Source organism: Elusimicrobiota bacterium (assembly GCA_016722575.1).
Taxonomy (GTDB): domain Bacteria; phylum Elusimicrobiota; class Elusimicrobia; order FEN-1173; family FEN-1173; genus JADKIY01.
In genome coordinates, this window is sequence record JADKIY010000001.1 from 287,259 (window position 1) to 748,631 (window position 461,373).

At 63.8% G+C, this 461,373-nt stretch carries 407 protein-coding genes, 6 tRNA genes and 5 pseudogenes (2 of these 418 running past the window's edge); 279 read left to right on the forward strand and 139 right to left on the reverse strand.

Translation table 11 applies throughout. From position 1 onward, the window contains the following. Nucleotides 1-60, forward strand: partial view of a hypothetical protein gene (locus IPP68_01255; protein ID MBL0348991.1) — the 3' end only. Its footprint begins 894 nt before the window's first position; only the last 60 of its 954 coding nucleotides appear in the window; its start codon lies off the left edge, out of view; the stop codon is at nt 58-60. Here IPP68_01255 and IPP68_01260 read toward each other — a convergent pair. Continuing rightward, nucleotides 57-458 (reverse strand): 6-carboxytetrahydropterin synthase, encoded by a 402-nt coding sequence (locus IPP68_01260; GenBank protein ID MBL0348992.1) that lies wholly within the window; start codon nt 456-458, stop codon nt 57-59. The genes IPP68_01255 and IPP68_01260 overlap by 4 nt on opposite strands. Nucleotides 459-531: 73 nt before the next feature. On the opposite strand from IPP68_01260, the gene IPP68_01265 reads away from it, so the two are divergent. The 19 genes from IPP68_01265 to uvrA all read left to right on the forward strand — a co-directional run bounded on the left by IPP68_01265 (nt 532) and on the right by uvrA (nt 20,048). Then, nucleotides 532-786 (forward strand): hypothetical protein, encoded by a 255-nt coding sequence (locus tag IPP68_01265; protein ID MBL0348993.1) that lies wholly within the window; start codon nt 532-534, stop codon nt 784-786. Between the two features lie 18 nt (nt 787-804). Further along, nucleotides 805-1,503, forward strand: a complete 699-nt coding sequence (locus IPP68_01270; GenBank protein MBL0348994.1) for a hypothetical protein — start codon at nt 805-807, stop codon at nt 1,501-1,503. After that, complete coding sequence (gene ispH, locus IPP68_01275) at nt 1,500-2,438, forward strand: 4-hydroxy-3-methylbut-2-enyl diphosphate reductase (protein MBL0348995.1); 939 nt, start codon at nt 1,500-1,502, stop codon at nt 2,436-2,438. Before IPP68_01270 ends, ispH begins: the two co-directional genes overlap by 4 nt. Beyond that, nucleotides 2,435-3,220 (forward strand): gamma-glutamyl-gamma-aminobutyrate hydrolase family protein, encoded by a 786-nt coding sequence (locus IPP68_01280; GenBank protein MBL0348996.1) that lies wholly within the window; start codon nt 2,435-2,437, stop codon nt 3,218-3,220. The genes ispH and IPP68_01280 overlap by 4 nt, the downstream gene beginning before the upstream one ends. Then, nucleotides 3,217-4,203, forward strand: coding sequence for an SPASM domain-containing protein (locus IPP68_01285; protein ID MBL0348997.1), 987 nt, complete (start codon nt 3,217-3,219; stop codon nt 4,201-4,203). The genes IPP68_01280 and IPP68_01285 overlap by 4 nt, the downstream gene beginning before the upstream one ends. Continuing rightward, a complete protein-coding gene (locus IPP68_01290) occupies nt 4,193-4,831 on the forward strand; it encodes a hypothetical protein (GenBank protein MBL0348998.1) in 639 nt (212 codons plus the stop codon). Before IPP68_01285 ends, IPP68_01290 begins: the two co-directional genes overlap by 11 nt. 40 nt (nt 4,832-4,871) lie before the next feature. Then, nucleotides 4,872-5,792, forward strand: coding sequence for a hypothetical protein (locus tag IPP68_01295; protein MBL0348999.1), 921 nt, complete (start codon nt 4,872-4,874; stop codon nt 5,790-5,792). Then, complete coding sequence (locus IPP68_01300) at nt 5,789-6,766, forward strand: SDR family oxidoreductase (GenBank protein MBL0349000.1); 978 nt, start codon at nt 5,789-5,791, stop codon at nt 6,764-6,766. Before IPP68_01295 ends, IPP68_01300 begins: the two co-directional genes overlap by 4 nt. Continuing rightward, on the forward strand, nt 6,706-8,772 hold the full coding sequence (locus IPP68_01305) for a CHASE2 domain-containing protein (protein ID MBL0349001.1): 2,067 nt from the start codon (nt 6,706-6,708) through the stop codon (nt 8,770-8,772). The genes IPP68_01300 and IPP68_01305 overlap by 61 nt, the downstream gene beginning before the upstream one ends. Nucleotides 8,773-8,777: 5 nt before the next feature. Beyond that, nucleotides 8,778-9,782 (forward strand): tRNA lysidine(34) synthetase TilS, encoded by a 1,005-nt coding sequence (tilS, locus tag IPP68_01310; GenBank protein MBL0349002.1) that lies wholly within the window; start codon nt 8,778-8,780, stop codon nt 9,780-9,782. Between the two features lie 13 nt (nt 9,783-9,795). Next, the gene (hpt, locus tag IPP68_01315) at nt 9,796-10,353 is read left to right on the forward strand and encodes a hypoxanthine phosphoribosyltransferase (protein MBL0349003.1); all 558 of its coding nucleotides are present in this window, start codon (nt 9,796-9,798) and stop codon (nt 10,351-10,353) included. After that, complete coding sequence (ftsH, locus tag IPP68_01320; protein ID MBL0349004.1) at nt 10,350-12,242, forward strand: ATP-dependent zinc metalloprotease FtsH; 1,893 nt, start codon at nt 10,350-10,352, stop codon at nt 12,240-12,242. The genes hpt and ftsH overlap by 4 nt, the downstream gene beginning before the upstream one ends. A gap of 181 nt (nt 12,243-12,423) precedes the next feature. Beyond that, on the forward strand, nt 12,424-12,849 hold the full coding sequence (locus IPP68_01325; GenBank protein MBL0349005.1) for a hypothetical protein: 426 nt from the start codon (nt 12,424-12,426) through the stop codon (nt 12,847-12,849). Nucleotides 12,850-12,893: 44 nt separating this feature from the next. Then, nucleotides 12,894-13,361 (forward strand): type II secretion system protein, encoded by a 468-nt coding sequence (locus tag IPP68_01330; GenBank protein MBL0349006.1) that lies wholly within the window; start codon nt 12,894-12,896, stop codon nt 13,359-13,361. A gap of 59 nt (nt 13,362-13,420) precedes the next feature. Continuing rightward, nucleotides 13,421-14,266: a dihydropteroate synthase gene (gene folP / locus IPP68_01335; GenBank protein MBL0349007.1), complete on the forward strand. Its 846-nt coding sequence runs from the start codon at nt 13,421-13,423 to the stop codon at nt 14,264-14,266. Between the two features lie 62 nt (nt 14,267-14,328). Next, complete coding sequence (locus IPP68_01340) at nt 14,329-14,847, forward strand: YdcF family protein (GenBank protein MBL0349008.1); 519 nt, start codon at nt 14,329-14,331, stop codon at nt 14,845-14,847. 129 nt (nt 14,848-14,976) lie between these two features. After that, nucleotides 14,977-15,495, forward strand: a complete 519-nt coding sequence (locus IPP68_01345) for a prepilin-type N-terminal cleavage/methylation domain-containing protein (GenBank protein ID MBL0349009.1) — start codon at nt 14,977-14,979, stop codon at nt 15,493-15,495. Between the two features lie 60 nt (nt 15,496-15,555). Continuing rightward, nucleotides 15,556-17,217 carry an L-aspartate oxidase gene (nadB, locus tag IPP68_01350; protein ID MBL0349010.1) on the forward strand — a complete coding sequence of 554 codons (1,662 nt, stop codon included), beginning with the start codon at nt 15,556-15,558 and terminating at the stop codon, nt 17,215-17,217. An 8-nt stretch (nt 17,218-17,225) separates the two neighbouring features. Further along, a complete protein-coding gene (uvrA, locus tag IPP68_01355) occupies nt 17,226-20,048 on the forward strand; it encodes an excinuclease ABC subunit UvrA (GenBank protein MBL0349011.1) in 2,823 nt (940 codons plus the stop codon). A gap of 89 nt (nt 20,049-20,137) precedes the next feature. On the opposite strand, the gene IPP68_01360 is transcribed toward uvrA, so the two are convergent. Next, nucleotides 20,138-20,278, reverse strand: coding sequence for a hypothetical protein (locus tag IPP68_01360; GenBank protein ID MBL0349012.1), 141 nt, complete (start codon nt 20,276-20,278; stop codon nt 20,138-20,140). A gap of 199 nt (nt 20,279-20,477) precedes the next feature. Between IPP68_01360 and dnaA the strand changes: the two genes are divergently transcribed. From dnaA to IPP68_01395, 7 genes are all read left to right on the forward strand, one after another. Continuing rightward, nucleotides 20,478-21,866 (forward strand): chromosomal replication initiator protein DnaA, encoded by a 1,389-nt coding sequence (dnaA, locus tag IPP68_01365; protein MBL0349013.1) that lies wholly within the window; start codon nt 20,478-20,480, stop codon nt 21,864-21,866. A gap of 322 nt (nt 21,867-22,188) precedes the next feature. Next, a complete protein-coding gene (dnaN, locus tag IPP68_01370; protein MBL0349014.1) occupies nt 22,189-23,328 on the forward strand; it encodes a DNA polymerase III subunit beta in 1,140 nt (379 codons plus the stop codon). 27 nt (nt 23,329-23,355) lie between these two features. Then, complete coding sequence (locus tag IPP68_01375; protein ID MBL0349015.1) at nt 23,356-24,498, forward strand: DNA replication/repair protein RecF; 1,143 nt, start codon at nt 23,356-23,358, stop codon at nt 24,496-24,498. 20 nt (nt 24,499-24,518) lie between these two features. Next, nucleotides 24,519-24,833 (forward strand): DUF721 domain-containing protein, encoded by a 315-nt coding sequence (locus IPP68_01380; protein ID MBL0349016.1) that lies wholly within the window; start codon nt 24,519-24,521, stop codon nt 24,831-24,833. Then, nucleotides 24,826-27,432 carry a DNA topoisomerase (ATP-hydrolyzing) subunit B gene (gene gyrB / locus IPP68_01385; GenBank protein MBL0349017.1) on the forward strand — a complete coding sequence of 869 codons (2,607 nt, stop codon included), beginning with the start codon at nt 24,826-24,828 and terminating at the stop codon, nt 27,430-27,432. Before IPP68_01380 ends, gyrB begins: the two co-directional genes overlap by 8 nt. 15 nt (nt 27,433-27,447) lie before the next feature. Then, nucleotides 27,448-29,943: a DNA gyrase subunit A gene (gene gyrA / locus IPP68_01390; GenBank protein MBL0349018.1), complete on the forward strand. Its 2,496-nt coding sequence runs from the start codon at nt 27,448-27,450 to the stop codon at nt 29,941-29,943. A gap of 67 nt (nt 29,944-30,010) precedes the next feature. Beyond that, nucleotides 30,011-30,385 (forward strand): archease, encoded by a 375-nt coding sequence (locus IPP68_01395; protein MBL0349019.1) that lies wholly within the window; start codon nt 30,011-30,013, stop codon nt 30,383-30,385. 41 nt (nt 30,386-30,426) lie between these two features. Here the strand turns inward: IPP68_01395 and IPP68_01400 are convergent, their stop codons facing one another. The 11 genes from IPP68_01400 to IPP68_01450 all read right to left on the reverse strand — a co-directional run bounded on the left by IPP68_01400 (nt 30,427) and on the right by IPP68_01450 (nt 41,962). Then, the gene (locus IPP68_01400) at nt 30,427-30,831 is read right to left on the reverse strand and encodes a hemerythrin domain-containing protein (GenBank protein ID MBL0349020.1); all 405 of its coding nucleotides are present in this window, start codon (nt 30,829-30,831) and stop codon (nt 30,427-30,429) included. Between the two features lie 49 nt (nt 30,832-30,880). Continuing rightward, the gene (locus tag IPP68_01405; protein MBL0349021.1) at nt 30,881-32,677 is read right to left on the reverse strand and encodes a phosphoenolpyruvate carboxykinase (GTP); all 1,797 of its coding nucleotides are present in this window, start codon (nt 32,675-32,677) and stop codon (nt 30,881-30,883) included. Nucleotide 32,678: 1 nt separating this feature from the next. Continuing rightward, a complete protein-coding gene (locus IPP68_01410) occupies nt 32,679-33,566 on the reverse strand; it encodes a GGDEF domain-containing protein (protein ID MBL0349022.1) in 888 nt (295 codons plus the stop codon). Between the two features lie 29 nt (nt 33,567-33,595). Next, nucleotides 33,596-34,261: a Crp/Fnr family transcriptional regulator gene (locus tag IPP68_01415; protein ID MBL0349023.1), complete on the reverse strand. Its 666-nt coding sequence runs from the start codon at nt 34,259-34,261 to the stop codon at nt 33,596-33,598. Nucleotides 34,262-34,315: 54 nt separating this feature from the next. Next, nucleotides 34,316-35,527 (reverse strand): DEAD/DEAH box helicase, encoded by a 1,212-nt coding sequence (locus IPP68_01420; protein MBL0349024.1) that lies wholly within the window; start codon nt 35,525-35,527, stop codon nt 34,316-34,318. A 59-nt stretch (nt 35,528-35,586) separates the two neighbouring features. Then, nucleotides 35,587-36,993: a type VI secretion system tip protein VgrG gene (vgrG, locus tag IPP68_01425; protein ID MBL0349025.1), complete on the reverse strand. Its 1,407-nt coding sequence runs from the start codon at nt 36,991-36,993 to the stop codon at nt 35,587-35,589. 180 nt (nt 36,994-37,173) lie between these two features. After that, the gene (locus IPP68_01430) at nt 37,174-37,785 is read right to left on the reverse strand and encodes a hypothetical protein (protein MBL0349026.1); all 612 of its coding nucleotides are present in this window, start codon (nt 37,783-37,785) and stop codon (nt 37,174-37,176) included. A 3-nt stretch (nt 37,786-37,788) separates the two neighbouring features. Beyond that, on the reverse strand, nt 37,789-38,100 hold the full coding sequence (locus IPP68_01435) for a hypothetical protein (GenBank protein MBL0349027.1): 312 nt from the start codon (nt 38,098-38,100) through the stop codon (nt 37,789-37,791). 115 nt (nt 38,101-38,215) lie between these two features. Beyond that, nucleotides 38,216-39,526: a DUF3131 domain-containing protein gene (locus IPP68_01440; GenBank protein MBL0349028.1), complete on the reverse strand. Its 1,311-nt coding sequence runs from the start codon at nt 39,524-39,526 to the stop codon at nt 38,216-38,218. 143 nt (nt 39,527-39,669) lie between these two features. Further along, nucleotides 39,670-40,959 (reverse strand): serine--tRNA ligase, encoded by a 1,290-nt coding sequence (serS, locus tag IPP68_01445; GenBank protein MBL0349029.1) that lies wholly within the window; start codon nt 40,957-40,959, stop codon nt 39,670-39,672. Between the two features lie 46 nt (nt 40,960-41,005). Next, entirely contained in the window at nt 41,006-41,962 is a 957-nt protein-coding gene (locus tag IPP68_01450; GenBank protein ID MBL0349030.1) for a metallophosphoesterase, read from the reverse strand. A 169-nt stretch (nt 41,963-42,131) separates the two neighbouring features. Between IPP68_01450 and IPP68_01455 the strand changes: the two genes are divergently transcribed. The 3 genes from IPP68_01455 to IPP68_01465 all read left to right on the forward strand — a co-directional run bounded on the left by IPP68_01455 (nt 42,132) and on the right by IPP68_01465 (nt 47,380). Then, complete coding sequence (locus IPP68_01455) at nt 42,132-46,118, forward strand: SBBP repeat-containing protein (GenBank protein ID MBL0349031.1); 3,987 nt, start codon at nt 42,132-42,134, stop codon at nt 46,116-46,118. A 32-nt stretch (nt 46,119-46,150) separates the two neighbouring features. Beyond that, nucleotides 46,151-47,041: a PorV/PorQ family protein gene (locus IPP68_01460; protein ID MBL0349032.1), complete on the forward strand. Its 891-nt coding sequence runs from the start codon at nt 46,151-46,153 to the stop codon at nt 47,039-47,041. A 105-nt stretch (nt 47,042-47,146) separates the two neighbouring features. Further along, nucleotides 47,147-47,380 (forward strand): hypothetical protein, encoded by a 234-nt coding sequence (locus IPP68_01465; protein MBL0349033.1) that lies wholly within the window; start codon nt 47,147-47,149, stop codon nt 47,378-47,380. 17 nt (nt 47,381-47,397) lie between these two features. Here the strand turns inward: IPP68_01465 and can are convergent, their stop codons facing one another. Together can and IPP68_01475 are read right to left on the reverse strand one after the other, a co-directional pair. Continuing rightward, nucleotides 47,398-48,039: a carbonate dehydratase gene (can, locus tag IPP68_01470; GenBank protein ID MBL0349034.1), complete on the reverse strand. Its 642-nt coding sequence runs from the start codon at nt 48,037-48,039 to the stop codon at nt 47,398-47,400. Nucleotides 48,040-48,057: 18 nt separating this feature from the next. Next, nucleotides 48,058-48,148: transfer RNA gene (locus IPP68_01475), tRNA-Ser, on the reverse strand. Between the two features lie 526 nt (nt 48,149-48,674). Here IPP68_01475 and IPP68_01480 point away from each other — a divergent pair. Next, nucleotides 48,675-49,124: a type II secretion system protein gene (locus IPP68_01480; GenBank protein ID MBL0349035.1), complete on the forward strand. Its 450-nt coding sequence runs from the start codon at nt 48,675-48,677 to the stop codon at nt 49,122-49,124. 71 nt (nt 49,125-49,195) lie between these two features. Here IPP68_01480 and IPP68_01485 read toward each other — a convergent pair whose 3' ends face one another. Next, nucleotides 49,196-49,957 (reverse strand): LOG family protein, encoded by a 762-nt coding sequence (locus IPP68_01485; protein ID MBL0349036.1) that lies wholly within the window; start codon nt 49,955-49,957, stop codon nt 49,196-49,198. Nucleotides 49,958-50,034: 77 nt separating this feature from the next. Between IPP68_01485 and IPP68_01490 the strand changes: the two genes are divergently transcribed. Then, on the forward strand, nt 50,035-50,610 hold the full coding sequence (locus IPP68_01490) for a methyl-accepting chemotaxis protein (GenBank protein MBL0349037.1): 576 nt from the start codon (nt 50,035-50,037) through the stop codon (nt 50,608-50,610). Nucleotides 50,611-50,684: 74 nt separating this feature from the next. On the opposite strand, the gene IPP68_01495 is transcribed toward IPP68_01490, so the two are convergent. The 4 genes from IPP68_01495 to IPP68_01510 are packed head-to-tail and all read right to left on the reverse strand — an operon-like array spanning nt 50,685 to nt 52,995. Next, nucleotides 50,685-51,272, reverse strand: coding sequence for a polyisoprenoid-binding protein (locus IPP68_01495; protein ID MBL0349038.1), 588 nt, complete (start codon nt 51,270-51,272; stop codon nt 50,685-50,687). Between the two features lie 44 nt (nt 51,273-51,316). After that, nucleotides 51,317-51,904 (reverse strand): hypothetical protein, encoded by a 588-nt coding sequence (locus IPP68_01500; protein MBL0349039.1) that lies wholly within the window; start codon nt 51,902-51,904, stop codon nt 51,317-51,319. A 10-nt stretch (nt 51,905-51,914) separates the two neighbouring features. Next, the gene (locus IPP68_01505) at nt 51,915-52,667 is read right to left on the reverse strand and encodes an SDR family oxidoreductase (GenBank protein ID MBL0349040.1); all 753 of its coding nucleotides are present in this window, start codon (nt 52,665-52,667) and stop codon (nt 51,915-51,917) included. Between the two features lie 4 nt (nt 52,668-52,671). Beyond that, on the reverse strand, nt 52,672-52,995 hold the full coding sequence (locus tag IPP68_01510) for an antibiotic biosynthesis monooxygenase (protein ID MBL0349041.1): 324 nt from the start codon (nt 52,993-52,995) through the stop codon (nt 52,672-52,674). A gap of 61 nt (nt 52,996-53,056) precedes the next feature. Here IPP68_01510 and metF point away from each other — a divergent pair, with 61 nt between their 5' ends. Beyond that, nucleotides 53,057-53,923, forward strand: coding sequence for a methylenetetrahydrofolate reductase [NAD(P)H] (metF, locus tag IPP68_01515; GenBank protein MBL0349042.1), 867 nt, complete (start codon nt 53,057-53,059; stop codon nt 53,921-53,923). Nucleotides 53,924-53,990: 67 nt separating this feature from the next. Then, nucleotides 53,991-54,638 carry a CPBP family intramembrane metalloprotease gene (locus tag IPP68_01520; GenBank protein ID MBL0349043.1) on the forward strand — a complete coding sequence of 216 codons (648 nt, stop codon included), beginning with the start codon at nt 53,991-53,993 and terminating at the stop codon, nt 54,636-54,638. A gap of 390 nt (nt 54,639-55,028) precedes the next feature. Here the strand turns inward: IPP68_01520 and IPP68_01525 are convergent, their stop codons facing one another. From IPP68_01525 to IPP68_01610, 18 genes and pseudogenes are all read right to left on the reverse strand, one after another. Beyond that, the gene (locus IPP68_01525; GenBank protein MBL0349044.1) at nt 55,029-55,220 is read right to left on the reverse strand and encodes a prepilin-type N-terminal cleavage/methylation domain-containing protein; all 192 of its coding nucleotides are present in this window, start codon (nt 55,218-55,220) and stop codon (nt 55,029-55,031) included. Between the two features lie 79 nt (nt 55,221-55,299). Then, nucleotides 55,300-55,734 carry a type II secretion system protein gene (locus IPP68_01530; protein MBL0349045.1) on the reverse strand — a complete coding sequence of 145 codons (435 nt, stop codon included), beginning with the start codon at nt 55,732-55,734 and terminating at the stop codon, nt 55,300-55,302. Then, on the reverse strand, nt 55,731-56,189 hold the full coding sequence (locus IPP68_01535) for a hemerythrin family protein (GenBank protein ID MBL0349046.1): 459 nt from the start codon (nt 56,187-56,189) through the stop codon (nt 55,731-55,733). The genes IPP68_01530 and IPP68_01535 overlap by 4 nt, the downstream gene beginning before the upstream one ends. Nucleotides 56,190-56,503: 314 nt before the next feature. Continuing rightward, nucleotides 56,504-57,847, reverse strand: coding sequence for an MFS transporter (locus IPP68_01540; protein MBL0349047.1), 1,344 nt, complete (start codon nt 57,845-57,847; stop codon nt 56,504-56,506). A gap of 259 nt (nt 57,848-58,106) precedes the next feature. Continuing rightward, nucleotides 58,107-59,746 (reverse strand): annotated as a pseudogene (gene groL / locus IPP68_01545) (chaperonin GroEL). A gap of 14 nt (nt 59,747-59,760) precedes the next feature. After that, on the reverse strand, nt 59,761-60,078 hold the full coding sequence (gene groES / locus IPP68_01550) for a co-chaperone GroES (GenBank protein MBL0349048.1): 318 nt from the start codon (nt 60,076-60,078) through the stop codon (nt 59,761-59,763). Nucleotides 60,079-60,265: 187 nt separating this feature from the next. Then, nucleotides 60,266-60,712 (reverse strand): prepilin-type N-terminal cleavage/methylation domain-containing protein, encoded by a 447-nt coding sequence (locus IPP68_01555; GenBank protein MBL0349049.1) that lies wholly within the window; start codon nt 60,710-60,712, stop codon nt 60,266-60,268. After that, nucleotides 60,709-61,116 carry a hypothetical protein gene (locus IPP68_01560; protein MBL0349050.1) on the reverse strand — a complete coding sequence of 136 codons (408 nt, stop codon included), beginning with the start codon at nt 61,114-61,116 and terminating at the stop codon, nt 60,709-60,711. The genes IPP68_01555 and IPP68_01560 overlap by 4 nt, the downstream gene beginning before the upstream one ends. A gap of 133 nt (nt 61,117-61,249) precedes the next feature. Then, on the reverse strand, nt 61,250-62,335 hold the full coding sequence (locus tag IPP68_01565) for an alkene reductase (GenBank protein ID MBL0349051.1): 1,086 nt from the start codon (nt 62,333-62,335) through the stop codon (nt 61,250-61,252). A 110-nt stretch (nt 62,336-62,445) separates the two neighbouring features. After that, complete coding sequence (locus IPP68_01570; protein ID MBL0349052.1) at nt 62,446-62,664, reverse strand: DUF481 domain-containing protein; 219 nt, start codon at nt 62,662-62,664, stop codon at nt 62,446-62,448. Further along, nucleotides 62,571-63,035: a DUF481 domain-containing protein gene (locus IPP68_01575; GenBank protein MBL0349053.1), complete on the reverse strand. Its 465-nt coding sequence runs from the start codon at nt 63,033-63,035 to the stop codon at nt 62,571-62,573. Before IPP68_01575 ends, IPP68_01570 begins: the two co-directional genes overlap by 94 nt. Before the next feature lie 132 nt (nt 63,036-63,167). Further along, on the reverse strand, nt 63,168-64,352 hold the full coding sequence (locus tag IPP68_01580) for an OmpA family protein (GenBank protein MBL0349054.1): 1,185 nt from the start codon (nt 64,350-64,352) through the stop codon (nt 63,168-63,170). A 12-nt stretch (nt 64,353-64,364) separates the two neighbouring features. After that, on the reverse strand, nt 64,365-64,787 hold the full coding sequence (gene mscL / locus IPP68_01585) for a large-conductance mechanosensitive channel protein MscL (protein MBL0349055.1): 423 nt from the start codon (nt 64,785-64,787) through the stop codon (nt 64,365-64,367). A gap of 85 nt (nt 64,788-64,872) precedes the next feature. Further along, nucleotides 64,873-65,250, reverse strand: coding sequence for an OmpA family protein (locus tag IPP68_01590; GenBank protein MBL0349056.1), 378 nt, complete (start codon nt 65,248-65,250; stop codon nt 64,873-64,875). Continuing rightward, a complete protein-coding gene (locus IPP68_01595) occupies nt 65,247-65,939 on the reverse strand; it encodes a thrombospondin type 3 repeat-containing protein (protein MBL0349057.1) in 693 nt (230 codons plus the stop codon). The genes IPP68_01590 and IPP68_01595 overlap by 4 nt, the downstream gene beginning before the upstream one ends. 210 nt (nt 65,940-66,149) lie before the next feature. Continuing rightward, on the reverse strand, nt 66,150-67,607 hold the full coding sequence (locus IPP68_01600; protein MBL0349058.1) for a catalase: 1,458 nt from the start codon (nt 67,605-67,607) through the stop codon (nt 66,150-66,152). 128 nt (nt 67,608-67,735) lie between these two features. After that, complete coding sequence (locus tag IPP68_01605; protein ID MBL0349059.1) at nt 67,736-68,335, reverse strand: redoxin domain-containing protein; 600 nt, start codon at nt 68,333-68,335, stop codon at nt 67,736-67,738. A gap of 22 nt (nt 68,336-68,357) precedes the next feature. Further along, nucleotides 68,358-68,828 (reverse strand): DNA starvation/stationary phase protection protein, encoded by a 471-nt coding sequence (locus IPP68_01610; GenBank protein ID MBL0349060.1) that lies wholly within the window; start codon nt 68,826-68,828, stop codon nt 68,358-68,360. 95 nt (nt 68,829-68,923) lie between these two features. Here IPP68_01610 and IPP68_01615 point away from each other — a divergent pair, with 95 nt between their 5' ends. Next, on the forward strand, nt 68,924-69,835 hold the full coding sequence (locus tag IPP68_01615; GenBank protein ID MBL0349061.1) for a hydrogen peroxide-inducible genes activator: 912 nt from the start codon (nt 68,924-68,926) through the stop codon (nt 69,833-69,835). On the opposite strand, the gene IPP68_01620 is transcribed toward IPP68_01615, so the two are convergent. From IPP68_01620 to IPP68_01675, 12 genes and pseudogenes are all read right to left on the reverse strand, one after another. After that, nucleotides 69,832-71,457 (reverse strand): DUF1957 domain-containing protein, encoded by a 1,626-nt coding sequence (locus IPP68_01620; protein MBL0349062.1) that lies wholly within the window; start codon nt 71,455-71,457, stop codon nt 69,832-69,834. The genes IPP68_01615 and IPP68_01620 overlap by 4 nt on opposite strands. A 30-nt stretch (nt 71,458-71,487) precedes the next feature. Beyond that, nucleotides 71,488-72,348, reverse strand: a complete 861-nt coding sequence (locus tag IPP68_01625; protein MBL0349063.1) for a DUF4912 domain-containing protein — start codon at nt 72,346-72,348, stop codon at nt 71,488-71,490. A gap of 231 nt (nt 72,349-72,579) precedes the next feature. Continuing rightward, nucleotides 72,580-73,613 (reverse strand): annotated as a pseudogene (locus IPP68_01630) (ABC transporter permease). 65 nt (nt 73,614-73,678) lie between these two features. After that, a pseudogene (locus tag IPP68_01635) lies at nt 73,679-74,808 on the reverse strand (ABC transporter permease). Beyond that, complete coding sequence (locus IPP68_01640) at nt 74,805-75,719, reverse strand: ABC transporter ATP-binding protein (protein ID MBL0349064.1); 915 nt, start codon at nt 75,717-75,719, stop codon at nt 74,805-74,807. The pseudogene IPP68_01635 and the gene IPP68_01640 overlap by 4 nt, the downstream one beginning before the upstream one ends. Next, nucleotides 75,716-76,462 carry an ABC transporter ATP-binding protein gene (locus IPP68_01645; GenBank protein MBL0349065.1) on the reverse strand — a complete coding sequence of 249 codons (747 nt, stop codon included), beginning with the start codon at nt 76,460-76,462 and terminating at the stop codon, nt 75,716-75,718. Before IPP68_01645 ends, IPP68_01640 begins: the two co-directional genes overlap by 4 nt. A gap of 25 nt (nt 76,463-76,487) precedes the next feature. Continuing rightward, nucleotides 76,488-77,207 carry an efflux RND transporter periplasmic adaptor subunit gene (locus tag IPP68_01650; protein ID MBL0349066.1) on the reverse strand — a complete coding sequence of 240 codons (720 nt, stop codon included), beginning with the start codon at nt 77,205-77,207 and terminating at the stop codon, nt 76,488-76,490. Beyond that, the gene (locus IPP68_01655) at nt 77,204-78,562 is read right to left on the reverse strand and encodes a TolC family protein (protein ID MBL0349067.1); all 1,359 of its coding nucleotides are present in this window, start codon (nt 78,560-78,562) and stop codon (nt 77,204-77,206) included. Before IPP68_01655 ends, IPP68_01650 begins: the two co-directional genes overlap by 4 nt. Continuing rightward, complete coding sequence (locus tag IPP68_01660; GenBank protein MBL0349068.1) at nt 78,559-79,194, reverse strand: TetR/AcrR family transcriptional regulator; 636 nt, start codon at nt 79,192-79,194, stop codon at nt 78,559-78,561. The genes IPP68_01655 and IPP68_01660 overlap by 4 nt, the downstream gene beginning before the upstream one ends. Nucleotides 79,195-79,261: 67 nt before the next feature. Continuing rightward, on the reverse strand, nt 79,262-79,765 hold the full coding sequence (locus tag IPP68_01665) for a rhodanese-like domain-containing protein (protein ID MBL0349069.1): 504 nt from the start codon (nt 79,763-79,765) through the stop codon (nt 79,262-79,264). An 85-nt stretch (nt 79,766-79,850) separates the two neighbouring features. Then, complete coding sequence (locus tag IPP68_01670) at nt 79,851-80,039, reverse strand: DUF2892 domain-containing protein (GenBank protein MBL0349070.1); 189 nt, start codon at nt 80,037-80,039, stop codon at nt 79,851-79,853. A gap of 88 nt (nt 80,040-80,127) precedes the next feature. After that, entirely contained in the window at nt 80,128-80,706 is a 579-nt protein-coding gene (locus IPP68_01675) for a sigma-70 family RNA polymerase sigma factor (protein ID MBL0349071.1), read from the reverse strand. Between the two features lie 49 nt (nt 80,707-80,755). Here IPP68_01675 and IPP68_01680 point away from each other — a divergent pair, with 49 nt between their 5' ends. From IPP68_01680 to IPP68_01690, 3 genes are read left to right on the forward strand one after another with little or no spacing between them, the layout of a single operon-like run. Then, a complete protein-coding gene (locus IPP68_01680; protein ID MBL0349072.1) occupies nt 80,756-81,505 on the forward strand; it encodes a phosphatase PAP2 family protein in 750 nt (249 codons plus the stop codon). A 14-nt stretch (nt 81,506-81,519) separates the two neighbouring features. Then, nucleotides 81,520-82,485 (forward strand): phosphatase PAP2 family protein, encoded by a 966-nt coding sequence (locus IPP68_01685; GenBank protein ID MBL0349073.1) that lies wholly within the window; start codon nt 81,520-81,522, stop codon nt 82,483-82,485. Between the two features lie 48 nt (nt 82,486-82,533). Continuing rightward, nucleotides 82,534-83,304, forward strand: a complete 771-nt coding sequence (locus tag IPP68_01690; protein ID MBL0349074.1) for a DUF3592 domain-containing protein — start codon at nt 82,534-82,536, stop codon at nt 83,302-83,304. Nucleotides 83,305-83,332: 28 nt separating this feature from the next. On the opposite strand, the gene IPP68_01695 is transcribed toward IPP68_01690, so the two are convergent. Genes IPP68_01695 through IPP68_01705 form a run of 3 tightly spaced genes read right to left on the reverse strand, consistent with a single transcriptional unit; the run spans nt 83,333 to nt 85,961 of the window. Continuing rightward, nucleotides 83,333-84,067: an outer membrane lipoprotein-sorting protein gene (locus tag IPP68_01695; GenBank protein ID MBL0349075.1), complete on the reverse strand. Its 735-nt coding sequence runs from the start codon at nt 84,065-84,067 to the stop codon at nt 83,333-83,335. A 2-nt stretch (nt 84,068-84,069) separates the two neighbouring features. Continuing rightward, nucleotides 84,070-85,293: an ABC transporter permease gene (locus tag IPP68_01700; GenBank protein ID MBL0349076.1), complete on the reverse strand. Its 1,224-nt coding sequence runs from the start codon at nt 85,291-85,293 to the stop codon at nt 84,070-84,072. After that, on the reverse strand, nt 85,293-85,961 hold the full coding sequence (locus tag IPP68_01705) for an ABC transporter ATP-binding protein (GenBank protein MBL0349077.1): 669 nt from the start codon (nt 85,959-85,961) through the stop codon (nt 85,293-85,295). Before IPP68_01705 ends, IPP68_01700 begins: the two co-directional genes overlap by 1 nt. Nucleotides 85,962-86,116: 155 nt before the next feature. Here IPP68_01705 and IPP68_01710 point away from each other — a divergent pair, with 155 nt between their 5' ends. The 5 genes from IPP68_01710 to IPP68_01730 are packed head-to-tail and all read left to right on the forward strand — an operon-like array spanning nt 86,117 to nt 91,151. Beyond that, nucleotides 86,117-87,157, forward strand: a complete 1,041-nt coding sequence (locus tag IPP68_01710; GenBank protein ID MBL0349078.1) for a hypothetical protein — start codon at nt 86,117-86,119, stop codon at nt 87,155-87,157. 12 nt (nt 87,158-87,169) lie between these two features. Further along, on the forward strand, nt 87,170-87,580 hold the full coding sequence (locus IPP68_01715) for a hypothetical protein (GenBank protein ID MBL0349079.1): 411 nt from the start codon (nt 87,170-87,172) through the stop codon (nt 87,578-87,580). Next, nucleotides 87,577-88,467, forward strand: a complete 891-nt coding sequence (locus IPP68_01720) for an alpha/beta fold hydrolase (protein ID MBL0349080.1) — start codon at nt 87,577-87,579, stop codon at nt 88,465-88,467. The genes IPP68_01715 and IPP68_01720 overlap by 4 nt, the downstream gene beginning before the upstream one ends. Beyond that, entirely contained in the window at nt 88,464-90,125 is a 1,662-nt protein-coding gene (locus tag IPP68_01725; GenBank protein ID MBL0349081.1) for an AMP-binding protein, read from the forward strand. The genes IPP68_01720 and IPP68_01725 overlap by 4 nt, the downstream gene beginning before the upstream one ends. 3 nt (nt 90,126-90,128) lie before the next feature. Beyond that, the gene (locus tag IPP68_01730) at nt 90,129-91,151 is read left to right on the forward strand and encodes an NAD-dependent epimerase/dehydratase family protein (protein ID MBL0349082.1); all 1,023 of its coding nucleotides are present in this window, start codon (nt 90,129-90,131) and stop codon (nt 91,149-91,151) included. Here IPP68_01730 and IPP68_01735 read toward each other — a convergent pair. Continuing rightward, complete coding sequence (locus tag IPP68_01735; protein ID MBL0349083.1) at nt 91,126-93,207, reverse strand: hypothetical protein; 2,082 nt, start codon at nt 93,205-93,207, stop codon at nt 91,126-91,128. The genes IPP68_01730 and IPP68_01735 overlap by 26 nt on opposite strands. 98 nt (nt 93,208-93,305) lie before the next feature. Here IPP68_01735 and IPP68_01740 point away from each other — a divergent pair, with 98 nt between their 5' ends. After that, nucleotides 93,306-94,214, forward strand: coding sequence for a PorV/PorQ family protein (locus tag IPP68_01740; protein MBL0349084.1), 909 nt, complete (start codon nt 93,306-93,308; stop codon nt 94,212-94,214). Nucleotides 94,215-94,231: 17 nt separating this feature from the next. Continuing rightward, nucleotides 94,232-96,124: a hypothetical protein gene (locus IPP68_01745; GenBank protein MBL0349085.1), complete on the forward strand. Its 1,893-nt coding sequence runs from the start codon at nt 94,232-94,234 to the stop codon at nt 96,122-96,124. On the opposite strand, the gene IPP68_01750 is transcribed toward IPP68_01745, so the two are convergent. The 6 genes from IPP68_01750 to IPP68_01775 form a co-directional block, all read right to left on the reverse strand. Next, the gene (locus IPP68_01750; protein ID MBL0349086.1) at nt 96,113-96,568 is read right to left on the reverse strand and encodes a hypothetical protein; all 456 of its coding nucleotides are present in this window, start codon (nt 96,566-96,568) and stop codon (nt 96,113-96,115) included. The genes IPP68_01745 and IPP68_01750 overlap by 12 nt on opposite strands. 12 nt (nt 96,569-96,580) lie before the next feature. Next, complete coding sequence (locus tag IPP68_01755; GenBank protein ID MBL0349087.1) at nt 96,581-96,823, reverse strand: hypothetical protein; 243 nt, start codon at nt 96,821-96,823, stop codon at nt 96,581-96,583. Between the two features lie 122 nt (nt 96,824-96,945). Further along, a tRNA-Ser gene (locus tag IPP68_01760) sits at nt 96,946-97,033 on the reverse strand. A gap of 123 nt (nt 97,034-97,156) precedes the next feature. Next, nucleotides 97,157-97,786: a FecR domain-containing protein gene (locus IPP68_01765; GenBank protein MBL0349088.1), complete on the reverse strand. Its 630-nt coding sequence runs from the start codon at nt 97,784-97,786 to the stop codon at nt 97,157-97,159. 72 nt (nt 97,787-97,858) lie between these two features. Beyond that, nucleotides 97,859-98,305, reverse strand: coding sequence for a hypothetical protein (locus IPP68_01770; protein ID MBL0349089.1), 447 nt, complete (start codon nt 98,303-98,305; stop codon nt 97,859-97,861). A 17-nt stretch (nt 98,306-98,322) separates the two neighbouring features. Next, nucleotides 98,323-99,606 carry a DEAD/DEAH box helicase gene (locus IPP68_01775; GenBank protein ID MBL0349090.1) on the reverse strand — a complete coding sequence of 428 codons (1,284 nt, stop codon included), beginning with the start codon at nt 99,604-99,606 and terminating at the stop codon, nt 98,323-98,325. Between the two features lie 231 nt (nt 99,607-99,837). Here IPP68_01775 and ygiD point away from each other — a divergent pair, with 231 nt between their 5' ends. The 4 genes from ygiD (at nt 99,838) to IPP68_01795 (ending at nt 104,495) form a co-directional block, all read left to right on the forward strand. After that, nucleotides 99,838-100,611 (forward strand): 4,5-DOPA dioxygenase extradiol, encoded by a 774-nt coding sequence (gene ygiD, locus IPP68_01780; GenBank protein ID MBL0349091.1) that lies wholly within the window; start codon nt 99,838-99,840, stop codon nt 100,609-100,611. An 89-nt stretch (nt 100,612-100,700) separates the two neighbouring features. Continuing rightward, entirely contained in the window at nt 100,701-101,885 is a 1,185-nt protein-coding gene (locus tag IPP68_01785) for an HD domain-containing protein (protein ID MBL0349092.1), read from the forward strand. A 76-nt stretch (nt 101,886-101,961) separates the two neighbouring features. After that, a complete protein-coding gene (locus IPP68_01790) occupies nt 101,962-102,816 on the forward strand; it encodes a ThiF family adenylyltransferase (protein MBL0349093.1) in 855 nt (284 codons plus the stop codon). Continuing rightward, complete coding sequence (locus tag IPP68_01795) at nt 102,813-104,495, forward strand: hypothetical protein (protein MBL0349094.1); 1,683 nt, start codon at nt 102,813-102,815, stop codon at nt 104,493-104,495. Before IPP68_01790 ends, IPP68_01795 begins: the two co-directional genes overlap by 4 nt. A gap of 113 nt (nt 104,496-104,608) precedes the next feature. On the opposite strand, the gene IPP68_01800 is transcribed toward IPP68_01795, so the two are convergent. Genes IPP68_01800 through IPP68_01815 form a run of 4 tightly spaced genes read right to left on the reverse strand, consistent with a single transcriptional unit; the run spans nt 104,609 to nt 107,732 of the window. Further along, the gene (locus tag IPP68_01800; GenBank protein MBL0349095.1) at nt 104,609-105,688 is read right to left on the reverse strand and encodes a calcium/sodium antiporter; all 1,080 of its coding nucleotides are present in this window, start codon (nt 105,686-105,688) and stop codon (nt 104,609-104,611) included. Nucleotides 105,689-105,708: 20 nt separating this feature from the next. Beyond that, on the reverse strand, nt 105,709-106,242 hold the full coding sequence (locus IPP68_01805) for a hypothetical protein (GenBank protein ID MBL0349096.1): 534 nt from the start codon (nt 106,240-106,242) through the stop codon (nt 105,709-105,711). A gap of 25 nt (nt 106,243-106,267) precedes the next feature. Further along, on the reverse strand, nt 106,268-107,131 hold the full coding sequence (locus IPP68_01810; protein MBL0349097.1) for a zinc metalloprotease HtpX: 864 nt from the start codon (nt 107,129-107,131) through the stop codon (nt 106,268-106,270). 22 nt (nt 107,132-107,153) lie between these two features. Next, nucleotides 107,154-107,732, reverse strand: coding sequence for a DUF1232 domain-containing protein (locus IPP68_01815; protein MBL0349098.1), 579 nt, complete (start codon nt 107,730-107,732; stop codon nt 107,154-107,156). Between the two features lie 95 nt (nt 107,733-107,827). Between IPP68_01815 and IPP68_01820 the strand changes: the two genes are divergently transcribed. From IPP68_01820 to wecB, 9 genes are all read left to right on the forward strand, one after another. After that, a complete protein-coding gene (locus IPP68_01820) occupies nt 107,828-108,718 on the forward strand; it encodes a LysR family transcriptional regulator (protein MBL0349099.1) in 891 nt (296 codons plus the stop codon). Between the two features lie 133 nt (nt 108,719-108,851). After that, nucleotides 108,852-109,553 (forward strand): 16S rRNA (cytidine(1402)-2'-O)-methyltransferase, encoded by a 702-nt coding sequence (gene rsmI / locus IPP68_01825; GenBank protein ID MBL0349100.1) that lies wholly within the window; start codon nt 108,852-108,854, stop codon nt 109,551-109,553. Beyond that, the gene (locus IPP68_01830; GenBank protein MBL0349101.1) at nt 109,550-110,572 is read left to right on the forward strand and encodes an N-acetyl-gamma-glutamyl-phosphate reductase; all 1,023 of its coding nucleotides are present in this window, start codon (nt 109,550-109,552) and stop codon (nt 110,570-110,572) included. The genes rsmI and IPP68_01830 overlap by 4 nt, the downstream gene beginning before the upstream one ends. Before the next feature lie 78 nt (nt 110,573-110,650). Further along, nucleotides 110,651-110,827, forward strand: coding sequence for a zinc-ribbon domain containing protein (locus tag IPP68_01835; protein MBL0349102.1), 177 nt, complete (start codon nt 110,651-110,653; stop codon nt 110,825-110,827). Further along, a complete protein-coding gene (argJ, locus tag IPP68_01840; protein MBL0349103.1) occupies nt 110,824-112,032 on the forward strand; it encodes a bifunctional glutamate N-acetyltransferase/amino-acid acetyltransferase ArgJ in 1,209 nt (402 codons plus the stop codon). The genes IPP68_01835 and argJ overlap by 4 nt, the downstream gene beginning before the upstream one ends. Nucleotides 112,033-112,059: 27 nt before the next feature. Next, the gene (locus tag IPP68_01845) at nt 112,060-112,692 is read left to right on the forward strand and encodes a threonylcarbamoyl-AMP synthase (GenBank protein ID MBL0349104.1); all 633 of its coding nucleotides are present in this window, start codon (nt 112,060-112,062) and stop codon (nt 112,690-112,692) included. Between the two features lie 10 nt (nt 112,693-112,702). Continuing rightward, nucleotides 112,703-113,956 carry a serine hydroxymethyltransferase gene (locus IPP68_01850; protein MBL0349105.1) on the forward strand — a complete coding sequence of 418 codons (1,254 nt, stop codon included), beginning with the start codon at nt 112,703-112,705 and terminating at the stop codon, nt 113,954-113,956. A gap of 99 nt (nt 113,957-114,055) precedes the next feature. Then, nucleotides 114,056-115,009 carry an undecaprenyl/decaprenyl-phosphate alpha-N-acetylglucosaminyl 1-phosphate transferase gene (locus IPP68_01855; protein MBL0349106.1) on the forward strand — a complete coding sequence of 318 codons (954 nt, stop codon included), beginning with the start codon at nt 114,056-114,058 and terminating at the stop codon, nt 115,007-115,009. Between the two features lie 59 nt (nt 115,010-115,068). After that, entirely contained in the window at nt 115,069-116,148 is a 1,080-nt protein-coding gene (gene wecB / locus IPP68_01860) for a UDP-N-acetylglucosamine 2-epimerase (non-hydrolyzing) (protein ID MBL0349107.1), read from the forward strand. Here the strand turns inward: wecB and IPP68_01865 are convergent. From IPP68_01865 to IPP68_01880, 4 genes are all read right to left on the reverse strand, one after another. Beyond that, complete coding sequence (locus IPP68_01865) at nt 116,145-117,065, reverse strand: DUF4340 domain-containing protein (GenBank protein MBL0349108.1); 921 nt, start codon at nt 117,063-117,065, stop codon at nt 116,145-116,147. The genes wecB and IPP68_01865 overlap by 4 nt on opposite strands. A gap of 183 nt (nt 117,066-117,248) precedes the next feature. Continuing rightward, nucleotides 117,249-118,805 carry a GldG family protein gene (locus IPP68_01870; protein MBL0349109.1) on the reverse strand — a complete coding sequence of 519 codons (1,557 nt, stop codon included), beginning with the start codon at nt 118,803-118,805 and terminating at the stop codon, nt 117,249-117,251. Next, a complete protein-coding gene (locus IPP68_01875) occupies nt 118,796-119,512 on the reverse strand; it encodes an ABC transporter permease subunit (GenBank protein ID MBL0349110.1) in 717 nt (238 codons plus the stop codon). Before IPP68_01875 ends, IPP68_01870 begins: the two co-directional genes overlap by 10 nt. Then, complete coding sequence (locus IPP68_01880) at nt 119,502-120,452, reverse strand: ABC transporter ATP-binding protein (protein MBL0349111.1); 951 nt, start codon at nt 120,450-120,452, stop codon at nt 119,502-119,504. The genes IPP68_01875 and IPP68_01880 overlap by 11 nt, the downstream gene beginning before the upstream one ends. A gap of 110 nt (nt 120,453-120,562) precedes the next feature. On the opposite strand from IPP68_01880, the gene IPP68_01885 reads away from it, so the two are divergent. The 13 genes from IPP68_01885 to IPP68_01945 all read left to right on the forward strand — a co-directional run bounded on the left by IPP68_01885 (nt 120,563) and on the right by IPP68_01945 (nt 140,594). Beyond that, on the forward strand, nt 120,563-120,844 hold the full coding sequence (locus IPP68_01885; GenBank protein MBL0349112.1) for a hypothetical protein: 282 nt from the start codon (nt 120,563-120,565) through the stop codon (nt 120,842-120,844). A gap of 75 nt (nt 120,845-120,919) precedes the next feature. Continuing rightward, complete coding sequence (locus tag IPP68_01890; protein MBL0349113.1) at nt 120,920-123,586, forward strand: carboxypeptidase regulatory-like domain-containing protein; 2,667 nt, start codon at nt 120,920-120,922, stop codon at nt 123,584-123,586. Between the two features lie 49 nt (nt 123,587-123,635). Continuing rightward, on the forward strand, nt 123,636-124,088 hold the full coding sequence (locus IPP68_01895; GenBank protein MBL0349114.1) for a hypothetical protein: 453 nt from the start codon (nt 123,636-123,638) through the stop codon (nt 124,086-124,088). A gap of 70 nt (nt 124,089-124,158) precedes the next feature. Beyond that, on the forward strand, nt 124,159-125,568 hold the full coding sequence (locus tag IPP68_01900) for a hypothetical protein (protein ID MBL0349115.1): 1,410 nt from the start codon (nt 124,159-124,161) through the stop codon (nt 125,566-125,568). A gap of 169 nt (nt 125,569-125,737) precedes the next feature. Continuing rightward, a complete protein-coding gene (gene tmk, locus IPP68_01905) occupies nt 125,738-126,394 on the forward strand; it encodes a dTMP kinase (protein MBL0349116.1) in 657 nt (218 codons plus the stop codon). After that, the gene (gene holB / locus IPP68_01910) at nt 126,361-127,365 is read left to right on the forward strand and encodes a DNA polymerase III subunit delta' (protein MBL0349117.1); all 1,005 of its coding nucleotides are present in this window, start codon (nt 126,361-126,363) and stop codon (nt 127,363-127,365) included. Before tmk ends, holB begins: the two co-directional genes overlap by 34 nt. After that, a complete protein-coding gene (gene metG, locus IPP68_01915) occupies nt 127,362-128,888 on the forward strand; it encodes a methionine--tRNA ligase (GenBank protein ID MBL0349118.1) in 1,527 nt (508 codons plus the stop codon). The genes holB and metG overlap by 4 nt, the downstream gene beginning before the upstream one ends. Further along, on the forward strand, nt 128,885-129,706 hold the full coding sequence (locus IPP68_01920) for a TatD family hydrolase (protein MBL0349119.1): 822 nt from the start codon (nt 128,885-128,887) through the stop codon (nt 129,704-129,706). The genes metG and IPP68_01920 overlap by 4 nt, the downstream gene beginning before the upstream one ends. A 66-nt stretch (nt 129,707-129,772) precedes the next feature. Next, a complete protein-coding gene (locus IPP68_01925) occupies nt 129,773-131,479 on the forward strand; it encodes a FecR domain-containing protein (protein ID MBL0349120.1) in 1,707 nt (568 codons plus the stop codon). Next, nucleotides 131,476-132,675 carry a hypothetical protein gene (locus IPP68_01930; GenBank protein MBL0349121.1) on the forward strand — a complete coding sequence of 400 codons (1,200 nt, stop codon included), beginning with the start codon at nt 131,476-131,478 and terminating at the stop codon, nt 132,673-132,675. Before IPP68_01925 ends, IPP68_01930 begins: the two co-directional genes overlap by 4 nt. Next, entirely contained in the window at nt 132,665-138,826 is a 6,162-nt protein-coding gene (locus IPP68_01935; GenBank protein MBL0349122.1) for a hypothetical protein, read from the forward strand. The genes IPP68_01930 and IPP68_01935 overlap by 11 nt, the downstream gene beginning before the upstream one ends. Next, the gene (locus tag IPP68_01940) at nt 138,823-139,752 is read left to right on the forward strand and encodes a PorV/PorQ family protein (GenBank protein MBL0349123.1); all 930 of its coding nucleotides are present in this window, start codon (nt 138,823-138,825) and stop codon (nt 139,750-139,752) included. The genes IPP68_01935 and IPP68_01940 overlap by 4 nt, the downstream gene beginning before the upstream one ends. An 89-nt stretch (nt 139,753-139,841) precedes the next feature. Further along, on the forward strand, nt 139,842-140,594 hold the full coding sequence (locus tag IPP68_01945; GenBank protein ID MBL0349124.1) for a type I 3-dehydroquinate dehydratase: 753 nt from the start codon (nt 139,842-139,844) through the stop codon (nt 140,592-140,594). Here IPP68_01945 and IPP68_01950 read toward each other — a convergent pair. From IPP68_01950 to rpmH, 9 genes and pseudogenes are all read right to left on the reverse strand, one after another. After that, complete coding sequence (locus IPP68_01950) at nt 140,530-141,831, reverse strand: MFS transporter (GenBank protein MBL0349125.1); 1,302 nt, start codon at nt 141,829-141,831, stop codon at nt 140,530-140,532. The two genes, IPP68_01945 and IPP68_01950, sit on opposite strands and share 65 nt — an antisense overlap. Further along, on the reverse strand, nt 141,828-142,727 hold the full coding sequence (locus tag IPP68_01955; GenBank protein ID MBL0349126.1) for a cation transporter: 900 nt from the start codon (nt 142,725-142,727) through the stop codon (nt 141,828-141,830). The genes IPP68_01950 and IPP68_01955 overlap by 4 nt, the downstream gene beginning before the upstream one ends. Next, complete coding sequence (locus IPP68_01960) at nt 142,724-143,608, reverse strand: M23 family metallopeptidase (GenBank protein ID MBL0349127.1); 885 nt, start codon at nt 143,606-143,608, stop codon at nt 142,724-142,726. The genes IPP68_01955 and IPP68_01960 overlap by 4 nt, the downstream gene beginning before the upstream one ends. Beyond that, nucleotides 143,574-144,977, reverse strand: a complete 1,404-nt coding sequence (gene mnmE, locus IPP68_01965; GenBank protein MBL0349128.1) for a tRNA uridine-5-carboxymethylaminomethyl(34) synthesis GTPase MnmE — start codon at nt 144,975-144,977, stop codon at nt 143,574-143,576. The genes IPP68_01960 and mnmE overlap by 35 nt, the downstream gene beginning before the upstream one ends. A gap of 28 nt (nt 144,978-145,005) precedes the next feature. After that, nucleotides 145,006-146,073, reverse strand: a complete 1,068-nt coding sequence (locus tag IPP68_01970) for a Jag N-terminal domain-containing protein (protein MBL0349129.1) — start codon at nt 146,071-146,073, stop codon at nt 145,006-145,008. Continuing rightward, nucleotides 146,070-147,593, reverse strand: coding sequence for a membrane protein insertase YidC (gene yidC / locus IPP68_01975; GenBank protein MBL0349130.1), 1,524 nt, complete (start codon nt 147,591-147,593; stop codon nt 146,070-146,072). The genes IPP68_01970 and yidC overlap by 4 nt, the downstream gene beginning before the upstream one ends. Further along, a pseudogene (gene yidD / locus IPP68_01980) lies at nt 147,590-147,807 on the reverse strand (membrane protein insertion efficiency factor YidD). Before yidD ends, yidC begins: the two are co-directional and overlap by 4 nt. Further along, nucleotides 147,804-148,169 (reverse strand): ribonuclease P protein component, encoded by a 366-nt coding sequence (gene rnpA / locus IPP68_01985; protein MBL0349131.1) that lies wholly within the window; start codon nt 148,167-148,169, stop codon nt 147,804-147,806. The pseudogene yidD and the gene rnpA overlap by 4 nt, the downstream one beginning before the upstream one ends. Nucleotides 148,170-148,404: 235 nt before the next feature. After that, nucleotides 148,405-148,542 (reverse strand): 50S ribosomal protein L34, encoded by a 138-nt coding sequence (gene rpmH, locus IPP68_01990; protein MBL0349132.1) that lies wholly within the window; start codon nt 148,540-148,542, stop codon nt 148,405-148,407. 73 nt (nt 148,543-148,615) lie between these two features. Between rpmH and IPP68_01995 the strand changes: the two genes are divergently transcribed. The 4 genes from IPP68_01995 to IPP68_02010 all read left to right on the forward strand — a co-directional run bounded on the left by IPP68_01995 (nt 148,616) and on the right by IPP68_02010 (nt 152,827). Continuing rightward, complete coding sequence (locus IPP68_01995) at nt 148,616-148,888, forward strand: 4Fe-4S binding protein (GenBank protein ID MBL0349133.1); 273 nt, start codon at nt 148,616-148,618, stop codon at nt 148,886-148,888. Nucleotides 148,889-149,006: 118 nt separating this feature from the next. After that, entirely contained in the window at nt 149,007-150,476 is a 1,470-nt protein-coding gene (locus tag IPP68_02000) for a T9SS type A sorting domain-containing protein (GenBank protein ID MBL0349134.1), read from the forward strand. Beyond that, nucleotides 150,473-151,426: a hypothetical protein gene (locus IPP68_02005; protein MBL0349135.1), complete on the forward strand. Its 954-nt coding sequence runs from the start codon at nt 150,473-150,475 to the stop codon at nt 151,424-151,426. Before IPP68_02000 ends, IPP68_02005 begins: the two co-directional genes overlap by 4 nt. Nucleotides 151,427-151,495: 69 nt before the next feature. Further along, nucleotides 151,496-152,827 (forward strand): hypothetical protein, encoded by a 1,332-nt coding sequence (locus IPP68_02010; GenBank protein MBL0349136.1) that lies wholly within the window; start codon nt 151,496-151,498, stop codon nt 152,825-152,827. Between the two features lie 27 nt (nt 152,828-152,854). On the opposite strand, the gene IPP68_02015 is transcribed toward IPP68_02010, so the two are convergent. Next, nucleotides 152,855-153,193 (reverse strand): hypothetical protein, encoded by a 339-nt coding sequence (locus tag IPP68_02015; GenBank protein ID MBL0349137.1) that lies wholly within the window; start codon nt 153,191-153,193, stop codon nt 152,855-152,857. Nucleotides 153,194-153,343: 150 nt separating this feature from the next. Here IPP68_02015 and IPP68_02020 point away from each other — a divergent pair, with 150 nt between their 5' ends. The 10 genes from IPP68_02020 (at nt 153,344) to IPP68_02065 (ending at nt 170,519) form a co-directional block, all read left to right on the forward strand. Beyond that, nucleotides 153,344-153,928 carry a TetR/AcrR family transcriptional regulator gene (locus IPP68_02020; GenBank protein MBL0349138.1) on the forward strand — a complete coding sequence of 195 codons (585 nt, stop codon included), beginning with the start codon at nt 153,344-153,346 and terminating at the stop codon, nt 153,926-153,928. 23 nt (nt 153,929-153,951) lie between these two features. Continuing rightward, nucleotides 153,952-154,965: a DUF2157 domain-containing protein gene (locus IPP68_02025; protein ID MBL0349139.1), complete on the forward strand. Its 1,014-nt coding sequence runs from the start codon at nt 153,952-153,954 to the stop codon at nt 154,963-154,965. Continuing rightward, nucleotides 154,962-155,708, forward strand: a complete 747-nt coding sequence (locus IPP68_02030) for a hypothetical protein (GenBank protein ID MBL0349140.1) — start codon at nt 154,962-154,964, stop codon at nt 155,706-155,708. The genes IPP68_02025 and IPP68_02030 overlap by 4 nt, the downstream gene beginning before the upstream one ends. Continuing rightward, nucleotides 155,705-158,743 (forward strand): DUF2339 domain-containing protein, encoded by a 3,039-nt coding sequence (locus tag IPP68_02035; GenBank protein ID MBL0349141.1) that lies wholly within the window; start codon nt 155,705-155,707, stop codon nt 158,741-158,743. Before IPP68_02030 ends, IPP68_02035 begins: the two co-directional genes overlap by 4 nt. After that, nucleotides 158,740-160,722 carry a hypothetical protein gene (locus tag IPP68_02040; protein MBL0349142.1) on the forward strand — a complete coding sequence of 661 codons (1,983 nt, stop codon included), beginning with the start codon at nt 158,740-158,742 and terminating at the stop codon, nt 160,720-160,722. The genes IPP68_02035 and IPP68_02040 overlap by 4 nt, the downstream gene beginning before the upstream one ends. A gap of 283 nt (nt 160,723-161,005) precedes the next feature. Then, nucleotides 161,006-161,566, forward strand: a complete 561-nt coding sequence (locus IPP68_02045; GenBank protein ID MBL0349143.1) for a DUF4105 domain-containing protein — start codon at nt 161,006-161,008, stop codon at nt 161,564-161,566. Next, nucleotides 161,563-164,982, forward strand: coding sequence for an MFS transporter (locus IPP68_02050; GenBank protein MBL0349144.1), 3,420 nt, complete (start codon nt 161,563-161,565; stop codon nt 164,980-164,982). The genes IPP68_02045 and IPP68_02050 overlap by 4 nt, the downstream gene beginning before the upstream one ends. Nucleotides 164,983-165,084: 102 nt before the next feature. Continuing rightward, nucleotides 165,085-168,195 carry a hypothetical protein gene (locus IPP68_02055; GenBank protein ID MBL0349145.1) on the forward strand — a complete coding sequence of 1,037 codons (3,111 nt, stop codon included), beginning with the start codon at nt 165,085-165,087 and terminating at the stop codon, nt 168,193-168,195. Nucleotides 168,196-168,205: 10 nt separating this feature from the next. Next, entirely contained in the window at nt 168,206-169,126 is a 921-nt protein-coding gene (locus tag IPP68_02060; protein MBL0349146.1) for a PorV/PorQ family protein, read from the forward strand. 64 nt (nt 169,127-169,190) lie between these two features. Beyond that, nucleotides 169,191-170,519 carry a phosphoribosylamine--glycine ligase gene (locus tag IPP68_02065; GenBank protein ID MBL0349147.1) on the forward strand — a complete coding sequence of 443 codons (1,329 nt, stop codon included), beginning with the start codon at nt 169,191-169,193 and terminating at the stop codon, nt 170,517-170,519. On the opposite strand, the gene IPP68_02070 is transcribed toward IPP68_02065, so the two are convergent. After that, nucleotides 170,490-171,065 carry a hypothetical protein gene (locus IPP68_02070; GenBank protein ID MBL0349148.1) on the reverse strand — a complete coding sequence of 192 codons (576 nt, stop codon included), beginning with the start codon at nt 171,063-171,065 and terminating at the stop codon, nt 170,490-170,492. The two genes, IPP68_02065 and IPP68_02070, sit on opposite strands and share 30 nt — an antisense overlap. A gap of 85 nt (nt 171,066-171,150) precedes the next feature. Here IPP68_02070 and IPP68_02075 point away from each other — a divergent pair, with 85 nt between their 5' ends. The 27 genes and pseudogenes from IPP68_02075 to glmM all read left to right on the forward strand — a co-directional run bounded on the left by IPP68_02075 (nt 171,151) and on the right by glmM (nt 196,867). Beyond that, a complete protein-coding gene (locus tag IPP68_02075; protein MBL0349149.1) occupies nt 171,151-172,221 on the forward strand; it encodes a hypothetical protein in 1,071 nt (356 codons plus the stop codon). 121 nt (nt 172,222-172,342) lie between these two features. Then, nucleotides 172,343-172,864, forward strand: coding sequence for a nucleoside-diphosphate kinase (locus IPP68_02080; GenBank protein ID MBL0349150.1), 522 nt, complete (start codon nt 172,343-172,345; stop codon nt 172,862-172,864). A 216-nt stretch (nt 172,865-173,080) separates the two neighbouring features. Then, nucleotides 173,081-173,153 (forward strand) — tRNA-Ala (locus IPP68_02085). A gap of 50 nt (nt 173,154-173,203) precedes the next feature. After that, entirely contained in the window at nt 173,204-173,782 is a 579-nt protein-coding gene (gene rsmD / locus IPP68_02090) for a 16S rRNA (guanine(966)-N(2))-methyltransferase RsmD (protein MBL0349151.1), read from the forward strand. Beyond that, the gene (gene argB, locus IPP68_02095) at nt 173,779-174,531 is read left to right on the forward strand and encodes an acetylglutamate kinase (GenBank protein ID MBL0349152.1); all 753 of its coding nucleotides are present in this window, start codon (nt 173,779-173,781) and stop codon (nt 174,529-174,531) included. The genes rsmD and argB overlap by 4 nt, the downstream gene beginning before the upstream one ends. Continuing rightward, the gene (locus IPP68_02100) at nt 174,528-175,742 is read left to right on the forward strand and encodes an aspartate aminotransferase family protein (protein MBL0349153.1); all 1,215 of its coding nucleotides are present in this window, start codon (nt 174,528-174,530) and stop codon (nt 175,740-175,742) included. The genes argB and IPP68_02100 overlap by 4 nt, the downstream gene beginning before the upstream one ends. Nucleotides 175,743-175,823: 81 nt before the next feature. Beyond that, on the forward strand, nt 175,824-176,276 hold the full coding sequence (locus tag IPP68_02105) for a type II secretion system protein (protein ID MBL0349154.1): 453 nt from the start codon (nt 175,824-175,826) through the stop codon (nt 176,274-176,276). Nucleotides 176,277-176,421: 145 nt separating this feature from the next. Beyond that, nucleotides 176,422-177,636, forward strand: a complete 1,215-nt coding sequence (locus IPP68_02110) for an argininosuccinate synthase (protein MBL0349155.1) — start codon at nt 176,422-176,424, stop codon at nt 177,634-177,636. 41 nt (nt 177,637-177,677) lie between these two features. Continuing rightward, nucleotides 177,678-179,015, forward strand: a complete 1,338-nt coding sequence (gene argH / locus IPP68_02115; protein ID MBL0349156.1) for an argininosuccinate lyase — start codon at nt 177,678-177,680, stop codon at nt 179,013-179,015. Continuing rightward, entirely contained in the window at nt 179,012-180,292 is a 1,281-nt protein-coding gene (locus IPP68_02120; GenBank protein MBL0349157.1) for a TolC family protein, read from the forward strand. Before argH ends, IPP68_02120 begins: the two co-directional genes overlap by 4 nt. After that, nucleotides 180,282-181,274, forward strand: a complete 993-nt coding sequence (locus IPP68_02125) for a patatin-like phospholipase family protein (GenBank protein ID MBL0349158.1) — start codon at nt 180,282-180,284, stop codon at nt 181,272-181,274. The genes IPP68_02120 and IPP68_02125 overlap by 11 nt, the downstream gene beginning before the upstream one ends. After that, nucleotides 181,271-182,236, forward strand: a complete 966-nt coding sequence (locus tag IPP68_02130) for a tetratricopeptide repeat protein (protein MBL0349159.1) — start codon at nt 181,271-181,273, stop codon at nt 182,234-182,236. The genes IPP68_02125 and IPP68_02130 overlap by 4 nt, the downstream gene beginning before the upstream one ends. Next, nucleotides 182,233-183,498 (forward strand): diaminopimelate decarboxylase, encoded by a 1,266-nt coding sequence (lysA, locus tag IPP68_02135; protein ID MBL0349160.1) that lies wholly within the window; start codon nt 182,233-182,235, stop codon nt 183,496-183,498. The genes IPP68_02130 and lysA overlap by 4 nt, the downstream gene beginning before the upstream one ends. Before the next feature lie 249 nt (nt 183,499-183,747). Further along, nucleotides 183,748-184,576: pseudogene (locus IPP68_02140) on the forward strand (diaminopimelate epimerase). 520 nt (nt 184,577-185,096) lie between these two features. Next, complete coding sequence (locus IPP68_02145; protein ID MBL0349161.1) at nt 185,097-185,999, forward strand: 4-hydroxy-tetrahydrodipicolinate synthase; 903 nt, start codon at nt 185,097-185,099, stop codon at nt 185,997-185,999. 11 nt (nt 186,000-186,010) lie between these two features. Then, nucleotides 186,011-186,790 carry a 4-hydroxy-tetrahydrodipicolinate reductase gene (locus tag IPP68_02150; protein MBL0349162.1) on the forward strand — a complete coding sequence of 260 codons (780 nt, stop codon included), beginning with the start codon at nt 186,011-186,013 and terminating at the stop codon, nt 186,788-186,790. Nucleotide 186,791: 1 nt separating this feature from the next. Next, on the forward strand, nt 186,792-187,550 hold the full coding sequence (locus tag IPP68_02155) for a fumarylacetoacetate hydrolase family protein (GenBank protein ID MBL0349163.1): 759 nt from the start codon (nt 186,792-186,794) through the stop codon (nt 187,548-187,550). Further along, nucleotides 187,551-187,952 (forward strand): hypothetical protein, encoded by a 402-nt coding sequence (locus IPP68_02160; protein MBL0349164.1) that lies wholly within the window; start codon nt 187,551-187,553, stop codon nt 187,950-187,952. Continuing rightward, on the forward strand, nt 187,945-188,583 hold the full coding sequence (locus tag IPP68_02165) for a DUF1211 domain-containing protein (protein ID MBL0349165.1): 639 nt from the start codon (nt 187,945-187,947) through the stop codon (nt 188,581-188,583). Before IPP68_02160 ends, IPP68_02165 begins: the two co-directional genes overlap by 8 nt. Next, on the forward strand, nt 188,580-189,743 hold the full coding sequence (locus tag IPP68_02170; protein MBL0349166.1) for an LL-diaminopimelate aminotransferase: 1,164 nt from the start codon (nt 188,580-188,582) through the stop codon (nt 189,741-189,743). Before IPP68_02165 ends, IPP68_02170 begins: the two co-directional genes overlap by 4 nt. Before the next feature lie 42 nt (nt 189,744-189,785). Then, a complete protein-coding gene (locus IPP68_02175; protein MBL0349167.1) occupies nt 189,786-190,649 on the forward strand; it encodes a DMT family transporter in 864 nt (287 codons plus the stop codon). A gap of 469 nt (nt 190,650-191,118) precedes the next feature. Beyond that, a complete protein-coding gene (folK, locus tag IPP68_02180; protein MBL0349168.1) occupies nt 191,119-191,880 on the forward strand; it encodes a 2-amino-4-hydroxy-6-hydroxymethyldihydropteridine diphosphokinase in 762 nt (253 codons plus the stop codon). Beyond that, entirely contained in the window at nt 191,877-192,692 is an 816-nt protein-coding gene (panB, locus tag IPP68_02185) for a 3-methyl-2-oxobutanoate hydroxymethyltransferase (protein ID MBL0349169.1), read from the forward strand. The genes folK and panB overlap by 4 nt, the downstream gene beginning before the upstream one ends. Before the next feature lie 23 nt (nt 192,693-192,715). Beyond that, nucleotides 192,716-193,651 (forward strand): alpha/beta fold hydrolase, encoded by a 936-nt coding sequence (locus IPP68_02190; GenBank protein ID MBL0349170.1) that lies wholly within the window; start codon nt 192,716-192,718, stop codon nt 193,649-193,651. Further along, nucleotides 193,579-194,508 carry a pantoate--beta-alanine ligase gene (locus tag IPP68_02195; protein ID MBL0349171.1) on the forward strand — a complete coding sequence of 310 codons (930 nt, stop codon included), beginning with the start codon at nt 193,579-193,581 and terminating at the stop codon, nt 194,506-194,508. Before IPP68_02190 ends, IPP68_02195 begins: the two co-directional genes overlap by 73 nt. A gap of 84 nt (nt 194,509-194,592) precedes the next feature. Beyond that, nucleotides 194,593-195,405 carry a TIGR00159 family protein gene (locus IPP68_02200; protein ID MBL0349172.1) on the forward strand — a complete coding sequence of 271 codons (813 nt, stop codon included), beginning with the start codon at nt 194,593-194,595 and terminating at the stop codon, nt 195,403-195,405. 130 nt (nt 195,406-195,535) lie between these two features. Then, on the forward strand, nt 195,536-196,867 hold the full coding sequence (glmM, locus tag IPP68_02205) for a phosphoglucosamine mutase (protein MBL0349173.1): 1,332 nt from the start codon (nt 195,536-195,538) through the stop codon (nt 196,865-196,867). On the opposite strand, the gene IPP68_02210 is transcribed toward glmM, so the two are convergent. Beyond that, entirely contained in the window at nt 196,864-198,351 is a 1,488-nt protein-coding gene (locus tag IPP68_02210; protein MBL0349174.1) for a hypothetical protein, read from the reverse strand. The genes glmM and IPP68_02210 overlap by 4 nt on opposite strands. A gap of 80 nt (nt 198,352-198,431) precedes the next feature. Here IPP68_02210 and IPP68_02215 point away from each other — a divergent pair, with 80 nt between their 5' ends. The 10 genes from IPP68_02215 to gcvPB are packed head-to-tail and all read left to right on the forward strand — an operon-like array spanning nt 198,432 to nt 208,764. Next, complete coding sequence (locus tag IPP68_02215) at nt 198,432-199,148, forward strand: pyridoxine 5'-phosphate synthase (protein ID MBL0349175.1); 717 nt, start codon at nt 198,432-198,434, stop codon at nt 199,146-199,148. A 9-nt stretch (nt 199,149-199,157) separates the two neighbouring features. Beyond that, nucleotides 199,158-201,020 (forward strand): glutamine--fructose-6-phosphate transaminase (isomerizing), encoded by a 1,863-nt coding sequence (gene glmS / locus IPP68_02220; protein ID MBL0349176.1) that lies wholly within the window; start codon nt 199,158-199,160, stop codon nt 201,018-201,020. Nucleotides 201,021-201,037: 17 nt separating this feature from the next. Beyond that, nucleotides 201,038-201,871 carry a hypothetical protein gene (locus IPP68_02225; protein ID MBL0349177.1) on the forward strand — a complete coding sequence of 278 codons (834 nt, stop codon included), beginning with the start codon at nt 201,038-201,040 and terminating at the stop codon, nt 201,869-201,871. A gap of 3 nt (nt 201,872-201,874) precedes the next feature. Next, complete coding sequence (lpdA, locus tag IPP68_02230) at nt 201,875-203,224, forward strand: dihydrolipoyl dehydrogenase (GenBank protein ID MBL0349178.1); 1,350 nt, start codon at nt 201,875-201,877, stop codon at nt 203,222-203,224. Beyond that, complete coding sequence (gene lipA, locus IPP68_02235) at nt 203,221-204,081, forward strand: lipoyl synthase (GenBank protein ID MBL0349179.1); 861 nt, start codon at nt 203,221-203,223, stop codon at nt 204,079-204,081. The genes lpdA and lipA overlap by 4 nt, the downstream gene beginning before the upstream one ends. Further along, nucleotides 204,075-204,455 carry a sulfurtransferase gene (locus IPP68_02240; protein MBL0349180.1) on the forward strand — a complete coding sequence of 127 codons (381 nt, stop codon included), beginning with the start codon at nt 204,075-204,077 and terminating at the stop codon, nt 204,453-204,455. Before lipA ends, IPP68_02240 begins: the two co-directional genes overlap by 7 nt. Beyond that, on the forward strand, nt 204,452-205,546 hold the full coding sequence (gene gcvT, locus IPP68_02245; GenBank protein ID MBL0349181.1) for a glycine cleavage system aminomethyltransferase GcvT: 1,095 nt from the start codon (nt 204,452-204,454) through the stop codon (nt 205,544-205,546). Before IPP68_02240 ends, gcvT begins: the two co-directional genes overlap by 4 nt. Nucleotides 205,547-205,554: 8 nt before the next feature. Beyond that, a complete protein-coding gene (gene gcvH / locus IPP68_02250; protein ID MBL0349182.1) occupies nt 205,555-205,932 on the forward strand; it encodes a glycine cleavage system protein GcvH in 378 nt (125 codons plus the stop codon). Nucleotides 205,933-205,966: 34 nt separating this feature from the next. Beyond that, nucleotides 205,967-207,295 (forward strand): aminomethyl-transferring glycine dehydrogenase subunit GcvPA, encoded by a 1,329-nt coding sequence (gcvPA, locus tag IPP68_02255; protein MBL0349183.1) that lies wholly within the window; start codon nt 205,967-205,969, stop codon nt 207,293-207,295. A 23-nt stretch (nt 207,296-207,318) separates the two neighbouring features. Further along, nucleotides 207,319-208,764 (forward strand): aminomethyl-transferring glycine dehydrogenase subunit GcvPB, encoded by a 1,446-nt coding sequence (gcvPB, locus tag IPP68_02260; protein ID MBL0349184.1) that lies wholly within the window; start codon nt 207,319-207,321, stop codon nt 208,762-208,764. Here gcvPB and IPP68_02265 read toward each other — a convergent pair. From IPP68_02265 to IPP68_02275, 3 genes are all read right to left on the reverse strand, one after another. Then, the gene (locus IPP68_02265; GenBank protein MBL0349185.1) at nt 208,749-209,096 is read right to left on the reverse strand and encodes an immunity 53 family protein; all 348 of its coding nucleotides are present in this window, start codon (nt 209,094-209,096) and stop codon (nt 208,749-208,751) included. The two genes, gcvPB and IPP68_02265, sit on opposite strands and share 16 nt — an antisense overlap. Nucleotides 209,097-209,176: 80 nt before the next feature. After that, complete coding sequence (locus tag IPP68_02270; protein ID MBL0349186.1) at nt 209,177-209,551, reverse strand: sulfite exporter TauE/SafE family protein; 375 nt, start codon at nt 209,549-209,551, stop codon at nt 209,177-209,179. Beyond that, entirely contained in the window at nt 209,552-209,953 is a 402-nt protein-coding gene (locus IPP68_02275; protein ID MBL0349187.1) for a rhodanese-like domain-containing protein, read from the reverse strand. 42 nt (nt 209,954-209,995) lie between these two features. On the opposite strand from IPP68_02275, the gene IPP68_02280 reads away from it, so the two are divergent. Both IPP68_02280 and IPP68_02285 read left to right on the forward strand, forming a co-directional pair. Further along, nucleotides 209,996-210,655, forward strand: a complete 660-nt coding sequence (locus tag IPP68_02280; protein MBL0349188.1) for a hypothetical protein — start codon at nt 209,996-209,998, stop codon at nt 210,653-210,655. 1 nt (nt 210,656) lies between these two features. Beyond that, complete coding sequence (locus IPP68_02285) at nt 210,657-211,292, forward strand: NAD(P)-binding domain-containing protein (protein MBL0349189.1); 636 nt, start codon at nt 210,657-210,659, stop codon at nt 211,290-211,292. Between the two features lie 76 nt (nt 211,293-211,368). Here the strand turns inward: IPP68_02285 and IPP68_02290 are convergent, their stop codons facing one another. The 5 genes from IPP68_02290 to IPP68_02310 form a co-directional block, all read right to left on the reverse strand. Beyond that, nucleotides 211,369-211,833, reverse strand: coding sequence for a hypothetical protein (locus IPP68_02290; GenBank protein ID MBL0349190.1), 465 nt, complete (start codon nt 211,831-211,833; stop codon nt 211,369-211,371). Further along, nucleotides 211,830-212,330, reverse strand: a complete 501-nt coding sequence (locus tag IPP68_02295; protein ID MBL0349191.1) for a hypothetical protein — start codon at nt 212,328-212,330, stop codon at nt 211,830-211,832. The genes IPP68_02290 and IPP68_02295 overlap by 4 nt, the downstream gene beginning before the upstream one ends. A gap of 52 nt (nt 212,331-212,382) precedes the next feature. Continuing rightward, nucleotides 212,383-213,210: a hypothetical protein gene (locus tag IPP68_02300; GenBank protein ID MBL0349192.1), complete on the reverse strand. Its 828-nt coding sequence runs from the start codon at nt 213,208-213,210 to the stop codon at nt 212,383-212,385. Nucleotides 213,211-213,302: 92 nt separating this feature from the next. Continuing rightward, a complete protein-coding gene (locus tag IPP68_02305; GenBank protein MBL0349193.1) occupies nt 213,303-214,013 on the reverse strand; it encodes an HAD-IA family hydrolase in 711 nt (236 codons plus the stop codon). Continuing rightward, nucleotides 214,010-214,399, reverse strand: coding sequence for a MazG family protein (locus tag IPP68_02310; GenBank protein ID MBL0349194.1), 390 nt, complete (start codon nt 214,397-214,399; stop codon nt 214,010-214,012). The genes IPP68_02305 and IPP68_02310 overlap by 4 nt, the downstream gene beginning before the upstream one ends. A gap of 168 nt (nt 214,400-214,567) precedes the next feature. Between IPP68_02310 and IPP68_02315 the strand changes: the two genes are divergently transcribed. From IPP68_02315 to IPP68_02390, 16 genes are all read left to right on the forward strand, one after another. Further along, entirely contained in the window at nt 214,568-215,206 is a 639-nt protein-coding gene (locus IPP68_02315) for a bifunctional precorrin-2 dehydrogenase/sirohydrochlorin ferrochelatase (protein MBL0349195.1), read from the forward strand. Between the two features lie 3 nt (nt 215,207-215,209). Then, nucleotides 215,210-216,130, forward strand: a complete 921-nt coding sequence (gene ccsA / locus IPP68_02320) for a cytochrome c biogenesis protein CcsA (GenBank protein MBL0349196.1) — start codon at nt 215,210-215,212, stop codon at nt 216,128-216,130. After that, on the forward strand, nt 216,127-217,239 hold the full coding sequence (locus IPP68_02325; protein ID MBL0349197.1) for a glutamyl-tRNA reductase: 1,113 nt from the start codon (nt 216,127-216,129) through the stop codon (nt 217,237-217,239). Before ccsA ends, IPP68_02325 begins: the two co-directional genes overlap by 4 nt. Next, nucleotides 217,227-218,144, forward strand: a complete 918-nt coding sequence (hemC, locus tag IPP68_02330) for a hydroxymethylbilane synthase (protein ID MBL0349198.1) — start codon at nt 217,227-217,229, stop codon at nt 218,142-218,144. Before IPP68_02325 ends, hemC begins: the two co-directional genes overlap by 13 nt. 11 nt (nt 218,145-218,155) lie before the next feature. Further along, the gene (locus IPP68_02335; GenBank protein ID MBL0349199.1) at nt 218,156-218,404 is read left to right on the forward strand and encodes a YecH family protein; all 249 of its coding nucleotides are present in this window, start codon (nt 218,156-218,158) and stop codon (nt 218,402-218,404) included. Between the two features lie 34 nt (nt 218,405-218,438). Continuing rightward, nucleotides 218,439-219,545 (forward strand): DUF748 domain-containing protein, encoded by a 1,107-nt coding sequence (locus tag IPP68_02340; protein ID MBL0349200.1) that lies wholly within the window; start codon nt 218,439-218,441, stop codon nt 219,543-219,545. Then, nucleotides 219,542-221,083, forward strand: coding sequence for a uroporphyrinogen-III C-methyltransferase (cobA, locus tag IPP68_02345; GenBank protein ID MBL0349201.1), 1,542 nt, complete (start codon nt 219,542-219,544; stop codon nt 221,081-221,083). Before IPP68_02340 ends, cobA begins: the two co-directional genes overlap by 4 nt. 20 nt (nt 221,084-221,103) lie before the next feature. Continuing rightward, a complete protein-coding gene (locus IPP68_02350) occupies nt 221,104-221,877 on the forward strand; it encodes an inositol monophosphatase (protein ID MBL0349202.1) in 774 nt (257 codons plus the stop codon). A gap of 100 nt (nt 221,878-221,977) precedes the next feature. Further along, nucleotides 221,978-222,340, forward strand: a complete 363-nt coding sequence (locus IPP68_02355; protein MBL0349203.1) for a cupredoxin domain-containing protein — start codon at nt 221,978-221,980, stop codon at nt 222,338-222,340. A 4-nt stretch (nt 222,341-222,344) separates the two neighbouring features. Then, entirely contained in the window at nt 222,345-223,334 is a 990-nt protein-coding gene (gene hemB / locus IPP68_02360; GenBank protein MBL0349204.1) for a porphobilinogen synthase, read from the forward strand. Further along, a complete protein-coding gene (locus IPP68_02365) occupies nt 223,331-224,104 on the forward strand; it encodes an MBL fold metallo-hydrolase (GenBank protein MBL0349205.1) in 774 nt (257 codons plus the stop codon). The genes hemB and IPP68_02365 overlap by 4 nt, the downstream gene beginning before the upstream one ends. 52 nt (nt 224,105-224,156) lie before the next feature. Beyond that, a complete protein-coding gene (locus IPP68_02370; GenBank protein ID MBL0349206.1) occupies nt 224,157-227,564 on the forward strand; it encodes a hypothetical protein in 3,408 nt (1,135 codons plus the stop codon). Nucleotides 227,565-227,590: 26 nt separating this feature from the next. After that, entirely contained in the window at nt 227,591-228,013 is a 423-nt protein-coding gene (locus tag IPP68_02375; GenBank protein MBL0349207.1) for a hypothetical protein, read from the forward strand. 1 nt (nt 228,014) lies between these two features. Then, nucleotides 228,015-229,304: a glutamate-1-semialdehyde 2,1-aminomutase gene (gene hemL, locus IPP68_02380; GenBank protein MBL0349208.1), complete on the forward strand. Its 1,290-nt coding sequence runs from the start codon at nt 228,015-228,017 to the stop codon at nt 229,302-229,304. Then, the gene (gene ala / locus IPP68_02385) at nt 229,301-230,290 is read left to right on the forward strand and encodes an alanine dehydrogenase (protein ID MBL0349209.1); all 990 of its coding nucleotides are present in this window, start codon (nt 229,301-229,303) and stop codon (nt 230,288-230,290) included. The genes hemL and ala overlap by 4 nt, the downstream gene beginning before the upstream one ends. Before the next feature lie 17 nt (nt 230,291-230,307). Continuing rightward, nucleotides 230,308-231,540 (forward strand): DUF1015 domain-containing protein, encoded by a 1,233-nt coding sequence (locus IPP68_02390; protein MBL0349210.1) that lies wholly within the window; start codon nt 230,308-230,310, stop codon nt 231,538-231,540. A 3-nt stretch (nt 231,541-231,543) separates the two neighbouring features. Here IPP68_02390 and IPP68_02395 read toward each other — a convergent pair whose 3' ends face one another. The 7 genes from IPP68_02395 to purE form a co-directional block, all read right to left on the reverse strand. After that, complete coding sequence (locus tag IPP68_02395) at nt 231,544-231,936, reverse strand: hypothetical protein (GenBank protein ID MBL0349211.1); 393 nt, start codon at nt 231,934-231,936, stop codon at nt 231,544-231,546. Between the two features lie 38 nt (nt 231,937-231,974). After that, nucleotides 231,975-232,412 carry a prepilin-type N-terminal cleavage/methylation domain-containing protein gene (locus IPP68_02400; GenBank protein MBL0349212.1) on the reverse strand — a complete coding sequence of 146 codons (438 nt, stop codon included), beginning with the start codon at nt 232,410-232,412 and terminating at the stop codon, nt 231,975-231,977. Next, complete coding sequence (locus tag IPP68_02405) at nt 232,409-232,873, reverse strand: hypothetical protein (protein ID MBL0349213.1); 465 nt, start codon at nt 232,871-232,873, stop codon at nt 232,409-232,411. Before IPP68_02405 ends, IPP68_02400 begins: the two co-directional genes overlap by 4 nt. Before the next feature lie 38 nt (nt 232,874-232,911). Next, nucleotides 232,912-233,397, reverse strand: a complete 486-nt coding sequence (locus IPP68_02410; protein MBL0349214.1) for a prepilin-type N-terminal cleavage/methylation domain-containing protein — start codon at nt 233,395-233,397, stop codon at nt 232,912-232,914. 186 nt (nt 233,398-233,583) lie between these two features. Next, nucleotides 233,584-233,781 (reverse strand): cold-shock protein, encoded by a 198-nt coding sequence (locus tag IPP68_02415; protein ID MBL0349215.1) that lies wholly within the window; start codon nt 233,779-233,781, stop codon nt 233,584-233,586. A 178-nt stretch (nt 233,782-233,959) separates the two neighbouring features. Continuing rightward, nucleotides 233,960-235,105, reverse strand: a complete 1,146-nt coding sequence (locus IPP68_02420) for a 5-(carboxyamino)imidazole ribonucleotide synthase (protein MBL0349216.1) — start codon at nt 235,103-235,105, stop codon at nt 233,960-233,962. 148 nt (nt 235,106-235,253) lie between these two features. Further along, on the reverse strand, nt 235,254-235,715 hold the full coding sequence (purE, locus tag IPP68_02425) for a 5-(carboxyamino)imidazole ribonucleotide mutase (GenBank protein ID MBL0349217.1): 462 nt from the start codon (nt 235,713-235,715) through the stop codon (nt 235,254-235,256). Nucleotides 235,716-235,837: 122 nt separating this feature from the next. Here purE and IPP68_02430 point away from each other — a divergent pair, with 122 nt between their 5' ends. The 20 genes from IPP68_02430 to IPP68_02525 all read left to right on the forward strand — a co-directional run bounded on the left by IPP68_02430 (nt 235,838) and on the right by IPP68_02525 (nt 253,836). Then, a complete protein-coding gene (locus IPP68_02430; GenBank protein ID MBL0349218.1) occupies nt 235,838-236,566 on the forward strand; it encodes a Crp/Fnr family transcriptional regulator in 729 nt (242 codons plus the stop codon). A gap of 126 nt (nt 236,567-236,692) precedes the next feature. Next, nucleotides 236,693-239,293, forward strand: a complete 2,601-nt coding sequence (locus tag IPP68_02435; protein ID MBL0349219.1) for a cation-translocating P-type ATPase — start codon at nt 236,693-236,695, stop codon at nt 239,291-239,293. Beyond that, the gene (locus tag IPP68_02440) at nt 239,290-239,643 is read left to right on the forward strand and encodes a cyclic nucleotide-binding domain-containing protein (protein ID MBL0349220.1); all 354 of its coding nucleotides are present in this window, start codon (nt 239,290-239,292) and stop codon (nt 239,641-239,643) included. The genes IPP68_02435 and IPP68_02440 overlap by 4 nt, the downstream gene beginning before the upstream one ends. Further along, complete coding sequence (ppsA, locus tag IPP68_02445; protein MBL0349221.1) at nt 239,633-241,999, forward strand: phosphoenolpyruvate synthase; 2,367 nt, start codon at nt 239,633-239,635, stop codon at nt 241,997-241,999. Before IPP68_02440 ends, ppsA begins: the two co-directional genes overlap by 11 nt. Next, a complete protein-coding gene (locus IPP68_02450; protein MBL0349222.1) occupies nt 241,996-242,940 on the forward strand; it encodes a universal stress protein in 945 nt (314 codons plus the stop codon). The genes ppsA and IPP68_02450 overlap by 4 nt, the downstream gene beginning before the upstream one ends. 62 nt (nt 242,941-243,002) lie before the next feature. Next, entirely contained in the window at nt 243,003-243,161 is a 159-nt protein-coding gene (locus IPP68_02455) for a YHS domain-containing protein (GenBank protein ID MBL0349223.1), read from the forward strand. Then, nucleotides 243,158-243,835 (forward strand): dienelactone hydrolase family protein, encoded by a 678-nt coding sequence (locus IPP68_02460; protein ID MBL0349224.1) that lies wholly within the window; start codon nt 243,158-243,160, stop codon nt 243,833-243,835. Before IPP68_02455 ends, IPP68_02460 begins: the two co-directional genes overlap by 4 nt. 321 nt (nt 243,836-244,156) lie before the next feature. Beyond that, nucleotides 244,157-244,229 (forward strand) — tRNA-Thr (locus IPP68_02465). Nucleotides 244,230-244,269: 40 nt separating this feature from the next. Next, nucleotides 244,270-245,886: a HEAT repeat domain-containing protein gene (locus IPP68_02470; protein MBL0349225.1), complete on the forward strand. Its 1,617-nt coding sequence runs from the start codon at nt 244,270-244,272 to the stop codon at nt 245,884-245,886. Beyond that, a complete protein-coding gene (locus IPP68_02475) occupies nt 245,883-246,503 on the forward strand; it encodes a MotA/TolQ/ExbB proton channel family protein (GenBank protein MBL0349226.1) in 621 nt (206 codons plus the stop codon). Before IPP68_02470 ends, IPP68_02475 begins: the two co-directional genes overlap by 4 nt. Nucleotides 246,504-246,506: 3 nt before the next feature. Continuing rightward, complete coding sequence (locus IPP68_02480; protein ID MBL0349227.1) at nt 246,507-246,917, forward strand: biopolymer transporter ExbD; 411 nt, start codon at nt 246,507-246,509, stop codon at nt 246,915-246,917. Between the two features lie 10 nt (nt 246,918-246,927). Beyond that, nucleotides 246,928-247,674 carry an energy transducer TonB gene (locus tag IPP68_02485; protein ID MBL0349228.1) on the forward strand — a complete coding sequence of 249 codons (747 nt, stop codon included), beginning with the start codon at nt 246,928-246,930 and terminating at the stop codon, nt 247,672-247,674. Nucleotides 247,675-247,708: 34 nt separating this feature from the next. Continuing rightward, nucleotides 247,709-248,002 (forward strand): hypothetical protein, encoded by a 294-nt coding sequence (locus IPP68_02490; GenBank protein ID MBL0349229.1) that lies wholly within the window; start codon nt 247,709-247,711, stop codon nt 248,000-248,002. After that, on the forward strand, nt 248,002-248,811 hold the full coding sequence (locus IPP68_02495) for a ParA family protein (GenBank protein ID MBL0349230.1): 810 nt from the start codon (nt 248,002-248,004) through the stop codon (nt 248,809-248,811). The genes IPP68_02490 and IPP68_02495 overlap by 1 nt, the downstream gene beginning before the upstream one ends. A gap of 22 nt (nt 248,812-248,833) precedes the next feature. Further along, nucleotides 248,834-249,709 carry a ParB/RepB/Spo0J family partition protein gene (locus IPP68_02500; protein MBL0349231.1) on the forward strand — a complete coding sequence of 292 codons (876 nt, stop codon included), beginning with the start codon at nt 248,834-248,836 and terminating at the stop codon, nt 249,707-249,709. Then, nucleotides 249,706-250,839, forward strand: coding sequence for a hypothetical protein (locus tag IPP68_02505; protein MBL0349232.1), 1,134 nt, complete (start codon nt 249,706-249,708; stop codon nt 250,837-250,839). The genes IPP68_02500 and IPP68_02505 overlap by 4 nt, the downstream gene beginning before the upstream one ends. Nucleotides 250,840-250,849: 10 nt before the next feature. Further along, complete coding sequence (locus IPP68_02510) at nt 250,850-251,068, forward strand: hypothetical protein (GenBank protein ID MBL0349233.1); 219 nt, start codon at nt 250,850-250,852, stop codon at nt 251,066-251,068. A 43-nt stretch (nt 251,069-251,111) separates the two neighbouring features. Then, nucleotides 251,112-252,212: a glycosyltransferase family 4 protein gene (locus tag IPP68_02515; GenBank protein ID MBL0349234.1), complete on the forward strand. Its 1,101-nt coding sequence runs from the start codon at nt 251,112-251,114 to the stop codon at nt 252,210-252,212. Further along, the gene (locus tag IPP68_02520) at nt 252,209-253,015 is read left to right on the forward strand and encodes a hypothetical protein (GenBank protein MBL0349235.1); all 807 of its coding nucleotides are present in this window, start codon (nt 252,209-252,211) and stop codon (nt 253,013-253,015) included. The genes IPP68_02515 and IPP68_02520 overlap by 4 nt, the downstream gene beginning before the upstream one ends. Continuing rightward, on the forward strand, nt 253,012-253,836 hold the full coding sequence (locus IPP68_02525) for a hypothetical protein (protein ID MBL0349236.1): 825 nt from the start codon (nt 253,012-253,014) through the stop codon (nt 253,834-253,836). Before IPP68_02520 ends, IPP68_02525 begins: the two co-directional genes overlap by 4 nt. A gap of 149 nt (nt 253,837-253,985) precedes the next feature. Here the strand turns inward: IPP68_02525 and IPP68_02530 are convergent, their stop codons facing one another. Both IPP68_02530 and IPP68_02535 read right to left on the reverse strand, forming a co-directional pair. Then, a complete protein-coding gene (locus IPP68_02530) occupies nt 253,986-258,410 on the reverse strand; it encodes a VCBS repeat-containing protein (GenBank protein MBL0349237.1) in 4,425 nt (1,474 codons plus the stop codon). A gap of 48 nt (nt 258,411-258,458) precedes the next feature. Beyond that, nucleotides 258,459-260,924 carry a VCBS repeat-containing protein gene (locus tag IPP68_02535; GenBank protein MBL0349238.1) on the reverse strand — a complete coding sequence of 822 codons (2,466 nt, stop codon included), beginning with the start codon at nt 260,922-260,924 and terminating at the stop codon, nt 258,459-258,461. 120 nt (nt 260,925-261,044) lie between these two features. Between IPP68_02535 and thiI the strand changes: the two genes are divergently transcribed. Continuing rightward, nucleotides 261,045-262,295: a tRNA 4-thiouridine(8) synthase ThiI gene (thiI, locus tag IPP68_02540; protein MBL0349239.1), complete on the forward strand. Its 1,251-nt coding sequence runs from the start codon at nt 261,045-261,047 to the stop codon at nt 262,293-262,295. Nucleotides 262,296-262,335: 40 nt separating this feature from the next. Here thiI and IPP68_02545 read toward each other — a convergent pair whose 3' ends face one another. After that, nucleotides 262,336-263,103, reverse strand: a complete 768-nt coding sequence (locus IPP68_02545; protein ID MBL0349240.1) for a slipin family protein — start codon at nt 263,101-263,103, stop codon at nt 262,336-262,338. A gap of 30 nt (nt 263,104-263,133) precedes the next feature. Continuing rightward, on the reverse strand, nt 263,134-264,450 hold the full coding sequence (locus IPP68_02550) for a nodulation protein NfeD (GenBank protein ID MBL0349241.1): 1,317 nt from the start codon (nt 264,448-264,450) through the stop codon (nt 263,134-263,136). 344 nt (nt 264,451-264,794) lie between these two features. Between IPP68_02550 and IPP68_02555 the strand changes: the two genes are divergently transcribed. The 8 genes from IPP68_02555 to IPP68_02590 all read left to right on the forward strand — a co-directional run bounded on the left by IPP68_02555 (nt 264,795) and on the right by IPP68_02590 (nt 271,964). Next, nucleotides 264,795-265,343, forward strand: a complete 549-nt coding sequence (locus tag IPP68_02555; GenBank protein MBL0349242.1) for a hypothetical protein — start codon at nt 264,795-264,797, stop codon at nt 265,341-265,343. Between the two features lie 118 nt (nt 265,344-265,461). Beyond that, a complete protein-coding gene (locus tag IPP68_02560; GenBank protein ID MBL0349243.1) occupies nt 265,462-266,013 on the forward strand; it encodes a hypothetical protein in 552 nt (183 codons plus the stop codon). Nucleotides 266,014-266,100: 87 nt separating this feature from the next. After that, on the forward strand, nt 266,101-267,009 hold the full coding sequence (locus IPP68_02565) for a hypothetical protein (protein MBL0349244.1): 909 nt from the start codon (nt 266,101-266,103) through the stop codon (nt 267,007-267,009). A gap of 113 nt (nt 267,010-267,122) precedes the next feature. Next, entirely contained in the window at nt 267,123-268,685 is a 1,563-nt protein-coding gene (locus IPP68_02570; GenBank protein ID MBL0349245.1) for a hypothetical protein, read from the forward strand. 22 nt (nt 268,686-268,707) lie between these two features. Next, nucleotides 268,708-269,088, forward strand: coding sequence for a hypothetical protein (locus IPP68_02575; GenBank protein ID MBL0349246.1), 381 nt, complete (start codon nt 268,708-268,710; stop codon nt 269,086-269,088). Then, nucleotides 269,085-270,686 carry a conjugal transfer protein TraF gene (traF, locus tag IPP68_02580; GenBank protein ID MBL0349247.1) on the forward strand — a complete coding sequence of 534 codons (1,602 nt, stop codon included), beginning with the start codon at nt 269,085-269,087 and terminating at the stop codon, nt 270,684-270,686. The genes IPP68_02575 and traF overlap by 4 nt, the downstream gene beginning before the upstream one ends. A gap of 10 nt (nt 270,687-270,696) precedes the next feature. Next, a complete protein-coding gene (locus tag IPP68_02585; GenBank protein MBL0349248.1) occupies nt 270,697-271,707 on the forward strand; it encodes a HAMP domain-containing protein in 1,011 nt (336 codons plus the stop codon). A 32-nt stretch (nt 271,708-271,739) separates the two neighbouring features. Then, a complete protein-coding gene (locus tag IPP68_02590) occupies nt 271,740-271,964 on the forward strand; it encodes a hypothetical protein (GenBank protein MBL0349249.1) in 225 nt (74 codons plus the stop codon). Nucleotides 271,965-272,042: 78 nt separating this feature from the next. Here IPP68_02590 and IPP68_02595 read toward each other — a convergent pair whose 3' ends face one another. The 10 genes from IPP68_02595 to IPP68_02640 all read right to left on the reverse strand — a co-directional run bounded on the left by IPP68_02595 (nt 272,043) and on the right by IPP68_02640 (nt 280,772). After that, nucleotides 272,043-272,942, reverse strand: coding sequence for a DUF4340 domain-containing protein (locus IPP68_02595; GenBank protein MBL0349250.1), 900 nt, complete (start codon nt 272,940-272,942; stop codon nt 272,043-272,045). Further along, nucleotides 272,935-274,539, reverse strand: a complete 1,605-nt coding sequence (locus IPP68_02600) for a GldG family protein (protein MBL0349251.1) — start codon at nt 274,537-274,539, stop codon at nt 272,935-272,937. Before IPP68_02600 ends, IPP68_02595 begins: the two co-directional genes overlap by 8 nt. Continuing rightward, on the reverse strand, nt 274,536-275,252 hold the full coding sequence (locus IPP68_02605; protein ID MBL0349252.1) for an ABC transporter permease subunit: 717 nt from the start codon (nt 275,250-275,252) through the stop codon (nt 274,536-274,538). The genes IPP68_02600 and IPP68_02605 overlap by 4 nt, the downstream gene beginning before the upstream one ends. Continuing rightward, a complete protein-coding gene (locus IPP68_02610; GenBank protein MBL0349253.1) occupies nt 275,249-276,181 on the reverse strand; it encodes an ABC transporter ATP-binding protein in 933 nt (310 codons plus the stop codon). Before IPP68_02610 ends, IPP68_02605 begins: the two co-directional genes overlap by 4 nt. A 53-nt stretch (nt 276,182-276,234) precedes the next feature. Beyond that, complete coding sequence (locus tag IPP68_02615) at nt 276,235-277,221, reverse strand: hypothetical protein (protein MBL0349254.1); 987 nt, start codon at nt 277,219-277,221, stop codon at nt 276,235-276,237. After that, nucleotides 277,205-277,681, reverse strand: a complete 477-nt coding sequence (locus IPP68_02620; protein ID MBL0349255.1) for a zf-HC2 domain-containing protein — start codon at nt 277,679-277,681, stop codon at nt 277,205-277,207. Before IPP68_02620 ends, IPP68_02615 begins: the two co-directional genes overlap by 17 nt. Beyond that, nucleotides 277,678-278,334: a sigma-70 family RNA polymerase sigma factor gene (locus tag IPP68_02625; GenBank protein MBL0349256.1), complete on the reverse strand. Its 657-nt coding sequence runs from the start codon at nt 278,332-278,334 to the stop codon at nt 277,678-277,680. The genes IPP68_02620 and IPP68_02625 overlap by 4 nt, the downstream gene beginning before the upstream one ends. Nucleotides 278,335-278,459: 125 nt before the next feature. Continuing rightward, nucleotides 278,460-278,597 carry a hypothetical protein gene (locus tag IPP68_02630; protein ID MBL0349257.1) on the reverse strand — a complete coding sequence of 46 codons (138 nt, stop codon included), beginning with the start codon at nt 278,595-278,597 and terminating at the stop codon, nt 278,460-278,462. A 40-nt stretch (nt 278,598-278,637) separates the two neighbouring features. Next, nucleotides 278,638-280,122, reverse strand: coding sequence for a PIG-L family deacetylase (locus IPP68_02635; protein MBL0349258.1), 1,485 nt, complete (start codon nt 280,120-280,122; stop codon nt 278,638-278,640). Further along, on the reverse strand, nt 280,119-280,772 hold the full coding sequence (locus IPP68_02640; GenBank protein ID MBL0349259.1) for a GNAT family N-acetyltransferase: 654 nt from the start codon (nt 280,770-280,772) through the stop codon (nt 280,119-280,121). Before IPP68_02640 ends, IPP68_02635 begins: the two co-directional genes overlap by 4 nt. A gap of 153 nt (nt 280,773-280,925) precedes the next feature. Between IPP68_02640 and IPP68_02645 the strand changes: the two genes are divergently transcribed. From IPP68_02645 to IPP68_02690, 10 genes are all read left to right on the forward strand, one after another. After that, nucleotides 280,926-284,873 (forward strand): hypothetical protein, encoded by a 3,948-nt coding sequence (locus IPP68_02645; protein ID MBL0349260.1) that lies wholly within the window; start codon nt 280,926-280,928, stop codon nt 284,871-284,873. Continuing rightward, nucleotides 284,870-286,459, forward strand: a complete 1,590-nt coding sequence (locus tag IPP68_02650; protein ID MBL0349261.1) for a hypothetical protein — start codon at nt 284,870-284,872, stop codon at nt 286,457-286,459. Before IPP68_02645 ends, IPP68_02650 begins: the two co-directional genes overlap by 4 nt. Continuing rightward, entirely contained in the window at nt 286,429-288,819 is a 2,391-nt protein-coding gene (gene pbpC / locus IPP68_02655; protein MBL0349262.1) for a penicillin-binding protein 1C, read from the forward strand. Before IPP68_02650 ends, pbpC begins: the two co-directional genes overlap by 31 nt. A 31-nt stretch (nt 288,820-288,850) precedes the next feature. Next, nucleotides 288,851-290,095, forward strand: a complete 1,245-nt coding sequence (locus tag IPP68_02660) for a hypothetical protein (protein ID MBL0349263.1) — start codon at nt 288,851-288,853, stop codon at nt 290,093-290,095. Between the two features lie 37 nt (nt 290,096-290,132). After that, nucleotides 290,133-290,978, forward strand: a complete 846-nt coding sequence (locus tag IPP68_02665) for a DUF4846 domain-containing protein (GenBank protein ID MBL0349264.1) — start codon at nt 290,133-290,135, stop codon at nt 290,976-290,978. Beyond that, complete coding sequence (mutY, locus tag IPP68_02670) at nt 290,965-292,080, forward strand: A/G-specific adenine glycosylase (protein ID MBL0349265.1); 1,116 nt, start codon at nt 290,965-290,967, stop codon at nt 292,078-292,080. Before IPP68_02665 ends, mutY begins: the two co-directional genes overlap by 14 nt. Beyond that, the gene (locus IPP68_02675; GenBank protein ID MBL0349266.1) at nt 292,073-293,275 is read left to right on the forward strand and encodes an aminopeptidase P family protein; all 1,203 of its coding nucleotides are present in this window, start codon (nt 292,073-292,075) and stop codon (nt 293,273-293,275) included. Before mutY ends, IPP68_02675 begins: the two co-directional genes overlap by 8 nt. A 106-nt stretch (nt 293,276-293,381) precedes the next feature. Beyond that, entirely contained in the window at nt 293,382-294,791 is a 1,410-nt protein-coding gene (locus tag IPP68_02680; protein MBL0349267.1) for an ATP-binding protein, read from the forward strand. A 92-nt stretch (nt 294,792-294,883) separates the two neighbouring features. Beyond that, nucleotides 294,884-295,999, forward strand: coding sequence for a VWA domain-containing protein (locus IPP68_02685; GenBank protein MBL0349268.1), 1,116 nt, complete (start codon nt 294,884-294,886; stop codon nt 295,997-295,999). A 162-nt stretch (nt 296,000-296,161) separates the two neighbouring features. Then, the gene (locus IPP68_02690) at nt 296,162-296,644 is read left to right on the forward strand and encodes a hypothetical protein (protein ID MBL0349269.1); all 483 of its coding nucleotides are present in this window, start codon (nt 296,162-296,164) and stop codon (nt 296,642-296,644) included. Nucleotides 296,645-296,671: 27 nt separating this feature from the next. Here the strand turns inward: IPP68_02690 and IPP68_02695 are convergent, their stop codons facing one another. The 7 genes from IPP68_02695 to IPP68_02725 form a co-directional block, all read right to left on the reverse strand. Next, nucleotides 296,672-297,880: a hypothetical protein gene (locus IPP68_02695; protein MBL0349270.1), complete on the reverse strand. Its 1,209-nt coding sequence runs from the start codon at nt 297,878-297,880 to the stop codon at nt 296,672-296,674. Nucleotides 297,881-298,058: 178 nt separating this feature from the next. After that, a complete protein-coding gene (phoU, locus tag IPP68_02700) occupies nt 298,059-298,730 on the reverse strand; it encodes a phosphate signaling complex protein PhoU (protein ID MBL0349271.1) in 672 nt (223 codons plus the stop codon). Between the two features lie 10 nt (nt 298,731-298,740). Beyond that, on the reverse strand, nt 298,741-299,562 hold the full coding sequence (pstB, locus tag IPP68_02705) for a phosphate ABC transporter ATP-binding protein (protein MBL0349272.1): 822 nt from the start codon (nt 299,560-299,562) through the stop codon (nt 298,741-298,743). Then, a complete protein-coding gene (locus IPP68_02710; protein ID MBL0349273.1) occupies nt 299,540-300,274 on the reverse strand; it encodes a phosphate ABC transporter ATP-binding protein in 735 nt (244 codons plus the stop codon). The genes pstB (IPP68_02705) and IPP68_02710 overlap by 23 nt, the downstream gene beginning before the upstream one ends. Nucleotides 300,275-300,303: 29 nt before the next feature. Further along, nucleotides 300,304-301,209 (reverse strand): phosphate ABC transporter permease PstA, encoded by a 906-nt coding sequence (gene pstA, locus IPP68_02715; GenBank protein ID MBL0349274.1) that lies wholly within the window; start codon nt 301,207-301,209, stop codon nt 300,304-300,306. Further along, nucleotides 301,206-302,141, reverse strand: a complete 936-nt coding sequence (pstC, locus tag IPP68_02720; GenBank protein MBL0349275.1) for a phosphate ABC transporter permease subunit PstC — start codon at nt 302,139-302,141, stop codon at nt 301,206-301,208. The genes pstA (IPP68_02715) and pstC (IPP68_02720) overlap by 4 nt, the downstream gene beginning before the upstream one ends. Beyond that, nucleotides 302,138-302,980 carry a phosphate ABC transporter substrate-binding protein gene (locus IPP68_02725; protein ID MBL0349276.1) on the reverse strand — a complete coding sequence of 281 codons (843 nt, stop codon included), beginning with the start codon at nt 302,978-302,980 and terminating at the stop codon, nt 302,138-302,140. The genes pstC (IPP68_02720) and IPP68_02725 overlap by 4 nt, the downstream gene beginning before the upstream one ends. Nucleotides 302,981-303,447: 467 nt before the next feature. On the opposite strand from IPP68_02725, the gene IPP68_02730 reads away from it, so the two are divergent. The 3 genes from IPP68_02730 to IPP68_02740 all read left to right on the forward strand — a co-directional run bounded on the left by IPP68_02730 (nt 303,448) and on the right by IPP68_02740 (nt 323,396). Next, on the forward strand, nt 303,448-315,588 hold the full coding sequence (locus IPP68_02730; protein ID MBL0349277.1) for a hypothetical protein: 12,141 nt from the start codon (nt 303,448-303,450) through the stop codon (nt 315,586-315,588). 6,295 nt (nt 315,589-321,883) lie between these two features. Next, a complete protein-coding gene (locus tag IPP68_02735) occupies nt 321,884-322,357 on the forward strand; it encodes a hypothetical protein (protein ID MBL0349278.1) in 474 nt (157 codons plus the stop codon). Continuing rightward, entirely contained in the window at nt 322,242-323,396 is a 1,155-nt protein-coding gene (locus IPP68_02740) for a hypothetical protein (protein ID MBL0349279.1), read from the forward strand. The genes IPP68_02735 and IPP68_02740 overlap by 116 nt, the downstream gene beginning before the upstream one ends. A 9-nt stretch (nt 323,397-323,405) precedes the next feature. On the opposite strand, the gene IPP68_02745 is transcribed toward IPP68_02740, so the two are convergent. From IPP68_02745 to IPP68_02790, 10 genes are all read right to left on the reverse strand, one after another. Then, the gene (locus IPP68_02745) at nt 323,406-323,900 is read right to left on the reverse strand and encodes a histidine phosphatase family protein (GenBank protein MBL0349280.1); all 495 of its coding nucleotides are present in this window, start codon (nt 323,898-323,900) and stop codon (nt 323,406-323,408) included. Then, complete coding sequence (ppk1, locus tag IPP68_02750) at nt 323,893-326,049, reverse strand: polyphosphate kinase 1 (protein MBL0349281.1); 2,157 nt, start codon at nt 326,047-326,049, stop codon at nt 323,893-323,895. The genes IPP68_02745 and ppk1 overlap by 8 nt, the downstream gene beginning before the upstream one ends. 18 nt (nt 326,050-326,067) lie before the next feature. Further along, nucleotides 326,068-326,763: a phosphate signaling complex protein PhoU gene (gene phoU, locus IPP68_02755; GenBank protein ID MBL0349282.1), complete on the reverse strand. Its 696-nt coding sequence runs from the start codon at nt 326,761-326,763 to the stop codon at nt 326,068-326,070. Continuing rightward, nucleotides 326,760-327,554 carry a phosphate ABC transporter ATP-binding protein gene (pstB, locus tag IPP68_02760; protein MBL0349283.1) on the reverse strand — a complete coding sequence of 265 codons (795 nt, stop codon included), beginning with the start codon at nt 327,552-327,554 and terminating at the stop codon, nt 326,760-326,762. The genes phoU (IPP68_02755) and pstB (IPP68_02760) overlap by 4 nt, the downstream gene beginning before the upstream one ends. Continuing rightward, a complete protein-coding gene (gene pstA / locus IPP68_02765; protein ID MBL0349284.1) occupies nt 327,548-328,462 on the reverse strand; it encodes a phosphate ABC transporter permease PstA in 915 nt (304 codons plus the stop codon). The genes pstB (IPP68_02760) and pstA (IPP68_02765) overlap by 7 nt, the downstream gene beginning before the upstream one ends. Beyond that, nucleotides 328,459-329,445 carry a phosphate ABC transporter permease subunit PstC gene (pstC, locus tag IPP68_02770; GenBank protein ID MBL0349285.1) on the reverse strand — a complete coding sequence of 329 codons (987 nt, stop codon included), beginning with the start codon at nt 329,443-329,445 and terminating at the stop codon, nt 328,459-328,461. The genes pstA (IPP68_02765) and pstC (IPP68_02770) overlap by 4 nt, the downstream gene beginning before the upstream one ends. Nucleotides 329,446-329,600: 155 nt before the next feature. After that, nucleotides 329,601-330,590, reverse strand: coding sequence for a PstS family phosphate ABC transporter substrate-binding protein (locus IPP68_02775; GenBank protein MBL0349286.1), 990 nt, complete (start codon nt 330,588-330,590; stop codon nt 329,601-329,603). A gap of 181 nt (nt 330,591-330,771) precedes the next feature. Further along, nucleotides 330,772-331,950 (reverse strand): putative porin, encoded by a 1,179-nt coding sequence (locus tag IPP68_02780; GenBank protein ID MBL0349287.1) that lies wholly within the window; start codon nt 331,948-331,950, stop codon nt 330,772-330,774. A gap of 343 nt (nt 331,951-332,293) precedes the next feature. Next, entirely contained in the window at nt 332,294-332,509 is a 216-nt protein-coding gene (locus IPP68_02785) for a hypothetical protein (protein ID MBL0349288.1), read from the reverse strand. 8 nt (nt 332,510-332,517) lie between these two features. After that, nucleotides 332,518-332,685 (reverse strand): hypothetical protein, encoded by a 168-nt coding sequence (locus IPP68_02790; GenBank protein MBL0349289.1) that lies wholly within the window; start codon nt 332,683-332,685, stop codon nt 332,518-332,520. A 231-nt stretch (nt 332,686-332,916) separates the two neighbouring features. Between IPP68_02790 and IPP68_02795 the strand changes: the two genes are divergently transcribed. The 45 genes from IPP68_02795 (at nt 332,917) to IPP68_03015 (ending at nt 380,374) form a co-directional block, all read left to right on the forward strand. After that, nucleotides 332,917-334,866: a prepilin-type N-terminal cleavage/methylation domain-containing protein gene (locus IPP68_02795; GenBank protein ID MBL0349290.1), complete on the forward strand. Its 1,950-nt coding sequence runs from the start codon at nt 332,917-332,919 to the stop codon at nt 334,864-334,866. After that, nucleotides 334,863-335,648 (forward strand): prepilin-type N-terminal cleavage/methylation domain-containing protein, encoded by a 786-nt coding sequence (locus tag IPP68_02800; GenBank protein ID MBL0349291.1) that lies wholly within the window; start codon nt 334,863-334,865, stop codon nt 335,646-335,648. The genes IPP68_02795 and IPP68_02800 overlap by 4 nt, the downstream gene beginning before the upstream one ends. Further along, nucleotides 335,645-337,003 carry a hypothetical protein gene (locus IPP68_02805; protein MBL0349292.1) on the forward strand — a complete coding sequence of 453 codons (1,359 nt, stop codon included), beginning with the start codon at nt 335,645-335,647 and terminating at the stop codon, nt 337,001-337,003. The genes IPP68_02800 and IPP68_02805 overlap by 4 nt, the downstream gene beginning before the upstream one ends. 106 nt (nt 337,004-337,109) lie before the next feature. Continuing rightward, nucleotides 337,110-337,580: a hypothetical protein gene (locus tag IPP68_02810; protein MBL0349293.1), complete on the forward strand. Its 471-nt coding sequence runs from the start codon at nt 337,110-337,112 to the stop codon at nt 337,578-337,580. Nucleotides 337,581-337,659: 79 nt separating this feature from the next. Continuing rightward, nucleotides 337,660-338,535: a UDP-2,3-diacylglucosamine diphosphatase gene (locus tag IPP68_02815; GenBank protein ID MBL0349294.1), complete on the forward strand. Its 876-nt coding sequence runs from the start codon at nt 337,660-337,662 to the stop codon at nt 338,533-338,535. Then, on the forward strand, nt 338,528-339,688 hold the full coding sequence (locus tag IPP68_02820) for a UDP-N-acetylglucosamine--LPS N-acetylglucosamine transferase (GenBank protein ID MBL0349295.1): 1,161 nt from the start codon (nt 338,528-338,530) through the stop codon (nt 339,686-339,688). The genes IPP68_02815 and IPP68_02820 overlap by 8 nt, the downstream gene beginning before the upstream one ends. Nucleotides 339,689-340,070: 382 nt before the next feature. Continuing rightward, entirely contained in the window at nt 340,071-340,649 is a 579-nt protein-coding gene (gene nrdR, locus IPP68_02825) for a transcriptional repressor NrdR (GenBank protein ID MBL0349296.1), read from the forward strand. 20 nt (nt 340,650-340,669) lie between these two features. After that, a complete protein-coding gene (locus IPP68_02830) occupies nt 340,670-343,204 on the forward strand; it encodes an adenosylcobalamin-dependent ribonucleoside-diphosphate reductase (GenBank protein MBL0349297.1) in 2,535 nt (844 codons plus the stop codon). A gap of 140 nt (nt 343,205-343,344) precedes the next feature. After that, complete coding sequence (locus IPP68_02835; protein ID MBL0349298.1) at nt 343,345-343,902, forward strand: dCTP deaminase; 558 nt, start codon at nt 343,345-343,347, stop codon at nt 343,900-343,902. After that, a complete protein-coding gene (locus IPP68_02840; protein MBL0349299.1) occupies nt 343,899-345,026 on the forward strand; it encodes a diguanylate cyclase in 1,128 nt (375 codons plus the stop codon). The genes IPP68_02835 and IPP68_02840 overlap by 4 nt, the downstream gene beginning before the upstream one ends. A gap of 27 nt (nt 345,027-345,053) precedes the next feature. Next, entirely contained in the window at nt 345,054-346,220 is a 1,167-nt protein-coding gene (locus IPP68_02845) for a GuaB3 family IMP dehydrogenase-related protein (protein MBL0349300.1), read from the forward strand. 50 nt (nt 346,221-346,270) lie between these two features. Further along, a complete protein-coding gene (locus IPP68_02850) occupies nt 346,271-346,627 on the forward strand; it encodes a signal peptidase I (GenBank protein ID MBL0349301.1) in 357 nt (118 codons plus the stop codon). A 670-nt stretch (nt 346,628-347,297) separates the two neighbouring features. Continuing rightward, nucleotides 347,298-347,711 carry a hypothetical protein gene (locus IPP68_02855; protein ID MBL0349302.1) on the forward strand — a complete coding sequence of 138 codons (414 nt, stop codon included), beginning with the start codon at nt 347,298-347,300 and terminating at the stop codon, nt 347,709-347,711. Continuing rightward, a complete protein-coding gene (gene guaA, locus IPP68_02860; protein MBL0349303.1) occupies nt 347,708-349,234 on the forward strand; it encodes a glutamine-hydrolyzing GMP synthase in 1,527 nt (508 codons plus the stop codon). The genes IPP68_02855 and guaA overlap by 4 nt, the downstream gene beginning before the upstream one ends. After that, nucleotides 349,225-349,479, forward strand: coding sequence for a hypothetical protein (locus tag IPP68_02865; GenBank protein MBL0349304.1), 255 nt, complete (start codon nt 349,225-349,227; stop codon nt 349,477-349,479). The genes guaA and IPP68_02865 overlap by 10 nt, the downstream gene beginning before the upstream one ends. A 10-nt stretch (nt 349,480-349,489) precedes the next feature. Continuing rightward, a complete protein-coding gene (locus tag IPP68_02870) occupies nt 349,490-350,386 on the forward strand; it encodes a phosphoribosylaminoimidazolesuccinocarboxamide synthase (protein MBL0349305.1) in 897 nt (298 codons plus the stop codon). After that, nucleotides 350,383-350,844 (forward strand): phosphoribosylformylglycinamidine synthase subunit PurS, encoded by a 462-nt coding sequence (locus tag IPP68_02875; GenBank protein ID MBL0349306.1) that lies wholly within the window; start codon nt 350,383-350,385, stop codon nt 350,842-350,844. The genes IPP68_02870 and IPP68_02875 overlap by 4 nt, the downstream gene beginning before the upstream one ends. Next, entirely contained in the window at nt 350,844-353,264 is a 2,421-nt protein-coding gene (gene purL / locus IPP68_02880) for a phosphoribosylformylglycinamidine synthase subunit PurL (protein ID MBL0349307.1), read from the forward strand. Before IPP68_02875 ends, purL begins: the two co-directional genes overlap by 1 nt. Continuing rightward, the gene (gene purQ, locus IPP68_02885) at nt 353,261-354,052 is read left to right on the forward strand and encodes a phosphoribosylformylglycinamidine synthase I (protein MBL0349308.1); all 792 of its coding nucleotides are present in this window, start codon (nt 353,261-353,263) and stop codon (nt 354,050-354,052) included. Before purL ends, purQ begins: the two co-directional genes overlap by 4 nt. Nucleotides 354,053-354,056: 4 nt before the next feature. After that, complete coding sequence (gene dauA, locus IPP68_02890; GenBank protein ID MBL0349309.1) at nt 354,057-355,844, forward strand: C4-dicarboxylic acid transporter DauA; 1,788 nt, start codon at nt 354,057-354,059, stop codon at nt 355,842-355,844. Further along, complete coding sequence (locus IPP68_02895) at nt 355,841-357,241, forward strand: amidophosphoribosyltransferase (GenBank protein ID MBL0349310.1); 1,401 nt, start codon at nt 355,841-355,843, stop codon at nt 357,239-357,241. The genes dauA and IPP68_02895 overlap by 4 nt, the downstream gene beginning before the upstream one ends. Then, nucleotides 357,238-358,557 carry a phosphoribosylamine--glycine ligase gene (gene purD, locus IPP68_02900; GenBank protein MBL0349311.1) on the forward strand — a complete coding sequence of 440 codons (1,320 nt, stop codon included), beginning with the start codon at nt 357,238-357,240 and terminating at the stop codon, nt 358,555-358,557. Before IPP68_02895 ends, purD begins: the two co-directional genes overlap by 4 nt. A 16-nt stretch (nt 358,558-358,573) precedes the next feature. Continuing rightward, nucleotides 358,574-359,125 carry a bifunctional pyr operon transcriptional regulator/uracil phosphoribosyltransferase PyrR gene (gene pyrR, locus IPP68_02905; GenBank protein MBL0349312.1) on the forward strand — a complete coding sequence of 184 codons (552 nt, stop codon included), beginning with the start codon at nt 358,574-358,576 and terminating at the stop codon, nt 359,123-359,125. Further along, nucleotides 359,092-360,108: an aspartate carbamoyltransferase catalytic subunit gene (locus IPP68_02910; GenBank protein ID MBL0349313.1), complete on the forward strand. Its 1,017-nt coding sequence runs from the start codon at nt 359,092-359,094 to the stop codon at nt 360,106-360,108. Before pyrR ends, IPP68_02910 begins: the two co-directional genes overlap by 34 nt. Then, nucleotides 360,105-361,424, forward strand: coding sequence for a dihydroorotase (locus IPP68_02915; protein ID MBL0349314.1), 1,320 nt, complete (start codon nt 360,105-360,107; stop codon nt 361,422-361,424). The genes IPP68_02910 and IPP68_02915 overlap by 4 nt, the downstream gene beginning before the upstream one ends. Nucleotides 361,425-361,435: 11 nt before the next feature. After that, nucleotides 361,436-363,040: a hypothetical protein gene (locus IPP68_02920; GenBank protein ID MBL0349315.1), complete on the forward strand. Its 1,605-nt coding sequence runs from the start codon at nt 361,436-361,438 to the stop codon at nt 363,038-363,040. Beyond that, nucleotides 363,037-364,122, forward strand: a complete 1,086-nt coding sequence (locus IPP68_02925) for a quinone-dependent dihydroorotate dehydrogenase (protein MBL0349316.1) — start codon at nt 363,037-363,039, stop codon at nt 364,120-364,122. Before IPP68_02920 ends, IPP68_02925 begins: the two co-directional genes overlap by 4 nt. Beyond that, nucleotides 364,119-364,799, forward strand: a complete 681-nt coding sequence (gene pyrF / locus IPP68_02930; protein MBL0349317.1) for an orotidine-5'-phosphate decarboxylase — start codon at nt 364,119-364,121, stop codon at nt 364,797-364,799. The genes IPP68_02925 and pyrF overlap by 4 nt, the downstream gene beginning before the upstream one ends. After that, nucleotides 364,796-365,338 (forward strand): orotate phosphoribosyltransferase, encoded by a 543-nt coding sequence (gene pyrE, locus IPP68_02935; protein MBL0349318.1) that lies wholly within the window; start codon nt 364,796-364,798, stop codon nt 365,336-365,338. Before pyrF ends, pyrE begins: the two co-directional genes overlap by 4 nt. Nucleotides 365,339-365,366: 28 nt before the next feature. Beyond that, entirely contained in the window at nt 365,367-366,335 is a 969-nt protein-coding gene (locus IPP68_02940) for a phosphoribosylformylglycinamidine cyclo-ligase (GenBank protein MBL0349319.1), read from the forward strand. Nucleotides 366,336-366,349: 14 nt separating this feature from the next. Beyond that, nucleotides 366,350-366,949 carry a phosphoribosylglycinamide formyltransferase gene (purN, locus tag IPP68_02945; GenBank protein MBL0349320.1) on the forward strand — a complete coding sequence of 200 codons (600 nt, stop codon included), beginning with the start codon at nt 366,350-366,352 and terminating at the stop codon, nt 366,947-366,949. Then, the gene (locus IPP68_02950; protein MBL0349321.1) at nt 366,946-368,238 is read left to right on the forward strand and encodes an adenylosuccinate lyase; all 1,293 of its coding nucleotides are present in this window, start codon (nt 366,946-366,948) and stop codon (nt 368,236-368,238) included. The genes purN and IPP68_02950 overlap by 4 nt, the downstream gene beginning before the upstream one ends. A 30-nt stretch (nt 368,239-368,268) precedes the next feature. Next, nucleotides 368,269-369,087: a hypothetical protein gene (locus IPP68_02955; protein MBL0349322.1), complete on the forward strand. Its 819-nt coding sequence runs from the start codon at nt 368,269-368,271 to the stop codon at nt 369,085-369,087. Between the two features lie 68 nt (nt 369,088-369,155). Beyond that, nucleotides 369,156-369,488, forward strand: a complete 333-nt coding sequence (locus IPP68_02960) for a hypothetical protein (protein MBL0349323.1) — start codon at nt 369,156-369,158, stop codon at nt 369,486-369,488. Then, on the forward strand, nt 369,485-369,763 hold the full coding sequence (locus tag IPP68_02965; GenBank protein MBL0349324.1) for a YtxH domain-containing protein: 279 nt from the start codon (nt 369,485-369,487) through the stop codon (nt 369,761-369,763). The genes IPP68_02960 and IPP68_02965 overlap by 4 nt, the downstream gene beginning before the upstream one ends. 17 nt (nt 369,764-369,780) lie before the next feature. Next, entirely contained in the window at nt 369,781-370,344 is a 564-nt protein-coding gene (locus IPP68_02970) for a cyclic nucleotide-binding domain-containing protein (GenBank protein MBL0349325.1), read from the forward strand. A gap of 8 nt (nt 370,345-370,352) precedes the next feature. Beyond that, nucleotides 370,353-371,465: an AI-2E family transporter gene (locus IPP68_02975; GenBank protein ID MBL0349326.1), complete on the forward strand. Its 1,113-nt coding sequence runs from the start codon at nt 370,353-370,355 to the stop codon at nt 371,463-371,465. A 513-nt stretch (nt 371,466-371,978) separates the two neighbouring features. Further along, a tRNA-His gene (locus tag IPP68_02980) sits at nt 371,979-372,054 on the forward strand. Nucleotides 372,055-372,498: 444 nt separating this feature from the next. Continuing rightward, the gene (locus IPP68_02985) at nt 372,499-373,332 is read left to right on the forward strand and encodes an ABC transporter ATP-binding protein (GenBank protein MBL0349327.1); all 834 of its coding nucleotides are present in this window, start codon (nt 372,499-372,501) and stop codon (nt 373,330-373,332) included. Next, nucleotides 373,333-374,130 carry an ABC transporter permease gene (locus IPP68_02990; GenBank protein ID MBL0349328.1) on the forward strand — a complete coding sequence of 266 codons (798 nt, stop codon included), beginning with the start codon at nt 373,333-373,335 and terminating at the stop codon, nt 374,128-374,130. It abuts the gene before it with no gap. Between the two features lie 105 nt (nt 374,131-374,235). Continuing rightward, nucleotides 374,236-376,104, forward strand: coding sequence for an alpha amylase C-terminal domain-containing protein (locus IPP68_02995; protein ID MBL0349329.1), 1,869 nt, complete (start codon nt 374,236-374,238; stop codon nt 376,102-376,104). Nucleotides 376,105-376,172: 68 nt separating this feature from the next. Continuing rightward, entirely contained in the window at nt 376,173-376,643 is a 471-nt protein-coding gene (locus IPP68_03000; protein ID MBL0349330.1) for a hypothetical protein, read from the forward strand. A gap of 329 nt (nt 376,644-376,972) precedes the next feature. Next, a complete protein-coding gene (locus IPP68_03005; protein ID MBL0349331.1) occupies nt 376,973-378,151 on the forward strand; it encodes a hypothetical protein in 1,179 nt (392 codons plus the stop codon). 213 nt (nt 378,152-378,364) lie between these two features. Continuing rightward, complete coding sequence (locus IPP68_03010; protein ID MBL0349332.1) at nt 378,365-378,991, forward strand: hypothetical protein; 627 nt, start codon at nt 378,365-378,367, stop codon at nt 378,989-378,991. 60 nt (nt 378,992-379,051) lie between these two features. Next, nucleotides 379,052-380,374 (forward strand): ferric reductase-like transmembrane domain-containing protein, encoded by a 1,323-nt coding sequence (locus IPP68_03015; GenBank protein ID MBL0349333.1) that lies wholly within the window; start codon nt 379,052-379,054, stop codon nt 380,372-380,374. A 123-nt stretch (nt 380,375-380,497) separates the two neighbouring features. On the opposite strand, the gene IPP68_03020 is transcribed toward IPP68_03015, so the two are convergent. Further along, entirely contained in the window at nt 380,498-380,785 is a 288-nt protein-coding gene (locus tag IPP68_03020) for a hypothetical protein (protein ID MBL0349334.1), read from the reverse strand. A gap of 5 nt (nt 380,786-380,790) precedes the next feature. Further along, a complete protein-coding gene (locus IPP68_03025; GenBank protein ID MBL0349335.1) occupies nt 380,791-381,228 on the reverse strand; it encodes a prepilin-type N-terminal cleavage/methylation domain-containing protein in 438 nt (145 codons plus the stop codon). Between the two features lie 300 nt (nt 381,229-381,528). On the opposite strand from IPP68_03025, the gene IPP68_03030 reads away from it, so the two are divergent. The 15 genes from IPP68_03030 to IPP68_03100 all read left to right on the forward strand — a co-directional run bounded on the left by IPP68_03030 (nt 381,529) and on the right by IPP68_03100 (nt 398,153). After that, entirely contained in the window at nt 381,529-382,821 is a 1,293-nt protein-coding gene (locus tag IPP68_03030; protein MBL0349336.1) for an O-acetylhomoserine aminocarboxypropyltransferase/cysteine synthase, read from the forward strand. 64 nt (nt 382,822-382,885) lie between these two features. After that, entirely contained in the window at nt 382,886-384,001 is a 1,116-nt protein-coding gene (locus IPP68_03035; GenBank protein MBL0349337.1) for a homoserine O-acetyltransferase, read from the forward strand. A 35-nt stretch (nt 384,002-384,036) separates the two neighbouring features. Continuing rightward, on the forward strand, nt 384,037-384,603 hold the full coding sequence (gene metW, locus IPP68_03040; protein MBL0349338.1) for a methionine biosynthesis protein MetW: 567 nt from the start codon (nt 384,037-384,039) through the stop codon (nt 384,601-384,603). A 487-nt stretch (nt 384,604-385,090) separates the two neighbouring features. Beyond that, entirely contained in the window at nt 385,091-386,473 is a 1,383-nt protein-coding gene (locus IPP68_03045) for a porin (GenBank protein MBL0349339.1), read from the forward strand. A 33-nt stretch (nt 386,474-386,506) separates the two neighbouring features. Continuing rightward, nucleotides 386,507-387,520: a sulfate ABC transporter substrate-binding protein gene (locus IPP68_03050; GenBank protein MBL0349340.1), complete on the forward strand. Its 1,014-nt coding sequence runs from the start codon at nt 386,507-386,509 to the stop codon at nt 387,518-387,520. 77 nt (nt 387,521-387,597) lie between these two features. Continuing rightward, nucleotides 387,598-388,239 (forward strand): peroxiredoxin, encoded by a 642-nt coding sequence (locus IPP68_03055; GenBank protein MBL0349341.1) that lies wholly within the window; start codon nt 387,598-387,600, stop codon nt 388,237-388,239. Between the two features lie 99 nt (nt 388,240-388,338). After that, the gene (cysT, locus tag IPP68_03060; GenBank protein MBL0349342.1) at nt 388,339-389,193 is read left to right on the forward strand and encodes a sulfate ABC transporter permease subunit CysT; all 855 of its coding nucleotides are present in this window, start codon (nt 388,339-388,341) and stop codon (nt 389,191-389,193) included. After that, on the forward strand, nt 389,194-390,084 hold the full coding sequence (gene cysW / locus IPP68_03065; GenBank protein ID MBL0349343.1) for a sulfate ABC transporter permease subunit CysW: 891 nt from the start codon (nt 389,194-389,196) through the stop codon (nt 390,082-390,084). A 446-nt stretch (nt 390,085-390,530) separates the two neighbouring features. Further along, nucleotides 390,531-390,959, forward strand: coding sequence for a hypothetical protein (locus tag IPP68_03070; GenBank protein MBL0349344.1), 429 nt, complete (start codon nt 390,531-390,533; stop codon nt 390,957-390,959). A gap of 77 nt (nt 390,960-391,036) precedes the next feature. Then, nucleotides 391,037-391,417 (forward strand): hypothetical protein, encoded by a 381-nt coding sequence (locus IPP68_03075; protein MBL0349345.1) that lies wholly within the window; start codon nt 391,037-391,039, stop codon nt 391,415-391,417. Nucleotides 391,418-391,511: 94 nt separating this feature from the next. Further along, nucleotides 391,512-392,777: a TolC family protein gene (locus tag IPP68_03080; protein ID MBL0349346.1), complete on the forward strand. Its 1,266-nt coding sequence runs from the start codon at nt 391,512-391,514 to the stop codon at nt 392,775-392,777. Between the two features lie 44 nt (nt 392,778-392,821). After that, nucleotides 392,822-393,958 carry an efflux RND transporter periplasmic adaptor subunit gene (locus IPP68_03085; GenBank protein ID MBL0349347.1) on the forward strand — a complete coding sequence of 379 codons (1,137 nt, stop codon included), beginning with the start codon at nt 392,822-392,824 and terminating at the stop codon, nt 393,956-393,958. Nucleotides 393,959-393,961: 3 nt separating this feature from the next. Then, entirely contained in the window at nt 393,962-397,201 is a 3,240-nt protein-coding gene (locus IPP68_03090) for an efflux RND transporter permease subunit (protein MBL0349348.1), read from the forward strand. Between the two features lie 9 nt (nt 397,202-397,210). After that, nucleotides 397,211-397,597, forward strand: a complete 387-nt coding sequence (locus IPP68_03095) for a heavy-metal-associated domain-containing protein (protein MBL0349349.1) — start codon at nt 397,211-397,213, stop codon at nt 397,595-397,597. Between the two features lie 112 nt (nt 397,598-397,709). Beyond that, nucleotides 397,710-398,153 carry a prepilin-type N-terminal cleavage/methylation domain-containing protein gene (locus tag IPP68_03100; protein MBL0349350.1) on the forward strand — a complete coding sequence of 148 codons (444 nt, stop codon included), beginning with the start codon at nt 397,710-397,712 and terminating at the stop codon, nt 398,151-398,153. On the opposite strand, the gene IPP68_03105 is transcribed toward IPP68_03100, so the two are convergent. From IPP68_03105 to IPP68_03120, 4 genes are all read right to left on the reverse strand, one after another. Then, complete coding sequence (locus tag IPP68_03105) at nt 398,150-399,427, reverse strand: deoxyribodipyrimidine photo-lyase (protein ID MBL0349351.1); 1,278 nt, start codon at nt 399,425-399,427, stop codon at nt 398,150-398,152. The genes IPP68_03100 and IPP68_03105 overlap by 4 nt on opposite strands. A gap of 74 nt (nt 399,428-399,501) precedes the next feature. Further along, nucleotides 399,502-399,972 (reverse strand): SRPBCC family protein, encoded by a 471-nt coding sequence (locus tag IPP68_03110; GenBank protein ID MBL0349352.1) that lies wholly within the window; start codon nt 399,970-399,972, stop codon nt 399,502-399,504. After that, nucleotides 399,969-400,313 carry a DMT family protein gene (locus IPP68_03115; GenBank protein MBL0349353.1) on the reverse strand — a complete coding sequence of 115 codons (345 nt, stop codon included), beginning with the start codon at nt 400,311-400,313 and terminating at the stop codon, nt 399,969-399,971. Before IPP68_03115 ends, IPP68_03110 begins: the two co-directional genes overlap by 4 nt. Nucleotides 400,314-400,380: 67 nt before the next feature. Further along, on the reverse strand, nt 400,381-400,818 hold the full coding sequence (locus IPP68_03120) for a hemerythrin family protein (protein MBL0349354.1): 438 nt from the start codon (nt 400,816-400,818) through the stop codon (nt 400,381-400,383). Nucleotides 400,819-401,160: 342 nt separating this feature from the next. Here IPP68_03120 and IPP68_03125 point away from each other — a divergent pair, with 342 nt between their 5' ends. From IPP68_03125 to IPP68_03140, 4 genes are all read left to right on the forward strand, one after another. After that, complete coding sequence (locus tag IPP68_03125) at nt 401,161-401,415, forward strand: translation elongation factor-like protein (protein ID MBL0349355.1); 255 nt, start codon at nt 401,161-401,163, stop codon at nt 401,413-401,415. A 6-nt stretch (nt 401,416-401,421) separates the two neighbouring features. Beyond that, nucleotides 401,422-402,039 (forward strand): thioredoxin domain-containing protein, encoded by a 618-nt coding sequence (locus IPP68_03130; GenBank protein ID MBL0349356.1) that lies wholly within the window; start codon nt 401,422-401,424, stop codon nt 402,037-402,039. Next, nucleotides 402,036-402,509 (forward strand): DoxX family protein, encoded by a 474-nt coding sequence (locus IPP68_03135; GenBank protein MBL0349357.1) that lies wholly within the window; start codon nt 402,036-402,038, stop codon nt 402,507-402,509. The genes IPP68_03130 and IPP68_03135 overlap by 4 nt, the downstream gene beginning before the upstream one ends. 198 nt (nt 402,510-402,707) lie before the next feature. Beyond that, nucleotides 402,708-403,814 (forward strand): DegT/DnrJ/EryC1/StrS family aminotransferase, encoded by a 1,107-nt coding sequence (locus IPP68_03140; protein MBL0349358.1) that lies wholly within the window; start codon nt 402,708-402,710, stop codon nt 403,812-403,814. Here IPP68_03140 and IPP68_03145 read toward each other — a convergent pair. Beyond that, a complete protein-coding gene (locus IPP68_03145) occupies nt 403,811-405,004 on the reverse strand; it encodes a hypothetical protein (GenBank protein MBL0349359.1) in 1,194 nt (397 codons plus the stop codon). The genes IPP68_03140 and IPP68_03145 overlap by 4 nt on opposite strands. Here IPP68_03145 and IPP68_03150 point away from each other — a divergent pair. After that, entirely contained in the window at nt 404,985-406,283 is a 1,299-nt protein-coding gene (locus IPP68_03150; GenBank protein MBL0349360.1) for a M48 family metalloprotease, read from the forward strand. The genes IPP68_03145 and IPP68_03150 overlap by 20 nt on opposite strands. A gap of 46 nt (nt 406,284-406,329) precedes the next feature. Here IPP68_03150 and IPP68_03155 read toward each other — a convergent pair whose 3' ends face one another. From IPP68_03155 to IPP68_03170, 4 genes are all read right to left on the reverse strand, one after another. After that, on the reverse strand, nt 406,330-406,833 hold the full coding sequence (locus tag IPP68_03155; protein ID MBL0349361.1) for a type II secretion system protein: 504 nt from the start codon (nt 406,831-406,833) through the stop codon (nt 406,330-406,332). 173 nt (nt 406,834-407,006) lie between these two features. Next, nucleotides 407,007-408,716, reverse strand: coding sequence for a hypothetical protein (locus IPP68_03160; protein ID MBL0349362.1), 1,710 nt, complete (start codon nt 408,714-408,716; stop codon nt 407,007-407,009). Nucleotides 408,717-408,752: 36 nt separating this feature from the next. After that, nucleotides 408,753-409,190 carry a prepilin-type N-terminal cleavage/methylation domain-containing protein gene (locus tag IPP68_03165; GenBank protein ID MBL0349363.1) on the reverse strand — a complete coding sequence of 146 codons (438 nt, stop codon included), beginning with the start codon at nt 409,188-409,190 and terminating at the stop codon, nt 408,753-408,755. Nucleotides 409,191-409,372: 182 nt separating this feature from the next. Beyond that, nucleotides 409,373-410,113 (reverse strand): chlorite dismutase family protein, encoded by a 741-nt coding sequence (locus IPP68_03170; GenBank protein ID MBL0349364.1) that lies wholly within the window; start codon nt 410,111-410,113, stop codon nt 409,373-409,375. A 310-nt stretch (nt 410,114-410,423) separates the two neighbouring features. On the opposite strand from IPP68_03170, the gene IPP68_03175 reads away from it, so the two are divergent. Both IPP68_03175 and IPP68_03180 read left to right on the forward strand, forming a co-directional pair. Then, nucleotides 410,424-410,496 (forward strand) — tRNA-Phe (locus IPP68_03175). Nucleotides 410,497-410,620: 124 nt separating this feature from the next. Beyond that, entirely contained in the window at nt 410,621-411,007 is a 387-nt protein-coding gene (locus IPP68_03180) for a DUF2784 family protein (protein MBL0349365.1), read from the forward strand. Here IPP68_03180 and IPP68_03185 read toward each other — a convergent pair. Further along, nucleotides 410,991-411,530 (reverse strand): hypothetical protein, encoded by a 540-nt coding sequence (locus tag IPP68_03185; GenBank protein MBL0349366.1) that lies wholly within the window; start codon nt 411,528-411,530, stop codon nt 410,991-410,993. The genes IPP68_03180 and IPP68_03185 overlap by 17 nt on opposite strands. 33 nt (nt 411,531-411,563) lie before the next feature. Next, nucleotides 411,564-413,222, reverse strand: a complete 1,659-nt coding sequence (locus IPP68_03190; GenBank protein ID MBL0349367.1) for a hypothetical protein — start codon at nt 413,220-413,222, stop codon at nt 411,564-411,566. Between the two features lie 107 nt (nt 413,223-413,329). Here IPP68_03190 and IPP68_03195 point away from each other — a divergent pair, with 107 nt between their 5' ends. The 30 genes from IPP68_03195 to IPP68_03340 all read left to right on the forward strand — a co-directional run. After that, entirely contained in the window at nt 413,330-414,064 is a 735-nt protein-coding gene (locus IPP68_03195; GenBank protein ID MBL0349368.1) for a YebC/PmpR family DNA-binding transcriptional regulator, read from the forward strand. A gap of 24 nt (nt 414,065-414,088) precedes the next feature. After that, nucleotides 414,089-414,598 (forward strand): crossover junction endodeoxyribonuclease RuvC, encoded by a 510-nt coding sequence (gene ruvC / locus IPP68_03200; protein ID MBL0349369.1) that lies wholly within the window; start codon nt 414,089-414,091, stop codon nt 414,596-414,598. Further along, nucleotides 414,595-415,200, forward strand: a complete 606-nt coding sequence (locus IPP68_03205) for a hypothetical protein (GenBank protein MBL0349370.1) — start codon at nt 414,595-414,597, stop codon at nt 415,198-415,200. Before ruvC ends, IPP68_03205 begins: the two co-directional genes overlap by 4 nt. A gap of 3 nt (nt 415,201-415,203) precedes the next feature. Further along, on the forward strand, nt 415,204-416,241 hold the full coding sequence (gene ruvB, locus IPP68_03210) for a Holliday junction branch migration DNA helicase RuvB (GenBank protein MBL0349371.1): 1,038 nt from the start codon (nt 415,204-415,206) through the stop codon (nt 416,239-416,241). A 46-nt stretch (nt 416,242-416,287) separates the two neighbouring features. Continuing rightward, nucleotides 416,288-417,427 (forward strand): SpoIID/LytB domain-containing protein, encoded by a 1,140-nt coding sequence (locus tag IPP68_03215; protein ID MBL0349372.1) that lies wholly within the window; start codon nt 416,288-416,290, stop codon nt 417,425-417,427. 19 nt (nt 417,428-417,446) lie between these two features. Beyond that, on the forward strand, nt 417,447-418,502 hold the full coding sequence (gene queA / locus IPP68_03220; GenBank protein MBL0349373.1) for a tRNA preQ1(34) S-adenosylmethionine ribosyltransferase-isomerase QueA: 1,056 nt from the start codon (nt 417,447-417,449) through the stop codon (nt 418,500-418,502). A 285-nt stretch (nt 418,503-418,787) separates the two neighbouring features. Next, nucleotides 418,788-439,025, forward strand: a complete 20,238-nt coding sequence (locus IPP68_03225; protein ID MBL0349374.1) for a glycogen/starch synthase — start codon at nt 418,788-418,790, stop codon at nt 439,023-439,025. Nucleotides 439,026-439,063: 38 nt separating this feature from the next. After that, nucleotides 439,064-440,230: a tRNA guanosine(34) transglycosylase Tgt gene (gene tgt / locus IPP68_03230; GenBank protein MBL0349375.1), complete on the forward strand. Its 1,167-nt coding sequence runs from the start codon at nt 439,064-439,066 to the stop codon at nt 440,228-440,230. A gap of 89 nt (nt 440,231-440,319) precedes the next feature. Further along, a complete protein-coding gene (yajC, locus tag IPP68_03235) occupies nt 440,320-440,616 on the forward strand; it encodes a preprotein translocase subunit YajC (protein MBL0349376.1) in 297 nt (98 codons plus the stop codon). Continuing rightward, entirely contained in the window at nt 440,609-442,048 is a 1,440-nt protein-coding gene (gene secD, locus IPP68_03240; GenBank protein ID MBL0349377.1) for a protein translocase subunit SecD, read from the forward strand. The genes yajC and secD overlap by 8 nt, the downstream gene beginning before the upstream one ends. Further along, on the forward strand, nt 442,048-443,001 hold the full coding sequence (secF, locus tag IPP68_03245; protein MBL0349378.1) for a protein translocase subunit SecF: 954 nt from the start codon (nt 442,048-442,050) through the stop codon (nt 442,999-443,001). The genes secD and secF overlap by 1 nt, the downstream gene beginning before the upstream one ends. After that, on the forward strand, nt 443,001-443,609 hold the full coding sequence (locus tag IPP68_03250; GenBank protein ID MBL0349379.1) for a hypothetical protein: 609 nt from the start codon (nt 443,001-443,003) through the stop codon (nt 443,607-443,609). Before secF ends, IPP68_03250 begins: the two co-directional genes overlap by 1 nt. Nucleotides 443,610-443,753: 144 nt before the next feature. Beyond that, entirely contained in the window at nt 443,754-444,425 is a 672-nt protein-coding gene (locus IPP68_03255) for a lysophospholipid acyltransferase family protein (protein MBL0349380.1), read from the forward strand. Then, nucleotides 444,419-445,717 (forward strand): 3-deoxy-D-manno-octulosonic acid transferase, encoded by a 1,299-nt coding sequence (locus tag IPP68_03260; protein MBL0349381.1) that lies wholly within the window; start codon nt 444,419-444,421, stop codon nt 445,715-445,717. Before IPP68_03255 ends, IPP68_03260 begins: the two co-directional genes overlap by 7 nt. After that, the gene (locus IPP68_03265; protein ID MBL0349382.1) at nt 445,711-446,736 is read left to right on the forward strand and encodes a glycosyltransferase family 9 protein; all 1,026 of its coding nucleotides are present in this window, start codon (nt 445,711-445,713) and stop codon (nt 446,734-446,736) included. Before IPP68_03260 ends, IPP68_03265 begins: the two co-directional genes overlap by 7 nt. Beyond that, nucleotides 446,733-447,782, forward strand: a complete 1,050-nt coding sequence (locus tag IPP68_03270) for a glycosyltransferase family 4 protein (GenBank protein MBL0349383.1) — start codon at nt 446,733-446,735, stop codon at nt 447,780-447,782. The genes IPP68_03265 and IPP68_03270 overlap by 4 nt, the downstream gene beginning before the upstream one ends. Beyond that, entirely contained in the window at nt 447,779-448,879 is a 1,101-nt protein-coding gene (locus tag IPP68_03275; protein MBL0349384.1) for a glycosyltransferase, read from the forward strand. Before IPP68_03270 ends, IPP68_03275 begins: the two co-directional genes overlap by 4 nt. Next, nucleotides 448,867-449,616 (forward strand): glycosyltransferase family 2 protein, encoded by a 750-nt coding sequence (locus IPP68_03280; GenBank protein MBL0349385.1) that lies wholly within the window; start codon nt 448,867-448,869, stop codon nt 449,614-449,616. The genes IPP68_03275 and IPP68_03280 overlap by 13 nt, the downstream gene beginning before the upstream one ends. After that, on the forward strand, nt 449,613-450,416 hold the full coding sequence (locus tag IPP68_03285; protein ID MBL0349386.1) for a polysaccharide deacetylase family protein: 804 nt from the start codon (nt 449,613-449,615) through the stop codon (nt 450,414-450,416). The genes IPP68_03280 and IPP68_03285 overlap by 4 nt, the downstream gene beginning before the upstream one ends. A 5-nt stretch (nt 450,417-450,421) precedes the next feature. Beyond that, nucleotides 450,422-451,429, forward strand: a complete 1,008-nt coding sequence (locus IPP68_03290; protein MBL0349387.1) for a glycosyltransferase family 9 protein — start codon at nt 450,422-450,424, stop codon at nt 451,427-451,429. Continuing rightward, nucleotides 451,426-452,499, forward strand: a complete 1,074-nt coding sequence (gene lpxK / locus IPP68_03295; protein ID MBL0349388.1) for a tetraacyldisaccharide 4'-kinase — start codon at nt 451,426-451,428, stop codon at nt 452,497-452,499. Before IPP68_03290 ends, lpxK begins: the two co-directional genes overlap by 4 nt. Next, nucleotides 452,448-453,329, forward strand: a complete 882-nt coding sequence (locus IPP68_03300; GenBank protein ID MBL0349389.1) for a lysophospholipid acyltransferase family protein — start codon at nt 452,448-452,450, stop codon at nt 453,327-453,329. The genes lpxK and IPP68_03300 overlap by 52 nt, the downstream gene beginning before the upstream one ends. A 41-nt stretch (nt 453,330-453,370) precedes the next feature. Further along, nucleotides 453,371-454,522, forward strand: coding sequence for a glycosyltransferase family 4 protein (locus IPP68_03305; protein ID MBL0349390.1), 1,152 nt, complete (start codon nt 453,371-453,373; stop codon nt 454,520-454,522). 16 nt (nt 454,523-454,538) lie between these two features. Then, nucleotides 454,539-455,636 (forward strand): glycosyltransferase family 4 protein, encoded by a 1,098-nt coding sequence (locus IPP68_03310; GenBank protein ID MBL0349391.1) that lies wholly within the window; start codon nt 454,539-454,541, stop codon nt 455,634-455,636. After that, on the forward strand, nt 455,633-456,847 hold the full coding sequence (locus IPP68_03315; GenBank protein MBL0349392.1) for an O-antigen ligase family protein: 1,215 nt from the start codon (nt 455,633-455,635) through the stop codon (nt 456,845-456,847). The genes IPP68_03310 and IPP68_03315 overlap by 4 nt, the downstream gene beginning before the upstream one ends. A gap of 127 nt (nt 456,848-456,974) precedes the next feature. Continuing rightward, nucleotides 456,975-457,529, forward strand: coding sequence for an isoprenylcysteine carboxylmethyltransferase family protein (locus IPP68_03320; protein ID MBL0349393.1), 555 nt, complete (start codon nt 456,975-456,977; stop codon nt 457,527-457,529). Beyond that, a complete protein-coding gene (locus IPP68_03325; protein ID MBL0349394.1) occupies nt 457,522-458,376 on the forward strand; it encodes a DUF3108 domain-containing protein in 855 nt (284 codons plus the stop codon). Before IPP68_03320 ends, IPP68_03325 begins: the two co-directional genes overlap by 8 nt. A 120-nt stretch (nt 458,377-458,496) precedes the next feature. Next, nucleotides 458,497-459,483 carry a D-glycero-beta-D-manno-heptose-7-phosphate kinase gene (rfaE1, locus tag IPP68_03330; GenBank protein MBL0349395.1) on the forward strand — a complete coding sequence of 329 codons (987 nt, stop codon included), beginning with the start codon at nt 458,497-458,499 and terminating at the stop codon, nt 459,481-459,483. Then, nucleotides 459,480-460,238 carry a 3-deoxy-manno-octulosonate cytidylyltransferase gene (kdsB, locus tag IPP68_03335; protein MBL0349396.1) on the forward strand — a complete coding sequence of 253 codons (759 nt, stop codon included), beginning with the start codon at nt 459,480-459,482 and terminating at the stop codon, nt 460,236-460,238. Before rfaE1 ends, kdsB begins: the two co-directional genes overlap by 4 nt. Then, nucleotides 460,235-461,373, forward strand: partial view of a CTP synthase gene (locus IPP68_03340; protein ID MBL0349397.1) — the 5' portion only. 463 nt of this gene lie beyond the right edge of the window; the window shows 1,139 of its 1,602 coding nt (coding positions 1-1,139); its start codon is at nt 460,235-460,237; the stop codon falls past the right edge of the window. The genes kdsB and IPP68_03340 overlap by 4 nt, the downstream gene beginning before the upstream one ends.

The following is a 461,373-nucleotide window of genomic DNA, read 5'->3' on the forward strand; positions in this document are numbered from 1 at the left end:
CTGGCGGGGCCCTACGACCGGGAGGCCATGGACCTGGCCTGGAAAATGAAAAAAAGCTAGGGCTGGAAGGACGCCCAGGACTTTTCGGTTTCCCAGAGGGTCACGCGGGTCACGGGCAGGCCCCGCTTCCGGGCCACGGTGAAGATTTCCTTGGCAATGTTCTCGGCGGTGGGGTTGTCCCGCATTAAGTAAAAGGGTTCGCCCAGGCTTTTGAGCGTTTTCGCCAGGGGATCGTCCTTCCGAAGAATCATCTGGTGGTCCAGGTGGTCGTCGATCCAGCTCTGCAGGCGGCTTTTGATGTCCCCGAAATCCACCACCATGCCCCGGGGGTCGAGTTTTCGGGCCGAAACCTCCACTTCCACCCGGCCGTTGTGTCCGTGGGGATGGCGGCACTTCCCTTCATAATTCATCAGGCGGTGGCCGTAGCAAAAGTGGATTTCACGGACGACTTTGAACACGGGGATATGGTAAAATACCCTTTCCGGTCGGTCAATAAATCGATTTGAAATTAATAGTCAAAAGGAGATACGCATGAGTCGGGGGGAGAAGATTGTTGCGTCCGTTTTGGGGATCCTGGTGTTTTTCGGACTCTTTTTCTTCATTTATTCATCCATGAAAGCCACCCCCACCTACCCGGCCCTTGACGAAACCGTCGGCGATTACGGCGACGATTACAATTTTAATGTGGAAGGCGACACCACCACGGTGGACGAGGCCATTCCGGAAGAGCCCTCTGCCCGGGTCGCGGAACCGACCAAGAAGGACGAAAAACAGCCTAAGAAATAGGGCTGTTTTGTCATTTCCTTGTCACAACCCAAACGCAACACCAGCCACCTGTGGGAGGCCATGCGGGAGATCCGCGTTCTCCGCTTCCCCCGTCATCGGCTGGCCACCTTCGGCCAAAGCGAGATCACCTATCAGTTGGTGACCTCCATTTCCGCCCTCCCCGCCCGGTCCACCCTCCGCACCGGAAAGGTCATCGCCGAACGCCCTCAAATCCTCACCCCCGACGCCTTCGTCCAACGGTTCAAGGACTTCGGGGAGGATTCCTCGGCCTACGAGCGGTTCCTGAAGGATCATTTTTCCGACAGCTTGCGGGGCCTGGAGTACAATTTCCGCAATATTCTGGAATCCACCGAACCCCACCACACGGACGCCCGGGAACTGGCCCGCAACATCCGAAAGGACTTGGACGACCGGGACGCCGGGCGGGCGGCCGTCATCCTGGGGCCCGAATCCGGCTGGGGCTTCGCCCTCATGAAATTCATTTTGGAGGAAACGTCCCAAAGTTTCGCCGTCAACGTGCGCGAGTTGGACGAGCGGGGCCTCTTCAACCCCGAAGGCGCCGAGGAGCGCCGCCGTCGGGAAATCGAGTCCCTCCTGCGCAAGGCCGAAACGGATCCGTCCTTCGTCAAACCCCTGGCCGATCTGCTGAATCGTTACGGTCTTTTTAACGACTACCAGGACGCCTTTTTCCGCCTCGTCAAACGCGGGGCGTCGTGAAAATCCTCCTCGCCCGCCCCCGGGGATTTTGCGCGGGGGTCGTGCGGGCCGTCGATATCGTCGACATCGCCCTTCAGAAATTTCCGGCCCCGATTTACGTCCGCAAAGAAATCGTCCACAACCGGGCGGTCGTCGACGATTTTAAATCCCGGGGCGTGGTCTTCATCGACACCCTGGACGAAGCCCCCGCCCAAAGCGTGGTCATTTTTTCCGCCCACGGGGTGTCCCCGGAAGTCCGTCGCCGGGCCGACGAACGCGGCCTCCGGGTCATCGACGCCACCTGCCCCCTGGTCACCAAGGTCCACCTCGAAGTTCACCGTTTCCGGCGGGAAGGTTTCCGCCTGTTGCTGGTCGGCCACCGGGAGCACGACGAAGTCGAAGGAACCCTGGGCGAAGCCCCCGGGGAGATCACCCTGGTGGAAAACGTCGACGACGTGGTCCGCCTGCCCTTTCCGCTCGATGAAAAACTCATGATTCTCACCCAAACCACCCTGAGCCTGGACGAAACCCGGGACGTGATCCTCGCCATCAAAAAACGCTTCCCCAACGCCGAGACGCCGCCCAAGGACGACATCTGTTACGCCACCCAAAACCGCCAAGACGCGGTCAAAGATTTGCTTCGCCGCGACATCGACCTCCTTTTGGTGGTCGGTTCCAAAAACAGCTCCAACAGCCAACGACTGGTGGACGTGGCCCGTCAATCGGGCTGCTCCGCCCATTTGATCGATGGCGCGGGCGAGATCGACCCCGCCTGGCTGACCGGCGTCACAACCGTCGGCGTCACGGCCGGCGCTTCGGCGCCGGAACACCTGGTGCAGGGCGTGGTGGCTCTTTTGACCGGTCGCGGCGGCCGGGTGGAGGAAGTCACCGTCCGGGAAGAGGACGTCCACTTTTCCTTGCCCAAAGAATTGGCCGGCCTCGCGCCGACCCGATGAGCGCCCGGCGCCCGCCGTCGGCCGCTCCCGTTCTCGTTTTCCGCCACGTCCCCCACGAAGGCCTCGGGACCCTCGCCCCGGCCCTTCGGGCGGCCGGATACCCCGTTCGCGTCATCGACATCGCCCGGGGGCGTCCCGCCCTGCCGTCCCCCCGAAGCCTCTCCGCGCTGATCGTCATGGGCGGTCCCATGGGCGTCTACGAGAAATCAAAATACCCCTTTCTGCGTCGGGAAATCGCCTACCTCCGCCGAGCTATTCGGGCGAAGAAACCCCTGCTGGGCGTGTGTTTGGGCGCCCAGCTCATCGCCCACGCCCTGGGCCAACGGGTCTATCCCAATGACAAAAAAGAAATCGGTTGGTACCCCCTCCATCGGACCGACGCCGCCCGGCGGGACCCTCTGTTCGCCCGTTTTCCCAAAACCGCCGCGGTCTTCCAATGGCACGGCGATACTTTTGATTTACCGAAAGGCGCCACGCTGCTGGCCACCTCGCCCCGCTGCCGCCATCAGGCCTTCCGCTGGGGCGACCGGGTTTACGGCCTGCAGTTCCACGTGGAAGTCGATCCCGCGATGGTTCGCGAATGGCTTTCCCAACCCGGCGTGGACCAAGAGCTCCAAGCCGTCGAGGGGCGCACACGACGGGAAATCCGCCTCCACCGCCACCGCCGCTGGCGCGGGTTGCGTCGGCTGGCTCAACCCCTGTTCCAAGGCTGGGTGGGGATCCTACGGGGAACGGCGGGCCTCCCCGGGCGACGCCTCGCCCCGACCCCTTCCCGTCCGTGAACGTCCTTTCCGTTCGGCCAACCCCGCGCCTTGCCCCAGCGCCGCCGGCGATCGCCCAACGATTTAAAAGGGTCTACATCGAAATCAGCAACGTTTGCAATTTGCAGTGCTCCTTCTGCCCCGCCGTCGCTCGGGACACGCAGTTCATGGGGATCGACCTTTTTAGGAAAATCGCCGCCGCCGCGGCGCCGCTGACGGAAGAAGTCGGCTTTCATTTGATGGGGGAACCCCTGCTCCACCCCGCCTTTAATTCCTTCGTCGACGCCTGCGCTTCCCTGGGCCTTCCCATCCATTTAACGACCAACGGGTTCTTGCTCCAGCCGACCCGCTCGAACATTCTGTTGCATCCGGCCCTAAAACAAATCAATTTTTCGCTTCAAAGTTTTGCGGACAATTTTCCCGAAAAGGACGACGCGGACTACCTTCAACGGATTTTTGACTTCACGGAGCGGGCCGGGCGGGAACGCCCCGATCTTTACATCAATTACCGCCTCTGGAACCACGGAGCGCCCAGGTCGTTGGAAGGGAACGGTCGTCTGATCGGGAAAATCAAGCGGGGGCTGGGCGTCGATTTTGGTAATGTGCCGGATGTCCGATGGAAGAAAAGCGTTCCATTGAAAGGCCGGGCGTCGCTGCATTTCGACACCCGATTTCAATGGCCCCACCCCGACCAACCGGTCCGGTCCTCCCGGGGCTTTTGCCACGGACTGTCCACCCACATTGGGGTGTTGGCCGACGGGACCGTCGTTCCCTGTTGCTTGGACAAGGAAGGCGTTATTAATTTGGGAAACCTCGGCACCCAAAACATCCACGACGTGCTTCAAAGCCCCCGGGCCACGGCCATCCGCGAGGGGTTTAAAAAAGGGATCCTGGTGGAGGACCTTTGTCGAAAATGCACTTACATTTCCCGCTTTGACGGCAAAGCCCAAAAAATTAACCCCGACGCCTCCCCCCGGCCCCCGGACCCCGTTCATGGAAACTAAGACCGCCCGTCGGTCCTCCCCGCCGTCCGCCGAATGGGGGGAGGAACATTTCGAAAACTACGGCGGGGAGGGGCGGAGTTACCGTCGAACGTGGAAGCAATTCAACAGCGTGAACGACTGCGTAAAAATCTTCTCCCGAATCGAGGGGTTGCGCATCGAATCGGTCATCGTCCTCGGGGCGGCCATGGGGGACATCTTGAAATTTTTCGAGTCCACCTGGGGCACGCGGCCGCACGGGTGCGAGCTGAGCCGCTGGGCTTACCGACAAATTCCCCACCCCTACCGTCGACGAATAAAAAATCAAGACATGAAACATTACGTGAAAGAATGCCGGAGGAGGGTGGACGTCGTTTACGCCAATTCCTTTATGTATTTGAACGAGGAGGACGTCCCTTGGGTTTTGAAGCACTGCGCCCGCATCGGCCGCTATTTGTTCGTGGACCTCAGTTATTCGGAGTGTTTCGCGGAGAACGACCCTTTTCGCCGCATCTTGAAACCCCACCGCTGGTGGAGAAACCAATTCCGGGAAGCGGGGTTTGTCCCCTTTGGAAAACACCGAAAACTCTGGCGATCGGCTTCCCGAATCCAGGCCCTCGCGGCCCTTTCCGGTCGTTCCGCGAAGAAGTAAACTGTCTGCCAATCCCGAGTCGAAGAACGCCGAGGACACCTTGACCATTTCACAGACCCCGCAGCGCGCCGCCCTTCCCCACGCCGAACGAGCCCGAAGCCTGATGCTTTTGGGGTTCGGCGCTCTTCTGGTTTCCACCTTCCTGGCCCGAAGCGGCCGGGAACCTTTCGCCTCCGGGTTCGTGGCCCTGGCCGCCTGGAGCTATCTTCTGCTGGTCGACGGATGGGTCTATCGCCATCGCGGCGAATCCCTGATCCAGTCGCATCCCCGTCGTTTCTTGTTTCTCGCCCTCTGGTCTCTGGTGTTCAAGCTCTTCAACGAAATCGCCAACCTCCGGCTGGGCTATTGGGCCCACGGCGTGACGTCGGCTTCCCGGGGCGCGGCCTGGATCCTCGGCGCCGTCGCCTTGGCGGCGGCCGTGCCCGTCCTTTTGGAAACGGCGGATTTGATCGAATCCGCCGGCGTTTTCAAATCCGTGACCGTGCCGCCCCTCCAACGGGCCCCCAGCGTTCTCATCGTGAGCGGCGGGTTGGTCTTCGCGTTTTTGGCCCTCGCCTGGCCCCGCCTTTTTTCGCCTCTTTGGTGGGCCGTTCCTCTCCTGCTCTGCGATCCGCTCAACGAACGCTGGGCGGAATCTTCCCTGTTGGCCGACGCCCGGGTCGGCCAGGTGCGCAAGATCGTCCTGGTGGGCTTGGCCGGGCTCCTCACCGGCGTCCTCTGGGAAACGGCCAACGTCGTGGCGGGCCCTCACTGGATTTACCCCGCCTTGGACAACCCCGTCCGATTCCTTGAACTGCCCGTGGCCGGCTATTTGCTTTGCCCGTTCATGGCGTTGAGCGCCTACGCGTCCTCCGTGACGGCCGTGGCCCTCTGGGACCGCATGAAACCGATGATTCGAATTCCGCTGGCCTTCGGCGCCGCCGTCGCCGTCGTCGCCGCCTTGGCGCGCGTGTGGCCGTGAAACCGGGCGTCTACGTCGTCACCGGGGGCGCCGGTTTTCTGGGGTCCCATTTAAGCGACCACCTTCTTCGGCGGGGCCACCGGGTCATCGGCGTGGACAATTTATTGACGGGCTCCCCCGACAACATCGCCCACCTGGCGGGTCACCCGCGTTACCGTTTCATCAAGCACGACGTCACCCAGGACCTTTACCTGCACGGTCCCGTGAACGGGATTCTCCATTTCGCGAGCCCCGCTTCGCCCCGGGATTATTTGGAGTTCCCCATTCAAACCCTCAAAGTCGGCGCCCTGGGCACCCACAAGATGCTGGGCCTCGCCAAAGCCAAGAACGCTCGGTTCCTGCTGGCTTCCACCTCGGAAGTTTACGGCGATCCCCAGGTGCACCCCCAGCGGGAAGATTATTGGGGCCACGTGAATCCCGTGGGGCCCCGGGGCGTTTACGACGAGGCCAAACGCTACGCCGAAGCCATGGCCATGGCCTACCACCGGGCCCACGGCGTCAAGGTGCGCATCGCCCGAATCTTCAACACCTACGGCCCGCGCATGCGCAAAAACGACGGCCGCGCCGTTCCCGAATTCATCGACGCCGCCTTGAACAACAAACCCATTCCCGTCTTCGGCCGGGGCCAACAGACCCGAAGCCTGTGCTACGTGGAGGACGAGGTGGAAGGCTTGTTGCGGCTCCTTTTCTCCAGCCACGTGGGGCCCATGAACATCGGCAACCCCCGGGAAATCACCATTTTGGACATCGCCCGCCTGGTCAAGAAACTGACCGGCAGCCGAAGCCCCATCGTGCACAAACCCCTGCCCGTGGACGACCCCAAAGTCCGCCAGCCCAACATCGCCTTCGCCCGCCGCGCCCTGCGGTGGGAACCGAACGTGACGCTGGAAGAAGGCCTCCGGCGGACCGTTGATTGGTTCCAAAACGCCGCCGGCCCCGCCCCGAAACCGAAGCGATCGAGGAAAAAACAATAAAGCGCCCTTCCGCCAACACGTGGTGGGTCGTCGGCGTCACGGCCGCGGTGTTGGTGTTTTACGTTTTCGGCTTTTTTGATCGCCTCGAAAACGCCTCCATCGATTTCCGGTTCGCCCAACGGGGCCTCCGTCCCGTTGATTCCCGCATTGCCCTCATCACCATCAACGACGATTCCCTGAAAAAATTGGGGCTCTACCCCTGGCCCCGGGACCTGCACGCCCGGCTCGTTCAATTGCTAAGCCGGGCGGGCGCCGCGGCCGTCGCCTTTGACGTTCTCTTTTTGGAAGAGGACCGCAAAAACCCGTCCGGCGACGCCGCCCTGGGCCGAACGGCCGCGGCCAACGGCCGGGTGGTTTTCGGTTCGCTCATCACCGATTTTGCGGACGGGGCCCCGTCAAAAGTGGATCGGCCCATCGCCGCGCTCCAAAATCCCCGCAACGGAACCGGGTACGTCAACGTGTTCCCTGAAAAAGACGGCATTCTACGGAACGCCGCCCTGTGGGTCTCTCTGGAGGGGCGCGTCCTGCCCTCCCTGAGTTTGGCCGCCCTGGCCGTCGTTCGCCAACGGACGGTTGAAAGCCTCGCCGCGGCCTTGGAAAAACGGGCGTCGGGCGACTGGCACGAAATGATCGTCAATTTTTCGGGTTGGAACGAGAACGCCGCCGGGTCGCCTTCGCCGTACCGGTACTACCCCTACGCCGATGTTCTTTCGGGACGGACCCACCCGGACGCCTTTAAAAACAAGATTGTCATCGTTTGTGGAACGGCCACCGGACTTTTCGACAACACCGCTGTTCCGAATCTGCGCAATTTCCCAGGTCCCGAATTCCACGCCAACGTCCTTGACAATCTGCTGAACGGCACCTATCTCCGCTCGCCCCCCGCCTGGTGGTCTCTCCCCGTCATTCTTCTTTTGGGTCTCGTGATCGGCCCCTGGCTGGCCGGATTAAAAACCAAGCGCGGGGCAACCGCTGTGGGGGCCATTTTAATCGTCTACTACGCGCTCTGCCAATTCGGTTTTAATCGCTTTTATTACGTCTTCAATTTCATCGTTCCCTTGGTCGCCTTGCTCGCCACGTACGGCACGATGCTGTTCCGCCGCCTTTTGACCGAAGAAAAGGAAAAACGCCGGATCAAAAGCATGTTCGGTCAATACGTTTCCCCGAAAGTGATCGATATTCTCATCCGCGACTCCTCCCGCATGAAATTGGGGGGCGAGGAACGTCACGTCACCCTGTTCTTTTCGGACATCGCCGGTTTCACGACGGTCTCCGAAAAATTATCTCCCCAGGAACTCGTCGCGGTGCTAAACGATTACCTGAGCACGATGACCGACGTGATCTTGGACCTCGATGGAACCCTCGACAAATTCATCGGCGACGCCATCATGGCGTTCTGGAACGCCCCCCTGGATCAGCCGAAGCACGCGCTCCTGGCCTGCCGGGCCGCCGTGAAACAGATGGCGCTTTTGCCCGAACTTCATCAACGATTCGGCGACAAAGGCTGGCCCGTGGTGGAGTTCCGGATCGGCTTGAACACGGGCCCCGCCGTCATCGGCAACATGGGCTCCACCACCCACCGAAACTTCACCGCCGTGGGGGACACCGTCAATTTGGCCTCCCGACTCGAGGGCGCCAACAAAATGTTCGGGACTCGGATCTTGATTTCCGAAAGCACGTTCCAGGCCGCCAAGGACGACGTCGAGGTCCGGGAATTGGATTTCCTCCGCGTGAAGGGGAAAACCCAGCCCATCCGGGTCTTTGAATTGCTCGCCATGAAAAACGGGGTGTCCCCGGAAAAGAAAAAATCCGTTTCCCTGTTCACCGAAGGATTGGCGCTTTACCGCGATCGTCGGTTCACGGACGCCACGGCCAAATTTTTCGAGTCCCTGAAGGCGTCGCCCGATGACAAGCCCTCTCAAATCTACATTAAGCGTTGCGAGCAATTCCTGACCACGCCCCCGCCCCCGGACTGGGATGGGGTGTACGTGATGACCAGCAAGTAACCGCGTTGTCCGACCTTCTCGCCGAATTTCGTCGCCGCCTCCCCGATCCGACGCCGTCCCGCCTCCTGATTGCCTGCTCCGGCGGTCCCGATTCCATGGCCCTGCTCGACCTGGCCGATCGCTTTCGGCGGGACACCGGCGCCTTCGTCGCGGCGGGCCACGTGGATCACGGCCTGCGGGGTCCAGCGTCCCGCGCCGACGCCGCCTTCGTGGAACGTTGGTGCCGTGACCGGGATCTGCCGCTGGATGTCCAACGGGTCGGCGTGCGAACGGGGGCCCGGAAGCGCCGGAAAGGGCTGGAAGAGGCGGCCCGCCATCTTCGCTACGCCGCCTTGGCTCGATCGGCCCGAAAATTTCGCTGTCCGATGGTTCTCACGGCCCACACCCTGGGGGACCAGGCCGAAACGGTCTTTATGAACCTGCTTCGGGGCGCCGGTCCCGCCGGCTTGGCGGGGATGGCCGCCGAGGCCCCCTGGCCCGCGGGGATCGGCCCGCGCCTGGGACGACCGTTGCTCTTGGTATCTCGGAAAGACATTCTCGCCTATTTAAAAAAACGGCGGATTCCCTGGCGGAAGGACGCCACCAACGACGAGCCGGTCTTTCTGCGCAACCGGATCCGCCCGACCCTGCGCCAATGGGAACGGTGGCGGCCTGGTTTTTTCGACCGGGTGGCCCAAACGGCCCAAATCCTGCGGGACGAGGAAGACTATTGGCGGGATCGCCTCGCCGTCCCGGGCCATGCCCATCGACGGAAAAACAGCCCCGCTCGCCTTGATATCGCCCCCTTTTTGAGGTATCCTATCGTTGAACAGCGACGGCGCCTTCGCCACGTTTTCGGCCTTGCCCATTTTGAATCGGTGGAACGGGTCCGGGCCTTGGCGGCGGCGCCCCGGGGCGGCCCCTCCCGCGGCCCTCTGGACCTCCCCGGGGTTCGCGTCGCCCGCGCCGGCCGGTTCCTCCTCTTTCAACGTCGCCGCCCGGGAACCAAATACGGGCGCCGTTCGTTATAGTAAAGTTCGACCCATGGCCCGCCATCCCGACATTCAGCGCGTCCTGCTTTCGGAGCGGGTTCTCCGACAACGGGTTCGGGAACTCGGCCGCCGCATTTCCCGGGACTACGCCGGGCGGGACATCCTGGTCGTGGCCGTCCTCCGGGGCGGCGTGATCTTTTTGGCGGATTTGATTCGGACCTTGTCGGTGCCCTGCGCCCTGGATTTTATGGCGGTCAGTTCCTACGAAGGGACGATGTCCACCGGGGCCGCCCGATTGACGTTGGATTTAAAGAAAAACCCCGAGGGAAAGCACATTCTTCTGGTGGAAGACGTGGCCGACACGGGATTGACCCTGGCCCGCCTTCGGCGAATTTTGAAAGCCCGGCGCGTGGCTTCCCTTCGAACCTGCGCGTTGCTCGATAAGCCCTCCGGGCGGCGGGTGCCCTTGAAATTGGATTACGTGGGCTTCCGGCTTCCCCCCGGGTTTGTCGTCGGTTACGGTTTGGATTACGAGGAAAAGTACCGAAATCTGCCCTACGTGGGGCTGTTGAAACCGAGCGTTTACGAGCGAAAGGCGACCTCCAAATGAAAGGCAACGGCCGAAACCTGATCCTCTGGCTCCTGATTTTCTCCGGGGTCCTCTTTTTTATTCAAAGTCTCCGCACCGCCCGGGTGGGGGAACAGGAAATTGATTATTCCGCCTTCAAACGTGAACTGAAGGAAGGGCGGGTCATCGAAGTCCGCGTCGGCCCCAGCCTCCTGCGGGGGCGGATCAAATCCGCCGATGGGAAAGTCGCCCCCTTTCGCACCGTGCCCTTGACCGATCCGACCCTCGTGGCCGAAATGCAGAACAATAACGTGAAATTTTCCGGCGAAGCCGAGCGGGGGTGGTTGAACTCGATCTTGGTCAACCTCCTTTGGATCGGCATTTTCTTCTTCCTTTGGTGGTTCGTCATCATCCGTCAGATGCAGGGCGGCGGCAAGCAGGCCATGGCCTTCGGCCGCTCCAAAGCCAAACTGCAGTCGGGCAAGAAGCAAAAAGTCACCTTCGGCGATGTGGCCGGGTGCGATGAGGCCAAGGAAGAACTCGAAGAAATTATCGAGTTCCTGAAGGACCCCGCCAAATTCCAGAAACTCGGCGGAAAAATCCCCAAGGGCGTCCTGTTGTTCGGCGCGCCCGGCACGGGCAAGACCCTCCTGGCCAAGGCCGTGGCGGGGGAAGCCGGGGTTCCCTTTTTCTCCAGCTCCGGGTCGGATTTCGTTGAAATGTTCGTGGGCGTGGGCGCCAGCCGCGTGCGGGACCTCTTTGAACAGGGGCGGAAGAACGCCCCCTGCCTCCTATTCGTCGACGAAATCGACGCCGTGGGCCGCCAGCGGTTCGCCGGGATCGGCGGCGGCCACGACGAGCGGGAACAAACGCTGAATCAGTTGTTGGTGGAGATGGACGGCTTCGACACCAAGGAAGGCGTTATTTTGATCGCCGCCACCAACCGGCCCGATGTGCTGGACCCGGCGCTCCTTCGCCCGGGCCGCTTCGACCGGCAAATCTCCGTTCCCATGCCGGACCTCAAGGGTCGGGAGCAAATCCTGAAGGTTCACGCCAAGGGCGTCAAACTGGCCCCAACCGTGGATCTGTCGGTCATCGCCCGGCGCACCCCCGGTTTCGTCGGGGCGGACTTGGCGAATTTGGTCAACGAAGGCGCCCTCCTGGCCGCCCGGCGGAGCAAATCCTGGGTGGACATGAAGGAATTGGAAGAAGCCATCGACCGCGTCATCGCGGGCCCCGAACGCAAAAGCCGCATGATGAGCGAGAAAGAAAAGCTCGTCATCGCCTACCACGAATCGGGGCACACCCTGGTGGCCAAAAAACTTCCCACCTCGGACCCCGTGCACAAAGTCTCCATTATTCCCCGGGGACCGGCCCTGGGCTACACGCTTCAATTGCCGACGGAAGATCGTTATCTGACCACCCGGTCCGAAATTCTCAACCGCCTTTGCGTTCTTTTGGGCGGACGCATGGCCGAGCAGCTCATTTTCGACGAAGTCACGACCGGCGCCCAGGACGACCTGTCCAAGGCCACTCAAATCGCCCACAAGATGGTCTGCGAATACGGAATGTCGGACCGCCTGGGCCCCATCACCTACCGGAAAAAATCCGAAGAACTCTTCCTGGGTCGGGAACTGGGGGAAGGACAGAATTATTCCGATCAAACGGCCCAAGTGATCGACGAGGAGGTCAAACGCCTCATCGCCGACTCCCAGGAGCGCGTGAAAAAAATCCTGGTGGAGAACCGCGGCGTTTTGGAGTCCCTGGCCAAAACGCTCGTGGAAAAAGAAGTTTTGAATGGGGAAGAAATTTCCGCCCTGGTGGAGGGCCGCCCCCTGCCGACGCCCACGCCCCCCGAAGCCGGATCCCCGCCCCGGGCCACAGAAGGCGGCGCCGGGGCCACTTTTTCCCCGGCCCCAAGCCCGGCTTAAAACCCCAATTCTTTTTTTCCCGTAACTGAAGGACCGTCCGGCAATCCGGACGGTCCTTCTTGTTTAATATCTTTGGTAATCAACGTTTTAAGTGTTTGAAAATCCCGATTTTTGGAGTTAGGCTTAAAGGGTGAAAAAGCTCATTGGGGCCCGGGGCGTGGGATTCACGCTCATCGAATTGATGCTCGTGGTGGCCATCATCGGCCTGCTGGCCGCGATCGCCATCCCCAAGTTCGCCAATCTCGTGGTCAAAGCCAAGGAGGCCTCCATCAAGGGGAAGTTGGGCTCTCTACGGAGCGCCATTTCGCTCTATTACGCCGATAACGAAGGATATTACGCTCCGAGTATTGTTGGTTTGACGGCGAATCAATCCCCCCTCATTCCAAAGTATCTCGATCAAATTCCGTACATCGAGATTCCCACCTTTCCGTCTCATGTGCGGGGCAATATTCAGACGGCCGAAATTGCCGGCCTTCCACTCGTTACCGATTTCTCCTTGCCGACCCCGGCCAGCGCACAGGCGTGGGCCTACGGAAGCGCCATTGGTCGGGTGTTGGTCGGTTGCAACCACACCGATTCCAACGGAACCACCTGGAGCCTCTGGTGAGGGCCCGACCATCGCTTTGCACGGGATTTACGTTGATCGAACTGATGCTCGTGGTGGCCATCATCGGCCTCCTGTCGGCCATCGCCATCCCCAAGTTCGGGGCCCTGGTCAATAAGGCGAAAGAAGCGGAACTTCGCGGGAGAGTCGGAGGGATTCGAAGCGCGCTGTCCTTGTATTACGTCGACAACGAGGCCATCTATCCGACGGTCGATTTTATTTTGTCCATTCCGATATTGGGATTTCCCACTTTGGAAGGCACTCTTAAACCGAAGTATATAGAAGACAATGTGAGTTTCTTGTTCGGGGTTCCCGGCATTCACGGGAATGGCTCGACGAACATCGAAATCGTCAATCCCTGGTCGCCCGACGGTCCCGGCCCCGTGGCCGACACCGGGGCCATCTACTGGCGCGCCAATGCCAATTCCGCAACGGGCCGTCCCGCCACCCAAGCTTTGTTGCGCGTGGCCTGTTCGCATACCGATTCGAGGGGAACGACCTGGAGTCGCTGGTAGTCCCGCCCTCCCGCGAAAACTGTTAACCTTTTCCCAAGGTTTCCCCGGAACCCGCCCCCATGAATTCCCTCCTCACGCGCGCCGGCACGTTGGATTTTTCCCAGGGCCCCTTGCTCATGGGCATCATCAACGTCACGCCGGATTCCTTTTCCGACGGCGGCCAATGCCTCCGGCCCGAGGACGCCCTCGACCGGGCGGAAACTCTGGTGGAAGAAGGCGCGGCCCTTTTGGACGTGGGAGGGGAATCGACCCGCCCCGGCGCCGCTCCGGTGTCGGTGGAGGAAGAATTGAGCCGCGTTCGGCCCGTGGTGGAACGATTGGCCCAGCGCCTGCCCCGCGTTCCCATTTCCGTGGACACGAGCAAGGCGGCCGTGGCCCGGGCGTGCCTGGAAGGCGGAGCCTCCCTCATCAACGACGTCACCGCCCTCGAAGATCCGGCCATGCCGTCGGTTCTTCGGGAGCACGGCGTACCCGTCGTCCTCATGCACATGCGGGGCAACCCCCGCACCATGCAAACCAATCCCATTTACACCGACGTGGTGCAAGACCTCTTGGCCTTTTTCCGGGAGCGGATTGCCTTTGCCGAGAAATCCGGCTTGGCCCGGAACCACCTCCTGATCGATCCCGGGTTCGGCTTCGGCAAAACCACCGCTCACAATCTCCAATTGCTCGGAAAACTTTCCCTTTTCCGGGACCTGGGTCTTCCGGTGGTGGCGGGCCTCTCCCGGAAATCCTTCATCGGCCGGTTGCTCGGCGGGGAGGAAACGCCGCTTCCTCCCGCCGACCGGGAAGCCGGTTCCCTGGCCGCCAATCTTCGCGCCGCCCAAGAGGGGGCCGCCATTCTCCGCGTTCACAACGTGAAAGACGCGGCCAGGGCCTTGCAACTGTTCAAGGCCCTTCGTTGACCGATCGGGTTTCGAGCCGCGGCCGCTGGTTCTATCCCGTCCTCGGGGGCCTCCTCGCCTTCATCGGTTTTGCCGCCGGAGTGATCGCCTACGGATTAAACGATGATTTGTTCCCGGCGGATCTGATTGTCGTGCTTGGCAACACCGTCCAACCCGATGGAACCCCCAGTCCCCGCCTGAAGGCCCGGCTGGATCGGGCGGCGGAGTTGTTCCGAACGACGAATGCACCGCTTATTTTGGTCAGCGGCGGAGTTGGAAAAGAAGGTTTTAACGAATCGGCCGTCATGGCCGATTACTTGGCAACGAAGGGCATTCCAGCCGCGGCCCTGCTTCGGGATCCCGGGGGCATCAACACCCGGGCCACCGCCCAAAACACCGCCATCGTTCTACAGAACCGTCATCGGGATTCCGCTCTTGTGGTCTCCCAATATTTCCACGTCGCCCGTTCCGTTTGGCCCCTGCGACAAGCGGGCGTTCGGCGGGTCGGCCACGCCCACGCCTTTTATTATGAATGGCGCGATTTCTATTCCATCTCAAGAGAAATTATCGCTTTGCTGGCGACTGCTTTCGACCTTCACTGATCCGCCTTGGCCTGTCAAATTAAGGAAATCCCCGCCTCGTCGGCCTTAGGCCGGAACAATTCGCCCGCTGGCGTCGGCCCGCTTTTAGGCGGATCCTTGCATTTCCGATTTTAAGGGCTAAAATTTAATATGCCTCCCCTGGACCGCCCAAAAAAGCTGGAGTCCAATGGTTTCACCCTTATTGAACTAATGCTGGTGGTGGCCATTATCGGAGTGCTGGCGGCGATCGCCCTCCCCAAATTCTCCAATTTAGTCGACAAAGCACGGGACGCCGTGGTTCGCGGACAAACCGGCACTATCCGCTCCGCGGTGGGCATTTACTATGCCGACAACGCCGGCATGTATCCCCTCAACCCTTCGGCGCTTTTCACCGACCTGCAAAACAACCCTTTTGTCTACTCGGGCGGCAAATACCTTGAAACCAGGCCGACGATTTATAAATTCGCCGCCCACCCCAACGGGGCCAACCCGCCCAACGGGCCCGGCATGGTGTGTTGCAGCGTCGGCCCCAACGATCCGGACGCGACGGCCGATGCGTTGATGTTGGTATTTGCCGCGGGCCTATGGCACATGAACATGAACACGGGGAAAGTCACCCTCAATTGCTCCCACACCGACACCTCCGGACGAACCTGGAGCTTTTTTTAACGGGCGTCGGCTCTCACAACTTTCCCTCCCGAAGTCGATCAACTGATAAAATCCTCCTTCATGCCCAAGACCTATCAATCGGATTTCCTCGTCGTGGGGTCCGGCATCGCCGGATTGTCCCTGGCCCTCAAGGCGGCGGAGCTCGGCCGGGTCCACCTGGTGACCAAACGCGCCATCCAAGACTCCGCCACGGACTACGCCCAGGGCGGCCTGGCGGCGGTCATTTCCGAAAAGGATTCGTTCGACGACCACGTGAAGGACACCCTGTCGGCGGGGGCGGGACTCTGCGACCCCGCCGTGGTCCGCCGGGTGGTCACCGAAGCCCCCGATCGATTGAAAGATTTGGTCCGCTGGGGCGTCCGTTTTTCCTCCGCCCCCAGCCTCGACCCCAACGAACAGCGATTCGAGTTGGGGCTGGAGGGGGGACATTCCCAACGGCGCATCCTCCACGTCGGGGATTACACCGGCCACGCCGTGGAGCAGGTGCTGGTGGACCGGGTCCGGGCCCATCCGCGGATCAAAGTTTTTGAACATCATTTTGCGGTGGACCTTATCACCCGCCGACGTTTGGGCCTTCGAAACGGTCCCAACGCCTGCGCCGGCGCCTACGTGCTGGACGTTGATTCGGGGGTGGTCCACACCTTCGCGGCCAAGGCCACGGCCCTCTGCACCGGCGGCGCGGGCAAGGTGTATCTTTACACCTCCAACCCCGACGTGGCCACGGGCGACGGCATGGCCATGGCCTACCGGGCCGGGGCCGTCCTGGCCAACATGGAATTCGTTCAGTTTCACCCCACCTGCCTCTACCACCCCAAAGCCAAAAACTTTTTGATCTCCGAAGCCCTCCGGGGCGAAGGCGCGGTTCTCAAAAACCGCGCCGGGGAGCGTTTCGTCAAGAAATACGACCGCCGGGCGGAGCTGGCCCCCCGGGACGCCGTGGCCCGGGCCATCGACGCCGAGCTTAAACGCACCGGGGACGAATGCGTTTTCTTGGACATCTCCCATCGGGGCGCCGAATACGTCCGGCGCCGTTTCCCGAAAATTTACGAACGCTGCCTGCAGTTCGGCATCGACATCACGGCCCAGCCCATCCCGGTGGTCCCCGCCGCCCACTATTATTGCGGCGGCGTGCGGACCGACGTTCACGGGCAAACCTCGTTGGCCCGACTGGCCGCGGTGGGCGAGGTGGCCTGCACGGGCCTCCACGGGGCGAACCGCCTGGCGTCCAATTCCCTGCCGGAGGCCATGGTCTTTGCCGACGCCGTGGCCGACTCCTGGAAAGGCCTGGCCGACGCCGACTTCGTGGTCCCCCCCGCCCGGGTTCCCCGGTGGAACCCCGGCAAGGCCCGCAACCCGGACGAACTGGTGGTCATCAGCCAGGTGTGGGAGGAGATCCGCCGCTTTATGTGGAATTACGTGGGAATCGCCCGCACCAACAAACGGTTGGAACGGGCCCGCCGCCGAATTGAAATGCTCCAGAGGGAAATCCAGGAACAATACTGGGATTTCCTTCTCACCCCGGATCTGTTGGAACTTCGGAACATCGCGGCCGTGGCGGAATTGGTCATTCAGGGCGCCTTGTTTCGGCGCGAATCCCGGGGTCTTCATTACACGGCGGATTATCCCAAAACGCTCAAAACCGCCCGGGGCACGCTGTTGGCGCGGGGACCGGACGGACGTCCCCGGGCCCGGGCCGGTTCGCCGGTGGGGGGCGGATCGTGACCGACGACGTGATTAAAATCCGGGGCGCCCGGGAACACAACCTCAAAAACCTGACCCTGGAGATCCCGCGGAATAAAATGGTGGTCGTGACGGGGCTTTCGGGATCCGGCAAAAGCTCTTTGGCCTTCAACACCATTTACGCCGAGGGTCAGCGGCGCTACGTGGAAAGCCTGTCGGCCTACGCCCGGCAATTCCTGGAGCTCATGGAAAAACCCGATGTGGATTTAATCGAGGGCCTCTCCCCCGCCATCGCCATCGAACAGCGGACGCCCTCCCACAACCCCCGGTCCACCGTGGGGACCGTGACCGAAATTTACGATTACCTGCGCCTGCTCTACGCCCGGGTCGGCACGCCCCATTGCCCCGACTGCGGCCGGGAAATCGAACCCCGCTCCGCCACCCAAATCATCGGGGACATCCTGAAGGAATTCGACGGTCAAAACGTCCAGATCCTGGCCCCCCTGGTCCGCGGGCGAACGGGCACCTACGAGGCGCTTTTCGATAAATTAAAAAAATCCGGATTCGCCCGGGTTCGGGTGAACGGCGACGTTCGGGATTTGGAAAAAAAGATCCCCCTGGACCGCTACAAGAAACACACCATCGACGCCGTGGTGGACCGCCTGGCGGTCTCCGCCGCGGGCCGAACCCGGCTGGCCGATTCCGTGGAAACCGCCCTGCGGGAATCGCGCGGTCTGCTGGTCGTCGCGCCGGCCGAAGGCAAGGGGGGGGACCGCCTTTTCTCCGAGCACCACGCCTGCCCCCACTGCGGCACCAGCCTGCCCGAGATCGAACCCCGCCTCTTCTCCTTCAACAGCCCCTACGGCGCCTGCGCCAACTGCGACGGGTTGGGGGTCAAGCTGGAGGTGGCCGAAGACCTGGTTGTGACCGACGAAAATCTTTCCATCGCCGACGGGGCCCTGTCGGCCTGGTCGGACCCGGTCACCACCCGGACCAATCGATGGAAAAAATCCTGGTCGGGCTATTACATGGAAATCCTGGAGGAGGTCTGCCAACGAAATAAAATCCCCCTGGACAAACCCTGGCGGTCCCTCCCCCCGGCCCAACGGAAATCCCTTCTCCACGGCGGCATGGATCACAAATCCCCCTGGGGAAAGAACGTCAAGGAATTCGAGGGCGTCATCGGCAATCTGGAACGCCGCTACAAGGAATCGGAATCCGCCTTCGTCAAAGAGGAAATCCAGGCGCGCTTCATGCGCAGCCGCCTCTGCCCCGACTGCAAAGGCGCCCGCCTCAAGCCCGAGGCCCTGGCCGTGACCGTGGGGGGGAAATCCATCGCCCAGGCCACGCGGTTGTCGGTTCAAGAAGCCCACGCTTTTTTCAACGCATTGCCCCTGTCCGAAAAATCCCAATTCGTCGCCCGGCAAGTGTTGAAGGAAATTCGCTCCCGCCTGGCGTTTCTGGTGGACGTAGGTCTGGAATACGTCAATTTGGACCGGGAATCGGCCACCCTGGCAGGGGGCGAGGCCCAACGGATTCATTTGGCCACCCAGATCGGTTCGGGCCTGGTGGGCGTGTTGTATGTGTTGGACGAACCCACCATCGGCCTCCATCCCCGGGACAACGCCCGCCTTTTAACGACCTTAAACCGGCTGCGGGACATCGGCAACACCCTGGTCATCGTGGAGCACGACGAGGAAACCATCCGCGCCGCCGATTGGGTGATCGACTTGGGTCCCGGGGCGGGCGTTCACGGGGGTCAAATCATCGCCCAAGGCACCGTCAAAGACCTTCTCAAAGAACCCAAATCGTTGACCGGGGCCTATTTGCGTGGGGAGCGGGGCATCGCCCTGCCCGCGGAACGACGGCGGCCCGGCGAAAAATTCCTGGAGATCAAGGGCGCTTCGCAATTCAATTTAAAAAACATCGATGTCAAAATTCCCCTGGGGCTCTTCGTGGCGGTCACGGGTGTGTCGGGTTCCGGTAAATCCACCTTGGTGAACGAAATCCTGCACAAGGCCCTGGCCAAGAAACTCCACCACGCCAAGGAGGAGCCGGGCCGCCACCGAACTTTGTCGGGGGTGGAAAATGTGGACAAGGTCGTGGACGTGGATCAAACCCCCATCGGCCGCACCCCCCGGTCCAACGCCGCCACCTACACCGGGGCCTTCGGACCCATTCGCGATCTTTACGCTCAATTGCCGGAGGCCCGACGCCGGGGCTACAAACCGGGGCGGTTCTCTTTTAACGTCAAAGGCGGCCGGTGCGAGAACTGCGAAGGGGACGGCACGCTTAAAATTTCCATGCAGTTCCTGCCGGACGTATACGTCAAATGCGACGTTTGCGCCGGGCAACGCTTTAACGCGGAGACCTTGGAAATCAAATACAAAGGCAAATCCATCGCCGACGTGCTGGCCATGCCCGCCGAGGAAGCCGCGGTGTTCTTCGAAAACATTCCCACGGTGGCCCGCGTGCTGCAAACGTTGGTGGACGTGGGCATGGGCTACGCCGCCATCGGGCAACCCGCCACGACGTTGTCGGGCGGCGAAGCCCAACGGGTGAAGCTCGCGTCGGAATTGTGCCGCCGGCCCACGGGGCACACGCTTTATATTTTGGACGAACCCACCACCGGGCTCCACTTCGCGGACGTGGAAAAACTGTTGGGCGTTCTTCAGCGGTTGGTGGAAGGCGGCAACACGGTGTTGGTCATCGAACACAATTTGGACGTGGTCAAAACGGCGGATTGGATTTTGGACCTGGGGCCGGAAGGCGGCGCGGGCGGCGGGCGCGTCGTGGCCGAAGGAACGCCCGAAACCGTGGCGGCCGCGGCCGGTTCCCACACCGGCCACCACCTCCGACCGCTTTTGAAATAACGGGGCCGCGATCCCGCGCGCCGATTTCGGGCGCCTCGTCCGAAGCGAATTTGTTTTTTCCGACGAGGAAGTCGTACCGCCGCGGATTGTCAAGCCCGGCGCGGACCGCGCAAAAAAAATATTTTTCCGTCGTTGAACGGCGTGTTTTGACGTTCAGGCTCTTCTTTCCCGTCGGAAATATTGTTTTGTAAATTTTTTTTCGCCCGCTTGACAACGTTGGCCCGCTTCATTAAGATAGGCGCGCTTCAGTTATTCACAGCCCTTTTCCATACCCAAAAATCACGAGCAACTTCGATTCGGACATGGGCTTGCCGTTGCTACGCCGCGGCAAAAGATAGCACTATTTAACAAAATATAAGTTATTAAGATAATCCACAGTTACTATCAGACCGTGTGTATAAGTCTGTGGATAAGTGGAGATTTTCATTGATTTTGAGTGAAACAGCCGAGTCTATTTGGACGGGGGTTTTGGAGCGTTTAAAGCCCCAATTCAAAGAAGAAATCTACAATTTGTGGATTAAGCCCCTCCGTCCCGCGGCTTGGGGCGACGCCCTTCTTACCGTTCAAGTGCCCAATCGCTATTTCGCCGATTGGGTTCAAAAGAACGCCCAGACCGCCATTGAAACGTCTTTGCGGGAAATACTGGGCCGGGACGGTTCCGTTTCGTTTGAGACCTCCGAAAATCAGGAAGTCGAACCGGATTCCCTTCCGGAGACTCCGGCCGCCGCCCCGGTGATCCCGTCCCGAATCGAAAACCACGTTTCGGACGAAACCTTCAACCCCAAATACACTTTTGACACCTTCGTGGTGGGGCCTTCCAACCGATTCGCCCAGGCCGCCGCCGCGGCCGTGGCCAAGGACCCTGGGAAAACCTACAACCCTCTTTTCCTGTACGGCGGCGTGGGGCTCGGGAAAACCCACATTCTTCACGCCATCGCCCACGGCATCCGGGCCAACAACCCGGGCGCCCGGGTCCTCTACGTGACCAGCGAGCGGTTCATCAACGAATTCATCGACGCCCTGCGGTTCGACCGCATGAAGGATTTTCGGGCCAAATACCGGAACCTGGACTGCTTGTTGATCGACGACATCCAATCGCTCATGAGCAAGGAAAATTCCCAGGAGGAGTTTTTCTACACCTTCAATTCCCTTTACGACACCCGAAAACAGATCATCATTTCTTCCGACCGCACGCCCAACGAGACCAAAGTCTCGGCCCGGCTGATTTCCCGGTTCGAATGGGGCGTGGTGGCCGACATTCAGCCCCCGGACCTCGAAACCCGCATCGCGATTTTGCGCAAAAAAGCCGCTTCCGAGAACATTTTCGTCCCGGACGACGTGATTCTCTACATCGCCAGCCAGATCCGCTCCAACATCCGGGAGCTGGAAGGCAGCTTGATTCGAACCGTCGCTTTCAGCTCCTTGACCGGCACGCCGCTCACCATCGAATCCGCCCGGGAAACGCTCAAGGACATCGTGGCGGCGTCGGCCGCCACCCGCCCCGTGCGCGTGGAGGACATCCAGGAAGTGGTGGCGGATCATTTCAATTTGGAACTCAAAGACATGAAATCCAAGCGGCGCACCGACGCCATCGCCTTCCCGCGCCAAATCGCCATGTATTTGGCCCGGACCATGACCGAGTGCTCCACGACGGAAATCGGCGATCATTTCGGCGGCAAAGACCACACCACGGTCATGCACGCCTGCAACAAGATCCGGGGCAAAATGACTTCCGACCCGTACTTCACCGCCCTGGTCAACAAAATCACCCAGCAAGTGAAAAACCACGCCACGCTGGGCGATCTTCGCTCCAAATAATTTTTCGCCGTTTTATTGTTTCGGCCCGTCGACCGGGGACCGCCTTTTTTGCTCCGAAACGCCTCGGGACAACGCCCGGGATAACCTCTGAACAACCCGGTGAATCGGTGGAAGGCCGGGGGACCGTTCGAACAAGTGGGACAACGCGCACGTCTTTCCCACAAGTTGTTCGATTTCAAAAAAGATCGAGAGTCGCCGTCCATCAAAGACTTTCGCGCCGTCTTAGAAATTACTATCATTACCCCGAGCACGGCTCCTACGACGACTCTTATCTTTATAGATCAATAGAAAGAGGATGGCCTTGAATAACTCAAGCACTGTTATGTCCTCGCCCAAAAAAACCGACGCCGCTCTGGAAATCCATTGCCAAAAAGAGGAACTGCTGAAAGGCGTTCACTTGGTTCAAAATGCCATTTCGCCCCGGAGCACTCTGCCGGTGTTGTCCAACGTCCTTTTTGAATCCACGGATCAAGGCCTTCGATTGTCGTCCACCGATTTGGAAGTCGGGATTCGTTGCCTGGTCAAAGCCGACGTGAAGACCCTCGGCAGTTTGACCGTCCCCGCCAAACCTCTCGGCGAATTCCTTCGCACCCTGGACGACGGGAAAGACGTCTCGCTCAAAAGCACCGACGGGCAGAAAATAGAAATCCGCTCCGGTCGGGACCGTTGCTCCCTGGCCTGCCTGCCCAAGGACGATTATCCGGTCCTTCCCGAATTCAACTTGGAAAAGGCCGTGTCGCTGAACCCCGCCATTTTGCGCGACATGATCCGCAAGACCGCCTTTGCGGTTTCCACGGACGAAACCCGCTACGTTCTGAACGGCGTGGACTTCATGGTGGAAAAGGGTCAGATGACTTTGGTCGCCACCGATGGTCGCCGGCTGGCCTTCATTCAACGTGAAATCGCGGACAAAAAAGCCTCCATCAACGCCATCATCCCCACCAAGGCGGTCAACGAGCTGGCCCGGGTGCTGGGCGCCGATGAAAAAGGCGCCGAATTGCTCGTGGGTTTCACCGAAAACCAGGTCACGTTCCAATACAAAAACGTGGTCATTATTTCCCGCCTGATCGAAGGCAACTTCCCCAATTTCGAGCAGGTGATCCCCAAATCCCACGACACCCGGCTCCGATTGAAAACCAAGCAGATTCTCTCGGCCACCCAGCGCGCCGCCGTCGGCACCCTGGAACGCGGCGGGTCCGTCCGTTTTGCCCTCTCCGCCGGCCGCCTGCAGATTTCCGCCTCGGCCCAGGGCCGCGTGGAAGTGGAATCCGAAGTCGAGGTGGACTACAAAGGCGAACCTTTCGCCATCGCCTTCAACCCGGCCTACCTGGTGGACGTTTTTAAGTCCTTGGAAGCCGATGAAATCTTTTTGGAATTCAGCACCCCGCTCAACCCCGGCGTTATTCACCCCGTGGGCGACGACAACTACAAGTACGTCGTCATGCCCATGCAGGTGTCCTAAACCGGGTCTTCCTCTGCCCTCTTCCTCGTGCGTCTGACCCACCTGGGCCTCCGGCAATTCCGGAATTTTGCCCGGCTGGATCTCGCGCCGGCTCCCGGGCTGAACGTCCTCATCGGCCCCAACGGGGCCGGTAAATCCAACATTCTGGAATCCATCGCTGTTTTGGCCACGGGCCAAAGCCATCGCGGGGCCGAAATACGCCACTGGATACAGGAGAGCAAAGACGAGTTGGCCCTGGTGGCCCAACTGGAAGGCGAAGAAACCATCGCCTTGGAACTCCGCCAAAAACGGGGGAGAATGCGCCAGGTCAAATTCAACAACCGCCCCCAAGCCCGGGCCCGGGACTGGGCGGGCCGCATTCCCGTGGTGGCCTTTTCCCCGGAGGATTTGGATTTGGTGAAAGGGGACCCCGGCGTCCGCCGGCGGGCCTTAAACGACGTCCTGGGCCAGGTGAGCGCCGATTACGGCGACGCCCTGGCCCGCTACCAGAAACTGCTGGAGGAACGAAACGCCGCCCTGCGCCAAGTGCGGGAAGGCGCGGCCAAATCCAACGTGCTCGAGCCCTGGGACCTCGCGCTCCTCAAGGAAGGCGCCCGCTTGACCGTGGTCCGCCAACAATTTTCCGATGAATTCGCCGGGCGCCTTCAACGCCGGCAGCAGGACCTGTCCCTTGGGCGGGACCGGGTCGCGATGATTTACCGCCCGTCTTTCCACGTTCCTTCGGAAAACGAGGACGAGGTGGCGGACGCCAACCGGCGCCGCCTGGCCGACCTTCGGGAAGGGGAAATCGCCCTGGGATCCACCCTGATCGGCCCCCACCGGGACGACGTGGAATTTCGGCTGGGCGACGAACCCGCCAAGGCCCGGGCTTCCCAGGGCCAAACGCGCACGTTTGCCCTCTCCTGGAAATGGGAAGAGCGCCTTTACCTGAAGGAAAAATTGGCTCGGGAGCCCCTTTGTTTGTTGGACGACGTTTTTTCGGAGCTCGACCCGGAACGGCGGCACCAGCTCACGGAACGCCTGATGGCGGGCACCCAATGTTTCGTGACCTTGACCGACTTGTCCACCTGGGGCGCCTTCGGCATCGGCGACGCCCGCATTTTCGAAGTGCGGGAAGGCGCCGTGGACCATTCGACCAGCGTCCTGGACGCTCCCGGGGAACGCGCCTGAGCCCCGTTCGACGGCCGCGGGTGAAGGTTCTCCGGCCCGCCACGGCGATTCTTTCCGCGGTTTTGGCCCGCTCCGGATACGAGCCCCGCCATTTCGCGTTGTTTGAAGTGTGGGACCGACTCCTGGGCCCCCAGGCGACGAAGGCCCGGGCCGTCGGCGTCAAAAACGGTCGCCTCTACGTGGACGTCGACAGTTCCGTCCGCCTTCACACCTTGACCCTGCGCAAGCGGGAGCTGGTCAAAAAAATGAACGGCGCCTTTGGCGGAGAAGCCCCCCTTTCTGATATAATTTTCCGTCTAGGGACGACCCCCTTTTCCGACGACACCAATGCCTAAGAAACCCAAACCCCCGGCGACCAAAAGCGCCCAACCGAAACGGGCCGCCGACCAAGCGGCGACAACCAGGAGGCAACGAGTGGCCACCGAAGCGTTAGACAAACCCGCGAAAAGCGCGGCCTACGATTCTTCATCCATCCAAGTGCTGGAAGGCCTGGAGGCCGTCCGCCGCCGCCCGGGCATGTACATCGGACCCACGGACCAACGCGGCCTTCATCACCTGGTCTACGAAGCCGTCGACAATTCCATCGACGAGGTTTTGGCCGGCCACGCCACCCTGGTGGAAGTGACCATCCACGAAGACAACTCCATCACCGTCCTGGACGACGGCCGCGGCATTCCCGTGGAACCGAAAAACGACATCAAGGACCCGAAGCTCAAGGGCAAATCGGCCTTGGAAATCGTCATGACGGTCCTGCACGCCGGCGGCAAGTTCGAGCAGAACGCCTACAAATATTCCGGCGGCCTCCACGGGGTCGGCATTTCCTGTGTCAATGCCCTGTCGGATAAATTCAAAGTCGAAGTCTACCGCGACGGCAAGGTCTATTCCCAAACCTACAAATGCGGCAAACCCGACCAGGACGTCCGGGTGACCGGCAAGACCGAAAACCGCGGGACCCGGGTGACGTTCCATCCGGACCCGTCGATCTTCAGCGAACACACCTATTCCTTCGACACGCTGGCGGCCCGGTTGCGGGAACTGGCGTTCTTGAACCCCGGCGTCCGCATTAATTTATTGGACGAGCGGGACGACAAGCAGCACCTCTTCCATTTCGAAGGCGGCATCGTCGAATTCATCAAATTCGTCAACGCCCACAAAACGCCCCTTCACGCGACGCCCATCTACTTCCGGAAGGAACGGGAAAACATCCAGGTCGAGGCGGCCATTCAGTACACGGACGCCTACACCGAGCAGGTCTACTCCTTCGCCAACAACATTTCCACCGTGGACGGCGGCACCCACATGACGGGGTTCCGCTCCGCCATCACCCGGGTGATGAACGACTACGTGAAGAAACACGATTTGCTCAAGGGGAAGGATTACACGATCACCGGCGATGACACCCGGGAGGGCCTGACCGCCGTCCTGTCGGTGCGCATCCCGACCCAGGATCTGAAATTCGACAGCCAAACCAAGGGCAAGCTGGTCAACCCCGAAGCCGAAGGGCTCGTGAAGTCGATTGTGAGCGATACGCTGGCGACGTTCTTCGAAGAAAACCCCAACACCGCCAAAAACATCTGCGAAAAAGCGATCCTCTCCGCCGAAGCCCGGGAAGCGGCCCGGAAAGCCCGGGAACTGACGCGCCGCAAAGGCGCCTTGGATTCCGCCTCTCTGCCCGGGAAATTGGCCGACTGCCAAGAACGGGACCCGGCCAAATCCGAAATTTACATCGTCGAAGGCGATTCCGCCGGCGGGTCGGCCAAACAGGGGCGAAACCGCGCCTACCAGGCCATTTTGCCCCTCAAGGGTAAAATCCTGAACGTCGAAAAATCCCGGCTGGCCAAGATGCTCGCCAACGACGAAATCCGAACCTTGATCACGGCCCTGGGCTGCGGCGTGGGCCAGGTGGAGGGCGACGACGGCATCAACATCGCCAAGCTCCGCTACCACAAGATCATCATCATGACCGACGCCGACGTGGACGGCGCCCACATCCGAACGCTGTTGCTCACCTTCTTCTTCCGCCAAATGAAACCGCTGGTGGACCGGGGCTACATCTACATCGCCCAGCCGCCCCTCTACAAGATCAAAAAAGCGAAGAAAGAAATGTACATCGACACCGAAGACAAAATGGACGAGTGGCTGTTGGCCGAGGGCATGGACACGGCCGAGGTCCTCAATTTGTCCAAGGGCAAATCCGGGGTCAAAGTGGACGGCGCGAAACTCAAGGGCGCCTTCAAGGCCCTGACCGAATTGGAAACCCTGCGCAAGCGCCTCCAGAAAAAGGGCGTTTCCTGGGCGGACTATCTCGCCTTCAGCAAAAAAGAGGCCTTCCCCTTGTACCGCGTTGAAGAGGAATCGGGCCCGAAATACCTGTTCACGGAAAAAGAAGTGAAAACCTGGCGGGAAACCTTCATGGAAACCCGCAAAGCCAAGCTTCAACAGCAGTTGGCCGCGGCCGGGGAAGCCGCGACCGGGTCCGCCGGGGTGGAGGAAGAGGATTTGAGCGCCCACATGAAGGAACTGCTGGAGCTCAAGAAAATCAACGCGCTGGCCGGCAAGCTCCAGGACGCCGGGTTCGACGTGACGGTGGAAGCCGTCGCCAAGGGCGACGAAAAAAGCAAAGCGATGTACCGCGTCGTCGTCGACGCCGAGGAGAAGGACGTGGCGTCCATCGCCGAGCTCCTGGAAGCCATCAAGGACGCCGGGCGCAAGGGCGCCACCATCCAGCGCTACAAAGGGTTGGGCGAAATGAACCCGCAGCAGTTGTGGGAAACCACCATGGACCCGCAAAATCGAAAGCTTCTGCGGGTGAAGCTGGACGCCAACAGCACCGAAGCCGACGACGTGTTCACCGTGCTCATGGGCGACAAAGTGGAACCCCGGCGCCAGTTCATCGAATCCCACGCGTCCGAAGTCCAGAACCTCGACATTTAATTCGGAGAGAATGACATGGCCGACACCAAAAACACCGAACAAGGCGACCTGCTGGACCGCGTGATCCCCCGCGCCATCGAAGAGGAGATGAAGACCTCCTACATCGATTACGCCATGAGCGTCATCGTGGGCCGGGCCCTGCCCGACGTGCGGGACGGCCTGAAGCCCGTCCACCGGCGAATTCTCTACACCATGGACGAAATGGGCCTGGCCCACAACAAGCCCTACAAAAAGAGCGCCCGCGTGGTCGGCGACGTCATGGGCAAATACCATCCCCACGGCGACAGCGCCATTTACGACGCCGTCGTCCGCATGGTTCAGGATTTCTCCCTCCGCCATCCGCTCGTGGACGGCCAGGGCAACTTCGGCTCCATCGATGCCGATCCCCCGGCCGCCATGCGGTACACCGAGGTGCGCCTCGCGACCATCGCCCAGGAAATGCTGGGCGACATCGACAAAAACACCGTGGATTTCGGCCCCAACTACGACGGGTCCCTCACGGAACCCCTGGTCCTCCCGGCGAAACTTCCCAACCTGTTGATCAACGGCTCTTCCGGCATCGCCGTCGGCATGGCGACCAACATTCCGCCCCACAACCTGGTGGAAGTCTGCGACGCGGTGAACGCCTACATCGAAAACGAGAACGTGACCACGGGCGAACTGCTCAAAATCATCAAGGGGCCCGATTTCCCGACGGCCGCCACCATCACCGGTCGGGAGGGCATCAAGCAGTATTTTGAAACCGGCCGCGGCTCCATCACGACCCGCGCCAAAGCGGAGATCGAAGACATCCGCGGCGGCAAGCAGGCCATCATCATCAACGAACTGCCCTACCAGGTGAACAAGGCCCAGCTGTTGGAAACCATCGCGGAACTCGTGCGGGACAAGAAAGTCGACGGCATCTCCGACATCCGGGACGAATCCGACCGGGACGGCATCCGCGTCGTCGTCGAACTCAAGCGCGACGGCAACGCCCAGGTGGTGCTGAACCAGCTCTACAAATACACCCAGATGGAAACCTCCATGGGCGTCATCATGCTGGCGCTCGTGAACGGACGCCCGCGGGTCCTCGCCATGCGGGAGATGCTCAAGTATTACGTCGAGCACCGCCGGGAAGTCGTCATCCGCCGGACCCGCCACGAATTGAAGCGGGCCGAAGACCGCGCCCACATTTTGGAAGGGTTGCGCATCGCCATCGATCATCTGGACAAGGTCATCAAGACCATTCGGGAATCCAAAAACACCGAGGCCGCCCGAACGGCCCTCATGGAAAAATTCGAACTCTCGCGCATTCAGGCCCAGGCCATTTTGGACATGCGCCTCCACCAGTTGACCGCCCTGGAGCGCAAAGCCCTGGAAGAGGAATACCTGGAGCTCATCAAAACCATCGCCCGCCTCAAAGCCCTCCTGGCCGACGCCCGGAAAATCCTGGGCGTGATTCAGGAAGAGCTCAAAGAATTGAAGGAAAAATACGGCGAGAAGCGGCGCACCCAAATCACCGCCGCGGTGGAGGAAATGGAAATCGAGGACTTGATCGCCCAGGAAGACGTGGCGGTCACCTTCTCCCACGCGGGCTACGTCAAGCGCCTGCCCGTGGACACCTACCGCGCGCAAAAACGCGGCGGCCGGGGCGTCACCGGCATGACCACGAAGGAAGAAGATTTCGTGGAACAGCTTTTCGTGACCAACACCCACGCCCATCTGCTGCTCTTCACCACCCGGGGCCGGGCCTACAGCGTCCGCGTCTACGAGATTCCCGAAGCGGGCCGGGCGTCCCGCGGCAAGGCCGTGGTCAATCTGGTGGCGCTCAACCCCGACGAGAAGATCACCTCGGCCATTCCGGTGACGTCCTTCGAACCGGAGAAAACCAAGGACACGGGGCTCATTCTCTGCACCCGGAACGGGCAGATCAAGCGCACCGCGCTCTCGGAATACGACAGCGTGCGCAAAAGCGGCATCATGGCCATCGGCCTGGACGAAGGCGACATCTTGGTGGACGCCAAATTGACCGATGAGAAACGCGAGGTGCTGATCGGCACCAAGCACGGCATGTGCATCCGCTTTCCGGCGGAGCAGGTCCGCTTGATGGGCCGCGGGGCCGGCGGCGTCCGCGGCGTCCGTTTGGAAAAAGACGACCAGGTGGTGGGCATGGAAGTCACCGCCCCCGCCCGGAAGGAAACCCTCGTGACCGCCTGCGAATTCGGCTACGGCAAACGCACGGAACTCTCCGAATACCGCGACCAAAACCGGGGCGGTTCCGGCGTGATCACCATCAAAACCTCGGACCGCAACGGGCCCGTGGTCGGGATCAAGCTCGTGACCAACGAGGACGACCTCATGCTGATGACGGAAAAAGGCATGACCGTGCGCGTCCACACCAAGGACTTATCGGTCATCGGCCGGAACACCCAAGGCTATCGGTTGATTCGAATGGAAGAAGGCGACAAGCTCGCCAACATCGCGCCGGTGGTGGCGGAGGAAGAGGACAACGGGGACGCCAAGGGCGCCTGACCCCCGGCCGCCTTTCGATTGGGAGCCGCGCGGCGATCGCCTCGCGCTCAACGCTCGGGGCGTCGACTTGGCGGAAGTCTTTGTGAACGCGGGCCGGGGGTATTCCTCGCTTTTGGCCGATCCCGAGAGCGTAGCTCCGGGGGGCCTTCACGACCGCCTGCGGGTGGAAGCGGCGAACCGGGAAGAGCTGGCGGCGGCCTTTCTGAATGAGCTTTTGAGATTGTTCCAGCGGGAACGTGAAATCTTTTGCCGGTTTCACCCCCGCCGAGTGACCGAAACCTATTGTGAAATGGAAGCGGACGGCGAGCTTTGGGATCCCGGCCGCCACCGCGCCGGTTGGGATCTAAAACCGCTCTCGGCCGTTGACGTGACCTGGGCCGGTGTTCCGGGCGAACTCCCCGTCGTCCGTTTTCTCCTCCCCGTTCTATCCCGCGCCTCCTAAAATCATCCAAAATCCGACCAGGCCGTCCCTCCCCCGCGCGTTCAGCGTTGGGGGAGCCGCACCTCCGCCTTGCGCCGTTCCATGGCGGCGGCCATCCCCACCAACCCCTCTTCCCCGATGATTTTCTCCGCCAAGGGGAACAAGGCGTCTTCCTCTTTGGTGAAATGGGTTTCCAGCAGGACCCGTAGAGTGAGAAGGTGCGGGCGAACGGACGGGTCCCCGGGAGGGACGCCGCGAAGGCGGACAAAAAGACCGGCGATGTCCCGGTGTTCCTGAGCGATTTCCTCCCGGAAGGGCTGAAACAGCAACGGTCGGGCTTTCAACGCGGGCAGAAGGAACTCGTCCTCGAACCACGCGTGACCCGCCACGACCCGGTCCGCGGTCGCCAGGAGATGGGGATAGCGGGGATGGTCTTCGACCAGGTCGGCCAGAAGCTTGCGGATCATTGTGTGATCCTTGAGCAACTGGACGGTGGCCGTCGGCACGACAGGGCTTTTAACGGGCTTTTTGAAGCCGGGCGGCGAGGGCGTCCCGTTCTTCCCGAAGGGCCGCCGGAAGCCGGTCGCCGAACTTGGCGAAAAAGCCGTCGATGTCCTGGAGCTCTTTTTCCCAATCGGCGGGGTTCACCGCCAAAAGTTCCTTCATAGCGTTCGGCCCCAGATGGTGAAGTCCTTGGGTGTTGACGGCGTCCGGGGTGGGCAGTTGCCCGATGGGCGATTCCGCGGCCGAACCGCCGCCCGCCGCCCGCTCGAGGATCCACAGCAGGACGCGGAGATTTTCCCCGTAGCCCGGCCACAGGAATTTCCCGTCGGCGCCGTGGCGGAACCAATTGACCAAAAAGATCTTGGGCGGCCGGGGAATCCGCTTCCCCATGTCCAGCCAGTGGACGAAATAGTCCGCCATGTTGTACCCGCAAAAAGGCAGCATCGCCATGGGATCCCGGCGCACCACGCCCACCGTCCCGCCTTGCTGGGCCGCGGTCGTTTCCGAAGCCATGGTGGCGCCCATGAACACCCCGTGGTTCCAGGAGAGGCTCTGGGTCACCAGCGGCGCCAGGCGCGCCCGGCGGCCGCCGAAAATAATGGCGTCGATGGGAACGCCCCGGGGATCTTCCCAGTTGGGCGCGATGGAGGGGCATTGGGAGGCCGGCGCGGTGAACCGGCTGTTGGGGTGGGCGGCTTTTTCCGTCGACTCGGGCGTCCAGGGGCGGCCCCGCCAATCGATGGCCTGGTCCGGCGCCGGATCGTCGTGGCCTTCCCACCAGGGGGTCCCGTCGGGGCGACGCGCGACGTTCGTGTAGATCGTGTTCCGCCGGATGCTTTCCACCGCGTTGGGGTTGGAATGGGAATTGGTGCCGGGAACGACGCCGAAAAACCCCGCCTCGGGATTGGACGCCCAAAGCCGCCCGTCCGGCCCCACCCGGAGCCAGGCGATGTCGTCTCCCACGGTCCACACTTTGTATCCCTGGTCCTCCAGGAAGTCGGGCGGCACCATCATGGCCAGGTTGGTTTTCCCGCAGGCCGAGGGGAAGGCCGCCGTGACGTAGCGGATCTCCCCTTTGGGGTTTTGAATGCCCAAAATCAGCATGTGTTCCGCGAGCCAACCTTCCTGTCGTCCGAGCGCGCTGGCGATCCGAAGGGCGAGGCATTTCTTTCCCAAGAGCGCGTTTCCCCCGTAACCCGAACCGATGCTCCAGATGGTGTTGTCCTGGGGGAAGTGACAGATAAACCGTCGGTTTTCGTCCAAATCCGCCTTGGCGTGGAGACCGCGGGTGAAACGCGGGGAATCCCCGAGTTCTTTCCAGGCCACGGCGCCCATGCGCGTCATGATCCCCATGTTCAAAACAACGTAGCGGCTGTCGGTCAATTCAACGCCGACTTTGGAAAAAGGCGACCCCGCCGGCCCCATGATAAAAGGCACGACATACATGGTTCGTCCCCGCATGCAGCCCTGGTAGACGCCGCGCAATTTGGCGTAGGCTTCGTCCGGCGCCATCCAATTGTTCGTGGGACCGGCTTCGTCTTTGGTGGGGGTGCAAATGAAAGTGAGATGTTCCGTCCGGGCCACGTCGTTGGTGGCGGAGCGGTGAAGGTAGGCTCCGGGGTGAAGGGACTGGTTGAGCTCCTCCAGTTCGCCGTCTTTCAAACATTCCTGAATGAGACGGCGCTTTTCGCTCTCCGAACCGTCGCACCAGACGACGCGATCGGGTTGGGTCAATTGGGCGCATTCGTCCACCCAGGCGAGAACGGTGGGGTTGGCGGTACCGCGGGGTTCGGCGATGTTCGTGGTCATGTTACGTTTCCTCCGGAGCGATTGGGGTGTCTGATGCGGGGGTGTCGCATAAAATGGTGCAATTTTTGCCAAGGCCTTTGGAGCGGCGAAGGGCTTGGTCGGCGATGTCCAAAAAGCGCAGCACGTCGGCCCGGTGGGGAATCTCGGCAATGACGCCCACGCTCACGGTGACGCCCACGGCGGGGCCGCCTTCCTTGGCGATGGACAAGGCTTCCACGCCTTGCCGCACGCGCTCGGCGGCCAGCATGGCTTCCCGGGCCCGGGCGTGGGGCAACATCACAAGAAACTCGTCCCCGCCGTAACGCCCGACGACGTCGGATTCCCGGACGCTTTTTTGAATCACCCGGGCGATTTGTCGAAGGACCTCGTCGCCGAAGATGTGCCCGTGGATTTCGTTGAATTGCTTGAAATTGTCGACGTCCACGAACAGGCTGGCGATGGGGGTTTTGTAACGCTCGGCCCGCCGCAACTCCTCCTCCAGTTTTTCGAGGAGGTGGCGCCGCACGTAGACCCCGGTCAAGCCGTCGGTGGCCGCCAGGTGCCGCAGACGACCCGCGGCGCGCTCCAGCAATTCGGCGCGGCTCCGTTGATCGTCCAACCGCCGACCCGCCCACAGGCCCCAGGCCGCCATGGCCAACACCGTCCCGATGGCCGCGTAAATGTAGTGCCAACCGTAGACGCGCAATTCCCAGTCAATCCAGGAATGAATGAGCCCGCGGTGGGTGAAGTAATAGCGAAAGGCCAAAAGCCCCAGCGGGGACCCGAGACCGAGAAGGGCGCCGATGTAACCGTAGCGCCGCGCCCAGGCGGAAAAGGGGGAGGAGCCGTTGCGCGCCGTCCGGGGGCCGGCGGGGGGAAAGTCGTTGGGCGGCGGGGACGGCTCGGTCATAAAACGCTTAGCCGGCGCGCCGGCTTTTCCTAGGCGGCGACGCCCTCCACGAGTTCCTTCAAGGCGTCGGTTTTTTGGAGAACGATTTTTTTCCAGCCGGTTTTAATAAAACCGCGACGGCGAAATTGGATCAGGGTTCGAATGGCGGATTCGGGCGTGGTGCTCGCCAGTTCGGCGATGGCTTGCCGGGTGAAGGGAAGGTCGGGCCCGAATTTACTCTCGAGCCACAACAGAACCCCGGCGACCCGTCGCTCCACGGATTCCGCGCCCAGGGCCCGCATGTTTTGGGATTCCCGCATGCGGCGGCTCATGTCCCAATAAAGGGCGCGGCTGAAGGCGGGGTAGCGGTCGATCAACGCCACCACCGTGGCCATGGGGAAGCCGATGATTTCGGTGGCTTGGCCGGCGAGGGCTTCGCAGGGGTATTGGCCGGCGGCGGAACAGCCGACGCAGCCGAAAATTTCGCCCGTTTTAAGAAGTTCGACGGTCAAAGGCCGTCCGTCCCGGGCCAAGCGGGTGATTTGCACGCGTCCGCCGAGAACCAAAAACGTGAATTGGGCCCGGTCTCCTTCGTTGTACACCCGGTCGCCTTTCGGGACGGTGCTTCGGTGGGCGGCCAGAGCGAGGCGGTCCAGCTCCGCGGGGGGAAGGACATTGAAGGGCGACGTGGTCGAAAGGAAACGGCGGATGTCCATGGAAACCCCATGATAGCATTTCCGACCAAACCCCCGAAAAACCCCGGGGTCGGATTAACGGGAACGGCGAAGAGGGCGGTTGCGTCCGGCGAAGATGCGTTGCCAGCCGGACACGGGTTTTGGGCCTTCCAGTTTGGGGGTGACCTTGTAGGGGAAATTGGGAAGCATGGCCCGGGGGAAGGTCAGGCCGGTGAAACGTTCGATGTCGCTGACGTGCACTTGTTCCACCGGATCCATCAGCGTGATGGCGTCGCCCACGCCGTAGGCCCGGGCGGTCCGGCCGACGCGGTGGACGTAATCCTCCGGGTGTTGGGGCACGTCGTAATTGATGACGTGGGAAATCCCTTTAACGTCGATGCCCCGGGCCGCGATGTCGGTGGCCACGAGAATCTGGGATTTGCCCTCTCGGAAATTTTCCATGGCGTCGGTGCGTTCCCGCTGGGTGCGGTTGGAATGAAGAACCTCGACGCGGTAGCCCGCCTTGTCCAGGGAAGAGGCCAGCCGGTCCGCCCGATCTTTGGTGCGGGTGAAGGCGAGCACGGAACGCATCTCCGTGTTTTTGAGGAGCGTCAGCAACAGATCGATTTTTTGCTCCTGCACCACGGGGTACAAGACCTGGCTGATGCCCTCCGCGAGGGTGGCGGGGCGGGCGACTTCGACCCGGACGGGGTCTTTCAAGGTGAAGGCGGCGACTCGTTCCACGTCGGGGACCAGGGTGGCGGAAAACAAGAGCGTCTGGCGCTCCTTGGGTACGTAATGCAAGATGGCCCGAATGTCGGGCAAAAAGCCCATGTCCAACATGCGATCCGCTTCGTCCATGACCAGATGGTCGACGGTGGTCAACCGAAAAGCCCGGTTTTCCAGATGGTCCAACAGTCGGCCCGGGGTGGCCACCATGATTTCGGCGCCCTCGGAAACCGCCCGGCGCTGTTGGTCGTACCCCACGCCGCCGATGACGGTCGCGACTTTAAAAGAGGTGAAACGTCCCACGTCCCGAAAGGTTTGCTCGACCTGGGAGGCCAATTCGCGGGTCGGAACCAAAACCAGAAGACGAAGGCCGGGGGAAGGTTTTCGAAGCAGGTGATCTAAAATTGGAAGGGCGAAGGCCCCGGTTTTGCCGCTGCCGGTTTGGGCCGCGCCCAGGACGTCTCGGCCCTCCAGGATCAGCGGCACGGCTTCCCGTTGAATGGGGGTTGGATCCGTCCAGCCCAGGGCTTCCACGGCGCGGACGAGATCGGGATGCAAATTGATGTCGAGAAAGGACATGAAGAGAGATTATTTCATTTTCCGAGGAATTCGGGGGACGAAAAAACGTTTCCCGGAATTCAGCGTTCCGCGGGGGGTGGAGCCACGGCCGTGACGACGGGCCGATCGGGGTCCCCCGCCATAAATTCGACGATGACCCGATCGCCGGGACGCGGCGGCGGGGTTAACAAACTGGGCGCCCAAACGGGATTGGCGGGTCCCCCCAAAACGGGATCGTTCCAGAAGAAGAGAATTTGAACCCGGGGGCCGTCGAGCGCGACGACGCGCGCGACGTCGATCCCCTGGGCCAACGGTTTGGGCGTGTTCCGACGGGGACGGAAAGGCGTGTCGGCGGGAATCGCGGACAGGGACATTTGGGATTTCAAACCCACGGGCGGAAGGGCGTCGAGCGGGGAAGCCTCCTCCTCGTTGTTTTCCTCCGGCGGGGGTTCGACCAAAGTCCACTGGTGGTTGGTCTCCGTCACCCAATAAGACGTATTTTGCCGTGGGTCGGGGTGGCCTTTCAGACGAAAACGGTCCCCCGCCGAAAGGGATGTTGGGTTGCCCGAAGCCGACACCACCGCCCGGGCGGCGCGATTCTCCTCGAGGCGGAGCCGGGCGTACCCCCCCGCCTCGGCGGGCGTCAAGCGGGTGTCCAATACATCCCGGACAATCCGGGGGTCGTTTTTCTCCTCTTTCTCGCCCGTCGCGCCCGCGACGACCGGGGAGGCGGCGTCGACCCCGTAGTCCATCAGGGTGTACCCGCTGGACACCGTTTCAAATTTCTCCACCCAGCGGTCCAGGCCGGCGTCGCCGGACGCACGTTCCTTGAAAATCACCGCTTCGCCCGGGTCGGATGGAATTCGATCCGTGATGATCATCCGTTGTCCTTCCGGAGCGTCCCTGAAAAAATAAAAAAGCCCTTCTTCCTCCATGAGACGCGAGACGAAATTAAAGTCCGTTTCGCGGTACTGGCACACCAACGCCCGCCGCGGGGGGGGCGAACGAAGTTCAAAGGCGAAAAGGGCTTGGGGCCACCGGTGGAAGACGGCTTGAAGAATCTCCGGCACGGTTTGGTTTTGAAACACCGCCTCGTTGGCGGATTTGGTCAGCCGGTGGAGCCAGGGGGCCGCTTCCAATAAAACGAGAGGCGTTTCCTCCAGGTTGGTTTCGCGCGTGACCGAAATTAAATAGCCGTGCAACCGCCGGGGGGCTTCCGGGGGATTGGTGAGAAGAAAACTCACCTCCTGCCCGACGAACCGCTCGGGACGGAAATCCCCGAGAGACTCGCCCGTCACACGAAGTTCCGGCAGGCGGCTCACGCCGTCGATCCGGCCGATGGCTTGGACGCGAAATTTTCCAGCGGGGGCGTTTTCCCATTCGAGGGAGGGCAAAACGACCCAGGGCGCGGGGTTCTTGGCCGCCGAGGCCGCTCCGGCCAGGGCCAGCGTCAGGAAAACGGGAGTGCGAAGGGGAAGTCGGCGCACGGGGTTAAGAGCGCGGATCGGCGGCGGGCTGTTGTGAATTCATCAGCGAAGGGGGGCGGAGCGCATTTTTTCGATAAAAAAACGATATTTCAAACCGCGCCGCCGGGGGACGAAGCGTTCGGGTTGGCAAAAAGAGCTATCACAAACCGCGCCGCCCCTTCCTACAAACAGGGACGGCGCCTAGCGGCGCCTAAATTCGACGTACCAGCCGTCGTTGAGGGAGGCGTAGGTGGGGCGGGCGTTGCGTTCGGCGGCGTCCCAGGCGAGCAGGGGTTCGGGAGGGCGCTGGGAAAAAACGATGTTGGTGGCGGGGCCCCGCCCCTGGGGATCGGGAAAGAGGAAGACGGTGCCACGCAGGGGGGCTCCCAAAACGTTTTGGCGGGCCACCCGGTAGGCGCCGACGCGGCCCAAAAGCGCCAGATACCGTTCGTAACGTTCCAGTGGAAGCCCGGCGGCTTCCAACATTTCCCGGCGGCTGTACGCCACGAACCGCCGGTCCGACGCGGTCCAGGATCCGTCGAAGAGCCAATACTCGCCCACGTTGTCCACGCCGATGGACGCCAGGGACGGCTCCGCGGCGATCATGTCCCGGAGGCGAACGAAATCCGCGCGCCGCGCGTTGAAATGGCGCCGAAGCTGGTCGGCGCCGGAGGAGCGAAACGGCAACAGGAAATAGGCGGCCCCCACCGCGGCCGCGGCCAGCAAAAGGCCCCGGGCGACGCGCCGGGGGGCGGAAACGGGACGGACGGCGACGGTCGGTCGGGAAGAGCGGAAGAAAAGGCGTCGGGCCATGGGTTATCGGGCCGGCAACCGGCCGACCGTCGGTTGGAGGCGCACTTTGCGGCACCAGTGCAGGGATTCCCCGGGGCGCTCGCGCTCCACGGCGGCCATGGCGTGCACGGCGGTGCGGAAGAGGCGGCGACGTCCCGCGTCGTCGACCCACACGGCGGTTTCCCGGCGCGCGAGGTTTCGGGTGGGTCCCGCGGCCACGTGCCAGCCGCCCCGACCGCGGATCACCTCCACGGTGGCGCAGCCGTCCAGATCGCCGAAGGAGACCTTCCCGACGACGGTAAAAAAGACGATTTGGCGTTCCAAGGAGCTGTTCATGGGTTTAAACGACAACGCCCCGGGCCGCGGCGCGGCGGTCGGGGCGAATTTTCAACGGCCAACCTATGGTATGGCCTTCCATTGGGACACAATATATATAGCCCCCGCCCCGTTGTCAACGTCCCGTCGGCGGGGGCAGCAGGGGCTCCGCGTCTCGGCGGCGGTATTCGGCGGGCGACGCCGGGTCCCCCGTGAAATCCGGTATGGCTTCCACCCCCCGCCGCACCGTCGGCTCCAGGGCGACGGCTTTCCAGACGATCCCGTCGTGCAACGCGTTGGCCAGGGACAAAAACAGCATGCCCTGATCCAGACTTAAATAGTTGGCCGACACGTCGCCGGTTTTCCAATTGAGGCTGTCCCGGAAACCGAAAGCCCATCGGCGGCCGGTTTCGTCTTCCCAGGGGGCCCGGGCGCCCCCTTTTTCCAGCCGGCGCAAATTTTCCGCGGCTTGCCGCGGATAGTAGGGGGCCGCCAGGCCCGACGCGTGGGGCGTCACGACCGCGTCTTCGATGTGGCCCCACCCCAGATAGGTTTTTCCGTCCGGGCTCTCGCAGGCGGACCAGCCCCAGACCGGCGACCCCAAAAAACGCGCGTGCAAGGTTTGAGCCCAGGCAAAATCCGCCGCGGCGCGCCCCAGCACCGATGGTTTTTCGTCCAGGAACAGCCCCGAAATCGTTTGCATGAAAAGCCCGCCGCCCTGCCACCCGGGAACAAAATAGGAAAGGCCGTATTTTTTTTCTCGATCGTGATTCAAGGCGTACCAACTTTCGGAGGGAATTTGACCCCGCCCGATGCCGTAGACGTAGCCGAACCGGGTGTCGGCGCCCACGAAGCTGTAGTACCAGTCCCACCCCTTTTGCCGCACATCAAAGTCTTTTCGGTCCCGCCGCCAACCGCCTTTTAGCCAGCGGCGTCCGGGGTCGTAAAGGCCGCCCCAATCCATGGGTTGAAGGACGTCGTCGACCGTGGGTCCGTAATCCGGAAACACCCCTTTGACCACCAAGAGGCCGGCCACGAGATGGGACAAATGATCCACCGTGGAAAACTGGTTTTCCGTCGGTTCCAGCGTTTCCGCGTTGATCCAGGTGACGGGGAATCCATACCCCCACCGTTCGATTTTAGACAGGCTGGCCAACGCCCGGTCCAGCCGCGCCCGGGCTTCGGCGTCGCTGAGAAGTCCGGTGCGGGCGGCCACCGCCGTGGCCGCGAGGTAAAGGCCGATGTTGGTGAGCGAGGTGGCGGGCGGCCGTCGGGCGGAATCGTAGGGCAAGCCCGTGCCGTCGCTGACGAAATGGGCGAGACAGGCCCAGGTGTCCCGGTAGACGCCTTTTAAATACCGTCGGTCCCGGTGGGAAAGTTCGGCCCGAGCCGTACCGGTTCCGAGCAGGAGGAACGCCAGAGCGAAGGAGGGAAGGCGGGGTTTCATGGCGCGCGGTGGCCCGGGGCACCGACGACGTTTTCCCGGAATCCGGCCCCGCCAGAGAAAAAGAGGACGGCGGCGGAATCGACCCCGGCGATTTTTATTCCCATGGGACCTCCGGGATTCTTGAGAGGAAAAGCCGGCTGAGTTTAACGGGGCGAAAGGCGGTCGGCGCCCATGAAGGCCCGCAGGGCGTCCGGGACGGCCACCGATCCGTCGGCGTCCTGGTAATTTTCCAAAACCGCCGCCAGGGTCCGGCCCACGGCAACGCCCGACCCGTTGAGCGTGTGCATCAACGCCCGGGATCCATCGCTTCTTTTAAAGCGGAGGCCGATGCGCCGTGCTTGGAAATCCGTGAAAGTGGAGCAGGACGAGATTTCCCGGTAGGCCCCCTGCCCGCCGTTCTCCGCCGGGAGCCAAACTTCCAAATCGTAGGTCTTGGCCGACGAAAACCCGAGATCGCCGGTGCAAAGCTCCATCACCCGATAGGGGAGCCCCAGGCGCTTCAGGACTTCTTCCGCGTGGCCGGTCAATTTTTCCAATTCCGCCAGGGAATCCTCGGGCCGGGCGAAGCGGACCAGTTCGATTTTATTGAACTGGTGGTTTCGGATGAGGCCCCGGGTGTCTTTGCCGTAGGACCCGGCTTCCCGACGGAAACAGGCGGTGTGGGCGCAAAGGGCCCGGGGCAGGGCGGCTTCGTCCAACAGTTCGTCCCGGTACAGATTGGTCAGCGGCACTTCCGCGGTGGGGATCAAAAAGAGGTCGTCGTCTTTGGTGGCGTAGAGCTCGTCGGCGAATTTGGGCAGTTGGCCCGTGCCGGTCATGGTCTGGCGGGTGACGAGGAACGGGGGAAAAATTTCCGTGTAGCCGTGAACGCCGGTGTGGAGGTCCAGCATGAAATTGATAAGCGCCCGCTCCATTTTGGCCCCCGCGCCGGAGAGGAGGGCGAAACGGGCGCCGGAAAGCTTGGCGGCCCGGGCCATGTCCAAAACACCCAGTTTTTCACCGATGTCCTGATGGTCCCGGGGTTTGAATGAAAAATTTTTGGGTTCGCCCCAGCGGCGGACTTCCCGGTTTTGCCCGGCGTCCGTTCCCACCGGGACCGACGGGTGGGGAAGGTTGGGCAGGCCCAGCACTTTTTCGTCGACCCGGGCCTGGGCCGCGCCGGTTTTCTCCTCGAGCCCTTTGAGCCGTCCTTTCAACTCCTCCATTTCCTTGAGGAGAGCCGTGGCGTCTTTTTTCTCCCGCTTGAGCCGGCCCATTTCGTCCGCGGCCTGGTTTCGTCGAGCGCGCAGGGGTTCGGATTCGGCGTTGGCGGCTTTCCATTCGGCGTCAACGGCCAGCAGATCGTCCAGGGCGGGCACGTACCGGCCCCCGCGGTTTTGCAGCGCGCGGCGAACGGCTTCGGGATCGTTGCGGAGAGATTTGAGGTCCAACATATTTTGGAATCCTACCAAATCGGAGGAAAAGGGTGAAAAGGGGCGTTTAAGGCGCGGGGGCCGCCGGGGGGGAAGCTTGATCTTTTCCTTTCAGGGTGAGGACGGCGATTTCGGGGGGAACACCGAGGCGCACGGGAAGGACGCTGGTCCCGACGCCCGAGGTAACGAACATTAAACGATCGTCTTCTCGGATCAACCCCGACACGTAGCGTTGGCGATAGCGGGACGGAACGATGGGCGCGCCCAAAAACGGAAGCCGCACCTGTCCCCCGTGGGTGTGGGCCGCCAGGGTGACGCCGTTGAGGCGGGGGATTTTCGGAAAGAGGTCCGGTCCGTGGGTGAGAACCACCGTGGGCTCTCCGTCGGGAATATGGGCGAGCGTTTTGGCCACGTCGGGTCGGCGGGTCCATTCGTCGGCCAGTCCCGCGATGTGCACCCGGCGTCCTTCCACCGTGATCGTGGCCACTTCGTCCTCCAGAACCTCAAACCCGGCGTGCTCCAGCGCCGCCCGAAGGCGGGGGCCGTTGTACCACCAATCGTGGTTCCCCAGGACGGCGAAAACTCCCTGGGGCGCCGAAAGCCCGGACAGGGCGTCGGCCACCGTTTCGGGCTCCATGAAGCGGCCCCCGAGGACGCCCAAAATCACGTAATCCCCCAACAGCGCCACCACGTCCGGTTTCTGCCGGTTCGCCAATTGAACCAGGGATTTTATTTTCTTAACGGTGATGTAGGGCGCCCCGCCGTGAATGTCGCCGATGGCCACCACCCGCAGGGGCCGACCTCCCGGCCATCCGGGCAAATCGATGTCCACCCGCTTAACGACCAGGCGGTTGGGTTCCAGCCAGAAGGCGTAAAGTCCCAGGAGCGTCAGGGCCAGAAGGATGGCGGCGGGGATGCCGTACGTGTAGCGGCGGCGAACGTCCCACACGCGGTCGGTCAAGCGGCGGGGCAAACGCCGCCGTTCGCTTTTTATCCGTCGAGGTCGCGCGAGGGGAGAGTCCATGGGGGGGGCTTCCCCGCGATTATACCTCTCCCGGAACAAAAAAAGGGCGCCCCCCCTTGACAAATTCACGGAAGGGTGATACTTTCTACCTGCGGTTGCCCACGTGGGCATTTAAATTTCGCAATTTCGGCCCGGCCAACCAACGCCGGCCCCGACAGGAGGATCATCCATGGGGATTTGGAAGGCACGGAAGGCCGCGGGGGTTTTGGCGTCGGTGTTTTTGGCGGTGGGCGGGGCGCGGGCGGAGTGGGCCGGATTGCATCCGGCGAACCAAAGCGGGCCGGCCGAGGCGTACCGGCTCAATTGCGGGGCGGAAAACTTTGATTTCACGGACGGCGGGGGGAACTGGTGGATGAAGGACGAGTCTTTCACCTCCCTTTACCGGTGGGGGTTCATGAGCGGGCAGGCCGGCGGTCAAACGGCGGCCGACATTCAGGGCACCACGGACGACGCCGTTTATCAGACCCACCATTTCGGTCCCGCGGGCATGGCCTACCGTTTTGAAGTCCCCAACGGGCGATACACCGTCAAACTTCATTTTGCAGAAACCTACTGGACCGAGGCGGGCCAGCGGGTTTTTGACGTCCAAGTGGAAAATCAGTTGGTGCAAAATGTGGACATCGTCGCTCGGGCCCCGGGGCAGAACCGGGCCTACGTGCTGACCTTCACCGCGGACGTGACCGACGAAGCGCTCGACGTGTCGTTCCCCCGGGTGGTGGCGGACATGGCCATGATCTCCGGCATTGAAGCCCAAGTGGTTTCGGTAACGAATGACAATTTCCTGGGTTTCGTCGAACGAAAACTCTTTTGGCTCTTTTGGAATGAAACCAACCCCTTAACGGGATTGATCAGCGACCGGGTGGACAATTGGCGTCCCCAAACCGGCGGGGCGGCCAGCATCGCGTCCACCGGATTCGGCTTAAGCGCCTTGACCATCGCCGCCCAACGCGGATGGGTTCCCGCGAATCAAGCTCTCCAGCGAATTAAAAACACTCTGGCCACCTTCGCGGGGTCCTCCTACGCCCAGCCGGGGCAAACCGTTTTTCTTCCGAACCTTCAGGGCTTTTGGTACCACTGGGTCGACCGGAACACCGGCGCCCGCGCGTGGGATTCCGAAGTGTCCACGGTGGATTCGGCCATTTTCCTGATGGGGGCCTTGGAGGCCAAGGAATATTTTAAAACCGACGCCACCGTCGTCGCCATGGTGAACGCCATCCAAAACCGGATGAATTGGACCTGGTGGCTCAATCGAGTGCCCGCGGGCCAGGGCGATCCGGCTTGGGAAGGCCAGTTCGTCACCATGGCCTGGGTGCCCGAGGTTCGCAACGACTCACATTACTACGCCGCCGATCCCTCCATCGGAGGGTCCTTCACCCGGGCCCGGTGGAACGGATACTCGGAAAGCGTTTTCGTCAATCTTTTGGCCATGGGCGCCCCGGTCAACGCCATCAGCACGGCGGCCTGGACCAACATGGGACGATCCTGGGTGGATCAATACGGCTACACCAACATCCATCAGGGGCCCCTTTTCGAGCACCAGTACCACCACCTCTATTACGATTTGGCCAACAAGCACGACGCTTTTGTCGATTACGGTGAAACCACCCGCCGCGCCACCCTGGCGAACAAGAACTATTGCCAGACCGTCCCGGGCTACGCCGCGGACCGTTGGGGCGTGACCTCGGCGGACAATCCGGCCACGGACCAATATCGGTTCGATTACGGGGTGCCCCCCGGGGCCAGCGGCGACGGAACCGTCGCGCCGACGGCCGCCCTGGCCTCCGTCGTTTTCACCCCGACCGAGTCCATTCGGGCCGCCCGCCACATGTACTTTCAGTATAAACACGATATTTGGGGCCGCTACGGGTTCACCGATTCTTTCAACGTCAACGCCCAGGCGCGGTCCGCCAGCGTCCTCAGCTTGGACAACGGGGCCATGCTTCTCGCCATTGAAAATTACCGATCGGGGCTGATTCGCAACACCTTTGCCCGCACGGCGACCGCCACGTTGGGGTTGTCCCGGACGGGTTTTTCCGCCTACGACGGCAAACCCTACTACCCCGCGTCTTCGTACATCGCGGGCAATCTGCCGGCCTATGCCTTTGACGGCAATCCGGCCACCCGCTGGGAATCCGAATGGTCCGACAATCAATGGCTGGCGGTGGACTACACCACGCCCCGTTTGGTGAACCGGGCCCGCCTCACCTGGGAAACCGCGCACCCGGCCCAGGAACGCATTGAATATTCGGCCGACGGCAACACCTGGACCGCGGCCAGCGCCACGGTCAATTCCGACGGCGGGGACGACACGATCACCTTTCCGGCGGTTCGGGCCCGCTTTTTCCGAGTCAAGGGTCTGGCCCGGGCGACCCCCTGGGGCAACTCGCTCTTCGAATGTGTCTTTGACTACGACGCCAACCTTCAACAAAGCACCTACTTCGGCGGCAGCGGGAACTCGGTGGTCAACGACGTCGTGACCGACGCGAGCGGCAACGTCTATGTGGCGGGCATGACCGCCAACGGGCACCCGACCACGCCGGGGGCCTACGACGTGTCCTACAACGGCGGGCTATACGACGCGTTCATCGCCAAGTTTTCCCCGACGGGGCAGCTTATATACAGCACGTTTCTGGGCGGATCCGGGGAAGACCAGGCCGCGGCCCTGGCCGTCGACGCCCAGGGCATCGTCACCGTCACGGGGTTGACCTATTCCGCCAACTTCCCGACCACGGCCAACGGCGTGGATCGGACCCTCGGCGGGGAGCGGGACGCCTTTGTGGCCCGCTTGAGCGCCACGGGCGGCGCCCTCCTCTATTCCACCTATCTCGGGGGCAGTTCCTGGGATTACGGACAGCAAATCGCCCTGGGCCCCACCGGCGATATTTTCATGGCGGGCTTTACCCACGGGGACTTCCCGACCACGCCCGGGGCGGCCCAAACCGCTTTCGGCGGATACGGCGACGCCTACGTCGTCCATCTCTCCACGGGGGGCGCGCTCCTTTACAGCACCTATCTCGGCGGTCAAAGCTGGGACGGGCCGGGCGGCATTGTGGTGGACGGCCAAGGAAACGCCTTCGTGGCGGGGAACACCCATTCGATTAACTTCCCCACCACGGTCGGGGCCTACGACCGGGTGTGCAACAACTGCTCCACCAACTACAGCACCGATGGTTTTGTGGCCAAAATATCGCCGACGGGCACCGGCCTGGTCTTTTCGACCCTGTTGGGCGGCGCGGCGGCTCCCTCGAGCGAAGGGTTGAACGGCGTCGCCTTGGATGCCCAGGGCCGGGTGGCGGTCGTCGGCATCAGCAACGCCGCCGACTTTCCGACCACCTCCAATGCCTATCGCCGGACGGCCTCCGGAGGCTACGACGTCGTGGCGGCGCTCTTAAGCGCCGATGGATCCCAGCTGCTCTACGGCACCTACTTGGGCGGGGCCGGAAACGACCGGGCGATGGACATGGTGGCGGATCCCCAGGGGCGTATTTACGTCTCCGGATTTACGGATTCCACAAACTTCCCAACCACCGCCGACGCTCTCCAAACGGCCCGCGCCGGCGGCGTGGATCTCTTCCTGGCCAAGATCGGCCCCAACGACGGATTGATGTATTCCACCTACCTCGGTGGCACCGGGAACGAATCCCCGGTGGCCGCTCTGGCGGCGGACGGTTTCGGCCGACTTCGGTTGGCGGGGGCCACGGCGTCCAGTAATTTCCCCATGACGGTGAACGCGCCCCAGCCGCTGTTGGCCGGCGGCACCGATGGCGTTTTGGCGACCTTCGCCTCGCTCTATCCCCTGCCCGGGGGCGGCGGCGCTCCGGCGAGGGGCGCTCCCCCGGCCGACGCCGAATTTCGATTGGGCGACGTTTACGTCTATCCCAACCCGTCCACCGGGGCCCCGCCCCGGGTCCACATCGAAGTCGGGGTGGCGGATCAGGTCCGCGTTCGGGTTTATAACACTCTGGGCGAAACGGTGTCGGACGCTCTGCTGACCGACGCGCCCGCGGTGGTGGACGACGGCCAAGGCGCCCAATACGCCTACGAACAAACCCTGGACGCTTCGTTGCCCTCGGGCGTCTATACAGTATCGATCGTGGCCTCCAAGCGCGACCACGACGATCTGCGGGCGCGCGCAAAGTGGGCGGTGGTGCGATGAACGGCGAACGTCGGACGGAGAGGAGAGCGACCATGAAAAAATGGACCGTGGCGATTTTAGCGGCAATGACGGGATCTTTGTGGGCGGCGGAACGACCGGGAGCGGCTTTCTTGTCCATGGGCGTCGGGGCCCGGGCCGCGGCCTTGAGTTCGGCCTACACCGGCGTGGCGGACGACACCTCCGCCCTGTATTGGAATCCGGCGGGATTGACGGGGCTCGCCCATCGGGAGGCCCTCTTGTCTTACGCCGTGAGTTTTTCCGACCTCCGGCATAATTTCGCCGGATACGCCCAGCCCACCCGGCGAGGGGCTTTCGGTCTCGGCGCCGTCTATCTGGGCCAAGGTCGTTTGGAAGGCCGCGGAGCCGATCGGCAGAAAACCGGTTCTTTTGGCGCGAGCGACGCCGCTTTTGTCTTCGGCGCGGCGCGACGTCTGTCCCCGGCCGTGAGCGCCGGGGCGAACCTCAAGTTGATTCGGGAAACCATCGGCTCGGAAACCGCCCAGGGCTACGCCCTGGACCTCGGCGCCACCTTCCAGCCCCCGGTGCGTTGGTTGCGGACCGGCGTGGCGGCGCGCAACCTCGGGCCCGGCATCGCCTTTGCCCGGGAAAAATTCGCCCTGCCGGCGACCCTCACGGCCGGCGCGGCGGCTCGCTTGTCGAACCTGGGCCTGGCGTCCGTCGACGTGGATTATAAGTTGGTGGAAAAAAAGGCCGAAGCGAAAGCCGGGTTTGAGTGGTCCCCCGGCGCCGCCTTCGCCCTTCGGGCCGGTTACGCGTCGCCCCTGGCGGGCGCGGGATCCGGGGCCTCGGGATTTGTCTGGGGGGTCGGCGTCGCCCACGGCCGCTACCGCTTGGACTACGCCATGGTTCCGGGCGAGGGGCTCGGCGACACCCAGCAAGTGAGCGTGCGGGTCGGTTTCTAAGGTTCGTCCGCGGTCCCAGGCCGGGCGCGACTTTTATATCATCCGTCGGGAATGATCCCGACGGAGAACCCGGAACCGCATTGCTGCCACCGTTGTCGGCGCCCATTGGCGCCCGGCACGGGTCGGCCCGTCGCCCTCTTTTTCCGGCTGGCGGCGGCCCTGTCTCTGGGGGCCGTTCACGCCGGCATGTGGTTGTGGACGGATTTAAACAATCCTTATTGCCGATCCTGCCGGCGCTGGGTGTCGTTTCTGGCTCTGGTCCTGGCGTCGATGGTTTTGGGGTTGGTTGTCGCGGGCTTTCGGTGGGCGCTTCGGGAAAAGCTCTTGTTTAACGGCTGAGGCGAACCCCCGCCATTTCAGTTGGGAAAAATTCGGCGGTCGCCCGGCGGCGGCAAATCCCCGGGTCCCCGGGCGCTCAGGCCCAAATCCTTGATCAAACCGTCGGCAATGCCGTAAATCCACCCGTGAACCGACAAAGGTTGACGCCGTTTCCAGGCCGATTGGACGACGGTGGTGCCGCAGAGGTTTAATAGTTGAGCCGTCACGTTCAGTTCCGCCAGGCGGTTGAGCCGGGCTTTTTGGGTCGGCAATCGGGTCAATTCGTCCCGGTGAAGGTTCGCCACGTCCTGCACGTGGCGAATCCAGTTGTCCGCCAGCCCCAGAGAATCCTTCCGCAGAGCCGCCCCCACCCCCCCGCACCCGTAATGCCCGCAGACGATGATGTGTTTGACCTTCAACACATCCACGGCAAATTGAATCACCGATAAACAGTTTAAATCCGTGTGGACCACCAGGTTGGCCACGTTGCGGTGGACGAACACGTCGCCGGGCAGAAGGCCGGTGATTTGATTCGCCGGAACCCGGCTGTCGGAACAGCCGATCCACAAGTAATGGGGGCGTTGCTGGCGGGAAAGTTTCTTGAAAAACGTCGGATCCTGCCGCTGGACCTTCTGGGCCCAACGGCGGTTGTTGTGAAGCAATCGGTCGACGGGGTTCATGGATGTTTTAAAAAAATTCGGAAAGGGAGGGATTCGAACCCTCGGTACGGGTTTACCCCGTACAGCGGATTAGCAATCCGCCGCCTTCAGCCAGCTCGGCCACCTTTCCATGGGGGTTTCGGCCCCTCTGGGGCCGCCCATGGCCCCAAGGCTGCGCTCTTGGGGCCAGATAAATTGGTTCCACTCGGGGTTTCGGCCCCTCTGGGGCCGCCCATGGCCCCAAGGCTGCGCTCTTGGGGCCAGATAAATTGGTTCCACTCGGGGTTTCGGCCCCTCTGGGGCCCGCCCATGGCCCCAAGGCTGCGCTCTTGGGGCCAGATAAATTGGTTCCACTCGGGGTTTCGGCCCCTCTGGGGCCGCGCCTTCCTACAAGCAGGCACGGTGCGTATCCGCACCGCCCATGGCCCCAAGGCAGTCCCTTTCCACACCCTCCGACAAACGGGTGCCTCACCGATCGGCGAGGCAAACAGGGACGGCAGCTATCGCCGCCGTATTCTTGGGACCGGATAAATCAGTTTCCCTTGATCCTTCCACCAACGGTTGGTATTTTACCTTTTCTCTAGGCCTGATTCTGCCGATTGATTTCCCCCTCCCCGGGAGTTATGCTTAGCGAGGAGAAAACCATGGGTCGCAAGCTGTTTAAAACCAGAGGTTTCACCCTCATTGAACTCATGCTGGTGGTGGCCATCATCGGCCTGCTGGCCGCCATCGCCGTTCCCAAATTCGCCGATCTCGTGGTCAAAGCCAAAGAAGCGGTGATCAAAGGGCACTTGGGTGTCATTCGAAGCGCCCTGAGCATTTACTACGCCGACAACGAAGGGCGATACCCTCCCCTGCCTTATGGCATGCTCAAAAACGTGTTGACCACCGGTGGAAAATATTTGGATGAGATTGAGGCGATTTCCATTCCAACCGTGCCGGGCCACCGGGGGCATCCGGAGTTCAACCCGGGCAACGTTTCGGACGCTTTTTTCGGAAATTCCTTAAGCGGTGGCGAATGGGCGTATATCGCCGCCGGGGGTGTACGCATTGTTGTCAATTGCACCCACACCGATTCCATGGGCACCACCTGGAGTTCCTGGTAAACGAACGCACTCCACGCGATTCGTCCACTCAACCCCGCGCCCTCAAGCATTTCCAAATCACGTCGATCGTTTTATGAGATTCGCCGAGGGGGTCCCTTCGCGCTCCGCCGGCGCTCGGGGGCGCCGTTCCGCCCGTTCTTGGCCCATTTTTCCCGGTGGCGGCGAATGATCGCCGTGGCTTCTTCGACGGTTTCCACGCAATGGGGAATGACCAGATCCCGGGGGTCGGCCAAGGGCGGTTTCGCGCCGAGCATGTGCCGTCGCGCCCAGTCCACAAGGTCCGCCCATTGGGCGCCAACGAAAACAAGCGGGGTGTTGTAAATCTTCCGCACTTGAAGCAGTTGCCAGATCATCATGGCTTCCAAAGTGGTGCCGATGCCGCCGGTCACGACCAGAAAGGCGTCGGACAAGAGAACGAAGTGCTGCAAGCGGGAGAAAAAAGTCCGGTGTTCGTAGGACGTTCCGACAAAAGGGTTTGACTTTTGTTCGGCGCGAAGGTTCACCCGAATGCCGATGGAGGATTTTTCGCCCCGGCCCGCCCGAAGCGCCCCTTCGTTGGCGGCCCGCATAAGGCCCGGCCCCCCGCCGGTCACGATGTCGCAGCCCAAACGGGCCAGGGCCCAGGCCAGTTGGCCGGCGTGGCGGTACGCCTCGGTGCCCGGACGGGCTCGGGCGGAGCCGAAAATAGTCACCCGGTAACGGGGACGCCGTCGTGGGCGGAGGCGGGCCAAATCGTCGACGGCCTGCCACAGCTTGAAAATGGAGTCGCCGACCACGCGCTTGGCGAATTCTTCATCGGAAAAATAAACGATTTCGGGTTCGGACCGGCGCATCCCGCTATTCTAGCTCTTCGGGGAAAGGCCGTTGACAGTCCCGGCTTCCGGGGCTACGTTTAAGGCGGACACGCACGATGGAAAACATTCAATATCAACGCGCTTTCGTCCCGCGGCGGCGCCTGTTCCTCAGCGCCAGCTTTCAGGGAAAACTGCTTTGGGGCATTGCCGCCGCCACGTTGTTGTCCGCCGTGCTGCTGGCCGTGGACTACTATGTTTTCTTCGGCCGCAACGTTCCCACCAGCCCCTGGGACCCCGAAATGGTGTGGATTTTCCTCAAAGCCAACCGTCCGCTGATCATTCAATTGGTTGTTTTCGTGACCGTCCTCTGCTTCATCACCATCGTTTTGACCCACCGGGTCGCGGGGCCGCTCTACAGCCTTGAAAAATCCATCAAAATCGTCCAGGAAGGCAATCTGGTCCACCGCGCCCGATTCCGAAAAAAAGACGAGCTCTCCCATCTCCGCGACGCGTTCAACGCGATGCTGGAGGCCGTCCACGGCAAGGTCCTGAAGGACCGAGACGCCGTGGCCGCCGCCCGCCGGGAGATCGAACCCCTCCTGGCCCGGCCCGACCTCAACGCCGAGACCAAAGCCCAGCTGGAGCGGATCAAATCCCATTTGGAATCCGTCACCCGCGGATTCACCCTTTAGCCCCCGATCGTCCCGCCCCAAAAAAAACGGGCCGGCCCCGCCGAAGCGGAACCGGCCCGTCGTCTTTTGTGAAATTACTTTTTCGCCAGGATCCCTTCGATCACCAGGTCGATCTTGACGTCGTTGGCGACCACCAAATTGCCGTTGTCCAGGGTTTTGCTCCAGCTGACGCCGAAGTCCTGGCGGTTGATCGTCAATCCGCCTTCCACGCCGATGCGGGTGTTGCCCCAGGGGTCCTTCACGGGGCCGCTGAGGGTGAAGGGAATCTTCACGTCCTTGGTCACGCCTTTGATGGTGAGTTTGCCCGCGGCTTCATACCCCAGGCCCTGCTTCAGAATTTTGGTGCTTTCAAAGACGATATCGACGTTCTTGGCGGAGTCGAAGAAGTCCGGCGAACGAAGGTGATTGTCCCGGTCGACGTTGCCCGTGTTGATGGAGGCGGTTTTGATCGTGACTTTGACGGAGGATTTGGCAATGTCCTTCGCGTCGTATTGAATGGTGCCCGAGTAATCCGTGAACTGGCCCTTGGTGGTCGTCACCATGAGGTGTTTGACGGAAAAACCAACGGACGAATGGGCGTTGTCGATGGTGTAGGTGTCCGCGGCCCGGAGCGCGCCGGCGGCGGCCAAAACGACGGAGAAAACCAAACTTTTGCGAAACATGAAGCCTCCTTGATTGCGGGTTCGAGGAAAACGTTGCGTCAAAATTAACGCGCGGGTCCGGAAAAAGTTCCCGTTGTCGGGCCCGTTTTTCGGCGAACCGCCCAAATTATATAACTTCCGCCTCCGCACAAAAGCAGAAAGGCCACCAAACCCACCAACAAATCCGATCGGTTGGACGCGAGCGATTCGTGCATTAAAATCAGGTCAATTTTGGTAGCCGTTTCGTCCGCCAAAACTCCCGTGATCAGAAAATCCCCCGCGTCCAACACCTCGCACTGGAAAAGCGATCGAGGTTCCGGGCCGGCGCCCTCGGGAGAGACAAGAACGGGAACGGGAAGACCGGTCACCGATTCCTGGATGGTCACGTTCATCAGCGGCGCGCGGCCGCCGGGAAGGGGGCCGGCGGGGACGCCGAAGTAAACGCCGGGCGACAATCGCAACGTTTTACTCCCCGGGAGGGTCAACCGGTGGGCGCCCCGCGTCGCCCGGCGGAGCACGTCGCCGCCCGCCACGGAAAGAACGATGAGCCCCAGGGCGATGAGCCCCGCCCCGAGGAAGGTGCCCCATCGACGAAAATTTGCCGCGGGCCGCGGTCCGGCGGGGGGGAGGCGTTGCCAGGAAGGAGTGCTCATGGGATGTCCTTTAAGAGAGATGTCGGCCGCCGTCGACGCGAAGCGTCTCGCCGGTCACAAAATCCGTTTCAACCAAAAAAAGAACGGCTTTGGCCACTTCGGCCGCGCCGCCCCAACGGCGAAGCGGGGTGGCCTCGATCACTTCCCGGTGGGCCGCCCGGGAGAGGCCGACGGGGGCCAGAATGGGCCCCGGCGCGATGGCGTTCACCAAAATCCGGGGCGCCAGTTCCAACGCGAGCGTTTCGGTCAGCCCTTTCACGGCGGCTTTGGCGATGTAATAGGGGCCGTAGCCTTGGTAGCGGGGGCGGCCCGAGGCGGCCACCCAATCCGAAAAATTGACGATGCGACCGGCCCCGGTTTTCTCCATGAGCGGGGCGGCCAAATGGGCCAGGCGGTGGGCGCTTTCCAAATCCACGGACAAGGAACGCCGAAGCGCCCGTGACGCCGCCCCCGGCCGGCGCAGAGAGGCGAGCGGCGTTCGTTCGTAAAGGGACGCCATGTTGACCAACACGTCCAGGCGGCCCCACCGACGACGAACGGCGTCCACCAAACGCCGGGCGTCGGTTTCCCGGGTCACGTCGGCGCGGACGATCATCGCCTCCCCGCCCCGGGCCAAAACGGCGCGGGCGGTTTTTTCGGCGGCGGATCGGGAGGACCGGTAGGACAGGGCCACGCGGCATCCCCGTTCCGCGAGGGCCTCGGCCACGGCGCTCCCCACCCGGGCCGCCCCCGTGATCAAGGCTGTTTTCCCTTGGAGGTCCATAAAATTAATTCGGGAAACCTTTTTCCGGATTTCCATCCGCCAGGGCTTCCAAAACGGTGATCGAAGGGGCGCCCGCCACCCATTCGGGAATCCGGCGCAGAAGTTCCCCGATGTGGGAGGACGCCATGTGCCGATCGATGTCCGGTTGGCCCCGCCACCGTTCCACGGTCATGAAAAAAGCGGGGTCCGCCGCGTCCCGATGGACGACGTACATCAAACACCCCTCTTCGCGCTGGCTCTCCCGGGCGACCCGCCGGAGGGCGTCCTCCAATATTTTTTCGGATCCTTTTTTGGCCCGGGCCTGGGCCACCACGGTCAACGCGCGCACGGCGCCTCCTTCGCAACGAACCGACAAGTGATTTAAGCAAAAAAGATAGAATTTGCGGGCCGTGAAGATCCCCGACATTCTCGCTCAGAAACGCCCCGCCTTTTCCTTTGAATTTTTTCCTCCCAAAACGGACGACGACGCCGCTCATTTGCTGGCCACCGCCCGCCAATTGAAGGAATTGGACCCGGCGTTCATCTCCGTCACTTGGGGCGCGGGGGGAAGCACTCGTCGGAAAACCCTGGACATCGTGAGCGCGGTGAAAAAGGATTTGGGCGTGGAAACGATGGCCCACCTGACCTGCGTGGGGGCCTCCCGGGAGGACATCGACGGGGTTTTAACCGAGATTCGCCAGCGCGGCATTAAAAACGTCCTGGCCCTCCGGGGAGATCCCCCGAAGGGATCGACCGCCTTTGTGACCCACCCCGGCGGTTTCTCCCACGCCAACGAATTGGTCGCGCACATTAAGAAATTCGGGGATTTCTGCGTCGGGGTGGCCGGCTATCCTGAAAAACACATCGAAGCCCCGTCCTTCGAGGCGGATTTGGACAACCTGAAGCGGAAAATGGACGCCGGGGCGGATTTTATCATCACGCAACTTTTCTTCGGCAACGACGACTTCCTTCGTTTCCGCGACAAGGCCTCGGCCCGGGGCGTCGTCGCGCCGATTCTGCCGGGGATCATGCCCGTGACGAACGTCGGACAGCTGAAACGTTTCACCACTCTCTGCGGCGCGAAGATTCCCAACGAACTCCTTCAGCGTTTGGAGGCGGTGCAGGAAGACGCCGAAGCGGTCATCCGCCTGGGCGTCGCCCACGCCGTTGGCCAGGGCCGCCGTCTGTTGGACGCCGGTGTGCCGGGAATCCATTTTTACACGCTCAACCGATCCCGCTCCACCGCCGACGTTTTAAAAGCCCTCCGCGCTCGCTGATCAATTCCCTCTTCCCGTCCAATCCCAGGGGCTTGACCCAGGGTCCCGGGGGGCCTACCCTTATTTTATGAGATGGAAACCACTGGTCGAGGTTCTGGGTTTCTATGGATTGGTCCTGGCGGCCATCTGGGGCGGACAATCCTTGAACCTTCACGGCCAGGTGTGGATCGGGGCCGTTCTTCTGTTGGGAGCCACCGTCGTTTCGAGTCGAAAACACGGGGACGGGCGGGAACGTCTGGGATTGGGGCGGAACACTTGGCGACCCGCGACCCGTTTGACCCTTCTATACGCCGGGCCGGTTTTGCTTCTTTTGGGTATCGCGGCTCTTTCCCGTCCCGCCCCGCCGTGGCCCAAGATTCTATTTGGTCTGGCGGGTTACCCCCTCTGGGCCTTCGCCCAGGAATACGCCCTGCTTAGTTTCGCTGCCAATCGGTTGGAGGAAGGTTTGGGTCAAAAACCGGTGTTGGTGGCGACCGTCAACAGCGTTCTTTTCGCGGCGGTGCACGCGCCGAACCCGGTCCTCGTGGGGGCGTGTCTTTTAAGCGGGTGGGCATTCACAAAGATATTTCTCAGAACCCGAAACATTTTGCCCCTGGCCCTGGCCCACGCCCTGGGAGGATTTCTATTGAGCTGGATACTGCTCCATCAATACAACGGAATGATGGTGGGCCCCGCTTATTGGAAATGGGCCGGTGTTCCCGGGCCCCATCCTTAACCCGGTTCACCAAGCGCTCCAGGTCGAACCCTTGCTGTCGGTGTGGCTGCAGTTCACTTTGACGAACCCGGGGAGTCCGAAGAAGGCTGGCCCGATAAGCATACCTGCCGAAAGGAAAGCGTCCGCGTCCACGCGCAGACGTTTTGCGTCGTGATAGAACCAAGTGTTGCCGGAATCGTTGGGCGGGTTCCGACCAAACGGCGTTGTTCGTCGTGTGGGTGCCCGCGGGGATGAGGGCGGTCGGGATGGAATCGAGATATTTTCCGCCGAGGGTGAGGCCCCCGAGCGTGCGGGGGTAGACATCCAGATTGTCGACGTAATAAATCGAAATCGCGCTTCGGATGGTCCCTACGGGGCTTGCCGCGACCTTTGAGGCGGCTTCGGCTTTTCTCACGAGATCGGCAAATTCTGGAGGGCGATGGCGGCCAACAATCCAATAATCGCCACCACCAACATCAATTCAATCAATGTGAAAGCCGAAATTGAAAACGGAAATAATCGAACCCGATGGAGAAAAGTCCGCCGGGATCGCCCAGATTTGCCGATCGCCGCATCAAAAATTCTGGAAACATGGAGTTTCATGGAGCCTCCCCCCATCAGCCTAGGCCCCAAAAAACACCCTGTCAAGTCAGCGCATTTTAATATTTAACGATCGGAGCGTTTACCAAGTGCTCCATGTTCGGGAGGTCGAGTCCGTGTGTTCGCAATTAATGGCCAAATAGCCTTGGTTTGGGTTGTAACGATAAGCGGCGCCGGTGTTGTCCGTGCAATCCCATTCGGAACAGTTGGTCCCCACCAAATTATTGGCCGCGTGCCCCGGGTAATTGGGAATTTGAACCAGCGGCATTTCACTTAAATAGCGATTTCCGCTGGTCAAGGCGACGCCGAGGTCGATGGGGAAGGTCCCCTCGGTGTCGGCGTAATAAATGCTGATGGCGCTTCGAATCGTTCCCAGCTTGCCCCGCAAGGCCGCCTCCCGGGATTTCCCCAGCATATTGGAAAATCGCGGGAACGCCACGGCGGAAAGCAGACTGATGATCGCGACCACAATCATCATTTCCACCAAGGTAAACGCTCCCGGGGACCGGCGATTCATGGGCTCGATTTCGCGGAGTCGTCCACCGAACTTTCGGTGGGTTCGCCCAATCGAAAGCCCTTTTTCACTGTGCATTGCAAATGGACGTCCACGGCCTGCACGTGCGTGCGAACCCATCCCAGGATGAAAAATTTTAATTCTCTGGCCAAATCCGGCGTGGGGCCATTGATCTCGAATTCTTTCTTCAGCAACGCAAATTTGTTTGAAAATTCGCGGTGTTCGGCCTGGTTCAAGCACAGGGCCGCGCAGCGCCCTTTGGCCATGGTCCGCTCCTCGCATCGGAAATGTATTCGCGCGTAGGATTCCAATTCGCCAAACGAATCGCGGATTCCGGAAAGATCCGCCCGGTCGAGCGCCTCGATCAATTTGTTCATCAAATCGAAAAGGCGTCGATGTTGGGCGTCGATCAATTCAACGCCCGTCCCATAAAGCAATTTTGTCCAACGAAGGGCCAAGGGGTTCCTCGTTTAAAGTTGACATGGATACGCATCGAAATTATCGGTATTTGTTGGGTTTATTGAAGGCGATTCGGGGAATTTCGACAAAAACAATCAACAAAATAAACGATTCTATTTCTATATATGTTTTTGTTTGTTGGGGGATTGTCTGAGGAGGAAAACAGCCGCCTGGGATGCCGCGTGGCTTATTTCCGGGTCAAATTGCCATGGGTCCCATATCCGACCGCAAGAATCGACGTGAGCGCCATCGACCGGAACATCGAACGCCGGAACGCCGCGCCCGAAATTCGAATCCCGGGGAAAGGAATATCTTAGTCGAGCTTCTCAAGCACCGCGGCGCGTTCAATCCCCGTTGCGATTTCCCGAAGGATGCCCAATTTCAAATAAATCGGCCGGATGGCCCGGCGAAGATCGGGAAGTTGGCGAAAAAACCAAAGGGCGCCGAGAACGCACCCCAGGCCCCCCAGACGAAGGGTCCAGGGAGCGCCCACGCGATCCGCCAATCCGCCGGCCAAAAGGCTTCCCAGAGGCGCCGTCCCCAAAAACGCGAAGACAAACAAACTCATGACCCGCCCGCGCTTGTCATCGTCCACGATGGTCTGTAAAACGGTGTTGCTGGCGGCCATCTGGGTCATGAAGCCAAAACCCGTGACCATCATTAAAAATAAGGAGAGCGGGAGCCGGCGCGAAAGGGAAAAGAGAATTAAACCGACGCCAAAGGTCGCCGTGGCCCAGGGGACCACCCGGGTGAGCCCGATGACCGACTTTCGCGCGGCCAACCAGAGCGCCGCCAGGAGGGCGCCCGCGCCCGCGGCGGCCATCAAAAATCCCAACGTGTGAGGCCCGCCGCCCAAAAGTTTTCCGGCAAAAATGGGAACCAGCACCGTGTAGGGAACCCCCACCAGGCTGGTCAACGCCAACAAGGCGATGATGGATCGAAGAGGCGGAAAACCGAAGGTGTAGCGCCAGCCTTCCCGAAACTCCGCCAGGGCCGTCGTGGGGCGATTCATCGCCGGGCGCGGCGTCAAACGCATGGCCACCAGGGAGGCCAGCACCGCCACAAAGCTCACTCCATCGGCAAAAAAGCACCATCCCTCGCCCACCCACGCAATGACCACGCCGGCGATGGAAGGTCCCAAAAGACGCGCGGCGTTGAACATGGAGGAATTGAGCGCGATGGCGTTCCCTAAATTTTCTTTTTCCTCCACCAGGGAGATGACGAAGGATTGCCGGCAGGGCATTTCAAATGCGTTGATGAGGCCCTGAAGGGCGTTCAAGGCGATCAACCACCCAATGGTGATATGGCCGGTTAAAGCGAGGGCGGCCAGGGCGAAAGATTGAAGCATGGAGAAAATCTGGGTCGCGATCAGCAGCCGGTGTTTGTTCCATTGGTCGATGTAAATCCCGGCGATGGGCGAAAGCACCGCGGCCGGGATTTGGCTGGAGAACCCCACGATTCCCAGAAGCAAGGCCGAACCGGTCAGGCGATAAACCAACCACACCGTGGCGGTGTTGGTCATCCAGGTGCCGATGAGGGAAACCAATTGGCCGGCGAAAAAAAGCCGGTAGTTCCGGTATTTGAGCGTCCTCAGGAGAAACCAAAAACGGAAAGGACTCCGGCGTTGATCGGTGGTCGGCCGTTGGTCGAAGTCCATGAGGAGATTTTACCTGTTAAAAGGATCTTCCGTCGGGCCGGCGTTCAGCTCTCGGGTCTTCGGCAAAAGGACGCCGGCCAAAAAAACACCGGCGGGATTCTTGGGAATCCCGCCGGTGGCGTTGAAGTTTAAGCGCCTCGCGGCGCCGTTGATTTTAGTGGGACGGATTTCTTAGAAATCCCCTCCGCCCATTCCCCCGGGCCCCCTCACATCGCTACGGGGACCTGGGGCGGGCCAGAGGCCCGTGGGCGTCGGAGTCTTAGAAGTCCCCTCCGCCCATTCCCCCGGGCATCGCCGGAGCGGCTTGTTTCTTCTCCGGGATGTCGGTGACGAGAACGTCCGTGGTCAGGAGAAGGCCCGCCACGCTGGCCGCGTTTTGAAGCGCGCAACGCGTGACCTTCACCGGGTCCACGACGCCCTGCTTGAGCAGGTCGCCGTACTCGTTGGTTTCGGCGTTGTAGCCGAAGTGCGGGTCGGGGTTCGTGCGGACCTTGTCCACGACGATGGAGCCGTCCACGCCGGCGTTTTCGGCGATGGTGCGCAGAGGGTCTTCCAGGACGCGCCGGATGATTTTGATGCCGGTCTCTTCGTCTTGGTCGGTCCCTTTGAGGCCGTCCAGGGCTTTCTGGGCGCGCAGGAGAGCCACGCCGCCGCCGGCCACGATGCCTTCCTCGACGCCCGCGCGGGTGGCGTGCATGGCGTCTTCCACTTTGAATTTCTTGGACTTCATTTCCGTCTCGGTCGCCGCGCCCACTTCGATCACGGCCACGCCGCCGGAGAGCTTCGCCAGCCGCTCCTGCAGTTTTTCCTTGTCGTAGTCGGAGGTGGTCTCTTCGATTTGCTTTTTGATCTGCGCGATGCGGCCTTTAATGGCTTTCTCGTCGCCCTGGCCGCCGACGATCGTGGTGTTTTCCTTGTCCACGACGATGCGGGTGGCGCGGCCCAGCATGTCGATGCCGGCCTTGTCGAGCTTGAAGCCCTTCTCTTCGGTGATGACTTGGCCGCCGGTCAGGATGGCGATGTCTTCCAGCATTTCTTTGCGGCGGTCGCCGAAGCCCGGGGCTTTGACGGCGGCGCAGCGGATGCGGCCTTGGATCTTGTTGACCACGAGGGTCGCCAGGGCTTCGCCTTCCGCGTCTTCCGCGATGAGGAGGAATTGCTTGCCCTGTTGGAGGATCTTCTCCAGGAGGGGGAGCAGGTCGTTCATGGCGGCGACTTTCTTGTCGGTGATGATGATGAGGGGGTCGTCCAGAACGGCTTCCATGCGCTCCGCGTCGGTCACGAAGTAGGGGGAAATATAACCCCGATCGAACTGCATGCCTTCGACGGTCTTGACGATCGTGGCGGAGGTTTTGCCCTCTTCCACGGTGATCACGCCGTCTTTGCCGACTTTGAGGATGGCGTCGGCGATCTTCTGGCCGATTTCCTTGTCGGAGGCCGAGATCGTGGCGATCTGGGTGATTTCGTCTTTCGCCTTGGCGTCGATGTTGATCTTTTTGGCGTTCTTTTCAGTTCCGCCACGACGGCTTCCACGGCTTTGTCGATGCCGCGCTTGACGTGGGTGGAGTTGGCGCCGGCGGTGATGTTGCGGAACCCTTCGGCGATGATGCCCTGGGCGAGTACGCAGGCCGTCGTCGTGCCGTCGCCGGCCACGTCGTTGGTCTTGGAGCTCACTTCGCGGACCAGCTGGGCGCCCATGTTTTCAAAGGGGTCTTCCAGTTCGATGTCCTTGGCGATCGTCACGCCGTCGTTGGTGACGGTGGGCGATCCGAATTTCTTGTCCAGCACCACGTTGCGGCCCTTGGGGCCCAGCGTGGCTTTCACGGCGTCGGACAGTTTGTCCACGCCGGCTTTGACGGCTTTGCGCGCGTCGTCGCCGTACTTGATTTGTTTGGCCATGGGATTCTCCTAAATTATTTGGATTCCAAGATGCCGAGGATGTCGTCCTGATGCATGATCAGGTATTCGTCCCCGTCGATCTTGATTTCGGTGCCGGAATATTTGCCGTAGAGGATCCGGTCCCCGGCTTTGACGTCCATGGGCAGGACTTTGCCGTCGTCGGACACTTTGCCTTTGCCGGCGGCGACGATTTCGCCTTCCTGGGGCTTTTCCTTCGCGGTGTCGGGGATGATGATCCCGCCGCGTTCCTGTTTCTCTTTGTCCAAGGGCTTGACCAGCACCCGGTCGCCCAGAGGACGGATTTTCACTTTGGTGAGAACCGCGTCAACCATGCTAGTTTCCTCCATTGCTGGCAATCAGTTAAACCGATTGCTAATTAAATTTCGAATAAAATGCCACGGACCCCGGAGGGCCTTGTGGCTCTTTTCCGTCGATAAATGGCCGGTTCGGGAACTCAAAACCAGCACTCTCGCTCGGTGTGTGATAATTCTAGTTGATTTGGAGGACGGTTGTCAATGGTTACCAAAGGCTCCAGGTCACGTTTTTGGAGTCGGTGTGGGTGCAGTTGAGGCGCACGATGTGGTCCACGAGGCTGTAGTGCCAGGCGACGCCCAGGTCGGAAAACCAATCGTCCACGCAGCAAGGCACGCCGGCGCTCGCAATAAGATTTCCCCGGTGACGACCGGATGCGATGGTTCGCGGCATTTCAACGTAAGGCAGTTCCCCCAAATAACGAGGCACCAGCGGCGACCCCGTGGCCAAAAAACCAACCGGATACGCCCCCTCGTTGTCGGCGTAATACAAATTCATCGCGCTTGTCATCGTCCCCAACTTCCCCCGGGCGGCCGCCTCCTTCGATTTGTCCACGAGATTGGCGAATTTCGGGATGGCGATGGCCGCCAGGAGGCCGACGATGGCGACCACGAGCATCAGTTCGATTAAGGTAAATCCCCGTGGCACTTTCAAAATAAACTCCACGTGGAGCCTTTGCTGTCGGTGTGATCGCAGTGGACGGCGAATTGTCCGTTGTCGGATAACATCCAAGCGGTGGGGCCTAGCACGTCCGCCCATTCCCAAATCGGCCCTGGGCCTCCCACCGTGACCAAATTGTTGGCGGGATGCGCCCCGGGATTCGTCGGAATGGTGATCGCCGGAACGGCGTCGATGTATCTTGGGACCAAGGAGTTCAATTCAAAAAAACCGTCCACCGCGGGGTAAATGCCGGCGTTGTCTGCATAGTAAATGTTAATAGCGCTGCGGATGGATCCAATTTGTCCGCGAATGGCGGCTTCGCGCGCCTTGATAACCAGGTTCGAAAATTTCGGGATCGCGATGGCCGCCAGGAGGCCGATGATGGCGACCACGATCATCAGTTCGATTAAGGTGAACCCTTTGAATTTGAGCGGTTTTGGTTTCACACCTTAAGCATGGCGCCAGGAAAGCTAAATTCAACAAAACCACCCCCCAAGAGGGGTGGATTTTTCGTAAACGGGAATGAATAACTTAGTTTTGTGTTGATAAAACGGGATAATCCGTGTATCCCTTGGCCGAACCGCCGTAAAAGGCGCCCGTGTCCGGGGCGTTCAGCGGGGCGTTGGTTTCCAGCCGCTTCGGCAGGTCCGGGTTAGCCAAAAAGGGCACGCCGAAGGCCACCAGGTCGGCGATGCCTTTGCTCAGAACTTCTTCGGCCCGGGCTTTGTCATACCCCGCGTTCACGATGAGCGGGCGGCGGGTGTGGGATCGGAAGGTCGCGGCGGGAAGGTGGGCGCCCCGTGGCGGACATCGTCCGCCGTGGTTTCCCCTCAGGTGGATGAAGGCCACGCCCCGGCGGTCCAATTCCCGAATCGCGTAGGAAAAAGTCCCCACCGTATCGGAATCGGCCATGTCGTTAAAAGTGCCCCCGGGCGAAAGCCGGACGCCCACCCGGTCCTTGTCCCAGGCTTGAATGGCCGCGTCGGTGACTTCCAAAAGCAATCGGGCCCGATTTTCCGCCGATCCGCCGTATCGGTCCGTCCGCTTGTTGCTGCCGTCCCGGAGGAATTGATCCAGCAGGTAACCGTTGGCCCCGTGGATTTCCACTCCGTCAAATCCGGCCTTTTTGGCATTCAGGGTGGCCTGGCGGTAGGCGTTGACGATTCCGGGGAGTTCTTCCAGGGCGAGCGCCCGAGGGGTCTCGTAGGGTTTGGGGCCCTGGGGCGTATAAACGGTGCCTTTGGGGGCGATGGCCGAGGGAGCCACGGGAAGGGCGCCCTTCGGTTGAAAGAGGGAATGGGAAATCCGGCCCACGTGCCACAGCTGAATCACGATCCGTCCACCCGCCCGATGGACCGCGGAGGTGATTTTGGCCCATCCGGCCACCTGGGCCTCGCTGTAAATGCCCGGTGTGTTGGCGTAGCCCTGTCCTTCGGGGCAAACCTGGGAGGCTTCGGTGATGATCAAGCCGGCCGAGGCCCGTTGGGCGTAGTATTCCGCCATGAGGTCCGTCGGGACGTTTCCTTCCGCGGCGCGGCAGCGGGTCATGGGCGCCATGACCAGGCGGTTGGGCAAGGCCAAGGGCCCCAGATTGAATTTTGAGAAAAGCATGGACATGAAATCCTCCTCTAAGTGTCTCTACAACAACGCGACACGGAGAAAATGGTTCCCGCCAAAAAAAAGGCCCGCCCCGGAGAAAAACCCCGGACGGGCCCCGTTGAAGCGGTTTAGTAATTAATAATCAACGAAACGGCCGTCAGCGAATCGCTTTTGGCGAAGGTCGGCGGGGGAAGGTTTCGGAATTTCCAACCGTAGGACACCTTGAGCGACAGGTTTGTCGACAAGGACGCGATCAACGCCGTTTCCGTGTTGACCCGGTAGTCCCGGCTTTCCTTGAAGTTGTGGAGGTATTCGGCGTCCTGACTGAAATCCGCCGTCGCCGACAACTTCCGGATGCTTCGCGTAGCCCCGGCCCGAGCCGAACTTGGTGCGTCCCGCGGTCTTCACCCGTTGTTCGTTGATACCCGCCGCCCAGCTCCGCCAGCAAGCTGTCGGTGTCGGTTTTCCAGAATTCGCGACCCAAACCGCCCGACACGTCGTAGCGGTGATCAAAGCCCGCGAAGGTGTTCCGTTCCCATTGGAACTTTTCGAAGGCGTAATTGCGGTCGTGAATTTTGCATGGAGCTTTTCGCCCGCGTAATACTGTTCGGCGGTACGTTCGCCCTTGCTTTTGGTGTTGAGGGAACCGGCCGGAAGCTCGATCAGGAAGCGCCCCGTGGTCCAGCTGAACAAGTTCGACGCGCCGATCGTGGTCGATTTGGTGTTTCCGTTGGCGCTCAGGTAGCTAAGCTGGGCCTGATCTTTCCAGGGCTTGGCGTCGTCGGCCCAAAGGGCCGCGGTGGAAAGAAGCGCCAGGGCGATCGTCGGGATTTTGCGCATGAAAGCCCCCTTATTTCTTCACGGCCGAGACGGTGGCGACCACCCGGCGGTTCTGGGCGCGTCCGGCGGCGGTGGCGTTGTCGGCGATGGGTTTGGCGTCGCCGAAGCCCGTGGCGGTCACCCGGGCGGGATCGACGGCGAATTTCTCAACGAGGACCTTCCGGACGGCGTCGGCCCGGCGCTGGGACAAGGGTTGGCTGGTGGCGGGATTGCCGGCGTTGTCGGTGTGGCCTTCAATGACCACGGTCGCCCCGGGGAAGCGGGCCAGGAAGTCCGCCACTTTTTTGATCGGCGCGTCGAATTCGGGCTTCACCACGGCCTGGCTGGGGTCGAACTTGATGTCGAGGTTCACGCTCACGGTTTCGGTGGGGCAGCCTTCGGCGTTCACCAGTTGCCCGGCGGGGGTGTTGGGGCACTTATCGTCGTTGTCCGACACGCCGTCGTTGTCGGAATCCCGGGGACAGCCGTTGGCGTTCACCGCGACGCCGCGGGCGGTGCCGGGGCATTGATCCAAGGCGTCGGCCACGCCGTCGCCGTCCGCGTCCGGCGCGGGAAGAGCCGCAACGGCTTTTTCAACGGGGGCGGATTGAACCACCGGAGGGGCCGCGGGTTCCGCCGCGGGACCCGCGGGCAGAAACACGTTGGCCATCAAACCGGCCGAAAAAAGCGTGCCTTCCGTCGTGCCGTTGGAATGGCGGTTGGCCACGTGGTGCGCCCGGATCAACGCGCCCACGCTGAAGCCGCGGCAGACGAAATATTCCAACCCGCCGCCGGCCTGGACAGCCAAGGCGGTGCGGCGGGAAACGTCCATCCGGCGCAAATCCGCCACGCCGGCGCCGACCACCCAGAAGGGGGTGAGGCGGCGATCGGCGGACACCGAATGCCAGAGGTTCAAAGTGACGGGCTGAACGATGGACCGTCCGGCGGCCGCGGCGCCCTTGGGCTTCAATTGAAGGTTGTCGTAGCCCAACATCAATTCGTTCTTTTTGGAGAAACCGAACCGGAGCCAAGCCGATCCGAAAACATCGGCGTCGGTTCCCCGGCGAAGGGATTTTCGCGCGTAGGCGTCGTTCAAGCCCAAGGCGCCGCCGAGGCCGAGACGCCCGGTGGCGTCCTCGGCTTGAAGGCCGGTCAGGGCCAGGGGGAAAATAAGAGCCAGCAATGCGATAAGACGTTTCATGGAGAACTCCTTCATGGTTTTAAAAGCTTAAGCGATGACGCTGGTGCAATGGCCGCATTTTTTCGCGGCGATGGGAACGGTGAGCAGGCACTGGGGGCAGGCTTTTTCCGTCGGGGCGGGGGCCGCGACGGGCTCTTTTTTCTTGAGGCTGTTCATGATCTTGACGACGACAAAGATCGCAAACGCCACGATGACGAAATCCACGCAGGTGGTGACGAAGGCCCCGTAATTGAGCGACACGGCCTTGGCGCCTTCCGCGGCGGGCTTGAGCGTCACGGCTTTGTCCGTGAAGTCCACGCCGCCGGTCAGCATGCCCAGGGGGGGCATGACCACGTCGTTCAAAAAGGACGACACCACCTTGCCGAAGGCGCCGCCGATCACGACGCCCACCGCCATGTCGACCACGTTGCCGCGCATGGCGAATTCCTTGAATTCTTTGACGAGAGACATGTCTTCCTCCAACAGTTTTTTAAAAAAAATCCCGCGGCGCCGGGTTCCGCCCCGCGTCCGAAATCGTTGTTTTTGTTGCGGGAGATTATTTTTTCGTGGCCGACAGGGTGGCGATGACGCGGCGATTGGCCGCGCGTCCGTCCGGCGTTTTGTTGTTGGCGATGGGGCGCGTGTCTCCGTAGCCTTTGGCGGTCACGCGTCCGGGCGCCACGTGGAACTTGGCCACGAGAACTTGGCGCACCGCGTCGGCCCGCCGCTGGGAGAGCGGAAGGCTCGTGGCGGGGTTCCCCGCGTTATCGGTGTGGCCTTCAATGACGACCGTGGTGTTGGGGAACCGGGCCATAAAATCGGCCACTTTGCCGATTTGTTCGTCGAAGGCGGGTTTGACGGCGAATTGGCCCGCGTCGAATTTGATGTCCAGCGTCACGCTCACGGTTTCGGCCGGGCAGCCGGCGCTGTTCACCAGGGCCCCCGCCGGGTGTTGGGACAGGCGTCCAAATCGTCCAGCACGCCGTCCCCGTCCGAGTCCTTGGGGCAGCCGAAGGCGTCGACGGTTTGTCCTTCGGGGGTGTCCGGGCAGTTGTCCTGGAGATCGGACACGCCGTCCCCGTCGGTGTCCTGGGCGATCACCGCGGTCGGGTGGGAATAGACGGGCGTCACGTTGGGCGGGGGCGCGGCCGCGGGCGTCGCCAATACTTTTTGGGCGCCCCGGCCGCAGTAGAAAAAAGAGGTGTAGGTGAGGGCCACGGAGGCCGCGCTGGTTTTGGGAGCGTAACGGCCGTTGGACAGGAGGTGGTGGTAATTCAGTTGAAGCCCCAAGGTGGACTTGGCGCCCACGTAGCGCTCCAGTCCCAAACCGAGTTTGGCCACCGGTTGGACGACATCGGGTCGCACGGCGCCCGGGGCGTGGACGAAAGCGGCGCCGCCCGCCAACACGAAATAGGGGGCCCAATCCTCCGGACGATTCAGCGGTTGAAGAACGCCCAGAGTCAGGGCGCGCGCGCGAATCCCGGTGCGCGCGGAACTTCCGGCGGCCGACAGGCCGTCCAGGGCGGCGATCAACTCGGTGTTGGACCCGATGCCTTCCCGCACCCATCCGGAAAGATAGAGGTCCGCCCCGGTGTCTTTTTGGACGCGGCGGGGAAAGGACATCGCCGTAGCCCACGGCGCCGCCCACGCCCCAACGTTCCCGGATGTCTTGGGCGAAAAGGGGAAAACCGATGAAAATCAAAACAAGCGGGAAAAGGGATCTGCGCATGGGAGCTCCTCGGCCGAAAACCACCGACGAGATTTTAGCGAACTTCCGGGGGGAAGGGAAGCCCCACGTCCGCGCGCCCCGGCCGATGTCGGCCGGGGCGGCGATTATTTCGGAATTTCGTTTCCGGGGATCCCCAGGGCCTTGGCGACTCCTTCGCCATAGGCGGGGTCCGCTTTGAAACAATGCGCCGCGTGTCGAAGTTGGATGTCCCGTGGAGCTCCGCCGACGGAGCGGGCCGTGTTTGCGAAAAGAGCCTGCTGTTGAGCCGGGGTCATGAGGCGAAAAAGAGCCCCGGGCTGCGAAAAATAATCCGAGTCTTCCCGGTGATCCCAATGGGCGGCGGCGCCGCTCAACGCCAAGGGCGGCTCCCCCCGCTCGGGTTGTTCCCGCCATTCAGCCTGGTTGTTGGGTTCGTAGCCGATGGTGCCGCCGAAATTCCCATCCACCCGCATGGCCCCGTCCCGATGGTAGCTGTGGGCCGGGCACCGGGGCGCGTTCACGGGGATTTGGTGGTGGTTGACCCCCAGCCGGTACCGCTGGGCGTCGCCGTAGGCGAAAAGACGGCCTTGGAGCATTTTGTCAGGCGAAAAGCCGATTCCCGGGACCACGTTGGCGGGGTTGAAAGCGGATTGCTCGACCTCCGCGAAGAAATTCTCGGGATTTCGGTTGAGTTCCATAACGCCCACCTCGATCAAAGGGTAGTCCTTGTGGGGCCAGACTTTGGTCAGATCGAAGGGGTTGTAAGGCGTTTTTAAGGCGTCCGCTTCCGGCATAATCTGGACCTTGAGGGTCCAGCGTGGGAATTCTCCCTTTTCGAGGCTTTCGAAAAGATCCCGCTGGTGGCTTTCGCGGTCTTTGCCGATCAGAGACTCCGCCTCCAGGTCGGTCAGATTGCGAATGCCCTGCTGCGACTTGAAGTGGAACTTGACCCAAAAACGCTCGTTTTGGGCGTTGAGGAAACTGAAGGTGTGGGAAGCGAACCCGTGCATGTGGCGGTAGGTCGCGGGAATCCCCCGGTCGCTCATCACGATGGTGATTTGATGGAGGGCCTCCGGCAGGGACGTCCAAAAATCCCAATTGTTCTTGGCGCTGCGCAGGTTGGTGCGTGGGTCCCGTTTGACCGCGTGGTTCAGATCCGGGAATTTCAGCGGGTCGCGGAGGAAAAAGACGGGGGTGTTGTTGCCCACCATGTCCCAGTTGCCCTCCTCGGTGTAAAACTTTACCGCGAAACCGCGGATGTCCCGTTCGGCGTCCGCCGCGCCGCGTTCTCCGGCGACCGTCGTGAACCGAGCGAAGAGCTCGGTTTTCTTACCGACGGCCGAGAAAAGTTTGGCGCGGGTGTAGCGGGTGATGTCGTGGGTGGTCGTGAACACGCCGTAGGCGCCGGAACCTTTGGCGTGCATGCGGCGCTCGGGAATGACCTCCCGGTCGAAATGGGCCAATTTTTCCAGGAACCAGACGTCTTGCAAGAGTTGGGGGCCGCGCGCTCCGGCCGTCATCACGTTTTGGTTGTGGGCCACGGGACAACCGGCGGCGGTGGTCAATTTTTTTTCGTCATTCATGAAGGAAACTCCTTTGGTTTGATGGACCCGCGCGCTCGCGGGGCAAGCCCTTTGTTGTGCGCTCAATCGGTGGCCCCGCGCCCCGGCCGACATCGGCCGGGGCGGCGAGCCCGGGTGGGACCCCCGTTTTAAGCGAGGGCGTCGGCCACCCGGCCCACAAGATTCGCGCCGGGTTTTAGGGTTTTTGCGCCCTCCGACCAGTTGGCCGGACAGGCTTCCTGGGGATGCTGGGCGAGGTAGACGTTGGCCTTCACTTTACGCACCAGTTCCTCCGCGCTTCGGCCGACGTTGAAGAAGTTGATTTCGGACCCGGTTAATTTGCCGTCCGGCGCGATGATGAACGTGCCGCGGAAGGCCAAACCGCTGGCTTCGTCCAAAACGCCGAAGAGGCGGCTCACGGCGCCGGTCGGGTCCGAGGCCAGGGGGTAACGGACGTCTTTGAGGAGTTTTTCCTCCCGTCGCCAAGCGAGGTGGACGAACTTGGTGTCCCGGCTCACGCCGAGCACCTGGGCGCCGGATTTGGCGAGCTCGTCCTGTTGGCGGGCCACGTCGGCCAATTCCGTCGGACACACGAACGTGTAGTCGGCGGGGTAAAACACGAGGACGGTCCACTGCCCTTTCTTGCGCGCTTCGGCCAGCGAGAAAGTGCCGAACTCCCCCGACCGGGGGTCGTAGACGTCCATCTGGAAGTCAGGGACGACCTGACCGATTTTTGCGGTGTCGCTCATAGCTCCTCCTTCAATTTTCGCGTCAATGAACCAAAAAACTGCTCAACATCCAGGCGGCCTTGTCGTGGGCGGCGATGCGTTCCACCATCAGGTCGACCGTCACGTCGTCCCCCGCCCGCTGGGCGGCGTCCAGGGCCGCTTTCGCGCCTTGGGTCAGGGCCCGGTGGCCTTTTTCCAGGGACCGGACCATGTCGTCGGCCAATTCCTCGTTTTGGGCTTCGGGGAGGCTTCCGAGCGCCAAAAATTCCTTCATCGATCCCGGCGCCCGTTGGCCCAGGGCCCGAAGACGCTCGGCCACCTCATCGACGGCGTCCGCGAGCTCCTCGTATTGGGATTGGAACTGGGCGTGCAGGGGGGCGAAATGGGGCCCCACCACGTTCCAGTGGAAGTTTTGGGTTTTAACGGTGAGCCGGTAACTGTCGGCGAGGACCCGGGTCAGGGCCTCTACGACGACGGACGGAGCGGCGGGTTTGAGCGGGGCGGCGTTGGTCATGGCGTTCCTCCTGGAATTTCTTGACCCCATTCTACCCCGTGTCATACAATAGATCAAATCGATTGTGTGAATACGTTAAATAGGAGTATTCAATAATGGAAATGCAGGAATTGCGCTACGCGGCGGCGGTGTATCGGGAACGGCATTTCGTCCGGGCGGCGAACCGCGCGCACGTCAGCCAGCCGACGTTGAGCCAGGGGCTGAAAAAACTGGAACGGGAGCTGGGCGCCGCCCTCTTTGAGCGGTCCCCCCGGGGGGTGCGCGTGACCCCGGCGGGCGAAAAGTTTATCCACAAGATCTTGCCGGCGTTGGCCGCCCTCGACGGCGCGGCGGAGGACTTAATAGCGGACGCGGGAGAGCCCACCGGGGTGGTTCGACTGGGCGCGATCCCCACCGTGGGCCCGTACGTGGTGCCCCGCGCCCTGCCCCTCCTGCGAAAATGCGCGCCCCGGTTGACGGTGGAAATCCACGAAGTCACGACCTCCCTGTTGCTCGGCCAATTGAAGGACGGCCGACTGGATTTGGGCCTGCTGGCGTTGCCCGTGGGGGAGCGCGGGTTCACGGCCCGGCCCTTTGGAGAGGAGCCCTTCCGGCTGGCCGTGGCTCCGGACCACCCGTTGGCGCGAAAAAAAACCGTTTCGGTGCGGGACTTGGCGGAGGAGCGAATGTTGGTGCTTCAGGAGGGTCATTGCTTTCGCCAGCAAAGCCTGGCTTTTTGCAAAATGGCGGCCAACGATCCGCGCGTTATTTTTGAAGGCAGCAGTTTGGGTTCGGTGATGCGGTTGGCGGCGGCGGGGGAAGGCGTGACGCTGGTTCCCCGAATCGCCGCGGATCCGGGGGAGAGCCCGGGCCTTCGATTCATCCCCTTTGAGCGACCGGAACCCCGGCGGCAAATCGGTGCCCTGTGGCGCTCGGGCGCCGCGGGCACCCCGGGTCAAAAAGCCGTGCTGGAGGCCTTGGCCCGAGCCTGGACCTCGGCGGTGGAGGAAGGGGAAAAGAAGGTTTAGCGGACCCCGGCGGTTTCCCGCAGGGGAGCGCTTTGGTAGGCCCGGTAATCGATGTCCGGGAAAATGTTGTCGGCGCCTTCGATCGGAGCGAGAGGGCCTTCTTCCATCCGGTTTTCGTTGATCCGGTGGAACAAATCCAAAAATCGTCCGATGTGGTCCCGGGTGCGCTTCTCCGAGTATTGACGGGCGGTCCCGACCGTCATCAAAAACGCCCAGTCCGACGATTGGGCCAGTAAAAGCTCCCGGGCCGCCTGGTTCAGGTAGCGCCGAAGTATTCCGTCGGCGTGGGGGTGGATGTTGGCCAGGCGGATCATCCGCTCGGCGGCGATGTGCAGATGGGGGTAGATCCAGTCGTTGGAGGCGTTCAGCCACACTTCGTGGTAGCCTTTATCGCCCCAGCTGGACGGCTCGGGCTCGACGATCTGTTGTTCCGGCACCTGGGCCAAGTATTCCACGCCGTTGGTGGTCTTAAACAGGTTTTGATCAAAGTGGATTTTGCGAAGCAGGCATTCCAGGAAGTCCGGACCCTCGAACCACCAATGGCCGAAGAGCTCCGCGTCGTAAATGGACGTCACCACGGGGGGCCGGTTCATCACGCCTTTTAAATATTCGATTTGCCTTTCCCGATTGAAAAGGAAGTTCCCCGCGTGGGCGGCGGCGGTTTCCCGGGCCCGGGCCGGTTGGTAGGGTTCCTTGTCGGCCAGGGCCACCCGGCCGGTGACCCGGTGGTATTTGATGCCGATGTTGCGCCGCACGCCGTCTTCGTGCAAATAGGGCCGGATGTAGTTGTAGTCCAAATCGTAGCCCACGTCCCGGTAGAATTCCCGATAGGACAGATCGCCGGGGTAGCCCTGCTCGGCGGACCAAACCTGTTGGGCGGTTTCCATGTCCCGTCCGAAAAAGGCCACCCCGCCCGGGGCGAAGATCGGCGCGAACACGCCGTGGCGCGGCCGGGGTTTTCCAAAAAGCAGGCCGTGGGAATCCAGGAACGAAAAAGAAATGCCCTCTTCTTTTAAGAGCGCGTCCACGCCCGGGGCGTAGGCGCATTCGGGCAACCAAATGCCCCGGGGGGGGCGGCCGAAATGCCGTTGGTAATCGCGCGACGCCACGCGGATTTGGGCCCGCCGGGATTCCTCGTGGATCATGAGAGGCAAATAGCCGTGGGTCGCGCCGCAGGTGATGATTTCCAAAAGGCCGTGGTCCTGGAGAGCCCGGAAACGCTGCAGCAGCCGGCCGCCGCAGGCGTCAACAATCTCCCGCACGCGGCGGAAGCGGGAGAGATACATTTGGGCGGTTTCTTGGTAGGCGGAGGGCAATTGGCGGGTGCGCAGAACTTCTTTTTCCGCCAGCTCGATCAGGGTGTTCAGTTTGACGCGATAGCGGGACATGAGCAGTTCGTCCGCGAGCATGTTGCAAAGAGGCGGCGTGAGGCTCATGGTCAGGCGGAAATGGATGTTTTCCCCGGCCAGGCGCTCCATCATGTCCAGAAGCGGCACGTACGTTTCCGTGATGGCTTCGTAGAACCAATCTTCTTCGAGGAAATCGGGATATTCCGGATGGCGCACGTAGGGCAGGTGCGCGTGCAAAACGAGGTTTAAAAACCCCTGGGGCGCCGGCGTCATGGGAGACGGGCCCGGGCCGTCATGGCGGCGTCACTCCCGCCCTTTACGCGTTTCGCGGGAGACGATGAATTCCACCGAGCGCGACAAGTCCCCGTCGGCGTTGGTCGCCCGGATGGGAAAATGCTGCTGGCCGTCGGGCAGGGCGAAGCGGAAGGAGAAGGTGCCGTCGAGGTTCAGCGGAATCGGACGGCCCTGGAACGTGACCCGCGCGTCGGGTTCCGTGGCGCCGTAGACGATGACTTCGCAGTCGGCCACGAGCCAAAATCCTTTGGGGCGCCCCGGGGGGCGGCTCCAGCTGGCGCCGCCGGGCGAGGTCGGAAAGCTGGAAAGGGAGGACAGGCCCCGCAGCAGTTCCCAACGCTGGGCGAGCATTTTGGCCATGTCGAGCGAGCCGGCGCCCAGGCGGCCACCGCCCGAAAGCTCGAACAGGCGTTCCCACTCCGCCTTGAGGACGCCCCATTTCTCATCGAAAAGATCGGAGACCTCGCCGGAAGGGAGGCGGATTTTGTTGGAAACGGCCAACAGGACAAAGCGTCCGTCCGGGAGAATCAGGCCGAGTTCCGCGTGCCATTGGCCGTCGCCCCGGGGAGAATAGACGTACCAATTGCGGGCGTCCAGATTGACGTCGACGTCGAAGGCCGTGCGTTTCCCGCCGTGCTCGGCGTGGAGGCGGAGGACCGGACGGCCCCGGGAGATCTCGGAACCGAACTGGCGGCGAACTTCGTCCCAGGTGTAGGGGGCCACTTCCCAATAACAGTACATCCAACGGGGATCGCGGGGGAGCAGAACCAGGCGGGTGGTGCCGTAGTCCCGGGGCAGGGGGCCGGTTTGAGGCGGGGTGGCCGGCCGCCCGGATAAAAAAGACGATGGGGTGTTGAGATGCGATGTCATGTTCGTGGCCCGGGTCCGCCGGGAAAAACCGATCCGGCCCTTGCTCCCCGCTTTGGGTGTGACCGGATATATGAAAGTGCGAGACCCACGCAAACTGTCCCCAAATAATGTGTGGGATTTCTTAGGACAAAATATCAAAAATGCATTAAAAAGAAAAGGCAAACATGACACTTAGGGTAAGGCTTTCCCGGTCCTTCGACCCGCCAAAACAATCGAACGATCCCCCCATTCTTAAGTGGCCGTGCGCCGGAATCGCTGAACGCTCCAAGCCCCCGCCCCCAAGGCGAGCAAGGCCAGGGCCCCAAGATTAATCCAATAAAAAGACCCGATCGATCCTTTCAGCATCAAGTGCCGCATCAGCGCGACGAAAAACCGGAGGGGGTTGAGCCAGGAAAAAGGGACCACCGCGGCGGGTATATTTTCCAAAGGCGCCATGACCCCGACAATTGGATGGCCGGAAACAAAAACAGAAAACCGCCCATCATCGCCTGTTGTTGGTTTTTGGCGAAGGTCGAAATCAACGTGCCGATCGCCACTGTCGTGCAAACGAAAACCAACGAGGCCAGCCCCACCGCCCACAGGGGACCGCGAAAAGGCACCTGGAATCCCAGAACGCCGACCGCCAGCACGAGGGGAACGTCCGCCATGCCGAGGATCACGTAGGGCAGAGTTTTCCCGACAAAAATCTCCCACCGGGCCACGGGCGCGGCGATCAGGGTTTCAAACGTTCCCAGTTCCCGTTCCCGGGCCATGGACATGCTGGTCAGGAGAATCGTCACCAAGGTCAGGATCAGCCCCATCACCCCGGGCACCAGGTAGTGGGAGGTGGTTAGGGTTGGATTGTAGAGGACGCGGACGTCGAAGGCCACCGGCGGAGCGGGGCCCCTCCCGAGGCGGTCCCGGAGGGTTCGGGCCAGAAGGGCTTGAACGTAATTTTCGACGACGCGGGCCTTGGTGGCGTTGGTCGCGTCGACCAGGAGTTGAAGCCGGCCTTCCCCCCGCGCCAGCGCCCGGTCCAGTGTTTCCGCCGGAGCCACCAAGGCCGCGTCCGCCCGGCCCGCGAGAATCGCTTCGACGGGGTCGGCGTCCGTTCCGCGGGCGGGGCGAAACCACCCCGACGCCAGCGCCCGACGGTGGAGGTCCTGGGCCAGGGCGTCTGTCGGCGCGGCGTAAAGGGCCAGTTGAACGTTTTTAATTTCGTTGGACAAGGCCAGACCGAAGACGGTGATCTGCACGACGGGAATCGCGAAAATGATGACCCGCATGCGCTTGTCCCGCAGGGCCTGGATGAATTCTTTTTTCAAAAAGGCCCGGATCGTCGGATTGACCCTCACGGTTCCAGGTCCCGTTTGAATTTTTTCGTCGCCAAGGCGACAAGCCCGGTGGCGATCAAGGCCAACGCCCCCAGGGGAACGGCCAATGCCCGGAGGCCCGCCCCTTTCAGGAAAATCCCCCGGCAGCAATCGATGAACCAACGGGGGGGGAGGAGCGACGTGAGAACCCGGAAAAAAGCGGCATGCTCTCGACGGGAAAGATGAAGCCCGAGAGGAGCGTGGCGGGCAAAAGCCCCGTGATGTTGGACAGTTGCATGGCCAGCTGCTGCTGGCGCGTGACGACCGAAATCAGCAGGCCCTGGGCCAAGGTGCAGGCCAGAAACAAAACGCAGGCCAGGAGGAACACGAGGTGGCTTCCCCGAAAAGGGACCCCGAAGGCCAACCGCGCCGCGCCGTAAACCAGCGTCACGGCGCCGAGGCAAAGCCCCATGTACGGAGCCAACTTGCCGAGGATGATTTCCAAAGGACGGACCGGGGTGGAAAGCAGCAGTTCCATGGACCCGGTTTCCCATTCCCGGGCCACCGTGAGGGCCGTGAGCAGGATCGAAAGAACGCCGACCGCCACCACGAACAATCCGGTCACGATGAACCAGCGGCTGTTGAGTTCCGGATTAAAGAGGAAGCGGGTGCGGAGCTCCACGCCTCCGGCGGGCGGCGCGGGGGACCACCGACGGCCGGCGGCCCGCTGAAGGCCCCCCAGGTAACTGCCCACCACCCCGGTCGTCTGGTTGTCGGAGCCGTCCAGCACCACTTGGACCCGCGTCGGCACGCCGTCGGCCACGCGGCGGCCGAAGCCGGGGTCGATGAAGAGCGCCGCCTTGGCCCGGCCTTCCTCCAGCCTCCCCAACGGCGTGAGGCCCGCCGCCGGCGGCCGGGGTCGGAAATAGGCGGCGCTCGAAAAAAGGTCCACGAGTTCCCGGGACGCCCGGCTCTGGTCGTGGTCCACCACGGCCAAAGCGATCCGCTTCACGTCGAAGTCCAGGACGTAGCCGAAAAATACGACGAGGAAAACCGGCACCCCCAGGGCCATGGCCAAGACAAAGGGGTCCCGCAGAATGTGATGGACCTCTTTTCTCGCGACGGCGCGGGCGCGGCCCCAATGAAACGCCGGTCGACGCGGAGTCAACGATCCCGCCCTTCCACCAGGCGGATGAACACGTCTTCCAGGGACGGAGACACCGTTCGGGCGGTCAAGGCGGGGGAACGTCCGAGGAAATCCGCGAAAGCGCCTTCGTCCCGGATCAGGGCGTGGTGATAGAGGCCGTGGGGAACCACCGTGAGCGCCGCGCGGGTCCGTAGCTCTTCCCGCCACCCCGCGAGGGGTTCCCCGGCCCACTCCAACTCCACCAGGCGTTCCGGAAAGGCGTCCCGCTTCAAATCCGCCGGCGCGCCCAAGGCGATGACGCGTCCGGCGCGCATGAGGGCGATCCGCCCGCATTCCTCGGCCTCGTCCATGTAGTGCGTGGTGACGAACACGGTGCGCCCTTCCCCGGCCAGCCGCCGGATCAGGGACCAAAACCGGGCCCGGGCGGCCGGGGACACCCCGGCGGTGGGTTCGTCCAAAAAAACGACGTCGGGTTCGTGCAACAACGCGGCGGCCAGGGACACTTCCTGTTTCAATCCCCCGGGGAGATCCCGCACGAGGGCGTTTAAGGGATGGTCGAAACGGACAAACGCCAACAGCCGCCGGGCGCGCTCCCGAAAAAGGGTGGACGGAATTTTGCGAAGACCGGCCGCGAACTCGAGGTTTTCCGCGACGGTTAAATCGTTATACAGGGTGAATTTTTGGGACATGTAACCCACCCGTTTTTTAATCGCGTCGGCGCCGTCGGCGAAGGAGAGTCCCGCGACCCGGGCGACGCCTTCGGTGGGGGCCAGGAGGCCGGTCAAAACCCGGATCGTGGTGGTTTTCCCGGCGCCGTTGGCGCCCAAAAAGCCGAAGATCTCCCCGCGCTCCACGGAAAAGGTCACGCGGTCCACGGCGGTGAAACCCCCGAAGCGGACCGTGAGGCCTTCGGTTTCAACGGCGGGAGTCACCGGCCGTCCCCGGCCGGGCGCGCGCCTTCCGCCCGGCGGATGAAATACTCGGAAAACCCGCGGACGCCTTCCCGGGCCAAAAGGTCCCGGGGCGCGCCGTCGGCCAACACCCGGCCGTTTTCCATCAAATGCACGTGGCCGCACCGCTCGGCTTCGTCCATGTAGGCCGTCGCCACGATGATTAGAAGGCCGTCCCGCCGGAGGTCGTGCAGCAGATCCCAAAATTCCCGGCGGCTGATGGGGTCCACGCCGTTGGTGGGCTCGTCCAACAGAAGCGCCGTGGGGGTTCGGAGCAGGGCGCACATGAGCCCCAGTTTTTTGTACATCCCGCCCGAAAGTTTTCCCGCCGGCCGGTCCTGGAATTTATCCAACCGCGTCAAACCCAGCAAACGCGCCCGCCGCTCGCCGTACACGGCCGCCGGGATTTGGTAGAGGTCCCGGAAAAAATCCAAATGCTCGGCGATGGAAAGGTCGCCGTACAGGCTTTGTTGTTGGGGCATGTAGGCCAAGCCCGGGCGGGCCTCTTCCAGCGAAAGGGAACGTTCCCCGTCTCGGTAGTGGACGACCCCCGCGTCGGGGCGCAGGAGGCCCACGAGCGTTCGAAGCAGGGTCGTCTTGCCGGCGCCGTCCGAGCCGATCAACCCGTGCAAGCCGCCCGCGGTGAAGTCGGCGGTGACCCCGTCCAGGGCGTTGTGGGAACCCAAACGTTTATGAAGACCGACGGCGCGGAGGGCGAGGGGCATGGGGGCGCGGGGCCCGCCGGGGCGGTTAAAAGGCGGCTTCGACGGTCATCCCGGGCTTCAGGGCGCCGTCGGCGTTGTCGAAGGCCACTTTAACGCCGAAGACCAGGCGCTCCCGCTCGGTCCGGGTTTGAACGTTTTTGGGCGTGAATTCGGCTTCGCCCCGGACGTAAACGATGGCGCCCGCCGCCGCCCGGTCGCCCAATTCGGGGAGCGTGGCGGCCACTTTTTGGCCGACGGTCAGACGCGCCATCACGGGCGCGGCCACGTAAAAATAGGCGTAGGGGTGGGCCGCGTCCGCCAGCGTGACCAGCGGCTGGGGCGGCGCCGCCCATTCGCCGGGTTCCCGATGGCGGTGAAGAACGAGGCCGTCCAACGGGGCGCGGAGGTCGCACCAGGAAAGGCGAAGGGCGGTGTCGTCGCGCTTAAATCGCAGGCGGTCCAGGGCCTCGTCGGGCAATGAGCCGTTTTTATTTAAGGAGGCGCCGCGCCGGAAATCCCGGTCGGCCAAATCGGCCGCCAAACGAAGGTCGTCGCCGTCCAGACGAACGACCAGTTGGTCTTTGTTGACGGCGTCGCCTTCCCGCACCGCCACCTCGCGGATCAATCCGGCCACCCGGGGGGACAGCTCGACCTCGGTGACCTCCAGCGTCCCCGCGTAACGGAAAGGCCGCCGACAGCCCCACCGCGCGGCGGCCGCTCCGAGAACGAGCGCCGCGGCCACCAGCGGAATAATTTTTTTTCTCATGGGGACACCGATCCTTTTGTGGAGAGGAATTCCATCACCGCCAATTGGGACAATTCCGCCAGACGGGAACGCGCGAGGGCGGTTTGGGCGTCCAGCAGTTGAAGGTTGGCGCTTTGCACTTCCAGAAACGGCGTCCGTCCCGCCCGATAGGCGTCGTAGGTGAGACGCGCCACTTCCGTCCGTTCTTCGATGGCCGCGCGGTTGAGGTCGGTTTCCTCCCGGGCGCCCGCCCAGCGATCCCGGGCCTTGGCCCAGTCCCGACGGAGGTCTTCTTCGCCCTGCCGCCGCCGCTCCCGGGCGGCCCGCGCCAGGGACTCCTGCTCGTCGGTTTCCCGCACCGCCCGCCCTCCTTCAAACAGGGACCAACGAAGCGTGGCGCCCGCGCTGTTTTGCGTGATGGTTTCGTGCACGGGGCCGTTGGGGTAATCCCGGCTGCTTCGGGCGGAGAGAACCACGGCGGGGCCGTGGCCGCCGCGCAGTCCGGCCGCGGCGCGGTCCGCGGCGCGGGCCTGGTTTTCCAGGGATTGGAGATCCGGGTGGCGGGCGTCGAAAGGGTATTCCATCGCGGGGGCGAACCGCGTCAACAAGGACGCCTCGTCGTCCAACGCCACCGTGGCCGACGGTTCCGTTACCTCCGCCGGGCGGGCGATGCCCCGGGGCCACGGGCGGGTTAAATCGACGTCGACGGCCTGGTTGGCGAGGGCGAGCAGATCCCGGAGGGCTCCGGCCAAATCCGTTTGGGCTTCGCGCAGGGCGCGGCGCCGGGCCAACACTTCGCCGTGGGCCTTGAGCGTGTCCTCCCGGCTGGCCGCGCCCGCGGTTCGCCGCAGGTCGATGTCGTGGTGCTGGGCCTGGGCCAGTCGGAGGGCGTCCGCCACCAGCCGCAATCGTTCCAGGCATCCCCGCGTTTGAAAATAAGCCATCCGCACCGCCAGTCGAAGCCGGCGTTCCGCACCGTCCCGGTCGTTGGCCCGGGCGCCCGCGAGCGCCGTGAGGCTTTGAGCGGAGGACCGCAGGGAGCCGAAATCCCACACCGTCCAGGTCAGGGTGGGGCCCAGGGAATAGTTCCGGTGGTCTCCCATTTCAACGGGAGGGGCGGCCGGGGTGGGGCGAAAAGCGGGAATCTCGGACAGGTAGCGAAGATTCCCGTCCAGCGAAAGCGCGGGCGCCCGCCGCCCGTTTTGGGCCCGGGCCCGAAACTCCGCCGCGGCCTCGGCCGCCCCCTGGGCCGCGAGTTGCGGCGATCGGGCCACGGCCGACGCTTCGGTCGCCGCGAGCGACAAATTCAGATCCTGGGCCCGCAAAAGCGCCGGGGCCCAGAGAAGAAGCGCGAACCCGCTTTTCCAGCGGCTCACGCGATCCCCAGCCCGCGCACTGCGGCCCGCACGCGTCGGTCAATGCCTTCGTCGGTCAAAACGGCTTCCTCCACCCGGGCCAGCGGCTCGCCGTAGGGGCGCTTGGCCCCCGCCCGCCGCAACCCCGCCACAAAAAGACTGGGAAGACCGACGGACGACATGAGAAAAGACATTGCCGCCGCCGGCGGCCACGTGGCCAAGCCGCCACGCCTTTTGAGTTCGTCCACCAGCCCGCGCAGGATGGCCAAATGCCGACCGAAGTTTGTTTTAAGAAAGTCCAACACTTCGGCGTCTCCGCGGACGGCTTCCTCGAGAAGGGAAAGCCCCAATTGACGGTGGTCCCGAACGAAACGCCCGAGGTACCGGAGGGCCTCGATCAGGCGCTCCCGGGGCCCGCCCCGGGCTTCCGCTTGGCGAAGGGAGAAATCCCGGAAGAATTCTTCGTAAAGGGATTGAAGAAGTTGCCGTTTGAAGGCCCGCATGGTTTTGAAGTGGTAATGGAACATGCCGGGGTTGACCCGCGCCCGGCGCGCGGCGGCGCGAACGGACAATCCGCCGAACCCGCGCTCGTCGAGCAGGGTGCGGCCGGCGGCCAAAAGGCGTTGATCCAGATCGTTGGAAGGGCGGGTCATTGTAATTATCCGGGCGCATAATTATACACACGACCAGTTAATGGCGCAAGGCCGCCTGCGCGGGGGCTTAAGCGCGGGGGCGGTTTCCGGGGAGCTTGGCGAGGAGGGCGGCCAGGGCGCAGGTGCCGGAGAGGCCGGAAAAGAGAAGCCCGGCCCCGATCAGGAAGGACAGCCACCGTTGACCCGTGGCGAGGCCGAGGACGACCAGGCCGCCCGCGACGATTTGAACTTGGCGCTGAATCGGAAGGGGGCCGCCGGACTTCATTGTGGGATACCCGGCGTTCTTCCAGGCGTCCACGCCGCCATCGACGAATCGAATCCGCGCGAAGCCGGCCTGGCTTAAAACCTCGACCGCTCGGGCCGTGCGGATGCCCGTTTGGCAAAACACATAGAGATCCCGGTCCCGGGGGAGGGTGTTCAGGGTCCGGTCCAATCGGCTCAAGGGGTGATTGACCGTGTTCGCGATGCGTTCGTGCCGGAATTCGTCCGGTTCCCGAACGTCCACGGCGAGTGCGTTCCCCGTCTCCAGAGCGCGCCGGAACTCTTCGACGGGGATGGTCGGCGAGGTCATGGACCCATTATAACAAGGGTCCGGCCCCGAAACCGGCCCCGGAAGGCCGAGATTCCGGCGAGGGTCCGCCGGTGGTTCGGCGGACTTATTGGGGTTGTTTGTTCGCGCTGATTTTACAGATGGTGTACGCCGGGCAGAATTTGAACAAGCCGGTGAGGAGGGGCAACAAGCCGATCCAGCCCCAGGGGTTTTTGGCGATCAGGGCGAAGGCGATCAAGCCGGCCCCGACCGCGACGCGAAAAGCGCGATCCGCTCCACCCACGTTGCATTTAATCATGTGTTCCTTTTAAGATCGGGGGTGACGACCTCGGGAGCCGAAGGCTCGTTTATTGGATGTCCGGAATTCCCCAAAGGCAACCGAATTAACGGGACCGAACGTCTTTTTTTTCCAAATGGGTTCGAAGCCAGCGCCGGCCCCGGAGGAGGCGGCTTTTAACCGCGGGGAGGGACAGCCCCAGCGTTCGGGCGATGTCGCGGTTTTTCATTTCCCGAACGTCGCTCAGGACGACCACGGCCCGTTGATCGGCGGGGAGGCCTTCCAGGGCGTGGCCCACGGCGCGGCGAAGCTCGTTTCGGCGGGCCCGCGCCGCGGGATCGTCGAGCGGGTCCTTCGAGGCCAACGCCCCCCGGGCTTCCGCGTCCGGACCCGCGGGCAGCGGTTCCAAAGCCTCCCGGCGTTTTCGACGGAGGCGCATCCAGCAGAGGTTGGAGGCGACCCGGTACAGCCACGTTCCCAGGGACGAATCGCCCCGAAATCCCTTCACTTTTTTGAAGGCGGCCAGCATCGTGTCCTGCAAAACGTCCTCGGCTTCGGCCGGCGCCTGGGCGCAGACTTTATGGGCGAGGCGAAAAAGCCGGTCCTGGTAAAGCCGCAGCAGCCCCTCAAAGGCTTTTCGGTCTCCGGCGCGGCTTTTTTGAATGAGGAGGGTCTCGTCAACCATGAAGCCGTCATTGTATCATCCAAACATGACTCGCCAAGCCAAGTTTCCAATGAAAAGGGCCCGCAACGGGTTTCTGGCGCTGGTGTTCTCTGCGGGGGCCGGCGGCCTTCACGCCGCGCCGCCGTCCCCGGACAATCCGGAAGGTGTTAAATCCATCGCCCTCTGGGGCACCGGACTCACCCTGCTGGCTTTTACCCTTGATCGGACGGTTCAAAGCGACATTCGATCCCAGAACTTCATCGCCAAGAGTTTGGATCACGGCGATTACGCCCGAAAAAGCACCGTCATGGAATTGCTGGGGCAAACCCAAGTGCCCTTGGCGCTCTCCGGAGTCCTTTACGCCGGCGGCGTCCTGGGCCAAAACGAGCCGCTGCAGCGCGTGGGGCGGAGCGGTGCGGAAGCCCTGGTCGTCAGCGGGGTCGCTGTCCTCGGGCTCAAGACCGTGTTCGGTCGCGGTCGGCCCTACGTGGACCACGACGCCGACACCTTCCACGCGCTCCACGGGGCCGCCGCCAAGAACGCCTCGTTTCCCTCGGGCCACGCCACCACGGTTTTCACCTTCGCCGCCGTCGTGGCGGACGAATACGATTCCATCGTCGTGGACTCCTTGGCGTACGGTTTGGCGACCGCGGTGGCGGTGGGGCGCCTTTATCAAGACCAACATTGGGCCAGCGATGTGGTGGCCGGCGCCACCCTGGGAATCGTCACGGGCAAAGCCGTTCGACGGTGGGACAAGGCGCGCCACGGGGGCGCCCTGCGCACCGACGGCCGGGGGGTGTACTGGGTGTGGGCGTTCTAAAACGATTTTTTCTGATGGCTTTCTTCGCGACGTCGATCGGGGGGCGGACCCTTCAAGCGGACGAATCCGCGTCGACCACCGCCAACGGCTTTGTTTACGCTCGTCCGCGCCTCTGGACCTGGTTGAGCCGCCAGGTCAAAGACCAAAAAGAATTCTGGGTCCGTTCCGCGTCCCGGGACCGGTGGCCCGTGCTGGGCCTGGTGACCGTGAGCACTCTTTGGCTCACCGCCCGGGACCAATATCTTTTTGAAAAGGGCTATCGTCTGGGCGACCAATGGAAGGTTTCCCACGACGGGGTTCAGCGCACTTTTTTAAAAACCAAACTATGGCCCTCCAATTACGTCGTGCGCCTGAACGGCCCCTACGATTTGGGCACCGGGCTGTATTTCCTGGGCGATGGTGTGACGCATTTCACCATCGCCGGGAGTTTCCTGGCCTACGGCCTCGCCAAGGAGGACAACCGGGCCTTGCAAACCTCAAGTCAATTGGTGGAAGGCATTGTGGCCAACGGGTTCCTGGTTCAGGTTCTCAAACACGCCACGGGCCGGGAGAACCCCAACACCGGCACGGCCAAAAACGGCAAATGGCGACTGTTTCCCAATCAAAAAGAATACGCCAAGCACGTCAACCAATACGACGCTTTTCCGTCGGGTCATTTGGCCACGGCCATGGTGACGGTGACGGTCATCGCCGAAAATTATCCCGAACACCGCTGGATCCGCCCCCTGGGCTACACCTTGATGACGGGATTGGCCTACCAGATGGTCAACAACGGGGTTCATTGGGTCAGCGACTACCCGCTGGCGATCTACATGGGATACACCTTCGGCCAAATCGCGGTTCATCACGGGCGAACCCCCTTGGGGGCTTGGGAGGTCTCTCCGATGTGGACGGGTACCGCGGCCGGACTTCGGATGGTTCACCGGTTCGGGGGAAGGGCGCGGCGGGCCGGCGATTCGGCCGCCGAAACGACCAATTAATAGAAGGCGGCCCCGAGGCCATTGTCGGGGCGCCGTGAGGAGGATGGAATGAAGTGGGTTTTTTTACTGGGGTTTGGCGGCATCGGTCTGGGCATTTTTGTCGGTGGGATCGCCTGGGGGCTTAAACGGCACGCCCTCGCCGCCCACGGGCGGCGAGCCACGGGGCGCGTGGCCGAATTGCAAGAATCCACGTCGGTCTCCGAGGTGAACGGCCGCAAGGTGGCCTCCGTTTCCTATTACCCGGTGGTGGAATTTCAGGCGATGGACGGGACGACCCACAAATTCCGGGGCAGCACCGGGTCCAGTTCACCCTCCTACGAAGTGGGATCGTCCGTGGAGCTCTTGTACATGCCGGACAACCCGTCGAACGCCCAGATCGCCGATTTCAGTCAATTTTGGTTGGGGCCCCTCGTGCTGTCCATTTTCGGTTTTGTTTTTTTAGCGGCCGGGATTGGGGCCTTTGTGATGATCGGTCGCTCGGACGAGATCTTCGGGCCGTCCTTTGACCAGCGGATCAATCGCGGGTCGTTGTACGAATCCAAGCGCGGGGTAAAAGTTTCCGCCATCGTACGCGAAATCGAACCGGCGAAGAAATGGGGGCGCACGACGGGGCTGGTGGTGATTTGCGCGGCGCCCGGGCTGGACGGCCGCGAGCGTCTGTTCCGTTCGGCGCCGCTGGCGGTCAATCCGGGCGCGGGCTTGGTGGGGCGATCCGTCGACGTGTATGTGGATCCCTACGACGCCGAGCGGTATTACATTCACATGGATCCGCTTTTGCTCCCCACGGCGCCGGCGTCCCCCCGCGAGGGCGCGTGGTGAACGGCGCCGGGCGGTTCGCCCGGAGGGGTCAGGACATCTTCCGCAGGTAAGTTTTGTTGAAATACTTTTCGTCCACCGGGCCCACTTTCATGTCCGAGAACTCGATGATGGATTTTTGCCCCCGGACCGTGGCGCTTTCGATCACGTGGCGTGTGGGCCGCAGGCGGCCGCCCAGGCGGCTGTAGCCTTCGTAGGTCACGGTTTTAAGATGGCGGCCGGAGATCGAGTAGAATTCGGCTTTCAGCGGCGTGTATTTTTTCTTTTCCACCCAGAAAATGATTTTGTGGTACGTGACGTCGTCGCTCTTCGCCATCAGTTGCAGTCGGTAATAGGCGTCGGTCACCTCCAGGAATTCCGCTTTGTAGTCCCCCGAGAAATTCGCCCGGGACAAATCCCCGTTGGCCACTTCGCCCATCAGCCGCTGTTGAAAAGACACCCGGATCGGCTGGGAGGTGCCGGGGATGATGATCCAGAGGTTCCGCCCGATCATCAGGAGGCTTTTCCCCCGTTCCACGGCGGGAAACGCCGTGCGGACGACGGATTTTTCCCGCCCCCGCACCCAAATCTGATACCCCGCGCGTCGCGGCTCTTTGGCGGAGGCCGAAAAATCGCTCACAATGGCGGTCACCTGATAATCTTCCTGGGGGTTGCGCACGGCGTCGGCCAAGGCAACCACCCGGTCGGCGGTGATTCCCTCCGGACGCCCGTAAAGCGGGCCGGCGAACAGCGCGAGAACGAGCGTCAAGCGGGTTGCGGTTTTCATGATCACACCTGGTGGCGGAGGGCCTCCGCGATTTCAAGTCGGGAGGCCTTCCAGCTGGGATAAAGGATTGAAAAAAAAGACGAGCCCACGGCGATGGCGAAGGCCTGGACGAACACCCGGGGCACGAGACGGACGTGGGCCACCCATTCCATGGTGGACCCCGGCGGGGGCGGCATGGGGATGCCGAAATGGGAAACGAGGCGGGCCACCCCGACCCCGGCCAGGGCGCCCAGAACGCCGCCCAGGAGGCCCAGCAAAAGGCCTTCCATAATGAAAACGGCCATGACCTTCCAGCGGCTCGTCCCCATGGCCCGCATGGTGCCGATTTCCCCGATCCGCTCCAGCACCGCCATGTTGGCGGTGTTTATGACGCTCAATATGGAAACGATCAGGATGATCCAACGGAGAATGCCCATTTGCCGGTTCAGGAAATCCCGGGAATTGTTGTAGACGTCCGCCAGGTCCTCCCAGGATTGAATCTCGGTGGCGTACCCCCGGGACTTAAATAACTTTTCCAAATCCCGTCGAACGGCCCGGGTTTTGGAGGTGTCTTTGAGCAGGACGATGAGGGATTGAACCTCCCCGGTGTAGAGCAATTTGGCCGCCGTGGAAAAGGGCACCCGCAGGACATGGTCGTCGAAGGCCTTGGCGCTGGTGGAAAACACGCCTTTGACCGTGACGTCCAAGGCGTTCACGGATCCCCGCACGGTGTTCGAAACGATCACCGCCGTGTCGCCCGGTTTGACCGCGAGAGACGCCGCCAATCCGCGCCCCATGACCACCTGAAATTTGTCCTTCGCCTGCAAGTTCTTTCCGGCTTCGATGCGGAACATGGTGTTCATCTTGCTTTCGCCGCGGGGATTGACGCCTTGCCCCACGAAGGAGACCGAGGTTTCCCCCCGGCTGATCAACCCCGCGAATTCGATCCGGGGCGTGACGATGTCCACGTCGGGGTGGGCCAGCACCACGTCCATGACCCGGTTGTGGTTTTTGAGAAGGTACGCGAAGGGCCGGGCGGCCCCGTAGCGAAGGTAACCTTTTTGAAATATCTGCAGATGGCCGAACTGGGAGCGGATGTAGCTTTCCCGAAGCTGGACCAGGGAGTCGTCGATGAAGCCCCCCGCGAACACCAGCGCCACGGACCCGAAGGCGATGGCGGCCAGGGTCACGGACGTGCGGCCGGGACGGCGGAAAATGTTGCGGAGGGGGAGCGTCCAGTAAAACATCAGGCCGCCGCGATTCGGCCGTCGTGCAGGCGCACCACCCGGTCGGCCGCGGCCATGATCTGGGGGTCGTGGGTGGAAAAAATAAACGTCGCCTTGGTTTCCCGGTTCAATTCTTTCATCAACGTCAAAATTTTTTCCCCCGTGTTCGTGTCCAGGTTGGCGGTCGGTTCGTCGGCCAACACCACCTTGGGCGATCCCACCAAAGCCCGAGCGATGGCCACGCGCTGCCGTTGGCCGCCGCTCAATTGCGAGGGTTTGTGATCCAGAAAAGATCCCAGGCCCACCCGGTGGGCCATCTCGTTCACGCGCCGCCAACGGTCCCGTCGGCCGACGCGGCGGAGAAAGAGGGGGTATTCGATGTTTTCGGCCACGGTGAGCACCGGCAACAGGTTGAAGGTTTGAAACACGTAGCCCAACCGTTCGGCGCGAAGGCGCGTCAACCGTCGGGGGGAAACGTCCGTCACCACGGTGTCGTCCATCCGGATGCGGCCCGCGGAGGGCGATTCCACGCACCCCAGTAAATTCAGGAGGGTCGTTTTGCCGCTGCCCGAAGGGCCGGCCAAGGCCAGGAATTCCCCTTCGTTCACCCGCAGGGTGACGTTTTGCAGGGCGTGGACTTTTTCAGTCCCGACCAGATAGGTTTTGGAGACCTCCGTGACTTCGATCAACGGTTCGGGGTTGGCGGCGGCGTCCACGGTCCCTCTTGACAAAAAAGGTTTGGCATGTCAAACAGTATAGGGCACAATGATCAACACTTCAAGGGCGCGCGCGCCGGTTTTCCGTCGGTCGCGGCGCTCTTTCTTGTTCGGGAGAACCTGAATCCATGAAACTTCTCAGCGTGGCGCACGCGGTTCCGAGCCGTCGGGTCGACAACGACGAAGAGATCGCCGCGTTCTGCCGCCGGAATTGGATGTGGTGGCCCTTGCACCGGCTTTTCCGGAAAAAGATGCTCCAGGGATTCAAGCTCTCGGGCACCCGCACCCGTTACCGGCGCGCCCCGGGCGAGACCGCCTCGGGCATCGCCTGCCGCGCGGCCCGGGAAGCCATTGAAAAGGCGGGCCTCGCTCCGGGCGACATCGACATGCTGATTTACGTCGGCGTGGGCCGCGGCGTGCTGGAGCCGGCCACGGCGAATTTGTTCAAAAGCCTTTTGGGGCTGACCAACGCCACCTGCTTCGACGTTTTGGACGCCTGCGCCAGCTGGGTGCGGGGCATGTCCATCGCCCAGAGCTTCATCCACCAAGGCACCCACAAGACCGTGATGGTCATGAACGCGGAATTGAATTACGCCGAATATTGCGGGGACCACGCCCTGCGCCGCCCCAAAGATTTGTATTTCCGGTTCGCCGCCCACACCATCGGGGAGGCGGCCACGGCGACGATCCTTCAAGACGACGGCCGCCGGGACAATTTCTATTTCTCCATGAAAAATTGGGAAAACACCTACGACCTTTGCCAGATTCCCCTGCCCAACCGGGCGGATTTCGCCGGCGATTACCCGTCCCGGACCCCCCAGCAAAACATGGTGTTCGTGGCGGCCTCCCGGGAACTTCTCACGGCGGCCATCACGAAACTGACCGAGCAGTTCAAGGAAGACCCCCGGCTGAACGGCCAAACCTACGACCTTCATTTTTGCCACGACGTCAGCGACTACTCCACCAAACTGGTGGCCAAGGCGCTGAACGTCCCCCTGTCCATGGTGTATCGCACCCACGAAAGGTTCGGGAACACGGTGTCGGCCTCCATCCCTCTGGCCCTGTCTCTGGCTTTGGCCGAAGGACGGCTTAAAAAAGGAATGAACCTGCTTCTCACCTGCGGCAGCGCCGGCGTGACCACCGCCTACCTCCAATTCCGCTATGACTGACCGGCGGCCCCGGTGATCTTCAAAACCCGCGTCGCCCAGCGGGGCTGGATTCGAATTCTGGCGGCGGGGGCCCTGATGTACGCCTACGCGGCCGCTTTCTTGGTGGTCGATCTTCTGGCCCGGTTCGGCCAGGCGACGGTCCTCCGCCTTTGCGGCCTTCCGCCGGTGGATCGTCGCCGGTACATCGCCCTGGACCGGGGCCGCGTTCCGCCGTTGACCCCGTTCGACGGTTTGAATTGCAATTACTGCGGGTACGCCAACGGCGTTCTCGCTTGGTCCCGGGAAATCGTGCGCCGCGTGGAGCACTATTGGTGCCCCGTCCGGCACGCCGCGCCCCTGGAAAGCGACGTCAACCCGGCGGGTTACGCGGCCCCCGGGGACCGCGCGGCCCTGGACCGCTGGCTGGAGCCACCCCGCCCGTGACGGGTCGCCCCGCGGCGGTCGCCCCGGCCCTCTACCCCTTCGCCTCCCATTACCTGGAACGGGACGGCCACCGACTGCATTACCTGGACGAAGGCCGGGGGGCGCCCGTCGTTTTGCTCCACGGAAACCCCACCTGGTCCTTTTATTATCGGCGCGTGATTCAGGACCTTCGGGCCGATCACCGGGTGATCGCCCTCGACCACCTGGGGTGCGGCCTCTCCGACAAACCCCAGGATTATCCTTACCGTCTAGAAAACCACATCGCCAACGTCGAATTTCTGATCGAAACCCTGGGATTGGAAAAAATTTCCCTCGTGCTCCACGATTGGGGCGGGGTCATCGGCGCGGGGTACGCGGTTCGCCACCCCGCCAACGTCGTTCGGTGGGCCCTGATGAACACCGCCGCTTTCTGGCCCGAGGGTTATTTGCCCCTCCGCCTGCGGTTGTGCCGCGTCCCCCGAATTGGGGAGTTTCTCATTCGACGCTTTAACCTTTTTGCCCGCATCGCCCTGGCGGTGGCCGTGCGGCGCCCGGAGCGATTGACCCCCGAGATCCGACGGGCCTATCTGGCGCCCTACGATTCCTACGCGAACCGAATCGCCACCGCGCGGTTCGTGTTGGACGTCCCCGATTCGCCCCGCCACCCCAGCCACGCCGCGGCCCGGGCCGTGGAAAACGGATTGGCCCGCCTGGCCGGACTCCCCACGCGGATTTTTTGGGGCGAGCGCGACCCCATTTTCAACGCCCGCATTCTGGCGGAATGGGAACGCCGGTTTCCGAACGCCGTCGTGGATCGATTTTCCCAGGCCGGCCATTACGTGCTGGAGGACGCCCACGAATTCATTTTGCCCCGCCTGCGGGAATTCCTGGACGCGCCGGCCCCGTGACGGACAACTGGAATTTCGTCAATCGCGTCCGGGACGTGGCCCGATCGGACCCGAACCGTCGCGCGCTTATTTTCCCGAGGTCCAAGCCGGGCCGCTCCCCCGTGGACTACGGCGCGGTCACCTTCAAGGAGTTGAACGAGGAGAGCGACCGTTACGCCCAGGGTTTGCGGGCGTTTGGGATCGGGCGGGGCACCCGGGTCCTTCTCTTGGTGCCCGTGAGCGTCGAGTTGCTGACCCTGGCCCTGGCGCTTCTCAAAATGGGAGCGATTTTGGTGTTGATCGATCCCGGCATGGGAAAGAAAAGCCTTCTGAAGTGCGTGCAACACGTGCAGCCCCGGGGGTTGATCGCCGTTCCGCTCGTGCACGCCCTGCGCACCCTGTCGCGGAAATCCTTCGGGGGCATCACCCACGCGGTCACGGTGGGCGCCAAATGGTGGTGGGGCGGGCCCACCCATTGGGATTTGCGGAATCCGGTGTGGACGGAATTCCCCGTGGCCGCCGTGAGCCGGGAGGAATTGGCGGCCATTGTTTTCACGACCGGCAGCACCGGGCTCCCCAAGGGCGTTCATTACACCCACGGCGTTTTCGACGCCCAAGTTAAAATTCTCGAGCGGGAATTCCACGCCGGGGACCGCGTGGGCCTCGCGGCGTTTCCCACCATGGCCCTTTATTACCTGGCCATGGGCATTCCCTGCGTATTGCCCCCGGTGGACCCGGCGCGGGTCGCCCGGGCGAACCCGGCGGACATCGTGGACGCCGTGGAGCGGTTCGGCGTGACGAGCGCCGCCGGTTCCCCGATGTTTTGGGACCCGGTGGTCCGCCATTGCCGGGCCGTCGGCAAGCGGTTGGACACCTTAAAAACCGTGACGATGTTCGGCGCCCCCGTTCGGGGATCGCTCCTGGAGGAGTTCGCGGCCGTGCTTCCCTCCGGGGGCCGAACCTTCACGCCGTACGGCGCCACCGAAGCCCTGCCGGTGTCTTCTTTGTCGGGCGACGAAATATTGGCCGAGACCTGGCCCCAAACCCGCGCCGGGGCCGGCGTGTGCGTGGGCCGGCCCTTTGCGGAGCTCACCGTGAAGATCCTTCCCGTTTCGGACGAGCCCATTCCCGATTGGGACGACGCCCGGGTTTTGCCCGCCGGAACCATCGGCGAGATCGTGGTCAAAGGGCCCGTCGTGACGAAGCGCTACGACCACCACGACCGGGAAAACATATGGGCCAAAATTTACGAAGGGTCCGATGTCTGGCACCGGATGGGCGACGCCGGCTACTTTGACGACCGGGGGCGACTGTGGTTTTGCGGGCGCAAAAACCACCGGGTGGAAACCGCGGGGGGCGTGTTGTATTCGGTGCCGGTGGAGGAGATCTTCAACGCCCATCCCCGGGTTTTCCGCACGGCGTTGGTGGGCCTCGGTTCCCGTCCCCGCCAGCACCCCGTTCTGGTCGTCGAGCCCCGTCCCGGGGCGGCGCCCCGGGGCCGCGCCGAGCGGGCGGCGTTCATCGATGAATTAAAAACCCTGGCCAAAAACCACCCCGCCCTGGGCGAGATTCGGGACATTCTATTCCACCCCGGGTTGCCCGTGGATTATCGGCACAACGCCAAAATCATTCGGGAAGAATTGGTTCCCTGGGCGGCGATGGAATTGGGAGGGCGCTGAGCGGTGCGGGCGTTGGTGACGGGCGGTCAGGGTTTCTTGGGTCTCCACCTGGTTCGATTTCTGTTGGGACGCGGGGCCGCGGTCCGTGTCCTTGTCCGCCGTCCGGCCCCGGAGGTCGAGGCCCTGGGGGTGGATTCGATCGTTGGGGACCTGCGGGACGCGGCGACGGTTCGGTCCGCCTGCCGCGACCGGGACGTGGTGTTTCACGTGGCCGCCCACGTGGCCCTCTGGGGGCCCTGGGAGGAATTCTTTTCGATCAACGTCCGCGGAACCGAAAACGTGCTGGCGGGTTGCCGGGCCGAAGGCGTGCCCCGGCTCGTTTACACGAGCACGCCGAGCGTTGTTTTCGACAACACGGACCAAGAAGGCCTCGACGAGTCCCTCCCTTACCCCAAAGCGTTTCTCAGTCCCTACCCGGCCTCCAAGGCCCTGGCCGAAAAAGCGGTTCTGGCGGCCCACGGGCGGGACGGTCTCTCCACGGTGGCGCTCCGCCCCCATCTGATTTGGGGGCCCGACGATCCTCACATCGTCGGCCAACTGCTTAAAAGGGCCCGCCAAGGGCGGTTGTTTTTGGTGGGAAGCGGGCGAAACCGGGTGGACGTGACCTACGTGGACAACTGCGCGGAGGCCCATTGGCGGGCCGCCGAGGCCCTGACGCCGGGGTCGCCTTTGGGGGGGCGCGCCTATTTCCTCAGCCAGGGGGAACCCCTTCCCATCGAAGAGTTCATGCGTCGCGTGGCGGGAGCGGCGGGATTGTCGCCCCGGCTCTTTCGCATTCCTTATCCTCTTGCCTGGGGCGCCGGTTGGTTGATGGAAAAATTCGGCGGCGGAGAGTCGGGCGTCCCGCTCTTAACCCGTTTTCTGGCGGCCGAATTGGCCAAATCCCATTTTTACAACATCGCCGCGGCCAAGAAGGATTTTGGTTATTTTCCACGGGTCGGCACGGAGGAGGGGTTCCGACGGCTGGCGGAGAATCTGGCGGCGGGGGGCGCCCCGTCCGCTAGAAGTGAAGGGACAGTTCGCTGAACACCCGGTCTTGCCGGGCGTACACGCTGAAAAGGCCTTCGGGGTCGCTGCCCGAAAACACGTCGGCCCCCACTTTGAAGGTGACCCAATCGGACATCTTGTAAAGCATTTTTGGCCGAAGGATCTCGTCGCCCTTCCCGAAGTGGTGGAGGAGGATCACCTCGCACTCCAATTTGTTGTTGACGAATTTTCGGCTCAGGCGTCCCGCCACGTAAAGCCGGTTTTTCTCCACCCGAATTAAATCCTCCGAAAACCCCGGAACGTACCGGTCGATCAATTGCAGGTTTGAGTCCCAATTGTCGAAGAAGGTGTAATCGACCCCCACCATGGCGTCGTACGCCGACCGCCGGTCGACGTTGTCTTCGTCGTCGGGGTTGTCGATGGCGGTGTAGCGGCGGGGTTTGGCGACCATTTCGCCTTTCACGATGGCGTCGGACACGTCCTTGGAGAAAGTAAACCCGTAATAATTTTGACGCGGATGGCGGATTTCAAAATCGCCGGTGAAATTGGCCTCGTTCGGCACCCGGAAATAAACCGGATCTTTTTCGAACGAGTGCAGGAAAAAGACGGAAAGATCGAGGCCCCCGGCCAGCATCGACAGCCGACCCCCGGATTCCAGGGTGTTGAGGGAAACGGGGAGGGGTTGCTCCGGGATGGTCGTGAGGTCCACGCCCCGGACCAGAGGGCCCGCTTCGTCCGGCAGAAAAAAGAAATCCGAATCCACGGCCGGCCAACGGTTGGCCCGGGGCACCAGGAGGACGAATTCCTGGGAAAACAGACCACCGTTGTGCACCAGGTCCAACGCCCACTGGGGCCGCCGAATGAGCCAAGTGTCGGGCAAAATCATTTCCCGGAAATCCCGGGCGTTCACCACGTCGGCCACGAAAAGCCCGACGGCCTCGCCCCAGACGATCTGTTGGGCGCCGACCCGGACCGTGAACAATCCCGGCGACCAGTCCACGTAGGCCTCCCGCCACTCCAACGTCGATTCGTTGGTGTCTTTTTCGGTCTCCGGGGCGCCCTCGCTGTCCCGGTTCCGCTGGCGCACCGCAAAATCGTAATTGCCCCTCTCGGAAAAAAACAACCGCAGGCTGTCGTTGGGCCTCGCCGTTTGTTCCAGGTACAATTCGCTTCTTTTCCGCCGCGTGTTGCGGGGATGGGCGATCCGATAGGCCCAAAATTCCGACGCCACGCCGTGGGCCTCGAATTTGGCCAATTTCAAATCCTTGAACCCCATTTCCGGCTCCTCGGCGGCGGCGGTGCCGTAGATGAATTCCGGCAAAGGCGGGGTCGGCGGCCGGGGGACGGGCGGCGGCGCGGGCGGGCGTTTGGTCGGCGGTTCCGGGGCTTTGGCCGGTGGCGACGTTTTGGCCGCCGGGGTCATTTTCATGGCGGAAGCGGGGGGCGTCCCGGGCGTCGGGGGGGCGGCGGTCGGAAAGGGAGCGGCCAACGGGGCGGGAACCGGTTTCACCGCGGCGGGCGCGGGGACGGTTGGACGCGCCGGTTCTTCGGCGGGGGCGGGCGCCGGTGGGGGCGTCGTCTTCATGGCCGAGGCCGGGGGGCTCCCGGGCGTCGAAGCGTCGGGACCCGGAAAAGGAGCGGCCAGGGGCGCCGGCGAAGGCTTGGGCGGCGGAGGGGCCACGGGTTGCGGGGGCAACCCCGCCGTGGGGGATCGACGCGAAGCTCCTTCCAGCCGCTTGGCGTACCACGCGCCGCGGTTTTTCAGCTCTTTCAACTGCTCCGCAAAATGCGTGTCCAGGGACCCGCGGTTTTTTTGGGGTCCGAATCCCGTGTCCCGCCGGGCGCGTTCCAGTTTTTTCTTGGCGTCGAGGTAGGCCGTGCGCATTTTTTGTTCTTCTTCCCGGGCGTCCTTTTGAAGCCGCCGAAGCACCTTTTCCAATCCCCAGCCCGATTTCAGTTTTTCTTCGTACGCGGAGATCGGCGGCAACGCGGCCCGGAGGGCGATCGGAAACCCCGCGATCAATCCAACGAGGAGGAGATGAAAAAAAGGCCACGGGAAGCGAAGCGGGGAGCGGGGGCGGACCATGATGCTCAAGGATAGTAGAAGTGTTCTTAAAAATCCACTCGTCCGGCCGGTAAGTATTTCGGGGGGTCGAACTTGTCAGGAGGAACAATTGAACTTATATTAGGGAGATGAAAAACCTTTGGGCCACGGCCGGCGCGCTTTGGGGGTTGGCGCTCGCCGCCGGCGCGGCGACGACGGAAGGATTGTCCACCCCTTTTCTTTCGATGGGGGCGGGCGCCCGGGCGGCCGCCTTGGGCCAGGCCTACACCGCCGTGGCCAACGACGCCACCGCCGTCTATTGGAACCCCGCCGCTCTGCCCTTTTTGCACCGCCGCACCGTGACGTTGATGCACGGCGCCCTGGTGGGTTCCGCCATGACCTACGACTACGCCGCCTTTGGTCAAAAATGGGGCCGCCACGGCGGCGTCGGGGTGGGCCTCCAGCATTTATCCGCCGGGGGGCTCGTCTTGGCCGACGCGAGCGGGGCGCGCCAGGGAGAATTCAAACCCCGGGATTTCGCCGGTTCCTTGGCCGTGGGCGGGCAATGGTCGGGGGCGGCGGTGGGGGCGACGGTCAAGCTCGTGCGCCGGCAAGTCGTGAACACCGCCCAAACCCTCGCCTACGACGTGGGGGTCCTCTCCCCGTTTTATTTCGGCAACCGATTGCGCCTGGGGGCCGCCGCCACGAATTTGGGCGGCGCGCTGAAATTCGACCAAGTCAAAGAAAAGATTCCGGCGACGCACCGGGGGGGCGCGGTCGTTCGCTTTTCCCCCCGAGCCTTCGCGTCGGTCGAGGCCGAGAAAAAAACCGGGGCCCGGGCGGCCCTTCGGGTCGGCGGCGAATACGCTCTGGATTGGAAAACCGGCGCCCTGGCCCTGCGGGCGGGTTACGACAGCGGACTGACGGAAGACCGCGGCGCCGCGGGATTCACCGTGGGCCTCGGGTTGGGTTTTGACAACGTGAAGGTGGATTACGCGTTGATTCCGAACCGGGAGGGCGACGTGTCCCATCTGCTGTCGCTGACGACGTGGTTTTAAAAAGGCGGCGTCGCGCGATGGGCCTCGGCGCGGCCCTGTGGATGAGCCTGTCCCCGGCGCTGGAGGCCGCGCCGGTGTTTGTGCGCACGGGCGCCCTGACCTTGGCGGGGAATTCCAATCTGGTCGCCGCCGCCGTCGACGCCGCGGGGACCAACGCCTATTTCGTGAACGGCACGGGGACCGTCACCAAAATCCGTCTGAGCGATTTCACGGAACAATCGTCCCTGACGGTGGCCGGCGTCACTTCCGTGGGGGCGGCGGCCATCGATACCGGCCTCAACCAACTGTATTTCACCGCCAAAGTCTCGGGCGTCGTTAAGCTGGTTCGCGTCCAGTTGGCCTCCTTCACCCACACGCCGGGGTCCGACCAGTTGACGCTCCGTTCGGACGCCATCAACGTGCCCACGGCCTTCGCGGTGGACGCCACCGGCCACCTGGGTTACGTGGCCGCGGGGAAAAGTTCCGCTTCGAACCCGGCGGAAATGATTCGGATCAATTTATCGACCTTCGCCGTGTCCTTTCGGAAGAACGCCACCTTCCCCGACGATTTGAACACCGTGGCGGGGGCGATCGACGGTTCCTACTTTTACGGCCCCTCCACCACCCTCTATCTGTCCGGCCGTTTCGCCATCGGGCGCGTGATATTGTCGAGTTTGGTCCTGGACGCTCCCACGGCCCAGCCGTCGGGGTCGCCCTCGGCCCGGATCGGCCTGGTCGACACGAGCGCCGGGGAGGCTTTTTTCACCACGACCACCGGCGTCGTCTGGCGGGTGAAGACCGGATCCTTCCCTTCCGCCGCAAGCGTTGCGCTGGCCGGATCGCCCACCCCCGCCAGCGGAATCCTCGACCGCCAAAATCGATTTTTATTTGTGGGCACCAGCGAATCGCCGGGGAAAATTAAGCGGGTGGATTTAACGACCTTCGGGGCCTCCGGGGAACTGACGATGAACGCGGGGGAAAACAACCTGTCCTGCGCGGTGTACGATTCCGTGGCGGGGTACGGCTATTTCGGCACCAACACGAGCCCGGCCCGGATCGTGAAAGTGCAACTTTCCAATTTCCTGGGCTCCCCCCCGGTGAACTTGTCGTTGCCGACCGTTTCGGGGTCCCCCATTCAAACCCAGACCTTGACCGGCACCGACGGATCCTGGGGCGGCAGCCCGAGCGGCTTCTCCCGACAATGGCGCCGGTGTAATTCCGCCGGGGCCGCCTGCTTCGACATTGGGGGCGCGACGGGAACGACTTACGTCCTTGGCGTCGGGGACGTGGGAAGCACCGTTCGATTTCGCGTCACGGCCAGCAACGGGAGCGGATCGACGGCGGCCGATTCCTCGGCGACCGCGGTGGTCCAAGCGTCGGTTGTGGCCGTGGCGAGCCTCGCTCTCTCGCCGTCGACCGTTCAGGGCGGCACCGCCACCCACGGCGCGGTGACGCTCGTTTCGGCGGCGCCCGCGGGGGGAAGTTCCGTCGCGTTGACCAGCCTCGACTCGGCGGTGGCCAGCGTTCCGACCAGCGTGCTGGTTCCCGCGGGGCAAACGAGCGCCGGTTTTTCCGTTGACACTTTCGCGGTGGCCTCCGACACCGCGGTGACTTTGCGCGCGACGGCCGGGGGCCAAACGCGGAACGCGTCGTTGACGGTCACCGCTGAGAGCGAAGAAAAACCGCCCCACGTGTTCCCCAACCCCTACCGCCCCGCGGCGGCGGGCCCGCTGACCCTGCAGGATCTTCCGGTTCAAACGGCGGCTAAGATCGTGGCGGCGGACGGACGGTTTGTGCGGTCTTTGACCACGGACGTCAACGGCACCGCGACCTGGGACGGGCTGACGGAAGACGGGGAGCCGGCCCCGAGCGGGATTTATTTGGTCTTGGTGGAGAAGCGGGCGCCGGTCAAGATCGCTCTACAGCGTTGAGCGCGGCGCTTCGGCGGGCGCCGGCGCGGGGTCCACGGCGCCGACGTTGATCACGAAATAGCGGGTGTCTCCGAAGAGGTTGCCCGGCAGGCCGCGGTGTTCCTGGTAGGACAGCGCCACCCGCTGGCCGATGGTGGCCTGGATCCGCCGCGCGACGGTCTCCTCGCGGACGGTAAAAACGAATTTTTCCGGCATGGCCCCGGGCAGGTTGACCATGGCCAGTTCCCCTTCCCAGGTTTTGATCACCCAGCCCTTTTTGGAAATCTTTTGAACGTAACCCGCCCGCTCCCCCGAGGAATACACGTAGGTCAACGATCCCCCCACCCACAGGGCCAATCCGGCGAGGGCGGCCAGCAACGTTAAAATCGAATATTTGATCAACGCCCTTTTTATTTTTTGCCCGAGAGGGACGGGAGCGGCCTCGGCGGATTTCGAAGGTTCCATGGAATTTGTCCTTTAATTTTTTGGCGCCCGCCAACGGGGGGCGAAGCGAATCAGGAACGTAAAAAGCCGCGCGGCCATCTTGCCGGTCCCGTGGGCGATCATGGCCTCGTAGGCGTGACGCTGAAATTCCTTAAGATCGGTTCCCGAATAGCACAGGGCGCCGTCCTTGAAGCAATAACTGCAATACCGCTCGGATTCCCGTGGCCCGGGGTCCTTCCGAAGGGGCATCAAACAGCTTTCGCAGGATGTTCCCATGGCGCGCCTCCTGGCTTTCGTCTAGATCCGTATAAAAAAATCGGAGGGGGAGGCCGCTCCCCCGCGACACTTCCGCTAGCGCGGTCGGGATTCTTCGAATCCCAACCGCACTTTTAAAAAATCGGAGGGGGAGGGATTCGAACCCCCGGTGGGCTTTCACCCACAGACGATTTCAAGTCGTCCGCATTAGACCAACTCTGCCACCCCTCCTGCGGGGTTTCGGGCCTTCTGCCCCGGCGTAAATCGCCGGGACGGCGCCGAAATTTCAATCAAATCGTCGGCGACCGGGCCCGCGCTTTGCGATAAACAGGCGCGGGGCGTGGCCGCACGGACCTACTTCGCCCCGCCGTCCTCCAAAATCTCGTCGACTCCCTGCAGACTGTCGTCCACCGCGAAGGTCTTGATGTAGTCCTTGGGAATATTGGCCGGAGCGGTCGCGCCCGGCGCGGCGCCGAAGGCCACTTCCAGCTTGTCCCCGGGGTTCAGGGTCGCCGATTGGCCTTGCGCCGTGATTTCAATGGCGCCGGTGAAACAGGCGTAAGTGGATTTTTTCTTGTCGTCGCTCAATCCCCAGAACACCGTGCCGCGCACGGCCGCCACGCAGGCGGGGGTGCGCACGGTGAATTTATTGCGCCCTTTGAGCCGGTTTCGAAGTCCGATCAGGAATTCGCCCCGGACAAAGGAGAGCGCGTCGCCGTTTTTGTCGCTGCGAAGGGAAAAACGGGAATTTTCTTTCACGAGGACCGTGGCCCCGGACTTAAAAGCCACTTGGACCCGTCCGCCGTCCCCGGTGCGAATGGTGTCGTCCCGGCGGAATTTTTGGCCGGCGCGCAGGGGGCGGTATTCGGTGGCGCCGGCGGCCCGGACGAAGGCTTTGCCTTGGAAGGCTTTGAGCGAGGCGTCGTAGGCGCGGGCGGGGGAAACGGCGAGGACTCCGAGGAGAATCAAGACCCACTTTTTCATGGCGCGTCCCCTTTCCGGGACCCCCATCGGGGGAGGTCCGCGGAAAGCATTATATATGTTGAAGGGGACCCGTCACGCGGTCCCCGCCGGGTCAGCCGGCGGGGGCGTAAACGACGTCGATGGTGGATTGAAGTTGGAAGCCGCAGGTCTCGCTGGAGCCGGGGAAAATCCGCTCCGCGCGAGATCGGTGCTTTGGAGGGTTCGTTGGCGGGCGTTGACGGCCTGTTGCACCTTGTCGGACAGGTCGAAAATCCCCGTGCCGCCGCAACGGCCCAGGCACTCGGCGGTGAAATCCGCGGTGTCCGCGGCGTTGAACACGTGGGTCTGCTGGTCGAGGACCTGGCGCTGGGGCGTCAGAAAATCGAGCTGCAGGGTCACCCGCTGAACCCCGGGAATTTCCTCCGACAAGGGGCGCTGTTGGGCGGCTTCGTTGGCGTCGGCGCGCCGGCGTCGGACTTTCAATTCGTTTTTGCTGGGGCCGGGGGCGCCCCGGCGTCGTTTCTTGAAAAATTGGGCCACGGTGGTTTCTCCTGGGGTTATTTGTGCCGACGGAAAGGCCCGCGGGGGGGCCGGTTTCCGGGGTGTCGCGCGTTGGGGTGGGACGACCCTTTGTGGGGGGAATGGGACGTTCCCTTGTGAGACGAAAAGGGCGACCGACCCGAACGGCCGGCGGGCGCGCCGCCCCCACGGGGCGGGTTGTTGTATTGAAAATTCGGGATCATCGCCCGGGGAAACACGATCCGGGCGTAGCGTTCAATGCCCCGGACGAAGGATTCTTCCGACGGGTCCACGAGCAAAATGGCGTCGCCCACGCCGTAGGCCCGGGCGGTGCGGCCCACGCGGTGGACGTAGTCCTCCGCGTGCCGCGGCACGTCGAAATTGACCACGTGGCTGATGCCTTTGACGTCGATTCCCCGGGCGGCGATGTCGGTGGCCACCAGAAGCCGCGTGCGGGCGTGGCGGAAATCGTCCATGGCGGCCTGCCGCTGATTCTGGGACCGGTTGGAGTGAAGGACGCCCGTGCGGTAGCCGCATTCGGTGAGCCGCTGGGCCACCTTGTCGGCCCCGTGTTTGGTCCGGGTGAACACCAGGACCGAGCGCATTTCCGTCGAGTTGAGAAGCGTCAACAACAAGGGGATTTTTTGGGATTGAATGACCGGGTAGGCGATCTGGCTGATGCCTTCGGCCACGGTCGCCGGTTTTTCCACCTCAACCCGGGCGGGGTCCCGGAGGGCGAAGGAGGCGATGCGTTCCACGTCCTTGTGCAGGGTCGCCGAATAGAGCTGGGTTTGCCGTTCCGGCGGAACGTGTTTCAAAATGTCTTTGATGTCGGGCAGAAAGCCCATGTCCAGCATTCGGTCCGCTTCGTCCAACACCAGCTGATCGATGCGATGGAGTTGAAAATTCTTTTGTTCCAGGTGGTCCATGAGGCGGCCCGGCGTGGCCACCAGAATTTGGGCCCCTTGGCGCACGGCGTGGGTCTGGCCGCTGTGGCCCACCCCGCCGATGATGACGGCGGTTTTGACTGGGGAAAAACGGGAACATTCCTTGATGACGCGATCCACCTGAACGGCGAGTTCCCGCGTGGGAACCAGGATCAGCACCCGCGGACCGGGACCGGGCTTGGTCAGCAGTCCGTGGAGAATGGGCAGAACGAAGGCGGCCGTTTTGCCGCCGCCGGTTTGGGCCGCGCCCAAAACGTCCCGCCCCGACAGGGCCAGGGGAATGGCTTTTGCTTGAATGGGAGTGGGTTCGGTGTAGCCGAGGGCGGCGGTGGCTTTGACGAGGGTGGGGTGAAGGGACAGTGATTCAAAAGACATGGGGAGGCTTAAAAAAAGCCGTGGGTTCCTTTAACTGCGAATTCGCCGTTGCGGTGGTGACAAAACCGGAAGGACGTTGCGTTGCGTCGACGACAGTCTCCCATAATCCCGGACCCCTGTCAAATCCGTCGAGCCGATCCCCGCCCCCGGGGGGGGGAACTTTTACTCCCGGGCGTCGTTTTCTAAAGGGACCGCGTATGCCGGGGTCGACATTCGAGAAAGGACGCCTTCATGAACACGTGGCCGGGGCTGTTTTTGGGACACGGATCGCCGATGAACGCCATCCGGGACTCGCCCTTTGCGAGCGCCTGGGAGGAATTGGGGCGCGCTTTGGGAAAGCCCCGGGCCGTTCTGTGTCTCTCGGCCCACTGGCTCACCCGGGGAACCTTTTTGACCGGAAACGCCCGGCCCCGGACGATCCACGATTTCGGCGGTTTCCCGCCGGCGTTGTACGAGGTTCACTACCCGGCTCCCGGGGACCCGGCTCTGGCCGAAAAAACCGCCGCCCTGTTGGGGTTGGGCTCTGTGGCGGTCACGGACGAATGGGGGTTGGACCACGGCGCCTGGAGCGTCCTGCGCCGTCTCTATCCCGCCGCGGACGTTCCCGTCGTGCAAATGAGCCTCGACGTCGGTCTGTCGGCGGCGGGCCATTGGGCCCTGGCCGAACGATTGGCCCCGTTGCGGGAAGACGACGTTCTCGTTTTGGCCAGCGGCAACGTGGTACACAACTTGGGGGACATTTCCATTGAAGCCGAGGCGTCGGTGCCGCCCTGGGCCCGGGATTTTGACGAAGCCGTGGCCCAAGCGCTTCGGGGCCGTGACAAGGAGGCGCTCATCGCCTGGGAATCCCTCACGCCCCAGGCCCGGCGGGCCCATCCCACGCCCGATCATTTTTGGCCCCTCCTCTACACCGCGGCGCTGCGGCGTCCGGGAGACGCGTTGACTTTTCCGGTCGACGGTTTTCAGCACGGGACGATCGCCATGCGGGCGGCGCGCGCGGGCTGACGTCGGCGCCTGAGCCCCGTCATTGACGTCCCCGCGGTTTCCTGCAACACTGGGGGGGCCGCCACAAACACCGGGGGGGAACGCGGGCCTTGAAAAAAGTCGTTTTTCGCCGCTATTTGCTCAAGCGGCTGAACACCAAGATTTCCGATAATAAAAAGCTCGCGCTCCTTCACGGGGCGCTTCGGCGTTATTGTCCCTTCGTCGACCGGATCGCCATCGCCCTGCACGACACCAAAGCCGGCCGCCTCAAAACCTATCTGTCGAGCAACCGGGGTCCGTCGCCCTTGGTCCGTTACGAATCGGCCTTGGGCGACTCGCCCTCCCTGCGGCGGTTGCTGGCCAACCGGCGGTCCCGGGTGGTCAACGACCTCTCGGTGTTCGACGAGGGGCGGGGATTGCACACCCTGGAAATCCGCGCCCACGGGTACCAATCCAGCTACGCGTTCCCCATGATCGTCAATGGGCGGGTGGCCGGCCTCCTATTTTTTAACAGCCGTAAAAAAAACAGCTTCACCCCCCGCGCCCTCGACGTGCTGGATTTGTTCGCGCACTTAATCGCCAACGTCGCCACCGCCGGTCTGCGCACGGCGGGCGTCATGACGGCGGCGCTTCAAACCGCCAACGAAATGGTCCATTACCGGGACCCCGAAACCGGCAACCACCTGGAACGAATGGCCCGTTATTCGCGCCTGATCGCCCAGGAGTTGGCCCGCGCCGGGCTCTACCGGTTCGACGACGAGCAGATTCAAACCATCGAATCCTTCGCGCCGCTCCACGACGTGGGGAAACTGGGCATTCCGGACAACGTTTTGCTCAAACCCGGAGCCCTGACCCCGAAAGAAAAAAAAATCATGCGGTCGCACACCACCCAGGGTCGCCGCATCATCGACGCCATCCTGCACAATTTCAAATTGGAGTCCCTCCATCGAGTGGACGCCCTGCGGCACATCGCCGAACACCACCACGAGGCCATGGACGGATCGGGCTATCCCCACGGTCTCAAAGGGAACAAGATTCCCATTGAAGCGCGCATCATCGCCGTGGCCGACATTTTCGACGCGTTGACCAGCGTCCGCCCCTACAAAAGCGCCTGGTCCAACGACCGGGCGTTCCGCTACCTTCGCCGGCTGAGCCGCACCAAGCTCGACCGGGACTGTGTGCAGGCTCTGGGCCAGCACCGCCACGCGGTGGAGGAAATCCAGGCCCATTTTCACGACGCCCCCCGGCCCCGCGGGACGCTTGAACGACCGACGTTGACCGGCCGCGCCGGCTAAGCGTCGGGCCCCGTCGTCCGATCTCGACCCCCGCGTTGCGCCAAGCGGGAACGCGGTAAAAGCAAAGGAGATTGCCATGACCCCGAAGCCCCCGCCCTCGGAAGGGGCGAATTCCTACGGTTCGTTTGTTCTTCGAAACCGCGGCTACATCCCGGACGATTTGCAAAAAAAAATCCTCAACACACGGGTGTTGTTGGCGGGGTGTGGCCTTGGGAGCCCCATCGCCGAGGCTCTCCTGCGGACGGGTTTCACCCGTTTGCTTTTGGTCGATCACGACACCATCGCCCCCCACAACCTGAATCGGCAAAACTTCACGGCCGCGGACATCGGACGTCGGAAAGTGGAGGCGTTGGCCGATCGATTGAGGGCGATTTTTCCGGCCGCCGAAATCGAGACGATGGCCGACCGCGTGCGTCTTGAAAACGCCCGGGCCATCGTCGAGCGCGCCGATTTGATCCTGGACACCATCGATTTTCTGAGTCTTCCCGACTTGGTTTCCCTTCACGACGCCGCCCGGGAATCGGGAAAACCGCTCCTGTCCTGCCTTACGGCGGGGTGGGGCGCCGCGGCCCTTTATTTCCCGCCGGGCAACCCCTGCACCGCGCGCCGCTTGTTCGGCTTGCCGGACCGGGGGCCCGTGACGGGGGCCTCCTACGTGGAGCGTTTTGCCGGGATCATGAAAGCCCTGGCCGGTCGCTTGAACCCCGCCATCACGGCGGTCATGGCGGAGGCCCTCACGGTCATGGAGGACGGCACGCCGTGTCCGGCCTCCCAGGTGGCCGCGGGCGGGGCCGCGGTGGCCGCCCTGGCCGCGACGTTGGCGGTTCGCGTGGTGGGGGGTCAACCGGTGGCCGAGGCGCCCCGGATTCATTTGGTCGATTTGGACCGGTTGGCGCCCGAGGGGACGCTGACCTTGGGGGGACCGGCGTGATCGCGCGCTTGCTGGCGTGGTCCGCCAACTTTTCGGCCCGGTGGAATCTCCCGGTGCCGCTGACCCTTCAATTATTGACCGAGGCGTGGCTGTGGAACCACCCCGACCAAATCAAAGTTTTTTTGAATCACGTGAACCCCGCGGCGCTCTGGCGGTTGGGCGGGAAAAAAATGCTGGCGCTCGTCCGCCGTTTCGCGCGGACCACGCCCGCCTTGGCGGACCTGGCCGCGGCCCATTTTCCCGACGGGTTGAAGTCCATCGACGACTTCAAGGCCCGCATGCCGGTGGTCGACAAAGCCTCGTACATCAAACCCCGCCGTTTGACGGAACTGTGCCAGGGCGGCCGTATCCCGCGCGCCGGGTCCCTGTATAAATCCGCCGGCACCACCGGCCAGCCCACCATCTGGACCGACAGCGTCCGGGAACAATTGGCCTTCGACAAATCCGTGGGTTTCATCGGCCACACGCTGTTGGACATGGTGACCCGGGACTACATCATCGTGAACTGCTGGGTGATGGGGTCGTGGCTCACGGGCGGCAACTTCGCCTCCAGCGCGCGGTTTTACGGAAACATCATCAACATCGGCACGCTCTTGAACGAGGCCGTGGAGACCGTTCGGGCCATCGGGCCGGAGCGTCCTTTTCTGATCGCCGGGTACCCCCCCTTCGTTTATTCCCTGTTGAAAAAATTGGAGGACGGGGGGTGCGACTTTTCCCAATACCGGTTTGACGTGGTGGTCGGGGGGGAGGGCTTCGTGGAGGAGTGGCGCGACGCCCTCATTCGACGGCTCGGCCGCGACCGCGCGGTCTTCTCGGTTTACGGATCCTCGGACAAGGGGTTGGGGGAGGGCATCGAGACCCACCTCGCTTACGGTTTCCGCACGCTGCTCTACGTCGCGTCGTTGACGCTCGTCGATCCGGTCCAAGCCGCCGCGGCCTGGCGCCTGCGGTCCGGGGAATCCGCCCCGCCCTTCACCGCGGCGACCGCCCGGGCTTTCCTGGAGGCGTTGCTGGGCCCCGACGGGATTCAGCGAACGCCCATGGTGTTTCAGTTCGACCCCACCATTTATTACAACGAGAATCTTCCCTCGAGCCCCGGGGGCTCGGGCCGCCGGGAATTCGCTTCCACGGTTCTCCTCCCGTGGATGACGATCCCCCGGGTGCGCTACAACATCCACGACGAAGGGTTTGTGGTGACCTACGACGAGGCGCGGCGGGCCGTGGAGGCCGCGGGCGTACCCTGGGAAAAGCTGAACCTTCGCGGAGACCCTTATTTCGACCTGCACCTGCCGTTTCTATTCATCTTCGGCCGGACGGACGGGACGGTGTCCATTGACGGCGCCAACATCTTTCCCCAGGACGTGGATCGGTGCCTGCGGGAGGATCCCTTCCTCTCGGATTGGGTCTACGGGTTTCAGCTCTTCGTGACGCCGTTCTACAATCTGGGGATCGCGTTGGAATTGCGGGCCGGGGCCCCCGAGAACCCGGAACATCTGGAACGGGCGCGGCAATGGTTGGACGAGCGCCTGGCCAAATACAGCGCCGGGTACGCGGAACTTCGGCGCGATCAACTGCCCTCGGCCGTTTTGACGGTGGAAAAACACCCCCACGCCACGGGGCCCTTCGCGAACCGCCGGGTGAAAACCCCCTCGGTTCGGAATTCGCCGAATCCGGGCTAAGCCGAATCCCGCCAGAGCGGGCCGCTTCGGTGGCGTCGCGCCCAATGGGGCTCGGGGTGGGGGCGGACGCTCGTTCACGCCCCCGGTCGCGCGGAAGGCCCTGACGACCGGCGTTAATGCCGGGGGGGACGGGGGAGCGCTCCGCCGCTGAGCCGAGAGGGAGCCTTTCCGACGTGCCGGTAGGTCAAGACGGCAAGGGTGAGGACCGTGAGCGGGAGCGCGAACCACATCATCATCGCGTTGAAAAGCGGCAAGGCGTCGTGCGCGCGGGCGTCCAGCACGAGGAACGCCGTGTACGCCGCGTAGTAAAATAGAAAAACAATCCCCTCCCACCGAGCGATCACGTGGCCTGTAAAAAAAATCGGCAGACAGGCCAGGGCCACGGCGGTCATCAAGGGGATGTCGAAGGCCCGGGCCGCCCCGGAGACGGCCACGCCGCCCCCCAGAACCGCCGACGCGCCCAAAACTCCAAGAATATTGAAAATATTCGATCCCACCACGTTGCCCACGGCCAAATCCCGCTCTCCTCGCCAGGTGGCCAAGAGCGACGTCGCCACCTCGGGCAGGCTCGTGCCCGCGGCCACAATGGTGAGGCCGATGATGAGTTCGCTGAAGCCCGCGGACCGGGCCAAATGAACGCTGCCCTCCAGGAACCACCGGGCGCCCAGGACGAGGAGGGCCAATCCACCGCCGATGGCGAGGATGTTGAGCCCCGGGGAAGATTTCACGGGAGCCGGGTTGCCGTTGCCCTGGCGGAGACCCAAGCGCACCTGGAAGAACGTGTAGGCCGCCAGCAGGAGGAGAAGGAAGACCCCCTCCGCCCGGGACACCCGACCGTCCAAGGCCAGGACCCAGAGGAGAACGCTGACGGCAATCATGAGGGGGACTTCGCGCTGGATGATGGGACGGCTCACCAGAAGGGGGGCGAGCAGGGCCGAGGCTCCCAAGATGAAGAGAACGTTAAAAATGTTGGAACCCACGACGTTCCCCAGGGCGAGATCGGCCTGCCCCGCCAGAGCGGCCTTGGCGCTGACGATCATTTCCGGGGCGCTCGTCCCATAGGCCACGATGGTCAAGCCCACCACCAGGCTCGGAATCCCCGCCCGGAGCGCCAACCGGCTGGCGCCCCGAATCAGAAACTCGGCCCCCAGGACCAGGAGGGCCAGCCCTCCCACCAGCAACGCCGTCGTCATTCCGGTGTCCACGGAGACATTTACTTTTTCCCCACGGCCTGCTTTTCGGTTTCGTCCATGAGACGCCGGAAGGCCTTGAGGTCTCCGGAAAGATAATCGGCCACCAGCGCGTCCAAACGATCCGCTTCCTCGGGCAACACTCGCCGGGCGGAGGCGAGTTGGCGACCCAGGAGAGTTTGTTGCGCCGCCACGTCTTCCTCCAAGGCCGCGCCGTCCCGGGCCAGTTGTTGGGCGGTCAGGACGAACACCCGTCCCACCAAATAGGCGTCGTCCAAATAGCCGAAGAACCCCTTGTCTTCGACCAAATCCGCGGGGTGATACAGATAAGTGAGCGTGATGCCGTGCAAACGGCGGAAATTCTCCGGCACGTCGGCCCGATCGTACCACCGGCGAACCCGCTCCAGCAGATCGGGCAGGGCCAGGATGAGACCCCGGGCGTCTTCCGAAACGTTCCCATCGACCGCGCCCCCGAGCCCGGCGGCCACGCGTTGGGTCCAGGATTCCCGCTCGCCAAGACTTAACTGATTCAACTGGTTGCGAAAGGCTTTCAGCATGTCTTCCTCCTTGAACGAAGAATTTCTACGCCGCCCAGGACAGGCCTTCCCGGGCCAGGGCCTCCAACCGCTTGACCCGTTCCCGGGTGGCCGGGTGGGTCGAAAAGAGGACCGCCAAACCGCCCCCCCGGAGGGGATTGATGATGAACAGATGGGCCGCGGCGGGGGACGTGGGCAGGGCCTGTCGTCGGGCGAGGGCCTCGATTTTGAGCAGCGCGCTGGCCAGGGCCCGGGGGTTTCCCGACAGTCGCGCCGCGGCTTCGTCCGCGTCGAATTCCCGGGACCGGGAGATGGCCGCCTGGATCAACAGGGCCGCCAGGGGGGCCACGATCACCCCCACCAGGCCCGCCCAGGGGTGACCGCCCTCGTCGTTATCCGAGGAGGAGCGACCCGCGAGGGCGGTCCACATCGCCAGGTCGGCCAGCATCGACAGGGCCCCGCCCAGGGCCGCCGCCACCGTCATGGTGAGGGTGTCCCGGTTTTTAATGTGGCCGATTTCGTGGGCCAAAACGCCCTCGATTTCCGCCCGGTCCAGGGAGGCCAGCAGTCCCTCGGTTACGGCCACCGCGCCGTGGGCCGGGTCCCGCCCCGTGGCGAAGGCGTTGGGGGCGGCCTGAGCCAGACGGTAGAGCCGGGGAATCGGAATGCCCGCTTTCAGGGACAGGGTCCGAACCATCCGGTGAAGGTCCGGGGCCTCCCGCTCCCCCAGGGGTTTCGCGCCGGACATGGCCAGGACGATCTTGTCCGACCACCAATAACTTGCGAAGTTCATCCCACCGGCCAACACCAGGGCCATCGCCAGACCGGTCGATCCCCCCAGGGCCTGGCCCATCCATAAGAGGAGGGCCGTCAACAATCCCAACAGCGCCGTCGTTTTCAATCGGTTCATGAATGATTCTCCTTTGAAAGGATCAGGAACGTCGCGGAGCCCGGAGCCTTTTTTCCTGCCGGATTCCCGCGGCGGCTCCCCGGGGCGCGAACCAGCGGCCGTTTGCCATTCGGCGGGCGTCGGGGCGATCCAAATGTGTGTCCAGCAGGCCGTCGATCCGTTCCGCCAGCTCCGGCCAGTGGCGCCGGAAAATCTCCACCCATTCAGGGACGCCGAGGGCCAAGGATACGTTATCGGTCAGGGGCCGCAGGCCCGCCGGGCCGACTTCCTGCATGGTCCGGTAATAGGTGGCGGCCACGATGTAGGCGTCGTCCAAATACCCGTAGAGGCCGGCGTCGCCCTCGGGCAACAAGTCCTCCGGGTTGACGATGTAAGCCAGGGCGAACACCTGGGCGCGTTTCAAAGGCTGGGGCACCCCCAACTCCCGGGACCAGGCGGCGATTTGGCCCAGCATGTCGGGCATGGCCAAAATCATCCGTCGGAGCGGGGCCTCGATGCGGGGGGCTTCCAGCGGGCCCACCCGCTCGGTGACCCGCCGGCGAAAGGGATCCTGGGGATCGTTCGCCAACCGCGCCAGTTTTTCCTGAAAGGCTTTCAGCATGGGGGTCCTCCCGTTTGTATTTGAAGGACCATTTTACCGGGCCTCCATTGCATTTGTCCAATAGATAAATAAACACGTATAATTAGGTTTAATAAATGATTCCTCTGAACTACCACCATCTCTATTACTTTTACACCGTGGCCAAAACCGGGAGCATCGCCAAGGCCACGGACACGCTGCTTCTGGCCCAGCCGACGATCAGCGCCCAGATTAAGGAACTGGAGCGGTTTTTCAAGCGGCCGCTGTTCGAACGCCGAAACCGCCGGCTGGTCCTCACGGAGGACGGCCGGCGGGTCCTGGACTACGCCGAAAGCATTTTCGGCCTGGGCCGAGAGTTGGAGGACGTTTTTCGGGACCGGGCCCCCGGGGCGCCAACGGGCGCGCAGCTGGGCGTCGCCACGGACACCCCCCGCGCCCTGGCCCATCGATTGCTGGAAATGGCCCTGGCGGATTTTCCCGGGGCCCCCCTGATCGTGCGGGAGGGACCGACGACCGCTCTGGCGGAGGACCTTCGTCAGCAACGACTTGATTTGGTCTTAAGCACGTCGCGGTTGCCCCCCGGGACCAAAGACGAATTCATCACGAAACGCGTCGGCCGGATTCCCCTGGTGTTTGCGGCCGTCCCGCGCCGGGCGGCCACGGTGCGCCGTTGGCCCGACGATCTGGGGCGTCAACCGATGGTTTTGCCGGCGGGGGGGGCCTATCGGGAGATTCGGGACTTGTGGGATCAATGGGGCATTTCCCCCAAAGTTCTAGTGGAAGTCGACGATGTGGAGTTGGCCCGCCGGGTGGCCCTCGAGGGCCACGGGGTGGCGGTATTGAACGCCTTGACCGCCGCCGTCCAAACCCCCGGGGCGCGCCTGGTTCCGGTGGGGAAACCCACGGGTCTTTTCGAATCCGTTTATCTCACGGTGAGGCGGCGAAAATACACCAATCCTATTGCCGCCCGCCTCTTTGAGGATTTTGTCTTGTCCTCCGAAACATAAACCCCGGGGAAAAAGGATGGACCGGCGTTCCGGCGGCGCGCCGAAGGACAAAAGCCCCTCCCTCCCCCAGCGTCCTGGGGGGGGGTCCGGCCTTTTGATTCGCCTCCCCAACTGGTAAGATTTCCCTCGCGCCGTGCCCCTATTCCTCGTCGCTACCCCCATCGGCAATTTGAAGGACTTGAGCGACCGGGCCCGGGAGGTTTTGGCCGGGGCGGACGTCGTTTTGGCCGAGGACACCCGGCAGACCCGGAAACTCCTCCAGCACGCCGGGCTGGACCGGCCGATGCTTCGCTACGACGAGCACGTTCATCGGCGGTCGGCGCCGGAGATTTTGGAGCGGTTGGCCCGGGGGGAAAAGATCGCCCTGGCCACCGACGCGGGCACGCCGGGCCTCTCCGACCCGGGCGGCCGGTTGGTGGCCGAAGCCGTCGCCCGGAACCTGCCGGTGATCCCGATCCCCGGCCCCTCGGCCCTGCTGGCGGCCCTGGCCGCGTCGGGGCTTCCCTGGGACCGATTCACGTTTTTGGGATTTTTGCCCCGGCGCCCCGGTCGGTTGAAGCGGGAGCTGGAAGCGGGACGGGAACGGACGATCGTGTTTTACGAGTCGCCCCACCGGGTGGTCAAAACCCTGGACATCGCCCGGGAAGTGTTGGGCGACGCCCCCTGCGCCGTGGCGCGGGAGCTCACTAAAATCCACGAGGAAATTTTGCGGGGCCCCTTGTCGACGGTGGCCGAGGCCCTTCGGGCCCGGAGCGAAGTGCGGGGCGAAATCACGGTGGTGGTGGCCCCGGCGGAAACGCCGGCGGACGATTCGAACGAGGAGGATTCGGAATGATCTCGGCGGCGGTGGTGGGCGCGACGGGCTACACGGGCGGGGAACTCCTTCGAATTTTGCTCCAACACCCCGATGTCCGCGTCGTCCGGGTCACGTCCGAATCCAAACCCGGCCGCCCCCTGGCCGAGGTCCACCCCTTTCTCCGCGGCCGGTTGAATCTGACCCTCGAAAAATTCAACGCCCGATCCATCGCCAAAAGCGTCGACGTGGCGTTTTTCGCCCTGCCCCACGGCGTGGGCTCCAAAAACATCGCCGACTTCGTGAAGGAAGGCAAACGGGTCGTTGATCTGTCCGCGGATTTCCGAATAAAAAAATTGTCGGTTTACGAATCCACCTACCAGGTGAAACACGCCTCGCCGGCGCTCCTGGCCAAAGCGGTCTACGGCCTGCCAGAATTGTTCCGGGGTCAAATTCCCGGGGCCCCGGTGATCGCCAACCCCGGGTGCTACGCCACGACGACCATTCTGGCCTTGGCGCCCCTCCTGAAAAACAAACTGGTTCGCTCCGGATCCATTGTGGTCGACGCCAAGTCCGGCGTGTCGGGCGCGGGGAAGAAACTGGACCCCATGTATCTCTATTGCGAAGCCACGGAAAATTTCCAGGCGTACGCCGTGGTCAAGCACCGCCACGTGCCGGAAATCGAGCAGGCCTTGGGCGACCACGCGGGGGCCGCGCCCACCCTCACCTTTGTGCCGCACCTGGTGCCCATGACCCGGGGAATCCACGTGACGGCCTACGCCGATTTAAAAAAGAAGACGACGCCCGCGCGCTTGCGCGCGGTGTACGAAGCGGCCTACGCGGGGGAGCGGTTCATCCGCGTTCTCCCCGAGGGACAATGGCCGCAGACCAAGGACGTGGCGGGGACCAATTACGTCGACATTGCGGTCGCCGTGGACGAACGCCACGGGCGCGCGGTGGTGCTCGCCGTGCTGGACAACCTGGTCAAGGGCGCGGCGGGTCAAGCCGTGCAGAACATGAACCTGCTCTTCGGTTTGGATGAGACCGCGGGGCTCCAATAACTAAAACGCGGACGGCGCTCGGCGCCCCCGTGGGAGGACACGATGGGTTTCATTGGTTTTTTGAAGAAGTTGTTGGGCATGTCCAACGCGGGCGACAAGCGTCTGTTGTGCGCCGAGTGCGGCGGGGATTTCGTTTTCGAAGCCGGCGAGCAGGCTTTTTTCGCCGAGCGGGGATTGACCCCGCCCAGGCGGTGCCCCGACTGCCGTAAGAAAAACCGCGGCCGCCGCCGCTTCGGACGGGGCCGGGGCCGTTGAGCGCCCTCCCCCTCGCCAACGCCGACCTTCCGCCGGGGTTCGCCCTCCACGGCCTCCGGGCCGGCATCTCCAAAAAAGCCGGTAAAAAAGACTTGGCGCTGTTCCTCTCGGAACGGCCGGCCCGGGCCGCGGGCGTTTTCACGACGAACCTCGTGAAAGCCGCCCCCGTCCGGTATTGCCAAAAGAAATTGGCGGCTTCCCGAACGGCCCGGGCCGTGGTCATCAACTCCGGCTGCGCCAACGCCTGCACCGGCCGCGCCGGCGCCGCGGACACCGCCTGGACCGCCGACCTCCTGGGCCGGGGATTGGGCGTCAAACCCTCGGATATTTTGGTCGCTTCCACGGGCGTCATCGGCCGTTCGTTGCCGCGCCCGGCCCTGGGCCGGGGTCTTCGGGAATTGATCGCCCGGGTCCGGAAAAACAACGGCGGCCAAGCGGCCGACGCCGTCCGGGCCATCATGACGACCGACACCCGCCCCAAGGCCGCCCGCGCCACCTTTAAAATCGGCGGTCAAACCCGCGTGGTCTGGGGATGCGCCAAGGGCGCCGGGATGATCCACCCCAACATGGCCACCATGCTTTCGGTGGTGTTGACCGACGCGGGGGTTCCCGCCCCCGCTCTCCAGCGCGCCCTGACCGCCGCCGCCCGCGGCACCTTCAATTGCGTGAGCGTGGACGGGGACACCTCCACCAACGACAGTCTTTTCCTGTTGGACAACGGGGCGCCGCGGCCCTATTCCCCGAAAGAGTTGTCCGCTTTCCAGTCGGCGCTGGAGGAAGTGTGCCTGTCCTTGTCCAGCCAGATCGCCGCCGACGGGGAAGGGGCGACGCGGGTGGCCTGGATCTTCGTTCAAGGCGCCCGCACCGAAAAGGCGGCCCATCAATTGGCCGCCACCGTGGCCACGTCGGCCCTGTTTAAAACCGCGCTTCACGGCGCCGACCCCAACTGGGGCCGCGTGTTGGCCGCCCTGGGCCGGGCCGGCGTGCCCTTCGACCCGGACCGGGTGGACGTGCGCATCGGCGACACCCTGGTTTGCCGCGCCGGCGGCCGGGCGCCCCATTCGGAAAAAGCGGTCCACAAGGCTTTGAAAAAAGACCGGGTCACGGTGACCGTCGACCTTCACCAGGGAAAAGCCTGGAGCCACTACGTCACCTGCGACTATTCAAAAGACTACATTTCGATCAACGCCGATTACACCACCTGACGTCGGTTCTTTAAAACGGGAGAATGGGTGAAGACCCGGACCTTTCGCCTTCAAAAAGGGGCGCTGGCCCCCGCCCGGACCGCCGAAACCGTCGACATCCTTCGATCCGGCGGGTTGGCGGTGTTCCCGACGGACACGGTGTACGGGCTGGCCGCCAGCGTTTTCCGCCCGACGGCGATCAAAAGGATTTACGCCCTGAAGGGGCGTTCCTACAAAAAGCCCCTGCCTTTCCTGGTGGCCAGCCTCGAGCAGGCCCTGGCCCTGGTGGAGTCGCCGGACGCACGGCTTCGAAAGGTGTTGAAAAAATATTGGCCCGGGCCTTTGACCGTGGTGTTCAACAGCTCCCCCCTGGGCCGATGGACGACGGGGGGCAAAGACACCCTGGCCCTGCGCGTTCCCGACCATCCGGTGGCCCGGGCCCTGCTTCGGGCCATGAATTCGCCTCTGGCGGTCACGAGCGCCAACCGCTCCGGCCGCCCCGAGGCCACGACCGGCCGCCAGGCGGCGGCCGTCTTTGGGGGCCGGGTGGACGTGCTGGTGGACGGCGGCCCCTGCCCCGGCGGCGTTCCCTCGACGGTTCTGGACGTGTCCAGCGTGGCCTGGACCCTGCGACGGGAAGGCGCGGTGCCCAAAGCGGATTTGCTTCGATACATGGCATAAGGAGATGGCAATGAGCGAGCTGAAGAAGTCGGACCCCAAAATTTACGAAATCGTCCAGGCCGAAACCCGGCGCCAGGAAGAGGGATTGGAAATGATCGCCTCGGAAAACTACGTCTCCGAAGCGGTCCTGGAAGCCCAGGGATCGGTGTTGACCAACAAATACGCCGAGGGCTATCCCGGGAAGCGCTACTACGGCGGCTGCGAGGAAGTGGATAAAGTGGAAACCCTGGCCATCGAACGGGTCAAGGCGCTCTTCGGCGCGGAGCACGCCAACGTGCAGCCCCACTCCGGGTCCCAGGCCAACATGGCCGTCTACATGGCGGCCCTCCAACCCGGGGACACGATCATGGGCTTGGAACTGTCCCACGGCGGACACCTGACCCACGGCCACCCGCTCAACTTTTCCGGCAAGTATTTCAAGATCGTTTCCTACGGGGTCCACCCCGACACCGAACGGGTGGATTACGACAAGCTGGAGTCCCTGGCCCGGGAACACAAACCCAAGATGATCGTCTCGGGCGCGTCCAATTATTCCCGGGTGTGGGACTGGGAGCGCCTGCGGGCCATCGCGGATTCCGTCGGGGCCCTCCACTTCGCCGACATCGCCCATTACGCCGGGTTGATCGCGGCCGGAGAGTATCCCTCGCCCGTGGCCCACGCCGATTTCGTCACCACGACCACTCACAAAACCCTTCGGGGCCCCCGGGGGGGCGTCGTGATGTGCAAGGAACGTTTCGCCAAGGACGTCGACCGGGTCGTGTTCCCCGGGGTCCAAGGCGGCCCCTTGATGCACGTGATCGCCGCCAAAGCCGTGGCTTTCGGCGAAGCGCTTAAACCGGCGTTCAAAAAGTACCAGGCCCAGGTGCGCGTCAACGCCCAAGCGTTGGCCGCCGCCCTGGTCAAGCACGGTTTTCGAATCGTGGCGGGGGGGACCGACAGCCACGTCATGTCCGTCGATCTGCGCCCCAAATCCGTCACCGGGAAAGACGCCGAGGTCGTGCTGGGGAAAGCCGGCATCACCGTCAATAAAAACACGATCCCCTTCGACCCCGAAAAGCCTTTCATCACCTCCGGCGTCCGTCTCGGCACGCCGGCCCTGACCACCCGGGGCATGAAAGCCAAGGAGATGGAAAAGATCGCCGGCTGGATCAACGCCGCCATCGAGGGGCGTTCGGACGACAAGGCCTTGGCCAAAATCCGGCGGGAGGTGGAAACGCTCTGCAAAAAGTTTCCCCTCTATCGCCACCGTTTGAAACGGGGGTAATCCCTGCCCCTCCTTCTCGCCGTCGGTTTTTTCACGGCCTTCGCGGTCGCCGCGGGCCTGACGCCGGCCTTCGCCGCGCTCTCGCGCCGCTGGGGCGCGATGGACGTTCCCGACGAGCGAAAAGTCCACCGGCAACCCATCCCCCGCTGGGGCGGGGGCGCCATCGCCGCGGGGGTCTTCGCCGCCCTCGGCGCCTTGGCCCTGCTGGTTCCCCGGTTTCGCGCGCTATTGGCCTACCAACACCGCCTGGTCAAAGACGGGCAGGTCGTGGGCACCCTGGGCCTCGGATCGCAACTTTCGGGCATCCTTTTGGGCGCGTCCTTCTGCGTGATCCTCGGCATGTGGGACGACCGCCGTTCCCTCCCCCCCGTGGTCAAACTGCTCGCCCAAATCATCGCCGCCTACGTGGCCATGATGTACGGCGTTCGCATGGCCGGTCTGGCCCTGCCCGGCCTGGGTTTCGTCGAGTTCCCTTTGTTCCTTTCCCAAATCGTCACGTTGCTTTGGCTGTTGGGTTTTATGAACGCCATCAACCTGGCGGACGGGTTGGACGGATTGGCGGCGGGACTGGCGGCCATCGCCGCCGTGACGTTTATGTTTGTGGCGTTGCTTCAAGGGGAAACCCGGATCGTCCTTTACGCCAAGCAACTCAAATTGGCGGCGGTCCTGGCGGCGGCCGTGGGCGGGGCCTGCCTGGGCTTTTTGATTTTTAATTTTCACCCCGCGCGCATTTTCATGGGGGACGGCGGCGCTCTCTTTTTGGGCTTCATGCTCGGGTCCATCAGCGTGGTGGGCACCTTAAAAACCAGCGCCGTGCTCGCCTTCCTGATCCCGGTGATCGTGGTCGCCCTGCCGGTGACCGACGTGGCCTTCGCCGTGGTGCGCCGCTATCGTCGGGGAAACGGCGTCATGGCCGCGGATCGGGGGCACTTCCACCACCGACTGCTGGACCTCGGCTGGACCCAGCGGGAGGTCGTCCTGTTGGTTTACGTGCTCACGTTGATCTTGTCCATGGCGGCGCTCCTGTTGACGTTTTTTCGGGGGCGCGTGTGAAACGTCCGACGCCCAAGAAAATTATTTTTGTGTTCGGCACCCGGCCCGAGGCCATCAAAATGGCCCCGGTGATTTTGGCCCTTCGGAAGCGTCGGGCGGAATTCACCGTGCGCGTCGCCGTGACCGCCCAACACCGGGAGCTGCTGGATCCCGTGTTAAAGCTCTTTGGAATTCGCCCCGACCACGATTTGGGAATCATGCGCCCGCGGCAATCGCTGACGGACGTTTCCGTGCGCGCCCTGTCCCGCCTGGAGCCCGTAATTCGCTCCGAAAAACCGGATCTGGTGTTGGTCCACGGCGACACGACGACCACCCTGATGGGCGCCTTGGCGGCGTTCTATCAGCGGGTCCCCGTGGGCCACGTGGAAGCGGGCCTACGCTCCGGCGACGACGCCAACCCCTTCCCGGAGGAAGCGAATAGACGGTTGACCGACGGCCTGAGCGTCCTCCATTTCGCCCCCACCGTTGATGCCCGGCGGAATTTGTTGCGGGAGGGGCGCCCGGCCTCCGGCGTGGTCGTCACGGGGAACACGGCGGTCGACGCCCTGGATTTGGGATTGGCCCGTCTGGGATCTCAAACGCCGGCCCTGCCGCCCGGGGTGGCCCGGATCGCCCGGGGTCCTTTTGTTTTGGCGACCGTGCACCGGCGGGAGAATTTCGGACGGCCCCTGGAGGAAATATGCGAAGCCCTGGGGCGCGTGGCCCGGGCCCGGCCGGACCGGGGGTTCGTGCTCCCCGTCCATCCCAACCCCAACGTGGGCGCCGTGGTGCGAAAAATCCTTGGGTCCCGGCCCAACGTGGCGTTGACGGCGCCCTTGGAATACGGCCCGATGATTTACCTGCTAAAAAAATCCCTTTTCGTCGTGACGGATTCCGGGGGGATTCAAGAGGAAGCGCCGAGCCTGGGCAAGCCCGTGTTGGTGGTGCGCCGGGCAACGGAGCGGCCCGAGGCCGTCCGCGCCGGGGTCGCCCGGGTGATCGGCACCGACGGCGCGTCGGTGCAGAGATGGGTGGAACGGCTATTGGACGACGGGCCGCTCTATCGACGCATGGCCCGACGGGTACACCCTTTCGGGGACGGCCGGGCCGCGGAGCGCATCCGTCGCGGGCTCGTCCGGTTTTTCCGGTCGCAGCGCTAGTCGGCGGGCTTCCAGGTTCCCCGGTGTTTTTGGAGCGCCGCGGGGGTGGGGAAAAGGACGTTGGCGTTTGGACCGGTCAGAAGGAGATGCCCCGGCAAATCCGAGTGGCGGAGGGTAAAATTCCCGTTGCTCTCCGGTGAAGTGTCCATCTCGACCGACCAATGTCGGCCTCGGGCCGAGCGGAGGTGGAGGGCGGGCCCGTGCCCCGACGCGGGCGGCGTTGGACTTTCCCATTGCAAGAATCGAACTTCGGCCAGGGCCCGCGTCCAGGTTTCCACCGCGGCGGAGTCGGCCCGGCGACCATCGAGGGTCCATCCCGCCGAATCCTTTCGGAGGTGAAAAGCCCCGCGGGGCCCCTTTCCCGCCGCCTCGATGACGGGGTCGTCCGCTCCGAAGGGGAACAACCGCGCATCCATCCAATGGCCCCAGGTATACCCCAAGCTCGCCCGCGATAAACCGTCCACCGCGTACACTCCCGACCGCGCGCTGCAACGCGCGAAGAGCCGGTTCTTCACGTCCGAGTTTTTCCCAAAAGACCACTCAAGCGTCTCTTGATCGTTGTTTCCAAAGACCCGGACGGTCACGCGACGATCGCTCAATTCGTAGAGCGCGTCGGTGTCGGTTTTGTCGGTAATTTTGTTCCAAAGGGAGAACCGGCGGAAGGTGTCCAAAAGCTTTTCAACGCGTTCCTCGTCGGCGCGCCACCGGTGGGGACGAACAATCCACCAGCCCCCTTTTTCACGTTCCAGCCAAACTTCGTCGTCCATGTAAATCACCGTGATTCGATGGGGATCGGCCGGGACGGGGGGAGTGGGGGCGATGGAGCGAACCGGTCCGCGTTCCGGGGCGAAGTAAACGAGGACCAAAACCACCGTGGCGGCCAACAATCCCGTCATCCATCGGGCCTGGGCGGTCATTGTCCCAGCGGTTCAACCCGCGGCGACCGGGCGCGCCGCCCCGGTGCGCGACAGCGCGGGTCCCCGAGGAAATGGATTTCGTGCGACGCCCAGGTCGCGAAGTCCCCCTTGGCCGTCCGGCCCCCGGCGAGAGTCCCATCGGCTTCCAATCGCACGACCTCTATAAAAAGGCGCCCTCTCGGTTTAAACACGACTCATCTCCGCGCGCCAGAACGCCCGCCACCGGTCCCGGCGCCACCGGTAAAAGGCGATAACGAAGAGAAACGCCGTTGGCGCTAAAAAATAACCAATCCCCTTCGTGATCCCACGGGCGACCCGACCCACCGGGCGCAGCGGGCGCTGCGCGGCCCCCTTTCGGGGGAGATCGCCCAAATCGGTGTCCCGGGTGACCCATTGCAGAAGTTGGACAAGAAAAAGCTCGTTGCCGGCGGGATGCGGGGCGCGGGGGTCCGCCAAGAAAGCCGTTCCCAAAACGGCGAGGGAGAAGCGGGGGACCCTCCGCGCCGGCGGGGAGAAAGAGGTCGTGGACCCCTCGACCAAGGCGGCCAGGGGGAACGGTCCGGACGTTCGAGCGTTAGGCAATAAGGGCAGAGCCACCGGGTCCAGCGTGACGTTCCCGTCAAAGGTCCAACTGTCAAAGGACGAACGCGCCAACGTCGTCCAGCGGGAGGTTTTAAGAGCGTCGCCCGTCGGCCGAAGGGGATGGCAGAAGGGAAACACGGCTTCGTCGAGGTTCCGGGTCGCGGGGTGATCGGGGTTCCACAGCGTCACCGAAACGAAGGGCCAATAATGGGCGCGAAAGGCCCCCTGGGCGTTTTGAAACCCCAACGTTTGGCATTGAAGATCCATGACGAAGGCCGGATCGGACCGGACGCCGTAATGGGCCAAGAGCGCCCCCAGCCCGGTGTCGATGGGGAACGACCGGAAGCCCTTGGGGTTGATGGACCGATGGTTGAAGGCCACAAGGACCGGCACTCCGCTTGAAAGAAATAAATCCAAGACGTCGATCTCCCGGGCTTCGAGGGTTCGCTTGGGGCCGAGAAGAAGCAGGGCGTCCGGCGAAACGCCCGTTTCCGTGCTCAGAGGCGCCGATTCCACGGTGAATTCGGAGAACAGGCCGGCGCCGGGACCGGCTTTCAGGGCCTCCGCGGTCAACTCGTCGTGTCCGCCAATCAGAAGCAGGGTTTTGCGGCGGGGAGAAACCAGGGACCGAAGGCGCGCCGCCAAATCGAATTCCAAGCCGAGGGAGTCCTTCACGTAAGGGAGGATTTCCGTCCGGTCCCGATAGCGCAGGACGATCGCCATGTACCCTTCGCGGACGCGGTAGCGGTCGTCGGCAATTTCGGTGAATCCGGTCGGCACCAGGTTTGCCGCCCGGAGGTCCCGGTTCACCGCGTCCGACCCGTCGGGATGCACGACCTCTAGGATCAGTCGCCCGCGCCCGGCGACGCGCCATTCCTCAAGAAAATCCGACACAAACCGCCCCCGGGCCGCGTGGGGTTGGGGGAGGTCCGGGGTGAGGTAGAAGGTGACGCGGACCGGATCGTCCAACCCTTCCAAGAGGCGTCGGGTGGCCGGGGCCAAGGAGTAGCGCCGGTCGCCGGTCCCGTCCCAACGAAAGGAAAAACGTCCCGCCGCCAGATTGAGAAACAGGAGGAACAGCGCGACGACCAGGCCGCGCCCACCGGCCAGGGCAACGCGCCGGGCGCGTCGGTGCGGAAGCGCCGGGGTCAACGCCATCGGCGACCGGCCACGCCTGCGTACGCGCCGACCAAACCCGCCGCCGTTCCGGACAAGAAGTAAAGGACGTCGCGAGCGTCGATCACGCCGCGGCGAAAGGAATCGAAATGCCCGTCAACGCCCAGAAAAGCGAGCCCCCCGCCGACCGGCCCGGCGAGATATCGTCCGGCGGGCCCCAACCCCAGGAACGTGAAACACAAGAGAAAACCCGCCAAAAGCGCGACGGCTTGGCTGCGGGTCATGGTCGAGGCCCACAGTCCCAGCGCCAAAAAAAAGGCCCCCAACAAGGCGGCGCCCAAAAAAGCGACTTCGAGGGCCCGCACGTCCGGGCGACCCAGGTACAGCAACGGGACGATGAGCGCGTGGCCTCCCAGGAGGGTCGCCCCCAAGCCGCCCAGGGCCGCCACGAATTTCCCGGCAACCAATTCGGCGTCGCTGACGGGTTGCGCGGCCAGAAGATCGAAGGTCCCCAGGCGGTACTCTTCGGCGAACAGGCGCATGGTGAAGGCGGGCATGAAAACGGCGAACAAAAATGGGAGGACGTCGAAGTACTCGAACAGATCGGCCTGGCCGTTCAGGAATAGGGAAGAGGTCTGGGCCCAGCCCAGGAGAAACAACAGCAGGCCTTGGGTCAGGAACCACAACGTTCCGTTGGCCTGTTCCGCCCATTCCTTCCGGGCCAACCGGGCGACGCGGTCAAGGCGCATGGGGGGGGGCCAACCGGCGAAAAACGTCATCAAGCGCGGGCCGCTCCAATTGGACATCGCGCAGGACCCATCCACGGGCCACCGCCGTTCGGGCCACGGCCTCCCGGGGATCCTCGTTGAAATGGATCCGCAGACGCCACTCGCCATCGCCCGCGTCGGGCAGCGTTTCAACCCCGGTCACCCCCTCCAGGGCGGCCAGGGTCGCCGCCGCCTCCCGGGGGCCCCGGAGCCGGATGGTCAGCACGGCGGGGGGGGCCGAAAAAGCGGCGACGACGTCGGCGGGCGTTCCCTGGGTCACCAGGCGTCCCCGGTCCAAAACCACCAGGCGGTCGCACAGGGACTCCGCCTCCGGCAAAATGTGGGTCGAGAAAAGAACGGCCTTGTCCCGTCGGATCCGACCGATCAATTCCCAAATCTCCTTGCGCTGATGGGGATCCAGGGCCGTGCCCGGCTCGTCCAACAACAACACCGGCGGGTCGTCCGCCAGGGCCAGGGCGAGGCCCAGGCGTTGCCGGAACCCCTTCGACAGCTCATGAACGGGCCGATCGACCACCGGGGAGAGGCCGCATTCGGCGGACAAGAGACGAAACCGGTCCCGGGTTTGGGCGTCGGAGAGGCCCCTCAATTCGGCGAGGAAGGAAAAGTGTTGCCAAACATCCAGGGATTCGTAAAGGGGATTGCCTTCGGCCAGGTAGCCAACCCGCGCGCGACGATCGGAGGACGGTTCAAGTGCGTCCCCATCCCCGATTCGCACGCGTCCCCGGGAGGGGGCCAACACCCCCGCCAAGACGCGGAGGGTCGTGGTCTTTCCGGCCCCGTTGGGGCCCAGGAGGCCGACGATTTCCCCGGCGCGGACTTCAAAAGATAAATCGGAAACGGCGGGAATCCCGCAAAAATCGCGGCCAAACCCTTCGAGGACAATGGCGGAGGTCGAATTCACGGACGGACGAATTATAACAGTTCCGCGCGTCGGGCCCGACGCGCGACGCGCCCTTGATTTTTTGGGGATTCCCGCTATCCTTGCGGAAGACCTTTTGAAGGAGTTCCGACATGACGAAGCGACTTGGGCGGCTGGTGATCTTGGCAATCGCGGTGGGCGCGACCGGGTGCAAAAAAAAGACGGAAATCAAAGCCGGCGCCCCCGTTCCCATCAGCCGCTTCAAAGAAGCCCCGTCTCTTCCGGCCCGAGTGGTCATCAACAATTCGCCGACCTTCCCCCCGGCGCCTCCGCCGGTTCGGATCGAGGAACCGCCCCCTTTGCCGATGCCGGACAAGCCGGTGGAGCGGTCGGGAGACAAGCTTCGTCACGCCCCCTCCGATCCGAATTCCTAACCGGCCCCCATCGTCGTCGAAGACGCGGTTGACAAAAAAGGAATCTCGCCATAGACTGGGACGGTGCCCAAACCCATGATCCAAGCCAAACGGAAGCCCCCGAAGGGCGTCACGCTTACCGAATTGATGATCGCCGTCGTGGTCCTTTCGGTGGGGGCTCTTGGCTTGTTGGGATCTTTTGGCGGCATCGCCCGGTCCGTCCAGTCGGCCAAGGCCAAGACCCTGGCGACCAACCTCTGCCAGGAAAAAACGCAGATCTTGAAGCAAAAGAACTATTACCGTGTTTTGGTCACGACGGCGCCGGCCTACAACACGGATTTCGGCGACCCCATCCCGTTCGATCCCAGCACGGGGTATTTCCCCCCCGAAACGATCATTGAAGGGGGAATTACCTTCACCCGCCTGACTTTTGTGGAAGTCGCCCAGGAAGTGAGTCCCAACATCGTCACGCTCGCCCCCACCTCCTCCGACACGGGCCTCAAGCTGATCACGGTGACGACCCTGTGGGGGACCGGGGATCATGCACGAAAAATCGCCGTTCAGTCTTTGCTTTCGAACCCCGACGCCACGGTTCAAAACAGCACTTTGACCGGCTTCGTTCAGCGGGCGGGCCCCATCGCCATTCCGAACGCCACGGTGTCGGTGTCGGAAAACTCGGGCTGGGTGGACACCACGGACGGCGCGGGGCTTTATCGGATCAATCTGTTTCCAGGGTCCTATAATATTTTGGTGGAGGCTGCCGGGTATTTCCCCCAACTCGTTGCGGTGACCATCCCCGCCAACGCGACGGTGAACCAAAACGTCACGCTCTCTCCCATGACCACCCAGGCGGTGCAGGGGTACGCTTGGATCCGGGACCATCTGGTGATTTCCCAGGTGGTCGCCAGCTCGGAATCCGCCGCGGCCCCGGGGTTTTACCAGGAATACGTGGAGGTTTTTAATCCCACGACGGGCACCGTGCAAATGAAAGGGCGGTTCGGCCTGAAGTTTCAGCGTCGAGTCGCCCAGGACGCCATGCCGCGGGTCATCGACATCGATTACGACTACAAAACGCCGGTGTCGACCAACATCGCCCCGGGCGGTTATTACCTGTTCGCCAACACCTCTCCGGTGACGGTCGGCGGCGTGTCCCTCCAGGCCGACGCGATTTGGGCCGTGGGGGCGGGATCGAACACGGTGTTCCCTTATTTTCACACCGCCGGGCCCTATGGGGAGGACAACAACATCATCCCCATCAACACCGACGGGGGCGGGGAGGGGGCGGGGGGGGTGCAACTCTACGACATCGTCACGGGCAATGCCCACGACACTTTTGGATGGAAAGGCTTCGGCGGGCAATTCCCGGGCCTCTACGAAACGATCCCGCTCGACCAAATGACCGGGTTCCAAGCGGGGGAGCAGTTCACCCGGGAGGTCAGCACGGCGGGTTACGACCACGCCACTCTCGGAATGATCGCCGACCTTTACGGACGCGCCTACGATCACGGTTGGAACCTGGACAACCTCCTGACGAACTCGGAAGTCGGCACCATCCTCCCGCCGCACAACAGCGCTTCGGCGGTCCGCATGACGGTGACGGGAACTCCGGCCATCGGCGCGGTCGTGACCTGCAACGACGGGTTGTCGGGCCCGGTCACCGTTCCGGACAGCGGCTGGTTTTGGAACGGAACGGACAACCGGTTCTACAAAAACCCGGGTTTTTCCTTGCCCTCCATCGCCACGGGGACCTGGTCGGTTTATTTCAGTTCCACGACCGCTTTTGCGGACAGTTTCGTGGAAGTCTCGAGCGTCGTAATCGTGGGCGGGGCGCCGCTCGAGATCCCCCACGCCACGACGGTCCCCGCGTGGGAGGTGCCGGGTCGTTACTCCGTTTTCGTCACCAGCTCGTCCGAGGAGGGGTTCGTCCTGGGAACGTTGCGAAACGTGTTCGGCGGCGGGATTTCCCCCGCGATCACCGTCACGAACAACTTGGCGAGCGTTTTGGCGAACACCGCTTCGCCCTATCGGTTTTTCCTGCGGACGGTCCCCGGCACCTACAACGTGACGGCCAATCCCGGCAACGCCAACGCGAGTTACGTGAGCGCCGTGCAAACGGGAGTCGCCGTCAACGCGGGGCAGGTGACCAGCGGGGTGGATTTCGTCCTCTCCCAAGCGGGCTCCCTTCGGGGGTTCGTCTCGCGCGACGGCACGAACGCGCTGCCGGGCATCGCCATGACCGCGACCAACGCGGCCGGCCTCGTGGAAACGACGGTGGTCACCGGGAACGACGGCCGCTTCACCATGACCAACATTTCGACGGGCGCGTACGTGATCGAGGCGGCGTTGGGATCCGGGGAGGCGTCCGTCCCGTTGTCGGTGTCCACGACGGTGACCGTGGGCACGTCCTTGTTTGTCGGTTCCTTCACGGTGGTCGGGGCGGCGGGGTACGTGACCGGGAACGTGACGCAATCGGGAAGTCCGATCAAGACCGGGGTCATGGTCGTGGTTTCCACGGCCGTCGTCGCGGCGCCCCCGGCGCTAAGCAGCGCGAGCATGACCGGTATCCCCTACTACATTGGGGCCAGCTACGAAGACGGCTCTTATTCCCTGGAAGTCAAGGGGAGCACCTCGACCACCTTCCGCGTCTACGCATTCTATCCCGTCCAAAACGCCACCGGAACCTGGAGCACGTTGACCGCCAGCAGCGCCAGCGTGCAGATCCTGCCGGGCCAGACGAAAACGGGGGTCAGCTTTGCCTGGTAGGAATGTCCCGAACCAACCGATCCGCCGCCGGGGGTACACGCTCGTCGAAATGATGATCGCGGTGTCCATTGTGGCGATGCTGATCGCGATGGTGGCGCCTCTCATTATTCAAACCCAGCGGTTCTTTATTCTGAACCGCGCCCGGGTCAATATCCAACGCGAAGCCCGGTCGGCCATGACGACGATTTCAAAAAACCTGCGCCAAGCCCAGTCGTTGACCATCCGGCTCGACAACGCCACCGGACAGCCATATTATTCCCGCATCCGGTTCACGACGGTCGACGGCCGGACGTTGACGTATTATCAGAGCGGCACCAACCTCTATCAAATCGGGACCAGCACCTCGACGCTGTCGACCCACGTTCGGTTCCTCAATTTCTTCTTCCCCCGGTCCAGCGACATGTCGATCCTGTCGATGTCCATGACCTTGGAGGAGAGCATTTACGAGGGGCGGAAAAAGGCGCTCCACGTGGCCTCGGAGCGCATACGCATTATGGACTGACGGGGCTTGAAAGAGCGCTTTCCCGGGGTTAAACTGGGGGAGAGTGTTCCGGGAGGGGAATTCCCGACCTATGTTAAAAAAACTGAATTCCAAACGAAAAGAATCCGGCCAGGTCCTGATCGGCGCTTTTGTGTTGGTCGCCGTGCTTCTGATTTTCGTGCCGCTCATGGTCCAGTGGGGGAAAAACGAGTCCAAATGGTCCACCCGGGACCAAATGACCATGGTGGCCTTCAACGGGGCCGACGGCGCGGTCGACCGGGCCGTTTGGAAACTGAAGAGTTCCACCTCCACCTGGTCCCAGGCGAGTACCGGAACGGTCATCGCGGGGTACAATTTCGACGCGACCTACACCGACCTTCCGGGGATCCAGTACCGCATCCGGTTTTCGAGCGGGCCCTCGGCCCAGCAAGTCACCGTCGTGGCCGAGGCCAAAGACGTGAACACGGGCCAAGTCCGGGCCCTCCGGGCCTCGTTCCAGAACATGGCGTTTCCGGGCGGGGTGTTCACGGGCGGCACCGTGGGCTATTCCGACGACTTCTCGGCCCACTGGGGCCCCGTCATGGCCCACGGGAACATCAACATTTCGGGCACCGCCTCCGGGGAATATTTCCCGCGGAAGTTCTCCAAACAGGTCGTTCAAAAGACCGGCGGCGCCGGCGCCAACCGCGACACCAACGGCTTGAACCCCCCCAACACCAACAACGTGGAGTGGTGGTCCGATTACCCCTGCCCGGACCTCCCCGTCCTGGATTTTACGACCATGCGGGCGTCGGCGTCCGTGAACAGCACGCTGAATTACCGCACCAACGACAACACCTCCGGCGCGGGAAAGTGCGTCGGGTGGACCGTGGGGAGTCACAGCGTCTGTCAAAGCGGGGGCGCCACCGCGGCCTCCCACTACAGCGCCACGGTCTGCCACCTCCACGATTCGAACCACCACGCGCGTTCCAGAGATAATTTGATTTGGTATTGGGATTCGAATTACAGCCTTATCTTGACCGGAAAAGGCACGCTCACCGGCCACAGCAACGCCGTCAAAGGCACGATGATCGTCCGGGGCAACCTGACCATCGCCGACGAAGACAACCTGGTGTCCACCGTGGCCATCCCGTCGGGAGCCTGGCGGGAATACGCCGCGATCGATACCGCCGCCGCCAATCAATACCCCGGGGACACCGGGTTCCAAACCCAAGCCGCGACCTTCGGCCTGGGCACGCAGACCTGGACCGGCGGTCCGGCGGCCGGCGCCTACTCCGACGTGGGCATTCTCGGGTTTCTGTATGTGGGCGGCAACCTGTCCATCACCGCGCCCTACGACCACGCGGGCAGCATCTGGGTCGTCGGGAACGTCACCACGACGTCCAGCGAACGCACCTACGTGTTTTACCTCGGCAACCTGCCCGACGTCCCGGTTCTTAACGTCGTGCTCGTCCGGCAGACCTGGGACGAGGTCCGCCCGAGCACCGCCACCTGGATGTAATTCCCCGCCGCGCCCCGCGGCATTTTGACCCTCTCCCCGGGAAATGGTAAATTTCCACCGTCGATAACGGCCCCGCTTTCGCCGGCCGCCTCTTGCTGGAATCCATGGACGGCCAAGGCGGAAAGGCGGACTTTCTCCGGGCTCCGCCCGGGGCCACGGGAGAATTTCCGTGAAACAAGGTTATTTCATCACGTTGGAAGGCGGCGAAGGATCGGGCAAAAGCACCCAGGCCCGCCTTCTGGTCCATTCCCTCCGCCGCGCCGGGCGGCGCGTGGTCCACACGCGGGAGCCCGGGGGCACCACCATCGCCGAGGCCGTGCGCCGCGTCCTCCTGCGTCCCGGCGGTCGGGTCGCGCCCATGACCGAACTCCTCCTTTACGAAGCGGCCCGGGCCCAGCACGTGGCCGAAATCATTCGCCCCGCCCTGGACCGGGGCCGGGTGGTGGTCTGCGAACGTTACACCGACGCGACGACGGCGTACCAAGGGTACGGCCGGGGGTTGGATCGCCGTCAAATCGCCCGCTTGAACGAAACGGCCACCGGCGGCTTGACGCCGGATCTGACTTTTCTCCTCGACGTTCCCGTGGATCGCGGCCTTCGGGCCGCCCGGTCCCTCTCAAAATCGATTTCCAAAGGGGGGCGTCGTTTGGCCGGGGACCGACTGGAACGGGAGCCCTTGGCTTTCCACGAGCGCGTGCGGGCCGGATACCGGGCCCTGGCCCGGCAGCACCCGCGCCGCATCGTCGTCGTCCCCTGGGGATCCTTGGATTCCGTGAGTCGGGAGATTCACCAATGGACCGCAAAAAGGTTGAAAACATTTTCATGAGCGACGCTTCTTTCGGAACCCTGTCCGATGTTCGCGGGCAAGAGGCCGCCCTGGGCGTCTTGGCTTCGGCCCTGACGGCGGGCCGGGTGCCCCACGCCTATCTCTTCGTCGGCCCCGAAGGCGTCGGCAAGGCCAAGGCCGCCCGACTTTGGGCGCAAATTCTGCTGTGCGAGGCGCCGGCGTCCCCGGTCCAAGCCTGCGGCCAATGCGTGGGCTGCCGAAAGGCCGCGGCGGGGGGGCATCCCGATCTTCTTTCCGTCGATTTTGAGCGCCAGGCGGCTCTTCTCAAGGAACCCGTGGAAAAGCAAAAATCCCTCAAAATAGACACCGTTCGGGAGATGGAGCACACCCTCCGCTTGAAGCCTTCCGAGGCCCGGGTCAAAGTCGCCCTGCTGGACCCGGCGGACGCCCTGGTGGACGCCGCCGCCCACGCCCTGCTCAAAATTTTGGAGGAACCCCCGGCCGCAACTCACCTGGTGTTGATCGCCCGGGAAGCCACGGCGCTTTTGCCCACGATCCGTTCCCGGTGCCACCTGGTCCGCTTTCGTCCCCTGGATCAAGGCACGCTGGCCGACATTGTACGGGGGCTTAAGCCCGGCGTTTCCGAAGCGGAAACCCGGACGGCCGCCGCGGTGGCCGAAGGGTCCGTCGCCCGGGCGCTGGCCGCCATCGACGGGAGCGGCGCGCTGGATTTTGACTGGACGTCGGTGCCCTTGAGCGAGCTTTTGGCTTGGTGCGAGGGCTTCGGCAACCCGCGCCTCGGCCGCTCGGCCGCGGAACGCCTCGTGGAATCCCTGATGGCCCGGGAGCAGGAATCCCTGCGACGGGGCGCGGGCTCCGCCGAGGCCCTGCGGGACAGTTTGACGGCCCTTCACCGGCTCCGGCAAAACGCCCACGTCACGCTCACGTTGCAAACCTTGCTCCTGGGTCTCCGCCGCCGGGCCCGAGAGAAGGCGGAGGTCCGACCTTGAAACCCTATTACCTGACCACCCCCATTTACTACGCCAACGACGTGCCCCACATCGGCCACGCCTACACGACGATCGCCGCCGACGTCCTGGCCCGCTGGAAACGGCTGTCCGGGGCCCGGGTCCATTTCCTGACGGGCACCGACGAGCACGGCGCCAAAATTGCCCAGGCCGCGGCCGCCGCGGGCCAAACGCCCCGGGCCTACCTGGACCGGGTCGTGGCCAAATTCCAGGAGCTGTGGGCCCGCCTGACCGTCACCCCCGACGATTTCCTCCGAACTTCCGATGCCCGCCACATCGGCGTCGTTCAGAAAATCTTCGAAAAGCTCTTAAAAGAAGGCCACATTTACCTGGGGTCCTACGAGGGCTGGTACTGCGTCCCCGACGAAACCTTCTGGTCCGAATCGGAATTAAAAGAAGGCAAATGCCCCACCTGCGGCCGGGCCGTCGAACGACTGAAAGAGGAGAGTTATTTCTTCAAGCTGTCCGCCTTTGAAGCGCCGCTCCTGGCCCACTTTGAAAAACACTCCGAGTTCCTCCAGCCAAGATCCCGGGCGCCGGAAATCGTCCAGTTCGTCAAAATGGGCCTCCGGGACCTTTCGGTGAGCCGAACCAAAGTGGCCTGGGGGGTTCCCGTGCCGTCCAACCCCGCCCACACGGTGTACGTGTGGTTCGACGCGCTCATCAACTATATTTCCGCCCTGGGATACGATCCCGCGGCGCCGGCCGCGCTCTACAAGGAATTCTGGCCCGCCGACGTTCATTTGGTGGGCAAGGAGATCTTTCGTTTCCACGCGGTCATTTGGCCCGCCATGCTCCTCGCCCTGGGCGTTCCTCTTCCCCGGACCGTCTTCGCCCACGGGTGGTGGACTGTCGACGGGGAAAAAATGTCCAAGTCCCGGGGCAACGTGGTGGACCCCCACCGGATGGCCGATGAATTCGGCGTCGACGCTTTCCGTTATTTTTTACTGCGGGAAGTGCCCTTCGGCGCCGACGGGGATTTCTCCGCCAAGGCGCTGTTGGGTCGCTACAACGCGGAACTGGCCAACGCCCTGGGGAACTTGCTGAACCGCGTGTTGAATCTGTTGGAGAAGAATTTCGATTCGGCCCTCTTGCCCGTGGGCACCGGGGACCTGCTGGCCGAGAATTCCGACTGGGCCCGGGCTTACAACCAGGCCCTGGAGCGGACCGCTTTTCACGAGGCCTTGGACGTTGCTTTTGGTCTGGTCAATCGGGCGAACAAATACGCCGAAGACACCGCGCCTTGGAAATTGGTCAAAACGGACGCCCCGCGAACCCACGCCGTGTTGACGGAAATGGCCCGGGTTTTAAAAGTGGCGGCCGTGGCCCTCCACCCCTTCATGCCCACGATGACCGAGGAAATGTGGCGGCAGTTGGGCGAACCCCGTCCCCTGGGCGCCGAAGCCGCCCGGGCCCTGGCGGGCGGCCGAATTCAATTCGACCCCGGCCAAAAAATCCGAAAAGGGAGCCCGCTCTTCCCCCGAAAAGAAGCGCCGAAGCCTTGACCGTCTTCGGGGTCATCGACACCCACGCCCACCTGGCGGACGAGAAGTTCGACGCCGACCGCGAGGAGGTTTTAAAACGGGCCTGGGCCGCCGGCCTGGCGGCCGTGGTGGAGATCGGCGAGGAAGAAAGCCAGTGGCCCAAGGCCCGAGCCCTGGCCGAGGCCCACCCGGGCCGGGTCTACTGGACCGCGGGCCACCACCCCTACTACGCGGTCAAAGCGGACGACGGACTTCCGGATCGCTTGGCCGCCGAGCTTGGTCACCCCGCCTGCGTGGCCGTGGGGGAAATCGGTTTGGATTACCACCGTCCGGACTCCCCGCCCGAAGTTCAACAGAGGGTCCTGGAAAAGTTGTTGGAGGTGGCGGCCCGGGGCGGGAAACCCGTCGTCCTCCATTGCCGGGACGCGGCCGCGCCTTCCACGGCGGCGGAATCGGATTTGTTAAACCTCCTGCGCCGACGGCCTTTCCGGCTTTCCGACGGGGGACCGGCGGGCGTGGCCCACTGTTTTCAGGGAAGCGCTCCCGCCGCCTGGGAACTCCTTCAACAGGGGTTTATGATCGGCGTCGACGGTCCCTTGACCTATCCCAACGCCTCCGTCCTGCGCGCCCTGATCGGCCACCTTCCCCTGGAATCCCTGGTGCTGGAAACCGACAGCCCCTACCTGCCGCCCCAATCCCATCGGGGAAAGCGCAACGAACCCGCGCTTCTTCCCGACGTGGTCCGGGCCCTGGCGGAGCTTAAGCACGTGGCGGTGGAGAAAATCGCCGCCGTCACCGCCGCCAACGCGCGCCGGTTGTACCGCCTCCCCCTCGTTTAATACTCGCCGTTGACAAAATAACGTTCGGGTCCTACACTTCCATGGACCCCAACGGGTCCCTGCCAAATGGGTTTGTCGAACGCGCATCATCGGGTGGGTTTTTGGGCGCTGGGGGCCTTTTTGCCCCTGGGTTTTTTGTGTTCCCTTTCGGCGGACCCGGTCGTGGTCAAAGCCGTTCGCGGACCGGCGGAAATCCGTCGGGCCCGGGCCCAAAACAATAAATGGTACGCCCTCCGGAAAGGCTCCTCGGTCAAACCCGGCGACGAAATACGGACCGGCAAATCCAGCCGCGCGGTCCTCAAATTGGACGACGGCTCCCGCGTCGTCTTGGGCGGCGGCAGCCGCGCCAAGGTCCTGGAATCCTCCCCCAACCGCATTTTTTCGCTGGCCGTCGGTCGGATGAAATCCTTCGTCAAAAAGCTAAAACCGTCCAGCAAATTTGAAGTTCGAACGCCCCTGGCCGCGGCCTCGGTGCGGGGAACCATTTTTGAAATGGGCGTGGGCGAGGAGGGCAAAAACGGCTATTTGGATGTAACCCGAGGCGTGGTCAACTTGGCCCAAAGCGGGCGGGACATGGACGTTCACGCGGGGGAGCGGGTGGATTTCATGAGCGGTTGGCCCCTGGGCGATCCGGTGCCCGGCAAGTCCTCCGAAGACACGCCGGCCGAGGAGGAGAAATCCGATGACAAATCGGCCTTAAAGCGTGAAGTGGGACTCGGCATGAGCAAAGAAGCCGTCATGGCCGCCGCGGCCGAGGAAATGCGCCTGGCCGAATACCAGGAGGGCAAAACCCTCATCGACGTCAACGGCGACCGGGTGCGGCTCGAGGAATACATCATTCGCCGCCCCCAGGAACTGGCGGTCAACCTTCAAGACCGGGCGTTTAAGCTGGTCGTGCTCAACGAGCGGGACAATCGGTTTGATTACTTTTACTACCGGGGCGTTTTCAATCAAACGCTGCCCGACGATCTGTCCGTGGCCTTGAACGACGTCCGCGGCCAATTGGGGGCCGCCGCGCCCGATTACTATTTGGATTCCTACGAAATGGGCCAATCCAACACCCGGGATTCGGTGTTGGACCAGGCCAACGGCGGCCATCTGGTCAAAATCACCTACGACGGCACCAATTATTATCTGGAGGATCCCACCGACGCCACGAACACCCGGACCATTTTGGCGAACGAGGTGACGACGACCGCCGATGGAACCTTCCACAAGGTGTACGACCCCGTGGGGGACCGGTTCGTGACCATCACCGACGCCCAATTCAACGCGGGGGGCGGCGCGGCCGGGGTTTTCGACGCTTCCCAGGACACCTTCCGAACCCTCACGACCGCCGACACCTATTGGCGCACCGCCTTCAACAACTACAGCCATCTCATCAACGGCAACAGCAAGCAATCCTACGTGCCGGACGGCACGCTGGGCATCACAAACATTCTGGCCCAGGACCAGGACGCCACCTACACCTTCGCGGGGGGGAGCGTTTTTCCCGTGACCGAAACGCCCTCCGGCGCCGACGTTCTTCACAACCGGGTCACGCTCTATTACGGCGACGGGACGATCGAAACCGTAAACACCTACATCATGTCCGATGACGGGAAAATCGGCCCCGTGAGCGCCTTCGACGGATTGACCACGGGTTCGGGGTTCAAAGACCAACTGCTTCAATGGAACTACGAACAAGTCACCGAAGCCACGGAATTCCAGGGGCGCAAGATCGATCTCGTCGTGGAACCGAAAATCCTGATCAAATCGGGGTTGCTCAAATGAGGCGCCTGGGCGCCCTGGGGGCGGCTCTTCTTTTGTCCGGGTCGGCCGGCGCGGCGGACGTCACGCCGCTGTGGGCCCTCCAATTTATGGGCGGGCAACATTTCTTCGAAGGGCGCTCCAGCGCCTTGGCCGGGAACATCAAGGCGAACTACACGCCGGCGGTCAAATTCAGCGAACGATGGACCCTGCTGCCGACTTACGCCGGGAGTTATTCCGGCACCCGGGACGTCCAGGAACTGGCCGGGGGCGGGACGTTGTTTCAAGACTCCATGAGTCACGGATTGCTGGTGAAAAGCGTCCACCAAATGGGCGAACGGTGGAAGTTGAAACCCTCGGCCGGGGCCAAGCTGGAGCTTCTTCGGGAAACCGTGGACGAAAAGTGGGGGGACGGACTCTTTGACTACCGCAAACTGTCCGGGGGTCTCGAAGCGGAGTTCGATCAAACCAAAAGCGCCGGCGGCCGACTGGCCTACGATTACTATCAACTCACCTTTCCCAACTACGAATCCCTCGAATCCGCCGCCGATCCCACCCTGGCCCGGGAATTGGCCGGGGCCAAGGTGTTGGACAGTTCCAACCATCTGATCACCCTCGGCTGGTGGTCGCCTTTGCCGGCCGCGGGCCGTTTGGACGTGGCGGTGTTCGCCAACCGGCGATTGTTCGGCGATCAGCCCGTGGTCAAATCCGACGGGGGACTGACGGGCACCGACCGCACCGACACGACCTTGTCGCTCAATGTCGAAACGGCCTATCCCTTCACCGTGGGCGACGCTGTTCGGGCGGTGGGCACGCTCGGGTTGTCCTACGGTAGCCAGTCGTCAAATCAAAACCATTTCGACGCCCGGAAAGCCGTGTTTTTGTCCAACCACTACGATTACAGCCAATGGAGCCTCGCGCCCCAGGTGTCCGCCGCCTTCGGCGAATCCAAGTGGGTGAGTTCCCTGTCGGCGTCGTACCAACGGCGAACCTACTCCCACCGACCCACCCAAGACGGCAACGGCGATTATTTGTCGGAAAAGCTAAGTTTATCCGAAATCACGACTCAATTCGCCGTGACCTACCCGGTGGCCAAAAACATGCGCCTTCGCTTTCAAACCTCCCTGGCCTGGAGCGATTCGAACATGCAATACGAGAAAGTTTTCCGCTACAACTACAAAATCGCCAACTACATGATGGGGTTCAGTTATGACTATTAAGCGGGCGATCGGGTGGCTGGCGGGGATCGTCGTGGCGATGGGGGCCTCGCCGGCCGCGGCCACCGTTTCCATTTCGGGCACCGTCGTGCAATCCTCCACCATCTCCGCCTCGCCGTCGGGGGTCGCTCTGATGGTTTCCACGTTCCCGGTCACGGACCCGGCCCTGGCGAACGACCCGTCGGTGTTCATCGCCAGCGCTCCCCTGGCCGTGATCGGCAGCGCGGCTTTTTCTTTTCCGACCTTGCCCTTTTTCGGAAACCCCACGGAATATTATCTCTACGCGTACCGCGATCTTAATTCCGACGGCGTTCCCGGAAGCACGGAACCCATGGGCGGGTTCGGCCCCTTTCCCTTTAACGATCCCGCCGGCCACTGGACAGCGCCGGTGGACAGCGTGAGCACGGCGGGCGTCACGATCAATTTAATTCCCCGGGCGGAAGTGACGGGACAGCTGTTCAACAACAGCGCCCAATCGGGACAGCGGTTGATCGTCCGGGCCATCGATTTGGCCCACCCGGCCCACAAGTGGCAGACCATCGAATTCCCCGTCGGGGGCGGCCCCTTCCCCTATTCGCTGGGGGGCCTGGTCCCGACCCTCAATTACACCGTCGAAGCCTGGCTCGATACCCAACCGACGGGGTCCACGGGGGCCTACAATCCGGAACCCTTCGAAGACAAAGCCCTCTCCCAGGGCCCCTACGCCGCGCAGATGGGGATCACCTCCTCCAACGTCGATTTAACAATCAGCTCCGGCGCCCTCGGGGGGAGCACCCCCGATCACGTCCGGCTTTCGGGAATGAACGACAGCTGGAGCATGACCATCTCCTCCGGGGCGGCGTCCGGGGATCTCGCGGTGAGCGTCCGGGATTTTAACGATGCGCTGACGGCGACCGGCACCCCCACGGCCTTGATTTTCACGGGATTTGACGCCGGTGGACCCTTCGTTCCGCAATTGTCCACCGACGCCTTTGCGACGACCTTTACCACCGCGGCGCTTCCCGGCGGACAGCCCTTCTCCGGCAAATTTAAATTCCGCTATCCCGGCCAGGGGAACCTGTATCTCCAGGTACAGGCGGTCAATTTCCCGACGGTTGGGGAATCGCGCTTTGCTTACTTTTCTTTCAACGTTCTGCCCGGCGGAGCCGGTTTTTCCAATTTGAACGCCCGCACGACGACGGACCCCGCCACCGCCACCGGGACCGCGACCGCCATCACCCCCGATCGGGACGGCGTGGACGACGCCGCCGTGTTGTCCTGCGATCCGCCGGACCCCGGGATTTACTGGGAATGCGACCTGTCCACGGAAACCTCGTTCACGACGGGCGTTGTGAGCCGTTTCTTCGGCAGCGGCCCGGGGGAAGTCTATTGGTACGGGTCGGGATTTGACGGGCGGACGGTGCCGAACGGCACGTATTTCGCCCGGTTTCAAACCGAAGGGGCGGGCTTGGTTTCGTCCACCCTGGCCGTCACGGTCAACACGGCCTTTGTGCGCGGTACCGCGACGGACCTGGTTTTTTCTCCGGTGGCCGACGCGAACATCCAAGTGAACGGTCCGGGCGGTGGCGGGTTCGCCCGTTCGGCGAACGACGGGTCGTTCTTTGTCGGCGGGTTGGTCGCGGGACAGTCCTACAACGTGGACCTCTCGCGGCCCGGGTTCGCCCCCCAGAACTTTGCCGTCGTCGCCAGCTCCGACGTGGGCAACGTGGTGTTGGGGCCGGGCGCCACCCTCCGGGTCAAAGCCACGGTGGACGTCGCGCCGCCGTTTGATTTGTATGGGAATATTTTTGTTCACGACGCGTCCTATTCGAGCGTGGCGGGGGGGCCTTTGCATTTGGCGCCGGGGAATACCGTTTCGGACAATGGATTGCCCGCGGCCGACTCAAATTTCAGCAATTTCACCTCTCTGGCGATTAAACCGGGGGTCGCGTACACCGTTGAAATCGACCTTCCCCAATACGGCCATTTCACGGTGCCCGGCCAATCCACCGGACCGGGCCAAACCGTGGACGTGGTGCAAGCCATGTTTCGCAAGGCCAACATCGCCGGGACCCTGAATTTCCCCGGCCCCCTTTCAAGTCCGTTCGGCGGCGAATGGGTTTCCGTGGACGCGGTTCCCACCGTGCCGGCGGGGGCGTCCCCGGCGGCCTGGGGCGGTGCCTTTGTTTCCAACGGCGCCTCCTCGGCCACCTACCAGGTTTTCGGGGTGAACCCCGGGACCTACACGCTTCGGGCGTTCGCCCGTGGGTTCGTTCAAAATTCAACGACCCCCGTGTCCGTGGCCAACCTGGACCTTTCCGGCGTGGATTTCCCGCTGTTCAACACCGGCGGCCTGGCCACGGGCACGATCACCATCAACGGCGACACCTCGGGGTTGACGGGCGGGAATTACGGCGGGGCCGCCTGCGGGGCCGGCCAAGTGCCCCTTTCGGTTCACGCCTTTAATCCGGGAAGTTTCGCCAGTGCTTTTACCCAGGTGTGCGTCTCCACAGGCCCGGGGCCCGTCACATCGGCGCTCTATCAATTGGCCGGGTTGCCCGACGGCGTGTACAACCTTTCGGTGTTCGTTCCCGGTTTTCAAACCAATCCCCCGGGACCGAAAAATCTTACGGTCTCGGGCGGCGCCGGGGGCACCGACCTGACTTTCGACGCTTTTTCCGGCCGCCTGGACCTGTCGGCGACCCTTCCGCCGGGGGATCTTTCCGGGGCCATCGCCTACCGCTTGGAACGGGACGGACCGGACCGGGACGAGCGATCGGGCCATCTTTCCGGACCCGTGGGCGGACCGGCCACCGGATCGGAACTCGCCCTCGGCACCGGTCTCTACACCCTGACGCTATTGAACGGCAACGCGGGTCGGGGCCTCATTCGGCGGGTGGGCGTGTCCGTGAAAAACGGTTCCACCACCACCTTGAACGTGGACATGGCCGTTCCGACCTACACCGTGGGGGGAACGGTGTCCCTGCAGGGAAACCTCATTTTGCCCAGCACCTGGAGCGTGACGGTCAGCTCCATGGCGGGTTTGACCGCGGCGTCGGTCGCCCCCACGGTTCAGGTCTACGCCTTCCCCTTGCCGGACCGTTTTAACGAAAACACCCGGCCGCTCCGCGAGATTCCGTTGACCCCCTGGGCCAGTTCCGGGACCTTCGCGCTCAACGGGCTGACGCCGGGGGGGTACTTGTTCCGGGTTCAAAGCGACTTGAATCCGCCGGCTCCGCCGGCCAACTGCGGCGGCTGTTCCTCCCCGCCGGGTCTGCCGGACATGGCCAGCTCCGACCGGATCGTTTTCCTGACCACCGCGTCCGTGGCCGGGGCGGATTTGACCTTGTCGAACGGGGCCAAGTTGTCGGGCACCCTTCGCCGACCCGTGGGCGACGACGCCACCGATCCCCGCCATTTTGTGCTCCGCCTCCACCGAACGGACAACCTGACCATCTTCGAGACCGAGGCCGACACCAACGGCACGGGCGCGGCGTCGTACACCGTTCCTCATTTGGCCGCGGGAACCTACGTATTGGAAGTCTATGAAAAGACGCTTCCGGTCAAATACGGCGCGCCCGCGCAAACGGTGCAGGTCGCCAACAGCGACGCCACCCTCGACGTGGATTTGGTGGCGGCGGCAACGCTGGTGGGCCGCCTGCGGGACGCCGATTCGGACACGCTCTTGACCCCGCAAAACGCGGGCCGCTTCTTGCCGGATCGGTTCGAAATTTTTGCCGAAGCCAACCCCTTTGTTCCGGGCGGGTACGCCCAGGCCGAACGAAGCGACAACGGGTCCGGCCCAAAGCTCGATCCCAACACCGGTCAATTCACGATCACGCGGTTGATCCCGGACACGACTTACGACGTCACCTTCCGGGGTTTCTCCGATTTCGGCCGGGAAGCCCAGGCCAAAGGCCTGCGGACCTACGCCCCCGTGGTGCTGGGCGGGGTCCGTTTGGCCGCGGGTCAAGTCGTCGATCTGGGCACCGTGGACTTGAGCCAGGGCGGCACGCTCTCGGGCACCGTGACCGACACGACCGGGGCGTCCCTCGCCAACATCCGCCTCACCGCCGTCCCGTCGCTGACAAACGGGGAAGACCGCCACAATTTCCAAATTGAAACCTTCACGGACGAACAAGGGCGCTACGAATTTCACGGCGTGGACCGGAACCAGCGTTATTACGACGTGATCGCGTCTCCCCGGTTCCGTTCCGGGGACGTGTTCGGCCAGCTGTCGGGGACCAAATACGCGCAGGAACGAATCCGGATGATCGATGTGAACGATCCGTTGAAAATCACGGGGCTTGATTTCGCCTTGACCCCCGCCAGCGGCGCCTTGATCGGTTCGATCCGAACCCTGGACGGCGCCCCGCTCGTTCCCGCCTTCGAAAACGGAAACAACCAGGCGGGCGTCCGGGGCGCGAACATCGCTTTGCACTTCGACGGCGCGGCCCTGGACGACAATCCCCTGGGGGAAATCGAGGACACCACGAACCCGGACGGGACCTTTCGGATCGACGGTTTAAAACCGGGGGCGTACACCTTCCGGGCCATTTCGGCGGGGTACTCCACGGCGTTGAAGAAAATCCTGGTGGCCAAAACCGGCGCGACGAACGTCGGAACGGTGACGTTGGGCTTGGGCGCCTCGGTGTCGGGGGCCATCGCCAAACCGGACGGCTCCGCCCCCAGTTCCTCCGAACTGCAAATGGTGATCGGCGTGGACCAGAATTTCGAGGATTTTGTTTTCGGCACGATGGAGACCAATTCCGAAACGCAATGGGTCACGGGCTATTCCCTGTCCGGGTTCCAGACCGGGAAGAACTATTCCCTTCTTTTCGTTTCCAAGAAAGGCGAAGTGGGGGAAGCGGCGACGGGGATCGTTTTCGCGACCACCACGGAAAGCCGCGTCATCGACGTGGTGTTCCGCCCGGCCGGTCCCAAGGTGTTCGTGAACCAGGAACGCGTCGCCAACCAATACACCCTGCGGTTTTTCGCCAGCCAACCGCTCCGCCATTTGACCGACGCGGACAACGACACGAGTCAGATCGTCACGATCTCCAGCGGCGCCGGGACCATCGCCAGCGTGGACTTGAGCCCCTCCCGGGACTTTCTCACCGTCGTGTATGACGCCACGCCGATTGAAACCTCCTTCGTCCTCCGTTTGCATTTTCACACCACGGTGGTGGACCCCGACGACCCGTCCGGGGACACCTTCTTGTTCGATAAGGATTTTGAATTTTTCGCCGGCATCGGCCGCCGCCGGTCGGCTTCGATCCCCAACGTGACGGGCGGCGACTGCTCCCTGGAAGGCGTGGCCACGGGCGCGACGTTCCCCTCCGGCACTTTCGCGGTGAACCGATCGTCTTCGGTGGAAGTGGGCCTGCAGAGCGCGGTGAGCCTCGACCAATTGCCCGCCGGCGCCCCTTCCCTGGCCGGCCGGGCGGAGCGGGCCTCCCGGTGGGCGGCCCAAACGGCGGAACGCCTGGGCGCGGCGGCCTACCCCGTGGACAGTCTTTACCGCGCGGTTCGGCTGGCGCCGACGGTATCGCCCTTCAGCGCGTTTTACGATATTTTCCTACCCGCCGGGATCAGCCACGTCTTGAAAAACGAAGCGCTCCTGACGCTCAAATACGACGATTCCATTGCCGACCCGGCCAATTTGAACGTTTATTATTTCGATCCCAACAACAATGTGTTCCTTTTAGAGAAAAGCCAGCGGACGGTGGACACGGTGAACAAAACCATCACCGTCGGGGTCCGACACCTGTCGACCTTCGTGGTGCTGCAAGGCCAGGCGCCCGTGGTGGGAACGAACAATTACACGGGTCAAAAATTGTTTGTCCACAACGTCCCGAACCCCTTTAATTTGAAAACCAAAACGGTCACGTTGAACCACACGACGCCGGCCCAGGATCAAGCGACGGAGGGCACGGTGATCGCCTACGGGTTGCCGCCGGGGACGGCCGGGACGGTGAAGATCGAGATTTACGACGTGGCCGGGGGCCTGGTGCGCACGATCGCCCAAACGGCGCCCAGCGGCGGGACGTACTACTACACCGACTGGGACGGGAAGAACGACGCGGGCGACAAAGTGGCTTCCGGGGTGTATTTCGGCCGGCTGACGGTGGACGGCGGCGACGAGGCCTTCTTCAAGATGGCGGTGGTCAAATGATCCGGCGAGCGCGGATTTCGGCGGTGGCGATGGGGTGGGTGTTGGCGTCCGCGGGATTCGTTCACGCGGCGGGCAAGGCGGGGGCGGTCGGAGCGGCCTTTTTGAAGATCGCCCCCGGCGCCCGGGCGGCGGCCCTGGGCGAAGCCTTCACCGCCGTGGCCGACGACGCGTCCACCTTGATTTGGAATCCGGCGGGCCTCGCCCATTTGCGAAAACCCGAAATCGCCGCCACCCACAGCCAATGGCTTCAAGAGGCCAGCCACGATTTCATGGCGGCGGCCCTTCCGGTGTCCCGGGCAACCGTCGGATTGGGCGTGACGTCCTTCTCGGTTCCCAACATTCCCAAACGGGCGTTGGACACCGACGCCCCCGACGGCGTGTTTGACGCCCGCGATGCGGCTTACCATCTGGGGTGGGGGCAAGCCCTGGGCGACGACTGGGCCCTCGGCCTCGCCGCCACCTACGTCCGGCAAACCATCGACGGCCGATCGGCCGGCGGCGCGGCGGCCACCCTGGGCGCCCTGTGGCGCACGCCCTGGCGTCCGCTCACCACGGGCCTCGCTCTGCGGAACCTGGGCGGGGAAATAAAGTTCGACCAAGAGGGAGACCCCTTGCCCATGACCGCGGCGTTCGGCGTGGCCCTTCGAACCCCCAACGACCGGCTCACTTTTTCCACCGATCTTAGGCTTCCGTCCAAAGGGGATGTCGCCGAATCCGCCGGGCTCGAATACACTCACCCCTTGTTCAAGGACGGTCGGGGTCGGTTGCGGACGGGTTACAACTCCTCGGCGGCCGAGGCCGACAGCGCCTCCGGCCTGTCCCTGGGGCTGGGATTGGATTTCACCCGCTGGGCCTTCGATGTGACCTGGGCGCCCTACGGGGTCCTGGGCGACACGTTTCGATACGGGTTCCGGGTCTCGTTTTAAAAATCGCCGTTGATTTTTACCCGACGATCATTTATTCTGATCATCAACAACATGACCGATCCGCGCCGCGCGTCTTTTCCTTCCCAATCGTGAAATCACGACGCCTCCCCTCCGCGTTGGGGCGCCGTCCGCTCGTGGTGGCGTCCATCGGCGACGCCGCCCACCTCGTCGGCGACGCCCGCCGCGCGGCCAAAGAGGGGGCCGACATTGTTGAGATCCGCGCCGACTTGTTCCCAAAAAATATTTTAAAACCGGAATCGCTTCGCCGCCTCATCAAATCGGCCCGGGAGGCCGCTCGGCGTCCCCTCCTTTTGACGTTGCGCATCGGCGAAGAGGGCGGCGGCCTGTCGCCCCATTTTCGGGAGCAGGACCGCCTGGCGCTGTTCCGCGCCGCGCTTTCCGACGTTCAAGGGGTCGACATCGAACTCTCGGCCAACGAGATCAACCGCCACGTGGAATTTGAAGCCCACAAACGGGGCCGTTTCGTGGTGGTGAGCGCCCACGATTTTCAAAAAATTCCGTCCGGCGCCGTGCTCTCGGGATTTGCGCGGAAGGCGAAACGGTTGGGGGCCGACGTGCTTAAAGTCGCGGCCCGGCCGCGCCGTCGGGCCGACGTGGATCGTTTGATGGATTTTTGCGCGAAGTCGACGTTTCGGCGCCGGGTGTTCATCGCCATGGGCCCCTTGGGGGAGACCACCCGGCGGGACGGATTTCGGTGGGGGTCCTGCCTGACCTACGGGTTTGTTCGCCGCCGCCTGGCGCCGGGGCAATTGCCCGTCAAGACGCTGGCGGAGGCGTCCCGGGCTCTTTTACGAAAACCAGCACCGCCCCGCCCAGAATAAAAAACACCAGCAGGGACAGAACGCCCCGCCGTACGCCGCCCGCCTGGGCGGCCAGACCGAACACCAAAGGCCCCACGACGGCCGTCACTTTCCCCACCACGCCGAAAAATCCGAAGAACTCCCCGCTGCGCTCCGGCGGCGTGAGCAATCCCATGAGAGACCGGCTCGCGGCCTGACTGCCCCCCAGGACCAAGCCCAGGACGACGCCCAGGGCCCAGAATTCGCCCCGGGAGGTCATGCGGGCGCCCCAGAAGATCACCCCCGCGTAAACCGCGAGAGTGATCAGGATCACCGTTTTGTGGCGCCACCGATCGGCCAAATAACCGAAGAGGAGCGAGCCCAGGAAGGCCACCCCTTGAATCATGAGGAAGCATTGGATGAGCTCCCCGGAGGATAGGCCCAGCAACTCCGCCCCCACGACCGAGGCGGTCAGGATCACGGTTTCAATGCCGTCGTTATAGACGGCGTAGGCGAGAACAAAGACCAGGAGATTTCGGTAACGGGCCATGTTTCGGGCGGTGTCGAGCAATCGGGTCCACCCCAGCCGCGCCCAGGCGATGGCGGGCCGTTTTTCGCCGGCGCTCTCGGGCGGGCTCAATAGAAACAGCGGAAGACCAAAAAGGCCCCACCACAGCCCCACCGACAGCAAACTGGCCCTCACGGGAAGAAAATGGTCCGTGGAGAGCCCGAACCAGGCCGGGCGTTGGATCAACGCCAGATCCAGGGCCAGGCAGAGCCCGCCCCCGATGTATCCGATGGCCCAACCAAAACCCGAGATGGCCCCCAGGGATTCCCGGGGCCCCAGGTCCGGCAAATAGGCGTTGTAGAAGGCGTTGCCGCCGGCGAAACCCATGTTGGCCAGGGCGAACAACCCCACGGCCAGGGCCACCCGTCCCGGCGTGACCCAAAAAAGTCCGACGCTGGCCAGGACTCCCAAAATCCAAAAAAAGCGAAGAAAGGATTTCCGTTTTCCGGACAAGTCCGCGACGGCGCCCAGCAAAGGCGCCAATAGAACCATGACGAACATCGACGCCGACACCGTAAAGCTCCAAAGCGCCGGTCCCGACAGAGCGCGGCCAAAGCACCGGATTCCCTCGGGGGGAACGACGCTTTTGGCGAAATAGACGTTGAAGACGACGGCGAGCGTGGTGGTCGCGAAGGCGGAATTGGCGAAATCGTAAAAGGCCCAGGCCCAGAGGAGCGGGCGTTTCCAAAAAGGACGGTCGGGGGGAGTCACGGAAGAGCGTTCGGTTCCGCGGATTCCAGCTGGAGCGTGGAATGCCCGATGGAAAACTTTTCCCGAAGAAGGGCCTGGAGGGCCGACAGCACCCGGGGCTGTTCGTTCATGCGGGCGGGTTCCAGGATCACCCGGGCGGAAAGAGACACGAGGTGGGAGCAAAGACCCCACACGTGGACGTCCTCCACCCGGAGGACGCCGGGGAGGGCGCGCAGGGCCGCGGTCACTTCCGACACGTGCAGACCCGCGGGAACGCCTTCCAAAAGGAGGTTCATGGATTCCCGGAGAAGCGGCAGGGCGCTTCCCAGGATCAAGGCGGCGATCAAGAGTCCCACCAGCGGGTCCACCGCCCGCCAGCCGGTGGCCGAGATCAGGGCGCCCGCCCCGATGACCCCCACGCTGGCCAGCGCGTCCGACGCCACGTGCAAGAAAGAACCCCGAAGATTAACGTCGGTCCGGCTCGGCCCGTGCAGGGCCGCGGCCACCGCCACGTTGGCCGCGAGTCCGGCCAGGCCCAACCCCATCATGAGGCCGGTCCCGGGGAGGGGCGCGGTCCCGTGAAATCGGTGAAGGGATTTCCACGCGATGCCCAGGGCCACCCCGGATACCAATAATCCGTTGAAGACGGCGGCCAGCACTTCCAACCGGTGAAGGCCGAAGGTGCGCCGGTCCGAGGCGGGGCGCTCGGCCAGGGTCACGGCGAAATAGGAAAAGAGAAGACCGCCGAAGTCCATGAACACGTGGGCCGCGTCCGAAAGCAGGGCCACGGAACCGCTCCGCCGGGCGCCCCAGAGCTCCACCAGAAACGTCGCGCCGGTGAGGACCGCCGCGAACACGAGCACCCGCCGGGGCCGGGCGGTGGAGACGGCGTGGCGGTGGTGCGCTTCGGGGGTCATGGAATGAACCGGTCCACCCAATCCTGGGGATCCACGCGCTCGCCTTGAACGGTGAGGGACCAATGGACGTGGGGGCCCGTGGCAATGCCTTCGGCGCCGGTTTCGCCCAGGAGGCGCCCGGTTTTGACCCGGTCGCCGGCCCGGACCGCGAGGGCGCGCATGTGCAGGTAATACGTGTAGACGCCTTGGCCGTGGTCCAGCAGCACCACGTTCCCGAAGCTTTCAATCCGTCCCGCGAAGACGACCACGCCCCGTTGGGGCGCCGTGACGGGAGTGCCCGACGGGGCCGCCAAATCGGTTCCGGTGTGGGGGTTCAACGCGGGGCGGTCCCCGTAGGAGCGTCGCGCGCCAAAAACCGAGGACACCACGCCCGTGGACGGGCGCACGAAGGCGCCGTTCCAAAGACGTTTCGCGGTGGGGGCCTGGTTGTAGAGCGTGGCCAGAACAAAAGAATCCCGCTCCACCGAACCGGTGGTGAAAAGCGCGTCCCGCTCGGGCGAAAGCTTGATCCGTCCCACGGGGTAGGTGCCCTCTTCCACCGCGAAAGGGACTTCCTCCAGAAAAGGCCCGCCCCGGGACCAAACGCCCTCGATGGTCACGGTCTTGGTTCCCGCCGGTTCCAAGGGGCCCGTGCCCAGGAGCGCGCGCCAACGGCGTCCGCCCATCTTGTAGAACGGCGCTCGCCGTCCGTTCCAACGGGCGGTGACGCGGCCCAATGGCGCCGAGGCGATTAGCCAAACGGAAAAGGTTCGCCCGGCGACCACGGTGCTTGGGTCGATCGTAAAATCGCTTTCCCCGCGGAGGCCGTGGGCCGTTCCCAAAGCCAGGCCCGCCAGGAACGCCGCCTTACTTGCCGATGCAAAAACGGGAAAAAATCGCATCCAACACCTCCTCCGACACGTCGTCGCCGTCCCGCCCCGTGACCGCGCTGAGCGCCGCAAGGGCCCGCCGCAATTCCAAGGCCCGGGCTTCGGCGGGGGTTGAAGCGCCGCCCGCTTCGTTCAGCGCGGCGCGAACTTCCCCCAGGCCCGCTTCGTGGCGCGTGTTGATCAAAACGTCGTCTTCCTTTCGTTCGCGAAGACCGCCCGCGCCCGCCGCCTCCAAAATCAACGACCGAAGCTCCGGCAGTCCCGCCCCGGTCCGGGAGGACGTCCAGGTCCCGGGGCGCGCGTTCCATCCCAACGCCGCGCGCCACGCCGTCTCTTGGCGCGTTCGGGCTTTTCCGGGTTTGACCCGGTCCGCCTTGGCCAAAACCAATATCGTCCGTCCCCGCCGCCAAGAGGCCGCCAGTCGACGGTCCGCGGGCCCCGGTTTTTTGGATCCGTCCACCACCCCGAGCACCACGTCGGCCCGCGCCAAAGCGCGGCGGGCCCGGGACACGCCCGCGCGTTCCACGGCGCCGGCGGCGGTTCGAAGGCCGGCGGTGTCGGTCACGGTCACGGGCACGTCGTTCAAGAGAACGCGCTCTTCCAACGTGTCGCGGGTCGTGCCCGGCCGAGCGGTAACGATGGCCCGGTCGTCGCCCAGGAGGGCGTTGAACAAAGACGATTTGCCGGCGTTGGGGCGGCCGGCCAAGGCGACCCGAAGGCCGTTTCGAAGCCTTCGCCCGTCGCGGGAGGTGGCCAAAAGGCCGTCCACGGTCGACGTGAGATATTCTAGGTGTTTTTGAAATTGATCCGGCGAAAGAGGCGGAACTTCGTCGTCCACGAAATCCAGACCGGCTTCCAATTGGGCCAACAGGTCCACCAGGCGTTGCCGGAGCGTCGCCACCCGACGGGACAACCCCCCCCGCAATTGGGCGAGTCCGGCGCGCCGCAGGGCGTCGGACCGGGCGGCGATCAAATCCGCCACGGCCTCCGCCTGGGTCAAATCCATTTTGCCGTTTTCGTAGGCCCGCCGGGTGAATTCGCCGGGACCGGCGAGCCGCGCGCCCCGTCGAAGGCAGAGCTCCAGGACCCGCGTCATCAACAGGCTACCGCCGTGGCAGGAAAGTTCCACCACGTCTTCGCCGGTGTAGGAGCGCGGGGCGCGGAACACGGCGGCGACGGCGTCGTCCAAGGTTTCGTCGGCGTCACGCACGACGCCGTGGTGCAGGGTGTGGGAAGGGACGTCGACCAGCGGGGCGGCGGCGCGAAACATCGCGTCGGCGACCTCGAGGGCCCGGGGGCCGGACAAACGGACGACGCCCAGGCCGCCTTCCCCCGGCGGGGTGGCGACGGCGACGATGGTGTCGGTTTCGCGGGGTTCCATGGACGGGCCCGCCCGAAGAAAAAAATCCTTAGGCGTTGGGCGCGGGAGCGGCCCCGGCGGCGCGGGGTTTCACGACGACTTTGCGCGTGGGGCCCTCGCCCTCGGAGGCGGTTTCGACGTCCGGGTGGTTGGCCAGGGCCTGGTGGACGAGGCGTCGTTGGGCCGGCGGCATGGGATCCATCCGGAAAAGCTGTTGGGTGCGGCGGACTTGAAAGGCCGCGAACAGGGCCTTGTCCACGACGCTTTGCTCGTCGGCCGAGGCGAAGCCCTCCAGGCGCAGGGCGACCCAGGGTTTCTCCCGATCGCCGCCCGAGGACACGAGATTAAAGAGGTATTCCAGCGCTTCGAGGCCGCGGCCGTTTTTTCCGGCAAGGCGTTCGCCGCGGGTTGTTTTGAGCAGCACCGGCAGGCGGTGGTTTTGTTCGGGGCCGAACTCCCAGGCGAGATCGTCCACGCCCAGGGATTCCTTCCATTGATTTAAAAGGGTTTCGGGGGGAATGAAGGGGCGAAGGATCTCGGGGCGCGGGGCGCGCTGTTCCCGGGGGGCCCGCGTTTCCGGACGCGGTTCGGCCCGTCGTGGCGCCTCCGGCGTCGGCCGGTTTTTGCGCTCGGGCGGTCGGTTCCCGCGGGCGTCGCCGCCGCGCGCGCCCTTGGGGGCGTTGCGCCGGTCGCCGGGTCCGCGCTCGTCCCGTTCGCGACGGTCTCCCCGGCCCCGCGGGGCCGGTCGGTCGTCGTTCTTCCCGCCGTTGGAAGGCCGTCGATCCCGCCGGCCGTTCTTGCCGCCGGATTTTTCGATCGTTTCGCCGCGGTCTTCGCGGTCCTCCCGTCCCCGGCGGGGTCCCCGGTCGTCGCGGCCGTGCTCAAACCGATCGTCGTCGGGGCCGTGATCGCGGTAGGCGTCGAGGCGGGCGGAGCGTTTTTCCACCATCCGGACCCGCACCCGCCGAAAACCGAACAGGCTCAAAAGCCCGCTGGAGCGGTCCTGAACGACGTGGACATTCACGTCATCGCGCTTCAGGCCCAGTTGGGCCAACCCGCGCTCCACCGCCCGTTCGGCGGTCCGCGCTTCCCCGGTCCATTCCCGCATTTCTTTCATCGGGCGGCCTCGGGTTGGGCGTGCAGGCGGAGAAGCGCCATCTGGACGGCGATGCTGATCAAACTGCTGGTCAACCAGTAAACCACGAGCCCCGCCGGCATTTTCAGGAAAAAGAAGGTGAACATGACGGGCATGATGTACATGATCTGCCGTTGGTTCGGGTCCAGAGCCGCGGCGGACATCTTTTGTTGAAGGAACATGCCGCCGCCCATGAGAACGGGCAAAACGTAAAAGGGATCGTGGACGGACAAGTCCTTCACCCAACCGATCCAGGGCGCGTGCCGCAATTCGTAGGTGCTCCGCAGAGTGGAAAAGAGGGCCCAGAAGACCGGTAGTTGGATGAGGACGGGCAGGCACCCTTCCATTCCCATGAACCGAAGGCCGTGGCGTTTGTAGAGCGCCAACATCTCCACATTCAGACGCTGGGAATCGCTTTTGTAGAGTTCCTGGAGGCGTTTGAGTTGGGGCTGGATGGTTTTCATTTTTTGGCTGTGGCGGAAACTTGAGATCGTGAGGGGCAACACCAGCAGTTGGATGATCAGCGTCAACAGGATGATGGCCCAGCCGTAGTTGCGGGTGGCCCGATGGAACACGAGGAGGGATTTATGGATCACGTGGCCCACGGGGGCGAAAAAGCCGAAGTCCACGGAGCGTTCCAGGTCCAACCCCAATTTCTTCAAGTCCTCGTACCCCTTGGGGCCCAGATAGAAGGTGAGGTTTTCGGTGACGGATTTTTTGGGTTCCAGGACGAGGGCCACGGGGCGGTGAACGGAGTAAAACGTTTCGTCCTTGTCCACCCGAAGGGAAACGGCGGTGGGCGGTTCGTTTAAGAAGGCGGCCAGGAAATAGTGTCCATCCACCGCCCACCACTTGTAGGCGCCGCTTTGGGTGGAGGTTTTCTTGTAATGGAGGAGGCGCGGGGGTTCCCAGGCGATGGCCCGTTGGGTGCCCGCGGTGGCGCGGCTTTTCTGGGCCGCCTCGTCCTGGGCTTCGATTCCGGGGCCCCAGCCGATTTCGTAATCGGCGTTCACGGCGGACTTCCCCGTGTTGGACAACGCCAGGGCGACCCGTTGGAGGTGGCCGGTCGGATCGATGGTAAAGGTTTTTTCAACCGTCAGGCCGTCGGCGCGCTTGGCCCGGCACACCACGGCGTTGTCCCGCCGCTGAATGTCGAATTCCAAGTCCGGGAAGGTGGCCAGCGGCTGGGCGGCGCCCGGTCGGGCGGGGACCAGGGCGACCCATTGGCCCTGTTCCAGGATTTCCCATTGGGCCACCGCGGCGCCGAAATGGTTCAACGTGAGGCGGTTTTCGCCGATGTCGAAGACGATGTCCCGCTCGCTGATCGGCGCCCGGGGGGCGGCGGAGACGGCCGTCGTCCCGGCGGCCGTCAGCGGGGCCGTCGGGGCCGCGGGGACCGCGGCTTTTTCGGCCGCTTGCCGCTGGGGTTTTAAGACGAGCACTTCCCAGAGGACCAGAATGGACATGGAGAACACAAAAGCCAACACGTAGTTTTTTTTCATTGGGGGAGGGGGGGGACCAAGTCGACGCCGCGGCCACCCAGGGGGTGGCACCGGGCGAGACGTCCCAGGGTCAGGGCCAGTCCGCGCGCCGCGCCGTGCCGCTCCACCGCCTCAAGGGCGTAATGGGAGCAGGTCGGCAAAACCGGCAGCGGGGCTTCCAAAGAAAGCCCGCGGCCTGGTACGCGCGGATCAAAAACTGCAGAACCGATTTCATTTGTCTCCGTGCGCGGAGCGTTCCACGAGGAACAGGAAGTCCGCGCGCAAATCGTCGTGGGGAGGGGGAAAAGCGGGGCCGCCCGTTTTGGGGGTGACCACAAGGTCCCAGCCCCGGGGCCACCGGTTTTTTTCCGTCCGAAAAATGTCCCGCACGCGGCGCTTGAAGCGGTTGCGCTGGACGGCCCCGCCGTGACGGCGGCCGACCACGACGCCGAGGCGCGTGGCGCGGGCCGGGGATTCCTCCCGGCGGAAGGCCCAGAGCACCAGGCGGCGGCCCACGCGGCGGCGGCCCTTCCGCCGGGCGCGGTCAAAATCCCGGGAACGGGTGAGCCGCTCGTGGGGCCGGAAGGAAAAATTCACGCGAACGTCCGATTTTCAGGCAGCGGGGGGCGCCGAGCATCGGCGGTCCGGCGGTGGAAAACCGGGCGGGGTTCGAAGTTGTCTCAAAACCACTCGTCGGAAATGGAATTTATTTCTCCGGCCTGCGTCTTCGTTGCTCGTCGGTTACGGGCCGCAAGGGCCCGCGCCCTTCTCGCGCCTCGACTCGGCACGGATAAATAAATTCTTTTCTCGGCGATCGGTTTCGAAACAACTTCTACTTCGTGAGTTTCCAGCGGCCCTTTTGGCGACGGCGTTTGATGACGCGCCGTCCCCCGGGCGTGGCCATCCGCGCGCGAAAGCCGATGGTTTTGGCGCGCCGACGCTTGTGGGGTTGATAAGTTCTCTTAGGCATGGGAGGCATTTTAGCTTGACGGAGGCCGGGTGTCAATTGACGCGGGGCTGTCCCGCGAGTAAACTGTGACCCCATGGCGACCCCCACGCAAACGCGGAAATCGCGCACCATCGCGGACATCAGCCCCGACCGTTGCACCGGTTGCGAGGCCTGCATGGCCGTCATGCCCCACGACGACTGCATCGGGAAAGCCTCCGACGACCCCACGATTCCAACGACCCTCATCGTCTGCGAGGTCAACGCGGACCGTTGCACCGGATGCACCCTCTGCATGAAGATTTGCCCCTGGGACGCCATCGCCATGGTGCCGCGTCCCGGGTACGAAGCCCCGAAACCCGCCTCCTGATTTTCGAGGAGGGACGGATTTCGGCGACACGTTCGCCCCGTCTCCGTCGTCCCAGATGAGCGGGACCAATCCTCTTTTCCCGCCACTCAAAACTCCTCTGGTTGAAAGGGAAGCGCTCATGGTTCGATGGTTGTGGGTCCTTGGCGGTTGGCTTATCGTCCCCGCCCTCGCGTCGGCGGCGACCCTCTCGGTCTGGCCCGCCACCGTCACCGTGGGGGCGGGGGGCGTCGCCCACGCCAGCCCCTTCTTTGACCCGGACGGCGGGGGCCCCCTGCCGGGGCGCGTCATTAACTGGGAAGGCGCCCAATGGTCCCTGGCCGACGTCGGAATCGCCACCGTCTCTCCTCTGGGCGTCGTCACGGGCCGATCCCCCGGGACCACCGTCCTCGCCGCGTCGTCGGGCGCCTTGAGCGCCCAGGCGGTGGTGGAAGTGCGGGGAACGGTTTTTTCAAGGTCCTTGCAAACCCCCGACGGGAGAACCCGTTCGTTCGCCCTTTACGTGCCGCCGGGCGCGGGGGTTTCCGGGCCGGCGCCCCTGGTCCTGGGCCTCCACGGGGGAGGCGGGGACGGGTTGTCCATGGCCGCCCTCACCAACATGGACGCGGTCGCCGCCCGGGAAGGCTTCCTGGTGGCCTACCCGGACGCGGTCGACGGCCACTGGAACGACGGTCGCGGAATCGCCGCGTACCTCTCCCAAGCCCAGAACATCGACGACGTTCGGTTCCTTTCCCGCGTCATCGACGCGGTCGCGGCCGAATTCGCCGTCGATCGTCGACGGGTGTTCGCGATGGGGTTTTCGAACGGATCGCTCATGGCCAAACGGCTCGCCCGCGAATGGTCTTTCCGGATCGCGGCCATCGCGGCCGGCGGGTCCACGCTGCCTCGGGCTCTGGCGGACGGGGGCGGGTTTGCGCGACCCGTCCCGTTGTTGGATTTTCATTCCGTGGACGACCAGCACGCTTTTTACTCCGGGGGGGATTTGGCGGGCGGCAATACCTTGTCGGTGCCGGAGCTCCTTCACTTTTGGGCCCAAAAAAATTCCTGCCGTCCCCCCGCCGCGGCCGAGCCGCTTCCGGACGCCGTTGACGAAGGCACGTCGGCGGAACGGGAGGACTACCTCTGCCCCGACGGCGCCGCCCTGATCTTTTACCGGTTTGTCGGCGCGGGCGGTGGGATCGGTCCGGGGCACACCTGGCCCGGCGGGTTCCAATATTTCCCGATGCTCTCCGCCTTCCCGGAATTCTCCATCGGACGGACGAACCAAGACGTCGACATGAGCGAAACCGTCTGGGCTTTTTTCGCCGCGCACCCGCTTCCGGCTCCCCCCGAAAGCCCCGCCGCGGCACGCCTTTTTCCGAACCCCCTGCGGACGGGAGAAGCTTTTTTCATGGACCGCGTGCCGTTCAACGCCGACGTCCGCGTCTACGATATCCGCGGTCGGGTTCGGCGACGATTGGTTCCGGACAACGCCGGACAACTGATCTGGGACGCGCGGGACGACGAGGGACGGGACCTCCCCAGCGGGATTTATTTTGTTCATATCGACGGCGGCGGCCACCAAACCGTCAAGGCGGTCATTCAGCGGTGAGAAAATTCCCGGGGCGATGGGCCTTTCTGTTTCTTTTCGCGGGGCCGGTCGCGTCCTTGCGCGCCCACGAGGTGGGGTACCGGGTCCTGCGGGTTCCCGTCGATGGGAAATTCGTCGCCGTGGCCGTTTGGTATCCGACCGAGGCGTCGCCGCGGCCGATTTTTTACGGTACCGCCCGCGTGCCGGGCCGCGCGGCCCCCGACGCTCCGTTGAAGCCGGGCCCCTGGCCCCTGGTGCTCTTTGCCCACGGCTACTCGGGGAGCGGGACGGGATCGGCCACCCTCGCCGAAGGCGTGGCCAAGGCGGGCTACGTGTGGGCCGCCCCGGATTTGAGCGACGCCGTGGCCGAGGTCCGCGTTGAAGGGCCCGTCACGGGGGACCTCCGGGCCGCCCTCCGGGATTTAAAAGAGAATCCGCCCTCGTTGGAAAACCACGGTTATCGGGTGGCGGAGGCTCGCGCCGTGTTGCGGGCGCTGTTGGACGACCCCCAATGGTCCATCGATCCCGATCGGGTGGCATTGGCGGGGCATTCCCTCGGCGGGTGGACCGTCGTTCAGGTGGCGCTGAGCGATCCTCGGCCCCGGGCCCTCGTTCTCTATTCCATGGGGGAATTAAATTATTTGTTTAAAGGGGCCCGCCTTGTGGCGGGTCGGGACCTGGCCCGGTTGCGGGTGCCCGCTTATTTGACCTACGGCGAGCGCGAGCGCGCGGCCTTGAGGGGCCGGCCGCCCAACTCGCTTTACGCCTTGGAAAATATCGGCGGGCCGGCCTGCGCGGTGGAAATCCGGGGCGGGACTCATTTCGTTTACGTTAACCGGGAAGTCGCCGGCCGTCAGGGGGGAAGCCCGATTCAACTGGCGCGCATCGTCCAAGCGACGGCCGCGTTTTTGGACCGAGAGCTTCGGGGCTCGAGCGTTTCCGTGCCCGCCGACCGTTGCCGGGATCGCTGACGCCTTCCCTTTTTCGCTTTCCGCCGGCTCCTCCCCCGTCGTTTGTTTAAAAAGAACTAGAATCACGCCATGCGGCGATTCGTTTTATTATTTCTGGCGGCTCTTTTCCCGACGTCCCTGCGGGCGGGGCAGATTCACCTGCGTTATTTCACCTTGGACGACGTTTCGCTCGTTTTCCTCGTTCAACTGGTGGCCCTTCACCCCAAAACCCATTCGGCGACGGTCGCCATCAAAAAGAGGTGGTCCCGGAATAAAACCCGGTCGGCGTTCCCGGCCCGTCGCCCGAATCCTTCCGACGATCCGGCCGACGGCTCCCCCGGGGAGACGCGCGAGGTCGACATATACGAGGGCGTGGAGTGGAAGGATCCCCGCAAACACGTGATCGAAGAGCATTATTGGGATTGCGCCGACGCGCCCCCGCCCGGGGAATCGGCTTTCCTGTTTTTCCGAGGCGCCGCGGCCGAGTGGGTGGCCTTCACCGCGGAAAAGGAGGCCAAACTCGACCGCTTCTTCGGCGAGGATCCCGGGGCCTGGGACGCCTGGATCGAATCCAAAACCGACGATGAACGGGTCGCTCTTTACGCCGATCAAGACTACCGCGCCGGAATTCTGAAACGGTTTCGCGACCGCCCCGACCTGCCCTTGCGGTTTGTGATGACCCTGGAGAATTCGGACCTGAAGATGGAGCTTCTCACGACGCTGCTCAAATCCCGGCCGCCCGATCAACGGGAAGCGTTGTTTCAAAAGATTCTGGACGAGCAAGCGGCGGCGGGGCCCGTCGCGCGGACCGCGACCCTCCGGGCGTTGTATCTGTACGACGAAGAGCTCTGGACGAACGCGCAAAAAATGAGGCTCTACCAAATCGAAGTCGACGACAACGATTACCGGGAAAATTTGCACCGATTGGGAACCATCGTTCAGAGGGAACTGCGGGACGAAAAAAAGGAAATAGGCTCCCTGTGGCCCTACGCCCGGATCATGGCCCTTTATTGGCGGATCCACTGCTACAACGACCTGGACGACGATTTGCCGCGGGTTCTGGAGCGTTTAACGGCGGGCGAGCGAAAGCAATTTTATCCGGAGGTCCTGCGCGCCGTGGCCACGTCCCCCTGGCGGAGGGAATACAAGCCTTACAAGGGGGGATTGTTGAGGGCGCTGTTAAAGGAAAACGATTTTCGGTCGGACCCGGCGCTCCTGTGGAAAATGGCCGAAATTGATTTTCGCGACGGCGAGGACGCGGAGACCTTCCGGGACTTGCTGGGCGCGATGCTCGACGCTTACCCGACCTCGGACGCTTCGGCCCGCGGGCGGGTGAAGGCCTGGGCCGACCCCTACCTGAACGCCCCCGACCCCTTTCCGCTTTACGAACCCCTCAAAGGCCGCTACGCCGTCCTGCCTTGACTCCGAAAATGGTCGCCGTGGCCCGGGTCATCGGCGAATAAGGCCTTTTGCGGCCCGCCGGGCCAGCGACCGCCGGAGGGCCCGACGGCCCCTTTTGCCCGTTTCTTCGAGCCCTCGGTGAACGCGGGTTCCTTTGGCCAACAACCGGGCGGGGCCGTAGTCCCGTCCCCGCTTTTTGTCGAGGTCCCGCAGAAGAACGCCCATTTTGGGGGACCGCGCGAGGAAGCGTCCGTCGGCCCGTTGTTCGGTGATCCAGCGGGGCGCGGAGGAGGATCTTCGAAGTCCGGGAAGGATCAGGGGCAGGACCTTTCCAACGTCCCGGCTTTGCAGGACGCGATTTTTCAAATACCGATGGGGCTTCGCCACGGAGTCTCCTTGGGGGCCTTGTTGTTCGAAATAAGGGTAAGGCGAATTCGATCGTTCGTCAATCAAAAACCGGAGGGCGAGGCCCCCCCTTGACAAAATTCCAAACCCCGGGTATATTGTGAGTGAACACTCACGAATTTTGGAGGTCGTGTGAAGCTGATCGTTGAGGAAGGGAAAGCGGGAACCGTGCTCCCCCAAGTGATGCGGGCGGCGCTCCGGCTTTTTGTGGAAAAGGGCATCAACGCCACCACGATTAAAGACATCGCCCGGGCCGGGGGGGTGTCGGAGGGGGCGCTTTATCGCCATTTCAAGAGCAAAGAGGACCTGGCTTTCTATATTTTTACCACCCATTTAAACGATTTTACCATGCGCCTGGCCGCGGCCGTGGGCGGCGGAAAAACGACCGCGGAGAAGATTCGACTCTATATAAAGACTTGTTTCTTGGCCTACGAAGAAGACAAGCAGCTTTTTGATTACTTGATTATTTCGGAGCATCGGGAATTCGATAAATTTCCAACCTCCCACAAACACCCCGGCCACGTGGCCATCGGAATGATGGAAGAGGGCCTCAAAAAAGGGGAGGTTCGCCGGATGGACCCCGTGGTGGCGGCGTCCCTCCTGCTGGGGAGCGTGATCCGGCTCTGCGTTTCCCGGGCCCGGCGGGCCATCGACCGGGATTTAAAAGCCGAAATCGACCCGGTGTCCGAAACCCTCGCCCGGGCCATCTGTAAGTGAATTAATATTCACAAGGAGACCCCATGGACCCCTTCGCGCTGAACGAATTGGAAACGGCGGTCAAAGAGGGGCTGATTACCGAAGCCCAACGGCGGGCGTTGGCGGCGCGTTTTGTCGACCCTCCGGGGAGCGCGTCTTCGGAAGCCCAAAAGAAATTCAACCCCATCATGGTCCTTTATTACATCGGCGCGTTGCTGATCCTGTCGGCCTTTGGATGGTTTTTGGGCAGCCAATGGGACGCGCTGGGGCCCCGGGGCATTCTGGCCGTGAGCGGTGTTTACGCCGCGATGTTTGTGCTCGCGGGTCGCCATTTGCTTCGAAAGGAAAACACCCCCGTGGCCGGGGCGCTCTTGATCACCTGCGCCGTGGGAATGACGCCGTTGATCGTCTGGGCCATCGAAAGCTGGACGGGGGTCTGGCCCAAGAACGACCCCGGGGCCTACCGCCACTATTACCCCTGGATCAACGGTTCGTGGATCGTGATGGAGTTGTCGACGGTCGCGACCTCGTTTTACGCCCTCCGCAAGATCCGCTTTCCGTTTCTCTTCATGCCCGCGGCCATCGCCCTTTGGTTTTTTTCAATGGACGTGGCGGAGTTCTTCGTTCAAGCGCGCCTTGGCTGGGGCGAACGAGCCTGGGTGAGCGTGGTCGTGGGTTTGCTCATCTTGATCCTGAGCCGTTCCGTGGAAAAACGGGTCGCGGGCATGGATCCCTTCTGGTTCTACCTGGCCGGACTCCTGGCTTTTTGGGGCGGACTCACGTCCCTGCCCAGCCACGGGGAATTGGGGCGCGTGATTTACGCCGGCATCAACCTGGGATTGATCGGGGCGGGGATCTACCTCGATCGGAAAACGTTCGCGGTCTTCGGCGCCATGGGGGTTTACGGTTATGTGGGACATTTGGCTTGGTCCGTCTTCAAAAACAGTCCAGCCTTCCCCCTGGTCCTTGCCTTCGTCGGCCTGATGATGATCTTGACCACGGTGCTCTTTCAGAAAAATCAAGGGCGGCTGCGTCGGTGGATGGGGTTGGCCTTGTGATCCGCCGGGCGCGATGGGCGGCCGGACTCCTGCTGTTCCTGGGAGCCTCCGTTCGGGCTCAGGAAACGGTCGTTCTCGTTCACGGGATTCTCAACAAGCCCTTTGTGATGAAAGCCCTCGAACGCGCCTTGATAAAAGAGGGTTTTGCCGTTATAAACTGGGGATACGCCAGCACCGAGAAAACCATCGAAGAATACGCCGCGGATCTTAAAGCCGATCTCGAGCTCCGACACACGACCGGGACCCTTCACTTTGTGGGTTTTAGCCTGGGGTCCATCATCACCCGGTATTACCTGGCCCATACGCCGCCGCCGAATGTGGGACGATTCGTGCAAATTGCCCCGCCCAACCGCGGGTCCAAATGGGTGGATCGTCTGTACACCTTTAAGGCTTTTCGCTGGGTGTTTGGCACCAAGGCCATCGAACAGCTGAAAGACGGGAGCGATTTCTTAAAAAACTGCGGGGTGTCGGCCTGTCCCCTCGGGATCATTGTGGGCGGCAACGGCACCGAGGCGGGTTACAACCCGGTGTTGGAGGGGGACGACGACGGCTCGGTGGCCCTGTCCAGCGCCGTCCTGCCCGAAGCGAAGGACGTGGTCCAGGTCTTCGCCGAGCACAGCTTGTTATTGGCCTCGCCGGCCGTGGGACGTTACACGGCGGCTTTTCTAAGGACGGGAAAATTCCCGGCGGACGCCCGGCGTCCCCGGCAAATCGCTTCAACCATTACCGGAGGTTCCAAATGATCGGTGAATTCCTTTTGCTCGCCGCCCTGGGCATTCTGGCCTTGCCCGTGATCGCCCTCGTTTTGTCCGTCAAGGCTCTCCGAACCGCCCGCCGGGTGGAAGACCGCCTGGACGGTTTGCGCGGCGCCCTGCGGGCCGGTGCCTCCACCCTCCGGGAGTTCGCTCCTCCCCCGGCGCGGGAGACGCCCGGGCCTTCGGTCGACCCCCGCGCGGCTCAACGGGCGGTGGACCTATCGCCGTCGCCCGCGGCCGATCCGTTCGGTCCGCCGGTCGCCGGCTCCCCGGCCTCGGGTTCGCCCGCCGGCGGCCCGCCCGAAGCCAAACCCCCGATGGCCACCCCCCGGCCGCCCCTGGCGACGCCTCCGCCCATTTACGTCGCCGACGTGGAGCCGGAAGCGCCCACCGCTCCGCCGGTCCTGGAACGCCCGTCCATCGATTGGGAGAAATTCACCGGGGTCAAACTCTTCAGTTGGATCGGCGGCTTCGCCCTCTTCCTGGGCGCGGCTTTTTTCGCCAAGTATTCCATGGACCACGGGTGGATCACGCCCGCCATGCGCGTCGCCTTCGGCTTCGCCGCCGGGGCCGCGTCGCTCCTCGTCGGTCTCAAGCTCAAGGACCGCTTCGCGGTCACGGCCCACACCCTGGTGGCCGCGGGCGCGGGCATTCTCTACACCGACGCCTTCGCCGCGCACTCGTTCTACGGATTCATCGGTCCCGTGGAGACCTTCGCGTTCCTGGCGTTGGTCACCGTCCTGACGTTCTTTCTCTCGGTGCGGCTCGATTCCCGCTACATCGCGCTCTTGGCCTTGGTGGGCGGCTTTTTAACGCCCCCCATTTTGTCGACGGGCGTGGACCGGGCTCTGGGTCTGTTCGCCTACGTGACGCTTTTGGATATCGGTCTCTTGGCCGTGGTCTTGAGCCGAGGGTGGGGATTCCTCTGGGGCCTGGCGGCCTTCGGGACCGCCGTGATGCAGTGGGGGTGGGCGGACCACTTTTTGGTGGTCGAAAAATTGCCGGTGGCCGCCGCCGTGTTTCTGTGGTTCCCGGTTCTCTTCGTGGCCGCGCGTTTTGTGGCCGAACGCCGGGGAATGGATTTGGCCCCGCTGCGGCACGCGGCGGGCCTGTTGGCCCTCCTATCGGTTCTCTTCGGCGGGAACACGCTGGACCGTTTCGGGGCCCAGCCGGCCCTGCCCTTTCTGATCATCCTGGTCGCCGATGCTTTGACGGCCGGCTTGGCGGTGCGGGGGGGATCCGGATCCCGCTATCACTTGGCCGCCGGGATTCTCGCTTACCTGACGCTGTTCGGCTGGACCTCCGGCCGCCTCACGGCGGAAACCTTTCCGATGATCCTCGGGGCGGTACTGATCTTCGGCGCGCTCCACGGCGTTTTGGCCGTGGTTCTCAATCGCCGCGGAGCCCCCAAAGACGTGGTCATTTTGGGAAGCCTATTCCCCGTCGCCCTTCTCCTGCCGCTCGCCATGAGCTTGATGAAGGATTTCGGTTCTCCGGCGCTTCTTTGGCCCGTGCTCTTCGGCCTGAACGCCGTCGCGATCCTGGTGGCCCTGGCCACGGGGTTTTTGTGGGGCGTCGCGGCGGCCCTGGGTTTCACTTTCTTCATTGTTCTCCTCTGGATCGACCGTTTGGCCGTCGATGGGATGGGCGGGTTTTTGACGGTGGTGGCCGGGATGGCCGCGCTCTTTTTCGGCGTCGGTTACTTCCTCCTTCACCGGTCGAAAAAATCCGCCGACGGCGGCGAGGCGCCCTCGGAAAACGAAACCCGGTGGGCCTGGCCCGCGGGGGCCAGCGTGGCGCTTCCGGCCTTCTCGGCCTTTTTGCCCTTCCTGCTTTTGGCGGCGGCCGCGAACCGCCTGCGACCGGCGGATCCGTCGTCGCTTTTTGGGCTCGGCCTGTTGCTCCTGGTTCTCCTCCTGGGGCTGGTGAGACGGGGGGGGAAATCCCTCGAAATCCTGGCGCCGGTGGCCCTGGGGTGCGTGGCCCTATTGGAATACGCCTGGCACGGGTCGTCCTTCACCGTGGATCGGGCCTTTCCCGCGCTCTACTGGCACGGTGGATTTTTCGCGTTGTTCCTCCTTCTGCCGTTTCTGGCGGCGGAGTCTTTCGGCGCCTTGACCGCTCCCTGGTGGGCGGCGGCGCTGTCCGGGCCCGTTCACGGGATGCTCTTTTACCGAACGGCCCTCGCGTTGGGCTACGCGCCGGTCATCGGCGCCCTGCCGGCCGCCGGGGCCGTGATTTACACGGGGGCCTTGATGGGATTTTTGAAACGCGTCCCAGCGGAGGATCCCCGACGGAAGGATCTTCTGGCGGTGGTGGGCGCCGTGGCGCTTCTCTTCGTGAGTTTGATCTTCCCCCTGCAATTCGACAAGCAATGGATCACCCTGGGCTGGGCCCTGGAGGGCGTGGCCCTTCTCTGGTTCTACGGCCGGGTGTCGCACCCGGGGTTGAAAGGGTGGGCCTTCGCCCTCCTGGCCATCGCCTTTGTGCGCCTGGCGGCCAATCCGGCCGTTCTCCACTACCACCCCCGGGCGGCTTCGCCCTTCCTCAACTGGTATCTCTACGCCTACGGCGTCGCGGCGGGCTGCCAGTTCGTCGCGGCGCGCCTTTGGCGTCCCCGGGATCAAAAATGGAGCGCGGTGTCCCTGCCCGGCCTATTGAACGCTCTCGGCGTCGCGCTGTTGTTTCTGCTCATGAACATCCAAATCGCCGACTTCTTCAGCACCGGCGAGGCGTTGGCCTTCAACCTTCAGGGAAGCCTATCCCAGGATTTGGCCTACACCCTGGGCTGGGGCGGCTTCGGCCTGGCCCTTTTGTGGGCGGGTCTGTCCAAGGAATCGACCTCGGCCCGGTGGGCGAGTTTCGCCTTGCTCGGCGTCACCGTCGGGAAGCTTTTCCTTCACGACGTCTGGCGACTCACCCTCTTGTATCGAGCGGCGGCCTTCGTCGGGTTGGCGATCGTTCTGATTTTGGGGTCCTTCCTCTATCAACGTCACTTTCAATCTCGCGGAGGCCGATCATGAAGCAATCGCTTAAAGTCGGTTTGTGGTTGGCGACCCTGGGGGCGGTCCCCCTGGGGGCGCTGGTTCGGGAAGCCCCCACGGCCTGGTCCCACTTTCAGGAAATTTCATCGAACACCCGGGGATTGGTCGCGGTGAATCTGCCCCCGGAAACCTTGGACGGGGCCGCGCGCGGTCTGGCGGATCTTCGCGTCCTGTCGCCCGCCGGCGACGAAGTGGCCTACACCCTGGACGCCCCCCTTCGGTCCGGATTGGAATGGTCGGTGTGGCCGCTCCAGGGGGCCGTCGAGGTTCGATTGTCGAAGGGCCGCACGACGGTCACGGCCTCGGCCCGTCGGGCCGCGCCCCTGGAAGCGATCCAATTGGACATTCCCGCCGACGACTTTTTAAAAGCCGCCACCCTGGAGCTTCGACGGGGCGGGGTCTGGCGAACGGTTCTGTCGGGCCGCCCGCTCTACCGTCGCCGTTCTCTGGCGGAAGACTTGAATCTGGTTTTTCCAAAACAAGACGCCGACGGTTTTCGAATCACCCTGGACGACGCGGAGACCGATCCGGTGATCGTCCGGGGGGCGACGCCGCGTCCCACGCTTCGAACCAACGCGCCCCTGGCCGAAACGCCCCTCCGAATCCTTCGGCGGGAGGACGGCCCCGTGGAGACCCGGATCGCGGTGGAGCTCCCGTCCCGAAACGCGTTATTGGCCGAGGTGGTGTTGGCCGTGGAGGACGCGGCTTTTCAGCGGCCCGTGCGGGTGGTTCGCCGGGTTCGTTTCGGCGATGACAACGCCTCCGACGAGCCGCTGGGCGCCGAGTCCCTTTGCCGTTGGCCCGAGGAGGGCGGCCGGACCTTTGAACGCTTGTCGGTCCCCGTGGCCCGCCGGTGCGATTCCCGGGAAGTGGAAGTGGTCATCACCAACGGCGACAACCCCCCGTTGAAAATATCTTCCATGGGCGCCCGGGTGGCGTCGACGACGCTGGTGTTCAACGCCGTGGAACCCGGGAAATACCGGCTGATCCTTGGAAACCCGGCCGCGGCGCCCGTCCGCTACGACCTCGACGCTCTTCGCGATCGTTTCGATAAAAAACAACGCTCTTTCGTGGAGGTGGGGTCCCTTCAACCCAATCCCGAATACGTCGCCCCCGCGGTGGCCCCCGATTTGGCCGAAAGCGCGGCGGCCCTGGATCCCAAAGGGTGGCGTTGGAAATGCCCGGTGCGGATCGAAAAAACCGGCGTTCAGCGGTTGGAGCTTTCCCCCGCGGCGGTGGCCGGCGCCCGGACGGACGGCCGCGACCTGCGTCTTCTGCGCGACGGCCGACAGGTCCCCTTTGTCATCGATCACCGGGCCGTCTACCGGGTCGTCGGCCCGACGGCGCGCGCGGTCGGGGAGGGCGGACGGGAAAGTGTTTGGGAAGTGCAACTCCCGGTCGGGGGTTTGCCCGTCACCCATCTGGAAGTCGACGCCCCGGAAAAACTTTTCTCGCGCCGCGTGGTGGTCGAGGAATCCCGGAACGTTCCCGGCGCCGGCGCCGAGCGCGCGGTCTTGGGCGAGGCCCAATGGTTCCGGCGGGGCGGATCGACGCGGTTGTTGGTGCCCCTGGGATCGTCGCCCAGCGGCGATCGAATTCGACTGACGGTGGACAACGGGGACAACGCGCCGCTGTCCCTGTCCAATTTCCGCGTTCACTATCGGACCTACGCCCTGGTTTTTAAAGCCCGGGCGGGGGATCCGCTGACGCTCCATTACGGCCACCCCGCCGTGAGCGCCCCCACCTACGACGCCGCCGCCGTGGAGGGGGAATTGTTGGCCGCCGATAAAGTCGACGCCGTCTTGGAATCGCCGGAGAAGGGCTCGGGCGTCCGTTGGATCCCGAGCGGGGCGGGCGGCGGCCCCGTCCTCTGGGCGGCGCTGATTCTCGCCACCGGGGTTCTCCTGTGGGTCATCGCCAAGCTTTTGCCGGCGGCCCCCGGGAATGGAAAGCCCTAGGGACCGACTCCCCGGGTTCCTTTCCCCCCGCCTCGATCCTTTGAAAAACGTGTCGGCGTCCCATCGAATCGTCGGGGCGGGGCTGGCGGCGGTGGTTTTAGGGGCCGTTGGTTTTTTTCACCGCCCGTCCGGGCTCCGATCCTGGGCCCCCGAATTCGCCGCCCCCGCGACCTTTGACTTTTCCCCCGCGGGGGTGAAAATATCGGCTCTCCGGGACTATGCTTGGGATCGAGAGGGAGGTGCTCCCCGTGCGCGTAACCTGTTTGTCCCCTGGGACGAGGTCGTGGAGTCCCGGCTGTTGGTGTCTCCCCTGTCGCCGGGACGCCGGGGGCCGGCCCACGTCATGATGGACTTCCGCCTTCGGGACGGGACGGGGCTGGTGATTTCCGCCGAAGCCCGGCGGGAAATCGGGGAGTCCTATTCGCCCTGGCGAGGGGCGCTCGGGCGGTATGAATTGATTTACGTGGTGGCCACCGAGCGGGACGCCGTGGCCTTGCGAACGATTCACGGGCGCGCGCCCGTGTATCAATACCGCCTTCGCGCGGATCCCGCCGCCGCTCGCGCCCTGTTTCGCGACATGCTGGAGCGCGCCGACGCCCTTTCCCGCCGCCCCGAACGTTACAACACTCTTTTCAACAACTGCGCCCAAAACATCCGCCGCCACGCCAACCGCCTGGTGGAGCGTCCCTTTGGCCGGAGCTGGCGGTATCTTCTTCCCGGATATCTCGACGCCGAGGCGGCGTCCCGGGGCTTGCTGGACCTGGAAGGGCCCCTGGACCGGGTCCGCGAGGCCCATCGGATGGATCTTCCCGTTGAAACGGGCGCGGCGGGAGGCCCCGCGTGAACCGCCCACTCCCGCTGCTCCTGCGCCACCGGGGTTTCCGGGCCCTGACCCTGGCCCAATTTTTTGAAACGTTGAACGACAGCGCCTTCAAAACCCTCGTCACTTTTTGGGCCCTGGCGCGGTTCGGCGTCGAGCAGGGCGGGCGGGGCGCGGCGCTGGTGAGCGGGCTGTTCATCCTTCCCTTCCTCCTTTTTTCCACCTACGCCGGGCGCCTGGCCGACGCCCGGCCCAAGCGCTCCGTGGCCATCGCCATGAAGGTCTATGAAATCGCCATCATGGCCCTGGGGTGGTGGGCTCTTTGGGCGAACAGTTTCGCCGGACTCCTCGTGGTGGTTTTCCTTTCCGGGCTCCACAGCACGTTTTTCGGACCGGCTAAATACGGTTTGCTTCCCGAAATCCTGGAACCCCGGGACCTCTCCAACGGCAACGGCATCGTCCAGTTGACTTCCTTTTTGGCCATCATCGCCGGAACGCCTCTGGCCGCCCGCCTCATGAAAAACGGCGACGCCGTGGCGGGGCCGGCGGGCGGAATTTTCATGGCCATCGCCCTGGCGGGGTTCCTGGCCAGTTTGATGATCACGCGCACCCCGGCGGCCGGCGTGCAGGGACCCGCGGATTGGAACCCGGCCCGGCGGTTTTGGCGCGACATGTCGGAGGTTCGGAAAGACCGCCCGCTTTACCTTTCCGTCCTCGGGGGCGGCTATTTTTGGTTGGTGGGCACGTTGATCTTCATCGGTCTGCCCGTGTACGCCAAAACTCAGTTGGGCGGCGACGAGGCGTTGATCGGGCGCCTCATGACGGTCCTGTCCTTGGGCATCGCCCTGGGTTCGGGCCTGGCGGGAAAATTGTCGGGGAACACCGTCGAACTGGGGCTCGTGCCCCTGGGCGCCTTGGGGCTGGGCCTGGCGGCGTTGGACCTGGCCTTCGCCGCGCCGAACCTTCACCGGGTGATGTGGGATTTGGCCCTCCTGGGCGCGGCGGGGGGATTTTTTATCGTGCCCTTGAACGCCCTATTGCAATCCCGAAGCCCCCGGGACCGTCGGGGAACCATGGTGGCCACGGCCAACATCGTGAGCTTTCTGGGAATCGGGGGCGCCTCCCTGGTTTACTTCCTTTTAACGGACCCCCTCACCTTGGGGTTGACCCCGGCGCGCGCCTGGTTCGTGGTCGCGCTGGGGGCTTTGGGCGCCACCGTCTACGTTTTTTCCCTCCTGGCCCCCGCCGTGATTCGTTTTGTGGCGTGGGTACTGACCCACACGGGATACCGCGTGACGACCTTGGGCGCCGAAAACATTCCGGCCCGGGGCGGGGCGCTGCTGGTGTCCAATCATTTGTCCTACGCCGACCCGTTCCTGATGACGGCGGCGGTTCCGCGTCGGGTGCGTTTTATGATGATGCGCCCGCTCTACAACTACCGGCCCCTCACCTGGTTCTTTAAATTGATGGGCGCCATCCCCATCGCGGGGAACGACGGCCCCAAAAAATTCATGGCGAGCATCGAACAGGCCCGGCAGGCCCTGCGCGACGGCCACATCGTCTGCATTTTCGCCGAAGGGGCCATTTCCCGTTTGGCCCAATTGCTCGGATTTCGCAAGGGGCTGGAGGCCATCGCCAAGGACCTGGACGTGCCCATCGTCCCCGTGCATTTGGACCGGGTGTGGGGGAGCGTGTTCAGTTTCGAACGGGGAAAATTTATTTGGAAGATGCCCCGCCAGATTCCCTACCCCGTGACCGTGTCTTTCGGTTCGGCGCTCCCCTCTTCCGCGCGGGCGGAGCGCGTTCGACAGGAAGTGCTGGAACTGGCCAGCCGCGCCTTCGACCAGCGCCTGGCCGGCCTTCGCCCTCTGCACCAGTATTTTTTCCGTTTGGCCCGCCGCCAATGGACCTTCCCCGCCGTGTCGGATTCGACGGGACTCCGCCTGGGCTACGGGCGCCTGATGACCGCGGCCACGTTCTTGGCGGGAAAATTGGACGCTTTGCTGCCGCCCGAAAAAAACGTCGGAATTCTTTTGCCTCCGGGCGTCCCCGGAATCCTGACCAACCTGGCGTTGCTTTTCGCCGGTCGCGTGCCCGTCAACCTCAATTATTCCCTGGGCCGGCCCGTGGTCGACCGAATTTGCCGGGACGCCGGCGTCTCCCGCGTCATCACCGCCCGGAAAATGCTCGAGGCGCTCAAATGGGGGGAGGAACCCCGCGCCGTTTTTCTGGAGGACCTCCCCCGCCCCTCGAAACTCCGGGGCCTGTTTTTGTTTGCGGCCCTTCGGGCGTTGCCCGCCCGCTGGGCGGAGCGGTGGTGGCTTCCCAAGTCCGACGCGACCATGGACGACGTGGCGGCCCTGCTTTTCACGAGCGGAAGCACCGGCCAGCCCAAGGGCGTGACGTTGACGCACAAAAACGTCCACGCCAACATCCAGGGCCTTCAAGAAACCTATCAACTGACGCCCAAGGACAAAATCCTCGGCGTCCTCCCGTTTTTCCATTCCTTCGGTTTCACCGGGACGATGTGGCTTCCCATCTTGACCGGCGCCCAGGCCGCCTACCACCGCAGTCCCTTGGAGCCCTTGGCCATCAAAAAACTCATTAAAGAGGAAAAGGCCACCGTCCTCCTCGCGACGCCGACTTTTCTTCAAATGTGGGTTAAAAAGTTCGCCCGGGAGGACCTGGCCACCCTCCGCTTCGCGCTGACGGGTGCGGAAAAACTCCCCCTCGCCTTCGCCAAGGATTTTCAGGAGACCCTGGGGGTGCCCCTGCTGGAGGGCTACGGCACCACGGAGTTGTCTCCCGCCGCCTGCGTCAGCGTGTTGGACGTTCATCACCAAACCGAACACCAGATCGGCCACAAGCCCGGCAAGGTGGGGCGGCCGCTCCCAGGCGTGTCGGTCCGCATCGTGGACCCCGAGACGGGCGCCCCCGTCCCCGACGGACGACCCGGGTTGCTCCTGGTCAAGGGCCCGAACGTGATGAAGGGGTATTGGGGGCTTCCAGAAAAAACCGCCGAGGTCCTTCGGGACGGTTGGTATGTGACCGGCGACATCGCCGCCGTGGACGAAGACGGTTTTGTCGAAATCACCGATCGGTTGTCCCGTTTTTCCAAGATCGGCGGCGAAATGGTCCCCCACATGCTGGTGGAGCGCCGACTCTGGGAATTGTCCGGGGAGCCCGAAGCTCAATTCCTCGTGCTGTCGGCGCCGGACGAGAAAAAAGGGGAAAAACTCGTGGTGCTCTGTTTCAACGTCGCCCAGGACATCGACGCTCTGGTGGCCAAGCTGGCCGTGGCCGACATGCCCAAGTTGTGGATTCCCGACCGCCGTTGTTTCTACAAAATCGACGCCTGGCCCACGCTCGCCTCCGGCAAGGTCGACATGGTGGCGGCCCGAAAAATCGCCCAAACCCTCCTGGACGCCTCGCCCAAGTAATGGACGGTTCCCGGGAGACCCGTTCCGGACCTCGAATTTACAATACAGTTGCACGCGTTTAATCCGATCCATCGCCGCCGATGGGGTAAAATAACGCCCATCGTGAAACGGTTCGACCCGACGTCCCATCCCCTCCTCTTGTCCGTCGCGGTCCTCGGATTGCTCGGGACGGGTTTCGCCCGCGCCCGGGCCTTTTCCCGGGCGACCGGCGCGAGTCTCACGCCGACCTTTGGAAGACTGGCGGCCGGGGCCGTGGACACCGCCGATGATTACGCGTATTTTGTCGCGCCCACCCGACCGGGCGCTTTGCTTCGAATTCGCCTTTCGGATTTCACCCGGGCGGGGGAATTGTTCCTCGGCCCCGATGAAATCGATTCCGGCTTTTTGGCCCTGGATCCCCTGGGGCGTTTCGCCTACACGGACGCCAACATCAATCCCGGCCGACTGGTGAAAATCTCCCTGAACACGTTTCAGCGCGTGGGCGCCCTGTCCCTGGCCACGGGCAAATGGCCCGACGCCGCCGCCCTGGACCCGGCCCGGGGCTGGTTGTGGACCACGGCCGTGAACGCCAACCAACGCCTGACCAAAGTCCGCCTGTCCGATTTTAGGGAGGCGTCTCCCGTCCTGGAAATCCCCGCCGGCAACAGCCTGGACACCATCGCCTACGACACCGCGACGGGCGTCGGTTACTTTGTGGAAACGGGCGCCGCGCCTCGGTTGGTCCAGGCCGATTTCCTGACCATGACACGGCTGGCGGAACTTCCCCTTGCCGTCGACGAGGTCTTCCCCAAGGCCATCGTGCTGGACAGAGCCCGGGGGTTCCTTTATTTGTCGGGCACGGGATCCAACGACAACCGGGTTCTGCGGGTTCGATTGAATCCCTTGGAGCGCGTCGACGTCCTCGCCCTCCCCCAGGCGGGCGGCAACGTGACGGGCGGGGTCCTGGATCCCAACGGGACCTTCGCCTACTTCGCCGTGAACGCCGGCGGACGGGGACACATCGACCGGGTGGACCTGGGCGCTTTTGTCTCCTCCGGCGTCCTTTCGACGGCGGCCGGGGAACAGGCCCGGGCGTTGACTCTGGATCCGCGCTCGCGAACGATTTATTTTGTCTGCCGGGACCAACCGGCCGCCGTCACCAAGGTGGATTTGGCTTCCTTCGCTCGCGGGCCCACCTTGTCCTACGACTGGGGCGAAAGTTTTCCCGGGGCGATTTTCAAGGACGCCGGGGGATTCGCTTATTTCGGCACGGACACCGTGCCCGCCAAGGCCGTTCGGGTTCAAATGTCGAATTTGGCGGTCTCGACCCGGGCCCTCCCGTCGCCCGCGGGATTCAATCTGGGGATGAAGACCGGATTCGCCGACCCCAACGGCCTTTTCGTGTATTTTGTGTCCCACGGACTGCCGACCCGGATTCACCGGGTCCGAACCTCCGATTTCGGATGGGATCAATCCCTCGATTTGTCCAACGCGATGTCCGACCCCAATCTCGTTTGGAGCAGCGCCGTCGATCCGGGCACGCGCCGGGCGTTCATCGCTTCGTCGGGCGCGTCGCCGCCCCGAATCGGCGTCATCGGCTTAAACGGGTTTTCTCTGGAATCCACGTTGACCTTGCCCACGGAATTCAACGCGATGCGCGCAGGCGCGGCGGACGGGGCCAACGGGTTTGTGTATTTCGCCGCGGGGAACGCTCTCGCCCGGATCCACGCCGCCTCCCTCAGCGTCACGACGGCGGCCGTTCGGTCCCCGTCGGGTTTCCCGGCGACGGCCCTGGCGGTGGACGGCGCCGGGTTCGCCTACTACGGCGGAGGCCAAACCATCACGAAGGTTCGGCTGTCCGACTTCACCGAGGTGGACCGCATCACCCATCCCGGCCTTTCCCCCCAATCCATTGAAAGCCTGGCCGTCGACGCCGGCAACAACGCCGGTTACGCCGGCACCTACGGCTCCCCCGCCGTCGTCCTGAAATTTCACTTGTCGCCCCTGGAATGGGCGGACGCGGCCGGAATGAAGCCCCCGGAATCCTGGTTGTCGAGCGTCGTCATTGACACGGCGACCCAGAAAGCTTTTTTCACGGACCACGGCGCTCGGGCCGGGATCGTGAAGATCAATTTGTCCGTTCCCGCCGCCGCGCCCGCCGTTCCGGGCGGTCCGGTGGTGTCCCTGGCCACGAGTCGAACCCTTCGGGTCCGGTGCGACGATGTTTCGGACGCCGAGCGTTTTGAATTCTACGCCTCCACCGATTCCGGCGCGGCCCCCGCTTTCGGAGCGACGATGTCGGATTCCGAAACAACCATCGGGGTTTTAACCGGGCTTTCCCCGCGCACGACCTATTTCCTCCACGCGCGGGCCTGCAATTCCATCGGGTGCTCGGGGTACACCGCTTTCGGTCCCGCGTCCACCACGGCCGGGGCGCCCGCGGGCGGGCAAATCCTTTCGGCCCAATTGAGGGCCTTGGCGGCCCAATGGACGCCCGCCGTCGGCGCGGGGCTGTACACGCTGGCGGCCTCCACCCGCCCCGCGCCGCCGGGCTCGACGGCGCCGACCGCCCCCGTGGTCGTGACCTCCGGGTCGGTCCAGGGGTTGACGCTCAACACCCGTTACTATCTGTTCGTGAACTCCTGCGAGAGCGGGGCCTGTTCGGATTGGACGGCCCTCGGTTCCTCCGCCACCCTGGCGAACCCGCCGGCCGAGTTGACCGTGAAGGGCGTCGGCCCAGGCGCCGTTCGTTTTCACCTGGGGTCCAACGGCAATCCCGCGGGCACCGTGTACGTCCTCGAACGGGCGCCCGCGGCCGCGGGGCCCTTTGCGCCGGTCCTTCGAACCACCGCGCTGGATCCCACGGTGACCGGATTGTCGGACCGGACCGCCTACGCTTTCCGGGCCCGGGCGGAAAATCTGGACGGCGTGCCGACGGCTTACACCGCCGCCGCGCTCGCGACGACCGAGGCCGGTCCGCCCCGGGCCTTCCCCAACCCCGCGGGCGCCTTGGGAAACCTCATGACGTTGGCGGGTTTCCGGCCCGACGCTTCCGTTCACGTTTTTCGGTTGAATGGCGAGCGGGTTCGGGCGTTGACGGCCGACGCCACCGGCGCGGCGCTTTGGGATTTGACGTCGGCCAACGGGGACCCGTTGGCGAGCGGGGTTTATCTGGTGGTCGGCCCGGCCGCCAACGGCGAACGTCGCCTTGTCAAAGCGGCGATTCAGCGTTAAACTGGGGGATATGCGCGCGACCCGAAAAACCATTCAGAAAGCCGCTCTCGTGCTGGCCGTGGGCTTTGCGTCGATGCCGGGCCGGGCGGCGTCGGTCTCGGCGGATTTCCTCCGTTTGGGAAACGGCGCCCGGGCGGCCGCCCTGGGGAACGCCTCCACGGCCCTCGTGAACGACGCCACCGCCATCGCCTGGAACCCGGCCGCCTTGACCCGCTTGAAAACGAAAACCGCCACCCTCATGCACGCCAGCTATTTGGATTCGGCCTACACCTATCAGTTCGCCGCCTACGGGCAATCGGTGGGCGAATCCCTGGGGATCGGCGTCGGCGTTCAATATCTATCCGTCGGGGCCCTGCCCCAAACCGATTTGACCGGAACCGAAATCGGGTCCTTTTCGCCGAACGACCTGGCGGTCTCGGTGGGGGGGGCGTTGGATTTCGGCGGAAATTCCGTCGGCCTGACGGCCAAGTGGATTCGAAGCGAAATCGTCAATTCCGCCCAAACCGTGGCGGGCGACGTCGGCGTTTTATCGGCGCCGCTCTGGGACAACCGCCTTCGCCTTGGCCTGGTGGCCGCGAACTTGGGCGGGGGATTGAAATACGATCGGGAAAAAAGCGATTTGCCCCTGGTGTTTCGAGCGGGCGCGGCTCTCCGGGTCAAAACGGCCTGGACCCTGACCGTCGACGCCGAAAAACCCAAAACCGGAGACAGCGTCTTCGGCGGCGGCTCCGAATACCGCTGGAACGTCGGTCCCCATTGGACGTTGACCGGCCGCCTGGGCTACAGCAACCGGGCCCAGGACATCCAGGGAGTCACCGGCGTGAGCGGCGGCCTCGGCGTCCTCTACAAAAAAATTCAAATCGACTACGCCCTCGTGCCCTACGGGGACGTGGGCCTCACCCACCTCGTTTCCCTCACCACGTATTTCTAAATCGCGCGTTCGCGCGTAAATTTCCCTTGTGAAATAACCCGTCGTGGGATACCCTCTAGGGGAGATGGGATCCGAAAAAGACAACAATTCGAAATTAACCAACGGCGACGGGTCTCCCCGACGGATTCTGGTCGTTTCCCGGGTGGGCTGCGTGGGCGACCTTTGCCGCCAGCTTCAAATCGAAGGGCACCACGTCCGCTACTTCATCGAAAGCAAGGGCGACAAGGACGTCTCCGACGGGTTCGTCGAAAAGACCGACGATTGGAAGGCCCTTCGCGCCTGGGCCGACCTGGTGATTTTTGACGACTCGGATTTCGGCCGGGACGCGGAAGCCCTGCGCCGGGACGGCAAACCGGTGGTCGGCGGCACGGTCTACACCGACCGACTGGAGGACGACCGGGATTTCGGCCAGCAGGAAATGAAAGCCGCCGGCATGACCATCCTCCCCAACTGGACCTTCACCTCCTTTGAAGAGGCCGTGGCCTTCGTCAAAAAAAACCCCGACCGCTATGTCGTCAAACCCTCCGGCAGCGCCCAGAACGAAAAAGTCCTTTCCTACGTGGGCCAGGAGGAGGACGGCCAGGACGTCGTCGCGATATTGGAGCGCTACAAAAAGGGATGGGCGCGCCAAATCCGTTCGTTCCAGGTGCAAAAATTCGCCGCGGGGGTCGAGGTGGCCATCGGGGCGTATTTCAACGGGAAGGAATTCCTGCCCCCCGCCTGCGTCAATTTCGAGCACAAGAAAATGTTCAACGAGGACATCGGCCCGGCCACCGGCGAAATGGGCACTTCGATGTTCTGGATGACCGAGAGCGTTTTGTACCGCGAGACCATCGCCAAAATGGCCTCCCGTTTGGCCGCGGTGGGGTTCGTCGGCTATTTCGACATCAACTGCATTGCCACGCCCCGCGCGATCTACCCCCTGGAATGCACCCCGCGTTTCGGCTATCCGACGCTCAGCATTCAAATGGAGGGGGTGACCAGCCGCTGGGGGGACTTGTTTTACGGCCTCGCGACGGGTCAAACGCCGACCCTCAAGACGAAAAAAGGGTATCAGGTCGGGGTCGTGATCGCGGTGCCGCCCTTCCCTTTTGAAGACGCCACGGCCTTTCGGAAATACTCCGAGGGCGCGGTGGTCATTTTCAAGAAGCCGGCCACCGAGGGCATTTACCCGGGGGACATCAAGCTGGTGGACGGGGACTGGGTGTTGGCCGGCCAGTCGGGGTACGCCCTGGTGGCGACGGGCTCCGGGTCCACCATGGACGAGGCGTCCCGGGAGGCTTACGGGCGGGTCAAAAACGTCATCATTCCGAACATGTTTTACCGTACCGACATCGGGGAGCGCTGGCGCCGGGACGGCGACTTACTTCGGACCTGGGGCTATCTCCGGTAACGTCGGTCCGGTGGAAAGAAACACGTGGGTGTTGTCCCATTCCGCGTGGAGCCGGCGGACGGCCGCCACTTCCTCCCGAAACCGGACTTTGAGCCGCCGCTCCGCTTCCCGCGTGGTCACTCCCCGAACCCGAAACCCCGATAAAACCGTTTGAATGCGCCGGGCCTCCCGGTCGTTGATGCCCACGTGGACCGCTTCGTGTTCCCTCAGTTTGGCCGTGGGCTCGACGTGAAATTCGGGCCGGCTGACCGCCGTCACCGCCAGCCGCCGCACCCGGACGGCGTCGCCCGCCCGCTCCAGGGCGTAGCTCAAGTGGAAGGTCCCCCCGGTTTCCGCTTGCACCGCGCCGCGGGCCGGCGCGTCGACCGGTGCCGGGGCGAGAGATTCGGTCGACAGTCGGACGGAGCCGAAGGGCCAGGCGAGGGTGGCTTGGTCGCCGCCCTGGGTGAGGCTGGCGGAGGAGGCCCGGGGAATCCGCAGTCCGTCCTCCGCCCGGGCGGCGGGGCCGAGAGTCAGAAGGAGCAAGAACGCCCCGATTCGTTTCACGCCCGGATTCTATAAAAACCGATCCATCCCCGCGGGCCGTTGACAGACACGCCCGGATGCCCTACCCTTGAAGGCGAGGACTTCCATGAAGACCACCGTGCACATCCTGATCCCCTTTGACCTGGGGCTGGAGTTGGATTTTATCGGCCCCGACGCCACTGCCGTGGCCAAGGAAATATCCAGCCACCCCATCCGCGACCTCGCCTTTGAGGGTCGCCGTTTCGCCGACATCCGGCTCACCGCCCAGATTTACAAATTCGGGGTCGGACTATTGGGCCTATCCTTCGCCGCGGAAGGAGAATTGGATTTCTTCGCTTCGCTCTCCTGCCGGACCGAGGCCCTTCACGTGGAAGGTTCCCCGATCATCCCCTGGGCGAAAACCCTGGTGGACGGGGTGATCGCCAGCGCCCGGCGTTTCGCCAGCCACACCTACAACCGCCGGCTGGAAGACGTCGATCCCTTCCCCATTTTTGTTTTCAACAAAGGCGGGGTGACCGACGCGACCGAGTTCGTGGCCACCCACGAGAAGGCGTTGACCGGCATCGTGTCGGGCGAGCCCAATTACGACGCCTTGTCGGACTTCGTGTTGTCCCAGGAGAAGATCCGGAATTTCGGCTATTACGAAAACGAGTTGATCCTCATCAAGCGTTTCGGCGCGGTCGTGTCCTCGGAGGAGTCGGGCACCATTGTCGAGCTCATCCGGCTGGCCTATTCGCTTTATTGGAGCCTGCGGGCGTACAATTTCTTTTTGGAAAAGGAGATCGACCAGGCCCAGGGGCTTTTGGCCGATTTGCCGCCTTATTACAAATTTTGGGCCATGCCCTCCCGCTACCAGACGTTTTCTCGGGAAGCCATGGACTTCGTCCGCGACAAGCTGGCCATCGTCGACAGCCTTCACAACGTTCAAGCCAACATCCCCCGCATCGATTCGGATTGGCATCTGCGGACCATTTACAAGAACGTGGAGAAGGAATTCGACATCGACGATTTGTCCAAAGCGGTGGACACCAAGCTGGAACGGATCGAACAGTCTTACAATTCCGCGCGGGATTTCATTTCCACCAATTTTTTCATCGCCGTGGAAATTGTTCTCATCCTTTCCCTCGTTTGGATGATGTTCGACACCGTTCTCCTCTTTATCATCGCCCACAAATAAGGACGGTTTGACACCGCCGGAGGGCCTGTGGTATCCTCCCTTCACGGGCCCGTCCGGAGCCCCCGCCATCGAACGCGCGGGGCCGGAGGCGGGGCCGTTGATTTTGGGGAGGAAACCGTACATGTCCGATGCGTCCGTCGAATACACTTTGGTCGTCGTCAAGCCCGACGGCCTTAAAAAATCCTTGACCGGCAACATTTTGACGAAATTGGCCGAGGCCCGATTCATGATCATCGGGGCCAAAGTTCTCCGGGTGTCCCGGGAACTGGCCGAGCAGCATTACCAGCATCTGAAGGGCAAGCCGTTCTTCAACGATTTGATCGATTACATCCAGGGCAAGCCCTACGGCCCGGATTTCGAACGTGTCATGGCGCTCGTTTACAAAGGCCCCAACGCCATCAAAAAAATCCGGGAAATCGCCGGCGCCACCAACCCCGAGGAAGCCGACTCCGTTTCCATCCGCGGGGCCTTCGGCCGGATCACCACCAAGGGCGTTTTTGAAAACGTCATCCACGCCTCCTCCGACGCCAAAGACTCCGAGCGGGAAATCAAATTGTGGTTCCGGCCGGACGAAATCGTCGGCGAGATTTACCCCACCAAAAAAGTCCATTCCCAGGCTCAGGAAATCGTTGCCTGGGCTTAAAAGGCCCGGTGGCCGCCCGGCCCGCGGTGGATTTTTGAGCGGGAAAAGAGTAAAATAGCGCTTCAACGCCGGCCGATGGGCACCGCGCCCCCGGCCGCGTTTTTTTGGGGCGGAAGATGCGTCCGCTCAAGCTCATTCGATAAAATTTTCAAGGAGGACGGCACCAACGCAGCGCTTTTGGTGCCCGTGGCGGCCCAGAGGGCCGACCCCTCCACTGGGGCTGTAGCTCAGCTGGGAGAGCGCCTGCATGGCATGCAGGAGGTCGAGGGTTCGATCCCCTTCAGCTCCACAATTTCATGTTTTCCCCGACTCCGAAGCACGGCGTCTTCCGCCGCTAGCATGTCCATTCGCGTCCAATCGGGCCAGGCCCGGGGGCGCCGAATCAAGGCCCTTCCCACGGGCCCCGATGTCCGGCCCATCCTCGCCCGCATTCGAAAATCCCTCTTTGACATTCTTCGTCCGCGCCTGGCGGGGTCCCGCTTTTTGGACCTGTTCGCCGGAACGGGCACGGTGGGCATCGAAGCCCTTTCCAACGGCGCGGCCCGGGCCGTGTTCGTGGACGCCAACCGGCATTCCTGCCGAATGGTCGAAACCAATTTGGCCGCCCTGGGTTTGTCGGGCCGGGCGAAGGTGATTCACTCCGACGCGACCCGGCTGTCGATTCTCGCCTCGGAGGGGCCCTTCGATCTGGTGTTTTTGGGACCCCCCTACAAGGACGACCGGTTGCGCCCCCTGGCCCTCACCGTCCCGGCCCTGCGGGCCCTGGACGAGGTCAAGGCCGCGACCCCCGACGCCTGGGTCATCGGCCAGCACCACAAAAAGGAACCCCTGACGGGCCTTCCGGCGGGATGGGAAATATTTCGCGAAAACCGCTACGGCGACAGCGTTCTGACTTTCTTTCGGAGGATCCCCGCGTGACCACGACCCCGTCCGTCATCAAATTCGGCGGCAGCCTGCTTTCGGACGCGGCCGCCCGAGGCGCGTTTTTAAAGGACGTCGCCAAATTCTCCAAAAAAGAATCCGTCGTCCTCGTGCATGGCGGGGGGCCGGAAATCAACGCGGCCCTGGACAAAATGGGCATCAAATCCACCTGGGTCAACGGGCGGCGCGTGACCGACGACGCGGCCATGGCCGTGGTGGAAGGCGTGCTGTCGGGGCAGGTCAATAAAAATCTAGTCGGGGAATTAAACGCCTTGGGGGTCGCTGCCGTCGGTTTGTCCGGGCGGGACGCGGGTCTTTTGACCGCGACCCCGGTGCCGCAGCTGGGACGCGTGGGCGAGCCCGCCAAGGCCCGGCCCGCTTTGCTCACGGCGCTCCTCAAAGCCAAATTTTTGCCGGTGCTGTCCTCCGTGGCCCAAGGGCCCGACGGGGGCGCTTTGAACGTCAACGCCGACGAAGCCGCGGCCGCCCTGGCCGTCGCCCTCAAGGCCCGGCGCCTCGTCTATTTGACCGACGTGGCGGGCGTTCTGGACGGTCAAAAAAAGACCCTCCCCGAAATTCGCGCCAAGGACGTCGAGCGGCTCATCGCCGACGGCGTGGTGACCGGCGGCATGATCCCCAAAATCCGCTCCTGTGCCCGGGCGCTCAAAAAGGGCGTCAAGGAAATCAACATCATCGACGGCCGGACGGGCCTTTCCGCCTGGGCCGGCACGCGGCTCCTCCCATGACCGGTTTCGTTGAATCGCCCTATCTCTTCAACACCTATCGGCGCCAGCCGGTCACCTTCGTTAAAGGCCGGGGCGCCTGGCTGACCGACGACCGGGGCAAAAAATATCTGGATTTCTTTTCCGGTCTTGCGGTGTGCAACCTGGGCCACGCCCACCCGGCGGTGGCCCGGGCCGTGGCGGACCAGGTCAAAAAACTGGTGCACACCTCGAACATTTATTCGACGCAACCCCAGCAAGCCCTGGGCAAAGCCCTGGTCGAACGGACGTTCCCGTCCAAGGTGTTCTTCTCGAACTCGGGCGCCGAGGCCAACGAACTTTTGATCAAGCTCGCCCGCCGGTTCGGCACCGTGAACCCGGGCCCCGAAGGGCCCCGGTTCGAAATTATTGTTTTCGAAAGCGCCTTCCATGGCCGGACGTTGGGCGCCCTGTCGGCCACGCCTCAGAAGAAATATCAGGAAGGTTTTGGGCCTCTGTTGCCCGGTTTCGTCGTCGCCCGGTACGGGGACCTGGAGGATGTTCGACGAAAAGCCACCCCCAAAACCTGCGCGGTGCTGGTGGAACCCATTCAAGGCGAAGGCGGCGTGCGCAGGGTTCCGCCCGCCTTTTATTCGGCCCTGGCGGCCCTTTGCCGGGAGAAGAAGTGGCTTCTGCTTTTTGACGAGGTTCAAACCGGCCTGGGCCGGACGGGGACCCTTTTCGCCTTCCAAAACCCGGCGGTGGTTCCGGCCGACGCCCGTCCCGACGCCCTCTCCATGGCCAAGGGCCTGGCCAACGGCCTCCCCATCGGGGGGGTCATCGCCCGGCCCGAGGTCGCCGATCTCCTTCACCCGGGAGACCACGCCACCACCTTCGGCGGGGGCGCGGTGCCCTGCCGGGCCGCGTTGGCCGTCATGAAGGAATTGTCGCCCGCCCGGTTGGCCCACGCCCGGAAGCTCGGGGCGCTCTTTCAAAAGGAAATTTCCAGTTGGAAAAAAGACCTTTCCGCCATTCAGGATGTGCGCGGGGCGGGTCTCATGATCGGCATTGAGCTGGATCGTCCCGTGGCCGATCTTGTCGTTGCCTGCCGGGAAGCCGGCCTGTTGATCAACGGCACCGCCGACAAAGTCCTTCGCCTCTTGCCGCCGCTGATTTTGACCGACGCCGACGCCCGCCGGGGCCTCAAAATCCTCCGGACCGTCCTGGCTCACGCCGTTTCCCAAAAGCCCCTTTAATTTCTTCCACGCCCGGGTCGGGGGTTCCCGGCCTCCGTTGAAATGCCTTCGGAAGCCGACTATCCTTAGGGGGGAGGATCCATGCGTCGAAATCGTTGGAGTGTCCCGGGGTTTACGCTCATCGAACTCATGCTGGTGGTCGCCATCATCGGCCTCCTGGCGGCCATCGCACTCCCCCGATTTGCAAATTTGGTGGTCAAATCCAAGGAAGCCGCCATCAAGGGACAATTGGGAACCATGCGCAGCGCGATTTCCCTTTATTACGTCGACAACGAAGGTTTCCTGCCGGCCTCCTCCAGCCCCGGGGATTTTTATCTCGAACGTTATTTGGACACCGTACCCCGTCCCATCCTTCCAAACCATCAATTTCCCATGACCAATATGCTTTTTGTGCAAAACAGTTCCGGCTGTAACCTGATTTCCACCGACCCCGGCTGGGGGAACGGAAGTTGGATGTTGTGCCGTCCGCGGGCCACAATTATCTTGCAGTGCCTCCATACCGACACCAAGGGGAATTGGATCAGCGAATGGTGAGGACGAAAGCCCTCATTTCCCTGCGCAATTATTGACGATTTGGACCTTTAAAAAGTAAAATCACCTATTGAAATCAACCAATTTCGAACCCACCGGTCCGGTGGGGGGAGTTCCTTTTTTTATTTTTTAGAGACCGGAGAACTTCATGCGTAAATACAAGAAAGTCGTTGTGGCCTATTCCGGAGGGTTGGACACCTCCGTCATGCTCAAATGGGTGCGGGAGCACTACCATTGCGACGTCATCGCCTGTTGCGTGGACGTGGGCCAGGCCGAAAATTACCCGAAACTCAAAGCCCGGGCCCTGGCCACCGGAGCTTCCAAGGCCTACGTGGTGGACGCGCGAAAGGAATTCGTCGAGAATTTCATTTGGCCGACGCTCAAAGCCCAGGCCCTTTACGAAGGGCGCTACCTGCTCGGCACCTCCATCGCGCGCCCCATCATCGCCGAAAAAGTGGCGGAGATCGCCCGGCGGGAAAAGGCCGACGCCGTGAGCCACGGCGCCACGGGCAAAGGCAACGATCAAGTCCGCTTTGAGCTGACCTTCAAGGCCGTCGCGCCGGAGCTGGGCATCATCGCCCCCTGGCGGGAATGGGACATGAAGGGCCGGGAAGACGAAATCGCCTACGCGGAGCGGCACAAGATCCCCGTGACCGTCACCAAAAAGAAGCCCTACTCCTCGGACGCCAACCTGTGGCACATCTCCTACGAAGGCGGCGTCCTGGAAGACCCGAACCACCCCTACAAGAACGACATGTTCGAGCTGACGGTGGCCCCCGAGGACGCGCCCAACCGTCCCGAAACGGTCTCCATTGCCTTTGAAAAAGGGATTCCCGTGGCGGTCAACGGCAAACGATTGGGCGCCGTGGCCCTGGTGCAAACCTTGAACAAAATCGCCGGTCGAAACGGCATCGGCCGGGTCGACATCGTGGAGAACCGGCTGGTGGGCATGAAGTCCCGGGGCGTCTACGAAGCGCCGGGGGCGACGCTCCTTTACTTTGCCCACCGGGAATTGGAATCCCTGGTGCTGGACCGGGAGACCGCCCACGCCAAGGAATTGATCGGGCCCCGCTACGCCGAACTCGTCTACTACGGCCAGTGGCACGTGCCCTTCCGCCGGGCCCTGGACGCCTTTGTGAACGAAACCCAAAAAGTCGTCACCGGCGTGGTTCGCCTGAAGCTCTACAAGGGAAACATCGTCGTCCAGGGGCGCACCTCGCCCCATTCGCTGTATTGGCAAAAATTGGCCAGCTTCGAAGCCGAGGACATCTACAACCAAAGCGACGCCGAGGGCTTCATCAATCTGTTCGGCCTCCCCATCAAGGTGGCGGCGTTGCTGAAGCGCGGCGCCGGACGGAAATAAGCCCCGCGCGGGCGGAGTTGGCCTGAATTCTTAAGGGAAAAATGAAAAATCGTCCCGTGTCCCCATCGGATTTTGTCGCCTCCTTCGGTTTCGACCACCGGCTGGCGCCCCACGACCTGGTGGCCTCCATGGCTCACGTGGAGATGCTGGGGCGGCGGCGCATCCTTTCCCGGGGCGAGGCGTCCAAAATCATCGCGGGGCTTAAAAAACTGCTCGCCCGGGTCAACGCCGGGGGCCGGTTGTTGAAAACCGAGGACGTTCATTTCTCCATCGAAAAAAGCCTCTACGCGGAAATCGGCCCCCTGGCGGGGAAAATGCACACCGCCCGGTCCCGGAACGACCAGACCGTGACCGCCCTGCGGATGTATTTGCGCGAACGCGTCGATGGTTTGCGGGAAAGACTTCGGACCCTGGAATTGACGTTCGTCGATCAGGCCGAAAAAAACGTCGAGACCATCATGCCCGGCTACACCCACCTCCAGCCCGGCCAGCCCATTTCCGCGGCCCAGCACTTTTTGGCCTACGCCTGGATGTTTCGGCGGGACCGGGAACGCCTGGCCGACGTTCGCCGGCGGATCAACCGCCTGCCCTTGGGCGCGGCGGCGCTCGCGGGGACGACCTTCCCCATCGACCGGGCCTGGGTGGCGCGAAAACTGGATTTCGACGGCGTGATGGAAAACTCCATCGACGCCGTGAGCGACCGGGACTTCCTCGTGGAATTCCTGGCGGCCGGCGCCTTGGTCATGACGCACCTGTCCCGGTGGGCGGAGGAACTCATCGTCTGGTCCAACCCGTCCTTCGGTTTTGTGACCCTGGCCGACCCTTTCATCACCGGGTCCTCCATCATGCCGCAAAAGCGGAACCCCGACATGGCGGAACTCCTCCGGGGGAAAACCGGCCGGGTGCTGGGAAGTTTGACGGCCCTGTTGACGCTCATCAAAGGCACGCCCCTGGCTTACAACCGGGACCTTCAGGAAGACAAGCCGCCGGTGTTCGACGCCGTGGACACCTTGGAAGCCTGCCTTGATGTGTCGATCCCCATGGCCCAAACCCTGAAGTTGCACCCGGACCGCACCAAGGCCGCCTGCCGCCTGGGATTTTTGTTGGCCACCGATGTGGCCGACGCCCTGGCCCGCCGTGGTCTCCCCTTCCGGGAAGCCCACGCCCTGGTCGGCCGGGTGGTGACCGATTGCCTTAAAACCAATCGGACCCTGGAAGATTTGACCCTCGACGACTGGAAAAAATTCTCCCCGCTCTTCGGAAACTGGGTGACCAGCGTCTTGAGCGTGGAAGACGCCGTGGCCGCCCGGCGGTCCCTGGGCGGCACCGCGCCGGGGGAAGTCCGCCGCCAAATCGCGCTCTTGAGGAAAAAGTCGTGAAGCGCGGCGCCCTGGCTCTCCTGGTCCTTTGGCCCGTTTGGTCCTCCGCGGAGGAATCGGCGGAGCGGACCTTCACCATCGCGCAATCGGTGCAGGTGGCTCTGCAAAACAATCAGGCGCTGCTTTCGGCTCGGGAAGGCGTGCGGATCGCCAACCAGCGCATCGCCGAAGCCCGGTCCCTCATTTGGCCGTCCTTGGCGGTCAATCTCAACGCCTCCCGCTATCGAACCGAAGACCACGCGGTGCTGGCCGGGGATTCCGGCTCGACCCTTTTGCCGCCGTCGTTTAACGGCGAGGCCGACAATTACTATTCCGGACGTCTCGCTCTCCGGCAGGTTCTTTACAACGGTGGCCGGACCTTGGCCAACACCCGCCTGGCCCAGGCGGCCCTGGAGCAGGCCCGCATCCGCGAAGAAGAGATCCGCCGGCAGGTGACGGTGGACGTTACCGGGGCTTTTTACGGGGAGCTCGTGGCTCGAAAACAATTGGCGTTAAGCGAAGAAGCCCAGCGGGATCTTCAGGCGCTCTCGGCGTCTTTGCCCCTTTCCGACGGCGCCGCCCGGGCGGTGCTGGAGGGCGTGCGCGCCCGCCTCCGTCGGGCCCAGGCCGAACGCCGCCGGGACGAAGAGCGCGCGTCTTTGACGTTCTTGAGCACCTTGGGGCTTGAACTCTACACCCGGGTGGCGTTGCAGGGGGATTTGTCCACCACGCCCCTCCGGCCGGACCTGGCCAAGCTCCTGGCCCGGGCCCAGGAATCCCGATTGGAAATTCGCGGAACCGAATACCAGCGGGAAATGGATCGCCTAGCGGTCAACCTCACGGAGGCCGAGCGTTATCCCGTGGTGGCGCTGATGGCCGGTTACGAAGTCAACGACCGGGCCTTCCCTTTGGATCAAAATTTCTGGAACGCCACCTTGAACGTCAGCCTCCCGCTCTTCGACGGCTTCGCCAGCCGGGCCCGCATTCGGCAAACGCGGATCGCCGCCAACCAGAGCCGAATTGAACGGGCCGCCATCGAGGACAAGATCGCCCGGGAAGTCCGAACGGCCCACGCCGATTTGATTTACTGGCAGGACGAGGCGGCCGCCCGCCGGGACGACTGGGACCGGCTGCGGGAGCTTTACGCGCGGCTTCCGGGGGGACGGGACCCCGTTCAAAAAGGCCAGGCCCGGTTGGAGCTCCTGTCCTCCGCCCAAGCCTACTGGGACGCCGTCCACGGCCAATTGATCGCCCGGGCCCGGTTGGAAAACGCCGTCGGCCTGCCCCTTGACCCGTAAATTTCTTCGTTCCGCGGCCGCTTTGTGGATCGGCCTGACCTTGGCAACGCCCGCCCCGGCTTTGGCGGAGGCTTCGGCGGCGCCCACGGACACCGCTCTCTGGGACACGCTGTGGTCCCGACTGCGGGCCCTGCCGGCGGACCGCCGACCCCGGGTGGGATTGGTGTTGTCGGGCGGGGGCGCCCGGGGCCTGGCCCACATCGGCGTCCTCAAGGTGTTGGAACGGGAAAAGGTGCCGCTGGATTTAATCGTGGGAACCAGCGTTGGGGCCCTGGTCGGCGCCCTCTACGCCTCGGGCCTTCCCGCCGGGCAAATCGAAAATTTGAGCGCCGAATCGGGCTGGTCGCAATTGACGGATTTATCGGCCGCGGGGGTGGTTCGCCTTCTGGTGACCGAACGGCTGCTCTCGACCCGGAAAATGGAAGCGTACCTCACCGCCCACATCGGAGATAAAAAATTCGCGGATTTGAAAACGGAGTTCGCCTGCGTGGCCGCCGACCTCCGCACCGGGGAGCAGATCGTCCTGCGGGAGGGCTCCGTGGCCCTGGCGGCCCGGGCCAGCGCGACCATGCCCGGGATTTTCGAGCCCGTTCCTTTCCGCCATCGTTTGCTGGTCGACGGCGGCATCGTGGACAACGTGCCGACGGACGTGGCCAAGCGGCTCGGGGTTGATATCCTTATTTGCGTTTACACCCCGGCGGATTTCAGCCGGCACACGGTGACCAACGTGTTGGGCACGCTGACCCAGGCGCTTTACATTCAGGGCCAGGTGATCAGCGAGGAGCGGCTGGGGCTGGCGGATTTCGTCATCCGACCCGACGTCTCGGAAGTGGGCGCCATGGAACTTTGGCGTTCCCGGGAATGCGTCGAGGCCGGCCAGCGGGCCGCCGAAACCGCCTGGCCGGATTTGCGTCGGCGGATGGTGGAGAAATTTTTTGACCGTTGGCTGGCGGGCCCCGCCTTGGCCGAGGCGGCGAAATGAAGCGCCTCGTCTTGCTCTTGTTGGCCCTCAGCGCCGCGGCCCTTCGGGCCGAGGACTTGACGCGCAAGGAACGGGAGGACATGGCCGGGCGGGCCGTGGAATTGTTTCAAGCGGCCCAGCCCGCGGCGGCCCGGGAACTTTGGGAACGCCTGTTGGCGAGCGGGGCCACGAGCGGGGAGAACCGCCGCTGGCGACCCTGGGTGGGGCGCGCTTTTGAAGCCGAAGGGAATTTTCAGAAGGCGTTGACGGCGTATCAGGACGCCTACGACCGGGATCCGAAGAACGTGGACCGGTTGGTGGATCTGGCGCGGGTGTACAACACGGTGGAATTGAAAGAGCGGGCCCTGGAACTCTACGAGAGGGCCCTCAAGGCCGACCGCTCTCGGACCGACGTGGTCCTGGCCTTGGGCCAATTGCATTTCAACGCCGGGCGACTGGTGGAGGCCCGGCGCTACGCCGACGACGCTTTGCGGCGGGATTCCCGGGACGCCGGGGCTCGAATGTTGTTGGCCCAAATCGAGGAATCCCAGGGGGATTTGGAGGGCGCGGCCCGCCGCCGTGAGGGCCTTTTGGCCGAGCATCCATCGGGGCCCGAGGCGGTCGCGGTGGGCCGATTGTGGGCCCGCACCGGGGAGTTGGAGTTGGCCCAGGCGGCCTTTCGACGCGCCGCCGATTTGGGCGTGGCGACTTCCGATTTGCTTTTTGAGCGCGGAGCGGTGGCCTGGCGCCGGGGCGACGCCTCGGGGGCCGAAGATTGGCTGGGCCAGACCCTGGCGAAAGACCCGGGGTGCGCCCCGGCGGTGTTGCTGTTGAGCGTTGTGGATTGGGAACGGGGGCGCGGAAGCCGGGCCCTGGCGCGCCTCCGGGGATTGACGCTGGCGGAAGACAGCCCCTGGATTTCGTTGCGCGATCGATTGATCACGGCTCTGACCTACGGGTCGACGCCGGGAGAGAAGAAATGACCTTCAACGCTTACGACACGTTTTGTTACCGGGGTTCGGACCTCTGGGTCGAGGGCGTCAAAGCCAAGGATTTGGCGGCGCGTCTGGGCACCCCGTTGTACGTCTATTCCGCCGCCAAGATTCAGTCGCAATTCGAACGATTCGACCGGGCTTTCGCGGCCTTTCCCCACACGATTTGCTACGCCATGAAGGCCAACAGCAACCTGGGCGTCTTGAGCCACCTGGCCCGACTGGGCGCGGGCGCGGACATCGTCTCCGGGGGGGAACTGTTCCGGGCGCTCAAGGCCGGCGTGCCCGCCGCGCGCATCGTTTTTTCCGGCGTGGGGAAAACCGAGGACGAGATGGCCGCGGCCCTCAAAGCCGGGATTCTCATGTTCAACATCGAATCCGCCGAGGAGATGGACGCCCTGGAGCGGGTGGCCAAGCGAACGCGGAAGGCGGCCCCGGTGTCCATTCGGGTCAACCCCAACGTGGTTGTGGACACCCATCACCACATCACGACCGGGAAGGCTGAAAATAAATTCGGCGTCTCGGCGGCGGACGCGGAGGCGCTGTATCACAAGGCCGCCCGGTCGCCCTGGCTCCGGGTCACGGGAATTCAGGCCCACATCGGCTCCCAATTGCTGGACGTTCGACCCTACGGCGAAACCTTGGACAAGCTCCTGGTCCTGGTGGACCGCCTGGAAAAAGCGGGAATTTTTTTCCACGTGTTGGACATCGGCGGCGGCCTGGGCGTGGTCTACAAAAACGAGCGGTCGCCGGATCCGGCGGATTTGGCGGCGCTTCTCCTGCCGAAACTCGCGGGCCGGAACCTCCGGCTCTTTTTCGAGCCCGGCCGCTTTCTGGTGGCCGAATCGGGGTGCCTGCTGACCCGGGTGCTGTACCGCAAGGAACCCGGGCACAAAAATTTCGTGATTGTGGACGCCGCCATGAACGACCTGGCCCGGCCCGCGCTCTACGACGCGCACCATCCCATTTGGCCCGTGCGCAAATCCGCGGCCCGGGATTACGTGGCCGACGTGGTGGGGCCCATCTGCGAATCCGGGGATTATCTGGCCAAGGCCCGCCACCTGCCCCGGCCGAAAACCGGGGACCTCTGGGCGGTCATGGCCGCGGGGGCCTACGGATTCTCCATGAGCTCCCAATACAACACCCGCCCCCGGGCCGCCGAGGTGTTGGTGTCCGGCAAAAAATGGTGGGTGGTCCGGGAACGGGAAACGCTGAGGGACTTGGTCCGAGGGGAAAAGATCCCCCGGGCTTGAAGTCGCTTTTGTTTGCATTGTTTGGGGCCCCCTTGGCGGTTCGAGCACGTTTTTTTGATGGCCGCGGCGCGGCCCGCCTTGTTTGAAGGCCCCGATGGGATTTTGAGGGGCCTGAGTTAAGGGCCGCCCATCAAAAAAGCGCGCGCAGGCCAGCGGGGGTGTCGTTTTCTCTTGGTTCCTTCTCTTTTGGACAAGCAAAAGAGAAGGAACCCGGTCCAGGGGTGGAACCCCTGGGAATTTCGAGGGATTATGAAAAAAATATCTTTCACCAAGATGCACGGCACGGGGAACGACTTCGTCCTCCTGGACGCCCTGCGCCGACCGATCCGCGTGACGGAGGCCCTGGCGCGCCGTCTCTGCGACCGCCGGTTCGGCGTGGGGGCCGATCAGGTTTTGGTTTTGGAAAAATCCAAGAAGGCCGACTTCGCCATGCGTATTTTTAACGCCGACGGCTCCCAGGTGGAAATGTGCGGCAACGGCATCCGCTGCCTGGCGCGTTACGCGCACGAGCGGGGGCACACGGCCAAAAAAGAATTTACCGTGGACACCCTGGCCGGCGTCAAACGGCCCCGCCTTTTGGACGGGCGGGTGCGCGTGGACATGGGCGAACCTATTTTGGACGCGGCGAAAATCCCGACCCGCGCCGCCGGGCGGGTGCTGGAGCGGCCCTTCGCCATTCCGGGGACGAAAACGACGCTCCGCTTGACGGCGGTGTCCATGGGAAACCCCCACGCGGTTTTCTTCGTGCCGGACGTGGACAAAATCCCCTTGGAAACCTGGGGGCCGGCCATCGAAAACAATAAATTTTTTCCCCGGCGGACCAACGTGGAGTTCGTGCAGGTCACGGACCCCGGCCACGCCCGGGTTCGGGTGTGGGAACGGGGCGCGGGGAGCGACGCTGGCCTGCGGCACGGGCGCCTGCGGAGTGGCCGTGGCGGGGGTTCTCACGGGCCGCCTCCATCGGAAAGTCCGTCTGTCCCTCCCCGGCGGCGATTTGGGCATCGAGTGGGCGGCCGACAACCACGTCTTTTTGTCGGGCCCCGCGGCTTTTGTTTACGACGGCGTCTTGGCCGTCTAATTTTAAATGTGTGGTGGGGGGTGGTGGTTGGGGGAGAAGAAAAAAAAATTTTTGGGGGGGGTTTTCTTTTTGGGGGGGGGGGGGGGGGGGGGGGGGGGGGTTGGGAGAGGGAAAAAAGCCACCCAGGGGAGGGGGAGAAGGGAGGAGGGGCCCAGGGGGGGGGGAGGGGATTAACGAATATTAATTCTATTTTTGTCCGCCAAAAGAAACAAGCAGGCGGGGGGGGCACGGGGGAGGCGGGCGACCGGGGGGGGCGAAGGTAAAAGGGGCACCGGGGGCCCCCAGAAAAAAAAAATGTTGATACCCCGAAACCCCAAAAGCGAAAAGAGAAAAAAAAAGAAACAGGGGGGGCGGGGGGGGGGGGGGGGGGGGGGGGGGGTTCCAAGCCCCCCCGCCGCCCCCGCCCTCCCTCCTTTTGTTGGGGGGGGGGGGGGGGGGGAACCTCTGCCCTGGGGGGGGGGGGGGGGGTTGGGGGGGGTGGGAGAGAAATACAAGAACCCCCCCCCCCAGGAGCAATTAAATGTTCGAAGGATCCTGCGTTGCGTTGGTGACCCCGTTCAAGGACGGTCTCGTCGACGACAAGAAGTTGGCCGAACTGGTCGAATTTCAAATCGCCGGCGGCACGGCCGCCATCGTCCCCTGCGGCACGACCGGGGAATCGGCGACCCTCTCCCACAAGGAACACAACGAAGTCGTGGAAAAAGTAATTTCCTTCGCGCGGAAGCGCGTGAAGGTGATCGCGGGCACCGGGTCCAACTCCACCCGGGAAGCCATCGAGCTCACCCGGCACGCCCAAGAGGCCGGGGCCGACGGCGCCTTGCTGATCACGCCCTATTACAACCGGCCCACCCAGCGGGGGCTGGTGGAGCACTTCCGCGCCATCGCGCGGGCCGTGGACCTGCCCCTGGTGCTTTACAACGTGCCAAGCCGCACCGGCGTCAACATGCTGCCGCCCGCGATCATCGAATTGGCCCGGTCCGAGAAAAACATCGTCGGGGTGAAGGAAGCTTCGGGCAGCGTGGATCAAACGACCGAAATCATCGAAGCCCTTCCCGAAACCTTTTCGGTGCTTTCCGGCGACGATTCCCTGACGCTCCCCCTGATGGCCGTGGGCGCCCGGGGCGTCATTTCGGTCTTGGCCAATTTGGTTCCCAAGGACGTCGCCGCCCTCTGCGCCGCCTGGAAAAAGGGCGACGCCGCCGAAGCCCGCCGTCTGCACCTTAAAATGTATCCCCTGGCCCGGGCCATGTTCACCGAGACCAACCCCATCCCGGTCAAAACGGCCATGGGGTGGCTGGAACTTTGCTCGGCGGAGATGCGCCTGCCGCTCGTGGCCATGGAAAAGGCCAACGCCGAAAAAGTCGAGGCCGCCCTTCGGGCTTACGGGTTGATCGGCCCCCGACGGCAACACGCCGCCTGCTGAAGGAGGGATTCATGAAAACATTGTCCATCGGAATTTTGGGCGCCGGCGGGCGCATGGGCCAGGCCATCGCGGCCCTGGCCGCGGAGGACGCGGGCCTTTCCATCGGCGGCCTGCTGGAGGCCCACGACAGCCCGAACCTCGGAAAATCCTTTCACGGGGTCACCGTGACCGACCGCCTGCAGGACGTGCTGGGCAAAGCCCAGGTGTTCATTGATTTCACCTCGCCCCCGGCGGCCCTGGGCCACGCGGCGGCCATCGCCGCGGCGGGCAAGCCCTTGGTGATCGGCACCACCGGCATCGACGGCGCCAAGCGGGAGGAGCTCGCCCGGACGGTCAAAAACATTCCCGTGGTGCTCTCGCCCAACATGAGCCTCTCGGCCAACGTGCTTTTTGACATGGTGGAGACCCTGGCCCGGGCGCTCCCCGGCTACGACGCGGAAATTTTTGAAATCCACCACAACAAAAAGAAAGACGCTCCCTCCGGCACGGCCAAGCGCCTGGCCGAGAGCGTGAAAAAAGGCCGCGCGGCGGGAGAGTTCGTTTTCGGCCGATCCGGCCTGGTGGGCGAACGGACGCCCCACGAGATCGGCGTCCACGCCCTGCGGGGCGGCGACGTGGTGGGGGACCACACGGTGTTTTTCATCGGGAACGGCGAGCGGATCGAACTGGCCCACCGGGTCACGTCCCGAAACGCTTTCGCGGCGGGAGCCCTGGTGGCGGCCAAGTGGGTCGCCCGGCAACCCGCCGGCCTCTACGACATGCGGGACGTGTTGGGGCTTAAGAAAAACTGACGTGACCGAACGCCTGGGTCGTTTCGAAGTCGGAGGGGCAGTGCGTTGGGGCCGCCTGTCCGGTCGCTGGGTGGAAGAGATTTTGCCCGACCCCTTCGGCCCCCTCGAAGCCACGGGCCTCCGTTGGCCCTTGACCGACGTCCGACTTTTGGCGCCCTGCGCGCCCTCCAAAATCGTGGCCGTCGGCGTGAACTACGCCGACCACGCCAAGGAATTCGGAAAAGCGACGCCCCCGGAGCCGTTGATTTTTTTGAAGCCCCCGAGCGCGGTCATCGCGCCCGGCGAAACGATCCGTCGTCCCCCGCGTTCCAAGCAAGTGGACTACGAGGGGGAAATCGCCGTGGTGATCGGCCGCCGGGCCCGGTCGGTCCCCAAAGCCCGGGCCCTGGATTACGTGTTGGGATACACTTTAATGAACGACGTGACCGCCCGGGACTTGCAGCGCCTGGACGGCCAATGGTCCCGGGCCAAGGGTTTCGACACCTTCGCGCCCCTGGGCCCCTGGATCGCCACGGGCCTTCGGCCGGGACGGCTGAAGATCGAAACCTTCGTCAACGGTCGTCGCCGGCAGTCGTCCTCCACGGCCCAACTGATTTTCGACGTGCCGACGCTGGTGTCCCACATCAGCGGCGTGATGACGCTGGAACCCGGCGACGTGATCTCCACCGGAACGCCCTCCGGCGTCGGTCCCCTGCGACGGGGGGACCGGGTGGAAATTCGTTGCCCGCAAATCGGTCGATTGATCAACAAGGTGGCGTAAATGACCCTTAAAAAAGTTTGGACCGCTCTCACGCACCTCCTGGACGAGGAAGACCCCGCCAAGGAATTGATCTACGACCCCGTGGACGTGGGGGCCGTGATCGTGGGGACCCTCGCGGGCGTTGGGATCCTTTACTGGTTATTGTGGTCCCTGCTGGTCTGCGAGGGGGGGCTCTTTGGGAAAGTGGTTCCCTTTCTCCAGGTGGTGTTCACGGGCAAAACCCTCCAGGATTTCGGCTACGAAGGGTATCCCTTCGAACTCGGCCTGTTCGAGGGCTGGGTGGTCAATTCCGTCGCCTTTGTTTTGGCCGTGGCGCTGCTTTACGGCGTTTGGTGGGTCTTGTACGCCCCGAAAAATCGACCCGGCGCCTCCCGGAAGTCCCGGGAACGTCCCCATGGCTGAGCCGACGACCGGCCCCGTGGGCCGCGGTCGCCTCGAGGCTTTTTCCGACGGCGTTTTTTCCATCGTCATCACCCTGCTCGTGTTGGATCTGCGTCTGCCGGAAGGCGACGTGGACTCGGCGGGGTACCTGGCGTGGAGGATCCTGGCCCTGTGGCCCCAGGTTTTCGGTTACGTTCTCAGTTTCCTCATCGTCGGCATTTTTTGGGTGGCCCACCCTTTCATCTTCCACCACATTCGCCGGGTGGATCGGCCCCTGCTCTGGATGAATATTTTCTTCCTCATGGCCCTGGCCTTTCTCCCGTTTCCGACAACGCTCATCAGCCGCCATTGGGATCTGGCGCCTTCGGTTTGGGCTTACGGGGGCACTTTGTGCGCGGCGAATTTATTGTTGAACGTCATGTGGCGTTACGCCACCCGGGGCGGGCGGCTGGTGGACCCGGGGCTTTCCCCCGAGCTGGTTCGCGACGTCAATCGGCGGTCCCTTCGGGCGGTGTGGGTCTACGTCGCCGCCATGGTCGTCGCGGCTTGGAGCCCCCCGGCGGGCCTCGCGATTTTCTTGATCGTTCATATCCTCTACATTTTGCCGGTCGCCCTGGACCGGCATTGGACCCCGAAGGAGAACAACCCATGAGCTTCGCCGCTTCCGATCGTTTGGGCCAACTGCCCCCCTATTTGTTCGCCGCCATCGACGCCAAGAAAAAGGCCGCCCAGGAAAAAGGCGCCGACATCATCTCCCTGGGCGTGGGCGACCCGGACTTGCCCACCCCGGCGCACATCATCGAAGCGGGGAAACGCGGGTTGGAAAACCCCGCCAACCACCAGTATCCTTTCGGCGCGGGCCTGATGAGTTTCCGTCGGGCCGTGGCGGACTGGTACCGTAAGCGGTTCCAGGTCGAGCTGAATCCCGAAACGGAAATTCATTCCCTGATCGGATCCAAAGACGGGCTCACCCATCTGCCCCTGGCGTTCCTGAACCCGGGGGACCCGGCGCTCATTCCCGAGCCCGCCTATCCGGCCTACAACGCGGCCGTGCTCCTGGCCGGCGGGCGACCCCACTTCGTGCCCCTCCTGGAAAAAAACAAATTCCTGCCGGACTTCGGGGCCGTGCCCAAAGACGTCCTGCGCAAAGCCAAGCTTCTCTTTATCAACTACCCGAGCAATCCTCTTTCCGTCACCGCGCCCCGGTCCTTCTACGAGTCCGTCGTGGCCCTGGCCCGGGAATACGGGTTCCTGGTCGTCCACGACGCCGCCTATTCGGAAATGTACTACGAAACGCCGCCCATGTCCTTTTTGGAAGTCCCGGGGGCCAAGGACGTCGGCATCGAATTCCACTCCTGCTCCAAAACCTACAACATGACGGGATGGCGCATCGGCTGGGTTTGCGGCAACGCCGGCGCGGTCAAAATTCTCGGGCGGCTCAAGGACAACTACGATTCCGGCGTTTTTCAAGCGGTGCAGGACGCGGGCGTGGCCGCCCTCACCGGTCCCCAGGACGGCGTGGCGTCCATGCGGGCGATGTACAAGGAACGGCGGGATTTCTTCGTGCCGGGCCTTCAAAAACTGGGGTGGGACGTGTTCCTCCCCCCGGCCACCTTTTACGTCTGGGCCAAAGTGCCCAAGGGCCAGACCTCGGCCCGCACCGCCGAACGGTTGCTCGAGGAAGCCCACCTCGTTTGCACCCCCGGGAACGGTTTCGGCCCCTCGGGGGAGGGTTACGTGCGTTTCGCCCTGACGGTGCCCCTGCCGCGTCTCCAGGAAGCCCTGGCCCGGGTGGCCAAGGTGAAATGGTAAAGCCGGCGTTTTCCTTTCCGAACCGCTGATCCCATAAATTCCATGGCCCGCCGCGGAGCGCTCCTCCTCTTTTTTTCCGCGGTCCTGTTCGGCGTTATCGGGGGCCTCGTCAAGCGGTTGTCCCTCGTTTTGCCCACCGAATCCCTCGTCTTTTTCCGAAACGCCGTCGGGCTAATGGCCCTCCTCCCCCTGACGGGGATTTTGGGGAAAGAAGGTTTGGGCACCCGGGAATTCGGGTCCCACGCGTACCGCGCCTTGTCGGGGCTCGGAGGGATGTATCTATCCTTTTTCGCTCTGGGGCGAATGCCCCTGGCCGACGCCATGGCCCTGGGCTACACGGCGCCCCTCTTCATGCCCTTCATCGCCCGGGTCCGGCTGGGGGAAGCCATGCCGCGCCACGTGGCCCCAGCCTTGGCCCTGGGGTTTCTGGGCGTCCTTTTAATTCTCAAGCCCGGCTTCGGCGTGTTCCGGCCCGTGGCCCTGGCCGCCCTGGGTTCTGGTTTTTTGGCGGCGGTGGCCCAGGTCGGCATCCGGCACCTGACCCGCACCGAGCCCTCCTTCCGGATCGTTTTTTATTTCGGCCTGGTCTCCACGGTCGTTTCGGGAATCCCCGCGGCCTTCCGGTGGAAAACGCCGCCGGCGTCCCTTTGGCCCGCCTTGCTCTTGGTGGGAAGTTTGGCCACGGCGGCCCAGTTGTTTCTAACCGCCGGCTATCGTCGGACCTCCCCGGCCCGGGGAGGTCCCATGATGTACGTGGCCGTGGCCACCGCGGGGGCCATGGATTGGGCGGTGTGGCGGCGGTTGCCCGACGCGTGGTCGGTGGCCGGGGTGGCCGCCATCGTTGGCGCGGGGGCGTACATTCTCCGACGGTCGGGCGCGGCGGTCATCGACGGGGGGGGCGCTTGAATCTTCGTTTTGTCCTGGTGCGTCCCCGGAACCCCTTGAACATCGGCGCGGCGTCCCGGGCCATGGCCAATTTCGGTTTCGGCGACCTGGCGGTGGTGAAACCCTACGCGCCCGTGTGGCGCGAGGCCAAAAGCGCCGTGGGCGGGGAACCCGTGCTGAAGGCCGCCCGGGATTTCGCCTCCGTCGAGGACGCCGTCGGGGATTGCGCCCTCGTGGTCGGGACCACGGCGGTGCGCGAGCGGCGGACGGACCGGCCGGTGGTGTCCCTCCCGGATTTGGCGGGTTATCTGGCGAAGCACCACCCGGAAATTCTCAAAGGGACCGCCCGGGCCGCGCTCCTTTTCGGTCCGGAAAAAACGGGCCTCTCCGGTCCCTACCTGGCCCGGTGCCAGTTCTGGTTGACCATCCCGACCGATCCGGCGTGTCCGTCCATGAATTTGGGCCAGGCCGTGGCCCTCTGCGCCTACGAATGGGCCCGGGCCGGGGGGACGACGGCCCCGGCGGCGGCCGGCTCCGACTTGCCGACGGCCACCATCGACGATCGGCGGCGCCTGGCCCGGCACGCGGCGGAGGCCTTCGCCGCCGTCCATTTCCTGCCGTTCCTCTCCGGCGCGGAAAAAATAAAGAAAATTCGCCAGCGGCTCCTGCATTGGAACCTTCGACGGCCCGACGTGGCCCTCCTTCATGGGTTCTTCCGGTTCGTTCTCAAGGACCGGGCGCCCCGCCCGTGAAGCGCGAGCGGGTGTTCCTGGGGTTGGGGTCCAACGTGGGGGACCGCCTTCGGTTTCTAAAAAAAGCGGTTCGGGCGCTCGACGGTTTGTCGGGAACGCGCGTGGCGGGAAAATCCCCCGTCTACGAAACGGCGCCCGTGGGGCCGCGCCAACGGAATTTCCTGAACGCGGTGGTGGAGCTGCGAACCGATTTGGAACCGCCCGTTCTGCTGGCGGCCTTAAAAAAAGTGGAGAAACGGTTGGGCCGCCGGGCCCGCCGCCGCTGGGGCCCCCGGGAAATCGATTTGGACCTTCTCCATTTCGGGGCGCGTCGCCGCCGTTCCGCCGCGCTGACGCTTCCGCACCCGCGCTGGCGCGAGCGGCGGTTCGTGTTGGCGCCCCTGGCCGCCCTCGCCCCGCGCTGGAAGGATCCCCGAACGGGACAAACGGCCGCGGCCTTGAACCGAAAATTGACAGACCCGGATCAAAGGATTAGACTCTACAAAACCTCTTTTTTATGACGAAAAACCCTCTTGCCGCCGTCACCGTTCCCGGCCTACTTCGGATGAAACGCGCCGGGGAAAAAATCGTCGCCCTCACGGCCTACGACGCCCCCACCGGCCGCCTTTTGGACGCGGCGGGGGTGCATCTGGTTTTGGTCGGCGATTCGGTGGCCAACGTGAAGCTGGGGTATCCCAACACGCTCCCCGTGACGTTGGAGGAAATGCTCCACCACACCCGCGCCGTGCGCCGCGGAGTGGCCCGGGCGCTGCTCGTGGCCGACATGCCTTTTTTAACCTACGAATTCGACCCCAAAGTCGCCGTCGGCCAGGTGGGCCGGTTGATCAAGGAGGGCGGCGCCGCCGCGGTCAAGGTGGAAGGCGCCGGGGCCATTTTGCCGTCCATCCGCGCGCTCGTGGCCGCCAACATTCCCGTGATGGGCCATTTGGGGCTGACGCCCCAGTCCGTGCTTCGGCTCGGGGGGTACCGCCGCCAAGGGCGGGACCGCGCGGGGGCCACGCGGATTTTGTCGGACGCCCGCCGTCTCCAGTCCGCGGGGGTGTTCGCCCTCGTGCTCGAGGCCGTGCCGGCGGCCCTGGGGAAAAAAATCACCCGCGCGCTCCGCATTCCCGTGATCGGCATCGGGGCCGGTCCCGCCACCGACGGCCAGATTTTGGTGGTCGACGATCTTTTGGGGCTCACCCCGCCGCCCCGGCCGCGTTTCGTCCGGGCCTACGCGGAGTTGGGCGCGGAAAGCCTTCGGGCCGTCCGCGCGTACGCCCAGGACGTGGCCGCCGGCCGATTTCCCGGACCGCGCGAGTCCCACGATTGATTGGAGACCGCGCCCGTGACTTTTTGGAAACCCTCGTCCGTATGATCGTCGTCCTGGCCGGATTGTCCGTTCTCTTTTTCGTCCTTTGGGCCTATTATTCCTCGGCCCTGATCATCGACGGCAACCGGGACCCCATCACCGTCCTCCCCCGAACCTTCGGCCTCGAATTCACGGAGGAAGTGTTCCCTTCGGCCGATGGCCTGACCCTCAAGGGGTGGTTCGTGCCGGCCCAGGGGCCCCGCGCCCACGGGAAACCCGGTCCCGTCCTCCCCACGGACAAAACCCTCATCGTCTGCCACGGGTGGGGCGCCAACCGCTCGGACATCCTGGAACGCACCCACTTTTTGAACACCGAGGGCGGCTACAACCTTTTCTATTTCGATTTCCGAAACCACGGCGACAGCGGGGCGGGGAAATCCTCCCTGACGAAATTGGAAATCGGCGATCTCGAGGCGGCTTTGGCCCATTTGCGTTCGACTCACCCGGCGGAAGCTCGTCGGGTCGGCCTCTACGGCATGTCCATGGGCGGGGCCGTCTGTCTGTGGGCGGCGGCCCACCACGCGGACATCCTCGGCGTGGCGGCGGAAAGCCCCTTCGGCTCCTACCGCGACGTCGTCGTTCGCTTCGGCCGGTTGTACTACAACATGCCCCGGGTTCCCTTCGCCTTGATCACGCTCTGGGCCGTGCGCTGGCGGTTGGGATTTGATCCCCAGGATTATTCCCCCCTGGCGGTCATCGGAAAAATCGCTCCCCGCCCGCTGTTTCTGCTTCAAGGGGACAAAGACGTCCGCATGCCGGTCCTGGAGGGGAACCGCCTGTTCGCGGCCGCGGGCGAACCCAAGACCCTCTGGACGGTCCCCGGCGCCAACCACGGCGAGGTCGCCGAATGGGGCGGGCGGGATTACCGCCAAAAACTCCTGGATTTCTACCGGCGCGTTTTCGCGCCCCCCGCGCCGTGAAGATCGTTCGCCGTCCCGCCGACTGCCAAAAGCAGGCCCTGGCCTGGCGGGCGGCGGGCCGTTCCATCGGTTTTGTTCCCACCATGGGCGCCTTGCACGAAGGGCACCTCGCGCTGTTGCGGCGGGCCCGCCGGGAAAACCAAAGAGTCATCGCTTCCGTTTTCGTCAATCCCGCCCAGTTCGGCCCCCGGGAAGATTTCGCGAAATACCCGCGCCCCTTCGCCCGGGACGCGGCCCTCTGCCGCGCCGCGGGCGTGGACCTGCTGTTGGCGCCGGCCCCCGGGGCCATGTACCCCCCGGGCCACGACACCTGGGTTTCCGTTGAGAAAATGGCCCGGCCGCTCTGCGGCGCTTTCCGCCCGGGCCATTTCCGGGGCGTGGCGACGGTCGTGGCCCAGTTGTTCAACCTGGCCCTTCCCACCCGCGCGTATTTCGGGGAAAAGGATTTTCAGCAAAGCCGGATCGTGGCGCGCCTGGCCGCCGACCTTCATTTCCCCGTGAAGGTCGTCGTGTGCCCGACGGTGCGGGAGGCCTCGGGGTTGGCGCGCTCCAGCCGAAACCGCTATCTGGCCGACGGGGAACGGGCGGCGGCGCCCGTCCTGCGGCGCGCTTTACGCTCCGCCGCCCAAGTGTTAAAATCCCGTCGGAACGCCGCGGCCGCGCGGCGCTCCGCCCTCGCCGAGCTGGCGCGGACGCCGGGCCTGCGCCCCCAGTATCTCGAGGTCGTGGAGCCCCGCGCTCTGACCCCCTGGCGAAGCGGGCCGGCGGTCATCGCCGCCGCCGTTTTTCTGGGGAGGACCCGGCTCATCGACAACATCGCGGTTCGCGTTCCGCCGCGTCGACGCGCGGGCCGCTAACGACACGCCCGGCCGCCGCCGGGCCCTTTCAAGGAGGCAGTCGCCGAACGCGCCGAGAGACGGCGCCGTTCCCCCCATCCCGCCATGGCCGCATTTCTCGCCCGTCTCTGGAACGGCCCCCTGATCCACCTCGTCGATATCGGCCTTGTGGCCCTCATCATTTACCGCGTGTTGCTCCTCATTCAGGGCACCCGCGCGGTGCAGGTGTTGCGGGGTCTCGTCGTCCTCGCTCTGGCGACCCTCATCGTCGAAAATTTTCTTCATTTGCCCACCCTGGGGTGGATCCTCAAGACCTTCTGGCTCGGTTGGGCGGTGATTTTGGCCGTCGTGTTTCAGCCGGAGCTCCGGTCGTTTTTGGCCCAGTTGGGCAGCCAGCGGTTGGGCCGCGTTTTGATCCCCCAGGAACTGCGGTTTATCGATGAAATCATCGCGGGCCTCCGGGAGGCCGCGGCCAACCGCGTGGGGGCGCTGATCGTCCTGGAGCAGGAGACGGGGCTTCGGAATTTCATCGCCACCGGCACTCCCATCAACGGGGAAGTCACCAGCGATTTATTGCTCACCATTTTCCACCCCCACACCCCGCTGCACGACGGCGCCGCGATCCTTCGGGAGGACCGTTTGGTCGCGGCCGGGTGCGTGCTCCCGCTGTCCAACGCGCCGGACATCGCCCGGGTCCTGGGCACCCGGCATCGCGCGGCCTTGGGCCTCACGGAAATTTCCGACGCCATCGTGCTCGTGGTCAGCGAGGAAACCGGCACGGTCTCCCTGGCCCGGGAGGGGCGCCTGGAACGGGATTTGAACGTGGAGGATTTGCGGGAGCGTCTGCGGGACCTTTACCGGTCCCTGGGCGAGCGGGGCCTCCTTCGTCGGCGCGGCTCCCGGGGGACCGAAGTATGAACCGGTGGGGACGTCACTGGGAGCTGAAGATCATCGCCGTGCTGCTGGCGGCCTTCCTTTGGTTCGCCCTTCGAATCAACGCCCACCGGCCGTTGCCGACTCCGATCCCGCCCGCGGGCGAGGCCCGCTGATGGCCAAACTTTTCGGCACCGACGGCGTGCGGGGCGTGGCCGGCCGTTGGCCGCTCACCCCCGAGTTCGTGCGGCGGCTCGGATGGGCCGCGGGACGGGAATTGCTGGCCCACGCGGCGGGCCGTCGCCGGGCCCTGCTCATCGTTCGGGACACCCGCGCTTCGGGGCCCGCGCTTCAGCGGGCCTTGTCCCGGGGTTTGTCCGCGGCGGGCGTTCAACCCCTGGACGGCGGCGTCCTGCCGACGGCGGCGGTGGCGGCGGTGGCGCCCCGGCTCAACGGGTTGGGGGGGGCGGTTTTATCGGCCTCCCACAACCCGGCGGAATTCAACGGCGTGAAATTTTTCGACCCCCAGGGACTCAAGTGGGCCGACCGACTTGAAAACGCGGTGGAAGCCTTGGCGTTGTCCCCGACGCCGGTGCCGCCGGCGGCCCATGGCTCGACGCCTTTTCCCGACGCCCGCCGTCGTTACCTCACTTTTCTGCGCGGCACCTTGCCGGCGCACCTTTCGTTGCGCGGAATCCCCTTGGTGATCGATTGCGCCAACGGCGCGGCGTCGGGCGTGGCCCCGGGCTTGTTGCGGTCCCTGGGCGCGCGCGTCACCGTGTTGTCCGCCGCGCCCAACGGGCGAAACATCAACCGGCGGTGCGGGGCCCTGCACCCCGAGGCCTTGGCCCGGGCGGTGCGCCGGACCGGCGCCGCCCTGGGGGTGGCGTTTGACGGGGACAGCGATCGGGCGATTTTCGTCGACGAGTTGGGGCACGTGCGGGACGGGGACGCGGTGCTGCTCTTGGCGGCCCGGCGATGGGCCTTCGCGGGCCGGCTCAAAGCCGACCGGGTGGTCGTGACCGTCATGACAAACTTGGGATTGTTCCGCGCGCTGGACGCCCTGGGCCTCCAAACGGAAACGACGGCGGTGGGGGACAAAAACGTGTGGGAAGGCATGAAAAAAACCGGCGCGGTGTTGGGCGGGGAGCCCTCGGGCCACGTGATTTTCAGGGACTTTCTGCCGACGGGGGACGGTTTGCTGACCGCCCTGCAGGTCTTGGCCGTTTTGGCGGAAACGGGCCGGCCGCTCTCCGCCCTGGCGTCCTTGGCGGTGCGGTACCCGCAGATCCTCCTTAACGTCCCCGTCAAGGAGCGTCGGCCGCTGGACCGCGTCCCCGGTTTTGCCGCGGCCCTCGCGGCGGTTCACCGGGATTTGGGCGCGACGGGCCGGACCCTCATCCGTTATTCCGGCACCGAGCCGCTTTTGCGCGTGATGGTCGAAGGTCCCGACCACGCCGTGATCGAACGCCACGCCCAGGCCCTCGCCCGGGCCGCCGTTCGCTAGCGGTTCGGCGTTCGTCCTTCCAGCCGTTCGTAAATCCGGGCCCCGCCCGAAGCGTCCTCGTGGACGACCCGGAAGCGCGCGGGGTCTTCCAATTCCCGCGACAAACGATCCATGGCGGACGTCACCGCGTTTCGATTGTCCGAAAACCCCAAATTCATCGATTGGTCCCACAGCACGTAACGCACCCGCTGACGAGCCAATACGGCGGCCAACGCCTCGGCGTTGTCCGACACGGGCGGGGGCGGAAGGAAAACCCGTTGGGCGTGGATCAGATCCCGGCCGTAAAAGGGGCTCATGAAGCCGTCGCCGGCGGACGTGTGGGATTTGATCCATTGGTAACTGTCGGCCAACGCCGGTTCGTTTCGGCGGGCCTTCGGAACGAACCAGAAAACGCTCTGTCCAAAAAAGGAAAGGGCGAGGACCCCGCCGAACAGCCCCCACCGAAAGCGGGGGGAAAACCATCGGTCCAGATCCGTCGCGACGCGGGCCAGGGCCAGCCAAAGAAACGGAAGCAGGGGAAGCAAATACCGGTCGTACCACCAGGGCCACGCCAGGTGCATGGCCAGGCTGAAGGCCAGGAACCACAGGGAGGCGTCGGCCGATTTTTTTCGGAGACCCCGGACCGCGCCCCATCCGGACAACGCCAACACGCCGGATCCAAGCACGGGGGCCGCGATCCCGCGGGCCCAGGGCAAGGGCAGCAGCGTGGCGCCCCAGGTGCGGGCCAGTTGGGCGGCGTTCAGTCCCGCGTTGAGGAGCCATTGCCCGGGCCCTTTTCCGCCGTAAAGCAGATTCAACTCGACGGATTCCTCCACCCCGCCGCCCGGTCCGGACCAGCGGGCCCAGAGAAAGTAGGTTGCGGCCGGGACGGCAAAGGTTTTAAACAACGACCGGTGTCGACGTTGAATCAGGAGGCTTGTTCCCGCCGCGCCCCACAGAGCAATCGCGGCGGGGCGAATCAAATAGAGGGCGGCCAGCCAGGCCCCCGCCGCGAAATCGGACAGTCGATTTTTCTCCCAGAGGAGGAGAAACCCCAGAGTCCCCAGCAAAAAAGGCGCTTCGGGCATCACGACGCCCAGGCGCGTGAGGACCAGGGGGTTCAGGGCGAAGAGACCCGTCAGGAGAACCGCCGTGGGCGCGTCCTGGGATTGCCGGAACAGCCGCCAAACCATCCCGGTGCACGCCAGGAGCGCGAAACCCGTCCAGAGTTGGCAGGCCATGGGGTTGTCGGGGAAAAGGAAGGCCACCGGGGTCAAGAACGCCGGAAATCCGGGAGTGAAGTCGGTGATGGTCGGAGCGCCGGGCAAAAACCAGCGGCAGTAACGGCCCTCCCGCAGGGACTGCGCGGCCAAAAAATAGAGGGCGTCGTCGTGGTCCTGGCCGAGGTAGCCCATGGGCAAAAGCCCCAGGGCGGTGAGGGCAAAAACCGACAACCAAAAGGCGGGCCGCCGAAGCAGGGCGGCCCCTTTTTCGCGAAGCGTCATGGCTTCCGCATCATAGCGAAACGACCACGGATTTGAAATAATAGCCTTTTCGCATTCATCGACTGAAAGACGGACAAAAAGTGCCTCATTTGGGAGTCAATATCGACCACGTGGCCACCCTGCGGCAAGCCCGGCGCGGGGAACGGCCCGACGTGGTGGCGGCCGCTCGGGCGGCCCGGGCCGGCGGGGCCGACAGCGTCACGGTTCATCTGCGCGAAGACCGGCGCCACATTCAGGACAAGGACGTCTCCCTTCTTCGCAAGGAAAAGGGGTTCCGACTTAATTTGGAAATGGCCGCCACGGAAGAAATGGTGCGCATTGCCCGGGTGATCCGCCCGGACAGCGTGTGCCTGGTGCCCGAAAAGCGCCAGGAATTGACCACCGAAGGCGGCTTGAACGTGGAGCGGGAACTTTCCCGCCTTCGGGAGATCTGCCGGAAGATCCAAAGCAAAGGGATCGTCGTGAGTTTGTTCATCGACCCGGACCCGGCGCAACTTCAAGCGGCCAAAGACGTGGGGGCCGATTGGGTCGAGCTCCACACCGGGGCCTACGCCGGGGCCGCCGGATCGGCCCGGGCGGCCGAACTCGGAAAAATGGAAGCGGTCGGCGCGGCCGCCGTCGGCCTCGGGTTGGGGTTGAACGCGGGGCACGGGCTGGACTACGACAACGTCGTGCCCGTGGCCCGGCTGCCCCGGATGCAGGAATTGAACATCGGATTTTCCATCATCGCCCGGGCGCTTTTCGTCGGTTTGGAAGCGGCCGTTCGCGAAATGAAAACGCTCGTCGCTCGGGCCTAGGAGTTTTTTATGTGCGGCATCGTCGGCTACATCGGCAAGAACGAAGCGTCGGACGTTCTCCTGGACGGTTTGCGGCGTTTGGAATACCGCGGCTACGACTCCGCGGGGATGGTGGTTCTGGACGGCGGCCGCCTCGACATCCGGCGCAGCGTCGGAAAATTGGCGAACCTGGAGGCCCTGCTCAAACGCGAGCCGTTGAAGGGGGGCGCGGGCGTCGGTCACACCCGCTGGGCCACCCACGGCCGACCCTCCGAGGAAAACGCGCACCCCCACCGGGACGCCACGGGCCGCGTGGTGGTCGTCCACAACGGCATCATTGAAAATTACACCGCCTTGAAGGCCGGTCTGCTGGCCCGGGGCGTCAAATTCGCTTCCCAGACCGACACCGAGGTCGTGGCGCATCTGGTCGGGGAAGCCATCGCCCGGCGGCGGTCCAAGGCCGCGCTGTCGGCCGACCAATTCGTGGAGGCGGTGCGGGAGGCGTTGTCCGAGGTCAAGGGCACCTACGCTTTGGGCATCGTGTCCGCCGACTGCCCCGGCGTCGTTTTGGGCGCCCGCCGGGAATGCCCGCTTTTGATCGGTGTGGGCGAAGGGGAAAACTTTTTGGCGTCCGACGCCCCCGCCATCCTCTCGCACACGCGGGAAGCCGTGTTCCTGCAGGACGGGGACATGGCCGTGTTGACCGCGGAAGCCTACCGGGTGATTTCCATCGACACCGGGCGCCCCGTGGAACGAAAGAAAGTTCACCTGCCCTGGGACCCTCTCCAAGCCGAGAAGGCCGGCTACCGCCATTTCATGCTGAAGGAAATCCACGAACAGCCCCGGGCGTTGGAAGACACCCTGCGCGGGCGGCTCAACCTCGACGAAACCGGCGTGCACCTCGACACGCTCAAACTCTCCGAGGAGCAAATCCGCGGATTTAAAAAGATGACCATCGTGGCCTGCGGCACCTCCTTCCACGCGGGCCTGGTGGCGCGCTACCTGTTTGAAAAATGGGTCAAAGCGCCCTGCGACGTGGAAATCGCCTCCGAGTACCGCTACCGGGATCCCCTCATCGGCCCGGGCGATTTGGTGGTGGCCATTTCCCAGTCGGGGGAAACCGCCGACACCATCGCCGCCCTTCGCCACGCCAAGGAAAAAGGCGCCCGCACCCTGGCCGTTTGCAACGTCGTCGGCTCGACCCTGTACCGCGAGGCGCACGGAAAAATTCTGACCCATTGCGGCCCGGAGATCGGGGTGGCCAGCACCAAGGCGTTCACCTCCCAGCTGGTGGTTCTCTACCTGCTCGCCGTGTACGGGGGGCTCCTTCGCGGGACCCTCCCCCGGGCGGAGGTCGAGAAAATTCTCCAAGACCTTCTCCACCTGCCCCGTTGGGTGGGCGACGCGCTCAAGGAGGATCCGGGAATTCTGGCCCTGGCCAAGAAGTTTTCCCACAGCCACAATTTCCTTTACCTCGGGCGGAACTTGAACTACCCCATCGCCCTGGAAGGCGCCCTCAAACTCAAGGAAATCTCCTACATCCACGCCGAAGGCTATCCGTCCGGCGAACTCAAGCACGGGCCCATCGCCTTGATCGACGAGGACATGCCGGTGGTGGCCATCGCGACCCCGTCGCCCGTGTACGACAAAATGATGTCCAACCTGGAAGAAGTCTCGGCCCGGGGCGGAAAGGTGATCGCCCTCGCGGCCCGGGGCGACGCCCGGGTGGCCGCGCTGACCCCGGACGTGATCCCGATGCCGGAGGTTCCGGACTATTTGAGCCCCATGGTGAACGTCGTGCCGCTTCAACTTCTCGCCTACCACATCGCCGTTCTGCGCGGGTGCGACGTCGACCAGCCCCGCAACCTGGCCAAATCCGTCACGGTCGAATAACGCGCCCGGTTCCGCGCGTGCGCCTCGATTGGTTGGGCGGGACATTCCTTTTGATCGGGGTCGGCGCGGCCCCGGCCGCGGCGGCCGCCCCGGCCAAGTCCTTGGGGGCGACGCTCAACGCGGAAGCCGTTTTGAGCCTCCTGGGCGGCCGTTACGACGACCGGGAAGGCGCCGCGCGGCTGCGCGTTCCCATGGACGGCGGGGAAGAGGCCGAATGCCGGGCCTATTTGCTGGACGTGGCCGCCTGGTCCTCCGACGGGAAAGACCGCGCCCTCTTTCTCACCAAAACCCTTTGCGCGGGCCACGACGCCCACGTGGACGGCGCCCTGCTCGGCGGCGGCGTCCTGGAGAAACGCGACGGGCGTTGGGTCCCCGTGAACGTCAGCCCCACCATCGCGGAATTCGGGGCCTTCGGCGACTTCAACGGCGACGTGTCCACGGTTCCTCTCGGGGAAAATCGAATCGGTTTTCTGCTTCAAGCGGAGGGCATGCATCAGGGCGTCAGCGCCGGGGCGGTGTCCCTCTGGGGGATGCGCGGGGATCGCCTGGCGGAAATTCTTCCCGCCACGATTGTTTCCGAAGACGGGTGCGCGGGCCAGGAATGCGTGGACACCGTCAAGGAACAGGACCGGTTTGAAAAGCAGGTGGGCTACCGCCCGCCCTTGCGCTGGGCCTACGGTTCCGCGCTGAACTGGACGGCCGCCGCGGGCCCGGGCTGGAACGAACTGGTGGTGACCACCACCGGCACCGAATCGGATTGGACCGACGACCGGCAAACGGTGAAACCGGTCCGTCGAACGCGCCGCTTCGTGTTTTCCGAAGCGGAGGGCGTCTACCTGGAGCAACCCTGATTTATGGCGAAATCGATTGCGATCATCGGCGGAGGTCCCGGCGGCGAGGCCGCGGCGAAACGCGCCGCCGCCCGGGGCGCCCGGGTCACGCTCGTCGAAAAAAACCGCTTGGGCGGCGTCTGCCTCAATTGGGGATGCATTCCCTCCAAGGCCCTGCTGGAAGCCGGGCGGTTGGTTCACGCCGTGTCCGCCGCCGGCGCGTACGCCTCGGGGGGCGTGGATTTCCGGATTCGGTGGGCGGACCTTCAAAAAAAGAAAGACGATTTGGTCTCGAATCTGCGAGCGTCCTTGGCGCAGAATTACCAACGATTGGGCGTTCGCGTGGTGGAAGGGGCGGCGACGTTTGTCGATTCGGCCACCCTGGTCGTTCAGACCTCCGCGGGGGCCGAACGGATTTCGTTTGACGCGGCCGTGGTGGCCACGGGATCCGTTCCGTTTTTTCCGCCGCCCTTCGCCGCTCTCTCGGGAACGTTTCTGGATTCGGACCGGGCGCTTTCCCTGGAGCGTCTTCCCGCCTCGATCGCGGTGGTGGGCGGCGGCGCGGTGGGGTGCGAATTCGCCTGCCTTTTTCGGGAGTTGGGCGTGGCCGTCTCGATCATTGAAAAAACGGAGGCGCTCCTGCCCGGGGAAGATCCCGCGGTGGTGCGCGTTCTTCAAGGGGCTTTCGCCTCCCGGGGGATCGACGTCCGGGTCGGAACCACGGTGCGCTCCGCCCAACGGGGGCCGTCCGGGTGGTCCCTGGAATTGACGGACGGCGGGTCGGTGTCGGTGGAAGAGCTTTTGGTTTGCGTGGGTCGCAAACCCTCCGTGGCGGGACTGGGCCTCGACGCCGCGGGCGTGCGCGTGGAGAACGACCGGCCGGTGGTCGACGCCTTTTTAAGAACCTCCCACCCGGCGGTGTACGCGGTGGGCGACCTGAACGGGTTGTCGCTGTTGGCCCACGCGGCCGCGGCCCAGGGGGAAATCGCCGTGGATCACGTCTTCGGCGAAGCGCGGCCCTACCGCAACGAACGGGTGCCCCGTTGCCTGTACACCTGGCCGGAGGTGGCCAGCGTCGGGGACTGGACGCACACCGCCCAGGCCCGGGGACTGGAGACCAAGGCGCAGCGATTTTTCTTCAAGGGATCGGCCAAGGCTCTGGCCGCCAACGAGGGCGACGGGTTTCTTCAGGTGGTTTCCGAAAAGAGCGGCGGAAAACTTCTCGGGGCCCAAATCGTCGGGCCCCACGCGACGGAAATCATCCACGTGTTCGCGATGGCCCTCGCCGCCGAAAGGACCGTGTCCCAAATGCGGGACGTGATCTACGCCCACCCCACCTTGTCCGAGGGGATCCGGGAGGCTTTGTCCCGATGACGTCCCCGGCCTCTTTTCGCCCGCGATTGCCGGCGTTTTTAAAGCGAACCGTCCCTGCGGGGGCCACCTACGAACGGCTCCAGGACGCCCGGCGGGAAAGCGAACTGCCCACGGTTTGCGAAGAGGCCCGTTGCCCCAACCGAACGGAATGCTGGACCCGGGGCACGTTGACGTTTCAAATTTTGGGCGCCGTCTGCACCCGGCGATGTGCTTTTTGCGCGGAAACCACGGGCCGCCCCGGGGCCGTTGATCCCCGGGAACCGGCCAAGCTCGTGGAGGCCGCCCGCCGACTGTCCCTCCGCCACGTGGTGATCACTTCCCCGGCCCGGGACGATTTGGACGATCAGGGCGCCGGGCAATTCGCGGCTTGCGTGGAAGCCCTTCGACGGGATCTTCCGGCCGTCACCGTCGAGGTGTTGGTGCCCGATTTCCAGGGGCGCGCCGATTTGCTAGAACGGGTGTTCCGAACCCGTCCGGACGTCTTTAACCATAATTTGGAAACCGTCCGCCGGCTCACCCCCCGGGTGCGCGCCCGGGCGACCTACGACCGGACGCTTTCGGTTCTGGCGGCCGCCGTCCGGGCCGGGCTTCACGCCAAGTCCGGCGTGATGGTCGGGTTGGGGGAAACCCGCGAGGAGCTGGGCGAGGCGTTTCGGGATTTGAGCGCCGCCGGCGTCCGGTCCCTCACCGTGGGACAATACCTGCCGCCCAGCCCCGCCCATTTTCCGGTGGACCGGTTTTATTCCTTGAACGAATTTGAGGATTTGAAACGGCGAGCGACGCCGTTGTTTGAGAAAGCGATGGTCGGTCCCCTGGTGCGCAGTTCCTACCACGCGGACGACATGGTGAAATCATGAAACAGCATTCCCCCGGATTTTTAAAGTTGGTGGAGGACGCCAAATCCCGCGTCCGCGAAATCAGCGTCGCCGACGTGCGGGCCCATCTGGAGCGGCGTCAGCCGTTCCGTTTTATCGACGTGCGGGAGGACCGGGAGTGGGCCCAGGGCCACGCCGCCGGGGCGGAACACATGGGGCGGGGCGTGCTGGAACGCGACGTGGAAAAGGCCATTCCCGATTTCCAAACCCCCCTGGTGCTTTACTGCGGGGGCGGATTCCGATCCGCCCTGGCGGCCGACAGCCTCCAAAAAATGGGCTATCAAAACGTTTTTTCCCTCACGGGCGGTTGGTCGGCCTGGGTGGACGCCGGCGGCCCGGTGGAAGGCGTTCGATGACCGGTCCCGCGATGCAGCGCACCCCTTTCTACGCCCATCACGTGGCCGCGCGGGGAAAACTGGTTCCCTTCGCCGGGTGGGAAATGCCGGTGCAATTTTCCACCGTGATGGCGGAGCACAAAGCGGTTCGGGAACGGGCCGGCGTTTTCGATATTTCCCATATGGGCCAAGTCTGGGTGGCCGGTCCCGAGGCCCGGGCGTTTCTCCAAAAGCTGGTCACCAACGACGTCGCCCCATTGCTCCCGGGGCGGGGCCTCTACGCCCTGCTGTGCAAACCCGACGGGGGGGTCATCGACGACCTTTATATTTATTGTTTGGAGACGGATCGCTTCCTGGTGATCGTGAACGCCTCCCGGGCGTCCGTGGATTTGATGTGGATGAAGGAGAATTTGTCCGGGGACGTGATGTTGATCGATCAGCCCCAGGCGGCCGCCCTGGCGCTGCAGGGCCCCGCCGCGGCCAAAATCATGGGCCATTTTTCCGCCGACGCCCTGGCCCTTCCCAAAAACGGAGTGGCCGAGCTCACCATCGAAGGCAACGAACTGGTGGTGGCCCGGACGGGTTATACCGGGGAGGACGGCTTTGAGATTTTTTCTCCGGCGGGGCACCTGCTCCAATTTTACCCGTCGCTCCTGAAGCGCGGCTCCGACTACGGATTGATCCCCTGCGGCCTGGGGGCCCGGGACACCCTGCGCCTCGAAATGGGTTACCGACTTTACGGGAACGATTTGGACGAACACCACTCGGCCCTGGAAGCCGGACTGGGCTGGGCGGTCAAATTCAACAAAGGCGATTTCATCGGCCGGGATTCCCTGTTCAACGAGAAGGCCAAAGGGTCCCACCGGAAATTCATCGGTTTGCGCCTGGCCGATCGGGGCGTGCCCCGGCACGGTTGTCCCATCCTGTTGAACGGGAAAACCGTGGGCGAAGTGACGAGCGGCACCTTCTCCCCGTCCTTGAACATCGGGATCGCCGTGGGCTACGCCGAATCCGAGCGTTTCCCCGTCGGGACGACCCGGGCCGCGGTACGGGTGCACGAGCGGGACATCCCGGCGGACGTCGTCGTCCCGCCTTTTTATAAAAAGAGTTAGGAGAGCGTATGGACCCCCTTCAATTGCGTTTTACCCAAAGCCACGAATGGATCGCCCCCGACGGCACGGTGGGCCTTTCCGACCACGCCCAGCACGAAATCACCGACGTCGTTTTCGTGGAACTGCCCAAGGCGGGCCGCGCGGTCAAGGCCAAGGAATCCTGCGCCATCGTGGAATCGGTCAAAGCGGCCTTCGATATTTACGCCCCGGTGGCCGGGACCGTGAGCGCGGTCAACGACGCGGTGGTCAAAAACCCCGCCGCGGTCAATCAATCGCCCTACGAAGGCGGCTGGCTCTACAAGATCGCCATGTCGAACCCCGCGGAGCGCGACGCGCTCATGACCCACGCCCAATACCAGGAATTCATCAAAACCGCGGCGCACTGAACCCCCGGATTCTTCCCGCAAGGACGGTCGAGCCATGTTCGTTCCCCACACCGAAGAACAAAAGAAGGAAATGCTCCGAACCATCGGGGTCTCCAAATTTGACGACCTCCTGGCGGGGTTGCCGCCGTCCCTCCTACGTCCGAACCTGGGGCTGCCGTCGTCGATGTCCGAAATGGAACTGCTCCGCCACATGGAGGGATTGGCCCAAAAAGACCACTTGGCCCAGTCGTATCTCGGGGCCGGCGCCTACGAGCATTTCATACCGACCTCCGTTTGGGCCTTGGCTCTCCGGGGCGAATTCGCCACGGCCTACACGCCGTACCAAGCGGAGGCCAGCCAGGGCACGCTTCAATCCATCTACGAATTCCAGTCGCTGATCGGCGAGCTCTTCGCCATGGACGTGGCCAACGCCTCGATGTACGACGGCGCCAGCGCCGCCGCCGAAGCCTGCCTCCTGGCGGCCAAACACACGGAACGGCCGGTGATTCTAATTCCCGAAACGGTCCACCCCCAGACGCGTCAGGTGATCGAAACTTACCTGGCCCACAGCGGCGCCCGAATCGTCGTCTTGCCCTGCCCCGACGGCGTTTTGTCCCTGGACACGCTGAAGAAAAACCTCGGCGGGGACACCGCGGCCTTGTTGATTCAAAACCCCAACTTTTTCGGCTGTTTGGAAACGAACCTCCACGAAGCCGCGGCCGCCGCCCACGCCGCGGGGGCGCTCGTCATCGCCTCCAGCTACCCCGTGGCGCTGGGAATGATTTCACCGCCGGGCGAATACGGCGCCGACATCGCCGTGGCCGAGGGCCAGCCCCTGGGCCTGCCGTTGGGCTACGGCGGCCCCTACGTGGGACTCTTCGCCTGCAAAACCGAATTGATCCGCAAAATGCCCAGCCGCATCGTCGGTCAAACGTTGGACCGGGACGGGAAGCGCGCTTTTGTCCTCACCCTCCAAGCCCGGGAACAACACATTCGACGGGAAAAAGCCACCTCGAACATCTGCACCAACCAGGCCCTCTGCGCCTTGGCGAGCACGATCCACATGTCGCTCCTGGGCAAAGAGGGGTTGCGGGAACTGGCCGATCTGAATTTCCAAAAAGCCCACTACGCGGCGGGGGAACTTCAAAAACGCGGCTTCGCCCCGGTGTTTCAACAGCCCTTCTTCAACGAATTCACCGTCCGTTGCCCCGTGTCGCCGGAAAAAATCGCCGACCGCCTGGCGGAAAAACGCGTGTTGGCGGGGCTTCCCCTGGGGCCTTATTTCAAGGACCGGGCCGATCAGCTGGTCGTCTGCGTGACGGAAATCAAAACCAAGGCGGACATCGACGAATTCGCCGGGCTCCTGGAGGCCGCGTGCCGCTGACCCAAATCCCCGCCGTTCCCGGAATCGTGGAAACCCTGATTTTTGAAAAAAGCGTCCCCGGCCGAAAGGGCGTTCCCCTGCCGGCCCTGGACGTGCCGCGCGCCTCCGCGTCGGCCCTGCCCGAAAAACTTCGACGGAAAAGGCCCGCGGGCTGGCCGGAGCTCTCGGAACCCCAGGTGGTCCGCCATTTCACCCGGCTCTCCCAGCTGAATTTCAGCATCGACACGAACTTTTACCCCCTGGGGTCCTGCACCATGAAGCACAACCCCAAGGTGAACGACCGGGTGGCCATGCTGCCGGACTTCTCGGCCCTGCACCCCCTGCGCCCCCACACCTTAAGCCAGGGCATTCTGGAAATCCTCTTCGAACTCGAACAATGGCTGTGCCGGATTTGCGGCATGGACGCCTTCACCCTCCAGCCCTCCGCCGGCGCCCAGGGCGAACTCACGGGCATCCTGGTCGCCCGGGCCTACCACGAATCCCGGGGGCAGAACCGGCCCTTGGTTCTCATTCCCGATTCCGCCCACGGCACCAACCCCGCCAGCGTGGCGGTGGCCGGGCTCACCGCGGTGACGATCAAGTCCGCCGCCGACGGCCAGGTGGATTTGGACGATCTGAAATCGAAACTGACGGACCGCGTGGGCCTGGTCATGATGACGATCCCCAGCACCCTCGGCATGTTCGAGCCGCGCATTCAGGAAATCGCGGCGCTGGTCCACAAAGCCGGCGCCCTGCTCTACATGGACGGCGCCAACATGAACGCCCTGGTGGGCCTGTTGCGCCCGGGCGACATCGGGGTGGACATTCTGCACCTCAATCTGCACAAAACCTTTTCGACCCCCCACGGGGGCGGCGGACCCGGCGCGGGGCCCGTGGGGGTCCAAAAAGAGTTGGAACCCTTCCTGCCGGTGCCCCGGGTGGCCAAGGACGGCGGCGTTTTTCGACGGAAATTCGACCGATCCAAGACCATCGGCCGGGTGCACGGATTTCAGGGGAACATCGGGGTGCTGATTCGGGCCTATTGCTACATGCGCCTTCAGGGCGCGGAGGGGTTGTTGGAAATCAGCGAAAACGCGATTTTAGCGGCCAACTACGTGCGGGCCCGGCTGACGCCCTTGTTTCCGAAAATGCCGAAGAATCCCTGTATGCACGAGGTGGTGGTGTCGGGGGACGGGGCCTACGGCCCCGGGGTGAAGACGTTGGACGTGGCCAAGCGTTTGCTGGACTACGGCTTTTACGCGCCGACCATTTATTTCCCGCTCATCGTTCCGGAAGCCATGATGATCGAACCCACGGAAAACGAGTCGAAGGAAACGCTCGACGCCTTCTGCGCGACCCTGGAAAAGATCATCGACGAATCCAAGGCCCAACCGGACCTGGTCAAAAACGCGCCCCACACGACCCCCGTCCGCCGCTTGGACGAGGTCAAGGCCGCCCGGGAACCCAACCTTCGCTACGCCCCGCGTTGACCCCCGGCGGACGGCGAATCGGCGTCCACCCAGGTCAGGAACAGTTCAAAAACCCGTCCCAGTTGATGGGGGTCGCAGGCCCCCAGGAATAGTTGGTCTTGAGTGAAGCAGTGAATCCACTGTTCTCCCGCGGGGTGTCCCGCGTCGTTGATGTTTTCCTTGAGCCGCGGGAATTCCTTCGCCGCCCAGGGCGTTCCCGTCAAATCGATTCGAACCAACCACCCCGGATTGTCCAAGGTTTCGATTTTCACGCCCCAGTCGTGCTCCCAGGTCCCGTTGCATTGGGCCGCGAACCAACGTTGAAGGCGTTCGAGGGGGTCGGCGCCGCTCACCGGGGGTTCCCGAAGGTCGGGGGGGTTGGCGCGTCGGGCGGCGGGGTCATGAGGTCCTCGGTAAAGAGTCCGAACAAATTTTAACGAAGTTTACCCGCGGTGGATAAGACGATTCGCGCTCCGACGAACAAAAGAAAAACGCCGAAAGCCAGTTTAAGCGGCGCGGGAGCCACGCGGTTGGCCCACCGTCCGCTGATCCAGGCCGACCCGAAAAGGGCCACGGCCATGAGGCCGGCGGCCCGAAGGTCCACGTTCCCTTGACGGTGAAACTCCATCACCGCTCCCAATCCCGCCGGCAGGAGAAGAACCGCGAGGCTCGTCCCCACGGCTCGGTGTTGGGAGAACCCGGCGAAAAAGGTCAGAGCCGGGACGATGATCGTGCCGCCCCCCAAGCCGAAAAACCCGGAGACGACGCCCGCGGCCAATCCAATCAGAACGAAAGTGAGAGTTTCCATTTAAGGGTCCTTCCTTTGGGAGGAGAATCGTTTCTTCAAATCGTCGTACCCGCCGCCGTTGGAGGCGTTGCGGTAACCCAGTTTTTTAAGCGTTTTCAGGGCGATGCCCGAACGCCCGCCGACGGTGCAATACAAGACGAGGGGGGTCGTTTTGTCCGGCACGGCGGCGGCGATGGTTTTCCCGATGGTTTGATAGGGCAACAGCAGGGCGCCGTCAATGTGGCCCGCGGCGTACTCCTCGGGAGTGCGAACATCGATGAAGACCGGCGCGGCGGAACTCGCGGGTGGGTCGGCGGATCTTCCGGTCGCGGGGGCCGCGCCAAGGAGCGCCACCGCCCAGCACAGGGTCGCTGTCCGCCGGCGCGTCGCGGGCCGGGGGGCCTGGGGCGAGGGGATTCGCATGGGAGCATTATAGCGCGGGTTTGATATATTCAACGAGGTCTTATGAACACCGCATCCTGCGAAAAAGAAATTCGGGGTCCCGCGCCTTGGCGGTGCTCCGTGGACGGCGCCCGGCCCGGCGAAGAGAATATGCGGCGGGACGCCGAGGCCCTGGAGGCCCTGCGCGCGGCGGGGGAACTCCCGCGTCTTCGCGTCTACCGTTGGGCGGAGCCGACGGTGTCCCACGGCCGGCTGCAGGATCCGGCGGGGGCGGCGGCCCTGGCGCGGTCGTTGGGGGTTCGTTCCGTGGTGCGCCGGCCCACGGGCGGCGGCACGGTGCACCACACGACGGACGTCAGTTTTTCCCTGGCCTGGCGCCGGGATCACCCGGCTTTTCCCCCCTGCGTCCGGCACGTTTACGCGGCCGTGCACGCCGTTCTTCAACGGGCGCTCCGGGAGGCGGGGGTGAAGGCCATCCTCCATCCGGGAGGCGGCCCCGCGGCCCCGCCGGGCCTCTGTTACGCGGAACCCGTCGCCGACGACGTCCTGCTCGGGGAAACCAAAATCATCGGCGGCGCCCTTCGGGTGACGCCGTGGGGCCGCCTCTACCAAGGGAACTTAAAGTTGAACCCCGGTGTTCTATCCATGGACGCCGCCGCCTTGATTGTCGGCGCCTGGGAATCGACGCTGGGTCCGCCTTCGGCGGAAAAACGGGAGGCTTGAAATGAAAATCGGAATTTTGGGGTCGGGCGACGTCGGGCGCGTGTTGGGCGCGGGGTTTGTGAAAAAAGGCCACGCGGTGAAATTGGGCACCCGGGAGCCGGGGGCCGAAAAGGTCAAACGCTGGGCCGCAACGGCGGGGGCTTCCCTGGGCTCTTTCGCGGACGCCGCCGCTTTCGGCGAACTCGTGGTATTGGCCACCCTCTGGTCCGGCACCGAAAGCGCTTTGGGCCTGGCGAATCCGAAAAATCTGGAGGGGAAAATCGTGATCGACGCCACCAACCCCCTGGATTTTACCGTTCAGCCCCCCCGTCTTTCCCTGGGCCACACGACATCGGCGGGGGAAAAAGTCCAAGCCCTGTTGCCCGGCGCCAAGGTCGTCAAAGCGTTTAACGCCGTTGGAAACCCGCACATGGTGGATCCGACTTTCCCCGGGGGCCCTCCCACCATGTTCATCGGCGGAAACGACGAAAGCGCCAAGAAAACGGTTTTGGGGTTATTGAGCGATTTCGGCTGGGAGGGCGTTGACTTGGGCGGAATCGAAACCGCGCGCTACCTGGAACCCTTGGCCATGATCTGGATTTTGCATTACCTCCGGACGACGTCCGGCGCCCACGCCTTCAAGCTGCTGAAAAAATAGTCCGGGAGGTTCCGTTTCGGGGGGGGCGCTGGAAATCCGACGGCCGTTTTCCGTCCGTCCCGCCGCCCTCGTCCCCTTATCGGCATTCCTCGTCCCACCGTTTCCGTTCCCGGGGGTTCTCGGGGGGCGGTTGGCGGCAGGGGTCTTCCCGGGGCGGCCCCATTCGCGGGCGCGAATCGCCGGACTCTTTTGTTTCTCGGTCGGCGCGAATTCCCGGAACCGCCCGGGGAACAAATCCCGCGATCCCCCACAGGGCCAAACCGTTCGCCAGGGTCGCCAACAGCAAAGCCGTGGCGACCGACGCTCCAAGGCGGCGAAGGAGTTTTTCGGCCCCTCCGCCGATCAGAGCGCCCAGCCCCAGGCCGAGAAGAAGTCCGACGCCCGCCGCGAAAAAGACAAACCCATAGGCGAAAAAAGTCCCAAAGCTGTCGGCGTTGTCGGGCGTTCGATAAGCCCCGCCGCCCACCCAGCCACCCCAGAGGCCTCCGACCAAGAGCCAAGAAAGCCGGACGGCGGACCGGAGCCGATCGCCGTCTGTCACCGCCGTTTCTCCCGGGGCCCGAGGGACCGGAGGGCCTCCCGGGCCCGGGCCAGTTGGCGGGCCGCCGTTTCGATTTTTTGCAGTTGGCAGCCGTTGGATTGGCCGCTCCACGTCAGCCGAAGGGATTGGTTCAATCCCGTGGTCAAGACGAAAGTCTCCAAGGGCCCGAGACGTTCCCGGGGCGCGGCGGATACCGGGAGGGTTTTAAGGACCCGCAGCGTTTGCCGCTCGTTTCGCCATTGGAGGCCGGCGCCGAGCCAATCCCCGGACCCGCCGTCGATCAACACCGCCCCCGAACCGTCGGCGTTCAGCGAAAGATAGCAAGCGGCGCCGTGCTCTCCGTTTCCATACCATTCGCCCGCAAAGAAGTCGGACGAAACGTCCGGCAATGGCGTTAAGGCGTTGACCGTTCCGAGCCCCGCCGCCCAACAGAGGAGCGGGAGAACAAAGCGCGCGAGACGGCGGGACGCGCACGCGCCGACGACCGCCGGAATCATTGAGGCGCCCGGGTTGACCGCGACGGCATCTCTTTCCCCGGGACGCCGGGCCCTAAAACAAAATCCACTTTTTCTCCTTCTTCGCCAAGAAAAAAGGGAACCGCGCCTCAGGACCCTTTCCCGTTTTCCAACGAATCACGGGATTGTTTTCCTCCACCACGAGGATTTTTTGATCGGCCGCCAAGCGAAACCGCAACGTCGGGGTCGGCCAGGGGAGCATTTCAAATCCGGGTTGGGTCGGACGCGCCCGCGTTCGCGCCACCAGGTCCTGCCGCTCCTCCTCCACCGCCGGCCCGGCGTCGGGAACGGTCGGGGTTATCCCCGAATGGATTTTGAAACTCAAAACCTCCCAAAGGAAATCGGCGTCCCCCGTTTGCAGGGCTTGTCGGACCCGGGCAATGAACGCGCCGGCGTCGGCCGCGGTTTCCTCGTTTAAAACGAGAACGTCCAGGCCGTCCAGGGCCGAGGTTCCGTTCCAGACCCCGCCCTCCGCCCGGGCTTCGCCGTGGGCGTTGAAATCCTTGGCGGTGATTTTTAGGATTTCCTTCCCCCAGACCGGGGTTTCGCCGAAGGGGTTCGGCCGTGTCGTCTCTTCCTCCGTCAGCGCGGGAAAAACGCCGGGCTGAAACCCGGCCCATCGAAGATTGAATTTTTTTTCGTCCAGGGGGAGGCCGAGGCTCGGCGAATCCAATTGAATTCGGAGGGCTTGGAGGCCTTTTTTGAAATAAAGGGGCGAAAGGGGAACCTGAAGGCTGGCCGATTTTCGGGAATCAAAACGGACCAAAGGGAGGTCGTTCAAATATACCGCGCCGGTGTATTGGACGATTCCCACCAGTTCGAATCGGGGGGACGCCGAAAAGGAGATTTCAACGCTTTTCATTCGAGCCTCCAGGGGGAGCGATCCCAGGCTTGCCGCCAGGCCGAAAGCGATCGGCAAGGCGGACGCGATCGGTCGAAGCGGGAAAAATCGATTCAACGGAAGGGAGCGGGCTTTGGCCCGGCGTGGCGAAGAACACCCTCCAACGATTGAATCGTGGAAATTCCCGCGGGACCCGTCCCGTGGCGTTCCAGCAGCAGCGCCGACAGCCCCGCGGCGCGGGCGCCGTGGTAGTCTTCCCGCAGGGAATCCCCGACGTGCAGGGCTTCGTGGGGGGCGACCCCGGCCCGGGCGAGGGCCCGCTCGAAAATGGCGGGGTCCGGCTTGGCCACGCCCTCCACGGACGACACCATCAAAAACTCCACTTCCCGCGTCAGGCCGATTTTTTCAGACAAAGTCACCAGCCGTGAATCCCAATTGGACACGATGCCCAGCCGAAACCCCCGGCGTCGAAGGGCGCGCAAGGTCGGGAGGGCGTCGTCGAAAAGACGCCAGTGGCGGGGGTGCGCGAAGCGGCCGTAGAGGTCGTTGAAAAAGTTGTCGAAGGCCCGGGGCGCGAAGCGGCCGCCGAAGACTCGACGGACCATCTTCCGCCACCAGAGTTTCTCGGCGTTGTCGTTTTTGGGCAGGGTGTGGCGGTGGCGGTCCCGCCAGGCGGCTTGAAAGCGTTCCTCCACCCAGGCCACGGGGAGGCGAAGACCGTGCCGGTGGGCGGCGCGGGTGTAGATGTGCCCCACGGAGGGGTGGGCGCGCAGAAGGGTGTTCCCCGCATCGAAGAAGACCGCCCGGACCGGGCCGCCCTTCAACGCTTTTTTCGGGCTTTTTCGCGACGCTTGATTTCTTCCCATTGGACCATCACTTCTTTGACGCTTTTGATTCTCTTTTTTCCAAAGACGTGGGGGTGCCGACGGACGATTTTTCGGCAAAGGCCGTCGACCACGTCGGCCATGGTGAATCGCTTTTTTTCCCGGGCGAGTTGGGCGTGGAAGACGATTTGGTGAAGCAGGTCGCCCAGTTCCTCGCAGAGGTTTTCGGTGTCGTTTTTCCGGATGGCCTGGGCCACTTCGGCGGATTCTTCTTTTAAGTGACGCACCAGGCTTTTGTGGGTTTGGCGCCGGTCCCAGGGGCAACCGCCCGGGGCCCGGAGCCGGGCCATCAAGCGCAAAAGATCGTTCAGGGTTTGTTTGGCCATGGAAGCCCAATTCTATATATTTCCGTCGGGTATTGGGGTTTCCCCCCGGGGGTTTTTTGGTATTATGGTTTTTCATGGAAACCGGTCGCTCGCGGAGCTCCAAGGACGGCGCTCGCCCCGGGGGGGCCGCGGCCCTTCCCGTCCAGGGGCCGTGCGATCGTTAAAGCCATGGGCTTTTTTCCCGCTTTTCTCGATTTGTCCGGCAAAGAGTGCCTCGTGGTGGGGGGCGGCGCGGTCGCCCTTCAAAAAACCCGGGATTTGACGGCCGCCCGCGCGCGGGTGACGGTGGTCGCCACGCGATTTCGGGGCGAATTCCGTCGAATGGCCGGTCTTCGGCGGCTCGAACGCGCTTTTCGGCCCGGGGACATTCCGGCCGGCCTCCGGCGGCCCTGGCTGGTGGTGGCCGCGACGGACGACGAAGCCCTTCACGCCCGCATCGCCTCTCTTTGCCGTCGGCGGCGGGTCTGGGTCAACGTGGTGGATCGGCCCGCTTTTTGCGATTTCATCGTTCCCTCCGTGGTCCGGCGCGGACCGGTGACGGTGGCGGTGTCCACCGGCGGTCAAAGCCCCGCCTTGGCCAAGTTTGTCGGCGGGAAAGTCCGCGCCATGCTGGGTCCGGAAATCGGCCGACTGGGGCGCCTCCTGGCGGGTCTTCGGCCCGCCCTCCGGCGCCTGCCCATGGCCGAGCGGCGGGAACTGCTTTCGTGTTTCGTGTCGGAAGGGGCCTTGTCGGAAATTCGGCGATCCGGCGCCGCCGCCGTCCGGCGGTACAAGAAAATGATTTTGAAATCCGTGCCTCGGGAGTAACGCGTGCAACGTTGGGAAGCTTTGCTGTTCGATTTTGGCTATTTGGGCTACGCGGCCGCCCTGGTGTTGGCCGTGGTCTACGCGTTGACCCGACGGGACCCTCTGATGGCCCTCGGCCACCGGGTGCTCGCGGGGGCGGCTGTCCTGCACACGACGAGCCTGGGCGTGGGCCTCTGGGCGGAAACGCACCGGCCGGGCCACGTGGGATACGCGTTTTGGAGCCAGTGGTTCGCCAGCCTGTCGCTCTTCGCGCTTTTGATCGTGCTGATCTACCTCTTCGCCCAATACCGCGCCCCGGTCTCCATTTTGGGGGTGTTTGTTCTCCCGCTGGCCGTCTTCCTGCTTACCCTGGCCCTCACCCAGGCTTTTCTGGCCAGTCCCCGCTGTCCCTTCGCCTCCGTTGAGGATTTTCTAAAAATCGCCGACGCCACCCGGCGCCAACCCGACATCGCACCGACCTTCTGGACCGCCGTCCACGTGCCCCTTATTTTCCTGGCCTACGCGGCCTTCGCCAACGCCTTCGGCATCGGTCTCGCCTACCTGATCGGCGAACGCCAAATCAAATCCCACCGTCCCACCGAATTGGGATACCGCCTTCCGGGCCTGGAAGTCATGGACCGGTTGATCGCCCACATCGTTTTGATCGGGTTTCCCGCCTTGACCGTGGGGCTCGCCCTGGGCGCGGGGGGCGCCCGCGCCGCTGGGGGGCCGGGCTGGGCCGGAGACCCCAAGGTGCTTTGGTCCCTGATCATGTGGGGCGTCTATTTGGCTTACATCGTTCTCCGCTACGTCGTGGGTTGGCGCGGCCGGCGGACGGCCTATTTGTCCTTGGCCGGTTTCGGCGTCGTCCTGTTCACCTACGTGGGCGTGAGTTTCTTTTCCCGGCTGCACGGATTTCTGCAGAGCGGGGGAACGCCCCCGTGAAGCTTCGATTGGTCGGTCTCTCCCACCGCACCGCGCCCGTCGAATGGCGGGAGCGCTTGGCGGTGCCCGAAGGGCGCCTCCCGGTGTTGGTGGAGTCGATCAAAAACCAGGCGGGCGCCGTGGAAACCGTGGTGCTTTCCACCTGCAACCGGGTGGAAGTCTACGCCGTCGCCCCCGATGACGGCGAGACGGAATGCCTGTTGCGAAAAGAACTGTCGGGCCTTCACCTCGATAAAACCCTGGACGAGAGCCTCTACAGCTTGGAGGACGAAGCGGCCGTGCGGCACCTGTTTCGGGTGGCCGCGGGCCTGGATTCCCTGGTGATCGGCGAGTCGGAAATTCTGGGGCAGGTCAAGCGCGCCTACGATTTGGCCCAGCGGGCCGGGTCCACCGGAAAATTGACCAACGTGCTGTTTCAACGGGCCATCTATATCGGGAAAAAAGTGCGGACCGCCACGAAAATCTCCGAGGGGCCGACGTCGGTCCCCAGCCTGGCCGTGGCCCTGGCCGAGCGGATTTTCGGCGATCTGTCGACCAGCCGCGTGTTTGTGTTGGGCGCCGGCCCCATGGCCGAAATGGCGGTGCGGGCGTTCAAATCCCAAAAAGTGGCCGACCTCCTGGTGGCCAACCGCACCGGCGAAAAAGCCGAAACCATGGCCCGCCAATTCGGCGGCCGGGCCATCCCCTTCGATCGGCGGGCGGAAGGGTTGGTGGAAGCCGACATCGTTCTCTGTTCCACCGGCGCCCCCGACGTCGTCCTCACCCGAAGCGACGTGGCCCGGGCTTTGGAGCAACGCCGGGGGAAATCCCTCTTTTTAATTGACATCGCCGTCCCCCGGGACGTGGACGCCTCGGTCAACGATTTGGAAAACACCTACCTCTACAACGTCGACGATTTGGAATCGCTGGTGGCCGAAAGCCTGGTCAAGCGGCGGGACGAAATTCAAAAAGCCGACGGTCTGGTGGACGGCAAGACGAGCGAGTTCGCGGCCTGGTACCGGGCCTGGCTCTCGGGCGACACGGCGACCCTGCGCCACGCCCCGGTCGGGGCGGCGGCGCCCCCGGCGGCGGCCGAAGCGAAAGGCGGGATCGTCTCGTGGCCCAATTGATCCTCGGCACCCGCGGCAGCGCGCTGGCTCTGGCCCAATCGAAAATGGTCAAAGCCCGGCTGGAGGCCCTGTCCTCCGATCTGCGCGTCGAGCTTCAAATCATCAAGACCACCGGGGACAAAATGGCGGAGTCGTCCCTGGCGAACCTCGGGAAGGGCGTTTTCACCAAGGAAATTGAAGAAGCGCTTCTGGACAAACGGGTGGATTTGGCGGTCCATTCCCTGAAAGATTTGCCCACGCAATTTCCGCCGGGGCTCACGGTGGGCGCCGTGCTGGAGCGCGAAGATCCCCGGGACTGCCTGGTGTCCCGATTCGGCGAACAGCTATTGGAACTGCCTTCCGGTTCCGTGGTCGGCACCAGCTCCCTGCGCCGACAGGCCCAAATCCGGGCGGTCAAAAAAAATATCCGGGTTCAAGACACCCGGGGGAACCTGGACACGCGCCTTAAAAAAGTGGCCGAGGGCGAATTCACCGCCGTGGTCGTGGCCTACGCCGGGGTTCGCCGGTTGGGCCGGGCCGAGGAAGTGTCCGAAGTGATCCCCCTGGAAATCATGCTCCCGGCCCCCGGCCAGGGGTTCATAGCCATTGAAATCCGCGAGGGGGACAACGCCACCGCGGGCTGGGTGAAACGCCTGAGCCACGACATGAGTTTTCGCGCCGCCACGGCGGAACGGGCCTTTTTGGCCGGACTGGGCGGCGGTTGCCGCGTCCCCATCGCGGCCCACGCCCGGAGCGACGGCAACCGGCTGGTGATGGACGGCCTGGTCATCAGCGTGGATGGGCAACGGCTCGTCCGGGTGAAGGACCAGGGCCCTCTGGCGGACCCCTTGGGGCTCGGGAATCTGTTGGCCGCCCGGGCTCTGGAAAAAGGCGCCGGCGACATTTTGAAGGAAACGGTGGCCTGAAAGAAGCGCCCATGCCGGAATCGATCCACGGACACGAAGTCATGCGCCTGATGGCGGCCGCGCCCGCCGGATTCCCCCGGGCCCAATGGGAGCGGGCCATCGCCGAACGTTTCGGCCCCGGGGCGCGATTTCACACCTGCTCCGCGTCAAACCTCACGGCCGGAGAATTGATCGATTTTTTGAGCGTCCGGGGTAAATTCTTCCCCGCCGCCGACGGCCGACTGTCCGTCGATTCCAAAAACATTTGCGGTCACGAATAACGGGTTCGCGGACCTCCCGGCCTCGGTCCTCCCCGTGAACGCCCCCGCCCCGACTCCTCTCCAACCCCCGGCCCGCGCGAAAGCTTTTTCGACCGGCCTCTTCGTCGGCTTTTTACTGGCCCTGGCCGGGGTTCTGGCCGGGCTTTATTATGTCAACGGCCGACTGTCCTTGGGGTTCGAGCGGGGCCTTCGGCGTTTTGTCTTCACCGACGATCGCGTCGCCGGTTTTGAGGGAGCGACGTTGGATTTGTGGCGCGGGCGGGCGGCCCTGCGTCAATTGCGCTTTCGGGGTTCCGGCGGCCTTCAAGGCACGGTGGACGCGGTGACTCTTTCGGCCCCCGTGGCGGAATTGTTTTCGGGAGCCGGGCCCGTGGCCGTTTTGAGTCTCGAACGCCCCGCGCTCCGTTGGGGCGGGCCCGCGGGAGGCGGCGCCGGTTTTCACCCGCCGACCTTGCCCTGGGCCGTCCGGGAATGGAACGTGACCGACGGTTCGGCGACCTGGACGCTCGCGGACGGGGGATTTACCTTTGATCGCTGGGACCTCCGTCTGGTTCGGTCCGATCCCGGAACGGACGGACGATCGGTCCTGACGCTGGACGGGCGGGGGCGCGTCCTCCCCGAGGACCCGGGCGCCGTGACCGCCCACGCGACGCTGCAGGAGCCCTTTTCCCCCGCCGCCCTCGAAGGGGAAATCCAAATGCGCGATCTTTCCCTGCCGGCCCTTTACCGGATCTGGGGCCGGGACCCCGAACTGCAAATTCTCTCGGGGCGGCTCGACGTCAAAACCCAATTCACGATCCGCGGCGATCAACTGACGGCCAGCCATTTGGTGGAAATCAAAGACCTGCGCGTGGATCCCGGGGCCAAGAAAAAACTTTTCGGCCTGTCGGTCAAACGGCTGAAAGACGTTTTGGTCGTCGATCGCCTGTCTTTTGTGGTGCCCATGAGCGGGTCCGTGCAGGACCCCGAAATCGGGTTCGCGACCACGTTGGAGCAAATCCTCACCAAAATCCTTGACGGAAAAATCGACGACCCGGAGGACCTTCGAGCCTGGGCGCGCCGGGGCGGCAACTACTTCGGCGCCAAAGCCGACGCCGCCTGGCGAGCGTGGCTCAAGCGCCGACGGGAAAAGGCGCCGTGAGAACGGGACGCGTTTTTTTGGTGGGCGCGGGACCCGGGGATCCCCATCTTCTGACCCTGCGGGGCGCGGCGCTTTTGCGCGAGGCCGACGTCGTCGTTTTGGACGCCCTGGTGGACCGCCGGTTGCTGGCCCATTGCCGAAAGGGCGCGGCGGTGATCGACGCGGGCAAGCGCGGCCACGGCCGGGTGCTCATGCGCCAAACGGCGATCAATCGATTGTTGGCGCGGCTGGGTCGGGCCGGGAAGCGTGTCGTGCGCCTCAAAGGCGGCGACCCGTATCTTTTCGGTCGGGGGGGCGAGGAGGCCGCGTTTTTGGCCCGGGCCCGGATTCCCTTTGAGGTGGTTCCCGGCGTTTCTTCCGTCGGCGCCGTTCCCGCGGCGGCCGGGATTCCCCTCACCCACCGGGGGTTGGCTTCCACCGTCACCATCGTGACGGGTCACGGCGGCGAGCCGAATCCGTACTTGCGGGAATCGGGAAAAGAGCGAAACGGTCGTCGGCCGCCCCGGGTGGCCTGGGAAAAAATTCCCCGGGACGGAACCTTGGTGGTGTTGATGGGCCTGGGCCGCTTGAAGGAAATCGTCGGAGAATTGCGCCGCGCCGGGTGGCCGGCCGCCACGCCGGCCGCCGGGATCGCTTCGGGCACCTTGCCCGGCCAGCGGTCGGTGCGCGGGACCTTGGGCGACATCGTCGCCCGGGTTCGGGCCGCCGGGCTTCAGCCGCCGGCGACGATGGTGTTCGGCCGGGTCGTTTCCCTGTCGCCCCGGCTCAATTGGTTCGAGCGGCGGCCCCTCTTCGGATGGACGGTCCTCGTGACCCGCGCCGCCGACCAGGCGAGCGGGCTGACGGCCCTGCTGGAGGAAAAAGGGGCCCGGGTCGCCGAAGCCCCCGCGATCCGAATCGAGCCGTTGACGCCGTCGGCGGCGGTTCGGCGGGCCCTGCGTTCCTTGTCCAATTTTGACGGAGCCCTTTTTACGAGTGCCAACGCGGTGCGCGCCGCCGCGACGCGCCTTCGCGGCCCCTGGCCCCGGGGCGTCCCGGTGTACGCCGTGGGGCCCAAAACGGCGGAAGCCCTGCGGGCCGCCGGCTGGCCCGTGACCCGCGCGGCGGAGGAATTTCGGGCGGAGGGGTTGGCCCGGATTCTGGGGAAAAATCTCCGGGGAAAATCCTTTTTGTTTCCCCGGGCCGCGGAAGGTCGGGACGTGTTGATCGATTTCCTCGAAAAAGCCGGCGCCCGGGTCGTCCTCTGGCCCGTGTACCGCACCCGCCTCCTCCCGCCCTCGCCGGACGTCCGCGCCCGGTTGCGTCGGGGCGCGTTCGACGCCGTGACCTTTACGTCGTCTTCCACCGCCCACGGCCTCCTGGGGAAACTGTCGGCCGCGGAACGCGCCAAGATTTTCAAACGGACCCGGGCCGCTTCCATCGGGCCCATCACGACCGCCGCGCTGCGGTCCCTGGGCGTGCGCCCGGCCGTGACCGCTTTGGGGGCCACGGTGGAATCCCTGGTGGACGCTTTGGTTCGAAGTCGGGAGCGGCCGTGAGCGCGCCTTCCGCCGCCCGTCTGGAAACCGCCCTCCGCCGGGCCCTGGCCGCGGCGGGGAGCGTGATTCGCCGGGGCTTCGGCCGACGCTTCACCGTGTCCCACAAGGGCCTCGTGGACATTGTGACGTCCGTGGACGGCGCGGCCGAACGGGCCATTCTTCGGGTGCTCCGGGGAGCGTTCCCCGATCACGGGTTTCTGATGGAGGAATCCGGCGAGCGGATCGCCGCGTCGCGATACCGTTGGGTCATCGATCCCTTGGACGGCACGGTGAATTTCGCCCATGGGCTTCCCCTTTCCTGCGTGTCCATCGGGCTCGAGAAAGACGGGCGGGTGGTGTTGGGCGGCGTCCTGGATCCTTACCGCCGGGAGCTTTTCACCGCGGCCCGGGGCCGGGGGTCTCATTTGAACGGGCGGCGCATCCGGGTGTCCGCCACCGGGCGGCTCTTGGACGCGCTGTTGGTCACGGGGTTTCCCTACGATCGCTACAAAAAAGCCCGGTTTTATCTTTCCTTCGTGGAGAAATTTATGAAGCGAACCCAGGGACTGCGCCGGCTGGGCGCGGCGGCTTTGGACATGGCCCAGGTGGCCTGCGGCCGCTTTGACGGGTATTGGGAATTTAACCTCAAGCCCTGGGACGCCGCCGCGGGGCTTTTGCTGGTGGAGGAAGCGGGGGGGCGGGTGACGGATTTTCGGGGGCGGCCCTATCGATTGTCGGACACCCGCCAAACACTGGCGTCCAACGGGCACCTCCATCCGGCCATGCTCCGCCTTCTTCGGACCTCGAAAAGCTGAGACCCCCCGGTCCCTTTTCCGTCCCGGGAAAGGGATATAATGGTCGGGCGCCTTCCGCGCGTTCCTTCCGATGGTTCGGTGGGTCCAAGGAGAAACGTCCATGAAACGATTCGTTCGATTCGTGCTGATCCTGTCGGGTTTTGCCGCCGCCGGCGCCCTGTTGCGCGCCGAGGACCGGGCCTTGACCCTGGTCAACGTGAAATACCAGGGCAACGTGATTTGGCTTCCCAACCCCTTGATCGTCAAAAAAGGCGACCACGTCAAATTGACCCTCATCAACAACGTCCCCGATGATCCGGCCGTCCACGGTTTCACCATCCCGGCGTTCAACGTGAAGGTGGAAATTCCCCGGGGCGAGCCCCAAACCGTCGAGTTCGTCGCCTCCGAATCCGGCCTCTTTGAAACCAGCTGCCACCTGCACCCGGCCCACGTCAAAGGGCAGATTCTGGTTCTTTCGAAATAAAACGATGGCGTTTCCGACCACCCGCCCCCGCCGCCTTCGAAACAGCGCCGCCGCCCGGCGTTTGGTCCGCGAAACCCGGCTGTCGCCGGACGACCTCGTTTGGCCTCTGTTTGTCCGTTCCGGCCGGGGCGTTCGTCGGCCGGTGTCGTCCATGCCCGGCGTTTTCCAGCTTTCCGTGGATCAGGCGGTGAAGGACGCCCGGGAGGCGGCGCGCCTCGGCGTGCCCGCGGTTCTGCTCTTCGGATTGCCCGACCGGAAAGACCCCCTGGGCAAAGACGCCTATTCGCCCGACGGCATCGTGCAACGGGCCGTGCGGGCCCTCAAAGACGCCCTGCCCGATCTGTTGGTGGCGACGGACCTGTGCCTCTGCGAATACACCGACCACGGCCACTGCGGCGTCGTTCGCAATAAAGGGGCCGACGCCGTGATCGACAACGACGCGACGCTCGATCTGTTGGGCGAAACGGCCCGGGCCCAGGCCGAAGCCGGGGCCGACTGGGTGGCCCCCTCCGGCATGATGGACGGAGGGGTGGCCGCCATTCGCCGCGCCTTGGACGCCGCCGGCCGGACGAACGTCGGCGTTCTGGCCTACGCGGTGAAATACGCTTCGGCGTTTTACGGTCCCTTCCGGGACGCCGCCCAATCCGCTCCCGCTTTCGGCGACCGCCGCACCCACCAGATGGACCCGGCCAACGCCCGGGAAGCCCTTCGGGAGGCCGCCCTGGATTTGGACGAAGGCGCCGACGTCCTGATGGTCAAGCCCGCCCTGGCCTACCTGGACATTCTCCGACGGTTGCGCGAACGTTTCGACGCGCCCCTGGCGGCCTACAACGTTTCCGGCGAATACGCCATGGTCAAAGCCGCCGCGGCCAAGGGCTGGATCGACGAGAAACGCACGGTTCTGGAAATTTTAACGTCGTTAAAACGCGCCGGCGCCGACTTGTTGATCACCTACCACGCCCGGGACGCGGCCCGCGCCCTGGCGGACCGATGACCCCACGGCCGCCCCGGTCGGGCGCCCGCGGGTGGCGGGGGGGGTGGGCCGTCCTTTTCGTCGGGTTGACGGCCGCCTGCGTGCCCCGGGCCGAGGTCAAGGGTCCCGGCGATCCGGACGCCGGGCTCACCGTGTCGTGGCTCGGCCACGCGTGCTTTTCTTTTCAGGACAGCGCCCACCGTTTGTTCCTGATCGATCCGTTCGACGAAAGCATCGGCTACGATTTCCACTGGGTCCGCCCGGACGCCGTGTTGATCACCCACGACCATTTTGACCACAATCATCTTCGACACGCCGATGCGTACGCGGTGTTGCGCGCCACGGGTGTGAACACGGTGGCCGGCATCGAAGTGACGGGGATTCTCGCCGACCACGACGGCGAGGGCGGCCGGAAAAACGGCCCCACCCGGATCTACGTGTGGTCCATGGGCGGCCTGCGCCTGGCGCACCTGGGGGACATCGGCCAGGCGGATTTGCGCCCAGACCAGCGGGAGGCCCTCCAAGGCATCGACGTGCTCTTCGTTCCGGTCGGCGGTCGGACCACCGTGGACGCCGCGGGCGCCCGTCGATTGATCGACCTCCTCCGTCCCCGGGTCGTGGTCCCCATGCACTACGGCAACGCCCGGGTGCGTTTTTTCGAATTCGATCCCCTTGAGCCTTTCCTCAAACTATTTAAGAATATCGTCGAATTGCCCGACGCCGTTTTCCATTTGAGGGCCGCCGATCTGCCGGCGGAGACGACGGTGTATGTTCCGGCGGTGCCGTCGTGACGTCCACCCGGCCCGCCCTCTTCGCCCGACCCATTTCCTTCGAGGTGCTTCGATGAAAAAACTGATTTGGACGTTTGCGTTGATCGCCGCCGGTTTACCGGCCGCGGCCTACGACGACGTGGCCCTGGTGGCCACGGTGGCTCTTGGAAAAAAAGCGTCGTCGCCCACCGGCCTGGCCTTGGCCGAGGACGGACGCGTGTTCGTCGCCGACGGGTCCGGCAAAGTGGCCGTCTTCGGCCCCGACGGCGCCTGGAAGGCCGATTGGGGCGCCGAAAAAGGCGCCGGAAAGCTCAAAGGCCCCGGGGCTTTGGCCCTGGGCCCCAACGGCGATTTGTACGCCGCGGACACGGACGGAAACCGCATCGTCGTTTATTCCCCGGAAGGAAAATGTCGTTGGGCCTTCGGCGCCCGGGGGGATTTGCCGGGCAACTTGAACGCCCCCGCCGGCCTGGCCGTGGCCGCGGACGGCTCCGTGGCGGTGGCGGACGCGGGCAACAAGCGCGTTCAGATTTTTTCGGCGGACGGCCTCTTGTTGGACGTCTGGAGCGTTCCGGACGAAAAACCCGGAGATCCTTTGGGCGTGGCGATTCTTCCCGGACGCCGGCTGGCGATCCTTTGCCGGGGGGAGTCGCGGGTGCGCCTTCTGGACGGAGCGGGTCAAAAGGCCGGCGAATGGGCCTGGACGGCCACCCCGACCCGCTTAACGGCCTTGGCCGCGGCTCCGGCGGCCGGTCTTTACGTCGCCGACGAAGCCTCCGGACGGATCGTGGAATGGGGGCCCGCGGGCGAGGAACGCAACGGGTTCGGGTCCGCCGGCACGGGGCCGGGGCAGTTCCGGACGATTTCGGCTTTGGCCGCCCAGGGCGGCAAGCTCGCTGTTCTGGATGAAAAAATGGGGCGGGTCCAAGTTTTCCGCCTTCGCTCCAACGGGAAGAGCGAGGGGTTCCCCGCGCCCGTGGGGCGATTGGCCCCGGGCCGAGCCGGAGATATCGCTTTGGCGGCCGAAGACGTGGCGGCCCACGGTGCCGAATTGGTCGCTCTGTCGGCCAAGAAAGTGTTGCGGGTTTCGGGCTTGGGGGATCGCCCGGCCGCCCCCGTTGAAATCAAAGGGGAAACCGCTTGGTCCAGCGTCCGTGGCGTGGCGGCCCGGGAGGACGGTGCGCTGCTTGCCGAGGACGGGCGGGGGCGCGTGGTCGCCGTCGGATTGGATGGAAAAGTGTCAACGGCCTACGGCGTCGACGCCAAGGGCAAGGGACGCTTGAAAAGCGTCGGCGCCGCCGCCCAAGACGGCGACGGACGCGTTTACGTCGCCGATCCCAGCGCGGGCAAAGTCACGGGGTTCGGCCCCGACGGCATCCCGCTTTTCTCCGCCGGGGTGGGCGATCCGGTCGACGTGGCGGGTTTGCCCAAAGGCGTGGCGGTGGTCAGCGGCGAACGGAAAACCCTCGTCCTTCTGGACGAACGCGGAAAAACCGTGTGGGAATCCACGGCCGCCTTTGTGAACCCGGTTTCGGTGGCCACGGATTTGTCGGGCCCCCAGCCGCTCGTCTACGTGCTGGACGAGGGCGTTCACCGGGTGTCCCTGTGGGGCGGCAACCGCCTTTTGGGGCAGTTCGGTTCTTCGGAAATTTTAACGCGCCCCCGGGCGTTGACCGTGGACGGCGCCGGACGGGTGTGGGTCGCCGATGAGAAGAGCGTCAAAGGGTTCCGCGTGTCCCTCCGCCCGGCCGAGGTCGAAGGACTGTCGGCCAAGGGCGGCGACGGCGCCATCCAATTGTCCTGGAATCCCGACGCCGAAGGTCGCGCCGCGTCCTATCGTCTGGAACGGTCGACGAACGCCGTCGGGGCGGGCGCCCCGGCCGGCGTGGTTCCCTCGACCGTGACGGCGTTTATCGATGAAGACATCGTGCCCGGCCTCACCTATTATTACACGCTCACCCCCATCGCGCCGGGGGCCGATGGATCGTTCCTGGAGGGGCCTTCCACGCGGGCTTGGGCCTGGACCTCCCGGGCCGCCAACCTGCCGCCCGTGGAGTTCGCGACCGTGCAATTGGACAACGTCTTTTCCGCCAATTACAAACGCTACGCCGACACGCCCATCGGCGTGACCGACGTCAAAAACAACACGGAACAAATTTTCCGCAACGTCAAAATCGGGTTCACCCTCCTCGACTTCATGGATTTCCAGACGGAGCAGACCGTGGAGCGCCTTCTTCCGGGGGACCGGCGGGAATTGAACCTCAAGGCGGTGTTCAACAACAAGATTCTTTCGGTCAGCGAGGACACGCCGATCCAAGCCCAATTGACCCTCACCTATTTTGAGAACGGGGAAGAGAAGACCGTCAAGCGCACCCAGCCGTTCCGCTTGTATTCGCGGAACGCCATGGATTGGCAGGACCCGGCGCGGTTGGCGACCTTCATCACCCCCAAGGACCCGCCGGTGCTCGAGTTCGGTCGGGCGTTGATCGGCGCGCTTAAAACGGAGTTGGAGGGCACGCGCCTGCCGCCGGAATTGGCCCGGGCCGCGGCCGTTCACGCCACGTTGGGCGCTCTGGGCCTCACCTACATCAAAGACCCCAGCAATCCCTTCGACAAAGCCCGAAACGCCAAGGCCATCGACTACGTGCAATTCCCCCGGGAAACCCTGAAGCGAAAAGCCGGGGACTGCGACGATTTAACGGTCCTCTACGCGTCGCTGTTGGAAAGCCTTTCCATTCAGACCCGGGTGGCCGATTTGCCGGGCCACGTGTTGGTCCTGATGCGTCTGGACACCCCCCGGGCCGACACCTTTACCGAAGACCGCGCCCTGATCCTGGACGACGGCGTTTGGATCCCCCTCGAAACAACCGTCGTCGGTAAAAGTTTCGAGGAGGCCTGGCGCGAGGGCGCGCGCGCGCTCCGGCGGGTCGACGGCGTCCTTCACACGCTGGACGTCCGCGAGGCCTGGGGGGTCTACGCGCCCGCGACCCTTCCGGAAGGGGAAACCCCGGTGCTTCCGCCCGACGGTGGGCTCCCCGCCCGGGTCAAGGAGGAGTTGGCCAAGGCCCTCGACGTCTATTTGGAAAGCGCGGCGGCGCCTCTCAACGCCGCCCTGGCCGAGAATCCCAAGGACACCGGCCTTCTCTTGGATTTGGGCCTCCTCTACGCCGAAAACGAACGGTGGGATAAAAGCGCGGAGGCCTTCGACCGCCTGCTCGCCCTGGAACCCGAGAACGCCGCGGCTCTGAACGACCGCGCCAATCTGTATTTGATCGCCAAGGACGCGGCCAAGGCCCGGGAACTCTACGATAAGGCCGCGGCCGCCGACGCGAAAGATTCGGGCATTCAGTTGAACATCGTCCGCGCGGCCAAAACCGCCGGCGACAAGACGGCCGCCAAGGCGGCGTTCGGCAAGGCGCTGGAAATCGCGCCGGAACTCAAAAAAACCTACACCACCTGGGAAGAAGCCTCGGAGTGGTGAACGTCTTCGGGAATCAAGGAGGAACCATGAAAACTCGTCGTTCGGTGTGGGGCGTGTTGGCGATGGCGTTGGCGGTGGCCGTGGGCGCCGGCGCGGCGGAAAAAAAGTGGACGTTGTCGGACTGGCTCAAGGATTTGGATTCCAAAATTCGCCGCGTTCAGGACAAGCACAAAAATCAAAAGGTCGCCGTGGCGGCCGTCCGCGGGGACAAAGCGAAGCCGACCACCAAGCTCTATTGGAAAGGCGAAAAAGCCGAAGTCACCGACGCTGAAATCGCCGATTTCAAAGCCGCCGTGGATTTGGCCCAGTCGGGAAAGGCCGACGACGCCCGGGCGGCCTTGGACGCTTTCCTCGCCAAATACCCGACCACCGTCCTGAAGGGCGACGTCGAGCAAACGCGCTCCCTCCTGACGGCGGCTCCCGCGGAAAGCCCGGCCCCCGCCCAATAACGTGAACGGCGCGCGCCCCCGATCGGAAGCCCTCTTCGCCGAGGCCAAGCAACGGCTGGTCGGCGGCGTCAATTCCCCCGTGCGCGCCTTCGGCGCCGTGGGCGGCACGCCGGTGTTCATGGAGCGCGCCCGGGGCTCCCGTTTGTGGGACGTGGACGGAAACGTTTATCTCGATTACGTCGGGTCCTGGGGGCCCATGATCCTGGGCCACGCCCATCCGGCGGTGGTCAAAGCCGCTCAGCGGGCGGTGGAGCTCGGCAGTTCCTTCGGCGCCCCCACGGCGGCGGAAATCACGCTGGCTCAGTTGGTGCGGGAAGCCTTCCCCACGGCGGAGCGGGTGCGCTTCACCAGTTCCGGCACCGAAGCCTGTCTGACGGCTCTTCGATTGGCCCGGGGCGCCACGGGGCGTCCCCTGATTGTCAAATTCGCCGGGTGTTACCACGGCCACGGGGACAGTTTGTTGGTCTCGGCGGGCAGCGGCGCGTTGACGACCGGACGACCCAACTCCGCGGGCGTGCCGGCGGAGTTGGCCCGGCTCACGCTGGTCCTTCCCTACAACGACCCCGACGCGCTGGCGGCGGCCTTCGCCAAGCACGGCAAAAAAATCGCGGCGGTCATCGTTGAGCCCGTGGTGGGCAATATGGGGGTGGTGGGACCCCGGCCCGACTTTTTGGACGCGTTGGAGCGTCTCCCGCGCCGCCACGGCGCCCTGCTCATTTTGGACGAAGTCATGACGGGTTTTCGCCTGTCCTGGGGCGGCGCCCAGCGCCTCCTGGCCCTTCGCGCCGATCTTACGACGTTCGGTAAAATCATCGGCGGCGGATTCCCGGTGGGCGGTTTGGGCGGTTCCCGGCGTCTGATGGACCTGTTGGCGCCTCTGGGGCCCGTCTACCAGGCGGGGACGCTCTCCGGAAATCCCGTGGCCATGGCCGCCGGCGCCGCCACCCTCGGGCTCCTCAAAAAAGACCCGCCTTACAAGTTTCTTCGGGACACCACCGATCATTTGGTTCACGGCCTTCGGGCCGTCGCGCGCCGCCACCGGCGGGAGGTAACGGTGAACGCGGTGGAGTCGATGTTCACCGTTTTTTTCACGAAGGGGCCCGTGACGGATCTCAAGAGCGCCCAGCGCGCCAACGCGAAGCTTTACGCCCGGTTTTTCCACGGGTTGCTCCGCCGCGGTGTGTATTTCCCGCCGTCCCAATTCGAAGCCGCGTTCCTCTCGGCCGCTCACACCCCCGCGGACATCGAGAAAACCGTGGCCGCGGCCGACGCCGCCTTCCGCGACCTGTGAAGTTTTTGTGGTTGTCCGACGAGGACGTGGCCGATTTGGTCACGGTCGGCGAAGCCTTGCCCCTGGTGGAGGAAGCGTTCCGCGCTTTGGCCGAGGGCCGCGCCCAGATGCCCCCCAAAATGTATTTGGATTTTAAGGAATTCGGCGGCGATCTGCGGGCCATGCCGGCCTATCTCCCGCGCACGGGCGCGGACGGCAAGGGGTTCGCCGGGGTCAAGGTCGTCAATTCCCATCCGGGGAATCCCGCCCGGGGTCTCCCCACGGTGTCGGCGGTGCTCGTGTTGAACGACCCCGAAACGGGCCTCCCCTTGGCGATCATGGCCGCCGGGCGTCTCACGGACATTCGAACCGGAGCGGCCGGGGGCGTGGCGGCCAAACACCTGGCGCGCAAAAACTCGGAAATTTTGGGTCTGGTGGGTTGTGGCCGCCAGGCCGTCACCCAATGGCAGGCGCTCGCCGGGCGGTTCCCGCTAAAAGAAATCCGGGTGGCTGGGCAGACGCTCGAAGAGGCCCGGGCCTTCATCGCCAAGTACGAAGCGCCGGGCGGCCCCGCCTGGCGGGCGACGTCGGTGCCGGAAGCCGCCGGGGCCGACCTCGTGGTCACCACCACCCCCGGCCGGGCGGTCGTCGTGTCTTCGGCTTGGGTTCGGCCGGGGACCCACGTAAACGCCATCGGGGCCGACGCCCCCGGCAAGCAGGAACTCGACGTCGCCCTGTTGAAACGCGCCCGGGTGTTCGTGGACTCGCCGGAACAGGCTTTCCACTCGGGCGAAGTCAACGTGGGCTTGAGCTCCGGGGCCCTGACCCCCGCCGATATCGCCGGCGGTTTGGGCGACGTGGTGGCCGGTCGGACGCCCGGCCGCCGGTCCGACGCCGACATCACCGTTTTTGATTCAACCGGGCTCGCGGTGCAGGACGTGGCGGTCGCCGCCTTCGTCTACCGACGGGCCCGGGAACGCTCCCGGGGACAATCCCTCACCCTCTAGAAAGGTTTCCTTCTTCCATGCCCGACATTAAACCCTTCCGCGCCATCGTTTACGGCGCGGCCCATCGCAAAAACATCCGGTCGCTGGTTTGTCCGCCCTACGACGTGATTTCCCCCGAGGGGCGGGAAGCCCTGGTGGCCCGGGACCCGCTCAATTTTGTCCGGGTGGAACTCCCCGCCGGAGACGCCGACACCCGCTACCAAACGGCCCAAGCCCTCTGGGACCGCTGGATCGATCACGGCGTGTTGAAGCGGGAAACCATACCGGTTTTTTACGTGTATGAATCCCGGTTCCGATCTCCGGTGGACGGCCGTCCCTTAAAACGTCGAGGGGTTTTCGCGGCCCTTCGGGTGGTTCCCTGGGGCCAGGGCGTTTATCCCCACGAGAAAACGCTGCCCACCCACAAGGCCGACCGCCTGTCCCTTTTCAAAGCCCTCAAGGCCCAGACGAGCCCCATCCAGCTTTTGGTCCGGGATTCCACCAGCGACATCGACCGTTTGATCGCGGCCCAAACCAAAGGCGCGCCCTGGGTCCAATTTACCGACGAAGCGAAAGTGGCCCACCGGTTGTGGAAATGGTCGGGGGACGCCTCGGCTCGCCGTCTCGCGGAATTGTTCAAGGCCTCGCCTTGCGCCATCGCGGACGGGCACCACCGCTACGAGACGGCGTTGACCTACAGCGCCTGGGCCAAGCGGCAATGGGGCGCCGGCTCCGCCGCGTCCCACCACGTCATGGCCTATTTCAACCCCTCCACCGACGCGGGGCTCGAAGTTTTGCCCACCCATCGCTCCGTGCCCTGGGAAAAGCGGAAATTCGTAAACCTGGCGGCCTGGGGCAAGCTCGTCCCCGTGTCGGGGCTCCAGGCGCTTAAGAGTTTAATCGACGGACGAAAACCGGCGGGGACGCTTGAGGTGGGGGTCTATCGCGGAGGGAAATATTACCGCTACGAGCTGAAAAAGATTCCGCCGTCCTTGAAAAACACGCCCCACGCCAAACTGGCGGTGGCCGTCCTGCACGGGGGCGCGCTCAAGGGGTTGGGGAAAGAGGATTTCTTTTTCACCCGCAACCCCGCCGAGGCCGTGGCCCACTCCAAGAAAACCGAGGGGTGGTCCTTCTTTCTGGCCCCCAACACCGTCCAGGAAGTGCTGGACGTGTCCACCGCCGGGATGGTCATGCCGCCCAAGAGCACCTACTTCTACCCCAAAATCCCCTCGGGACTGCTCAGCCACGCCCTGAAGGGTTCTCTCTAAGCCTCACCAGAGGCTCCAGGTCGTGCCGTTGCTGTCGGTGTGGGTGCAAAACACGTTGATGCTTCCCGTCCCGTTAAAACCCAAATACAGCCAAGCGCGGTTGCCAACCCATTCCCCTGGAGTGTTCTGATGAACCCCGTTCGACGGAGGGTGATCGGGGGCCGTTGGAATGCCGATGGTCGGTATCGCGTCCAGGTATTTCGATCCGATCGTCAACGAAGCCAGAAAATCTGCCCCGGGAAAATTCCCCTCGTTGTCGGAATAGTAAATGGTGAGGGCGCTTCGAAGGGAGCCCAGCTTCCCTTTGACCGACGCTTCCTTGGCCTTGACGACCAAATTGGCGAATTTGGGAATGGCGATGGCCGCCAGGAGACCGATGATGGCCACGACCAGCATGAGTTCGATCAACGTGAATCCGGAACGGCCGGACCGTGTCACCAGAGGCTCCAGGTCGTGCCCTTGGTGTCCGTGTGAGTGCAGTTGATCGTGATCGTTCCGTTCGAGCTGTCATACCCCCAGGGGGGGGAAATGCCTCCTCCATCGACCCAATCCAATCCCTGAATGCCCGCGATAAAATTGAAATCGGCGTGACTTGGCACCGTCGGTATTGAAATGGACGGAACGGCATCCAGGTATTTTCCACCGATTGTAAATACTTGCGAGATATTTCCCGGGTGGGGGTAAGTCCCCTCGTTGTCCGCGTAGTAGATGCTGAGAGCGCTTCGAAGGGAGCCGAGCTTGCCTCTTATCGCCGCCTCTTTGGCCTTAATAACTAAGTTGGCGAATTTGGGAATGGCGATGGCGGCCAAGAGTCCGATGATGGCGACGACGAGCATCAGCTCAATCAACGTGAACCCCCGTTGCCTTTTCACCACTGGCTCCAGGTGATTCCGTTGGAGTCGGTATGGGTGCAATTGACCTGAATTCGCTCTTTGTCGAAAGACCCGAACCACGGGATCATTTGGTAGTACCACCCGCCCTCGCCGCCGGGGCCATTAAACGCCTTCCACTCAGGGATCAAGCCGTAACCGGGGCCCGTCGGATGAATAAACCGCACGCCGGAGTTTTCCTCATGATCCGGGAGGGGGAGGGCGATCGGAGGTATTTTATCGATATACTTCGGGACAAGAGCCAAGGGCAGGCAGAAAGTGCCGGCCGCCACGCCGATGCATTCCGGATAATACCCCTCCTTGTCCACGTAATAAAGGCTCAACGCACTCCTCAAAGAACCCAACTTCCCCTTTGCCGCCGCCTCTTTTGCTTTTGTCACGAGATTAGCGAATTTGGGCATGGCGATGGCGGCCAAAAGCGCGATGATGGCCACCACGAGCATCAGTTCGATGAGGGTGAATCCAAGACGACCGGGCCGTTTCACCAGAGGCTCCAGGTGGTGCCCTTGGTGTCCGTGTGAGAACAATTAACGGCACATTTCCCCGAGGTCGTATCAATGACCCATCCTACGGAACCGTCGCCGAAAGCAATATCGAAATTTGAATCATCAAAAAGTGTGATGGGTTTTGTATACACTCCGCCCTTATGAATAACCGCCGACGGGACGTCGATTGAAATCTGCTGGTTCATGTATTTGGGAACCAGCGCATATTGCATGTAGTAGGGGGGGGGAGCACCGACGCCTTGCAACCCGGCGATAGAGGGGTAATTACCCTCATTGTCGGCGTAATAGAGGCTTAACGCGCTTCGGAAAGTTCCCAATTTTCCCCGGGCTGCCGCTTCCTTGGCCTTGACGACCAAGTTGGCGAATTTGGGAATGGCGATGGCCGCCAACAGGCCGATGATAGCCACCACCAACATAAGTTCTATGAGAGTAAAGCCCTTGGAATAAAGCGTCGGTTTCATGGCCCTGTAAGTATATGGCCGGGCAAGTCGAATCTCAATGCGAGGGGGGGACGTATTTTCATGTCTGGAAGTAGAGTCGTAAGTAATCGATGGAGAAAAGATCCGATTTCTCGTTCGGCGGGAGAAAAAGCGAACCCCCCGCCCCGCGCTGATCGCGGGACGGGGGGTTCTATCGAACGGGTCGGGTTACGCCGTGCGAACGTTGGAGGCCTGAAGACCTTTGGGGCCTTTCGTCACCTCGAACTCGACAGCCTGTCCCTCTTCCAACGTCTTATAGCCCTCCGACTGGATGGCGGAGAAGTGGACGAAAACGTCCTCTCCGCTCTCCGGCGTGATGAAGCCGTAACCCTTGGAAGCGTTGAACCATTTCACTGTGCCTTTCATTGTGGTGCTCACCGCCCTTACGTAAGTCTAAATTAGAGCCGGACCCGTTCGCCGTCGGCCGATACAAAAAAAACCGCGCGGGAATTAATCCCGTGCGGTCCCTTCAGCGTGTGTTTCGTAGTTCGACATCAGTCATACTCAACTTACTTGAATAAGTATACCACCGCGCCCCGAATTGTCAAGAGGCGGTGGACAGGGCCCTCCGGGCCTTGAGGACCAGGTCCCGGGCCTCCACCGGCGTGCGGGCCAGGGCCGTCAGGTGCCCCATTTTTCGGCCCGGACGGGCTTCCGCTTTGCCGTACAGGTGAAGCTTAACGTCGGGGAAAGCCAGGGCCCGGGCCCAAACGGGTTCCCCGCCGGCCCAGGCGTCGCCCAGCAGATTGGCCATGGCGGCGGGGGCGAAAAAGTCCGTCGCCCCCAGGGGCAGGCCGCAGACCGCCCGCAATTGCTGTTCAAATTGATTGGTGACCGACGCGTCCAGAGTGAGATGCCCGGAATTGTGGGGTCGGGGCGCCAATTCGTTGATCAGGAGCCGGCCTTTTTTGGTCAGAAAGAACTCGACGCACAGCACGCCCACGATGTCCAGGGCCTTTAAGACTTCCAGGGCGATTTCGACCGCCTGTTGCGCCTGTCCCGGGCCGGGGGTGAGGGCCGGGGACACGGACAAATCCAAAATATGGTTCGCGTGGAGATTCTCAACGACGCCCCAGTGGGCCGTGGCGCCGTTGGCGCTTCGGGCGGCGACCACCGAGAGCTCGCAGGCGAAATCCACAAAGGATTCCAAAACCGCTTCCCGACCGCCCAGCGCGGCGAAGGCGGCGGGGGCGTCCTCGGCCGAGCGGATCACCCGCTGGCCTTTGCCGTCATACCCGAAGCCCACGGTTTTGAGGACGGCCGGGGCGCCCAGGGCCTGGAGGGCCGCTTGGAGCTCCTCGACGGATCGAACGTGGCGGAAAGCGGCCACGGGGAAGCCCTTTTCTTGGAGATAGGTTTTTTCCCTCAGGCGGTGCTGGGACACCCGCAGGGCTTCGGCGTTGGGCCGCACCGGGGCGAATTCCTGGGCGGCCGCGACGCAGGCGGCGGGAACGTTTTCGAATTCGAAGGTGACGACGCCGACGCCTTTGGCGAAGGTTCGAACGGCGTCCAGATCGTCGTAGGACGCGGTGATTTCCACATCGGCCACTTGGCCGGTGGGGGTGTCCGATTCGGGGGAGAAGGTGTGGACGCGGTAACCCAGTCGCCGGGCCGCCAGGGCGAACATGCGGCCCAACTGGCCGGACCCCAGGACGCCGACGGCGGAACCCGGCGGAACGACGCCCGTCAAGGGATGGTCTCCCGTTCCGGTCTCCCATCCGACAAGCTGGGACCCTGCCTATCGGCAAAGGGCCACCGCTTGCCCGGGGCATGGACCCCGCGCAAGCCCTGGGGGCTTTTTCCCCGGGCCAAAGCCCGGGGCATGGGAGGAACCCCTGTCATCGGGGAAGCGGGGTCTGGAGGACCGTGGCGGTTTGCTTCCGCCGGAATTGGTGGAGCTTGCGGCGAAGGTCCGGCCGCGAACCGGCCAGGATGGCCACGGCCAGAAGCCCGGCGTTGGTGGCGCCCGGCTTGCCGATGGCCAGGCTTCCCACGGGAATTCCGGCCGGCATCTGGGCGATGGAGAGGAGGGAGTCCAGGCCTTTGAGGGCCCGGCTTTCGACGGGGACGCCCAGGACGGGCAAAACGGTTTGGGCGGCCACCATGCCGGGCAGGTGGGCGGCGCCGCCGGCCCCGGCGATGATCACTTCAACGCCCCGAGCTTCGGCCCGATCGGCGAAGGAGGCCAGGAGTTTGGGGGTGCGGTGGGCGCTCACCACTTTTTTCTCGTGGGGCACGCCGAAGTCCGCCAGGACCTGCGCGGCGTGGCGCATGGTTTCCCAGTCGGACGTGCTGCCCATGATGACGGCCACCAACGGTCGAATCACGCCGTCATTGTAGAAAATTGTTCTTCGGGGCGGGCGCCCGGCCGCCCGGGGCGGAGTTTGCCCTAATCCCGCCCGGATTCGTTATAATTCTCCCCATGTCTTCTCCCGTCGCGCCCCGTCCGGGACTGCCCGTTCGCTGCAGCAATTGCACCCACCGCGGCGCCGGGGTCTTTTGCGCCCTGGACGCGTCGTCCGTCAAAAAATTGGACGGCGCTCAAACCGAAAATCTGTTCAAGAAAGGCCAGGTTTTGTTTTACGAGGGAAACCCGGCCATCGGCGTTTATTGCGTTTCCTCCGGCGAAATGAAGCTGTCCAAAATGGGGGCCGGCGGGCGTCCGCAAATTTTGGGCATCGTGGGCCCCGGGACGCTCATGGGGCATCGGTCCTTGTTGACCAACAAGCCCCACGGCATGACCGCCGAGGCCCTGGTGGATTCCCGGGTGTGCTTTTTTGAGAAGAAATTTTTTCTGGACCTGTTGAATCACGAACCGTCGGTGTCGTTCGAAGTCCTCAAGAAGCTTTCCCAGGATTTGGACGCCGTGGAAGACCGTCTTTTGGACATGGTGGAAAAACCGGTTCCGGTTCGATTGGCGCGACTGCTCCTGATGCTGAAAGAAGTCCATGGCCGGCCCGGTCCCAAAGGCGTGGTCCTCACCTTGGGGTTGACCCGGGAGGAAATCGCCGAAATGATCGGCACCACCCAGGAAACGACCATCCGGCTTCTCAGCCAGTTCAAGCAGAAAGGCTTTCTTCGCCTCGATAAACGGTCCATCGTCTTGGTGGACATTCCCGCCCTGTTGAAAATCGCCCGTTTGTCCTTGTAGCGGCTCTGACCCCCGTCAGGGTCGCTCCTGTCCCTTGTCATTTGATTTTCCTTCGGTTTAGGCTAAGGTGCTCCCAAAGCCGTAAAGGGAGGGGCCGTGAGCGTTCCAAATACCGTGTCCGCCGCAATTTCCCCGCCCGCCGTCGAAGACTGGCACGCGCGGTCCGTTGAAAAAACCCTTGCCGATTTGGGCCTGGGACGGACCGGGCTGACCGAAGCCGAAGCCGCCCACCGTTTGGCGGCGGGAGGCCCCAACCGGCTTCCCCCGCCCGCCCGACGATCTCCCGCCCGCGTTTTCGCCGCTCAATTCCAAGATTTCATGATCCTCGTCCTCCTCGTCGCGGCGACCGTGGCGGGCCTCCTGGGCGACGGGGCGGACGCCGCCGCCATCCTCTCGATCGTTTTCCTTAACGCGGCGGTGGGATTCGTTCAGGAATACCGGGCCGAGCGGGCTCTCGAGGCCCTTCGAAGCATCGACGCTCCCTTGGCCCTCGTGGAACGGGACGGCCATCGGCGGTCCATCAACGCCGAGGGGGTGGTGCGCGGCGACCGGGTAGCGTTGGAAGCCGGGGCCCGGGTTCCGGCCGATCTGCGATTGCTCGAGGCGGCCGCCCTTCGAATCGACGAGTCCGCTCTCACCGGGGAGTCCGTGCCCGTCGAGAAAACGACCGCCCCCCTGCCGGCCGACCGGGGGCCCTCCGACCGGACCAACATGGCCTATCGCGGAACGCTGGTCGTCCACGGGCGGGGCGTTGGCGCGGTGACGGCCACGGGCTCGGCCACCGCCCTGGGTCGGATCGCGTCCCTTTTGTCCACCACCCAAGGCGTGTCCACGCCGCTTCAAAAGCGTTTGGCGGTCTTTGGCCGGCGCTTGGCCGCGGGAGCGCTGGCGGTGTGCGCGGGGGTCTTTGCGGCGGGGATTTTTCGAGGGGAGCCGCCCCTCTTGATGTTTTTAACGGCGGTGAGCCTGGCGGTCGCGGCCATTCCCGAAGCCCTGCCCGCGGTGGTCACCTTGGCGTTGGCCGTCGGAGCTCAGAAAATGGTCCGGGCCAAAGCCCTCGTCCGTCGTCTCCCGGCCATCGAAACGCTGGGGTCCGTCACCGTGATCGCCACGGACAAAACCGGGACTCTCACTCAAAACAAAATGCGGGCGGAGGCGTACTATTGGGACGGCGCCCCCCGAACGGAATTGAGCCTGGAGGGCGCCGGGGGGCAATTGGCCCGGGCCATGGCGCTCTGCAACGACGCGCGTCCGGAGCGCGGCGGGCGCCCCGTGGGCGACCCGACGGAAGTGGCTCTCCTGGACGCGGCCGTGACGGCCGGGGTGGACCCCGCGCGGGAAGCGGCCCGCGCCGGCGAACGGCCCTTTGACGCCGCGCGCAAGCGGATGACGACTTTTCACTCCGACGGGAACGGCGGAACCGTCGGCTACACCAAAGGCGCCCCCGAGAGTGTTTTGGAGCGCTGCGGTCGCCTTTGGGGCGACACGGGCCCGGTCCCCTTCCCCCGGGAATCCCTGGCGCGGGCCGCCGAAGCCATGGCTCAGGGCGGTCAGCGCGTCATGGCCTTTGCCCGGCGCGACTGGTCCCGGTCGCCAACGGACCCCGCCGAGACCGTCGAACGGGATTTGCTGTTCTTGGGATTCGTCGGTTTGGTGGACCCGCCCCGTCCCAGCGCCGCCCACGCGGTGGCCGCGGCCGCCGCCGCGGGCGTGCGGACCGTCATGATCACCGGCGACCACCCGTTGACCGCCGGCGCCATCGCGCGACGGCTGGGGTTCCCGGAAGGCGACGCGGTGACGGGCGCCCAGCTGGCCGCTTGGACGCCGGCCGAACGGGCGGCCCGGTTTTCCCGGACGAGCGTGTTCGCCCGGGTTTCGCCCGAACAGAAATTGGACATCGTGACCGCCCTCCAGGCGGCCGGCCAGGTGGTCGCGGTCACGGGCGACGGCGTGAACGACGCCCCCGCCCTTCAACGGGCCGACATCGGCATCGCCATGGGCCGGTCGGGGACCGACGCCGCCAAGGAAGCCGCCGCCCTGCTTTTGCTGGACGACGATTTCTCCACCATCGTCCGCGCCATTCGCGAAGGGCGCCGGATATTCGACAACATCCGTCTCTTCGTCAAGTACGTGGTCACCACCAACGGCGCCGAAATACTGACGCTCCTTCTGGCGCCGTTCCTGGGGTTGCCGCTCCCCTTGTGGCCCATCCAACTCCTCTGGCTCAACCTTCTCACCGATGGACTGCCCGGGTTGGCGTTGGTGACGGAATCGGCGGACGCGGACGTCATGACCCGCCCGCCGCGCCCCCCCGCGGAGCCGCTCGTGACACGCGGATTGGCCGTCCATATTTCATGGGTCAGCGTCTTAATGGCGGGCATGACCCTGGCCGCCGAGGCTTACTTTATCCATTCCGGGACGCCGGAATGGCGGACCGCCGTTTTTTGCGTGATGTGTTTCTCCCAAATGGGCCACGTGCTGGCCCTCCGGTCCGAGCGGGAATCGTTTTTCAGCCGACGGGGGTTGGCCAACCGGCTTCTCCTGGCGGCCGTGGGGCTGACGGTGGGGATGCAAATCCTCGCGGTGTATTGGGGGCCTTTGCAGCGGGTTCTTAAAACGACGCCCCTGAGCCCCGGCGTTTTGAGCGTCGCTCTGGCGGCCTCCGCCGTCGTGTTTTTCGCGGTCGAATTGGAAAAAAGGGTCCGTGCGTGGAAGGCGCAAAAATGAAACGGTCGATTCCGGCCCGGCCCGTTTCCGAACCCGAAGCCCGGTATTGGGCGGATCGGGGCACGATCTACGATCCGCGGGAAGGCCAGGTGTTGTCCTACGCGGGCCACCGGCCCCCGGGGGTGTTCGTTCTGTTGGCGGGGCGGCTTCGGTTGGTGCGGGAGGGCGGTGGACGACGACGGCGCGCGGGGGATATTGTCGCCCCGGCCGTCGTGGGCGAGGGAGTGTTGTCGGCGGAATCGACGTGCCCCTTGACCGTGGAAGCCGGAAGCGGCGTTCGCGTGGCGTTTGTGCCCGCGGCCCGGTGGCGCGACGCGCGCGCCGAAGGAGGGTATTCCCGTGGCGTATAAATTCATTTTGTCCTTTGACGAGGTGGGAAGGGCCGACGTGGCCCGGGTCGGCGGGAAGAACGCGTCCTTGGGAGAGCTCCGTCGTTCCCTCGGGTCGGCGGGGGTTCGGGTGCCGCCGGGGTTCGCGGTGACGGCCGACGGCCACCGGGCCTTCCTCCGGTTCAACCGGCTGGAGGACCCCGTGTCGGCGCTCTTCCTCGGCTTGGAAAAAGGACGCTTGTCCCTGGCGGAGGCGGCGCGGCGCCTGCGCGCCCTGGTCCTGGCCGCCCGTTGGCCGGAGGCCTTGGCCGCGGAAATCCGGGAAGCCTACGCGGGCCTGGGCAACGCCGTGGACGTGGCGGTGCGGTCCAGCGCCACGGCGGAGGATTTGCCCGAGGCCAGTTTCGCGGGCCAGCACGAAAGTTTTCTGAACGTGCGGAGCGCCGCCGGCGTCCTGGACGCGGGTCGGCGCTGTTACGCCAGCCTTTACACGGACCGCGCCATCGCCTACCGCCGGGAAAAAGGCTTCGACCACGAAAAGGTGGCCCTTTCCCTGGGCGTTCAGCGCATGGTCCGGGCCGATCGCGCCGGGGCCGGGGTGCTTTTTTCCCTCCACACGGAAACCGGATTCCCCCGCTTTGCCGTCGTGAACGCCGTTTGGGGGCTGGGGGAAAACATCGTTCAAGGCGTTGTCACTCCCGACGAATATCTGGTGTTCAAGCCCTTCCTGGGCGACCCCGCCTTGACCCCCATCGTGAGCCGCCGCCTCGGGAAGAAAACAAAAAAAATGATTTACGCGCCCGGCGGGCGCACGGTCAACGTTCCGACGACCGTTCGGGAGCGGGAGCGGTACGTGCTGACGGACGCGGAGGTTCTGGACTTGGCCCGGTGGGCGGTGGCCGTGGAAAAACATTACGGCCAACCCATGGACATGGAATGGGCCAAGGACGGCCGGACGGGCGAGCTTTTCATGGTGCAGGCCCGGCCCGAAACCGTCCAGTCCCGCCGGGGGGCCGGGGTTCTGAAAACTTACCGCCTGACGGAAAAAGGAACCGTCCTCCTCCGGGGGACGGCGGTGGGGGAAGGCATCGTCGCGGGGCCCGTCCAGGTCATACGGCGCCCCCAGGACCGGGACCGTTTCCGCGCCGGGTCCATTTTGGTGACCGGCGCCACCGATCCCGATTGGGTGCCGGTCATGAAGCGCGCCGCCGGCATCGTGACCGACTTGGGCGGACGCACCTCCCACGCCGCCATCGTGAGCCGGGAACTGGGCCTGCCGGCGGTGGTGGGCACGGGCCGGGCGACGGCGGCCCTCAAAGACGGCCGCCGGGTGACGCTCTCCTGCGCCGAAGGGGAAACCGGGGTTGTTTACGCCGGGGAAGTGGCCCACGAGACAACCGAGACCCGGCTGGATCAATTGCCCTCCCCCCGGACGCGCCTCCTGGTCAACGTCGCGAGCCCGTCGGCCGCCCTCCAATGGTGGCGTCTTCCCGTGCACGGGGTGGGTTTGGCCCGCATGGAATTCATCATCAACGACGTCATCCGCGTCCACCCCATGGCGCTTCTCCACCCGGAGCGCGTGGCGTCGGACCGGGAACGCCGGACCATCGCCCGGTTGACGCGGGGATGGAAATCCCCCGCGGATTATTTCGTGGATCTTCTGGCGGAGGGCATCGGACAAATCGCGGCCGTGCACCACCCGAATCCCGTCATCGTCCGGCTGTCGGATTTCAAAACCAACGAGTACGCCCACCTGCTGGGCGGCGCCGCCTTCGAGCCCAAGGAGGAAAACCCCATGCTGGGGTTCCGCGGGGCGTCCCGGTATTATTCCGACGCCTACCGGGAAGGCTTCGCCCTGGAATGCCGCGCCCTCAAAAAAGCGCGGGAAATCCTGGGGTTGACCAACATCGTCGTCATGGTGCCTTTCTGCCGGACGCCCGAAGAAGCCGACCGGGTCTTGGCGGAAATGGCGAAGAACGGCCTGGCCCGGGGGCGGGGGGGCTTGAAGGTGTATGTCATGTGCGAGATTCCCTCCAACGTGATTTTGGCGGAAGAGTTCGCGGATCGGTTCGACGGTTTTTCCATCGGCTCCAACGACCTCACCCAGCTGACCCTGGGCGTCGACCGCGATTCGGGCGTTTTGGCCGCGCTCTTCGACGAGCGCAACGAGGCGGTCAAACGCCTGATCGCCGACGTCATCCGCCGGGCCCACGCCAAGGGGCGCAACGTGGGAATCTGCGGCCAAGCCCCCTCGGACCACCCGGACTTCGCGGCCTTTTTGGTACGATGCGGGATCGATTCCATTTCGCTCAATCCCGACAGCGTCGCCGCGGTGTTGCGCCGCGTGGCGGCCGAGGAAAAAGGAGAACGCCCATGAAAATCTTGGTTGGTTGCGACGGAACGCCCGCGGGCCGGGCGGCCCTGGAGGATTTGACCCGGGCGGGCCTGCCGCCCGATGCCGAGGCCGTGGTGATGACGGTGGCGGACGTGTGGCTCGCGCCGGGGGACCCGGACCCCCGGGTGGCCCGGGCCATTCCCGCCGTGGGACGCGCCCACAGCCGGGCCGAAGGGCTTTTGGCCGACGCCCGGGCGGAGGCCCGGCGGAGCGCCGATCGGCTTCGCCGACTTTTCCCCGGATGGACGGTGGGGGAGGACGCCGCCGCCGATTCCCCGGCGTGGGCTTTGCTCAAGAAAGCCCGGGCCTGGTCCCCGGATCTTTTGGTCGTGGGCGCCACGGGGAAAAAAGCCCTGGCCCGATTGACCTTGGGCAGCGTTTCCCAGAAAGTGCTCGCCGAAGCCCGGGGCTCCGTGCGCGTCGGCCGAGCGGGCCCGCCGGAGGACGGGGGCCTGCGGCTCCTGGTGGCGGTGGACGGTTCCCCCGATTCGGACCGGGCCGTGAACGCGGTGGCCCGCCGCCGTTGGCCCGCGGAAACCCGGGTCCGGGTCATGGCCGTGGTGGACGATCGGCTCCTGTCGGCCGCGGCCCTTCGCGTGGCGCCCCTGGCCCGCTGGATGAAACCGGGCGACACCGATCCGGCGGCCTGGGTGGGCCGCATGGTGGAGGAATCTTGCGCCCGCCTTCAAGGCCAGGGGTTGTTGGTGTCCGGCCGGGTGGAAAAGGGAAACCCCAAAACGGTCTTGGTGGAAAAGGCCGCCAAATGGCGGGCCCACGCCCTTTACCTGGGGGCCCGGGGGTTGACCCGCTGGGAACGGTTTATGCTGGGGAGCGTGTCCACCGCGGTGGCGGCCAGGGCGGCCTGCACCGTGGAGGTGGTTCGCGGTCCTCGACGGGAGACCTCCCTCACCGGCCCGGCGTAATACCTGACCGCCGTCATGGCGGATTCGACGGGGGAGAGCTAGAGTCCCAGGTGGAGGCGGCCATGGACATCTGTCCCGTGTGCGGTCAGTCGGTGGATCGGCTTGAAGCGTACCTCGCGGAGTTCGGCGGGGACGTACGGTTCTTTTGTTCCCGAGCCTGCCTGGAGTCCTTCGAGCGGGAACCCGCCCGTTATTTAACGGTTCCCGAGGCCGAACGATGACCGCCCTTCTCGCGGAACGCCCCGTCCGCACGGCCACGGCCGACGCCCTCCTGGAAGGCGATTTGTACCTTCCCGACGATCCCCGGGGGCTGATTGTCTTCGCTCATGGCTCGGGATCTTCCCGCCACAACGCCCGGGACCGCCGCGTGATCCAACGGTTGGCCGCCGAGGGATTCGGCACCCTGGTGTTTGACCTGCTCACCCGTTCCGAAGACGCCCAGGACCGTTGGACCTACCGTTTCCGTTTCGATACCCCCCTGTTGGCCCGGCGATTGACCTCGGCCTTGGACTGGGCGCGCCACTCGCCGGTTTCCCGCCATTTGAAAATCGGTCTCCTGGGGGCGGCGTCCGACGCCGGGGCGGCTCTCCGGGTCGCCTCCGAGCGGGCCCGGGACATTTCGGCCGTCGTTCTCTTGGGAGGCCGCCCGGAGGTTTCCCGGGAAATTCTCCGCCGGGTGTCGGCCCCCTCCTTGCTCCTGGTGGGGGAAAAAGACACCGGCGTCCTCCATCGGTGCCGCCATTGCTTGGATCAATTCCATGGCCCCCGGGAGCTGTGCGTGGTGCCGGGGGCGTCCCACCTGTTTTTGGAAGGCGAAACCCTGGAATCGGCGGCGAATTCGGCTTCCGAGTGGTTCGCCCGCCATTTGAACCCGCCGGCGCGGCACGCGGCGTAAGTCCTTTCCTCCCCCCAAAAATCCCTTCCGAGGTCCCTTCCGAAAAGGGCGGTTGAATCCGTCGAAAAGTGGTGTAATATTTGAGGGTCGTTATTTGCGAATTCCCGAACGGAAACCTTAAACCGTTGAGGAAAGAAAAACCCTTTGGTGCCGCCCTTGCCTGCACCGGAAGGGACGGTGGCATAAGTCGAAAATGCAAGGAGGCCGCCCTTTGCCAGAGGCAAAAGACGGCAGGCGGCGGCAGAGCCGCCGAAGAAATAGGATGCCGCCCTTTGCCAGGGGCAAAGGACGGCAGGCGGGGCCAGAGGCCCCGAATTCCCTGCCGACGTAGCTCAATTGGTAGAGCAACGGTTTTGTAAACCGTAGGTTGTCGGTTCGATCCCGACCGTCGGCTTATTTTTTGTTTGCGCGGGTTGGCCCGCGGAAGGAACATCGTGACCCATCGAAAAATTCTTTCTTTGTGTGTGGCCTTGTCCATCGCCGGGTGCGCGGGGGCGCCGGTGGTGCCGTTGACGCCGGAGGAAAAGGCGGCGGCCGTGGTCCAGAAAATCGCCCGGGCGGACGCGGCGGCTGCGCCCTTCTTGATCAAGCTGTTGGACGAGGAACGCCTGAAGACCCTGCAACTGCAGGACTTTCAGGAAACCTCCCTGCGGGACGTCGTGTCCCTCACCACCCCGGAAGGCTACCGTCTTAAATACCGTCTTTTGGAAATCGGCGTGCCCGTGGCCCAGGCTTTTTCCCTGTCCCGGGACGTGCAGGTCCAGGCGCGGCTCATGGAGGCGGCGCGGTGGGTCGGCGGCAGTCGATCCCGGGCGGAAGGCCTTCTCGTCCTGGCCGCCAAGAAAAATCCCGACCACTTCAAAGTGTTCCGGGAAGCCTTGTTGGACAAAAACCCCGCCCTGCAGTTCGCCGCCCTGGAGGCCATGGCCCAGTGGGACGTGCCGGGCGCGGTGCCCTTTTTGCTGAGCGTCGCCGAACGGGGCTGGTCGCCCTTGATTCGGGTGTACGCCGCCCAGGCCGCCTACCGTCGGGGAGCGCCCGAGGGCCGGCAAAAACTTTTGACCTTTCTGACGGACCCGGACTGGTTCGGCCGGGCCCTGGCGGCCCGTTATCTGGGCGACCTCGGCGAGGCGGCGGACGCGGATCGGTTGATCTCCCGACTGGGCCAGGAACACGGCAATCATTTCGTGGTGGCCGAGCTTTGCATTGCCGGGTTGAAGCTTTTGGGCAAGCGCTCCCCCGCGGCCCCTCGCCGGTCCCCCCCGCCGAGGCCCCGAACCCCGGCCCCGCGGCCCCCGGTCGTGGACGATTTGTTCGAATTGGAACCGCTGGTCGTCACCGCGCCCCGGGTCAAGATTTCCGGCGAGCAGTTCATCGACGCCCGGATCGACAACGAGCTCGTCAATTTGTTGGAAAAAATCGCCACCGAGCCGCCGCCCGAGCAAGTCATCGTGGATCCCGCTTTGGCCGACGTCAACCAACTGGTGACGCCCGCGGGGTTCGGGCTTAAAATCCGGTATTCGGACATCGCCTTCCTGATCACCGAAGGCCTCGCGGGGACGACCAACTTGACCTTGATCAACCGGTTGGAAGCCATCGCCCGGCAAAGCCCCAACACCCGGGCCCGGGCCTCGGCCCTGGTGGCCCTGGGGCACGACGCCACCCGCAACGACCTTCAAATATTTCAAGACGCCCTCAAGGAGACGAGCCTCATCGTCCGCTTCGGCGCCGTGGAGGCCCTGTCGTTCCAAACGAACCCCATGGCGCGGCCGATCCTGGCCGGAGCGGCCCAGACGGACGCCTCGGCCCCGGTCCGGTTGTTCGCGGCCCAGGCCCTTTCCCGGGCGGGGGACGCCCAGGGCACGGAAATTCTTCGACGGGCGCTCTCCGACCCCGATTGGGTGGTGCGGGCGCTTTCAACCTATCTGGTGGGATTGTTGGGCGACGACACGGACTTCGAGAGGATAATGATCAACATGAACCGAGAATCCAACGACCGCGTGACCGCGGAAAACTGTTTGGCGATTTTACGCCTGGCGAGGGCCTCGTGAACGCCGCTCTCCACGTCCTGGTGGGAACGGGCGGGTCCTGGGTCATCTACGGACTGCTTCTGGCCTCGGTCCTGACCGTGGCGGTCATCGTTGAGCGCGCCCAGGTGCTGGTCCGGGAGCGGAAGGAACTTTCGGCCTGGAAGGCCAAAATCAAAGGTCCACTGGCCGAAGGGGATTTGGCCCGGGTCACGGAGTTGACCGCCAAGGCGGCCGGGGTCGGCGCCGCCATCCTGCGCGGGGGCCTGGTCAAAGCCGGCACCACGCCCGCCGCCGTCGAAGAACGGTTGGCCGCCTCGCGCATCGAAGGCAAATACCAATTGGAGCGGCGCCTTTGGGTGCTGGGCACCCTGGGCAACAACGCCCCCTTCATCGGACTTTTCGGGACGGTGCTGGGCGTGATCAAAGCCTTCGGCGATCTGGCCGCGGCCACCACCGCCGGTCCCGAGGTCGTCATGGCCGGTCTTTCCGAGGCGCTGATCGCGACGGCGGTGGGCCTTCTGGTGGCCATTCCGGCGGTCATCGCCTACAACTATTTCATGAAACGGGCCGGGGAATACCTCGCCGAAACCGACGCCCTGTCCCGCCGTCTTTTGGCGGCGTTAAAAGACCACCGATAATTTATGGCGGCGGGGGGCGAGGAGCGGGAAGGGCTGATCACCGGCATCAACGTCACGCCGTTGGTGGACGTCGTCCTGGTCCTCCTCATTATTTTCATGGCCACCGCCCCGCTCATCTCCCGACGGGCCCTGGCCGTGGCGGTGCCCAAGGCCGCGACCGGTGAACGGTCCACCGCCGCCCTGCGAGTGACCCGCGCCGCCGACGGGCAGATCTTCCTCGAAAAAACCCCCCAAACCCTGGCCACCTTGACGCAGGAATTGCAAACGCGGCTTAAACTCGAGCCGGACCTCCACGTTTCCGTGGCGGCCGAGGAGCGCCTGCCCTACGGCGACGTGGTGGAACTGTTGGATACAATCCGCTCCGCCGGTGTCAAAAAGGTGGCGCTGGACGTTCGCCCCGCGCCCAAGAAATAGGGGAGGGTCGATGGATCTTCGGACCTGGACGCCTTTCCAAAAAGGGTTGGCCGCTTCCCTGGCCCTGCACGGGGGGGTGTTTTTATTTTTGAACCACCGGGCCGGGGACGGCGACGGCGCGCCCCTCTGGGCCACGGCCGACGCCATCGAAGTCGACCTCACCCGCCCCTTCCGCTTGACGGCCGACCCCCGCCTGGCCCGCCTGTCCGCCAACCCCGGAACCGGCGCTCCCGTTGTCGACAAACCCACCCCCGGACCGAGCCTGCCCGGGGGCGGCGTGGCGGCCAAGGGCGTCGAATGGACCGCCCCCGGCCCCAAAACCACCGCTTTAACGACGCCGGAAATCGAGGGAAATCTTTTGTCCACTTCCACGGGTCCCTCCACGGGCACCGGGTTGGTGGAGGGGCCTTCCCAAGGACTGGGAGGGCTGGGCACGGGCGGCGAGGGGGAAGTGGACTGGGTCTATTTGACCGAACTTCCAAAACTTCTTAACCGGGAAGAAATGGCTCGGAACATCCGTCGCTTCTACCCCGAGGAGGAACGTCGGGCCGGCCACGAAGGCCAGGTGGTGGCGCGGCTTCACTTGAACCGCGACGGCCGGGTGAGCTCCCTGGACGTGGAGCGGTCGGCCGGGACGGCGTTTGACGCGGCCGCCCAGAAAGTCCTGGCCCTGGCCCAATTTTCCCCGGCCAAGGCGGGGGACCGGGCGGTGGCGGTCAAAATCCGGCAGGCGGTGGCTTTTCGCCTGGAGGACTGATCGATTTCCGTCGGACTTTGGTATAATTCCGCCCATGCCGGCCTTCGACGTCACCTGCCCCTGTTGCCGCGCGACCTTGACCGTGAGCGGCGACGCCCAGACCGTCCTCAAATTCAAAGAGGCCCCGAAACCCAAGGCGGTGTCGGACTTGACCGAAGCGGCCCGGGCCCTTCAAAAAGATCCGGAGCGCCGGGAAGAACTGTTCAAGCAATCGCTGGAAACCGAAAAAACCAAAGGCGACAAATTGAAAAAATCCTTCAACGATCTCTTTAAGCGCGCGGCCGAGGAGCCCCTGGAACGGCCGACCCGCGACATGGACCTCGACTGATGGCCCGCGTCATCGCCGTCGCCAACCAGAAGGGCGGGGTGGGGAAAACCACCACCGCCGTGAACTTGGCCGCCTCCCTGGCGCACCTGGGCCAGGAAACTCTTTTGATCGACATGGATCCCCAGGCCAACCTCACCTCGGGCCTCGGCATCGCCCAGGACGGGTTGGAAAAACACGTTTACCACGTGCTCCTGGACAACGCGGGCTTGGAGGAAGTGCTCCGGGAAAGCGGGTGGGAATGGCTGGACGTGATCCCTTCGCACATGGACCTCTACGGCGCCGAAGTCGAGCTGGTCAACGCCGAAAGCCGGGAAACGCGGCTGTCGGCCGCCCTGTCGCGTTTTCAGCGGGCCTACAAATACGTGATCATCGATTGCCCCCCGGCCTTGAACCTTCTGACCTTGAACGCCCTGACGGCCGCCGATTCGGTCCTCATCCCCATGCCCTGCGAGTATTACGCCCTGGAAGGCCTGTCCATGCTGGTCAAGACCATCGAAAAAATCCGGGCGGGCTTGAACCCCCGGTTGGAGCTGGAAGGCGTGCTGGTGACCATGTTCGACGGGCGGGCCAACCTGGCCCAGCAGGTCCTCTCCGAAATCAAAAAGTTTTTCGGCAGCAAAGTGTATCAGACGGTGATTCCCCGCAACGTTCGTCTGGCCGAGGCCCCGAGCCACGGCCAGCCGGCGATCGTGTACGACCGGCAATCCACCGGCGCGTCGGCCTATTTGACCTTCGCCCGGGAATTCCTGGAGCGGCGCGGCACGCCCGTTCCCGTGCCCGCGGCGGCGGAACCCGTGAAGGCTTCGTAAGCTGGGTCAAGGGAGAATCGCGATGGCGCACAAAGCGTTGGGTCGGGGCTTGGAAGCCCTGTTGAAGCCCGTGATGGGCGGGGGCGGCGGCGACGACCGCACCTCCATCAGCAAGATCGCCGTGGAGAAAATCCGCCCGAACCGCCATCAGCCGCGGGTTCGCTTCACCCCGGATTCCCTTCAAGAGTTGGCCGATTCCATCAAAATCCACGGCTTGGCCCAGCCGCTCCTGGTCTCGCCCTCGGCGGTGCCCGGCGAGTTTGAATTGGTGGCCGGGGAGCGCCGTCTCCGGGCGGCCCGCATGGCCGGCATGGTGGACGTTCCCTGCGTCATCCGCTCCGTCACCGACCGGGAACGCCACGAGCTGTCCCTGATCGAAAACATTCAACGGGAAAACCTGAACGCCATCGAAGAAGCGGAGTCCATGCGAAAATTGATGGACGAGGCGGGCCTCACCCAGGAAGACATGGCGAAACGGCTGGGCAAAAGCCGGTCCGGCATCGCGAACAAACTGCGCCTGTTGGAACTGTCCCAAATGATCCGGAACGCCCTCATGGAAGGCCTGTTGACCGAAGGCCACGCCCGGGCGTTGCTGGGTCTCGAGGGAAAACAGCTTCAGGAAGACCTGGCCAAGCGCGTCGTCCAGGAAAAATTGAACGTGCGGGACGTCGAGCGCCTCGTGGCCGAATGGTCCGCCGCCCCGGAGCGCGTTCGCCCGGCCAAACGGAAAAACCCCGACGTGCGCGTGCTGGAAGAAGAGCTTCAGCGCCACCTGGGACGCCGGGTGGTGGTGGACTCCCGGGGCAAGGACAAGGGATGGGTCCGCCTGGAATTTTATTCCGTCAACGACCTGGAGGTCCTCACCCAGCAATTGCGGGGCCGCGGCCACCACAAATGAGACGTTCCACGCTTTGGTTGTTCGCCGCTTTGTGGGCCGTCGGGTGCGCGACCGCGCCGGTCAAGCCCGCCCGGCGCGCCCCACCGTTTCCGACCTCCCCCGGGATTTCCAAAAACCGAACGACGACCGTCGCGGAGAAGCCGGCGCCCCCGCCGCCCCCCCCCGTGTTGACGCTCCCGGCCCCGTTGCCGGCCGACGCCGAGCCGTCCGCGGCGGCGGTCCCCCAGCTGTTGTCGTCCCTGCCCAACCTCAACGATTACACGCTCCTGGCCAACGGCGGCTGGAACGCCAATTGGTATGTCGGCCACAACACCTGCTGGGTTCATAAACTGCCCGCCGCTTCGTCGGGTCCCTACGTCCGGGCTTTCGTCGGCGCCAAGCTGGGGGCCATGAAAACCGAGCCGATCCCCGGGCGGCCCACCTGGGAGCGACGGGTGATCCCCGGCGAAGTGGCCATCGCCCTGGGCCCCGAACCGGCGTGGTCGCAAAGCAAACGTTATCTTCTCGCCATGTCCGAGGACATTCCGTTGGAAGGCGACGCGGACAACGCGCTGGAGGGCGTGGGCGAAGCCCGCTGGTTCTGGGTCGAGGTGCCCGTCAAATCGATTTCAACGACCGGCGACAACTACGTGGCCGTTTATTCCCCCGACGACGAATTCCGGGACGCCCGCCACGCTCCGATTCTGGCGGCGGGCCCCACCAACGGCGTCGTCGACACCTGGCTCAACAATTCCGTGCGCGGTCAACCGCCCCTGACGCCCGCCGAAGCCTTGAAAACCCCGGTGGTTTCCTACGAACCGGCCGTGGCGCTTAAATTGGTGCCCGCCCGGGAAGAGCGCCCCCGGGTGGCCTGGCGGCGCCCCCCCGCCAAAGACGCCGAAATCAACCCGCGCCTTGTTTTGGAGGCGGAGGTCTCGGGCTCCGATATTGAATGCGCCTGGGTGGAATTCTCAACCGACAGCCGTTCCTGGCATCGGGCGGGACGCCGCCAATGGGGCGCGCCCTACGCCTTTACCCTCTCCCGGGACGCCTTGCCGAAGGGACCCCTGCAGGTGCGGGCCGTGGCCCAGGACGCGTGGGAGTATACCGGCGCCTCGACCGTTTTGGTTTTGAAAGTTCCCCGAAAATAACGGAGGCCCTATGAAACGACTAATTCTTCTTTTGCCTTTTCTCGCCGCCTGCACGTCCAAACCCAAAGAAGCCGCGGCGCCCGCGCCCAAGGTGGACAACACCGTGGTCCGTTACACCGAGAGCCTGAAGTACGACGTTCAGAAGGCCAAGGAAGCCCAGGTCAAAGCCAACGAGGCCATCGCCCGGGAACAAGCCACCGCGGCGGCCGCCGCCCAAGCCACGGAATAAGTGTCCCTCCCCCTCGCCCCGCGGTTTTCGGGCAGGCGCTAACGTGCGCGTCCTTCACGTCACCGAAAGCCGGAGCTGGTCCGGTGGAACGGTGCAATTGTGGAACCTTTGCCGGGGCCTCACCGCGGCGGGCCATCGGGCGGCTCTTTTCTGCCCCCCCGACGGGGAACTCGTCAAGCACGCCGCCGACGGCTCGGTGCGTTTGGAAACCTGCCCCATGCGGGAGGATTACGATGTCCCCGCCGCTTGGCGGCTGGCGCGCCTGGTCCGGGAATTTCAACCCGACATCGTCCACGCCCACCATCCCCGGGCCCACGCCATCGCGCTTTTGGCGTCCCTCTTTGCGCCGGTTCGGCGCCTCGTGGTTTCCCGCCGGGTCTCTTTCAAACTCAAAAAATGGAACGTCTTCAGCCAACTGAAATACCGTTCCGGCCGTATTAAGATGTACGTCGCGGTGTCGGACGATATTCGCCGGGTGCTGGTGGCCGGCGGCGTGGCGCCGGAGAAGGTTCAGGTGATCTATTCCGGCGTCGACGTTAAAAAATTTGCGCCCCGTCCCCCGGACGAAACGGTTCGCCGCTCCCTGGGCCTGCCCGCCGGTGTGCCGGTGGTGGGCAACCTGACCCACTATTCCTGGTGGAAGGGGCAGTCCTTTTTCCTGGAAGCCGCCCGCAAAGTATTGGACGCGGGGGTCCGGGCCCATTTCCTCCTGGTGGGCAAAGACACCGACGGGGGCGACGCCTTGAACCGCGTCCACGCCCTGGGCATCGACGATCAAGTGACCCTGGCGGGGTTTCGCACCGATATGCCGGAAATTCTTTCGACCTTGTCCGCGAGCGTGGTGTCGTCCCTGGCGGGGGAGGGTTTTTCGGGAGTTCTTCGGGAATCCATGTGCATGGGGATCCCGGTGGCCGCCACGGCCGTGGGGGGGAACGGGGAATTGGTGAAAAACGAGAAAACGGGCCTTCTGGTTCCGCCCGCCGACGCCGACGCCCTGGCGGCCGCGGTCCGGCGTCTGCTCACGGAACCCGAACTCGCCCAGCGCATGTCCCGGGAGGCCCGGACCAACGTGGTGGAGAATTATTCCATCGACAACATGGTCGCCAAAACGATCCGGCTCTACGAACGCTTGGTGTTTGCGTGAAGTCTTTTTTGGCCGCGGCCGTTTTTTGGGTTGCCGCGGGCGCCCGGGCCGGCGAATGGTCCGTTCAATACCTTCCCCAGGTTCGGACGGAATACGAAGGCACCGGTTTTCGCCAGGTGCCCAACGGGTGGGAGCTCAAGGTCAAACCCTGGACCCCCGCCGGCGGTTTGCGCTGGCAGCAACCCCTGGCCCCGAAACTCTCCCTCCAAGCCCAATACTGGGTGAACCGCTCGGCCTATTTTAAGGAAGACGGAAACACCCAGCTGGGACCCCTGCGCCAAACCGGTTTGACCCGCCAATCGATTCAATCGTTGTGGGTGGATGTCCGTCGACCCCTGGCGGGTTCCGCGGTGGAGGCGGTGGGGGGCGTTCACGGTGTGTATCAGAGTTTCCGTCGAAAAGACATCGTGTTCAACGGCGCGGCCGACCCGTCGTCCACCTTGGACACCCAATCCGGCCTGGGCGCGCACCTGGGTGTCCATTTCGGCCGCCTATTGCCGCCGGAGGAGCGTCGCGGGTATTTTTGGGACGGCGAACTTCTCCTGGGCCGATTGCTCTGGACCCGGAACAACCGGCGCACCGAGGGCGGCGGCATTCATTCGGGAGGGTACACCTATTCTTTCCGACTCGAGGCCGGCCGAGCGGTGGGGCCCCTGCGTTTGAGTTTGGGCTACGCCCGTCAGATGTATGAAATCCTGGTCCCCGGCGGCCGGGCCCTTCCGTCGGGCGCCGCGGGTTCCCTCCCCATCAACAAAACCGATTTCTTCGGGCCCTATCTTTCCGTGGGGTGGGCCTACCGATGAATCTTCGATCCCTGACGCTCGGAATTCTGGCCGTCGCCTCCCTCTCCGTCGCCCATTCGGTGGAACCCGACGGCGGAACCTGGTCCATGACCCTGGTTCCCGGCGCGACCCTGCGTTACCGCGGGGAAGGAAAAATACTGCCCCAGGGCTACGTGAACCGAACGGAAAAACAGCGGGCCCCGCTTTACCGCTTGGAGTGGAGGCAAAAGGCCGATCCGTCGGGGTATTGGGGGTTCGCCCTTTGGCACACGGGCGTTTTTGGGGGAGGCGCCTTCCGCCCCGAGAGCGTGCCGGACGTGGCGGGGGGAGATTACCAAACCGACCTTTTAAACGTCGGATTCACCAATTTATTCGTGACGTACCATCGTCCGCTGGAAAGTTGGCCGGTGGAGGCCGAGGTCGGTTTTTCCATCGCCCGGGAAATATTTAAACGGAAAGAATTCGTCGTGCAGGGGATCGCCGCGCCCAACGGGTTGGACGACGTGAACGAGATTTCAGCGGAAGGGTTCGGCGTCGGGCTTTCGGGTATTCACGGCGGGCCGGTGTATGTTCGATGGCGGGCCGCCGCCCATTATTACGTTCAGCTTTTTGACGCGAAGACGGACGCTTCCGCGGGGCAGATTTTCCAATCCGAAGCCGGCCTGGGTTGGCGGCGGGGGCGGTTCAGCGTCGAAACCGGGGCCTTGTGGCAGGCCTGGTTCATCCTCGGCCAAGGGAATCGGCGCCTGTCGGTGCCGGGCACCCCCGGGGCCGTCATCTCCTACAACCGCCAAGACACCCGTCTGGGCGGCCTTTACCTAAAAATCGAAAACCGTTTTTAACCCGCCTTTTGCAAAAGGACGCGGGATTCGACAAAGGATACCGGACTTTTTCTTCCTCAGAAAGCTCGTCCATGGAACCCCCATGGCCTTCGCTTTCTTCGTCGAAACTGTCTCGGTCCTCACGCCCATTGCAAAATTCGGGTTTAACGTTACGGCCCGGCGGTGATGGTGACGGTGATGTCCTGCGGCGACTCGGTGGCCGAGGTCGTCGGCATGTCCAGCCGGAACCAAATGTCGCGGGCGGCGGCCACCGGCACCGAGACCCCCGTCACCGATCCGTTGATCGAGAACTGGGTCGCGCTGGACGGGGCGCTGGTCCCGGTGATGACGTCTTCCGGCCCGAAAGCCCCCAGGGCCGGACGCGACCCGTGGAACCCCCCCGACACCACGACCACGTCCCCCGACGTCGGCAAAGCGTTTCCGATGGACCAGGGGCTCCCCGCGGTCGTTGTCGCCGCGGAAAGGGAGTAGGTGCTGGCGATGTTGCCGTCGTTTTGAATCGTGACGGCCGTGGCGGTGTGGGAACTGCTGCCCACGGCCAGCGACCCGAACAAGTACGGATCGCCCGCCGTGACCGTCACCGACCGGTTGATGAGGGCCGGGGTGGCGCTCGTGGTGTTTGAAATGTTGGACCACTCGCCCACGTCGTCTTGGCTCCAGAGAACCAAATAATAGAGGTCGTTGGTGGGGAGCGACAGGGGGTAAACCTGGGACGTGCCCGCCACCGCCGTGGTGGCGATCGTCAGCGTGATCGCCCCCGACGGGGTCGTGGCCGTGCTCCACACCGTGGCGGCGATCGTCGAGTATTGGATTCGAAAATTCCCGACCAAATTGTTATAAATCGCATCGTCCCCCGCCGCCGACCAGGACAACGTGACCAACCCCGGCGAAGCCCCCGTGACCGCGCCGAGGGTCGAGGTCGCCGGCCCCACGCCCGTCCAAAGGGTGCTGGTCGCGACGGCCAAGGCGGTGTAGGCGCTTTCCATCAGTCCCGCGTCGATGGTTTTGACGTGAAAATAATAGGTGGTGTCCGTGCGAAGCCCGTAATTGGTCGACAGCGAATTCCAGGGTTCCGTCGAATTCAGAACCATGCCGTATTTCGTGCCGCCGTCGTAGGTCTTGGGCGGGTCGAAGGGGCCGCTTTGGACCAAGGGCACAAAGGACGTTTTTGTCGCGATTTCAACGTAATAACTTAATCCAGCCTCCGGCGTGGCGCCGGGGGCGTTGTCGACCCCTTCGTTCCACATAAAGGTCCCGGTGGAGGTCCCCACGCGCTGGAAGACGAAGGAGGTTTTCAGGATCGTGGGCGGGTTGGGGGCCACGTTCGCCACGGTCGAAAGGTTTCGGTAGACGCGCAGTTGGTTGCCGCCGCCGCTGTCAACGCCGGACACGACAAAATCGATGTCGCCGTCGGCGTCGTAATCCCCAACGGCCAGGCCCCCCAGGGAAAGGTCGTCCGCGGCGGTGGGTTCCACTTCGACCCGGGTAAAGGCCCCGCCCCCGGCGTTGATGTACGCCCGGGTTTCCGGAACGCCCCCGGCCGTCGTCCCGGTCAACCCGTGCACCAGAATGTCCAAATCGCCGTCGTTGTCGATGTCGCCCCATTGGGCGCCGCCCCGGGAGTTGCCGCCGTCCACCCCGTTGACCTCGATTTGGGCGGGGTCGAAGGTCCCGTTGCCGTTGTTCCGATAGACCCGCAATTCCCGGTTGGCGGTCAATCCTCCCAAAACCCCCTCCACCAGAATGTCGAGATCGCCGTCGGCGTCGAAATCTCCGAAGTGGGCGCTGTGCTTGCCGTTGTACCCGTCAATCCCCGCGGCCGGATCCACGTCGATCTGATTGGGGTCGAAGGTTCCGTTCCCGTTGTTGCGGTAGACCCGAATCTCGCTGCTGGTGCCCCCGCCGTTCCATCCTTGGGCCAGAATATCCTGGTCGCCGTCCCCGTCGATGTCGCCCCAATCGACGATGCCGTCCTGGAGGCCGCCGGCGGCCCCGTCGATTTCAATTTGGTTCGCATTGAAAGTCCCGTTGCCGTTGTTCAAATAGACCCGAAGCTGGCGGGCGTTGGCGGCGTCGAGGCCCGCGCAGAGTATGTCCAAGTCGCCGTCGTTGTCGGCGTCGCCCCATTTGACGTCGCCCGCGTTCAGCCCCCCGTTCAGCCCGTCCACTTCGATCTGATTGGCGTCAAAGGTCCCGCCGCCGTTGTTGCGATACACCCGAAGTTGGCTGTTCGCGGCCGCGCCCCCGGTGGTGATGCCCGAGGCCAAAATATCCAAATCGCCGTCCCCGTCAAAATCGCCCCAATCGACGCCGCCGGTGTACAAACCGCCATTGAGGGCGTCGACCTCGATTTGGGCGGAGTTGAACGTGCTGTCCCCGTTGTTAATGTAAACGCGGAGCTGATAGTTCGTCCCCGCCGAAACGCCGCTGGCCAGAATGTCCATGTCCCCGTCGTTGTCAAAATCGCCGAAGGAAACGCCGCCGTTTTGGAGGCCGCCGCCCACGCCGTCCACCTCGATTTGAAGCGGACTGAAATGCAGGGCCGGCGGGGTGGCGCTGGCGGTGTTGGAAATGGCGGAATACAGACCCACATCGTCCCGGCTCCAGAGGACGAAATACCAGGTCCCATTGTCAAATACCGTGACGGAAGTGCTCTGGGCGACCCCGGGCGCGATGGACGTAGCGAAATTCAACGTGTAGGCCCCCGCGGGGGTCGAAGTGGGGTTCCAAACGGTGGCGGCATTGCTGGAGTATTGAAGGATGTAGTTGCCGACCAGGTTCCCCCGGTTTTGATCGTCCCCCGGGGACGTCCAGGTCAAGTTGACGATGCCGTCGCTGGCCCCCGCGCCCGCCGTCAACGTGACGGCGTTGGGGGCGACGCCGGTCCAAAGGGTGGCCGCGGCGCTGGGAGCGCTGTTCAACAGCCCGGCGTCGACGGTGTAGACGCGGTAATAATACGTGGTGTCGGTGCGCAGGCCCGGGTGCGCCAAGGCCGCGTTCCAGGGGGCCGTGGACACCAAATAAACCCCGTGGCGGCTGTTGCCGTCGTAAATCAGCGGGGGTCGGCTGTAATTCCCCCGTCGCGGCGTCGCGGTGCTGACGTGGGGGATGACTTTTCGAGCGAACGTGGCGAGCGTCGAAACTTCCAAATCGTAATCCAAAAGAGCGGCCGCCGTGGCCCCGGCGCCGGCGTCCGCGGCCGGATTCCATTTGAAAGTCGCGGTGGAAACACCGGTGGCGCTAAAAACAAAGGTGGAGGCCAAAACGGCCGTGGCCCCGGGGGCGACGGCCGTCGTCACGTTGTTTTGATAGACGCTCATCTGTCGCAACGCGGCGTTGTCGATGCCGGAAACCAGCAGGTCGATGCCGTTGTTCCCGTTGTAGTCGGCCCAGGCCAAGTCGCCGTTTTGAAGCCCCAGGTTCCCAGCGCTCTCCACGTTGAATTGGGTGAAACCGAAGCCCCCGTTGTTGCGGTAAAGCCAAACTTCGACGAGTCCCGTGGCCGGCCGGAGGCCGACGACGGCAATGTCCAAAACACCGTCGTTGTTGGAATCACCGACCGCCAAACCCCCGTTTCGAATACCCAGGTTGGCGGCCCCGGGAACGTTGAACGTGGTGAAGGTGTCGTTGCCGTTGTTGCGGTAGACCCGCAGCTGGCTGTTGGTGCCGTCAAACCCCATGGCGACCACGTCCAGCAACGCGTCGCCGTTTAAATCCCCCCATGCCACATCCCCATCGGACAAACCGCCGCCTCCGGCGGTCACGTCGACGGCGGTGGCGTTAAAAGCCCCCGACCCCAGGTTGCGATAAAGATGGACTTGGCGGCCGGCGCCGTTTTGGCCCTCGACCACCAGATCCAAATCGCCATCGTTGTTGTAGTCGGCCCAGGCGACCCGGGCGTTGGCGGCGTAGCCGTTGTTGGCGGCGCCATTCACTTCAATTTGATTGGCGTTGAAAGTCGCGTCGCCGTTATTTCGATAAACGCGCAATTGACGTTGGCCGGCGGGATCCAGCCCCGCCGCGGCCAAGTCCAAATCGCCGTCGTTGTCGAAGTCCCCCAAGGCCGGCGACCCGTCTTGAAGGCCCGATCCCGCGTCGACCGTCAGTTGGGTGAAGGCCAGGGCCCCGTTGTTGCGCGCCACGGCGATGATGCGGGAGGCGGCGGTGTTTCGACTGCCGGTAACGACGACGTCCAGGTCGCCGTCGCCGTCCAAATCGCCCAAGGCGATTCCGCCGAAAGCCCATCCGTTGTTGAGGCCCAACACTTCCGTCTGGGTGGCGTTGATGGCGTACGCCGCGGGACCGCCGTTGGCGTAAACGCGCAGTTGGTAGTTGCCGCCCACGTCCTGGCCGCTCACCACCAAATCCAAGTCGCCGTCCCCGTCCATGTCGCCCCAGGCCGTGCCGCCGAGGGTCAATCGTTGATTGGCGGTCGTTTCAAAGTTGAGTTGGACGGCGTTGTACGGCAGGGCACCCGCGGAGAGAGCCAGGAAGGAAAAAAGGCTGGCGGGAAGGACCCGGAATGAAACGAAATTGATGAGCCGATCGCGATGGCGTGGCGCGGTGTCATTCATTGATCCTATTAGGATAATGAATTTAGAGATTGTTTCAAGAGGTTATATTTAAGGACTGGCCGTGAGGGTAACCGTGATGTCTTGGGACGTCGAAGTGGCGGACGTCGTGGGCATGTCCAATTTGAACCAAAGCGTTCGGACTTGGCCGACCCCGGCGGCGACGCCGGTCTGGGTCCCGTCGATGGAATAGGCCGTTCCCGAAGCCGTCTGGGAGGCGTTGGTGAGCACGTCCTCCGGCCCAAAAAGCCCCGCGCCGGGCCGGGTGGCGTGAAAACCCCCCGCGACCACCGGTGAATCCGGCCCCGCCGGAAGGGCGGGCCCAAGGATCCACGGACTTCCGGCGGTCGTGGTGGCCGCTGAAAGAAAATACGTGGTGGACACATTGCCACTGTTGGTCACGGTGATCCCCGAGGCCGTGACCGAACTGGCTCCGACGGCCAAGGAGCCGAAATTGTAAGGCGAACCGGTCACCGTCACCGAACGGAGAATCACGCCGGGCGTGGTGTTGGCGACGTTGGAAATGGCCGACCATTCCCCCACATCGTCCTGGGACCAAATCACGATGTAATACGTGTCGTTGGTCGTCACCGTTACCGTTGTTCGCTGGGCAGCGCCCACAACCGCGCCGGTGGCGATTGTCGTCGTGTAAGCCCCGGAGGGCGTGGTGGAGGTGCTCCAAGCCGTGGCGATATTGCTGGAATATTGAATGCGGTAATTACCGGTGAGGTTGTTGTAAATCATGTCGTCCCCCGGCGCGGTCCAGGTGAGGACGATGTCTCCCGGCCCCGTTCCGGCCGCCGCCACCAGGGTCGAGGTGGTGGGGGGAACGCCCGTCCACAGGGTTTGGGAGGCGCTTGGTCCGCTTTGGAGCAGTCCCGCGTCCACGGTACGAACTCTGAAATAATACGTGGTGTCCGTCCGCAGGCCCGGGTGGGCGTTGTTCCCGGCCCAGGGCTGGGTGGAGCGTAAAACCACCCCGTGGCGGGCGTTTCCGTCGTAGATTTTGGGCGGTCGAAAATAATTGCCCATTCGGGGCGTGGCGGTGCTGGCCATGGATATGGTGGTTCTGGCGAAACTGGAAAGGGTGGAAACTTCCAGGTCGTAGGCCAGGGTGTTGGCCCCCGTGGCGCCGGCCCCGGCATCGCTTCCGGGGTCCCATTTGAAGATCGCGGTGGAAAACCCAACGGTGGAAAAGGCGAAAGAACCGGCGAGCGTGGGGGGCGCCGTCGGCGCAACGGCCGTGGACACTTGATTCTGGTAAATCCGCGTTTGCCGGGCCGCGGCGTTGTCGGAGCCCGACGCCAGGAGGTCGACGCTGTTGGTGGCGTTGTAATCGGCCCAGGCCAAACCGCCGTTCTGAAGGCCCAGATTGGCCGCGCTTTCGACGTTGAATTGGGTAAAACCGAACCCTCCGTTGTTTCGGTACACCCAGATTTCCACGTTGCCGGTGGCGGGCCGGAGCCCGATGGCGCCGATGTCCGGTTGGCCGTCGTTGTTGGAATCGCCCACCGCCAGGGCGCCGTTACGGAAACCCAAGTTCACCGCCCCGGGAATGTCGAAGGCGGTGAAGGTGAAACCGGGACCGCCGTTGTTCCGGTAGGCGCGCAACTGGGCGTTCGTCCCGGCGCTCAGGCCCATGGCCACGATGTCCAAAAACCCATCGTTGTTGAGGTCGACGAACACGGTGTCGGCGTCGGAAAAACCGCCCACGCCGGTCGTGGGGTCCACGGGGCCGGTGAACCCCCCGTTGCCGTTGTTCGTAAAGAGATGGAGCCGGCGTCCGGCGGCGGCCTGGCCCGACACCAGGAGGTCCAAAAATCCGTCGTTGTTGTAGTCGCCCCAGGCCACCGCGCTTCGGGTGGCGTAGCCGTTGCCCGCCGCGCCCGGCACTTCAATTTGATTGGCGTCGAAAGTCCCATTGCCGTTGTTGCGGTAAACCCGAAACTGCCGCGCCCCCGCAGGGTCCAATCCGCTCACGGCCAAGTCCAAGTCCCCGTCGTTGTCGAAGTCTCCCAGGGCCGGCTCGCCGCCGTCCAATCCCGATCCGGCGTCCACAGTGCTTTGGGTGAACGACAAAGCCCCGTTGTTGATCGCCACGAGGATTTGGCGGGTGGCCGCCGCGCCACGGTTGCCGGTGACCACGATGTCCAGCCGCCCGTCGCCGTTCAAATCCCCCAGGGCGATTTCGCCCGCGGCCAAGCCGTTGTTCAATCCGAAGACCTCGGTTTGGGCGGCGTTGATGGCGAACCCGGGAGCCCCGCCGTTGGTGTAGACGCGCAGTTGCCGGGTTCCACCGGAGGTCTGTCCGCTCATCACCAAGTCCAAGTCGCCGTCGCCGTCCATGTCGCCCCAGGCGACGCCCCCCTGGGTCAAGCGATCCGCCGCGGTGACCGGCTCGATTTCGATTTGGGCCGGGTTGTAGGGAAGGGCCAGGGCCACGGGCAAGTTCCCCCGCAAAAGAAAGACGAGGAGGCCCCCGGCCGAAAGGAAAGAGCGGGGCCCAAGAAGCGGCACGCTGTTTTTCGCCGATTTATTCGCCATAAGAAGTACAGAGATTCATCTCTAAAGCATACCCCCTGGCACGGATTTTGCAAGAGCTTGCCGTCCCGTACGTGATCCGGCGATTTTGATAACATGCCGTCCATGAACGTCGTCGTCGTGCACTACGCGGAACTGGGCCTCAAAGGCGGAAATCGCCGAATGTTCGAGCGCAAGCTCATGGAAGACATTCGGGCGCGCCTGTCGCCCGTTCACGCCGGGCGGGTGCGGCTGGAGTCCGCGCGGGTGCTCGTGGAGTTGACCGAAAACCATTCGCCCGACGCCGTCCGGGCCGAGTTGGGAAAAGTCTTCGGAGTGGCCTGGTTCGCCTTCGGCCGGTTGTTGCCCTGGGGGCCGGGGAACCCGGGATGGGACGCCTTGGCGGACGCCGCGGTGGCGCTCGTGCGTTCCTTTCCCCAGGCCAAAACGTTCAAGGTGTTTGCCCGCCGGGCCGTCAAGCATTACCCGCTGTCTTCCCAGGACATCTGCGTGCGGCTGGGAAAGAGGATCGGCGAAGACACCGGGTTGTCCGTCGATTTGGACCACCACGACGTGGCGGTTCACGTGGAAATCCTCACCAAGGAAATTTGTTTTTTTGCGGAGCGAACCCAGGGATTGCGGGGGTTGCCCAAAGGATCCTCCGGGGAAACCCTGTGCCTGTTTTCCGGGGGGATCGATTCGCCCGTGGCGGCCTGGCTCATGATGCGCCGGGGCGCCCGGGTCCACTACCTGCACTTTCATCCATTCCGGTCGGCGGCGGAAGTTCGGGATTCGAAAATTTTCGAATTGGACCGGGTGCTGCGCGCCACCAGCCCGTCGTCCAAGCTTTACCTGGTTCCCCACGACCGCTATCAAGTGGCCGCTTCCCTGGCGGTGCCGGTCGAATACGAGACCGTCTTTTTCCGCCGCTTCATGTTCCGCGCCGCCGAGTCCCTGGCCCGTCGGGAGGGCTACAAAGCCTTGATCACCGGGGACAGCCTGGGCCAGGTGGCGAGCCAAACCCTCGAAAATTTAAAAGCCGTGCAAACGGAACTGACCTTGCCGGTCTTTCAGCCGGTCATCGCCTACGACAAAGAATCCATCGTCCGGCTGGCACAGCAAATCGGCACCTACGAACCGTCCATCCGCGCTTACAAAGACTGCTGTTCGCTCATGGCCAAAAAACCCAAAACCAACGTGGCCACCCCCGTCGTTCGGCGGCTGGAAGAGCAGTTGGACATGCCCCAATTGATCGAGGAATCCCTGGCCCAGGCCGAAATCTGGGACGGCGCCGCGCTTCGCCCCTGGACCCGGGGGGCGTACAAAGAAAAAACCGGCGGGAAGACCCCGCCGGTTTTTCCGACTTAAATTCCGCCCGCTGGCCGGCGGATTCGATCTCTCCCGCCGATCAATTCTTGTTTTTGGTCACCATGTTCGTCAGGATGCTGATGAATTCCATGGGCAGGGGGAAAAGGATCGTGGTGTTTTTGTCCCGTCCGATCTCCACCGCCGTTTGCAAGTAACGCAACTGAAGCGTGACCGGCTCGGCGGCGATGATTTTGGCCGCCTCGGCCAATTTTTGGGAGGCCTGGAATTCGCCCTCCGCCGCGATGATCTTGGCCCGGCGATCCCGTTCCGCCTCGGCTTGGTGCGCCATGGCCCGCTGCATCTGTTCGGGCACCTGGACGTCTTTCACTTCGACGATGGAAACCTTGATGCCCCAGGGGTCCGTCTGCTGGTCGATGATTTTCTGAAGCGTGGTGTTGATTTTCTCCCGGTGCGACAGCAGCTCGTCGAATTCCACCTGGCCGAGGACGCTCCGCAGGGTGGTTTGGGCGATCTGCGAGGTCGCCAGCATGAAGTCCTGAATTTCAATCACCGCGCGCACGGGGTCGATCACTTTGAAATAGCACACGGCGTTGACCTGGCAGGGGACGTTGTCTTTGGTGATGACCTCCTGAACGGGCACATCCAACGTCACCGTCCGCAAGCCCACCTTGACCATCCGGTCGATCAGCGGCCACAGGAAAAACAGTCCGGGCCCTTTGGCGCCGATCACCCGCCCCAGACGGAAAATCACCCCGCGCTCGTACTCCGGAACCACGCGCACCGCGTTCACGATGACGATGAAGGCGATGATCGCGATGGGCAGAAACCCGATGCCGAATCCAAACATGTGTTGTTCTCCTCTCGATGAACGAACGTCTTAAGACGGCGGCCCCACCCGAAGGCGGGTCCCCAGCACTTCCAAAACTTTCACCCGGTCGCCGGGTTTAAACGCCTCCACCCCGTCCGCGGTCCAGAGGGCCCCTTGGACGAACACCAAACCGTCCGGCCGCACTTCGGCCGTTTGGCCCCGAAGACTTTCCGCGCCGGTGCGCGGCGGCGCCCGCCGGGCCTGGAACACCTTCCGGAGGGCCAAGCCGAAATAGGCCGCCGATCCGGCCAAGGTCCCGACGATGAGAGGCCAGGACACCCGCCCCGCGGGCGAATCGCCGTCGAACAAGAGGAACGAGCCCAGGCCGAAAGCCAGCAGGCCGCCGAAAATTAAAAGCCCGTGGGAGGAGACGATGAGGTCGACGGCCATCATGATCAATCCGGCGACCAAAAGCACCAGCCCGGCGGTGTTGATCGGGAGGATTTGAAGGGAAAAGAAAGCGAGGACCAGGCAGGTGATTCCGGCGATGGCGCCCAGGCCCACCCCCGGCGTTGCGAACTCGTACACGAGGGCGTAAAATCCCAGAACGAGCAACAGGTAGGCGATGTTCGGGTGGCCCAGCACATGAAGGCCCCGTTGGGCGGCGCTCATGGGGTGATCGACCCGGGTCGCGCCGCGAAATCGCAGAGTGAACGTCCGGCCGTTTTTGCGGACGACCCGCCCCTCGAGCCGATCCATCAATTCCGTTTCGTCCGCCGCGAGCAAATCCACCACGTGGTTCGCCAGGGCTTCCTCCGCCGTCAGGGAAACGCTTCGGCGCACCGCGTCTTCCGCCCAGACGGCATTGCGGCCGTGGGCCGTCGCCAATCCGCGGATGTAAGCGGCGGCGTCGGAAAGGACTTTCTCGCCCAGGACGTCGGCGGTGCCCGTGGAGGGCGCCGGGGCGGATCCTCCCGTCGGGCCCCCGCCCAAATTCACGGGGTGGGCGGCGCCCAGATGGGTTTCGGGGGCCAGAGCGGCCACGTCCGCGGCCATCGTCAAAAAAACGCCGGCCGAAGCGGCCCGGGCGCCCCGGGGCGCCACGTGAACGATGACCGGGTAGGGGGCGTTGATCATGGCCTGGACGATGTCCCGGGTGGCGTCCAAAAGCCCCCCGGGCGTATCCAGGCGAAGGATCACGGCACCGACGCCCAGGGCCTCGGCCCGTTGGAAGCCGCTCAAAAGATGGTTTTTGACCGCCGGATCGATCGGACCGTTCACGTCCATGACGAGGACGGGCCGCGGGGCGGCGTCTTCCCCTCGAATTTCCGCGAAGGCCGGAAGGACAATCAGGGCCAATAGCCCAAGGCGCGTGGAGGCCCGCATGGGCCCATTTTACCAGTTCGCAGCCGGTCCGGCGCAAGGGAAGTTCGAAAGTGCCTTTTTTTGCCTTTATTGCCTTTCGCGCTAAAGCAAATTCCATGCCAAGATCCCTTGCAAATAAGCTATGCAGGGGCTATACATGATTCAGATCAGGCTAATAGCTATACACCAAGACCGAAACCCTGGAGGCCCTGATGAGCTTTACGCGCACCTTCCCCTCGATCGTCCGATCGATTTCCCGTGTCCGAAGCGCGATTTTCTCCAATCCAGGCCCCCATCCCCGATTTGTTCAACACGATGACACAACGAAACAAATTCGAGTCGCATCAAACCCTAGGAGGGAACACATGAAGAAAATGGCAAAAGCGCTTCTGATGATGGGCGCGGTGGTGATGGCGGGCGCGGCGATGGCGGCGACGACGGACACGGTGGTGTTGACCGTGACGCCGACGGGAACGAAGAGCCTGTCGATCGACCGGGTGAGCTACGACTTCGGCGCTCTGAACCTGGGCACGACGGGGAACATCTCGTCTTCGTCCACGGTGACGAACGACGGAACGCTGGCGGCGACCTGGGCGATGCGGGTGAGCGTGGACGACGGGGTGTGGGTGGCCAGCACATCGGTGGGCGCGGACCGATACGCCCTGTATTCCCTGCTGAACGCGGCGGCGCCGGTGTCGGCGGACTTCAACTCGGGCGGCGGTTTCGACGACGTGGTGGTGTCGGCGGGCGCGGGCTTGGGCCGGGTGTCCACGGGGACGAACTACACGGGCACGCAGAGCGGCGTGGGCGTCTTGGCGGGCACGACGCGGGGCCTGTGGTTCCGGCTGGACATGCCGACGTCTTCGAGCGTCGCCACCCAGCGGTCCTTCACGGTCGAAGTGGAGGCCCAATAACACCAGCGGCACGGTTTGGATGAGCCTTTCCTAGGTTTGATCGCCGGGTCGGCGGGGTATTTTCCCGCCGACCCGCGGCGGCGGAGAGGCGTCAAGCGGACAACGAGGGAGGACGCACATGATGAAACGGATGAAAGGGCTCTTGATGGCGGGGGCGGTGGTGGTGATGGCGGGCGCGGCGATGGCGGCGACGACGGACACGGTGATTTTGACCGTGACGCCGACGGGGACGAAGAGCCTGTCGATCGACCGGGTGAGCTACGACTTCGGCGCTCTGAACCTGGCCACGACGGGCAACATTTCGTCGTCGTCCACGGTGACGAACGACGGAACGCTGGCGGCGACTTGGGCGGCGCGGGTGAGCGTGGACGACGGGGTGTGGGTCGCCAGCGACACGGTGGGCGCGGACCGTTACGCCCTGTACGCCCTGCTGAACGCGGCGGCGCCGGTGTCGGCGGACTTCAACTCCAGCGGCGGCCAGGACGACGTGGTGGTGTCGGCGGGCGCGGGCTTGGGCCGGGTGTCCACGGGGACGAACTACACGGGCACGCAGAGCGGCGTGGGCGTCTTGGCGGGCGCGACGCGGGGCCTGTGGTTCCGGCTGGACATGCCGACGTCTTCGAGCGTCGCCACCCAGCGGTCCTTCACGGTCGAAGTCGAGGCTCAATAACAATCCCGGGCGGGGCGGACGTCGTTTCGTTCGTTTACGCCCGATGAACGACAGCACGAACAACATCGACAAAAAATGGAGAACGACATGGCAAGCGGTTTGAAGCGTCGAACGCGGTGGGGCGCCCTGGCGGGGTTGGCGGTCATCGCCGTCCCTCTTTGGGCGAAGCTGTCTTTGGGGGTCCGTTTCCCGGACATCGTCCTGGAAAACGTCAACCCGGGGATGGTCTTGAACCTCCGGCAGGCCAAGGGAATGCCTTACGTCGTCATCAACCAGTCCGACTTTCCCGTGGACGTGGTGGTGGACGTGGAGCTCCCGGGCCCGCAACACATCGACCCCAAAGAAGGCTACGAGCCCGCTCCGACCAAGGAGTGGGTTCAGGTGGTGCCCAATCGGTTCCGGTTGGGGGCCGGCGACATCGGAACGGCGGAAGTCATCCTGTCCGTGCCCAAGGACCCGGCCCTGATCGGCAAGCACTACCAAATCAACCTGCACGCGCGCAGTCTCGGCACCGGGCAATTGGCCCTGGCGGTGAACCATTACATCCGGTTCTCGGTCGGGTCCATGGGACCGGGCGCCTTGGCCAAGGAGAAAAACCGCGTGGCGGTGGGCAAGCTGGACTTGGACATGACGCCGACGTTGCGTCTGGACAAAGTGCCCTTGGGCAAACCCATCGCCCTGGAGGTCTTGGGGGGGACGCTGAAAATCACCAACCGCGGCGACGATCCGGTCAAGCTGAAATTCGCCAGCAACCGCGTTATCGCCAGTTTGCGCGAACCGGGATGGACCGATCCACCCCATCCCGAATGGCTGTCCATGAAACCCGCGGTCGTCAAGGTCAAGCCGAACCAAGTCAAACCGGTGAAGCTTTTCCTGAACATTCCGGACGCGCCGGAAAACCACGGGCAAAAATTCCAATTCCTGATCACGGCGGAATTGGCCGACCTGGGAATCCCGCTTCAGTATTACTCCCGGGTCTACGTGACCACGGAATGAGGGGATCCCGTTGATTCCCCATTTCCGAAAGGGTTCCAACCGGCGGGGCGATCGGCGACCCCCCGGGGAAACGCCTTAATAGAGGTACCTAAGGATAAGGAGTTGAGCGACTCTTGAGCGCGACAAACGGTCGAACGATCTTCCGGCGGCTTCTGCCGGGGTTCCTGTGGGGAACCCTGTTGCAGGGGCTCTTGGTCTTTGGAGGCCTCCCCCTGGGAGCGGCCCCCACGGACTCGCTGTCGTTCACCGTCTCCATCGTGGACGCCGACCCGCCCGCGGCCATCGCCGACGTCAGTGCCTCGTCGACCGTGACCCCGGGTCAAGCGGTGCTCACCTGGACCGCGCCCGACGAGGACGCTGTGGGCCTGAACGGCGAGGCCGTTCAATCCTACGTGGTCAAATACGCCACCTTCTCCATCGCGAGCCTGGGCGGCAATTCCGCCCTCTGGTGGACCCTGGCCTCCACCGCGCCCTTCCCGCCCGTCCCGCAAACCCCGGGGAACGGCGAAATCATGGTGGTCAATCTCGCGCCCACCACCCGCTACTACTTCGGGGTCCGCTCGCTGGATCCCACCGGCAATCTCTCGCCCATCGACACCACCGCCCCGCAGGCCACCGTGCTCACCGGGCCCACGGACTTCGAAATTCCCGCCCCGGTGTCCGGCGTGGCGCTCGCGAACAACGCGGGCCTCTACACGATGACGTGGTCCTCCACCACGGTCAACACCGATGGCACTCCGGCCACCGACATCGTCGGCTACGAAATCCACAGTTCCACGGACCTCTTCGGGTCCTTCGGTTTGGTCGTCTCCACTCCCGGCATCGGGGGCGGATTCTCCTTCACGCCGGATCCGATCAACGATGTGTTTTACGTGATTCGCGCGGTCGACAATTCGGGGAATCGGTCTCCCCTGATCGACTCCAATTTCCTCCACGTGACGCCGACGGCCATCTTGGGCCTGGTGGGCAAATCCACCGACGGTTCCATGACCCGGGCCTACGTGCCGGAAGGGCTGATCCCGGAGGTGAAGGCGGGCGGCGACCTCCTAATCGGGATGAGCGTCAACAGCCAGCCGGCCTACAACCGGGACGCGGCCCGTACTTTGGGCACTTACAATTTGACCTTCAGCGGGCCGGGGGCCGCCGCCAACGCGGACTTCGCGATGTCCCGGCCCAACATGAACGTGACCTTGCAATACGCCGCCAACGCCGGGGCCAACGCCTCCAACATCGGCGTCCTCTGGTGGAACGGCTCGGCCTGGGTCAAGTTGGGAATCGATCCTTCGAACGTGGACGAAACCCTGCGCACCGTCCGTTTCGACACGGGCCTGCCCGGCATCTATCAAGTTCGCTTCTATCAAAAGGCGGATGGCTTGTCCCTGGACCGGGCCGCCGTGTTCCCCCGGGTTTTCTCGCCCAACGGGGACGATGTGAACGATCGGGTCTTCTTCGCCCTGGACAACCCCAAGGGGTCTTCCTTCACCGGTAAGATTTTGGATCTCTCCGGCGGCTGGGTGGCGGACCTGCAAGCCGCCGGAGCCGGCGCGCCCAGCCCCGACGCCCTGGCCTGGGACGGCCGGGATAAGACTGGACATATCGTTCCCGCGGGGGTATACATTTATAAGATCGAAGGCGAAGGACGAACCTTCACGGGCACCGTTGTGGTGGCGCAATGAGCCCGCACCCGGAGAGACAACGATGAGGATTCACCGACGATGGGGACGCCGCGCGGCGTTGGCGGGGGCGATGGCCCTGGCCGGGATGCCCTTGCGCGCGCTGACCTTGAACACCAACGGCGTCCTCCCCCGGCTTTTCTCCCCGAACGGCGACGGCATCAACGACGTCGTTTATTTTTCCCTCAGCAACCCCGCCCTGTCGGACGTAACCGGCCGGGTGTTGGACGTGTCGGGCGGCGAAGTGTCGGACCTGGCCCCCGCCGGGGCTTTCGGCCCCACGCCCGAAAGTTTGATGTGGGACGGACGGGACCGGTCCGGGCGGGTCGTCCCCTCCGGCCCTTACCTGTTTGAAATCCAAGGAGACGGCCAATGGATCCGCGGCGTCGTGGTGGTGGTGTTATGACTCAAGCCAGCGTTCTTCGCGCCACCCGGGCCGGGCGCCTCTTCTTGGCCGCGGCGCTGACCGCCGGGCCCCTGCGGGCCTTCGACGAATTTTCCGTCGGGGCGCGGCCCGCGGCTCTGTCGGGCGCCTTCACCGCCGTGGCCGACGATGTTCACGGCCTTTACTACAACCCGGCGGGTTTGGCGTTGCTGCCGCGCCCCGAGTTGACCGCCTATTACGCCCGGCTTTTCCCCAACCTTTCCGATCAAACCCGAACGGCGCTGACGTTCCTGGGCGGAGCCTGCCCCCTGCCCTTCGACGGCCGTTGGGGGGGCGCCGGCGTCGGATACACCGAATTTCGCGTGGATTCCCTTTACAAGGAACGGCAACTCGTTTTGGGCTACGGCCGCTCCCTCTTGGCCGACCGATTGTCCCTGGGGGTCGGACTCAAATCGCTCCAGCGGGTGTTCGGCGACACCGCCGACACTTTAAACGCTTTTTCCGGCAACAACCCCGGCAACCGGACCGGGGCCATCGACCCGGTGTTTCAGGGCGGCCACGGCGCCACCGCCATTGGCTTGGACGTGGGCGCCCTGTACCAGCTTTTTCCCCAGTGGCGATTGGGCCTGGCGTTGGCCAACCTCAACCGGCCCGACCTGGGCCTCGCGAACGACGAAAAATTGCCGCTCATCGCCCGGATGGGCGTGGCGTATCAGCCCAAGTTCATGACGGTCAGCGCCGACCTGACCCGGCGGACGTTTTTGAACAGCCGGCCCGACAATCGGATTCACCTGGGGGTCGAGCGCGGGTGGCTCTTCCGCCGCTACGGCACCTTGAGCCTTCGCGGTGGCGCCGGTTTCGGGGGCCGCGATTACCGCCAGGTGACCTTGGGCGCGGGCTACGAAGTCAACGGCGTCGTTTTGGATTACGTTTTCACCGTTCCCCTGGGGGCCTTGGACCAGACCGGCAACACCCACAACATCGGATTGTCCTACAAGTTCGGCCGGGCGCCGGCCGAGGACGAACTGTTGGCGTTGATCGTCGAGGAACGGGACGCCACGGCGCGGGCGGAGGAAGCTCTGCGGTTGGCCGAGGCCGAATCCGCTTTCGTGAAGGACGAACGCAATCGATTGCTCCAGGAATACACGGCGGAAATCGACCGGTTGAAAAGAGAAGCCGAATTGAAAAAACCCGCGGCCGCCCCGGCCAACCGGGTGCTGACCCCCGAGGAACGGGCGCGCCTGGCCCGGGAAAAAGCCCTCCGCGAATACGCCGCCGCTTTTGACGCCGCCTACCGGGGGTATCAGGTTCAAGTGGAGCGGGGCGCGACGTTGACCGCCCGGCTTGAGAAACTGAACGCCTTGACCGCGACCTATCGGGACAAAGGGATTGATTTGTCGCGGGCCTTCAAGGAGGTTGAAAAGGTCAAAACCGAATTGGCTCAGGTGTCCACGGATTATCGTTTGACCCTGGATTTTTACCGCAAGAACGCCGCCCAGGGCGCGGACGCCCAGGAGCAAATCTCCCTGTTGGAACGGATGATCAAGAAATACGCCCGCGCCGGCATCGACCTGTCGGAAGCCCAGAAGGAACTGGCGAAATTAAAAGGCGGAAAATAGTCCCCGTCCCATGAAAATCCGCACCAAGATCGCGTTCTCGTCCCTTTTCTTCCTGGCCGTGTCTTCCGGCGTGGGCGCCTGGTGTTATTTGAACATCCAAAAAGAAGAGCGGGCCTTTGACGACAGCCGTCGGGCGGCCCGAACCCGGGCGGCGGTGGCCGATATCGATTACTTCGTCACCCGGCGGGTGCGGGCCCTTCAAAACTACGTGCTGCTCAACGACGAGGCGGAAAAACTTCAATTTCAACAGGCGGGGACCCAAGTGCTCCAGCGCCTCGCCGTTTGGCGTAAATCCGCGGTTCGTCGGGAGGCCAACGACCCCGACCTCCCCGCGGTCGCCGCGGCCTTCGACTCCTTGTCCGGTCCATCGGAAAAAATCGATGCGCTGATGGAGAAGGGGCGGCGAACGGAAGCCATGGCGCTGGTGGAATCGGATTTTGTGCCGGCCAGCGTCAGCGCCCTCAAAGCCATCGCCGACGCCAAAAATCGGTCCGAGGCCTCGGCCATTCAGGCCGAGCAGGACATGACGGCCGAACTGCGACGAAATCATTGGTCCCTTTTGGCGGGCGTGGGCCTGGTGGTGTTCTTCGGGTTGGTGTTCTTGGTTTCGTTTTACCGTTCCGTCATTCACCCCATTCAACTCATGAAGTCCTGGGCGGACCGGGTGGCTCAGGGAGAACGAAACGTTCCCTGGCGCTTCCCGGGGAAAAACGAACTGACCGATTTGGCGACCAGTTTGGGCGAAATGGCGATTCAGTTGACCCGGCCCAAGGCCGCGCCGCCCCCCGCCCCGGCGCCGGCCGCCGCGCCCGCCCGAGGCGCGATGCCGCCTTCGGAAGCGCCGGCAAAAGCCCCGCCGGCCCTCGATCTTCCCATCGCGCCCGCTCCGGTCCCGGCGGCCAAAACGCCGCCGCCCCCTAAAATCCAACCCGAGGAATTCGAAGAGGCGGTGGAAGGATTTCGGGAAATCTTGGCGCAGATGGCGGGGCAAACCGTTTCGAAATCCCACAAAATCGGCTGACCGGTCGGTCGCCGCCGTGGTACAATACACCCATGTTCACCCCCAACATCGATGAGAACGGCCGCCGGGCTCGCGCCCGGGGCGGATGGATTTTTCTGATTTTGGCCCTGGGAACGGCGGCGTTTCTCCCCCGCCCCTGGACCTGGAGCACCGGCGCCCTTCCGATTGGTTTGGCCGTGGCCGGGCTGTTTATGCTCTTTGAGGCGCGCCGATCCTGGTGCGCCCTCCGAGCCTGCGGCGTCAAAACCCCCCTCTAAAAAACCTCGGACGTCCCTTCGGCGTCCATCGCCCGGAGAACGATTCCCCGGGCCGATTTTCCCTCCGATGACGGACCGTTAATTTTTGAGGTAGGTTTTGGCTTGGAAGCGTTCCGGGGAAAAATGGAACGCCGGTAGGGAAAAAAGGGAGTCGCAACCGTCGCGCTGGACGAGCACCCGCTGGGTCTTGGGGTTTTCCGGGCCGACCCGAAGGGTTTCCGACCGGCCCGAGGCGTAGCGCACCGTGAGGCGGAGGGTCGGGGGGCGTGGGGCCTGGCCGGCAGCGAGGGGCGGATCGATGAAGTCGTCCGCCATCAGTTCCCGCAGGGCTGCCAGAAAAGGAGCGACCTTCTCCGTCGAAGCCGGACGCCCGTTGACCGTCCAGGCGTCGGAATCTTTAATCAACGCGAAGGCGCCGCCCCGGGGCTCCGCCTTGACCTCGACGATATCTTCCGACGACGCCGTCAAGAGTCGTTTCTCCCGCCAGGCGTTTAAATTCAAATCGATGCCGTCCCGCGTCCACCCCCCCACCCGATAAACCGCGTCGGTTGTCGGCAACCGAACATAGGCGTGGTTCCCATCGGAGCTCGTTTTGCCCAAAACCCATTCGAGGGGCTCTTTGGCCCCCGGCCCCCAAAGGCTCACCCGCACCCCCGCCGCGTCGGTCACGTCGTAGAGTCCGTGGCTTTCCGCGCGCCGCGTCAGGACATCCCCGCCGGTGATCCCCCGGAGGCCGGCCAGGAAAGACGCCACCGCTCCTTCGTCGGCGGGGAAATCCATCGGTTGGCGCAGGCGCCAATGGTCGTTGGCGTATTCAAAAGTGGCGGAGAATGGCGGCCGGGCGATGACGAGCTTTTCCAGACGCTCGGGAACGACCGGAAGGGGGGGCTTCTCTTCCGGTCGGGGAATTTGCGTTAAGGCGTAGACGAGCGCCAAGACGCTCACCAGGACGGTCAATCCACGCAACCATTTAGGCACGGGGCGCCTCCGGTCGGGCGTAAACCCGCTGAACGTGCGCTCGGAGAATTCGTCGGTGGCGCCAATGGAAGAAACCGGCCAGCACGATCAACGTCGGGATCAGAAAATACCCCGCCGCCTTGGCCGCCCGCCGGATTCCGTTCGACACGGGCCGGAGCGGCCGGAAAGGGGAGTCCTTGGGCGGAATCGCCAGATAGTTGCTCTCCTGGGTCATCCAATGGGCGAGGGCCAGAATGGAGAGCGCGTTGCCTTCCGGGTTCGGCACCTGGGGGTTGGCGAAAAAGGAAGTGCCCAGGACGACGAGGCGAAGGTTTGCGATGGGCCGGGCGGGGGTCCGATGGGTGGTGGTGGATCCTTCCACCACCACGGCCAGAGGGAACGGACCGAGTTGGTCGCTTTTGCCGGATTTGGCAAAAGTCGCCGGAGATTCGGATTTTAACTGCGTGAACAGACTTGGCGGGTCGACGTTGTAGAGCCCAGGCCAAATCCAGCTTTTCGCCGAAGAGCGGGCCAGGACCGTGCCCCGCAGGGTCGACGGTCCGTTGAAATTAAACGACAGCGGGTTGGCGTAGGGGAAGCCCAGGACGTCCAGGTCCCGGGTGGCCAGGTGCTCCTTGTTTAAATCGTTGGAAAGGACGAAAGGCCAGTATTTGACGTAGAACGTCGTTTGGGCGCTTCGCATGGCGATGTTCTGGCACTGTTCGTCCATCAGGAATTCCCGGCTGACGTTCACGCCGTAGTGCTCCAGCCAGGGTTCCAGCCCGGTCACTTGAGCCATGGACCGGAAATTCTGGGGCATGATGACCCGGCGATTCAAGGCCACCACCACCGGGATTCCGTCCACCAGGGCTTGGTCCAGGGCGTCAAGTTCCGCCGGGGTCAGGGAACGTTGGGGACCCAGGAGGAAAATGCCGTCGGGGCGATGGACGAGGGAGGCCGTGCTCAGGGCGGGGGTGTCCACGATGAATTCGTCGAAGAGTCGGCCCGCCGGTCCCTGGCGGATGAATTCGGGGGACACTTCCTGGTGGTTCGAGATGAAGTAGAGGGTCTTTTTGGATTTCTGCGTCATCGAGCGGACGCGGCTGGAAATTTCGTATTCCAGGTTGTCCGTTTCCTTGACGAAGGGGATGACGTCCTGCTTGTCCTGATAAAAGAGCGCGAGGCCCATGTACCCCTCGCGGACTTGGAATTGATCGGAGGCCACCTGGGTGAATCGGCCCGGTTGGATGTTGAGCCGGCGCGTTTCCAGGACCCAGGCGTCGGATTCGTCCGGGGATTTGATGTCGACCGTGACTTTCCCGCGACCGGCCGAGCGGTATTCGTGAAGAAGTTCCCGGAGGTACCGGCCCTGGCTTTCGTAGGGCTGGGGCAAACCCGGCGAAAGGTAAAGCCGAAGGATCACGGGGTCTTCCAGGGAATTCAACAACGACCGGGTGGCGGGCGAAAGGGAATAACGGCGGTGGCTCGTCCAATCCAACCGAACGAAAAACCGATCCGCCAGCAAGTTCACGAAAGTCAAAAGGCCCAGGGACAGGGCCAAGCCCGTCCCCGACAGGAGGCCCAGACGTCGACGACGTTCGGCGGCGGGGGTCGTCATCGCCATCGCCGGCTGTTGTAGCCGGCCAAGGTGCCCGCCAGGGCCAGCGCTGTTCCCGACAGAAAATAAAGGATGTCCCGGGAGTCCACGACGCCTTTCAAAAAGCCGTCCAGGTGGCGGTCCACGCCCAAAAAGGCCAGAAGAACCCCGGGGGCGCCCGGGACAAACTGAGCGCTTTTTCCCACCAGGTAAAACGCGAAACAAAAGAGGAAGCCCAGGAGAAAAGCCACGACCTGGCTGCGGGTCAGCGCCGAGGCCAACAGGCCCAACGCCGAGAAAAAGACGCCCAACAAGAGGGCGCCGACGTAGCCCGCCAGGACTTGGCCGACGTCGGGCGGACCGAGGAACAGCAACAGGACCGGATAAACCAGCGAGAGCCCGAGCATCACGATCCACACGGCCAGGGCCGCGGCGTATTTGCCCAGGACGATGTCGACGTCTTCCAGGGGCAAGGTGGCGAGGTTTTCGATGGTCCCGGTCTTGTATTCCTCGGCGAACAGCCGCATGGTGAAAGCGGGCAGGAAGATGCCCAGGAGGAGCGGCAGGGGGCCGAAGAATTCCTCCATCGTCGCCTGATTCGAGAGGAACAGGGAGGAGGTCCAGAACCAGCCGACCAGGATAAAAAACAGCCCCAAGGCGATGTAGGGCGTCGGGGAATTGAAGGATTCCTTCCATTCCTTTCGCGCCAAAAGACCCGCGCGCCGCAGGTTCATGCGCCCTCCCCCGTCAGTCGCTCAAAAATATCGTCCAAGGACTCCGATCGTCGGCGCAGTTCCAGGAGGGCCCATCGGCGGTCGACGGCGAGGCGCACCAGGGGATCGCGGGGGTCTTCCGCGGCGGTCACGTGATAGCCCGTCGCCCCCGGTTCCGTTGCGTCCGCGGTTTGGACGGCGGTGACGCCGGGCAGTTTTTCCAAGGCGTCGGCCACCTCCCCGGCGGGGCCCCGGAGTCGAACGTAGACGGTTTCGGTCCCGGTCCGGTGGGCCTGAAGATCCGCCACGGTTCCCTGGGCGGCGATCTTTCCTTGGTGGATGATCAAAAGGCGGTCGCACATTCGCTGGGCTTCCGGCAAAATGTGGGTCGAGAGCAGGACCGTTTTTTTCTCTTTCAAGCGAAGGATCAAGTCCCGGACGTCTTTTTGCTGGTTGGGGTCCAAGGCCGAGGTCGGCTCGTCGAGAATCAGGATTTGGGGGTCGTGGAGGATGGCCAGGGCCAACCCCAGACGCTGACGAAAGCCTTTGGAAAGCTCCCCCACGTCCTTGTGCATGACGTCGGTCAGCGCGCACTCCTCGACCACCGGTCCCCGCCGTTTGGCGAGGAGCGCGGCGTCCATGCCCCGCAGGCGGCCGAACAGGTCAAGGCATTCCCAGACGCCCAGGGATTCGTAGAGGGGGTTGATTTCCGACAGGTAGCCGATGCGCCGGCGGGCTTCCAGGGGATTTTCGAGGACGTCGACGCCGTCCAGGACGACGCGGCCGGCGGTGGGGGGAAGGTAGCCGGTCAAAATCCGCAAGGTCGTGCTTTTCCCGGCGCCGTTGGGACCCAGGAGGCCCACGACTTCCCCGGGTTCGACTCGAAAGGAAATGCCCGCCACCGCGCGGGTGGGGCCGTAATCTTTGATGAGGTTTTGAACGTCGATCATGGGGGTGGCATCAAAAACCGATGGAAAATTTTACAAAAAAACGGCATGGATCCTTACGGAAAGCGGCGCCACAGTTCGTTCAGAAGTTCCGCGGTGTCGTCCCCGATCACCGTCCGATACACCCCGTCCCGACGGCCGTAGACCACGCGGGCGGGAATGGAAACGTCCAGGAGCCGGGGTCCCGCGCCGGTGGACGTGACCGCCCCCGCGGGAACGCGCACCGGGCGGCGGGTTTCGAAAATCGAAACGACGGCCAATCCGTCGGAATAGGACAAGTGGGTGACGGTTTCCCCTTGAACGTCGAATTGGCCCCGGTTTTCGAGGGAGAATCCGAAGGGAAGTTCGGTCCGCTCCGTGGACGCTGCGCCGGCCGGTTCGGAACGCCCCGCCCAACCGCAATCGTCGGTTCGTTGGGCGTCGTCGGATTTCAAGTTGAAAAACCCCTCTTCAAAGTCCACGTCGGGCTTAAACCGGACGAAGCGCACGGCGGCGGCGTAGGGGGTGCCCGGTAGAAAACGGCGGCTGGCCAGGAGGACGCCCGTGGCCTGGTCGAACCACAGGGTTTGGTGGGGTTTGCCGGCGTCCACGGGGGTCAACGTGAGGGCCCAGGCGGGCCGGCCGGCGACGTCGGCCTGGGCGGGGGCCGACACGCGGTAATTTTTGGAAAGGCGCGCGAAGGCCCGAGTCGATTTATCCGCCGCGGGTTGGCGGTGGGCGGGCCCTCGCCAGGCTTTTCCTTGGCGGGGGAAAAAAACGATTTCGTCCGTGCCGCGGCCCAAAATGACCCGTTGGACGCTTCCGGCGGGGGAGAGGTATTCGAAGCGGTAAAGGCCCGGCGCGGCCACGTAAATCCGGGCTTCTTCGGCGCGCACGCGGCCGTCGCCCCACTGGGTGTACGCCAACTCGCCGGCGTACGCCCGGGATTCGTCGTTCAGGGCCCGGCGCATCAATTCCTCGGAAGAGGGGGCCGCCGCGCAACGAAAAACGGCGGCGACCAGCACGACGCCCGCTCCGGCGAGATTGTTAGTCGTTCGTCCCATTGTAGGAGGCCAACTGCGCGGAAAAATCCGACGCGTAAAAATCCGAAGTCGGAACGGGACTGTCCGACGCCGTTCGGGCGTGGGCGGCCAAAAACGGCTCCAGACGGAGCGTTTCCTCCTCCGCCCGGCCGCCCCCAAACCCCCACCACGCCAGACCGACCGCCAGGGCGGCCGCGGCCACGGCGCCCAAGGGAATCCAACGGGGCCCCCGAAACCACAGAGCGGTCCATCGTTCGCGCCAGCCGATTCGAAGAGTTTTGCGGATCAGTTCGGTTTTGAAGGCGACCGGCATCGCGCGCCGGGGGGCCGCCGCCAGGGTCGACTTGATCCGTTTCAAATCCGACAATTCGGCGCGGCAGTCCCCGCAGAGCGCCAGGTGCTCTTCCAAAAGGGCGATTTCCTCGACTTCCAAAACGCCGTCGGTCAGGGCGGACAGCAAGGAGTGGGGGTGGGCGCTCACAGGGGATCCTCGGAGGTCTCAAGTTCCCTCGCCCCGGGGCGGCCTCCGGTCGTTTGGGCGGCGAAGAATTGCCGCAGCCGGCGCCGTCCCTCGTGAAGACGGGAACGCACGGTGCCCAAGGGGCAATCGAGAATTTCCGCGATGTCGTCGTAGGAGTAATTTTCCAAATCGCAGAGGACGACGGCGGATCGGTACAACGGGGGCAGGTCGTTCAACGCCCGTTGCACCGCGCGGTCCCGTTCGGCGCTCATCAGAGTGTCGAGCGGGTTCGGGTCCCGGCCGACCAGGGTCTCCGTGAGGGGGATCCCCTCCGTCGCCGCGTCGTAGGAAATCGAGTGCCGGTGCTCGTAGCGCCGGACGTTGTCCAGGAAATGGTTGTGGAGAATGCGGCACACCCAGGCGTCGAAGGGGCGGGCGAAATCGAACCGGTCTCGGTGTTGGAAGGCGCGGGCGAAGGCCTCTTGGGTAAGGTCCCGGGCGTCGGCTTCGTTGCCGGCCAGGCGCCAGGCGAAATTAAAAACCTTGTCCCCGTGCCGTTCCATCAAATCCCGAAAGCGGTCCGCGTCGAGCGCGGCCCCGGCGGCGGAGGCCGCCGCGAAGGCGTCGGGGGTCATCGTGCCGATCCGCCGTTGCGGGAGAGCGTGGGTGGCCATGGCGTTTTCACCTTTCTCGGACAGACCCCGTTCGGGGAACGACCCGGCGCGGGAGTCGCCCGGGTCGTTCCCGTGGAGCTCGAGGTCCGAAGCGCCGGTCGAATCACGATCGGCCGTTGTTCAAGTTATTTCGACACCGGGGCCGCGGCGGGCGCGGCGGCGGTTGATTCCGTCACCGGGGTCGTGGTCGTTCCTTCGGCCAAAAGCGTCAAACCGGAAAGCGCGCCGACGAACAGGATCGAAACAAGCAATGTCTTTTTCATTTGATTCTCTTTTGCGGGCGGGGGAGTCCCCCGCGTTGCTTCAACGGTCGTGGCCGTCGCTTTCCATACGTTCGGATGGATCGGAAGTTCGGCGCCCCAGCTCCACAATGTGCCAGGTGGCCCAATTCAAGGGCAAGGACACAAAAAGAGATCGAGAACTCAATAGGATTCGGTCGGGGTCCCCTATCAATTCCAGGGGGATCCAGAGGGTGATTCGCCGGGGTTCCCGGTCCACCTCGATGGATTTCCAAGGCAATTCCCGGCCCTGGTCGAAGACCCGATGCCGAAGGGCGCCAAAATCGATTCGCAGCTTGGGCATGTGTTCGAAGGGAACCCCCGCCCGGTAGCCGAAGGCGAACACTTGAACCCCCGTGCGATTGCCCAGGGGGCGCTGGTAGGCCACCGTCACCACCAATTTGCCGTTTTGAACGCTGACCGTTTTCGTTTCGACCCCCACGAATTTGGCGCGCTCCCGGTCGGAATCTTCCGGGGGCGGCAAGCCCTTTTTGTCCAAATCCAAAAGGGGAAAATCCCCGAACAGCTCGTTGGTCCGGATGAAAGAAAGAAGGTAATTTCGATCGTAGGCGATTTGGGTGCGATGGCGTTCGAGGGCCCGCCGCTTGCCTTCCCGTCGCTCCGCGGAAACCGGAAACGTTTCCCATTGGGCCAGGGCGCGAAAGGCCCCGGGAGGGGCGAGAGGTTGATCCGGGCGATGGCCGGGGGGCGACGGCCAATGGCGCAAGTGCACCAAATACGGGTACACGGTCGGGGCGAAGTCCGGTCCCAGGTCCCAGAGGGCGACGTTCAAAAAAAGGGGCAGGGATCGATGATCGGGGTGCTGGTCCCCCGGGTGCGAAACGAAGATTTTGGTCGGGCGAAATTCCCGGAGAAGGGATTTCAGGTCGTTGACGACTTCCTCCCCTTTGTAGGGAGCGCCGGGCCGGTAGGCATTGGCGTAAGGAACTTTGGACACGCGGGTGAGCATGCTCCGGTAAGGCGGTCGGCCGTCCCAGCGGGAGTTCCAAATTTTCAACGTCCCGTAGTCCGGGTATCCCAGGAAAGTGAGGGACGCGCTGCTGACGCCCAGGACGCCCATCCCCGCGACGGCCTCGTGGTGACGAAGGAGGCCCATGTTCTGCATGGCTTTTCGCCGAAGGACCGGGTGTTTTTTGTACGCCATGAAGGCCCACTCGTAATTGTCGCCGTAGGTGAAGTACACGACGCGGAGGGGGAGGCCCCGGTCCACCGCTTCCTGAATCAAACCGCCGCAACAGAGGATGTCGTCGTCCGGATGGGGCGCCAGAACCAACAGCCGGTCGTCGTCCCGCAGGGCGACGGTCGTGGTGGCCAAACGCACCTCCGTCGGCGCCGCCCGGGGCCGCCGGGGGCGGGGGGATTTTTTTCGAGCGGTCCGGACGGCGGGGGCCGCGGGAGAAGACGGGTCGCCGGGGCCCCCGGCCGCGATCTCTTCTCCGAAGATCCCGGGCGCCAGGAGCATCAGGGCCAAAAGGATCATTTTCTTCAAGGGAGGTCCCGAACGAACAAAGCGACCTCGTGGACGGGCGGTTCGCCGGGCAGGAACCCCGGGAGCCGGCGGCGTCCCTCCTCCCGAAAACCGGCGGAGGAGAAAAAGCGGAGAGCCTCCGGGTTGTCGGCGCGGGCGGCCAGGTGGACGCCCGACGATCCCTTTTGCCGGGCGTGTTGGAAGAATCGTTCGATCAGGGCTTTTCCAAGTCCGCGTCCCCTGGCCGACGGATCGAGGTTGAGGTGCAGATGGGACGGCCAACGGTTTAAAAGCCCGGGAGTCCGATAGTTCCCGGGGGTCCCGGGGCGGATCAAACGGGCGATCAAGGCCCAGGCGGTCGGTCGAACGAAGAACCCCCGGAGCGCGGCCCGTCCAAAGGCCCGGGGGACCACGCGGCCGGACATGTCCCGCAGGTAGCGCCGAGTGTCCAGGCACCCGGTGAGATACCCCGCGATGTCCCCGGCCCGCTCGGCGACGAAAAGGGCCTCGGGTTCCCGCTCCGCGTAATAATCCGTCAGCAGGTCGGCCAGCAACGCGGGGTCGCCGGCCAACCCCGGCGAAGGGTTTCCTCGATCGGCGGTGGAGACGGCCAGGCGTCGCAACGCCGTCCGATCTTCGGGCGCGAAAGGCCGGACGATGGGATCCGTCATGGGACGTTATTTTATCACTTCCCCGCCGAGCCCCCGGCTCCCGGGCGATTCGCGCTTTTCGGTGGCCACCGGGGCAACGACAATCTATACTTGTTCCCGTGCCCCGGACCGGGGCCCCTCGAGACCTCGGGGAACCCTTTTAAGGAGCGTTCGATGACACGATCGTGGCGAAGCGGCGCGGCGTTGGCGTTGGCGGTGTTGGCGGCGGCGGGCTGCGATCGTTTGCGGCGCCCGCCCGCGGTGAAACCGCCCGATCCCCTCTGGGGCCAATACATCGCCGGCCACACCGTGGGCATCGTTTCCCGGAAAACAAAAATCGCGGTGCGTTTCGCGGTGGATGTTTTCGACAAGGAACGCGTCGGCCAGGAAGCTCCCGGCGTACTGGATTTCGATCCGTCGATCCGCGGAACGGCCACCGTGTCGGACCCCCGCGAGGTGGTGTTCATCCCGGCGGAAGATTTGACCCCCGGGGCCTTTTACAAAGTCGCGGTGCACCGAAAAGCCCTGGGCAACCTTCCCGAAAAACTTGACGACTACGAATTCGTTTTCCAAACGCTTCCCCGGACCTTCGAGGTGGAAATCGGCGGTTTGACGGCGGAGGACACCGACGGCTTTATGGCCTTGAGCGGGGTGTTAACAACCGCCGACGCCGAAGAAGCCGAGCCGGTGGAAAAAGTGGTGTTCCCCCAATGGTCCGGCGCGCCGTTGAAGGTGACCTGGACCCACGACGCCGAAGGGCGGCGGCACGAATTCACGGTTCGCGGCCTTAAACGCGAAGCCGACGCCCAGTCCCTCCACGTCAACTGGTACGGCGGCCCTTTGGGCGTGGAAAACCGCGGGGAGCGCACCATCGAAATCCCCGGCTTGAACGATTTTAAAATCACCAACTTCCAAATTGTCCAGGCCGAGGAGCGTTATTTTGCGGTTTATTTTTCGGACAAATTGGATCCGCGTCAAAATCTAAAAGGATTGATTCGCGCCAGCGTGTCGCCCTTCACCCTCCGCGTGGAAGGCAACGTGGTGAAAATTTATCCGGACCGGCGGACCTCCGGCAAGGTGACGGTGAACGTCGAAGCCGGCGTGCGCAACGCCGCCGGTTTCGCCTTGAAGGAAGGACGGGCCGAAACCCTCTCCTTCGTGAGCGAAAAGCCCCAGGTGCGCTTTTCGGGCCAAGGGGCGATCCTGCCCGACAACGACGTCCTGTCCATTCCCTTCGAGGTGATGAACGTTCACTCCGTGCAGGTGACGGCGTTCCAGGTGTACGAGGACAACATCGGCCAGTTCCTCCAGGGCAACCGCCTGGACTCCGACACCGAGTTGGGCCGGGTGGGCCGCCACCTGTGGCGGAAAACCCTGCATTTGTCGGCGGCCAACCCCGACCAATGGCAGCGCTATGAACTGGACGCCACGGATCTGCTTAAAAAGAATCCGGGCGCGCTCTTCCGTCTGACCCTCTCCCTCAACCGAAGCAATTCCGATTTCGCCTGTTCCGAACAAGACAGCGCCGTGCCGGTCAAGACCGAGTCCACCCCCAAAAACCAGGACGACATTTATTGGAACGAAGGGTCCGGCTGGGACGGCATTGAGAACTGGTATCAGGACGGCAATCCCCAGTGGACCGACCGGGAAGACCCCTGCAAAGACGCCTATTTCATATTCGGCAGCGGCGTGAAGGACGCCCGGAACTTTCTGGCCTCGAACATCGGACTGTTGGCGAAAACCGACGCAACCGGACGGGTGACCCTCGTGGCCACCGATCTGCGAACGGCGGCTCCCCTGTCCGGCGCCGCCTTGTCGATCCGCAATTTCCAGAATCGGGAAATCGGGTCCGGACGCACCGACGGCGACGGGTTCGCGAGCGTGGCCGTGACGGAAAAACCCTTTTACGTTGAGGCCGAGAAGGACGGCGGCAAAGGCTATTTAAAGATGAGCGACGGGACGGCCCTGCCCACCAGCCACTTCGATGTGAGCGGCGAAAAAGTCCAGGAAGGCCTGAAAGGATTTATCTACGGCGAACGCGGGGTTTGGCGTCCCGGCGACGACATTCATTTGGTCTTCGTCCTGGAGAACAAAAACCACGTCGTCCCGGACGACCACCCGGCCACCCTGCGGCTTTCCAATCCCCAGGGCCAACTGGTGGACACGGTGACCAACGCCCGGCCGGTGAACGGTTTTTACCGCTTCGATCTCAAAACGGCGGAAAGCGCCCCCACGGGCACCTGGAACGCCGAAGTCCAGTTGGGCGGCAGCTCCTTCTCCAAGGCCCTCAAAATCGAAACCGTCGTTCCGAACCGCCTGAAAATTGAATTTTCCGTCGGGGAGGAGCCGATCCCGGCGGGGGATTTGAACGGCACCGTTTTTTCCCAATGGCTCCACGGCGCCACGGCGTCGGGTCTCAAAGCCGAGGTGGCCGTCCGCTACAAGTCCCAGGGAACGCGTTTCGCGCGCTTTGAAGACCATCTCTTCGACGATCCCACCCGGGAAATCAAAGGGAACGAGGAAACCCTCTTCGAAGGCCGCCTGGATCCCACGGGGCACCTCGCTTTCAATTCCGATCTGGCGACGGACGCCCCGGCCCCGGGCATGGTCTCGGCGCAATTCAAGATCCAAGTCTTCGAAGAGGGCGGCGCTTTCAGCGTCAGCCAGAAGGCCTTCGACTTCGCCCCCTTCAAGCGGTTCGTCGGTTTGAAACTGCCCAAGGGCGATCAGGTGCGCAACATGCTGTTGACGGATAAAACCCACGCGGTGTCCTTGGTGACGGTCAACGCCAAAGGCGAGCCGGTCAAAGTGCCGAAGCTCAAAGTGGCGCTCTATAAAGTTCAGTGGCGCTGGTGGTGGGATCAAACCGGCGAATCCTCGGCCCAGTTCAACACCGGCGAAGAAAATCACGTGATCAAGGAAGGGACAACGTCCACGAAGGCGGACGGCCGGGGGTCCTGGGAGTTTGAAGTCAAATACCCGGACTGGGGCCGTTACCTGGTCCGCGCCTGCGACGAAGAGGGCGGCCATTGCACGGGCCAATACCTTTACATCGACTGGCCGGGCTGGGCGGGGCGCGCCCAGGAGCAGTCGGGCCCCGGGGCCAGCGTGCTCTATTTCTTTTCGGACAAGTCCAGCTACGCCGTGGGCGACACCGCGGTGCTTCAATTGCCGGACGCCTCCCAGGGCCGGGGTCTGATGACGGTCGAAAACGGCAGCCGGGTGTTGGAAAAACGCTGGATCGAATTCACCAAGGGCAAAACCAAATTCGAATTGCCCATCACCGACGAGATGACCCCGAACGTGTACGTGTCGGTGGCGCTCCTCCAGCCCCACGCCGGCAAAGACAACGACCGGCCCCTCCGCCTCTACGGGGTGATCCCCCTCCGCGTGACGGACCCGGACACGGTGCTTCAGCCCGTCGTGAAGGCCCCCGAAGAGTGGCGGCCGCTTTCGGAGGCCACGGTCACCGTCTCGGAAACCAAAGGCCGTCCCATGACCTACACCCTGGCCATCGTCGACGAGGGGCTCCTGGGCCTCACGGGGTATTCCACCCCCGACCCCCACGATTATTTCTACCGGAAGGAGGCCCTGGGGGTCAAAACCTGGGACCTCTTTGATCTGGTGGTCGGCGCCTACAGCGCCAATTTGGAACGGCTGCTCGCCCTGGGCGGAAGCGACGCCCTGGAAGGCAAGGACAACAACCAGGAAACCCGGCGCTTTCCGCCGGTGGTCCGCTTCCTGGGCCCCTTCGCCTTGGGCAAAGGCGATTCCCAAACCCACAAGGTGGACCTGCCCCAGTACATCGGCCAGGTGCGCGCCATGGTGGTGGCCGGGCGGGACGGGGCCTACGGGCGGGCGGAAAAATCCGTTTTCGTCCGGGAACCCCTGTCGGTCCTGACCACGCTCCCCCGGGTGGTCGGCCCCGAGGAGCGGGTGACGGTGCCCGTCAACGTCTTCGTGATGAAACCCGAGGTCAAGGACGTGTCGCTGTCCATCGACACGGACGATCGCTTTGAGATCATCGGGTCCAAGACGGCCCAAATGGCCTTCGCGCAACCCGGCGACGCCCTGACCTTCTTTACCCTGCGCGCGGGGCTTCGGACGGGTCGGGTCGCGTGACCGTGTCGGCCGCGGGCGGCGGTTCGTCGACCCGGTCGGAAACGCACCTCACGGTCCGGGCGGCCAACCCGCCCACCGTGGAAACCCGGGGCGGCGCCGTGGAGGCGGGGCAAACCTGGACGGAAACCGTGGTCCCCCACGGACTGCCCGGCACCAACGACGTCCATCTGGAAGTGTCGGCCCTGCCGCCGCTCAATCTGGAGCGGCGACTGGGCGAATTGATCCGCTACCCCCACGGGTGCGTGGAGCAGGTCACCTCCTCGGTCTTCCCGCAACTTTATTTGCCGGACCTGGTGAAACTCACCGACGCCCAAAAGTCCGAGGTGGAAAAAAACATCAAGACCGGCATCGATCGCCTTCGGGCCTTTCAGGCGCCCAACGGCGGGTTCGTCTACTGGCCGGGCGCCCTGTCGGGCGGTCCCGACGATTGGGCCACCAACTACGTCGGTCATTTCCTGATGGAGGCCGAGAAGAAAGGCTACGCCGTGCCGGCGGACATGCGGGCCGAATGGATCAAATACCAGAAGGGCCAGGCCCAGGCCTGGACGCCCGGGGACCGCTGGGGGGCCATTGAACAGTCCTTCCGCCTCTACACCCTGGCCCTGGCGGGCGACGCGCCCCTGGGCGCCATGAACCGGTTGAAAGAATCGACCGGTTTGGCGTCCCTGGCCCAATGGAATTTGGCCGCGGCCTACGCCCTGGCCGGCCAGGACAAAGCCGCCCGGGAACTGGGACAAGCCACGCTTGAACCGGAAAAATACGATTCCGCCGGTCCCACCTACGGGTCGGCCCTCCGGGACCGGGCGATGATCCTGAACGCCCTGGCCCATCTCAAGGATTTGGACCGGGGCCGCTCCCTGGCCCAGTCCATTTCCGCCGACCTGGTGGCGGAGCGCTGGTTGGGAACCCACGAGACCGCCTACGCGCTTTTGGCCATGGCCCGCTATTTCGGCGCCGACGCCTCGGCCGAGCCGCCGTCCTTCAACTGGTCGGTGGGAACCGGCGCGGCGTCGTCGGTCACGGGCGAAGGGCGCATCTTCTCCAAGTCCCTCCCGGACTTTCCCGCCGGGGGAGCGCCCGTGACGGTAAAAAACACGGGGTCCCGCCGCCTCTTTACCTACGTGACGGTGCGGGGCGTGCCCAAGGCCGGCGAAGAAACCGCCGCGTCCTCGGGCCTCGAGCTCAGCGTCGTGTATTTGAAGAACGGGGATCCGGTGGACGTGGCCTCCGTCAAACAAGGCACGGACCTGACGGCGCAAGTGACCGTCCGCAACCGCTCCGGCGCCAAGTTGGACAATTTGGCCTTGACCCACATCGTACCCTCGGGATGGGAAATCCAAAGTCCCGCCTTTGAAGGCGGCAGCACGCTCTACAAAGGGGTGGAATTCCGGGACGTGCGGGACGACCGGGTGAACAGTTACTTCTCCCTGGCCCCGGGCGCCGCGCTGACCTGGGAAGAGCAATTTCACGCGACCTACGCCGGGCATTTCTACCTGCCCGCCGTCGCCGTGGAGGCCATGTACGACGCCGCCAAGCACGCCCGGACGACGGGGCAATGGGTCGACGTGACGCGTTCCGAAAAATAGCGGCCCGGGGGCGGCGCGGCCTGACGGCCGCGGCCGCGGCGCTCGCCGGATTCGCCCTTCTTTCGATCGCGGCCCTTCCCCGGCCGTTGTTTCGCGAACCCGCGTCGACGGTCCTTCTGGGCCGCGACGGTCGACTGCTGTCGGCCAAAATCGCCGCCGACCAGCAGTGGCGTTTTCCGCCCTTGGACCGCGTTCCCGCGAAATTCAAAACCGCCGCCATTCAATTCGAGGATCGACGCTTCGAACGCCACTGGGGCGTGGATCCTTTCGCGGTGGCCCGGGCCCTGCGGGAGGCGGTCCGTCGGCGTCGCGTCACCAGCGGCGCCAGCACCCTTTCCATGCAGGTCATCCGACTGGCCCGGGGCAACCCGCCCCGGACCCTCCTCGAAAAAATCTGGGAAACGTTCCTCGCTCTGGGCCTTGAACTCACCCATTCCAAGGAACGAATTTTGGCTCTCTACGCGGCCCACGCGCCCATGGGGGGGAACATCGTGGGGCTCGAGGCCGCCTCCTGGCGTTATTTCGGCCGGGCGCCGGAAAGCCTCTCCTGGGCCGAAGCGGGCGTCCTGGCGGTGCTGCCCAACAGCCCGGCCCTCATCCACCCCGGCCGAAACCGCGACCGCCTTCGGGCCAAGCGGGACCGTCTGCTGAACCGCCTGCACGTCGCGGGATATATTTCCGCCTCGGACCTTCCCCTGGCCCTCGCCGAGCCCCTGCCCGACGCTCCCCTGCCCCTTCCGGCCCACGCCACCCGCTTGCTGGACACGTTGATCAAAGACCGGGGCCTGGCGGGACACCGGATTCATTCAACCCTCGATTCGTCGGTTCAATTGGCCGTCGAGGACCTCGTGGCTCGGCGGGCGGAGAATCTCCGCGCCCGGGACATTCAAAACGTCGCGGCCATCGTCATCGATCACCGGGATTTTTCCGTGCGGGCCTACGTGGGGAACGGCGGAATTGACGACGGGCGGGAAGGCCGGAGCGTCGACATCGTTCAAAGCCCCCGAAGCACCGGCAGCACGCTGAAACCCTTTCTCTTCGCGGCGGCCTTGCAGGCCGGGGACATCGGTCCGACCACCCTTTTGCCGGATTTGCCGACCCAATTTCCGGGTTTTCACCCGGAAAACAACGACAATCGTTATCGGGGCGCGGTGCCCGCCCGGGAGGCCCTGGCCCAATCCCTGAACGTGCCGGCGGTTCGCCTTCTTAAGCTCTACGGGGCGTCCAAGTTTTACGCCTTTCTGAAAAAAATGGGATTTACGACGCTCTTCCGTCCGGCGGATCAATACGGGCTGAGCCTTATTTTGGGCGGGGCCGAGGCGACGCTCTGGGACTTGTCCGCGGCCTACGCCAATTTGGCTTCCTTGGCCGGGGGACGGGGGCGGACCTTTCAATCCACCTACCGGTCGCTTCGAATTTTGGAAAGCGATAGGGCGGACACGGACCGAAAGATGGATTTTGGCCCGGGCGCGGCCTGGCTGACCGAGGCGGCGCTGACGGAGGTGGTGCGCCCCGAGGACGAATCCCACTGGCAGGCCTTCGCCAGCGCCCGCCGCATCGCCTGGAAAACGGGCACCAGCCAGGGCTACAAGGACGCCTGGGCCCTGGGCTCCGACGGAAGCCACACCGTGGGCGTCTGGGCGGGAAACGCCGACGGGGAACCTCGGGCCGGTCTGACCGGCACCCTGGCCGCGGCGCCCCTGCTTTTCGACCTGTTCAATCGGCTGGGCGCCGGGGGCTGGTTCGCCCGCCCGGATTTCGACCTGGAGGAAACGGCGGTCTGCCGGGACGACGGGTTTCTTCCCGCGGCGGAGTGCGCGACCGAGAAGCAATGGATTCCGGCCGACAGCCCCTTCGACCGTCAAAGCCCCCATCACCGGCTATTGCATTTGGACGCGACCGGCCGCTGGCGGGTGCACGACGGCTGCGAGGCCGTGTCGAAGATGACGGCGCGGTCCTGGTTCGTCCTTCCGCCGGGCCAGGAATTCTTCTACCGGACACGCCACCCGGAATACCGCCTGCCCCCGCCCTACCGATCGGACTGCCGGGACGACGCGCCCGAAGCCGAAGACTCTTCGCCCATCGACTTGCTCTATCCCGACGAGGGCGCCCGGGTCTACGTCCCGACGGATTTGGGCGGCCAACGGGGCCGGGCGCTCTTCGAGGCGGTCCACCGAAGGGCGGCGGAGGTGCTCTATTGGCATTTGGATGGGCGGTTTTTGGGTACGACCCGGCAATTTCACCAGCAGGCGCTGGATTTGACGGCGGGGGTTCACGAACTGACCCTGGTCGATCGGGAAGGCCACCGTCTTCGCCGCCGGTTCGAAGTGTTGAGCGCCGGGCGCCCGGCGACCCGATGAAAGGCGCGGTGAATTTTATTAGGATGGGACCATGAGATATTTACTCGCCCTCGCCGCTCCGTTGTTTCTCTTCGCCTGTTCGAAACCCGATCCGACGAAATTTAATTTCAAAACCCACAACATCGCCGAGAACGGGCGCGCCTACGGGATCGCGGTCGGTCCCGCCGGGGACGTGTACCAGGCCGGTAGCTCTGTGACGGGGCGGTATATTCCGGGCGGCCCAATCAACGGTTCTCTTTGGATCGGGCATTGGTCCCCGGACCTTCGTTTGCTCAACGCCCGATCCATCGACGGATTGTTCCCGGGCCAGGACGCCGCCTATGGCGTGGCGACCGATCCGGCGGGGAACGTCTATGTCGTGGGATTCGTCGCCGTCTTGAGCGGGGGCGAAGCCCTCTGGGTCGGGAAGTTCGATCGAAGCCTCAACCCCCTCCAATCCTTCACGGGCCAGAGGGGCGTCGAGGGTCAACGGAAATACGGCCAAACCATCGTCGTGGGATCGGAGGGAAACGTCTTTGTGGGCGGCTGGGTGGGCTACCGGCCATCGGAGGCCAACGAGGCTCTGGGCGAAAACGTGGCCCATTACGGCCGGGGCCAAATCCCCTGGCTGGCGAAATTCACGTCGGAGTTGACGCCGCTCAACGAGGTTTTTCGGGACGACGCCGGGAGCGGGCCCCAGCGGGTTTGCGCCCTGGCCCCGGACCCGGCGGGGGGCGTCTACGCGGCGGGCGCCATATCCAGCCGCTCAACGTCGGGGGAACGGCGCTGGTGGGTGGCCCACTACGACCGAAACCTTGTTCTCCTCGGCGAATACGCCAGTCCGGCGGGGGGGGATTTCGAAGCCCGGGGCGTGGTGCTGGCCGAAGACGGGAGTCTTTGGTTGACGGGTCACGAGGGGCAACACGGTTTTGTCGCCCATTTGTCGGGGGACCTCAAGGTCTTGTCCCATCGGTATTTTGAACCCAAACCCCTGCGGGCGGCCCCGGTGGTTCGCCCCTTGGGACTCGCCTTGGCTCCCGGCGGCCTCTGGCTGGCGGGGTTTTTAACGGAGATGGACCGGAACCGGGACGACGAACCCCAAAGCGCCTTCCTGGCCCAAATCCCCCTGGAGGAGGGCGCCCCTCTCTCCATGGATTACGTGCGCACCGAGGGCGATCGCACCTTCGGCTGGGGCGTGGCCGCGGACAAAGACGGGAACGCTTTTGTTTCCGGCACCTTTCACCGGGAACGGGACCGGTTCGACCCGTTGCTCGCCCGGGCCCCCGCCCGTCGATAAAACCGATCCCCTTCCGTCCCTTTGGTAGAATGACCCCATGGGCCGGTCCCTTCGCTTGCCGCTTTTTCTTTTTGGATTCCTTCCAATCACCGCTTCCCTCCGGGCGGAATCGTACCCCTGGTCCCACGCCGTTGAGGGCGGGACGATCCAGTCCCGGTTTCAACCCCCCCGGGGAACGGCTCGACTTTCACCGCCGGTGAATTCTTTCGGGGCCTGGCTCCAAGGCTTGCCGTTAAAACCCGGTCGCCCTCCGGTTCACCTGTATGACGGGTCCCTCAAAAATCGGCAGGACCTCCACGCGGCCGTGGTGGACATCTCCGTCGGGAACAAGGATTTGCAACAGTGCGCCGACGCCGTCATTCGCCTTCGGGCCGAATACCTCCACGCGGCGGGCCGGGACGCGGACGTTTGTTTTCGATTCACCAACGGCGATCCCTGCCCCTGGTCGCGATGGTCCGGGGGCGATCGGCCCTCGGCCCTGGGTTCCCGGGTGGCCTGGTTCCACCGGGCTTCCACGGACACCTCCCGGGCTTCCTTTGAAAATTACCTGTTCACCCTTTTTCGCTGGGCGGGAACCTTGTCCCTCAGCCGGGAACTCGCGGCGGTCCCCAGCGGACGGCCGCCGGAAATCGGCGATGTTTATATTCAGGGCGGCTCCCCCGGCCACGCGGTGATCGTCGCGGACGCCGCCCGGGGACGGGACGGGTCGACGTGGGTGATCCTTCTTCAAAGCTACATGCCCGCCCAGGAAATTCACGTGCTGAGAAATCCCGACACGGGGGCCCCCTGGTTTCCGGCCCCGGCCGACGGGTCCATGAACTCGCCCCAATGGGAATTCCCGGCCCATTCGCTGAAACGGTTTTCAGAACATGGCTGCCCTTAAAGCCGAATTTTTTCGTACGCGGCTACTGGCCTGGTACAAAAAGCACGGCCGCCACGACCTCCCCTGGCGGCGGGGGTTTCGGTCGCTTCGCGACCGCCCGCCGTCCTTGAGCTCTGGGAAAGGGCGGTCGGGCCCGGATCCGTACCGAATCCTGGTATCGGAGCTCATGCTCCAGCAAACCGGGGTCCAAACGGTCATTCCCTATTTTCACCGATTCTTAAAAAGGTTTCCAACTTTTAAGATTCTGGCCCGGGCCCCCCAGGAAAAAGTCCTGGAGCGTTGGTCCGGACTGGGCTACTACGCCCGGGCGCGGAATCTGCAAAAGGCCGCCCAAAAAATCGTCGCGGAACACGCCGGGCGCTTGCCCCGCACCCGGGCGGAGGTGGAGGACCTCCCCGGAGTGGGGCCTTACACCGCCGGCGCCCTCTTATCTTTTGCCTACGATCAGCCCGAGGCCCTGGTGGACGGAAACGTCATCCGGGTTCTGTCCCGGGTCTATGGAATACGCCGGAACACGAAAGAGCCCCCGGTCCTTAAGAAAATTTGGGATTTGGCCCGGACGTTGGTGCCGCCCGATGGCGCGCGACATTTTAATTCGGCCCTCATGGACCTGGGGGCCACGGTGTGCAAACCCGCGAGTCCCGATTGCGCGGTTTGCCCCCTGGCCGCCCGGTGTTGGGCGAACCGGAAAGGTCGTCCATCGGACCTCCCCGTGGTCGGGGCCGATGGTCCGAAAAAACTACTGCACATCCACGCGGCCATCGTCGAGAAAGGCGGCCGATGGCTCCTGCGCCGCCGCCCGGCCACGGGCCTTTACGCGGGGCTCTGGGAGTTCCCGGGGTTGGAATTTAAAGATCCTCCGCCGACGGCCCAGGTGGCTCGTTTTCTTCGGGACCGATTCAACGCCGCCCCCTCTTCGCCCCGACCCCTGGCCGCCCTGCGGCACACCCTGTCCCACCGGGAGATCGTCGTGCATCCCTGGCGTTGCACGCTGGAAAAAACGGCTGGGGGAAACCGATGGTTCCCCGCCAAGGACATCAATCGCCTGGCCATTTCCAGTTTAACCCGCCGCGTGTGGCAACAGGTCCGATTCCATGTCTGACCGTCCCTCGAAATCCAAATTCCTCCTCGGGCCCGTTCAAAAAGCCCTCCGGGAGGAGGGCATCGACGGTTGGCTGCTTTATTTTTTCCAAGGCAACGACCCGCTGGCCCTTCGACTTCTTCGGGTGCCCCCAAAAAAGTTTTTCACCCGCCGCTGGTACTACTTCGTGCCGGGCCGGGGCGCGCCCGTTAAATTGGTTCACCGCATCGAGCCCGACGCCCTCGATCACTTGCCGGGGCAAACTCTTTCCTACGCTTCCTGGCGGGAGCTGGAAGCGGGCCTGGGCCGGGCCGTTCGGGGCGCACGTCGAGTCGCCATGCAATATTCCCCAAAAAACGCGGTACCCACCCTTTCCCGGGTCGACGCCGGCACGGTGGAACTCGTGCGCTCCCTGGGCCCCCGGGTCGTATCCTCCGGCGATTTGGTTCAGCGGTTCGAGTCGGTTTTAGCGCCCCGCCAATGGGAACAACACCGGACCACGGCCCGGCATCTTCATCAAATAATTCTCAAGGCTTTTGATTTCATCGCCCGTTCCGTTCGAGCGAAGGTGAGAACCACGGAGTTCGACGTTCAGCGTTTCATCCTTCGGGAGTACGTCCGCCGAGGTTTGGTGACCAACGCCGACCCCATCGTGGCGATCAATAAGAACAGCGCCCAACCCCACTACGCACCGACCTCGGTTCGGCACTCGCCCATCAAAAAAGGCGATTGGGTCCTGTTGGACATCTGGGCAAAGCCCAAGGGCCCCGACGCGGTCTACGCCGATATCACCTGGTGCGGTTTCGTCGGGAAGAAGACGCCGGAGAAATACGAGCGGATTTTTCAAATCGTCCGCCGGGCCCGGGACGCGGCCGTGGAGTTCGTCTCGAAGCGGCTCAAGGCGGGGAAAGCGGTTTATGGTTGGGAAGTGGACCGCGCCGCCCGGTCGGTCATTGAACGGGCCGGTTACGGCAAAGAGTTCATTCACCGCACCGGCCACTCCATCGGCACCGAGGACCACGCCAACGGCGCCAACATGGACGGCCTGGAGACCCGGGAGCTCCGCCACATTTTGCCAGGCACCCTATTCTCTATTGAGCCAGGGATTTATTTAGAGAATTTTGGTGTTCGAAGTGAGATCAATGTTTTTATTGATGGAATCAAGCCGGTAATTACAGGGGGTCCCGTTCAATGCCGAGCAGTAGAAATTTTTTGAATTGTATTCCGTTTACTAACAAATGTTTTCAGGAAATTTTTAATTAGAATCAATCGGTTGATCTTATTTTGTTTGCATTGTATAATAAGATTAGTTAAATGATCTTATGAGGGAAATTCCGAAAGAACAAATAATTCGCCGAATCCAGGCAGAAAATATTTGGTGGGGTTTAAAACACCAAATCAACGATACATTTTATGGCATGCGACGAAGAGCGTATTTCAAACTATTTATGCCGCTCGTTGAAAAATTGAATGTAAAAAGAGCAGTTGTCCTAATGGGTCCGAGACGTGTAGGAAAAACCGTCATGATCCATCAGGCGGTACAACAGCTAATTGAAACGGGAATTGATCCGAGGCAGATTTGCTACATCTCCGTTGATGCGCCATTGTTTAATGAGTGTGGACTGGATGATTTTATAGAACTTTTTGAAAGTGCCAGTGGTGCAGATTTAAAATCAAAGCAAGCTTTTCTTTTCCTAGACGAAATTCAGTATCTCCGTAATTGGGAAACTCAATTAAAGAACTTGGTGGACACAAAACCCAATATTCGGTTTGTTGCCTCAGGTTCCGCCGCCGCGGCGCTGCGCTTAAAAAGTCTTGAATCGGGAGCCGGCAGATTCACGGAATTCCTATTGCCGCCGCTGACATTTCACGAATATTTGGACCTCTTGGAAAAAAATGTATTGGTCAAGCACAATGAGGAAACAGATTGGTTCGAAACAAATGACATTAATAACTTAAATTCTGAATTCATGAGTTACCTTAATTTCGGAGGGTACCCCGAAGCAATATTCTCTGAGGCGATCCGCGCAGACCCAGCGAGATTTATTAAGAGTGACATCGTTGATAAAGTTCTTCTCCGGGATCTCCCCGGATTGTATGGCATACAAGATATTCAAGAATTGAATTATTTGTTCACAACGCTGGCGTTCAACACCGCCAACGAAGTATCCCTTGAGGGGTTGGCAGAAAAGTCGGGAGTGGCGAAAAATACCATCAAACGATATATCGACTATTTGGAAGCGGCCTTTCTAATTAAAGTGGTCCACAAAATTTCACATAATGCACGTCGATTCCAACGTGCAACGTCATTTAAAGTTTATTTAACCAACCCATCCATTCGAAGCGCTCTTTTCTCTGCTATTGAAATCGATGATCCTGCCATGGGCTATCTTGCGGAAACCGGGATATTTTCTCAATGGTTTCATAATACATCGGATGTCCTATATTACGCGCGCTGGAAAGACGGGGAAGTCGATATCGTGAGTTTAGACCACAAGCAAAAACCAAGATGGGCTGTTGAAGTGAAATGGAGTGACCGGTGTGTCGATAACCTCAGTGATCTCAAGAATGTATTGAACTTCTGCAAATGGAACAAACTCAGTGAAATTGCGGTTACAACAAGGACGGCAACAGTTTTCAAGCATGTGGATCAGCTCCGCATTAAATTTATTCCAACGGCATTGTATTGCTACACCGTTGGACATAATTTAGTTAATCGACTACAACAATAGAACGACGGCTAGAAATTAGCACAAGCCACCACCACGGAACTTTCTGATATGTTTGGTGTCATCTGGGGTAGGAACCACCCCAGGAGGCTGTCATGAAAAAGATTCTCGCCCTCGTTTTAAGCGTCTTCTCGCTCCCCCTTTACGCCCATCCCGTCGATCCGCGTCCCGATAAGCCGTTGGTCCAATTGGCGCTCCTGCTGGACACTTCCAACAGCATGGACGGGTTGATCGACCAAGCCAAATCCCAGCTCTGGCGCATCGTCAACGACCTGGCCGGGGCCCGTTGCCGGGGCTACGCTCCCCGGATCGAAGTGGCCCTCTACGAATACGGCAACGCCGGCCTGCCGGCCGGGGAACGTTACCTCCGGCAAGTGGTGTCTTTCACCGGCGATTTGGACCGCATTTCGGAAAAACTCTTCGGGCTTCGCACCAACGGCGGCGAGGAATACTGCGGCGCGGTCATCAACGACGCCGTCAAAAACCTTCCCTGGGACACCCGGTCTTCCACCTATAAAACTCTCTTCATCGCCGGCAACGAACCCTTCACCCAAGGGGAGGTGAGCTACCGGGACGCCATTCAGCGGGCCGTGGGCCGGGACATCCTGGTCAACACCATCTTCTGCGGCGACCGCCGGGAAGGGATTGAAACGTCCTGGGCCAACGGCGCGGAACGCGGCCGGGGCGCCTACCTGACCATCAACCAGGACCAGCAAATCGCGGTGATGCGCAGCCCCTACGACGATGAAATCGAGCGCCTGGGCCGGGCGTTGAACGACACCTACGTCTACTACGGGTCCCGGGGCCGGGAAGCCGCCCAGCGCCGCGCCTTGGCGGACGAAGGCGCCGTGGCCGCGGCGCCCGCCGGGGCGGCGGTCGAACGGTCGCTTTACAAATCCAAAGGCCAATACGCCGAATCCATGAACAGCGTGGACGCTGTGAGCGGCGTGGCCGGCGGCACCCTCAAGGCGGGGGAACTTAAGAAGGACGACCTCCCCGCCGAATTAAGGGAAAAAGGCGATAAAGAGTTGGAGGAAGCCCTGCGGGCCAAGGGCGCGGAGCGGGAACAGATTCAAAAGCAATTGAACGCCCTGGGATCCAAGCGGCAATCCTTCCTGTCGAAAAAATCCGCGGGGAACAAGGACAGCCTGGACCAGGCGGTCCTGAACGCGGTCCGGTCCCAGGCGTCTAAATTCGGGTTCACCTTCTAATCGGACACCACGAGGCAACGCGCGCGGCCCCCGTTGAAAAACGGGGGCCGCGCGTTTCCCGGAAGGGGTCGGCGGCCCGGTCCCTATCCGGAGGGGTAGAAATCCGGATTTAAAAGGGTAAAATCCACGAAGAAAAAATCGGCGTCTCGAAAGGAACCACCCATGGGACATAAGACGGTATTGGCGGGAGCCTGCCTGCTTCTCGTGGGGGTCGGAGGAGGGAGCGTGGACGCGAAGAATTTAAAGGCTCATGCAAGATCAATGGCAGGGATCGCCGAAGACATTGCAGCGCTTAAAGGGGATTTTCCGCAGTTGTCCGACTTTTCCCCGCAAAAGCATTGGAATGTGGACCGCCTGTCGATTGAATACGCCTTCCGCACGCACACGCCGCGTCATTCCGGCGGATGGACGGCCGCGGTCCCCTCCCCCGACGACGACGGTCTGTGGTTCTACATCGATCTCCACGACCCGGCCTCAACGGCCCAAATCCACACCCAACCCATGGAACCTTCCCGTTGTTTAAACGGTCGGCGCGTGACTTTCCTGATTCTGGAGGGAGGGGCAACAAAATCGGTCCGATCGTCCCTGGCGGCAATTCTTGAAAAACACGGCGTTAAATTCTGTGAGGAGAAGGAGCGGCTCTAAACCGTCGGGACGCCCCCGGGGCGTTCCTCAGCGGAGAAGGGAAAAGAGGTATTCCTCAAGTTTTGTGTAGCCGTCCCCGTCCCCATCGTCGTTCCGGTCCTCGGGGCGGCGCGGGTCCAGACCGTGGCGCCTTTCCCAGTCGTCCGGCATCCCGTCGTGATCAAGATCGGGCGGCGGTGTGCCCCCCCGAAAATCCGGATAGCCCCCGACCTGGTCCGGGGAGTCGATGATCCGCCCCGTGCCCTTCCGAGCCTCTTCAACGATTCGCGCGTCCACGGCGTCCCGGCGGGGTTGGATGGCGCCGGCCAAGGCCAGAACCTCCTCCCAAACGTCGGCGGAGGCCGACGCCGCTCCCACGGCGGGGGTGTCAAAGGGGCGATCCACCCGGAGTCCCTTCCGATTCAACCGAAAGCCGATTCCCGACATCAAGGCGTCGTCCCGGGCCCCCGTGCCATCCACGTTCCCTTGAAGATAGATCCGGGGATTGCCCTCCCGCCCGATGCCGATGGGAAAGGGAAACCCGGGGTTCAAGGACGGTCCCGCTCGAAAGACGTTCCCAAGAAGGTTCAGCCGCAGACCTTCGGTTTGGTCCGCGGCGTAATTCGTGATTTCCGTTCCGACATCGCCCCAGTCGTAAATGGCCGTTTCGACCATTTCGCCCAGGACGTTCCATTTCCGATAGTTGTTTAAGAATACCGGGTTTCGAAACCCGTTGTGGGCCAGCAGACAGCGATAAACCGTCGCCGTGGCCACGTCGTCGATCAGGAGCCCCGCGCTGTGGGAGCCTTTGGCGTGGCGGCCGCGGTTCAAACCTTCGGCGATGAGGCAATGGGAAAACGTGACGTCCCGAAGCCCGCCCAGGGCGCTCACGTTCTCATCCTCGGCCCAGCTCACGGACAGGTGGTCCAAAACGACGTCGTGAACGTCCCCGCCGTAGGCTTCTCCCAAAAGCCCGAGCCCGTCGTTGTTTTCGGGGTTTTTTTGACGCTCGGTTCCTGGACGAATTCGCAGGTGTTGGATCAATACATCGTGGGTGAGAACGGTCACGCCGAAATCCCGGATGAGGATTCCGTCACCGGGGGCCGTTTGACCCGCGACCGTGATGTAGGGATGTTTGATGTAGAGATCTTCCCGCAGACGGATCGTTCCGCCGACGCGAAAGACGATGACCCGGGGGCGGGAATCCAGCAGGGCTTCCCGAAGGGATCCGGGACCGCCGTCCTCCAGGGTCGTCACTTCCAGGACGACCCCTCCGCGTCCGGCCGGCGTGATGGTGCCGAAACCGACGGCGCCGGGAAAAACGGGCAGGGAGCGCGGTTCAAGGGAGTCCGCCCGAAGGGGGGAGCGGAAAGACCCAAAAGCGAGGAAAGCCGCCAGAACACGGCGGCCGAATCGGTGGTCGGGATGGCCCAGGTTATTCGTCCCGGTGATCCAGGTGGTGGCGGATGTCCTTCCCCTGGACCATGAAGATCACGTCTTCGGCCACGTTGGTGGCGTGGTCGCCGATGCGTTCCATGTTCCGGGACAGGAGAATCAGGTCCACGTATTGGGAGGAGTGGCTGGGGTCTTTCTTGAGGAGATCGATCAGGCTCGTGAGGGCCTGGGCCTTGAGGCGGTCTTCTTCCTCGTCCTGCTTCAACACTTTGTCGGCCAGGACCACGTCCCGTCGGGAAAAAGCGTCCAGGCTGTCCCGGAGCATCTTCTGGCTGATTTCCGCCATTTGGGTGATCATGCTGATTTGGGGGACCGGCGACTCCTTGAACAAATGGTAATAGCAGGTCTGCCCGGCGTTGACCGCTTGGTCCGCGATCCGCTCGAGGTCGGAATTGATCTTCATGGCCGCCGTGATCAACCGCAGGTCCGCCGCCATGGGTTGGTGGAGGGCGATGAGCTTCAGGCACCGGTCGTCGATTTCCACGTGCATTTGGTTGACGAGCTTTTCGGATTCAAAAACTTCCTGCGTGAGCTTCTCGCTCCGCTCCCGAAGGGCCTTGACCGCCTTTTGAATCATTTCCTCGGCGATGGCCCCCATGCGGAGGAGCCGCTCTTTCAGCTGGTTTAATTCTTCGTCGAAATGTCGTTCCATGGAAATCTCCTTATCCGAAGCGCCCCGTGATGTATTGTTCCGTCCGCGGATCCCGGGGCGATGTGAAGATGCGCGCCGTCGGACCGAACTCCACCAACTCCCCCAACAAAAAATACGCCGTCTGGGACGACACCCGGGCCGCCTGTTGCATGTTGTGCGTCACGATGACGATGGAATAGGCCTTTTTCAATTCCTGGATCATTTCCTCGATGCGCCCGGTGGCGATGGGGTCCAGGGCCGAGCAGGGTTCGTCCATCAAAAGGACTTCCGGCTCCACCGCCAAAAGGCGGGAAATGCAAAGGCGTTGTTGCTGCTCGGGCGAAAGGGCGAGGGCGGGGGTGTCCAGGCGGTCTTTGATTTCGTCCCAGAGCCCCGTGGCCCGGAGGGACTTTTCCACCACCGCGTCCAGCTCCTTCCCCCGGAACAAATGGTGGACCCGGGGGCCGTAGGCCACGTTTTCGTAGGCCGAAATGGGAAAGGGGTTGGGGCGTTGAAACACCATGCCCACGCGTTTTCGAAGGCCAATCAAGTCGGCCTTGGGGGCGTAGACGTCCCGACCGTGCAACAGGACCTGTCCCGTCACCCGCACGCCGCGGATCAGGTCGTTCAGGCGGTTGAAGGTGCGCAGGAGCGTCGACTTGCCGCAGCCGGAGGGGCCGATGAAGGCGGTGATGGCCTTGTCCGGTATGGCGACGGAGACGTTTTTGAGGGCGTGAAAGGCGCCGTAATAAAGATTGAGATCCCGCGCCTCCAAAATCGGGGCGGGTTCCAACGGCGCCGTCGGGGCGGCGGGGGTTTGTTCCCGGGGCCTATCCAAAACGTCCGGAGACATAGTCGGCGGTCCTTTCCTGGGCGGGGCTCGTGAACACTTGGCCCGTGTCGCCCACTTCGATCAAGTCGCCCATCAGCAAAAAGGCGGTGCGGTCCGAGGTGCGGGAGGCTTGCTTGACGTTGTTGGTCACAAGCACCACGGACATGGATTTTTTCAGGCCCTGGAGCGCTTCCTCGATTTTGGCGGTGGAAATGGGGTCCAGCCCGGAGCAGGGCTCGTCCAGCAGCAATACCTCGGGTTGAAGCATCAGGCTACGGGCCAGGCAGAGGCGTTGTTGCTGGCCGCCGGACAGATCCAGGGCCGAGGAGCCCAGGCGGTCTTTCACCTCGTCCCACAGGAAGGCGGCCCGGAGGCTGGACTCGATGCGGTCTCCCCAGGCGCCCGCCCGGTGGGTGAACCGAAGGCCCAGGCGCAGGTTGTCGGCGATGCTCATGGGGAGCGGCGTGGGCACGGCGAAAACCATGCTGACCCGGCGTCGGAGGTCCGTGGTGTCGGCGGCCGCGTCCAAAATGTTTTTCCCGTTGAAAAGAATCTCGCCCTCCACAGCCAGGCCTTCCAAATCCGTCAGTCGATTGAGGCAACGCAAGAAGGTCGTTTTGCCGCTTCCAGCGGGGCCGATGACCGCCAGGATCTCATGTTCCAAAACCGCCAGGGAGACCTTATTCAAAAGGACGGTCTTCCCGGTCCGAACCGTCAGGTCCCGGGCGGCCATTTTTTCCCGGCTGGGGGCGGCGACCGTGTTCATCGTTTAAGCCTCCGGCGGATGCGGGAACGGATCAGGATGGCCGTGAAGTTCAAACCGAAGGTCAGGACCAAAAGGACCAGCACCGTCGCGTAGAGGATCGGCATGGTGGCGTCCACGTCCGGGGATTGGGTGGCCATGACGTAGACGTGGTAACCCAATTCCATAAATTGTTGGTTCAGTCGCTTGGGCAGGTAAGGCAGGTAATAGGCCGCGCCCGTAAACAGAATCGGCGCCACTTCGCCGGCGCCGCGGCTCACGGCCAAAATCGTCCCGGTCAGGATTCCGCCCGTGGCCTGGGGCAAAAGAACGTGGCGCACCATCTGCCAACGAGTGGCGCCCAGGGAATAGGCCACTTCCCGGTGGGCCCGGGGCACGACGCGCAGGGCCTCCTCGGTGGCGACCACGACGGTGGGAAGCGTCAAGAGCGCCAGGGTGAGGGCGGCCCAGAGGATCGCGGGCTGGCCGAAATAGAGCGCGCTGTTGAAAAAAAGTTTGTCGAGGCCCCGGCCGACGAACTGGATGAAAAATCCCAGGCCGAAGAGCCCGAAGACGATGGCCGGCACGCCGGCCAGGTTTTGAATGGCCATGCGCACCAGGGGCACCCATCGGGAATGGTCGGGGGCGTATTCCCGGAGGTAAATGGCGGTGGAGACCCCCAGGGGCACGACCGCGATCGTCATGAGGATCACCAGGAACGCCGTGCCGAAAATGGCCGGGAAAATGCCGCCTTCCGTCATGCCGGCCGAGGGGGCCGTCGTCAGGAAGGCCCAGGAAATGTGGCCGACGCCGTGCCACACGATATTCCCCAAAATGAGCGCCACCAAGAGGATCACGCCGAAGCAGGCGATCCCGGTCATCACGGTGAAGGCGACGCTCGTGAAGTTGATCCAGCCCCGCTTCATTTTCCCACCAGCCGTTTTTGAAGTCGGTTCACCCACACCTGTCCCGCGAGGTTGATCAGGAAGGTGAAGACGAACAGCAGGACGCCGATGAAAAAAAGCACGTGGTAATGGGGGCTCCCGTTGACCACCTCGCCCAATTCCGCCGCCACCGTGGCGGAGAGACTGCGGAAGGGCAGGCCGGGATTCCAAGAGAGGATGGCGGCGTTGCCCGAGGCCATCAGAACGATCATGGTCTCCCCGATGGCCCGCCCGAAGCCCAGCACCGCGGCGGCAAAGAGGCCCGGAAAAGCCGCGGGCAAGACCACCCGCCGGGCGGTTTGCCAGGGCGTGGCGCCCAGGGCGATGGACCCGGCGCGAAAGCTCTGGGGGACGGCGCTCAAGGCGTCTTCGGCCACCGTGTAGACGATGGGGATCACGGCCAGCCCCAGGGCGAAGCCCGCGTTCCAGGTGTTAAGCCGGTAATCCAGACCGAAGGCGTTTTGAAGGAAGGTCGCCATGACAATCAGGGCAAAGAACCCCAGCACCACCGAGGGAATGCCGGCCAAAAGCTCAATCACGGGTTTGACCACCTCCCGCAGGGCCGGCGGCGCGAACTCCGAGGTGAAAAGCGCCGCGCCCAGGGCCAAGGGCAGGGCGAAGAGCAGCGCCACCGCCGTGGCCTTGAGCGTCCCCGCGATCAAGGGCCAAAAGGAGTATTTGGGTTCTTCCGAAACGGGCTGCCACACGTAGGTCGTGGCGATGTCGCCGGTGGAGGCCGATCCGGTGCCGAAGAGCCGCCCCAGGCCCGCCTCGGCCCGGGCTTCGGGCGAGGTGAACAGCGGCAGGGCTTCTTTGCCGATGAAGACAAAGATGAGCACCAGGCTCACAATCGCGAGCCCGGCGCTCAGGCGGATGGCGCCTTCGATCAGTCGTTCGGACCAGCGGCGCTTCATTTTTTCGAGGCGGCCTTCTTGAGGGGGAAATAGCCCACGGAGCTCACGACGCCCTGGCCTTCCGGCGACAGGACCCAGTCGATGAATTTCTTGAGGTCGCCCGCGGCGGGGGCGCGAAGGTAGAAGAAGAGGTTGCGGCTGGCGGCGTATTTCCCCGAGAGGATGTGGCTCTCATCGGGCAGGTAGGCCGGGCTTTGGTTGTCGGCTTTGACCGCCACAAATCGAATGCCCTTGGCGTAGGCCGCGCCGCCGTAACCGATGCTTTTGGGGTCCCGGGAGACGGCGTTCACCACCGCCGAGGTCCCCGGCAGGCTTTGGGCCATGGGGCTGAAGTCCTGCTTGTTCAGCATGTGTTCCTTGAAGAACACGTAGGTCCCGGAATTATTTTCCCGGGAGTAAAGGATGATGCGCCCGTCGGCGCCGCCCACGTCTTTCCAATTGGTGATCTTGCCCGTGTAGATGTCTTTGATCTGGGCCATGGTCAATTCCTTGACGGGGTTTTTCGAATTGACGTAGATCGCCACGCCGTCCTTGGCCACCGGAATTTCGATGGCCGTTCCGCCCTTGGCGGTCAAATCCGTCTTTTCCTTGTCGCTCATGGGCCGGGAGGAGGCGCAGATGTCCGTCGATCCCGACAGAAGCGCCGAAATTCCCGTGCCCGAGCCCCCGCCCGTCACCTGCACGACGGCCTCTTTGTGGGCGCCCATGTAGGTCTCCGCCCACCGCTGGTTCAAGATGACCATGGTGTCGGACCCTTTGACGGTGATGTTTTGGACGGCGGTCAGGGGGGAAGCGGCGAATAGAACGGACGCCGCCATCCCCAGGAATTGTTTCCTCATTTTTAAACTCCTGTGATTGGCGTATGGAAGGGAGGCCGCGCGCGGCGACCGTCGGCTCAGATTATCAATTTCCGTCCATCAGAGGAAGACGATCTCCGTCACACAGAGTTTACACGCCCGCCACAAGGGCGCAACACGCTTTCGTTATGATGGATTTAAATGAATGAGGGAAAAGGAGAATTTATGGCTCCCCCTCGTTCCTCGCTTGTCATGGCCGTTGCTTGCGGGTGGTCCCAAACCCTGGCCGCCCCGCTGTTTTTGGTTCCTTTGTCCTACGCCCCCCTCCCGGCCGAAGAGGCCGATGGGGTCCCAACGGCCAAAACCCCGCTCCGCCGCACTCGCTTCGGGGATTCGATGGTCGATGATGGAAAACGGACTTTCGAATCGACGGAGAACGTCCAAGCGTCCAGGGGGCTTTTGCCTTCGATGCGACCATCCCCTTTCTTTATTTTCAGGAGGCAAAACGCGTGATTCGGTTTCCCTGGCGGCGGGCGGTGGGCGGCGTTCTCAGCGTCGCCTTTCTGTTCACCCAGGTCCTTTGCGCCCACGCCGTTGAAAGCAACTTTTGGGCGGATCGATCCCAGGCGGCGAGGAAAATGCGGCAGGGGCCGGGGTTCGACGTGGCCGCCTTTGCCGGAGACGCGCGGCGGCAGGAAACGTTTTTGGCCTCTCTGGCCGGAACTCCTCTTCAACCCGGCGCCACGCCGGAAATCGCGTTTAGCGCTTACCCGGCGGGAACCCCCCTTCCGACCCCCTTCCCGGCGTCGGCGGGGAACGCGGATGCCCTGTCAAAAATTCTTCCCATTCTCTCCCGGCACGGCACCCTTCGTGACGTGCGCGGGCCCCTCGATCCCAACGAAAAACCATCGGCCATCGTGGTGTGCATTCAGGACGTGCATGGCCACCGGGCGATTCAAAGCCGCATCGCCTCCCTTTTGCAAGGCCTGTTTGAAGCCGTTCCCGGCGCGGTGGTGGCCCTGGAGGGGGCGGCGGGCCCCGTGGATCCCTCCCCCTTTCGCCGTTTCGCGGCCTCCTCCAACGCCGCCGCGGCGTCCTTTTTAGCGAACGCCGGGCTCATCGGCGGGGCCGAAGAAGCGCTCCTCCGCGCGGAACACCCTCCGCGGGCTTTCGGCGCCGAAGACCCGGAGCTCTATAGGACGAATGTTCGGGCGATCAAGGAGGCCGCCCCGCGTCGCGCCGAATTGGGGGCGTCCCTGGGGAAATGGCAGGCCGGCCTTCGAGACGCCAAAACCCGCCTTTACCCGCCGTCCCTTCTGGAATTCGACCGGCAACGGGCCGCGCACGAAACGGGGGCCTTGAACCTGGGAGCGTACGTTGAATTCCTTCTTAAGCAAAACGGGACGCCTTCCCTGGCCGCCCTTCCCACCGTCGCCCGTTTCTTGGACACCTACCGTCTGGAGAAATCCCTGGACATGGAAGCCGTTCGGAGGGATCGGGCCTCCCTCATGGAAAAGCTGGTCTACCGGTTGGGGTCCGCGGATTTGGATTCCCTTTTGCAGGCGTCGTTGGCTTTCCGGGCCGGAACCTTTGCCACGGGTCCCTATTACGCCTACGTGAAAAGCGCGGTGGCCAAGGCCGGACTCTCCCTGGATCGATTCCCACATTTCGCCACCTATATTCGATACGTGTTGGCCGCCGATGCCATTAAACCGGAAGTTCTTTGGAAGGACATGGCCGGCTTGGAAGCCTCCACGGCCCGGGCCCTTTGCGTCGAATCCCGCCAGTGGGACCTCTACGAAGCGGATCGGGACCTCGGGTTGTTGGCCGGGCTGGTCCAATTGTCCCTCACGACCGAAGCGTGGCGCCAATACAAGGACCGGCGGGAGGCGGTCGCGCGTTTCCCGGACCGATTGGCGGGTCTGTTGGGCGAACCGCCGTCTCCCCGGACGGACTGGGTCGAGGGCCTCGATTCCTTTGAAGCGTTTTACGCGACGGCGGAGGAGAGGAACCGCGCCCTCGTGGACGGCCTGTGGCGCGGCGGAGCGGCGGCCGGCGGCGAACTTCCGGTGGTTCTCTTTGTGGCGGGCGGTTTTCACTCCGACGGGGTGGCGGGGTTGTTGAAAGAAAAAGGCGCGTTGGTCTTGACCGTGACACCCAAAACGACGGATTTCGCCGAAAACAAGGCACCGGATCCCTTCGAGCTTTTCGTGGGGGAAAAATCTTCCCTGGAGGGGATGTTCGAATCCCCGCGGATCACCCTGGCGGAAACGCTGTCCATCGGGGGAACCATCGGGCGAAGCGTCCGGGCCGACGCCGTGCGCGTTTTGGGCCCCGCGGCGGGAGCGCTGGCGGAACGACTTTCAAATCCCGGGAGCGCTTCCGCGGACCTCCCTTCGAACGTTGAAGAAATTGAGCTCGCCCCGGACGGACGGTCGGGCGTGGCCGTCTTGGGATCGCCGGGGGGAAAGCTTCTCCTCGCCATGGAAGCCAACGAGGAGCGAGGGCCGTTTCTTCGAAAGGCCTTGGCGAGGGCCCGGGCGCTATTGGAAAACGTTCCGGCCGGACCCGACACCCAGGTTTCGGTTTACCGCCGGGGTTTGAGCGCTTGGGAAAAAGCCAAAACGTGGTCCCGTCCGGCGCGCGACCGGATGGGACGGTGGACGCCGGCCCTGTCCCGGTGGGGGGGCCAGGCCCTGATTTTCGTCTCCGTGACGATGCTCCTCTACGGGGCGTCCGCCGTTTTGTTTCCGGCCGACGCCCTCGCCTACGAGTTCGTGAAGGAGGGGGGGAAAGTCCTCTTTTCTCCGGAACACGGGGAGCATCTTTGGGGGGCGGCGAAGGAAATATTGCGTTTGTCCGGCACGGACCACGCGACCGGCGCCCAGGTTTGGGACGTGATTCATCGAATCGTTGAAGCCAACCCGGACATCGCCAACCCGGCTCAGATCGTGGCCGGTCACGCCTACACCGTTCCTTCGGACCTCCTGCCCGCCGCCTCGGCGGCGGCCGACGCATCGATTTCCGCGGTGGCGGGGCCCGGGGTGGAGGCGTTGACGGCCGTGGCCCCGGCGGCCGCCTCCGCGATGGAACTGGCGGCCAACGCGGCGGCTCCCGCGGCCGCTCTTCCCTCCTCGCCGGCCATCGTCGCGGCCGTCGCGACGGGTTCGAACCTCGCCCTCTCCTTCGGGGGAGGGGCGCTCGCCGCTTTCCTCGGAAACGCGCTGCCGTATTTCGTGGGTCTCGGATTGATCGCGGTGTCGATCCGGGCGGCGCAATGGGGGGCCCGTTCCGGCGTGGCCGCGGCTCTTCGGGCCCGATGGTCCGGCGCGGGGCGGTCGTGGCGCTCCGCCCTCGGCCGAATCCGCGCCGCCCGAATGAAATCCGCCGAACCCGCCGCCCCCGCCTTGCTCCCCGGGGTCGGGAACGGCGAAGGGGCTCCCGGGACATCGGCGGCTCCCGCGCTTGATGTCGAGGAAAAAGAATTCGTCGCGGGGGAGACCGCTCCGGCCTCCGACGCGACGGTGGAGAGCCCGGACGGGAGCGAAAGCGCCCCCTCCGCCAAACCCCATTACCGACGTGAAAACGGGCGGTGGGTTCGGGTTCCGGGCGGCCGTCCGGCCGGTCGCGCGACCGCCCCCGCCCCGTCGAATCCCGTCGCCGAACCGGGAATCGCCCCCCCGGCGGCCGTCCCGGCCGTCGGGACATCCATCGAATCCGTGAACGAGCTCCTCTCCAGCGGTTTAGCCCTCCAGGGGAGTCGGCCCGTCCCCGGAGGGGACCCGGACGTCGGGGAATTTGTTGCCGCCTTGAGCCGGTCCCTGGACCGGTTCGGCCGCGATCACTCCCTTCAGGACGACGGCGCCATAGCCGTTTCCCGGGCCAACGGCGAAACCCTGCGGGTGCGAATGACGCGCCCGGGGGATCCTCGCGCCGCGCGCGCCGTCGAGTGGGCGGAAGGCGACGCCCCGGAAGTTCTCTTGTCCGCCGCCTTGTTGGACCTTCCCCGTCTGGCCCAAAAAAAAATCATCGAACACGTCGTCGCGCAATTGGCGGCCCGTTCCTCGGGAGCTTCGCCGGCGGCCGCCGCGCAAACGGCCGACGCGTTGTCGGCCGATCAACGGACTTTTTTGGCCCAAGCCCTGGCCCTGCGCCGAATGGGGGTGGCCACCCGGTCCCTGGAAACGGCGGCTTTCGAGGCCCGTCGCGAAGTCAGCGATTCCGAAGTGGGCGAAGTTTATAACGGTCCGTCGCTGGGTTTGCGGGACGAAGAACAATATTTTGAAGGCGGCGAAGTGCCCCAGATTCGCACCCTCACCCCCGAATACGCGGACAACACCCCGCGACGGCGCGTAACGAAAACCAAAGCCGTCGTCACCGAAGCCGTCGCCCGCGTCGGCGTCATGACCGAGGAAGAACGGCACCTTCGCTTCGCCACGGGGTTGGCCGAAATGGTGCGGGAAAAATTCGACCCCGAACACCGAATCGTGTTGATCGACGCCGCCGAGGACTTCGCGGAGCTTTACGCGCGGGTTTTTGCGGCCCACGGCGTCGCGGTCCGCTGGCTCACGGCGAAATCGAGCTTGGCGGGCATCGCCCGCCATTTGGCCGAAGGCGGGCACGCCCTGGGGATTTCCGGAACCACGATTTACGACCGGCACGGGCGGACGGTGCCGCCGGAAATCCAATCGAAAATCTGGGACCGTGTTTTGCCTCTTTCGGAAATTCAATGGATGGAGAACCTCGATATCGCCCGGGCGCAAAACCTGTTGACCCCCGTCGAAGAGGATTTGGACGCGCCGTATCTGGCGACCCTTCGAAAGAAATGGGCCCCGGGGCCGGGGCGCTTCGTCGTGGACATCCGCCGCCTCACCGCGTCGCAACAAGAGGCTTATCAGCGGTTGCTCGGGCCGGCGGGGCTGAACGTGGCGTCGCGGTTCGTGACCGTCGGCGATTCGGACGCCTTGGCGCGGGCGTTGCGGGCGGAGGGTTCCGAAGGTCGGCTGGGGATCCAAATCCACAAATACGGGCAAAAACTGAGGGTCTTGGACACCACGGGCGAATCGGTGGACGATTGGCAGCTGGCGCTCGCTTTGATTTATGGCGGCCGGGCGGGGGACGCCGTCGCGGTCACTCCCTGGGACCCGGAAATCCTGCGGTCCGCGGCCGGGCGCGCGGGAATGCGCGTTGAGGAGCAGGGGGCCCCACGCCCGTCCAAGCGGCACACCCCCCCGGTTTTCGGTGGGGACGTCCTCGAAACGGCTTTGGCGGTTTCCGGGCTGATCGACCCGGCGCACCGGTCGTTGGCGGACCGTCTGGGGGACGCCGCGGCGCCGGTTGAAAAAACCGCCGTGGAGGTTTACCCGGAGACCGCCCGGCGGATCAACCAGAACCTGAAATCCGACCGGGCCGAAGCGACGGGCGCGCAATGGGCGCGGAGCGCCGGCCAAAAATTTCTTTCGGCTCGGGTGGTTCCCATCAACGGGTCCAATCAACCGCTTATGATCGTGGACACCGGGGCCGGTCGCCTGTGGGTTTGGGTGGAGGGCCAAGAAATCCAGATGAGAGCCTCCGGCCACGGCGCGCGCGCTCTGTTGCGGTCCGGTCGAAAATGGGCGGCCGCCCAGACGACGCGAACCCAGGGGTTTCAAGCGCTGGTGGGGTTCTCCCTGTACGGCGGTTATTTGCTGGGGTCGTTGGGGGCGGTGGCCTATCTGGTCTTCGTCCAATCGGGGTTTGCTTTCTCCGTCATGGACAACGTGACCCTCTTGCTCGACGGTTTTCTCGGCCCCGGCGCCGCTCTGGGGGCCGTTTTTTCCCTCGTGGCGGCCCTGATCATCACCGCCAACCTTTTTGTCTTCGCCGACGAAGCCTTGTTTTCCATCGTTCGGTCCCGTTTGGCGCGACGATTCGCGCGCGGCGAAGGCCCCCGCTGGGACATCCATCCCTTGATTTGGGGGGATTCCCGGCGCGTCATGGCGGACCGGGCCGGGCCCCGGCACAGTCGCACGCACATGGTCGCCGCGGTGGGCCGAACGATTGAAATTTTTAAGGGCCTGAAAACATTGCCCGGATTCCTTCAGGTATTTTTCTTTCTCCGCGACGCCAGCCAGGCCCGGCTTCACGCCAGCCGCAATTCCTCCGATCGTCCCCCCTGGAGTTATTTCCTCCACACCCTGATTCTCTATTCGGTTTTTAGGCCGGCGGCCATGCTGTGGGGAGGGATTTACGAATTCGGGCGGTATGCTCACCGCGTGTTGGCCCAACGGGGGTACGTCCGGCCCGGCCCGACCAGCACCCTGTCCGACGCCGAAGCCGCCCGCCGGGCCGATGCCGTCCGGGGAACAATCGCCGCGGTCTATGGACCGTCCGAAGTGGCCCCCCGGGTCATGGACCGCCCGGTGATCGTTTTGCCGGGAGACCGCGCCCTGGGCGAGGAGCCCCTGATCTTTATCCGCGAGAACGCGCGGTGGGTGGCCCTGGACCAATTCACGCACGGGCGGGATTTTTCCCACACGTTGGATGTGGTGATCGCCCCCGAAGCCGGGACGTCGCCCGATCGGTTGAAGGCGCTGGAGGGCGGGTCGTTGACCTTTCAACGATCCGTCGAGCCGGCCGCGGGAAAAGCCGCCGGGGACCTTCCGCCGTGGCTGGGCCGTTTGGCCGTGACCTCCGGCGACACCGACCGGCGCCCGGTGGCCCCGGAAAAAACGGACCGCGCCTCCCGCCGTTTGATGGACCTCTTCCCCGAATTCATTCATCACGGCCCGGGGTTCTTCACCCTTCCCAACGGATTCGGAAAATTGCAGGTTCGGGTTCTTTGGGCCGCGCTCCCGGAGATCGGGAACGCCGAACTGTACGGCCCCCGCCTCGCCCCCAACGGGACGCCGGAATATCGCCTGGTGCTGGACCCCCGGGTCATGGAACTTCCCGAGGCGCGTCGCCGGGCGCTTCTGAATGTGTTCAAAGACCAATTGGTGGCCCAGGCGTACGAGCCGTCCCGCCGGGGGGGACGGAACGGCCGGGCCCGATTGGACGAGGCGGGCACGCCCGACGAGTGGCGCGGGGACGTCGAAGCGGCCCGCGAAGGCCGCCGGGTGGAGCCGCTGGGAAGCGCTTGGATGTCCGCCAATCCCACCACCGGGCGAATCGAGGTGTCAACGGAGAACGATGTTTTCCGCGCGGTTCAGGGAATCCTCCTGTATCTGCGGGGGGAAGGCGTCGTTCGGACCCCGTTGGTGTTCAGCGTGTCTCCCGGCGCCCGGCCGTTGGCGCGCGCGGCCTTGGAAGTTCTTTCCGCCCACACCCGAAGCACCGGCCAGCCTCTTTGGACTCTCGAAGAATCGGGATCCCACGGGGAGGGGCCCGTCCTTCATTTGCGCCTGAACGAGGACGGCTTGACGGCGACGACCGGAGCGGGCGCGCCGTTGGCGCGCACCCCGATGGCGATCGATCGGCTCAACCGCCTTCTTTCGCTGGAGGCCACGGAAGCGTTTCGGGAAGCCCCCGACCGGGCGGTCGAAGCGTTTGTGTCCCCGGAAGCCGCCCGCGCCCCGCCCGAGTCGCCCGCGGCCGCCGCGGTGGAATCGCCGGCCGCGTCCGCCCAATTGCCCGTGGGACTTGTTTGGGCGGGAGCCGCCGTCCTTGCGACGACCGCGGCGGTCGGCCTCGCGATGTATGCGGGGCTTTCTTCCCCCTTCGTGCTCATCGCGTTGCAAGGCCATTTCGGCACGTTGATTGCGACGGGAATGTCGGTGATCTATTTCCTCAAGGGGATTCCCCTCCTCGTCCCGGTTTTGACCGCGGTGATGCCGTCGATGGCCCTGTCCTACCTGCATTTTCGACTTTTCCACGCCCGGGACAAACGCGCGGTCTTCTCCCAATGGAAAAAAACGGACAAGGTCCTGGCCGCTGAATTGTCCGAAGCGGTGAACAGCGAAGCGCTCGCGCAATACGCCCTGTTTGCGGAAAAAACCATGGACCGGGACGTCGTCCCGAGCGTTTGGGCCGACGACGTCGTGGGTCTGGGAACCGACGGCCGCCTCCAAATCAATCACCGGGCCCTTCGCATCGCCCACGGGGTGTTTTTCCACCGGTTTTACCGCGTCGCCTTCCTGACGATTCGCGTCCTATCGGCCCGGTTGATCTCGCAAGCCCGGGCGGCGCGCGCCGCCGAATGGCTGGCGCGGCCCTGGGCCCGGCTCCGCCTGATGCTTTTCGTTCAAATGGAATCCCAATTGGCGTGGGAGGATCGCCTGCTGGCGCCCATCCGATTTGGCGCTTTAACGCTCTTTTTCCAGCGCAACAGCCGATTTTTCTTCTTCGTCCACTACGGCGTCCTTTACCCGATCCTCCTGGGCCGAATGTTTGTGCAATCGCTCGGCCTGCTCGTCCATCCGTCCGTTCACCAGTTGGGCGAGGTGGCGGAGCGGTTGGACACCCCGGCGGAATTGAGCGGGAAAGGCTTTGAGGTTCTTCCCGCGGTGGTCGGGCGGGCCAACGGCGTGCCGGAAATCGTCCTCGCCGACGGCACCACGGTCGACGTCATCGGATGGGACGTCAAAGTGGAAAAGCTTCGGCAACACTTGGACGCCGGCGACCGCGTGGTGGTCCTCGCCCACGGGACGCCCCAGGACGGGAAAGTCAAAGGGTATCTTTACGTTCGGGACGAGGAGCATCGCGGCGACGGTCAACGGTGGGTATCGCTCAAAGCGCAGCCGGGCGCGCCCCTGTTTCTTCAATTTTCCCCGACGTCAACGCTCCCGCGGGGCCAGGCGTTTCTGAGCGCCTACGGCCCCGGGCTCCGCTGGACCATCGCGGCCTCCGTGTTGTTGTCCACGGCGATCACCGTGGTCGCCGTGGCGCTGCTGGGGGTCCCGGAAATGTTTTGGAGCCCCGCGGCCTGGGCGGCGTTTCAACAATCCGCCTCGTGGGCGACGGCGGTCCCGGTGGGAGCCCGCGTTCTGACCTTGGTCGGTTTCCTCGCTTTTTACAAGACGATCATCGAATCCTACAAGGTGGTGTTCGGTCTCCACCGGCCCGGGCGGTTCCGCCTCCTTCGGGCGTTGGCGGTTCCCGTTTTCTCCTTTGTCACGTTTTTGGGCGCCCGGGTGGGATGGGCCCACGCGGTCGGAACCGGCCAGGCGCAATTCGGAACCTCGGCCACGCGGGACCTTGAAAAATCGGCCTTCGTGCATTTGACCGAATCCCACACGTTGGACGGATTGGCCGCCGGGGTTCGCCACGCTTTCGGTTTGGAGATGGCGGCCCGCCTCAACGCGCTTCGTGCGGCCGGGGGATTGCCGATCCTTTCGGCCCGGGACATGGAAGAGACGTTGCGGCCCCTGGAGGATCCGGGCCAGGACCCGCGCCAATTCGTTCAGAAAATATTGACCGTGGTTGGCCGGTTGGACGTTTCCCGGGGGGAAGGCCTGACTCGTTTGGGGGTGGCCCACCTGGACAACGGATTGGTGGACATTGCCTTCCGCAAATTGACGTCGCCCGATCACCGGTTTTTAACGAGCGTTGAAAACATTCGAAAAGCGCTCCGGGAGATGCTCGACGAAATGAACCGGTCCTTGGACGCCGAAGTCGCGGGCGCCCTTCGGGGCCGGGGGGCCATGGATTCCGCGGTTCCCGCCGCCGCCGAAGCGTTCTGGGGGGCGGCCGGAGCCCATTTGGCGGGCAATGTGGAAACCAACATCGTTCGGCAATTGGAAACGTTGGCGAAACGGCAACCCGTCCTGGGTCCGGCGCTCCAGCGGGTGAAATTCTCCGTGGTGGAATTGAAGGGGGCGCAGGGTCGGGATTCCTCCGTGGAACGATTGAAGGACGTCGGCGCGGCCTTGAACGGTTTTTTTGCCGAGCTTCAACGAACCACGCTGGTCCCCCAACCCCTGCGCCGACTGGCCATGACCTACCGCCCCGATTTCGTTTTAAGCTTGTCCCGGCTTCTCCCCGCCGGTCCGTCCGATCGCGACGCGTTCTCGATCCCCGCCGTTTTGAAAGCGCAGGAGGAATTGCAGGCCCAGGCCCAAAACGCCCTTCAATTTTATCGGGAAATGGAGGGCTTGAAGGGTCTGCACAAGGACGTTTACTTCTCCAAAACCCTCCAAGGCCTGATGACGGAAGCGCCCCCCAAATTGGCCGGTTTGTTCGAAGAACGGTCCCTCCCCCTTTTGCGCCGGTTGGCGGAGCGGACGGGCACCGAGGGGACCCTGACGGGCGTGGAAAGCGCCTTGGCGGCTTTCCGTTCGGCCAACGGCGAACAGGCCGGTCCGGCCTTGTCGCGACTCACCCGCGAAACGGAAAATTTCCTCGAACGCGCCTTCGGCGTCCGTCGGGATCTGTTGGCCGATCTCCCGGGTCATCCGCGGACCGAGGTCCGGACCGCGTCGGTGTTCTTCAACCGCGGCGACTTGGTTCGGTCCGTGGAGGAGGCTCTTTCCCCGGAACGGGACAGTCTTCGGTCCGCGGCCGAGACGGCGGACCGACTCCACGGGGCGTTCCAGGCTTTTGACCGGGCGTTGTTCACCGCGTTGGAATCCGACGCCCAGCGTCAAGCGGAAGATTTTGAGCGGTTGGTGCCCATCCTGTTGGAAATGCCGATTGCGCCGACGGACCGGCCGGCCGACACCGTTTTAACGTGGCTGACCGGGATCGTGAATTTTGTCATGGCCCGATACTTTGTTCCCGTGGCCATCGACCAAAAATGGGTGCGCGAAACGATGCTCAACGAAAACGGCCGAACCGCGCCGGTCGTCCAACGGCTGGCCGTGATTCACTACGCGCTGGTCACCCCTTTCGTCCAGACCCTGACCGACGGCGACCGGGAAAGCCTGGTTCAATTGGACGCCCTTTTCAAACGAACGGTGACCGGGGTGGAAAAAGTCGGGGATCTGGGCCAAGCGCTGGAGGCGTATTTCGGCGCCATGGACGAATTCAGCGCCCGATTGCCGGGGGTGCGCCGATCGGGCGCGGCTTCGGTGCACGCGGTGTTCGACCGCCGCCTGACGGCCCTGGCCCAACAAATGGAGGCGAACACGCCCACGCGGCCCGATTTGTTGGGATCGCATCTCACGGGGCGCGCCAAATTCTTCGCCCAAAGTCTCCGGGATCCCAAGGCGGTCGAGGGGTTGAACCGGGCCGCGGGGGCCGCCTTTGCCCAGTTGGCGGTTCAATGGAAAGAGGCCTTGGGCGCGTCGTCCCGGGAGGCGTTCGCCCAAGGGGTCGAACGCCCGCGGTTCGAGGCGGCGGTCGGGTTATCGACGGACGCCTGGCTCCAGGCCGTGGGTCTACAGCATCGGAGCCTGATGACGGTCCTTTCCCGGGCGACGGCCGAGTCCCCCCGGGGGGACCGGCTCGACCCCGAAAAATTCTTCGGCGGCGTCCGCACCGAACAGGAGTTCGTTGCGCGGCTCGGAGGGTACGTGGAATCCCTCCAACGGGAACTCCGTTCGGAGGCCGCCCGGGTGGGCTCGCCCTACGCCACGGGGGCGGACCGGACCCTCGATGGATTGGTGAAAGAGTTGCGCGACGCGGCCGTCAAGGCGAAAAACGGCGTCGCCGATCGGGAAAGCGAACGAACGGCGGGCGTCTTGTCCAGCGGGTCGCCCCTTCTCTTCCTCGTCAACCTTTTCACCGGGCAACAGAGGGTCAATTTGGAGCGGGCCTACCAAAGCCAAAATCTTTCGCTGCGCATGAGCGAAACCCTGAACGCCGTTTTTGATCATTGCGAAAAGGTGGCCGGGTCGTTTTCCCAGGATTTGATGAATAACCTGTCCGGGGGGCGGCCCTTCGCCTATTTTCAATCCGATCCGGTGGCCGAGGTGGGCGGCGCCCTGCATCGTTTTGGCCGGGACCAGGTTCGGTTGCTTTCGCTGTTGAAGTGGCAAGTGCTGCAGAACGGCCAACAACACGGTCTCTCGGAAACCGCGCGGGCGGACAAAGCCGACTCCTTCGACCGACTGATCGTCGAGATGAGCCGGCTCGGCGAGCGCGAGGCCCGGGCGGGAGGCGCCGCCGATCCCGCCGCCGCCCAGGCGCGGGCTTTGGATTTCGCCGCGGCGATGGAAAACGTTTGGAACCGGGCCTTCGCCCTGGCGCCCGTGGCGACCGGCCGATCGGCCGTTCGTGTTCGATGGGTGCCCCTGATGCGGGATTCCTTGACCCGGGACCCCGCCCAAAATCTTCGCCCCCTGGATTTGGGACTGGGGTTGTCCCGCCTTTCCAAATCCCTCGCCGAGAACCTCCGATCGGCCCTGGCGTTTCAACCGACCGCCGCGGGCGCCTTGGGGGTCCTGTTGAAGGTTCCCGCCGCCCTTCTCGAGGACACGCCGTCGACCCGTGCCGCTTTCGCCCGGGAAGTCCGGGAATGGAGCCGGGACCTCGCGGTCCTCCTCCAAAACAAAAACCCCGGGCCTCCGTGGACCGCCTCACCGCGTTTTGGGACGGCGCCGAATCCTGGGACGCCGCCCGGCGCTCCTCCCGGCTCCTCGCCTTTGCCGATGAGGTCGACGCGGCGCTGGGCCACATTCACTCCACCCGGTCTTCGGGAGAGCTCCGGGCCACGATCGAACGGAACCTCGGACAATCCGCCGATCCCGCGACCCTTTTGGACCGGGGGTTCCTCCCTCTCACCGATTACGTGACCGCCTATTTGGCGAGCGCGCCGGACCCCAACGCCTTCCGGTTGAGCGCCTTTCCCATGGCCGCCCAGCGCCTGCTCCTGGACGGCGCCGTCCCGGCCAACAACGCCGCCCTGGGCCAAAAAGTCGGGTCCGATTTCGACTTCCTTTTGGGCCTCCTCCGAAACGTGCGTGGATTGGCGGGCGAGGGAGCGGGGGCGGCCGAAATTCAACGGTCCATCGCCGACGCCCGCACCGACGCCGAATTGGCCGGCGCCCTGTCCCGGGCTTTCGATTGGCTGGACCGGCGGTTGGGGTCGGAGGCCGGGATCAATCACGAACCCAATAAATTGGTCCGGCTCTATCAACAATCCGCCCGACAATCGACGCTGGGCGCCCGGTCCGAAATGGGGCCTTATCGTGAAACCATGAAGGAAGCTCTCAAGGCGGTCGAAGCCGTTTTCGCCCGGGAGCAGGAACGGGTCAACGACGCTCTCAACGCCATCGGATCGGATCCGAGCCGGGAAAACGCTTCGGCCGTTTTAAACGCTTTCCGTCTCGAACTGATTCGGCTGGAGCAAGCCGCTCCCGAACTGGGCCCCGTGTCCGGCCGGGCCGCGGAAGCGATGCGCTCGGCGCTCGCCGGCGCGCCCGACGTCCACACGGGATTGGAGCGGGCGTTGCGCGCGGGATCGGCGGCGGTGTCCGCCGCCGTGCAAAAGATCGAAGCGGAACGGTCGTTCCCGGCCGCGGCGATCCAAAAATCTTTCGCCCGCGCCCTGTCGGCGGTCACACGCACCGAAGGCGCGGGGCGGACGGCGTCGCACACGCGTTCGGGGCTCGCGGCGGCGGTCGGTGAGCTGCGTGAATCCGTCGGCCGTTTGATCGCGCACCAGGCGGTGCAGCGGGACGTTTTGCTGGACGGCGGGACGCCGGTCGTGGCCGCCGATCAACTGTTCGCCGGTAAAATGGGCGACGCCCTCGTGGCGGCGCTCCAATCCGACATCCCGCTTCGCCATAAATTCCTGGTTCGCGACGCTCAAATCCTATATCCCGGGTTGCAAATCGCTCCGCCCGCGGTGGAGAACCTGCGCGGCGCCTCGCTGGAGGGCGTGAAAACCTTCCTCAAAAATTACGGCGCGGGCGTTGACCGGGGGTTTCAACGGGCCGGGGTCTTGTTTTACGCGCCGGGACAGCTCAACGTGGAAGTGGAGCGCCTTCTTCTGACCGTCGAGGACCCCATCGAGGCTTTGGACAAAGGCGCGGCCTTGATCGACGCCCGTGCGCGGGAAGCTTTGGGAGAGGCCCAGGCCTGGAACGGCCGCCGTCTGGTGTTCCGCGATTTGATCGAGAATTCGGCCCGGCGTCTGGCGGCGGCGAACAGTCTCGGCGGACTTCGGTCGTCCGCCTTGGCCGACGTGCGGGGCTTTTTGGCCGCGGCGGCGCTTTACCAAGACGCCTCCGGTGCGGGAGGGGTTCAGCAGATTTTCCGGGGAATCACGACGGATTTGCCCGATGCCAATTCCGACGCCTGGGTCGAGGAATTGGCGCGCCGACTGGACGCCCATTTGCAGCGAAACCCCGTGGGCATGCCCCTGCGGGCCGGAGATCTTTTGGACACCGTGGCCTCGGCCCGGCTTCAGGTCCAGGGAGGGGCCTTGGACGGGGCCCGCCACGCCTACGCGCGGTTGGCCTTCCGGTGCCAGGAAATCCTTGAGAACGCCTACCTGTTTCGCGTCCAAACCTTCACCGCCGGTGCCGCTTTGACGACGCCGCTCCCGGACGGGTTTGTCGCCCGGCAGGGATTCGCCGTTCAAAACGTCGGCGTCACGGAAGGACGCCGTGTGTTCGTGGAATTGAACGACGGCCCGACGGGACGCGGGACCCGGGTGGACCTCGGCCTGCCGGACGGTCCGGGGGCTCGCGAGTCCATTTTGACCTTCCTGAACAAACCCGTCGTGCTGGTTCACCGGGCGGGAGAAACCGGCCGGGAGATCCGGGGCACCCTGTTCGCTCCCAAGGCGGGAGTCGGCGGGCCCGCGGTCCCGGGCGCCATCGGGGTGTATGAAAATATGACCGCCCGCCTGGGTCGCGTCTCCGAACTGCCCCGCGAACTGGAAACCGCCGCGCTCCTCCGTTCGCCGGAGGAATTTGCCGCCCATTTGAAGACCCACGGGGAGCGCCTGGCGGACTTGGCCTATTTGCTCTCCCGAGGGAACCCCGATGTCCGGGACCAAATCCTGGAACGGGTCAACCACTATTTCTCCTTGGAACCGGCGCGGCCCCGGTCGATGTGGGACACGCTGGCGTCCCTTTGGCGGCGGGGCGACGGCTCGCAATCGTTGCGTTCGGCCCTTGAACAGAATCGTCTCGGGGAGCAAGTCGCAAGTTTTTACGCGGACGTGCTAGAGCGTCTCAAAGCCCCCGTCGGGCGCGCGGGGGGGACGGCCTTGGATTTCGAGCTCCGGCAAATTCGCCAACGCCTCGCCGCCATGGCCGGAACGGTTCACGGCGGCCCCGCGGACGCCCTGACGGTCGCCGCCCACATGATGGGGAAGGGGAACGAATTGGTGGCCAACGAGCTTATGGCGCCCGCCCGGTCGAAGAACGATTTGGAGCGTTCCTTTATGGACGCTCTGCGGACCCCGAGTCGATGGGGCGACGTGGCCCGGGTGCACGAATCCATGGCGGTCCGCGTTTTCGATTCGATACGGACCGTGGCCGAACGTCACGGCGTGCCCCTTGGAGCCGATTTCGATTCCGCGCGGGACCGCTTGGCGTCCCAAGCCGCCCGCCTGCGGGAGTCCGAGGACCCGCTCGTCGCCCAGGAGGTCCTGGCCTCCTTTCAAACCACGACCGCGGGTTTTCTGGCCCTCCTCGGAGGTGAAACCGGCGCCGGTTCCGTTCCCCGCGTCGAGTCGGTCGAAGACGCGACCGCGGCCTACGGCCGATGGATCGGCGAAACCGCGGCCATCCTCCGGCGCTCCGAAGGGGCGTTGACGCGTCGGGATATATTGGAGGGGCGGTCCACCGATCGGGTGGCCCGCGCTCTGACCGCGATGGACGAACTTCCCCTGGAACAAAAAGTCCTCCTGGGACTGCTCGCCCACGGGGTGGGCGGAACGGGAAAGCCCGCGCTCGTTCAAAGGGCGGTTTCCTTGGGGCGTCTTTTTTGGGAAAAAATAATGGTTTTTGCCGTGGAACGCGCCGCCCTTCGCTTGAGCGTGCAAGCGTTAACGGCGTTGTTCGCCGGCCCCCTGGTCCTTCTCCTGTGGGTCCCCGCCCTGGCTTATAAAATCCTGGCGGTTCCCGTCATCGCCCGCGGCGCCCTGCCTTCCGAGGAACAAGGCCGGCGGGTCGCCGATTTGGTTCGCCGTCACCCGGAGGTGATTGTGTCCGACGCGCCTTTCGCGACCGGCGTTCGGCAAAGCCTCCTCGCCTATGTGGAGAGACTGCCGGGCCTTCCGGGGTCCCCGGCCATCGAAAAAACGGTGGTCCGTTCGGGCTTTACGCGCCTTTCCGAAAGCCGGCAGGACGCCTTGTTGCGATTCGCCCGATGGGAACGGCATCTCGAGGATTCATCGATGCTGGGGCGGCCGACGGTGCACCTGTTGCGCGTTCTTGATTTCAACCAGGTTTTGGTGGCGCCCCTTTTGGCCTGGACGGGCCGTCGATCCTCGGCGGCGGTCCCGGAGAAGGCGGTCCTTCCCGCTTCGCCGAGGGTCCCCGGTCGATTCACGGCTTCCTCGCCCTCGCGCGTGCGGGAGGCGGTCGCCGTCGCCATCGGGTTGAGTTTGCTCGGGGCGGCCATCACCGCGGTTCCTCCCCTTTTGGCGGCCGCCGTCCTATTTTCCGCGATGCTGTCCTGGGCCGCCTACCGACAATCCCAGAACCCGACCGTTCGCGGTCTCGCCCAACGATCCCTGTGGCGGTCGGTGTCGATGGTCGCCCTGATCGCCGGGTTGTCCACCTTCGCCGCTCAAGCCCGCGGCGCGGTGGACCCCTCCCTCGAATACTGGGGGAGCGCGATGTTGTCGATCGTTCTGCCCTTTTACGTGGCCACCCCGGGGTTCGCTTTGTGGGGCCACCTTCGGAGAGCCGAGGTCGGCGGCGCCCACGAAGGCACCGAGGATTCCAGCGCCGCCCGTCGCCGGTCGGTGTTTTCCCGGGCGGCTCGGGCCTTGGGGTGGAGCCTCCCCCTGGGGCTCGGCCTCTTTTGGACTCCTTCCCCGTCGGAGGCCACGGTCGGCGTGCCGACGCCACCGGCGCCCACACCGGTTTTCGCGATGTCGGCGCCGGTCGACGGTTTGACCCAATGGACGGAATCCGTGTCCGCGTTGTTTAACCACGCGTGGCTCTCCGTGCTGAGCGTTCCCCACCCTTGGATGTGGTCGGCGCTCGGGGTCGGCGTCCTTTTGGTCTCCCCGGTGCGGACCCTTTGGGAACACGGGATCCGGGCGGCGATGGACCGGGAACGATTGGCGGGGAACGCGCGGTCGCCGGTGTTCCTGTTTTCGTTCGGGGTCGCGGCGCTCGCTTTGTCGATGCCTCTGGCCGCGGCGCTGGGGCTCCAGCTGTCGGTCGGGACCGCGGCGCTCCCCGTCCTCGCGATCCCCCTCGTGGCCGTCTTCGCGCTCCGGTCCTTGGGTTCCCCGCCCGTTCCAACGGTTCGAACCGGACCGGCGGCCGAACAGCGAATCTTTGAGCGCGTCGTTGATTTCTTGGTCCACCGGCCGAAACTCTTTGAAGGGTTGAAAATGGCTTCGTTCCCGGTCAACACCGTGAGCGCCTTCGGCGGCTTGGTGGCCGCCATCGAATTGTTTCGTCAGGCGGCCGGACTCGTGTTCGACCCCCTGTGGTACGGGCTGGCCATGGGGCTTTTGTTCTTGAAGGTGGCCATGAGTGAATTCTTCGGCCTCCTATCGGACGACGTGACGGCCACCAAGACGGCCAAGAAAGTCGAGAACGCGTTGGGCGAATCGGGGGAGCGCGCGCTCGAAACGCGCCCGGTGGAGGCGCCCACGGAGGTCGGGAATCCCCGCTCGTCCCTGGAGGCCTTGGACCGTTTGGGTCTTCCCACGGTGGACGTGACGGAAAATCGTTGGCGTTCGCCGTCCGCCAGCGCGGACGAGTTGCTTCGCCTGTACGAGGGGATCGACGATCATCGCGTACGCCAGTTCGTCGCCCAAGGACTGATCCGCGTGCTTTCCGAACAGCCCCTTTCAAATCGGTACACGGAGGCGTTGGACCGCCACGCCGCTCGCCTGGGGGAGCCCTCCCTGGTCAAAGCCCAACGGGCCGTGGAAAACGCGCGGTTGCCTCGGAAACACCAGCCCAATTCCGGGTACAAGGAACGCCTGCTCGAGGACGTGGTGTTGACGGCCTTCGCCCTGACGTTGGCGCAAGGAGAATCGACGCGTGAGAACGCCCGGCGCGCGGGACAGGCTCCGCCGGCTCTGCCCGTCGAAATCTACAACACCGCCTTCCTCCTGGGATTGGTTCAGAAAGGCGAGAATTTACAAAAGATCGCGGACGCGCTTTCCGAAGCCTGGTCAACGCCGGTGGATTCGCGCACGCTGAAAAGCCTGTTCGGCCAGGGGGCCGTCTTTCAAACCGCGTTGTTGAAACGGGCCGGGGTCGTTTCCCCGTTGATGGAAAAGCGCGCCGACGCGCCCGGCGCCCTGGGGGTGGTCCGGGTGGACGAGTTGATGCCCGCCCATTGGGACAACACGCCCCGGGGCCACCTGGTCCGAAAGGGCCTCGATGAACGCATCAAGACCCACGCCGCCCGGGCGGAAAGAGGCCGCGGCCTGGCCGACTTTGTCATCGTCAATCGGACGAACCTTCCCGAACATGTCCGCGGCAACGAAGCGCGGGAAATCGAATTCGTCCGCCGGACGCTCCAGTCCCGGCTGCGTTTAAGCACCTTGCCCGGCCACGAGGAATACCTCCGAAGCGTTCGCGTGATGATTTTGGATGGCCCTCGCGTTCGACCCGAGGTCATCCTCCATCGGGTCCGCCAAGATTTTCACGTGTTGCATCCGCGTTTCGATCTTTTCACCGCGGACGCCGACGTCGTTGATTTCAACCCCTTCGCGCGGGACGAAAGCCCCTTCCGGATCCTTTTGATGGAAAATTTGGGCGGGGAAATCCAATGGGTCGACGTGGCGGCGCTGGTTCGCGAAGCCTTTTTGACGGCCCGGGTCGTTGGATCCAAGGCCTAGCGGCCTCCCCGCGGCGGAAAATCGATTCCGCCGGTCCGGGGGGGGGTGAATGGGTTTTCTCGTCCCAAACCGATATAATTTCCTCGTCACCTCCCATGCGCTTCGCCCTCATTGATTTAGGAACCAACGCCGTCCGTTTCGATGTCCACGACATCGGACCGGACGGGCTCGCCCGCCGCCTTCACCGGGAACGCCTCGCCGTCCGCCTGGGGGAAGGCGTTTTCCAGCGCGGGCGCATCGGCGCGGCCGCCCTGCGCCGGACGGTCGCCGCCTTCCAAAGTTTTCACAAAACCTGCCGGGACCTCGCCGTGGAAAAAATAACGGCCTTCGGCACCAGCGCCCTGCGGGACGCCTCCAACAGTGAATTCGTCCTCCAAACCCTGCGCCGCCAATCCGGCATCGACGTTCGCGTGATTTCGGGGCCAGGAGGAAGCCCGCCTGATCGCCCAGGGCGTGCTCGCCCACCGGGCCGCCGACCCCGACCCGGTGGCGCTGGTGGACATCGGCGGCGGGAGCGTGGAGATCACTTTTTGCCGGGGCCGGCGAATCCTCCGATCCAGCAGTTTTAAATTAGGCGCCGCGCGCCTTCAGCAGGTCTTTTTAAAGACCGTTCCGCCCTTCCGCGGAGGGGGGAAGGACGCCCCCCTCAAAAAATTGCGGCGCCACATTCGAAGCGTTTTGGCCGAGGGGGCTCCCCGGGGCGGCTGGCCCCGGGCGCGAAAAATCATCGGGTCGGCGGGGACGATCCGCGCCTTGGATCGCATTCACCGGGACGCCGGCGGCGATCGCCTGACGCCGGGGGACGTCGAGCGGTGGGCGGATCGGTTTTCAACCCTGACCCCGGCCGGCCTCCTTCGAATCCCCGGCATGGACCCCAAGCGCGTGGACATCATTTTGGCGGGCGCGGTGGTGTTGGGGGAAGTGGCCGAACGGTTGAAAGCCGATGACATCGAGGCGACGGATTTTGCCCTTCGGGACGGCATGTTGGAGGAGGAAATCCGGGGGCAACGCCGCGGGACCCGGACCTCGTTGGGAATGCATTTGGGGGATTTAATCGGAACCGCCCGCCGGTGGGGCCAGCCACCGGCCCACCTTCGAAACGTGGAGCGGTTTGCCCGGACGCTGTTCGATCGGCTGGCCCCGTTGCACCGCCTCAAGCCCTTCTGGCGGGACACGTTGATCGCGGCGGCGTGCCTGCAGGACGTGGGGGAAATCGTGAGCCCCGTCCACCACGAGCGGCATTCCCACTACATGATTCTCCACGCGGACGTTCCGGGGTTGGAAAACCGGGAGGCGGAGTTCCTGGCCGGATTGGCCCTGTGGCACAAGGCCGGCAAACCCGAAAAAAAAGAGTGGCCTTTTTCGGACAAATCCAAGCGGGCGCCCTTCCTGAAGCTCTTGGCGCTCCTGCGGATCGTGGACGCCTTGGCCAAGCCCCGGTCCCACCGGGTGTCGCTCGCGTCGGTTCGTCGGGGTTCCGGCGCGGTCCGGCTCTCGCTTCGGGGGCAACGCGCCGCCCTCGATTTGGCCGTGCTTCGGGTCGAGCAGAAAAAGGAATTGTTTGAAAAGGTTTTTAACGCGGATTTAAGCGCCGCCGGCCCCGGCTGACCGCCGGGGTCAATCGAGCTTCTGCAGCAACCAGGACAGTCGCGGGGCGGCGCCCTTCTCGAACTCCACCTGGGCCCACCCGCCTTTTTTCAGCCGCATCCGCCCGCCCGTCGCCAACCGCAACGCCACCGGAACCCAATCCCCGTGGGAGCACACCACCGTCAGGGGCGAGGCGGCTTTCCGTTGTTCGTTGATGAATCGCCGGACGCGGTCTTCAAATTGATTGTGCGTTTCGGCGGGACGCTGTTCCAATAAGCGATCGTCCGTCCCCATGCGGACGCCGGTGAGTTTGGCGATGGGGCGAAGGGTTTCCAAGCATCGTTTCTTGGGGCTTGAGAGCAGCAGGGTGTTGGACGGCCGACCAAAAAAGGATTTGAACAACTTGAGGATCAGTCGGGCCTGCTCGCGCCCTTTGGCGCTCAATCCGTTGTCCAAGCCCGGGTGCGACAACGATCGGTGGGCGTGGCGCAAGATTAACAGGGTGTGTCCCGCCCCCTTAGCCACCCACGGCCTCCGGGGAACGGGACAGGGGCGTCCCCCGATAACCGCGATTCGCCAATTCTTCAAAATAAAATTGCGCACGGATCGATTGACCGACAAAGGCGGGGGAGGTTCGGCGCGCCCGGGGGGTGGCCGTGTCCGCCACCGATCGCTTTCGCCAGGTGCCCTGGGGGGTCAACTCCCGGCCCTTGACCGTGTCGGCCAGGTAGACCGGGACGACCACGTCTCGAATGTAGCGGAACAACCGTTCGTCCCGGACGGGGAACGCCAACTCCAATCGCGAAAAGAAATTGCGGGGCATCCAATCCGCGCTCGATAAGTACATGCGATTGGCGGCGGCGAAGTAATAAATCCGGCTGTGTTCCAAAAACCGATCCACCAAGGAAATCACGCGAATGTTCTCGCTCAGCCCTTTGACGCCGGGGATCAACGCGCAGGCCCCGCGCACCACGAGGTCGACGGCGACGCCCGCTTGGGACGCGGCGTAAAGGCTTTCGACGATCGTCCGATCGACCAAGGCGTTGACCTTGGCGAAAAGGTAGGCGGGGCGGCCGGCCTTGGCGGCCTCGGATTCCTGTTGGATCAATTGCAGAAGCCGCCGGTGAAGTTTGGCCGGCGCCGGGACCAACGACTGGAATTGCGTGGGGATCTCCCCCGCGCAGACGGCGTCGAAAAACCGCCGGGCGTCTTCGCCCAGGGACGGGTCCGAGGTCAAAACGGCCAAATCCTCGTAGGCCCGGGCGGTGGCCGCGTTGTAGTTTCCGGTGGAAAGATGGGTGTAGAGTTTGTCGGTTCCTTGCTCGGTCCGGGTCACCAGGGCGATCTTGGCGTGCACCTTAAGCCGCCCGAACCCGAAGGCCACTTCCACGCCGGCTCGGCGCAGATCGTCCGCCAGCCGCAAATTGTTCATTTCGTCGAACCGGGCGCGCAGTTCGATGAGCACCCGGATTTTCTTGTGCCGGGCGGCTCCCTTCAGGGCTTCGACCACGGGCGAGAGCGCGTCGGTCCGGTACACCGTTTGTTGGATCCGCGTCACCCGGGGGTCGGCGCAGGCCGCCCGGATGAAATTGACGTACCCATCGAAGGATTCGTAGGGGTGGTGGAGAAGGATGTCGCGGTCCTTTAAAACGTCGAAGATCCCCTCCTTGGAGCGAAGGGATTCCAGCAAAAAAGGGCGGAGGGGCGGCAACGACAGCGCCGGGGCTCGCCGGGTGTTTTCGGGAAGCCGTCCCAGGGCGGACCAGAGCCCCTGAAGGACGAGGGAACCCGGCGCCGGCAGAATTTGACGGGGGGACAAGCGGAGGGCGGCCAGCACATGGTTCAGGGCTTCGGGGGAGGAATCCCCGGCGTATTGAAGGCGCACCGGGCGGCCGCGGTCCCGGGAGCCCAAGCCCGAACGGACCATGTCGGGAATGGAAGCGGGGTCGTCCCCTTCCGCGTGAACGGGAATGTCCCCGTCCCGGGTCAGGCGGAGGAGGTACGGCGGATCCGTGAGCCGGAAGGCGGGCCCCAGGTGGAGGTACAACAGGTCGTCCAGCAGGTGCCATCGAATTTCCCCCCGGGCGTCCGGCGCGGTGACGAAGACGGGAGGAAGCGAACGCGGAATCGCGAACCACAAACCGGTGGGGAAAATGGCGGCCAGGCACAGATTGTCGAGCGACATCAAGCGTGACGGTCGAAAGGGTTCCGGCGGGCGCAACTCGGGCAAAACATGCTGCTCGAAAAAAGCCTTCCCCTCCTCGAAGGCCGGGTCCGTGGGATCGGGACGCCGGACCAAGCGCACGCCGCGGGCCGCCAAAGCGGCCGCGAGCAAATCCAAGGTCTCGGCTTGTTTGGCGGTGAAAGCGGCCACCATGTCCAGCAACGCGTTCCGCACCCTCTTGAGGTGGCCGGCGTGGCCGGAGCGGCGTTGGGCCGCCACCCGGATGGAGCGGTCGAGGGAGGCGTAGCGGATCATGAAAAATTCGTCGAGATTGGACCCCGTGATGGCCAGGAATTTGACCCGCTCCAACAACGGGTTGGCGCTGGACCGGGCCTCGGCCAACACCCGTTCGTTGAATTGCAGGGCGCTCAAATCCCGATGAATGAATGGGCGGTGGGGGGCTTCCAACAGGTGCGGAAGCGTGGGGAGGAAACGGCGCGCGGACGGCATGGGGGGATCCCCCGCGCGTTACCGGGGGGCGACGTCCAGGTCCGGAACGGTCGGAAGATGGCGGATGTCTTTTCCCAGCACCATGTAGACGACGTCTTCGGCGATGTTGGTCGCGTGGTCGCCGATGCGTTCCATGTTCTTGGACAGCAGGATCAAATCAACAAACACTTCGGAACGGGGGGGATCGGTCCGGATCAGGGAAATCAATTCCTTGAGCGCCCGGGCCTTCAAACGGTCTTCTTCTTTTTCCTGAGCCAACACCCGTTGGGCCAATTCGGTGTCCCGTTTGGCGTAGGCGTCGAGGGCGTTTCGCAGCATGGTTTGAGCCACCTGGGCCATGTGGGTCACCATGTTGATCTCGGGAACGGGCGGTTCGTTGAATAGATGGTAATAACCGGTCTGGCTCGCGTTGACCGCCATGTCGGCAATTCGCTCCAAATCGTTGTTGACCTTCATGGCGGCGGCCAAGGTGCGCAGATCCCGGGCCATGGGCTGATGGAGGGCGATCAGCTTGATGGCGATTTCGTCGATTTCCACGTGGCGCCGGTTGGCTTCCACCTCCAAGGCGAAAACTTCTTGGGTCAAATCGCCGTTTCGTTCAATCAACGCCTTGACGGCTTTTTGGATCATTGATTCGCACAGGGCGCCCATTTCCAGGACGCGCTTTTCCAAATCCCGCAGGTCTTCGTCGAAATGCCGTTCCATGGGCGTCACCCAAACCTTCCCGTGATGTAATCCTCGGTGAGCTTGTTCGAGGGGTTCGTGAAAACCTTGTCCGTCACGTCGAATTCCGCCAGTTCGCCGATGTACATGAAGCCGGTAAAGTCCGACACCCGGGCGGCTTGTTGCATGTTGTGGGTGACGATCAGTATGGTCACCCGATTTTTTAAATCGGCCACCAGTTCCTCCACCTTGCCGGTGGCGATGGGGTCCAGGGCGGAGGTTGGTTCGTCGAACAGGATCATTTCGGGGTCGGTCACGAGGGCCCGGGCGATGCAGAGACGCTGTTGTTGTCCGCCGGACAAGTTGGCGCCCAGGGTGTGAAGACGGTCTTTGACCTCCTCCCAGAGGGCCGCGCCCCGCAGGGCGGCCTCCACCCGGCCGGCGATTTCGGATTTGGGCATGCCGCCTCGAACCCGGAGTCCGTAGGCCACGTTTTCGAAGATCGTTTTGGGGAAGGGGTTGGCTTTTTGGAAGACCATGCTGATCCGCATGCGGACTTCGATGGGGTCGACCGTGGGGGCCAGGATATCGGTGTTCTCCGGCGAAAGGCGGATTTGCCCTTCGTAGCGGTTCCCGGGGTAAAGGTCGTGCATGCGGTTGAAGCACCGCAACAAGGTCGTCTTGCCGCATCCCGAAGGGCCGATCAAGGCGGTGACCTTCTTTTCGGGGATCGCCAGGTTGATGTTTTTGAGCACCCGGTGGGTCCCGTAGTAAAAGCTTAGATTCTCCACCCGGGCTTTTTCGGCCAACCCGGCCAGGGGCGACGCCGTCGTTTCTACCATTTGATCCTCTTTCGGAAGCGGTATCGGATGGCGATGGCCGCCGCGTTCATGGCCAAGGTCATCCCCATCAAGATGAGGCCGGCGGCCGCGGCGTTCAGATGGAACGCTTTTTGCGGCCTCGACACCCAGTTGAAAAGTTGAATGGGCAGGACGGTGTAGGGCGAGGTGAGCCACTCAAAAGACAAAAAGGGAAATTTTCCGACGACGGGCGCCGGGGGGAGAAAAGCGATGAAGGTCAAGGCGCCCACGGTGATGAGGGGCGCGCTTTCGCCGATGGCCCGGGAGAGGCCGATGATCACGCCGGTCAAGATGCCGCCGGCGGAATAGGGCAGGATGTGGTGGCGAACCATCTGCCACTTGGTGGCGCCCACGGCGAAGGCGGCTTCCCGGATGGAGGCCGGAATGGTCCGGATCGCCTCCCGGGTGGCCATGATCACGATGGGCAGGATGAGCAGGGCCAGGGTCAGTCCCGCCGTCAGCACGCTTTGCCCCAGATGCAGGCCGTAGACGAAGACGCCCAGGGCCATCAACCCGTAGACGATGGAGGGAACGCCGGCCAAATTGGCGATGTTGATTTCGATCAAGGTCGTGATCCGGTTCTTCGGGGCGTATTCCTCCAGGTAAAGGCCCGCCGCCACCCCCAAGGGCACCGCGGCCAGGGCCGTGACCAGCATGACGACCGCCGTGCCGACCCAGGCGGAAAGCACGCCGGCTTTTTCGGGGAAACGGGAAGGGAAATTCGCGAAAAAGGAAAAGGAAAGGCGTCCCGCCCCGTCCATGGCCAGGTCGATCAACAAAGCCAAGAGCGTGAGGATGCCGACGCTCGTGGCCAGGAGGCCCAGAGCCGCGAACCAGCGATCGTGGCGTTTCCGCTGGGCGATGTCCGCTTTGAGGCCGCGCACGGTCAATAGGACTCCCGGTAGCGTTTGCGAAGAACGTGGCCCGCGATGTTGAAAACCAGCGTCATGAGCATCAGAGTCAATCCCGCGGCGAAAATGGTTTGGTAGCCGACGCTCCCGTGGGGCAAATCCCCCAGGGCGACCTGCACGATGTAGGCCGTGATGGTCGCGGCGGGCTGGAGGGGGTTCAAGGTCAGGTTGGGTTGCATGCCGGCCGCGATGGCCACGACCATGGTTTCGCCGATGGCCCGGGAAAATCCCAACACGAAGGCCGAGGCGATGCCGGAGAAGGCGGCCGGGACGACCACCCGCACGGAAGTTTGAAAGCGCGTGGCCCCCATGGCGTAGCTCGCCTCCCGAAGGATCATGGGAACCGCCCGCATGGCGTCTTCCGAAAGCGAGCTGACGTAGGGAATGATCATGACCCCGATCACCAGGCCCGCCGAAAGCATGTTGAACCCCGGCAAATCCTTGAAAACGTGCTGGAGGAGCGGCGTGACGAACAGGAGGGCGAAGTAGCCGAACACCACCGTGGGCACGGCCGTCAATAATTCGAGAAAAGGTTTGACCACCTCGCGCACGCGGTGGGGGGCGTACTCGCTCAAATACACGGCGGTGATGGTGCCCACCGGCAGGGCGAAGACCAGGGCCACGGCGGCCACGACCAGCGTTCCGCCCACCAGGGGGAGAATGCCGTAGTGGGCGTCGTCAAAAAGCGGCGTCCACTGGGTGTCCGTCAAAAACGTCCAAAGGGACACGTTGCGGAAAAAAGAAAGGGACTCCATGAGCAGAATGCCGACGATGCCCAAGGTGATGAGGACGGAGGAAAAGGCCGCGATAAACAAGACGGTTCGGACCGCCCGTTCTTCCCAGCGGCGCCACGCCCCGACGCGCGCGCGGGGGAGCGTCGGGAACCGGGGGGGGGCAACGGGGCCGTCTTCCCGGGAGGCCGATGAAACCGTCGGTTTCACCGGCGGGGTCCGGGGAGGCATGGTTTTGGTCGCCAACAACGGGGCGAAGGTTTGGAGCGATTGCGTTCTCATTTTTGGCTGTCCGGACCGTGACTCCCGAGCCGATCGTGGTGTTGGTGGGGGAGAGCCACGGTCCGGACCCGTCCCGGCCTTTCGGTCGGGGCGGATCGCGGAATTCAGATCTTCGGTTTCCGTTTCAACAGGTCTTGAATCTTGACGCCGATCTCGGCTTTGCCGCCGAAAGCGGTCCCGGCTTGGCCGGACTGGAACCGGGCGAGCACGCCCGCGTATTCCTCGTTGGGCAGGGGAACGTACTTTACTTCTTTCACCAGCGACGGGGCGTTTTTCAGATAAAACTCGACAAAGGCCTGGACCTCCGGTTTTTTCGAGGACCGTTTCGACGGGTAGATGAAGATGGGCCGCGCCAGCGGTTGGTAGGTGCCGTCCATGACGGTTTGTTCGGAGGGCAGCACTCCGCCGTTCCCGGCGTTGACCGCGACCGCTTTTAAGCGGTCTTTGTTTTCCACGTAGTAGGCCAGGCCGAAATAGCCCAGGGCGCCTTCGTCGGAGGCGATCCCTTGGACCAGGACGTTGTCGTCTTCCGAGGCGGTGTAATCCCCCCGGCTGGATTTGGCTTTGCCGTTGATGGCTTCGGTGAAGTAGTCGAAGGTGCCGGAATCCGAGCCCGCGCCATACAGCTTAAGGGCCTTGTCGGGCCACGCGGGGTTCGCCTGGTTCCATTTCGTCACTTGCCCTTGGGCCGCCGGCTCCCAGATCTTTTTGAGCTCGGCGACGGTCATGGTGGCCGCCCAGGTGTTTTTGGGGTTGATCATGACGGTCAAGGCGTCGAAGGCGACGGGCAGTTCGTAATATTGAATGGCCGCGTCCAGGCAGGCGTCCATTTCCTTGCGGAGAATGGGCCGGGAGGCGTCGGAAATGTCCGTCTCTCCCCGGCAGAATTTCTTAAACCCGCCGCCGGTGCCTGAAATCCCCACCGTCACCTGAATGTCCGGGTGGGTTTTCATGAATTCCTCGGCCACCGCTTCGGTGATCGGGTAGACGGTGCTGGAACCGTCGATTTTGATGATTTTCTTTTCGGCCGCCGCGGGCAGGGCCCCGAGCATCAGGGCGATGGCCGCCAGGCCGCGAATCGATTTCTGAACCATTTAATCCTCCGTGGTCATTCCGATTTTACGATCCGACTGTGACCGTGGAATGACATTCGTGTAACCGAAATGTAACCAAATCGATGGAGGGAGCGCCGAGCGGAAAATGAGGGAAACCACCCGGACGCTCCCTCCGAATTGATTCACGACAATCCCTCGTTGTCGAAGAGCGTTGCGATCCTTAGAACTTGACCGAGAAGTCGATCTGCAGACGGTTCACGTCCTTGGCTTTGCCGCTGGTGAAGGTCGTGTCGTTCAGCTTCGTGTTGAAGAACTTCACTTGCGCCACGGCGTAATCGGCCGGGGCAAAGGCGAACCAGGCCAGGTGGCCGCGGCGGTTGGTGCCGCCCACGCCGAAGTCCGAATCCGCAACGTCGGACACGGTGGCGTCGGTGGCCAATTGTTTGTGGAAATAAGCCGCTTCCCATTTGCCCTTGCCGCTGGCTTTGCCGTAAATCAAGCCGACTTGGTTTCCGCGGTCCGCCTTGTCCGTGTAGACGTCCAGGGAGGCCAGGTTTTTGACGTAAGTCCCCTGAATGGAGAGCGGACGTTCAAAGACCGGAATCAGGTATTCCGCCGTCAATTCCATCACGCGGAACTCGTTGGCCAGGCCATTTCCGAAACGGCGGTTGCCGTCCTGCACTTTGACCTGCTGGAAGGTCGCGGCGGAGCCGAGCTGTTTGCGGGTCGCCGAGGACTCGTTGACCCATTCGGTGACCGCGCCGGCCACGGTGATGCGGGAGTCCGCGGGCAGGGGCCAGATGACGCCCAGTTGTTCGGTGAAGTAGAACTGGTCCTTGGGGGAGGCGCTGTCTTCGTCGGCCACGCCCTGGAGCATGTTGACGAACAACCGGCCCGAGCCAAACAACGACAATTTTAGGTTCTGGGCCAAGCCTTCGGGGTTGAAATCGCCGTCCCACACAGCGTCATCGGAATAAGTCAGCCAGAGGGGATTTTTCATCCGGCCGGCGGTGAGGCGGAAGGTTTCCATGGGTTTGTATTCCAGGTAAGCCAGATCGATCCAGAGGGCTTTTTGGCTCGAGAGGGCCTTGAAGCTCTGGTTGGTCGAGGTCTGCTCGCCTTCGCCGCTGGCAACGCCGAAGACGGTTTTGAGAGTGGGACTCACCGGTATTTCGCCCTGCAGGCGGATCCGCATCCGTTGGCGGTTGCGGTCCACGCCCTGGCGGATGATTTCGCTGTCGGAGCGCAGGCGAACGTCGCCTTTGACCGTGATTTTGGTCACCCAATCGGCGAAGCTGATTTCGGTCCCAGCGCGGGCCGCGGGAGCGACCAGGGCGCCCAGGGCGAGAACGCCGGCCAAGCCGAGGGCCCGGCGGGTGTGTTTAATGCCTTGATTCATTTGATTCCTCCATTTTAATGTCGCGTCGAAGCGCGTTTGTTGCGCCGTTTAAAGCCCCGCCGATCTCCCCAACGGGCACTGAAAATCAGGCGTCGGCGAAAGCGACCTTGTCGGGTCCTACGGCTTCGGGGAGAACTCCCCAAATCGGTGTATTTGGAAAAGAACGATGGGGCCGCGAAAGGCGTTTGGCGTGGATCCGGTGTTTGTCGCCCCGAGGAGGGCGACGCGGCCTCATTTGCAGGTTACTCTACTTGAACCGGTCTTCCCGGGGAATTGTGGGCACGTCAAATCCGTGTGACGGGCGTGTGACGAAGCGCCCGGGCACCGCCCGGGGCGCAAAATTCTAGGCCGCCAGCTCCCGGCGGGCGGACCCCCGGTGGTTCGAGGAAAAAAACGGAAGGTTCAAAAAACCCGGCGGCAGGCGCCGGCACCGGTTCCAGTGGGCGATGATCCCGTTTTGGAGGGCGCGCGATTGGATGCGGGCGACCAGCCGACCCAATTGGGGGTTTCGGGGTTTCATTCGCTCGAGAAGGTCGCCGGCGGTGCGGGGGGCGTTCACGGCGGTCCTTAGGCGGCCCGGGCCAGGCGCCGCAGGCCCCGTTCGATTTCCCGCAGTTGGCCGCTGACCGCTTGATCGTCCAAGTCTTTGGCCTCGAGGCCGAGCAGTATTTCCTTCAATTCGCTTTCCGCCGCCCGAAGAGCGGCCCGGAGAATTTCTGTTTTTTGTTCGCTCATGTCGTGTCTCCTTCGATTATTGGTGGCCCCATGGTAGTCGAACTTCGGCGGCAAAACCATTGTGGCCACGTAAAAACGATATGTAGGCGGTGTGACGACGCGAAAGGGCCCCGTTGGGTGGTCCTTTTCCATTTCGCCATTTCGTTGCACGCAAACGAGGTGGGGGAGACCCGCCAACGGGGGCCTTGAACGGAGTGTTAGGGGGGGGTAAGCTTTAGGAGGGGGTATCGAATGAGACGAAAAGGGTTGTCCCTGGTCGAATCGATGATCGCCATGGTCGTCGTGGGGATCATTGCCATTGTGTTGATCCGCCTGATGCAGGGCGGAGGGAAAACCCTTGTTTCCTCCCAGGACCAATTTGAATCGGCCCAGCTGCTGGATTACATCCAGGCCAAGCTGCAGATCGCCCGTTTTGAGGACGTGCTGGCCATCGATTCCGGGGTCAAAGCCGGAGTGACGGCTGGCGCTTTCAACCCGGCCCAATATTGGGTTCGGTGGTCCTCCTCGCCCATTCAAAACACCCTGGTCGACATCGAAAACCGGGTCAAGGCCGCCGGGTTCCCCCGCTACAAGGTGGAGGTCAAATTCATCCGCCGGGATTCGGCCGACAACTACGCCAACAGCAGCGTCGTCGACTTTATCGCCTTCGAGCCCCTGGTCGCGTGCACCGTGGCCGCCGGCTGCGTGGACAAATACAACCCGGATTACCGTTTTCAGTCCCTCATCGCCAATGTTCCAACGGAGTTTTTCTACGACGTGGACGGCGCGGGGCGCACCGAAGTGCCGGACACCCGGATGAAGACCCTGGACATCTATTTGTGCCGAAAGGCGGCTTGCACCACGGGCGACCCGGCTTCGATCATGTCCCGGGAAGGGGTGATGCTGTCCAAGGAAAAGATCGCGGGGCGGGCCGTGGAGAATTACGTCAAAGATCTGAAGCTCCTCATAACGTTCCCCACCGATTCCAGCCGCTACTACCGCGACCGCCCGGAAATTTTCTACGGCTACGCCACGGGGGCCGGGTTCACCGCCGGCTCCGCCGTGGGCGCCGGACCGCTGGCGAACCAATTTTTCCAGAAGAAAAATTACACCGCGACCGCCTCCTGGAATTGGCAATTGCGGGCCGGGGACAAAAACAACGCGAGCCTGATTCCCAAGGTGGCGGGCTTCTCGGAGCGGGACGCGGTGGTTTCGTTGTGGACCTCCTCGGTCCCCTTTCCGCCCGCCGGGGCTCCCAATTACACCTGGACAGTCGCCTCGGACAACGGCTACTTCGACAACCCCTGGCCCGGCGCTTACGCCGACGCGGTGTACGACGAGGGCATTCACAGTTTTGTTATGCGGGCCAAGAAGGGCCCGGTGGGCAGCGAGATGTTTTCCCCCTGGCGGATCGTCTATGTGAACACGGACATCACGCCGCCGGTCGCCCGGAGCGCGGACATCGTGCCCTTGCCCGGGGCGAGCGTGGACACGCGGTCGCCTTACCTCAAACTGTACCTGCGGGACGAAGACAGCGGCAACTTGATTCCCAACTACTCCTCGCCGCCCCGGCATCTCCCCGGGGTGTCGGGTATTGCGGAGGAATCCCTGTCGGTGGCGACGATGACCAGTTTGACCCCGGGGGTTCCGGGGGACATTTTCTATATGCGTTACAAATACACGCCGGAGGTCCCCGCGGTGGCCAACGTCGTTTCGGCCAGCGGGACTCTGGTCGCCATCGACACCACGACCCTTTTGCCCTACGTGTTCCCCGACAACCAGGACCTCTTCCTTCGGGCCGAATTCGGGGATAAAACGGGGCAGAAAACCATCAAAACATGGACGATTCACATCAACGACATGAACTTCGACGATGCGACTTCTCCGAACGTGGTCGTGCCGCCCACGACCCCGCCGTTGTTGGCGGGCGCCCCGATGGGGTTGAGCGTGGCCGATGCCGAAAGCGGGGTGGATTGGGGATCCTTTGAGCTCTACGACGTCGATCACGGTTCGGTTCTTCTGACCAGCGCGACGACGCCGTCCCTGGGATCGTGCCTGAACCCCGAAACGAACACGATCGCCTATCCGACGACGGGTTTTACCTCGGGAACCCACCATCTGCGCGCCACCGTGTCCAATTGGTCCCGGGGGGCGGGAACCAACGGCACGACGGTGACAAATTTCGATTTGGTGGTTCAATGACCTCCGCGGCCGGTCGGGGCATGACGTTGCCCGAGCTGCTGATCGCCTCGGCGATCTTCGCCATCGTGTTGCTCGGGACCTCCGTGTTCGTCAAAAAAAGCTCCGAAGGGTTGTTTCATTTCATGGGCCGCCTGTCGACGGAAGAGCAGGTCCGGAACGTGAACCAGGAGGTTCTGCGGGACTTTGGCGAGATGAACGAAATAATGGAGGTAAACGACAGCAGCATCACTTTTGTCCTGGATTCGCACCGCCTTCCGGGCTACAACCCCAACGCCCTGGTCCGCGGGTTGGCCGCCCGCTACCAACCGGACCAAGACGGCGACGCGTTGTCGTTGGCCACCGCCCCCGCGCGCTTGCGCTACCTCGGCAACGATTTGGACGATGACGATGACGACAACGACGGCCGCCTCGACGTCCAATGCCGCTACAAATTCAGCAACGGCCAAATCCAGCGGTGGTTCAATTTCAACGAAGCGGGATGGGTGGAAACCCCCTTGCGGCACGCCGGGCCCGGGATGGGAATCAACGACTTCGCGCTGGTTCCGGCCGGAGCCAAATCGGTCGACGTCTACGCCGGGTGGGACGCGAACGGGAACGGGGAGATCGACAAATCCGAAATCGCCGTTCAGGGGGGCGATCCCCTGGCGATCGATACCCGGGCCGAATTGGCGGCCGTCGCGACCCTTCGGATGGACTTGGAAGTTCAGTCGGGGAAGGAAAAAATCCGCACCGCCACCCAAATCATCCCCCCGTTGTTGATGGTCAAGAGGAAAGTTCCATGAGACGGGTCCTTTGGAAAAAACGCGGGATGGCGACCCTGTCGGTCATTCTTGTTTTGTTTTTCCTGATCCCTCTGTTCTTGACCTTGATGTCCCGCATCGGCATGCACAACAAACACAATTACACCGACCGGGCGATTCGAGCCAAACGCTTGATATCCACGAATTTCATATCGGATTTCCTGCGGCAGTTTTCGGAGGATTTCCGCCAAGACCATTACATGCGGTTTTGGCTGGACCGGTCCAACATCTTCGCGGCCGACCCGGCGGTTTACAACTTTACCGGGGGTCGCACGAGAATTAAAATCAACAACGACATCGTCGCGGCTTTAAACGAGACGACGGTCCGGTCCAATCACATCTTTGTGATGAATTCCCTGGGGGCTTTCACCTCCAGCGGGGCGGATTTCGGGGGCGGGGTGGAAACCGTGATCTCCTTCCGTCAAACCGCCCTCCGATACGCCCTCATTTCGAGCGGCACATTGAACATCGGCGCGGGACACCCCTTGGACGGTACGACTTTAACGGGGGGGGTATGGGCGGGGGCGCCGGTCTCCGTGGGGGGAAGTTTGAGCATTTCGGGGGGGCCCCTCGTGGCCCGCGGCGACGTGGGGGTGACGGGCGCCCTGGCCCTGAGCGCCGACACGACCTTTTACTACAGTCCGAGCGCCGTTGTTTCCGGGGTGACCGGCGGCCTTCAAACGGCCTATCTCCCGCCGGAATCGACGATCGATCCGGGAATTTATGATTTGTCTTACTACGAAACCCACTATTCCACCTACGTCACGGTGGACAGTACGTGGACCTTTTACAAGCAAGCGGGGACGAACCAGTGTCGGTTCGTGAACCAAAGCGGGGGGACTTTCAACGTGCCCGTCTCGAGCACCTTCACCCCCATCTTGGTCGTAAAAGACGCGAACCTCACTCTTCGAACGCACACGGGCCCCGGGGTGGGGGGGTGGGGCCAGGGTCTTTCCCAGCGATTCACGATCGTCAACATCAACGGCGACGTCACCATCGATGGGGGATGGGATTATCTCGACGCGGCCAACGCCACGGTGGTCGCCCAATCCTCCCCCAGCTACAGCGTGTCGGTTTTGGTGGGGGGGAACCTTCATTTTACGAGCACCGCCGGCGGGACGGTCAATGTCGTCGGGTTCAACTACGTGGCGGGCAATACCGTCTTGGAAGGGAACGCGGACGTTCACCTCCACGGGGCCCTTTACACCGACAGCGGCGTCATTGGCCACACCGCCGCCCAGCGATTGACGATCACGGCCGACCCCAACTTGTGGGCCAACATGACCCCCGGCATTCCCGAGCGGGCCGTGCTGGTCAAACAGCGCCCTCTTCGCTGACCGGACGCCCCCCCCGGGCTCTTTTTCCCGTCGACAAAGAAAAAAAATAGTTGTCGGTCGGCCCGATTTGTTCTAGGAAGGCCCAAAGAAAGGACGATGCCGCGCCATGTCAACTCCCTGGACAACCGCCGTGGACTTCCCTTTGCTCGCGTTGGTGGGCGTGTTGTCCTTTGTTTGGGCCAAATTGGAAATCCAAATTGAAGGGCCGGAGGGTTGGGCGAAGAATTTGCCGACCTGGCGGGTCGAAAAGCATTGGATCGCCGACCTGGTCTTGGGCGGCGCCGAAATCACGGGGTACCATTTTTGGGCGTTTCTCGCGACGCTCCTTTTTTTTCACCTTCCCTTGACCGTTCAACGGTGGACGGTGGCCGGGGAGGCCCGGGCCTGGGGCTGCCAGACGTTGTTTTGGTTGTTGGAAGATTACCTTTGGTTCGTCCTGAACCCCCACTACGGGTGGCGCGCTTTGAACCCCCAACGCGTGTGGTGGCACCGCCGCTGGTTTTGGGGGTGGCCCGCCAATTATTGGATGATGGCCCCCGTCGGCGTCGTTTTGTACCTCGCCCCGGTTTTTTTCTAGATTCGTCGTCACACCGCCGCAACACAGGATTTACACGCCCGTTATTCCTTTTCGATCGTTCATGCCTTATTCTGGAGGCATGACTTGGAAAACCCCGCCCCCGCCGTTGTCGTCGAACGGCAGCGCCGCCGGATCCAATTCGTTCCGGTCCGCCGAGGCCGCCCGCTCCGGCCCCCGCCGGCACCGAACGCTTTGGATATCCGACGTCCACTTGGGAACCTGGGGAAGCAAAGCCTCCCTTCTCATCGATTTTCTAAAGCACAACGACGCCGAGACGCTCTATCTGGTCGGCGACATCGTGGACGGTTGGTGGCTGCGGCGGGTGTGGCATTGGCCCCAGACGCACAACGACGTCGTTCAAAAAATTCTTCGCAAGGCCCGAAAGGGGACAAAAGTGATTTTCCTCCCCGGAAACCACGATGAAATGGCCCGGGATTTTTTGGGGTTGTCGTTGGGGGGGATCAAGATCCACGACCGCGTCGTTCACTCCACGGCCGACGGCCGCCGTCTTCTCGTCCTCCACGGAGACCAATTCGATGGGTTGTTGAACCACGCCCAATGGCTGTCTTTGTTGGGGTCCGGGGCCTACGAAGTGGCCCTGGGGCTCAACCACGTGGTGAACGCCGTTCGACGGAAATTTGGATTGCCCTATTGGTCCTTGGCGTCGTTCTTGAAGCACAAGACCAAAAAAGCCGTGGGGTTCATGAACCGTTTTGAAGAGACGGTGGCCCGGGAGGCCCGCCGGCTGGGGGTGGACGGGGTCGTCTGCGGGCACATCCACCGGCCGGAGATCCGCACCATCGACGGAATCCTTTACGCCAACGACGGCGACTGGGTGGAAAGTTGCACCGCCCTGGCCGAGGATTTTCAAGGACGCCTTGAAATTCTACGCTGGCCGTCCCCGGCGGCCGCCCCGGCGCCCCGATCGGCTTCGACGGCGTTGTCCCATGCCTGATCGTCCCCCGAGCGTCGCGGTCCTTTACGCCTCGGTGGGGGGAGGGCACGGCCGCGCCGCCCAGGCGGTGGCGGCGGCCCTCCGGGAAATGCGCCCCGGGGCGCGGATCGACGTCATCGACGTGTTGGCCCACACGAACCGGGCCTTTCGCCATTTTTATGGCCGCGCCTATTTTCAAGTTTACGCGAAAGCCCCCCACCTCATCGGGTATCTCTACGATTGGCTCGACCGGCCGCCGACGTCCGACAACCCGTTGGGGGACCGGTTCCGCCGCATCCTTCAGCGGGCCAATCTATCGTCTTTTTACGATCGCCTCCGAAGCGAATCCTGGGACGCGATCATCAACACGCATTTTCTGCCCGCCGAAATTGTGGCCGGCTTGCGCCGGCAAGGGATCCTTCGAACCCCCCAGGCGACGGTCGTCACGGATTTCGACGCCCACCGTCTTTGGGTTCAGTCGCCGACCGACCGGTATTTCGTGGCGAGCGCGGAGGCCCGGGCGACGCTCCGCCATTGGGGCGTCCCCGCCGCCCGGGTCGACGTGACCGGAATTCCGATCGACCCGGTCTTCAGCGTTCCTCTTTCCAAAGAAGCGGCCCGCCGGCGCTTGGGTTTGGATCTCGGGCGTCGGACCGTCTTGCAATTGGCCGGGGGGCTCGGGGTGGGACCGGTGGAAACGGTTTTTCGGGCGTTGCTCGACATTCAGCAACCCCTCAGCCTGGTGGTGGCCGCGGGAACCAACGACGCCGCCGTCCGGGCCCTCGGGCGGGTTCCCGCGCCGCCGCGCCACCGGGTGCGGGTGTTGAAATTCCGAACGGATATCGACCAATGGATGGCGGCCGCGGACCTCGTTATTTCAAAGCCCGGCGGTCTGACCTCCGCCGAATGCCTGGCCCGGGGGGTTCCCCTCGCGATCGTGCATCCGATCCCGGGGCAGGAAAGCCGCAACAGCGATTTTCTTTTAGAGGCCGGCGCGGCCATTAAGATCAACACCTTGCCGACCCTTCCCCACAAATTGGCTCATCATCTTTTCAATTCCCCGCGCTTGGCCGCGATGTCTCAGAAAGCGTTGCACGCCGCGCGCCCTCGGGCCGCTTTTGAGGTGGCCCGTCGGACGTTCGACATGATTCAAAAGCCGGTCTCCTCCCGCTGAACGTCCACCGATAAATCCCACATTCTCCGGGCGATCAAAAGCCTTGGGCGGCGCCTCCCGCCGGTTCTCTTCGACGACGGTTTTCTCCATCGGGTTTTTCTTCCGTCGACAAAGACCCGAACGGCCTCTCTTGTTGTGTTTTTCGGCCCTCGGCCCCCCCGTTCGCCGACCGCTTTCTCCGACGGAAAATTCAAGTCAAAAAAAATTTACATCCGCGATCTTTCCGCCGAAGAGGGGGGCATTTTCCGTCGATCTTCACCGTCCTTGACACACCACAGGTGGTGGAGTAATATCTGCCCCGGCCACAAGATATGGGCCCCCCGCCAAGGGCGCCGGAAACAAGATGTTGTATAATCGAGGGAGGAGTGACCCCACCCGTTGTATGAGATGCCCCGCTTGCGACCATCCTGAAGACCGCGTGATCGACAGCCGTCCGCTGGAGTCCGCCTCCGTGATCCGGCGGCGCCGTTCTTGCGTCCATTGCGGCAAACGCTTCACCACCTACGAACGGGTGGAATCCACCCCCTTGATGGTGGTCAAGCGCGACAACCGACGGGAACCCTTCCGCCGCGAAAAAATGCGCGAAGGCATCGTCCGCGCCTGCCAGAAGCGCCCGATTTCCCCCGCGGCCATTGAAAAACTCGTGTCCGAAGTGGAATACAGCCTGCAAGACTTCGTGTTGGAAGTGCCCAGCCCGGTGATCGGCGAGCGGATTTTAAAGAAGCTCATCGATCTCGACCCCGTGGCCTACGTGCGCTTCGCTTCCGTGTACCGCCAGTTCGGCGATTTGGAAACGTTCATGAGCGAGCTTCGCAAGCTCAAACGCGGCCACGATCGCCGGACCCGCTTGACCCTGCGCCCGCCGGTCCGCTTCGGCGGTTCCGACGCCGCCGCCGCGCGCGGCCCCGCGTCGGACCGTCCCCGGTTGACCGCGACGCCGGATAAAATTTCATCCGTTTAATGCACGACCCAGGAGAACCTATGAACCCCGTTGATATGAAAGCGCGCCCCCAGGACACCGCCAAAACCCGTCCCGCCGTCCGGCTCACGGAGAACCAGCGGAAAGTCATCCAGGACAAATACCTTCGGACCGACCCCTCGCCCGAAGTCTGGTTGGAGCGCGTGGCCGCCAACATCGCCTTGGCGGAACTCCTGCACGCGGCCGAATCCGACGGATGGCGTCTGTGGGACGGCGTGAAGCGGAAAGCGGTCGACCTGCCGACCCGCCGGGGCCAAAAAAGCCGGATGAACCTCCTGCACCACGGCCTTCTCTCCTCGGACGAGCGGGACAAAAACTTTTTCACTTTCCTGGGCAATCTCCGCAAAGCCGCCACCGAGATCCCCGAAGCCCGGACCCTGACCGAAGAATGGCGGGACAAATTTTACGGCATGATGGCCCGCTTCGACTTCTTGCCCAACTCGCCCACCCTCATGAACGCCGGCCGGGACCTGCAGCAGCTTTCCGCCTGCTACGTTCTCCCCGTGCCCGACACCATGGAAGGCATCGCCGACGCCTTGAAGGCCCAGGCCTTGATCCACAAGTCCGGCGGCGGCACCGGGTTCTCCTTCCAACGCCTGCGCCCCTCGGGCGACGTGGTGAAATCCACCAAAGGCACGGCCTCGGGCTCCATCAGTTTCATGCAGATCTTCGACAAGATGACCGACGTGGTCAAGCAGGGCGGCACCCGCCGCGGCGCCAACATGGGCATCCTGCCCTACTGGCACCCCGAAATCGAAGAATTCATCCACATGAAGGAAAAACCGGGCGTCATGGAAAACTTCAACGTCTCGGTGACCGTGGACGAGAAGTTCATGACCGCCGTGGAAAAAGGCGAGGACTACGACCTCCTGAACCCCCGCACCATGGAGCCCACGGGCAAGAAGATGAACGCCCGGGAAGTTTTCGACCACATGGTGGACAGCGCCTGGAAATCCGGCGATCCCGGGATCATTTTCATCGACCGCATCAACAATTCCCCCTCGAACCCGACCCCGCACCTGGGCCAAATCGAAAGCACGAACCCCTGCGGCGAGCAGCCGCTCCTCCCCAACGAGCCCTGCAACCTGGGGTCCATCAACCTGTCGAATTTCGTCGAAGGCGACCTCACCCAGGGCAAAATGAACTGGGAGCGCCTGGGCGAGACCGTGGCCCTGGCCGTCCGTTTTCTGGACGACGTGATCGAAGTGAACAATTACCCCCTGCCGCAGATCGAGGAGCTTTCCAAGGGCAACCGGCGGATCGGTTTGGGCGTCATGGGCTGGGCCGAAGCTCTGATCAAGATGGGCATTTCCTACGACACCGACGACTGCCTGAACATGGCCAAGGAAGTCATGGGCTTTGTGAACGACAAGGCCTTGGAAGCCTCCGAGGTCTTGGCCGAAGAGCGCGGCGCCTTCCCCAACTGGAAAGGGTCGATTTTCGACCCGGACAGCAAGCATTTCCGCGGCGCGGAACACCTGCCCCGGCACTGCGCCCGCACCACCATCGCCCCCACGGGGACCATCGGCCTGGCGGCCGGCCTCCAGGGCGCGGGCATCGAGCCTTTCTTCGCCATCGCCTACACCCGCTACAACGCCAAGGCCTTGGACGCCCTCAAAAAAGGCGAGAAACCCAGCGAATCCGACGTCTTCCACGAAGTGAACCCGCTCTTCCGCGAAGTGGCCCGTCGCAACGGCTACTTCGGCCTGCCGGAAAACGACCTGTGGAAAAAGATCGAAGCCAACCACAAGTCGGTCCGCGGCGTCAAGGAGATCCCCGACCGCTTCCAAAAGCTCTTCGCCTCCTCTCACGACGTGGCCGTGCCGTTCCACGTGCTGATCCAGGCGGCCTTCCAGACCCACACGGACAACGCCGTGTCCAAGACCATCAACATGCCCTCGACCGCCACCCGCGACGACGTCAAGGAAGCCTATTGGCTCTCCTACAAAATGGGGTGCAAGGGCATCACCATCTACCGCGACGGCTCCAAAAGCCAGCAAGTGTTGAACCTGGGCGGCGCCCAGGCCGAGAAGCCCAAGGCCCGGGACGCCTCCCGCGGCATGTCCTCGGAGTACTACGAGATCCGCACCGGCCACGGCGGCCTCCACGTGCACATCGACTACGACGAGGAAGGCCCTTACCGCCTCTTCACCAGTCTCTCGCCCCTCGGGACCGACATTTCGGGCCTGACCAGCGTGGTGGGCATCATGATCTCCAAGTATCTGGAAACCGGCGGGGACCCCAAGCGGATCCTCAAGCACTTGAACTCCGTCAAAGGCGACCGGCCCTTCGGTTTCGGCGCCCAGCGGGTGGATTCCATTCCCCACGCCATCGCCATCGCGCTCCGCACGCACCTTCAAAAACATGGCAAAATGGAGACCCCGCCGACCGAAGCGGCCGGCGGCGAAAAAGGCTTGGAGTTGTGGAACCGTTCCTCCGCGCTCTACTGCCCGGACTGTTTTTCCTCGAACGTCGCCCAACAAAGCGGCTGCACCGGCGTCACCTGCTTCGACTGCGGCCATTCGGAATGCTCGTGAGCCATCGGGCCACGGGCAAACGCTAACGAATCGTTGACAAGGCCCTCCCCCGGGGGGAGGGGTCGCCCTCATCGAGGGCGTTGCGGGGGTTTCCCTTTCGAAACCCTCCCGGGATTTTTTTTCTCAAGGAGAAAGTCGTCATGACCGTCAAGTCCGACCGCTGGATCCGACGCATGGCCCAGGAAAAAGGGATGATCGAACCCTTCGCGGAAGCGCAAAAGCGCGACGGCGTCGTTTCCTACGGCCTCTCCAGCTACGGCTACGACGCGCGGGTCGGCGACCGCTTCAAAATCTTCACGCCCCGGCCCGGCGACGTCCTGGACCCCAAGAACCCCGTTCCCGCCTCCTTTGTCGAAGTGACCGCGAACCCGTACGTCGACCTGCCGCCCCACGCTTTCGCCCTGGCCCAGACCGTCGAATATTTCCGCATCCCCCGGAACGTCGTGACCACCGCTTACGGCAAGAGCACCTACGCCCGGTGCGGCCTCGTGGTCAACGTCACGCCCTTCGAGCCGGAATGGGAGGGGTTCGTGACGCTGTCCTTGGTCAACACTTCCGACGCGCCGGTCCGGGTTTACGCCCAGGAAGGCATCGCCCAAATTCTCTTTTGGGAGTCGGACGAGGTCTGCGAAGTGTCCTACGCCGACCGAAAAGGCAAATACCAGAAGCAGACGGCCATCACCCACGCCCGCCTATGAGCCTCCTGGACGCCGAAACCCAAGGGCTCGTGGGGCCCGCCGACATCGCCGATTTGGAGGACCGCGGCCACCGGGTGGTGGACGCCCTGGGGGGCGACGTGTCGCCCACGGACCTGACGCGCCAATTGATCGACCGCCTGAGAGACGAGAAACGCGAGCAGTTCTACAGCGACGTCCTTTTTTACCTCACCTCCGAACGCTACAGCGAGAACCAGGCCTACGACCTGTGGAAGGAAATCCTGGACCACAAATTTTTGACGAGCCAAAAACTGGGGCGGAACGCCGGGATCCGCGTGGCCGCTTTGGATTATCTGCTGAACGTGCGGAAGCTGATCTTGACCCCGCGCATCGTCAATTCCCACGATTTCCGCCGCACCGTCCGCATGGCCCGCACCGACGCCCTGACCGGCCTCTACAACCGCCGCTATTTCATGGACCACACCACCCGCGTGTTGGAAGCCGCCGCCCGGGTTAAGGCGCCGGTGTCGCTCCTCATGACCGATTTGGACAATTTCAAACCCTTCAACGACGAGCACGGCCACCAGGCCGGGGATTTGCTGCTGCAGGAGATCGCCCGCATCGTCCGGGGCTGCGTGCGGGCCTCCGACATGGTGTCCCGCTACGGCGGCGACGAGTTCGCCCTGCTGTTGCCCAAGGCCGCCAAAAACGAGGCCGAAGCCGTGGCCGAGAAAATTCGGCGCCAAATCGAAGAGAACTGCCAGTCCGTGGACGTCACCATCAGCATCGGCCTGGCCCAATATTCCGTGGACGCCAGCGCCAAGGAAGATTTGATCGCCGCGGCGGACGAATTGTTGTACCGGGCCAAGGAATTCGGCGGCAACAAAGTGTGTCTCTTCCGCCCCATTCGTTTCCGCTATGTGGAAGACGGCCCGCGCCCCACCCAGGTGGCCGTGGTGGGGGATTTCAACAATTGGAACAACCGCGCCCACGGCCTGGTGCGCCAGGGCCCCGGGGCCGAATGGGAACTCACGGTGCCGCTCAAGCCGGGCCGTTATCGCTACAAATTTTTGCTCAACAACACCGTCTGGACCACCGACGGCCGGGCCGACGCTTTTGAAAGCGACGGATTCGGCGGCCAGTGTTCCGTCGTGGTTGTTAAATAACTTTCGAAATCCTCAGGGAGGTTGTTCATGGCATTTTTCATCGGTCGCGACAGGGAGGCCCGCCGGGCCTACGGGTTTGACGAAGTGGCGTTGGTGCCGGGCACGGTGACGGTCAACCCCGAGGACGCGGACGTCTCGACGCGCCTGGGGCCCGTGAAGCTGGACATTCCCATCCTGGCCAGCGCCATGGACGGCGTCGTGGACGTGGAATTCGCCATCGCCATGGGCCGCCTGGGCGGCCTGGCCGTCCTGAACCTGGACGGCGTTCAGACCCGCTACGAAAACCCGAAACCGCTCTTTAAGAAAATCGCCGAAGCCACGCCGGAAGTGGCCACCAAACTCGTCCAAGACATCTACTCCAAAGAGTCGGTCAAAGAAAAGCTCGTGGCCCAGCGGGTGAAGGAGATCAAAAAGGGGGGGGTGCTTTGCGCCGTCTCCTCCATTCCCCAGAACGCCGAACGGGTGGGGAAAATCGCCGCCGACGCGGGGGCCGACCTCTTCATCATCCAGGGCACCGTGACCACGGCCCGCTTTAAATCCTCCAAGGGCCCGGTGGTGGACCTGGCGAAACTCTGTCAGAAGTTGAAGATCCCCGTCATCATCGGGAACGTCGTCACTTATTCCGCCGCTTTGGAACTCATGGAAACCGGCGCCGCCGCCCTCCTGGTGGGCGTGGGGCCCGGCGCCGCCTGCACCAGCCGCGGCGTCCTGGGTCTGGGCGTTCCCCAGGTCACCGCGACCGTGGACTGCGCCGCCGCCCGGGACTTTTACTACAAGAAAGCCGGCCGCTACGTCTCCATCATCACCGACGGCGGCATGAGCACCGGCGGCGACGTTTGCAAAGCCTTCGCCTCGGGCGCCGACGCGGTCATGGTCGGGTCCGTCTTCGCCCGGGCCGAAGAAGCGCCGGGCCGGGGCTTCCACTGGGGCATGGCGACCCCGCACCACAACCTTCCGCGCGGCACCCGCGTGCGCGTGGGCACGGTCGGCACGCTCAAGCAGATCCTGCACGGGCCCGCCTCCCTGGACGACGGCACGCAGAACATCGTGGGGGCCATCCGCACCTGCATGGGCACGGTGGGCGCCACCAACATCAAGGAATTTCAGCTTACCGAAATCATCATCGCTCCGGAAATCAAGCACGAAGGCAAGCTGTTCCAGCAGGCGCAAAAAGTGGGGATGGGGAAGAAATAATCGGCGGCCTTCGGGCCCCGAAACAACCGCACACAGCACAAGGGGGACGCATGGAATCGGGTCACAGCTTCATGGGTTCGGTCATCACGTTGGCGTTGATCGCGTTGGTGTTGGTGGCGTTCTGGAAGGTCTTCGAAAAAGCGGGCCGTCCGGGGTGGCAGGCCCTTGTGCCGTTCTACAACCTCTACGTCCTCTGCCAGATCGTCGGCTGGCCGGGCTGGTATCTGGTGTTTTTCCTGATCCCCTTGGTCAACATGGTCATGACCGTTGTTCTCCAGTTCAAAGTGGCGGCCGTGTTCAAAAAGGGCGCCGGGTTCGCCATCGGGCTCATCCTCCTGCCCATCGTGTTCCTGCCGATCCTCGGTTTCGGGGACGACGTTTACACGGCGCCGACGCCGAAGGCGTAACGTCGCGGGTTTTGCGTCTCCCCCCGGCGGGTGGGTTTTCCCCTCTCCCCTTGAGGGAGAGGGTTAGGGTGAGGGGTTGAGTTCTTTTCAATTCAAAGTCGCGGGGCTGCGCGCCCCGCACCCCGCCCCATTTCTTTTGGGCACGCAAAAGAAATGGGGGAAAGAAAACGTGCCCCGGCGGCCTGCGCGCGCCGTTTTGGCCGGTGGCCCTCACGTGGCCCGATTCCGGGCCCGGTCACCGGCGGCTCTGCCGCCAGAAACGTGACCGGCTCGCCTCAAGTGCCCATCGGCGGCACAACGGGCCACGCCGCTGCGGCCAAAACGTCGTGCTCGATTCGCCTCAAGGGGGGGTTAGAAGCATAGGCATAAGCCTGAACCTTTGCTTCGACCTGTTGTGGTTTCAAGATTTTGAATCGGGGCCCCCTTGAGGCGGTATGAGCACGCTTTTTTGAAGATCGCGGGCCCGGACCTGTCCGATCCGGCCCGTAGGAAGTTGAGGGACGGGAGTTGGTCCGGGCTCCTTCAAAAAAGCGCGCGGAAGCCGTCGGGGGCGACTTTCTTTTGGATACTTTTCTTTGGGCGTCCAAAGAAAAGTATCCCGGGTCCAGGGCGGAGCGCCTGGGACTTGGATTCGTCGGATTTGATTTTCGGCGTTTGGTAGGGGAGAAAAATGAAACTTGAATTGTTTGCTTTGTGCGATGCGGCCACGGAAACCGGGGGAAAGCTGAACCTCCTGGGAGCTTTCGACGCCATCGTGGCCCCCTCGGCGCCGGTGATTCACCCCTCCTGCGCGGTGGCGCTTCGCCTGCGTTTTCAGCGCATCGAGTCGGGCCCCCACCGAATCAAGGTGGCGGTGGTGGACGCCGACGGCCACCACGCGGTGCCGCCCTTCGAGACCGAAATCCAAATCGGGGTGGCCGACGCGGACGAATCCTCCGTGGCCAATTTGATCCTCAATTTGCAGCAGCTCCGCCTGGAAAAGTTCGGCCGTTATTCCGTGGATCTGGCCGTGGACGGCCGCCAGGAAGGCGCCCTGCCCCTCTTTTTGAAACCCATTTCCAATTCCGTCCGGGAGCGTCCATGATCATCATTCTCGATTTCGGTTCCCAATACACGCAACTGATCGCCCGCCGGGTGCGGGAAGCCAACGTGTTTTGCGAAATCCACCCGTTCAACTATTCGGCCAAAAAAATCGCCGCGTCCAAGCCCAGCGGCCTCATTCTTTCCGGCGGGCCCTCCAGCGTCTACGACAAGAAGGCCCCCAAGCCCGATTCGGATATTTTCGGGTTGGACATCCCCATTTTGGGCATCTGCTACGGTCTTCAGGTCATGGTCACCCATTTCGGCGGGCAAGTGGCCAAGGCGCCCCGGCGGGAATACGGCCCCGCGGACATCCAGATCGTCCACAACAACGGCCTCTTCGACGGGTTGTCGGAAACCCAGCCCGTGTGGATGAGCCACGGCGACCACGCCGAGGGTTTGCCGGCCGGTTTCCAAACCATGGCCAAAACCTCCAACGCGCCCTACGCCGCGGTATTCAATCCCGCGCGCAAATTTTACGCCGTGCAGTTCCACCCGGAAGTCCACCACACGCCCCGGGGCAAGGACATTCTGGCCAACTTCCTCTTCAAGGTTTGCGGGGAAAAACCCGACTGGACCATGACCTCCTTCGCCGAGGAGCAAACACGACTTGTCCGGGAAATGGTCGGGAAGGACAAGGTGATCCTGGGTCTTTCCGGCGGCGTGGACTCCTCCGTGGCGGCGGCCCTCCTGCACAAAGCCCTTGGGAAGCAGCTTCACTGCATCTTCGTCAACAACGGCCTCCTGCGCGCCGGGGAGGAAGAACGGGTTCGAAAAGTCTTCGGCAAGGCCCAGGGCTACATCACCACCATCGTCGACGCCCGAAAACAATTTTTGAAGAAACTCAAAGGCGTCACCGACCCCGAGCGCAAACGGAAAATCATCGGGCACGAATTCATCGCGGTGTTTGAAAAAGAGGCCAAAAAGCACAAAGACGCCAAGTTCCTGGCCCAGGGGACGCTGTACCCGGACGTGATTGAAAGCGTCTCGGTCAAAGGGCCCTCCGCGGTCATCAAAACCCACCACAACGTGGGCGGCCTGCCCGACCGGATGAAAATGAAACTGGTGGAGCCCCTGCGGTTTCTTTTTAAAGACGAAGTACGGGCCCTGGGCAAGGAACTGGGCCTGCCGGACGAAATCCTTTTCCGCCAGCCCTTCCCCGGCCCTGGATTGGCCGTGCGCGTTCTGGGGGACCTCACCGAGGAAAAACTGCGCATGGCCCGGGAGGCCGATTGGATCATTGAGGAGGAAGTCCGGGCCGCCGGGTTGTACCACAAGCTGTGGCAGGCCTTCGCGGTCTTTCTCCCTGTCAACAGCGTGGGCGTCATGGGGGACGAGCGGACCTACCAAAACGCCATCGCCGTCCGGGCCGTTAATTCCGTGGACGCCATGACGGCGGACTGGGCCCGCCTGCCCTACGAGGTGTTGGCCAAAATTTCTTCCCGCATCACCAACGAAGTCCGGGGCATCAATCGGGTCGTGCTGGACATCTCCTCCAAGCCGCCCGCCACGATTGAGTGGGAGTAGAGAACCTCGTCATCGGCGGGGTGTGCGTGGCGCTGGGGGGAGGCCTTTACCGGCTGGCCGCCCGGGCGACGACCACGGGAAAACTGCTCCGTCGAGATTCGTCCATGGCGCCGCGGTATTGGGATCGGGAAAAAGATCGGGCGGAATTCAACGCCCGGATTCGAATTCTTCGGGGTTTGGGCCTGTTGGTCGGGGCCCTGGGACTGGGTTTGATCTACGCGGGGATTTTTAAAACGGGCCGGTGAACTTTTGACCATGACGACGACTTCCATCATCGATAAGACCAATCTTCCCTTTAAAGTTTGGACCCGGGGCAAGGTCCGGGACGTTTACGATTTGGGCGACAAGCTCCTGATCGTGGCCACGGACCGGATTTCGGCCTACGACTTCATCCTCCCCACGGCCGTGCCGGAAAAGGGGAAGATCCTCTGCCAAACGTCGAATTTTTGGTTCGACCGGCTCTCGTCCATCTGTCCCCACCATTTGATCGCCACCCGGGTGGCGGATTTCCCCGTTGAAATTCGGGCCGCCTGCGCCGGGGTGGACGGCCGGGCCGTGCTGGTCAAAAAAGCCAAACGCGTGGACGTGGAATGCGTGGTGCGGGGCTACCTGGCCGGGTCCGGTTGGAAGGAATACCAGGCGAGCCAAAGCGTGTGCGGGGAAAAATTGCCCGCGGGCCTGGTGGAATCCTCCAAATTGCCGACCCCCATTTTCACGCCCGCCACCAAGGCCCCCGACGGGGAGCACGATGAAAATATTTCGTTTAAGCGCATGGAGGAGCGGGTGGGGTCCGGTCTGGCCGGGCGGCTCAAGGCTCTGAGCCTCCGTCTTTTCAACGAGGCCACCCACTACGCCGAGTCCCGGGGCTTTATCCTGGCCGACACCAAATTCGAGTTCGGCCTGATCGGCGGCGAAATTATTCTGATCGACGAGGCCCTGACGCCCGACTCCTCCCGGTTTTGGGACGCCGCCCATTACACCCCTGGCAAATCCCAGGAGTCTTTCGATAAGCAGTTCGTCCGGGACTACCTGAACCAAATCAAATGGGACCGCCGTCCCCCGGCGCCGGCGCTTCCGGCCGACGTGGTCGCCAAGACCCACGAAAAATATATGCAGGCCTATCAGCGGCTGACCGGTCGGGCGGCCCTGTGAACTGGCGCGTGTTGGTTCATACAAAACCCTCCTTCGCCGATCACCGGGGCCAGGGTTTGGCCCACGAATGGCGGCGGGCGAAACTGAAGGGCTTGAAAAACATCCGCACCGGCCAGGCCTATGAGCTTCTGGGCGACTTGGACCAATCGCAGGCTCAACGGCTGGCCGAGCGCCTGTTGACCGACCCCGTGACCCAAGTGGCTTCGGTTTTCCCGTCGGACCGGGTGGCCCCCGCGCCCGGGTCCCGCCTGGCCGAGGTGTGGCCCAAAAAAGGGGTGTCGGACCCCGTGGCGGGCACCGTGGTTTACGCCGCCCAGGACCTCGGCGTGGCCGGGCTCGCGGCCGTCCGTTCGGGCCAGGTTTATGATTTCTTCGGCGTCGTGTCCCCGGCGGACGTGAAACGCTTTTGCGAGGAGCATTTGATGAACGCCATGATCCAATCGGTGGAGGTGCTTTGATGGTCGCCGCCCCCCCGTCCCCGCTGCCCGGTTTCCTCTCCCTCGACGCCGCCGCCCTGGCGGCGCTCAGCAAGGAGCGCGGATTGTCTCTGAACGACGCCGAGATGTCCGCCATCCAGGCCTACTTTAAAAAGCAAGGCCGCGATCCCTCCGAGGCGGAACTCGAAACCCTGGCCCAAACCTGGTCCGAGCACTGCAAACACAAAACCTTCCGGGCCGCCATCCACCACGTCGAACAGGACGAGATGGGATTGAAGCGCGAGCGGGAATACAAGGATTTGCTCAAGGACACCATCGTCAAGGTGACCGACGAGCTCAAACGCCCCTGGTGCCTTTCGGTGTTCAAAGACAACGCGGGCATCGTTGATGTCGGCGAAAACGAAGCCCTGGCTTTCAAAGTCGAAACCCACAACCACCCCTCGGCCCTGGAACCCTACGGCGGCGCCGGCACGGGCCTGGGCGGGGTGATCCGGGACATTCTGGGCGCGGGCCTGGGCGCCAAGCCCATCGCCAATTCCGACGTCTTCTGTTTCGGTCCCTTGGACAAAACGGCCGACGAAAAAACCGGCTCCGGCATGTCCCCCCGGCGGATTTTCCACGGCGTGGTTTCCGGCGTCCGGGATTACGGCAACCGCATGGGGATTCCCACGGTGAGCGGCGCGGTCTATTTCGACGAGGATTTTCGGGAGAACCCTCTGGTCTTCTGCGGCACCCTCGGGATCATGCCCCACAACGCCATCCCCAAAGACGTGAAACCCGGGGACAAAATCGTCATGGCGGGGGGGCGCGTGGGGCGGGACGGCATCCACGGCGCGACCTTCTCCTCGGACAGCTTGACCACCGGGATCCCCTCCAGCGTCGTTCAAATCGGCAACCCCATTGTGCAGAAAAAAACCATGGACGTCCTTTTGGCCGCCCGGGACCGGGGCCTCTACCGGGGCATCACGGACTGCGGCGCAGGCGGACTCTCCTCGGCCGTGGGCGAAATGGGGGAAATCACCGGAGCCGACGTTCAATTGGAAAAAGTGCCCCTCAAATACCAGGGCCTGGCCCCCTGGGAAATTTGGCTGTCGGAATCCCAGGAGCGCATGGTTTTCGCGGTACCCCCGGAGAAAGTGGACGAGTTGGTCCGTCTTTTCGCCGACGAGGACGCCGAGGCCACGGTGATCGGCACCTTCACCGACGACGGACGACTTCGGGTGCGCCACGGGGTCGAGGTGCTGGTCGACGTGGAGATGGCGTTTTTGCACAACGGCGTTCCCAAGCGGCGCATGAACTCCACCTGGGCGCCGCCCAAACCCGAGGCCTTCCCCGCTTTCCAGGTCGGGCGGAAAACCGTCGATTTGAAAAAAGCCCTCCTGGACATTCTGGCCCAGCCGACGGTGGCCAGCAAGGAATGGATCGTGCGGCAATACGACCACGAGGTCCAGGGCCGCACGGTGGTGAAACCCTTCGTGGGCCCCACCGCCGCGGGCCCCAGCGACGCCGCCGTTTTGCAGTTGCGGCCCACGGACCGTCGCGGCGCCGCGTTGTCGTGCGGCTTGAATCCCCACCAAAGCCGTTGGGACCCCTATTGGATGGCGGCCTCGGCCATCGACGAGGCGGTGCGCAACTTGATCGCCGTGGGCGCCCGCCCCGATCGCATCGCCATTTTGGACAATTTCTGCGGGGGCAACCCCTACCGCCCGGAAACCCTGGGCGAGCTGGTTCGCACGGCCCAGGCCTGTCACGACGTGGCCCGGGCCTACGGCACGCCGTTCATTTCCGGCAAGGACAGCCTGTTTAACGAGTTCGTGGACCCCAAGGCCGGGAGCCGCCGAAGCATCCCCACGACGCTTTTAATTTCGGCCCTTTCCCTCGTGGACGACGTGTCCAAGTGCGTGACCATGGATTTCAAAAAACCCGGAAACTACCTTTACGTTCTGGGCGAAACCCGGGACGAGCTCGGCGGTTCCCGCTACGGCATTTGGCGCAACAGCCGAGGCGGCGCCGTGCCCCGCCTGGACCCCTCCGCCACCTGGCCGATCTACGAAAAATTGGCCCAGGCCATCGGCGAGGGTTTGGTGGCCGCCTGCCACGATTGCTCCGAGGGCGGCCTGGGCGTGTCCCTGGCCGAGATGGCCTTCGGCGGGGGCCTCGGGGCCCACGTGGATCTTCGGAAGGTTCCGGTGTTCGCCGACCTCGCCAACGAACGGCGGACCGACAAAATCCTTTTCTCCGAATCCAACGGGCGCTTTGTTCTCGAAGTGCCCGCCAAGGCGCGCCGGGGGTTCAACGCCCTTTTCAAAAACGCCCCGGTCGCCGTGGTGGGCCAAGTGCGGGAGGCCCCCCGGTTGGACCTGACCGGCTCCGACGGAAAATCCCTTTCGTGGTCCATTAAAGACCTGGAAAAAGCCTGGCGTGGAGGAATACGCCCATGACCGTCAAAGCCCTGGTTCTCCGGTCGCCCGGCACCAATTGCGACGGCGAATCCGTGTGGGCGCTTGAAGCCGCCGGCGCCGCGCCCGAGCGGATTCACGTGAACGCGCTTTTGCGCGGCGAGGCGCGCCTGAAAGACTTCGGCGTTCTGGTGTTTCCCGGCGGTTTTTCCTTCGGGGACGACATCGCCTCCGGGAAAGTGCTGGCCAACCGCGTGGTGTACCGTCTGCGGGAGCAAATGGACGAATTCCTGCGACTGGGCCGTCCGGTGATCGGCATTTGCAACGGGTTCCAGGTGTTGGTCAAAGCGGGCCTTTTGCCCGGCGACGACAAGCCCTGGGACGGCAGCGTCCAGGCCACCTTGACCGACAACGATTCCGGCCGCTTCGAATGCCGGTGGATTTTCCTCAAAACCGCGTCCCGCAAAAGTTTTTGGGTCAAGGGCCTGCCGGAGGTGTTCCCCCTGCCCGTGGCCCACGGGGAAGGCAAATTCGTGCCCGCGTCGGCCGGCCTCCTAAATCAATGGGAAAAGAAGGGCCAGGTCGTGTTCCGTTACGTGGACGCCCGGGGCCGGAAGCCGGCCTACCCGGCCAACCCGAACGGGTCGACCCGGGAAGTGGCCGGGGTCACCAACGCCGCCGGAAATATTTTGGGCCTTATGCCCCACCCGGAGCGCAATTCTTTCCCGTTCCAGCATTCCCATTGGACCCGAGTCAAACCCCTGCCCAAAACCGGCGTCGGGCTCCAGATTTTCAAGAACGCGGTTCGTTACGCCGCCCAAGTGAATTAACCCCATGCCCCACCGTTACTCGGACGGTCGCCACGGCGGAACGGCCCGATGGCGATGGTCCTCGGCGCTTCGGGAGTCCTGGCGGTTGGGCTACGGCTTTTCGGATTTCCGGTCGGACCTGTTGGCCGGTGCCGTCGTGGCGTTGGTCGCGATTCCCCTGGCCATGGCCTTGGCCATCGCGAGCGGCGTTCCTCCGCAATACGGTCTTTACACCGCGGTGGTGGCGGGGACGGTGGTTCCGCTTTTGGGCGGGTCTCGGTTCCAGGTGACGGGCCCGACCGCGGCCTTCGTGGTGATTCTGGCGCCGGTGGCGAGCCGGTTCGGCTTGGGGGGCCTTCTGGTGGCGGGCCTGATGGCCGGCGGGCTTCTCCTCGCGATGGGCTTTTTTCGGCTCGGGGGTTTGATCCAGTTCATTCCTCGGACGGTGACGGCGGGTTTCACGGCGGGCATCGGGTTTGTCATCGCCGTTCTCCAGTTAAAGGATTTTTTCGGTCTCCAGGTCGCCGCTCTCCCGGATCGGTTCGTGGAGCGCGTGGCCGCGCTTCTCCACGCGGCCCCGACCTTTCGCCCGGCGGAGCTGGGCGTCGGCGCCGGCACGCTGGTCCTGTTGGTGGGGTGGCCCAAGGTCAGCAAGCGAATCCCCGGGCCCCTGGTGGCGCTGGCGGCCGCGGCGGCGGCGGTCTTGGCGTTGGAGCGCTTGTTCCCCGGGCTTGAAATCGCGACGATCGCCCGGCGTTTTCATTTTGAGGAAAACGGCCGCCTTTGGGACGGCATCCCTCAAATCCTGCCGTCCTTTCGTGCGCCGTGGTCTTTCCCCGGCCCCGGCGGCGCGCCCCTGACCTTTAATTTTTCGCTGATCGAATCCCTCGCGCCCTCGGCGTTGGCCATCGCTCTTCTGGCCGCCATCGAGTCTCTGTTGTCGGCGGTGGTGGCCGACGGCATGGCCGGCACGCGTCACAACCCCGACGCGGAACTGGCGGCTCTGGGGGTGGGAAACCTCCTCGGGCCCTTTCTGGGGGGCATCCCGGCCACGGGGGCCATCGCGCGCACGGCGACCAACATTCGAAGCGGCGCCCGTTCGCCCTTGGCGGCGGTGTTCCACGGCGTATTCATTTTGGGGGCGATCTTGCTGGCCGCGCCGCTTTTGGGCCGGGTGCCCATGGCGTCGTTGGCGGCGCTCCTGTTGTTGGTCGCCTATCACATGTCCGAGCTCCGCCACGTCCGCTATTTGTTGAACGTCGCCCCCCGAAGCGACGTGGCCGTGTTGCTGTTGTGCTTCGGCCTCACGGTGATTTTCGATATGGTGGTGGGCGTTTCGGTGGGCATCGTTCTGGCGTCTCTCTTGTTCATGCGGCGCATGTCCTCCGTCACCCGGGGGCGCCCCCTGACGGGCGAGGCCGGCGCCAAAGGCGTCCCGCCACCGCCGGGTTTCGCGCTTTACGAGATCGCCGGGCCCATGTTTTTCGGAGCCATCGACAACGCCATCGACGCCATCGCTTCCGTCGACCGGAGCGTGCGGGGCGTGTTGTTTTTGATGGACAAGGTCCCCGTTATGGACGTGTCGGGCCTGGTGGCCTTGGAAAGCGCCATTCGCAAATTGTCGGCGGAGAGCAAGTTGTCGGTTCTGGTGGGGGCGCACGGGCAACCCCAGTCGTTGATCGGCAAGTCCCATTTTTTGAGCACCGAACGGCGCTTGATCCGCCACGTTCCCGACCGCCCGTCGGCGGACCGGGAAGCCCAGGCGTATCTGACGGGCGCCGCCACCCCTTTGGCCACGGAGGCAAGACGATGAATGGTGTGACCCGCGATCCCCTGGACGTTCCCCGCGAAGAGTGCGGCGTGTTCGGCATTTACAACCACAAAGAAGCCGCGCGTTTGGCCTATTTGGGGCTTCAGCAGCTGCAGCACCGCGGGCAGGAGTCCGCCGGCATCGTGACCTCCGACGGCAACCGGTTTTTCGCCCACGTGTCCATGGGTCTCGTGGCGGACGTGTTTAAACCCGAAGCCCTCGACCGTTTGAAGGGCCGGATGGCCGTGGGCCACGTGCGCTACGCCACGGCGGGTTCCTCCTCCCTGGCCAACGCCCAGCCCATCGTCGTCACCACGGCCCGGGGGCCCATCGCGATCGGACACAACGGCAACTTGACCAACGCCATGACCCTGCGAAAAAAAATGGAGTCTCTCGGGTCCATTTTCCAAACGTCGTCGGACACCGAGGTGATCCTCCACCTGATGGCCAAATCCCCGGCCCGGGAAATCGTGACGGCGCTCAAAGACGCCCTGAGCCAGGTGACCGGCGCCTATTCCCTCGTCATTCAAACCACCAAATCCCTCTACGCCGTGCGGGACCCCTGGGGCGTGCGGCCCCTCCATTTGGGCCGTTTGAACGGCTCCATCGTGGTGGCCTCGGAAACCTGCGCTTTCGACATCATCGGGGCCAAATTGGTGCGCGAGGTGAAACCCGGGGAAATCGTCGCCATCGACCACCGGGGCGCCCGCACCGTGGCCCAGATGCCGAGCCCCGCCAAGGCCCACTGCGTGTTTGAATACGTCTATTTCGCCCGCCCGGACAGCCATATTTTCGGAAAAAGCGTCTACGAAGTCCGCCGGGAAATGGGCCGTCAGTTGGCCCGGGAGGCCCCGGCCAAAGCGGACATCGTGGTCGCCGTGCCGGACTCCGCCAACGTGGCCGCCGTCGGCTACGCCGACGAATCCGGCATCCCCCTGGAAATCGGTTTGATCCGAAGCCACTACCGGGGCCGGACTTTCATCGAACCCAAGCAGTCCATCCGGGATTTCGGCGCCCGGATGAAATACGCCGCCGTGGTCGAGGCCCTCAAGGGCCGTCGGGTGGTCGTGATCGACGATTCCATCGTGCGGGGAACCACCAGCCGCAAATTGATCCGCATGCTGCGCCACTCCGGCGCCCGGGAAATTCATTTGCGGATCAGTTCGCCGCCCATCATGGGCCCCTGCTTCTACGGCATCGACACCCCCCAGGCCCGGGAGCTCATCGCCACCCGCATGAACGTCGAGCGGATCCGGCAGTATCTCAACACCGACAGCCTGAAATATTTGAGTCTGGAAGGCATGCTCAAAGCCACCGGGCGGAACCCCAAGGAATTCTGCACCGCGTGCTTCAATACCCGTTATCCCATTCCGGTGGAAGACGCCGGGAGGGTCGCGTGAAAGTTCTCGTCGTCGGATCCGGCGGACGGGAACACGCCCTCGTCTGGGCTCTCCGAAAAAGCGGCGGGGTGTCGGAAGTGTATTGCGCGCCCGGCAACGCGGGGATCAGCGGCCTGGCCACGATCCCGAGCCTGGACCTCCACAAAGCCAAGGACATTTTGCGATTCGCCAAGGAAAAGGAAATCGGCCTGGCGATCATCGGTCCCGAGGCCCCCTTGGTCGAGGGCTTGGCCGACGACCTGCGCCGGGGGGGGCTCGCGGTGTTCGGACCGGGCAAGGCGGCCGCCCGCCTGGAAGGCAGCAAGGTGTTCTCCAAGAATTTCATGAAAGCCCACGGCCTGCCCACGGCGGATTTTCGCGCTTTTGACCGGGCCGAGACCGCGGAGGCCTTTGTGAAGGGCGAAGGGCGGAACACGGGATTCCGCGTGGTCAAAGCCGACGGCCTCGCGGCCGGCAAGGGCGTCGTCGTCGCCAAAAACGAGGAGGAGACGCTGGCGGCCGTGCGGGACATGCTGGTCGGCAAGCGTTTCGGGGCCGCGTCCCAAACCATTTTGATCGAAGACACCCTGGTGGGCGAGGAATTGAGCGTCATGGCGCTCACCGACGGAAAAACGCTCGTGCCCCTTCTGGCGACCCAGGACCACAAGCGCGTTTTCGACCACGACAAAGGCCCCAACACCGGCGGCATGGGGGCCTACGGCCCGGTGCCCCAGGTCTCCGCCGAGACCTGGCGCCGCATCGAAACCGAGGTGTTCCAGCGGTTCCTGGCCGGATTGGCCGCCGAAAAGCTGGACTATCGCGGCGTCATTTATTTCGGCCTCATGCTGACCGCCGGCGGCCCCCAAGTGTTGGAGTTCAACGTCCGCTTCGGCGACCCGGAAACCCAGGTGATCCTGCCCATGGGCAAAGGCGATTGGCTGCCGCTCTTTTTGAACACCGCCCAGGGAACCCTGGCGGGCCAATCCTTCGTGCCGCGCGGCGGCGCCGCCATCACGGTGGTGATGGCGTCCGGGGGCTACCCCGGGGATTTCGCCAAGGGAAAAGTCATCACCGGTTTGGAGTCCCTGGAGGGCGACAAGGACGTGGCGGTTTTTCACGCGGGCACGACCCACGACGCCCAGGGCCGGTTTGTGACGAGCGGGGGACGCGTGCTGGCCGTGACGGCCCGGGGGGCCGATTTGGCCGGGGCCCGGGAGAAGGCCTACGCCGCCGTTCAAAAAATCGCCTTCGAAGGCGCGCATTTTCGGCGCGACATCGGCGCGCGGGCCCTCCCCGCCGTCGCCGGGGCCGACCGTCCGAACGCCTCGAAAAAATGAAATAATAAGCCTTGGCATGACCGCCAAGCGTCTCTTCAACGAAGCCGAGGTCCGCGCCGCCATCGGGGAAATCGCCCGGGGCATTTATCAGCGCGTTCCCCCGCCGCGCAGCGGCTGGGCCATTGTCGGCATTCAGCGCCGCGGGGTCCCCTTGGCCCAGCGGCTGGCCCGGTCGTTGGAAGAGCTCGGCGCCCCCGCCCTTCCCGTGGGCTCCCTCGACATCACGTTTTACCGCGACGACATGGGCGAAACCGCCCTCCACCCCGTGGTGCACGAAACCGAACTCCCCTTTGACTTGTCCGGCAAGATTCTCTTTTTGGTGGACGACGTTCTCTACACCGGGCGGACCATCCGGTCGGCCCTGAACGAACTGATGGATTTCGGCCGCCCGTCCCGCATTTACTTGGTCGCCCTCGTGGACCGCGGCCACCGGGAACTTCCCATTCAAGCCGACTTCGTCGGAAAAACCGTTCCGACCCAGAAAGAAGAGCGCGTCGACATCCACTTGACCGAAATCGACGGCGACGACGGCGTGTGGCTGTCCCCCCGGGCGGTGAAAACCGCGTGAAAGACCTCCTCGGCCTCGAATCGCTCACCCCCGCCCAAATCGAGCACATCCTCGACGTGGCGCGGCCCATGAAAAGTTTGTTCACCCGGTCCATCAAAAAAGTCCCCGCGCTCCGGGGCAAAACCGTCGCCCTCCTTTTTTTTGAAGCGTCGACCCGCACGCGAAGTTCCTTTGAACTCGCCGCCAAGCGGTTGTCCGCCGACACGTTGAGCTTCGCCTCTTCCACCAGCTCCGTGACCAAGGGCGAATCCCTTCTGGACACGGCCAAAACCTACGAAGCCATGAAGGTGGATTTCATGGTCATCCGCCACGCGGCGTCGGGCGCGCCCGAGCTGGTCGCCCAGGCGGTCAAAGCCCGGGTGATCAACGCCGGGGACGGCTCCCACGAACACCCGACCCAGGGCCTCTTGGACATTTACACGATCTTGGAAAAAAAGAAGCGCATCGACGGCCTGAAAGTCGTCATCGTGGGCGACATCCTCCATTCCCGGGTGGCGCGTTCGAACTTGTGGGGCCTCACGAAACTGGGCGCCCACGTCACGGTGTGCGGTCCCTCGACCCTCATCCCCGCGGGGTTGTCCGAGGTCTTCGGCCCCAAGGTCAGCGTGTCCACGCGGCTGGACGAAGCCCTGGAAGGGGCCGACGTCATCAACGTCCTGCGCCTTCAGCGGGAGCGCCAGCAGGGGGATTATTTTCCGACGGTGCGGGAGTACACGGAACTGTTCGGCCTCAACACCGACCGCCTGCGGAAAGCCAAGCCGGACTGCCTGGTGCTGCACCCCGGCCCCATGAACCGCGGGGTGGAGATTTCCTCGGAAGTGGCCGACGGTCCCCGGTCCATGATTTTGGAGCAGGTCACCAACGGCATCGCCGTGCGCATGGCCGTCCTCTACGTGTTCGCGAACCCCGAAGGGTTGCCCGCGACGCCCCCGGACGGCAAGCAGGCCGCCAAGGCCGTGACCGCCCTCAAGGCCCTCGAATGACCAAACCCAATTCCCCCGAAACCCTGCTGATCCGCGGCGGCCGCTTGATCGACCCCGAAAACCGCCGGGACGGCGAGTTCGACCTCCTGGTCGCGGAGGGGAAAGTGGCCCGGGTCGGCAAAGCCCTGACCGCCCCGGCGGGCGCCCAGGTGATCGACGCCAAAGGGCTCATCGTCGCCCCGGGGCTGGTGGACATCCACGTCCATCTGCGGGAACCGGGGAACGAAGGCGCCGAAACCATCGAATCGGGAACCCGGGCCGCGGCGGCCGGCGGCGTGACGAGCGTCGTGGCCATGCCCAACACCCAGCCGCCCATTGACAGCGTGTCGGGCGTCCGCTTTTTGCTTCGCCGCGCGGCCGAAACGGCCACCGTGCGGGTGTGGCCCACGGGCGCGATCACCGTCGGTCGTTCGGGCGAAAAATTGGCCGAGATCGGCGCCATGGCCGAGGCCGGGGCCGTCGCCGTCACCGACGACGGCAACGCCGTGCCGGACACGCAGCTTTTGCGTCGGGCCCTGGACTACGCCAAAATGTTCGATTTGACGGTCATCGAACACGCCGAGGACAAGTCCCTCATGGGGGAGGGCGTGATGAACGAAGGCCCCCTGGCCACGCGCCTCGGGCACAAGGGCATTCCCCGCCAGTCGGAGTCCATCGCCATCGCCCGGGACATCGCCCTGGCGGAGCTCACCGGCGCCCACCTGCACGTCACCCACATTTCCACCCGGGAGTCGGTGGAGTTGATCCGCGCGGCCAAACGCCGCGGCGTCCGCGTGACTTCCGACGCCACCCCGCACCATTTCACGTTGACCGAAGACGCCATCCTCCGCTACGGGACCAACGCCAAAATGAACCCGCCCCTTCGCACGGAAGCCGACCGGAAGGCGATCATCAACGGCCTGGCCGACGGGACCATCGACGCCATCGCGTCGGACCACGCGCCCCACACCCGCGCCTCCAAGGAGCAGGAATTTTCCGCCGCGCCCTTCGGCATCATCGGGTTGGAAACGATCCTTCCTCTGACGGTCACGCAACTGATCGAGCCCGGCCACTTGAGCTGGCCCGACGCCATCCGACGACTGTGCAGCGGTCCGGCCAAGGTGTTGAGCCTCCCCGTGGGCGAATTGAGCGAGGGGCAACCGGCCGACGTCGTGGTCATCGATCCCGCCGAGGAGCGCACGGTGTCCGGCTTCAGTTCGAAAAGTCAAAATTCGCCTTTCCTCGGCTGGACCCTCCGGGGATTCCCGCAGTTGGTCCTGGTGGAGGGCCGCGTGGTTCTCCGCCGCGAAGCCCTCCGGGCCGCGCCGGCCCGGTAGCCTCTTTTCCCTTGGCGACGAGCGCCGGTCCCGTTCGGTCCTGGGCGGGGGGGGTCTTCGTCGGGGTCGTCTTGGTGCTCCTCTATTTCGTCTACCGCGCTTTTCCCGACGCGCTCCGCAATTACGACGGCCTCATGTTTTCCAGCGTCATATCCGAGGAAAGCGGGATGTGGCGGTCGGAAATGTGGGCTTACGGTGCGCACTATCTTTTTAATCCCGTGGCCTGGGTCTTCCACAAAGGGCTTTTATCGTTGGGCGTTCAGCAACGTGGTTTTGTGACCGTCTTGCAACTGAATGCAATGCTCGCGTCGCTGACGGTGGCCGTCGTTTGGGTTTGCTTGAAGGATGTTACCAACAATGTTTTTGCGTCGGCGCTCATGGCCCTCGTGGTCGGTCACAGCTTTCACTTTTGGTCCCGGGCGGTGGAATGCTCGGTCTACGCGTTGCATCTTTTTTCCGCCGCCATGGTTTTTTGGTCCTTGTGGCGAGAACGAAAGTGCCCCACGCGGGGGTCGCTGTTCGTGTTGGGTTTGTCTTTGGCCGTGGCCGTCTTAACGCATATCTCGACGGTTTTTTGGGCTCCGGGGGTGGCGTTGGCCGTGGGTTTTCCCAATCGATGGAAGCGCGCGTTGGTCGTGACGGGGGGGGGCGCGTTGGCGGTGTTCCTTCTTTTTTCCATCACTTACGGCATACACGACCTCCAAAGTTTTATAGAGGTGTATCGACAGGCGGGTCGTGTGGGCCCGTTGGCGTTCGGTACGTCGGCGGGGCAACCGATGTGGGCCCCGCGGCAGAAAATAGAATTTTTGGCCCGCGGGCTTTTGGGGGCGCTGTGGGCGCTGCCCCGTCCGTGGACCGGTTTGCAGGCGGTGGCGGCGTTCGGGGCTTTGGGCGGGGCGGCCGGCTTGCTCGCCTTGATATTCCGTCGAACGAATTGCTTCGCGACGGTCCGAGAAAACAAGGGTCTGCTGCTCGGAAGCGGTCTGAGCTTCCTTGGGGTGTTCTTCCTTCAATGGGTTCTTTGGGCCGATGAGGAAACGAAATTCTCCGTTCTCGTCCTTCCGGTCGCGCTGGCGGTGGGAATCCTGGCCCGTCCTCTCTTGGCGGACAAGCCATTTTCTCGATCGGCGCGATCGGCGTTGTTGGTCCTCTGGATTGGAACGTTCGTCTTGAATTTGACAGCGGCCATCGTGCCCGGCAGCCGGTTGGAGAACAACCCCGCCTTGGTCCGAGCGCTTTTCGTCCGGGCCCACACCCCACCGAACGCCGTGGTCCTCATCAACGGCGGCTTCCTCCGGCTTTATCTCCCGGGGAACGCGGGGCGCGAGGCGGTGGATTTGGCTTACCCCTTGATTCTGACTTCAAAGTCCGAGGCGATGGCTTTTGTGGAGGGCCGGCTTCGCTCGGCGGTCGCGGCCGGCCGTCCCGTTTTTGCCGTCTCCGAGGTGGTGGACCGATCCCGTTGGCCTCCGCCCGGCGGCGGGCGCGGGCTGGACACCGGGGACCACGACCGGCTACTCGCGCCTTTTGAAGTCGCGGAAGCCGCGCGTCTGAGCGATTGGTCGCTCTACGCCCTTCGCCCCCGCCCCGCGCCGGGCCGGACCGGCCGCCCGTGATTTATTCCCGGTTCTTGAAGCCCGTTCTCTTTCGGCTGCCGCCGGAGGCGGCCCACAGGCTCGGGATGGCCGCCCTCCGGGCGGCCGCCCCCCTCGCGCGTCTGGGGCGTTTTTGCCGCGTGGACGATCCGCGCCTCGCCGTCTCGATCGGGACCGGGGCGGACGCGCTTGTTTTTCCCAATCCCGTCGGCTTGGCGGCCGGGTTCGACAAGGACGGGGTGGCCCTCGCCGGATTGGCGGCCCTGGGGTTCGGATTTCTGGAGGCCGGCACGGTCACGCCGCGCCCCCAGCCGGGAAACGAACGTCCGCGGCTGTGGCGCTTTCCGGCCCAACGGGCGCTGATCAATCGGATGGGGTTCAACAACGAGGGGGTCGACGCCCTGTCGGCGCGATGGCGCCGGACGCCCCCCTTGGGAATTCCCGTCGGGGCCAACATCGGCAAAAATAAGGACACCCCCAACGACCGCGCTGTGGAGGATTATTTGGCCGGGGTCGTACGGTTGTTTGACCGGGCCGATTTTTTCGTCGTCAACGTGAGTTCGCCCAACACCCCCGGCCTTCGGAATCTCCTGGCCCTGGATCAATTGGGTCCGTTGCTCGGCGCCCTGCGGGCCCGGGTGGATCAATTGATGGTCGAGCGGAGAAAACCCAAACGCCCCCTCTTGTTTGTCAAAATATCCCCGGACGACCAACCGGGGGAATCCCTGGTGGACACGGTGGTCGCCGCGGGGTTCGACGGCATCGTCGCCACCAACACCACCCGCGACCGGGGGGGCCTACCGTCGGACGCTCCGGCCGAGGGGGGCTTAAGCGGGGAGCCCCTGCGTGCCCGCTCCACCGAAATCGTTCGGCGGCTTTTCCGGGCGGCCCGGGGGCGGTTGGCCATCATCGGGGCGGGCGGGGTGTTTGACGCCGCCGACGCGCTGGAGAAAATTCAAGCCGGGGCGTCCCTCGTTGAAATCTACACCGGTTTTGTTTACGGCGGCCCGGGGATTGTCCGGGGCATCAACCAAGGATTGATCGACACCTTGAAGGATCAAAAAATGGATTCCATACAAAACGCCGTGGGGAGCCGGGCGTGAAGCGGGGGGGCCTGATCGCCGCCCTGGACGTCGACGCCCCGGCCGAGGCCCGGGCGTTCGTGGATCGGATGGGCCCGGCGGTGGATTTTTACAAGGTGGCGCCCACGATGACCCTCAAAGACCCCGGTTTATTGGCGTGGTTGGCGGCCCGGGGCAAAAAAACATTTCTCGACTGCAAATGGTACGATATCCCCTCCCAGGTTCAGCGCTCCGTTCAGACGGCGGGGGAGCTGGGCGTGACCGCCGTGACCATCCACACGAGCGCGGGCACGGCGGTCATGAAAGCGGCCCTGACGCCCGCCCGTCGGCCCTGGGTGTGGGGCGTCACGGTCTTGACCAGCCTGGGGGCCCGGGACATTCAGGAAGTCGGCGTCGAGGTCCCGCCCGCCGACCAGGTGCTTCGGTTGGCGCGTCTGGCCCAGGCGGCCGGCGTGGACGGGTTGGTCTGTTCGCCCCAGGAAGTCTCGCTTTTGCGAAAAAACGGAATCACCGTGACCCTGGTCACGCCGGGCATTCGGTTCGGCGGGACCGTCGGGGGGGACCAGCAGCGGACCGCCACCCCCGGCGAAGCCTGGTCGGCCGGGGCGGATTACATCGTGGTCGGCCGGAGCCTGTTGGAAGCGGCGGACCCGGCGGCCACCGCCAAAAAAATATTGGACGAGCGACCTTCTTCATGAACCGACCGGAATTGGCCAAAACCATTTACAACGCCTGCAACATCAAGGGCACTTTCCGCCTTCGAAGCGGGCAAATCAGTTCGGAGTATTTCGACAAGTACCTGCTCGAATCCCGCCCGGAAATTCTGAAGGCCGTGGCCGAGGAAATGTCCGCCCTGGTCCCGGCCGAAACGCGGATTTTGGCGGGGTTGGAAATGGGGGGAATCCCGGTGGCGACGGCGATCTCCTTTCGCACCGGGTTGCCGGTCATTTTCGTCCGGAAAAAGGCCAAGGACTACGGCACCTGCAAATTGGCCGAAGGCATCGATTTTAAAGGCCAGCGCGTCACGGTGGTGGAGGACGTGGTCACCACCGGCGGCGCCATTATCGACGGGGTGAAGGCCCTTCGGGACCAAGGCGCGATCGTTCGCGACGTTCTGTGCGTGATCGACCGGGAGTCCGGCGGGGCCGCGAAACTGGCCGAGATCGGCCTGGCCCTGCGACCCCTTTACCGGGCTTCGGAATTAAGGACCGCGGCCGGCGTGCCGGCCGCGAGTTAGGATCCCCACTTAGAAAGAGAGCGTTTCCATGGCAAAAACTTCCTGGACCTATAAGAAAGCGGGCGTGGACATCGACGCGGGCGACGCGCTGGTGGACCGCATCCGCAAAAAACTTCCGGCCATCGGCGATTTCGCCGGCCTGTTCCCCCTGCCCAAGGGGCTGAAGAAACCCTACCTCGTGGGTTGCACCGACGGCGTGGGAACCAAGCTCAAGATCGCCCAGGACCTGGACGTGCACGACACCATCGGCATCGACCTGGTGGCCATGAACGTCAACGACCTGATTTGTTGCGGCGCCCGGCCGTTGTTTTTCCTGGACTATTTTGCCGCCGGGAAGCTGGAAGTCGACGTCGCCGAAAAAGTGATCGGCGGCATGATTGACGGCTGCCGCCAGGCCGGCTGCGCCTTGATCGGCGGGGAAACCGCCGAAATGCCCGGCATGTACCCGCCCGGCGAATACGACTTGGCGGGGTTCGCCGTGGGCGTCGTGGACGACCGCGATCGCGTGCGCAACGAGAAGATCCGGCCCGGGGACGTCCTCTTGGGCCTCCCCTCCTCCGGCGTCCACTCCAACGGGTACTCCCTGGTGCGGGTTCTGTTCCGGGGAGCGGACCTGAAAAAATGGGGGAAAGCCCTCCTGGCCCCCACCACGATCTACGTGAAACCGGTCCTGGCGGCCCTTCGGAAGTACCCGGGCGCCATCAAAGGCCTCGCCCACATCACCGGCGGCGGGCTCTTGGAAAACGTGCCGCGCTTTTTGCCCAAGAATGCCGACGCGGTGTTCCACGTGGCCACCTGGCCCCTGCCCCCGGTGTTCGCGGAAATTCGCCGCCGGGGCAACGTGGCCGACGAAGAAATGTTCCGCACCTTCAACATGGGCTTGGGCATGGTCTTGGCCGTGGCGCCGGAAAAAGCCGACGCTGTACGCAAAGCCCTGGCGCCCTGTTTTGAAGTGGGCCGCGTGGAAGCGGGCCGTCGCCGGGTCCGTCTGGCTTGACCGATCCGGGCGCGATCGGCCTCGGCGTCCTCGTCTCCGGCGGGGGGTCCAATTTCGAAGCCTTGGCCGTGGCGGCCCGGGAGGGGCGCATCCCCGGGGGGGAATTTCGCCTGCTGATTTCGAACAAACCGGCCGTGGGCGCCCTCGACCGGGCCCGGCGGTTGGGCATCGAGGCGCTGGTCCTGGAGCCCCGGGAATTCCCCGACCGCGCGGCGTTTTACGAACGGGTGGCCGCGGAGTTCGAGCGGCGCGGGGTTCAACTGGTGTGCCTGGCCGGTTTCCTGCTCAAGGTCGAACCCAATTTCATCGCTAAATTTCGCGGCCGGATTTTGAACATCCACCCGGCCCTGTTGCCCCACTACGGCGGCGCGGGCATGTACGGCCATCACGTGCACGAAGCGGTGATCAAAGCCGGCGAACGGGAATCGGGTTGCACGGTGCACATCGTGGACGAGGAATTCGACCACGGGCCCATCCGGATGCAGTCCCGGGTGTCCGTTTTGCCCGTGGACACGCCGGACTCCCTGGCGGCCCGGGTGCTGGCCCAGGAACACAAGCTCTACCCGGAGGCGGTGCGCCGCGAGGTGGAGTATTTGCGAAAGGGACTCTCATGATACCCCGCTACACGCGCCCCGACATGGCGGCCCTCTGGACCGAGGAGTTCCGCTGGAACACCATCCTTCAAATTGAAATCGCCGCGGCGGAAGCCTACGCGAAAACCCCCGACGACCGGAAAGCCCTTCGGGCGCTCCGCGCCAAGGCCCGGGTCCATGTTCCCCGAATCCTCGAAATCGAGCGAACCACCAAGCACGACGTCATCGCCTTTTTGACCCAGATCGAGGAAGCGGCCGGTCCGGCCGCCAAGGTTCTGCACCGGGGTCTGACGTCCTCCGACGTGCTGGACACGGCCCTGGCCCTGCAGATGGTCCGCGCGGCGGATCTTTTGACCGGCGGGTTGAACCGCCTGCGAAAAGCCGTTAAGAAACTCGCCCTCGCCCACGCCCGCACCCCGATCATGGGCCGAAGCCACGGGATCCACGGGGAGCCGATCACCTTTGGCTTCAAAGTCGCCGGGTGGTACACGGAACTGTCCCGAGGCGCCGAACGCCTGGCCCGGGCCCGGGCCGAGATCGCCTTCGGGAAAATTTCCGGCGCCATGGGCAACTTCGCCCACCTGGATCCCTCTGTGGAAGCGGCGGTGTGTCGGAAACTGGGGCTTCGCCCCGAACCCGCCTCCACCCAAGTCATCCCCCGGGACCGCCACGCCCTGTTCGTTCAAACCCTCGCCTTGATCGGCGCGGGGATCGAACGGATCGCCACCGAGATCCGACACCTGCAGCGAACCGAAGTGTTGGAAGTGGAAGAGCCGTTTTCCAAGGGCCAAAAAGGCTCCAGCGCCATGCCCCACAAGCGGAACCCCGTGGCTTCCGAAAACGTCTGTGGCCTGGCGCGACTTTTGCGCTCCTACAGCCTGGCGGCGTTGGAAGACGTCGCCCTGTGGCACGAACGCGACATCTCCCATTCGTCGGTGGAACGGGTGATCCTGCCCGACGCGACGATCCTCCTGGATTACATGTTTCACCGGATGGCCGCGGTGATCGAAGGCCTCCAGGTCTACCCGGACCGTATGAAGGCCAATCTGGCCAAAACCGCCGACATCACCTGTTCCCAGCGACTAGTCGTCGCCCTGACGAAAAAGGGCCTCAAAAAACAGGAAGCCTACGAAATCGTTCAAGGCCACGCTCTGGAGGCTTGGACCCGGGGGACGCCCTTTCGGCCCGCGGTGTCCGCCGACCCGCGGGTGGGCGGCCGCCTCTCCCCGGCCGAAATCGCGGGGGCCTTTGATCTCGCGCCCTTCTACCGAAACATCGGCGCGGTCCTGCGCCGCTCCCTCCAAGGGTGATCCGTTGACCCCGCCCCGCCGGACGCTTCGATGACCCGGGAGGTTTTCGTTTTCCGCCAAATCGACGTCGGGGAGTCCGTGCGATTCGCCTTCTCCGTCGTCTTCGCCCACGCGCATTTTTGGTTTGTGATCGGTGCCGCTCTGGCGCTGGCCGGCCCGGCGGTGTCGGGCTGGATTTGGGGCCCGCACCCGCCGTTTTTGGGGCGGACCATTCTCTTTTTGGCCGGCGGTCTTTGGCCCCTCGCGGTGTCCACCCGGATCGCCCTCTTGCGGCTTCAGGGAAAGGCCGTGGGCGTGGACGTTTTGACCGATTGGAGCGCGGTCTACCGCCTGGTGTTGCCCGTCGCCCTGGTCGTCGTGGTGGCCGGGGTCGGCGGTCTGGCCTTCGAGGGATGTCTCTCCCTGGTTTTCCGCAAGGGGATCCCGCCCGTGCTCGGCGGCTTGTTCGCGCCGATAACTCTCATGGGCATCATGCGTTATTACCCCCTGATTTGCCTGGGCGGCATCACCGTGGCCATGCCCCTGTCCTTCGCCCCCTGGGTGGCGATCGACAAGAACCTCGGCGTGTCGGCCGCCATGGAGTGGGCGAGCCGCCTGTCCAAGGACGTCAAAATGGAAATGATGTTCCTTCAGGGGATGATTTTCTTCACCGTGTCGACGACCTTTGTCTTCGGCGCTTTTGCCGGTGGGAAATCCTTTCCGGGAAACGTGATCTCCTATTTCGTTTACACCGGCGGGTTCGCCTTTGCCGCCGCTTTTTGGACGGAAGCCTACCGGGAAGTCCTGGCCTACGAGGAACCGGACGCGGTCAAAACCGGCGCCCCGCGGCAAGTTTTTCGCGTGGGGTAAACCGACTTGACCCGGCGGTCCTTTCGGCCCATACTTAAAGGGAAGTCGTGCCGGTGGGGAGGGCGTCCATGAACGTTGAAGTCTACATCGCCGTTTGCCTGACGTTGATCGTGATCGCCGTGGCCGGCGTCTCGGTCTTTTTGATTTTGGCTCTGTGGCAGCTCCGACGGGCGGCCCGGGCCCTGGAAGCCCTCTCGACGCGGCTGGGCGCCCAGGTGGGCCGGCTGGAGGGATTGGCCGGCGCCCTGGGCAACGTGGCCCTGGCGGCCACGGGCGGTTTGGGTCGGGGCGCCGCGGTGGGCGCCAGCGTGGTGTGGAGCGTCATCGATTTTTTCCGGCAACGCCGCCGCGCCCGCGCGGCGAACGGCGCCGAAGAACCAGCGAAGGAGTCCGTGCGATGAGCGAACAAAACAACACCGGGGGTTCCCTTTGGGCTTTTTTGGTCGGCGCGGGCTTGGGCGTGGCCGCCGGCCTTTTGCTGGCCCCGCGGTCCGGCCGTGAAAGCCGCAAACGCCTCGGCCGCTGGATCGAGGACATGGAAGACGAGGGCAAGGATTTGCTGAAGGAAGGCCGGGACCTCTGGGAACGCGGCAAGAACGTCGCCCAGGAAAAGACCGATAAGATCAAACGCACCCTGGAATCGGTGTCCGCCGAATTCGAGGACGACCGGTCCTGAGCGCCGTGGACGACGTCGTGGCCTCCGCCGTGCCGCCCCGTCCGGCCGCCTGGCCCTTTCGGTGGGTGGGACGGGTGGGCCGGACGATCGCGCCGTTATTCGGCGACGCCGATTTCCGCACCACCCTTCGATTTTTCCGCGGCATCTTCCTTTTTAAGAACCTCGCTCGCAACGACCTCGCCCGCCTCGTGCGTAAAATGATGCAGAAAACCTACGCCCCCGGAGACGTCGTGTTTATGGAAGGGGACCTGGGCCGCGCCTTCTTCGTCGTGGCCGAGGGCAAAGTCGAAGTCACCCGGCGAAACCCCACCACCGGCCAGGAAGAAACCGTCGCCCAGTTTGGCCCGGGGGATTTCTTCGGCGAGATGGTGTTGTTGGACGAACTGCCCCGCTCCGCGACGTGCCGGGTGCTCGATCACACGCGTCTTTACGTCATGTACAAAGACCACTTCGACATCTTGTTGCGAGATTCCCCCCGGGCCGCCGCTCCGATTCTGCACGCTTTGGCGCGTCTCCTGAGCGCCCGCCTTCGCCGGGAACGCCGGGCCTTCGACACCCCCAACGGCGAAGGTCCCGCCTAGTCGCTCCCGTGGCCGATCCCCTTCCGACCCGAACCCGTCTTTCCCTTTCCTGGGGCATGGTGGTGTTGGTCCTTGGGATCCTGGTATGGTTCCTCCATTCCGTCCGTTTCATCCTCCCGCCTTTCGTGATGGCGGCCATATTGGCTTATCTGCTCAACCCGGTCGTGTCCTTTTTTGAAATTCGGGGGCTCCGCCGGGACACGGTGGTTTTGATCCTGTTCGCCCTGCTGGTGGCCGCCGCCGTCGGGTTGGCCTACGGGGGCCTGGTGGCCATTTGGCAGGACTTGCCGGACCTCCGGTCCCAATGGCCCGCCTACATGCGCCAGGCCGATTCGGCCGTCGTGAAATTGCAAAACGATCTTTCCGAATACGTGTGGGTATTGAAGGAACGCCGACTTTTGGAAAAAGGCGTCAACGCCGCCATGGCCTGGGTGGAGCAGAGCCTTTGGCATTCCCCGACGATCTTCGCCTCGGCCTTGACCCTTTCGGTCAACGTGCTTCTCACTCCTTTCATCGCTTTTTTCTTTTTGCGCGGCGGGGCCAAGCTGGCCCAGGGGGTGTTGGACATCTGCCCCGGTCGCTGGGTCGAACGGTTTCTGAGCTTGTTCAATAAATTCGACGAAGTCCTGGGCAACTACACCCGGGGCGTCATTTTCGAGGCGTTTCTGGTGGGTCTGTTTTCGGTCGCGGGACTCTACGCCATCGGCTTGGACTACGCCGCCTTGATCGGCATCGCGACGGGGATCGGCAACATGATCCCGTATTTGGGGCCTCTCCTCGGCGGGACCGTGGGCCTGGTGGTGGCCCTTTTTCAGTTCGGTACCTTGCCGGCCCTGGCCAAGGTGCTGATCATTTTTACCGTGGTCCATTACATCGACAGCTACGTCCTCCAGCCGCTCATCATGAAACGGAGCGTCAACCTGACGCCCGTGACCGTGGTTTTCGCGCTCCTGTGCGGCGGGCACCTGGCCGGGCTCTGGGGGTTGGTCTTCGCCGTTCCCGTGGCGTCCCTGATCAAGGAGGCGAGCCGGATCTTTTTCGATTGGTACAGAGCCGAACGCGGCTACCTGGCCCCCGCCAAAGACATCGCCCTCGCCGCCGCCCGCCCCTGGGTGGTCTGACCGTCGGAAACCCGACGGCTCCCCTCCCGCAGTCGGCCAAAATCATCTAAAATCAACCCGGTTCGTTCCAAACCATCAATTTACGGTGGGTATAGCTCTGGCGGGGTTTCGGGTCCCATGGACCCGCCGCCGGTCCTTTCGCTCCGCGAAAGGGCAGCGTCCGTGGATATGGACGCGAAACGAAACAATTTACGGTGGGTATAGCTCTGGCGGGGTTTCGGGTCCCATGGACCCGCCGCCGGTCCTTTCGCTCCGCGAAAGGGCAGCGTCCGTGGATATGGACGCGAAACGAAACAATTTACGGTGGGTATAGCTTGGCGGGGTTTCGGGTCCCATGGACGCCGGTCCTTTGCCCGCGAAAGGGCAGCGTCCGTGGATATGGACGCGAAACGAAACAATTTACGGTGGGTATAGCTCTGGCGGGGTTTCGGGTCCCATGGACCCGCCGCCGGTCCTTTCGCTCCGCGAAAGGGCAGCGTCCGTGGATATGGACGCGAAACGAAACAATTTACGGTGGGTATAGCTCAGCGGTTAGAGCGTCCGGCTGTGGCCCGGAAGGTCGCGGGTTCAAATCCCGTTACTCACCCCAGTTTGACCCTGTTTGTTTCAGGGCGCGACGTTTGTCGGCCCGGACACCCACGCAGGGCTTTGGGTGCGGGCAGCGGTCCCAGGGGGACCGAAACCCTGCCCGAGGTCGCGGGTTCAAATCCCGTTACTCACCCCAGTTTGACCCTGTTTGTTTCAGGGCGCGACGTTTGTCGGCCCGGACACCCACGCAGGGCTTTGGGTGCGGGCAGCGGTCCCAGGGGGACCGAAACCCTGCCCGAGGTCGCGGGTTCAAATCCCGTTACTCACCCCAGTTTGACCCTGTTTGTTTCAGGGCGCGACGTTTGTCGGCCCGGACACCCACGCAGGGCTTTGGGTGCGGGCAGCGGTCCCAGGGGGACCGAAACCCTGCCCGAGGTCGCGGATTCAAATCCTGACCGCGCCAGCGGCCTTTCCCCCAAGGCATTCATGGTTAGCGCCGTCAGAAATGCCGCGTGGGGGCGGCCGTTATTCACCCCATTTCTCTCGTTTCCGGCTCTGGCCGGTGAAGCTCGTGTCGCCCGGAGACCTCCCCATCGACGTTCTTCGCATCGAATCCCTTCATAAAAGCTACGGCGAGAAGAAGGCCGTGGACGGGGTTTCCTTTTCCGTGGCGGAGGGGGAAATCCTGGGCCTTTTGGGCCCCAACGGCGCCGGGAAGACCACCTTGATCAACATGGCCCTGGGCGTCCTGGAGCCGGACGCGGGCGTCGTACGGGTGGAGGGCGAGGATTTGGCCCGGCACCGAAGCTGGGCTCTTTCCCGCATGAACTTCGCCGCCGTTTACGCGCCGCTCCCCGGTAATTTGACCGTGCTTCAAAATCTTCGGGTGTTCGCCATGCTTTACGGGATTCCCCGGCCCCGGGAACGCATCGACGCTTTGTTGGATCGATTTGATTTGAAAAAATTCCGGGACGCTAAGTGCGGGGCGCTTTCCTCCGGGGAACAGACCCGCGTGTCCCTGGCCAAGGCTCTGCTGAACAGCCCCCGGCTCCTTCTGTTGGACGAGCCCACGGCGTCCCTGGACCCGGCCACGGCCCGGGACCTTCGAACGGTGATCAAATCCATCGTCCGGGAGGACCGGGCGGGCATTCTTTGGACTTCCCACAATATGCGCGAAGTCGTCGAAGTCTGCGACCGGGTTCTCTTTCTCTCCGGGGGGCGCGTGCTGTTGGAGGGCGATCCCAAAACCCTGCCCGCCCAGCACGGCAAAGAAAACCTCGAGGAACTTTTCATCGCCGTGGCCCAGACGCCGTTGGCCCTCGAAGAGGGGAACGCTTAAATGCGCTTCCACCGCGTGGCCGCCGTGGGCCTCCGCTATGTTTATCTCATTCGCGGCAGCGTGTCCCGGGTCTTCCCCCTGTTCTCCTGGGTGGCCATCGACATGGTCCTCTGGGGGTTTTTGACCCGGTATCTGAACACGCTTTCGACGGTGAATTTCGTCCCGATGCTTCTGGGCGCCGTGCTTCTTTGGGATTTTTTCATCCGAGTCATGCAGGGCGTCACCCTGGTCTTTTTTGAGGACGTCTGGACCCGGAACTTCCTCAACGTCTTTTCCACTCCCATCACCGTGGGGGAATACGTGGCCGGGTTGGTGCTCTCCAGCGTGGTGTCCAGCGCCATCGGCCTGGCCGTCATGCTGGCCCTGGCCGTGCCGGTCTTCGGTTTTTCCTTCGCGGCCTACGGCGCCCTGGCCTTGCCCTACGTGATGGTCCTTTTTCTCTTCGGCATCGCCGTCGGCGTTCTCTGTTGCGCCCTGGTGTTGCGCCTGGGGCCCGCGGCGGAATGGTTCATCTGGCCCATCCCGGCCTTCATTTCGCCGTTCGTCGGCGTCTTCTACCCCGTGTCCACCCTCCCGGGGTGGATGCGATGGGTCGGGCGCCTCCTGCCGCCCTCCTACGTCTTTGAAAACCTTCGGTCGCTGGTTCTGGGGCGCGGGCCCGGACCCGGGGGCTTGGCCCTGGCCGGGGGACTCGCCGTTGCCCATCTCGTTTTGGCCGCCTGGGTGTTTAAGAAGGTGTTTCGCGGCGCCGTGCGCAGCGGCTTGATCGCGCGTTACAGCGCCGAAAGCGTCACGTAGACCCCCTTCGCCCGTTCCATTTTTCACCCACCGGGATTTTCCGGTTTCCCTGCCTGTAACCTTTTTTCCCCTGCGCGTTTCTTACCAGCGCGCCTCCCCAGCCCGATGCCCGGGACGGGACCGTCGGCTCGATCGATAGGGGGAAGAGTGGCCACTGTTGAAGACGCTCCGAAAATTCGGCCCGGTCTCGGGGCCCTCCCCCACGCCCGGGGGGTTTCCTTTCGCCTGTGGGCGCCCCACGCCACGAAGGTTTTTATAATCGGAAGCTTCAACCGTTGGAACGAGACCGTTTCGCCGCTCGCGCTGGAAAAAGACGGTTTCTGGTCAACGGATCTGCCCGACGCCGAGGTCGGCGATGAATACCGCTATTTGATTCATTCGCCCGCCGAATGGAATTTGCCACCCCTCTCCCGCATCGACCCCCACGCCCGAAAAGTGACCAGTTCCGCCGGCAACGCCGTGGTCTACGACCCCGCCGCCTTCGATTGGGGCGACGACGCTTTCAAAATGGCTCCGGGAAACGAGCTGATCATCTACGAAATGCACATCGGCACCTTCCACGTCAAAGAAAAGGGCCGCCCGGGGACGTTCGCGAGCGCCATGGAGAAATTGCCCTACTTGAAGGGGTTGGGGATCAACGCCGTGGAAATCATGCCGATCGCGGAATTCGAGGGCGACTTTTCCTGGGGCTACAACCCCGCGCACCCCTTCGCCGTGGAGAGCGTGTACGGCGGGCCGGACGGTTTCAAACAATTTGTCAAAGCGGCCCATGTCCACGGCATCGCCGTTCTGGTGGACGTCGTGTACAACCACCTGGGACCGACGGACTTGGCCCTCTGGCGGTTCGACGGGTGGAGCGAGAACGGCAAGGGCGGCGTCTACTTTTACAACGACCACCGGTCGCAAACCCCCTGGGGCGACACGCGCCCGGATTACGGCCGGGGCGAAGTGCGACAATACCTCCGCGACAACGCGCTGATGTGGTTCGAGGAATGCCGCGTGGACGGCCTCCGGTGGGACATGATCCTCTACATCAAGTCCATCGACGGGAGCGAGGACGATCCCGCCAAGGAAATCCCCGAAGGGTGGAGTCTGATGCAATGGATCAACGTGGAAATTCAGCGGCGCTTCCCCGGAAAAATCAGCATCGGCGAAAGCATGCGGAACAACCCCTGGGTCACCAAAGACGTGGGGGCGGGCGGGGCCGGTTTCAACGCCCAATGGGACGCGGCCTTCGTCCATCCCGTGCGGGAGGCGGTGATCGCCCGGGACGACGCTTCCCGAGACGCGGGCGCCGTGGCCCGGGCGATCGAGCATCGCTACGACGAGGACGCCTTCCGCCGGATCATTTTCACCGAATCCCACGACGAGATCGCCAACGGCCGGGCCCGCGTCCCGGAAGAGATTTGGCCCGGGAAAGTGGACAGCTGGTTCTCCAAGAAACGATCCACCCTGGGCGCCGCCCTCGTTTTGACGTCCCCGGGCATCCCCATGCTCTTTCAGGGGCAGGAACTATTGGAGGATCGATGGTTCCAGGACAAGGACCCCATCCTTTGGTCCCGGGCCGAGGACGAACACGGGATTTTGGGCATGTATCGGGACATGATCGGCTTGCGGCGAAATTCGAAGGGAACCGCCCGGGGCTTGTGCGGCCAAAATCTTCACCTCTTTCATTTCGACGGGGCGGCGAAAGTGATCGCCTTTCACCGGTGGGACAAGGCCGGCCCCAAGGACAGCGTCGTGGTGGCGGTGAACCTGACGAATCAATTTCAAGACCATTACCGCGTGGGGTTCCCCCGGGCGGGGCGGTGGGCGACGCGGTTCAACAGCGACTCCTACGCCTACGACCCCCATTTTGCCAACCATTTGACCCCGGACGTGGAGGCCGGCGACGGCGCCCTCGACGGACTGCCTTTTTCGGGTCTCGTCAACGTGGGGCCCTACACGGTGGTCGTTTTTTCCCAGGACAAGTAGTCCGGGCGTTGGTTCGGCGGACCGAAATAAACGCCACAAACAAATCCCTTTTTCATATAAAAGCGCCGATGAACGACGCGCTCTTTGTGCCCCCCGGCGGCCCGCCGGCCGAAGGCCCCTCCCGGGACACGTACGGCCGCATGGGCGAGGAGAATATTTTTCGACTGTGCGCGGATTTTTACCGGGCCCTGGAAAAAACGGAAATCCGACCCCTCTTCCCCTCCGACATGGCGGAGGCGTCCAAAAAACTGGGGGCGTTCTTGGTGGGCCTTCTGGGCGGCCCGCCCCTTTACCACGAACGGTACGGACCGCCCCGCCTGCGGGCCCGCCACCTCCCTTTCGCCATCGACGAAAACGCCCGGCGCGTTTGGTTCTCCACTTTTTGCGGGGTGCTCAAAAACGCGGCCGTCGACTACCAGTTCCCACCGGAACACCTCCCCGGGTTCATCGCCTTCCTGGACGCCTTCGCGGGGTGGATGGTGAACCGCCCGCCGACGTACGATCCGCGCGCGCCCGTCGAAAATCAGCCCCCGTCCTGACGGTTGTCATGGCGGTCGCCAGCCCGCCAGCGCGGTGGTTTTTCCCCGTGTCCAATCATTGCCAATGGGGCATGCTCACCACCGTCGAATATATCAACGATGCACGGCGTTCCCTTAAGCCCCGCCCAAGGATTCGGTCAACGAGGATTTTTTCCACCCGGGATCAAACTCTTACCTGATCGAAGTCATATCTGAAATTAATTCAAAATGACATAATTTCGAGCGGAAGGTTGTGCGAGAATGAAAAAGGAAATTTACCCGCCAGTTACCCAATGGTTTATTTGGCCGACCAAGCGGAGCCTGGCATTTGTGAGTCGCCGGAGGATTCAGTGAAAACCCAATTCTTTGCACCTCGAATTACCATCCACAGCGCCTCCTCTGCCATTCTGGTGCTCGTTGCCGCCCTGTTAACGGGTTGCGCCACCATCGTCAAAGGGCGATCCGTTCAAGACATAACCATTAACACGGTTCCCTCAAAAGCGCTGGTCACCATATTCGATCAGAAAACCAAGGGCCGGGTTTTTCAAGGGGAGACCCCGGTGACGGCAAAACTTAATAAGAGCCGGGGATATTTTGATCCTCGCCAATACCGTGTTCTTGTGCAAAGAGAGGGATATGCCGACAATATTGTGGATCTGTATCCGACCGTTTCGGGCTGGTATGTCGGCGGGAATGTTTTGCTCGGGGGGCTTATTGGCTGGATGGTTGCCGATCCCGCATCGGGCGCTATGTGGAATCTTTCGCCCGAGACAATAGAAATAGATTTGGATCAGGCCACTTTGGCGAATCCGATGACGTCGACGCCTTCGGTGAAACCCGCCGACGCTAGGAATCCAACGAGCTTTCCCACTCTTGAGACGGCCCCGCGTAAGACGATGACCCCGTTTTTTGAAGCGGTTTTCTACAAATCGAACAACGCTTACGGTAACCACGTTAAAGTTTCGGAAATACGGATTTTTCAGAATGGCGGTGATACCGTCGGACAAAACGTATCCTTTGAAACGGGTTCGGGGGTGGAATACAAAGGCGGCATTTACTTCCCCGTTGGCTCCGGCCACACTCAGGTCGGCTGGGCGTGCGGATTCGTCTCGGGGCCGCGCGGTCACTGGGTGGTGGATAAATGGGCGACTCCGTCCGGGAATACAACCCGCGTTGACGGAATCTATCGCGCGAAATATTCGAGGGTCATGGGATTGATCCGGCGTGATATTCCCGCGACGGACAGGGTGCAATTTCATCTTCAAGGCGCCGGCGGCGGGGCCATGGGCGAAATGAAGGGAAGCTTGGTGGTGAGTGAGAGTATTCTTCCCTCCCCCTCGGATACGAAAAACTTTGAGGGGAGTTGGTTCGGTCCCACGTTTGAACTTTCGGGTGGTGTGTCGTTTTTACTTCAACGGTCGGCCATGAAAATTGGTGTGGTTTACAGTTGGTTCCCGGAAAAATCCGAGGACGAGATGCCCTTCCTCAACTGGCATCCCGTCGGTTTAAAGGTTTCCCTGGAATTTTGATTTACGGAAGCGGGAACTGGCCAGCCGGTCGCCAGAGTCCTGGAACAAAGGACTGTGAATGATCCGAGAGGATGTTTGCCCGCCGACGTCCGACCCCCGCGCGCCCGTCAAAAATCAGCCCCCGTCCTGACGGCTGTCATGGCGGGCGCACCCCTTTCCTGATATCGTGAAGGTGAGCTCCGGCCCCGTTACCGCCGGGCCGGAGGAACCCTTATGAAGCCGTCCGCTGGCGTCGTGTGGTCCCTGGCGTTGTTGACCGCGGGTTGTGCCGCCTTCCGTGTGGATTCCCACCGGGAAGCCTCGGCGGATCGGGGGGATTTCAAAAAAACCCTTGTCGCCTACGTCGGCGGCGAGGCCTCCACCCGGGCGGAAGTGGAAGAGGCCCTGGTCCGGGCCTTTCGGGCGCGTCAGGCGGCGCCGGCCCGTTGGTCGGACTCCCTGGCCGCCGCCCTCTCTCCCGCCGCGGCCATGTCCGCGGCCCGCCAATCGGGTTTTGATTCCCTCTTTGTTCTGGAAAAACATTCCATGGTCCATTGGACCGGGAAAGACCCCCTGCCCGAAACTTGGGAGGCCGCTCTGATCCCCCCGGCGTCGGATTCCAAGGTCGCGGATTTGATGTCGGTCGAAAGCCAAAGCCGCGCGGGCGAGGAACGTTTCGTCAACGGCCGGGCTTTTCTTTTTGATTTGACCACCGGCCGCCGGGTGTGGTGGGCCCACGGAACCGGGCGGGCGGAAAAAAGCCTTCGCACGACCGATTTCGTCGAGCAGGCCGCCCGGGCCTGCGTGAAGGAATTGGCCCGGGACGGGCTGTTGCCCCGCCGCCCGGGCTCGGACCGATAATTCGGGCGCGCCCGTCCGGGCGAAGCCGGATCTTCCAGGAGAATCCCTACGAATCGAGTCGTGCGCGGCATCCTGTGGTTCGGGTTTTATCTCTTTTTGATCGTGCTTCCGCTGATCCTCGGCGTTCGGGGCGATCCCGCGGCGGAGGCGCGCCCCGCCACGCTCGAGGCCGCCGTGGCGGCGGGGTACGTGGGGCTGGCCCTCATGGCGTTCGAGTTCGCCTTGATCTCCCGGGTCCGGTCCGTGGCCGGGGCCTTCGGGCAGGACGCCCTTGAGAAATTTCACAAAGAGATCGGCATCGTCGCCCTCCTTTTTGTGCTGGCGCACCCCGCCCTTCTTTTTTTCAACGGTTTTTCCGCCGGATCCCTCCTGAATCCCTTTTCGGGGGAAACCCCCGGCGTTCTCCGGTGGGGCATGGCGTCCTTTTACGCCGCCTTGGCCATCGTCGTCCTGGCCCTGGGCCGCAAACGCCTGCGCATTCCCTACGAATGGTGGCAATGGAGCCACGCCCTGCTGGCCCTGGCCGCCGTGGCGGGGGGGCTGTTCCACATCTTCGGTATTGGCAATTACACCGGGTCGACGGCCATGAAAAGTCTCTGGGCGATCTACGCCGTCGTCCTGGTGGGGCTCACGGTGCGCTACCGGGTGGTCCGGCCGCTGGTGCGTTGGCGGCGGCCCTGGGAGATCGTGGAAAACATTTCGGAGCGGGGCGACGCCCGGACGCTCGTTCTCCGGCCCGTCGGGCACCCGGGTTTTCGTTTTGACCCCGGCCAATTCGCCTGGGTTCTGACCGGGGCCACGCCCTTCGGCTGGGAGCAGCATCCCATTTCCATTTCCTCCTCGGCCGAAGGACCCGAAGGGTCGCCGATTTCCTTTTCCGTCAAAGCCCTGGGCGACTGGTCCGGCGGGCGCGTGCCCGCTCTCGCGACCGGACGCCGTCTGTGGCTGGACGGGCCCTACGGGGTTTTTTCCATCGATCGACAGCAGGGGCCGGGGTATGTGATGATCGGGGGCGGCGTGGGCATCACGCCCCTTTATTCCATGTGCTTGACCATGGCGGACCGGGAGGACGTGCGCCCGGTCACGCTGTTCTACGGCAGCCGTCGGTGGGAGGACGTGACCTTCCGGGAAGGGTGGGACGCGTTGTCCCGGCGAATGAATTTGAAAATCGTCCATGTCTTGGAGGAGGCTCCCGCGGGTTGGACCGGCGAAACGGGGTTCATTACGGCGGCGATTCTTCAAAAACATTTGCCGAAGGCTTTTCGGCGCTGCCCGTTTTTTGTCTGCGGTCCGCCGCCCCTCATGGACGCCATGGAAGACGTTTTGCCCGGCCTGGGGGTCGATGAGGACCACATCCACACCGAACGTTTCGACATGGTGTGAGGAGAACGTCGTGCGACACCGCATCGTAACCCGCGTGGTGGTTTTTGTGGCGGCCGTGCTGTTGGCGGCCTGCGCGTTGTTTGTTTGGGGGGTGACTCCCCGGGGCGGGGGTTGACCGCGGGTTTATTTCGAGTCGGCGTGTCCGGCGGGGGACACCCCGCCGTCCTTGAAGGCGATCACTTTTAATTTAATTTCCACATCGGCGGGGGCCTGGTAGGAAAGACGCTGGGGGACCGACAGGCGGACAAAGGCGAACCCTTCCGGTCCCTGGAGGGCCACGGCGCCTTCGGCGGCGCCGGACCAAACCCGGGCGGTCAATCGCGCGCCCGGTGTTTTGGCTTTTAATTGGTATTGGAGTTTGACCCACCGGGCGGTGGGCGGCACCGCCGGGGACAGATCCGCGTCGGGCATCGTCGTCAGTAGAGGGACCAGGTCACCCCGCGGGTGTCCGTGTGGGTGCAGTTCACCACGACAAGGCCGTTGCCCCCGTTGTAATACCAAGCCCGGACAATGGCCCAATCATCGATGACGGCGCCGACGTTGCTGGTTTCCGCGTGGTTGATCGGTGCGGGAAACCCGATGGCCGGAAGGGCGTCCACATACCGGGGGACCAAGGACGCCTGGGACTGGGGATAGAGACCCTCGTTTTCCGCGTAATACAAATTGACGGCGGCGCGAAAGGTGCCCAGCTTGCCCTTGACCGTGGCTTCCCGGGCCTTTAAGGTGAGGTTCGCAAATTTCGGAATGGCGATGGCCGCCAAAAGTCCAATGATGGCCACCACGATCATGAGTTCGATCAGCGTGAATCCGGCTCGGCGTTTCGGAGATTTTCGTCGATGTCGTGGGGAGAGCACGGGGCCATTCAATCAAAATACCAGAAACGCCGAAAGGGCCTTCTTTGACATTGCGGGCGATTTTTGTATAGTTCCGGAAACGGTGAGGCTTTAATTTCCAACTTGCCCCAGCCGTGCGACGCGCAAAACGCGGAGCGAATTGGGCGCTAAAGCGGTGGAGTCCCTCAGTTTTCCGACGGCCCGCACCGCAACACTCGGCGCGGGCGTTTTTATTCCCGCCGCATTTTGCCAAAGGCAAAATACCGCGGGCCGGCTCAAAGAGCCGGCAACTCCCGCCGCCCTAAAAAACGGAGCATTCCCATGACGCAATTCGACGCAACCTTAAAAGCGGAAACCCTCGCGCTTCACGGCGGGCAGGAAGCCGATCCCACGACCGGGTCCCGGGCCGTGCCCATCTACCAGACGACGTCCTATCAATTCAAAAGCTCCGACCACGCGGCCAACCTCTTCGGCCTGCGGGAGTTCGGCAACATCTACACCCGGTTGATGAACCCCACCACCGACGTGCTGGAAAAACGCATCGCCGCCCTGGACGGCGGCGTGGGGGCCCTGGGGGTCGCCAGCGGGCAGTCGGCCATCAGCCTGGCGCTCCTCAACATCGCCCAGGCCGGGGACGAGATCGTCTCCGCCGACAACTTGTACGGCGGCACCTACAATCTCTTCCACTACACCTTCGCGAAGTTCGGGATCACCGTCAAGTTCGTGAAGTCCAACGACCTGGACGCCTTCCGGAAGGCCATCACGCCCAAGACCAAGGCCATCTACGCCGAGTCCATCGGCAACCCCAAGCTCGACGTCGCCGACTTGGACGGCCTTTCCAAAATCGCCCACGACAACGGCCTGCCCTTCGTCCTGGACAACACGGTGTCGCCCTACCTCCTGCGTCCCTTCGACCACGGGGTGGACATCGCCGTCTACTCCGCGACGAAGTTCATCGGCGGCCACGGCACCTCCATCGGCGGCTTGATCGTGGATTCGGGCAAGTTCGATTGGACCAACGGGAAATTTCCGTTGATCGCCGGTCCGGACCCGTCCTACCACGGCATCAACTTCGTCGAAGCCTTGAAGCCCCTGGGGAACATCGCCTACATCATCAAGGCCCGCGTGACGCTCCTGCGCGACTTGGGGCCGGCGCTCTCGCCCTTCAACGCCTTCCTGCTTTTGCAGGGGTTTGAAACCCTGCATCTGCGGCTGCCCCGCCACGCGGAAAACGCCCTGGCCGTGGCGCAATTCCTGAAAAAGCACCCCAAAGTGGCCTGGGTCAACTACCCCGGCCTCGCCGACAGCCCCGAGCAGGCCCGGGTGAAAAAATATTTGCCCAAGGGCGCGGGCGCCATCCTGGGTTTCGGCATCAAAGGCGGCAAGGAGGCGGGCCGGAAATTCATCGACGGTCTCAAGCTCATCAGCCACCTGGCCAACGTGGGCGACGCCAAAACCCTGGCCATCCACCCGGCCACGACCACGCACCAGCAGCTCTCGGCCGAAGAGCAAAAGGCCACGGGGGTGACGGAAGATTTCGTGCGCCTCTCCGTGGGCTTGGAACACATCGACGACATTCGGACCGACATCGACCAGGCGCTGGCTAAAGCGTGAGGGAGAGATTGGCGAAGGGGAGCGGGGGAGCAACGGCTTGAACCCTGGCGATGGGGTGGGTCTCGTGGAAACGGAAACCTTCGCCTTCGGCTCGGCCGAGGACCCTCTGCGGCTGGCCTCGGGCCAAACCCTGGGGCCGGTCGCCGTGGCCTACGAAACCTACGGCCGGTTGGACGATCAAAAAACCAACGCCATCCTCCTGCTCCACGCCCTGACCGGCGACGCCCACGTGGCCGGCTTCCACGAGGGGGAACCCAAACCCGGCTGGTGGGAGGCCATGGTGGGACCCGGCCGGGCCTTCGACACCGACAAATACTTCATCGTCTGCTCCAACGTGATCGGTGGGTGCCGGGGCTCCACGGGTCCCGGGTCCGTGAACCCGGCCACGGGCAAACCCTACGCCTTGACGTTTCCCGTGATCACCGTGGCCGACATGGTCGAGGCCCAGCGGCGGCTGATGGACCACCTGGGCGTGCCCGCCTGGCTCTCGGTCGTGGGCGGGTCCATGGGCGGCATGCAGGCCCTGCAGTGGGCCGCGAGCTATCCGGAGCGGGTGCGGAGCGTGGTGCCCATCGCCACCACGCTGAAGCACTCGCCCCAACAGATCGCCTTCGACGAAGTGGGCCGCCAGGCCATCATGGCCGACCCGGACTGGATGGGGGGAAATTACTACGAGCACGGCCAACCCGAGCGGGGCTTGGCCGTGGCCCGCATGATCGGCCACATCACCTACATGTCCGATCAATCCATGGAGGAGAAGTTTTCCCGGCGGCTCAAAACCGAAGGGTTCAAATTCACCTTCGACGCGGAGTTCGAGGTGGAGGGGTATCTTCGCTACCGGGGCGCCCACTTCGTCCGTCGCTTCGACGCCAACAGCTACCTTTACGTCACCCGGGCCATGGATTACTTTGACCTCTCCGGCGACAAACTGTTCAAACCCGGAGCCCCGCTCCCGCGTTTCCTGGTGATCTCCTTTAAATCCGACTGGCTCTACCCCTCCTACCAGTCCCGGGACATCGTCTCGGCTCTGCGGTCCCGCCAGGCCGACGTGACTTACGTCGAAGTCAGCTCCACCTACGGCCACGACGCTTTCCTTTTGGAATTCGAGGAACAGCACCGTCTCTTAAAATCCTTTTTGGCGAAAACCCGGGACGGCCTGACCGTCGGGGGCCGGCCGTGACGGACGTTCGCCCGGACCACGCGGCCGTCCTGGCCATGGTGACCCCCCGGTCACGCGTCCTGGACCTTGGTTGCGGGACGGGAGACCTCCTCGCCCTGCTCGTTCGGGAAAAACAAGTGATCGCCCAGGGGATCGAACTGCGGGACGAGTCGATTTACCAATGCGTGGAAAAGGGCCTCACGGTTCTGCACGGGGACATTGAGGGCGGGTTGGGGGAATTTCCCGATCAATCCTTCGATTTCGTGATTTTGAACCAGAGCATGCAGGAAACCCGGAACGTGGAATTCGTCATGAAAGAAGCGCTTCGGGTGGGAAAAGCGGCCATTATCGGTTTCCCGAACATGTGCTATTGGAAGGCCCGGTTCGACGTGTTTTTCCGGGGCCGGACGCCCGTTTCCCGGGCCCTCCCCTACCGTTGGCACAACACACCCAACGTCCACTTCCTAAGTTTTCTGGACTTTACCGACTTCTGCCGGGAAAAGGGCCTCGAGATCTTGGACCGCGCCGCCCTGAACGCCCGGGGACCCGTTCGCTGTTGGCCCAACCTCTTCGGGGAAATCGCGGTTTACAAGCTACGGCCGGGACGGTCCTGCGCGCTTTGAATTTTCCGTCGAAAAATAATTACTTGACGAGTCGACGTTGAATTTGTTAAGATAAGAAAATAGCAACGGCGAGGCTTTAAGAACCAACTTGCCCCGGCCGCTGACCAGCGAAAGCTGGAAAGAAACAGGGGGCTAAAGCGGCGAAGGACGAAGTTTCATTGTTTCCCGTGCCGCTTATCAAGCCGCACGGGTTTTTTTATTTTAAGGCCCCGCCGTGCTTTTGAGATGGCCTTGATGCTGTTTGATATGATAAATCAGCATGAATTTTGAATTTATTTTTTTGGCGAGATCCCAAGCCCGCGTCGCCGCGGAAAACTTGGGACCGCGCCGACCGGCGAGGCTTTAATTTCCAACTTGCCCCGGCCGACTCTCACGAGTAAACAGGGCGCTAAAGCGGTCGTGTCCACAAGAGGATTTGTGACCCGTGCCGCATCAAAAGGCACGGGTCTTTTTTTGGGCCCGGCCAAAAAACCGAAGGAGAAAACCAATGAAGAAACAATGGGCAGTGGCCGGAGCGATCGTTTTGGGCGCTTTGGGCGGATGGAAAAGGGTGAACGCGGACGAATTGGCGGATCGGTTGAGCCAATTGGAACAACGGCAGAGCGTACTGGAGCGGAAATACGAAGTCGACCAGGAAAACGCCGCCAACAAGGCCAAGGAAACCGCTTTGGCCAACGCCAGCGGCAAAGACGGGTTCGGGGTTAAATCGCCGGACGGCGCCTTTTCCTTGAAATTGTACGGCGACGTCCAAGCGGACGGACGGTTTTTCCTCAAGGACGGCTCCCACGGGGTGACGTCTACCTTGACGGACACCTTTCTTCTCCGGCGCCTTCGTCCGGGGGTGGAGGTGACCCTCAATAAATGGATCACCGGCCGGCTTCAGCCGAACTTTGGAAACGGCGGGGCGACCTTGGACGACGCCTACGCCAATTTGGCTTTCCGGCCCACCGCGCAACTTCGCGTCGGTCGCTTCAAGCCGCCCGTGGGGTTGGAAAATCTTCGGTCCAGCGCCCGCTTAACCTTTGTGGAGCGCGCGCTCCCAACCGGGTTGGTGCCCAACTACGATCTGGGCGCCCAACTGTGGGGCGAGCTCGGGGCCGGACGGGCGGTCTACGCCGTGTCCGCGACCAACGGGGCGGCCGACGGCGCCAACGTCGACGGCGCCGACACGACGGATCGAAAAGATTTCGCCGCTCGGGTGTTCTTGACGCCTTTTAAGACATCGATCAAGCCCTCCCTGGCGGGGTTGGGGTTCGGATTTTCCGGATCCACCGGTCGGCAGGTCGGAACCGCCGCGGCGCCCGGGTTGACCGCCGGTTATAAAACCCACGGCCAAAACACCTTCTTTGCCTACCAGGGTCGAGCCGTGGCGGCCGGGAATCGGACGCGTTGGTCGCCCCAGCTGACGTGGTTTTCCGGTCCCTGGGCGCTGCTCGGCGAGCACGTGACGAGCCGCCAGGCAGTCCGGTCGACGGTCACCTTCGTCACCGCGGACTTGATTCAGCGGTCCTGGCAAGTCGCGGCGAGCTATGTGTTGACCGGGGAGGACGCCACGGACAAAGGCGTCAAGCCCCGCCATCCCTACGAACCGGGCCACGCCGGATGGGGGGCCTGGGAAATCGCCGCCCGTTTCGGCCAATTCACGGCCGGCCGGGCCGTCTTCGACCAGGTGGGGGCGAACACGTCCTTCGCCAGCGCCGCCGCCTCGGCCCGTTCGGCGCGATCTCTTTCCGCCGGTTTGAATTGGTATGCGACCAACAGCGTCAAGTGGCAGACGAACTTCGAAACCACGTCCTTCGACGGCGGCGCGGCCGGAGCCAACCGGCCGGTGGAGCGGGTCCTTTTGACCCGGATTCAACTGTCCTATTGAACGTTCCCTCAAACTTTTTAACAGGAGAATTTCGTGAATACAAAAATCGCTAAATTCGTTTTTGGGGCGGCTCTGGCCACGATTTTCACGGGCCGTTTATTCGCCAAGGAAATCAAGTTGCTCAACGTGTCCTACGATCCGACCCGGGAGCTTTATCAGGACGTGAACAAGGCCTTCGGAGATTTTTGGAAAAGCCAAACGGGGGAGACCGTGACGGTGGAGCAGTCCCACGGGGGGTCGGGCAAGCAGGCCCGGGCCGTCATTGATGGACTGGACGCCGATGTGGTGACCCTGGCTTTGGCCTACGACATCGATGCCGTGGCGGAAAAGTCCGGCCTGTTGCCGAAAAATTGGCAAACCCGTCTGCCCCACAACAGCGCGCCCTACACCTCCACCATCGTGTTCCTCGTCCGGAAGGGCAACCCCAAAAACATTAAAGATTGGGAGGACCTGGTCGGCCCCGGGGTGACCGTGGTCAGCCCCAATCCCAAAACCTCCGGGGGCGCCCGCTGGAACTACCTGGCCGCCTGGGGCTACGCCTTGAAAAAATTCGGCAACGACGATGCCAAGGTCAAGGATTTCGTGGGCCGGCTATTCAAGAACGTGCCGGTGCTGGACTCCGGCGCTCGGGGGGCCACGGTCACTTTCGTGGAGAGGGGGATCGGCGACGTCTTGATCGCCTGGGAAAACGAAGCTTTCCTCGCCGTCAACGAGCTGGGAAAGGGCCGCTTTGAAATCGTCGTGCCCTCGGTCAGTATATTGGCCGAACCGCCCGTCGCCCTGGTGGACAAGGTGGTCGACCGCCACGGAACGCGAAAGGCGGCCGAGGCCTACTTGAAATTCCTCTACACCGAGGAAGGGCAGGAGATCGTCGCGAGGAACTATTACCGTCCCCGATCGGCGGCCGTGGCCGCGAAGCACGCGGGGGTTTTTCCGTCCCTTCGGCTTTTCACCATCGACGAAATTTTCGGCGGTTGGCAAAAGGCCCAAAAAACACACTTCTCCGACGGCGGCGTATTTGATCAAATCTATCAGCCCGGGCGTTAAAAAAAGTTGAGAGACCGCCCCTCGCCGTCGAGGCCCCGGGCCCGCCGAGGGCGGTATGGCGTTCCAGGAGGACTGACATGACCCTACGATTGGGCGACACCGCGCCGGACTTTGTCCAGGACTCGACGGAGGGGCCCATCCATTTTCATTCGTGGATGGAGGGGAAATGGGCGATCCTTTTTTCCCACCCCCGGGACTTCACCCCCGTCTGCACCACCGAGCTGGGAGCGGTCGCCAAACTGAAACCCGAATTCGAACGACGAAACGTCAAAACCATCGGCTTAAGCGTCGACCTCTTGACCGACCACCTCGAGTGGTCCGACGATATCGAGGAAACCCAGGGGGCGGCGTTAAACTTCCCGCTCCTGGCGGACGCGGACCGGAAAGTGGCCACCCTTTACGGGATGATCCATCCCAACGCCAACGACACTTTCACAGTCCGCTCGTTGTTCGTGATTGATCCGAACAAACGGGTGCGGCTGACGATCACCTACCCCGCGAGCACGGGCCGGAATTTTCAGGAAATACTGCGGGCGATCGATTCGCTCCAATTGACCGACAAGCACCGGGTGGCCACGCCCGTGGATTGGAAGTCCGGCGAGGACGTCATCATCGTGCCGAACTTGAAGGACGAAGAGGAAATCAAGCGTCTTTTCCCCCGGGGATACACCGCGATCAAACCTTACATGCGGGTGACGCCTCAGCCGTCCGCCCAATGACGAAGGGCGCGGGGACGACGGACAGGCTTTTTTGTGAAGGGAAAATGCCCGAATTCGCTGGGGAATCACCCGGGCAGCCGAGAATTTCGGGTTAACGTTATCGCGCAGGAGACGGACATCGGTATTCGGAAATTTTCCCCCGGCGTATTGCCGGGGTTCGGGTTGTCCCTGGGGTACACGATCTTTTATCTGTGCCTGATCGTGTTGATCCCCCTGTCGACCATCTTCGCGAAATCGGCGACCCTGGGACCGTCGGCTTTCTGGGCGGCGGTCACGACCCCCCGGGTCCTGGCGGCCTTTCGCTTGAGCTTCGGCGCTTCGGCCCTGGCGGCGGGAGTCAACAGCGTTTTCGGCCTGCTGGTGGCCTGGGTGCTGGTCCGCTATTCCTTCCCCGGGCGGCGGTTCGTGGACGCCGTGGTCGACATGCCCTTCGCCCTGCCCACCGCCGTGGCGGGCATCGCCTTGACCGCTCTTTACGCCCCCAACGGATGGATCGGCGCGCCCCTGGCCCGGTTCGGCATTCAGGCCGCCTTTGCGCCCCTGGGCGTCGTGATCGCGCTTATTTTCATCGGCCTGCCCTTCGTGGTCCGAACGCTCCAACCCGTTCTGGAAACCATGGAGTCCGACATGGAGGAAGCCGCCATGACCCTGGGGGCCTCCCGATGGCAAACCGTCCGCCGGGTGGTGTTTCCGCCGCTCGTGCCGGCGCTGTTGACGGGTTTCGCCCTGTCTTTCGCCCGGGCGGTGGGGGAGTACGGGTCCGTCGCCTTCATCTCCGGCAACATGCCCATGCGGACCGAAATCGCGCCCCTCATGATCATGACCAAATTGGAACAGTACGATTACGCGGGCGCCACCGCCGTGGCCGTCGTCATGTTGCTTTTGTCCTTCGGCGTTCTTTTCACCGTGAACCTGCTTCAGGCCTGGAGCCGTCGACGGGTGGGGGAAAAGTAAATGGCCGGCGCCGCCACGTCCCTGGCGCGGTCCACCGCCGGGCCCGCCCACCGCCCCCTCACGGAACCGCGCTGGGTGCAATCCCTTTTAATCGGAAGCGCCCTGGTGTTCCTGGCTTTTTTCCTGCTTTTGCCGACCTTGGCCGTTTTCGTGAACGCTTTTCAGAAGGGCTGGGCCGCCTACGCTCGGGCCATCGGCGACCCCATGGCGTTGTCGGCCATCAAGCTTACGCTCATCGCGGCGGGGGTTTCGGTTCCCGCCAACGTTGTGTTCGGATTGGCCGCCTCCTGGGCCATTGCCCGTTTCCGGTTTCCCGGCAAGAATTTTCTCATCACGCTGATCGACCTGCCCTTTTCGGTGTCGCCGGTCATTTCGGGCATGGTCTTCGTCCTGATGTTCGGCGCCCAGGGCTGGTTCGGCCCCTGGTTGGCGGACCGCGGCGTGCGAATCCTCTTCGCCGTCCCGGGCATCGTGCTGGCCACGGTGTTTGTGACGTTCCCTTTCGTCGCCCGGGAGCTCATTCCCCTGATGCAGGCCCAGGGAACGGACGAAGAGGAAGCCGCCTTCGTCCTGGGCGCCAGCGGCCCCCAGATGTTCTGGCGCGTGACCCTTCCCAAAATCAAATGGGGCCTGTTGTACGGGATTATCCTTTGCAACGCCCGGGCCATGGGGGAATTCGGCGCCGTCTCCGTGGTGTCGGGCCACATCCGGGGCCGGACGAACACCATTCCCCTCCACGTGGAAATCCTCTACAACGAGTACAACTTCGTCGCCGCCTTCGCCGTGGCGTCGCTTCTCGCTTTTCTGGCCCTCCTCACCCTGGCCGCCAAAACCTGGGTGGAGTGGCGTTTTCAAGCCGAGGCCCAGGCCGCGGGCCGCGGCAGCCTCTAGCGCCGATCCGTTTTTCCCTTCCCACCCGAAAAATTCGCCACTTCCCGATCCGCGCAGGGCGGCCGGCCCCGATCCTGAAATCAGTGCCTTTCTGGCCGTCGGGGCGGAGCCCGTCCATGCCTAAGGGACGGTGAGGCGCTTGTGGCGGTCGAGGGCTCCGGGGCGTGGGGTGGCGGTGGTTGTTTCACCGGGGGATTCGTCGGAGGCGGCGGCCGAAGGGATTGGTCGGTCCGTGATGGCGGAGCTTCGATCATCGGACGTTGGCAAAATATGCCACCCGAGCAAAAGGGCCGTTGGGATCTTCGAGGAGTGGTTTTCGAAGGCCGTGCCCACCCGTTTTTTTCTCATCGACTCAGCGTTGTTCTTGCCTTTTTTTAGTCTCGGCCCTATGCTAGGGAGTGATTAATAGGCGACATTTGTTGTCAGGATTTACGCTCATCGAGCTAATGCTGGTCGTGGCCATCATCGGTTTGTTGGCGGCCATCGCTATTCCGAAATTCGCCAATTTGGTCACGAAATCCCGGGAGGCGTCTGTTCGGGGCAAGTTGGGGGCGGTTCGCTCCGCGGTCACTCTTTATTACGTCGATATGGACGGCGAGGGGCCGGGGGGGGCCAACAACATCCACATCAATCACCCGGTTTTCGGAAGCGACCTCGTGCCGAAATACCTGGATGAAATCCCGATGATTTCCATTCCGACGGCCCCAACGCACGACGCCGCCAATCGATCCCTGGGACTGGGAACGGCGGATTGGCCCCCCAACCCGGTGGGGCCGGGGAATTGCGCCTACCGCGCCGCTACCTTTTCCGAGCCGAGAACGTTTATCCTCTGCACCCATACGGATACCTCGGGTCGGACGTGGAGCCAGTATTGATCGGCCAACGACTTGAAATTGAGATTTCATGACATCGGTCATTTGCGTTTACGCTCAATCGGGGGCATAATACGAGCGTGAAGCGGATCTCGACGTTCTTGTTGGTGGGCGCCTATGCTTTCGGGGTCTTTGCCCTGCCGGGGAAGGTTTGCCCGTCGGGAGCGGCCGTCGCCGTTCCGGCTTCGGCGGCGAAGGGGCCGCCGTGCCATCGAGCCGCGTCGTCCAAGAAAACCCCTTGCACGGCCATGGTGTGCTGCCTGGTTCCGGAGGCGGAACGATCTTTTGCTCCCGTTCCCGCGCCGCCCGCCCCCGCCTTGGCTTGGGCCGGGCCCGAGACGTTCTCGCCCCCTCCCCCCCTCGCCGGGTTTCTCCCTCGGCTTTTCACTCATCCGCCGCCCGGCCAATCCGCCGGGTTTTTGCTCGCCTTTTCCCTCCGCGCCCCTCCCACCGCCGCCTAACACCGGGCGTCGGGTCTATTTCCTTTCCATCGTTTAACTCCCTTCGCTCCGGGCCTTCGGTCCGGGATCGGCTTCGACCCGTTTGGAGCGTTCAATGAAAAAATGGATTTTGGTGTTATTGTTTTCCACCCCGCCGCTGTTGGGCGCGGGGCCGGACGGTGTATTTCCAACGGTGGACGATCTATTGAATCGGGTGGAGCAATCCAATCCCGAACTCCGGGCGGCCCGGGGGGAAGCCGAAGCGGCCGCGGCCCGGGCCGATCGCGCGGGCGTGTGGCCCAACCCGGTGGTGGGGTTCTCGAAGGAAAAAATCCCCGCGGGGGACCGAATGACCCACTGGCGGGGGGAACAGGAAATTCCTTTCCCCGGGAAACCCACCCAGGAGCGGCGTATGGGGCGCCACGAAGCGGCCTCGGCCGCGGCCCGGGCGCGGTCAAAAACCCTGGAATTCCGGACCGAAGCGCGGGATTTGGCGGCCCAACTGCGACGGTCGGAGGCGGTGACGTCCCTGATTGACCAGGAGATCGAATCTCTGGACGCCCTGGTGGCGTCCCTACGGGCGCGCCTTTCGGCCGGGCGGGGCGGGTCCGGCGGGATGGGGGGGGCGGCGTCCGGCTCTCCGGCGGCGGATTTGTTTTCCCTGGAAGCCGAGCGGGGCCGCATGGAGAACATGCTTCGGGAAGAACGGCAGGAGGGCCGGGCGGCTCGCCTGCGTCTCAACCAGCTGTTGGACCGACCCTTGGACCTGCCCGTCGTCGTGTCGGCGCCGCCGGTTTTGATGCCCCCGGCGCAATCCCTGGAAGCGCTCCTGGAAACATCGAAAACAGATAGCCCCATGTTGGCCCTGGCCCGCCACGAGCGCGGACACGCCCAGGCCCAACGAACCCAGGCGGCCTTGGCCTGGGCCCCGGACCTCGCCGTCATGGTGGACGAGCAAAAAATGGACACCGGCGAATCCGGGCGGGAAGTGGGTGTTTCGTTGTCGGTGCCCCTGTGGATTGCGGGCCCCTGGGCGGACAACCGGGAGGCCCGCCGGCACCGGGACGCGGCGGAGGACGCCGCCCGGGCCATGACGGTGGAGGTGGAACGCCAATTGCGCACGGAACACGCCGAAGTCTTGGCCCGGCTGGAATCGGCCCGCGCCTACGAACAGGCCATCCGCCCGGCGGCCCAAAGCGCCCTGGATCTGGTGCGCCGGCAATACGAAAGCGGGCGGGGGGAATTCGCCCGGGTGTTGGACGCCTTGCGGTCCCGGTTGGCCGTGGAAACCGAATACCAGGAAGCCCTGGCCCAATACGCCAACCACTGGGGCATGCTGGAAGAATGGGCCGGCGCGCCGCTCTCGCCGGCGGCCCGGTGACCCCCATGAATCCACGACGATTCTTTTTCGCCTCGGAGGCGACCATGAAATCATTGCTCCTGATCTTGCTTGGACTTTTCTCTCCCTTGGGTTTCATCGGTTGCCGGGACGCTTCGGGCCCGGCCGCGACGGCCAAGTTGTATCGATGCCCCATGCACCCGACGTACACGTCCCATCGCCCGGGCGAATGCCCCATCTGCCACATGTCCCTGGTGGCGGCCGAACCGGAACCCGCGCCCGCGCCGACGGAGGAAAAAAAGCCCCTGTTCTATCGAAACCCCATGAACCCCGACGTGACGTCGCCCGGTCCCGCCAAAGACGAGATGGGAATGGAATACGTCCCCGTCTACGCTGTCGAATCCTCCTCCGAAGCCGTGGTGCCTGGTCGCGGACCGGTGACCGTGGCGGCCGACAAAGAGCAATGGATCGGTGTCCGGACGGCGCCGGTGGAACGGCGGGATTTGGAAGTGCTCGTCCGCGCCAGCGCCCGGGTGTCCTACGACCCGGACCTCTACGCCGCTTTGGCGGAGCACCGGGAGGCCTTGGCGGCGCGGGACCGCTCCGGCGATCCCGAGGGGCGGTCCCGGGCGGAGTCCCTGGTCCGCGCCTCCCGCCTGCGGCTGGCCCAATTGGGTCTGACCGACAAGCAAATGGACGCCATGTCCAAGCAGGGCGGCGGCGGGCTTCTGGCGGGATCGGGCCCCCGCTGGGTGTACGCCCAGATTTTTGAAGACGAAGCGGCCTTGATTAAACCGGGCCAGCGGGCCGAATTGACTTCGCCCGCCTTTCCGGGCCGGGTGTTGAACGGCCGCGTGGAAGCGGTGGACCGGGTGGTGGACCCGGCCACCCGGACTCTTCGGGCGCGCGTCCTGGTTTCCGATGGGGAAAGTCTCCTTCGACCGGAGATGTTTTTGGAAGCCGTCTTGCACGTGGGCCTGGGTCGCCGCCTGGTGGCGCCCAAGGAAGCCTTGATCGACACGGGAATCCGCCGGCTGGTGTATGTGAAGACGGCGCCCGGGCGCTACGCGCCCCGGGAAGTGACCACGGGCCGCGAGGGGGAAAACGACGTGGAAGTGTTGACCGGGCTGGAAGCGGGCGAGACCGTGGCGGCCTCGGGCAACTTCCTGCTGGATTCCGAGTCGCGTCTCAAATCCGTCGTGAGCGACGGGAAAGCGCGCTAAGCCATGATTGAAAAAATCATCGAGTGGTCGGCGCGCAACAAATACCTTGTCCTGCTGTTGACCGGGGTGGCGGGCCTGGGGGCCTGGGTCGCCCTTCACCGCGTGCCCCTGGACGCCATTCCGGACCTCTCCGACACCCAGGTCATCGTTTATTCGAAATGGGACCGAAGCCCGGACATCATCGAAGACCAAGTGACCTACCCCATCGTGGCGTCGCTCTTGGGCGCTCCGAAAATCAAGGCCGTGCGGGGGTTCTCGGACTTCGGATTCTCCTACGTCTACATCATCTTCCAGGATGGCACCGACCTCTACTGGGCCCGAAGCCGCGTGTTGGAATATTTGTCCAAAATCCAGCCGCGCTTGCCGGAAGGCGTCAAGACCGAGCTCGGCCCCGACGCCACCGGCGTGGGGTGGGTGTATCAATACGCCCTGGTCGATAAATCCGGCGAACACGACCTGGCCCAACTCCGGGGGTTTCAGGACTGGACCCTCCGGTATTGGCTTCAATCCGTCCCCGGGGTCGCCGAGGTGGCTTCCATCGGCGGGTTTCAAAAACAATATCAGGTGAACGTCAATCCCAACGCCCTGGCCTCCTACGGCATTCCCTTGATGAAATTGGTGGAAGCGGTCCGGGAGGGCAACAACGACGTGGGCGCGCGATTGGTGGAATTCGCCGGGGCCGAGTACATGGTGCGGGGCCGGGGGTACGCCCAGAGCGTCTCCGACATCGAGAACATCGCCGTCGGTCTCGGCATGGACGGCACGCCCGTCCTGGTCAAAAACGTGGCCCGCGTGGTCCTGGGCCCGGACATGCGCCGCGGCGTGGCGGATTTGGACGGCTTGGGGGAAACCGTCGGCGGCATCGTCGTCATGCGCCAGGGGGAAAACGCCCTGAACGTCATCGAGCGCGTGAAAGCCAAAATCGCGGACATTCGTCCGTCGTTACCAAAAGGCATGGAGATTGTCACGACCTATGACCGGTCGGATTTGATCAAACGCGCCATTCACACCTTGACCCACGAACTGACCTTGGAAATGATCATCGTAAGCTTGGTGATCCTCTTTTTCCTCTGGCACATCCCCTCGGCCCTGGTGCCCATCCTCACCATCCCGGTGTCGGTGCTCCTGGCTTTCATCCCCATGTATTTCCTGGGGTTGACGACCAACATCATGTCCCTGGCCGGGATCGCCATTTCCATCGGGGTCCTGGTGGACGGCGCCATCGTCGAGGTGGAAAACGCCTACAAGCGGCTTGAGGAATGGAACGCCGGAGGCCGCCGGGGGGACTTCCACGAAGTGCGGCTCAAGGCCCTGAAAGAAGTCGGCCCCTCGGTCTTTTTCTCGCTTCTGGTGATCGCCGTGGCGTTTTTGCCGGTGTTCACCCTGGTGGACCAGGAGGGACGCTTGTTTAAACCCCTCGCCTACACCAAGAACCTGGCCATGGCCATCGCCGCGCTTTTGGCGGTGACCTTGGACCCGGCCCTTCGAATGATGTTTGCCCGCATGGACCCCGTTCATTTCAAGCCCCGGTGGTTCTCCAATATCTGGAACGCCGTGACCGTCGGGCGTTACTACGCCGAGGAAAAACACCCCGTGAGCCGGATCCTTTTCAAGATCTACGAACCGGCCTGCCGGTGGGTGTTGCGCTATCCCCGGCGAACCATCGCGGGAGCGTTTCTGTTGGTGGCCGCGACCGTGCCCGTCTATTTCCGACTGGGCACGGAGTTCATGCCTCCCTTAAACGAAGAAGTGCTCCTCTACATGCCCACGACCATGCCGGGCCTCTCCGTCACCGAGGCCCAGCGCCTGCTTCAAACCCAGGACAAAATTCTGAAGGGGTTCCCGGAGGTGGAGCGGGTCTTCGGCAAGGCCGGACGGGCCGACACCGCCACGGACCCCGCCCCCTTCTCCATGATGGAAACCACGGTGGTTTTGAAACCCCGGGACCAATGGCGTCCCAAAGACCGCTGGCATTCCTTTTTGCCGGGGATTCTGAAAGCCCCTTTCCGGCGATTCTGGCCGGACCGGATGTCCCAGGAGGAGTTGGTCCGGGAAATGGACGAGGCCCTGCGCCTGCCCGGCACCGTCAACGCCTGGACCATGCCCATCAAAGCCCGGATCGACATGCTCACCACCGGCGTTCGAACCCCGGTGGGGGTTAAAGTCTTCGGGGCCGATTTGAAGGTCATCGAAAAGATCGGCCAGCGGCTGGAGGAAATTCTTTCCCCCGTGCCCGGCACCCGAAGCGTGTACGCGGAGCGGACCGCGGGCGGCTACTTTTTGGACGTCGCCCTTCGGCGGGACCGCCTGGCCCGTTACGGCCTGACCGTCCAGGAAGCCCAGATGGTCCTGATGTCGGCCGTGGGCGGCGAACCCGTGACGACCACCGTGGAGGGGCGCGAACGTTATTCGGTCAACGTCCGCTACGCCCGGGAATACCGGGACGACCTGCCCAAACTGCGGCGAGTGCTGGTCCCCACCATGTCGGGGGCCCAGGTGCCCCTGGGGCAGTTGGCCGACATATCCCTGGTGGACGGGCCTTCCATGATCCGGGACGAAAACGGCCTGCTTTCCGGTTACGTCTACGTCGATCTGGCCGGCCGGGACGTGGGCGGCTACGTGGAGGAAGCCAAAAAAGCCGTGCGGGAAAAACTGGACCTTCCCGCCGGCTACGCCCTGGTGTGGAGCGGCCAGTATGAGAACATGCTTCGGGTGCGGGAGCGGCTCAAGATCGTCGTGCCGGTCACGCTCTTTCTCATCTTCCTGCTCCTTTACATGAACACGCGCTCAACCGCCAAGGCGGGCCTGGTGATGCTGGCCGTGCCTTTCTCCATGATCGGCGCGGTGTGGTATCTGTGGCTCCTGGGCTACAACGTGTCCATCGCGGTGTGGGTGGGGATCATCGCGCTTTTGGGCCTGGACGCCGAAACCGGGGTCTTCATGCTTCTTTTCCTGGATCTTTCCCACGACGAGGCCGCTCGCGCGGGCCGTTTGAGGAACGCCGCCGAGCTGGACGAGGCCATCGTCCACGGCGCGGTCAAACGCGTGCGTCCCAAAATGATGACCGTGGCCGCGGCCATGATGGGCCTTTTGCCCCTCATGTGGTCCACGGGCACCGGGGCCGACATGATGAAACGCGTGGCCGCGCCCATGATCGGGGGCCTGGTGACCAGTTTTATTCTTGAATTGCTGGTTTATCCGGCCGTTTATAAGATGTGGAAGGGCAAAAGCTTTAAAGCGTAAAGGAGCCTTATGAAACAGACATCGCGTTGGATGGGATCGGCGGTATTGTCGGTGGGGTTGGCGGCCATGGGGTTGGCGGCGGTAAATAAAAAAGCGGCCGTCCCTCCGTTGAGCCCCGCGACGGAGAGCAAGGCCGATCTCCTGGCGGTGGGCGCCTACACGGCGAAGCTAAAAGCCTTTGCCTGCGGCGGATGCGCCGAGTGGGTCAAAGAGCGGTTGAGCTCGGTCTCCGGTCTCACCAACGTCCGGGTGGACCAGGCCACGGCCCGGGTGGAATTCACCCTGGAAAAACCGGTTTCACGGAAAACAATTCAAAAAACCCTGGACGGCGCCGCCCACGAGATGGGCATGGGGGCCGACTATACGCTGCGGGACCTCAAGCCAAAAACGAAATAGGACTAATTTAGTCATTATCGACGACAGAATGACGTAAATCCCTTGAAGGGGAGGGTGCCGGGGGATAAAATGAACCATGGGCCCTCTCTCGCCACGGCGTAAAACGAGATCGATGGGATTCACTCTCATCGAATTGATGTTGGTGGTGGCCATCATCGGCCTTTTGGCGGCCATCGCTTTGCCCAAGTTCGCCAATTTGGTTGTGAAGTCCAAGGAGGCGGCGGTCAAAGGGGCCCTCGGGGGGCTTCGAAGCGCCATCTCTATTTACTACGCCGACAATGAGGGCCGTTACCCTTACGACTATTCGACGTTGCCCGCCTCTCTCACCGCGGGGGGGAAGTATCTTAACGCCATTCCCCGGATTTCGATTCCCACGCAACCGGACCATGCCCCCCCCATCAATTACATCCACTATTTCTTTCCGACGTACGACTGGCCCCTGCTCCCCCTGGCGTGGACGTACCAGGATGGCAATCAAGCGATGCCGGTCACCCATGAGCTCCGCGTTGGTTGCACCCACACCGACACCAAAGGGATCGTCTGGAGTTCATACTAATCGCGGAACCGTCGGACGTAAGCGACCGCATCGAATTTCGCCCTGCATCCGTTGGCGTTCATGTAGCGGATCTGGCCGTAAACCGGGCGCTCGAACCAGGCCCGGTCGTGGACGCCGCCGATGGACCAGGCGACGCCGGCATAGCCGTTGGGGTCCCGGCCGTCCAGCTCGTAGCGGTCGTTTAGATAAATCGCGGTGGCCAGGGCCTCCTCGGGGGAGGCCGACCACTCCAACATCTTCTTCGCCCAGTACATCCGCATGTAGCCGTGCATCTTCCCCCGTTGGACCATCTCCCGCTGGGCCGCGTTCCAGAGTTCGTCGTGGGTGGCGGCGTTTTCGAACGGCTTCCTCGAATAGAGAAATTCCCGTTTGTCCCGCCGGTGGGCGTTGAGGGATTTTTGGGCCCAGGCCGGAAACCCCTCGAAGGAATCGTATTTTTCGTTGTAGAGACAGAAGTTGTCCGACAATTCCCGCCGAACAATGAGTTCCTCCAAAAACGCGTCCCCCGACGGGGTGTCCAGGGCCCGACGCCGGACTTCCCAGGCCAATTTCTGGGCCGACACCTGGCCGAAGTGCAGATACGGCGAAAGATCCGATTGGCCGTCCAGGGTCGGGTCGTTTCGCCGCTCGTGGTAGGCGGCCAATTTATGAGAGAGAAAAAGTCCCAGGGTCTTGGCCCCGCCGGCCTCGCCGGGCGTCCAGGAATCGACGGGCCCCACCGACGTGTCGACTTTCAATCCCTCCCGAACCCGATTCCAATCCACACCTTTGACGATTTCCGGCCAGGGCGTCGTCTGGGGTTGAAGGGCCGGGAAGTCCGTGAGAAATTCGTCCAGGAGTTTGTGAATTTTGGGCCGAAGGGTGTAGGCGCCGTATTCGAGCTTGGGCGAGGCGAGCCAGGCGGGCACCACGTTGTGGGCGTCCACTTCGGTCAAGGCCACGGGCAGGGCCTCGGCCAATTTCGTCTTCCATCGGCGCTTGATTTTTAGGGGATCAAAATCGGTGACCACCGCCCCGATTTTTTCTTTTCGTACAAAGGCCGCCAGCGTTTCCGTCGGCTCGCCCGCCAGTAGAAAGAAGGGAATTTTGGCCGCCCCCAGGCGGGCCTCCAGGGCTTCCAGGCCCCGGAGCATGAAATCGTAGGCCCGGAGCGTGGCCCCCGGGAACTCCGGCGCCAGGCAAAAAACCACCGCCAAGGGCACGCCCCGTTCCGCGGCCCGGGCCCGGGCGTGCAAGAGGGCCCAGTTGGCGGCCATGCGCTGGTCCCGGCTCATCCAATAGACGACGGGGCCCGGACCCGGCGGGCGTTGATTGATCGAACGACTTCGGCGCGTGGTGGACAGGTCTTTTAAGATGGGACGGGCCTGACACCGAAATGGCGGGCGACGGCTTCCTGGCGGAACCGGAAAATTCGTTCCAGTTCCCGGCGGACCAGGGGCAAACCCAGCCTTCCGAGGGGTTCCAAGGGCAAACGATACGTCACGCGGTCTCGTAACAACGTGGCGTTGGGCCCCCGTTCTTCAAAGGTGTGGTGGTGAATCCACAGGGCGTAGGGCCCTTTCAGTTGAGTGTCGATGAATTCATAGGGCGGATTCCAGAGGGTGATTTCCGTCTTCCAACCCAGCGGAATTCCGAAAAGGCGGATTTGATAATCGATAAACGCGCCGGTTTTCATCGCGATGGGGGTGGGCGTGAGGATTTTAAAATGAAGTTCCCGGGGCGTGAGCAACTCCAGGTTCTCCGCGTTGGAGAAAAATGGAAACACCGTTGCCCGGGCCAGGGGCAAGGTGAAGGCGTGGTTCAAAAGGTGGGGGGTCATGGACGGAAAATGAAATAGACCGCGCCCAGGAGGCAAAAACCCGCCCAGAGAAAGTTGAGGCGCACGGTCTGGCCCATGAAAAAAACAGCGAAGGGAACGAACACCGAGAGGGCGATGACTTCCTGGAGGATTTTAAGTTGGGAAAGGTTCAAGGTCGTGGCCCCCAACCGGTTGGCGGGCACCTGGAGGCAATACTCAAAAAAAGCGATGCCCCAGCTGACCAACACGGCGATGTACCAGGGTTTGTGGCTCAGCCCCTTCAAATGGCCGTACCAGGCAAAGGTCATGAACAAATTGGAAAGGGCCAATAGACCCGCGGTTTTTAAAACGATGGCATTCATGGGATGTCCTGGGTCAATGGATCAAATTCTTGGCGCCCGGCGGGGCGTTTTCGGATTATAGCGAAGATTAAAGCGGGTGGGACCGGGGCAGGGGTTTTTGGCCTAGCCCGCGGGATTGAAACCAGGGAATGTATTCCATGTCCTCTTTGAGGATGTGGTGGTTGACCCAGGCGGATAAGAAAGCCGATATCTCAACCGTGAGGACCTCCTCGCCTTGCTTGAATTGATCCAGGAGTTCCCGGGATTTGGCCTCCAGCTTTAAGTGCTGTCCTTTGTGGTGGGGGTAGTCCGGGTAGGAGGCTTGAAGCATCTGCTCCTCTTCCTCCCGGAAGTGGGCTTCCACGTATTCCATCAGGTAACGCAGGGTATCGCCGACGGCCGTGCGACCGCCCCCGCGCCCCACCACTTCGTGAAAGGCGTTTAATCGCCGGAAAAGCTCCTGATGTTGTCGATCGATCAGGGCCAATCCGGTGACGTAGCGGGGGCTCCACTGAATAATGCTCACATTCCCTCCGAGGGGGGGCAACGTCGTGCTCCGTTAGCCTACCCCCGTTTTCCCGATTTGTAAAGGCGTCCAGGTTTCTTTTGCGCATCGGCCCCGGTTTGTTTAAAATCAAGGCGTTGTTCGCGCATCCCCATCGTCCGAAAGGAGCCGCCCATGGCCAAAAAAGCCAAGTCGCCCTCGAAAGCCGTGAAGAAAAAATCCGTCAAGAAAACGGCCCGAAAACCGGTCGCAAAAAAAACACCCAAAAAAGGGGCCCCCGCCAAGAAATCCCTGCGGCGTCCCGCGCCCAAATCCAAAGCCAAAAAAGTCGAGGCGCCGGCGCCCCTGCCCTGGCGAAAGGCCCTGCCGGGGGAAACCTTCGTGGGCATCGTCGATGATTTCTACGGCCACGTGAGCGTCATCGCTTTCAACCTCCAGGGCGCGTTGGCCGTGGGGGACAAGATCCACGTGCGCGGGCACACGACCGACATGGCGGAAACCGTGGATTCCATGCAGATCGACCACAACGCCGTGACCTCCGCCAAAGCCGGGGACGCCGTCGGCGTCCGCACCGTCGGCAAATGCCGGTCGGGCGATTACGTTTATCGGGTGGGGTGAGGGGGCATGACTCTCGGACGGCGGCGGGGCGCGGGGTTGGCCTTGGCGGCGGCGGCGCTGGCCGCCGTGGCCCTGGGGCGTCGCGTCCCCTTTCTGGGCGACGACGTTCCGGCCTACCGGCAAAAGGGCCCGCCCGGGGCCGCCGTGCTCATCACGGAATATTCGGATTTTCAGTGCCCCAAATGCGCTCTGGTCCAGCCGGACTTGAAAAATCTTTTGGCCCAGTATGAAGGCCGGGTTCGTCTGGCGTTCCGGCCCTATCCCTTGAAAAGCCACCGTTGGTCCGGCGACGCTTCCCGGGCCGCGGAAGCCGCGGGCCTCCAGGGCCGTTACTGGGAATTCGCGGATCAGTTGTTCGCCCGCCAGAAAGAATGGGCCGACAGCCCGGACCCCCAGCCGCTGTTCAAGGATTACGCCGCGGCCGCGGGGTTGGACGTGGCCCGTTTCGACCAAGATCGGAACAGCCACCGGGTGGCCAAGATCGTCGAGGCGGCCCGGGCCCAGGCCGAAGCCCTGCCCGTTCCGGCGACGCCCACGTTTTTCGTCAACAAGCGCGTCCTGGTGGGGGACCTTCAGCTTCAGGCCATGGGCGCCCGCTTCATCGAACGGGAGTTGGAAAAATGAAAATCCCCGAACCCCTCCGCCGTGGGTTGGCTCTTTCCGCGCCCGCCCTGCGTCAGTTGCCGGGAATTGTGCTGCTGATTTCCGGGTATTTGAAGGCCGTCCGCCCACCGGAAGAATTCGCGGCGGCCATGGAAGCCTACTGGGTATTGCCGGTGTCGGTGGTCCTTCCCCTGGCTCGTTTCGTCCCTTGGCTGGAGTTGCTGACGGGTTTGGCCCTCTGCTGGGGCTACGCCACCCGACGAGCCGCCTTTTTGGCCGCGGGGCTTCACGCGGTCTTCATCGCTTTGTTGGCCCAATCCTTGATTCGCGGTTTGACTCTCAAAGATTGCGGCTGTTTTGGAAACCTGGGCCCCCACTTGTCCCCCGCCCAGGCCCTGACCCTGGACGCGGTTTTGTTCCTCATCGCCCTGGCGGTGTGGATCGACCGGGAAAATCGATGGAGCCTTGACCGATGGACCGAACGACGCTGACGCGGAGGGACCGCCTGGTTAAAGGCCCCCCGTATTCCCCGCCCGCGCCCGGTCAAGGCCCGTGCGAATGGTGGACGGGCTGGGGGGGGGGGGCCCCCCCGGGGGGGGGGGGGGGGCCGGGGGGGAAGGCCCCCCGTATTCGCACGGGTCAAAGCCCGGTGCGAATGGTGGACGAGCTTGGATAGGCGAGGCCATCCCTTGACCCCGATTCCCTTCATGGATTTGACCCCCGTCCACCGCGAGTTGGAAGCGGCGGCGACGGCGGCCTTTCGGCGCGTCTACGAGAAAAACGAATTTATCCTGGGGGAGGAAGTCCGGCTTTTTGAAGAGGAATTCGCCCGGGCCTGCGGCGCGTCCCAGGGGGTGGGAATCTCCTCGGGCACGGCGGCCCTGGAATTGTCCCTGCGGGCTCTCGGGGTGGGACCCGGGGACGAAGTGATCACCACGCCCTTCAGTTTTTTCGCCACGGCGTCGGTGGTGTCCTACGTGGGGGCCGTCCCCCGCTTCGTCGACGTGGATCCCGGAACCTTGAACCTCGACCCGACGAAATTGGAAAAATTGTTCACGTCCAAGACCAAGGCGGTTTTGCCCGTTCACCTCTTCGGCCAACCGGCCGACATGGACGCCATCAACGCCTGGGCCCAAAACCACCGGCTGCCCGTCGTCGAAGACGCCTGCCAGGCCCACGGCGCCCGCTGGCGGGGCCGCCCCGTGGGGGCCCTGGGGGCGGCGGGGTGTTTCAGTTTTTACCCGACGAAAAATTTGGGGGGCTTCGGCGACGGCGGCATGACCGTCACCAACGACGGCGCCCTGGCCGAACGCTTGCGAAGCCTAAGGAATTGCGGGCGGCGGGCCCAGTACGAGCATTTGGAACTGGGCTACAACGAACGGTTGGACAATTTACAGGCCGCCCTGCTCCGCCTTAAATTGCCGCGTTTGGCGGGGTGGACCGACGAGCGTCGGCGGTTGGCGGAGGAATACCGGCGGGGTCTCCAAGGGACCCCGGCCCGCCCCCTGGCGGTCGCGCCGGGAGCCGAACCCGTGTATCATCTTTTCACCGTGCGGGCGCCCCGGCGGGACGCCCTCAAGGCGTTTTTGGCCGAGCGGGGCGTTCAAAGCGGTATTTTTTACCCGACCCCCCTCCACCTTCAACCGGCTTTCAAATCCCTGGGAGGAAAACCCGGGGACTGTCCCGAAGCCGAACGGGCCGCCCAGGACGTTCTGTCGTTGCCGCTCTATCCCGGGTTGCCCGCGGCGGCGGTTCAGCGCGTGACGGCCCTGGTGGGGGAATTTTACCGCGCCTAGCGAATTTTTCGCCCCGCGGCCCGTTCTTGAGAGAGAAGGGTTTTCCACCCCGCCCGGGCCCGACGCATTAAATCCAAGGATCCGGCGACGAGAAATCCCAGAGCCACCGGGGCGAAGGGAACAAAGAATCGCCCCGCCCAAAAAACATGGCCGACAAAAGCGTAGGGGGAATTTAGCAGGATCCACGCCGCTAGGGCGATCCGGCCCGGCGCGCCGCCCAGGGCCCCGATCAATCCCCACAGATGAAGCGCCAAAAGCGCCCCGGTGACGATGGCGGGCAGTCCCACCCGGTAATACACCTGGGCGAAGAAGGTCCAAAAAATCCGCCCGTATCCCTGGACCGTTCCGGCGAGGTATTGGGCCGGGGTGTGGGCGCCGAAAGCCCATTGACGGTAATTGAGGCTTTTTCGATAAACGTCCTGTTGTCGTTCGGCTTCGGTGGCGTGGAACCCCGGCCGGCCGACGAACTCCAGGTTGGCGTACCAATAGCTGTGAAGGTTGACGGAATAGAGGGCGTCCCCGTTTCGCCGTTGGTTGTTGGCCAGATGGAAACAAAGCAGGAGCGCGGCGGGCAGGCCCGCGAAGAAGGGCCGCCACCGGCGGTTTTTGAGCGCCGCGACGGTCAGAAAAACGCCTCCGGTGGCCGCGTAGGTGACGCGGGTGAGCACCAGGGCGGCGAAGGCCCCCGAGGCCTTGATCCAGGATCGGGTCGTCCCGAGACTCGAATCCGTTTGAAGGGCGTTCAGGAACAAAAGGACGCCGGCGGTTTCCATCAAGTGCCGAAGGCCCAAACCGTCGGAAACGATTTGACCGGGCAAAAGGGCGAATAGCCCCAGGGCGCCCCAGGCCGTTCGATCGTCCCAGTGCCGCCGAATCAATTGAAAAAGAAGAAAGGCGTTGGGGAGAAACCAAAGGGTTCCGGCCAGCCGGATGGCGGCCGTGGATTCGGCCCCCATTCCCCCGAGGAGCCAAAGCCACCAGACGTAGAGCGGTTCCCGGGGCGAGGTGTCGAAGGGGTGCGTGAAGGGGAGTTGGCTCGGGTGGAAGGACATCAAATCCGGATGGGGAGCCGCGGCGCGGTCGTGGACCACCCAGGCAACGCGGATCAAAAAGCCCAGCAACAGCAGCGCCCCGAGAGCCCAGGTCGATTTTTGTTTTGGAGGGATCTTCATGCGGAAAGAGCGTAACATTTTCGATTTTCATCGACTGGGGCGGCTGGGCGCGGCCGCGCTCCTGGCCTCGACCGGCTGTCTTCGCAACCCCATCACCCAAAAACGCGAAACCAAACTGATCTCGGACCGGGCCGAGCGGGAAATCGGCCTCGAGACCAAGAAAAAGATCATCGAAGAATACGGCGAGTTGAAAGACCCCGTCTTCAACCAATACGTCTCCAACCTGGGCCGCCGGCTGGCGTCCTTAAGCGACCGCCCCAAAGTGGATTACCAGTTCACCGTATTGGACACCGACGTGGTCAACGCCTTCGCGGCCCCGGGCGGTTTCATTTTCGTGACCCGGGGGCTTTTGGAGCAGGTGTCCAACGAGGCCGAACTGGCTTCGGTGTTGGCCCACGAAATCGGCCACGTGGCGGGTTGGCATTCCATCGGCATGATTCAAAAACAGATGGGCTTGAGCACCCTCACCGCCCTGGGGGCCATCGCCTCGGGCATTCGGATCGGCCCGGAGGCCATGATCATGGTGGCCCAGACGGCGGACCTTTTCGCGGGGTTGTACCTCCTGGGCTACAGCCGCGAAAACGAGCTGGAGGCCGACCGGGTGGGCCTTCGCTACATGAGTTCCGCCGGCTACGACGCCGGAGCCGCCCTGGCCTTTTTCAAAAAATTGGACGCCCTGGAGAAAAAAGACGGGCCCGACCGTTGGGAATCCTACCTGCGCTCCCACCCGCCCACGGTGGACCGCATCGCCCAGGGACAGGCGTTCCTGGATCGATGGACTTTTTTCCGCCGCCCCCGGGAGCGGGGGGAGGAAACCTATTTGGAAATGAAAGCGCGCCTTCCGAGACTCACCGTCGAGGAGCAGGGCCGGGTGCGGGGCGCAAAATTCGAACAACCCCTCTACGGCGTGGTCCTATCGATCCCCGACGGTTGGTCCTGGGAACCCCAAAGCGGCCGCGTGATCACCGCTTTTCGGCGGAAAGACGGCGAAGCTTGGGGCGAACTCCGTCGGGAACCTTTGAAAGACCCGCTGACCGCGGAAGCCTACGCCAAGAAATTCGTGGAGGACCGAAAGGGGCATTGGCTACAGGGGCGGGAAGTCCTTTATCCGGCGGGTTACGGCTACCTGGCCCAATTTTACGGACCTGGCCTTTTGGGCGGCACCTACCAGTTTCGCGGATTTTTCATGGTGCGGGACGGCGCCGGGTGGGCCTTGCTCTGCGCGGCCGTGCCCAACCGGGCCCTGGAGCATTTGGTGGCTTTCGAGCAGATCCAACGGTCCTTTGAGCTGAAGTGAGGGACCGTCCGTCCCCCCGCGTGTCCGTCCCGTGGTTCGATAAGCCTTAAAATTTCGACCACGTGCTTCCGCGGACGTCGGTGTGAGCGCAATTCACGTAGAAAAGAGCATGCGGTCGCGGATCCGATTGGGTCCAGGGTCCGCCCACCGGACTCACGACGTTGACCCAATAAACGGGCACGTTGTAGTCAATCCCGGGAGAATAATTCGGGCCGGGGCTCGGCGTCGTGGTGAAGGATTGAATGAGATTTATGAGTTGATAACTGGTGGAATGGGGGGTGCCTGGCAAGGAGGGGGATCGGGGAATTTCGTGGATGTATTTGGGGATGAGCTCGTCCCCCGACCACGGAAACATGCCTTCGTTGTCAACGTAATAGATCGATAACGCGCTTCGAAGGGCCCCCACGTTCCCCCGAAGCGTCGCTTCCCTGGCTTTCCGCACCAACTGCCCGAATTTGGGCAAGGCGATGGCCGCCAGGAGGCCGATGATGGCCACCACGAGCATGAGCTCGATCAAAGTGAAACCGGTTCGGGGAGCCCCTTGTTTCATGCCCTTAAGAGTAGGCCCCCGAAAACGGCAAGTCAAGAAGAGAGGATCCTGTTTTGGCCTGGAATTAAAAGAGACGATAGGCCTCGCATTCCATCCATTCTCTGGATGGGAGGGCGAGGAAGGGCCGTTACGGCCTGCAAGGAACGGAGAATCGTTCCGGGAAGCAAAAAGGACTATTCGGAAAAAGGACGTTGCCCGAAGGGGCCGTCCGGCGCGCGGGGGGCTGCCCGATCGTTGTTGTGGCGCGCCATGTCGCGATCCATCCTCGTTCGGTCGATTTGGGCGGTGGAAAGAAGGAATCGGGTTTGTTCAGGGTTGTAAGGCCACAGCGACTCGGCCCCGCGCTCATCCACGACGCGTTGATTGACCGAATTCCGCCGGACAAACACATAATACCGTTCGTCCCAATAGACCAACGACCAACCCCGGCGGGGAAACATCACGTTAAGGGCCTTAAGCGGAAAGGGCGTTGGTTCGGTCTCGAAAAACTCGTGGTCCGGAAACAAATCCGGCACGACGGCGAATTCGATGTGGTGTTCGCCCAGAAAGTCGGGCCAGGGGTTGCGGTTTCCCGGAACGCTCACCGCGTCGAGCATTCGGCTCTGGCGGACGAGCAGGGGTTGGAACAAGTATCGCCCGTCAATGAAATCCGGACGTCGTCGACCGAAATACCACGTCAGGAACCCCCCGTCGTCATACGCGTTGAACATATTCCCTGCCAGCCCGGCCCGATCGACGAACCGGCAGGCCCGAACGGGCCAACGGGACCATTCCACGACACCGCGCCAACGAAAGCCGCCCCAGGCCCAGATTTGAAGGGGCACCGCGAGACAACACAGTGCCCACAGCCCCCGATGTGTCCGCGAAACGGGATCGCGCCCGGGAAGCGTCGCGGGGCCCAGAGCGTCGGCCAGAGCGGGCAGCGCCACGATCGGAAGATAGGCGGTGCTTCGAATCGTTGAAAAAGTGAGGGCGCCAAAGCCCGCGACCAGGGGAGCCCAGAACAAGGCGTCCCTTTGTCCCCGTCGAAGCCCGTTCCCCAAAACCCCGGCGGTCAAGAGAAAAAGTCCCCAATAGGCCGGTGTTTTAAGCGGGTGGGGAAAGGCCCACTCCGCGATGAGCGTTCTGGAATCCGGCCATTGCGCGGCGTGTTCCGTGAGGATGGTGAACATGGACCACCCCCAGGGGTTTGCCAAGCACGCCGTGGACAAAAGGGTTGTGGATATCAACAACCAGCGGGAATAGCCCCGGTCCTCCCTCGCCGCCAGGGCCCCGAGCCAAAGAAGGCCGGCGGCGATCGGTCCGAACGCGAAGGCGCCGTGGGAGTTCACCCAGACCGTTTGAATTAAAACCAGTCCAACCAGTCCGCCCCGCCGGACGGTTTCGTGTCGGCGGGCTCGCTGAAAGATCAGAATCAGCATCGCCAGGCACAGCAGCGAGACCGTTTCCGGGCGCTCCAGCGGTCGAACCCCCAAGGTCACGGTCCCGAGAAAAACCAAAAGAAAGGCGACCGGGGACCCCCCGAGGAGGCGGCGGGCGCCGAGGGCCACCACGCCGTAGAGGGCCAGACCGACGACGAGCCGGGCGAGCCAAAGGCCGCCAAAACCAAAGGCGTGTTGCCCGGCGTGGGCCACGACATCGATCAACCAGTCCCCGTTGATCCAGGGACGGCCCGCAAGGGGGTGGGAAAAAACATCGTGTCGAAGGAGGGCGCCCGATGAGATTATTTCCCGACCGACGGCTAAGTGCCACCAAAGGTCGGGGTCTTGAAGGGGTCCATGCAACCGTTGGGCGATGAGCAATCCAAGACTGACCCAGGCGACCTTTTTTAGCCAATCGGGGCGACGAGCGAAGTCAAACGTGTCGCGCGAAAAGAGGATCATTTCCGGGCTGTGCCGCGAAGGGGCCGTGTGCGGATATTAATAAAGACTCCACGCAAAGCCGCGCGTGTCGGTGTGGGTGCAGTGGACAAACAGCGTTCCACTTGATGGAGAGTAGCTCCAGGCCCACGTGTTCCCGGGAGTCCAGTCCGATAGAGGAGAAAAGGGCCCCACGCCGTTCATCGCACCGTGGGTCGGCGCCGTCGGGACTTCGCACCGAGGGAATCTATCGATGTATCGGGATCCCACCGTCAGTGCGCTCAACGGGAGATCGGGATATTCCCCCTCGTTGTCGGCGTAGTAAATGGAGATGGCGCTTCGAAGACCGCCCAACTTTCCTTTGACCGAAGCTTCCTTGGCCTTGAAGACCAGGTTCGCGACCTTGGGCAAAGCGATGGCCGCCAGGAGGCCGATGATGGCCACGACCAGCATCAGTTCGATCAATGTGAATCCGGTTCCGGGAACGTCGTGTTTCATGCCCTTAAGGCTATGGTTGCAAAAACGACTTGGCAAGCATAGATGTGTCTGTTTCAGGTGGGACATGGATTTGATGGCGGGCCTTGGATTTTTTCAATCGAGTCCCCCCCCGGGGGGGCAATTTGTAACGCCCGCCGTTTACGGAAGACCGCCGCGGAGATTCGAAGAGGGGAACGAAAGGTTTATTCGGAAAAAGGGCTTTGCCAGAGGGCGCGGCCGACGAAGAAGGGGCCCAGGGACTCCATGTGCAGGGCCGTTTGCTGGGTTTTTCGCATTTCTTGAACGATGCGGGAAAGGGGAAAGAGCTCTTTCCCGATCAAGCCCAGCACAAAATCATTGTCGTTCCGGTCGATCCCGTGGCAAGCCAGGCGAATGTCCTGCACGAAACCCGCGTCGCCGAAGCGCATGCCGATCCGGGCGTGGTCCAGCATGATCTGGCCCTGTTCTTCCCGGGGCAGGTGTTCGAACGTGGCCTTGCGGCGCATGGGGTACCAGACGGCCCAGGGCCATTGGGCGTTTCGGGCGGCCCGACGGGGTTTTTTTAAAAGCCAATCCATCAAATCGATTTCGCGGCCGATGGAGTAGGTCCGGCCCATCATGGTCATATCGTGGCGCTGAGTCAGTTCGGCGAAAGGGCCGGTGCTGAGGGTCTTGCGAACGTCGGCGGTGAACAAACCAGGGTCCTCGGCGAAAAAGAGGACGCCGACGCCGTGGGGGTCGTGGGCGTCGAGGTAAAGGACCGATTCCAGGCCGGAGGTTTTAAGGGCCTCCACCAGTCGGCCCGTGTCGCGGCAACCGGTAAAAACCTGGAGGAGCAAATAGAGCCGGGTTTGGGCCCGTTGGGGCGCGCCGCCCCGGGGGGCGCCGACTTCGTCGATGTTCAGGGGTTCGGCCGCGGCGGGGGGATGCGTTGGATGGGTCATAAGGGTATTCTAGCAATTGGGGGAAGGAAATTCTTGGGGGCGGCGCGGGTTTTGGTATAATGCCGACTCCGAAGTTCTTAACAGTGGAACGGGACAGAGAGCCCGCCACCCATAGAACGCCGCCCTTTTGCACGTTGCCGATAGGCATCGTCCCTGTTTGTCGGAAGGGAGAGCAAAGGGACGGCAAGGCGGTCCCGGAACCATTTTGACCTGGGCAAGGACGGGCAGGGGGGCCCGGGGGGGCCGGGGCCCGGGGCGCCTTTGAGAGCAAAAGGACGGCAAGGCGGTCCCGGAGGGACCGAAACCCCTTGCCGAGGTAGCTCAGTCGGTAGAGCACAGGTCTGAAAAACCTGGTGTCGTCAGTTCGATTCTGACCCTCGGCACATTTTGAAACACGAAACGCCGCGTCCCTCCGGGGGCGCGGCGCTTTTGTTGGGGGCGGTCTGGAATGTGGGGGAGTCCCGTGATATAGTGGAAATCGCCCGCGTTTCCGGGCCGGGGAGGTTTATGATGTGGAAATGGACGGCGGACGCCGTCGCGCTGTTGCACGTGGCGTGGATAGCGGCCTTTGTCTTGGGGCCCCTCGGGGGCCTTCGTCGGCCGGGGGTCCGGGCGGCCCATCTGTCCTTGCTGTGGATCACGGCCGGGATGTGGCACTACTATTGCCCGCTCACCGTGATTGAAAACATGATTCGCGTTCAATACGACCCCGCCGGGGCCTATGGCGGAGGATTTTTGAACCACTGCCTGGAAAACATCGTTGACTTGACGGCCTATGGAAAACCCTTGGCCCTGGGGGTCTTGGCGTGGGCCGCGGCCTGGAGCGTGATTTACGGCGGGGTGTGGACGGGAGAATTAAAGAAAAAAGGGGCGTTGGCTACTTCGAAGAGGTAGGCGCGGCGCCCAGACGAACCGGTGCGTGGTTGTTGATCCAGCTCAAAAGCTTTTCCCGGTGGACTTGCTGCAGCCAGGAGAGGATGAACCAGGCTTCCCGCCCGTCTTTGGTTTTTAAAACGACCGCCGCTTTCTCCGGTTCCGGGCTCCGCTCGTCGAATTGAATCGAAACCACTTCCGACCATTTCATGGACGATTTCCCGTTGGGGCTTTGAAGCGTCACGCCCTCTTTGTCCAGGCGCCATTGAATGAGGGGCGGCGCGGGACGGGCGAGCCAGAGCCCGAGGCCGGCGGCCAGGGACAAGGCCGGCGCCCCGAGACCGATGATCCTCGGGGAGAGAAAGGTGAAGTGCAGGTGCCGGGCGCCGAATTCCGCCGCGGGCCGGCGGAAGGCAAAGAGGATCGGCAGCACAACGAGGAGCGCCAGCAGGAAAAACCGCGCCGTGGCCGGCCAGGTGGGCGCCATCCACATAAAAATAAGCGTGTCCGCCACTTCCAAAATCGTGTAACCGTGGGAGAGCATAAGGTCGGTTTCTAGTTTAGCAAACGTCCCGAATTAAAACACCTGGCTCGTTCCGAAGGTCACCAGCCAACGGCGTTCGCCTTCGATGGGCCGCACGGGCCGCGCCACGTCCAGTCGGATCACGTGCCCCAGGCTGGCCCGGGAAATGTGAAATCGAAGTCCGACGCCGACGTCCGCCCGAAGGTCCCGAAAGCGGACCGCCGCTTTTCGAGGCCAAGCGTAGCCCGCGTCGCCGAAGACCACGCCTCCCAAGCCGAACAAGTGAAGCACGTCCGGGAAAAAGAACAGCCGGTCCTCCGCGATGGCGGTGAAGAGCCGATTGCCGGCAAATTCGTTCAACGGGTACCCGCGAAGTCCGGTGTCTCCGCCCAGGAGCAGTTGGGTTTCATCGCCCGGCCGCACCACTTGTTCCCAGGCCGCGTGGGCCGTGAAGGTTTGCGCGCGGCTGAAGTGATTGTTGTATTCGACTTCCCACCGGCTTCGGGTGTTTTTCCACACCCCGTCCTCCCGCTGGCCCTCTCCGGAAACCGACGCCAAGGCGAAGGCCCCGGGACCGAGGGCCGCGCCGCGCCCGGCGACGGCTTTGGCGAAGGTCGCGTCGCCGGATTCCCGGAACCACCGGGACCGGGCGAACCCCACGTTGATCGTCAGCGTCGGTCCGAGGTTGATGTCCTCTTCCCGGTCGTAGGTCCGCACGTGGTCGACGGTGATGAAATTTTCCCGGTCCCATTGGACCGTGGGGCCCACCGAGTGGTACACCTGGTCCTCCCGCAGGCTGCGGACCGGCTGGGTGTCGAAGAGTTTGTTGTGGCGGTAGCCGTATTCCACCCCGATCCGGCGGATCCGTTTGGTGGTCGACCACAGGGACACGGCCGGGCCCGCGAAGAATTCCCGATTTTCCTTGCCCAGCCGGTTCACCTCTTCCCCGGCGATGAAGATCGGCGTTTCCGTCCGGGTGTAGCCCCCGGAGGTTCGGAGGGCGAAGGGCGTGACGCTGGAGAAAAACGGCCGTTCCACCCGAAGGGACCGGGCCGAGCCGTCGGTGGTGTCTTCGTAAAAACCGCCCAAGCGCCAGCGGGTGCCCAGGAGCGCCGGATCGTCATAGCCGACCGACCGGCTGACGCGACCGGCGGCCTTTTTGTAAACGAAATTCAAATCCTTCCCCAGGCCAAAGAGGTTCTTTTCCCGCAGGCCGAAGCGGTATTTCAAGTCGCTCCCGGTTCCCGAGGCGCTGGCGGAGGGCTGAGTGCTCCAGGTTTCCTGGGATTGGACCATGACGTCCACCCGCCCGTTGCCGACGGGCACGGGGACCACGCTCACGTCCCGGAGGCGCAGAATGCCCCGCAGGGCGCGTTCCGACTCCCGCGCCAAGGCGGGGTCGTAGAGGTCGCCTTCCTCGAACAGCAATTGCTGGTGAATCGTTCGTTCGGTGGTCGAAATGTGCAAGGCGTTGATCCCGCGGTAGACGCTTTTGTTTTCGGAGGGGACCGAGGTGTCGAAGATCCGCCGACGGATGATGTGGATCCGGGCGATGCGGTAGCCCCGGTAGCTGGGCGTCCCGGATCCCCGACGGGCGGGGGAGCGGGCCAGGAGGGTGTCGCCCCGGACGGGGGTTCCCCCCAGAAGGAGCCCGGCCAGCAGAAGACGCGCCCCGGCGGCGAAACGCCGGCCGAGGCCCGAAGAGGGGGTCATCTCCTGATTATAACGGATTTCGCCCGATCCTCCAGGGGACACGTCCGACGGCCCCCCGGTGAAATGTGGTAGAATCCGACCCACTCACCTTCTCAAGGAGTTTCGCTATGTCAGGCCATTCCCGTTGGGCGGGCATCAAACACAAAAAAGGCGCGCTGGACGCCAAGCGCGGCAAAGTTTTTACCCGGATCGTCCGGGAATTGACCATCGCGGCCAAAACCGGCGGCGGCAAGCCCGACCACAACCCCCGCCTTCGCAAAGCCATGGACGACGCCAAGGCGGCCAACATGCCCTTGGACAACGTCAAAAAGGCGATTCAGCGCGGCACCGGCGAAATCCCCGGCGTGGTGTTCGAGGAGATTTCCTACGAAGGCTACGGTCCCGGCGGGGCGGCCGTCTTTTTGACCGGCACCACCGACAACAAAAACCGCACGGCGTCGGAAATCCGGAAAATTTTTTCCAGCCACGGCGGCAACATGGGCGAATCCGGCTGCGTGGCGTGGATGTTCCATTCCAAAGGCCTCCTCACCGTGGACAAGGAAGCGTTTAAAGACGAGGAAAAGCTGATGACCGCCGCCCTGGAAGCGGGGGCCGAGGACATGAAAGCCGACCGGCCGGACGTCTTCGAGGTCATCACCGCTCCCGCCGATTTCGAAAAGGTGAAGGCGGCCGTGGCCGCCGCCGGCGTTCCCATCGCCTCGGCCGAGATCACGATGGTGCCCCAAAACATGGTGACGCTCACCGGCGGCGACGCCACCCGCACCATCGACCTCCTGGACGCCCTGGAGAACCACGACGACGTCAAAGACATTCACACCAACGGCGATATTGAAGAAAAGTAAAGCCGTGGTTCCGGGACCGTCCGCGTGAGGGTCTTGGGCATCGACCCCGGCGTGGCCACGACGGGCTGGGGCGTGGTGGAGCGGCGGGGCGACCGCTTGGTGGCCCTGGATCACGGGGTGATACGAACGCCCGCCAAAACCCCTCTGGCCGATCGCCTTTGCCTCATCGCCCGGGAACTGCGGTCCCTCGTGGCCCGGGTGCAACCCGACGCCGCCGCCATTGAAGAGCTTTTTTTCGCCAAGGAAAGCCGGAGCGCCGCCATCGTCGGCCACGGACGGGGAGTGTTGCTCCTCGCCTTGGCCGAACTGGGCCTGCCCATTCACGAATACAATCCCAAGCGGGTCAAAGTCGCCCTCACCGGCCACGGCGGCGCCGAAAAATTTCAAATGCAGAACATGATCCAACGCCTCCTGGGCCTGCCCGAAATACCCAAACCCGACGACGCGGCCGACGCGCTCGCCATCGCCCTTTGCCATTTGAACACCTTTGTTCCGCCCGCCGCTCTCGCGGGTCGGTCCGGCGGCGCGCGATGATTTCCCGCCTTCGAGGCTCCGTCGTGGAGAAAACCGCCGGGGCCGTGGTCGTGGACGCGGGCGGGGTGGGTTACGAGGTGGCGGTGGCGTCCGGCACCGCGGCCCGCTTGCCGGATTTGGGGGAAGAGGCGCGGTTGTATGTGGTGGAATCGGTGGCCATGTACGGCGGCGGAACCACCCTTTACGGGTTTTTGACCGAGGGGGAAAAACGACTGTTTAACGCTCTGCGGGACCACGTCCCGGGCACCGGGGCGAAAAAGGCCCTGGAGCTCCTGGACAAAGCTTCCGGCTCCCTCGTCGATTTTTACGGCGCCGTTGCCGACAAAAATGCCGGCGCCCTGGCGTCCCAATTCGGGTTCACCGCCAAAACCGCCGAAAAATTAGTGGCCGCGCTTCACGGCAAGTTGGACGCGGTCCCCGCTTCCGACCGTCCGGCCCGGGGCTCGAGCGCCCTGGAGGAAGCGGTGGCCGGCTTAATCGCCCTGGGCTACCGTGAACCGGCCGCCCGGGCGGCGGCTCAAACGGCCCAGTCCGGCGGGGCCGGCGGCGCGGCTCAGGATTTGATCCGCGAATCCCTGCGGCATCTGTCGGGAAGGAACTGACTCGTGGACGACCTCCGCTCCATCGCCCCCGCCGCCCAGGAAGGCGAACCGCCCCTCGACGCCGCTCTCCGTCCAAAAAAATTGGCCGAGTTCGTCGGCCAGGACAAGCTCAAACGAAACCTTTCGGTTTTCATCGGCGCCGCCAAAAAACGGAAAGAGGCGCTGGATCACTGCCTTTTTTCCGCACCGCCGGGCCTGGGCAAAACGACCTTGGCCCACATCATCGCCGAGGAGCTGGGCGTGGGGCTTCGCCAAACCTCCGGACCGGTGTTGGAACGGGTGGGGGACTTGGCGGCCATTTTGACAAGCCTCCAGGACGGCGACGTGTTCTTCGTCGATGAAATCCACCGGTTGAACCACTCGGTGGAAGAGGCCCTTTACCCCGCCATGGAGGATTTTTGCCTGGACATCATCATCGGCCAGGGCCCCTCCGCCAAAACCATCAAATTGCCGTTGCCGCGTTTCACGCTCGTGGGCGCCACCACGCGGGCCGGGCTCTTGACCGGGCCTTTGCGGGACCGGTTCGGCATCGTGGCGACCCTGGATTTTTACGAGGAATCGGATTTGGCGGTCATCGTTCAGCGGTCAAGCCGACTTTTGAACGCCGCCATCGACGGCGAAGCCGCCGGGGAAATCGCCCACCGCGCGCGGGGCACGCCCCGGGTGGCCAACCGCCTTCTGCGGCGGGTTCGGGATTTCGCGGATTTGGAGTCCGCCGGACGCATCGTGCCGGCCGTCGCCCGCCAAGCCTTGGACGCCTTGGAAGTTGACCGGGAGGGGTTGGATGCCGTGGACCGGAAGATCCTCCACGCCCTTTTGACCAAGTTCGGGGGCGGGCCCGTGGGCGTGGACACCCTGGCCGTCGCCGTCAGCGAACAGCGGGACACCGTTGAAGACGTCTACGAACCCTATTTGATCAAAGCGGGATTTTTGGCCCGCACCCCTCGGGGCCGCGTGGCGACGCCCCGGGCCTGGACGCACCTGGGGCTTTCCGCGCCGAAGGACCCCTCGGCGGTATCCCCCACCCTCTTCGCCCCGTGACGCCGCCGGTGCCGGCCCGCTTCAACCTTCTCCCGTAAATCCTCCCGTGCGCGCCCTTCGATTGGGTTTGGTCTTGGCGTTGTTGCCCGTGGCGCCCCTTCGGGCGGACCGCCGCCCGCCCTACGTTCCGCCGATTCTCCGCATCGGACTCCTTAAACAAACCACCTCGGTGGATTTGGGCCCCGGCGATTATTTATTGGAAGGCCCGGCCCCCAGAAAACGTTTAACCCTTAAGAAAGCGGCCCGGCTTCAAATCGCGGGGGCCGGGTTCATTGTGAACAAGGCACGGTGGGGAGCCTCCGTGATCCTCGCCCCCACGACTCCCGCCGACGAGGTCTGGTTGAACGGGCGTCCCTACCGGGGCCGGCTGGAAGTCACCCGAACGGGCCCGGCTTTCCGCGTGGTGAACCTGATTTCCGTCGAAGACTATCTCCGCGGCGTCCTTCAGATGGAAACCTCCGATACGTGGCCCGAGCAGGCCCTCAAAGCCCAAGCGGTTATCAGCCGCACCTACGCGCTTCGCAACCGCGGCCGTCACGGTCGCCAGGGGTTCGATTTTTGCCGGGAGCCCCACTGTCAAACCTACGGCGGGGCCCAGGCCGAACGCCGCCTGACCGACGCCGCCGTGGACGCCACCCGGGGCGAGGTTCTCGTGGACCGAAAACACCGCCTGGTGGGGACGGTGTACCATTCCTGCTGCGGCGGATCCACCGAATCGGCCGAGAACGTTTGGGAGCGGGGCGGCCAACCGTATTTGGCGCCGGTCTCCTGCAAATGGTGCCGGGGCTCGCCCCACTACACCTGGACGGCCAAGGTGTCCAACGAGTTGGTCACTCGGTCCCTCCAGACGGGCGGCGTGCCGGTGGGCACGGTGCGGGCCCTGGGCATTTTATCCCACACGCCCTCGGGCCGGGTGTACCGCGTCCGGGTCTACGGCGATCGCGACACCGTCGATTTAAAAGCCAACGTCTTTCGAAACCTGGTGGACCCGCGGCTCATTCGGAGCACCTTTTGGTCCGGGCTTTCCAAACGGGGCAATGTTTGGCAAATCCACGGCCGGGGGTGGGGGCACGGCGTGGGACTTTGCCAATGGGGCATGCGCTCCCTGGCGGAAAAAAGCATGAACTACGGCCAAATCCTCCGTTATTATTACCGCGCCGTTTCCATCGACGATTTTCGTGAATAACGGGAGCGGAGCGGGGTTTCTGGAATTTCCGGAGATACCCGAAGAGCTGATTGCCCAATCGCCGTCCCCGCGGCGGGACGCCGCCCGGCTGCTGGTTCTCCCCCGAGCGGGCGGGGAGGTCGAGCACCGGGTGTTTTCCGAATTGCCGGACTTTTTTTCGCCCGGCGACGCCCTGGTGTTGAACGACGCCCGGGTGATTCCCGCCCGGTTGACCGCCCGAAAACCCACGGGCGGGCGCGTCGCCCTCCTGCTCCTCAAACGGTTTCCACCCGAGGCGGGCGGGGAACGCTGGACCTCCCTGGCGACCCCGAAACCGAAACCCGGCCTTCGTCTCGTCTTGTCGGACGGAACCGCCGCGACCGTTCTGGGCCCCGCCCCCGACGGGGAGCACGAAATCCTCTTCGAGCGATCCATCGCCGGGGATTTGGACCGGCTGGGGCGTCCGCCGCTCCCACCCTACATCGCCGCGCCGGCTTCGGCCGAAACGGATCAACGGGACCGGGAGTACTATCAAACCGTGTATGCCGCCGACGGGCCCCTTCCCGACGACGGCCGGGCCCACGCTCCCGGCGCCGTCGCGGCCCCCACGGCCGGGCTCCACTTCACGCCGGCGCTCTTGGACGCTCTGCGGGCCCGGGGCGTCCAGGTCCTGTTCCTGACCCTGCGCGTCGGGTGGGGGACTTTCCGACCCATCGCGGCGGACTTCCGGGACCATCGCATGCTGCCCGAAGAATTCTATTTGCCGGCGTCCACCGCCGATGCCGTCAACGAAACCCGACGGCGCGGCGCGGCCGTCTGGGCCTGCGGCACGACCGCGGTCCGCGTGTTGGAATCCCAAGCCGACGAACAGGGACGCCTTCGGGCGGGCGCCGGCGAAACGGGGCTCTACATCGTTCCCGGCCATCGTTTCCGTATCGTCGACCGGTTGATCACGAATTTCCACATGCCCCGCCACACGCCGCTTCTGCTGGCCGCCGCCTTCGCGGGCGTGGATCTCCTTCGGGATTCCTACCGCCAAGCCGTCGATCGCCGTTACCGTTTCATGTCCTACGGCGATGCCATGGCGATTCTTTAGTCCCGCATTCGTTTACACAAGATTTACAATTCCCCAAGGGCGCGTTAACCTCCCGAAATTATCATTAGGTTGTTCCTAAGATGTTTGCCGATTCCCCGGGAGGGACGCCTTGCACCGATTAATTGCCTCCGATTGCCAATGCGACGCCTGCCGCCAACGGCGCGTCGCCTATCTGTGGGTTCGCGGCGGCCGACGGGACCACCGGTCTCGGCCCCCCCACACCGAAACCTCGAAACGACCCCCCGAAAAAACCAAATTGCGCCAATGGTGGAGCAACCTTTTCCGATGCGGATAAACGGCCGATCCTTTTCGACCGCGTTGCGCCGCGGCGCCCGCCCCGTTCTGGGCGGCGCCCTGGCCGCCGTTTATTTCCTGGTCAACGTTCCGGGGGTATACGCCGTCGAATCCAGCTTTTGGTCGGACCGGCGGGAGCGCGCCGGACGACGGCGGTCGCCGGACAATCCAACCCTTTTAGCGCAATTGCCGTCGGGGGCTCGTGCGCCGTTGGGGGACGCGGTCCTTCCCCCGGTCGCCGGTCGATTGTCCGAGGAGTCCCTGGGCGGCGCCGCCCGCCTTCCGGCCAAGACGCCCGCCTCCCCCGCCCTGCAACGGGCGTTCGGCTGGTTGCCCGCCGTGGTCGCCCCCTACGGGGACGTTCGCGACGTTTATTTGTCGCCCCGCCCCGGCGCGCCCACCATCATCCACCTTCAAGACGCCCACGAAATCGCCGAAGCCCAAAGGAACCTCGCGGGCCTGACCACGGCCCTGAAATCCGCCCGGGGGCTCTCCCTGGTGGGCCTGGAAGGCGCGGTGGGCGCCTTCGCCCTGGATCCCTATCGCCGTTATCCCAACGCCGACATCACCCGGGCCTTGGCGGACACCTTTTTGGGATTGGGCTATTTGACCGGCCCCGAAGCGGCCGCCGTGACCGGCGACAAGCCGCCGCTCCTCTGGGGCGTGGAAGACGCCGGCCTTTACCGGGACAACATTTCCGCCTTCGAAAATTCCGAACGAACCCGGGCTCGCGTTCAAGCCTTGGCCGCGAAATTGTCGGCCGCCGCCGACGAGGCTCGCGACCGTTATTACTCCCCCGCCCTTCGGGCGCTGGACGACCACCGCCGGGCCTACCACGAGCGGAAAGAAGGTTTGGCCGCTTACGCCGCGTATCTGTGGGGTCTGCGCAAAGGATCGCGGACCGAATTCGAGAACACGCGCCTGTTGCGGGAAGCCCTGCAATGGGAGGAGCGCCTCGACTTCGTCCAAGTCGAGAACGAGCGCCGGGCCCTGGTGGAGGGTCTTTCGCGCCGTTTGCCCGAGGACGCCCTGGCCGGACTGGTCCGGGAAAGTCTGGATTACCGGGCGGGCCGCCTCTCCTACGGGGACTACCACCGGTATCTCCGCCGTCTCTGCGCGGACCACGGGTTGGGGTTGGAGCGTTATCCTCAATTAAGCGCTTACGTGTCTTACGTCTTGTTGGCCGAGCGGATCGACCGGGACGGTCTTCTTCAAGAGCTGGTCGCCCTGGAAAAATCGGCGGAATCCGCCCTGGCGGTTTCCCCGGAGGAAAAGGCCCTGGTCTCCGTGCGCCGCGGTCTGACTCTGCTGGACAAATTAACCACCCACGGATTGACCCCGGCCGAGTGGCAGTCCTATCTGGTCGAAAGGCCCCGGTTGTTGGCCCTTCCCAAAACCCTTTCGACCCTGGTTCCCGGACGGATCGCCGGCGCCGACGCCCTGACGCCGGAAACCCTCGATTCCTTCGAGCGTTTTTGCTCCCGGGCCCTGGACCGCAACGGCGCGCTGATCAAAAACCTGTTGGAAAAAATGCGGGCCGAGGGCGCCTCGGCCGCCGTCCTCGTGGCGGGGGGCTTCCACACGGCGGGGCTGGCCCAGCTTTGCCGTCAACAGGGTCTATCCTACGCCGTCGTTTCCCCCCGACTGGCCAAAGTGCCCGCCGAGACCCGGCCCCTGGACGTGTTCGCCCGTTCGCCGCTCCCCTTGGAGAAAATCCTCGCGGGCGACGTCATCCATCTGGCCTACCCCCGGCTCGGCCAGGCCGCCGGCGAAGGATTGGCGGCCCAGGGCGCCGCCGCGGCCCGCCAGCAGACGGCCCAAATCCTCTGGGCGTCCTTTCAGGAATTTCTGGGGGGCCTCGCCACCAATTTTTCCGAAGGCGACCGCGACCGATTCGCCGAATTTGCCCGCCAATTTACCGCCGTGAGCGATTTAAGTGCCGACGTGTTGGAGTTGGGCGGGGGGATACGCGCTCTCGCCGTTCGGGTCACGGTTTCCAATGGGGACAAGAAGGAATTGGCGCTCCTGAGCGCCCCGGACGGCCGGGAAAACGTCTACGACCGCTTCGGCGCGGAGCCGGCCTTCGCGGGGCGGGTGGAATTGCCCTCGGGTCCCCTGGCCCTTCGGGTGTATGCGTTGAGCGATGTGTCCGGCCCGGGCCTGATCGGCCGGGTGGTTTGGTGGGGGGACCGCACACGGGGGTATTGGTCGGCCCACGCTCGGTCGTTGATCCAGCAATTGAATTTCCGGCTCGCCGGTTTGTCGGCCCCCAAAAAAGCCGTCGTTGAAACGGAGCTCTCCCTGGAGGAAGCCCACGGCCGGGCCATCGCTGAAGTTTCGGCCCGGTTGGGTCTGCGGACCCGGGAACTGGAACCCATCGCCCACCACATGGTCCGGGTTCGGGACCTCGCCGATCATCTGGCGCGGTCCCTCGGAACGAACGCGGAGGACATCGCGCTTCTCCGTTTGGCGGCGAGCGCCCACGACATCGGCAAATTCCACGAGGACTGCGTGGAGCACGTGATCACCCCCGATATCTTTCCCAAGGATTCCCCGGCGTTCCGGGCCCTGGCCGAACACGAACAATTGGTTTTCGACGTTCTGGGCCGGCAAAAACTCGTCCTGTCCGCGGAAGTGGCGATGATCCTCCGCGCCCACAGCGCCCTCGGGGCCGGGGCGAAGGAATCGCTGGACGCGGTGCCGGGCTTGACGGAGCGGCACGTCCGGCTGGCGTTGATTTTGTCGTTGGCCGACGTTTCCGACGGGTACCGCGACATGCACCGGCCGTACATTCAAGCCTTGGTGCAAAAAAGCGGTTTCCCGACGCTGGATCAACTTCGCCGCGAATTCCTGAAATACGCCGCCAAAGCGGCCGGCAGTTCCTACGCCGGGGCCCTGCCCGACGCGGAGTCGGTGTTCGCCCGGGCGGCGGCGGAGCCCTGGTTCGCCGCCGCCACGGAACGCACGTTGATCGAACACGTCGCCGGTTTGGTGGAAGCCGCCACGGCGGGCGATCCCGACGCGGAAAAAGCCCGGCGGCTTTCCCGGGAGATTTCATCCCACCGAATTCCCGCGTTGGCCACCCCGCCCGACCGGTGGTGGTCGGCGTTGGTCGAATCCCTTTTTGTTCGAGGCGCGACGGGCGATCAACGGGCGGCCGTCCTGGAGTCGCTGTTGACCACGCTCCAAACCGAAACGGCGGCGGGCCGCATCGATGGCGGTTTGGGGCTCGCGGGTCTGACCGCGGGCCTCCTTCCCGCCGGGCGGTCCCGTCCGGCCGCGGCCCGGGAAATTCTTTTGGCGCGGGAATGGACCTCCGAGAAAGCGTTGGCCAAGGACATCGACGCGACGGCCCAAGCCGTTCGCGAGCTCGCCGCGCAATACCCCGCGGTGGCCCCGGCGGCGTTGTCCTCGTTGACCAGTTACGCCCTGGGGGAAACCGAAGGCCACGGCGCCTGGGACGGTTCACCGGCCCGGCTGGAACTTTCCCGCCGAGGGAACACCCTGCGTCTCCGCATTGAAAACGACGGGGGGTATCCGCTTCCCAATCGGGCGCCCAAGAACATCCGCAACCGTTCCTTCACTCCCGCGACCGCGGAGCCGCTGATCTACAGTTCCCGGGGCGTGGAGTCCGGGTCGGGCGCCGGGACCGCCTACATCGCCGTTTACTTCCATCAAATCTATCAAGCGGGTCTTCCGGACCAACTCACTTCCCGGGCCCGATTGGCCTGGACCCAGCGGGCCCTGGGCGAAAATCGGTACCGCATCGCCCTGACGGTCCACCTTCCCTTGACGTCGGCGGCAACGATTCGGGGCGGCGCCATCCCCGCCGTCGCCGCTTTTTGGGAGCCCAAGTTCGTCTCTCTCCTGGGCGAACGTTGGGGCCGCTACTTTTATCGCGCGGTGGCCGGGCCCACCCTGGAAGACCTGTTCGGCGGGCTCCGCAACGCCGAATCCATCAACAGCGCGCTTCTCTTTCCGCTCCTCGTTGGTTTCTTGATGAATCTCGGGGGCGATCCGGTCCTGGGCGCCTTCGTTCCCGCCTTTATCCTGTTCTTTAACCGCCTGCTGTTCGTGGCGCGCCATCCCGAAGGCCAGCGAACCGAAGCCGGGTTCGTCGCCGCGCTGGGAGGCGCCGGGGCTTTTGCCGTGGCCTGGATGGGCGCCTTTTCTCCGGTGGCGGTGGCTCTCGGTTTCCTCGCGGGATGGTCCTTCCACGTCGCGACCAACGCCGTGTTCAATTTGCCCGTCCTTTTCCAAGGGAAGTCGAAGGAACCGTCGGCGCCCGCGGCCCCGGCCCGAACAAAAATTGGATTGGTCCTCCTGATGATGGGGACCCTTTTCCTCTCGCCCATGTACCGGGGCGGGGGGAGCGCCCTGATCGACGCGGCGGCCGACCGCTGGGCCGGGTTGGGCATCGCCGCGATCGGCCTGTTGATGTTGGCGACGTCGGGCAACCCCTTCGCGAACGCCAAGCGGGGAATCGACCGGATTTTGACCTCGTCCTTTGCCCAGGGCCTTTCCCGGCGCTGGACGGGACTGGTGCGCTGGATCGGCCGGAACAAAAGCCCCCTGTTGGCCGCGGGCTTCGCCGCCGCCCTGGGGTCCCTTTTCGGGCCCTCCAACCCCGAATTGATGATCGCGGCGGCCGCGGCCACCGGGACCCCCCTGGTGCGCCGGTCGGAACGCCGGGATCTGAACATCGCCTCGGTGAGCGTCGAGTTGGCCCCGCCCCACGGGGAGGTCAACCGGCAAATCCGGGGTCTGATGGCTTTCGGTCACTCGATCCTTCGCCGCAACGCGGCGGGCGGGTGGAGCGCGGAGAACCACCGGGGCGCCCTGTCCCTGACGACCCGCGACGGGGAGGACCTGTCCCGGGACGGCGTTCTCAACGATTTCGAAATTCACCTGGTGGGCGACGGGGCGTTCCGTTACCTGCACGTTTGGCCTTGGGGCGCCCAGGAGGGCCACGGCGGGGGTTTAAGCACCGTCGGAACCCTGAACCCCGTCAAACGCGTCTTCATCGCCCGGGGGTTGTGGGAATCCGACCGGGAACGGGCCTTGACCGTCCTGAAGCACGAAGCCACCGAAGTTAATTTGTGGTGGGAGCATTCGCTCAAGTTGGGTGACGAAAAACAAATCGTCAGCGTGGACCGAAAAGCCGAGGCGCTGGCCGCCGTCGCGGCCTTTCGCGGGCGCCCGCGCAAAAAAGCGGACGCGTTGGTCGCGGCCGACGCCAAATTGCCGACCATCCGCGAATGGATTCGGGCCAACGCCCTGGGGGCCGTGGTGGCCCTCACCAACCGGTTTCACAACATGGCGAACCGCCGCTACCGGACCGAACACCCCATGGATTTCATTCCCCTTCCCAACACCCTGAGCGGTTCGGTCGCCATGGTGAGCTGGGAGCACCGGGACTTTTTCAAGAGGGGCGGCTTGGGCGACGCCATCAGTGAAGCGTCCTTCAATCTGGCCAAGCTGGGCCAGGACGTGGACCTTTACATGCCCATGCACAAGGAAATGGAAAACAAGGTCCCCTGGGTCGACACCCACCTCACCGTGCCGGTGGCGACCGCGGGGGAACGGGTGGTCTTCCATCTGTTCCGAACCGAGATCGACGTGCCGACCCCGGGCGCCGGCCGCTTAACGGTGTACGCGCTGAAAGACGTCACCCCGCGGTCCGGCGACACCGAACGCTGGCGGCTCTTCCAGTACGGGTACAACCCCCCCAACGACCTGCGGTATTACGATTACCCGCTCAAGGAATCCGCCTTGGGAGCCAAAGCGGTGGTGGAGGCCATGAAATTGGTGAGCGGTGACCGGCGGGGCCGCGTTCGCTACCGGGCCGTCAACGCCCACGACTGGCAAGCCGCTTTGGTGCCCGTGCTCATGAAAGGGGACGCCTCTTTCGCCGGCGTCGGTCGCATTTTGACCGTTCACAACGGGGCGTACATGGGGAATTTCCGCCTTAAAAACGACGACGGGACCGACAGCTACAACCAGGAATTCCTCCGGGGGTTGGGCCTTCCCGCGGGCTACGATCGTTTCGGTCCCGGCGACCCCATTGAATTTCACGGCCAGATCGTTCTTCAGAAGGCGGCGCTGCTGGCCGCCCACAAGATCAACCCCGTCAGTCCCCAATACCGCAACGAATTGCTGAGCCCCGATGACTACGTGTTGCCCGGAAACACCCGGGACATGGCCGGGGTTTACCGCGCCCGTCAAGCCGATCTGGTCGGCGTGATGAACGGGTTGGACGACGACATCTGGAACCCCGAGCGGGACCCCGCCATCGCCGACGCGCCCTACGCCTACACCCCCTTCGTCGCCAGGGACGTGCGCGAGAAAAAACCCGCCAACAAGTCGAATTTTCAAAAAGCCCTGGGGTTGACCGTGGATCGCGATGCGCCGATGCTCTACACGTGCGCCCGCCTGTCGGAGCAAAAAGGGTTCGATTTCGTGGCGGACGCCATGGAAGGCTTGTTGACGGAATTTCCCAAAGCGCAGTTCGTCCTCATGGGGGACAGCGACAACTCGGAAATGGGCAACGACCTCGCCCGGCGATTCACCGATTTCATGACACGCTACCCGGGCCGGGTTTGGTTCGGGCCTTTCGGGGGCCGCGGGGGGTGGGAACATTACATGGGGGCCGCGGCCGATTTCGTTTTGTCGCCCTCCCGCTTTGAGCCCTCCGGATTGACCGAGAAAAAGGGAATGCGTTTGGGCGCCGTCCCCATCGTCCGGGCCGTGGGGGGCCTGCAGGACACCGTCGTCGATCCGCGGGAGGACGCCGACAACGCCAACGGCTTCAAATTCATCGAGCCCACGGGCGCCGCTTTCGGCGAAGCCGCCCGCCGGGCTCTGCGGGCCTACGAGGCCGGCCACGGTCAACGTTTGGGCGACGAGCCCAACATCGATCTGCTCCAGCAAAACGCCATGCGCACGCCGAAATCCTGGGAGGACGTGGCGCGGGAGTATTTGGGACTCTATTCGGCCGCCCGGGACGCCGCCCACGACGAATCGACCGCCGAAGTGGCCGCGCGCCGCCACGCCGTTCCCCCCGCCGCTCCGCTGATCGGCCATTTGCCCGCGGGCGTCGACTTGGGCGCGATTCGCCTGGAACGGGGGGACGAAGTCCGCGGGGCCCTGGCCGACCTCGAGGAATGGATGGCCACGGTCGTCAGCGGCCCGCCGCCGACGCTGGCCGGTTCCCGCCGGGGCGAGACGATCCCCCAAACGTTGGATATGCTCCGCCAGGAACTCGGGGCTTTGTCGTCCGACGCGGACGCCGGCCTTTTCGACGCCGACGCGTTCCAGCGCGAATCGGCCGGGCGGGTCCTGGGGTTCGGTTTCGCCGAAACCAAAACCGCCACCGGCCGGGCGCGTTTGGGATTGAGCGATGAATTTTTCAACCCCGACTCCGTTCTTTATCCCCACCGTCGGGAGGCCCTCTTTCACGAAGCGTACCACGTCGTCCTGGGGGTGGCGGACAACTCGACGATCCATCGCGACGCTCTGCGGATTCAGGCGGCCTTGTTTTGGGGCGTGCCGGTGGAAGAAGCCTACGCCCTTTCCCTGGAGCAATTGGAGGCTCATCCCAAGAACGCCCTCGGTCGAGCGCTTCGGGTGCGGCGCCTCCTCCGGGATTTCCGCGGCGAAGACGTCAACGGTTTGGCGGACCTGCTTGGGGAAAAACTCGAAAACGGCCAGCTGATTCCTTTTCTGACCGAGGCCGACGACGCGCTCAACGCCCCCCTGGCCCTGTCCCCGACCGCGTTGGAGCGTCGAACCTGGGAGCGGGTGGACCTCATGCGCCGCCTCGAAGGCCAACCGCCCAGGGGCCGCGGCGACCTGGACCCCCGCTTCCTCGAAGCCCGGCGCGCCGAAGAGGATTGGTCCAAACCCCTCATCGAATCGGGTCCCGTGGAAGCCCCGCAACCTCTGCTGAAAGCCATCGCTCTTTTAACGACCGAGCAGGAGGATCGCCTCCTGAACGAGTTGAGCGCCGCCGTCGCCCAGGATTCCGCTTTGGCCGACCGGCCCATCGTGGACGACATTTTTTTAATGACGGGACGGATCCCCAAGGGGTGGGCGAAGCTGCACGGAATCGCTTATCAGCGCGTTTACCATCTTTCCGCCGAAGGCCGGAAGGTTTGGGCGGGAGGGCTCGGGCCCGTGCAGGTGTTCCACAGCGACGCCGAACGGCAAATCACCCGGGATTCCGCATTCGACGTGGTGGACATCGAGCCCGATTACACCCACCGTCGAACGGCCGAAGGCATGGTGCCCGCCGAGCGCGCGCGGCCCTCCACCCCGTTGAAGCCCTCCTTGGAGCCGCCCTTTGACCTGGAAGTGAAGTTCCAGGGCCGGCCCGTCAAAATTCGCGTTCGGCCCATGCGGGGCCCCGAAGGCAATCCCGTCTACCTGTTCCGGGACAATCCCGACGGGGACGCCCATTTCACCAAACAGCTTTACGACTATCGGCCCAGCGGCGACAACCCGGCCTCCTGGGAGGAATTCACGGCGTTTTTCGGGGTGGCCACGCTCGCGGTCATCGGCCGGTTGGAGGAAAATCGCTCCAAGGCTCTGGGCGCCCAATGGCGTCCGCCCGTGCTGCACGGCAACGACGCGCAAACGGCCATGGCCATCGTTCTCCTGGCCGAAATCGTCCGGGGGGGAAATCCCCGGTCCGAGGAATTGGTGCAGTCCGTTCCGTTCCTGGCGAAATTGGCTCCCCTGGCGGCCCGTACTTTTAAAACGCATACCTACGGGAACCGCCAGGGCTACACCTGGGGGAGGCCCGAGGATCACTACGGGGTGGCCTCCTATCTGAGCGGAATTCCCGAATGGGACCACCAGCGATTGAATTTTTATTTTGCGCGCCGAGGGCCCGAAGCCCACGGGTATCCGGACGTCACCGCGGCGGCCATCGCCGCCACCCCGGGTCACGCCCAGGCGGTGGCCCGCAAGCACGGGTGGGACGTCATGCGGAAATACGACGATCCCCAATCGGTGGTGGGCATCACCAACGGCGCCAACCTGAAGTGGTCGGCGGGGCTTTTTTGGGATTATTTGGACGAGGTGGGGCACGAAAACGCCGACCGCCTGCGGCCCACCGCGGAACAGGTCCGGGACGCCAAACGGCTGGCGAAGGAGCGATTTTTCACGGATTTGTTGGTCCATCCGCAGCATGTGGAAGAGCAATTCTACCGGCGGTTTCGATTCATTTTGAACGATCCGGCCAAACGGGGGGAGCCGACCCCCGCCGTGGACCCCGCCCTGTTGAGCCAGCCGACGGTGGGTTTTGTGGGACGGCTGGTGAATGAAAAATTCAACATGAACCGCGGCTGGACCACCCGAAACATTGAAGAACTCGTCAAAGCCGGCTACAACGTCGTGTTGTTCGCTCCGATTCAGCAGAAAAGCGACCCCACCAGCCCCAGCGCCGCCATGGCCCGGACCCTGGAGGCCCTTTCCGGAAACTTGGATCGGGAGTGGCGGCCGGGACACGGCCGGCTGATTTACATCGATTCCCGGGATTCGGAACTGAAAAAATCCGCCCTGGCCTCTTTGGATATCCTCGTCCTCGATTCGGACAAGGACACGGAAGCCAACGGGTACACGGAAGTCGCGGCCTCCGCCTCCGGGGCCCTCGTTCTGTCGCCGCCCTTTCACAACGGCGAAGGGTTGATTCGCGGCCAAGGAATGCCCATCGATTTCTCGCAACCCGGCCACGGAAACACCCTGATCCCCGACAATCAAAAGCCGGAATCGTACGTGGCGGTCTTGAAGAAGGCCCTGGAGGTCTACCAACAGCGTCCCATGGATTTCGCCGCCCACCAGGCGACCTCGGTCCGTCTAAGCCGCGTGCTGGAAGCGCGTCTCACCGCGGCGGCTTCCCTGCGGGATTTCAACTTGAGCTACTCCCTCCCCCTGGGGGTCGCGACGGATCCGTTGTGGTTCGGCGGGGTGAGCGTGGCCGAAAATCAACCCGCGAACCTGGAAGCGTGGGTGCGCGTGCGCCCGGGCGTGGATGCCACCCACTTGGACGTCCGGGCCCGTCTGGGCGAAGTCCCCGCGGGCCCCGCCTGGGGCGGGGAATGGTCCAACGGCCGGGAAATCCGGCTGGAGCCGGCGGGCCCCGCGGTCACGGCCGCGGACGGTACCGTGGCCCTGCGTTTTGCGAAATCGGTGGAACTTCCCCGCGGCGCCTACGAATTCGTCGTGGAGTCCCGGGATCGCCGGGAACCCCGGTATTGGGTCCTTCAGGACGGCATTCGCTGGGGGCAAAACAACCGTTTGCTGGTGGGAACCCCGGCCCCGACCGGCGCTCCCGCGGGTCTTCTGCCGCTTTGGCGGCCCGTCATTCAGAATTTCCGGTTTGCCGGCTGGTCCGACCGAACCACCGTCCGGGTCCTGGGCGTGGTCGAAGAACTTTTCCTGATGGGCGCGGTCACGCTCCTGGGCCGGGTTTTGGAAATGACGTTGGGTCTTCCCAGCGGCGTGAGCTTGTTGCTTTCCGCCGGGACGGCGGTGGCTCTCTTCCCCCTGGGTCACGTGGGCGGCGTTCACTTCTTTGAACCCAGCGGGCGCCTGAAACTTTATCAAGCCACGGCGCGGGATTTAACGAAGCTCACGATCCTGGGGGCCGGACTGCGCACCGTCCACCTCGGTTTGGCCCTGGGTCTGCCCTGGTTGCTCACGGCCCTGGCCGGCGCTCCGATTTTGGGCCCGCCGGGCGCGTGGATCGAATTGGCCGCGCAACTCCTGCCCTTTTTGGCCGTGCCCCTCCTCCACGGCCGCTACAACGCCAACCCGCCCCGGGGATGGCCGCTGGGGATCCTCTCCTTTCAGCACGCTCTTCTGGCCATCCGCTGGGGCACGACGGTCTCGGCCGGATTCTTTGAGCGCTTCGTTCCCCGTCAAGGCGTGCCCGTGGGGGACGGGTACATTTCAAATCCTCGCCGGACGGCGCTCATCGACCGGACGGTCGCGGCCCTGGCCGGCATGGCCGACGCCCGACTCAACGGCCTCAACCCCCTTTCCCTTAAGGGAATCCTCGACATTGTTTTGAAAAACGTGGAGCAACACGGCGTTCCGGGGGCGGACGCCCAGGCCGCCGCGCGGATCGACGGCGGGGATTTTCTGTTGGAAATTCGAAACGAAACCATCGCCCCGTTGTCGCCGGAATTGAACGGTGAATTTTCCGTCGGCCGGAGCAACCCCCGCGTGGCGGTCGAAAACCGGTCCCCCGGAACGGGGTATGGCATCGGGGTGACCCGGTTGCCGGGTTTGGTCCGGGGCTTGTACGACGTCGGCGCCGCCGATTTCGCCGAGCGGGCCCGATGGTCCTGGACCACGGACGCCGCGACCCGGGAAGTCGTTTTTCAATTGCGCGCCCCCCTTCCGCCCGCGCCCGCGGCGGGGAAAGCCCACGAATTTGTTTCGGAATGGGAAATTCCGGGCGCCGTTCCCGAAGCGCCGGCCCCGGTCCCGATCTGGGGGTTGGTCGGCCGTCGGTTCGTGGCCCTGACGGCCTCCGTGGCTCTCTTTATGAGCGGATTGGTTTCGGATTCTTCTCGGGCCTGGTCCCATCCGGTTTCCCCGGCGACCCGCGAAGCGTCGGCCGTTCCCGCCGGCTCCGATCAACCGTCCGCCTTGCTTTCCGCGGGGGCGATGGTCGTTCCCCTGGCCTCCCGCCGTCGGCGCAACGATTTTTGGCATCAAGTCGAAGCCGGGAAACACCCGGGTTGGCGGCTTCTGCGCGTCCCGGGGGCGAACGGCGAAACCATCGAAGCCGCGGTGAAGGAATCCGGCCAGGGCCCCCTGGTGGTCTGGAATTACGGCGGCGGGGCGGGTCCCGTTTTGAATCGGCAAGCCGATTGGTTCGCCAACCGGCCCGGGGTGGTCGTTCGCCGGCGGGACGCCGACGCCCACGTCCTGGTGGGTCAAACCGCCGGGGACACCGTCACGGTTTTGGAACAAATTCGCTCCCGCGGCGGTCCGGATTGGTCGGACGGCGGCGCCCTCGTCGTGGGGCATTCCTTGGGCGCCCACGTCGCCACCACCGTGGCTCTGCGCCTTCAAGCGATGTCGCCGGGGGCCGTGCGGGGGGTCGTTCTTCTCAATCCGCCGGTGCCCAATGGCCTTTGGTATTCCATGTTGATCGGCTGGCTCTCCTTCTTGAAGGGCGTCAGCGAGACTTTGGATTCCTGGATGGAGGCCGCGCGCTTCTCCTCCGCCTCCCGTCGGTCCCTTCGCCAACAGGAATCCCAGTGGTGGGGCCATTTCATCGAAAACTGGATCCCCTCGGCGGACGACGCTCGAACGACGGCCGACGCCCCGCCGGCCGTCCCCTGGGCCCTCTTCAACGGGTGGGACCACTTGCTGTCCGAGTCCCGGGCCCTGGGGAATTATTTGGAGACGACGCTGGCGGAATGCTTGGCCGAACTTTCGCGACTGCCCGCTCCGTTGCTGGTGGTCGGATCCCCCCACGATCCCCTGTGGGGGGAATTCGCGGCTTTTTATCGCGCGCTCCACCTTCGCGAGGTCGGCGAATCCGACGTTCTTCCGGAAACGGCCGCCCGGGCGCCCGCCCGCTTGTACGTCGAATTGTCGAACGGCGGCCAGGACGTATTGGCGGAGCACTCGCCCCACATGTCGGCCCGCGCCGATCGGCTCAACGCGATTCTGGAGTCCTTTGCCCGGGCGGCCGACGGCCGCGGCCGCGCGGTGGGAGCCATCGGCCACCGCGTGGAGTTGGATTCGATTCGCTGGGGTCCCGACGGCTCCCTGATTTTCGCCCTTCAGCGGCCCGGCGGCTTCCCCCGGGACCTGCCCATCCTCTCGGCGACGCCGACGCGTTTTTCCGTTAAAGAGTCGATCGGCCGCCTGCGCCTTCGGGGCGGGGACCGCGGGACCCGATCCTCCGCGGACCCCCTGCGGCCCTTGGCGGATCTTTTGGACCAACGGAGAATGTCGGCGCCCGCGGTCTACCGATTCGAGGATTCCCCCTTTAACCTTCGGGGGCTGGCTTTCGCCGGCACGGGGCTTCACAACGCCGCCCTGGCGATTCACCAGGACCTGGCCCAATCCCAAGCGATCCGCGATCTGGCCATCCTCCACGAATTCCTCGAATACCTCTCCGCCAAAGGCTTCCTGGTCTACCGCTACGCGGCCGAAGAAGGGCTTCTTCGGATGAGTTTGAAAGTCCCGGGGACCTGGAGCGACTTCCAACGCCGGTGGGAGATCGAACTGCCGCCGGCCGCCGCCGCTCTGGCCGCCCGGGGGGCGGAACGGGCCCACTACTTCCACCGCGCCCTGACCGCGGCCGCCTTGAACGACCTGGATGGGGAATTGACCCGGACCATCCGGGAATCGGTGCGCCGACGGTTGCGGGTGGTGTCCGCGGCGAACGTCGGCGGTCGGGATAGAACCCTTCAGCCCGTTGTTCGACGCCTGCGCCGCAACATGGAATCCGAGCATTTCATACCGCTCCTGGCCGAGTGGCTCCTCCACACGGGGATCCCCCGGAAGGACGGGTCCTTCAATTTGTTGCGCATGGAATTCCGGGCCTTTCCCAGCGGCGTGGTGTTGGAACGGCACGGCACGCTGGAGGAGCTCGACCTGAAAAGCCGCGGTTTTCAAACCGTTCGGTCCCTCCGTTCCGGGGACGTGGTCGTCCTTCCCTATTTGTTGAGCCAATTGATCGACGGTTACCGCCAACGCGTGGCCGAAACCGGGAAAGAACCGGACGACGTTCATCCCAACGCCCTGCTGATGGATTTCCTCACCGCTCTTCCCGCCGGGGTGGTGCTGGCCTCGGTGGAGATGCCCTCGACCCTCGGGCAGTGGGGCCTGGAGGGGGCGCCCCTCGAGGGCTGGCTTCGCAATCACGCGCTGTGGGACGTGCCGCTCTGGCGGTTCATCCACGACACGGGTTGGTTCGACAACGTCTTGCCCCGGGCCGTGCCCCTCGACGCCCTGGACGGCGACCGGTTGAATCTGGACAACGGGACGTTCCTCACGCTCCAGGTCAAGCGGGATTCCCGGCTTCCGTCCGGCGGCCGGGCGGCGACCGGCGCCGTGTTGTCGCTGGCGTCCCCGAAGGGCGGGGACGGCGCTTTGTCCTCCCTCCTGACGCGCCGCTGGACGGAAAACGTTCTTCGACGGTGGGGGTTCCAACCGTCCGATCGATCCGTTCGCCTCGTCGCCGCCCTGGGCGTGGCCTGGTGGTACGAATTTCCGCGGACCCTCGCGGCGACCCGATTGGCCGATTTCGTTTACGAACACCCGGGGCCCCGGTGGATTCGTGTCGCCGGTTTGGCGGCGGTTTACGCGACGATGGGGTGGGCCTTCCTGGAAACCCTTCAATTCATGACCGGTCAAGCGAACCTCGTGCGTTTCGTCGCGGCCACGGCGGCGGCCCTGTTGGCCAATCCCCTGGGTCATTTCGCGTGGAATCTCGTTTTCGTTTGGACGGGGTGGGAACTGACCCGCGGTTCCGCCGTCCCCGCCCTCCCCATCCGCGCGGCCGGCCGTTCCCGGAGCGGATGGCGGGTGAAAACGGATTTGAGCGAACTGGAATTCCGTAACCGGAACACCGCGCCCGAAACCTGGACGCCCATTCCCCTTAAAGCCGAAGACAACGGAAGCTCCGCCCTCCCCTTCCTTCGACGCCCCTACGAACTTTTCCCCCGGTCCCCCCGCCGGGAAGGACCCGACGCCCCGAGCACTTCGGAAGTGGCCTACCTCCGGGTCGTCAAGGCCCTGGAATCCCTCGGCGCCTTGACGCCTCGATTGCTTTCGTACGACCCCGCCGCCCGGTTCCAGACCCCGGGCAAATCGGAACTTTTCGGACTGCGGGCGTTCTCCCATTGGATGCAAAAAAGCGACGGGGACTTGGTGGGCACGCCCGAGGGGTTGTCCTTCGTCGTCCTTCCCGCCGAGCTCTTTTCGGACCCCGCCGTCGCCCCGGCCGATCGCCGGGAGTATCTCGGAACGGCCGTCCTGATCGAGGCCATAAAAATTTTGCGTCTGGCCGGTCGCCTGACCCTGACCCTGGAGCGGGACGAACGGGGACCTTGGTTGTTGCTCTCGGTAACGAACGCCCAGGGGCGGGTGGAAACTTCGCGCTTCCTGGTGTACGGCGAGGTGGCCCGCATCCTAAGCCACCACCGGGATTTCCACCATTTGGCGCGGGCCCTCGTCGCCTATTGGATCCCGACCGCCGAAAAACGATTGAACGATTTTCTGGTGGCCCGGGACCTTCGCGGCTACGTGGAGATTTCGCCGGCGGCCGCGACCGCCGCCGCCCGCCCGCCGGCCCCGTGGGGCCGGGTCGCGGCGGCGCTTTTGGTCGGCGCGGCTCTGTCCTTCGGTCTGCCCGGAACGGATTTCATTTCCACGGCCGCCGCGGCGACCTGGACCCCCGCTTCCCCCGTCCGGTGGTTGGATCCGTCCTTCGTGGCGACCGCCCTGACCTTGATTTTGCTCGCCGCGGCGGCGACGGTGGAGCCGCTTCGGGCCGGACTCCGCCGGTGGCCGGACCGCCTGGCGGCCGCCAAGGATTCGATTTTGATGATGGCCACGAGCCGCGGTCCCCCGGGCGGCCGCGGTCGCGGCGGGAATGGAAAACTCGGCGGAGAAGGCCCCCGCGTACCGGCCCGTGAAAAGGCCGAATTGCTTTTCAAGTTCAATGGGAAAATCGCCCTGGCGCGGAACGCCGGGGATTTTGAAACCCTCCGGGAAATATCGAATTGGGTGAAAGGCCTATCGCTTCGCCACGATCCCGACCTGGAGGCCGCCGTCCAACGATTGATCGCCGTCCACGACAGCCGCCGGGATTATCACTGGCGGCGGATGATCGGCAACGAAGAGCCCGCCGCGACGATCCAAGACGAATTGAAGTCCCTTTTGTTGAGTCGCCTGGGTTGGTCGCCCTCCCGACCGGCCCCCGCCGAAACGGAACGCCGGGCGACCGTTCTGTCGGCGGAAATTTTCAGCCGCGATCCTCGCAACAGCCGGGAATTGGATCAATGGATCGGCGAGGCCGTAAGATCATTGAGTCGGGACCTCCCCGCCAACGGCGGTTTGGAGCCGGCGATCCCCGTCGTTCCTTCCCCGTGGACGGGCGTGGCCACCGAAATAAAATCCGCGTCGGGCGAATTGCTGGCCACCATCCAAAAGGACGAGAACCGAAACGGATGGGTTCGGTTCTACGATGCGTCGGGTCGTCTTCGCCGGATGGAAAGCCGGGATCCGGCCCGTCCCGTCGTGGTTGTGAGGGAAGTCGGCCCCGGGGGCCGGCTCGACACCGTGATCGGCGGGCCGCGCTCGGCGGGGGGCGCTCCCCTGTCCCCCGTGTCCTTGGAGACGGACCGGTTGATCGAGGCCTTGGCGAATTACCACCGGTGGATCGCGGACTACGCGTCCTCCTTGCGGCGTCAAGGGGTTTCCGTGGAAGAAGCGACCGAGGCCGTGGAGTCCGCCCTTCGCGCGGGTCGCTACCGTTTGGCCGAACTGGTCGTGCGGAGCTGGCTGGACCTCCCGGGCATGTACCGCCGGGCGGTGAACGGCGAAGAATCCTACCCGAACGAATTTCAAAGCCCACGGTTTCAGGGGACTTTTGCCGATTTTGTCAGAACGGTCGGGGAACGGGGGGCGGTCCACGGCCTGAACAGCGCCACCTTGAAGGAGAATTCGGACGGCTCCCATTATTTTGTCCACGAGTTGATGCCGTTTACCTTGCTGGAAAACAGCATCAATTATCACTTTGCGAACATGCGCAATGACCTCAGCCCGGCGGGGGAAAACGAGCGGCCCGTCATCCTCTTCTTCGACATTGAGAAGTTGCCGCCCTTGTCCATGAAAAACCCGCTGGAAGTCAAATTCCGCGAAATGGTGGAAGCGCCCTTGGTCGCCCTGCGGCCCGAGAGTCGGCGGGTCGCGGAATCCCTCGTTGGCCCCCTCGAAGGATCGGGGGCGACGGCCGACGTTCGCCGGGCGCTGGACGACGCCGCCGGGTGGGCGCCGACTCCGGGGGCGGGACGAGCCCAACGGGGATACTCCCTGCCAATCGTTTTGGTGGGTTTATCGTTGGGGACTTTGGTGGCCCTTTCCGTGATTCCGTGGATTGGAATTTTCCCGTCTCTGGCGGCGGGCCTCCTCTCCGCGATCGCCGTTGCCTTGGCGGCGGAGAATTTGTTGATCCTCCCCGGCATCCGGTACGGACCTTCCCGGGCCGCTTTCGAGACCCTGCGCCGGGCGGTGGCGGCGACCCAAACCATTCCCGAGGACGACCGGGCCCTGGCCGACCTTAAGAAATCGTTTACGGAGTTTAAGGCCGCGATGAAGGAATCGGCGGGCGGGATGCCCGACGCCTCCTCCTACCGCGCCTTCATGTGGGCGTTTTCCGACGGTTTGGACGCCGTGGTTCGGGAAGTGTTCCGGCGCGCGGCCCGGAAGCACCGCCTCTTGAACCGCACGGCCCTGATGGCCCACGGCAGTTACGGGTCCCGTCGGCCGGGCCTGATATCGGACGTCGATTTGCACCTTCTGCTTCCGAACGACTTGGCCTACCCGGCCCCGGACAACGAGACGGGCGCCGCCGCCGAGGCCCTGTATTACGGATTGGAAAAAGTCCTGAGCGCCCAGGACCCCAAGCCGCTGAAGGATTATCAGCACGCCGGCGACGTTGAGCGCGCCATGGCCTTTTGGGAACCCAGGTCCCATGAGATGGGGAGTCTCTACACGGGCGTGGACGCTCTGCGGGTCTACGGGTTGAACGCGCGCCCGGTGGCCGGCAACGCCCGGTTGTTCGAGGAGGGCGTCCGGCCGGGCTACCGGCGCCTGCTTTCCCGAAATCGGCGCGAAATCCTGCGCGGGGTGATCTTGGAGAGGGAGGCCCAATTTGAAAGGGCCGATTCCAGCTTGCTGCGCCCGGATTTCAAGGCCGGACTCGGGGGGGTCCGAGAATACGACGCCATCACTTGGATGAGCCGGTTCCTCTTTCCCCGGGGGGCCGAGGGGTTGGTCGGCCTTCTGTCGGGCTGGGCCGTTCTGGCGATTCAGCGTCGGGTGTCGCTCGGGCAACTGCTCCGGGCGCGGCAAGCGTTCCTTCGTCAAGCGCGCCTTCGGGACCGGCGCGTTGAATTCGAATCATTGACTCGCCCGGAGAAAATCCAATACGTCCAGGACGCCAGCCTCTTGTTCGACACGTTGGTGTCCCTTCAGCAGTCCTTCTGGCTCGAGGTGCGCCGACCCGAGGACCCGGAATATTTGCCCTTCTTTTTGGCCAGCGCGGGCTGGCGTCCGCCTTCGGCCACGACCGTCCAAGGGGCATTGGACGACGCGCTTTCGAAACGACAAGGCGGGGTGGTGGCCGTCGGGGCGCGGCGTTCCGGGGCCGACGGCATGGCCGAATTCTCCATCGAAGTCCTTCGGGACCGGCCCGGCGTTTTGGCCGTGCTTTCGGGCCTCATGGCGTCCCAGGGATTCAGCATCCGAGCGGCCGAGGCCCGATTTGAGCGGGGCCGGATCTTTGACCGGTTTTACGTCCATCTCGGTTCCCTCGCCGCGGCGGACAAGAAAGTCCAGGACCGGGAAATCGCCCGTCTGGGTCAAACCGTGGAAAACGCGGCCGCCGATGTTTTGAGGGGCGAGCGGATCGACCTGGGGCGCGTGGCGGGGGAGTTCCGGGCCGCCGGCCGGGATTACCGCTTCGTCTTGCCGCGCAGTCGGCCGGTGGTCAAAACCCTGGCTTACTTCTCCGGAGCGGCGGAGGCCCGGTCGCTCACGGTTTTAACCTCGGACCGGGTGCTGGGCGACGATGCGGGGGAGAAAGAATATCTCGGAACCCTGCACGTCATCACCCGGTGGCTGGCGGAAAGGGGCCTCAACATCGTCGGGGATCCCAGCATCCGCACCCAGCGGGGCATCGTGATGGACACCTTCGGCCTGCGTCATTCGGACGGATCGTCCTTGACGGCCGCGGACGAGTCGACGGTGGAGGCGGTTCTCCAGCAATTCCTGGACCTCCCTGAAATCAGCGAAAGCGATTTCGGCCGGGACTCCGCGCTTCCCCCGATCCACGGCTCGGGGGAAGCCCCGGCGGGAATTCCGCTTCTTGGGGGGATGCCGAAGGCGACGCTCTTCGGGTGGAGCGCGCCCCTGTTGGCCGGGTTCCTCCCCGGCGGCCCCGCGTTCTTGCTCGTGGGGGGTATGGTTTTCTTGGCCGTTCACTGGTTCCAAAGCCGGGCCAAGACACGGGCGGAGAAGCCGGCGCCCGCGACGTCGCCCGTGGGGACGAGGCTTCTTTCCCGGGACCTGCTGAAGAGCGCTCTTTTGGGCGGTCCCGTCGGCCAAGTCATTGATTTCTCGCGGTACGACCTGGACGCGGCGTCCCTGCGCGCCGACGCCCTGGCCGGCCGCGCGGCGGCCCGGGACCGGCGGGAACAGTTGGCCCGGGATTTGGGTTTGGAGCACGGCGCGTCCCTGGACGACATCGGTTATCGCCTGGGCCAACGGCACCGCGCGGGCCGGACGCCGTTGTCGCGGACGGAAGACCCCACCGCGCGGTTCGCCGACGAAATCGGCCTCTTGGCCCTCCTTTCCGACGGGTGGACCCGCGCCGGCGACCTGCCCGCCGACGCGTCTTCCGCCCTCGCCCAATACCACCGGGGCCAGGGACTCCTCGGCCTGCCCGCGCGCGTGACCGAGGCCTTGGCCGACGGCCGCCGTTTGGCCTTTGAAATTCCCACCGATCTGTTGCGTGGAAGAATCGCCGGGGAGCGGGACGCTTCGCTGGTCCGGGCTCTGGCCCTCGCGGCCGCGGCGTCCCCCGAGAACGAACGCTTGTCCTGGATCCTCCCCGCGGGAGTCGGTCGGGCGGAGCTGGACCGGTTCTTCGCCGAACGGCCCGAATTGGCCGCGCTTCAATCCCGGGGGAACGTGGTGGCGAAAGACAGCGCCCGCCTGGACGCCGCCGTCGGGCCCGCCTATTCCGTAAAGAGGCTGCTTCTGGAAGTCCAGGGCGTCAAAGACGAGTCCCGCTTGGCGGCCACGGACCTTTTCCTCTTGAACCGGGGCGAATGGAAGCTGGACTTGAGCGACGGCGCCAAGGGCTTGGTCAAGCTCTTGATCCTCTTGGCCGGCGACGTGGTCTTCGACGCCACCGACCGCCTCGCCGACGACGTGAAGCGCCTGAACGTCGTTTCCACCAACGCCTAGTCCGGCCCGCCGTTGATTTTTTGTATCGTGTCGGTCCCATGACCGATCGAGCCCCCGGGTTTTTCGATCTGGAAACCACCGACGGCGCCGCCCGGGCCGGCCGCTTGACGCTGGCCCACGCGGCGGTGGAAACCCCGATCTTCATGCCGGTGGGAACCCAGGCCACGGTCAAAACCCTCTCCGCCGACGACCTCGAAACCCTGGGCTATTCCTTTATCCTCTCCAACACCTACCACCTTTGGCTTCGTCCGGGGATCGACCTTCTGGAAAAATCCGGGGGGCTCCATTCCTTTATGTCCTGGAAGGGCGCGATCCTGACGGATTCCGGGGGATTCCAGGTGTTCTCCCTGGCCAACCGGCGCGACGTCTCGGAAGAGGGGGTCGCTTTTTCCTCCCACGTGGACGGCGCCCGCCACCGGTTGACGCCGGAAACCGTGGTGGACGCCCAGCTCCGGATGGGGGTGGACGTGGCCATGTGCCTGGACGAATGCCCGCCTTACCCCGTGGCCGAAGCCGACGCCCGGGACATGATGGAACGCACCTTGCGTTGGACCGCCCGGGCCCGGGACCGCTGGGCGGCCGACGAGCGCCGGACAAAAACCCTCCTTTTTCCCATCGTTCAAGGGGCGACCTTCCCGGCCCTCCGCGCCGAAAGCGCGCGCCGTACCGTGGAAATGAATTTTCCGGGCTACGCCGTGGGCGGGTTGTCCGTGGGGGAACCCCGGGCGCTGTTGGGGGAAATGATCGAGGCGAGCGTCCGGGAGCTGCCGGCCGAAAAACCGCGCTATTTGATGGGGGTGGGCCGCCCCGAGGACGTCTTGACCGCCGTGGAGCGGGGCGTCGACATGTTCGATTGCGTCTGGCCCACGCGCAACGCCCGGAACGGCCAGGTCATGACCTGGGACGGGTCTTACAACGTTCGCGTGGCGGCCCTCCGGGAGGACGGCCGTCCCCTGGAGGCGAATTGCGCCTGCCCGGTCTGCCGGCGCTACTCCCGCCGGTACCTCGCCCATCTCTTCCGGGCGGGGGAAACCACGGCCCTCCGGCTCTTAACTTTACACAACTTGGCCTTTATGTTAGACTTCCTCCGTCAAATCCGACGGGCCATCGTCCGTCGAGAATTCACCGAATTTAAACGCGCGTTTTTGGAGCGTCAATCCCGGGCCGATGGTGCGCCCGCCGGAAACTCCCAGGGGGTCTTGTGAAACGAATTTCAAGTCTGCTTCTTCTATTGTCGGCGGCCGTGCCCGCCTGGGCCGACGGTCGTCCCGCCGGCGCGCCCAACGGGGGACTCATGATGATGGTCCCTTGGATCGCGATCCTGGGCGTCTTTTATTTCCTTCTGATCCGTCCCCAGCAAAAACAGGCCAAACAGCACCAGGCGCTCTTGGACAATTTGAAGCGCGGCGACCGCGTTCTCACCCAGGGCGGAATTTACGCCACCATCCAGTCCGTCAAAGGGAAAGTCCTGGAAGTGAAGTTGTCCGAAGACGTCAAGGTCCTTCTGTCGCGCAGCCACGTGGCCCAAGTGGTCCCCAACGACCCGGCCCAGGAAACCGAAACGACCGCCACCAACGGCGCCCATGCCTAAGGCTTATTGGAAGTCCCTCGCCATCCTGGCGACGGTCCTGCTGTCGGGGTGGTACCTTTTCCCGTCCTACCGGTTTTACCGCCTTCCTCGGGAAAAACAACAAGAGTTGCGCGACCGCCGCAACCCCCTCCTCAACCGCATTCTCAACCTCGGCCTGGACCTTCAAGGCGGGATTCACCTTCTTTTGGAACTGCAAACGGACAAATTGCCCGATGACACCCCGGAAACCCTGCGCGAAGCCATCGACCGCGCCATGGAGGTGGTCCGCAACCGCATCGACCAATACGGCCTTTCCGAGCCGTTGATCGTCCGCCAGGGCGACAAATGGATTGTCGTTCAACTGCCGGGCGTTAAAGACCGCGCGCAAGCCAAGGATCTGATCGGTCGGACGGCGCTCCTGGAATTCCGTTTGCTGGACTCCGACGACGTTCCCGAAGCCGTGATCAACAAAGCCCGGGAGATGGGCCTGACCGCCGCCCGGTTGCGCCCGGGGAAAATGCCCAAAGAGATCGCCGCCCTGCTTCCCGCCGGCACGGAGCTTCTCGCGGGCAAGGAATCCGCTTTTTACGTGGTGAAAGCCTCCGCCGCCTTGACGGGCGCCGGATTGGCCAACGCCCGGGTGGAAATGGGCGCCCATGAATTTTCCGGCGCTTCGCCCCACGTGTCCCTGGAGTTCAATCCCGAAGGCGCCAAGCGCTTCGCGGATTTAACCGAAGCCAACGTGGGCCGCCGCCTGGCCATCGTCTTGGACGGCGTGGTGCAATCGGCCCCCTCCATCCGGTCCCGGATTCCGGACGGCCACGCCATCATCGAGGGGAATTTCTCCCCCGAAGAGGCCAAATTTTTGAAGTCGGTCCTTCAGGCGGGCGCGTTGCCGGCGCCGCTGGAAATCGTGGAGGAACGAACCGTCGGCGCCACCCTGGGCGACGACTCGGTGCGCGCCGGGGTTCTGGCGGGCGCCATCGGATTGGGCGCGATTTTCCTCTTCATGGCGATTTATTATCGTTGGTCGGGCATGTTGGCCAATCTCGCCCTGGTGCTCAACCTGGTGCTCCTCCTGGCCGCCATGGCGGCCCTTCACGCCACTTTGACCCTGCCCGGCATCGCCGGCATTATTTTGACCATCGGCATGGCGGTGGACGCCAACGTGCTTATTTTGGAGCGGATGCGGGAAGAGGTTCGCCTCGGGAAATCCCCCCGGATGGTGGTGGACCAGGGGTACGACAAGGCGTTTTCCGCCATCTTGGACGGCAATTTGACCACCATCATCGCGGCGGTCTTTATGTTTCAGTTCGGCACAGGCCCTGTCAAAGGGTTCGGCGTCAGCTTGATGTTGGGCCTCGCGGTGTCCATGTTCACGGCCATCGTCGTCACCCACACGGTTTACGACCTCTGGTTATCGCACCGCGACGTGCAGAAATTGAGCGTGTAATGGAATTTTTTAAAACCCCCAATTTCGACTACATCAAATACCACAAGCTGTTTTTCGGCTTGTCGGGCCTCCTGGCCGCCGCCACGGTGGCGGGCCTGGTGGTTCGCGGTCCCTCCCTCCTGAGCATCGATTTCACGGGGGGAACGTTGGTCCAAGGGTATTTTCAAAAAGCGGGCGACGCCGCCGGGGCCGACGCCCAAGGCGCGGAAATTTCCCTGGACCGCGTTCGGGCCGCCCTCGCCACCGCCGGCCTCAACGGCGCCGAACTTCAGAACGTGCCCAACCACAACGCCATCATTCTCCGATTCAAATCGAACGCCGGCGAAGCCAAGACCGAACTGGTCGGCAAAGTCACCGAGGCCTTCGCCCGGGCCTTTGAGGGATACGCCTTCGTGACCGAGCGCGCCGAGTTCGTGGGCCCCGTGGTCGGTCGACAAATGGTGTCCAAAGCCGTGTTGGCCGTCTTCTTTTCCATGTTGGGGATCGTGGTGTACGTCGCTTTCCGTTTTCGAAACTGGATCTGGGGCGCGGCGGGCGTGTTCGCCCTCGTGCACGACGTCTTCCTGGCTTTGGGGTTCATGGCCCTCACGGGCCGGGAAGTCTCCATCACGGTGGTCGCGGCCCTGCTCACTTTGGCCGGCTATTCCATCAACGACACGATCGTCATTTTTGACCGTATCCGGGAAAACATCCGCCTGCGCGGGCGTCATTCCAAGGAGCCTCTGGACGCGCTGATCAACCGCTCCTGCAACGAAACCCTCTCGAGGACCATCATCACCTCGTTGACCGTGTTCATCGTGCTTCTCTCCCTGCTTTTCCTGGGCGGCGAAGTGATTCGGGATTTTTCCCTGGCGTTGACCTTCGGCGTGATCGTGGGCTCCTACTCCACGATCTTCATCGCCACTCCGATGGTTTATCTCTGGCAACGCAAACGCAGCAAGCCCCTCCACTGATGGCCGAGACGGTTCTTTCCGTCAAAAAGATCAAAAAGTTTCGTCTCCAGCCGCGCGCGCAAGCCGTGATGCGGAACCTCCGCGCCCTGTCGGAAAACGCCCAGGCGACCCCCGAATTGGAAAAAGCCGTCGAGACGGAGATCCGTGCCGTCGCCGGTTTATTGGAAACCGCGGCCCTGTACGCCACCTTCGCGCCCGACGCGTGCCCCCCGGGGTTGACCTCCGTTCGGGCGGCCGAGGGCGAGCGCCCGCCTCTTTCGTTGACGCTGTTCGCCGCCACCGTCGGCGTGGGCCTCGAGGAGGAAATCGCCCGGGCTCTCTCGCGGGGCGAAGCCCTCCGCAGCCGCGTGCTGACCGCCTTGGGGGAAGAGCTGGCCGATCAGTCCGCGCAGTTTGTGGCCCGGCTGGTCAACGAAGAAGCCAAAGACGACGCTTTCGAGTTGTCGGACCGACGTCCCCTGGCCTCGATGGACGAGCAAAAAACCCTTTTGAACACCCTTGACGCGGCCCGAATCCCTCTCTCCTTCGACGCCGGCGGGCACCTGACGCCCCGGTTTTCCCGCCTGGGGTACGTGTTGTGGTGGCCGCCCTCTAAAAAACGCTCCTGAGGGCCTGAGTTAAAATACCTTGAACATTTTGCCGGATGCTTTTGGCCCCGTGCCGTGTTGCTCCTCGGTCACAGACGACCGGTATGCTCCCTCGTCGCGCCTTGCCCAGGGCCAAAATCCTCTCGGCAAAACGCTCAATTTATTTTGACTCAAGCCCCAAACGAATCCCGCTCCCGTCGCGACCGGTTTTGGCCCTGGGTCGTCTCCTGGTTGGGGTGGCTGATTCTCCAATTCATTGGACGCACCTCCCGAATGGTGGTCCGTTGGTCCCCCGCCGCCCAATCGCTTCGAGAAAGTTCCCGCCCGATGATTTTTGCCTTCTGGCATCGTTACCAGTTGCTGATGGCCTGGGAACACCGGGGCCGGGGCGTGACCGTGCTGGTCAGCCGCAGCCGGGACGGGGAATTCATCGCCGGGGTTCTGGAGCGCCTGGGATATCGGACGGCGCGGGGGTCTTCCAGCCGGGGCGGGCCCGCGGCGTTTATGGAATTGCTGGACGTCGTGAACGCGGGCGGCCGGGTGGCCTTCACCCCCGACGGACCCCGGGGGCCCGCGCGGTCCATTCAGCCGGGCGTGTTGGCCCTGGCGGCCAAAACCGGGGTTCCCATCGTCCCCGTGGCCTGGGCCGGGACGCCGGTCAAAACCCTTTCCAGCTGGGACCGATTCATGATCCCCCTGCCTTTCGGGCGGTTCCACGTGGTTTTCGGCGATCCCCTGATCGTGACGGCGGCCGATGGTGCGGCGGAGGAAAATTTGCGTCGGGCTCTAAATCAAGCCGAAGCCGACGCGGGTGAAGAACGGGAGACCGCGTGTTGAGCCTCTATTCCTTCCTAACGCTCCTACTGTCGCCCCTGATCCTTCTCGTGTTTGTTTGGCGTTACGGCCTTCGACGAACCCTTCGGGGTCTTCCCGAACGCATGGGGTGGGGGCGGGGCGACGGCTCCCAAAAGCCGACCCTCTGGATTCACGCGGCTTCGGTGGGGGAAGTTCGTGCGGCGGAGGCGTTTTTGCGCGCGGCCCCGGTCCGGTTCCCCGGCCTGGCGCGCCTGCTCACGACCACCACGGTGAACGCCAAAGAGTTGGCGGAACGGCTGGACCTGGCGGAGTTCGTGCGGCTGGCGCCCGTGGACCGCCCCGGGCCCCTGGCGCGCTTTGTTAAACGTTGGGCCCCCCGCGCGCTGGTTCTCGTTGAAACCGAACTCTGGCCCCACTGGCTGAAGGGCCTGTCGGAGAAAAATGTCCCGGTGTGCGTGATCAACGGGCGGATGTCCGATGGGGCTTTCCCGCTTTACTACCGGGTGCGGTCCTTTTGGGAACCCTTGATGGCGAGCCTGTCGCGGGTGGGCGTTCAAAGCCCCACGAACGCCTCGCGCTTCCTCCAACTGGGGGCCTTCCCGGACGCCGTGGCCATCACCGGAAATCTTAAATTCGACGTGCCGCTGCCGGACCCGGCGCGGCGCGCGGCCCTGCGCGCCCTCTACAAAGTCGAGGGCGACGCCCCGGTGTGGGTGGCCGGAAGCACCCACGACAGCGAAGAGGAAATTTTACTCGGGGCCTTCCTTCGCCTTCGACGGGAGGGCGTCCCCCTTCGCCTGGTCCTGGCGCCCCGCCACGTGGAGCGGGCGGCCGAGGTTCGCCGCTACGCCGAGAACACGGGGTTTCGCGCCGCGCTTCGGACTCGCTTGTCCGGGGAAGAGGCGCCCTGGGACATCTTGGTTTTGGACACCGTCGGGGAATTGGCCGACCTTTACGGGGTGGCGACCGTGGCCTACGTGGGGGGGAGCTTAATACCGCGGGGGGGCCAAAACCCTCTGGAGCCCGCGCGCTGGGGCGTTCCCGTCCTTTTCGGCCCCCACATGTCGAATTTTAAAGAAATGGCCAAGGGGTTTGAAGAACGGTCCGCGGCGATCCGCGTGACGGACGCCGAATCCCTGTTGACGGCGTTGCGGGAATTGATCGTTTCGCCGGCCAAACGGGCCGCGTTGGGCGACGCCGCTCGGGCCTTTGCCGACGCTCAGCGCGGAGCCCTGGAAGCGAATTTGACCCTCGTGGCCGAGGCGCTGGCGTCGGGCCCGCGTCGCCCCCGAGGCACCTGCGGCGGATGTTAACCCGGTCCGCTCTCGTTGTCCGCTTGTCGTCCCTCGGGGACGTGCTTCTCACGATCCCGGTGTTTGAAAATCTTCGCCGGGCGTGGCCCGAGGCGCGGCTCACCCTCCTGGTTAAAAAAGCCTTCGCCCCCGCCCTGGCCGGCCATCCCGCCGTCGATGAATTGTTGATTTTTGAGGATTTGGGGTTTTGGGGCGTTCTCCGCGAAATCCGTCGCCGACGGTTCGATGCGCTGATCGATTTGCACGACACGCCCCGCTCGAGGCTTTGGACCGCGCTGTCAAAGGCCGGTCGCGTGGTTCGTTATCGGAAACGCGCGTGGGCTCGGCGCCGTCTGGTTTGGTTCAAACGGCCGTCGGCGGAGTTGGCCGGGAAAACGGTCGACCGCTATTTGGAAACCCTGGCGGACCTCGGGGTCGAGGTGAGGGACCGGGTGCCTCGATTGCCCTCGCCCCCGGACGCGCTTCCGGCCCCCGCGACGACGGTCGCTCCGGGCCCCTGGATCGTCGTGGCGCCCGGCGCGTTGCACGCCACGAAACGTTGGCCCTCGGACCGCTTCGCCGCGGCCGCCGATCGCCTGGCGGAAGAGTTTCGCGCCGCGGGCGGGCCACCGCCCACGGTGGTCGTCGTCGGGTCCGCCTCGGACGGTCCGGCGGCCGAAGAGGTGTTGGAAACCCTTCAGGGACCGGCCCTTAATTTGACGGGCCGAACCTCGTTGAGGGAATTGATGGCCCTCCTTTCCCGCGCGGCGGTCCTTTTGTGCAACGATTCGGGCGCCATGCACCTGGGCGCGGCCCTGGGCGTTCCCACCGTGGCCGTGTTCGGGCCCACGGTCGAAGCCTTCGGCTTTTTTCCCTCCGGCGAAAAAACCGCCGTGGTTCAAAACGGGGGGTTGAATTGCCGACCCTGCGCCCTTCACGGCGGACGCCGATGTCCCCAAAAACATTTCCGGTGCATGACCGACGTGACGGTGGACCGCGTGGTGGGGGAAGCCCGACGGCTCCTCCGGGGGGCATCTTGAAGATCCTTCATGTTTTGGATGAGCGATGGGATTCGGGTTTGACCGCCTACGGCTTGGGCGCGGCCCGGGCCCTGCGGGACCGGGGCCACGCCCTGTGGATCGCCGCTTGTCCCGGGAGCCCGGCGGACCGGACCGCTCGGGCGGAGGGTTTTTCAACGGTGTCGCCGTCCCTCCTCGCCCTTCGGCGCTCCGTGGTCCAAAATCAAATCGACATCCTGAACGCCCACACCGGATCCGGGCACAGCCGGGGATTTCTGGCGACCCGTGGAACGCCGGCGGCCTTGGTCCGCACCCGGGCCGAGGCTCGGCGGTTGTCCCCGCGCCCCGGGCAGGGGTTTTTGTTCCGACGGACCGACGCGGTGGTGGCGGCTTCGCGCGCCTTGGGCGAGGCGTACGCGGCGGCGTACCCCTTTTTGAGGGAACGAACGCGGGTGATTTTTCCCGGCGTGCCTCTTTCCCCGGCGAGGCCGGAGCCTCCGGCGCCTTGGCGGGTGGCCTTGGTGGGCCGGCTGGATCCGGTCAAGGGCCACGACTATTTTCTGGAAGCGGTGGAGCGTTTGCGGGACCATTTCTCTGCCGCGGAGTTTTGGATCGCCGGCGAGGACAAAAACCTGTCCCGGGCCGACTTGGAAAAGGACGCGGCGCGCCGGGGGGTCGCCGACCGGGTTCGGTTCGCGGGCCGGCTTCCGGACGCGGCGTCTTTTATGCGTTCCTGCCACCTGGGCGTCGTCTGTTCCGTGGGGAGCGAGGCGGTGTCCCGGGTGGCCCTCGAATGGTTGGCCCAGGGTCGGCCGGTCGTGGCCACGGCGGTCGGCGCCCTGCCGGAACTGGTGGAGGACGGACAGAACGGGCGCTTGGTCCCGCCCCGGGACGGGACCGCCCTGGCGGAGGCGATCGGAAGCCTGTTGAACGATCCCGAGGCCCGGCGCCGGATGGGCGCGGAAGCCCGGCGTCGCGCGGAGAATCAATTTTCTTTTTCCCGTTTGGGGGAAGAAACCGAGGAAGTTTACGGGCAGGCCCTGGGACGACGCCGGAGGTCCGCGTGAGTTTTCGAATCCTTCACGTGAACACGGAAAGGGGCTGGCGGGGGGGCGAGCGTCAAACCCTGTGGCTCGCCCGGGAGTTGGAACGGCGGGGGCATGGGAACGTGGTGGCGGCGCGGCCCAAAGGCCCGCTGGCGCGGGCCGCCGCGGAAGCGGGCCTCCGGGTCTTTCCCCTCGCTCCTTGGTCGGAATGGGATTTTCGGTCCGCCGGCCGCCTTCGGGCCTTTCTGCGCCAAGAAAACATTCAAGTGGTGCACGCCCACACGGGTCACGCCGTCGGTTTCGGGGCTTTGGCGCGGCGGGGGACCACGGCCCGTCTGGTGGCGACCCGCCGGGTGGATTTCCCCTTAAAAAATAATTTTCTCAGCCGTTGGAAATACCGCTCCGTGGACGCCCTGGCGGCCATTTCCACCGCGGTGCGCCGCGTGGTGATCGAAGGCGGCGTGCCCGAATCGAAGATTTCGGTCATCCCCAGCGGCGTGGACCCCGCCGCCCATCCCTCCGTGGCCGACCGGAATCGGTTTCGCTCTGAGCGCGGGTTCACGCCCGCGGACCGCTTGGTCGTGCACGTGGGCGCCCTGGTGCCGCACAAGGACCAGGCGACCCTGCTCCGGGCTTTTGCCCTTCTCCGGGCCCGGGGAGCGGCCGATCGATTGCTGATCCTGGGCGACGGCCCCCGGCGGGAGGAACTGGAACGGTTGACCGCCGCTCTTCGATTGGAGGACGCCGTCTCTTTCCTCGGGCACCGCGGCGACGTGTTAGAATATACGGCCATGGCGGATCTTTTCGTTTTCCCATCGGTGGACGAAGGCCTGGGGACGGCCCTGTTGGACGCGCTCGTGTTGGGCGTGCCCACGGCCGCCACGGCCGCGGGCGGGATCCCGGACCTTTACGGCGGCCCCGGGGCCCCGGAACTGACGCCCCCGGGGGACGTCGAATCCCTGGCGCGCAACATGGCCGCCGTTTTGGAAAACCCGGAGGAAGCCCGCCGCCGCGCGGAACGCGGGCGGGAGCGGGCCCGGGGTTTCTCGGTGTCCGCCATGACGGACCGTTACGAAGCGTTGTACCAAAAACTGTTGGAGGCCCCGTGCCCCGCTTGAGCGCCATTTTGATCGCCCGCAACGAAGAGCGCGACCTTCCCGCCTGCCTGGAAAGCCTGCGGGGCGTGGCCGACGAGATCGTTCTGGTCGACAGCCATTCCACCGACCGCACCCGGGACATCGCCCGCGAGCACGGCGCCCGGGTCATTGAGCGGGATTTCGCGGGGTTCGGCCCCCAAAAACAATACGCCCTGGAACAAGCCGCCGGGGACTGGGTGCTCAACATCGACGCCGATGAGCGATTGACGCCGGAGTTGGCCGACGACATTCGGCGGGCCCTGGCGTCTTCGCCCACGGTCAACGGATACGAATTGCCGTTTCAGGTTTACTTCCTGGGTCGGCGTCTGCGTTTCGGCGGCTGTTTCCGGGAGTTCCATCTTCGGCTTTTTCGCCGGGACAAAGCCCATTACGCCGGGGCCGAAATTCACGAGGGCATCTCGGTGCCGGGCCCCTGGGGGCGGCTGGCCCACCCCGTGCGCCACGAAAGTTACCGAAATTTTCAGGAATATCTGGAGAAATGCGCCCGGTACACGGGCTTGATCGCCCGCAAAAAATACGCCGAGGGCCGCCGGTTCGCTGTTTGGCAGCACCTTCGCCTGCCCTGGGAGTTCCTGGTCCGCTACGTTTTAAAGGGCGGGTTCCTGGACGGCAACGCCGGGCTGATATACGCCGTTCTCAGCTCCTATTACGCCTGGTTGAAGCACGTCCGACTTTTGGACGGGGGGGGGAAGGCGTGATCGGCGCGGCGTTGGCGGCGGGCGCCGTGGCCGCGGCGGGATTTTCCGCGCGTTGGAACTGGTGGCGCCCCCGGGCCCCGGGCCTTCCGGTGCTCATGTACCACAAAGTCGGGTTCCCGCCGCCGGGATCCAAACTCAAAAAACTGTGGGTGTCCCCGGAGCAATTCCGGGCGCAGATGGCCTATTTGAAAAAACACGGGTACGCGCCCCGGACGCTGGCCGCGGTCGCCGCCGACCTCGACGCCGGCTTGCCCCTGCCGGAAAAAAGCGTGGTCCTCACTTTTGACGACGGCTACCGGAACAATTTGGAAAACGCGCTCCCGATCCTGCGGGAATTCGGGTTCCCGGCGGTGATCTACGTGGTGGTCAACGCCGTGGGCCGGGACAACTTCTGGCACGACCCGGCTTCCGAAACGCGGATTCCGATGCTCGACTGGGACGGCGTCCGGGCCCTTCAAAGCGCCGGTTGGGAAATCGGATCCCACACCCTGAACCACGCGCGCCTCTCCCGGCTGTCTCCCGACGCGGTCCGGACGGAATTGACCCAGAGCCGGACGGTGTTGGCCGAAAAATTGGGGGTCGCGCCGGTTTCCTTCGCCAACCCCTACGGGGACGCCGCGGACGATCCCGCGGTCCAGGCGCTCATCCGCGAAGCCGGGTATCGCACCGCGGTGTCCGTCCATCAAGGAAAGGCGGACCTGTCCGGCAACCCCTATTGCCTCCGCCGTCTCTTCGTCCGCGGGGACGACACCGCCTGGGACTTTCATTTGAACATGACCCGCGGCCGCGCCCGCCTTTAATCCCCGTGAAGATCCTCATCGTCCAGCCCCGCCGGATCGGCGACGTTATCGTCACCACCCCCGTCATCGACGCCCTGCGGACGCGGTTTCCCGACGCGCGCATCGAATTCCTGGTGGAAAAAGGCATGGCGCCGGTGCTCGAAGGCTACCCGGGATTGGACGAGGCGTTGGTTTTCGAAAAGTCCCGGTTTTGGTTTTGGCTTCGGGAAATCCATCGGCGTCGCTACGACTGGGTGTTGGATTTCATGAACAACCCCCGAACCGCCCAGTTGACCTGGGCCAGCCGGGCGCCCGTGCGGGCCGGTTTTGAAACCCCCTTCTGGGGAATGGTGTACACCCACCGGGTGGAACGCCCCCCGCGCCCGCTCTACGCCGTTCAAATCAAATTCAATTTGCTTCGTCGGCTGGGCCTGACCCCGGCGGACCCAGTCCTCCCTCGGATCCCTTTGCGCCCGGCGGATTTTCAGCCCGCGGCGGGGTGGTGGGCCGAAAAAGGCTTGGACGCCTTTCGGGAACGGGTCGCGGTCCTTCCCATGCATCGGCGCCCCATCCGCCAGTGGCCCGTGGCGCGTTTTTCGGAAACGATCCGACGTCTCTTGGCGGTTCCGGACCGGGCGATCCTCCTGTTCGGCGGGCCGGAGGAGCGGGGGGAACTTGAAAAAATGGCCGCGGCTTTTCCGGGGCGGGTGTTCGTGATTCCCCCCGGTGGATTGCGTCAGGCGGCGGCCCTCCTGTCGCGGTGCCACGCGGCGGTCACCAACGATTCGGGGTTGATGCATTTGTCGGTGGCGGTGGGGATTCCGACGGTGACCGTTTACGGCCCCACCTGGCCCGAGTCCTGGAACCCGCGCGCCGCCCCCCACCGATACCTTCAAGCCCGGGGGCTCTCTTGCCTGGGGTGCAACCGCGATCAATGCCCCTTCGGCCACGAGTGCATGGACTGGGTGTCGGTGGATCGGGTGGTCGCCGAGGTCGAAGGCGCCCTCGCCGCGCGGCCCGCCGGGACGCCGTGAATTTGCCGTCGATGGATTCGCCCGGGGGCGTGTGGTGGCGAGCGGTTCTTTGGGGTCCCGCCCGGCTGTTCGGGGTCGCGACCGCGGCCCGGGCCCGGGCCTATCAACGTGGATTTTTCGAGACCGTCCGGATTCCCGTTCCCGTGGTGTGCGTGGGGAATCTGACGGTGGGCGGTTCGGGAAAGACCCCGGTGGTCGAGTGGTTGGCGGAACGTTGGATCGCCGCCGGGCGTCGCCCCGCGATTCTCTCCCGGGGTTTCGGGCGTTCCGCCCGCGCCCCGGCGTTGGTGCCCAATCGTCCGGGGGACGCTCCGCCTTCCGTCGAGTCGGTGGGGGACGAGCCGCGCTGGCTGGCCGGGCGTTTGCCCGGGGTTCCCCTGGGGATCGGCGCCGACCGGGCCCGGTCCGCGGAGCGGGTGTGGGAGGAATTTCGCCCCGAGGTCCTGATTCTGGACGACGGTTTGCAGCATCACCGGCTCCATCGCGACCGCAATTTGATTTGCTTGGACGCCCGTCTCGCCCACGGGGTGTGGGGGGAAGGGCGGTCGGCGCCGCTTCTTCCGGCCGGTCCCTGGCGGGAGCCCCCCTCCGCGTTGGTCCGGGGGGACGCGCTCCTTCTCACCCGCGCCGAACGCCTGGACCCGTCCCAACGGGAGAATCTCCGTCAACGCTTATCGTTTTTTTCCGGGCCGATCGGGGTGGCCCATTACCGGCTCCGTCTTCGGGACGGCGAGCGGGCCGTTCCCGCCTCCGAAATGACGGGGCGGCCGGTGTTGGCCCTCTCCGGCTTGGCGGATCCGGCGTCTTTCGAGGAAGGCCTCGCCCGGCTGGGAGGCCAGGTCGTCGGGGAGCGTTTCGGGGATCATCACGCGTTTTCGGCGTCGGAAGCGGCCCGGGCGGTGGAGCGGGCCCGACGGGAGGGCCGCCTTCTGATCACCACCGAAAAGGACGCCCAGCGACTGCCCCCCGGGTTTCCGGCCTGGGTGGCGCGCCTGGATTTGGAATGGGAGGACACGGCGTGGACGACGGTCGTCGATTCCGCTATCGGCTCGAATCCCTCGGCGTCTTAGGCCTCGTCCGGGCCCTGGGCGTTCTGCCGCCGGCCATGGGCCGCCGGATCGGCGCCGCCTTGGGAACGGCGTTGGGCGCCGTCGCGGGGAAACGCCGCCGACGGGCCGAGGAAAATATGCGCCTGGCCTTTCCCGAGGTCGGCGATTCCCAGCGGGCGGCTTGGGCCCGGGACCTCTGGCCCCAGCTCGGACGCGCCGCCTGGGAATTCGCGCGTTTGGCCCGCCTCTCTCCCGACGAATATCTCGCCGCCGTCGAGGTGCGCGGGCTGGACCGGGTCGTGGCGTCGGCGGCCGCGGGAAAGGGCGTGCTGCTCTTCACCGCCCACATCGGCAACTGGGAATACGCCACCCCCTTTCTGTCCTTGGCCGGCCTTCGCCTGGCCGCGATCGCGCGGCGCATCAAGAACCCTTTCGTGGACGCTCTGGTGACCCGGGTCCGGGCGCGCTTCAACACCCGGGTGATCCTTCACCGGGAAGCGGTCCGGGAATCCCTCCGGTGGTTGCGCTCCGGGGGCGTGCTGGGTCTCCTCTTCGACCAGCGCATCACCGAGGGGGGATTGTCGGTCCCGTTTTTTGGACGCCCGGCCCGCACGACGGGTCTTCCGGCGCTTCTGGCTCTTCGAGTCGGATGCCCGGTGCACCCCATCCATTCTTACCGGGAAAACGGCCGGTTGATCATCGAATGCGACCCGGCCTTGGACATCTCGACGGGTCCGCCGACCGAAGACAATCTCCGGGCGCTCATGGAGCAAATGACGAAGGTGGTCGAAGGGTGGATCCGTCGTCATCCGTCCCAGTGGCTCTGGATTCACGACCGGTGGAAACCCTGAGACGGCGCCAATGAACCCGTCGGCCCCGAATGATATGATCCATGGTTGAACGGCGTTTAAAAATCGCCGTCGCCGCCCGCAACGCCGCCGGGTTGTCGGGGGCCTCGACCCTCCTGTGGGAGGAAACCCGCCGCCTGGCCGCCCTCGGGCACGACGTTCACGTTTTCGCCGAGCGGGTGGACGACGCCCGTTTCGTCGGCGGCGGGGTCCGCGCGGTTCGCGTGGCCCGGTGGCCCTGGGGGAGCCGCCTTAAGCGGCGGTGGTTCGCCGGCCGGGTGGGGCGCGCCGTCCGCCGGGGCGGATTTGACCTGGTTCACGGCCACGGGGACCTTCTGAATCAGGACGTGCTCAGCCTTCACAACTGCGTCCACACGGCGCACGAACGGGTGTACGGGGCTCCCCTCCCGTCGGGGTCCGGCGTCGGGTGGATGCACGAACGTCAACTGCGCGGGCGGCGGTTTCGCCTTTTGATCGCCAACTCCCGCCTCATGAAAAACGACGTGGAAAAGCGGTTCGGCGTTCCGCCGGGGCGGATCCGGGTGGTTTACCCCGGGGTCGACCCCGCCCGTTTTCGCCCCGAGGACCGGGGGGTTTGGCGGGAGGCTCAGCGGCGCCGATGGGCGGTGGGCGAAGGGGACGTGGTCGTGGGCCTCGTCACCTCCGGGGATTTCGAGAAGAGGGGGCTGCCCATTTTCCTGCGCGCGTTGGCCCAATTGCCGACGGAGGTCCAAGGTCGTGTGCGGGCGGTGGTGGTGGGGAAAGAAACCCGTCCCGGTCCTTATTTGGATTTGGTTCGGTCCCTCGGCTTGGGCGACCGGGTGCAATTTGAATCGCCCCAGGTTCACGTCGAAGCCCTCTACCACGCGCTCGACGTCTACGTCCACCCGGCGCCCTTCGAGGAATTCGGCATGAGCGTTCAAGAGGCCATGGCCTGCGGCGTCCCGGTGCTGACGAGCCGCCGGGTGGGGGCGGCGGAACTCTGGCCGGCCGCGTGGGACGACTGGTTGGCCGACGAGCCGGACGCCCCGGGGCTTTCCGCCCGTTTGGCCGCCTTGGCGAAGGACGCCTCCCTCCGCCGGTCCCTGGGCGCCGCCCTGCCGTCCGCGGTTCGCGGCAACGATTGGGACGCGCATTTTCTGAAATTGCGGGCGTGTTACGACGAGACCTTGGACCTCGTCGGTCGCCCCGAATGAACAACGGAGTACGCCCATGATCGGTTCCCCCATCGGGATCGCGGTTCGCGATTTGGCCTCCAGCGGCGGGCGCGCCGCCCTGGAATTGGCCCGCCGGCTCTCGCCCAACGGGTACGAGCCGCGCCTCGCCGTCCACCGGCTCGGGAACGAACCGACCGAGGCGTCGGACGGACGATCGGTCGAGGTGTCGACCGTCGCGGAATGGCCCCTTTCGTCGTGGTTGGCGGCGTACAGTTTTGATCGGAGCGCCCGGGCGCGCCTCCGCCGGTGCGACGCCCAATTGATCCACGGGTACGGGGGTTTGGTCGTTCAGGATCTGTTGACCCTTCCCACGCTGGAGCGGCTCCGCCAGCGCCACGTGCCGGGGGCGCCGCCGCCGTCGTCGGGGATCGGTTACCTTCGGCGGTTGCAGTTGGGCCCCGGGGGCGCCCGGGCCGTGACGGTGTTTTCCGAAATGGCCCGCCGCGATTTGGCGGAGGTCTACGAGGTGCCGTTGACGTCCGTTCGCGCGATTGCGCCCGGCGTGGATTCGAGGCGTTTTCGGCCCGACGACCGGGGGCCCAGCCGGTTTACCCTGTTTCGGGTCTCGGGGTGGACGGACCACTACAAGATCGTTTTGGCCGTCGTGACGGACGACCCCGCCACCCAGGATTTCTCGCTCCTGGCCCGGGCCGTGGACTTGTTGGCGGACCGTGTGCCGTCGGCTCTTTGCGTCCTGGGGCGGGTCGATTTGTCGAAAAATCCGGCGGTTCAGCATCTCGCCCGGCGCGGGCGGTTTTTCCAGGTGCCGGCCACCCAGCACGTTGAAAAATATTTTGTCGCCGCCGACGTCTACGCCCTCCCGGCCCATTACGAGGAATTCGGATTGCCGGTCCTGGAGTCCCTGTCGTCCGGGACCCCCGTGGTCGTGAGCGGAAGGACCGGCGCCAAAGAAGTGGTGTCGAACGGGACCGACGGCATCGTCGTCGACGATATGCAGGACCCGAACGTCTGGGCCATGGCGTTGGAGCGCGCCTGGTCCCTGGACCGGACGGTGTGCCGCCGTTCCGCCGAAACCCGCCCCTGGGACGCCCACGTGGCCGCGATCGTTCAGCTTTACCGAGGGCTGATGTGACCCCCCGGCCCGCGGACGGCGCCGCCTTTTGGCTGGAGCGGGGGCGGTCCTGGGCCCTGGCGGCCCTGGCGCTGGCCCTTCCCCTTTCGTTGGCGGGCGCCAACGCGTGCTGGGCCCTGGCCCTGGCCTGCTGGTTGGGCCTTTTGGTGGTCGACCCCGCGGCTCGGCGGTTTCGCCCCACGGGATTGGAAATCCCTTGGCTCCTTTATTTGGCGGTGGAAGTCGCCACCGCGCTTTGGTCGGACCGCCCCGTCCACAGCTTGGGCAAGGTGAAAAGCGAAATTTTGTTCGTGGTGTTTTTGCTTTACGCCCAGGCGCCCGCGGAGCGGCGCCGCCACCTGGGTTTGTTTCTTCTGGGGGCGGGAATCGCCGCGGCCTTGGGGCTGGTTCAGAAAAGCCTCGGCTGGACGTCCGAGGGGCTCCACGGGGTCGCCCGCCTGCTCGACACCCACCGGGGGCGGGCCCAGGGGTTTTACAGCAATCCGATCACCTACGCGGAGATGCTCCTTTTCGCCATATTCCTTTCCTTGTCCCGCCGTCGGGCGAGCGGCGCCGGTTCCGCGGCCTGGCCTTGGGGGGTTTTCGTCTTGGCCGTGGCCGCGGCCGCGGCCAGCGCCACCCGGGCGGTGTGGTTGGCCGGGCCGCTGGCGTTGGGGGGGTGGGCTTTTTGGCGGAGAGATCGACGGGTGGCCCTGGCCTTGGGGGCGGTTCTCCTGGGCGCGGGCGTCACCGGGTTTGCGTCGCCGGCTTTTCGCGCCCGGGCCGCCAGCATCACGGACGCCCGGACCGACACGTCCCATTTGATCCGAAAGGGCGTCTGGGTCCGTTGCGCGGAATTGATTCGCCAACATCCCGGACGCGGGGTGGGCATCGGGAACCTGCACATCGCCGGCCGCGACCTGCCCTGGGGCGGGGCAAGCCCGGATTCGGATTGGACGGAAGCCCACAACATATATCTTCAAATGGCGGTGGAGCGCGGGGTGCCGGGATTTCTGGTTTTTCTCGCTTTGCTGGTCGTCTATTGGCGTTTCCTTGTTAAAGCGGCGGCCGCCGATCCGGAGTTGGACGGATTGCTTTTCGGGTTTTTGGCGCTTTGTCTGGCGGGTTTGACCGAATCGTGGACCCACGACTCGGAAGTGGTCCTGTGCCTATATATGTTGCTGGGGGTGGCGGCGGCCCGTCCTCGGGTCCCGCCCGTCGGGGGAATTTAGAACGGGTTTCGCAAATCCCCTGGGAGCCGCCAACGCGGCTTTCGGCCGGCGCGGCTCGAAATTCGTATTCCCGTTCCGAGTGGATTTTCGGAACCGGTTCTAATAAAATGCGTTTAAGGAGACTTGAGTGATTGCACGTTTTCGCGTGTTCATGGGTTTTATCGCCGGAGCGTTGTTCCTGTTCCTCTCCCACGCCGGGGGTTGGCCCCGCGTGGCGCTCGGGCTGGCGATCGCCTTCGGGGGGTTGTTCCTTCGCGGGCGGGCCGCCGGTTATTTGGAAAAAGGAAAACGTCTGGCCCAGGACGGTCCCTACGCCTGGATCCGCCACCCTCTCTACGCCGGAAGCTTCCTGATGGCCCTGGGTTTCACCGTGGCGGGCACCTCCTCGTACTGGCCCGTGCACGGATGGATCCTCTGGGCGGTCTTTTTGACTCTTTTTGTCGGCATTTACCCGCGGCGCATTAAAGAAGAGGAAGCGTCTCTGGAGAAATATTTCGGCGACGCTTGGCGGCAATTCACCTCTCGGAACCGGCGGTTCCTGCCCCGCTGTTCCCCCGTCCGCCGCGAAAACCCCGACCGCTTCGAGTGGGCGCGCTACCGCAAAAACAAGGAACACAACGCCGCTTTGGGGTGGTTGGCCGGGGTGGCCGTGGTGCTGATTAAAGGGGCGTTGAATGGCTGAGCGGGGGGCGGCGGTCCTCGCCGCGCTCCTGTTCCTCGGCCTCGGGACGGCCGCCGCCGAGGGGGCGCCCGCGGCGGCCCCGGCTCCTTTTGTTTGGCGGCAGAAGCCCAACACGGTTTTCGCCGTTGGCGAATCCATCGTTTACGCCATTAAATACGGCATCGTGCCCGCCGGCACCGCCCGCTTGGACGTTCGCGCCGAAGAAAAGATCAACGGCCGATCCGCTTACCGCTTGGAATGCGTGGCCCGCAGCAACGCCGCCATGGACGCTGTTTTTAAGGTACGGGACCGCAACGAATCCTGGTTGGACCGGGAAAGCCTTTGCTCCCTCCGCTTTCGCCAGGACATGCGGGAGGGGCTTTTCAAGCGCAAAGTCGAAACCGCCTACGATCCGGTCACCGGCCGCTTCCTTTACCGAAAATGGCGGAAGGGCAAGGAGTTTGTTTACGACGGCCCGTCCCCCACCTACACGCAGGACGTCCTTTCCAGCCTCTATTACCTCCGCACCTGCGATTTGATCGTCGGGGAATCCGTGTTGGTGGACGCCAATTCGGGAAGCAACAACTGGACGCTGCGGGTCCACGTGATCGCGCGGGAAACCGTCGAGGTGCCCGCGGGCCGGTTTGTCTGCCTGAAATTGGAGCCCGTGTTGGCCGGCGACGGATTGTTTCGTTCCAAAGGGCGGCTCGAAGTGTGGGTGACCGCCGACGCGCGGCGCGTCCCGGTCCTCCTTCGTTCCCGGGTGACCGTGGGCGCTTTCGACGCCGAAATGGCGGAATACACGCCGGGGGGCGGCGAAGTGCCGACGGTCGCCGGCGCGACCAGCGTTCAAACCCTTCGACCCTAGACGCCGCGGGCGATGTGGTATAATTCCGTCGTCCCACACACCGTTGGTTCGGCCCTTTAGGATTTTACGCGTGATCAACCCGTTGTCCTCCCATTGCCTTCCCCGTCGCACGGACCGACCGTGACACCCCCCCTTCTCTCCCGGGTCGCCCGTTTTTCCGGCATGCCCGTTTTGGTCGTCGGCGATTTGATGGTGGACCGGTTTCTTCGGGGGGCGGTGCATCGCCTGTCGCCCGAGGCGCCGGTGCCCGTCGTTGATGTGCGGGAGGACAAGTCCATGCCCGGCGGCGCCGGCAACGTGGCCGCCAACATCGCCGCCCTCGGCGGCCGGCCTTTGCTGGTGTCGGTCGTCGGGGAAGATCCCGAGGGCGACCGCCTGGTGGACGCTCTGCGCGCCGTCCGGGTGGACGTGGACGGCGTGGTGGCCGACGCCCACCGCCCCACCATCGTCAAAACCCGGGTGATCGCCGGGCACCAGCAAGTGGTCCGCTTCGATCGGGAAGACCGTGCGCCGTTGGCCCCCGCCGTGCTAAACCGTTTGTTGGAACGAATCCGGGAGAAAATGACCACGGCCCGGGCCGTCATCCTTTCGGATTACGGGAAAGGCGTTATCGGGCCCCGGCTCTTGAAGGCGGTCCTGACCCTCGCCCATCGGCAAAAAAAATTCGTCACGGTCGATCCGAAGGTCGAACATTTTCTGCGTTATCGGCGGGTCGATTGCATCACCCCCAACCTCAAAGAAGCCACCGAAGGCCTCCGAGGCCTGCCCCCCAAAAACGACGGCGAGGTGGACGCCCTGGGCCGGCGCATTCTTCGTCGCCTCCGCTGCCATTCCGTTTTGATCACCCGCGGCGAGCGCGGCATGAGCCTTTACCGGGAGGGGAAGCCGCCCCTGCACATCCCTTCCGAAGCGCGCGAAGTCTTCGACGTCACCGGCGCGGGCGACACGGTGATTTCCACCTTGAGCCTGGCCCTGGCGGCCGGCGCGAATCTCGAAGACGCCGCGCGCTTGTCCAACGCCGCGGCCGGGGTTGTGGTCGGCAAGCTCGGCACGGCCACGGTGTCCCCCGCGGAGTTGATCGCGGCGCTGAAGGCGCGGCGCCCGTGAACGTGCTGGCGGTCATCCCGGCGCGCCACGCGGCCCAGCGTTTTCCCGGCAAACCCCTGGTCCTTTTGGCCGGCAAACCCATGGTCCAGTGGGTGTACGAAGCCGCCCGCCGGGCGCTTCCGCAGGTCGTGGTGGCCACCGACGATGAACGCATTCTCTCCGCCGTCCGGACCTTCGGCGGCGAGGCGATGATGACCTCCGACCGCTGCCGAAGCGGCACCGACCGGGTGGCCGAAGTGGCGCGAAAAGTCCGCGCCGACCTCTATTTGAACATCCAAGGGGACGAACCCCTGATGACCACCCGCACCGTGCGGCGGGTGCTGGCCCTTCATCGGGACCCGGCCGTCGTCCTGGGGACGGCGGCGACGACGCTCGCCCGGGGCGACTGGGCGAACCCCAACGCCGTCAAAGTCCTGACGGACCAACGCGGCGACGCGCTCTATTTTTCCCGAAGCGCCCTGCCGTACTACCGCGACGGCGCGCCCGCCGTGCCGCCCGCCACCGCGCGTCTACAAAAACATCTGGGCGTTTATTCCTACCGAGCCGATTTGTTGCGCCAATTCGTCCGCTGGCCCGTCGGGTTCTTTGAAACGGCGGAAAAATTGGAGCAGTTGCGGGCGTTGGAGCACGGCGTGCGGATTCGGGTCGCGACGACTCCCGACGATTCCGTCGGGGTGGACACGCCGGCCGACGCCGCCCGGGTGGAACGACGGATTCGACGGTCGCGCGACGCAGGACGGAGGGAAGCGAAATGACGAAATATATTTTTGTGACGGGCGGGGTGGTCAGCTCTCTCGGGAAAGGCATCGCCGCCGCCTCCCTGGGCCGCCTGCTCAAATCCCGGGGTCTCAACGTCACCATGATCAAACTGGACCCCTATTTGAACGTGGATCCCGGCACCATGAGCCCCTATCAGCACGGCGAGGTGTACGTCACCGAAGACGGCGCCGAGACCGATTTGGATTTGGGCCATTACGAGCGGTTCATCGACGTGGACATGACCCGGGAAAACAACTGCACCTCCGGCCAAATATACGAAACGGTGATTCAGCAGGAGCGCCGGGGGGAATTCCTGGGGAAAACCGTCCAGGTGATTCCCCACATCACCAACGAAATCAAAAACCGGTTGCGCCGCGTGACCAAAGGGCGGGACATCGTCATCGTCGAAGTGGGCGGTACCGTGGGCGACATTGAGTCCTTGCCCTTTTTGGAAGCGATCCGCCAGATGCGCATCGACGCCGGCCGCGACAACGTCCTCTACCTCCATTTGACGCTCGTTCCATACATCAAGGCGGCGGAGGAGCTCAAGACCAAGCCCACCCAGCATTCCGTCGGCAAATTGCGCGAAATCGGCATCGATCCGGACATCATTCTGTGCCGGACGGACCGCCCCCTGGGCGAGGACATCCGGGAAAAGATCGGCCTTTTCTGCAACGTGCCCAAAGAGGCCGTGATCGAGGCCATCGATGTGAGCTCGATTTACGAAGTGCCCCTGGTCCTGGAGCGCCAGGGATTGGACGAGCTCGTGTTGATGATGCTCCGCCAACGGTCGCCCACCAAAGACCTGTCCTCCTGGCGGGAAATGGTGGAGAAGATTCGGAACCCTCAGCACCAGGTCACCATCGGCGTGGCCGGCAAATACACGGAAATGAAGGACGCCTACAAATCCATCGGCGAAGCGCTTCTCCACGGCGGCTTGGCCCACAACTGCAAAGTGATCGTCAAATATCTGGACGTGGAAGACAAAACCTTGGAATCCCAGCTGCTTCAAGTGGACGGCATTCTGATCCCCGGCGGGTTCGGGGACCGCGGCGTGGAGGGGAAAATCGGCGTGGCCCGGTTCGCCCGGGAGCGGCAAATTCCCTTTTTCGGCATCTGCCTCGGCATGCA

Excerpts from the sequence above, each read along its gene's own strand:
- nadB (MBL0349010.1), top strand. The coding sequence starts at position 15,556 with ATGCCCAAGACCTATCAATCGGATTTCCTCGTCGTGGGGTCCGGCATC.
- IPP68_02195 (MBL0349171.1), top strand. The coding sequence starts at position 193,579 with ATGGGGCGGGCGGGATTACCGCCAAAAACTCCTGGATTTCTACCGGCG.
- IPP68_02855 (MBL0349302.1), top strand. The coding sequence starts at position 347,298 with ATGAAACTTGAATTGTTTGCTTTGTGCGATGCGGCCACGGAAACCGGG.
- IPP68_01755 (MBL0349087.1), bottom strand. The coding sequence starts at position 96,823 with ATGGGAACATCCTGCGAAAGCTGTTTGATGCCCCTTCGGAAGGACCCC.
- IPP68_01810 (MBL0349097.1), bottom strand. The coding sequence starts at position 107,131 with ATGAACCGATTGAAAACGACGGCGCTGTTGGGATTGTTGACGGCCCTC.
- IPP68_02575 (MBL0349246.1), top strand. The coding sequence starts at position 268,708 with ATGAGGATTCACCGACGATGGGGACGCCGCGCGGCGTTGGCGGGGGCG.
- IPP68_01710 (MBL0349078.1), top strand. The coding sequence starts at position 86,117 with ATGAAACTTCTCAGCGTGGCGCACGCGGTTCCGAGCCGTCGGGTCGAC.
- IPP68_01830 (MBL0349101.1), top strand. The coding sequence starts at position 109,550 with ATGATCTCGGCGGCGGTGGTGGGCGCGACGGGCTACACGGGCGGGGAA.
- IPP68_02145 (MBL0349161.1), top strand. The coding sequence starts at position 185,097 with ATGTTCGAAGGATCCTGCGTTGCGTTGGTGACCCCGTTCAAGGACGGT.
- IPP68_02415 (MBL0349215.1), bottom strand. The coding sequence starts at position 233,781 with ATGAAAGGCACAGTGAAATGGTTCAACGCTTCCAAGGGTTACGGCTTC.
- IPP68_02630 (MBL0349257.1), bottom strand. The coding sequence starts at position 278,597 with ATGAAAAAGACATTGCTTGTTTCGATCCTGTTCGTCGGCGCGCTTTCC.
- IPP68_02270 (MBL0349186.1), bottom strand. The coding sequence starts at position 209,551 with ATGGAAACTCTCACTTTCGTTCTGATTGGATTGGCCGCGGGCGTCGTC.
- IPP68_02410 (MBL0349214.1), bottom strand. The coding sequence starts at position 233,397 with ATGAAACCGACGCTTTATTCCAAGGGCTTTACTCTCATAGAACTTATG.
- pstB (MBL0349272.1), bottom strand. The coding sequence starts at position 299,562 with ATGTCTCCGGACGTTTTGGATAGGCCCCGGGAACAAACCCCCGCCGCC.
- IPP68_02065 (MBL0349147.1), top strand. The coding sequence starts at position 169,191 with ATGGGATCCGAAAAAGACAACAATTCGAAATTAACCAACGGCGACGGG.
- gyrB (MBL0349017.1), top strand. The coding sequence starts at position 24,826 with ATGCCTAAGAAACCCAAACCCCCGGCGACCAAAAGCGCCCAACCGAAA.
- IPP68_01650 (MBL0349066.1), bottom strand. The coding sequence starts at position 77,207 with ATGAGAAAAAAAATTATTCCGCTGGTGGCCGCGGCGCTCGTTCTCGGA.
- IPP68_02830 (MBL0349297.1), top strand. The coding sequence starts at position 340,670 with ATGAACCCCGTTGATATGAAAGCGCGCCCCCAGGACACCGCCAAAACC.
- gcvT (MBL0349181.1), top strand. The coding sequence starts at position 204,452 with ATGACCGGTCCCGCGATGCAGCGCACCCCTTTCTACGCCCATCACGTG.
- IPP68_02845 (MBL0349300.1), top strand. The coding sequence starts at position 345,054 with ATGGCATTTTTCATCGGTCGCGACAGGGAGGCCCGCCGGGCCTACGGG.
- IPP68_02040 (MBL0349142.1), top strand. The coding sequence starts at position 158,740 with ATGAAGCAATCGCTTAAAGTCGGTTTGTGGTTGGCGACCCTGGGGGCG.
- IPP68_02680 (MBL0349267.1), top strand. The coding sequence starts at position 293,382 with ATGAGGGAAATTCCGAAAGAACAAATAATTCGCCGAATCCAGGCAGAA.
- IPP68_02735 (MBL0349278.1), top strand. The coding sequence starts at position 321,884 with ATGCGCTTCGCCCTCATTGATTTAGGAACCAACGCCGTCCGTTTCGAT.
- IPP68_02640 (MBL0349259.1), bottom strand. The coding sequence starts at position 280,772 with ATGACGGATCCCATCGTCCGGCCTTTCGCGCCCGAAGATCGGACGGCG.
- hemB (MBL0349204.1), top strand. The coding sequence starts at position 222,345 with ATGGCGTTTCCGACCACCCGCCCCCGCCGCCTTCGAAACAGCGCCGCC.
- IPP68_02285 (MBL0349189.1), top strand. The coding sequence starts at position 210,657 with ATGAAAATCGGAATTTTGGGGTCGGGCGACGTCGGGCGCGTGTTGGGC.
- IPP68_01695 (MBL0349075.1), bottom strand. The coding sequence starts at position 84,067 with ATGAAAACCGCAACCCGCTTGACGCTCGTTCTCGCGCTGTTCGCCGGC.
- IPP68_01935 (MBL0349122.1), top strand. The coding sequence starts at position 132,665 with ATGACTATTAAGCGGGCGATCGGGTGGCTGGCGGGGATCGTCGTGGCG.
- IPP68_01530 (MBL0349045.1), bottom strand. The coding sequence starts at position 55,734 with ATGAATCGCCGGTCCCCGGGAGCGTTTACCTTGGTGGAAATGATGATT.
- IPP68_02950 (MBL0349321.1), top strand. The coding sequence starts at position 366,946 with ATGATACCCCGCTACACGCGCCCCGACATGGCGGCCCTCTGGACCGAG.
- IPP68_02310 (MBL0349194.1), bottom strand. The coding sequence starts at position 214,399 with ATGGCCAAACAAACCCTGAACGATCTTTTGCGCTTGATGGCCCGGCTC.
- IPP68_01900 (MBL0349115.1), top strand. The coding sequence starts at position 124,159 with ATGTTAAAAAAACTGAATTCCAAACGAAAAGAATCCGGCCAGGTCCTG.
- IPP68_02485 (MBL0349228.1), top strand. The coding sequence starts at position 246,928 with ATGGATCTTCGGACCTGGACGCCTTTCCAAAAAGGGTTGGCCGCTTCC.
- IPP68_01645 (MBL0349065.1), bottom strand. The coding sequence starts at position 76,462 with ATGCCCCTCGCCCTCCGCGCCGTCGGTCTTCATAAACGTTTGGGTTCC.
- IPP68_03195 (MBL0349368.1), top strand. The coding sequence starts at position 413,330 with ATGTCAGGCCATTCCCGTTGGGCGGGCATCAAACACAAAAAAGGCGCG.
- IPP68_01835 (MBL0349102.1), top strand. The coding sequence starts at position 110,651 with ATGTCCAACGCGGGCGACAAGCGTCTGTTGTGCGCCGAGTGCGGCGGG.
- IPP68_02800 (MBL0349291.1), top strand. The coding sequence starts at position 334,863 with ATGACCTCCGCGGCCGGTCGGGGCATGACGTTGCCCGAGCTGCTGATC.
- secF (MBL0349378.1), top strand. The coding sequence starts at position 442,048 with ATGGAATTTTTTAAAACCCCCAATTTCGACTACATCAAATACCACAAG.
- IPP68_02160 (MBL0349164.1), top strand. The coding sequence starts at position 187,551 with ATGACCCTTAAAAAAGTTTGGACCGCTCTCACGCACCTCCTGGACGAG.
- IPP68_01405 (MBL0349021.1), bottom strand. The coding sequence starts at position 32,677 with ATGACCACGAACATCGCCGAACCCCGCGGTACCGCCAACCCCACCGTT.
- IPP68_03150 (MBL0349360.1), top strand. The coding sequence starts at position 404,985 with ATGCGGAAAGAGCGTAACATTTTCGATTTTCATCGACTGGGGCGGCTG.
- IPP68_02985 (MBL0349327.1), top strand. The coding sequence starts at position 372,499 with ATGCCGCGTGGGGGCGGCCGTTATTCACCCCATTTCTCTCGTTTCCGG.
- rsmD (MBL0349151.1), top strand. The coding sequence starts at position 173,204 with ATGTCCATTCGCGTCCAATCGGGCCAGGCCCGGGGGCGCCGAATCAAG.
- IPP68_01345 (MBL0349009.1), top strand. The coding sequence starts at position 14,977 with ATGCCTCCCCTGGACCGCCCAAAAAAGCTGGAGTCCAATGGTTTCACC.
- IPP68_03165 (MBL0349363.1), bottom strand. The coding sequence starts at position 409,190 with ATGAAACACGACGTTCCCGGAACCGGATTCACATTGATCGAACTGATG.
- IPP68_02615 (MBL0349254.1), bottom strand. The coding sequence starts at position 277,221 with ATGGGACGAACGACTAACAATCTCGCCGGAGCGGGCGTCGTGCTGGTC.
- folP (MBL0349007.1), top strand. The coding sequence starts at position 13,421 with ATGAATTCCCTCCTCACGCGCGCCGGCACGTTGGATTTTTCCCAGGGC.
- IPP68_02690 (MBL0349269.1), top strand. The coding sequence starts at position 296,162 with ATGGGACATAAGACGGTATTGGCGGGAGCCTGCCTGCTTCTCGTGGGG.
- IPP68_03225 (MBL0349374.1), top strand. The coding sequence starts at position 418,788 with ATGCGGATAAACGGCCGATCCTTTTCGACCGCGTTGCGCCGCGGCGCC.
- IPP68_02510 (MBL0349233.1), top strand. The coding sequence starts at position 250,850 with ATGAAACGACTAATTCTTCTTTTGCCTTTTCTCGCCGCCTGCACGTCC.
- IPP68_02870 (MBL0349305.1), top strand. The coding sequence starts at position 349,490 with ATGACGACGACTTCCATCATCGATAAGACCAATCTTCCCTTTAAAGTT.
- IPP68_02490 (MBL0349229.1), top strand. The coding sequence starts at position 247,709 with ATGCCGGCCTTCGACGTCACCTGCCCCTGTTGCCGCGCGACCTTGACC.
- yidC (MBL0349130.1), bottom strand. The coding sequence starts at position 147,593 with ATGAAAAAAAACTACGTGTTGGCTTTTGTGTTCTCCATGTCCATTCTG.
- IPP68_02300 (MBL0349192.1), bottom strand. The coding sequence starts at position 213,210 with ATGAAAAGCGTTGAAATCTCCTTTTCGGCGTCCCCCCGATTCGAACTG.
- IPP68_01740 (MBL0349084.1), top strand. The coding sequence starts at position 93,306 with ATGAAAAACCTTTGGGCCACGGCCGGCGCGCTTTGGGGGTTGGCGCTC.
- IPP68_03185 (MBL0349366.1), bottom strand. The coding sequence starts at position 411,530 with ATGCTCTCCCACGGTTACACGATTTTGGAAGTGGCGGACACGCTTATT.
- IPP68_03205 (MBL0349370.1), top strand. The coding sequence starts at position 414,595 with ATGATTTCCCGCCTTCGAGGCTCCGTCGTGGAGAAAACCGCCGGGGCC.
- IPP68_01410 (MBL0349022.1), bottom strand. The coding sequence starts at position 33,566 with ATGACCGAGCCGTCCCCGCCGCCCAACGACTTTCCCCCCGCCGGCCCC.
- IPP68_02625 (MBL0349256.1), bottom strand. The coding sequence starts at position 278,334 with ATGGCCACCCACGCTCTCCCGCAACGGCGGATCGGCACGATGACCCCC.
- IPP68_01620 (MBL0349062.1), bottom strand. The coding sequence starts at position 71,457 with ATGACGCCGGCGCCCCAGGGGTTTTTAAACCTCGTTTTGCACGCGCAC.
- IPP68_02725 (MBL0349276.1), bottom strand. The coding sequence starts at position 302,980 with ATGAGGAAACAATTCCTGGGGATGGCGGCGTCCGTTCTATTCGCCGCT.
- IPP68_01925 (MBL0349120.1), top strand. The coding sequence starts at position 129,773 with ATGGGTTTGTCGAACGCGCATCATCGGGTGGGTTTTTGGGCGCTGGGG.
- IPP68_01930 (MBL0349121.1), top strand. The coding sequence starts at position 131,476 with ATGAGGCGCCTGGGCGCCCTGGGGGCGGCTCTTCTTTTGTCCGGGTCG.
- IPP68_02685 (MBL0349268.1), top strand. The coding sequence starts at position 294,884 with ATGAAAAAGATTCTCGCCCTCGTTTTAAGCGTCTTCTCGCTCCCCCTT.
- IPP68_02060 (MBL0349146.1), top strand. The coding sequence starts at position 168,206 with ATGCGCGCGACCCGAAAAACCATTCAGAAAGCCGCTCTCGTGCTGGCC.
- IPP68_02960 (MBL0349323.1), top strand. The coding sequence starts at position 369,156 with ATGAACGTTGAAGTCTACATCGCCGTTTGCCTGACGTTGATCGTGATC.
- IPP68_03115 (MBL0349353.1), bottom strand. The coding sequence starts at position 400,313 with ATGAATGCCATCGTTTTAAAAACCGCGGGTCTATTGGCCCTTTCCAAT.
- IPP68_03090 (MBL0349348.1), top strand. The coding sequence starts at position 393,962 with ATGATTGAAAAAATCATCGAGTGGTCGGCGCGCAACAAATACCTTGTC.
- panB (MBL0349169.1), top strand. The coding sequence starts at position 191,877 with ATGACGAAAAACCCTCTTGCCGCCGTCACCGTTCCCGGCCTACTTCGG.
- IPP68_01870 (MBL0349109.1), bottom strand. The coding sequence starts at position 118,805 with ATGGCGTTGACCCCGGCGCTTCCGCACCGACGCGCCCGGCGCGTTGCC.
- metW (MBL0349338.1), top strand. The coding sequence starts at position 384,037 with ATGGTGACCCCCCGGTCACGCGTCCTGGACCTTGGTTGCGGGACGGGA.
- IPP68_01525 (MBL0349044.1), bottom strand. The coding sequence starts at position 55,220 with ATGAAACTCCATGTTTCCAGAATTTTTGATGCGGCGATCGGCAAATCT.
- IPP68_03055 (MBL0349341.1), top strand. The coding sequence starts at position 387,598 with ATGACCCTACGATTGGGCGACACCGCGCCGGACTTTGTCCAGGACTCG.
- IPP68_01265 (MBL0348993.1), top strand. The coding sequence starts at position 532 with ATGAGTCGGGGGGAGAAGATTGTTGCGTCCGTTTTGGGGATCCTGGTG.
- IPP68_02500 (MBL0349231.1), top strand. The coding sequence starts at position 248,834 with ATGGCGCACAAAGCGTTGGGTCGGGGCTTGGAAGCCCTGTTGAAGCCC.
- IPP68_01455 (MBL0349031.1), top strand. The coding sequence starts at position 42,132 with ATGGGGATTTGGAAGGCACGGAAGGCCGCGGGGGTTTTGGCGTCGGTG.
- IPP68_02550 (MBL0349241.1), bottom strand. The coding sequence starts at position 264,450 with ATGCGGGCCTCCACGCGCCTTGGGCTATTGGCCCTGATTGTCCTTCCG.
- traF (MBL0349247.1), top strand. The coding sequence starts at position 269,085 with ATGACTCAAGCCAGCGTTCTTCGCGCCACCCGGGCCGGGCGCCTCTTC.
- IPP68_02480 (MBL0349227.1), top strand. The coding sequence starts at position 246,507 with ATGGCGGCGGGGGGCGAGGAGCGGGAAGGGCTGATCACCGGCATCAAC.
- IPP68_03085 (MBL0349347.1), top strand. The coding sequence starts at position 392,822 with ATGAAATCATTGCTCCTGATCTTGCTTGGACTTTTCTCTCCCTTGGGT.
- pstA (MBL0349274.1), bottom strand. The coding sequence starts at position 301,209 with ATGAAGCGGGGCTGGATCAACTTCACGAGCGTCGCCTTCACCGTGATG.
- IPP68_02430 (MBL0349218.1), top strand. The coding sequence starts at position 235,838 with ATGTCTTCTCCCGTCGCGCCCCGTCCGGGACTGCCCGTTCGCTGCAGC.
- IPP68_02585 (MBL0349248.1), top strand. The coding sequence starts at position 270,697 with ATGAAAATCCGCACCAAGATCGCGTTCTCGTCCCTTTTCTTCCTGGCC.
- IPP68_02530 (MBL0349237.1), bottom strand. The coding sequence starts at position 258,410 with ATGAATGACACCGCGCCACGCCATCGCGATCGGCTCATCAATTTCGTT.
- gyrA (MBL0349018.1), top strand. The coding sequence starts at position 27,448 with ATGGCCGACACCAAAAACACCGAACAAGGCGACCTGCTGGACCGCGTG.
- IPP68_02390 (MBL0349210.1), top strand. The coding sequence starts at position 230,308 with ATGCCCGACATTAAACCCTTCCGCGCCATCGTTTACGGCGCGGCCCAT.
- IPP68_02210 (MBL0349174.1), bottom strand. The coding sequence starts at position 198,351 with ATGACGCTTCGCGAAAAAGGGGCCGCCCTGCTTCGGCGGCCCGCCTTT.
- IPP68_02795 (MBL0349290.1), top strand. The coding sequence starts at position 332,917 with ATGAGACGAAAAGGGTTGTCCCTGGTCGAATCGATGATCGCCATGGTC.
- hpt (MBL0349003.1), top strand. The coding sequence starts at position 9,796 with ATGGCCCGCCATCCCGACATTCAGCGCGTCCTGCTTTCGGAGCGGGTT.
- IPP68_01330 (MBL0349006.1), top strand. The coding sequence starts at position 12,894 with ATGCTCGTGGTGGCCATCATCGGCCTCCTGTCGGCCATCGCCATCCCC.
- IPP68_02200 (MBL0349172.1), top strand. The coding sequence starts at position 194,593 with ATGGCCGCATTTCTCGCCCGTCTCTGGAACGGCCCCCTGATCCACCTC.
- IPP68_02790 (MBL0349289.1), bottom strand. The coding sequence starts at position 332,685 with ATGAGCGAACAAAAAACAGAAATTCTCCGGGCCGCTCTTCGGGCGGCG.
- lpdA (MBL0349178.1), top strand. The coding sequence starts at position 201,875 with ATGGCGAAATCGATTGCGATCATCGGCGGAGGTCCCGGCGGCGAGGCC.
- pbpC (MBL0349262.1), top strand. The coding sequence starts at position 286,429 with ATGGGTCGACGTGACGCGTTCCGAAAAATAGCGGCCCGGGGGCGGCGC.
- IPP68_01500 (MBL0349039.1), bottom strand. The coding sequence starts at position 51,904 with ATGAGCACTCCTTCCTGGCAACGCCTCCCCCCCGCCGGACCGCGGCCC.
- IPP68_02505 (MBL0349232.1), top strand. The coding sequence starts at position 249,706 with ATGAGACGTTCCACGCTTTGGTTGTTCGCCGCTTTGTGGGCCGTCGGG.
- IPP68_02370 (MBL0349206.1), top strand. The coding sequence starts at position 224,157 with ATGAAAAAACTGATTTGGACGTTTGCGTTGATCGCCGCCGGTTTACCG.
- gcvH (MBL0349182.1), top strand. The coding sequence starts at position 205,555 with ATGGACCCCCTTCAATTGCGTTTTACCCAAAGCCACGAATGGATCGCC.
- IPP68_01415 (MBL0349023.1), bottom strand. The coding sequence starts at position 34,261 with ATGGACATCCGCCGTTTCCTTTCGACCACGTCGCCCTTCAATGTCCTT.
- IPP68_02560 (MBL0349243.1), top strand. The coding sequence starts at position 265,462 with ATGATGAAACGGATGAAAGGGCTCTTGATGGCGGGGGCGGTGGTGGTG.
- IPP68_03265 (MBL0349382.1), top strand. The coding sequence starts at position 445,711 with ATGTTAACCCGGTCCGCTCTCGTTGTCCGCTTGTCGTCCCTCGGGGAC.
- dauA (MBL0349309.1), top strand. The coding sequence starts at position 354,057 with ATGCCCCACCGTTACTCGGACGGTCGCCACGGCGGAACGGCCCGATGG.
- dnaN (MBL0349014.1), top strand. The coding sequence starts at position 22,189 with ATGTCCTCGCCCAAAAAAACCGACGCCGCTCTGGAAATCCATTGCCAA.
- IPP68_02955 (MBL0349322.1), top strand. The coding sequence starts at position 368,269 with ATGACCCGGGAGGTTTTCGTTTTCCGCCAAATCGACGTCGGGGAGTCC.
- IPP68_01790 (MBL0349093.1), top strand. The coding sequence starts at position 101,962 with ATGACCCCGAAGCCCCCGCCCTCGGAAGGGGCGAATTCCTACGGTTCG.
- secD (MBL0349377.1), top strand. The coding sequence starts at position 440,609 with ATGCCTAAGGCTTATTGGAAGTCCCTCGCCATCCTGGCGACGGTCCTG.
- glmS (MBL0349176.1), top strand. The coding sequence starts at position 199,158 with ATGTGCGGCATCGTCGGCTACATCGGCAAGAACGAAGCGTCGGACGTT.
- holB (MBL0349117.1), top strand. The coding sequence starts at position 126,361 with ATGGACCGCAAAAAGGTTGAAAACATTTTCATGAGCGACGCTTCTTTC.
- IPP68_01290 (MBL0348998.1), top strand. The coding sequence starts at position 4,193 with ATGGAAACTAAGACCGCCCGTCGGTCCTCCCCGCCGTCCGCCGAATGG.
- IPP68_02000 (MBL0349134.1), top strand. The coding sequence starts at position 149,007 with ATGGTTCGATGGTTGTGGGTCCTTGGCGGTTGGCTTATCGTCCCCGCC.
- IPP68_02035 (MBL0349141.1), top strand. The coding sequence starts at position 155,705 with ATGATCGGTGAATTCCTTTTGCTCGCCGCCCTGGGCATTCTGGCCTTG.
- IPP68_03010 (MBL0349332.1), top strand. The coding sequence starts at position 378,365 with ATGAAGCCGTCCGCTGGCGTCGTGTGGTCCCTGGCGTTGTTGACCGCG.
- IPP68_02605 (MBL0349252.1), bottom strand. The coding sequence starts at position 275,252 with ATGAACCTGCGGCGCGCGGGTCTTTTGGCGCGAAAGGAATGGAAGGAA.
- IPP68_02335 (MBL0349199.1), top strand. The coding sequence starts at position 218,156 with ATGCCGGAATCGATCCACGGACACGAAGTCATGCGCCTGATGGCGGCC.
- IPP68_01885 (MBL0349112.1), top strand. The coding sequence starts at position 120,563 with ATGACGAAGCGACTTGGGCGGCTGGTGATCTTGGCAATCGCGGTGGGC.
- IPP68_01440 (MBL0349028.1), bottom strand. The coding sequence starts at position 39,526 with ATGAAACCCCGCCTTCCCTCCTTCGCTCTGGCGTTCCTCCTGCTCGGA.
- IPP68_03190 (MBL0349367.1), bottom strand. The coding sequence starts at position 413,222 with ATGACCCCCTCTTCGGGCCTCGGCCGGCGTTTCGCCGCCGGGGCGCGT.
- IPP68_01940 (MBL0349123.1), top strand. The coding sequence starts at position 138,823 with ATGATCCGGCGAGCGCGGATTTCGGCGGTGGCGATGGGGTGGGTGTTG.
- IPP68_01610 (MBL0349060.1), bottom strand. The coding sequence starts at position 68,828 with ATGACCAACGCCGCCCCGCTCAAACCCGCCGCTCCGTCCGTCGTCGTA.
- serS (MBL0349029.1), bottom strand. The coding sequence starts at position 40,959 with ATGTTGGACCTCAAATCTCTCCGCAACGATCCCGAAGCCGTTCGCCGC.
- IPP68_02455 (MBL0349223.1), top strand. The coding sequence starts at position 243,003 with ATGGACATCTGTCCCGTGTGCGGTCAGTCGGTGGATCGGCTTGAAGCG.
- IPP68_01765 (MBL0349088.1), bottom strand. The coding sequence starts at position 97,786 with ATGAAAAAGTGGGTCTTGATTCTCCTCGGAGTCCTCGCCGTTTCCCCC.
- IPP68_01850 (MBL0349105.1), top strand. The coding sequence starts at position 112,703 with ATGAGCGAGCTGAAGAAGTCGGACCCCAAAATTTACGAAATCGTCCAG.
- glmM (MBL0349173.1), top strand. The coding sequence starts at position 195,536 with ATGGCCAAACTTTTCGGCACCGACGGCGTGCGGGGCGTGGCCGGCCGT.
- IPP68_01745 (MBL0349085.1), top strand. The coding sequence starts at position 94,232 with ATGGGCCTCGGCGCGGCCCTGTGGATGAGCCTGTCCCCGGCGCTGGAG.
- IPP68_02010 (MBL0349136.1), top strand. The coding sequence starts at position 151,496 with ATGCGGCGATTCGTTTTATTATTTCTGGCGGCTCTTTTCCCGACGTCC.
- pstC (MBL0349275.1), bottom strand. The coding sequence starts at position 302,141 with ATGAAGCGCCGCTGGTCCGAACGACTGATCGAAGGCGCCATCCGCCTG.
- IPP68_03045 (MBL0349339.1), top strand. The coding sequence starts at position 385,091 with ATGAAGAAACAATGGGCAGTGGCCGGAGCGATCGTTTTGGGCGCTTTG.
- lipA (MBL0349179.1), top strand. The coding sequence starts at position 203,221 with ATGACGTCCCCGGCCTCTTTTCGCCCGCGATTGCCGGCGTTTTTAAAG.
- phoU (MBL0349271.1), bottom strand. The coding sequence starts at position 298,730 with ATGGAACGACATTTCGACGAAGAATTAAACCAGCTGAAAGAGCGGCTC.
- IPP68_03250 (MBL0349379.1), top strand. The coding sequence starts at position 443,001 with ATGGCCGAGACGGTTCTTTCCGTCAAAAAGATCAAAAAGTTTCGTCTC.
- IPP68_01560 (MBL0349050.1), bottom strand. The coding sequence starts at position 61,116 with ATGATCGTGGTCGCCATCATCGGCCTCCTGGCGGCCATCGCGATCCCG.
- IPP68_02565 (MBL0349244.1), top strand. The coding sequence starts at position 266,101 with ATGGCAAGCGGTTTGAAGCGTCGAACGCGGTGGGGCGCCCTGGCGGGG.
- IPP68_03110 (MBL0349352.1), bottom strand. The coding sequence starts at position 399,972 with ATGACCCCCCACCTTTTGAACCACGCCTTCACCTTGCCCCTGGCCCGG.
- IPP68_02600 (MBL0349251.1), bottom strand. The coding sequence starts at position 274,539 with ATGACGACCCCCGCCGCCGAACGTCGTCGACGTCTGGGCCTCCTGTCG.
- IPP68_01450 (MBL0349030.1), bottom strand. The coding sequence starts at position 41,962 with ATGGACTCTCCCCTCGCGCGACCTCGACGGATAAAAAGCGAACGGCGG.
- IPP68_02665 (MBL0349264.1), top strand. The coding sequence starts at position 290,133 with ATGGGCCGGTCCCTTCGCTTGCCGCTTTTTCTTTTTGGATTCCTTCCA.
- tgt (MBL0349375.1), top strand. The coding sequence starts at position 439,064 with ATGACCGATCGAGCCCCCGGGTTTTTCGATCTGGAAACCACCGACGGC.
- IPP68_02405 (MBL0349213.1), bottom strand. The coding sequence starts at position 232,873 with ATGCTCGTGGTGGCCATCATCGCGCTTTTGGCCGCCATCGCCATGCCC.
- IPP68_02315 (MBL0349195.1), top strand. The coding sequence starts at position 214,568 with ATGGGCTTTTTTCCCGCTTTTCTCGATTTGTCCGGCAAAGAGTGCCTC.
- IPP68_01430 (MBL0349026.1), bottom strand. The coding sequence starts at position 37,785 with ATGGCCCGACGCCTTTTCTTCCGCTCTTCCCGACCGACCGTCGCCGTC.
- lysA (MBL0349160.1), top strand. The coding sequence starts at position 182,233 with ATGACCTTCAACGCTTACGACACGTTTTGTTACCGGGGTTCGGACCTC.
- IPP68_01800 (MBL0349095.1), bottom strand. The coding sequence starts at position 105,688 with ATGACGACGGCGTTGCTGGTGGGAGGGCTGGCCCTCCTGGTCCTGGGG.
- pstB (MBL0349283.1), bottom strand. The coding sequence starts at position 327,554 with ATGGTAGAAACGACGGCGTCGCCCCTGGCCGGGTTGGCCGAAAAAGCC.
- IPP68_01505 (MBL0349040.1), bottom strand. The coding sequence starts at position 52,667 with ATGGACCTCCAAGGGAAAACAGCCTTGATCACGGGGGCGGCCCGGGTG.
- IPP68_02940 (MBL0349319.1), top strand. The coding sequence starts at position 365,367 with ATGGCAAAAACTTCCTGGACCTATAAGAAAGCGGGCGTGGACATCGAC.
- IPP68_02280 (MBL0349188.1), top strand. The coding sequence starts at position 209,996 with ATGAACACCGCATCCTGCGAAAAAGAAATTCGGGGTCCCGCGCCTTGG.
- IPP68_02915 (MBL0349314.1), top strand. The coding sequence starts at position 360,105 with ATGACCAAACCCAATTCCCCCGAAACCCTGCTGATCCGCGGCGGCCGC.
- IPP68_02675 (MBL0349266.1), top strand. The coding sequence starts at position 292,073 with ATGTCTGACCGTCCCTCGAAATCCAAATTCCTCCTCGGGCCCGTTCAA.
- IPP68_02815 (MBL0349294.1), top strand. The coding sequence starts at position 337,660 with ATGACTTGGAAAACCCCGCCCCCGCCGTTGTCGTCGAACGGCAGCGCC.
- IPP68_01565 (MBL0349051.1), bottom strand. The coding sequence starts at position 62,335 with ATGTCCATGCTTTTCTCAAAATTCAATCTGGGGCCCTTGGCCTTGCCC.
- IPP68_01600 (MBL0349058.1), bottom strand. The coding sequence starts at position 67,607 with ATGAATGACGAAAAAAAATTGACCACCGCCGCCGGTTGTCCCGTGGCC.
- cysW (MBL0349343.1), top strand. The coding sequence starts at position 389,194 with ATGGCCGGCGCCGCCACGTCCCTGGCGCGGTCCACCGCCGGGCCCGCC.
- IPP68_03155 (MBL0349361.1), bottom strand. The coding sequence starts at position 406,833 with ATGAAACAAGGGGCTCCCCGAACCGGTTTCACTTTGATCGAGCTCATG.
- IPP68_02775 (MBL0349286.1), bottom strand. The coding sequence starts at position 330,590 with ATGGTTCAGAAATCGATTCGCGGCCTGGCGGCCATCGCCCTGATGCTC.
- mutY (MBL0349265.1), top strand. The coding sequence starts at position 290,965 with ATGGCTGCCCTTAAAGCCGAATTTTTTCGTACGCGGCTACTGGCCTGG.
- nrdR (MBL0349296.1), top strand. The coding sequence starts at position 340,071 with ATGAGATGCCCCGCTTGCGACCATCCTGAAGACCGCGTGATCGACAGC.
- IPP68_02130 (MBL0349159.1), top strand. The coding sequence starts at position 181,271 with ATGAAGCGCCTCGTCTTGCTCTTGTTGGCCCTCAGCGCCGCGGCCCTT.
- IPP68_01955 (MBL0349126.1), bottom strand. The coding sequence starts at position 142,727 with ATGACCCCCGAAGCGCACCACCGCCACGCCGTCTCCACCGCCCGGCCC.
- IPP68_01540 (MBL0349047.1), bottom strand. The coding sequence starts at position 57,847 with ATGGACTTCGACCAACGGCCGACCACCGATCAACGCCGGAGTCCTTTC.
- IPP68_03070 (MBL0349344.1), top strand. The coding sequence starts at position 390,531 with ATGCTGGTCGTGGCCATCATCGGTTTGTTGGCGGCCATCGCTATTCCG.
- IPP68_01995 (MBL0349133.1), top strand. The coding sequence starts at position 148,616 with ATGGCGACCCCCACGCAAACGCGGAAATCGCGCACCATCGCGGACATC.
- IPP68_02395 (MBL0349211.1), bottom strand. The coding sequence starts at position 231,936 with ATGCTGGTCGTGGCCATCATCGGTCTCCTGGCGGCCATCGCCATTCCC.
- IPP68_01750 (MBL0349086.1), bottom strand. The coding sequence starts at position 96,568 with ATGGAACCTTCGAAATCCGCCGAGGCCGCTCCCGTCCCTCTCGGGCAA.
- ygiD (MBL0349091.1), top strand. The coding sequence starts at position 99,838 with ATGAACACGTGGCCGGGGCTGTTTTTGGGACACGGATCGCCGATGAAC.
- IPP68_01970 (MBL0349129.1), bottom strand. The coding sequence starts at position 146,073 with ATGAAAGAAATGCGGGAATGGACCGGGGAAGCGCGGACCGCCGAACGG.
- IPP68_01660 (MBL0349068.1), bottom strand. The coding sequence starts at position 79,194 with ATGACCCGCCCTTCCAACGATCTGGATCAACGCCTTTTGGCCGCCGGC.
- yajC (MBL0349376.1), top strand. The coding sequence starts at position 440,320 with ATGATGATGGTCCCTTGGATCGCGATCCTGGGCGTCTTTTATTTCCTT.
- folK (MBL0349168.1), top strand. The coding sequence starts at position 191,119 with ATGGGCCCGGGCCGGGGGGACGACGGCCCCGGCGGCGGCCGGCTCCGA.
- IPP68_01490 (MBL0349037.1), top strand. The coding sequence starts at position 50,035 with ATGGAAAACATTCAATATCAACGCGCTTTCGTCCCGCGGCGGCGCCTG.
- IPP68_02850 (MBL0349301.1), top strand. The coding sequence starts at position 346,271 with ATGGAATCGGGTCACAGCTTCATGGGTTCGGTCATCACGTTGGCGTTG.
- IPP68_03160 (MBL0349362.1), bottom strand. The coding sequence starts at position 408,716 with ATGATCCTCTTTTCGCGCGACACGTTTGACTTCGCTCGTCGCCCCGAT.
- IPP68_03180 (MBL0349365.1), top strand. The coding sequence starts at position 410,621 with ATGATGTGGAAATGGACGGCGGACGCCGTCGCGCTGTTGCACGTGGCG.
- IPP68_01325 (MBL0349005.1), top strand. The coding sequence starts at position 12,424 with ATGCTCGTGGTGGCCATCATCGGCCTGCTGGCCGCGATCGCCATCCCC.
- IPP68_02175 (MBL0349167.1), top strand. The coding sequence starts at position 189,786 with ATGGCCCGCCGCGGAGCGCTCCTCCTCTTTTTTTCCGCGGTCCTGTTC.
- IPP68_02460 (MBL0349224.1), top strand. The coding sequence starts at position 243,158 with ATGACCGCCCTTCTCGCGGAACGCCCCGTCCGCACGGCCACGGCCGAC.
- ftsH (MBL0349004.1), top strand. The coding sequence starts at position 10,350 with ATGAAAGGCAACGGCCGAAACCTGATCCTCTGGCTCCTGATTTTCTCC.
- purQ (MBL0349308.1), top strand. The coding sequence starts at position 353,261 with ATGACCGTCAAAGCCCTGGTTCTCCGGTCGCCCGGCACCAATTGCGAC.
- wecB (MBL0349107.1), top strand. The coding sequence starts at position 115,069 with ATGGCCCCGGTGATTTTGGCCCTTCGGAAGCGTCGGGCGGAATTCACC.
- IPP68_01665 (MBL0349069.1), bottom strand. The coding sequence starts at position 79,765 with ATGACCTCGCCGACCATCCCCGTCGAAGAGTTCCGGCGCGCTCTGGAG.
- IPP68_01815 (MBL0349098.1), bottom strand. The coding sequence starts at position 107,732 with ATGCTGAAAGCCTTTCAGGAAAAACTGGCGCGGTTGGCGAACGATCCC.
- IPP68_01495 (MBL0349038.1), bottom strand. The coding sequence starts at position 51,272 with ATGTTTCGCAAAAGTTTGGTTTTCTCCGTCGTTTTGGCCGCCGCCGGC.
- IPP68_01680 (MBL0349072.1), top strand. The coding sequence starts at position 80,756 with ATGAAAAGGGCCCGCAACGGGTTTCTGGCGCTGGTGTTCTCTGCGGGG.
- IPP68_02810 (MBL0349293.1), top strand. The coding sequence starts at position 337,110 with ATGTCAACTCCCTGGACAACCGCCGTGGACTTCCCTTTGCTCGCGTTG.
- IPP68_03325 (MBL0349394.1), top strand. The coding sequence starts at position 457,522 with ATGGCTGAGCGGGGGGCGGCGGTCCTCGCCGCGCTCCTGTTCCTCGGC.
- IPP68_01865 (MBL0349108.1), bottom strand. The coding sequence starts at position 117,065 with ATGACCGCCCAGGCCCGATGGATGACGGGATTGTTGGCCGCCACGGTG.
- IPP68_02365 (MBL0349205.1), top strand. The coding sequence starts at position 223,331 with ATGACCCCACGGCCGCCCCGGTCGGGCGCCCGCGGGTGGCGGGGGGGG.
- IPP68_02080 (MBL0349150.1), top strand. The coding sequence starts at position 172,343 with ATGTCCGATGCGTCCGTCGAATACACTTTGGTCGTCGTCAAGCCCGAC.
- IPP68_03020 (MBL0349334.1), bottom strand. The coding sequence starts at position 380,785 with ATGCCCGACGCGGATCTGTCCCCGGCGGTGCCGCCCACCGCCCGGTGG.
- IPP68_02450 (MBL0349222.1), top strand. The coding sequence starts at position 241,996 with ATGAAAATCTTGGTTGGTTGCGACGGAACGCCCGCGGGCCGGGCGGCC.
- IPP68_02495 (MBL0349230.1), top strand. The coding sequence starts at position 248,002 with ATGGCCCGCGTCATCGCCGTCGCCAACCAGAAGGGCGGGGTGGGGAAA.
- IPP68_02075 (MBL0349149.1), top strand. The coding sequence starts at position 171,151 with ATGAAGACCACCGTGCACATCCTGATCCCCTTTGACCTGGGGCTGGAG.
- IPP68_01700 (MBL0349076.1), bottom strand. The coding sequence starts at position 85,293 with ATGTTTTACTGGACGCTCCCCCTCCGCAACATTTTCCGCCGTCCCGGC.
- IPP68_01520 (MBL0349043.1), top strand. The coding sequence starts at position 53,991 with ATGAGATGGAAACCACTGGTCGAGGTTCTGGGTTTCTATGGATTGGTC.
- ppk1 (MBL0349281.1), bottom strand. The coding sequence starts at position 326,049 with ATGCCGTCCGCGCGCCGTTTCCTCCCCACGCTTCCGCACCTGTTGGAA.
- groES (MBL0349048.1), bottom strand. The coding sequence starts at position 60,078 with ATGGTTGACGCGGTTCTCACCAAAGTGAAAATCCGTCCTCTGGGCGAC.
- purE (MBL0349217.1), bottom strand. The coding sequence starts at position 235,715 with ATGGGCAGCACGTCCGACTGGGAAACCATGCGCCACGCCGCGCAGGTC.
- IPP68_03105 (MBL0349351.1), bottom strand. The coding sequence starts at position 399,427 with ATGAGCCGGGACCAGCGCATGGCCGCCAACTGGGCCCTCTTGCACGCC.
- IPP68_02590 (MBL0349249.1), top strand. The coding sequence starts at position 271,740 with ATGTTCACCCCCAACATCGATGAGAACGGCCGCCGGGCTCGCGCCCGG.
- IPP68_01895 (MBL0349114.1), top strand. The coding sequence starts at position 123,636 with ATGATGATCGCGGTGTCCATTGTGGCGATGCTGATCGCGATGGTGGCG.
- IPP68_02555 (MBL0349242.1), top strand. The coding sequence starts at position 264,795 with ATGAAGAAAATGGCAAAAGCGCTTCTGATGATGGGCGCGGTGGTGATG.
- IPP68_02840 (MBL0349299.1), top strand. The coding sequence starts at position 343,899 with ATGAGCCTCCTGGACGCCGAAACCCAAGGGCTCGTGGGGCCCGCCGAC.
- IPP68_02025 (MBL0349139.1), top strand. The coding sequence starts at position 153,952 with ATGGACCCCTTCGCGCTGAACGAATTGGAAACGGCGGTCAAAGAGGGG.
- IPP68_01855 (MBL0349106.1), top strand. The coding sequence starts at position 114,056 with ATGGACGTTCCCGACGAGCGAAAAGTCCACCGGCAACCCATCCCCCGC.
- IPP68_01280 (MBL0348996.1), top strand. The coding sequence starts at position 2,435 with ATGAGCGCCCGGCGCCCGCCGTCGGCCGCTCCCGTTCTCGTTTTCCGC.
- IPP68_03095 (MBL0349349.1), top strand. The coding sequence starts at position 397,211 with ATGAAACAGACATCGCGTTGGATGGGATCGGCGGTATTGTCGGTGGGG.
- IPP68_03135 (MBL0349357.1), top strand. The coding sequence starts at position 402,036 with ATGAAAATCCCCGAACCCCTCCGCCGTGGGTTGGCTCTTTCCGCGCCC.
- guaA (MBL0349303.1), top strand. The coding sequence starts at position 347,708 with ATGATCATCATTCTCGATTTCGGTTCCCAATACACGCAACTGATCGCC.
- IPP68_01890 (MBL0349113.1), top strand. The coding sequence starts at position 120,920 with ATGATCCAAGCCAAACGGAAGCCCCCGAAGGGCGTCACGCTTACCGAA.
- IPP68_02645 (MBL0349260.1), top strand. The coding sequence starts at position 280,926 with ATGACACGATCGTGGCGAAGCGGCGCGGCGTTGGCGTTGGCGGTGTTG.
- IPP68_02835 (MBL0349298.1), top strand. The coding sequence starts at position 343,345 with ATGACCGTCAAGTCCGACCGCTGGATCCGACGCATGGCCCAGGAAAAA.
- IPP68_03100 (MBL0349350.1), top strand. The coding sequence starts at position 397,710 with ATGGGATTCACTCTCATCGAATTGATGTTGGTGGTGGCCATCATCGGC.
- IPP68_03080 (MBL0349346.1), top strand. The coding sequence starts at position 391,512 with ATGAAAAAATGGATTTTGGTGTTATTGTTTTCCACCCCGCCGCTGTTG.
- IPP68_02660 (MBL0349263.1), top strand. The coding sequence starts at position 288,851 with ATGAGATATTTACTCGCCCTCGCCGCTCCGTTGTTTCTCTTCGCCTGT.
- can (MBL0349034.1), bottom strand. The coding sequence starts at position 48,039 with ATGAACCCCGTCGACCGATTGCTTCACAACAACCGCCGTTGGGCCCAG.
- rpmH (MBL0349132.1), bottom strand. The coding sequence starts at position 148,542 with ATGCCTAAGAGAACTTATCAACCCCACAAGCGTCGGCGCGCCAAAACC.
- IPP68_02165 (MBL0349165.1), top strand. The coding sequence starts at position 187,945 with ATGGCTGAGCCGACGACCGGCCCCGTGGGCCGCGGTCGCCTCGAGGCT.
- thiI (MBL0349239.1), top strand. The coding sequence starts at position 261,045 with ATGCCGTCCATGAACGTCGTCGTCGTGCACTACGCGGAACTGGGCCTC.
- IPP68_01615 (MBL0349061.1), top strand. The coding sequence starts at position 68,924 with ATGGAAATGCAGGAATTGCGCTACGCGGCGGCGGTGTATCGGGAACGG.
- IPP68_02440 (MBL0349220.1), top strand. The coding sequence starts at position 239,290 with ATGAAACGGTCGATTCCGGCCCGGCCCGTTTCCGAACCCGAAGCCCGG.
- IPP68_02995 (MBL0349329.1), top strand. The coding sequence starts at position 374,236 with ATGCCCGGGACGGGACCGTCGGCTCGATCGATAGGGGGAAGAGTGGCC.
- IPP68_02295 (MBL0349191.1), bottom strand. The coding sequence starts at position 212,330 with ATGATTCCGGCGGTCGTCGGCGCGTGCGCGTCCCGCCGTCTCGCGCGC.
- IPP68_03030 (MBL0349336.1), top strand. The coding sequence starts at position 381,529 with ATGACGCAATTCGACGCAACCTTAAAAGCGGAAACCCTCGCGCTTCAC.
- IPP68_01435 (MBL0349027.1), bottom strand. The coding sequence starts at position 38,100 with ATGAACAGCTCCTTGGAACGCCAAATCGTCTTTTTTACCGTCGTCGGG.
- IPP68_03000 (MBL0349330.1), top strand. The coding sequence starts at position 376,173 with ATGAACGACGCGCTCTTTGTGCCCCCCGGCGGCCCGCCGGCCGAAGGC.
- IPP68_01675 (MBL0349071.1), bottom strand. The coding sequence starts at position 80,706 with ATGGTTGACGAGACCCTCCTCATTCAAAAAAGCCGCGCCGGAGACCGA.
- IPP68_01400 (MBL0349020.1), bottom strand. The coding sequence starts at position 30,831 with ATGATCCGCAAGCTTCTGGCCGACCTGGTCGAAGACCATCCCCGCTAT.
- IPP68_01420 (MBL0349024.1), bottom strand. The coding sequence starts at position 35,527 with ATGTCCTTTCTCGACATCAATTTGCATCCCGATCTCGTCCGCGCCGTG.
- IPP68_02610 (MBL0349253.1), bottom strand. The coding sequence starts at position 276,181 with ATGATCGACGTTCAAAACCTCATCAAAGATTACGGCCCCACCCGCGCG.
- gcvPA (MBL0349183.1), top strand. The coding sequence starts at position 205,967 with ATGTTCGTTCCCCACACCGAAGAACAAAAGAAGGAAATGCTCCGAACC.
- IPP68_01360 (MBL0349012.1), bottom strand. The coding sequence starts at position 20,278 with ATGAAGCGGGCCAACGTTGTCAAGCGGGCGAAAAAAAATTTACAAAAC.
- IPP68_02710 (MBL0349273.1), bottom strand. The coding sequence starts at position 300,274 with ATGGCCGCCCGGGACCTGACGGTTCGGACCGGGAAGACCGTCCTTTTG.
- IPP68_02355 (MBL0349203.1), top strand. The coding sequence starts at position 221,978 with ATGAAACGATTCGTTCGATTCGTGCTGATCCTGTCGGGTTTTGCCGCC.
- IPP68_01875 (MBL0349110.1), bottom strand. The coding sequence starts at position 119,512 with ATGCGCCTTGACCGCGTCGCCCGGTTGGCCCGGAAGGAATGGGCGGAA.
- IPP68_01605 (MBL0349059.1), bottom strand. The coding sequence starts at position 68,335 with ATGAGCGACACCGCAAAAATCGGTCAGGTCGTCCCTGACTTCCAGATG.
- IPP68_02990 (MBL0349328.1), top strand. The coding sequence starts at position 373,333 with ATGCGCTTCCACCGCGTGGCCGCCGTGGGCCTCCGCTATGTTTATCTC.
- IPP68_01685 (MBL0349073.1), top strand. The coding sequence starts at position 81,520 with ATGGCTTTCTTCGCGACGTCGATCGGGGGGCGGACCCTTCAAGCGGAC.
- pyrR (MBL0349312.1), top strand. The coding sequence starts at position 358,574 with ATGACCGCCAAGCGTCTCTTCAACGAAGCCGAGGTCCGCGCCGCCATC.
- IPP68_02275 (MBL0349187.1), bottom strand. The coding sequence starts at position 209,953 with ATGCGAATCCCCTCGCCCCAGGCCCCCCGGCCCGCGACGCGCCGGCGG.
- IPP68_01805 (MBL0349096.1), bottom strand. The coding sequence starts at position 106,242 with ATGCTGAAAGCCTTTCGCAACCAGTTGAATCAGTTAAGTCTTGGCGAG.
- IPP68_01690 (MBL0349074.1), top strand. The coding sequence starts at position 82,534 with ATGAAGTGGGTTTTTTTACTGGGGTTTGGCGGCATCGGTCTGGGCATT.
- IPP68_03305 (MBL0349390.1), top strand. The coding sequence starts at position 453,371 with ATGGTTGAACGGCGTTTAAAAATCGCCGTCGCCGCCCGCAACGCCGCC.
- IPP68_02820 (MBL0349295.1), top strand. The coding sequence starts at position 338,528 with ATGCCTGATCGTCCCCCGAGCGTCGCGGTCCTTTACGCCTCGGTGGGG.
- mnmE (MBL0349128.1), bottom strand. The coding sequence starts at position 144,977 with ATGGAACCCCGCGAAACCGACACCATCGTCGCCGTCGCCACCCCGCCG.
- IPP68_02150 (MBL0349162.1), top strand. The coding sequence starts at position 186,011 with ATGAAAACATTGTCCATCGGAATTTTGGGCGCCGGCGGGCGCATGGGC.
- IPP68_03130 (MBL0349356.1), top strand. The coding sequence starts at position 401,422 with ATGACTCTCGGACGGCGGCGGGGCGCGGGGTTGGCCTTGGCGGCGGCG.
- IPP68_02545 (MBL0349240.1), bottom strand. The coding sequence starts at position 263,103 with ATGTTTGGATTCGGCATCGGGTTTCTGCCCATCGCGATCATCGCCTTC.
- IPP68_02105 (MBL0349154.1), top strand. The coding sequence starts at position 175,824 with ATGCGTCGAAATCGTTGGAGTGTCCCGGGGTTTACGCTCATCGAACTC.
- mscL (MBL0349055.1), bottom strand. The coding sequence starts at position 64,787 with ATGTCTCTCGTCAAAGAATTCAAGGAATTCGCCATGCGCGGCAACGTG.
- IPP68_01460 (MBL0349032.1), top strand. The coding sequence starts at position 46,151 with ATGAAAAAATGGACCGTGGCGATTTTAGCGGCAATGACGGGATCTTTG.
- IPP68_02170 (MBL0349166.1), top strand. The coding sequence starts at position 188,580 with ATGAGCTTCGCCGCTTCCGATCGTTTGGGCCAACTGCCCCCCTATTTG.
- IPP68_01625 (MBL0349063.1), bottom strand. The coding sequence starts at position 72,348 with ATGACATCGCATCTCAACACCCCATCGTCTTTTTTATCCGGGCGGCCG.
- IPP68_01960 (MBL0349127.1), bottom strand. The coding sequence starts at position 143,608 with ATGCGATTTTTTCCCGTTTTTGCATCGGCAAGTAAGGCGGCGTTCCTG.
- pyrE (MBL0349318.1), top strand. The coding sequence starts at position 364,796 with ATGAACCGACCGGAATTGGCCAAAACCATTTACAACGCCTGCAACATC.
- IPP68_02100 (MBL0349153.1), top strand. The coding sequence starts at position 174,528 with ATGACCGGTTTCGTTGAATCGCCCTATCTCTTCAACACCTATCGGCGC.
- IPP68_01580 (MBL0349054.1), bottom strand. The coding sequence starts at position 64,352 with ATGAAGGAGTTCTCCATGAAACGTCTTATCGCATTGCTGGCTCTTATT.
- IPP68_02525 (MBL0349236.1), top strand. The coding sequence starts at position 253,012 with ATGAATCTTCGATCCCTGACGCTCGGAATTCTGGCCGTCGCCTCCCTC.
- IPP68_01485 (MBL0349036.1), bottom strand. The coding sequence starts at position 49,957 with ATGCGCCGGTCCGAACCCGAAATCGTTTATTTTTCCGATGAAGAATTC.
- IPP68_03310 (MBL0349391.1), top strand. The coding sequence starts at position 454,539 with ATGATCGGTTCCCCCATCGGGATCGCGGTTCGCGATTTGGCCTCCAGC.
- IPP68_03170 (MBL0349364.1), bottom strand. The coding sequence starts at position 410,113 with ATGACCCATCCAACGCATCCCCCCGCCGCGGCCGAACCCCTGAACATC.
- IPP68_02110 (MBL0349155.1), top strand. The coding sequence starts at position 176,422 with ATGCGTAAATACAAGAAAGTCGTTGTGGCCTATTCCGGAGGGTTGGAC.
- IPP68_02375 (MBL0349207.1), top strand. The coding sequence starts at position 227,591 with ATGAAAACTCGTCGTTCGGTGTGGGGCGTGTTGGCGATGGCGTTGGCG.
- IPP68_02805 (MBL0349292.1), top strand. The coding sequence starts at position 335,645 with ATGAGACGGGTCCTTTGGAAAAAACGCGGGATGGCGACCCTGTCGGTC.
- IPP68_03145 (MBL0349359.1), bottom strand. The coding sequence starts at position 405,004 with ATGTTACGCTCTTTCCGCATGAAGATCCCTCCAAAACAAAAATCGACC.
- IPP68_01820 (MBL0349099.1), top strand. The coding sequence starts at position 107,828 with ATGATTCCTCTGAACTACCACCATCTCTATTACTTTTACACCGTGGCC.
- IPP68_01595 (MBL0349057.1), bottom strand. The coding sequence starts at position 65,939 with ATGTCCTTTCCCCGCCGCGTCCAAAAAGACACCGGGGCGGACCTCTAT.
- IPP68_02895 (MBL0349310.1), top strand. The coding sequence starts at position 355,841 with ATGAATGGTGTGACCCGCGATCCCCTGGACGTTCCCCGCGAAGAGTGC.
- argH (MBL0349156.1), top strand. The coding sequence starts at position 177,678 with ATGAAAAATCGTCCCGTGTCCCCATCGGATTTTGTCGCCTCCTTCGGT.
- IPP68_02780 (MBL0349287.1), bottom strand. The coding sequence starts at position 331,950 with ATGAATCAAGGCATTAAACACACCCGCCGGGCCCTCGGCTTGGCCGGC.
- pstC (MBL0349285.1), bottom strand. The coding sequence starts at position 329,445 with ATGCCTCCCCGGACCCCGCCGGTGAAACCGACGGTTTCATCGGCCTCC.
- purL (MBL0349307.1), top strand. The coding sequence starts at position 350,844 with ATGGTCGCCGCCCCCCCGTCCCCGCTGCCCGGTTTCCTCTCCCTCGAC.
- IPP68_02965 (MBL0349324.1), top strand. The coding sequence starts at position 369,485 with ATGAGCGAACAAAACAACACCGGGGGTTCCCTTTGGGCTTTTTTGGTC.
- IPP68_01775 (MBL0349090.1), bottom strand. The coding sequence starts at position 99,606 with ATGTCTTTTGAATCACTGTCCCTTCACCCCACCCTCGTCAAAGCCACC.